The sequence below is a fragment of the Arthrobacter sp. D2-10 genome, from assembly GCF_054161285.1.
The window spans coordinates 2,804,532-3,259,468 of record NZ_CP096431.1 but is presented as its reverse complement, the minus strand read 5'-3'; the positions used below and the strand labels follow the sequence as shown (position 1 = coordinate 3,259,468).

Annotated in this window: 412 protein-coding genes, 2 tRNA genes, 2 pseudogenes and 3 riboswitches (2 of these 419 cut by a window edge); of the genes and pseudogenes, 216 read left to right on the top strand and 200 right to left on the bottom strand. The window is 64.0% G+C overall.

Going from position 1 to position 454,937, the window contains the following annotated elements:
• The 4 genes from M1D74_RS15230 to M1D74_RS15215 all read left to right on the top strand — a co-directional run.
• A protein-coding gene (locus M1D74_RS15230) for a family 43 glycosylhydrolase (protein WP_458115852.1) crosses the window boundary here: on the top strand, positions 1-180 show its 3' end. The gene continues 738 nt to the left of window position 1, outside the view; 180 of the gene's 918 nt are visible here — the last part of the coding sequence; its start codon lies off the left edge, out of view; it ends in the stop codon at positions 178-180.
• 307 nt (positions 181-487) lie between these two features.
• Positions 488-1,630 carry a ThuA domain-containing protein gene (locus M1D74_RS15225; protein ID WP_458115851.1) on the top strand — a complete coding sequence of 381 codons (1,143 nt, stop codon included), beginning with the start codon at positions 488-490 and terminating at the stop codon, positions 1,628-1,630.
• A 154-nt stretch (positions 1,631-1,784) separates the two neighbouring features.
• The gene (locus tag M1D74_RS15220; RefSeq protein WP_458115850.1) at positions 1,785-2,492 is read left to right on the top strand and encodes a hypothetical protein; all 708 of its coding nucleotides are present in this window, start codon (positions 1,785-1,787) and stop codon (positions 2,490-2,492) included.
• Between the two features lie 239 nt (positions 2,493-2,731).
• Positions 2,732-5,296 carry a rhamnogalacturonan lyase gene (locus M1D74_RS15215; protein WP_458115849.1) on the top strand — a complete coding sequence of 855 codons (2,565 nt, stop codon included), beginning with the start codon at positions 2,732-2,734 and terminating at the stop codon, positions 5,294-5,296.
• Between the two features lie 107 nt (positions 5,297-5,403).
• Here the strand turns inward: M1D74_RS15215 and M1D74_RS15210 are convergent, their stop codons facing one another.
• Positions 5,404-6,474, bottom strand: coding sequence for a hypothetical protein (locus tag M1D74_RS15210; protein WP_458115848.1), 1,071 nt, complete (start codon positions 6,472-6,474; stop codon positions 5,404-5,406).
• A gap of 78 nt (positions 6,475-6,552) precedes the next feature.
• Positions 6,553-7,533 carry an acetylxylan esterase gene (locus M1D74_RS15205; protein ID WP_458115847.1) on the bottom strand — a complete coding sequence of 327 codons (981 nt, stop codon included), beginning with the start codon at positions 7,531-7,533 and terminating at the stop codon, positions 6,553-6,555.
• A gap of 188 nt (positions 7,534-7,721) precedes the next feature.
• On the opposite strand from M1D74_RS15205, the gene M1D74_RS15200 reads away from it, so the two are divergent.
• Genes M1D74_RS15200 through M1D74_RS15180 form a run of 5 tightly spaced genes read left to right on the top strand, consistent with a single transcriptional unit; the run spans position 7,722 to position 13,628 of the window.
• Positions 7,722-9,020 (top strand): ABC transporter substrate-binding protein, encoded by a 1,299-nt coding sequence (locus M1D74_RS15200; RefSeq protein ID WP_309070216.1) that lies wholly within the window; start codon positions 7,722-7,724, stop codon positions 9,018-9,020.
• A 38-nt stretch (positions 9,021-9,058) separates the two neighbouring features.
• Positions 9,059-10,045: a carbohydrate ABC transporter permease gene (locus tag M1D74_RS15195; protein ID WP_309070215.1), complete on the top strand. Its 987-nt coding sequence runs from the start codon at positions 9,059-9,061 to the stop codon at positions 10,043-10,045.
• Entirely contained in the window at positions 10,042-10,956 is a 915-nt protein-coding gene (locus M1D74_RS15190; RefSeq protein WP_309070214.1) for a carbohydrate ABC transporter permease, read from the top strand. The genes M1D74_RS15195 and M1D74_RS15190 overlap by 4 nt, the downstream gene beginning before the upstream one ends.
• Positions 10,953-11,594 carry a hypothetical protein gene (locus tag M1D74_RS15185; RefSeq protein WP_309070213.1) on the top strand — a complete coding sequence of 214 codons (642 nt, stop codon included), beginning with the start codon at positions 10,953-10,955 and terminating at the stop codon, positions 11,592-11,594. Before M1D74_RS15190 ends, M1D74_RS15185 begins: the two co-directional genes overlap by 4 nt.
• A gap of 30 nt (positions 11,595-11,624) precedes the next feature.
• A complete protein-coding gene (locus M1D74_RS15180) occupies positions 11,625-13,628 on the top strand; it encodes a beta-galactosidase (RefSeq protein ID WP_458115846.1) in 2,004 nt (667 codons plus the stop codon).
• 6 nt (positions 13,629-13,634) lie between these two features.
• Here the strand turns inward: M1D74_RS15180 and M1D74_RS15175 are convergent, their stop codons facing one another.
• Positions 13,635-14,474: an alpha/beta fold hydrolase gene (locus M1D74_RS15175; protein ID WP_309070211.1), complete on the bottom strand. Its 840-nt coding sequence runs from the start codon at positions 14,472-14,474 to the stop codon at positions 13,635-13,637.
• A gap of 127 nt (positions 14,475-14,601) precedes the next feature.
• Here M1D74_RS15175 and M1D74_RS15170 point away from each other — a divergent pair, with 127 nt between their 5' ends.
• The gene (locus tag M1D74_RS15170; RefSeq protein ID WP_458115845.1) at positions 14,602-16,293 is read left to right on the top strand and encodes a thiamine pyrophosphate-binding protein; all 1,692 of its coding nucleotides are present in this window, start codon (positions 14,602-14,604) and stop codon (positions 16,291-16,293) included.
• Positions 16,294-16,308: 15 nt separating this feature from the next.
• On the opposite strand, the gene yicI is transcribed toward M1D74_RS15170, so the two are convergent.
• Positions 16,309-18,486, bottom strand: a complete 2,178-nt coding sequence (gene yicI / locus M1D74_RS15165; protein WP_458115844.1) for an alpha-xylosidase — start codon at positions 18,484-18,486, stop codon at positions 16,309-16,311.
• 108 nt (positions 18,487-18,594) lie between these two features.
• On the opposite strand from yicI, the gene M1D74_RS15160 reads away from it, so the two are divergent.
• Complete coding sequence (locus M1D74_RS15160; RefSeq protein WP_458115843.1) at positions 18,595-19,608, top strand: LacI family DNA-binding transcriptional regulator; 1,014 nt, start codon at positions 18,595-18,597, stop codon at positions 19,606-19,608.
• Between the two features lie 20 nt (positions 19,609-19,628).
• Here M1D74_RS15160 and M1D74_RS15155 read toward each other — a convergent pair whose 3' ends face one another.
• From M1D74_RS15155 to M1D74_RS15145, 3 genes are read right to left on the bottom strand one after another with little or no spacing between them, the layout of a single operon-like run.
• Positions 19,629-20,552, bottom strand: coding sequence for a carbohydrate ABC transporter permease (locus M1D74_RS15155; RefSeq protein WP_309070208.1), 924 nt, complete (start codon positions 20,550-20,552; stop codon positions 19,629-19,631).
• Positions 20,549-21,556 carry an ABC transporter permease gene (locus M1D74_RS15150; RefSeq protein WP_309070207.1) on the bottom strand — a complete coding sequence of 336 codons (1,008 nt, stop codon included), beginning with the start codon at positions 21,554-21,556 and terminating at the stop codon, positions 20,549-20,551. The genes M1D74_RS15155 and M1D74_RS15150 overlap by 4 nt, the downstream gene beginning before the upstream one ends.
• A gap of 10 nt (positions 21,557-21,566) precedes the next feature.
• On the bottom strand, positions 21,567-23,249 hold the full coding sequence (locus tag M1D74_RS15145; protein WP_458115842.1) for an extracellular solute-binding protein: 1,683 nt from the start codon (positions 23,247-23,249) through the stop codon (positions 21,567-21,569).
• A gap of 237 nt (positions 23,250-23,486) precedes the next feature.
• On the opposite strand from M1D74_RS15145, the gene M1D74_RS15140 reads away from it, so the two are divergent.
• The gene (locus tag M1D74_RS15140) at positions 23,487-26,285 is read left to right on the top strand and encodes a glycoside hydrolase family 3 C-terminal domain-containing protein (RefSeq protein ID WP_458115841.1); all 2,799 of its coding nucleotides are present in this window, start codon (positions 23,487-23,489) and stop codon (positions 26,283-26,285) included.
• Between the two features lie 4 nt (positions 26,286-26,289).
• Here M1D74_RS15140 and M1D74_RS15135 read toward each other — a convergent pair whose 3' ends face one another.
• Positions 26,290-26,616 (bottom strand): hypothetical protein, encoded by a 327-nt coding sequence (locus M1D74_RS15135; protein WP_458115840.1) that lies wholly within the window; start codon positions 26,614-26,616, stop codon positions 26,290-26,292.
• A 188-nt stretch (positions 26,617-26,804) separates the two neighbouring features.
• Here M1D74_RS15135 and M1D74_RS15130 point away from each other — a divergent pair, with 188 nt between their 5' ends.
• The 6 genes from M1D74_RS15130 to allB all read left to right on the top strand — a co-directional run bounded on the left by M1D74_RS15130 (position 26,805) and on the right by allB (position 34,031).
• Positions 26,805-27,746, top strand: a complete 942-nt coding sequence (locus tag M1D74_RS15130; protein ID WP_458115839.1) for a type IV toxin-antitoxin system AbiEi family antitoxin domain-containing protein — start codon at positions 26,805-26,807, stop codon at positions 27,744-27,746.
• A gap of 210 nt (positions 27,747-27,956) precedes the next feature.
• The gene (locus tag M1D74_RS15125; protein WP_458115838.1) at positions 27,957-28,760 is read left to right on the top strand and encodes a hydroxypyruvate isomerase family protein; all 804 of its coding nucleotides are present in this window, start codon (positions 27,957-27,959) and stop codon (positions 28,758-28,760) included.
• Between the two features lie 28 nt (positions 28,761-28,788).
• The gene (locus M1D74_RS15120; protein ID WP_309072443.1) at positions 28,789-29,664 is read left to right on the top strand and encodes a 2-hydroxy-3-oxopropionate reductase; all 876 of its coding nucleotides are present in this window, start codon (positions 28,789-28,791) and stop codon (positions 29,662-29,664) included.
• A gap of 86 nt (positions 29,665-29,750) precedes the next feature.
• A complete protein-coding gene (gene gcl, locus M1D74_RS15115; protein ID WP_458115837.1) occupies positions 29,751-31,529 on the top strand; it encodes a glyoxylate carboligase in 1,779 nt (592 codons plus the stop codon).
• A gap of 7 nt (positions 31,530-31,536) precedes the next feature.
• Positions 31,537-32,688, top strand: coding sequence for a glycerate kinase (locus M1D74_RS15110; RefSeq protein ID WP_458115836.1), 1,152 nt, complete (start codon positions 31,537-31,539; stop codon positions 32,686-32,688).
• The gene (gene allB, locus M1D74_RS15105) at positions 32,688-34,031 is read left to right on the top strand and encodes an allantoinase AllB (RefSeq protein WP_309124414.1); all 1,344 of its coding nucleotides are present in this window, start codon (positions 32,688-32,690) and stop codon (positions 34,029-34,031) included. Before M1D74_RS15110 ends, allB begins: the two co-directional genes overlap by 1 nt.
• Positions 34,032-34,131: 100 nt before the next feature.
• Here the strand turns inward: allB and bcp are convergent, their stop codons facing one another.
• Positions 34,132-34,602, bottom strand: coding sequence for a thioredoxin-dependent thiol peroxidase (gene bcp / locus M1D74_RS15100; protein ID WP_458115835.1), 471 nt, complete (start codon positions 34,600-34,602; stop codon positions 34,132-34,134).
• 157 nt (positions 34,603-34,759) lie between these two features.
• Here bcp and M1D74_RS15095 point away from each other — a divergent pair, with 157 nt between their 5' ends.
• Positions 34,760-35,605, top strand: a complete 846-nt coding sequence (locus M1D74_RS15095; protein WP_458115834.1) for an HpcH/HpaI aldolase/citrate lyase family protein — start codon at positions 34,760-34,762, stop codon at positions 35,603-35,605.
• Positions 35,606-35,714: 109 nt separating this feature from the next.
• Here the strand turns inward: M1D74_RS15095 and M1D74_RS15090 are convergent, their stop codons facing one another.
• Positions 35,715-36,797 carry a fatty acid desaturase family protein gene (locus M1D74_RS15090; RefSeq protein ID WP_458115833.1) on the bottom strand — a complete coding sequence of 361 codons (1,083 nt, stop codon included), beginning with the start codon at positions 36,795-36,797 and terminating at the stop codon, positions 35,715-35,717.
• Positions 36,798-37,086: 289 nt separating this feature from the next.
• On the opposite strand from M1D74_RS15090, the gene M1D74_RS15085 reads away from it, so the two are divergent.
• The 3 genes from M1D74_RS15085 to M1D74_RS15075 are packed head-to-tail and all read left to right on the top strand — an operon-like array spanning position 37,087 to position 39,913.
• Positions 37,087-38,220 (top strand): Re/Si-specific NAD(P)(+) transhydrogenase subunit alpha, encoded by a 1,134-nt coding sequence (locus M1D74_RS15085; protein ID WP_458115832.1) that lies wholly within the window; start codon positions 37,087-37,089, stop codon positions 38,218-38,220.
• Positions 38,220-38,543 (top strand): NAD(P) transhydrogenase subunit alpha part 2, encoded by a 324-nt coding sequence (locus tag M1D74_RS15080; protein WP_309072716.1) that lies wholly within the window; start codon positions 38,220-38,222, stop codon positions 38,541-38,543. The genes M1D74_RS15085 and M1D74_RS15080 overlap by 1 nt, the downstream gene beginning before the upstream one ends.
• Entirely contained in the window at positions 38,540-39,913 is a 1,374-nt protein-coding gene (locus M1D74_RS15075) for an NAD(P)(+) transhydrogenase (Re/Si-specific) subunit beta (RefSeq protein WP_458115831.1), read from the top strand. The genes M1D74_RS15080 and M1D74_RS15075 overlap by 4 nt, the downstream gene beginning before the upstream one ends.
• A gap of 158 nt (positions 39,914-40,071) precedes the next feature.
• Here the strand turns inward: M1D74_RS15075 and M1D74_RS15070 are convergent, their stop codons facing one another.
• Positions 40,072-41,595 carry a SulP family inorganic anion transporter gene (locus M1D74_RS15070; protein ID WP_458115830.1) on the bottom strand — a complete coding sequence of 508 codons (1,524 nt, stop codon included), beginning with the start codon at positions 41,593-41,595 and terminating at the stop codon, positions 40,072-40,074.
• Positions 41,596-41,814: 219 nt separating this feature from the next.
• On the opposite strand from M1D74_RS15070, the gene M1D74_RS15065 reads away from it, so the two are divergent.
• Positions 41,815-42,177, top strand: a complete 363-nt coding sequence (locus tag M1D74_RS15065) for a MerR family transcriptional regulator (RefSeq protein ID WP_309072726.1) — start codon at positions 41,815-41,817, stop codon at positions 42,175-42,177.
• 191 nt (positions 42,178-42,368) lie between these two features.
• On the opposite strand, the gene M1D74_RS15060 is transcribed toward M1D74_RS15065, so the two are convergent.
• The 4 genes from M1D74_RS15060 to M1D74_RS15045 all read right to left on the bottom strand — a co-directional run bounded on the left by M1D74_RS15060 (position 42,369) and on the right by M1D74_RS15045 (position 47,097).
• Positions 42,369-42,632 (bottom strand): GlsB/YeaQ/YmgE family stress response membrane protein, encoded by a 264-nt coding sequence (locus M1D74_RS15060; protein WP_309072724.1) that lies wholly within the window; start codon positions 42,630-42,632, stop codon positions 42,369-42,371.
• A gap of 90 nt (positions 42,633-42,722) precedes the next feature.
• Positions 42,723-44,588, bottom strand: coding sequence for a pectinesterase family protein (locus M1D74_RS15055; protein ID WP_458115829.1), 1,866 nt, complete (start codon positions 44,586-44,588; stop codon positions 42,723-42,725).
• 212 nt (positions 44,589-44,800) lie between these two features.
• Complete coding sequence (locus M1D74_RS15050; RefSeq protein WP_458115828.1) at positions 44,801-45,949, bottom strand: pectate lyase family protein; 1,149 nt, start codon at positions 45,947-45,949, stop codon at positions 44,801-44,803.
• 134 nt (positions 45,950-46,083) lie between these two features.
• Entirely contained in the window at positions 46,084-47,097 is a 1,014-nt protein-coding gene (locus M1D74_RS15045; protein ID WP_458115827.1) for a LacI family DNA-binding transcriptional regulator, read from the bottom strand.
• A 153-nt stretch (positions 47,098-47,250) separates the two neighbouring features.
• Between M1D74_RS15045 and M1D74_RS15040 the strand changes: the two genes are divergently transcribed.
• The 4 genes from M1D74_RS15040 to M1D74_RS15025 are packed head-to-tail and all read left to right on the top strand — an operon-like array spanning position 47,251 to position 51,579.
• Entirely contained in the window at positions 47,251-48,669 is a 1,419-nt protein-coding gene (locus tag M1D74_RS15040) for a Gfo/Idh/MocA family protein (RefSeq protein ID WP_309124393.1), read from the top strand.
• Positions 48,662-49,609 carry an NAD-dependent epimerase/dehydratase family protein gene (locus tag M1D74_RS15035; RefSeq protein ID WP_458115826.1) on the top strand — a complete coding sequence of 316 codons (948 nt, stop codon included), beginning with the start codon at positions 48,662-48,664 and terminating at the stop codon, positions 49,607-49,609. Before M1D74_RS15040 ends, M1D74_RS15035 begins: the two co-directional genes overlap by 8 nt.
• A gap of 3 nt (positions 49,610-49,612) precedes the next feature.
• Positions 49,613-50,518 carry a 5-dehydro-4-deoxyglucarate dehydratase gene (locus M1D74_RS15030; protein ID WP_458115825.1) on the top strand — a complete coding sequence of 302 codons (906 nt, stop codon included), beginning with the start codon at positions 49,613-49,615 and terminating at the stop codon, positions 50,516-50,518.
• Positions 50,515-51,579, top strand: coding sequence for a mandelate racemase/muconate lactonizing enzyme family protein (locus M1D74_RS15025; protein ID WP_458115824.1), 1,065 nt, complete (start codon positions 50,515-50,517; stop codon positions 51,577-51,579). The genes M1D74_RS15030 and M1D74_RS15025 overlap by 4 nt, the downstream gene beginning before the upstream one ends.
• Here the strand turns inward: M1D74_RS15025 and M1D74_RS15020 are convergent.
• Positions 51,576-52,667 (bottom strand): phosphotransferase family protein, encoded by a 1,092-nt coding sequence (locus M1D74_RS15020; RefSeq protein WP_458115823.1) that lies wholly within the window; start codon positions 52,665-52,667, stop codon positions 51,576-51,578. The two genes, M1D74_RS15025 and M1D74_RS15020, sit on opposite strands and share 4 nt — an antisense overlap.
• Positions 52,668-52,771: 104 nt before the next feature.
• On the opposite strand from M1D74_RS15020, the gene M1D74_RS15015 reads away from it, so the two are divergent.
• Positions 52,772-53,812, top strand: coding sequence for a ring-cleaving dioxygenase (locus M1D74_RS15015; protein WP_458115822.1), 1,041 nt, complete (start codon positions 52,772-52,774; stop codon positions 53,810-53,812).
• On the top strand, positions 53,809-54,438 hold the full coding sequence (locus M1D74_RS15010; protein WP_309072132.1) for an alpha/beta hydrolase: 630 nt from the start codon (positions 53,809-53,811) through the stop codon (positions 54,436-54,438). Before M1D74_RS15015 ends, M1D74_RS15010 begins: the two co-directional genes overlap by 4 nt.
• Positions 54,439-54,440: 2 nt before the next feature.
• On the opposite strand, the gene M1D74_RS15005 is transcribed toward M1D74_RS15010, so the two are convergent.
• The 11 genes from M1D74_RS15005 to M1D74_RS14955 all read right to left on the bottom strand — a co-directional run bounded on the left by M1D74_RS15005 (position 54,441) and on the right by M1D74_RS14955 (position 65,971).
• Positions 54,441-55,547: a M24 family metallopeptidase gene (locus M1D74_RS15005; protein ID WP_375164844.1), complete on the bottom strand. Its 1,107-nt coding sequence runs from the start codon at positions 55,545-55,547 to the stop codon at positions 54,441-54,443.
• Positions 55,544-57,568, bottom strand: coding sequence for a DUF6807 family protein (locus M1D74_RS15000; protein ID WP_458115821.1), 2,025 nt, complete (start codon positions 57,566-57,568; stop codon positions 55,544-55,546). Before M1D74_RS15000 ends, M1D74_RS15005 begins: the two co-directional genes overlap by 4 nt.
• A 24-nt stretch (positions 57,569-57,592) precedes the next feature.
• Positions 57,593-58,903: an ABC transporter substrate-binding protein gene (locus M1D74_RS14995; protein ID WP_458115820.1), complete on the bottom strand. Its 1,311-nt coding sequence runs from the start codon at positions 58,901-58,903 to the stop codon at positions 57,593-57,595.
• 45 nt (positions 58,904-58,948) lie between these two features.
• Positions 58,949-60,253 carry an ABC transporter substrate-binding protein gene (locus tag M1D74_RS14990; RefSeq protein ID WP_458115819.1) on the bottom strand — a complete coding sequence of 435 codons (1,305 nt, stop codon included), beginning with the start codon at positions 60,251-60,253 and terminating at the stop codon, positions 58,949-58,951.
• Between the two features lie 77 nt (positions 60,254-60,330).
• Positions 60,331-61,269 (bottom strand): carbohydrate ABC transporter permease, encoded by a 939-nt coding sequence (locus M1D74_RS14985; protein ID WP_458115818.1) that lies wholly within the window; start codon positions 61,267-61,269, stop codon positions 60,331-60,333.
• Positions 61,259-62,203, bottom strand: coding sequence for a carbohydrate ABC transporter permease (locus tag M1D74_RS14980; RefSeq protein ID WP_458115817.1), 945 nt, complete (start codon positions 62,201-62,203; stop codon positions 61,259-61,261). The genes M1D74_RS14985 and M1D74_RS14980 overlap by 11 nt, the downstream gene beginning before the upstream one ends.
• Positions 62,204-62,394: 191 nt before the next feature.
• Positions 62,395-63,531 carry an acetylesterase gene (locus tag M1D74_RS14975; RefSeq protein WP_458115816.1) on the bottom strand — a complete coding sequence of 379 codons (1,137 nt, stop codon included), beginning with the start codon at positions 63,529-63,531 and terminating at the stop codon, positions 62,395-62,397.
• Positions 63,528-64,151, bottom strand: coding sequence for a flavin reductase family protein (locus M1D74_RS14970; protein WP_309071794.1), 624 nt, complete (start codon positions 64,149-64,151; stop codon positions 63,528-63,530). Before M1D74_RS14970 ends, M1D74_RS14975 begins: the two co-directional genes overlap by 4 nt.
• 73 nt (positions 64,152-64,224) lie before the next feature.
• Entirely contained in the window at positions 64,225-64,704 is a 480-nt protein-coding gene (locus M1D74_RS14965) for an SRPBCC family protein (RefSeq protein ID WP_458117196.1), read from the bottom strand.
• A 2-nt stretch (positions 64,705-64,706) separates the two neighbouring features.
• A complete protein-coding gene (locus M1D74_RS14960) occupies positions 64,707-65,057 on the bottom strand; it encodes an ArsR/SmtB family transcription factor (protein WP_458115815.1) in 351 nt (116 codons plus the stop codon).
• 74 nt (positions 65,058-65,131) lie between these two features.
• Entirely contained in the window at positions 65,132-65,971 is an 840-nt protein-coding gene (locus M1D74_RS14955; RefSeq protein WP_458115814.1) for an SDR family oxidoreductase, read from the bottom strand.
• A gap of 120 nt (positions 65,972-66,091) precedes the next feature.
• Between M1D74_RS14955 and M1D74_RS14950 the strand changes: the two genes are divergently transcribed.
• The gene (locus tag M1D74_RS14950) at positions 66,092-66,913 is read left to right on the top strand and encodes an SGNH/GDSL hydrolase family protein (protein WP_458115813.1); all 822 of its coding nucleotides are present in this window, start codon (positions 66,092-66,094) and stop codon (positions 66,911-66,913) included.
• Here the strand turns inward: M1D74_RS14950 and nhaA are convergent.
• The 5 genes from nhaA to M1D74_RS14925 all read right to left on the bottom strand — a co-directional run bounded on the left by nhaA (position 66,908) and on the right by M1D74_RS14925 (position 71,628).
• Positions 66,908-68,197, bottom strand: coding sequence for a Na+/H+ antiporter NhaA (gene nhaA, locus M1D74_RS14945; protein WP_309071789.1), 1,290 nt, complete (start codon positions 68,195-68,197; stop codon positions 66,908-66,910). The two genes, M1D74_RS14950 and nhaA, sit on opposite strands and share 6 nt — an antisense overlap.
• Positions 68,198-68,272: 75 nt before the next feature.
• Positions 68,273-68,440 carry a hypothetical protein gene (locus tag M1D74_RS14940; RefSeq protein ID WP_309071788.1) on the bottom strand — a complete coding sequence of 56 codons (168 nt, stop codon included), beginning with the start codon at positions 68,438-68,440 and terminating at the stop codon, positions 68,273-68,275.
• Between the two features lie 62 nt (positions 68,441-68,502).
• Entirely contained in the window at positions 68,503-68,841 is a 339-nt protein-coding gene (locus tag M1D74_RS14935; RefSeq protein WP_458115812.1) for a DUF3140 domain-containing protein, read from the bottom strand.
• 157 nt (positions 68,842-68,998) lie between these two features.
• A complete protein-coding gene (locus M1D74_RS14930; protein ID WP_458115811.1) occupies positions 68,999-70,672 on the bottom strand; it encodes an alpha-amylase family protein in 1,674 nt (557 codons plus the stop codon).
• Positions 70,672-71,628, bottom strand: coding sequence for a TIGR03885 family FMN-dependent LLM class oxidoreductase (locus M1D74_RS14925; RefSeq protein ID WP_458115810.1), 957 nt, complete (start codon positions 71,626-71,628; stop codon positions 70,672-70,674). The genes M1D74_RS14930 and M1D74_RS14925 overlap by 1 nt, the downstream gene beginning before the upstream one ends.
• A gap of 149 nt (positions 71,629-71,777) precedes the next feature.
• Between M1D74_RS14925 and M1D74_RS14920 the strand changes: the two genes are divergently transcribed.
• The 4 genes from M1D74_RS14920 (at position 71,778) to M1D74_RS14905 (ending at position 76,036) form a co-directional block, all read left to right on the top strand.
• Complete coding sequence (locus tag M1D74_RS14920) at positions 71,778-72,671, top strand: SDR family oxidoreductase (protein ID WP_309071784.1); 894 nt, start codon at positions 71,778-71,780, stop codon at positions 72,669-72,671.
• Between the two features lie 342 nt (positions 72,672-73,013).
• Positions 73,014-73,895, top strand: coding sequence for a manganese catalase (locus M1D74_RS14915; protein WP_309071783.1), 882 nt, complete (start codon positions 73,014-73,016; stop codon positions 73,893-73,895).
• A gap of 141 nt (positions 73,896-74,036) precedes the next feature.
• Complete coding sequence (locus M1D74_RS14910; protein WP_458115809.1) at positions 74,037-75,065, top strand: iron-containing redox enzyme family protein; 1,029 nt, start codon at positions 74,037-74,039, stop codon at positions 75,063-75,065.
• Complete coding sequence (locus tag M1D74_RS14905; RefSeq protein ID WP_458115808.1) at positions 75,062-76,036, top strand: glycosyltransferase; 975 nt, start codon at positions 75,062-75,064, stop codon at positions 76,034-76,036. Before M1D74_RS14910 ends, M1D74_RS14905 begins: the two co-directional genes overlap by 4 nt.
• An 89-nt stretch (positions 76,037-76,125) precedes the next feature.
• Here the strand turns inward: M1D74_RS14905 and M1D74_RS14900 are convergent, their stop codons facing one another.
• Positions 76,126-77,031: a YrzE family protein gene (locus M1D74_RS14900; protein WP_458115807.1), complete on the bottom strand. Its 906-nt coding sequence runs from the start codon at positions 77,029-77,031 to the stop codon at positions 76,126-76,128.
• Positions 77,032-77,136: 105 nt separating this feature from the next.
• Here M1D74_RS14900 and M1D74_RS14895 point away from each other — a divergent pair, with 105 nt between their 5' ends.
• Positions 77,137-77,637, top strand: coding sequence for a DUF456 domain-containing protein (locus tag M1D74_RS14895; RefSeq protein ID WP_309071779.1), 501 nt, complete (start codon positions 77,137-77,139; stop codon positions 77,635-77,637).
• Positions 77,638-77,654: 17 nt separating this feature from the next.
• On the opposite strand, the gene M1D74_RS14890 is transcribed toward M1D74_RS14895, so the two are convergent.
• The 3 genes from M1D74_RS14890 to M1D74_RS14880 are packed head-to-tail and all read right to left on the bottom strand — an operon-like array spanning position 77,655 to position 80,800.
• Positions 77,655-77,777 (bottom strand): hypothetical protein, encoded by a 123-nt coding sequence (locus M1D74_RS14890; protein WP_309071778.1) that lies wholly within the window; start codon positions 77,775-77,777, stop codon positions 77,655-77,657.
• A gap of 45 nt (positions 77,778-77,822) precedes the next feature.
• Positions 77,823-79,301: a S10 family peptidase gene (locus tag M1D74_RS14885; protein ID WP_458115806.1), complete on the bottom strand. Its 1,479-nt coding sequence runs from the start codon at positions 79,299-79,301 to the stop codon at positions 77,823-77,825.
• A gap of 32 nt (positions 79,302-79,333) precedes the next feature.
• Positions 79,334-80,800 (bottom strand): DHA2 family efflux MFS transporter permease subunit, encoded by a 1,467-nt coding sequence (locus M1D74_RS14880; RefSeq protein ID WP_458115805.1) that lies wholly within the window; start codon positions 80,798-80,800, stop codon positions 79,334-79,336.
• A gap of 69 nt (positions 80,801-80,869) precedes the next feature.
• On the opposite strand from M1D74_RS14880, the gene M1D74_RS14875 reads away from it, so the two are divergent.
• Positions 80,870-80,942: transfer RNA gene (locus M1D74_RS14875), tRNA-Ala, on the top strand.
• A 215-nt stretch (positions 80,943-81,157) separates the two neighbouring features.
• Positions 81,158-81,610: a MarR family winged helix-turn-helix transcriptional regulator gene (locus M1D74_RS14870; protein WP_458115804.1), complete on the top strand. Its 453-nt coding sequence runs from the start codon at positions 81,158-81,160 to the stop codon at positions 81,608-81,610.
• Positions 81,611-81,676: 66 nt separating this feature from the next.
• Here M1D74_RS14870 and M1D74_RS14865 read toward each other — a convergent pair whose 3' ends face one another.
• The 3 genes from M1D74_RS14865 to M1D74_RS14855 are packed head-to-tail and all read right to left on the bottom strand — an operon-like array spanning position 81,677 to position 83,561.
• Positions 81,677-82,330 carry a DUF3618 domain-containing protein gene (locus tag M1D74_RS14865; RefSeq protein WP_458115803.1) on the bottom strand — a complete coding sequence of 218 codons (654 nt, stop codon included), beginning with the start codon at positions 82,328-82,330 and terminating at the stop codon, positions 81,677-81,679.
• The gene (locus M1D74_RS14860; protein WP_309071234.1) at positions 82,327-82,797 is read right to left on the bottom strand and encodes a phage holin family protein; all 471 of its coding nucleotides are present in this window, start codon (positions 82,795-82,797) and stop codon (positions 82,327-82,329) included. The genes M1D74_RS14865 and M1D74_RS14860 overlap by 4 nt, the downstream gene beginning before the upstream one ends.
• Positions 82,797-83,561, bottom strand: a complete 765-nt coding sequence (locus tag M1D74_RS14855; RefSeq protein WP_309124039.1) for a hypothetical protein — start codon at positions 83,559-83,561, stop codon at positions 82,797-82,799. Before M1D74_RS14855 ends, M1D74_RS14860 begins: the two co-directional genes overlap by 1 nt.
• A gap of 204 nt (positions 83,562-83,765) precedes the next feature.
• Here M1D74_RS14855 and M1D74_RS14850 point away from each other — a divergent pair, with 204 nt between their 5' ends.
• Positions 83,766-84,029 (top strand): CDGSH iron-sulfur domain-containing protein, encoded by a 264-nt coding sequence (locus M1D74_RS14850; protein ID WP_458115802.1) that lies wholly within the window; start codon positions 83,766-83,768, stop codon positions 84,027-84,029.
• A 47-nt stretch (positions 84,030-84,076) separates the two neighbouring features.
• Here M1D74_RS14850 and M1D74_RS14845 read toward each other — a convergent pair whose 3' ends face one another.
• The 3 genes from M1D74_RS14845 to M1D74_RS14835 form a co-directional block, all read right to left on the bottom strand.
• Entirely contained in the window at positions 84,077-86,212 is a 2,136-nt protein-coding gene (locus M1D74_RS14845; protein WP_458115801.1) for an FG-GAP-like repeat-containing protein, read from the bottom strand.
• A gap of 264 nt (positions 86,213-86,476) precedes the next feature.
• Entirely contained in the window at positions 86,477-86,800 is a 324-nt protein-coding gene (locus M1D74_RS14840; protein WP_458115800.1) for a hypothetical protein, read from the bottom strand.
• 133 nt (positions 86,801-86,933) lie between these two features.
• Positions 86,934-88,160, bottom strand: coding sequence for an alpha-hydroxy acid oxidase (locus M1D74_RS14835; protein ID WP_458115799.1), 1,227 nt, complete (start codon positions 88,158-88,160; stop codon positions 86,934-86,936).
• Between the two features lie 76 nt (positions 88,161-88,236).
• Here M1D74_RS14835 and M1D74_RS14830 point away from each other — a divergent pair, with 76 nt between their 5' ends.
• The gene (locus M1D74_RS14830; RefSeq protein WP_458115798.1) at positions 88,237-88,911 is read left to right on the top strand and encodes a FadR/GntR family transcriptional regulator; all 675 of its coding nucleotides are present in this window, start codon (positions 88,237-88,239) and stop codon (positions 88,909-88,911) included.
• Positions 88,912-88,920: 9 nt separating this feature from the next.
• On the opposite strand, the gene M1D74_RS14825 is transcribed toward M1D74_RS14830, so the two are convergent.
• From M1D74_RS14825 to M1D74_RS14815, 3 genes are all read right to left on the bottom strand, one after another.
• Positions 88,921-89,382 carry a MarR family winged helix-turn-helix transcriptional regulator gene (locus M1D74_RS14825; protein ID WP_309071241.1) on the bottom strand — a complete coding sequence of 154 codons (462 nt, stop codon included), beginning with the start codon at positions 89,380-89,382 and terminating at the stop codon, positions 88,921-88,923.
• A gap of 77 nt (positions 89,383-89,459) precedes the next feature.
• A complete protein-coding gene (locus M1D74_RS14820) occupies positions 89,460-90,608 on the bottom strand; it encodes a glycerate kinase (protein ID WP_458115797.1) in 1,149 nt (382 codons plus the stop codon).
• Positions 90,605-91,618, bottom strand: coding sequence for a LacI family DNA-binding transcriptional regulator (locus M1D74_RS14815; protein WP_458115796.1), 1,014 nt, complete (start codon positions 91,616-91,618; stop codon positions 90,605-90,607). The genes M1D74_RS14820 and M1D74_RS14815 overlap by 4 nt, the downstream gene beginning before the upstream one ends.
• A gap of 203 nt (positions 91,619-91,821) precedes the next feature.
• Here M1D74_RS14815 and M1D74_RS14810 point away from each other — a divergent pair, with 203 nt between their 5' ends.
• The 4 genes from M1D74_RS14810 (at position 91,822) to M1D74_RS14795 (ending at position 95,671) form a co-directional block, all read left to right on the top strand.
• The gene (locus M1D74_RS14810; protein WP_458117195.1) at positions 91,822-92,958 is read left to right on the top strand and encodes a Gfo/Idh/MocA family protein; all 1,137 of its coding nucleotides are present in this window, start codon (positions 91,822-91,824) and stop codon (positions 92,956-92,958) included.
• A complete protein-coding gene (locus M1D74_RS14805) occupies positions 92,955-94,169 on the top strand; it encodes a dihydrodipicolinate synthase family protein (protein ID WP_458115795.1) in 1,215 nt (404 codons plus the stop codon). The genes M1D74_RS14810 and M1D74_RS14805 overlap by 4 nt, the downstream gene beginning before the upstream one ends.
• Positions 94,166-95,041 carry a sugar phosphate isomerase/epimerase family protein gene (locus M1D74_RS14800; protein ID WP_458115794.1) on the top strand — a complete coding sequence of 292 codons (876 nt, stop codon included), beginning with the start codon at positions 94,166-94,168 and terminating at the stop codon, positions 95,039-95,041. Before M1D74_RS14805 ends, M1D74_RS14800 begins: the two co-directional genes overlap by 4 nt.
• Before the next feature lie 108 nt (positions 95,042-95,149).
• Positions 95,150-95,671 (top strand): mycothiol transferase, encoded by a 522-nt coding sequence (locus M1D74_RS14795; RefSeq protein ID WP_458115793.1) that lies wholly within the window; start codon positions 95,150-95,152, stop codon positions 95,669-95,671.
• Positions 95,672-95,761: 90 nt separating this feature from the next.
• Here M1D74_RS14795 and M1D74_RS14790 read toward each other — a convergent pair whose 3' ends face one another.
• The gene (locus tag M1D74_RS14790) at positions 95,762-96,406 is read right to left on the bottom strand and encodes an alpha-ketoglutarate-dependent dioxygenase AlkB family protein (protein ID WP_458115792.1); all 645 of its coding nucleotides are present in this window, start codon (positions 96,404-96,406) and stop codon (positions 95,762-95,764) included.
• Between the two features lie 77 nt (positions 96,407-96,483).
• Between M1D74_RS14790 and M1D74_RS14785 the strand changes: the two genes are divergently transcribed.
• Positions 96,484-97,251, top strand: a complete 768-nt coding sequence (locus tag M1D74_RS14785) for a VOC family protein (protein ID WP_458115791.1) — start codon at positions 96,484-96,486, stop codon at positions 97,249-97,251.
• Here M1D74_RS14785 and M1D74_RS14780 read toward each other — a convergent pair.
• The 4 genes from M1D74_RS14780 to M1D74_RS14765 are packed head-to-tail and all read right to left on the bottom strand — an operon-like array spanning position 97,243 to position 101,228.
• Positions 97,243-98,094 (bottom strand): sugar phosphate isomerase/epimerase family protein, encoded by an 852-nt coding sequence (locus tag M1D74_RS14780; RefSeq protein WP_458115790.1) that lies wholly within the window; start codon positions 98,092-98,094, stop codon positions 97,243-97,245. The genes M1D74_RS14785 and M1D74_RS14780 overlap by 9 nt on opposite strands.
• Positions 98,095-98,112: 18 nt before the next feature.
• On the bottom strand, positions 98,113-98,949 hold the full coding sequence (locus M1D74_RS14775; RefSeq protein WP_458115789.1) for a carbohydrate ABC transporter permease: 837 nt from the start codon (positions 98,947-98,949) through the stop codon (positions 98,113-98,115).
• On the bottom strand, positions 98,943-99,905 hold the full coding sequence (locus M1D74_RS14770; protein ID WP_458115788.1) for a carbohydrate ABC transporter permease: 963 nt from the start codon (positions 99,903-99,905) through the stop codon (positions 98,943-98,945). The genes M1D74_RS14775 and M1D74_RS14770 overlap by 7 nt, the downstream gene beginning before the upstream one ends.
• Before the next feature lie 3 nt (positions 99,906-99,908).
• Positions 99,909-101,228, bottom strand: coding sequence for an ABC transporter substrate-binding protein (locus M1D74_RS14765; protein ID WP_458115787.1), 1,320 nt, complete (start codon positions 101,226-101,228; stop codon positions 99,909-99,911).
• Positions 101,229-101,590: 362 nt separating this feature from the next.
• On the opposite strand from M1D74_RS14765, the gene M1D74_RS14760 reads away from it, so the two are divergent.
• From M1D74_RS14760 to M1D74_RS14750, 3 genes are all read left to right on the top strand, one after another.
• Complete coding sequence (locus tag M1D74_RS14760; protein ID WP_458115786.1) at positions 101,591-102,595, top strand: SIS domain-containing protein; 1,005 nt, start codon at positions 101,591-101,593, stop codon at positions 102,593-102,595.
• A 93-nt stretch (positions 102,596-102,688) separates the two neighbouring features.
• The gene (locus M1D74_RS14755; protein WP_458115785.1) at positions 102,689-103,573 is read left to right on the top strand and encodes a PfkB family carbohydrate kinase; all 885 of its coding nucleotides are present in this window, start codon (positions 102,689-102,691) and stop codon (positions 103,571-103,573) included.
• Positions 103,574-103,619: 46 nt separating this feature from the next.
• A complete protein-coding gene (locus M1D74_RS14750; RefSeq protein ID WP_458115784.1) occupies positions 103,620-104,714 on the top strand; it encodes a LacI family DNA-binding transcriptional regulator in 1,095 nt (364 codons plus the stop codon).
• Between the two features lie 7 nt (positions 104,715-104,721).
• Here the strand turns inward: M1D74_RS14750 and M1D74_RS14745 are convergent, their stop codons facing one another.
• Positions 104,722-105,516: an MBL fold metallo-hydrolase gene (locus M1D74_RS14745; protein ID WP_458115783.1), complete on the bottom strand. Its 795-nt coding sequence runs from the start codon at positions 105,514-105,516 to the stop codon at positions 104,722-104,724.
• Positions 105,517-105,519: 3 nt separating this feature from the next.
• Positions 105,520-106,416 (bottom strand): phosphoribosyltransferase, encoded by an 897-nt coding sequence (locus tag M1D74_RS14740; protein ID WP_458115782.1) that lies wholly within the window; start codon positions 106,414-106,416, stop codon positions 105,520-105,522.
• Between the two features lie 114 nt (positions 106,417-106,530).
• On the opposite strand from M1D74_RS14740, the gene M1D74_RS14735 reads away from it, so the two are divergent.
• From M1D74_RS14735 to M1D74_RS14725, 3 genes are read left to right on the top strand one after another with little or no spacing between them, the layout of a single operon-like run.
• Positions 106,531-106,797, top strand: a complete 267-nt coding sequence (locus tag M1D74_RS14735; RefSeq protein ID WP_458115781.1) for a hypothetical protein — start codon at positions 106,531-106,533, stop codon at positions 106,795-106,797.
• Entirely contained in the window at positions 106,794-107,933 is a 1,140-nt protein-coding gene (locus M1D74_RS14730) for a baeRF2 domain-containing protein (RefSeq protein ID WP_458115780.1), read from the top strand. The genes M1D74_RS14735 and M1D74_RS14730 overlap by 4 nt, the downstream gene beginning before the upstream one ends.
• Positions 107,933-109,708: a thiamine pyrophosphate-requiring protein gene (locus M1D74_RS14725; protein WP_458115779.1), complete on the top strand. Its 1,776-nt coding sequence runs from the start codon at positions 107,933-107,935 to the stop codon at positions 109,706-109,708. Before M1D74_RS14730 ends, M1D74_RS14725 begins: the two co-directional genes overlap by 1 nt.
• A 108-nt stretch (positions 109,709-109,816) precedes the next feature.
• Here M1D74_RS14725 and M1D74_RS14720 read toward each other — a convergent pair whose 3' ends face one another.
• The gene (locus M1D74_RS14720; protein ID WP_458115778.1) at positions 109,817-110,611 is read right to left on the bottom strand and encodes a phosphatase PAP2 family protein; all 795 of its coding nucleotides are present in this window, start codon (positions 110,609-110,611) and stop codon (positions 109,817-109,819) included.
• A gap of 63 nt (positions 110,612-110,674) precedes the next feature.
• Here M1D74_RS14720 and M1D74_RS14715 point away from each other — a divergent pair, with 63 nt between their 5' ends.
• Positions 110,675-111,322, top strand: a complete 648-nt coding sequence (locus M1D74_RS14715) for a pyridoxine/pyridoxamine 5'-phosphate oxidase (RefSeq protein WP_458115777.1) — start codon at positions 110,675-110,677, stop codon at positions 111,320-111,322.
• Positions 111,323-111,324: 2 nt separating this feature from the next.
• Here the strand turns inward: M1D74_RS14715 and M1D74_RS14710 are convergent, their stop codons facing one another.
• Positions 111,325-112,158, bottom strand: a complete 834-nt coding sequence (locus M1D74_RS14710; protein WP_309070517.1) for an aldo/keto reductase — start codon at positions 112,156-112,158, stop codon at positions 111,325-111,327.
• Between the two features lie 105 nt (positions 112,159-112,263).
• On the opposite strand from M1D74_RS14710, the gene M1D74_RS14705 reads away from it, so the two are divergent.
• Entirely contained in the window at positions 112,264-113,382 is a 1,119-nt protein-coding gene (locus M1D74_RS14705; RefSeq protein WP_458117194.1) for a DNA polymerase IV, read from the top strand.
• Between the two features lie 98 nt (positions 113,383-113,480).
• On the opposite strand, the gene putP is transcribed toward M1D74_RS14705, so the two are convergent.
• Positions 113,481-114,980: a sodium/proline symporter PutP gene (putP, locus tag M1D74_RS14700; RefSeq protein WP_458115776.1), complete on the bottom strand. Its 1,500-nt coding sequence runs from the start codon at positions 114,978-114,980 to the stop codon at positions 113,481-113,483.
• A 149-nt stretch (positions 114,981-115,129) separates the two neighbouring features.
• On the opposite strand from putP, the gene M1D74_RS14695 reads away from it, so the two are divergent.
• Entirely contained in the window at positions 115,130-115,678 is a 549-nt protein-coding gene (locus M1D74_RS14695; RefSeq protein ID WP_458115775.1) for an acyl-CoA thioesterase, read from the top strand.
• Between the two features lie 22 nt (positions 115,679-115,700).
• Here M1D74_RS14695 and M1D74_RS14690 read toward each other — a convergent pair whose 3' ends face one another.
• Both M1D74_RS14690 and M1D74_RS14685 read right to left on the bottom strand, forming a co-directional pair.
• Positions 115,701-115,859, bottom strand: coding sequence for a hypothetical protein (locus M1D74_RS14690; protein ID WP_309070520.1), 159 nt, complete (start codon positions 115,857-115,859; stop codon positions 115,701-115,703).
• Positions 115,860-115,937: 78 nt separating this feature from the next.
• The gene (locus tag M1D74_RS14685; RefSeq protein ID WP_458115774.1) at positions 115,938-117,872 is read right to left on the bottom strand and encodes an acyl-CoA dehydrogenase family protein; all 1,935 of its coding nucleotides are present in this window, start codon (positions 117,870-117,872) and stop codon (positions 115,938-115,940) included.
• Positions 117,873-118,085: 213 nt separating this feature from the next.
• On the opposite strand from M1D74_RS14685, the gene M1D74_RS14680 reads away from it, so the two are divergent.
• The 5 genes from M1D74_RS14680 to M1D74_RS14660 all read left to right on the top strand — a co-directional run bounded on the left by M1D74_RS14680 (position 118,086) and on the right by M1D74_RS14660 (position 126,423).
• On the top strand, positions 118,086-120,236 hold the full coding sequence (locus M1D74_RS14680; RefSeq protein WP_458115773.1) for an FG-GAP-like repeat-containing protein: 2,151 nt from the start codon (positions 118,086-118,088) through the stop codon (positions 120,234-120,236).
• 245 nt (positions 120,237-120,481) lie between these two features.
• Complete coding sequence (locus tag M1D74_RS14675) at positions 120,482-122,602, top strand: FG-GAP-like repeat-containing protein (RefSeq protein WP_458115772.1); 2,121 nt, start codon at positions 120,482-120,484, stop codon at positions 122,600-122,602.
• Positions 122,603-122,706: 104 nt separating this feature from the next.
• Positions 122,707-124,779, top strand: coding sequence for a 4-alpha-glucanotransferase (gene malQ, locus M1D74_RS14670; protein ID WP_458115771.1), 2,073 nt, complete (start codon positions 122,707-122,709; stop codon positions 124,777-124,779).
• Between the two features lie 149 nt (positions 124,780-124,928).
• Complete coding sequence (locus tag M1D74_RS14665; protein WP_309070525.1) at positions 124,929-126,311, top strand: OFA family MFS transporter; 1,383 nt, start codon at positions 124,929-124,931, stop codon at positions 126,309-126,311.
• Positions 126,312-126,318: 7 nt separating this feature from the next.
• Complete coding sequence (locus M1D74_RS14660; RefSeq protein WP_458115770.1) at positions 126,319-126,423, top strand: MFS transporter small subunit; 105 nt, start codon at positions 126,319-126,321, stop codon at positions 126,421-126,423.
• A gap of 13 nt (positions 126,424-126,436) precedes the next feature.
• Here the strand turns inward: M1D74_RS14660 and M1D74_RS14655 are convergent, their stop codons facing one another.
• Positions 126,437-127,228 carry a ZIP family metal transporter gene (locus M1D74_RS14655; RefSeq protein WP_458115769.1) on the bottom strand — a complete coding sequence of 264 codons (792 nt, stop codon included), beginning with the start codon at positions 127,226-127,228 and terminating at the stop codon, positions 126,437-126,439.
• A gap of 48 nt (positions 127,229-127,276) precedes the next feature.
• Entirely contained in the window at positions 127,277-128,731 is a 1,455-nt protein-coding gene (locus M1D74_RS14650; protein WP_458117193.1) for a glyceraldehyde-3-phosphate dehydrogenase, read from the bottom strand.
• Between the two features lie 292 nt (positions 128,732-129,023).
• On the opposite strand from M1D74_RS14650, the gene M1D74_RS14645 reads away from it, so the two are divergent.
• The 6 genes from M1D74_RS14645 to M1D74_RS14620 all read left to right on the top strand — a co-directional run bounded on the left by M1D74_RS14645 (position 129,024) and on the right by M1D74_RS14620 (position 134,468).
• Entirely contained in the window at positions 129,024-130,442 is a 1,419-nt protein-coding gene (locus tag M1D74_RS14645; RefSeq protein ID WP_458115768.1) for a sensor histidine kinase, read from the top strand.
• 56 nt (positions 130,443-130,498) lie between these two features.
• Complete coding sequence (locus M1D74_RS14640; protein ID WP_309070529.1) at positions 130,499-131,197, top strand: response regulator transcription factor; 699 nt, start codon at positions 130,499-130,501, stop codon at positions 131,195-131,197.
• An 80-nt stretch (positions 131,198-131,277) separates the two neighbouring features.
• Positions 131,278-132,159 (top strand): ABC transporter ATP-binding protein, encoded by an 882-nt coding sequence (locus M1D74_RS14635; protein ID WP_309070530.1) that lies wholly within the window; start codon positions 131,278-131,280, stop codon positions 132,157-132,159.
• A complete protein-coding gene (locus tag M1D74_RS14630; protein WP_458115767.1) occupies positions 132,156-133,394 on the top strand; it encodes an ABC transporter permease in 1,239 nt (412 codons plus the stop codon). The genes M1D74_RS14635 and M1D74_RS14630 overlap by 4 nt, the downstream gene beginning before the upstream one ends.
• 169 nt (positions 133,395-133,563) lie before the next feature.
• Positions 133,564-133,824 (top strand): Rv0909 family putative TA system antitoxin, encoded by a 261-nt coding sequence (locus M1D74_RS14625; protein ID WP_458115766.1) that lies wholly within the window; start codon positions 133,564-133,566, stop codon positions 133,822-133,824.
• Between the two features lie 2 nt (positions 133,825-133,826).
• A complete protein-coding gene (locus M1D74_RS14620) occupies positions 133,827-134,468 on the top strand; it encodes a DNA alkylation repair protein (RefSeq protein WP_458115765.1) in 642 nt (213 codons plus the stop codon).
• Positions 134,469-134,498: 30 nt separating this feature from the next.
• On the opposite strand, the gene M1D74_RS14615 is transcribed toward M1D74_RS14620, so the two are convergent.
• Positions 134,499-135,389, bottom strand: a complete 891-nt coding sequence (locus M1D74_RS14615) for a ribonuclease Z (RefSeq protein ID WP_458115764.1) — start codon at positions 135,387-135,389, stop codon at positions 134,499-134,501.
• Positions 135,390-135,565: 176 nt separating this feature from the next.
• Between M1D74_RS14615 and M1D74_RS14610 the strand changes: the two genes are divergently transcribed.
• Positions 135,566-135,784: a hypothetical protein gene (locus M1D74_RS14610; RefSeq protein WP_458115763.1), complete on the top strand. Its 219-nt coding sequence runs from the start codon at positions 135,566-135,568 to the stop codon at positions 135,782-135,784.
• Here M1D74_RS14610 and M1D74_RS14605 read toward each other — a convergent pair.
• Together M1D74_RS14605 and M1D74_RS14600 are read right to left on the bottom strand one after the other, a co-directional pair.
• Positions 135,781-136,176 (bottom strand): VOC family protein, encoded by a 396-nt coding sequence (locus M1D74_RS14605; RefSeq protein ID WP_309070536.1) that lies wholly within the window; start codon positions 136,174-136,176, stop codon positions 135,781-135,783. The genes M1D74_RS14610 and M1D74_RS14605 overlap by 4 nt on opposite strands.
• 22 nt (positions 136,177-136,198) lie before the next feature.
• Entirely contained in the window at positions 136,199-137,464 is a 1,266-nt protein-coding gene (locus tag M1D74_RS14600; protein ID WP_458115762.1) for a multidrug effflux MFS transporter, read from the bottom strand.
• An 89-nt stretch (positions 137,465-137,553) separates the two neighbouring features.
• Here M1D74_RS14600 and M1D74_RS14595 point away from each other — a divergent pair, with 89 nt between their 5' ends.
• Both M1D74_RS14595 and M1D74_RS14590 read left to right on the top strand, forming a co-directional pair.
• The gene (locus M1D74_RS14595) at positions 137,554-138,243 is read left to right on the top strand and encodes an ABC transporter ATP-binding protein (protein ID WP_458115761.1); all 690 of its coding nucleotides are present in this window, start codon (positions 137,554-137,556) and stop codon (positions 138,241-138,243) included.
• On the top strand, positions 138,240-139,775 hold the full coding sequence (locus tag M1D74_RS14590) for a DUF6297 family protein (protein WP_458115760.1): 1,536 nt from the start codon (positions 138,240-138,242) through the stop codon (positions 139,773-139,775). The genes M1D74_RS14595 and M1D74_RS14590 overlap by 4 nt, the downstream gene beginning before the upstream one ends.
• Here the strand turns inward: M1D74_RS14590 and M1D74_RS14585 are convergent.
• The 4 genes from M1D74_RS14585 to M1D74_RS14570 all read right to left on the bottom strand — a co-directional run bounded on the left by M1D74_RS14585 (position 139,765) and on the right by M1D74_RS14570 (position 145,407).
• Positions 139,765-139,983, bottom strand: coding sequence for a hypothetical protein (locus tag M1D74_RS14585; protein WP_309070540.1), 219 nt, complete (start codon positions 139,981-139,983; stop codon positions 139,765-139,767). The genes M1D74_RS14590 and M1D74_RS14585 overlap by 11 nt on opposite strands.
• A gap of 63 nt (positions 139,984-140,046) precedes the next feature.
• Positions 140,047-141,945, bottom strand: coding sequence for an ABC transporter ATP-binding protein (locus tag M1D74_RS14580; RefSeq protein WP_458117192.1), 1,899 nt, complete (start codon positions 141,943-141,945; stop codon positions 140,047-140,049).
• Between the two features lie 134 nt (positions 141,946-142,079).
• On the bottom strand, positions 142,080-143,813 hold the full coding sequence (locus tag M1D74_RS14575; RefSeq protein ID WP_458115759.1) for an ABC transporter ATP-binding protein: 1,734 nt from the start codon (positions 143,811-143,813) through the stop codon (positions 142,080-142,082).
• A gap of 154 nt (positions 143,814-143,967) precedes the next feature.
• The gene (locus M1D74_RS14570) at positions 143,968-145,407 is read right to left on the bottom strand and encodes a lipase maturation factor family protein (RefSeq protein ID WP_458115758.1); all 1,440 of its coding nucleotides are present in this window, start codon (positions 145,405-145,407) and stop codon (positions 143,968-143,970) included.
• Positions 145,408-145,509: 102 nt separating this feature from the next.
• Between M1D74_RS14570 and M1D74_RS14565 the strand changes: the two genes are divergently transcribed.
• A complete protein-coding gene (locus M1D74_RS14565; RefSeq protein ID WP_458115757.1) occupies positions 145,510-146,328 on the top strand; it encodes a hypothetical protein in 819 nt (272 codons plus the stop codon).
• Positions 146,329-146,334: 6 nt separating this feature from the next.
• On the opposite strand, the gene M1D74_RS14560 is transcribed toward M1D74_RS14565, so the two are convergent.
• Together M1D74_RS14560 and M1D74_RS14555 are read right to left on the bottom strand one after the other, a co-directional pair.
• Complete coding sequence (locus M1D74_RS14560) at positions 146,335-147,999, bottom strand: alkaline phosphatase D family protein (RefSeq protein WP_458115756.1); 1,665 nt, start codon at positions 147,997-147,999, stop codon at positions 146,335-146,337.
• A 49-nt stretch (positions 148,000-148,048) separates the two neighbouring features.
• Positions 148,049-148,750 carry a GntR family transcriptional regulator gene (locus M1D74_RS14555; protein ID WP_309072656.1) on the bottom strand — a complete coding sequence of 234 codons (702 nt, stop codon included), beginning with the start codon at positions 148,748-148,750 and terminating at the stop codon, positions 148,049-148,051.
• A gap of 62 nt (positions 148,751-148,812) precedes the next feature.
• Between M1D74_RS14555 and M1D74_RS14550 the strand changes: the two genes are divergently transcribed.
• Entirely contained in the window at positions 148,813-151,680 is a 2,868-nt protein-coding gene (locus M1D74_RS14550; RefSeq protein ID WP_458115755.1) for an FAD-binding and (Fe-S)-binding domain-containing protein, read from the top strand.
• A gap of 65 nt (positions 151,681-151,745) precedes the next feature.
• Positions 151,746-152,987 (top strand): cation:proton antiporter, encoded by a 1,242-nt coding sequence (locus M1D74_RS14545; RefSeq protein WP_458115754.1) that lies wholly within the window; start codon positions 151,746-151,748, stop codon positions 152,985-152,987.
• Positions 152,988-153,138: 151 nt separating this feature from the next.
• On the opposite strand, the gene M1D74_RS14540 is transcribed toward M1D74_RS14545, so the two are convergent.
• Entirely contained in the window at positions 153,139-153,885 is a 747-nt protein-coding gene (locus M1D74_RS14540) for a mycothiol-dependent nitroreductase Rv2466c family protein (RefSeq protein WP_458115753.1), read from the bottom strand.
• A gap of 21 nt (positions 153,886-153,906) precedes the next feature.
• Positions 153,907-154,335, bottom strand: coding sequence for a VOC family protein (locus tag M1D74_RS14535; RefSeq protein WP_458115752.1), 429 nt, complete (start codon positions 154,333-154,335; stop codon positions 153,907-153,909).
• Positions 154,336-154,403: 68 nt separating this feature from the next.
• On the opposite strand from M1D74_RS14535, the gene M1D74_RS14530 reads away from it, so the two are divergent.
• Positions 154,404-154,715 carry a putative quinol monooxygenase gene (locus tag M1D74_RS14530; RefSeq protein WP_458115751.1) on the top strand — a complete coding sequence of 104 codons (312 nt, stop codon included), beginning with the start codon at positions 154,404-154,406 and terminating at the stop codon, positions 154,713-154,715.
• Here the strand turns inward: M1D74_RS14530 and M1D74_RS14525 are convergent.
• From M1D74_RS14525 to xylA, 3 genes are all read right to left on the bottom strand, one after another.
• Positions 154,712-155,746: an LLM class flavin-dependent oxidoreductase gene (locus M1D74_RS14525; RefSeq protein ID WP_458115750.1), complete on the bottom strand. Its 1,035-nt coding sequence runs from the start codon at positions 155,744-155,746 to the stop codon at positions 154,712-154,714. The genes M1D74_RS14530 and M1D74_RS14525 overlap by 4 nt on opposite strands.
• A gap of 68 nt (positions 155,747-155,814) precedes the next feature.
• Complete coding sequence (gene xylB / locus M1D74_RS14520) at positions 155,815-157,203, bottom strand: xylulokinase (protein ID WP_458115749.1); 1,389 nt, start codon at positions 157,201-157,203, stop codon at positions 155,815-155,817.
• Between the two features lie 58 nt (positions 157,204-157,261).
• Positions 157,262-158,452: a xylose isomerase gene (gene xylA, locus M1D74_RS14515; RefSeq protein WP_309072449.1), complete on the bottom strand. Its 1,191-nt coding sequence runs from the start codon at positions 158,450-158,452 to the stop codon at positions 157,262-157,264.
• Between the two features lie 144 nt (positions 158,453-158,596).
• Between xylA and M1D74_RS14510 the strand changes: the two genes are divergently transcribed.
• Positions 158,597-159,766, top strand: a complete 1,170-nt coding sequence (locus M1D74_RS14510; protein ID WP_458115748.1) for an ROK family transcriptional regulator — start codon at positions 158,597-158,599, stop codon at positions 159,764-159,766.
• Here M1D74_RS14510 and M1D74_RS14505 read toward each other — a convergent pair.
• From M1D74_RS14505 to M1D74_RS14470, 8 genes are all read right to left on the bottom strand, one after another.
• Positions 159,763-160,980, bottom strand: coding sequence for an amidohydrolase (locus M1D74_RS14505; RefSeq protein ID WP_309072451.1), 1,218 nt, complete (start codon positions 160,978-160,980; stop codon positions 159,763-159,765). The genes M1D74_RS14510 and M1D74_RS14505 overlap by 4 nt on opposite strands.
• Positions 160,981-161,048: 68 nt before the next feature.
• Positions 161,049-161,933, bottom strand: coding sequence for an EamA family transporter (locus M1D74_RS14500; RefSeq protein WP_458115747.1), 885 nt, complete (start codon positions 161,931-161,933; stop codon positions 161,049-161,051).
• A 32-nt stretch (positions 161,934-161,965) separates the two neighbouring features.
• Positions 161,966-162,337 (bottom strand): Hpt domain-containing protein, encoded by a 372-nt coding sequence (locus M1D74_RS14495; RefSeq protein WP_309124499.1) that lies wholly within the window; start codon positions 162,335-162,337, stop codon positions 161,966-161,968.
• Positions 162,338-162,413: 76 nt separating this feature from the next.
• Complete coding sequence (locus M1D74_RS14490; RefSeq protein ID WP_458115746.1) at positions 162,414-163,811, bottom strand: APC family permease; 1,398 nt, start codon at positions 163,809-163,811, stop codon at positions 162,414-162,416.
• Positions 163,812-163,976: 165 nt separating this feature from the next.
• Entirely contained in the window at positions 163,977-165,635 is a 1,659-nt protein-coding gene (locus tag M1D74_RS14485) for an amidohydrolase (RefSeq protein ID WP_458115745.1), read from the bottom strand.
• A gap of 18 nt (positions 165,636-165,653) precedes the next feature.
• Positions 165,654-166,895, bottom strand: a complete 1,242-nt coding sequence (locus tag M1D74_RS14480; RefSeq protein ID WP_458115744.1) for an MFS transporter — start codon at positions 166,893-166,895, stop codon at positions 165,654-165,656.
• A gap of 104 nt (positions 166,896-166,999) precedes the next feature.
• Entirely contained in the window at positions 167,000-167,617 is a 618-nt protein-coding gene (locus M1D74_RS14475) for a TetR/AcrR family transcriptional regulator (RefSeq protein WP_309071675.1), read from the bottom strand.
• Between the two features lie 20 nt (positions 167,618-167,637).
• On the bottom strand, positions 167,638-168,333 hold the full coding sequence (locus tag M1D74_RS14470) for a TetR/AcrR family transcriptional regulator C-terminal domain-containing protein (protein ID WP_309071676.1): 696 nt from the start codon (positions 168,331-168,333) through the stop codon (positions 167,638-167,640).
• 129 nt (positions 168,334-168,462) lie between these two features.
• Here M1D74_RS14470 and M1D74_RS14465 point away from each other — a divergent pair, with 129 nt between their 5' ends.
• Genes M1D74_RS14465 through M1D74_RS14450 form a run of 4 tightly spaced genes read left to right on the top strand, consistent with a single transcriptional unit; the run spans position 168,463 to position 173,655 of the window.
• Positions 168,463-169,854: a flavin monoamine oxidase family protein gene (locus tag M1D74_RS14465; RefSeq protein ID WP_458115743.1), complete on the top strand. Its 1,392-nt coding sequence runs from the start codon at positions 168,463-168,465 to the stop codon at positions 169,852-169,854.
• A gap of 28 nt (positions 169,855-169,882) precedes the next feature.
• Entirely contained in the window at positions 169,883-170,950 is a 1,068-nt protein-coding gene (locus M1D74_RS14460; RefSeq protein WP_458117191.1) for an agmatine deiminase family protein, read from the top strand.
• A complete protein-coding gene (locus M1D74_RS14455; RefSeq protein ID WP_458115742.1) occupies positions 170,950-172,650 on the top strand; it encodes an amidase in 1,701 nt (566 codons plus the stop codon). Before M1D74_RS14460 ends, M1D74_RS14455 begins: the two co-directional genes overlap by 1 nt.
• Before the next feature lie 21 nt (positions 172,651-172,671).
• Positions 172,672-173,655 carry an aldo/keto reductase gene (locus tag M1D74_RS14450; protein WP_458115741.1) on the top strand — a complete coding sequence of 328 codons (984 nt, stop codon included), beginning with the start codon at positions 172,672-172,674 and terminating at the stop codon, positions 173,653-173,655.
• Positions 173,656-173,700: 45 nt separating this feature from the next.
• On the opposite strand, the gene M1D74_RS14445 is transcribed toward M1D74_RS14450, so the two are convergent.
• Positions 173,701-174,051 (bottom strand): ArsR/SmtB family transcription factor, encoded by a 351-nt coding sequence (locus M1D74_RS14445; RefSeq protein WP_309071681.1) that lies wholly within the window; start codon positions 174,049-174,051, stop codon positions 173,701-173,703.
• Between the two features lie 87 nt (positions 174,052-174,138).
• On the opposite strand from M1D74_RS14445, the gene arsB reads away from it, so the two are divergent.
• Both arsB and M1D74_RS14435 read left to right on the top strand, forming a co-directional pair.
• Entirely contained in the window at positions 174,139-175,257 is a 1,119-nt protein-coding gene (gene arsB, locus M1D74_RS14440; RefSeq protein ID WP_458115740.1) for an ACR3 family arsenite efflux transporter, read from the top strand.
• Positions 175,254-175,676: an arsenate reductase ArsC gene (locus M1D74_RS14435; protein ID WP_309124600.1), complete on the top strand. Its 423-nt coding sequence runs from the start codon at positions 175,254-175,256 to the stop codon at positions 175,674-175,676. The genes arsB and M1D74_RS14435 overlap by 4 nt, the downstream gene beginning before the upstream one ends.
• Positions 175,677-175,679: 3 nt before the next feature.
• Here the strand turns inward: M1D74_RS14435 and M1D74_RS14430 are convergent, their stop codons facing one another.
• On the bottom strand, positions 175,680-176,219 hold the full coding sequence (locus M1D74_RS14430) for a heme-degrading domain-containing protein (protein WP_458115739.1): 540 nt from the start codon (positions 176,217-176,219) through the stop codon (positions 175,680-175,682).
• Positions 176,220-176,406: 187 nt separating this feature from the next.
• Here M1D74_RS14430 and M1D74_RS14425 point away from each other — a divergent pair, with 187 nt between their 5' ends.
• Positions 176,407-177,771: a hemolysin family protein gene (locus M1D74_RS14425; RefSeq protein ID WP_458115738.1), complete on the top strand. Its 1,365-nt coding sequence runs from the start codon at positions 176,407-176,409 to the stop codon at positions 177,769-177,771.
• Positions 177,764-178,927 carry a hemolysin family protein gene (locus M1D74_RS14420; protein ID WP_458115737.1) on the top strand — a complete coding sequence of 388 codons (1,164 nt, stop codon included), beginning with the start codon at positions 177,764-177,766 and terminating at the stop codon, positions 178,925-178,927. The genes M1D74_RS14425 and M1D74_RS14420 overlap by 8 nt, the downstream gene beginning before the upstream one ends.
• Here M1D74_RS14420 and M1D74_RS14415 read toward each other — a convergent pair.
• A pseudogene (locus M1D74_RS14415) lies at positions 178,828-179,700 on the bottom strand (helix-turn-helix transcriptional regulator); the annotation flags it as partial. The gene M1D74_RS14420 and the pseudogene M1D74_RS14415 overlap by 100 nt on opposite strands.
• 225 nt (positions 179,701-179,925) lie before the next feature.
• On the opposite strand from M1D74_RS14415, the gene M1D74_RS14410 reads away from it, so the two are divergent.
• Positions 179,926-180,972: an NAD(P)-dependent alcohol dehydrogenase gene (locus M1D74_RS14410; protein ID WP_458115736.1), complete on the top strand. Its 1,047-nt coding sequence runs from the start codon at positions 179,926-179,928 to the stop codon at positions 180,970-180,972.
• Positions 180,973-181,049: 77 nt separating this feature from the next.
• On the opposite strand, the gene M1D74_RS14405 is transcribed toward M1D74_RS14410, so the two are convergent.
• Together M1D74_RS14405 and M1D74_RS14400 are read right to left on the bottom strand one after the other, a co-directional pair.
• Entirely contained in the window at positions 181,050-183,383 is a 2,334-nt protein-coding gene (locus M1D74_RS14405) for an FdhF/YdeP family oxidoreductase (protein WP_458115735.1), read from the bottom strand.
• Between the two features lie 13 nt (positions 183,384-183,396).
• Positions 183,397-184,125: a methylenetetrahydrofolate reductase gene (locus M1D74_RS14400; protein ID WP_458115734.1), complete on the bottom strand. Its 729-nt coding sequence runs from the start codon at positions 184,123-184,125 to the stop codon at positions 183,397-183,399.
• Positions 184,126-184,669: 544 nt separating this feature from the next.
• Here M1D74_RS14400 and M1D74_RS14395 point away from each other — a divergent pair.
• The 3 genes from M1D74_RS14395 to M1D74_RS14385 are packed head-to-tail and all read left to right on the top strand — an operon-like array spanning position 184,670 to position 187,787.
• Positions 184,670-186,004 (top strand): MFS transporter, encoded by a 1,335-nt coding sequence (locus M1D74_RS14395; protein WP_458115733.1) that lies wholly within the window; start codon positions 184,670-184,672, stop codon positions 186,002-186,004.
• Between the two features lie 56 nt (positions 186,005-186,060).
• On the top strand, positions 186,061-187,167 hold the full coding sequence (locus tag M1D74_RS14390) for an S-(hydroxymethyl)mycothiol dehydrogenase (RefSeq protein ID WP_458115732.1): 1,107 nt from the start codon (positions 186,061-186,063) through the stop codon (positions 187,165-187,167).
• Positions 187,164-187,787 (top strand): MBL fold metallo-hydrolase, encoded by a 624-nt coding sequence (locus M1D74_RS14385; RefSeq protein WP_458115731.1) that lies wholly within the window; start codon positions 187,164-187,166, stop codon positions 187,785-187,787. The genes M1D74_RS14390 and M1D74_RS14385 overlap by 4 nt, the downstream gene beginning before the upstream one ends.
• A 75-nt stretch (positions 187,788-187,862) precedes the next feature.
• On the opposite strand, the gene M1D74_RS14380 is transcribed toward M1D74_RS14385, so the two are convergent.
• Positions 187,863-189,212 carry a permease prefix domain 1-containing protein gene (locus M1D74_RS14380; RefSeq protein WP_458115730.1) on the bottom strand — a complete coding sequence of 450 codons (1,350 nt, stop codon included), beginning with the start codon at positions 189,210-189,212 and terminating at the stop codon, positions 187,863-187,865.
• Positions 189,212-189,574, bottom strand: a complete 363-nt coding sequence (locus tag M1D74_RS14375) for a PadR family transcriptional regulator (protein ID WP_309072759.1) — start codon at positions 189,572-189,574, stop codon at positions 189,212-189,214. Before M1D74_RS14375 ends, M1D74_RS14380 begins: the two co-directional genes overlap by 1 nt.
• A 114-nt stretch (positions 189,575-189,688) precedes the next feature.
• On the opposite strand from M1D74_RS14375, the gene M1D74_RS14370 reads away from it, so the two are divergent.
• Entirely contained in the window at positions 189,689-189,892 is a 204-nt protein-coding gene (locus M1D74_RS14370; RefSeq protein WP_309072760.1) for a hypothetical protein, read from the top strand.
• A gap of 155 nt (positions 189,893-190,047) precedes the next feature.
• Positions 190,048-191,463 (top strand): hypothetical protein, encoded by a 1,416-nt coding sequence (locus M1D74_RS14365; protein ID WP_458115729.1) that lies wholly within the window; start codon positions 190,048-190,050, stop codon positions 191,461-191,463.
• Between the two features lie 28 nt (positions 191,464-191,491).
• Here M1D74_RS14365 and rbsD read toward each other — a convergent pair whose 3' ends face one another.
• From rbsD to M1D74_RS14335, 6 genes are read right to left on the bottom strand one after another with little or no spacing between them, the layout of a single operon-like run.
• Complete coding sequence (rbsD, locus tag M1D74_RS14360; RefSeq protein WP_458115728.1) at positions 191,492-191,875, bottom strand: D-ribose pyranase; 384 nt, start codon at positions 191,873-191,875, stop codon at positions 191,492-191,494.
• Positions 191,872-192,819: a ribokinase gene (locus M1D74_RS14355; RefSeq protein WP_458115727.1), complete on the bottom strand. Its 948-nt coding sequence runs from the start codon at positions 192,817-192,819 to the stop codon at positions 191,872-191,874. The genes rbsD and M1D74_RS14355 overlap by 4 nt, the downstream gene beginning before the upstream one ends.
• A complete protein-coding gene (locus M1D74_RS14350) occupies positions 192,816-193,760 on the bottom strand; it encodes a substrate-binding domain-containing protein (protein ID WP_458115726.1) in 945 nt (314 codons plus the stop codon). The genes M1D74_RS14355 and M1D74_RS14350 overlap by 4 nt, the downstream gene beginning before the upstream one ends.
• 56 nt (positions 193,761-193,816) lie before the next feature.
• Complete coding sequence (locus M1D74_RS14345; RefSeq protein ID WP_458115725.1) at positions 193,817-194,800, bottom strand: ABC transporter permease; 984 nt, start codon at positions 194,798-194,800, stop codon at positions 193,817-193,819.
• Positions 194,793-196,358 (bottom strand): sugar ABC transporter ATP-binding protein, encoded by a 1,566-nt coding sequence (locus M1D74_RS14340; protein ID WP_458115724.1) that lies wholly within the window; start codon positions 196,356-196,358, stop codon positions 194,793-194,795. The genes M1D74_RS14345 and M1D74_RS14340 overlap by 8 nt, the downstream gene beginning before the upstream one ends.
• A 4-nt stretch (positions 196,359-196,362) precedes the next feature.
• Entirely contained in the window at positions 196,363-197,367 is a 1,005-nt protein-coding gene (locus M1D74_RS14335; protein ID WP_458115723.1) for a LacI family DNA-binding transcriptional regulator, read from the bottom strand.
• Between the two features lie 167 nt (positions 197,368-197,534).
• Between M1D74_RS14335 and gdhA the strand changes: the two genes are divergently transcribed.
• Positions 197,535-198,875 carry an NADP-specific glutamate dehydrogenase gene (gene gdhA, locus M1D74_RS14330; protein WP_309124712.1) on the top strand — a complete coding sequence of 447 codons (1,341 nt, stop codon included), beginning with the start codon at positions 197,535-197,537 and terminating at the stop codon, positions 198,873-198,875.
• Between the two features lie 13 nt (positions 198,876-198,888).
• Here the strand turns inward: gdhA and M1D74_RS14325 are convergent, their stop codons facing one another.
• On the bottom strand, positions 198,889-199,833 hold the full coding sequence (locus M1D74_RS14325) for an AraC family transcriptional regulator (RefSeq protein ID WP_458115722.1): 945 nt from the start codon (positions 199,831-199,833) through the stop codon (positions 198,889-198,891).
• 81 nt (positions 199,834-199,914) lie between these two features.
• Here M1D74_RS14325 and M1D74_RS14320 point away from each other — a divergent pair, with 81 nt between their 5' ends.
• Positions 199,915-200,757 carry a Rossmann-fold NAD(P)-binding domain-containing protein gene (locus M1D74_RS14320; protein ID WP_309124714.1) on the top strand — a complete coding sequence of 281 codons (843 nt, stop codon included), beginning with the start codon at positions 199,915-199,917 and terminating at the stop codon, positions 200,755-200,757.
• The gene (locus M1D74_RS14315) at positions 200,754-201,239 is read left to right on the top strand and encodes an anthrone oxygenase family protein (RefSeq protein WP_458115721.1); all 486 of its coding nucleotides are present in this window, start codon (positions 200,754-200,756) and stop codon (positions 201,237-201,239) included. Before M1D74_RS14320 ends, M1D74_RS14315 begins: the two co-directional genes overlap by 4 nt.
• Positions 201,240-201,255: 16 nt before the next feature.
• On the opposite strand, the gene M1D74_RS14310 is transcribed toward M1D74_RS14315, so the two are convergent.
• Positions 201,256-202,098 carry a PhzF family phenazine biosynthesis protein gene (locus M1D74_RS14310; RefSeq protein ID WP_458115720.1) on the bottom strand — a complete coding sequence of 281 codons (843 nt, stop codon included), beginning with the start codon at positions 202,096-202,098 and terminating at the stop codon, positions 201,256-201,258.
• 5 nt (positions 202,099-202,103) lie between these two features.
• A complete protein-coding gene (locus tag M1D74_RS14305; RefSeq protein WP_309124566.1) occupies positions 202,104-203,063 on the bottom strand; it encodes a DMT family transporter in 960 nt (319 codons plus the stop codon).
• Between M1D74_RS14305 and M1D74_RS14300 the strand changes: the two genes are divergently transcribed.
• The gene (locus tag M1D74_RS14300; RefSeq protein ID WP_458115719.1) at positions 203,062-204,486 is read left to right on the top strand and encodes an aminotransferase-like domain-containing protein; all 1,425 of its coding nucleotides are present in this window, start codon (positions 203,062-203,064) and stop codon (positions 204,484-204,486) included. The two genes, M1D74_RS14305 and M1D74_RS14300, sit on opposite strands and share 2 nt — an antisense overlap.
• Here the strand turns inward: M1D74_RS14300 and M1D74_RS14295 are convergent.
• Positions 204,483-205,916, bottom strand: a complete 1,434-nt coding sequence (locus M1D74_RS14295) for an MFS transporter (RefSeq protein WP_458115718.1) — start codon at positions 205,914-205,916, stop codon at positions 204,483-204,485. The two genes, M1D74_RS14300 and M1D74_RS14295, sit on opposite strands and share 4 nt — an antisense overlap.
• A gap of 55 nt (positions 205,917-205,971) precedes the next feature.
• Positions 205,972-206,301 carry a hypothetical protein gene (locus M1D74_RS14290; protein WP_458115717.1) on the bottom strand — a complete coding sequence of 110 codons (330 nt, stop codon included), beginning with the start codon at positions 206,299-206,301 and terminating at the stop codon, positions 205,972-205,974.
• 182 nt (positions 206,302-206,483) lie between these two features.
• Here M1D74_RS14290 and M1D74_RS14285 point away from each other — a divergent pair, with 182 nt between their 5' ends.
• Both M1D74_RS14285 and M1D74_RS14280 read left to right on the top strand, forming a co-directional pair.
• Positions 206,484-207,089, top strand: coding sequence for a YitT family protein (locus M1D74_RS14285; RefSeq protein ID WP_458115716.1), 606 nt, complete (start codon positions 206,484-206,486; stop codon positions 207,087-207,089).
• Positions 207,090-207,184: 95 nt separating this feature from the next.
• Positions 207,185-207,826: a maleylpyruvate isomerase family mycothiol-dependent enzyme gene (locus M1D74_RS14280; protein ID WP_458115715.1), complete on the top strand. Its 642-nt coding sequence runs from the start codon at positions 207,185-207,187 to the stop codon at positions 207,824-207,826.
• A 1-nt stretch (position 207,827) separates the two neighbouring features.
• Here M1D74_RS14280 and M1D74_RS14275 read toward each other — a convergent pair whose 3' ends face one another.
• From M1D74_RS14275 to M1D74_RS14255, 5 genes are all read right to left on the bottom strand, one after another.
• Positions 207,828-208,895, bottom strand: coding sequence for an Ldh family oxidoreductase (locus M1D74_RS14275; protein ID WP_458115714.1), 1,068 nt, complete (start codon positions 208,893-208,895; stop codon positions 207,828-207,830).
• A gap of 168 nt (positions 208,896-209,063) precedes the next feature.
• Positions 209,064-210,005, bottom strand: coding sequence for a sugar kinase (locus M1D74_RS14270; protein WP_458115713.1), 942 nt, complete (start codon positions 210,003-210,005; stop codon positions 209,064-209,066).
• Positions 210,002-210,643, bottom strand: a complete 642-nt coding sequence (locus M1D74_RS14265; protein WP_458115712.1) for a bifunctional 4-hydroxy-2-oxoglutarate aldolase/2-dehydro-3-deoxy-phosphogluconate aldolase — start codon at positions 210,641-210,643, stop codon at positions 210,002-210,004. The genes M1D74_RS14270 and M1D74_RS14265 overlap by 4 nt, the downstream gene beginning before the upstream one ends.
• Entirely contained in the window at positions 210,640-211,395 is a 756-nt protein-coding gene (locus tag M1D74_RS14260) for an SDR family oxidoreductase (protein WP_458115711.1), read from the bottom strand. The genes M1D74_RS14265 and M1D74_RS14260 overlap by 4 nt, the downstream gene beginning before the upstream one ends.
• Positions 211,392-212,417, bottom strand: coding sequence for a zinc-dependent alcohol dehydrogenase (locus M1D74_RS14255; protein WP_458115710.1), 1,026 nt, complete (start codon positions 212,415-212,417; stop codon positions 211,392-211,394). Before M1D74_RS14255 ends, M1D74_RS14260 begins: the two co-directional genes overlap by 4 nt.
• A gap of 166 nt (positions 212,418-212,583) precedes the next feature.
• Between M1D74_RS14255 and M1D74_RS14250 the strand changes: the two genes are divergently transcribed.
• The 5 genes from M1D74_RS14250 to M1D74_RS14230 are packed head-to-tail and all read left to right on the top strand — an operon-like array spanning position 212,584 to position 217,089.
• Positions 212,584-213,594 (top strand): TRAP transporter substrate-binding protein, encoded by a 1,011-nt coding sequence (locus M1D74_RS14250; protein WP_458115709.1) that lies wholly within the window; start codon positions 212,584-212,586, stop codon positions 213,592-213,594.
• 17 nt (positions 213,595-213,611) lie between these two features.
• Entirely contained in the window at positions 213,612-214,127 is a 516-nt protein-coding gene (locus M1D74_RS14245) for a TRAP transporter small permease (protein WP_458115708.1), read from the top strand.
• Entirely contained in the window at positions 214,124-215,431 is a 1,308-nt protein-coding gene (locus tag M1D74_RS14240; RefSeq protein ID WP_458115707.1) for a TRAP transporter large permease, read from the top strand. Before M1D74_RS14245 ends, M1D74_RS14240 begins: the two co-directional genes overlap by 4 nt.
• A gap of 18 nt (positions 215,432-215,449) precedes the next feature.
• A complete protein-coding gene (kduI, locus tag M1D74_RS14235; RefSeq protein ID WP_458115706.1) occupies positions 215,450-216,283 on the top strand; it encodes a 5-dehydro-4-deoxy-D-glucuronate isomerase in 834 nt (277 codons plus the stop codon).
• Positions 216,284-216,291: 8 nt separating this feature from the next.
• A complete protein-coding gene (locus tag M1D74_RS14230; RefSeq protein ID WP_458115705.1) occupies positions 216,292-217,089 on the top strand; it encodes an IclR family transcriptional regulator in 798 nt (265 codons plus the stop codon).
• 91 nt (positions 217,090-217,180) lie between these two features.
• Here the strand turns inward: M1D74_RS14230 and M1D74_RS14225 are convergent, their stop codons facing one another.
• Positions 217,181-217,915 carry a DUF72 domain-containing protein gene (locus tag M1D74_RS14225; RefSeq protein WP_458115704.1) on the bottom strand — a complete coding sequence of 245 codons (735 nt, stop codon included), beginning with the start codon at positions 217,913-217,915 and terminating at the stop codon, positions 217,181-217,183.
• Positions 217,916-218,037: 122 nt separating this feature from the next.
• On the opposite strand from M1D74_RS14225, the gene M1D74_RS14220 reads away from it, so the two are divergent.
• Both M1D74_RS14220 and M1D74_RS14215 read left to right on the top strand, forming a co-directional pair.
• Complete coding sequence (locus M1D74_RS14220; RefSeq protein WP_458115703.1) at positions 218,038-218,223, top strand: PspC domain-containing protein; 186 nt, start codon at positions 218,038-218,040, stop codon at positions 218,221-218,223.
• Between the two features lie 61 nt (positions 218,224-218,284).
• Complete coding sequence (locus M1D74_RS14215) at positions 218,285-219,223, top strand: DUF368 domain-containing protein (RefSeq protein WP_458115702.1); 939 nt, start codon at positions 218,285-218,287, stop codon at positions 219,221-219,223.
• 22 nt (positions 219,224-219,245) lie between these two features.
• On the opposite strand, the gene M1D74_RS14210 is transcribed toward M1D74_RS14215, so the two are convergent.
• Positions 219,246-220,226 (bottom strand): glycoside hydrolase family 43 protein, encoded by a 981-nt coding sequence (locus tag M1D74_RS14210; protein ID WP_458115701.1) that lies wholly within the window; start codon positions 220,224-220,226, stop codon positions 219,246-219,248.
• Between the two features lie 34 nt (positions 220,227-220,260).
• Positions 220,261-221,166, bottom strand: a complete 906-nt coding sequence (locus M1D74_RS14205) for a LysR substrate-binding domain-containing protein (protein WP_309070849.1) — start codon at positions 221,164-221,166, stop codon at positions 220,261-220,263.
• A gap of 112 nt (positions 221,167-221,278) precedes the next feature.
• Between M1D74_RS14205 and M1D74_RS14200 the strand changes: the two genes are divergently transcribed.
• From M1D74_RS14200 to M1D74_RS14170, 7 genes are all read left to right on the top strand, one after another.
• Entirely contained in the window at positions 221,279-222,595 is a 1,317-nt protein-coding gene (locus M1D74_RS14200; RefSeq protein ID WP_458115700.1) for a cytochrome P450, read from the top strand.
• 50 nt (positions 222,596-222,645) lie between these two features.
• Positions 222,646-222,969 carry a 2Fe-2S iron-sulfur cluster-binding protein gene (locus M1D74_RS14195; protein WP_309070847.1) on the top strand — a complete coding sequence of 108 codons (324 nt, stop codon included), beginning with the start codon at positions 222,646-222,648 and terminating at the stop codon, positions 222,967-222,969.
• 3 nt (positions 222,970-222,972) lie between these two features.
• Positions 222,973-224,211 (top strand): NAD(P)/FAD-dependent oxidoreductase, encoded by a 1,239-nt coding sequence (locus tag M1D74_RS14190; RefSeq protein WP_458115699.1) that lies wholly within the window; start codon positions 222,973-222,975, stop codon positions 224,209-224,211.
• A 57-nt stretch (positions 224,212-224,268) separates the two neighbouring features.
• Complete coding sequence (locus M1D74_RS14185; protein WP_309070845.1) at positions 224,269-225,651, top strand: MFS transporter; 1,383 nt, start codon at positions 224,269-224,271, stop codon at positions 225,649-225,651.
• 227 nt (positions 225,652-225,878) lie between these two features.
• Positions 225,879-227,210, top strand: a complete 1,332-nt coding sequence (locus M1D74_RS14180) for an ABC transporter substrate-binding protein (protein WP_458115698.1) — start codon at positions 225,879-225,881, stop codon at positions 227,208-227,210.
• A 113-nt stretch (positions 227,211-227,323) separates the two neighbouring features.
• Entirely contained in the window at positions 227,324-228,187 is an 864-nt protein-coding gene (locus M1D74_RS14175) for a carbohydrate ABC transporter permease (protein ID WP_309070843.1), read from the top strand.
• On the top strand, positions 228,181-229,047 hold the full coding sequence (locus M1D74_RS14170) for a carbohydrate ABC transporter permease (RefSeq protein WP_458115697.1): 867 nt from the start codon (positions 228,181-228,183) through the stop codon (positions 229,045-229,047). Before M1D74_RS14175 ends, M1D74_RS14170 begins: the two co-directional genes overlap by 7 nt.
• A gap of 49 nt (positions 229,048-229,096) precedes the next feature.
• Here M1D74_RS14170 and M1D74_RS14165 read toward each other — a convergent pair whose 3' ends face one another.
• The gene (locus tag M1D74_RS14165; protein WP_458117190.1) at positions 229,097-229,789 is read right to left on the bottom strand and encodes a helix-turn-helix domain-containing protein; all 693 of its coding nucleotides are present in this window, start codon (positions 229,787-229,789) and stop codon (positions 229,097-229,099) included.
• Between the two features lie 39 nt (positions 229,790-229,828).
• On the opposite strand from M1D74_RS14165, the gene M1D74_RS14160 reads away from it, so the two are divergent.
• The 3 genes from M1D74_RS14160 to M1D74_RS14150 are packed head-to-tail and all read left to right on the top strand — an operon-like array spanning position 229,829 to position 234,667.
• The gene (locus M1D74_RS14160) at positions 229,829-230,041 is read left to right on the top strand and encodes a hypothetical protein (RefSeq protein WP_458117215.1); all 213 of its coding nucleotides are present in this window, start codon (positions 229,829-229,831) and stop codon (positions 230,039-230,041) included.
• A 10-nt stretch (positions 230,042-230,051) separates the two neighbouring features.
• Complete coding sequence (locus M1D74_RS14155) at positions 230,052-233,345, top strand: DUF5107 domain-containing protein (RefSeq protein ID WP_458115696.1); 3,294 nt, start codon at positions 230,052-230,054, stop codon at positions 233,343-233,345.
• Positions 233,342-234,667, top strand: a complete 1,326-nt coding sequence (locus M1D74_RS14150) for a cellulase-like family protein (RefSeq protein WP_458115695.1) — start codon at positions 233,342-233,344, stop codon at positions 234,665-234,667. The genes M1D74_RS14155 and M1D74_RS14150 overlap by 4 nt, the downstream gene beginning before the upstream one ends.
• A 69-nt stretch (positions 234,668-234,736) precedes the next feature.
• Here the strand turns inward: M1D74_RS14150 and M1D74_RS14145 are convergent, their stop codons facing one another.
• Positions 234,737-235,486 carry an SDR family NAD(P)-dependent oxidoreductase gene (locus M1D74_RS14145; protein WP_458115694.1) on the bottom strand — a complete coding sequence of 250 codons (750 nt, stop codon included), beginning with the start codon at positions 235,484-235,486 and terminating at the stop codon, positions 234,737-234,739.
• Between the two features lie 180 nt (positions 235,487-235,666).
• Positions 235,667-235,783, top strand: a riboswitch (SAM riboswitch).
• A gap of 43 nt (positions 235,784-235,826) precedes the next feature.
• Here M1D74_RS14145 and M1D74_RS14140 point away from each other — a divergent pair.
• From M1D74_RS14140 to M1D74_RS14115, 6 genes are all read left to right on the top strand, one after another.
• Positions 235,827-237,152 carry a bifunctional o-acetylhomoserine/o-acetylserine sulfhydrylase gene (locus M1D74_RS14140; protein WP_309124740.1) on the top strand — a complete coding sequence of 442 codons (1,326 nt, stop codon included), beginning with the start codon at positions 235,827-235,829 and terminating at the stop codon, positions 237,150-237,152.
• A gap of 213 nt (positions 237,153-237,365) precedes the next feature.
• Complete coding sequence (locus M1D74_RS14135) at positions 237,366-238,424, top strand: hypothetical protein (protein ID WP_458115693.1); 1,059 nt, start codon at positions 237,366-237,368, stop codon at positions 238,422-238,424.
• 90 nt (positions 238,425-238,514) lie between these two features.
• Positions 238,515-241,427, top strand: coding sequence for a hypothetical protein (locus M1D74_RS14130; protein WP_458115692.1), 2,913 nt, complete (start codon positions 238,515-238,517; stop codon positions 241,425-241,427).
• A gap of 293 nt (positions 241,428-241,720) precedes the next feature.
• The gene (locus M1D74_RS14125; RefSeq protein ID WP_458115691.1) at positions 241,721-242,077 is read left to right on the top strand and encodes a hypothetical protein; all 357 of its coding nucleotides are present in this window, start codon (positions 241,721-241,723) and stop codon (positions 242,075-242,077) included.
• A 42-nt stretch (positions 242,078-242,119) separates the two neighbouring features.
• The gene (locus tag M1D74_RS14120) at positions 242,120-242,275 is read left to right on the top strand and encodes a hypothetical protein (protein WP_458115690.1); all 156 of its coding nucleotides are present in this window, start codon (positions 242,120-242,122) and stop codon (positions 242,273-242,275) included.
• A 157-nt stretch (positions 242,276-242,432) separates the two neighbouring features.
• Positions 242,433-243,617 (top strand): hypothetical protein, encoded by a 1,185-nt coding sequence (locus tag M1D74_RS14115; RefSeq protein WP_458115689.1) that lies wholly within the window; start codon positions 242,433-242,435, stop codon positions 243,615-243,617.
• Between the two features lie 109 nt (positions 243,618-243,726).
• Here M1D74_RS14115 and M1D74_RS14110 read toward each other — a convergent pair whose 3' ends face one another.
• From M1D74_RS14110 to M1D74_RS14085, 6 genes are all read right to left on the bottom strand, one after another.
• Positions 243,727-244,995: a flavin-containing monooxygenase gene (locus tag M1D74_RS14110; RefSeq protein WP_458115688.1), complete on the bottom strand. Its 1,269-nt coding sequence runs from the start codon at positions 244,993-244,995 to the stop codon at positions 243,727-243,729.
• A 189-nt stretch (positions 244,996-245,184) separates the two neighbouring features.
• Complete coding sequence (locus M1D74_RS14105; RefSeq protein WP_458115687.1) at positions 245,185-246,864, bottom strand: amidohydrolase; 1,680 nt, start codon at positions 246,862-246,864, stop codon at positions 245,185-245,187.
• Complete coding sequence (locus tag M1D74_RS14100) at positions 246,861-248,273, bottom strand: purine-cytosine permease family protein (protein WP_309072576.1); 1,413 nt, start codon at positions 248,271-248,273, stop codon at positions 246,861-246,863. The genes M1D74_RS14105 and M1D74_RS14100 overlap by 4 nt, the downstream gene beginning before the upstream one ends.
• Positions 248,274-248,354: 81 nt before the next feature.
• Entirely contained in the window at positions 248,355-249,872 is a 1,518-nt protein-coding gene (locus M1D74_RS14095) for an APC family permease (RefSeq protein WP_309124640.1), read from the bottom strand.
• A gap of 173 nt (positions 249,873-250,045) precedes the next feature.
• The gene (locus M1D74_RS14090; RefSeq protein ID WP_458115686.1) at positions 250,046-251,539 is read right to left on the bottom strand and encodes an aldehyde dehydrogenase family protein; all 1,494 of its coding nucleotides are present in this window, start codon (positions 251,537-251,539) and stop codon (positions 250,046-250,048) included.
• A gap of 33 nt (positions 251,540-251,572) precedes the next feature.
• The gene (locus M1D74_RS14085; protein WP_458115685.1) at positions 251,573-252,043 is read right to left on the bottom strand and encodes a hypothetical protein; all 471 of its coding nucleotides are present in this window, start codon (positions 252,041-252,043) and stop codon (positions 251,573-251,575) included.
• Positions 252,044-252,161: 118 nt separating this feature from the next.
• On the opposite strand from M1D74_RS14085, the gene M1D74_RS14080 reads away from it, so the two are divergent.
• Together M1D74_RS14080 and M1D74_RS14075 are read left to right on the top strand one after the other, a co-directional pair.
• Positions 252,162-254,141 (top strand): primary-amine oxidase, encoded by a 1,980-nt coding sequence (locus M1D74_RS14080; RefSeq protein ID WP_458115684.1) that lies wholly within the window; start codon positions 252,162-252,164, stop codon positions 254,139-254,141.
• An 89-nt stretch (positions 254,142-254,230) separates the two neighbouring features.
• Positions 254,231-254,845, top strand: coding sequence for a TetR/AcrR family transcriptional regulator (locus M1D74_RS14075; RefSeq protein WP_458115683.1), 615 nt, complete (start codon positions 254,231-254,233; stop codon positions 254,843-254,845).
• Between the two features lie 2 nt (positions 254,846-254,847).
• On the opposite strand, the gene M1D74_RS14070 is transcribed toward M1D74_RS14075, so the two are convergent.
• Complete coding sequence (locus M1D74_RS14070) at positions 254,848-255,615, bottom strand: DUF6994 family protein (RefSeq protein ID WP_458115682.1); 768 nt, start codon at positions 255,613-255,615, stop codon at positions 254,848-254,850.
• Between the two features lie 55 nt (positions 255,616-255,670).
• A complete protein-coding gene (locus M1D74_RS14065) occupies positions 255,671-256,606 on the bottom strand; it encodes a LysR substrate-binding domain-containing protein (RefSeq protein ID WP_458115681.1) in 936 nt (311 codons plus the stop codon).
• Positions 256,607-256,760: 154 nt separating this feature from the next.
• Here M1D74_RS14065 and M1D74_RS14060 point away from each other — a divergent pair, with 154 nt between their 5' ends.
• The 7 genes and pseudogenes from M1D74_RS14060 to M1D74_RS14030 all read left to right on the top strand — a co-directional run bounded on the left by M1D74_RS14060 (position 256,761) and on the right by M1D74_RS14030 (position 265,162).
• Positions 256,761-257,186: a RidA family protein gene (locus M1D74_RS14060; protein ID WP_458115680.1), complete on the top strand. Its 426-nt coding sequence runs from the start codon at positions 256,761-256,763 to the stop codon at positions 257,184-257,186.
• Positions 257,183-257,854, top strand: a complete 672-nt coding sequence (locus M1D74_RS14055) for a DUF1028 domain-containing protein (protein ID WP_458115679.1) — start codon at positions 257,183-257,185, stop codon at positions 257,852-257,854. The genes M1D74_RS14060 and M1D74_RS14055 overlap by 4 nt, the downstream gene beginning before the upstream one ends.
• Positions 257,844-258,989: a M20 family metallopeptidase gene (locus M1D74_RS14050; protein WP_458115678.1), complete on the top strand. Its 1,146-nt coding sequence runs from the start codon at positions 257,844-257,846 to the stop codon at positions 258,987-258,989. The genes M1D74_RS14055 and M1D74_RS14050 overlap by 11 nt, the downstream gene beginning before the upstream one ends.
• A 31-nt stretch (positions 258,990-259,020) precedes the next feature.
• Positions 259,021-260,438, top strand: a pseudogene (locus tag M1D74_RS14045) (aspartate ammonia-lyase).
• 809 nt (positions 260,439-261,247) lie between these two features.
• Positions 261,248-262,054, top strand: a complete 807-nt coding sequence (locus tag M1D74_RS14040; protein WP_458115677.1) for a TIGR02391 family protein — start codon at positions 261,248-261,250, stop codon at positions 262,052-262,054.
• A gap of 84 nt (positions 262,055-262,138) precedes the next feature.
• Positions 262,139-264,112, top strand: coding sequence for a hypothetical protein (locus tag M1D74_RS14035; RefSeq protein ID WP_458115676.1), 1,974 nt, complete (start codon positions 262,139-262,141; stop codon positions 264,110-264,112).
• An 87-nt stretch (positions 264,113-264,199) separates the two neighbouring features.
• A complete protein-coding gene (locus tag M1D74_RS14030) occupies positions 264,200-265,162 on the top strand; it encodes a hypothetical protein (RefSeq protein WP_458115675.1) in 963 nt (320 codons plus the stop codon).
• A gap of 43 nt (positions 265,163-265,205) precedes the next feature.
• Here M1D74_RS14030 and M1D74_RS14025 read toward each other — a convergent pair whose 3' ends face one another.
• On the bottom strand, positions 265,206-266,198 hold the full coding sequence (locus M1D74_RS14025) for a hypothetical protein (protein WP_458115674.1): 993 nt from the start codon (positions 266,196-266,198) through the stop codon (positions 265,206-265,208).
• A 373-nt stretch (positions 266,199-266,571) separates the two neighbouring features.
• Between M1D74_RS14025 and M1D74_RS14020 the strand changes: the two genes are divergently transcribed.
• A complete protein-coding gene (locus M1D74_RS14020) occupies positions 266,572-267,192 on the top strand; it encodes a recombinase family protein (protein WP_458115673.1) in 621 nt (206 codons plus the stop codon).
• A complete protein-coding gene (locus M1D74_RS14015; protein ID WP_458115672.1) occupies positions 267,185-267,934 on the top strand; it encodes a hypothetical protein in 750 nt (249 codons plus the stop codon). Before M1D74_RS14020 ends, M1D74_RS14015 begins: the two co-directional genes overlap by 8 nt.
• 157 nt (positions 267,935-268,091) lie before the next feature.
• On the opposite strand, the gene M1D74_RS14010 is transcribed toward M1D74_RS14015, so the two are convergent.
• Positions 268,092-269,291 carry a hypothetical protein gene (locus M1D74_RS14010; RefSeq protein ID WP_458115671.1) on the bottom strand — a complete coding sequence of 400 codons (1,200 nt, stop codon included), beginning with the start codon at positions 269,289-269,291 and terminating at the stop codon, positions 268,092-268,094.
• A gap of 117 nt (positions 269,292-269,408) precedes the next feature.
• Between M1D74_RS14010 and M1D74_RS14005 the strand changes: the two genes are divergently transcribed.
• Both M1D74_RS14005 and M1D74_RS14000 read left to right on the top strand, forming a co-directional pair.
• Positions 269,409-270,110, top strand: a complete 702-nt coding sequence (locus M1D74_RS14005) for a class I SAM-dependent methyltransferase (RefSeq protein WP_458115670.1) — start codon at positions 269,409-269,411, stop codon at positions 270,108-270,110.
• A gap of 344 nt (positions 270,111-270,454) precedes the next feature.
• Positions 270,455-271,270 carry a hypothetical protein gene (locus M1D74_RS14000; RefSeq protein ID WP_458115669.1) on the top strand — a complete coding sequence of 272 codons (816 nt, stop codon included), beginning with the start codon at positions 270,455-270,457 and terminating at the stop codon, positions 271,268-271,270.
• Positions 271,271-271,875: 605 nt separating this feature from the next.
• Here the strand turns inward: M1D74_RS14000 and M1D74_RS13995 are convergent.
• Positions 271,876-273,849 (bottom strand): SIR2 family protein, encoded by a 1,974-nt coding sequence (locus tag M1D74_RS13995; protein WP_458115668.1) that lies wholly within the window; start codon positions 273,847-273,849, stop codon positions 271,876-271,878.
• 82 nt (positions 273,850-273,931) lie between these two features.
• Here M1D74_RS13995 and M1D74_RS13990 point away from each other — a divergent pair, with 82 nt between their 5' ends.
• From M1D74_RS13990 to M1D74_RS13980, 3 genes are all read left to right on the top strand, one after another.
• Positions 273,932-275,059 carry a hypothetical protein gene (locus M1D74_RS13990; protein ID WP_458115667.1) on the top strand — a complete coding sequence of 376 codons (1,128 nt, stop codon included), beginning with the start codon at positions 273,932-273,934 and terminating at the stop codon, positions 275,057-275,059.
• Positions 275,060-275,115: 56 nt separating this feature from the next.
• Positions 275,116-277,188: an Eco57I restriction-modification methylase domain-containing protein gene (locus M1D74_RS13985; RefSeq protein WP_458115666.1), complete on the top strand. Its 2,073-nt coding sequence runs from the start codon at positions 275,116-275,118 to the stop codon at positions 277,186-277,188.
• A gap of 198 nt (positions 277,189-277,386) precedes the next feature.
• Positions 277,387-278,163: a formate/nitrite transporter family protein gene (locus tag M1D74_RS13980; RefSeq protein ID WP_458115665.1), complete on the top strand. Its 777-nt coding sequence runs from the start codon at positions 277,387-277,389 to the stop codon at positions 278,161-278,163.
• Positions 278,164-278,471: 308 nt separating this feature from the next.
• Here M1D74_RS13980 and M1D74_RS13975 read toward each other — a convergent pair whose 3' ends face one another.
• Positions 278,472-279,035 (bottom strand): DUF1440 domain-containing protein, encoded by a 564-nt coding sequence (locus M1D74_RS13975; RefSeq protein WP_458115664.1) that lies wholly within the window; start codon positions 279,033-279,035, stop codon positions 278,472-278,474.
• 121 nt (positions 279,036-279,156) lie between these two features.
• Here M1D74_RS13975 and M1D74_RS13970 point away from each other — a divergent pair, with 121 nt between their 5' ends.
• From M1D74_RS13970 to M1D74_RS13955, 4 genes are all read left to right on the top strand, one after another.
• Positions 279,157-280,332, top strand: a complete 1,176-nt coding sequence (locus M1D74_RS13970; protein ID WP_458115663.1) for a zinc-dependent alcohol dehydrogenase — start codon at positions 279,157-279,159, stop codon at positions 280,330-280,332.
• A gap of 75 nt (positions 280,333-280,407) precedes the next feature.
• Positions 280,408-281,100: a hypothetical protein gene (locus M1D74_RS13965; protein ID WP_458115662.1), complete on the top strand. Its 693-nt coding sequence runs from the start codon at positions 280,408-280,410 to the stop codon at positions 281,098-281,100.
• Positions 281,101-281,408: 308 nt separating this feature from the next.
• The gene (locus M1D74_RS13960) at positions 281,409-283,223 is read left to right on the top strand and encodes a glycoside hydrolase family 15 protein (RefSeq protein ID WP_458115661.1); all 1,815 of its coding nucleotides are present in this window, start codon (positions 281,409-281,411) and stop codon (positions 283,221-283,223) included.
• Between the two features lie 28 nt (positions 283,224-283,251).
• Positions 283,252-284,028, top strand: coding sequence for an SDR family NAD(P)-dependent oxidoreductase (locus M1D74_RS13955; RefSeq protein WP_458115660.1), 777 nt, complete (start codon positions 283,252-283,254; stop codon positions 284,026-284,028).
• Positions 284,029-284,870: 842 nt separating this feature from the next.
• On the opposite strand, the gene M1D74_RS13950 is transcribed toward M1D74_RS13955, so the two are convergent.
• The 14 genes from M1D74_RS13950 to M1D74_RS13885 all read right to left on the bottom strand — a co-directional run bounded on the left by M1D74_RS13950 (position 284,871) and on the right by M1D74_RS13885 (position 300,029).
• Positions 284,871-286,610, bottom strand: a complete 1,740-nt coding sequence (locus tag M1D74_RS13950; protein ID WP_458115659.1) for an IlvD/Edd family dehydratase — start codon at positions 286,608-286,610, stop codon at positions 284,871-284,873.
• Positions 286,607-287,761, bottom strand: a complete 1,155-nt coding sequence (locus M1D74_RS13945; RefSeq protein WP_458115658.1) for an acyl-CoA dehydrogenase family protein — start codon at positions 287,759-287,761, stop codon at positions 286,607-286,609. Before M1D74_RS13945 ends, M1D74_RS13950 begins: the two co-directional genes overlap by 4 nt.
• A gap of 5 nt (positions 287,762-287,766) precedes the next feature.
• Positions 287,767-288,975: a CaiB/BaiF CoA transferase family protein gene (locus M1D74_RS13940; RefSeq protein ID WP_458115657.1), complete on the bottom strand. Its 1,209-nt coding sequence runs from the start codon at positions 288,973-288,975 to the stop codon at positions 287,767-287,769.
• 118 nt (positions 288,976-289,093) lie between these two features.
• Positions 289,094-289,954 carry a fumarylacetoacetate hydrolase family protein gene (locus M1D74_RS13935; RefSeq protein ID WP_458115656.1) on the bottom strand — a complete coding sequence of 287 codons (861 nt, stop codon included), beginning with the start codon at positions 289,952-289,954 and terminating at the stop codon, positions 289,094-289,096.
• A gap of 39 nt (positions 289,955-289,993) precedes the next feature.
• Complete coding sequence (locus M1D74_RS13930; protein WP_458115655.1) at positions 289,994-290,767, bottom strand: SDR family oxidoreductase; 774 nt, start codon at positions 290,765-290,767, stop codon at positions 289,994-289,996.
• Positions 290,767-291,657, bottom strand: coding sequence for a dihydrodipicolinate synthase family protein (locus tag M1D74_RS13925; RefSeq protein WP_458115654.1), 891 nt, complete (start codon positions 291,655-291,657; stop codon positions 290,767-290,769). Before M1D74_RS13925 ends, M1D74_RS13930 begins: the two co-directional genes overlap by 1 nt.
• Positions 291,654-292,886 carry an L-2-hydroxyglutarate oxidase gene (lhgO, locus tag M1D74_RS13920; RefSeq protein WP_458115653.1) on the bottom strand — a complete coding sequence of 411 codons (1,233 nt, stop codon included), beginning with the start codon at positions 292,884-292,886 and terminating at the stop codon, positions 291,654-291,656. Before lhgO ends, M1D74_RS13925 begins: the two co-directional genes overlap by 4 nt.
• Complete coding sequence (locus M1D74_RS13915) at positions 292,883-294,112, bottom strand: MFS transporter (protein WP_458115652.1); 1,230 nt, start codon at positions 294,110-294,112, stop codon at positions 292,883-292,885. The genes lhgO and M1D74_RS13915 overlap by 4 nt, the downstream gene beginning before the upstream one ends.
• A complete protein-coding gene (locus tag M1D74_RS13910; protein ID WP_458115651.1) occupies positions 294,112-296,262 on the bottom strand; it encodes a TRAP transporter permease in 2,151 nt (716 codons plus the stop codon). The genes M1D74_RS13915 and M1D74_RS13910 overlap by 1 nt, the downstream gene beginning before the upstream one ends.
• The gene (locus tag M1D74_RS13905; RefSeq protein ID WP_458115650.1) at positions 296,259-296,762 is read right to left on the bottom strand and encodes a hypothetical protein; all 504 of its coding nucleotides are present in this window, start codon (positions 296,760-296,762) and stop codon (positions 296,259-296,261) included. Before M1D74_RS13905 ends, M1D74_RS13910 begins: the two co-directional genes overlap by 4 nt.
• 15 nt (positions 296,763-296,777) lie before the next feature.
• On the bottom strand, positions 296,778-297,791 hold the full coding sequence (locus tag M1D74_RS13900; protein WP_309072808.1) for a TAXI family TRAP transporter solute-binding subunit: 1,014 nt from the start codon (positions 297,789-297,791) through the stop codon (positions 296,778-296,780).
• Positions 297,792-297,849: 58 nt separating this feature from the next.
• Entirely contained in the window at positions 297,850-298,449 is a 600-nt protein-coding gene (locus M1D74_RS13895; RefSeq protein WP_458115649.1) for a carboxymuconolactone decarboxylase family protein, read from the bottom strand.
• Positions 298,442-299,170: an SDR family NAD(P)-dependent oxidoreductase gene (locus M1D74_RS13890; RefSeq protein ID WP_458115648.1), complete on the bottom strand. Its 729-nt coding sequence runs from the start codon at positions 299,168-299,170 to the stop codon at positions 298,442-298,444. The genes M1D74_RS13895 and M1D74_RS13890 overlap by 8 nt, the downstream gene beginning before the upstream one ends.
• Before the next feature lie 196 nt (positions 299,171-299,366).
• The gene (locus M1D74_RS13885) at positions 299,367-300,029 is read right to left on the bottom strand and encodes a GntR family transcriptional regulator (RefSeq protein WP_309124344.1); all 663 of its coding nucleotides are present in this window, start codon (positions 300,027-300,029) and stop codon (positions 299,367-299,369) included.
• Positions 300,030-300,178: 149 nt separating this feature from the next.
• Here M1D74_RS13885 and M1D74_RS13880 point away from each other — a divergent pair, with 149 nt between their 5' ends.
• Positions 300,179-300,688 carry a hypothetical protein gene (locus M1D74_RS13880; protein ID WP_458115647.1) on the top strand — a complete coding sequence of 170 codons (510 nt, stop codon included), beginning with the start codon at positions 300,179-300,181 and terminating at the stop codon, positions 300,686-300,688.
• Between the two features lie 14 nt (positions 300,689-300,702).
• On the opposite strand, the gene M1D74_RS13875 is transcribed toward M1D74_RS13880, so the two are convergent.
• Together M1D74_RS13875 and M1D74_RS13870 are read right to left on the bottom strand one after the other, a co-directional pair.
• Entirely contained in the window at positions 300,703-301,455 is a 753-nt protein-coding gene (locus tag M1D74_RS13875; RefSeq protein WP_309072604.1) for a response regulator transcription factor, read from the bottom strand.
• 261 nt (positions 301,456-301,716) lie between these two features.
• Positions 301,717-303,369: an ATP-binding protein gene (locus tag M1D74_RS13870; RefSeq protein ID WP_458115646.1), complete on the bottom strand. Its 1,653-nt coding sequence runs from the start codon at positions 303,367-303,369 to the stop codon at positions 301,717-301,719.
• A gap of 163 nt (positions 303,370-303,532) precedes the next feature.
• Between M1D74_RS13870 and M1D74_RS13865 the strand changes: the two genes are divergently transcribed.
• From M1D74_RS13865 to M1D74_RS13825, 9 genes are all read left to right on the top strand, one after another.
• A complete protein-coding gene (locus M1D74_RS13865) occupies positions 303,533-304,729 on the top strand; it encodes an ROK family transcriptional regulator (protein WP_458115645.1) in 1,197 nt (398 codons plus the stop codon).
• A gap of 205 nt (positions 304,730-304,934) precedes the next feature.
• Positions 304,935-305,144, top strand: a complete 210-nt coding sequence (locus tag M1D74_RS13860) for a hypothetical protein (RefSeq protein ID WP_309072478.1) — start codon at positions 304,935-304,937, stop codon at positions 305,142-305,144.
• A 46-nt stretch (positions 305,145-305,190) separates the two neighbouring features.
• Positions 305,191-307,290 carry a heavy metal translocating P-type ATPase gene (locus M1D74_RS13855; RefSeq protein ID WP_458115644.1) on the top strand — a complete coding sequence of 700 codons (2,100 nt, stop codon included), beginning with the start codon at positions 305,191-305,193 and terminating at the stop codon, positions 307,288-307,290.
• Positions 307,291-307,307: 17 nt separating this feature from the next.
• Entirely contained in the window at positions 307,308-307,799 is a 492-nt protein-coding gene (locus M1D74_RS13850) for a hypothetical protein (RefSeq protein ID WP_458115643.1), read from the top strand.
• 58 nt (positions 307,800-307,857) lie between these two features.
• Complete coding sequence (locus M1D74_RS13845; protein WP_458115642.1) at positions 307,858-308,475, top strand: DUF305 domain-containing protein; 618 nt, start codon at positions 307,858-307,860, stop codon at positions 308,473-308,475.
• 221 nt (positions 308,476-308,696) lie between these two features.
• Complete coding sequence (locus M1D74_RS13840; RefSeq protein WP_458115641.1) at positions 308,697-310,061, top strand: extracellular solute-binding protein; 1,365 nt, start codon at positions 308,697-308,699, stop codon at positions 310,059-310,061.
• 149 nt (positions 310,062-310,210) lie between these two features.
• Positions 310,211-311,038: a carbohydrate ABC transporter permease gene (locus M1D74_RS13835; RefSeq protein ID WP_309124619.1), complete on the top strand. Its 828-nt coding sequence runs from the start codon at positions 310,211-310,213 to the stop codon at positions 311,036-311,038.
• On the top strand, positions 311,035-311,946 hold the full coding sequence (locus M1D74_RS13830; RefSeq protein WP_309124618.1) for a carbohydrate ABC transporter permease: 912 nt from the start codon (positions 311,035-311,037) through the stop codon (positions 311,944-311,946). The genes M1D74_RS13835 and M1D74_RS13830 overlap by 4 nt, the downstream gene beginning before the upstream one ends.
• Before the next feature lie 4 nt (positions 311,947-311,950).
• A complete protein-coding gene (locus M1D74_RS13825) occupies positions 311,951-314,968 on the top strand; it encodes an alpha-mannosidase (protein WP_458115640.1) in 3,018 nt (1,005 codons plus the stop codon).
• A gap of 134 nt (positions 314,969-315,102) precedes the next feature.
• Here M1D74_RS13825 and M1D74_RS13820 read toward each other — a convergent pair whose 3' ends face one another.
• From M1D74_RS13820 to M1D74_RS13790, 7 genes are all read right to left on the bottom strand, one after another.
• Positions 315,103-315,963, bottom strand: a complete 861-nt coding sequence (locus M1D74_RS13820) for a cytochrome c oxidase assembly protein (protein ID WP_458115639.1) — start codon at positions 315,961-315,963, stop codon at positions 315,103-315,105.
• A 4-nt stretch (positions 315,964-315,967) separates the two neighbouring features.
• Positions 315,968-316,444, bottom strand: coding sequence for a DUF2243 domain-containing protein (locus M1D74_RS13815; RefSeq protein WP_458115638.1), 477 nt, complete (start codon positions 316,442-316,444; stop codon positions 315,968-315,970).
• Between the two features lie 69 nt (positions 316,445-316,513).
• Positions 316,514-317,137 carry a hypothetical protein gene (locus M1D74_RS13810; protein WP_458115637.1) on the bottom strand — a complete coding sequence of 208 codons (624 nt, stop codon included), beginning with the start codon at positions 317,135-317,137 and terminating at the stop codon, positions 316,514-316,516.
• A 226-nt stretch (positions 317,138-317,363) separates the two neighbouring features.
• On the bottom strand, positions 317,364-319,235 hold the full coding sequence (locus M1D74_RS13805; protein WP_458115636.1) for an alpha-amylase family glycosyl hydrolase: 1,872 nt from the start codon (positions 319,233-319,235) through the stop codon (positions 317,364-317,366).
• Positions 319,236-319,242: 7 nt separating this feature from the next.
• Positions 319,243-320,124: a sugar ABC transporter permease gene (locus tag M1D74_RS13800; protein ID WP_458117189.1), complete on the bottom strand. Its 882-nt coding sequence runs from the start codon at positions 320,122-320,124 to the stop codon at positions 319,243-319,245.
• Positions 320,125-320,177: 53 nt separating this feature from the next.
• Complete coding sequence (locus tag M1D74_RS13795; protein ID WP_458115635.1) at positions 320,178-321,773, bottom strand: ABC transporter permease subunit; 1,596 nt, start codon at positions 321,771-321,773, stop codon at positions 320,178-320,180.
• A gap of 153 nt (positions 321,774-321,926) precedes the next feature.
• Complete coding sequence (locus tag M1D74_RS13790) at positions 321,927-323,222, bottom strand: sugar ABC transporter substrate-binding protein (protein ID WP_309071663.1); 1,296 nt, start codon at positions 323,220-323,222, stop codon at positions 321,927-321,929.
• A gap of 269 nt (positions 323,223-323,491) precedes the next feature.
• Between M1D74_RS13790 and M1D74_RS13785 the strand changes: the two genes are divergently transcribed.
• Together M1D74_RS13785 and M1D74_RS13780 are read left to right on the top strand one after the other, a co-directional pair.
• Complete coding sequence (locus M1D74_RS13785) at positions 323,492-325,171, top strand: glycoside hydrolase family 13 protein (RefSeq protein WP_458115634.1); 1,680 nt, start codon at positions 323,492-323,494, stop codon at positions 325,169-325,171.
• Positions 325,172-325,209: 38 nt separating this feature from the next.
• The gene (locus tag M1D74_RS13780; protein WP_309071665.1) at positions 325,210-326,226 is read left to right on the top strand and encodes a LacI family DNA-binding transcriptional regulator; all 1,017 of its coding nucleotides are present in this window, start codon (positions 325,210-325,212) and stop codon (positions 326,224-326,226) included.
• 88 nt (positions 326,227-326,314) lie between these two features.
• Here the strand turns inward: M1D74_RS13780 and M1D74_RS13775 are convergent, their stop codons facing one another.
• The 6 genes from M1D74_RS13775 to M1D74_RS13750 all read right to left on the bottom strand — a co-directional run bounded on the left by M1D74_RS13775 (position 326,315) and on the right by M1D74_RS13750 (position 333,262).
• Positions 326,315-327,349, bottom strand: coding sequence for a M14 family zinc carboxypeptidase (locus M1D74_RS13775; protein ID WP_309071666.1), 1,035 nt, complete (start codon positions 327,347-327,349; stop codon positions 326,315-326,317).
• 32 nt (positions 327,350-327,381) lie between these two features.
• Positions 327,382-328,548, bottom strand: coding sequence for a M14 family zinc carboxypeptidase (locus M1D74_RS13770; RefSeq protein WP_458115633.1), 1,167 nt, complete (start codon positions 328,546-328,548; stop codon positions 327,382-327,384).
• 223 nt (positions 328,549-328,771) lie between these two features.
• Positions 328,772-330,391, bottom strand: a complete 1,620-nt coding sequence (locus tag M1D74_RS13765) for a peptidoglycan DD-metalloendopeptidase family protein (protein ID WP_458115632.1) — start codon at positions 330,389-330,391, stop codon at positions 328,772-328,774.
• A gap of 231 nt (positions 330,392-330,622) precedes the next feature.
• Positions 330,623-331,537 carry a diacylglycerol/lipid kinase family protein gene (locus M1D74_RS13760; RefSeq protein ID WP_458115631.1) on the bottom strand — a complete coding sequence of 305 codons (915 nt, stop codon included), beginning with the start codon at positions 331,535-331,537 and terminating at the stop codon, positions 330,623-330,625.
• A 71-nt stretch (positions 331,538-331,608) separates the two neighbouring features.
• Positions 331,609-332,100: a Cys-tRNA(Pro) deacylase gene (gene ybaK, locus M1D74_RS13755; RefSeq protein WP_458115630.1), complete on the bottom strand. Its 492-nt coding sequence runs from the start codon at positions 332,098-332,100 to the stop codon at positions 331,609-331,611.
• A 1-nt stretch (position 332,101) separates the two neighbouring features.
• Entirely contained in the window at positions 332,102-333,262 is a 1,161-nt protein-coding gene (locus M1D74_RS13750; protein ID WP_458115629.1) for a GGDEF domain-containing protein, read from the bottom strand.
• Positions 333,263-333,380: 118 nt separating this feature from the next.
• On the opposite strand from M1D74_RS13750, the gene M1D74_RS13745 reads away from it, so the two are divergent.
• Together M1D74_RS13745 and M1D74_RS13740 are read left to right on the top strand one after the other, a co-directional pair.
• Positions 333,381-334,688: a cation:proton antiporter gene (locus M1D74_RS13745; RefSeq protein WP_458115628.1), complete on the top strand. Its 1,308-nt coding sequence runs from the start codon at positions 333,381-333,383 to the stop codon at positions 334,686-334,688.
• Positions 334,681-335,406, top strand: a complete 726-nt coding sequence (locus M1D74_RS13740; protein WP_458115627.1) for a DUF2071 domain-containing protein — start codon at positions 334,681-334,683, stop codon at positions 335,404-335,406. Before M1D74_RS13745 ends, M1D74_RS13740 begins: the two co-directional genes overlap by 8 nt.
• 4 nt (positions 335,407-335,410) lie before the next feature.
• Here the strand turns inward: M1D74_RS13740 and M1D74_RS13735 are convergent, their stop codons facing one another.
• Positions 335,411-335,689 (bottom strand): acylphosphatase, encoded by a 279-nt coding sequence (locus M1D74_RS13735; RefSeq protein ID WP_309072794.1) that lies wholly within the window; start codon positions 335,687-335,689, stop codon positions 335,411-335,413.
• Positions 335,686-336,381, bottom strand: coding sequence for an SDR family oxidoreductase (locus M1D74_RS13730; protein ID WP_309072795.1), 696 nt, complete (start codon positions 336,379-336,381; stop codon positions 335,686-335,688). Before M1D74_RS13730 ends, M1D74_RS13735 begins: the two co-directional genes overlap by 4 nt.
• Positions 336,382-336,470: 89 nt before the next feature.
• Between M1D74_RS13730 and M1D74_RS13725 the strand changes: the two genes are divergently transcribed.
• The 3 genes from M1D74_RS13725 to M1D74_RS13715 all read left to right on the top strand — a co-directional run bounded on the left by M1D74_RS13725 (position 336,471) and on the right by M1D74_RS13715 (position 339,721).
• Positions 336,471-337,442 (top strand): aldo/keto reductase, encoded by a 972-nt coding sequence (locus tag M1D74_RS13725; protein ID WP_309072796.1) that lies wholly within the window; start codon positions 336,471-336,473, stop codon positions 337,440-337,442.
• The gene (locus M1D74_RS13720) at positions 337,393-338,460 is read left to right on the top strand and encodes an SDR family oxidoreductase (RefSeq protein ID WP_458115626.1); all 1,068 of its coding nucleotides are present in this window, start codon (positions 337,393-337,395) and stop codon (positions 338,458-338,460) included. Before M1D74_RS13725 ends, M1D74_RS13720 begins: the two co-directional genes overlap by 50 nt.
• A 67-nt stretch (positions 338,461-338,527) precedes the next feature.
• Positions 338,528-339,721, top strand: coding sequence for a TerC family protein (locus M1D74_RS13715; protein ID WP_458115625.1), 1,194 nt, complete (start codon positions 338,528-338,530; stop codon positions 339,719-339,721).
• A gap of 95 nt (positions 339,722-339,816) precedes the next feature.
• Here the strand turns inward: M1D74_RS13715 and M1D74_RS13710 are convergent, their stop codons facing one another.
• Positions 339,817-340,065 (bottom strand): hypothetical protein, encoded by a 249-nt coding sequence (locus M1D74_RS13710; protein ID WP_458115624.1) that lies wholly within the window; start codon positions 340,063-340,065, stop codon positions 339,817-339,819.
• Between the two features lie 193 nt (positions 340,066-340,258).
• Here M1D74_RS13710 and M1D74_RS13705 point away from each other — a divergent pair, with 193 nt between their 5' ends.
• The 6 genes from M1D74_RS13705 to M1D74_RS13680 all read left to right on the top strand — a co-directional run bounded on the left by M1D74_RS13705 (position 340,259) and on the right by M1D74_RS13680 (position 346,317).
• On the top strand, positions 340,259-341,578 hold the full coding sequence (locus tag M1D74_RS13705; protein WP_458115623.1) for a M20 family metallopeptidase: 1,320 nt from the start codon (positions 340,259-340,261) through the stop codon (positions 341,576-341,578).
• A 41-nt stretch (positions 341,579-341,619) separates the two neighbouring features.
• Positions 341,620-343,206, top strand: coding sequence for an AbgT family transporter (locus tag M1D74_RS13700; RefSeq protein WP_458115622.1), 1,587 nt, complete (start codon positions 341,620-341,622; stop codon positions 343,204-343,206).
• Between the two features lie 59 nt (positions 343,207-343,265).
• Complete coding sequence (locus M1D74_RS13695) at positions 343,266-344,252, top strand: ATP-grasp domain-containing protein (protein ID WP_458115621.1); 987 nt, start codon at positions 343,266-343,268, stop codon at positions 344,250-344,252.
• 67 nt (positions 344,253-344,319) lie between these two features.
• The gene (locus M1D74_RS13690) at positions 344,320-344,748 is read left to right on the top strand and encodes a ChaB family protein (RefSeq protein ID WP_458115620.1); all 429 of its coding nucleotides are present in this window, start codon (positions 344,320-344,322) and stop codon (positions 344,746-344,748) included.
• A gap of 111 nt (positions 344,749-344,859) precedes the next feature.
• Positions 344,860-345,918 carry an iron-siderophore ABC transporter substrate-binding protein gene (locus M1D74_RS13685; protein ID WP_458115619.1) on the top strand — a complete coding sequence of 353 codons (1,059 nt, stop codon included), beginning with the start codon at positions 344,860-344,862 and terminating at the stop codon, positions 345,916-345,918.
• A 93-nt stretch (positions 345,919-346,011) separates the two neighbouring features.
• Complete coding sequence (locus M1D74_RS13680; RefSeq protein WP_309071986.1) at positions 346,012-346,317, top strand: PRC-barrel domain-containing protein; 306 nt, start codon at positions 346,012-346,014, stop codon at positions 346,315-346,317.
• An 89-nt stretch (positions 346,318-346,406) separates the two neighbouring features.
• Here the strand turns inward: M1D74_RS13680 and M1D74_RS13675 are convergent, their stop codons facing one another.
• From M1D74_RS13675 to M1D74_RS13640, 8 genes are all read right to left on the bottom strand, one after another.
• A complete protein-coding gene (locus M1D74_RS13675; protein ID WP_309071985.1) occupies positions 346,407-346,640 on the bottom strand; it encodes a DUF6480 family protein in 234 nt (77 codons plus the stop codon).
• 2 nt (positions 346,641-346,642) lie between these two features.
• A complete protein-coding gene (locus M1D74_RS13670) occupies positions 346,643-346,900 on the bottom strand; it encodes a hypothetical protein (protein ID WP_309071984.1) in 258 nt (85 codons plus the stop codon).
• A gap of 102 nt (positions 346,901-347,002) precedes the next feature.
• Positions 347,003-348,397 carry a dihydrolipoyl dehydrogenase family protein gene (locus M1D74_RS13665; RefSeq protein WP_309071983.1) on the bottom strand — a complete coding sequence of 465 codons (1,395 nt, stop codon included), beginning with the start codon at positions 348,395-348,397 and terminating at the stop codon, positions 347,003-347,005.
• Positions 348,398-348,463: 66 nt separating this feature from the next.
• On the bottom strand, positions 348,464-349,222 hold the full coding sequence (locus tag M1D74_RS13660; RefSeq protein ID WP_309071982.1) for an iron ABC transporter ATP-binding protein: 759 nt from the start codon (positions 349,220-349,222) through the stop codon (positions 348,464-348,466).
• Positions 349,219-350,226 (bottom strand): iron chelate uptake ABC transporter family permease subunit, encoded by a 1,008-nt coding sequence (locus M1D74_RS13655; RefSeq protein ID WP_458115618.1) that lies wholly within the window; start codon positions 350,224-350,226, stop codon positions 349,219-349,221. The genes M1D74_RS13660 and M1D74_RS13655 overlap by 4 nt, the downstream gene beginning before the upstream one ends.
• Complete coding sequence (locus M1D74_RS13650) at positions 350,216-351,235, bottom strand: ABC transporter permease (RefSeq protein ID WP_458115617.1); 1,020 nt, start codon at positions 351,233-351,235, stop codon at positions 350,216-350,218. The genes M1D74_RS13655 and M1D74_RS13650 overlap by 11 nt, the downstream gene beginning before the upstream one ends.
• A 49-nt stretch (positions 351,236-351,284) precedes the next feature.
• On the bottom strand, positions 351,285-352,241 hold the full coding sequence (locus M1D74_RS13645) for a siderophore ABC transporter substrate-binding protein (protein ID WP_458115616.1): 957 nt from the start codon (positions 352,239-352,241) through the stop codon (positions 351,285-351,287).
• 184 nt (positions 352,242-352,425) lie between these two features.
• Positions 352,426-353,739, bottom strand: coding sequence for a DUF2252 domain-containing protein (locus M1D74_RS13640; RefSeq protein WP_309071978.1), 1,314 nt, complete (start codon positions 353,737-353,739; stop codon positions 352,426-352,428).
• 52 nt (positions 353,740-353,791) lie between these two features.
• On the opposite strand from M1D74_RS13640, the gene M1D74_RS13635 reads away from it, so the two are divergent.
• From M1D74_RS13635 to M1D74_RS13625, 3 genes are all read left to right on the top strand, one after another.
• Positions 353,792-354,607, top strand: a complete 816-nt coding sequence (locus M1D74_RS13635) for a CPBP family glutamic-type intramembrane protease (protein WP_458115615.1) — start codon at positions 353,792-353,794, stop codon at positions 354,605-354,607.
• Between the two features lie 89 nt (positions 354,608-354,696).
• Positions 354,697-355,071, top strand: a complete 375-nt coding sequence (locus tag M1D74_RS13630; protein ID WP_309071976.1) for a DUF7793 family protein — start codon at positions 354,697-354,699, stop codon at positions 355,069-355,071.
• A gap of 21 nt (positions 355,072-355,092) precedes the next feature.
• Positions 355,093-355,491: a DUF7793 family protein gene (locus tag M1D74_RS13625; RefSeq protein ID WP_309071975.1), complete on the top strand. Its 399-nt coding sequence runs from the start codon at positions 355,093-355,095 to the stop codon at positions 355,489-355,491.
• On the opposite strand, the gene M1D74_RS13620 is transcribed toward M1D74_RS13625, so the two are convergent.
• On the bottom strand, positions 355,488-357,356 hold the full coding sequence (locus tag M1D74_RS13620; protein WP_458115614.1) for a glycogen debranching N-terminal domain-containing protein: 1,869 nt from the start codon (positions 357,354-357,356) through the stop codon (positions 355,488-355,490). The two genes, M1D74_RS13625 and M1D74_RS13620, sit on opposite strands and share 4 nt — an antisense overlap.
• Before the next feature lie 132 nt (positions 357,357-357,488).
• Here M1D74_RS13620 and M1D74_RS13615 point away from each other — a divergent pair, with 132 nt between their 5' ends.
• From M1D74_RS13615 to M1D74_RS13600, 4 genes are all read left to right on the top strand, one after another.
• The gene (locus M1D74_RS13615; RefSeq protein WP_309071705.1) at positions 357,489-358,529 is read left to right on the top strand and encodes a LacI family DNA-binding transcriptional regulator; all 1,041 of its coding nucleotides are present in this window, start codon (positions 357,489-357,491) and stop codon (positions 358,527-358,529) included.
• A 47-nt stretch (positions 358,530-358,576) separates the two neighbouring features.
• The gene (locus M1D74_RS13610; protein ID WP_458115613.1) at positions 358,577-359,824 is read left to right on the top strand and encodes a sugar ABC transporter substrate-binding protein; all 1,248 of its coding nucleotides are present in this window, start codon (positions 358,577-358,579) and stop codon (positions 359,822-359,824) included.
• 75 nt (positions 359,825-359,899) lie between these two features.
• On the top strand, positions 359,900-361,069 hold the full coding sequence (locus M1D74_RS13605) for a carbohydrate ABC transporter permease (protein WP_309071703.1): 1,170 nt from the start codon (positions 359,900-359,902) through the stop codon (positions 361,067-361,069).
• Complete coding sequence (locus M1D74_RS13600) at positions 361,066-361,962, top strand: carbohydrate ABC transporter permease (RefSeq protein ID WP_458115612.1); 897 nt, start codon at positions 361,066-361,068, stop codon at positions 361,960-361,962. Before M1D74_RS13605 ends, M1D74_RS13600 begins: the two co-directional genes overlap by 4 nt.
• A gap of 6 nt (positions 361,963-361,968) precedes the next feature.
• Here the strand turns inward: M1D74_RS13600 and M1D74_RS13595 are convergent, their stop codons facing one another.
• Positions 361,969-363,003, bottom strand: a complete 1,035-nt coding sequence (locus M1D74_RS13595; RefSeq protein WP_309124159.1) for an NAD-dependent epimerase/dehydratase family protein — start codon at positions 363,001-363,003, stop codon at positions 361,969-361,971.
• 118 nt (positions 363,004-363,121) lie between these two features.
• Between M1D74_RS13595 and M1D74_RS13590 the strand changes: the two genes are divergently transcribed.
• From M1D74_RS13590 to M1D74_RS13560, 7 genes are all read left to right on the top strand, one after another.
• Positions 363,122-364,228, top strand: a complete 1,107-nt coding sequence (locus tag M1D74_RS13590; RefSeq protein WP_309124158.1) for a YihY/virulence factor BrkB family protein — start codon at positions 363,122-363,124, stop codon at positions 364,226-364,228.
• Positions 364,225-364,635 (top strand): four-helix bundle copper-binding protein, encoded by a 411-nt coding sequence (locus M1D74_RS13585; protein ID WP_309071699.1) that lies wholly within the window; start codon positions 364,225-364,227, stop codon positions 364,633-364,635. Before M1D74_RS13590 ends, M1D74_RS13585 begins: the two co-directional genes overlap by 4 nt.
• Before the next feature lie 59 nt (positions 364,636-364,694).
• Entirely contained in the window at positions 364,695-365,690 is a 996-nt protein-coding gene (locus M1D74_RS13580) for a glutathione S-transferase family protein (RefSeq protein ID WP_458115611.1), read from the top strand.
• 127 nt (positions 365,691-365,817) lie between these two features.
• Complete coding sequence (locus tag M1D74_RS13575) at positions 365,818-366,867, top strand: FecCD family ABC transporter permease (protein WP_458115610.1); 1,050 nt, start codon at positions 365,818-365,820, stop codon at positions 366,865-366,867.
• The gene (locus M1D74_RS13570; protein WP_309071696.1) at positions 366,864-367,931 is read left to right on the top strand and encodes a FecCD family ABC transporter permease; all 1,068 of its coding nucleotides are present in this window, start codon (positions 366,864-366,866) and stop codon (positions 367,929-367,931) included. Before M1D74_RS13575 ends, M1D74_RS13570 begins: the two co-directional genes overlap by 4 nt.
• Before the next feature lies 1 nt (position 367,932).
• Positions 367,933-368,820: an ABC transporter ATP-binding protein gene (locus M1D74_RS13565; protein WP_309071695.1), complete on the top strand. Its 888-nt coding sequence runs from the start codon at positions 367,933-367,935 to the stop codon at positions 368,818-368,820.
• Complete coding sequence (locus tag M1D74_RS13560; RefSeq protein ID WP_458115609.1) at positions 368,817-369,959, top strand: siderophore-interacting protein; 1,143 nt, start codon at positions 368,817-368,819, stop codon at positions 369,957-369,959. The genes M1D74_RS13565 and M1D74_RS13560 overlap by 4 nt, the downstream gene beginning before the upstream one ends.
• 12 nt (positions 369,960-369,971) lie before the next feature.
• Here M1D74_RS13560 and M1D74_RS13555 read toward each other — a convergent pair whose 3' ends face one another.
• A complete protein-coding gene (locus M1D74_RS13555; protein ID WP_458115608.1) occupies positions 369,972-370,970 on the bottom strand; it encodes a diacylglycerol/lipid kinase family protein in 999 nt (332 codons plus the stop codon).
• A 113-nt stretch (positions 370,971-371,083) separates the two neighbouring features.
• On the opposite strand from M1D74_RS13555, the gene M1D74_RS13550 reads away from it, so the two are divergent.
• The 10 genes from M1D74_RS13550 to M1D74_RS13505 all read left to right on the top strand — a co-directional run bounded on the left by M1D74_RS13550 (position 371,084) and on the right by M1D74_RS13505 (position 379,639).
• On the top strand, positions 371,084-371,353 hold the full coding sequence (locus tag M1D74_RS13550) for a hypothetical protein (protein ID WP_458115607.1): 270 nt from the start codon (positions 371,084-371,086) through the stop codon (positions 371,351-371,353).
• Positions 371,350-372,159, top strand: a complete 810-nt coding sequence (locus M1D74_RS13545; protein ID WP_458115606.1) for an SGNH/GDSL hydrolase family protein — start codon at positions 371,350-371,352, stop codon at positions 372,157-372,159. Before M1D74_RS13550 ends, M1D74_RS13545 begins: the two co-directional genes overlap by 4 nt.
• 42 nt (positions 372,160-372,201) lie before the next feature.
• Positions 372,202-372,699, top strand: coding sequence for a MarR family winged helix-turn-helix transcriptional regulator (locus M1D74_RS13540; RefSeq protein ID WP_458115605.1), 498 nt, complete (start codon positions 372,202-372,204; stop codon positions 372,697-372,699).
• Positions 372,696-373,835 (top strand): glucose-1-phosphate adenylyltransferase family protein, encoded by a 1,140-nt coding sequence (locus M1D74_RS13535; RefSeq protein ID WP_458115604.1) that lies wholly within the window; start codon positions 372,696-372,698, stop codon positions 373,833-373,835. The genes M1D74_RS13540 and M1D74_RS13535 overlap by 4 nt, the downstream gene beginning before the upstream one ends.
• 250 nt (positions 373,836-374,085) lie before the next feature.
• Positions 374,086-374,322: a 50S ribosomal protein L28 gene (gene rpmB, locus M1D74_RS13530; RefSeq protein ID WP_026545364.1), complete on the top strand. Its 237-nt coding sequence runs from the start codon at positions 374,086-374,088 to the stop codon at positions 374,320-374,322.
• Entirely contained in the window at positions 374,322-374,489 is a 168-nt protein-coding gene (rpmG, locus tag M1D74_RS13525) for a 50S ribosomal protein L33 (protein WP_019481734.1), read from the top strand. Before rpmB ends, rpmG begins: the two co-directional genes overlap by 1 nt.
• 4 nt (positions 374,490-374,493) lie before the next feature.
• On the top strand, positions 374,494-374,799 hold the full coding sequence (gene rpsN / locus M1D74_RS13520) for a 30S ribosomal protein S14 (RefSeq protein WP_309072093.1): 306 nt from the start codon (positions 374,494-374,496) through the stop codon (positions 374,797-374,799).
• Between the two features lie 254 nt (positions 374,800-375,053).
• On the top strand, positions 375,054-375,344 hold the full coding sequence (locus tag M1D74_RS13515; protein ID WP_056544463.1) for an HU family DNA-binding protein: 291 nt from the start codon (positions 375,054-375,056) through the stop codon (positions 375,342-375,344).
• Positions 375,345-375,488: 144 nt separating this feature from the next.
• A complete protein-coding gene (locus M1D74_RS13510) occupies positions 375,489-377,633 on the top strand; it encodes a cytochrome c oxidase assembly protein (RefSeq protein WP_309072094.1) in 2,145 nt (714 codons plus the stop codon).
• Positions 377,630-379,639: an NHL domain-containing thioredoxin family protein gene (locus M1D74_RS13505; protein WP_458115603.1), complete on the top strand. Its 2,010-nt coding sequence runs from the start codon at positions 377,630-377,632 to the stop codon at positions 379,637-379,639. The genes M1D74_RS13510 and M1D74_RS13505 overlap by 4 nt, the downstream gene beginning before the upstream one ends.
• 6 nt (positions 379,640-379,645) lie before the next feature.
• On the opposite strand, the gene M1D74_RS13500 is transcribed toward M1D74_RS13505, so the two are convergent.
• From M1D74_RS13500 to panD, 7 genes are all read right to left on the bottom strand, one after another.
• Positions 379,646-380,632, bottom strand: coding sequence for a hypothetical protein (locus M1D74_RS13500; RefSeq protein WP_309072096.1), 987 nt, complete (start codon positions 380,630-380,632; stop codon positions 379,646-379,648).
• A gap of 31 nt (positions 380,633-380,663) precedes the next feature.
• Positions 380,664-382,382, bottom strand: a complete 1,719-nt coding sequence (locus M1D74_RS13495) for a helicase HerA-like domain-containing protein (protein WP_309124280.1) — start codon at positions 382,380-382,382, stop codon at positions 380,664-380,666.
• A gap of 125 nt (positions 382,383-382,507) precedes the next feature.
• On the bottom strand, positions 382,508-383,815 hold the full coding sequence (locus M1D74_RS13490; RefSeq protein WP_309072098.1) for an ABC transporter ATP-binding protein: 1,308 nt from the start codon (positions 383,813-383,815) through the stop codon (positions 382,508-382,510).
• 25 nt (positions 383,816-383,840) lie between these two features.
• A complete protein-coding gene (locus M1D74_RS13485; protein WP_309072099.1) occupies positions 383,841-384,686 on the bottom strand; it encodes a carbohydrate ABC transporter permease in 846 nt (281 codons plus the stop codon).
• On the bottom strand, positions 384,683-385,618 hold the full coding sequence (locus tag M1D74_RS13480) for a carbohydrate ABC transporter permease (RefSeq protein WP_309072101.1): 936 nt from the start codon (positions 385,616-385,618) through the stop codon (positions 384,683-384,685). The genes M1D74_RS13485 and M1D74_RS13480 overlap by 4 nt, the downstream gene beginning before the upstream one ends.
• A gap of 29 nt (positions 385,619-385,647) precedes the next feature.
• Complete coding sequence (locus M1D74_RS13475) at positions 385,648-386,973, bottom strand: sugar ABC transporter substrate-binding protein (RefSeq protein WP_458115602.1); 1,326 nt, start codon at positions 386,971-386,973, stop codon at positions 385,648-385,650.
• Between the two features lie 233 nt (positions 386,974-387,206).
• Positions 387,207-387,635, bottom strand: a complete 429-nt coding sequence (panD, locus tag M1D74_RS13470; protein ID WP_458115601.1) for an aspartate 1-decarboxylase — start codon at positions 387,633-387,635, stop codon at positions 387,207-387,209.
• A 98-nt stretch (positions 387,636-387,733) separates the two neighbouring features.
• On the opposite strand from panD, the gene M1D74_RS13465 reads away from it, so the two are divergent.
• On the top strand, positions 387,734-388,072 hold the full coding sequence (locus tag M1D74_RS13465) for a YnfA family protein (RefSeq protein WP_309072524.1): 339 nt from the start codon (positions 387,734-387,736) through the stop codon (positions 388,070-388,072).
• 12 nt (positions 388,073-388,084) lie between these two features.
• On the opposite strand, the gene M1D74_RS13460 is transcribed toward M1D74_RS13465, so the two are convergent.
• The 3 genes from M1D74_RS13460 to M1D74_RS13450 all read right to left on the bottom strand — a co-directional run bounded on the left by M1D74_RS13460 (position 388,085) and on the right by M1D74_RS13450 (position 389,549).
• Positions 388,085-388,158, bottom strand: a tRNA-Gly gene (locus M1D74_RS13460).
• Between the two features lie 36 nt (positions 388,159-388,194).
• Positions 388,195-388,488 (bottom strand): protealysin inhibitor emfourin, encoded by a 294-nt coding sequence (locus M1D74_RS13455; protein ID WP_309072525.1) that lies wholly within the window; start codon positions 388,486-388,488, stop codon positions 388,195-388,197.
• Positions 388,485-389,549, bottom strand: coding sequence for a M4 family metallopeptidase (locus tag M1D74_RS13450; protein WP_458115600.1), 1,065 nt, complete (start codon positions 389,547-389,549; stop codon positions 388,485-388,487). Before M1D74_RS13450 ends, M1D74_RS13455 begins: the two co-directional genes overlap by 4 nt.
• Before the next feature lie 103 nt (positions 389,550-389,652).
• On the opposite strand from M1D74_RS13450, the gene kynA reads away from it, so the two are divergent.
• Entirely contained in the window at positions 389,653-390,507 is an 855-nt protein-coding gene (kynA, locus tag M1D74_RS13445; protein ID WP_309072527.1) for a tryptophan 2,3-dioxygenase, read from the top strand.
• Between the two features lie 46 nt (positions 390,508-390,553).
• Positions 390,554-391,162 carry a dCTP deaminase gene (gene dcd / locus M1D74_RS13440; protein WP_309072528.1) on the top strand — a complete coding sequence of 203 codons (609 nt, stop codon included), beginning with the start codon at positions 390,554-390,556 and terminating at the stop codon, positions 391,160-391,162.
• Here the strand turns inward: dcd and M1D74_RS13435 are convergent.
• Positions 391,159-392,508 (bottom strand): MFS transporter, encoded by a 1,350-nt coding sequence (locus tag M1D74_RS13435; protein WP_309072529.1) that lies wholly within the window; start codon positions 392,506-392,508, stop codon positions 391,159-391,161. The genes dcd and M1D74_RS13435 overlap by 4 nt on opposite strands.
• Positions 392,509-392,684: 176 nt before the next feature.
• Here M1D74_RS13435 and M1D74_RS13430 point away from each other — a divergent pair, with 176 nt between their 5' ends.
• The 6 genes from M1D74_RS13430 to mnhG are packed head-to-tail and all read left to right on the top strand — an operon-like array spanning position 392,685 to position 399,011.
• Positions 392,685-395,678, top strand: coding sequence for a Na+/H+ antiporter subunit A (locus M1D74_RS13430; protein WP_458115599.1), 2,994 nt, complete (start codon positions 392,685-392,687; stop codon positions 395,676-395,678).
• A complete protein-coding gene (locus M1D74_RS13425) occupies positions 395,675-396,172 on the top strand; it encodes a Na(+)/H(+) antiporter subunit C (protein ID WP_458115598.1) in 498 nt (165 codons plus the stop codon). The genes M1D74_RS13430 and M1D74_RS13425 overlap by 4 nt, the downstream gene beginning before the upstream one ends.
• Positions 396,169-397,797, top strand: a complete 1,629-nt coding sequence (locus M1D74_RS13420; protein WP_458115597.1) for a Na+/H+ antiporter subunit D — start codon at positions 396,169-396,171, stop codon at positions 397,795-397,797. The genes M1D74_RS13425 and M1D74_RS13420 overlap by 4 nt, the downstream gene beginning before the upstream one ends.
• Complete coding sequence (locus tag M1D74_RS13415; protein WP_309072668.1) at positions 397,797-398,366, top strand: Na+/H+ antiporter subunit E; 570 nt, start codon at positions 397,797-397,799, stop codon at positions 398,364-398,366. The genes M1D74_RS13420 and M1D74_RS13415 overlap by 1 nt, the downstream gene beginning before the upstream one ends.
• A complete protein-coding gene (locus M1D74_RS13410; RefSeq protein WP_309072665.1) occupies positions 398,363-398,620 on the top strand; it encodes a monovalent cation/H+ antiporter complex subunit F in 258 nt (85 codons plus the stop codon). Before M1D74_RS13415 ends, M1D74_RS13410 begins: the two co-directional genes overlap by 4 nt.
• A gap of 7 nt (positions 398,621-398,627) precedes the next feature.
• A complete protein-coding gene (gene mnhG / locus M1D74_RS13405) occupies positions 398,628-399,011 on the top strand; it encodes a monovalent cation/H(+) antiporter subunit G (RefSeq protein ID WP_309072666.1) in 384 nt (127 codons plus the stop codon).
• 26 nt (positions 399,012-399,037) lie between these two features.
• Here the strand turns inward: mnhG and M1D74_RS13400 are convergent, their stop codons facing one another.
• Positions 399,038-399,298 (bottom strand): DUF4235 domain-containing protein, encoded by a 261-nt coding sequence (locus M1D74_RS13400; RefSeq protein WP_309072667.1) that lies wholly within the window; start codon positions 399,296-399,298, stop codon positions 399,038-399,040.
• 126 nt (positions 399,299-399,424) lie between these two features.
• A riboswitch (TPP riboswitch) is annotated at positions 399,425-399,540 on the top strand.
• 53 nt (positions 399,541-399,593) lie between these two features.
• Here M1D74_RS13400 and M1D74_RS13395 point away from each other — a divergent pair.
• The 4 genes from M1D74_RS13395 to M1D74_RS13380 all read left to right on the top strand — a co-directional run bounded on the left by M1D74_RS13395 (position 399,594) and on the right by M1D74_RS13380 (position 403,146).
• Positions 399,594-400,205, top strand: coding sequence for an ECF transporter S component (locus tag M1D74_RS13395; protein ID WP_458115596.1), 612 nt, complete (start codon positions 399,594-399,596; stop codon positions 400,203-400,205).
• 1 nt (position 400,206) lies between these two features.
• The gene (locus tag M1D74_RS13390) at positions 400,207-401,697 is read left to right on the top strand and encodes an ABC transporter ATP-binding protein (protein WP_458115595.1); all 1,491 of its coding nucleotides are present in this window, start codon (positions 400,207-400,209) and stop codon (positions 401,695-401,697) included.
• Positions 401,694-402,491 (top strand): energy-coupling factor transporter transmembrane component T family protein, encoded by a 798-nt coding sequence (locus M1D74_RS13385; RefSeq protein ID WP_458115594.1) that lies wholly within the window; start codon positions 401,694-401,696, stop codon positions 402,489-402,491. The genes M1D74_RS13390 and M1D74_RS13385 overlap by 4 nt, the downstream gene beginning before the upstream one ends.
• A 142-nt stretch (positions 402,492-402,633) precedes the next feature.
• Positions 402,634-403,146, top strand: a complete 513-nt coding sequence (locus M1D74_RS13380; RefSeq protein ID WP_309072592.1) for a sigma-70 family RNA polymerase sigma factor — start codon at positions 402,634-402,636, stop codon at positions 403,144-403,146.
• Position 403,147: 1 nt separating this feature from the next.
• Here the strand turns inward: M1D74_RS13380 and M1D74_RS13375 are convergent, their stop codons facing one another.
• The 8 genes from M1D74_RS13375 to M1D74_RS13340 form a co-directional block, all read right to left on the bottom strand.
• Entirely contained in the window at positions 403,148-403,738 is a 591-nt protein-coding gene (locus M1D74_RS13375; RefSeq protein WP_309072593.1) for a COG4315 family predicted lipoprotein, read from the bottom strand.
• A gap of 150 nt (positions 403,739-403,888) precedes the next feature.
• On the bottom strand, positions 403,889-405,094 hold the full coding sequence (locus M1D74_RS13370; protein ID WP_458117188.1) for an O-succinylhomoserine sulfhydrylase: 1,206 nt from the start codon (positions 405,092-405,094) through the stop codon (positions 403,889-403,891).
• 70 nt (positions 405,095-405,164) lie between these two features.
• Positions 405,165-405,617 carry a rhodanese-like domain-containing protein gene (locus tag M1D74_RS13365; RefSeq protein WP_458115593.1) on the bottom strand — a complete coding sequence of 151 codons (453 nt, stop codon included), beginning with the start codon at positions 405,615-405,617 and terminating at the stop codon, positions 405,165-405,167.
• A gap of 6 nt (positions 405,618-405,623) precedes the next feature.
• A riboswitch (SAM riboswitch) is annotated at positions 405,624-405,749 on the bottom strand.
• Between the two features lie 87 nt (positions 405,750-405,836).
• The gene (locus tag M1D74_RS13360; protein ID WP_458115592.1) at positions 405,837-406,691 is read right to left on the bottom strand and encodes an aminodeoxychorismate lyase; all 855 of its coding nucleotides are present in this window, start codon (positions 406,689-406,691) and stop codon (positions 405,837-405,839) included.
• An 18-nt stretch (positions 406,692-406,709) separates the two neighbouring features.
• Positions 406,710-406,994: a hypothetical protein gene (locus M1D74_RS13355; protein ID WP_309071763.1), complete on the bottom strand. Its 285-nt coding sequence runs from the start codon at positions 406,992-406,994 to the stop codon at positions 406,710-406,712.
• Between the two features lie 99 nt (positions 406,995-407,093).
• Positions 407,094-409,157: an aminodeoxychorismate synthase component I gene (gene pabB / locus M1D74_RS13350; RefSeq protein WP_458115591.1), complete on the bottom strand. Its 2,064-nt coding sequence runs from the start codon at positions 409,155-409,157 to the stop codon at positions 407,094-407,096.
• 3 nt (positions 409,158-409,160) lie between these two features.
• Positions 409,161-409,778 carry a LysE family transporter gene (locus M1D74_RS13345; protein WP_309071765.1) on the bottom strand — a complete coding sequence of 206 codons (618 nt, stop codon included), beginning with the start codon at positions 409,776-409,778 and terminating at the stop codon, positions 409,161-409,163.
• On the bottom strand, positions 409,775-410,734 hold the full coding sequence (locus M1D74_RS13340) for an NAD-dependent epimerase/dehydratase family protein (protein WP_458115590.1): 960 nt from the start codon (positions 410,732-410,734) through the stop codon (positions 409,775-409,777). Before M1D74_RS13340 ends, M1D74_RS13345 begins: the two co-directional genes overlap by 4 nt.
• Before the next feature lie 149 nt (positions 410,735-410,883).
• Here M1D74_RS13340 and M1D74_RS13335 point away from each other — a divergent pair, with 149 nt between their 5' ends.
• Entirely contained in the window at positions 410,884-411,591 is a 708-nt protein-coding gene (locus M1D74_RS13335; protein ID WP_458115589.1) for a TetR/AcrR family transcriptional regulator, read from the top strand.
• A gap of 50 nt (positions 411,592-411,641) precedes the next feature.
• Here the strand turns inward: M1D74_RS13335 and M1D74_RS13330 are convergent, their stop codons facing one another.
• Genes M1D74_RS13330 through M1D74_RS13320 form a run of 3 tightly spaced genes read right to left on the bottom strand, consistent with a single transcriptional unit; the run spans position 411,642 to position 413,486 of the window.
• Positions 411,642-412,151 (bottom strand): low molecular weight protein-tyrosine-phosphatase, encoded by a 510-nt coding sequence (locus M1D74_RS13330; RefSeq protein WP_458115588.1) that lies wholly within the window; start codon positions 412,149-412,151, stop codon positions 411,642-411,644.
• Positions 412,152-412,204: 53 nt separating this feature from the next.
• Positions 412,205-413,002, bottom strand: a complete 798-nt coding sequence (locus M1D74_RS13325; RefSeq protein ID WP_309071769.1) for a methyltransferase domain-containing protein — start codon at positions 413,000-413,002, stop codon at positions 412,205-412,207.
• A gap of 10 nt (positions 413,003-413,012) precedes the next feature.
• On the bottom strand, positions 413,013-413,486 hold the full coding sequence (locus M1D74_RS13320; protein ID WP_458115587.1) for a MarR family transcriptional regulator: 474 nt from the start codon (positions 413,484-413,486) through the stop codon (positions 413,013-413,015).
• Between the two features lie 87 nt (positions 413,487-413,573).
• Here M1D74_RS13320 and M1D74_RS13315 point away from each other — a divergent pair, with 87 nt between their 5' ends.
• The 9 genes from M1D74_RS13315 to M1D74_RS13275 all read left to right on the top strand — a co-directional run bounded on the left by M1D74_RS13315 (position 413,574) and on the right by M1D74_RS13275 (position 422,750).
• Positions 413,574-415,757 (top strand): MMPL family transporter, encoded by a 2,184-nt coding sequence (locus tag M1D74_RS13315; protein WP_458115586.1) that lies wholly within the window; start codon positions 413,574-413,576, stop codon positions 415,755-415,757.
• A gap of 108 nt (positions 415,758-415,865) precedes the next feature.
• The gene (dnaK, locus tag M1D74_RS13310) at positions 415,866-417,740 is read left to right on the top strand and encodes a molecular chaperone DnaK (protein ID WP_458115585.1); all 1,875 of its coding nucleotides are present in this window, start codon (positions 415,866-415,868) and stop codon (positions 417,738-417,740) included.
• Positions 417,741-417,742: 2 nt separating this feature from the next.
• Positions 417,743-418,450, top strand: coding sequence for a nucleotide exchange factor GrpE (locus M1D74_RS13305; RefSeq protein ID WP_458115584.1), 708 nt, complete (start codon positions 417,743-417,745; stop codon positions 418,448-418,450).
• A gap of 146 nt (positions 418,451-418,596) precedes the next feature.
• Complete coding sequence (locus M1D74_RS13300; RefSeq protein WP_458115583.1) at positions 418,597-419,583, top strand: DnaJ C-terminal domain-containing protein; 987 nt, start codon at positions 418,597-418,599, stop codon at positions 419,581-419,583.
• A 38-nt stretch (positions 419,584-419,621) separates the two neighbouring features.
• Positions 419,622-420,044 carry a heat shock protein transcriptional repressor HspR gene (locus M1D74_RS13295; RefSeq protein ID WP_309071775.1) on the top strand — a complete coding sequence of 141 codons (423 nt, stop codon included), beginning with the start codon at positions 419,622-419,624 and terminating at the stop codon, positions 420,042-420,044.
• Positions 420,045-420,092: 48 nt separating this feature from the next.
• Positions 420,093-420,698: a hypothetical protein gene (locus M1D74_RS13290; RefSeq protein ID WP_309071776.1), complete on the top strand. Its 606-nt coding sequence runs from the start codon at positions 420,093-420,095 to the stop codon at positions 420,696-420,698.
• A 5-nt stretch (positions 420,699-420,703) separates the two neighbouring features.
• On the top strand, positions 420,704-421,387 hold the full coding sequence (locus tag M1D74_RS13285) for a PspA/IM30 family protein (RefSeq protein WP_458115582.1): 684 nt from the start codon (positions 420,704-420,706) through the stop codon (positions 421,385-421,387).
• 59 nt (positions 421,388-421,446) lie between these two features.
• Positions 421,447-422,139, top strand: coding sequence for an SDR family NAD(P)-dependent oxidoreductase (locus M1D74_RS13280; protein ID WP_458115581.1), 693 nt, complete (start codon positions 421,447-421,449; stop codon positions 422,137-422,139).
• Positions 422,140-422,237: 98 nt separating this feature from the next.
• Complete coding sequence (locus tag M1D74_RS13275; RefSeq protein ID WP_458115580.1) at positions 422,238-422,750, top strand: DinB family protein; 513 nt, start codon at positions 422,238-422,240, stop codon at positions 422,748-422,750.
• A 9-nt stretch (positions 422,751-422,759) separates the two neighbouring features.
• Here M1D74_RS13275 and trmB read toward each other — a convergent pair whose 3' ends face one another.
• Positions 422,760-423,629, bottom strand: a complete 870-nt coding sequence (trmB, locus tag M1D74_RS13270; RefSeq protein ID WP_458115579.1) for a tRNA (guanosine(46)-N7)-methyltransferase TrmB — start codon at positions 423,627-423,629, stop codon at positions 422,760-422,762.
• Between the two features lie 43 nt (positions 423,630-423,672).
• Positions 423,673-424,908 (bottom strand): M20 metallopeptidase family protein, encoded by a 1,236-nt coding sequence (locus tag M1D74_RS13265; RefSeq protein ID WP_458115578.1) that lies wholly within the window; start codon positions 424,906-424,908, stop codon positions 423,673-423,675.
• Positions 424,909-425,216: 308 nt separating this feature from the next.
• Between M1D74_RS13265 and M1D74_RS13260 the strand changes: the two genes are divergently transcribed.
• A complete protein-coding gene (locus M1D74_RS13260; protein ID WP_458115577.1) occupies positions 425,217-426,866 on the top strand; it encodes a DEAD/DEAH box helicase in 1,650 nt (549 codons plus the stop codon).
• A 70-nt stretch (positions 426,867-426,936) separates the two neighbouring features.
• Here M1D74_RS13260 and M1D74_RS13255 read toward each other — a convergent pair whose 3' ends face one another.
• Positions 426,937-428,391, bottom strand: coding sequence for an amino acid permease (locus tag M1D74_RS13255; protein ID WP_309072111.1), 1,455 nt, complete (start codon positions 428,389-428,391; stop codon positions 426,937-426,939).
• A gap of 95 nt (positions 428,392-428,486) precedes the next feature.
• Here M1D74_RS13255 and M1D74_RS13250 point away from each other — a divergent pair, with 95 nt between their 5' ends.
• Positions 428,487-428,894, top strand: coding sequence for a YccF domain-containing protein (locus M1D74_RS13250; protein ID WP_458115576.1), 408 nt, complete (start codon positions 428,487-428,489; stop codon positions 428,892-428,894).
• Between the two features lie 15 nt (positions 428,895-428,909).
• Here M1D74_RS13250 and M1D74_RS13245 read toward each other — a convergent pair whose 3' ends face one another.
• A complete protein-coding gene (locus M1D74_RS13245; RefSeq protein WP_458115575.1) occupies positions 428,910-430,880 on the bottom strand; it encodes a penicillin-binding transpeptidase domain-containing protein in 1,971 nt (656 codons plus the stop codon).
• A gap of 101 nt (positions 430,881-430,981) precedes the next feature.
• Here M1D74_RS13245 and M1D74_RS13240 point away from each other — a divergent pair, with 101 nt between their 5' ends.
• On the top strand, positions 430,982-431,980 hold the full coding sequence (locus tag M1D74_RS13240) for an aldo/keto reductase (protein ID WP_458115574.1): 999 nt from the start codon (positions 430,982-430,984) through the stop codon (positions 431,978-431,980).
• Positions 431,981-432,116: 136 nt separating this feature from the next.
• Entirely contained in the window at positions 432,117-434,714 is a 2,598-nt protein-coding gene (gene clpB / locus M1D74_RS13235) for an ATP-dependent chaperone ClpB (RefSeq protein ID WP_458115573.1), read from the top strand.
• A 35-nt stretch (positions 434,715-434,749) separates the two neighbouring features.
• On the opposite strand, the gene M1D74_RS13230 is transcribed toward clpB, so the two are convergent.
• A complete protein-coding gene (locus M1D74_RS13230) occupies positions 434,750-436,231 on the bottom strand; it encodes a septum formation family protein (RefSeq protein ID WP_458115572.1) in 1,482 nt (493 codons plus the stop codon).
• A gap of 277 nt (positions 436,232-436,508) precedes the next feature.
• On the opposite strand from M1D74_RS13230, the gene M1D74_RS13225 reads away from it, so the two are divergent.
• Complete coding sequence (locus M1D74_RS13225) at positions 436,509-436,736, top strand: DUF3073 domain-containing protein (protein WP_309070573.1); 228 nt, start codon at positions 436,509-436,511, stop codon at positions 436,734-436,736.
• A gap of 304 nt (positions 436,737-437,040) precedes the next feature.
• Here M1D74_RS13225 and M1D74_RS13220 read toward each other — a convergent pair whose 3' ends face one another.
• Positions 437,041-438,099, bottom strand: coding sequence for a LacI family DNA-binding transcriptional regulator (locus M1D74_RS13220; protein ID WP_458115571.1), 1,059 nt, complete (start codon positions 438,097-438,099; stop codon positions 437,041-437,043).
• A gap of 159 nt (positions 438,100-438,258) precedes the next feature.
• On the opposite strand from M1D74_RS13220, the gene M1D74_RS13215 reads away from it, so the two are divergent.
• From M1D74_RS13215 to M1D74_RS13190, 6 genes are all read left to right on the top strand, one after another.
• Entirely contained in the window at positions 438,259-439,563 is a 1,305-nt protein-coding gene (locus M1D74_RS13215) for an extracellular solute-binding protein (RefSeq protein WP_458115570.1), read from the top strand.
• Between the two features lie 8 nt (positions 439,564-439,571).
• Positions 439,572-440,519, top strand: a complete 948-nt coding sequence (locus M1D74_RS13210) for a carbohydrate ABC transporter permease (protein WP_458115569.1) — start codon at positions 439,572-439,574, stop codon at positions 440,517-440,519.
• A complete protein-coding gene (locus M1D74_RS13205) occupies positions 440,519-441,337 on the top strand; it encodes a carbohydrate ABC transporter permease (RefSeq protein ID WP_458115568.1) in 819 nt (272 codons plus the stop codon). Before M1D74_RS13210 ends, M1D74_RS13205 begins: the two co-directional genes overlap by 1 nt.
• A 2-nt stretch (positions 441,338-441,339) precedes the next feature.
• Entirely contained in the window at positions 441,340-443,685 is a 2,346-nt protein-coding gene (locus tag M1D74_RS13200; RefSeq protein ID WP_458115567.1) for a beta-xylosidase/alpha-l-arabinosidase, read from the top strand.
• A gap of 61 nt (positions 443,686-443,746) precedes the next feature.
• Complete coding sequence (locus M1D74_RS13195) at positions 443,747-444,889, top strand: endo-1,4-beta-xylanase (protein WP_458115566.1); 1,143 nt, start codon at positions 443,747-443,749, stop codon at positions 444,887-444,889.
• A complete protein-coding gene (locus tag M1D74_RS13190) occupies positions 444,886-447,927 on the top strand; it encodes an endo-1,4-beta-xylanase (protein ID WP_458115565.1) in 3,042 nt (1,013 codons plus the stop codon). The genes M1D74_RS13195 and M1D74_RS13190 overlap by 4 nt, the downstream gene beginning before the upstream one ends.
• Positions 447,928-448,011: 84 nt before the next feature.
• Here the strand turns inward: M1D74_RS13190 and purM are convergent, their stop codons facing one another.
• The 7 genes from purM to M1D74_RS13155 form a co-directional block, all read right to left on the bottom strand.
• Complete coding sequence (purM, locus tag M1D74_RS13185) at positions 448,012-449,139, bottom strand: phosphoribosylformylglycinamidine cyclo-ligase (protein WP_458115564.1); 1,128 nt, start codon at positions 449,137-449,139, stop codon at positions 448,012-448,014.
• Positions 449,136-450,695, bottom strand: a complete 1,560-nt coding sequence (gene purF, locus M1D74_RS13180) for an amidophosphoribosyltransferase (RefSeq protein WP_309124267.1) — start codon at positions 450,693-450,695, stop codon at positions 449,136-449,138. The genes purM and purF overlap by 4 nt, the downstream gene beginning before the upstream one ends.
• A gap of 52 nt (positions 450,696-450,747) precedes the next feature.
• A complete protein-coding gene (locus M1D74_RS13175; RefSeq protein ID WP_309070570.1) occupies positions 450,748-451,038 on the bottom strand; it encodes a hypothetical protein in 291 nt (96 codons plus the stop codon).
• An 18-nt stretch (positions 451,039-451,056) separates the two neighbouring features.
• Positions 451,057-452,505, bottom strand: a complete 1,449-nt coding sequence (locus tag M1D74_RS13170; RefSeq protein WP_458115563.1) for a DUF2079 domain-containing protein — start codon at positions 452,503-452,505, stop codon at positions 451,057-451,059.
• Positions 452,502-452,888, bottom strand: coding sequence for a sterol carrier family protein (locus M1D74_RS13165; protein WP_458117187.1), 387 nt, complete (start codon positions 452,886-452,888; stop codon positions 452,502-452,504). Before M1D74_RS13165 ends, M1D74_RS13170 begins: the two co-directional genes overlap by 4 nt.
• Entirely contained in the window at positions 452,885-453,889 is a 1,005-nt protein-coding gene (locus M1D74_RS13160; protein ID WP_309070568.1) for an asparaginase, read from the bottom strand. Before M1D74_RS13160 ends, M1D74_RS13165 begins: the two co-directional genes overlap by 4 nt.
• A gap of 98 nt (positions 453,890-453,987) precedes the next feature.
• Positions 453,988-454,937: the 3' portion of a molybdopterin-dependent oxidoreductase gene (locus M1D74_RS13155; protein WP_458115562.1), read on the bottom strand. The gene runs 652 nt beyond the window's last position; 950 of the gene's 1,602 nt are visible here — the last part of the coding sequence; its start codon lies beyond the right edge, outside the window; it ends in the stop codon at positions 453,988-453,990.

The following is a 454,937-nucleotide window of genomic DNA, read 5'->3' as shown; positions in this document are numbered from 1 at the left end:
GTCGTCCGTGGCGAGGAAGCCGTCGCGTTCTACTTCACGCATCCGGAGTGGGACGGAAGTAACGACGTCGAGCTTCAGTCCGGCGCACTGCGGCGCTCGGAGGTGCACCGCGCCCGCCTATGGGTTGCGGGCGGGACGTTGATCTGCGACCGCGACGCGCCGGTGGATGCCCTGCGCTGACCGAAGCAGGGCTCTGCGCAACCCGTCTTTTCTTCTGTCGATACGGCGGCGTAATGACACGGTCAGCTCTCCAATCAGGCTGTCCCCGGCGTAGGGCTGCCGGTCCCTTCTCATCAGCAGGGCATTTTCCTCAGCCCGAACTGTAGATTCCTGACGCAATTGGCGCTTTACTTGGAATATGTTGTTCGATCCAACATATTCCGCCGATGAGAGTAGCGGCGCTGAAGGGGACCGGCAGCGTACTTCCCCCGAACCTCCGGCTCAGCCGTCCGCGGCTCGGGAATTCAGCCGTAACAGAAGGAGCGCAATGAAGCGATACATCAGTCAGGCAGCCCTCGGCGTTTTAGGAGCGACGCTCGTCGTTCCCGCGTTGGCGACGGCCCCCGCCCAGGCCGAGCCAGTCTCCACCACAGCCGCTGTGGTCGAGGACTATGACGTTCTTGTGGTGGGAAAGACGACAGGCTTCCGCCATAGCAGCATCGACGAGGCCACAACGGCGATCATCGCCCTCGGTGAAGCGAACGGTTTCAGCGTCGATGTCTGGGATCCGCCGACCTCGTCGAGGAATCTGGGGCAACCGGACCGCACGCTGCCAACCACCCCTTTCACCAGTGCGTCGGATCTGGCCAAGTACGAAACGATCGTTTTCGTATCCACGGTCGACGGCACCAATAACCTCGATCCGGCAAAACCCACGCTGCTCGACGCCAGTGAATTGACAGCATTCCAGGGGTATATCCGAGCCGGCGGCGGATTTGCCGGTGTCCATGCCGCGACAGATTCGATGCACACCGTTCCCTGGTACAGCGAACTAACAGGCGGCGGTGCCCGGTTCGTCAGCCATCCCGCGCAGCAAATCGCCGTTCAGACGGTTGAGGACGGCACCCACCCTTCTACGAAGCATCTGTCAGGATCCTGGACCCGATTTGACGAGTGGTACAACTTCAACCAGAGCCCGCGTGATGCCGTGCGTGTGCTCACAAATCTCGATGAGACAACCTACAACCCCGGCCGTAATGCCATGGGTTCCGATCACCCGCTGTCCTGGTGCCACAACTTTGAGTCAGCACGCTCGTGGTACACGGCCGGAGGGCACACAGAAGCGTCGTACGTGGATCCGGTGTTCCTTGAGCACCTTCTGGGTGGGATCGCATGGTCGGCCGGTGCTGTCGACGGCGGCGGCGACTGCACCACTTGGTACGAGGTGGAATCATTGACCGAAAACCTGCTGGCTGACGGAACGATTTCGCCGAAGGCCGCCGAACAGCTGTCGAAGCAACTGGAGAAGGCCCAGGAGCTGGCGGATGCGGGCCTGCATGCTGACTCTGCAGACAAGCTCAATGCAGCTGTCGCACAGGTACGGGCGCACGTTGACGCTGGTTCCGGAGCGCAGGGCCTGCTGATCGGAAAGGTTCGCGACCTGCAAACCTGGCAGAGCGAGCTGGAGTAAACGTATGGTCGCCGCACTGGCCGCTGCGTCAGGGCCAGTGCGGCGATCTTCCTTAGGCGACCTCAGGTCTCAGGCCGCCTACCCCGATACCTGCTGACGTGCTTGCTTCGCGACGCTTCACACTGCCGTCAAAAGTCGGCAGCGAATGGAGCGTGTGGTAGATCCATCAAAGGTTGTGTTGATCATCGTGAACCGTTTGTCCCGCCGCTGGCGCATAACACTGGTCCTCGCCATGGCTGCAGTTGCCGTGGTGCTCGTCGCTGTCGCCGCTACTGCGCTTGCCGCTGGTCGGGATCCGCGCGGAGAGGAGGCGCCTGAGGTCGCTTCAATTGAAGCGGTCGCTGAGAAACTGGCTGCTGAGCAGGCGCGGGAACGGGCAGAGCTCAACGTCAGCCTTGCTTCCGCCGCCGAAGTGGCGCATGGGCATATGGGGGAGGTCCTGCAGAAGCTCTCCTTCGCTGTGTCGGCGCAGCAAGACGCTACTCCGAACGTCGCAGGCGCCGGTGAGGCGGGTGAGTGGGAGCTGGCGCTGGAGCGCGCGATGTCGTCGTTGGACGCTGTCGGGGAAGGCACAAGCGAGCAGACGGTTGCCAGGGAGGCCTTCATCGGTGCCGCCCACTTGCTCGAGTCGGCTGTGGCGGATTATGGCCACCTTCTCAATGCGCCCCATGAGGAGCGCGAATCGTATGCCGAGGCTGTGATCGAGCGGCGCGATGCGGCGGTTCGCCTCTGGCAGTCCGGAGCAGCGCAGCTCGACACCCTGACCGTTGAGTCAGGGGGAGGACACGTACACCTTTTCCTTGCCCCGGATGGTGATCCGGATGCTGTTCCATTGGAGTTCCAGGAGCCGGACGATCACTGAACGAGTCGCCAGTTAGCAAACCCCATCAACCCCGCTTGTTGCTGATCGAGTCGTGGGGGCCGACTTTACTGGCTGAGACAACATAGCCCCGCGGCGCGGTAAGCGGCCGCGGACGCCACCGAACCTCCTCCGCATCCGGCGGCATCCAAGCCACTCATCTCGACCTTGGAAAAACCTTGACCTGCCTCCGGCACTTCCCCTAGCCTAGAGAAAGCGTTTTCCGTTGAAAGGATTCAAAGATGAACCCGCGCTTTCGCTTGACACCCATACCGGCGACGCTTGCCGTCAGTGCAGCCCTGATTGCGGGAGGCGGCGGCGTTCCCGCCGCAGCTGCTCCCGCCCCCGACGCCCAGATCGGCGTACAGCTCGAACACCTCGACCGCGGCCTGGTCGCGGCCGCCACGACCGAGGGAACCTTCCTCAGCTGGCGTCTCCTGGCTACTGAAGTAACTGGAGCCAACGAAACCGGTCAGACCGGCGCCGACTTCGCCGTCTACCGCAACGGCGAGAAGATCGCCACAGTCACCGACAGCACCAACTACCTCGACACCGGCGCGCCGGCTGATGCAACCTACTCCGTTGCCGCCGTCGTCGGTGGGGTTGAACTGCAGCGCAGCGCAGACGTCAGCCCGTGGGCGCAGGGGTACACCGAGATCCCGCTCCAGAAGCCGGCCGACGGTGTCACCCCCAAGGGTGACAGCTACGCCTACTCGGCGAGTGACATGAGCCTCGGCGATGCGGACGGTGACGGCGACTATGAGTACGTCGTGAAGTGGGAGCCGAACAACTCCAAGGACGTCTCACAGGTCGGCTACACCGGCAACACCTACATCGACACGTACGCGATGGACGGCACACTGCTTCACCGCATCGACCTCGGCGTGAACATCCGTTCCGGCGCGCACTACACGCAGTTCATGGTCTATGACTTCGACGGCGACGGCCGCACCGAGATGATGATGAAGACCGCGCCAGGCACCACGGTCACCAGGTACACGGACGGCGTGGCCGGCGAGCCTGAATACATCACCATGCCGGCGGACGACGTCGCGGCGGGCTACAGCAACACCGATGACTACCGGAAGAGCGCGGCCGATTACTACGAGCACGTCGTCGACATGTTCGCCGGCTGGCACGAGCACCCTGAGGTGGTTGCCGGAAACTGGCCGGCAACCCTCGAGGAAGCGTTCGGAATCGAGCAGCGGTACGAGTACCCGCTCTCCGACGCCGATGCCCGCGCGATGGCGGACTACTTCATCGACGTCTACGCACCCTCACGGAGCACCCGCAACAACCTCCGCGCTTTCGAGGGCTTCATCCTGAGCGGCCCCGAATACCTCACGGTGTTCGACGGTGCCACCGGAGATGAGCTCCAGACCGTGGACTACGAGCCGGGACGTCACGACGACGGCCTCATGTGGGGCGACTACGCCATGAGCCGCATCGAGCCGGGCAACCGTGTGGACCGCTTCCTGGCGGGTGTCGCCTACCTCGACGGCCAGCGTCCGTCGGCCGTCTTCGCCCGCGGCTACTACACCCGCTCCACCCTGGTTGCCTACAACTGGGACGGCAAGAACCTCTCCAAGGTCTGGAACGTGGACAGCGGTTGGACTCCGATGACCAATCCGTTCAACGACGGACCCCATGGACGCCTGGGCACTGATCCCGAGTTCGGTTCCATCACCACTCAGGGCTTCCACTCCCTCAGCGCCGCCGATGTGGACGGCGACGGCAAGCACGAGATCGTTTACGGCGCAGCCACCATCGACGACGACGGCTCGCTCCTCTACAGCTCCTTCGACACCCTGCCGTCGGGCAGCGGCAATCCGGGTGCGGAAGCAGGCCTCGGCCACGGCGACGCAATGCACGTCACCGACATTGATCCGAACCGCCCCGGACTGGAGATCTGGACCGTTCACGAGGGCGGAGCCTGGGCTCCCTATGGCTCGGCCATGCGTGACGCGGCAACCGGCGAAGTGCTTTTCGGCGCGTACTCCGGCCGCGACACCGGCCGCGGCATGATCGGTGATGTGCGCTCCGACGTCGAGGGTATCGAAGTGTGGGCCAGCATGCCTGGCGGCAGCGACGGGTCCGGTCTGCTCAACGCAACCGGCGAGCGGGTTGAGTCCCGCACCCCGGGCACCAACCAGAGCATCAAGTGGGCGGCGGACATGACCACGCAGCTCGTCAACGGTTCCGGCAACGGGACGCCGACCATCGACGACTGGACCCGCGGCCGCCTCGTGACAGCTGAGGGCACCCGGACCAACAACGGCACCAAGGGCAACCCGGCACTGGTGGCGGACGCCTTCGGTGACTGGCGGGAAGAGCTGTTCCTTCGTACCGCAGACAGCTCGGCGATCCGCGTGTACCTCAGCACCGAGGTCACGGACCACAAGCTGACCACGCTGATGCACGACCCGCAGTACCGCGCTGAGGTGGCCCGCCAGAACACCTCCTACAACCAGCCGTCCTACACGAGCTACTACTTTGCCTCGGACATGGACTTCGCAGATGTTCCGGTGCCAGATGCCTGGACTCCGGGGCTCATCGGATACCTGCAGGCCACGCTCGAATCCCTGATCGCCAGCGGCGATGTTGCGGGACCGGTAGCCAAGCAGCTCGAAACCTCGCTGGCCCAGGCGCAGGAGGGTGTTGAGCAGGGCAACATCACCAACGTCGGCAAGGCGATGGACCGGTTCGTGAAGGCGCTCAACCAGGGCAAGAAGCCGGACGTCGTATCCGATGCCGCCCGGGGAATTCTGGACAATGGAGCGCAGACGGTCCTCACTATGGTCCGGTAGCGTTTGGCCCCTACGGATAAAAGAGCAATCCGGACAGGAAGGTGCGAGTCAGCGCCATCCTGTCCGGATTGCTCTTGTTCGCTTCCCGGCAGGACGGCGGCGAGGAGCTAGACGTCGTTTCGGGTGAAGGCCGCGGCACGGACGACGTCGTCGTTCTCCAGCCCCGCGCCGAGCGCACCGCCCACGGTCGCCAACGCGGCGGTCAGCAGGCTGAGCTGCGCATACTCCGCGAGGCCAACGGATTCACCGACGACGGCGGCAAACACCCCCGCGTCGACTAGCAGCACCGCTGCCAGGAAGGACAGGACGAAGAGCGCCGCAAAGAAGGTGACGACACCGATCACCACGGTTGCCGTCGTCGCGAGGTTGAACAGAGCAACCTGTTCCCGCTCGACCCGCCGCCGTGGGCGCTCCCACAGATCCGCACCGATCATGAGCGTCAGCGTGACGGCTCCCACCGCAAGCAGGGTCAGGAGGACCAACCGCCACGGCCCGTAGGCGGTTGCGAGCAGCCAGAGGTCGCTGGTCGCGAGGGTGACGACGCCGGCGGCCGCCGCCGCGGTCAGCGCACGGGAGAGCGTGACGGCGAGCCGCCACGGCCGGTTCGCGAGGATGAGGCCCAGCAGTACGCGGGCGTTTCCCGCGACCACCCGGCCGGTGAACTGAAGAGGGTTCTCGTCGGCGAGGTCGGGCAGGTCGTCGGCCATCTCGTGGGCGCGGCGCGCGCGGTCTACAGGTTCGTCGTCGTCGTCCCATCCCGCCAGAGGGCCGACCAGGCGGCTGACTGCCGTCGTAATGCTTTCCTTGCGTCCCACCGCCCGCAGCGCGGGCAGAGCCACCAGGCCCACCCTGTGAACGGGGCTGATCTGCGTGAGCACGGGCTTCCGCCCGCTGCGCAGCGCCAGATCGCTGACAACGACGGCGAGGTCCCAGTCCTCATCCAGCAGCCGATCCCGCGCGGTTTCCAACAGCTCCGACGGCGCGTGGCCGTCGAGGGTCTCGACTGCAAGGTCCACGCGCCATCCGACTCCCGGATACGACTTGGTGAGCAGCACGGGCAGGGATGCACGCAGGTCCTGCATGGTTGCCGGATCGAGCGACGGAGGGACGACGACGCCGAACCTCAGTTCGGGCACTGCGGTCACGGTGGCGGTCTGCGGCGGAGAAGTATCGGGCACCGCTCAATGATCGCCGGACCGGTGCCGCCGACGGAAATCACCGGGCCGCGGCGCGCAACCGACCGTCCGGGCTCAGACCTAGGCGAAGATCTCCCGTTGGAACCGGATGTGCTCGGCGAGCTGGACCGCTCCGCCGTTTTCGTGTCCGTTGTAGGGGTAGACGTTCATCGATTTCTCGCCTGCGTAGTGGTTGTAGGCGGCGTAGACGCAGGAAGGCGGGCAAACGTCATCGAGCAGACCCACGGAGAAGAGCGCCGGCATGGTGGCGCGGGCTGCGAAGTTCACGCCGTCGAAGTAGCCGAGAGTGTTGAAGATTTCCTCTTCCCGACCCCGCTGTACACCGAGGTAGCGCACCAACTCGCCGTAGGGTGCCGTGTCCACAATCTCGGTCGCGCGCCGGATATGCGAGAGGAACGGAACGTCCACAATTGCGGCCAGCGGGGCCTGTTGCAGGACGGTTGGGGTGAGGGCTGCGGATGCCAGCGCAATCGCCCCGCCCTGGCTTCCCCCGGAGATGATTACACGCGCGGGATCCACGAACGGATGAGCCTGCGCAGCCTCTACAGCGCGCACGGCGTCGGTGAACAGGCGTCTGTAGTAGTAGGTCTCGGGTGAATCGATTCCGAGCGTGAGGTGCCCTCCGAAGTGCGGTCCGCTCACTCCCTGGTCCGGGGTGTCTCCGCTTTTGTGTCCGGACCCCTGGCCACGCAGATCCATGACAAAGTGTGCGACGCCGGTGCTCGGGATGGCTGTCCACTCACCGACCAGACTCCTGCCGCCGCCATAACCGATGTACGTGACGACGGTGGGCAGCGGGCCGGACGCAGACCGGGGCCGCAGCATCCACCCCTTGATCGGGTGCCCTCCGTATCCCGCGAAAGTGACGTCTTCAGTAACGAGCTCGGTATAGCCTGCCTCCACCTCCTCGAAGCGGGCGTCAAGCGAGAACGACGCCGCCTCGGCAAGCGTCTTTTCCCAGAAGGCATCGAAATCAGTGGGCTCAGCCCGCTCCGGCGCGTATTGTTCGAGCTCGCGGAGGGGGAGGTCAAACTGCGGCATCTTCAGGAAATCCTTCGCTTCTTTGGTCTCGGAAGTATCACGGATCACATTATTCTAGAGATAGGCCTTGCGTGTTGAGACGATTCAATTTACTCTCATTGGAGAGCGCTTTCCGTGATGCACACCACTGTAGCAGCGGAACCAAAGAGCTTCACCTCATATCTGAGCCGTTCCCCAGGAGGACAAAGATGTTCAACAAATTCTCACGACGCGCCGGTTCCGGCGTAGCGGTCACGGTCGCGGCAGCTCTCATGCTGACCGCCTGTGGCGGCAATGGCGGCGGCGAAGCCGGCGGCACCCCAGACCCGAACGAGGAAGTCACCCTCAACTTCACCTGGTGGGGCAACGAAGACCGCGCTGAGCGCTACAACGAGGCGATCGCCCTGTTCGAGGAAGAGAACCCGAACATCGACGTCAACGGAACCTTCATGGACTTCCCCGCCTACTGGGAGAAGCGCCAGACCGAAGCCGCGGGCGGCGGACTGCCGGACGTCATGCAGTTCGACTACAGCTACCTGCGCCAGTACGGCCAGAACGGCCTGCTGCTGGATCTCAACGACTATGTCGGCAACGGCCTGACCACCGACACCATCGACGACACCCTGCTGGCTACGGGCAAGCTCGAGGACCAGACCCTCGGTGTGCCCACCGGCTACAACGCCTGGTCGCTGTTCGAGAACCCTGCGCTCATCGAGCAGGCAGGTGTTGAAGGCTACGAAGGCGGAACCTCGTGGGAGGAATACGAGGAGTACATGGCCAGCGTGAGTGACGCCAGCGATGAAGTCTTCGGCGGAACCGACTACACCGGCCGTATCCAGAACTTCGAGCTGCAGCTCCGCCAGGAGGGCCGCGAGCTCTTCACCGAGGACGGCCAGCTGAACTTCACACAGGAAGAGCTTGCTGAATTCTGGAGCAGCACCGCGGATCTTCGCGAAAACGAGACCGTCATCCCAGCGCGCACCCTTGAGGAACTGCTGCCCAAGTCCGGGTTCGGCTCCAACCTCACCGCAAGCGAGATGACCTGGTCCAACTTCATGGGCGGCTACCTCGGTGACACCGGTGCTGAGGACCTGAACATCGTTGCTCCTCCCACGAACGACCCCTCGGTGAAGGACCTCTACCAGAAGCCCTCCATGCTGCACGCTGTATCAGCCGGCACCGAGCACCCTGAAGCTGCTGTGGCGTTCGTCGAGTTCCTGATCAACAGCCCCGAGGTCGGCAAGATCTTCGGAGCATCGCTGGGCGTTCCCGCCTCCGAAACCGCACTCGAAGGCGCGGCACTCGAAGGTCCTGAGCTTGAAGTCAAGGAGTACCTGGATTCGGTCGCTGACCGCATCGGTGAGCCTCCGGCAGCGCCCGTCGTAGGCTACGGCGCACTGGAAAACACCTTCCTCACCCTCGGCACCTCAATCGGCCTGGGTTCAATCTCGCCTGAAGATGCTGCCCAGCAGTTCTTCGACGAGGCCGCGGTAACCCTCGCCGGCTGAACACCGACCTTAGCTATCGCCGCTATTAGGAGCAGTTCATGACAACGGGATCGGCGCACGCGCCAGTAAACACCCGCACTACCGCCGAACCCGGCACCCGTCCGGCGGGCAACCGCCGGACGGGTGGTCAGCCCAAACGCAAGGGCGGCAAGGACAATCTCGCCGGCTACCTTTTCCTCACCCCATGGCTGATCGGGCTCTTCGCCCTCACCCTGGGCCCCATGCTCTTCTCGCTCTACCTCGCCTTCACGGACTACAACCTCTTCACCGCTCCGAAATGGACCGGGCTGGGCAACTTCGAACGGATGGCAGGCGACACCGTTTTCTGGGGTTCTGTCCAGATCACCCTGATCTACGTGCTGGTCGGCACGCCGATCAAGCTGGCCGCGGCGCTTGGCGTCGCGATGCTGCTGAACTTCAAGTCGAAGGGCACCGGCTTCTTCCGGTCGGCGTTCTACGCACCAAGCCTGATCGGAGCATCGGTCAGCATTGCGATCGTCTGGCGGGCAATGTTTTCCACGAATGGTCCGATCGACAACGGCCTGAACCTGTTCGGCATCAACCTCGGCGGCTGGGTCGGAGTACCGGCCCTGGTCATGCCGATGATGATCCTCCTGGCCGTGTGGCAGTTCGGTGCCCCCATGGTCATCTTCCTGGCCGGCCTGAAGCAGATTCCGGGAGAGCTTTACGAAGCAGCATCCGTGGACGGTGCAAAGGCCTGGCGCAAGTTCCTGAGCGTCACCCTGCCGATGCTCTCTCCAGTCATCTTCTTCAACCTGCTGCTTGAGATGATCAACGCCTTCCAGATCTTTGCCTCCGCCTACATCATCGGCTCGGGCAGCGGCGGACCGGCGGGTGCGACGAACTTCTACACCGTCTACCTCTACACCCGCGCCTTCACGAACAACCAGATGGGCTACGCCGCCGCGATGGCCTGGGTTCTCTTGATTGCCGTCGGCATTCTCGCGTTCATTCTTTTCCGCACCTCCAAGAGCTGGGTGCACTACGGAGGTGACACAAAGTGACCACTGCAAATATCGAATCAGCGACTAACTCCGTTGGTTCCCCGGTCCGCCCGGTCCGGAAGCGCCCTCAGACCCCCCGCAAGACTGCAGCGACAGTAGCGTGGATCGTCGGGATCGTCCTGCTTACCGCCGTCGTGCTCTATCCGCTCCTGTGGATGATTTCGGCATCCTTCAAGCCGAACGCCGAGTTCGGCTCGAACCAGAGCCTTCTGCCCGAGAACCCCACCTTCGACAACTTCGTGAAGGTCATGGAGGGCGTGGCAGGCATTCCCACCTGGAAGTTCTTCTGGAACTCGACCATCCTCGGTATCGGCGCGGTGATCGGTACGGTCATCTCCTCGTCGATGGCGGCCTACGCCTTCGCCCGTCTTGATTTCAAGGGCCGCCCGCTGTTCTTCGCGATGATGATCGGAACACTGCTGCTGCCGTTCCACGTGCTGATCATCCCGCAGTACATGATCTTCCGGAACCTGGGCATGGTTGACACGTTCTTCCCCCTGCTGGTCGGCAAGTTCCTGGCAACCGAGGCGTTCTTCGTCTTCCTGATGGTCCAGTTCATCCGTAACCTGCCGAAGGAACTCGACGAAGCTGCCCGCATCGATGGCTGTGGTCACTGGCGGATCTTCTGGTCGATCACCCTCCCGCTCATCAAGCCGGCGCTCATCACCTCCTCGATCTTCGCGTTCATCTGGAGTTGGAACGACTTCCTCGGGCCTCTGCTCTACCTGAACTCGCCCGAGAACTACCCGCTGCCGTTGGCCCTGCGAGTCTTCAATGACCAGTCCAGCGCCTCCGACTACGGGGCCACCGTGGCAATCTCGGTCCTCGCCCTGTTGCCTGTGATGCTGTTCTTCGTGATCTTCCAGCGGTTCCTCGTCGACGGAGTCGCCACCCAGGGTCTGAAGGGATGACACCCCGCGGACAGCGCGAAAGGCGCCAAAGGCGCCCCCTTCCCGACGGCACCCAGCTCAAGTGGCCGGGTGCCGAGGGGAAGTTCGCGCTGTTCGCGGAAGTGCTGTGGATGGGTGTACTGACCGTGGTCGGCGGACTCCTGCTGATCACACTCCCGGCCGCGGTTGCGGCCTCCACCCGGCACCTGCACCGCTACCTGCTGGCGGAACGGTCCACCGTCGGACAGTGGTGGCAGGACTACCTGTCCGCCCTGCGAACCGGCTGGATCGTCGGCGTGGGAGCGGTGGCGCTCGCCGCAGTCCTACTTTTCAACCTGCTCCTCGCCGGCACCCAGGTGCTGCCCGGCTGGCAGGCGGTGTTCGCCGTCGGATTGTTTGGTCTGGCAGCACTTGCGGTCACGTTGCTGCAGTCGGCTGTCCGCTGGAGTCTCGAGAAGGGCTGGCGGCAGGCTGTGCGTGACGGTGTCCAGGCCTTCGTTTCCGACGCCGGAGCGATCCTGCCTCTGCTTGTCGCGCTGGCGCTGACCGTCGTCGTGACCTGGCAGTTGCCGCCGCTGATTGTGCCCGGAATGGGCTGTCTGGTTTTTGCCGTGCTCGTTGTGAAGGAACGCGAGCGCAAGAACGTCACCCGGCGCTAGAACCTTCCCACATCGAAAGGAATATCAACCGTGCACTACGGCGGCGACTACAACCCTGAGCAGTGGCCCGAATCGGTCTGGCCGGAAGACGTCGAGCGGATGCGCGATGCCGGGGTCACGATGGTGAGTCTCGGCATCTTCGCGTGGTCGCGGATCCAGCCCTCGGAGGACGTCTACGACTTCGAGTGGCTTGACCGCATCATCGGCATGCTGCACGAGGCCGGAATCGCCGTCGACCTCGCAACCGCGACGGCGTCACCACCGCCGTGGATGACCGTCGCCTATCCCGACATCCAGGCCGCAGATGAGAACGGCGCACCGTACTGGCATGGCAGCCGCCAGCACTACGCGCCGTCGTCGCCGTCGTACCGGAGGCTTGCCTCCGCACTCGTGCAGCGACTGGCCGAGCGGTACAAGGACCACCCCGCAGTGGTCCTGTGGCATGTGAACAACGAGTACGGGTGTCACCTGAACCTGGACTACTCCGACTCGGCCCGTGATGCATTTCGCGGCTGGCTGAAGCGCAAGTACCGCACCCTCGAAGAGTTGAACGTTGCCTGGGGCACCTGGTTCTGGGCCCAGCACTACGAGTCCTTCGACCACATCTTCCCCCCGCGCAAGGCGCCCTACAGCCACAATCCCGGGCAATTGCTCGACTTCCGCCGATTCACCTCCGACATGCTGCTCGAGTGCTATCGGATGGAGCGGGACATCATCCGCGCCGCCGGAGCCACCCAGCCGGTCACCACCAACTTCATGGGTGCGTTCAAGCCCGCGAATTACTGGGAGTGGGCCGCGGAGATGGATGTCATTTCCGATGACTGCTACCCCGATCCGAACGAGGCCGAGAGCTTCCGCGCCGGGGCGTTCCAGCGCGACCTCATCCGCTCGCTGAAGCCGGAGAAGCCGTGGCTGCTGATGGAACAGTCCACGAACGCGCTGAACTGGCGGCCCACCAACGCACCGAAGGCGCCGGGCCAGATGCAGGCCCTCAGCATGCAGTGCGTCGGGCGCGGCGCCGACGGGATCCTGTTTTTCCAGTGGCGACAGTCCCGCGCAGGCTCCGAGAAGTTCCACTCCGCGATGCTCCCGCATGCCGGCACATCGACCCGTACGTGGCGCGAGGTTGTCCAGTTGGGACAGGAACTCGCCTCCCTGCCGACGCTTCCTGCCGGCTCGCGGGACGCCCGCGTCGCCATCGTCTTCGACTGGGAGAACTGGTGGGCCATCGAGAACCCCGATCACCCGGTTGTCCTGGACTACGTCGAATGCGTCCAGCGCTGGTACAACGCCATCCACCGTCAGCACGTGCAGGTCGACTTCGTGCAGCCGACGTCGGATCTGGCCCAGTACTCCGTGGTCGTCGCGCCGCAGCTCTACCTGCTGACGTCCGACGGCGCCGCGAACCTCACCCGGTTCGTTACGGACGGCGGGCACCTGCTGGTGACCGCGTTCAGCGACGTTGTGGACGAGTATGACCGGTTCCGCGAGGGCGGCTACCTGACCCAGCTCGGGCCGCTGCTCGGCGTGACGCTCGAGGACTTCGGCGCGCTTGTGCCGCCTTCTTCCAGCTCGCCCGGCCAGCAGACCGCGCCGGTTTCCCTTGGCTCCGATTCCTTCGACGGACTGTATCTCGCCGAGGAGATCGCCGCCGTCGACGCGGAGGTGCTTGGCAGCTTCAGCGGCGGCCGGACCGAGGGACTGCCCGCCTTCACCGGCCGCACGGCCGGCGCCGGGCGCGCCTATTACCTCGCAACGGTGCCCGACGACGACGGCGCACGCCAGGTGAGCGCTCACGTGTTCGCAGGTGCCGGCGTCGTGCCCGTACTTGAGGGACTGCCCGAGCTGGTGGAGGTTGCTCAGCGCGGTGACGTGGTAACGCTCATCAACCACGGTGCCGACGCCGTCGCCATCGAGGTGTCAGGAACTGACCTGCTGGGCGGTGACTCCGTGGGCGGTGACTCCGTGGACGGTGACTCCGTGGACAAAGTCCACCTTGAGCCGTTCGGGTATGCGCTCGTGCGCCGGAGCTAGCCGTCCTCAGGACATCAACGGCGTCGACGGTTCCGTTCCGGGCATCGGCGCATCGAGGAACGGGACTACCAGCTCAAGCACCAGCGACGGACGGCTGAGGCCAAAGAAGTGCGTGGTGCCGGGAAGCACGGCGAGCTGGGAGGCAGGTACGCCCTCGAAGTCGCCGTTCACATCACCGCCGCGCAGTTGAAGGAACCGGACAGCGTGCTCGAGGCGCACCATGTCGCAGTCACCGACCGTGATGAGGGTTGGTGCTTCGATGGCCTTGATCTGGTCCTCGCTCCAACCGGAGGCGCCGTCGTCAAAGCGCACCAGCTTGTTCAACAGGTCCTGCAACCTGTCAGGAGTCGGTGACTTCGCGAGGTAGTCCGCTTCCATCGGCGTGCCCGCGATCATGTCCACGGTCATCTCCTCCATAGCGCCCTGGTTCTCCGACCTGTCACCGCTCGGGTCGAACGACACCGAGGAGGTCACGATCCTGCGAACAACCTCGGGGTACTCGACGGCGAGCTGAATGGTCACTGCCCCGCCCACGCTGTAACCGAAAACATCCGCCTGCGGAATGCCCAGATGGCGGAGGAGCCCGACGACGTCGGACGCCAGGCCCGCGCTGGTCAGCGGACGGTCGATGTCGCCTGTCCGTCCGTGTGCCTGGAAGTCCACGGCAATGACTTTGCGTGTCTTCGCCAGATCAGGGATGAGCTGACCGAACTGCAGGTCGATGTTGAACAGTCCGCCGTGGAGGAGGAGAAGCGGAACATCGCCTCCTCCACCGTGGATCTCGTAGTACATGTCCAGCCCGTTGACGGGGGCGTAGCCGGTAACGGGTGCTGAGGTGCCGTTCATCGCAATCTTCCTTTCCTTCGTCCAACCGTTGTGGTTTGCCTTATAGACGCGGGCAAGCCGGCGAAGTCATCGGTGCACCGTGAATCACATACCCTATTCACGACGACACGAAGGAGTGCAGAGGACTATGACGAGCGCGAGTACGCACGTTCCACCCACGGCCGGGGCGCAAAAGCTTCCGGACGAAGGCCATGTATCGGCGGCCGTTGCTGACGCCGTCGCAGAGCGGGCAGGCCATCTCTTCGGGCTGATGGGCAACGGCAACGCCCACTTCATCAGCAGGCTCACACGGAGCGGCTTCCCATTTACCTCAGCCCGTCATGAATCCGCGACCGTCGCCATGGCGGACGCCTATCACCGGGCGACCGGCGGGGTAGCCGCAGCTACCACCACTTACGGTGCGGGTTTCACCAACGCCTATACCACCCTCGCTGAGGCGCGCATCGCCCGGATTCCACTGGTGCTGGTTGTCGGGGATGCGCCTGCCGGTGGCTTCCGGAACTTCGACATTGACCAGCCCAAAGCTGCTAAGGCGGTCGGAGTGACTACGCTCGTAGCTCATCCGGGCAATGCCGCAGCGATCACGCACCGGGCCTTCGACCTGGCGCTGCAGACGGTGCAGCCCGTGATCGTCGCCATCCCATACGACCTTGCCACCGAACCGCTCACCGATGCCGAGCCGCTGGAGCCGTTACCCGCCAAGGCAGCATGGCCCCCGCAGGAAGCCGACCTGGAGCGGGTGGCCGCACTCCTCGCCTCAGCGAAGCGGCCCGTCGTGATTGCCGGCCGCGGCGTGGTCCTCGCCGGTGCCGCTGCCCCGCTGCGGGACATCGGCGACCGGTTGGGTGCGCTGTTCATGACCTCCGTGATGGCGATCAACGCGTTCGAAAGCGAATGGGATCTGGGCGTCGCGGGCGGCTTCACCCGCCGCCACCGCCTCGAGGTGGCGCGGCAGGCCGACGTCGTGCTGGTGGTCGGTGCCAGCATGAACATCTTCCAGACGCGCTACGGAACGCTCTTCCCACCGGAGACGCGGATCATCCGCGTGGACAACGAACCGGACGAGCGCCATCCGATCGTCGTGGACTACATCCGGTCCGACATCCGCCCGTTCGCCGAAGCCCTGCTGCAGCTCGTGCAGCCTGCGGAGAGCACCTGGCGTGAAAGCATCCCGGAAGTCGCGGGGGAGGAGTTCCGCTCATCCGCACCAATCGAAGACCCGGTCGAGTTCGCACCGGACGGCAGGCTCAACCCCCGCGCGGTGGTCGCGGCGCTCGAGCACATACTTCCCCGTGAGCGGTCCGTAGTCATGGACGGCGGACACTTCATCGGCTGGGCCCCGATGTACCTCTCGGTGCCCGATCCGCACGCCATGATCCTGGTGGGCACGGCCTTCCAGTCCATCGGCATGGGCTTCGGGTCCGCCGCCGGCGTCTCGGTCGCCCGACCGGAGCGCACCACCGTCCTGGTCAGCGGCGACGGCGGCGGCCTGATGGGGCTGGCTGACTTCGAGACCTTCCTCCGCGCCACCCGGAGGGGCGTCCTGATCGTGCTGAACGACTCCGCCTACGGCGCTGAACTCCATCAATACGCGGCCAAGGGGCTCCACAACCAGGCGATGCTCATCGATGAAGTGGACTTCGCCGCCGTCGGGCGGGCACTCGGTGCTGAAGGCATCAAGGCGCACTCGCTCGCGGACCTTTCCACACTCGCCGACTGGCTGGCGACCCACGACGACGGCGTGTTCGTCCTCGACGTCGCGATCTCCCAGCAGGTGGTTGCCGAGTTCATGGCGGAGTCGGTGGCGATCAGGAAATAGCGCCGATCAGGGAGATCAACGGACGACGACGGCGCTCACCTTCCCGTCCGCGACTGTCACGTCATAGGAGATCAACGAGCCGTCGGGCGAGGGGATAGCCAGGACCGACCGGTGTCCCTCCGCGGCGAACGCCCTGAACTCGACGTCGGTGGCCCAGTTGTAGTCGGGCCGATTCGAGACGGTGCCCACCGGCAGCACCGTTCCCGGCCGAACAAAGACCGGCGCCTCCATCACCGAGAAGGGACGGCTGTGCCACCGCGGCCCCTCGAAGGTTTCACCTGATTCAAGGTGCGTCCACTCTCCCTCGGGGACGTAGAAGGAGTGCTTTCCACCGGCCTCCAGCACCGGCGCAACCAGGAGGCTGCTTCCGAGCATGTACTGCCGGTCGAGGTGGGCGCACCCCGGGTCGTCCGGGAATTCGAGGAACATCGGCCGCATGAGCGGGGTGCCTGAGGAGTAAGCCTCCTCGGCCGCGCCGGCAAGGTAGGGCATGAGGCGCATTTTCAGTTCGGTGAAGTGGCGCAGTACGTCCACGGACTCTTCATCGACCAGCCACGGGACCCGGTAGGAGTTTGAGCCGTGCAGCCGCGAGTGGGATGACAGCAGCCCGAAGGCGATCCACCGCTTGAACATCTCCGGTTCCGGTGTGCCTTCGAACCCTCCGATGTCGTGGCTCCAGAAGGCGAAGCCCGACGAGGCGAGCGACAGACCGCCGCGGAGGGACTCCGACATGGCAGCGAAGGTGGACTCGCAATCTCCGCCCCAGTGCACGGGGAGCTTCTGGCCGCCGGTAGTCGCGGACCGCGCGAACAGGACCGCTTCACCGACGCCGAGCTCCTTCTCGAGGAGCTGGAACACGGCCTCGTTGTAGAGCTGGGTGTAGTAGTTGTGCATGCGCTGCGGGTCCGAGCCGTCATGCCAGACGACGTCCGTGGGGATGCGCTCGCCGAAGTCGGTCTTGAAGGAGTCAACTCCCTGCCCGAGCAATGCGCGCAGCTTGTCCTGATACCAGAGGACAGCGTCGGGATTGGTGAAGTCGACCAGAGCCATTCCGGCCTGCCAGAGATCCCATTGCCACACTGACCCGTCTGCCTTGCGCACGAGGTAACCGAGTTCCTGCCCCTCCCGGAACAGGTGGGAGCGCTGGGCAATGTACGGGTTGATCCACACGCAGACCTTGAGGCCGCGTTCGTGCAGGCGCTGGAGCATACCCTCCGGGTCCGGGAAAGTCTCCGGGTCCCAGATGAAGTCGCTCCAGTGGAATGCCCGCATCCAGTGGCAGTCGAAGTGGAAGACAGAGAGGGGTAGGTTCCGCTCGGCCATGCCGTCGATGAAGGACATGACCGTCTTCTCGTCATAGTCCGTGGTGAATGAGGTGGAAAGCCACAGGCCATAGGACCAGGCAGGAATTCGAGCGGGGCGGCCCGTCAGTTCCGTGTACCGCCGGAGGATCTCCTTCGGCGAGGGGCCGTAGATCACGAAGTACTGAAGCTTCTGCCCCTCGACGCTGAACTGTGCACGGGAGACCACCTCGGAGCCGATTTCGAACGATACCCGCTCGGGGTGATTCACGAACACGCCATAGCCGGAGTTGGTGAGGAAGAACGGGACGTTCTTGTAGGCCAGATCGCTGGACGTTCCGCCATCCTCGTTCCAGACGTCAATCGACTGGCCGTTCTTCACGAAGGCACCGAACCGCTCGCCCAGGCCGTACACGTTGGTGCCCACACCGAGGGTGAGCTGTTCGTGCACAAAGAAGCGTCCGGCGTCGTCGGTAATGAACCCGACGCTGCGAGGGACAGAACTGGTGAGCGGCTTTCCGTCGCCGGTGAAGTCGACTCCCCAGTCACCGCTGAGGCTGACCGACGCGGTGAGCGCACCCGACGTCAGGGTCGCGTGGGTCTCACCGATGGACACGTCGACGGCGGGATGCGCCTCCTGCAGTTCGAACCGGGGACCGGGATCCAGCGCGCCCTGGAAATGCTCGATGGTCACTCCGATGACACCCTCGAGGGGAGAGCTGAAGGAGACCGTCAGCTGGGGGCAGTTCAACGCGTCTCCACGGGCGTTGATCGGCCGGGTGGGGGCGTAGACCTCCAGGCCGGAATCGGTGGAAACGACGTCGGCAATGTCGCGCGGGTGGAGGGCAGTCAGCCCTTTACGGTACATCCAGTACCCGTCAGTGAATTTCATGCTGTTCCTTTACGTTTCGTGCGGGCAAGAGTGCAGGGCAGTCGAAGCGCTTCGGGTCTTCGAGCCGATCCTCCGCGCTGCTATGGATCGAAGGTCGTCGAAGCTAGGATGGGAAACGTGGCCACCATGAATGATGTCGCTCGGGAAGCGGGCGTCTCGCTGAGCACCGTTTCCTATGTGCTGAGCGGTAAGCGAACCATCTCCGAGGAGACCCGGCTGGCCGTCCAGGATGCCATCCGGAAGCTCAACTACAGCCCGCACTCGGGGGCCCGAGCGCTCGCCTCCAATCGCTCGAACGTGCTCGGCCTGATGGCGCCGCTTCGCGCGGACGTGAACGTCAGCGTCGTCATGCAGTTCGTGGCAGCGGTGGTCACCACTGCGCGCACCTACAACCAGGACGTCCTTCTCCTGACGCAGGACGACGCCGGTGGTCTTGAGCGGGTTACGTCCCAGTCGATGGTGGACGGGCTCCTCATGATGGACATCGAGGCACGCGATCCCCGCATTCCGCTCCTCGCCAAACTGCGGAAGCCCGCAGTTTTGATCGGGTTGCCCGATGACCCGCAGGGGCTCAGCTGTGTTGACTTCGACTTCGCGGGAGCATCCCGTACCGCGGTGCGCCACCTCGTCGAGCTGAACCACCGCAGTATCGGCTTCATCGGTTCCCCGCAGGCTTCCCTTGAGCGTCACGCGACCTACGCCGACCGAGCCCGGAAAGGATTCTCTGAGGCGTGCGAGGCCGCCGGAGTAGCCTCCGTGCTGCGCGCCTGCGAGGCCACCGTCCCGGCTCTCGCCGAAGCGCTCGACGCGCTGATCAACAACGACGGCCGCACTCCGGTCACCTCGCTCGTAGTGCACAACGAGGGGCTGTTGCCGCTCCTGCACGAGGCCCTGGCCTCCCGGGGCCTGCGGATTCCCGAGGACATCTCGGTGGTGGCGATCGCCCCGGAGGACGTGGCGCTCGCCGCAGCGAAGCCGTGGACCGCTGTCTCCATTCCCGCGCACGACATCGGCAGGGCCGCCGTCGAAATGGTGATGGACCGGCTCAACTCGGACAAGCCGGTGGAGGTTCGGCTGATCGTTCCCAAGCTGGTGCAGCGGGAAACCACGAGCGCCCGTTGACCGCGGGCCGGTGTCCCGCGTCATCCCTTCACCGCACCGATCATGACGCCCTTGGTGAAGTGCTTCTGCACGAACGGGTAGACGATGAGGATGGGAACCATCGCGATCACGATGACAGCCATCTGCAGGGCAAGCGAGGGGGCCACGCCCTGGCCAACATCAATCTGCCCGGGTACCGACACGCCCTGCAGCACGTAGGAGCGCAGGACCACCTGTAGCGGGTTCTTGGCGCTGTCATTGATGTAGAGCACCGCGTTGAAGAAAGCGTTCCAGTAGCCGACGCCGTAGAACAGTGCGATGACGGCCGTCACCGCCTTCGACATCGGAAGCACAATCTGGGCAAGGATGCGCCACTCGCTGGCACCGTCAATCCGTGCGCTGTCGAGGATGCCCCGGTCGATGCCCATGAAGAATCCGCGCAGGATGATGATGTTGAAGACCGACACCGCGCTCGGAAGGATCAGTGACCAGTAGGAGTTGATGAGACCCAGTCCTGATACCAGGAGGTAGGACGGAATCATTCCGGCACTGAAGAACATGGTGATGAGCAGGGTGAACAGCAGGGGTGTATGGGCGAAGGAGCCGGGCCTCGAGAGGCCGTAGGCGCACAGGATCGACACCACCATGCTGAGCAGCGTCCCGACGGCGGTGACGCCGACGCTCACCAGCACAGCGCGCGTCACCACTCCGCCGTTGAGGATCTGGCGGTACGCGTCGAAGGAGATCTCTCCCGGGATAAGAACGAGTCCGCCGGCCTGGGTGATGGTGCCCTGCGAGGAGATGCTGGTGAGGACGATGGTGTACAGCGGCCCGAGAACCGCCAGAACCACCAGGAACAGCAGCAACCCCTTGCCTGCCTTCGCCGCGATTCCCGGTTCTTCTTCCCAGGCGGGTCTTGAGGTGCCGGTCCGGCGGGACCGGGCTGGCTTGATGATGGTTGTCATGACTTGGAATACACCCCGTTTTCACCGAAGAGATGCGCCACTTTATTCGCAGCGAGTATGAGACCGAGCGAAATGACGCCCTTGATGAGTCCGGCGGCAGCCGCGTAACTCCAGTCGCCGTTCTGGATGCCCGTGTAGTAGACGAAGGTGTCCAGCACCTCGGCGGCTTCGGCGCCCACGGCGTCGCGCTGCAGGATCATCTGCTCGAACCCGACAGTCAGCGCATCGCCGAGGCGAAGGATCAGTAGCAGGACAATGACCGACCGCAGCCCGGGGAGGGTGACGTGCCACATCCTGCGCCAGCGGTTGGCGCCGTCAACCGCGGCAGCCTCGTACTGCTCCGGGTCGATGGCTGCCAGGGCGGCCAGGAAGACGATGATGCCCCACCCGGCGTCCTTCCAGACCGCCTGCGACGTGATGAGGAAGAGGAAGGTGTCGGGGTTGGTCATGATGTCCATGCCGTTCCACCCGTTGGCCCGCAGCATCTGGCTTAGCAGCCCTGCGCCGCCCAGCAGTTGCTGGAAGACCGAGACCACCAGCACCCACGAGAAGAAGTGCGGGAGGTAGACGATGGCCTGGATCGTTGCCCTCATCGCCGGACGAAGCAGCGAGTTCAGCAGGAGCGCCAGGGCAATCGGCACGGGGAAGAAGAACACCAGCTGGAACCCGGTGATCACGAGCGTGTTCCTGACGGCATTCCAGAAGTTCGGATCCCCGAATACGCGTGCGAAATTCTCCAAACCCACCCAGGGACTGGCTGGGATACCGATGAAGGGCGAGTAGCTCTGGAAGGCGACCACATTGCCGAGGAGCGGCACGTAGGCGAAAACCACCAGAAGGACGACGGCGGGAAGCGCCATCAGAACAAGCGACCGGTCACGCCGGAAGCGGGCCCGCAGTCCTTGCTTTCGGCGGACCGGCAGCGGGGCAGGCGAGCCGGCGCCGTCGTCGTTCGTGTTCGCCGGCGCTTGCTGCCCGCGGCGGGTGAAGTCAGTCGTGGTCATGGCGGTGGAGCTACGCGGTCAGGAACCCGGCATAGAACTCACGAAGTTTCTCGCCGCCGTTCCGCTTCCAGGTTTCGATCTCGGAGTCCAGGTCCTTGAGACCCTTGCGGCCGCGGGCAATGTCCTTGGCAAGATCGTCAAAGGGTGCGCTCAACGATCCGTACTGCGGCGGTTCCTGGATCTGCATTCCGAAGAAGACGTCTTCCTGCACGAACGGCGCCTGCCGCGCTTCCCACTCGGTCTTCGCCTGGACGAACCCGGGGTACTGGACGTGGGAATTGACCGTCGGCGGGCTGACGAGGAATTGGTAGGTGCTGGTGACTTCCTGGCGGCCGAGATCGGTCATCTGCGGGATGCCCTGGGCATCGCGCTCGAAGTGCTTGCCTTCGACGCCGCTGTTGATGAGAAGGTTTTCCTCGGTGCCGAAGGGGGCAGCTATGAAGTTCGCCAGAGCCAGCAACTCTTCGATCTTCGCGGTGTCCTCGGTCTTCTTGATGAAGCTGAAAATGCCGGCGGGCTGGCCGCTGTAGAGTACTGGGTCACCGCCGTCGGGAGCGAAGAAGTCCATGGGCTGCATATCGAAGTCCGGGTTCGTGGGCAGGACGCGGCCGAGGGCCTCATGCCAGCCGCCCACGCCGTCGGTCGTCATCAGAGTGGCCCCGGACTCGAAGCGGGGCTTGGCCTGCTGTGCGTTGCCGGCAACCGCGTCGGGGTGCACTGCACCGGACTTGAAGAGCTTGATGATCCACTCGAGGGCGGCGCGGTATTCCTCGGTCTCGAACTTGTTCACGAGTGTGCCGTCGACGAGCTTCCACTTCGGGACCACCCCGTGCATGAGCTGGGCACCGTTCCAAACGTCCTCGGATCCCCAACGGTTTTTGGAAGGATCGGTGACTTCCTTGGCTATGGCGATGTACTCGTCCGCCGTCTTCGGCTGCTCCAGGCCCATCTCGTCGAACAGGTCGTTGCGGTAGAAGAATGCGTCATTGACCAGCGGGGTGGGCATGGGCAGCCCGTACAGACCGCCCTCGAAGCAGCTGTACTTCCAGGCCGCCGTCGGGATATTCGCGAGGTTGGGATACTTCTTCACCTTGTCCCCGGCGAGGTAAGGCGCCAGGTCAGTGAACAATCCCTTGGCTGCCTGGCCGAAACGGGGCGGAATGTTCCAGGAGGGGATGACCACCCAATCAGGAACGTCACGCGGTGAGGCGAGTACAGTCTGAATCTTGTCGCCGTAGGTGTTGCCGTCGGTTGCCTGGAAATTGATGGTGGCACCGAGCCGCTCGTTGACCGCCTGGTAGTACGCGTTGTCGGGCAAGCCTCGGGGGATGGCCCACCACGCCGGCGACATTGCCGTGTAGGTGCCGCCGCTGCCCGGCACCTTGCTGACAGACTTGACCAGTTCAGTGGGAATGGTGGTGAACCCGGGGGTAGAGCCCTTGACGCCCTGAATGTCCGGCTGCACCAGGTTCATGGGGATGTAGTCGGGCACAAGCTTCGCAACCGATTCAGCCAGACCGCCCGCCGTCGTTGCCTGTGGAGCGGATGTGCCGGTGCTGCAGGCGGTCAGCAGCGTAGGGGAGGCTGCGAAGAAGGCGGCTCCCCCCAGCAGGCCGAGAAAGGACCGGCGGCCCAGCGGCTTGCGGCCCAGCGCAACGCCTTGAAGGTCGGTGCCGTGTGAACTGTTTGGCATGGTGCACTCCTTTGTGTCCAGGCGCGCCTTGGACGGCGCTTGCATGGTTGGTTATCGAACTATGACGTCGGACTACCCGATTCGTCGAAGCGCTTCGATTGATCCAACCGTAGGGCATGTTTCTGTTTCGGACAAGACCGAATTGTGTTGCTTATCACAGCGGTTGATGCCAGCATGGGGGTCGAAGAGCGCTGTGCAAGCGCTTAAACAATCCTCCCCAGTGATCGGAACTTCTTCGTGAGCGAAACCCGTCTTGCCGCCCGCACCGCAGAGAGCATCCTCGCCCTCCTGTCCCAGAGCGAAAAGGTGTCGCTGCTCCATCAGCATTCACCCGCCATTCCAGAGGTTGGCCTGGCGTATTTCCACACGGGTGCGGAGGCGGCGCACGGCGTTGCCTGGCTCGGTGATGCGACGGTTTTCCCGCAGACGGTGGGGCTGGCGGCCACCTGGGACGAGGACCTTCTGCGCAGGGTGGGGCGCGCGGTCGGCCTGGAGATGCGGGCGAAAAAGGCCGGCGACCCGACCGTGAGCCTCAACGTCTGGGCGCCGGTCGTCAACCCGCTTCGGCACCCGCTGTGGGGCAGGAACGAGGAGGGCTTTTCCGAGGACTCCGGGCTCACAGCCCTGCTGGCAACCGCCTACTGTGAAGGCCTGAAGGGCGACCACGCCGAGCAGTGGCTCACCCTTCCCACGCTGAAGCACTTCCTCGGTTACAACAACGAGCGCGACCGCAACGTCACCTCAAGCCAACTGCCGCCGCGTGTACTGAATGAGTACGAGCTCCCCGCCTACCGCCTGCCCGTCGAGTCCGGTGCAGCAGGCGCCGTCATGCTGTCCTACAACCTGGTCAACGGCCGGCCCGCCCACGTTTCGGACCTTGTGGCGGACCAGTTGCGGCGCTGGGGCAACGGCGATTCGGTCGCGATCGTGACCGACGCCGGAGCGCCTTCGTCCCTCTTCACGGCGGAGAAATACTTCGACGACGGACCGTCCGCCTATGCTGCCGCATTGCGGGCAGGCGTAGACAGCTTCACTGACGACGGTGACGATCCTGCGCCCTCGATCGCCTATCTTGAAGAGGCGCTGGCTCGCGGACTGATGTCCATGGACGATGTCGACGCGGCAGTCCTCCGCCTGCTCACCCTGCGTGAACGCACGGGCGAGTTCCTGCCCGACGGCGGTGTGTACGGCGGCATCTCCTCCGAGGCATTACTCACGGACGATCACGCGGAATTGGCCCGGGAGGCCGCGGGCAAGTCCGTGGTTGTGCTTCGCAACGCCCGCGTTCTGTCGAAGGCCTCAGGCGACGGCGGTTCCATTCTCCCGTTGGGGGATTCCCCGGGTACGGTGGCAGTGCTCGGCTCCCTCGGGTCCGACGTGCTCGCCGACTGGTACAGCGGAACCCTGGTGAACCCCGTCAGCGTGGCCGAAGGGCTCGCCGAGCGTTACGGCACAGTCGTGCCGGAGGAAGCGCTTGATCTGGTGGCGCTCCGTAGCATACGGACCAACGCCTACCTGAGCGTTCCCGAAGGAACAGCTGCGGTGACGGCTTGCTCCATGAGGCCGGAGTCTGCCGACACCTTCGTTCTCAAGGACTGGGGCAACGGCGAGTGCACCCTCCGGTCCGCCCTGAATGGCCGCTTCGTCTCCGGGGACAGTGGGTATCTCCGCGCATCCGCTGACCGGGTCGGCGGATGGGTGGTACAGGAAACGTTCGCGCTGCACCACTCGGTCGATGGTTCGGTTGCGCTGCGCCATGTCGCGTCCGGGAAGTGGGTCCGGGTCGAAGAAGGCACAGGCAGCGCCGCGTTGGTCACCGGCACCGAGCAGGACGCCGACCGTTTCATGCCGCGGACCCTTCGTTCAGGAACCGAAGCGGCACGTCAGGCAGCAGCATCGGCGGATGTCGCCGTCGTCGTCGTTGGAAATGATCCGCACCTGGGCGGGCGCGAAACCCTGGACCGCACCACACTGGACCTGCCGCAGAGTGAGCAGGAGCTGATTCGCGTGGTGCGCGAGGCGAACCCCCGAACCGTGCTGCTGATCGTTTCGTCCTATCCCTACGCGCTCGGTGAGCTTGCGGACACACCGGCAGTTGTCTGGTCCTCGCATGGCGGGCAGGAGCTCGGGCGTGGCGTTGCGGACGTGTTGAGCGGAGACCGTGAGCCCTCCGGACGGCTGCCGCAGACGTGGTGGGCGCGGGACGCGGACCTCGCGGACATCCTCGACTACGACATCATCAGCTCACGATCGACCTACCACTACAGCACGGCCGAACCGCTCTATCCGGTAGGGCACGGGCTGGGTTACGCACCTGTGGAGTATGAGTCGGCGGAGCTGATGGACGGCTCCCTGGAGGTCACCGTGCGGAACGCCGGGGACAGGCAGGTTCACGAGCTGGTGCAGGTGTACGCCACTTCAGAGCGGTCGGGTTACCCGCGACGGCGGCTCGTCGCCCATTCCCGGGTGTCCTTGCAGGCGGGAGAGCGGTCGGTCGTCGTGCTTCCCGTGGACGAACAAAAGCTCGCGACCTATAGCCTTACCGCGGAGCGAATGGTGGTGGAACCCGGGTCCTATGACCTGTTGATCGGGCGTTCCGCTGAGGACCTGCCGTTGGCCGTCTCCCTGGAGGTGGACGGTGTGGGCAGCCCACTCCGCAAGCGCGGGACATGGACCCGGGCCGAACTGTTCGACGAATCGGCCAACGCCCTGCTGGTTCCCGAGACTCCGCTACGGGGAACCGCAGTGACCGTCGCCGACCCGGCCCTCCTGCGCGGCACGCTGACCTACCGCGGCTGGGACGGGTCAGCGCCGTCGTCGGTCTCGGTTCGCGTGGTGCGCAGCGGAGGTGGCGTGCTGCGGATTCAGGTGCCCGGGCCCGCGGGTACCTGGCGGGAAGTGGGAGCCGCCGATGTTGCGGCGGGGTACTCCGGTGATGTGGAAGTTCCGCTCACGTGCCGTTCCGGCGCAACGCTTTCGGTGGTTCGGCTAGTGCTTGAGGGGCCAGTCACGGTCGCGGAGCTGCTCGTTCCCTGAGGCCTTACCTGTCCTCAGAGGGCCCGTCGCGGCGTTCCCCGTTGGGTCCGTCGGTGTTTGATTCGTCAGTGCTGGATCCGCCAGTGCTGGATCGGTCAGCACGTTGCCGGAAGAACCGGCGGGCGGGCCCTGCCCAGGAGAGGATCAGGAGGATGGTGAAGAGGTGATTGGCGAGCCCGCCAAGCATCTGGAACGGCACGATCTGCACGAGTGCGGTGACCACCAGGACGCCCAGAAGCACTGTCTTGATGGTTTTCAGCGCCTGCGCGCTCAACGGTCGAGGCCACTCGATGATCGCCGTGACTTCGTCATGCTGGTGCGCGTTTTTCATTGGATCCCCTCTCCTCCTTAAGGCTATCGCGCAGAAGTGGCCGTTGGGCACGGGTTTGCTCGTTCGAATCGGTCGCTTCTGACGCGGAGGGCCACTTCTGGGACGCGCACCGAGCCGGTAAGGGGCGGATTGTGCACATAGCGCGACGTGCGCCTGATCGATGCCGGTGTTGAGCGCACCCTTGAGTCATGGCAGAACCTCCCTGGTTATCAGGCAACGCCCTATGGCTCACGCGCGTGCTCAAGGAACGAGGCTTGTCCACGGCCCAAGTAAGAGAACTGGTTGCCGTCGGGTCACTCGTGCGGCTCCGGAGGGGTTGCTATATCCATCATTCCCGCTGGCACGGCTTGTCGGCCGGAGAGCGCGGGATCCAGATGATCTACGCACACCGACTTGTGACGGCCGCCGCGGCCGTCGCAGAGAGAACCTATAGCCACACGTCAGCGGCGCGACTGCACGGTCTGCACCTGTGGAACGCCGGTTCCCTCATCCATGTGACCCAGCAGGCAGCGCTGTCATCCGCGAGTCGCGCGCCTGACGTTCGGGTGCATCAGGCGCGGCTCTCCGAGGGGGAGGTCGTCGAGATCCGTGGCGTACGGACGACTTCGCTTGAGCGCACAGTTGTCGACTGCTCACGGATCCTTCCGCATAAGTCGGCGCTGGTTCTGGTGGAGCATGGGCTGCAGCTCGGTGCGGATCGGGCCGTGATGGAGAAGGCCGTCCGCGAACGTCCCGGTCACAAAGGGATACACCGCGCCAGGAAGGTGCTGGCGGTTGCCAGTTCACTATCCGAATCCCCTGGGGAGACGCTCGCGCTCCATGCCATGACGGTCATGCGGGTGCCGATGCCGGAGCAGCAACTGGCTGTTCACACCCGCCACGGGGAGTACCGGCTCGACTTCGGGTGGCGCGAGCGGAAAGTCGCTCTCGAATTCGACGGCAAGGTGAAGTACTTCGACTACCGCCCGACCGAGCAGGCAATCTTCGAGGAACGACGCCGGGAGAAGGCGCTGATGGAGGATGGGTGGACGGTCCTTCGGATCGAGTGGAAGGACCTTTTTGACGAGGTGAAGCTCAAGGAACGGATCCTTCGTGCCTTCGCCCGGGCCGCTCGAACCGCCGCCGCCTGATCGGGTGCCGAGCCGCACGTCCCAAATGTGGCCCTGAGGGTCAGCCTTGGCGTTCCGAAGGGGTGGAGGTGACGCTAAGGGCCAATTCTGTCCGCCGGGGTGCTCTGGGACGGTTGACGCGTCTCGCGGTTTAGCCCTACTCTTTCATTAGACAGAAAGTTACTTCCGCATTACGGAATGACCGTTTGGCCAAGCACCCGAGGATCAACGATGACCTACACAGTGAACTGCTCCATCCTTCTCACCGAGCTGCCTCTGCTCGAGCGCCCGGCTGCCGCGAAGAAAGCAGGCTTTGACGCTGTCGAGTTCTGGTGGCCCTTCAGCACCTCCACCCCGTCTGCTTCGGAGGTTGCAGCCTTCGAGAACGCGATCACTGACGCCGACGTCCAGCTCACCGGCCTCAACTTCAACGCCGGCGATATGCCGGGCGGTGACCGTGGCCTGGTGTCCTGGCCCGAACGGCAGGCGGACTTCCAAGCGAACGTCCCCGTCGTCGTCGGAATCGGCGAACGGCTCGGCTGCAAGGCCTTCAACGCGCTGTACGGTAACCGCGTCGCGGGCGTCAGCCCCGAGGAGCAGGACGCCGTGGCCATCGAGAACCTCGCGTTCGCGGCGGATGCTGTTTCACGGATCGGCGGCACCGTCCTCCTGGAACCCGTCAGCGGTGCAGACAGGTATCCGCTGCTGACCGCGCAGGATGCACTCGATGTCATCGAAAAGGTCACAGCGAAAACGGGCAAGAGCAACATCAAGCTCCTTGCCGACTTCTACCATCTCTCGGTCAACGGCGACGATGTCGGCCAGGTCATCGAGAACCACGCCAAAGACTTCGGCCACATCCAGATCGCCGATGCACCCGGCCGTGGAGCTCCCGGAAGCGGCGCCCTGCCGCTGGGGGAGTGGATCGCCCGCAGCCGCGAACTCGGCTACGACGGCCACATCGGACTCGAGTACAAGGAACCGGCGGACGCCGCCTTCAACTGGGCCATCCGCGACCACGCCGCCCGCTCATAACGCTGCCCGCTCATAACAAGGAATGACCATGAAAAACGTAACAGTCATCGGACTCGGCATCATGGGCCTGCCCATGGCCATCAACCTCGTCAAGGCCGGCTACACCGTCACCGGGTTCAACCGCAGCTCGGACAAGATGGACAAGCTCGTCGCCGAAGGCGGGTCAGCAGCAGCCAGCATTGCCGAGGCAGTCAAGCACGCCGACGTCGTCATCACCATGGTGCCCGACTCACCGGACGTCGAGGGCGTCGTAACAGGCGACGACGGCGTCTTCGCCAACGCGAAGCAGGGCGCCCTCTGGGTCGACGCCAGCAGTATCCGACCCGACGTTGCCGTGGAATTGGCCAAGCAGGCGCGTGTTGCCGGGCTCCGCCCGCTGGACGCACCGGTTTCGGGTGGTGAGCAGGGTGCCATCGACGCCGTCCTGTCCATCATGGTGGGCGGCGAGAAGGAAGACTTCGAAGCCGCACAGGACGTGCTTGCCGCAGTCGGCAAGACGATCGTCCATGTCGGCCCGTCCGGCTCAGGCCAGACCGTGAAGGCTGCAAACCAGCTCATCGTCGCCGTCAACATCGGCGTTCTGTCCGAAGCGATCGTTTTCCTCGAGGCCTACGGCGTGGACACCGACGCCGCCCTCAAGGTCCTTGGCGGCGGCCTCGCCGGCTCCAAGGTACTCGACCAGAAGGGCCAGAAGATGCTCGACCGCAACTTCGATCCCGGCTTCCGCCTGGCCCTCCACCACAAGGACCTCGGCATTGTCACCTCAGCCGCCCGTGAAGCCGGCGTCGCCACCCCACTGGGTGCCGTCGTCGCACAGCTGGTTGCCTCGCTCGTCAACACGGGCGACGGCGGCCTGGACCACTCCGGCCTCTTCAAGCTGATCAACCAGCTCTCCGGCAAATAAAACCCAAACTTCCGTGCAGCTTAGGCGAGCCGACGACGTCGCAAGTCGCCTGAGCTGCGCAAAACTTCCCTCAGTAGGAGCACACCATGCCCAAAATGCGCGCTGTCGACGCAGCCGTTGCGATCCTGGAGAAGGAGGGCGCCACCACGGCGTTCGGCCTGCCCGGCGCGGCGATCAACCCCTTCTATTCCGCGATGCGAGCCCACGGCGGCATCCACCATGTCCTCGCCCGCCACGTTGAGGGCGCCTCCCACATGGCCGAGGGATTCACTCGTGCCAAGGTCGGCAACATCGGGATCTGCATCGGCACCTCCGGCCCCGCCGGAACCGACATGATCACAGGCCTCTACTCGGCGTGGGCGGACTCCATCCCGATTCTCTGCATCACCGGCCAGGCTCCCGTGGCGAAGCTGCACAAGGAAGATTTCCAGGCCGTCGATATCTCCTCGATCGCCAAGCCGGTCACCAAAATGGCCATGACTGTCCTGGAAGCTGCGCAGGTTCCGGGCGCGTTCCAGAAGGCGTTCTACGAGATGCGTTCCGGCCGTCCCGGGCCTGTGCTGATCGACCTGCCGATCGACGTCCAGCAGACCGAGATCGAGTTCGATCCTGATACCTACGAACCCCTCCAGGTCCACAAGCCCGCCGCCACGCGTAAGCAGCTTGAGAAGGCGCTGGACATGCTGACCGCCGCTGAACGCCCGCTGATCGTGGCAGGCGGCGGCATCATCAACGCCAACGCCTCCGCGCAGCTTGTGGAACTCGCCGAGCTGCTCAACATCCCGGTGATCCCTACGCTGATGGGCTGGGGTTCCATCCCCGACGACCATGAGCTGATGGCCGGCATGGTCGGCCTGCAGACCTCGCACCGGTATGGCAACGCCACCATGCTCGAGTCTGACTTCGTGATCGGCATCGGCAACCGTTGGGCCAACCGCCACACCGGTGCCCTCGACGTGTACACCAAGGGCCGGAAGTTCGTGCACATCGACATCGAGCCCACGCAGATCGGGCGCGTCTTCGCGCCGGATTTCGGGATCGTGTCCGACGCCGGTGCCGCCCTCAGCGGGCTGGTTGAGATCGCGCGTGAACGCAAGGAGCAGCAGGGGCTGCCGGACTGGAACGCCTGGGTCAAGAACTGCGCACAGCGGAAGTCCACGATGCAGCGCAAGACCAACTTCACCAACGTGCCGGTCAAGCCGCAGCGGGTGTACCAGGAGATGAATCAGGCGTTCGGCCGGGACACCCGGTACGTGTCGACCATCGGGCTGTCCCAGATTGCCGGTGCACAGTTCCTGCACGTCTACGAGGCCCGCAACTGGATCAACTGTGGCCAGGCCGGACCGCTGGGCTGGACCGCGCCGGCCGCCCTCGGTGTGGCGCAGGCAAGCCCGGGGGAAACCGTCGTCGCGCTGTCCGGTGACTACGACTTCCAGTTCATGATCGAAGAACTGGCCGTGGGCGCGCAGTTCCAGCTGCCGTACATCCACGTGGTTGTGAACAACTCGTACCTCGGCCTCATCCGCCAGGCGCAGCGCGGGTTCGAGATGGATTACCACGTGTCGCTCGCATTCGAGAACGTGAATGCGCCCGAGCTCGACGGCTACGGCGTTGACCACGTCAAGGTGGCCGAGGGCCTGGGCTGCAAGGCGATCCGTGTCCGGGAAGCCGATGACCTGCAGGCCGCCTTCGAAAAGGCCCGTGCGCTCATGCAGGAGTACCGCGTGCCGGTGATCGTGGAGGTCATCCTGGAACGGGTCACCAACATCGCCATGGGCGCCGCGGGCATCGACGCGATCAACGAGTTCGAGGACCTCGCCGAATCCGCCGACGACGCCCCCACGGCCATCTCCCTGTTGGTGTAATAGCCACATGCGGATCGTCATCGCGCCGGACAAGTTCAAGGGGTCGCTGACCGCCCCCGAGGTCGCCGCTCACCTGCGGGCAGGGCTGCTTTCGGCAGACCCGGAGCTCGCCGTCGAGGTGGTTCCGATGGCCGACGGCGGCGAGGGCACACTTGATGCTGCCCTCGCCGCCGGGTACAGCCGGCACACCACGACGGTCGCCGGCCCGACCGGGGAGCCGGTGGAGGCGCCGATCGCGGTCCGGGCCGGCACCGCGGTGATAGAGATGGCGCTTGCCTCGGGTCTCGCGGTGCTTCCCGGGGGAGTGCTGAAGGCACGGGAAGCCTCGAGCCGGGGGACCGGGGAACTGATCCGCTTCGCACTCGACCTCGGCTGCACGCACATTGTGCTGGGCGTCGGTGGCAGCGCGAACACAGACGGCGGCGCCGGGATGCTTACCGGCCTCGGCGCCGCTTTCCAGGACGACGGCGGCAACCCGCTTCCTGACGGAGGCGCAGCCCTCGCCGGCCTCGCCCGGATCGACCTGCGCGGCCTTGACCCGCGGCTTGCCACGACTGCGTTCACCCTGGCGTCCGACGTCGACAACCCCCTTCTTGGGCCCAACGGCGCCGCCGCGGTTTTCGGACCCCAGAAGGGAGCAGCGCCCGACGACGTCGCTGACCTTGACGGTGCCCTCGCCCGCTTCGTCGAGGTACTCGGGAAGGAATTGGGCCCCCAAGCTCAACAGCAGGCCGAGGCGCCGGGCGCTGGAGCTGCGGGCGGCGTTGGCTACGCGGCGCTAGCGGTACTGAAGGCTGAGCGGGAGCCGGGCATCGCCGTCGTACTGGAACTGGCGGACCTGCACAAGAAGCTGGACGGGGCCGAACTGGTGATCACCGGTGAAGGCAGCCTCGACGAGCAGAGCCTCGGAGGGAAGACGCCGTTGGGCGTGCTCGAAGCCGCGACGGCGGCAGGGGTACCGGTGATCGCAGTCTGCGGCCGCACCAGCCTCAGCCGCAGACAGGTTCGCGACGCGGGGTTCGCGGGCGTGTACGCCCTGACGGACCTGGAGCCTGATGTAGATGAGTGCATTGCCAACGCGGGCCGGTTGCTGGAAGAGGTGGGGCGCGCCATCGCCGCCTCGATCGGCGTCGGTGTTGGACTGAATGGAGGACTTTGATGAGCAGGGAAACATATGACCTCGTCATCCGCGGCGAACGGATTATGACGACGGCGGGAATCGCGCCGCGCGAAGTCGGCGTCCGCGACGGCGTCATTGTGGCGATCGAGCCGCTTGGCAATGGGCTGGACGGCGCAACAGTAGTGGACCTTGCACCGGACGAGACTTTGATCCCGGGCCTCGTGGACTCCCACGTACACGTCAACGAACCCGGCCGCACGGAGTGGGAGGGCTTCGCGTCCGCCACGAAGGCTGCAGCTGCCGGAGGGGTCACCACCATCATCGATATGCCGCTCAACAGCATCCCGCCGACCGTGACCGTCGACGCACTTGAGCAGAAGCGGGCGGCGGCCGAGACCCAGTCCTTTGTCGACGTCGGCTTCTGGGGCGGCGCCATTCCGGGCAACAAGGCTGATCTTCGCCCGCTTCACGACGAGGGCGTGTTCGGATTCAAGTGCTTCCTGCTTCACTCCGGCGTGGACGAGTTCCCGCATCTGGAAGCCGACGAAATGGAAGCGGACATGGCGGAGCTGAAATCCTTCGACTCCCTGATGATCGTCCACGCCGAAGACTCGCGGGCCATTGACCGCGCCCCTTCCCCCGAAGGCGACCAGTACGCGAAGTTCCTGGCATCAAGGCCCCGTGGTGCCGAGAACGTGGCCATCGCCGAAGTGATCGAGCGTGCCCGCTGGACGGGTGCCAGGGCGCACATCCTGCACCTGTCGTCGTCGGACGCCCTGCCCATGATCGCGACAGCCAGGCGCGACGGGGTGAACCTCACCGTCGAAACCTGCCCGCACTACCTCACCCTGCTCTCGGAGGAAATCCCGGATGGGGCGACCGCGTTCAAGTGCTGCCCTCCCATCCGCGAAGCATCCAACCGGGAGCTGCTGTGGCAGGGCCTGATGGATGGGACGATCGACTGCATCGTGTCGGACCATTCCCCGTCGACCCTCGACTTGAAGGACCTTGAGAACGGCGACTTCGGCGTGGCCTGGGGAGGGGTGTCCTCGCTGCAGCTGGGTCTCTCGCTGATCTGGTCGGAGGCGAGGACGCGGGACATTCCTCTGGAGCAGGTTGTGGAATGGATGTCTGCCCGCCCTGCCGCGATCGCGCGGCTACAGCGGAAGGGCAAGCTCGCTCTCGGGTACGATGCCGACTTCTCGGTCTTCGCCGCGGACGAGACCTTCGTGGTCGACGTGCACAAGCTTCACCACAAGAATCCCATCTCGCCTTACGCCGGCAAGGCGCTCGCCGGCGTCGTCCGCTCCACCTACCTGCGAGGCGAGGTGCTGGACCTCGAAAAGCCCACCGGGCGCCTGCTCCGTCGAGGCGCAGCCTGACCCGCAACCCAAAGACTCCGGAAGGGTGCTAGCACGTCCGTCCGGGAAAGCAGAAGACCCTCCCGCACCCAGTGCAGGAGGGTCTTCTGTCATGCAAGGGTCAGGCGACGTTCAGGGTCTTCCGCAAGCGTGCAACGTGGCCCTGTGCATCGACGCCGTACTCGGCGTGCTGCACAGTTCCGTCCGGTCCCACAACGACCGTGGATCGGATGATGCCGGTGACGATCTTGCCGTTCCGTTCCTTCTCACCGTAGGCGCCCCACGCGATGGCGACGGCATTGTCGGCGTCGGAAAGCAGGGGGAACGCGAGCCCGTGATTGCTCGTGAACGAAGCGAGCTCCTCCGGCGTGTCCGGCGAGATGCCGACAACGCTGAAACCGGCGCTCTGAAGTGAGGCGAGGTTGTCCCGGAAATCGCAGGCCTCGGTGGTGCAGCCCGGGGTCTCGGCCTTGGGGTAGAAGTAGACCACCACGCTGCGGTCCTTGAATTCCGAGAGGCTCACGGGCAGTCCGTCAGCATCGGTGAGGGTGAACGTAGGAGCCGGATCTCCGACCGCGAGTTGCTTGCTCATAGCTGACCACTTTCATATAACGATATTTCGATACTGTATCGTGAAAATCCTATCGACCGCCTTCGTCGGGGTCAAAGGATCTTTTGGTCGTAGTGTTTACCGTCCGGGGGCGTCACCCGGTGGATTACGACGAGGCCGGTTGCGTAAGGTTCTAGGTATGGCCCCCCTTCGTAATAGTCGCGCTGCTGCGCTTCCTGCCAAGCTGTCCCGTTCCTGGCTGCTCGCTTCGGCAGCAACCGAGGCGAACTTCGCGCCGGCGCTGGCTTCCGAGGCCGATTCCGTCGTATTCGACATCGAGGACGCCGTGCCCGCCGACTTCAAGGCTGAAGCACGTGAAAGGGTTGTCGAAGCACTCTCCACCGGCATGACCGCATGGGTGCGGGTCAACGGCATCGAGACTGACTTCTGGGCCGATGACCTCGCCGCCCTCTCCAAGGCGCCCGGTCTCCGCGGCGTCATGCTCGCCATGACCGAGAAGCCCGAGCAGGTCACGCATACGGCCATGCGGCTCCAGGCCGGCACTCCCGTGCTCGCCCTCGTTGAATCCGCGCTCGGCATCGAAAATGCAACGGCGATCGCGAGCGCCCCCGGAACCTTCCGGCTGGCATTCGGGGTCGGCGATTTCCGCCGCGACACGGGTGCCTCCGATGACCCTATGGCCCTTGCCTACGCGCGCGCCAAGCTTGTGGTCGCCTCCCGTGTCGGTCAGCTGCCCGGCCCCATCGACGGGCCTACGGTAGGTGCCCTCGGCGACGATTTGCTCGACGCCTGCAAGGTCACGGCATCCATGGGTATGACCGGAAAGCTGTGCCTGCGCCCGGAAGCGGCAGATACCATCAACAAGGGCCTCTCTCCGAGCGAGTCCGAGATCCAGTGGGCCCACGAGCTCCTCGACGCACACGCGTCCGGCGCCGTCGTCGGCGATGGCTCGTACCTCCCGCGTCTTGCCCGTGCGCAGAAGATTTCCTCACTGGCGGACTCCTACGGGCTCTGGAACGCCTGACGTACGGGCAGTCAATCGCAACAGCGAAGACAGGAAACGACGGCGACCGCTCACCGCTCGGTGAGGGTCGCCGTCGTCGTTTGAAGGGTTTCAGCCGCTGGCTCCGGAACTACCGCCGGCGGTAGCGGTTGACCATGGGGCAGTCGAAGGGGTCGCGGGCTGCGAGTCCCACCCGGTTGAGGTAGGAGACAACTGCGCCGTACGACGCCGCGACACCGACTTCGGTGTAGGGAACCTTGAGTCGCTCACAGTGCTCCCGAACGATGACTGCTGCCTTGCGCAGGTGCGGGCGTGGCATATCCGGGAAGAGGTGGTGCTCAATCTGGAAGTTGAGGCCGCCGAAGGCGTTGTTGATGAAGTTGCCGCCGCGGATGTTGCGTGAGGTGAGGACCTGCTTCTGGAAGAAGTCCAGCTTGCTGTCACGCGGGATGACCGGCATGCCCTTGTGGTTGGGAGCGAAGGAAGCACCCATGTAGATGCCGAAGACCGCCATCTGCACGCCGATGAAAGCGAAAGCCATGCCCACAGGCAGGAACCAGAACAGCACTCCGAGGTACAAGCCGAAGCGGACCGCGAGGAGCGCAAGCTCGACCCAGCGTCCCTGCACTGCGCCGGGGCGGAAGAGAGTGGCAATGGAGCGGGCATGCAGGTTCAGGCCCTCGAGCGTCAGGAGCGGAAAGAACAAGTAACCCTGGCGGCGGGTAATCCACGCCTGGATGCCCTTAGCCTTGGCGGCGTCCTCTTCCAGGAAGGAGATGGTGTCCACCTCGATGTCCGGATCCTTGCCCACAACATTCGGATCGTTGTGGTGACGGGAGTGCTTGTTCATCCACCACTGGTAGCTGATACCGACGACGCCGGCGGCGAGAATCCGTCCCGACCAGTCGTTGGCGCCGCGGGAGGCGAAGATCTGGCGGTGGGACGCCTCATGTGCCAGGAAAGCGATCTGCGTCAGCACGACTCCGAGAACGCCTGCAATCAGCAGCTGGAACCAGGTATCGCCGAGAAGGGCGAAACCCGTCCATGCTGCGCCGAGAGCCAGGCCGAGGAGCGCCATGACTGAAAGGTAGAAGCCGCGCCTGCGTGCGAGCAGGCCTTCCTTGCGCACCTGCTTGAGAAGCGTGGCGTAGGAAGCGACGACGTCGTTCGGCTTGGCAACGCGGACCGTGCGTGCCGGTGAAGTGATGGTCATAAGAATCCCTGAAGTCGAAACCGACTTCCCAGCCGCGGAGGGTCCCCAAGTTCCCGAAGATTCTTAAAGGCTACAGCCGCCACCTGATGGTCGGCTGAAAATATGCAGTTCGCTGACTACTTCCGACACCGAAGCCGTTCGAGGCGTCGTGGAGGTTTGGGGCCTGGCAGGGCACGGCTGCATAACCTTCCCGCAACAGCCCGGGCTGTTGCGTTCCGCGAACACTCCTGCTGTGTGATGCTGTGTTCCAGCGATTGGGCGACGGCGCCCCGTTGGGAAGGGACAGATCGTGCTGGTGGGAGTGAAACGGGAGACCCGTTCGGGTGAGCGACGCGTGGCGGCGACGCCCGCATCCGTCCGCCAACTGACCAAGCTCGGCCTTGACGTCGTCGTGCAATCCGGGGCCGGTGTACAGGCGGGCCATGATGATGCTGCGTACCGCACAGCGGGCGCCGACGTCGTTCCCCAACTCGGCCAGGTCGATCTCCTGTGCCACGTTGCGCCCCTGACTGCGGAAGAAGCGGGGATGTTGCAGCCCGGCACCTTCACGGTCGGCTTCGCAGCTCCCGCCACGGAGCTGAACACGGTCGCCGCCCTCGCACAGGCCGGAGTCACGTCGTTTGCGCTGGAACTCATCCCGCGGATCTCCCGCGCGCAGTCGATGGACGCACTGTCCTCCCAGTCCCTTGTCGCCGGATACCGCGCGGTCCTCGAGGCTGCGATCCGGTTCCCCCGGTTCTTTCCCCTGTACATGACTGCTGCAGGCACGGTGCCACCCGCACGCGTCCTTGTGCTCGGTGCGGGAGTCGCGGGACTGCAGGCCATCGGAACAGCCAAGCGGTTGGGCGCCCGTGTGTCTGCGTACGACGTCCGCCCCTCCTCCGCGGACGAGGTCGCCTCCCTCGGCGGCACATTCATCAACCTCGACCTCGACGCCATCGAAGGCGCCGGCGGCTACGCCCGGGAGATGGGTGAGGACCGGGCCCGGCGGCAGCGCGAGCTCCTCGTCCCGCATGTGGCGGCCTCCGACGTCCTGATCACAACTGCCGCCGTCCCCGGCAGGCCGGCACCGTTGCTCGTGACCACTGACATGGTTCAGGGGATGCAGGGCGGTGCCGTCGTCGTCGACCTTGCCGCCGAAACCGGTGGCAACGTGCAAGGCTCCGTGGCAGGGCAGGACATCCTGGTGTCGGGAGCCGGCGGAACCGTCACCCTGGTGGGGATGAAGGACGCTGCATCCGCGATGGCCGCCGACGCGTCCCGGCTGTTCGCAGCCAATGTCGCGAACCTTGTGGAGCTCATGACCGTGGACGGGCGCGTCGAGCCGGACTTCGACGACGACGTCGTGGCCGGCGCCTGCCTCACCCACGAGGGCAGGGTGGCGCACCAACCCACCGCGGCCGCGCTGAAAGGAACGCGCTAATGGATCTGCCGTCCCTGCTCACCGTTGTAGTGCTCGCCGTGTTCGTCGGTTTCGAAGTGGTGTCCAAAGTGACAAGCACGCTGCACACACCCTTGATGTCCGGTGCCAACGCGATCCACGGAATTATCCTCGTCGGTGCGATCCTGGTGGCGGGTCAGGCCACGGAGCTTCTGCCTCTGGGCCTCGCGCTGGTAGCGGTGCTGCTCGCGACGGTGAATCTGGTCGGAGGGTTCGTGGTGACTGACAGGATGCTCCACATGTTCCGAGGCCGGAATCAACCGGGCCAATCGACCGGACAATCCGCAGGAAAGCTCGACCCATGAACCTTCTAGCGCCGGAAGCCACAGCCCTGCTGTACCTCGTTGTCGCCGTGTGCTTCATCCTCGCACTGAAGGGATTGAGCTCCCCGCGCACTGCCCGCCGCGGCAACCTGATCGGTGCCGGGGGTGCTGCGCTCGCCGTCGTCACTGTCTTCCTCTCCGCCCGGCTGCAAAACCTGCCCGCCATTCTCATCGCCATCGCTGTGGGAGCCGTGATCGCGGCCCCTATCGCACGCCGCGTGCAGATGACCCAGATGCCGCAGCTCGTGGCGCTGTTCAACGGTGTGGGCGGTGGCGCCGCCGCGCTGGTGGCCATTCTCGAACTGGCAGCGCACGACGGCGTGTGGGTACGTGGCGCCGTCGTCTTCACCCTCATGGTGGGGGCAGTGTCTTTCGCAGGCTCGGGGGTCACCGTGGCGAAGCTGCAGGAGCTGATGACTACGCGTCCGGTCATCTTCCGGGGCATGCGCTGGGTGATGTCCGCCGTCGTCATCCTGCTTCTGGTTGCCGCTGTCCTGGTGACGTTGACGGGGAACCAGGTGTGGGCGACGGTCCTGCTGGTGCTCGGTCTCGCCGCGGGCGTCCTGCTGGTGCTACCCGTCGGCGGGGCGGACGTGCCGATTGTCATCTCCCTGCTCAACGCGTTCACCGGTCTCGCGGTTGCGGCGTCCGGCGTGGTGCTCGACAACGTGCTGCTGCTGGTGGCCGGAACACTGGTCGGTGCGAGCGGCACCATCCTGACCCGTGCGATGGCCGCAGCCATGGGTCGCGGCGTGGCAGGAATCCTGTTCGGCGCGTTCCGTGGCGGCTCGACCGCCGGGGCAGGGACGGTCAGTGAGCGGCCGGTTCGGGCATCCGGGCCCGAAGACGTGGCCGTCATGCTTGGATACGCGCAGCAGGTGGTGATTGTCCCGGGCTATGGGCTTGCAGTGTCGCAGGGGCAGCACACCATCGCGGAGCTGGCGGATGTGCTGGAAGCCAGAGGAGTGGAGGTGTCCTTCGCGATCCATCCGGTGGCCGGTCGGATGCCCGGACACATGAACGTGCTGCTTGCGGAGGCGAACGTGCCGTACGAGTCGCTGAGGGAAATGGCCGAAGTGAATCCGGAGTTCCGGAATATGGACGTTGCCCTGGTGGTGGGCGCAAACGACGTCGTGAATCCGGCCGCCAAGACGTCGCCGGGCTCCCCGATCTACGGGATGCCCATCCTCGAGGTGGCCGATGCCGGTCAGGTGGTCTTCCTGAAGCGGTCCATGCGTCCGGGTTTCGCGGGCATCGAGAATGAGTTGCTCTACTCGCCGAAGACAACCCTGCTCTTCGGTGATGCCAAGGATTCGCTGACCCGGGTGCTCGGCGCAGTCAAAGCGCTGTGACCGCGGCGGTGCGTTGCACAATCACGTCGCACAGCCACGTCGCACAGTCACGTCGCACAAAAATGGCCTCCGGGTGCAGAATCGGCCGATTGAGACCGGCAATTCTGCACTCAAGGACCATTTCTGGACGAGGCCGGATGTTCGCTCCCTACGTAGGCCTAGTGGCCACCGCCCAGTTTGCCGGCCATCCGCTCGCGCATGACCACACTGGCATCGTTGAGGCCGATGATCTCGACCTCCTTGCCGTGCGAGTGGTACTTCTCCGTGATGGCGTCAAGGGCGGCGATCGTCGATGCGTCCCAGAGATGGGAGGCGTGCATGTCGATGATGATTTTTCGTGGGTCGTGGGCATATTCGAACTGCGTGTAAAGGTCGTTGGAAGAGGCGAAGAACAGCTCTCCGTCAACAATGTAGGTGGCAACTTCTTCGCCGTTCAGCTCGAGCACCGTTCGTTCCACCGTGACGAAATGGGCCACCCGCCGGGCGAACAGCACCATCGCCGTCAGCACACCGGCGCCCACGCCGATCGCCAGGTTATGGGTGACGACGGTAGCCGCGACGGTGACCACCATGACCAGCGTTTCGCTCTTGGGCATCATCTTCAGCGTCGAGGGCTGGATGCTGTGCCAGTCGAAGGTGGCAATGGAAACGAAGATCATCACCGCAACGAGCGCCGCCATCGGAATGATCGCAACAACATCACCGAGCGCTACCACCAGGATCAGCAGGAACACACCGGCGAGGAAGGTCGAGATACGCGTTCGGGCCCCTGACGCCTTCACGTTGATCATGGTCTGGCCGATCATGGCACAGCCGCCCATCCCGCCGAAGAACCCGGTGATGATGTTCGCGGCGCCCTGTCCCCAGCTTTCGCGTGTCTTGCTCGAGTGCGTATCGGTGATGTCGTCGACCAGCTTGGCGGTCATCAGTGATTCAAGGAGACCAACAAGTGCCACAGCCAACGCGTAAGGGAAGATGACCCGCAGCGTCTCAAGGGTGAGGGGCACGTTCGGGAAAAAGAGGGTCGGCAGGCTGTCCGGCAGTTCGCCCTTGTCGCCCACGGTTGGCACTGCAACTGCCGCGAGGACGGTGATCAGCGTGAGCACAACGATCGCCACCAGCGGTGCAGGGACGGCGTTCGTGAAGCGCGGCAGTCCGAAGACAATCAGTAGTCCGAGCGCCGTCAGCGGGTAGACCAGCCAGGGTACGCCCAGGAGTTCCGGGACCTGGGACATGAAGATCAGGATCGCGAGGGCATTGACGAAGCCCACCATGACCTGGCGCGGGATGAAGCGCATGAGTTTCGCGACTCCGAGCAGCGCAAGCACCACCTGGAAAATGCCACCGAGGATGACGGCGGCGATGAAGTGATCGACCCCGTGACTGGCCACCAGCGGGGCGATGACTAAGGCAATAGCGCCGGTTGCTGCCGAGATCATGGCTGGGCGGCCACCGAGGAAGGCGATCGAGACGGCCATCGTGAAGGAGGCGAACAACCCCAACCGGGGGTCCACGCCAGCGATGATCGAGAAGGCGATGGCTTCCGGAATAAGCGCCATCGCGACCACAAGCCCTGCGAGGACCTCGGTCTTCAGCAGGCGCGGCGACTTCAGGGTCAGCAGGACGGACTGCCGCTGCTCGGGCGTCAGGGTAGGCTTCGAGCCGAGAGTCGATGTGGCCACGAAGGCTCCGTTTCACGTTCGGAAGGCATGCTCGCCTTCATTCATGGGAATGTTGAGGGGCGCTGCAATGCGCTGGGAGAGGCCGGCCGAGAGGTAGTGGGTCCGGGCTATCAACAACTCTAACCTAACGTGAGGGTTGAGCAGTAATGCAACCAGGAAGAATGAGCGACGGTGAGCGGACGAGTAACTGAACAACCGGGCGGACGGGACGTGCGGACAATGCACATCGGGGAGCTCGCGGAGATCACCGGGCTGTCGCTACGGACCATCCGGCACTACGACGAGATGGGGCTGCTTCCGGATACCAAGCGCACCGATGGTGGCTTCCGGCTCTTCACCGAGACGGATCTTGAACGGCTGCTGGTGGTTCGTTCGATGAAGCCGCTTGGTTTCACGCTGGAGCAGATGGCCGAGCTTCTCGAGATTGTCGATCAGCTGTCAGACAAGTCGGGAGACCCGGAGTTGCTGACCAGGCTTGACCGCTACATTGAGGAAGCCGGGGCCAGGCGGGACAAGCTTGAGATGAAGCTGAAGCAGGCTGACGAGTTCATCGCAGGTCTCCGCCGTCGCACGAAGAGCTGACCGCCCCGCTGCCGTGCATACGGCTGTGCATCCGGCTGACAATTTCTGCCGATCGAGGTGAGCCCCTGTCGTTGCGGCACGGCAGTTTGCCGGGGGCGTTAATTTGCCGGGGGCGTTAAACAGCTCAGTCCGGACGATCAGGAGGAAGATTCCCTCCCGAACGTCCGGACTGGGCGGTTCGCCGGGAGAGGCTACCGGCGCACGCTGCGACGACGGCCCGACATGCTTTCGGCGACGCCAATGAGCAGTACCGAAGCAATGACAGCGACGATGAAGCCGAGAATATTCAGCTCGAAGATTCCTCCGGTGTGGAAGAAGCTGGCAACCAGTCCGCCGATTACCGATCCGACAAGTCCGAGCAGCAGGGTCGCGAGCAGCCCGAGGTTCTGCTTGCCCGGCTTGATGAGCCGCGCGAGCGCCCCGATGATCAATCCGGCGATGATAAAGCCAATCATGATGCCTCCTTCAATAGGTGAGTGTTCCTGGCTAGAACACTAAGCCTGCTTCCTAACGTGATGCAACTTGGCCGATGATGCGGCCGGGCGCTAAGCACGGACGGTGGCAGTATCGCTTGCTGTTCCAGCGAGCTGCGGCTGCCACCAGTCTCGACCCCTGAGATAGTGGCTGGCCGTGAAACCCGCAGCCTGGTCATTACCCATTTGAGGGCGATCAGCGGAGTGTGCGGAACCGGGTCCGCTGTTGCGGAATTCGTGGAACCGGGCCTCACGCCATGAGAATCCGCTCATATCGGTCCAGGGGGATTCCTTGATATGCGCTCCGAGGTGACTGTTCCGAACAAGCACCTGGGCGACGGCGGTTGGATCACCGCTCGGATGCCACGGTCGCCCCAGATGAACAGTGCGGCGAGCGGCGCGGGATTCGAAACGGCATTCATCAAAAAGGTAGCCGTAGTGGAACCCCTGATTGATGCTTCCTGCCGTGACGTATCCGTTGTTGGACGAGGAGCCCCTGTCCAAGGACTCAATGGAGCAATGCTGGAACACGGCGGTTGCCCGTCCGAAGATGAAGTCGACGTCTCCTTCGACATGCGTATTGATGAAGAACTGGCGCGACACTGTTTGGGCATTCGGGGTGTTGACGAGAAGCGAGTCCTGATTGCCCAGGATGCGCACGTTCTCGAAAACACAGCGGTCGCCTGTCACATGCAGAGCTACGGCCTGGCGGTTACGGATATGCTCGTTCGCCGCCTCATCGAAATCGTTGCTGAAGGTGAGATTCCTGGCATGAAAGTCAGCGCCGTCAAGTCGTGTCGAGGCGCTTCCACTCGTCCCGTACGGCCCGGACCCGTCCGGCTTCATGGTGCCGGAAGCGTTGTCGTAGACAAGAACGACGTCGGCAGCGGACGCTCCCGTCCCGACGAAACTCACGCGGGTCTTGGCGCGCGGGACGAGGATCAGCTCCCGGTAGTGGCCGGGCGCGATATGGATCTCGTGACGCGTCTGCGCGGAGTCCGGCACAGCGTTTACTGCGGCCTGCACGCTCTGGAACTTCCGCCCGGGGCCCACTTCAAGAACCACCGGCTTGTCCACGGGACGTTCACCCGGCCAGAACATACCTGTCAGGAGGCTCTCGGCAGGTAATTCCATAGTCCGGGGGTTCTGGGGAGCAAGGTCGAGCTCCTGAAGCCCGCGGGCAACCAGGTGCGCGACGGCAAGCGCGCCTTCAGCCCGGAAGTGCGTGTTGTCCTGCACCCCGGACGGATACTGCGGGAACTCGCCCGGTGACGTATACAGGAACATGCGGGTGGTGGCTTCGGGGCCCAGCTGTTGCCAGAGTTCAAGTGAAGAGAGCGTCAGGTCGATCAGCGGTGTCTTGGTCGCCGCTGCCAGTTCCCGCATCGCCGCCGGATATTCGCCGTGCGACTCGCGTGCATTGCCTTGACTGTCGAAGCGCCGCCGCTCGACGGGAGTGACAAGAACTGGTTGTGCTCCCGCCGCCCGGGCGCCGCGGATGAAGCCGGCGAGGTATTCCTTATAGGTGGTTTGCGGGTGTGTTCCGCGAGCGGGGTCCGATGTCTTCTCGTCATTATGGCCGAAGGAAATCAGAAGACAGTCTCCTAGGCGCAGCATGGTCAGGGTTTCCGCGGTGAGCCCGGAGTCTGTGAAGCTCTTCGACGATGCACCGGACAGGGCACGATTGACCACCCGTGTGCCTGAATTCAGGGCGAGCGGGAGCGCTTGTCCCCAGCCTGCCCTCGGCAATTCCCGGTGGGCGTAGGTGGACGCAGTCGAATCTCCCACTACGTAGAGGGTGGGTTGACCTGTGCCGCCGGTACTATCCGGCGTCGAGACCACGCCGGCGGATGAAGCCGCACCCAATGCCATAAATCCGGCAGTACCGGCGATTCCGGTCAGTACTGTTCTGCGGTTGATGTGTCGTTCGAGGATCACCGGCGATCTCCCGCCGTAAATACGGGTCCAACGTTGCCCTTGAGAATCGAGGGAACCGCCTGAGCCGGATGAACCTGTGTGCGAAGTACCGGCCGCCATGAGGTGTCCTCTGCCAGTTGTTTGTCCGCGGGTGCGCTGGCGTTATAGGCGGCGCGGAGATCGACGACGTGCCGATTGACTGTGTTGTCGATCGTGGTGATTGCCGTTCCCTTCTAGTGCGCAATGATCTCCGAAGGGTCGACTTCCGGGGTGAGCGTGAAGGCGTTGGCCTCCGCCCAGATGTGGGACTCCACGCCGGCACCCAGGCTGTATTGGTAAGGAACCCTGGACTGCTCGTTGGTGACGAAGTGGTTGTTGTAGACGTCAACCTGCCCGTAGCGCACGCGCGGCGCGCGCTGCCCGACGTTCACGAACTCGTTGTGGTGCAGAGTTATCCGCAGCTTGCCGGGGTCTCCACGGCCGGGTGAGTCTGTGGATCCGATCAGCATCAGCTTGTCCCGGTCAGCAAAACGGTTATAGGAGATGGTGATCAGGTCGGAACCGTTGGTGACGTCGATAGCGCCGTCGTGTTGCTGGTAGGGCCGCCCGAAGTACTCGGGTGCCTCGTCGTCGAAGTAGGGATCATCGGTGTAGTGGTTGTGGTCCATCCAGACATTCGTGGACCCGTTGATGATTTGCACCATGTCGTATTCGCTGTTCCAGTTCCCGGAACTGCCGTCGGTGGGATCCCACTGCGGGAAACAGTCAATGACTCCCTTGTGGTGAAGGTTCCGCACTATGACGTTGTTCGCACGATTGATGCGCAGCGACAGTCCGTTGAGGGTTGCATCCGGAGAGGCGCCCACTATGGTGGTGTTGCTCGGCACATCGAGGAGAATCGTTGCCCTCTGCTTTTGGGCAGCACGGTTTCGGGCTTCCTCCTGCTCACCCTCGGGCTCCCGGTCCCACCCCCAGGTGGCCGGATCGTATGCCTCAAGGTATGCATCGAGCGAGTAGCCGGTGCCCGAAGCGTACTGGTCGCAGGAGAGCGGATTTCCGGCATCGTCGGCGTTGCCGAGCAGTTCACCGTGGACGCGGATGATCTTGGAATCGTTACCGGCTGCGGCGAAGGCCGCTTTGAGTTCTGCCCGGGATGAGACATCGAAGATACGGTCACCGTCAGCCCCCGCGCCGCCGGTGGTACCCGCACCGTACGAACCCCAGCCCTCATTGGTGGGTAGCGTCTGGTGTTCCAGTGGCGTTGAAGCGGTCTGCGCGGGCGGCGCCGCATGAGATGGAGGTTGGGCGGTAGCGGGGGCGCCGGTTGTTGACACGAGGGTCGCGGCGCAAAGCAGGGTCAGGGCAGGACGAAACAGACTCACTGAGCTTCTCCTCATTGAGATTGAGTGGTGTGTTCGAAAGCTTTCTTGACGGCACCTCGACGAGGGCCGATCCCGGTGCCGCAACCATAGAAAACGTTTTCTCGCATGTCAACCACGCGTGAACGTTTCGCTGTCTAGCGAGTCGCGGGTCCGGTACTCCCGCGCGGCCGAACTTCGGGCTGGAAGGTGGTGTGGGAAGGTTCCGAAGCGGCGTCCCCGAGAAGCCGCCGCATCTCCTGCCACGCCTGCTCGCCGATGTCGTTGATCGGCACGGCAGCCGTGGTGAGGGGTGGGGTGGTGTAGTTCGCAAACGGGATGTCGTCGAACCCGGTTACGGAGATATCCCCCGGCACGTCGACGCCCCGCTCGTGCAGGCCGCTCAGTAGTCCCATGGCAACGAGGTCGTTGAACGCCAGTACGCCGGTTGCTCCCGTTTCGAGAACGGCCTCCGCTGACCCGTGACCAGCCTCGAAGCTGGATCCGCCGGAGAGTACTGTCAGGGTGACCGCGGGATGATCCGTGCGGAACTTCTCGAGTCCCAGAAGGCGTGCCTGGTTGCCGGCACTCCGCTCGGGGCCCGAGAGGAAGGCGAGGTGGGTGTGACCCAGCTTCACCAGGTGCATCGCGAGATCCTGTATACCCTGTCCGTAGTCGACCACGAGGCTGGGTGTCTGGATGTCCGCCGTCGAGCGGTTGACCAGTACCAGCGGACGCAGGGACGGAGCCAGCGCTTCAAGTTCGGCATCATTCATGCGCGGTGCGCAGAGCACGACGCCGTCGCACCGGCGCCGTGCTTCCCCCGCCAGAATGGACTCCTCACTGGAAACCTCGGAGGAGTCGGCTATCAGGACGCGGTAGCCGTCCTGCGCAGCGGCACGGCTCACCCCGCGGAGCATGCCCTGGAAAGTTGGATTGGCAAGGTCAGGAACGACGACGCCGATCGTGTCTGTCTTGCCCAGCGCCAGGCTGCGTCCCACCGCGTTGGGCTGGTAATTCAATTCCGCAGCCGCTGTGCGGACACGGGCGGCGATGTCCGGATCTACGGAGAAGTTGCCGTTCATGACGCGCGAGACCGAGGCGAGCGAGACTCCTGCCCGCTGTGCGACGTCGGTGATGCCTACCCTGCGGTTGGCGGTTTTCCTTGCCATGGGTTCCTCATGAGCTCGGGATCGGCGTGATCACGGTGAATGGTTGACGGGTGAGCCGGTGTATTGATAGAAAGCATATAACGTTTCCAGAAAACGTTTTCTCGCCATCTACGGCGTCGCATCGTTCCTGATGCCGACCAACCAAGGAGCCCCATGAGCACCGCCTCCCACACCCTGTCTGCCGAACCGCAGTCGCAGGATCAGAAGCGCACCCGCGTCGTCCTGATCGGCACCGGGTCCAGGGCCGACATGTACGTCCGTGCAGCACTCGGCGACCACGCTTCCTCAACCGAACTCGTTGCCATCAGTGACACCAATCCCGGCCGTGTCGAGTACTACCTCGCGCTGGCTGCGGAGCTGGCCGGCGGAACAGCGATTGGAAAGTTCGATCCCAAAGACCTGACACAGTTCATCCAGGACAACGGCATAGACCGCGTCATCGTCACCACCCCGGATTACACGCACGCCGACTACATTGTCGAGGCGCTGGAAGCAGGCGCGGACGTCGTCGTCGAGAAACCGTTGACCATCGATGTGGAAGGCTGCCGCCGTATCTGCGACGCCATCGAGCGAACGGGCAGGGACGTCGTCGTCACCTTCAACTACCGGTATTCGCCGCGTAACAGCGCGCTGAAGGAGCTCATTCAGAGCGGCGCGATCGGCACTGTCACATCGATTGACTTCAGCTGGATGCTCGACACCGTGCACGGCGCCGACTACTTCCGCCGCTGGCACAGGCGCAAAGAGAACTCCGGCGGCCTGCTGATCCATAAGGCCTCACATCACTTCGACCTGGTCAACTGGTGGATCGACGACGTCCCCGAGCGCGTGTTCGCCAGTGGGGGGCTTCGCTTCTACGGTGACCGTAACGCCGCAGGCCGTGGGCTAACCGACCGCCCGGAGCGCGGCACCACCGACTCCGCCGCCGGGGATCCGTTCGCTCTTGATCTGCGCGAGGACGAGCGATTGAACGCCCTCTACTACGCCAACGAACACCACGACGGCTATCAGCGTGACCAGGACGTCTTCGCACCCGGCATCACGATCGAGGACAACCTCGCCCTGGTGGTGGACTACCGGACCGGGCCCACCCTGAGCTACTCCCTCAATGCACACAGCCCCTGGGAGGGGTACCGGGTCGCGGTGAACGGGACGCTCGGCCGGGTTGAGCTTGAGGTAGTGGAACGCGCCGCTGTCTCGAGCAGCACGGACCAGAAGAACGTCGTCGATCCCAGCGCCACCCCGGTGGAGGAAGAGGACGCCCTCAGGGTGAACGGTGAACGGCTCATTCTCCAGAAGCACTGGGAACGCGCCGTGGAAGTGCCGATCGTGAACGGAGAAGGCGGTCATGGCGGCGGTGATGCGTTGCTGCTCACCGACCTTTTCGAAGGGCCGGGCGAGGACCCGTTGGGCAGGCCGTCCGGTTACCTGGACGGATTGCGCGCCGTGGCGGTCGGCATTGCAGGCAACGCCTCGCTCGATTCCTCACTCCCTGTCCGGATCAGCGAACTCGGCCTGGGCGCAGATCTCGCGGCTGACCGTGATGCGAGCGGTCAGGTGCGCCATGACTGAGCGCTCCCGGACCACAGTCCTGGTCACGGGCGGCTCGGGCAGGCTGGGGCGCAGCGTGGTGACCGGCCTCGCTGACGCAGGGTACGACGTCGTCTCCGTGGACCGCGCGCCGGTTCCCAGCGGCGTGTTCCCCGCTCAGATCCGGCAGGAGGCAGTCGACCTGCTGGCCCCCGGCGTTGCCGGGAGCGTGATCGAAAAGCACCGGCCCGACGCCGTCATCCACCTCGCTGCGATCGCTGTACCCTTCAGTGCACCGGAGAGCGTCATCCTCCAGACCAACAGCCAGCTCGCCTTCCAGGTGATGGGTGCGGCGACCGACCTTGGAGTCGGCCGGATCATCACCGCTTCCAGTCCCACAGTGCTCGGGTACGGTTCTCCAGCAGGGTGGATGCCCGAAGCGTTTCCGCTGGATGAGCAGACGACCCCGAAACCCTGGAACGCATACGCGCTCTCCAAGCTGCTCGCCGAGCAGACGATGCGGATGTTCGCGGCAGCTCAGGGTGAAAAGATCCGCTACGCCGCATTCCGGCCCTGTTACGTCATCTCGCCCGAGGAATGGGCAGGAGCGCCCACGCAACAGGGGCATACCGTCGTCGAGCGGCTGGACGATCCCGCGTTGTCCGCGCCGGCGATCTTCAATTACGTCGACGCCCGTGATGTCGCAGATTTCCTCGACGTGCTGCTGCAGTCAATGGACCGGATTCCGAACGCCGAAACGTTCTTCGTCGGGGCGGCTGACGCGCTGGCCCGTGAGCCGCTGTCCGAGCTCATTCCCCGCTATCTGCCCGCAGTGGGTGCGCTCGCCGCCGACCTGCATGGAACCAGCCCGGCATTTTCGATTGAAAAGGCCGGCCGCCTGCTCGGGTGGAAGCCGAAACGCAGCTGGCGCACCGAGCTGGCAACCTCGCAGCTCGCGTCAGCTACCCAGGAAGCAAGGTAAGACATGCAGTTCAATGGAGTTCTGTTTTTCCCCGTCACACCGTTCGCGCCATCGGGGACGGTGGACACCTCAAAGCTTCGGGAGCACATTGAGTCCCGCCTCAGCCACAATCCGGGAGGAGTCTTTCCCGCATGCGGCACGGGCGAGTTCCATGCCCTCGATATCGACGAGATCCGTGCGGTGGTCACCACGGCGGTGAGTGCCGTCAATGGGAAGGTCCCGGTGATTGCCGGTGCCGGCGGGCCGCTCGGCCATGCCCGTGCTGCGGCGAAGGTTGCGGAGGAGGCGGGCGCTGATGCCCTCCTCGTCCTGCCGCCTTACCTCGTCAAGGGGCCCACCGACGGACTGGTGGCGTACGTCGAGGATGTGGCAGCGGCATCAAGTCTGCCCGTCATCATCTATCACCGCGCTAATGGATCATTCACCGCGGACGCCGTTGCCCGACTGGCGGCCAATCCCAAGGTCATCGGGTTCAAGGACGGTGTGGGGGACGTCGGCCTTGCACAGGAGATTGTGTCCGCCGTCGCAACTACTGGCCGAACTGATTTCCAGTTCTTCAACGGTCTGCTGACCGCCGAGCTCAGCCAGGGCGCCTACCGGGGACTCGGTATCCCGCTCTACTCTTCCGCTGCTTTCGCCATGGCGCCGGATATCGCCACCGCCTACTACCGCGCGTACATTGACAACGATGAGCAGGCCCGGCATCGGTTGCTCGACGGCTTCTATGCGCCGCTGGTGAGGTTGCGCGACCAGACTCCCGGATTCGGTGTCTCGCTGATCAAAGCGGGGCTTCGACTGGACGGGCTCGACGTCGGTTCTGTCCGCCCACCGCTGGTCGATCCGACTGAAAGCCAATTGGTGGAACTCAAGGCCATTCTCGCCGCCGGCCGGGAGCTCGTGAGTTCATGACCCCGAAGATCACCAGCCTGTCAGCCCGCCTCATCACAGCGCCCCTGCGGCGCGCCTGGGGGGCGGATGTCCCGGAGAACCACTTCATTGCCACCACCGTGACGACGGACGACGGCGGCACGGGGCACGGCTTCTCCTGGACGCCGACCATCGGGCCCAGAGCAGTTCTGGCGTTGCTGGAGCATGACATCGCGCCGTTTGTGGCGGGGCTGCCGGCCCGCGCCGAGGAGGTATGGGACGCGCTCTGGGTCCGCCTTCATGAGGCCGGCGGAGGAGGTCTCACCACCATCGCAATGGCCGGCGTCGACCTTGCGTTGTGGGACCTGGCGGGGAGGCAGGCGGGTTGTTCCGTGCCGGACCTGTTGGGACGCCGTCGCGAGACGGTGCCGGTCTATGGGTCCGGAGTGAATTTGCACTACTCCCTGGACGAATTGGTCGATCAGACACAACGCTGGGTGGCGGAGGGCAGGCAGGCCGTCAAGGTGAAGGTCGGCAAACCCGACCTGCGCGAGGATGTCGAGCGGATCGCCGCCGTGCGGAACATCATCGGCCCGGACCGCGCGCTCATGATCGATGCCAACCAGCGGTGGGATCTGCCCACCACCCTGCGCGCCCTCGACCGGCTCGGTGAGTACGGCCTGCACTGGCTCGAGGAGCCGATCCGTGCCGATGACCTGTCCGCGTACCGCCGGCTGCGCCGTTCCACGTCCGTGCCGATCGCCCTGGGCGAGAACGTGCATACCATCTACAGGTTCCGCGACTTCATCGAGGCAGATGCCGTCGATATCATCCAGCCGAACATCGTCCGCGTCGGTGGAATCACGCCGTTCCGTCGAATCGTTGAGCTCGCGCGGGCGAACAGCATCGCTGTGGCGCCGCACCTGTTGCCGGAACTGTCCGGTCAGTTGGCGTCCACGCTTGCTGAAACGGCCTGGGTGGAAGCGGTCGACGGCGCCACCCTGGCTGAGCTGGGCATCCTCGACGGGCCGTCGCCCGTCAGGATCACGGAATCCGGGCTGACGGTTACCGGTCAGCCCGGCCTGGGATTGGCGCTCACTTAACTCAATGCTCTTTTGCGTGCCCGTTCTGCTGAATTGAGGAGCAGGTCCAGCAGGGCAATCAGGTCCTCCAGTGCCGCTGCTGGTTCCTCCCCGGGGAGGCTTCCTCGCCGGGGAGGGTGCCCCGCATCCATCCCGGCCACGATGTCCGCGGCGAGCTTCCAGCGAAGTGCAATGGCGGCGTCGAACCCCAGACGGATTTCCTCAGGCGTGATGTGACCCGCCTCCGCACGAAGGGCTTCGGAGTAACGGTTTACGGCTTCATCGACAATCGGAACCACTACACCGGCCCGGGCATCCCCTCTACGAACTGAGGAAAACAGGAGCGATGCCAGGTCAGCCCCTACGGGACCGGCGCCAATTGATTCCCAGTCAATCAGCACAGTCCGGGAATCCGACCGGAAGAGGTTTGCACCCACCGCGTCGTGATGGCAGAGGGTGTGGGGGAGGGATTCCAGGAAGCTCCGGTAACGCGCCTGCTCAAGGACGAGGCGTTCGGCTGCGACCAGCCGGTCACCGAGACGCGCTGACGTGGCCGGGCGAGCCTCACGGAGGCTGCGCAGGCCTCGTTCCACGGCTTCAGGCTGGCTATGCCGATCGATCCACTCGGTGAAGTACCACGGCTCAGCGAGTTCCCGTCCTACCCACCGACCGCCCATCTGGCCCAGATCATGGGCGGCGGCGAGGATCGTTTCAGCGTCCAGAGGACGGGTTCCGTCGTGGCCGATTTCCTCCAGCCAGAGCGTCCTGCCGCCCTCGGAGTCGAGCTCGCTTCCGTACAGCCGCGGCGCTGCCACCCCTGGAGCGATGTCATCGAGCACTCCGGATGCGTAGGCATCGAACTCGCGCGCGCCGTTATCCAGCAGGTACGAGGTGGCCAGACCTGGTCCTTCGGTGCGTTTCTCGATCATGGACCACTCAACGTCTGTTCCACCGACCGCCGCTATGCCACGGACCCGGCTTACGCTCCGATGGGCGAGGAACGCGTCGTACTCCAGGGGTGTTCGCTTGATTTCTCCAAGCGCGGTAACGCGGCCGCCGACAGCTTCCGCAACGGCCGACTTCAACAACTCGTTCGGGCCTTCATCCACGTCCCACAGGCTATCTGCTGCCCGTGGGAATAACGAAGAAGGTGCATGCATTTGCATCTATACGCGTCGACCGCAGGGGCCGACGGGAGCTCCGGAGGATCACCATGACAGCGCACACCACGGGTCTGCACCACGTCACCGCCATCGCGGGCGACCCACAGGCGAACATCGACTTCTACATCCGCGGTCTGGGGCTGCGTCTCGTGAAGAAAACCGTGAACTTCGACGACCCGTCCACCTATCACCTGTACTACGGCGACGACGCCGGCCGTCCGGGTTCGCTCATGACGTTCTTCCCATGGGGTCAGGTAGCGCCGGGACGCATCGGTGCAGGCCAGTCGACGACGACGGCGTTCTCCGTTCCGGAGGGAAGTCTCGGTTGGTGGCAGAACCACTTTCGTTCCCTCGGCGTGGACTCCTCCATCTCCCGTGCATCGGCGCAGGAGGAGAGACTTTCCCTCCGCGACCCGGACGGCCTCCAACTCGATCTCGTCGCCTCCTCCACCAGGGACCCGCGCAACCCCTGGGACTCCTCGTTCGTCCCTGCGGACCACGCCGTGCGCGGTCAGCACTCCTCGGTGCTGACCGTCGCCAACCCGGAGCACACGTTGCGTGTCCTCACCGAGGACCTGGGATTGCGCATCACAGAGGAGACCCCCGGCCGTACCCGCCTGGAAGCCGGCGACGGCGGTGCAGGCAACATCGTTGACGTCGTCGCGGATTCTTCCGGCCAGTATGGGCTGGTCGCCGGCGGCACCGTGCACCACATCGCTTTCCGGGTGCCCGACAAGGCCACTCAGGAACTCTGGCGCCAGGACCTTGTGGAGCGCGGCTTCAGGGTCACGGCCATCCTGGACCGGCAGTACTTCACGTCCATCTACTTCCGCGAACCGGGCGGCGTGCTGTTCGAGATTGCGACCGACACCCCGGGATTCAACGTCGATGAACCTCTGCTCGAACTGGGCCGGTCGTTGAAGCTCCCGCCGTGGCTTGAGCCGTCACGGGAAGACATCGAGGCGTCCGTGGCCCGGATCAAGGTGCCGGAGGACAACAACATTCTCGGTAGCGACGCCGGCTCTGACCTCGAAAGTGCGGTTGGAACGGTCGACGGGACCGTCAATGAGTCAACGGGACAGAACGCATGACGGGCGCGCCGAACGCCGCGGGCTGGCCGCACATCTATCGGGAAGGTTCCGCCAACAGCTCTATCCTCCTGATGCTGCACGGGACAGGGTCGAACGAGCAGGACATTGCCCAGCTCGCCGCGGAACTCGACCCGTCCGCCGGCGTTCTCGCTCCGCGTGGCCGAACGCAGGAGAAGGGCATGTTGCGGTGGTTTGCCCGGCGCGGGGAGGGATTGTTCGATGTCGACGACGTCATTCTGCGTGCCGGCGAGCTGGCACAGTTCGTTGGTGAGGCACGGGAGCAGTACGGCCTGGGTGACCGGCAGTTCATCGCCGTCGGATTCTCCAACGGTGCAAACATCGCGCTGGCAACGGCCATGCTCCATGCCGACGTGATCGACCGCGTGATTACGTTCTCCGGGATGTATCCGTTCGGAGACCGCACTACGGAGGGCGATCTGTCCGGCAGCCGGTTCCTCGTGCTCAACGGACGGACGGACCCGATGGCGCCGTTGGAGAGCGTCACCACCGTGGTGCAGGAACTGCGGCGGCAGGGGGCCGACGTCGAGCAGGTTCTGAGGGATGGCGGCCACGGGGTCGCCCGTTCGGATCTGAGCGCCGCCGTCGGTTGGCTCAAGCGCCTCTGATTCTAGATCTGGAGCGTCGCCGGACGCATCAGGCCGTTCACCTCGACGGTAGGCCAGCGTTCATCGACGCTGAGTACCCGGACCCCTTCTGCCGTGAGTAGTACGGTGTCCTCAATCTTCACGCCAGGTCCGGACGGGTTCCATGTGAACGCCTGGTTCAGCACCACCTCGTCGTCGGTTGCCGCTGTCACCTTCGGATCCCTGCCCGCATAACCGGCCGGCCCGCCCTGGTGATGTAAACGCCACTGCTCGGGACCAAAACCATGCACGGCATAGGAGCGGCGGATGCCGTCAAAAATCGTATCGAGCCGGGCACCGGGCACAGTGGCCGCGAAGATATCAGCCTCAACCGCGGCGATCCGGACCTCTGCATCGCGTTCTGCAGCCGTTGACCCATCGAACCGCACCCAGCGCGTGACGTTGGCAACCATGCCCCGACGCCTCGCGCAGACAACGGCCATGGCCCGGCGGCCCAGAGGCGCCGCCGTCGGCAGGGGGTGACGGAAAGCCGAGCGCTCGCGGCCATTGCACAACAGGACCAGCGGTTCTGCACCCATGGCGACGATCCGGGCGGACAGCTCCGCAGCGACGTCACGCTCCCTTGTATGCGGCCGCACCGCTGAGAGCACGTCCGTCATGGCCCGCGCCACTTCCCGATTGAGAGCGGCATAGTGCTCCGCCTCGACCGGAAGGAGCTCCTGCCGCGCCATCCGCAGTTCCCGCTGCACGTCTGCCTCAGCCAATGGCTCCGGTACCGCCAGACGGCGCGCCACCTCCAGTACGGACTCATACCAGGGCACGGGATGAACAACGACGCCGGCAGGCAGTTCTTCACGGATCAACCGGTCCGCTTCGTTGTTGGAAGTCACGAGGTGGTCGCGTTCGCGGTCTACGAGCAGAACGGCGACCGGATCACCGGCGAGGCTGATGTGCAGGCGGCTGCCGCCCAGGTACCAGGTCATGACCGTGTTGCTCGTCATCAGCAGCGAGTCGTGGCCGGTTCGGTCGAGGATTTCCATGATCCGCGCGCGCTTGACGGCATGCTCGCCGGTCAGGTCATCAACAGGCTCGGAGAGCGCGTCCCGGCTGGCGACTGGTGTGGTGGTCATGCGTGCCTTTCTTCGGCCGCGAGGGTGCGGACAGTCTCTGGTGGAACGGCGCCGTCGGCGACGAGGATGGTGACGGAGCGAAGAAGCGGGTCCTGTCGGGTGACGCTTACGGGCCGGTCCCAGGCGAGGGAAAGTCCGACTCCCGGATAGCCTGCGGCCCGCACGAACCACGGGTCGCCGGCTGCGTCATTCGGCAGGAAGACGAGCGTGGCCTCCTGACCCTGGAATCGTCCCTGCCAGCACAGCCACTCCGATACTGTGCCGTGGACCCCCTCCTCACCGGAGGCGTCCGCCGTCGTTATGGAGGGGCTTTCGCAGGCGGGCAGGCGCCAGAAGAAGCCGCCGTAACCGCCGCCGATCCGGCCGTTAGAGCCGGGACTGCCGAGAGATACTGCGCCATCAGCCACAGGCGTCAGCGTGAAATCGAGCGTGAGCGCCCAGACCGCTTCGTTCACTGCGCGCCAGCTGATGCGTCGGGCCTCGTGCAGCAGCGCGGTACCGTCGGGCCCGCTCCAGCGCAGGGTCTCCTCCAGGGAGTTTCCACGCCGTGAAAGGGCCGTCCTGGAGATCCGGCCGTGGTCCGGGCGCCAGACATAGCCCGACTCCTTGCGCCGGTAGGTGCGCCCGCCCCACAGATTGACTCCGTCGACGTCCTGGATAGCCACACCGACCCCGAGATGCCAGACGTGATCCGCAGGGAAATGGTCGCTCACCACAACGCCGCCCCGTGTTGTGATGGGATGCAGATAGGGGCGCGGGGCAAGCATCGGTGAAACGGTCGTGCCCTCGCGGTACGTACCCACGTCCTGGCCGTCCACCGAAAGGGATACAGACGACGACGCCCGCTCCCAGCCCGGGGCCAGCTCCGTAAAGGTCGCCTGGGCGAGGCAGGCCCGCTGCAGCAGGTCCTCAACGCCGCGCACCACCGGATGCGCATCGTCTCCCAAACCCACCCAGGTGATGAAAGAAGCATCGATCGGCTGCGGCGGCGGGGACAACCGGACAGCATCGAGAACCCGCATGAAGGCTCCGGAGGAGGACAGCGGGCTGAGCAGGGGAGTGCCGTGTAGACGGTGATCCAGCAGATTGTCCAGGAGGTTCGTCCGGTTGAAGTGCTCCGTCGTCGTGCCGTCAGCAGTAGTAACGGCGAGCTCATCTTCGGTGTAGTAGAGCACCGCCGTGCCCTGTGTGCCGTGAAGCGTGACGCTGGGACGCGTCTGCTCCGCGGCACACAGGGTGAGTGCGAGCGTGACAACGGTGCCGGAAGTGCTCCGGACCCGGAGGGTGGACGTGTCATCGCACTCGATGTCGTGGGCCCGGTACAGGTCCGTCTCGACGGTAGCCACGTCGGAGGCTTCCCTTGCACCGGCCACACGAAGGGCGGTTGCAACCGCATGGGCGAGCGGATTGGTGGCCACGCCGTCGACCACGTCCACTCCGTCCAGCGTTCGCTTTCCCGCCCAGCGTGAGCGCGCGAAGTAACCTCGGGTTCGAACCCAGGCTCCCAGTGCGCTGACGCCCCGAACCGAGCCCAACGATCCCGATGCCACGAGTTCGTCGAGCCGGTCCAGCGCTGCGGAGCCCAGGCTCTGGAACCCGGTCTGCACGGCTACGCCGGCTTCCTCCGCAGCAGTCAGGAGGGCTTCGTACTGCTCCATTGACGCCACCGGCGGCTTCTCGAGGTAGACGTCCGCGCCGGCCGCTATCGCGGTATGCGCGAGCGGCGCGTGCGCCTGGATGGGGGTGGCTATCACGACGACGTCGGGTGCCACCCCCGACGCGAGCAGGTTCTCCAGCGATGTGAACACCCCTACCTCCGCACCCAGCACCCCGTCAGCCGGCGGGTGCGGGTCAGCCACTGCCACAAGCCGTGCAGCGCCGTCGTTCTCCAGCCGCCGGAGATTGTCCAGGTGCCGGGCACCGTAGCCGTGGACACCCACGAGGGCGACACGGGCGACGGCGGTGGTGTCACCGGCAGCGTGCTCCAACGGGTGCAGTTGGCCGGGTGCGGGGTCGAGCATGTTCACGTTCCGTTCTGCGGATGATCAGCCTGCGCTGATCATCCCTTCGATTTCTGCGGTCATCTTTTCAGTGGCCTGCTCAGGGGTCAGCTTGTCGAACAGCACCTCGGACACGTAGCGCTTGACCATGTCCTGGACACCGCCGGCCCCTACGGGGGAGGGCAGGGGAGGCTCTGCCATGTCGGGACGGATCTCGTCGAGGAAGTCCACAACAGCCTGGTCGTTCTCGTCGAGCTCAGGGGCGATGGCTTCAGCCATGTCAGGGTTGGCAGGAACGCCGCGGTCGACCAACATCTTCTTTGCCGCTTCGGGATTGTTCGCAAGGTAATTGACGAACTCTGCCGCTGCTTCCTGGTCATCCGACTGACTGGAGATCGACCAGTACATGGATGCCTTGTAATACATGCCGTTGTCTGCCGCTGATCCGCTCTCGGACGGCACCCGCAGCATGGTCACATCGCTGCCGCTCGCCGTGCGAAGCGCTGCCAGCTGGTTCGACCAGTACCAACCCATCGCCGCGCGGTTGGTCGCGAAACCACCCGCCTCGAAGGAACCCGACATCTCCTCGGTGTAGCGGGCAGCGCTGGGGCCGCCGCCGTCGCGTACTTCGAGGAGGTGCTCAAACCAGGCCGTGGCGTTCTCAGGGGAGTATCCGACCGTGCCCGGTTCGTCGTCGTTATAGAGGTTTTCACCGTGCTGGCGGAGCCAGATCCTCAGGTCGACATCCTGGGCTCCATAGTCGGTGCCCACAATATCTCCGCCGAGCTTCTCCGCCAGCTCATCCGAGATCCGGTAGTAGTCATCCCAGGTCCAGGTGGAGTCATCCGGGAGCTCCATGCCGGCCTGCTTGAAGAGGTCCTCATTGGCCATGACCACGTAGGCATTCTGGCCGGTGGTCAGCCCGTACAGACCCTCTTCGTAGCGGCCCAGATTCAGGGCACCGTCGTCGAACTTGGAGGTGTCGATGCCCTCGAGGGTGCTCAGATCGGCCAGGGCACCCCGCCCGGCGTACTCCTGGAGGTACTTCTCGTCCATGGTGATGACGTCGGGGGCATCCCGGCCTGCCGTCGTCGTCGCGAGTTTGTCCCAGTAGCCGCTGAAATCGGAGTACTCACCCTCAATGGTGATGTCCTCATTCTCCGCCTCGAACAGGTCGATGATTTCCTGGTTCGCCACGTGGCGCGGATCCGAACCCCACCAGGAGAAGCGCAAATTGCCGTCGCCGGCATTGGTGCCGCCGCTGCCGCCATTGCCGCAGGCGCCAAGTGAAACGGTGAGAACGACGGCTGCAGCTGCGGCCGTGAGTGTGCGGGTTGAACGGGAGATCTTCTTCATTGAACCTCGTCCTGTCTGTTGAGTGAATGGATGGTGGTGACCGGATCAGCCCGCGCTGATCATGCCTTCGATTTCGGTGGTCAGCTGTTCGGCTGCCTTCTCCGGGGTGAGGTTGTCGAAGAGGACCTCACCGACGTAGCGCACGATTGTCTCCTGCACGGTTCCCGCTCCGATGGGCGATGGCTTCGGCGAATCCGACACCTCCGGCTCGATCTCCTCAAGGAAGGAGACAACGGTCTTCTGGGCCTCATCCAGCTTCGGCTCGATTGCTGCGGCCATGTCCGGGTTCGCAGGAACACCCCGGTCGACGAGCATCTTTTCGGCGGCAGCCGGGTCATTCGCCAGGAAGTTCACGAAGTCGGCAGCTGCTTCCTGGTCGTCGGACTGGCTGGAGATGGACCAGTACATGGACGCCTTGTAGTACATGCCGTTGTCCTCAGCATTGCCCGACGGTGAAGGGACCCGGAGGATTTGGACATCATCACCGGTGGCCGAGCGCAGCGCGCCGAGCTGATTGGACCAGTACCAGCCCATGGCGGCCTTCTTGGTCGGAAAGTTCTCAGCTTCGAAGGTGCCTGCAGCAGCTTCAGTGAACTGGGCTGCGCTGACGCCGCCGCCGGTGTCACGCACGTTGAGCAGGTGTTCGAACCATGAGATTAGGTTCTCCTGTGAGTATCCGACCGTGCCCGGCTCGTCCTCGTTGTACAGCTCCTCCCCGTTCTGCCGGAGCCAGATGCGCAGGTCGCCGTCCAGCGCGCCGTAATCGGTTCCCTTCACATCGCCCAGCTTCTCGCTGATCTCCGCGGAGATTTTGTAGTAGTCATCCCACGTCCACGTGCTGTCATCCGGGATCTCCACGCCTGCCTCGGCGAAGAGGTCTGCGTTGACCATCACGGAGTAGGCGTTCTGTCCGGTGCTGAGACCGTAGACACCGTCCTCGTAGCGCCCCAGATCCAGCGCGGCTTCGGGGAACTTGGACAGGTCCAGATTCTCGAGTTCCGTGAGGTCGGTCAGCGCTCCGCGGCCCGCATACTCCATGATGTATTTTTCGTCCATGGTGATGACATCGGGCGCATCCCGTCCCGCCGTCGTCGTCGCCAGTTTGTCCCAGTAGCCGGAGAAGTCGGAGAACTCGCCGGCGACGGTGACGCCCTCGTTGTTCGCCTCGTAGATGTCGATGATTTCCTGCGTTGCCTCGTGGCGCGGGTCCGAACCCCACCAGGAGAAGCGCAGGTTGCCGTCACCGGCGGCCTCGCTGCCGCCGCTTCCACAAGCGGCGAGGGAGGCACCGAAGACCAGGGCCATTGAGGCCGCAGTGATCGTGCGGGCAGGGCGGGAGAACTTCATCATTGAATTTCTTTCCTATCTGTCAGGTGTCTGTCGCGCTCAGGTGTAGAGAGATGCGCTGGTTTGTCAGGACGGTGCGATTATTTGATGCCCGTGGTGGCGATGCCCTTGACCAGGTACTTCTGGCCGAAGAGGAAGACCAGGAAGACCGGAAGGAGGGAAACGATGGACATGGCGAACATCGAGCCCCAGGAGGAGGTGGCGGTGCTGTCCACGAAGGATCGGAGTGCAACCGGCACCGTGTACATCTCGGGGTCGGTCAGGTAGATCAGCTGGCTGAAGAAGTCGTTCCACGTCCAGATGAAGGTGAAGATGGTGGTGGTTGCCAGCGCCGGCACCATCAGCGGAAGGATGATGCGGGTGAAGATCCGCACATGGCCGCAGCCGTCGATACGGGCAGCTTCATCCAGCTCGCGGGGTAGACCGCGAATGAACTGCACCATGAGGAACACGAAGAACGCGTCGGTAGCGAGCAGTTTCGGCAGGACCAGCGGGATGAAGGTGTTCACCCAGCCCAGCTCCGAGAAGATGATGTACTGCGGCACGATGATCACGTGGATCGGCAACATGATGGTCATGAGCATGATGGCAAAGAGCAAGTTGCGACGCCGGAACTTCAGCCGGGCGAAGGCGTAGGCCGCCATGGAGCAGGAGACCAGGTTGCCGATGATCGAGCCGATCACCACGATCATCGAGTTGATCATGTAATGCCCGAACGGCGACTGCAGGGCGTTCCAACCTTCGGTGTAGTTGCTGATCTCGAACGTGGTCAGCCAGAGACCGGCTTCCCGGAAAATCTCGTCATTTGGCCTCAGTGAACTGACGAGCATCCACAGCAGGGGGTAGAGCATGATGATGCCGAAGATGGTGAGCAGAACGTGTTTCAGCAGTCGGCGTCCAGCGCTTCCGTGCAGTTCCTCGTCGCTGCCCTTCTTCCGGCGGACCGGCGGGGTAGCGGGACCCTGCTTCCGCGTGGTTTCGCGGGGCGTATTGGTCTGGGGCGCGATATTAGTCGTCATAGAACACCCACCATTTAGAAGCGATGAAGTTGATGAAGGTGAAGGCCGCGATGATGAGTAACAGCAGCCAGGCCATGGCCGAGGCGTAACCCATGTTGAAGTTGCCGAAGCCCTGTTGGTAGAGGTACAGCGTGAAGAACATCGTCGAGTCGGCGGGGCCGCCCGTGCCGCCCGAGACCACGAAGGCCTGGGTGAAGGACTGGAATGCTCCGATGATCTGCAGCACCAGGTTGAAGAAGATGATCGGTGTCAGCAGCGGCACCGTGATGGTCATGAACTGACGTACCTTGGACGCACCGTCCATGGCCGCAGCCTCGTAGTACATGGTCGGAATCTGGCGCAGTCCGGCGAGGAAAATAACCATCGGTGCGCCGAACGTCCACACGTTGAGCACCATCAGGGTTCCCAGTGCCGTGGACGGGTCGGCGATCCACCCCATGCCCTCGATGCCAACGAGGGCGAGGAGCTGGTTGATCAGGCCGGAGGTGCCGAAGATCTGCCGCCACAGCACTGCGATGGCAACAGAGCCGCCGAGCAGGGACGGTAGATAGTAGACCGAGCGGTAGAAGCTGAGTCCCCGCATGCCGCGGTCCAGGATCAGTGCGAGCGCCAGTGCTGCGATGAGCTGGAGGGGGACGGAGACGAAGACGTAGAGGAAGGTCACCCCGAGCGAGTTCTGAAGGCGGGTGTCCTCGAACATTCGAAGATAGTTGTCCAGTCCGGTCCATTCCGGCGGCTGGAGGAGGTTGTAGTCAGTGAAGGAGAGGTAAAGCGACGCCGCCATCGGCCCGATGGTGATGACCACCAGGCCTACCAACCATGGAGCGAGGAACAGATAGGAGACCCGCTCCTCTTTCCTTTCGGCAGCGGTCAGCTTTCGCTTACTTCCGCGCGGCTCTTTCTTCAGCCGCGACATCTCAGACAGGGCTGACATCGCCGGTCCTTTCCGCACTCGGGCAGGCGGTTTCCAGCGCCGCCGCTCGCGCAAGGTTCGGAAGCTTCATGGGTACCTTCTGTCGGGGTCGTAGGGTGGCGTTCGAGGTTCGAGAAAGCGCTTTCTCGTGACTGCACTCGACCCTAGTGTGTGATGTGCCACACGTCAAGGAAAACGTTTTCTTGACCGAATCAGCCCGTCATACCGCTTCCGGGCCTAGGGAGCGAAGCCTGCAGGAATGCCGCAGTTTCCCGCAGCATCTCGCCGGTCACCACGTGTCCGCCGTCGTACCAGATGCCGCTGTAACGATCAGGCGGGACTGAACCGCGAAGCATTGCATCGGCGTCACGCATTCCCCTCTCCGAAAAGAGGGCATCCTGACGCGCGAACTGCATCAGATACCGGCACGAGCCGTTGATGCCCGTGAGCCCCGGCCAGTCGAACGACGAAGAAAGCCCAGGTGTTGCCAGCAGCCAGGAGTGGGCGTCCATGTGGGAGGGGAAAAGACCCCTGAAGGTGGTCATCATGCAGCACACGACGGCGGCACGAACTTCCTGTGCCAGAGCGGACAGGACCAGCGCCCTCCCGCCACCCCCGGAAAAACCGCCGACGCTGATGCTTCTGCGCTCGACGCCGGACAGTTTCCGCAAAACATCCAATGCGGCCAGATCCTCGAATGCGATCATTCCCGCGTAACTCGTGCCCAGAAGTCCAGCGGTCTTGGCCAGGGTGTGTTCATGCAGAGCCGCTGCCGCGTTGTACTCCAATGCAGGCGTCCATTGCGCACCTTGCTCGCGCCACAGGGCCCGCTGGGCGGCCATCTGGTCAGCTATTCGGGCGGGCGGAGGATCGAGCTGGAACCTCCGGCTTCCCCAACTGAAGGCATCATGCACGAGAACTGCGAAGCCGGAGCGCGCCAGCTTGTTGGCCACGGCATGTCCCGAGTACAGATTCTGCTGAATTGCTGCGACTTCCGGGGTCCTGCCACTCGCCGAGTCGATCAGCCGCTCCGCCCCGAGCCACTTGTTGCCGCCGTGGCAATGCAGCCACAGGACGCCCGGCAGCGGGGCCGTCGCGTTCGCTGGTTTGAGGAAATAGCCGCGGGTAGGAGGACCGTACGGCAGCTGCCAGGCCAGCTCCTCCAGCAGCACTCCGTCAACAACCTGGGAGCTCAGTACCGAGACGGGTGGCGCAGGAATTGCTGCGGGTACGCCCAATGCGGCGGCCAGTTGTGCGCTTTCGGGGTTGTATCCGCTGCGTTTGGCCAGCCGCTGTACGGCATCGGGCCAATCTTCAAACCCGGCGATGGGGCTCGGCGCGGAGGTCATGGCGTATCAACCGGGAAATCACCCGGCCAGTCCTCCAGCCTGATCCGGTTGATCTGCCGGACTTCCCCGAGGGTGCCCCATTCGTTGCGTCCCAACCGGGACAGCGGCTTGAGCAGATCCACTCGGGGATGATCGCCGTCGAGAACCTGCTCGGAGATCGCGGCGTGTACCACTTCGCCCAGGACGAGCGTGCAGTTCCCCACGGGAATCAGGCTGTGGAGGCGGCATTCCAGCGCCACCGGTGACTCGTGAACCCTGGGTGCGCGCACGAAGGTGCTCGGTTCCCGCCGGAGACCGGCGGCCTCGAACTCGCTGGTCTTCGGGCTGAACGCTGTGCCGGTGGCATTGACTCGCTCGAAGAGGTCCTCAGGGGTGAGATTGACCGTGAACTCACCGGTCGCCCGGATGTTGCGCAGGCTGTCTTTTTCGCCGACGGAGGTGAACTGGATGACCGGTGGGTCGGTGGACGCCACGGTGAAGAATGAGTGCGGAGCGAGATTGTCCACTCCGCTCTCGGACCGGGAAGCGACCCACGCGATGGGGCGAGGTACCACCGTAGCGGTCAGCAGCTTATAGAACGCTGCGGCTGATAGTTGGTCCCGGTAGAAGTCCCTGCGCATCTACCGAGCCTAAGGGGCGGCAGCGACCAGACGCGAAGCACCAAGCCGAATTCGGGCCTCTCAGCAGGAAAGTTCACCCACGACTGGCCAGGAGCTCATCGAGGCGCTCGTAGCCTTCGGTCATTCCGGCTTCCATTCCGGACTGCGCCATGCCGTCACGGGCCTCCTGCGAGGGGTACACGGAGTGTCCCACCAGCTTGCAGCGGCCACCGCCGAGGTCCTCGAACCGGAGGAATTCAAGACTCACGACTTCGGGATAGCCATCAAACTCAAAGGTCTGGATGGCGAATTCGTTCTCGCGGACGGTGTGGAAAATGCCGCTGAAGCCGTACGCAACGCCGTCGGGTCCGGTATGGGTGTAGCGGTAACTGCCGCCGGTGCGGAATTCGTAGTGGTCGACCGTGGCGGTGAGGCCCCTCGGGCCGAGCCACTGGAAGATGAGGTCCGGGTCCTTGTGTGCTTCGAAGACGGCCTCTACCGGAAAGTCGAATTCCCGCTCGACGTCGATGAAGGGAAGTTCGGCTGGGACGGAAAGCTTGAGTGGGTTGGTCATCATTAATCCTTGGGTGCGTGGCCGGTCCTGGCCTTGGATTCGAGTAGATCATCGAGTGCGCGGAACTGGCTCTCACGGACAAGCCTGTACTGGTCAATCCACGCGGTGAGCGTCTCCAGCCGTGCCGCATTGAGGTGCACTGGACGACGCTGGGCGTCTCGCGAGCGGGTCACCAGCTCAGCCTGTTCAAGGACCTGTATGTGCCTGGAGACCGCTTGCTTCGTGATGTTGAAGGGTGCGGCCAGTTCGTTGACCGTTGCCGGACCGCGGCTGAGATGCGCAATGATGCTGCGGCGCGCGGGGTCGGCCAGGGCCATGAAGGCCCGGTCCAGCCGGTCTGCGTCCGTCACCATTGTCAACACGATCCTTTATCAACGAATTAGTTGATTACAACCTTAGGCTTGTGCCAATTGGAGGTCAAGGGTTTTTAGGAGCGCCGAAGGAGTTCTTCGAGGCCGATCGGTTCGGAGCCGGTAAGATCCCGGACTGCCGTCGTCGTGCGTTCGAGCTTTCCCGAAGCGATGGCGGTGTACGTACTCACCCAGGCATCCACCTGCCATCCCGGCGCACCATAGTGGGCGCGCGACGCGTAGGCCTCTTCGACGGTCTCCTCTTCATACCGGGTCTCGCGCCCGGTGACGCGGGTGATAGTTGCCGCCACTTCGCCCAGCGAGAGAGCCTCAGGGCCGGTGAGGTCATAGGTGCGGCGGGAGTGAGCTTCCGGATCCTTCAGGACAACGACGGCGGTGCGTGCCACGTCGGTCCGTGCCACGGCTGACACTCGCCCGTTTCCGGCCGGTCCGCGCAGCACCCCTTCATCCCCGGCGAAGAGTGGCAGGACGTCGAGGTAGAAGTTGTCGCGGAGGAACGTGTAGTTCAGGCCTGAGTTGCGGATGTATTCCTCAGTAGCCCAGTGATCGCGTCCGAGCGTGAAGGTAGCGTCCGGCGATGCGGCAAGGAACGAGGTGTAGATGATGTGCTGAACACCGGCTTCGACCGCCGCGTCGATGAACGTGCGGTGCTGGTCAACGCGGTCTTCTGCCTCAGCGCCTGAAACCATGAAGAGGATCTCACTGCCGCGGAGGGCCTCCACGGCTGCCTTCCGATCGGCGTACTCGGCGCGGGCAACGCTGGCGCCCGTGAGTTCGGGCGCTCGCGCGGGGCCCCGCACAATCAGCTTCTGTTCGTAGCCTTCGTTCGAGAGGAGGCGGGCAGCTTCTCCGCCGACGTGTCCGGTGGAGCCGGTGACCGCAATTCGTGGGTTCATGCTCGGTGGAGCGCAGATCCCGCCGTGAATATTCCAAATTCATCGCAGTTTCCATCGCAATTTCCTTCGCCGACACGTGGAGGATGAGCCGGCGTCGTCCCTGGTCCCTAGCGTGGAGCAGTGTCCAGACTGTTCGTCGCTATCGGTGACTCCTTCACGGAGGGAGTGGGGGATTGGGATCCCCGTTACCCCAACGGCGTCCGTGGATGGGCGGACCGGGTGGCCAAGCAGTTGAGCAAACAGGATCCCACTTGGCGCTACGCCAATTTTGCTATCCGAAGCAAGCGTCTTCGCCAGATCATTGACGAACAGCTGCAGCCCGCGCTCGATCTGCACCCAACGGTGGTCAGTGTCTATGCCGGGGGAAACGACATTCTTGAACTGCGCACGAGCATCACACCGCTCATGGAGACCTATGAGGAAATGGTTTCACTCATAGCAGCGGCCGGCGCCCGTCCACTGCTCTTCACCGGCTTTGACGTGCGGCTGCACCCGGTTCTCGAACCGATGAGGCGGCGGAACTGGACCTACAACGACCACGTCCGGAGGATCGCCGAAGACTACGGCGCGCTGCTCGTCGATTACTGGTGCTTCGACGAATACCACGACCCGCGGTTATGGGACGTTGACCGCCTCCACATGTCCCCGGCCGGCCATAAGAACATGGCGGCGCATGTGCTGCGCGTTCTCGGCGTCGACCACACCCTCACCTCCAAACCGCTCCGGCCTCACCAGCGCCTGACGATGGCTGAGTTGCTTCGCAAGGAGACGGCGTGGTGGGGCGAGTGGGTGATTCCCATGTTCGGTCGACGTCTCCGCAACGTAACGCTGGGCGATCACCTAGAGCCACGATGGCCTACGCCCATCCGCCCAGCGGACGGGCTGAAGAGGCTTGCTGCCGAACGACTCACTGCTTCAGCGGGTCGTGCCCCCATTTCATGAACGAGGAACGTCGACGGACTTCATGTCCCTGTAGTGGCGATTTCGAGCGGAAAGAATGAAGGCACCGATAACGGCGGAAACGAGGGAACCGACGATAACACCGACTTTCACATCGTCCGCCGTGCTGCTGGACGGGTCGTAGGAAAGCTCTCCGACGAGGAGGGAAACGGTGAAGCCGATACCGGCCACGAAGGCAACGCCAATGATGTCCGCCCACCGCAGGGACGCGTCGATGGCGATGCCCCGCAGCCGGGTCAGCAGGAAAGTGAATCCCGCAATGCCGACGAACTTGCCCACGACCAACCCGCCGATGATGCCCAGCGCCACAGAGCTTTGCAGGGATTCGACGAGGCCATTGAAACCCCCCACGGTTACTCCGGCAGAGAAGAAGGCGAAGACCGGAACCGCGAACGCAGTGGACACTACTGCCCACTGGTCAGCGAAATGAGCGGCGAGTCCTTCAACAACCGGCTTGCCGTTTGCGTCTGTGCCGGTTTGCACCTGCGCCCGGCCCTTGGCAATGACTGGAACCATGAAGCCCAGAAGCACCCCGGCGACAGTCGCATGAACGCCCGATTCGTGGATGAGGACCCAGACGGAAACCCCGAGTGGGATGAGTATCCACCAGGTGCGAACCCCGCGCTGGACAAGGACGGCAAACACAGCGAGGGGGATCAGGGCCAGGAGCAACGGGAGGATCTGGATGGTGGCTGTATAGAAAATGGCAATGATCGTGATTGCCAGGAGGTCGTCCACAACTGCGAGGGTCAACAGGAACGTCCGCAGTGCAGGAGGCAGGTGCCGTCCGACGACGGCGATCACTGCGACGGCAAAAGCGATATCGGTGGCCGCCGGGATAGCCCAACCGCTCAGCGCTTCGGCCCCGCCCTGCAGGTTAATCAGGGTGAAGACGATCGCTGGGACGAGGACGCCGCCTGCAGCCGCAACAATCGGCACAATCGCGCTCCGAGGGTTTCGCAGCTTTCCAGCGACGAACTCCTCCTTGAGTTCAAGTCCGACAACGAAGAAGAAGATGGCGAGCAACCCATCCGCGGCCCAGGCTCCGACGCTCAGGTTCAGGTGAAGGAATTCTGGTCCCAGCCTGAATTCGCGGACTGAATTGTAGAAGTCCACTGCCGGGGAGTTGGCGAGGATAAGAGCGAGTATCGTCGCGCCGAGCAGGAGCGCGCCGCCGGTGGTGTCCTTGCTCAGGGTCTGGTGCGCCCCGCGCCAGATGGAGTGCGGCTGCTGGTTCGGGGGGAGAGCGGAGTCGTGCTGCGTCATGGGGGGTGCTTTCGTCGAGGAGTGTCCGCGGGCATGGGGCATCTGCGGTCCTGATCGATGAGGGGCAGATGCAGGTCAGCGACGTGGCGGCGGGCAGCCGGCGATCTCGCCGTGTGCGTTGGTCCCCCAGGAACTCATCCATCCGTTGGTTCCACTTGCCCGCTTGGTCAGCAGCAGGCGGTTCGGGAACACGGCCAGCGCCCGTACAAGCGCACGGGGCATCTGTAAGCTGGCCGGAATCATGTCCCAATTCTAGCAAGGGACGAAAAACGGCCCGACGGCGCCCTGTGCCCGCTACGCCGGTCTCATGCCTTCAGCGGGTCGTGCCCCCAGTTCATGAGTGAGTAACGCCACTTCGAATGCTCGACGTCGGAGGACGGCTTCTGTGCCAGATGGCGGTGCACGTACCCCACCACCTTGCGCATGTGCTCGACATCCGAGTCGGTGAGATCTGACTTCTTCGTGGAGAGGAGTTTGACGATGCGTCGGCCGGACGCATGGCCGACCGATTCGCCGCCGTCGTCCTTCTGCCCGACTGCCTTTGACTCGTCACTGTCCAGCCACTTCTCCAACTCGGAGGCGGTCATGTTGACGGCCTCTTTCCAGTCGTCCCAGACCTCATCAACGCCTGTGCTGTTGCTCATGCCTTCTCCTGCCCTCGTACACTGGTTTCATCATGGGTTTCATCAACAAGTACCGCGCCCCTATTGTCTGGCTCATCGTCATCGCGATGGTGGCGTCCATCGGAGCAGGCTTTTTCGCCACCATCTTCTAGCTCCGGCAGCTACTTCCAGCCCGGCACTACCAGAGCCTCCCCGCGTCGGGCAGTTGAATGCGCATCCAGCGGTATCCGTAGCCGGGCAGCTTGACCTTCAATTTGTCGCCCACGGCGATGTCCGTCATCGAGTTCTCCAGCAGGTCTGTCAGGATCCCGCCGCCCTCGGGAACATCGCTCTCCTTCAGCGTGACCGAAACTTCTGCCGGTTGGTCTGAGAAGTTGTGAAACAGGAAGAGCGAATGGTCCTCCCAGTCGCAGCGGTGAGCAAAGACAGAGGGACTCGGGGTGTCTATGAGGGAGAAGGTCCCCCATCCCAGCTCGGGGCACTCGCGGTAGCGGCGGATGAGAGTTCCAATGAAAGCCAGCAATGACTCGGGGTCGCGGCGTGCGTCCACGACGTTGATCTTGGTCTGTCCGTACTCGCCCTGCACCAGCGGGGCGACCAGCCGATCCGGAGGGGCGGCAGAAAAACCTGCGCTCTCCTCATGCGTCCACTGCATCGGGGTGCGCACGGCCATCCGTCCTTCGGCTTCGAGGTTCTCGCCCATGCCGATCTCCTCCCCATAGAACAGGACAGGGGTGCCGGGCAGCGAGAACAACAACGAATACACCATGCGGAGGCGTTGCTGGTCTCCCCCGAGCATCGGGGGGAGCCGTCGCTTCAATCCGCGCCCGTAGATCTGCATGCTCTCCTCGGGCCCGAAGGCCTCGAACACTTCCTGGCGTTCCGAGTCCAGCAGTTTGTCGAGGGTCAGCTCGTCATGGTTGCGGACGAAAGTCGCCCACTGGGAATCCCCATCGATGGACGGGCGGTCCGTGATAGTGCGTGCGAGCGGTCTCGCATCTCCGCGCGCCAGTGACAGGTACATCTGCTGCATGGTGACGAAGTCGAACTGCATATTGAGCTCATCAGCCGCAGATCCGAAGAACGCAACCTGCTGCTCATACGGCAGGTTCACTTCGCCGAGGAGGACCGCATCACCGGACCGGCGTGAGAGGAACCGGCGGAGGTCCCGCAGGTAATCATGCGGGTCACCGGTCTGGTTGTCCTGCCCCTGCGTTTCCAGGAAGAACGGCACGGCATCGACGCGGAATCCGGAAAGTCCGAGCTGCATCCAGAAGCCGATGGCCTTTGCTATCTCGTCGCGTACCTGGGGGTTGGCCACGTTCAGGTCCGGTTGATGGGAGTAGAACCGGTGCAGGTACCACTCGCCGCTTTCCTCGTCCTTGCTCCAGATCGAGTTTTCCTTGTCGGGAAAGACAACCTCCGCCGACGTGTCCGGCGGTGCATCAGAACGCCAGACATAGAAATCCCGGAAGGGATTGTCCTTCGAGGACCGCGCCTGCTTGAACCACGGATGCTGATCCGACGTGTGATTCACCACCAGGTCGGCGATCACCCGCATTCCACGGTCTTTCGCCGTACGGGCAAACTCGACGAAATCACCCAGCGACCCCAGCCGTTCGTCCACTCCGTAGAAGTCGACGATGTCGTAACCGTCGTCTCGCTGGGGCGAGGGGTAGAACGGCATGAGCCACACGCACGTCACCCCGAGTTCCGCCAGATAGTCCAGCCGTTGGGCTGCGCCGGCAAAGTCACCGACCCCGTCACCGTTGGAATCGCAGAAAGTCTCAATGTTGAGACAGTAGATAACGGCGTTCTTCCACCACAGGTCCGAGGTGTCGGTGATGCGCATCAGCGCACCTCGGGCAACACGTGTTCAGCGAAGGCCTCGATGATCGGTTTCTGCTCCGTACCCACAAAGTGGAGGTAGAGCTCGTCGAACCCGAGGTCCGCGAACTCCCGTAGGCGCTGTGCATGGACAGCCAGGTCAGGCGAAATTTGTACAGTTTCCCTGAGCTTGTCCTCGGTAAGGTCCCTGGTGGCTTCCTCGAAGTCAGACGGGCGAGCCAGGTCCCAGGTGGTCGGAGGAGTCACACAGTTCGACGCCCACTGGGACCGGGCGATCTTCACGGCTTCCTCCTCCGTGGGTGCCCATGACAGGTGGACCTGCAGGATCAGCTTGCCCTGTCCACCGTTCTCCCGGTAGGCATTGATCATCTCGGTGAGTTTCTCGTGCGGCTGGTTCACTGTGACCAGGCCGTCGGCCCAACGGGCGCTCCGGGCAGCCGTTTCCACGCTCACCGCCGGAGCGATCAGGGGAGGCTTGACCTCCGGCGCGTCCCACACGCGGGCCTGCTCAACGGTGACCAGACCGCGATGGGTGACCTCCTCGCCGTCGTGCAGCCGCCGGATGATGTCGATGCACTCCTCGATGCGCCGCTGGCGCTCGGCCTTTGCCGGCCACGGGTCACCGGTGATGTGCTCGTTCAAGTTCTCGCCGCTGCCGAGGGCAGCCCAGAACCGGCCGGGGAACATACTTGCCAGGGTTGCGCTGGCCTGCGCGATGATCGCGGGGTGGTAACGCTGGCCGGGGGCGGTGACGACGCCGAAGCGCAACCCCGTGGTGGCAAGAGCAGCTCCCAGCCAGGACCAGGCGAAACCGGAGTGCCCCTGAACCGCGGACCATGGCTCGAAATGGTCCGAGCACATCGCGGCATCGAACCCTGCCTGTTCCGCCATCTGTACATCTGCAAGGAGCTGTCCCGGCGCGATCTGTTCGTGGGAAGCGTGGAAACCGATGAGGGGCATGCGCTGGCCTTTCCGTGGAGGGCTCTTGAACGGGCGAGCCGGTCCGTCCTAGTGTGATCAGTAGGCTTAGCAATTGTTGTTCGAGCCTATCCGTACTGCCAATGGCCCTCAAGGGTGCTACCCAAACTTCCACGTACCAGGAGGAACGCATGAGCGACCAGTACACCTTCCAGAACCCTGTCACCCGCTTTCCGGAGATCTCGCCGCCCAAGCAGGACCAGCCGGAACCCGGCCTGGACCGTGACCTGAACCCGCAGGCTGACCGCGGTGAAGAATCGTACCGGGGCACCGGTCGCCTCGAGGGGCGGAAGGCCCTGGTGACGGGTGCTGATTCCGGGATCGGAGCGGCAGTGGCGATCGCCTACGCCAGGGAAGGCGCCGACGTCGCACTTTCCTATCTGCCCGAGGAGGAGGCCGACGCTGATGAAATTGTCCGCCTGATCGAAGAATGCGGGCGCAAGGCCGTGAAGCTGCCGGGCGACATCAAGGACGGCGAGTTCTGCAAGCAGTTGGTGGCGCAGGCGGTCGAGGGCCTGGGCGGCCTCGACATCCTCGTCAACAACGCCGGCAAGCAGATCGCGGTGGAGCGGCTTGAGGACCTGGACGATGAGCAGCTCGACCACACGTTCAAGACCAACATCTACTCGTTCTTCCGCATCACGCGCGAAGCGTTGCAGCACCTGCCTGCTGGATCGAGCATCATCAACACCACATCCATCCAGGCGTACAACCCGTCCCCGACGCTGCTGGATTACGCGAGCACCAAGGCGGCAATCAACAACTTTACGAAAGGCCTGGCCCAGCAGTTGGCGCCTCGCGGAATCCGTGTGAACGCGGTAGCGCCCGGCCCTTTCTGGACGCCGCTCCAGGTTTCCGACGGCCAGCCGAAGGATGCACTGCCGGAGTTCGGGAAGGACACGCCCCTGGGCCGCGCGGGGCAGCCCACGGAACTGGCGCCGGCATATGTTTTCCTCGCCTCGCCTGAATCCAGTTACGTGCTCGGCGAGACGCTGAACGTTAACGGCGGAAGCCCGACGCCGTAACTCGCCTGCGGTGACGAAGTAGCGTTCGGGTAACGGTTTGCTGAGTGTTCCCGGGCGGGGCCGCCTCAGTCGGGGAAACGAGGCGGTCCCGCTCGGGGGGGCTCTGGTAACCAGTGCCAGCAGGAGGAGCCGGTGGTCTCGCCCGCCTCTGTCCTGCCCCTTAACTATCGGGGCCGCACCTTGGAATTTTCTTGGAGCTGATTCACAGGAAAATAAGTAAGCTTATTACTTCCCTTGGGTCGGGACCGCGGGTTAGCGTCGAAGAACCCGGTCTCCTGTCCTCCAGCCGTACAGATGAGTTGGCCGTTCAGTGCAGGAGCCATCGATTGCGGAGGTAACCCCGTGTTTTTCCACAAACAGGAACTGCAATTCAAAGCGACTCCCGATAAGCCGGATGCCGTTTACGCGCGCAAGCTGCAGGAAGTACTGGGCGGGCAATACGGTGAAATCACCGTTGCCATGCAGTACAGCTTCCAGGCCTGGAACACCCACATACCCGGAAAGTACCGTGACCTGCTCTTCGGTATCGGTGCCGAAGAATTCGGCCACGTCGAAATGCTCGCGACCATGATCGCGCAGCTGCTTGAAAAGGCGCCTCTCGGCATCACCGAAGACGCGGTCCAGTCAGACCCGGCGATTGCCGCCGTCGTTGGTGGGACGGACATGCAGCAGGCCATCGTTGCCGGCGCGGGTGCACGTCCCGTCGACAGCATGGGCAACCCCTGGCAGGGCAGCTACATCACTGCCAGCGGCAACCTGCTGGCGGACTTCACAGCCAACGCGAACGCGGAGATGCAGGGGCGGCTGCAGGTGGCCCGGCTCTATCACATGACCGACGACCACGGCGTACGGGACATGCTTTCCTTCCTCCTCGCGAGGGACACGATGCATCAGAACCAGTGGATGGCCGCAGCACGTGAGCTGCAGGAAGAAGGGGCGGAGAACTTCCCGGTGCCGAGCAACTTCCCTCTCAAGAAGGAAGAGCGCAGCGTGTCCTACCAGTACCTCAACTTCTCGGACGGAAAAGCCGCATCCGAAGGTTCATGGGCTTCCGGGCCCACCCCGGACGGGCACGGCGAGTTCTCGTATCACGAGGGTCCGACCACCTCGGCTCCCATGCCGCCGCCTACGCATCCGGACTCGCGTTTCTACGGGACAACCGAGCTGCCGAACGCCATGGAGAAGATGGCCGGTGCCGTGCAGGACAAGCTCCATAAGGAGTAGTTTGACCCTCTCTCGAACAGCCCGCTGCTTGCTGAAGCAGCGGGCTGTTTCCGGGTTACGCCCGCACCTGATAGACAGAGGGCTTAGTACTATGTGATGGATGGGGACGACGACGTCGGCCCACCGGTAGGAAGGTTTGTCATGAGGATTCCTGAAGCACGCGGGGCCGCGAGCACGGCTCTGCTGGAACTGCTGCCACAGGCACCGAACAGCGAGAGCATTGATGCGTTGGCACTCGCGGTGCAGGACGCGCTCGGCCAGACCACCGGAATCCTTGCAGATGATGATCTGCAGCTGACGCTTTTCTGTCTGTATGAGCTGCACTACAGCGGTATCGACCTGGCGCATGCCGAATGGGAGTGGGAGCCGGGACTGATCTCGATCCGCCGTAAGATCGAGCGGACCTTTGAAGCTGCCCTGCGTGACGTCGTCGAACTTCCCTCATTGCAACCGCGGGACAGCGACGGCGTGGCGGCAGTGCTGTTCGAGCTGGCCGCTGCCGACACTGGACCGAGCGTCTCTCGGTTCGTCGCGAAGAAGGCCTCGCTGGAACAGGCCCGGGAATTCCTGATTCACAAGTCCATCTATCAGCTGAAGGAAGCTGACCCGCATACCTGGGCCATTCCCCGCCTGAGCGGCAGGGCCAAAGCGGCCATGGTTGAGATCCAGGCTGACGAATACGGGGGAGGACGCCAGGATCGTATGCACTCGGCCCTTTTTGCGCGCACTATGCGAGGCCTGGACCTCGAGGACAGTTACGGGTGCTACGTCGACGCAGTCCCTGCCCTGACGCTTGCTTCGACCAACATGATGTCGATGTTCGGGCTGAACCGCCGCCTTCGCGGCGCCATCGTGGGCCACCTCGCGGCGTACGAGATGACCTCATCCCAGCCGAACCGTCTCTACGGGAACGGTTTCCGTCGTCTTGGCTTCGAGGAGGACGTCACCTGGTATTTCGACGAGCATGTCGAGGCCGACGCTGTTCATGAGCAGATTGCCGGACGGGACCTGGCCGGCGGGCTGGTCGAAGCAGAGCCGGAGCTGCTGGAAGACGTGTACTTCGGTGCCGCTGCAGCGTTGACGCTGGACGGCATGCTCGGTGAACACATCATGGCCGCCTGGGAGAAAGGTGAGTCGTCCCTGCGGACCACCGCGCCAGCACGAGCATGACTCCACCTGCGGCCACATACATCCTGCCGCTGCGCTGGACCGAGGACTGTGGCATTGAAGCGCTCGCAGCGTACCTCGGCGAGGTGGTGCAGTGGGCCGAGGTGATTGTTGTCGATGGGTCGCCGGATGAGGTGTTCGCCCGTCACGCCGCTGCTCTCCCTGCATCCGTCCGCCATCTCCGGCCGCGCCACTCCTGCCGCAACGGCAAGGTGGCAGGTGTCCTCACCGGTCTGGCGGAGGCCTCCTGTGAGCGGGTGGTCATTGCCGACGACGACGTCCGTTATGCCGAGCGCGCGTTCCGCCGCCTGGTGGATCTACTCGACGAGGGTCACGTGGTCCGCCCCCAGAACCATTTCCTATCCTGGCCCTGGCATGCCCGCTGGGACACCGGCAGAACGCTGTTGAACCGCGCTTTTGGTTCCGACTTTCCGGGTACCCTGGGTGTCCGCCGCTCAGTCATGGACGCGAGCGGCGGCTATGACGGTGACGTCCTCTTTGAGAACCTGGAGCTGCTCCGCACGGTTCGTGCCTTAGGTGGGACGGAAATACGGGCGGATGATCTCTTCGTCGGCCGGATCCCGCCGAAAACGGGTCACTTCGGCCGCCAACGGGTCCGGCAGGCGTACGACGACTTCGCCCAGCCGCTCCGGCTGCTTCTGGAGCTGTCGCTGCTTCCCGCATTGATCCTGCTGGTGCGCCGCTTCGGCGCGGGGGCCTGCTTGCCTGCCGCCGCCGTCGTCGTCGGTGTGGCGGAACGAGGACGACGACGGCGGGGCGGCAGGGCGGTGTTCCCGCCAACGGCTGCGCTGTGGGCGCCGGCATGGGTGGCCGAGCGAATGCTTACCGTCTGGGCCGCGCTCGGCATGCGGTTGGCCGGTGGCGTCCCCTACGCGGGCTCACGGCTGCCGAATGCCGGAAATTCCTCGCGGGCGCTGCGTCGGAAGTATGCGCACGTCCGCGTTGTGCCGTAGCCCGAACAAAGAACTGGCACAGGATTGACTGGTTCCCGGGCTTCCGGGATAGCCAAACCTGCGCCAGTTCTCGAAGCAGCCGGACCGACCTAGGCGTTGTTGTCGATCTCGTTGTAGTCGGTACGGTCGATCTTCCGGTGGTACCGCATGCCGGCCAGTCCGCCGAGTACAGCACCCGCCAACGCGGCAAGCAGGGCTACTACGACAGCGATGATGCCGGCAGTGGTCAGTGTGCCTTCGTTCAGCGGAAGGCGGGGGAAGCTGTTCAGGTTGGCGAGGACGTCAAACTGAGAGCCGAAAATGAGCCCCAGAACTGCGACCAGCACAGCGATGATGATTGCCCAGAGCCAGACGGCGACGCCCTGCTTGGCTCCGTTGAACCGTGCCATGCGTCCGGCGACATACCCTCCGCAGTAGTAGGCCACCAACAGGATGACCAGCAGGATGATCGCGCTTGTTATCCCCACGGTCTGCGGGTTCTGGGATGCCTGGTTGGTTGCTTCGTTCAGGTTCGTGTTGGTCGACAGGCCGAAGGCAGCGCCGGCGGCCGCGACCAGAGCGGTGAGGATGACCGCCATGCCTGTAGCGGTGAGCCAACCGAAGAACGCGGCACCGAACTTCATGCCGCCGAACGTCTCTTTCTCGCGCTGATGGAGCGCATCCCTTTCCGCCCCGACAGGAACCGGCGCAACGCCGTTGTTGCCGTCACGGCTGCCGTCATAGTCGCGGTCGTAGTCCCGATCATCCGGATCCAGCTTCCGCGGGCGACGGTCCTGATTATAGGAATCCCTACTGGAGGACACCGGTACTGCGGCGGTCCGCTCGTCGCGGTCGTCAACGCCGTCATTGTCGCGGTCTACGTTCATCGCGCGGGTCTCCGGTTGGGATCGGCGTGCATCGGCGCGGCTGGATCCGCCCACATCCGGTGTCAGGGAATCATCCGCGTGCTTGGGGCGGTAGTCCCGATCGTTGTTCCCTGTTCCTGGTGTACTCATGATGTCTCCTGATTTCAGGGCCCTAAGGCAACTTAATAAGCAACCTTAGTATTTCGGTGTGGCGTGTACAAGGGCGCCACACCTGCCGATGGCATGCTTAGGAGCATGGACTGGGAGATTCTGATAACTGTTATTTGCGGCTTGGCCATAGCGGTTGGCGTGACCGGAGTGGTGATTCCGATCCTGCCCGGCAGCATCCTCATCGTTGTGTCGCTGCTGGTGTGGGCGCTTACTGTGACGAGCGCTTCCGGTTGGACCGCCCTTGCGATCGGCGGAACCTGCGCGGTGGCGGGTCTTCTCGCGGGGACCATACTGACGGGGCGCAAACTGCGTCAGCGGAAGATACCGGGACGATCCATCACAATCGGGCTCGTGCTTGGCGTGGTGGCCATGTTCATCATCCCTGTGGTGGGCTTGATCGTCGGCTTTGTTGTGGGCCTACTGTTGAGCGAGACTGCCCGTCTTCATGACTTTCGGGCTGCCGTGTCGTCGAGCGGAGCGGCACTCAAAGCCATGGGCGTGGGCATCCTGGTCGAGCTTCTGCTGGCCTGCGCGGCGGGCAGCGCATGGGTTCTCGCCGTCTGGGCGCATTTCTCCACGCGCTGACCCGCCCACTTGCCCTGCTACCGCCTGTAGCCGCGGGTCTTTCCACGCGAGTACCTGGTGTTGGTCCGGCCCTGCTGGCGCTTACCGAGCAGTTTCGAGGCAATAACCGGAGCGAGCATCCATAGGATCTTCTTCAGCATCTTGTGCGCCTTTCGTGGAGTGAGCCTCCATAGTAAGCACACTGACTATTCGGATGTCGACCGGTCCGCGACGAATAGCCTGAGGGCTTCGAGCTGGGCGAGCCTGCACTCCGGCTTGAGATACATCATGTGCCCGGCCTCGTGGTAGTGATGCGAAATCCGCGCCCGTGCCTCTTCCCGGAGATTCATATGCGCGAACACATACTCCGCCGCGAAGTGCGGTGTGGCACCGTCCTGGTAGCCATAATCAACGTGAACCCGTAGGGCCGGGTTATGCACCATGAGCCGCTCAAGCACATCGCTCACGTCAACTGGTGCACCTTCGAATGTCCGGTAACTCCACGGCTGCACACGCGCGGTAAGAATCTCATAGGGGAGATCGTTCTCGTATCCGAGTTCGGCGCGTACATAGTGGTTGATCGCTGCTGCGAATGGCCCGGTGATGGCCCGCATGCTTGGGTCGTCCGTCGAACTTGAGGACTGAAGGTTGGCCGGCGGAGCGGTGAAGCGCCCATCGATCCGGCCCACCACCAGTCCTTCAGCCCGCAGCAACTCAGCAGCGAACTCGTGATAGGCCCACCGCAAATTGGTTCGGCGGATGAAGTCCTCGCCCAGGGTGGTGAGGGCACTGAGGCGGGTCACGACGTCGTCGTACTCGCTTTGCGTGAGTCGATTGCCCTGGGTCAGTGCATAGCCGTAGTCACGGGAGGCGAATTCTTCCGCTTCACGGACGACGTCGGAGAGCTCCCGGCCGGGATGGCGACCGTGATAGTGCGCAATCGCCGCATAGGTTGGCAGGTGCAGGGCGTACGGGGTGTCGCTGCCGGGGAAGAACCGGAGGGTCGACATGTTGAGTACGGTCGAGATGAGCCCCAGACCGTTGACGGTCATCCCGTAAGCGTCGAACAGTCGGCCCGCTACAGCGACCGCGCGGAGCGTTCCATAAGACTCGCCGACCAGGTATTTGGGCGAGAGCCACCGGTTGTTGCGCGTGGTCCACAGGCGGATGACCTCGGCGACCAGGTCCCGGTCCTCGACAAAGGCGTGGAATTCGTCGGTTTTCTCGCCCTCAATGACCCTTGAGAATCCGGTGCTGACCGGGTCGATCAGAACGAGGTCGCTGTGTTCGAGGAGGGTCTCCGGATTGTCGACCAGGCCGAACGGCGGGGGAGTCATGGCGCCGACGTCTCCCGAGTTCACCCGGCGCGGTCCAAGGAGGCCGAGGTGCAGCCACACCGAGGACGAACCCGGGCCGCCGTTGAACGCGAAGGTGACGGGCCTGCTCGAGGCGCCGTTGTCCTGGGTGTAGGCGACCACGAAGATCTCCGCCTTGGGTTTGAACCCCTCGGATTTGCCGTCTTTGGTTTCTTCCCGTCGCAGCACGAGCCTGCCGGTGGTTGTGGTGTAGGCAAGCCCTGACGGTGCGGTGTGCTGCCGCGTCACGAAGTCGTCGCTGACCTCTTTTACTGCGGCCGGTTCAGTTTTCTCGGCAGTGGTGTCTTCAGTTGCGAATTCTTCAGCCATACCCTGAGCCTAGCGGTGGTTGTAATAGGCAACTACCCCTGTCTCGAGGTGCGGACCGCGGGCTGAACGTCGGCGTTCCATGGCTGACGCTGTTCGGGCCGGGCGAAGAACAGGGCAGCGATCAATCCGACCACGACAACGCATGCGGGCAGCAACAGCGACTGCCCCATGGCCGCCGCGTACTCACCGGCGCGCTCCGGAGCGTCCACCGCACCGTTGGCTACCAGGCGTGCCTGCATGATCGCAGCAATCCCTGCGCTGCCAATGACGGCTCCCACCTGCCGCGTGGTGTTGTAGACACCGGAACCCGCACCGGCGAGCGACGGCGCAAGGTTTCGGGTGGCTGTCAGCGAGACCGGAGCCCAAACTCCTGCGCTCGCGAGACCGATCAGTGCGAGGGGCAGGAGCAGTTGCCAGATAGGAGTGTCCGGTGTGAGCAGCGACGCCAACCAGAAGAGTGCTGTGGCCATACCGGAGAATCCGAAAATGGCCATGTACTTCGGGTTGCCCCGCTGTACGAGTTTGCCGACGAACGGCGCCAGGACACCGGAGATGACGGCCATGGGAGTCAGGAGCATTGCCGCCTCGGTGGGCGACAGATTGCGGACGTTCTGCGCATAGAGCATGAGCGGGAGACTCATGGTGGTGACCGTGAAGCCCATCGCGGAGATCGCCGTATTCGCGAGCGAGAAGTTGCGGTCCCGGAAAAGCTTGAGCGGGACGAGCGGTTCCTTGCGGTTGAAACGCTGCCAGACAAGGAAGGCCGTGAACAGTACGGCGCCTGTGATGATCAGGGACCATACCGAGATGGGACCGACGATAGGTCCCCAGTTATGACTCTGACTCTCCTGTAGCCCGAACACGAGGCAGAACATCCCGGCTGCGCTGAGCACCACGCCGAGGAGATCGAACGAGTGACTTGTGGTGGTCAGTTCCGGTACCAGCCGGTAGGCAAGCACCAGTCCGACGACGCCGACCGGCACGTTGACGAAAAAGATCCACTCCCAGCCGAGCGAATCCACGAGAATTCCGCCCAGGATTGGTCCGACGAGGGTGGCAATGCCCGCTACGGAACCCCACAGCCCCATTGCCGACCCACGCCGGTCCGGCGGAAAGATGCGGGTGATGACCGACATGGTCTGTGGGGTCATCAGCGCCGCACCGAGTCCCTGAAGGACGCGGGCGATGATCAGAAGCTCAATGGTGCCGGCAAAACCACACAGGGCGCTGGATGCCGTGAAAACGGCAAGACCGGCCAGATAGACGCGACGTGGCCCGAATCGGTCACCCAAGCGGCCCGTGATCAGCAGCGGAACGGCATAGGCGAGAAGATAGGCGCTGGTCACCCAGATGGCACTGTCAATGTCAGCCTGCAGCCCCTGCATGATGGCCGGGGTAGCGACGGACACGATGGTCGAGTCAACCAGGATCATGAAGAACCCGATGACGAGCGACCAGAGCGCCGGCCACTCCCGAATGTCGGGGGCGGAGGATTGCATGGTTTGAGGGTACAGCCGGGCGCTGACATTTGGTTCTCCGCCCAGGTGCTGGGGTATCTTGGTTGCTGCGGGGCCTTAGCTCAGTTGGTAGAGCGTTTCGTTCGCAATGAAAAGGTCAGGGGTTCGATTCCCCTAGGCTCCACTTTTCGCCTTTCACGCGTGGGCACGACGGGTGAACCCATCTACTGCAAGTAACAAGCAACCTCAAGAGTCTCTCTCTCGCGTTTCTTTGCACCCATTTTTCGGGCATACCCGGGGTTCGATACACGTTCACTTTCAAAGAGTGGTACAAGAGAATTATCCGTGGAGCAGCCGGCTACAAATCCCCGATCCGGACCACGTTGGGAAGAGGCGGAGATGTCGGACATCGATTCATGGACCACAGAAAGGCTTCTGACCACCGCTGCTCGACTGACTGAGAATGCCTGGAATGAGCGTCTTCTCTCTCTTGGCATTACGCACGCTGCCTTCATCACGCTCCGTGCGATCGAAGCGCATGGTCCCCTTTCACAGGTGGAGTTGGCCGAACAGCTGCACGTCACCGCGCAGACTGTTGGTCGTACGCTGGCACGTCTTCAGCAGCAGGGGCTGGTGGCTCGGCAGAGCAGTGAGAGTGACCGTCGAACATCAGTAGTGAGTCTGACTGATCTCGGCGCATCACGGCTCTCAGAGGCTGAACGGCATGAGCGCGAATTCATGCTGGCGCTTCACCGCGCATCACCTCAGTTGCGGCCCTTGCTGCAAAACCTTATCAATGATCTAACGGCTCCCCGCCGTGGTCGCGCCCGTGGGCCTGATCAACAGAATTAGGGGCAAAACAGAACCGCCGGTGCTGCACCATGAAATGCGCAGCACCGGCGGTTCTGATGTATGCCGTTATGGGGTGTTCGAACTGCTCTGAACGTTGGACTTGGCGTCCTGCGCGCGGTCCTTGACGTCAGATGCCGCGCTGGTGCCCTCTTCCTTCACGGTGTTCACCGACTCCGTAGCACTCTGCTTGACGGAATCCACCGCCTCCTGGGCCGGCTCTTTCAAGCCCTGGGCTACGTCCTTGGCCGCGTCGGTGACCTCGGACACGAGGGGTTGTGCCTTTTCCTTCACGGCCTGAGCCGCTTCCTTTTCCTTCTGGCTCGCCGGAAGGAGCGACGCCGCGAGGAGCCCGGCACCGAATGCGATCAACCCGGCCGCGAGGGGATTTCCCTGCGTCTTCGAGGTGACCCGCTGGGGTGCGTCGTGGAGTGCATCGCCTGCGCTGTGGGCTTTGTCCTTCACGGTCTGCGACGCGCCTTGCGCGCTGCCCTTGGCAGAGTGGGTGGCGTCGTGTGCCGACCCCATCACGCTGTCTTTGGCCGACTGCGCCGAGCCCATCACGCTCTCTTTGACGTTGCCAAGGGCGTTCTTGACCTTGTCGGTCTGGCGATGGGCGATGTTCGACGGGCTGACCTTGTCGGCCACGGCGTCGACGTCGTTCCCTAGCTCGCGACGGGTGCGTTCGATGTCCGCGCGGATTTCATCAGGTGTCTGGTTCATGGCGTGTGCTCTCCTGGTTTCAACGTAGGCGGAATTTCCTTGGCTGTCTCAGCGGTCTGCGGCATGCCCTTGATCGACTTCATCTCTTTCTTGCCCTTGAGTGCGAGAACTGCGGCAATGATGCCCCAGATCAGTGCAACGATCACGGACGCCCAGCCGAGATTGAGGAAATCAATCGCTGCAAGGCCCCACATCAGCGCGAGGGAAAGGAAAAGAAGTACGAAGTGCCCGGCGACGGCTGCGCCACCGAACATACCTGCGCCCTTACCGGCGCGGGTTCCGGACTCGCGCAGCTCAGCTTTTGCAAGTTCAAGCTCCTGACGCATCAGGGTTGAGAGGTCACGGGTGACCTCTCCGAGCAGTTGCCCGAGGGATGCATCCGACCCTCTATCGCCGTCCGAAGGCGGTGGCGGTTGTGCTGCATGCGATCCAGCCGCGTGCGAGCCGTGGAGGTGTTGTTCAGTCATTAGCGGAAGTCCCTCCCTGATTCAGGGCCGGTTACGCCCGGCTCGGTGAACGGAGTGGTGGGGGTGACGGTCGGCGTCGTGGTCGGGGGAGCTACCGGCGGGGTATCGATGCCGGCGCCGTACGCTGGCAAGTCCGTACCGTACTCGTCCGGAACCGGCGGATAGGTGGCGACATGCTGTCCGCCGCCAACCGTGCCGGAGGGCCCACCGGTTGAGGGCGAACCGCTCGAGTCCGATCCTCCGGCCAGACCGCGCGTGAGACGGCCGGCGAGGAGCCCGGCTCCGGCCGCAATCAGCAGGAACGCACCAGGGCGACGGCGGGCGAAGCCGGTAACCTCATCGAGCAGCGATCCGGGATCGCGGCCTTCGAGCCAGGATGCTGCGCTGTCGGTACGCTGGGCGACCTGCTGGACGAGCTGCTGCGCGGTGCCACCTTCAGACTTGTCAGCCATGGACTTGAGCTCGTCGGTGAGGGACCGGAGCCCGTCCGTAACGCGCTGCTGCTGCGTGCCGGCCTGGCTCTTGAGGTCCGACCCAAGCTGACCAACGAGGTTCTTGGCCTGGGAGCCGGCCTCGTGGGCAACATTCTTTGCTTCTGACCCTGCGGTCTGTGCGACGCCCTTGGCTGCGTCCACGCCCTGCCGCCCTACATCCTTGGCCTCATCCTTCGCAGCAGACGTAGTGGACTGTCCCGAGGACGAGTAGCCCTGTGTGCCCGGCGTTGAGGTGACCAGCGGGTCTTCTGACCAGTTCGTTGTGCTCATAATGACTCCTTTATTGATGTGGAGGACTCCTGGGAAGTAAGTCATCGCATCTACACAATAAGCATGCTTAGCATATGATCACAAGACCGCAACGAAAACTCTCCGCATAACCGACAAGCTCGTCGAGTCCTGTATGGACAGCCAGCTTAGTATCCTTATCGGTGAAGCGACTAGGGCCGCGGCAAGGAAAACCAGGGAGACACCATGACTTCGCCAGCATCATCACCGAGGAACGACGACGTCAGTATTGTGGCGTGCCCTGATGGGCCTTTGCTGGTGAGGGGAGAAGTTGCCATCGTGACGCCTGCGGGGGAACCCGTGCCGCGCCGCCGCAAGACCGTGGCGCTGTGCCGGTGTGGCGCGTCGACCATCAAGCCTTACTGCGATGGCTCCCATAAGCTCATCAACTTCCGCACCGATCCCGACCTTCCTGCCGATTCAGGAGTAGCAAAACGAAGAGGTCGCTGACCCCGCCCTCAGACGATGTCAGCGACCTCTCGGATCACCTTTGCGGATCACTCCACGATGTACATTCCGTTCCAGCCTTGGCCAATCTTCTGCGAGCCGGTGAAGCGTCCGGTTCCGCTGCCGGTGTAGAGGAGTAGGTCGCCGCTGCTGTTGCGGGCGATCAAGTCGGCATTGGAATCGGCACCCCATGGTCCCGGGCCGGCGAAGGCTGTCATTCCGTTCCAACCTGCTCCGGGCTGTGACTTCGCCAGGAAGCCGCCCCTGCCGTTTCCTGGATACAGATGCAGACCGCCACTGGAATCGCGGGCCAGGAGATCAGACTTGCCGTCGCCGTTGAAGTCGCCGGTGCTCAGCATTGCAGTCATATCGTTCCAGCCCCAGCCGATCTGCGCGGGGACACCCCATCCACCTTTCCCGTTGCCCGGGTAGATGTGGAGGTTTCCGTCACCGGCGCGTGCGACTAGGTCGGCGAAGCCGTCACCGTTGAAGTCCCCAGGAGTCACGATCGCAGTCATCGATCCCCACCCGCTTCCGACTTGCACGCCGGATTTCACACCGCCTGTTCCTGTGCCGGCGTAGAGCCAAAGTTTCCCAGCACTATCCCGCGCCATGATGTCGGGGATTCTGTCCCCAGTGAAGTCTCCGGGCAGCAGGATCATATTCATGCCGCTCCATCCCCACCCTATTTGCACCCTGCCGCTGAACCGTCCGGTAGAAGTGCTCGGGTACAGCCAGAGGTTGCCAGCTGAATCGCGAGCGACGATGTCCGGATTGCCGTCCCCGTTCATGTCCGTGCGGCCACCTGATGCAACTACAGGGACCGGGGCAGGGGCGGGATTGGTGGCCACAGGAACGCTGGCGCTGATGGTCACTGAGGCCGCCGTATCCGAGACTGAGTTGATTCGGACCGTAGTCCCGGCATGGGTCGTGAAGACACTGCCCGTCTGCCAGGCCGTGTTGGTTGCGTAGTAACCCGTGTACGGCTTGCTGGATGGCATCAGGAGGACCGAGGACGCCGGCGTAAGGCCGCCGCTCTGAACAACTTTCACGCCACGGTTACCGGCGGTGGCCGTATTCGCGTCAAAACCGACCGGGACCCTGAGCTCAAGGTAGTAGATTTCGCCGCTCTTCGGGTCGGTGAACTTCAACGCCCGATTTGCGCTGGTGCCAGCCCAGGGGCGAAGGGTATACGTCTTGCTGCCGGAGGCCACACCCACGTTGAGGATCTCGTCCCCGCGGCCGAAGGCACCGTAGTCCCAGAAGCTCGAGCTGATGGCGGGGGTGTCGAACCATCGGGAGATACCCATCAGGTCGGAGGTATCACCGTAGTGGCGGATTGAGCAGTCCGTCCCGAAGCTGGCCGTGTCCGGCCTGCCGCTGGTGCACTGCAGCGAATCAGCGTGCATAAGGCCCAGCACATGGCCGAACTCGTGAGTCACCACGTTGGTGGTGAAGTTGCTCAGCGACGATGTGTAGGGCATCAGGATGCGGCCGCTGGTGCCACTGCTGCTCCAGCCGTACCCCAGGTAACCCTCCTTAAGGGGGGTGGGGATGAAGACGACGAGGGCCGTGTAAGGGCTGTAGGACCACTTCTGCTCGGCGGTGACCTTGTTCATAATCTGGTCATACGAATCCGTCGATTTTGCCGCTGATTTGAAGTTCAGCGATTCAGTAGCCACCGTCATGGTCAGGCGCCCGTTGGACATGCTCTTCCAGTACTCGCTGGATTTCGCGATGGCGGTCCTTGCCGCTGCCGCGGGAACCAGTGCTGTACTGTCCGCGAGATCGACGGTCACCAGTCGAACCTTGATGTCACCCCTCCGGGCCAGTGTTCCCCCGGCGCCGAGTGGGGACATCGCTGCCCCTTCCAGTGCGTGGGTGTTCAGGTCATGTCCGTGGCCGTCGAGCGATGTTCCGCCCTCATAGGTGTGATCGGGGTAGGACGGAATGCCACCGGGGAAGAGGTCACTTAGATCGGCCGGCGCAGCCTCCGTATGTGCGACCTCATTGGAAGCAGTTTCGGCCGGCGCAGTTGTAGTCGGGTGGGTCTGTCCGGCCTCCTGGGTTGCAGCAGGTGCGGGCTGAACGGACTGTGCCGCCGCCGGGTGCACGCCGACCGAGAGGCTTGCCGCCAGGAGCAGGATGCCGGTGAGCGCAGCAGTGGAACGCTGAAGTGAAAGCATGAAGGTCCTTGGTGGTACGAGTGGATTGGAGCGAGCACCGCCGTGTCCCCCGACGGCAGCGCCCGACCGCTCGAATAGGCGGCGCTCAAAAGCTCCGCACCAAGTATAGGTTTAGCAATCTCCGGAAAATCGCCGGGAATTCACAAAGGATTGTCCAAGGACCCGCAGTTTTTCCTCAAGATCCCCGCAGGAAGAATGTATGGCGTAATTATCGTGAATTTCTAATTGCATAGAGCAATTAGGACAACAATTACGAATGGGAAATCAGGAAGCGTTGCGGGCGATGCCCATCGACTCAACAACCGTCGCCGGCCGCGACCCCAGCTGTACGACGACGGCCTGCTCCGACATCATGACCGGCCGGTTCAAAGCCATTTGTGCGATGGCCAGCAGGAAGACGGGAATGGAGAGCAGGATGAAGGTCACCAGCGCGTACATGGCGATGATCGCATGTACGGGGGAGTGAAAGAGACTGGCGATGAACGCTGCGCTTCCAAGCCAGGTCCACAACCAGAACAGTGCGACAGCATAGATAACTGTCCGGGCACGCCGGTACTTCAACGGATAATGCACCCGCCGCCGTTTCATTTTATTGTGACCCCCAGGTCTCACGGATCCCGCGCCCCGCGAGTTCCTCTCATGATAATAAGCCCCGGGAAAGCTTTTGTCGCCCGGCAGCCACGCCAAAAGAATCGACACGGCTGCCGAGCGATGAAAAAGGTTAGAGGAAGCGCACGTGGTCGGGCGTGAGATCCTCTACCCGAGTTACTCCCAGCAGTTGCATGGTGCGGGTAATTTCTTTCTCCAGGATTCCGATCGTGCGATCCACTCCAGCCCTGCCGCCGGCCATGAGGCCGTACAGGTAGGCCCGTCCGATCAGCGTGAAGTCCGCTCCCAGGGCGAGGGCTGCCACGATGTCGCCGCCGCTCATGATCCCGGTGTCCAGCATGATGGACGTCTTGCCCTTCAGCTCGGCAGTGACCTCGGGAAGGAGTCGGAGCGGGATGGGTGCGCGGTCGAGCTGGCGGCCGCCGTGGTTGGAGAGGACGATGCCGTCGGCGCCATGGTCAACTACTTTCCTGGCGTCGTCGAGGGTCTGGATGCCCTTGACGACAAGGTTGCCCTTCCAGACCTGACGGAGCCAGTCCAGGTCGTCGAAGGTCAGGGTCGGATCGAACATGGAGTTGATGAGATCCGCGACGGTGCCGGAGTAGCGGTTCAGGGAGGCGAACGCCAGAGGTTCATGAGTCAGGAAGTTGAACCACCATGCGGGGCGGTAGGAGGCGTCGATGACCGTCTTTACCGTCAGGGCCGGCGGGATGGTCATGCCGTTGCGGACATCACGGAGACGGGCACCGGCTACGGCGGTGTCCACGGTCACCATGAGGGTGTCGTTGCCCGCGGCGGCCGCGCGCTCGATGAGTTCCATGGAACGTTCCCGGTCCGTCCAGAGGTACAGCTGGAACCAGTTGCGCCCGGTCGGTGCCGCCTTGGCCACGTCTTCGATCGACGCCGTGCCCATGGTGGAAAGCGTGTAGGGGATGCCTGCGGCTTCAGCAGCCTGTGAACCGGCATACTCACCCTCCGACTGCATCATGCGGGTGAAGCCCGTGGGTGCGATGCCGAACGGCAATGCAGACTCCTTGCCGAGAACAGTCACCGAGGTGTCGACCTTCTCAACGTTCCGCAGGATGCCGGGGCGGAACTCGATGTCCAGGAACGCTTCGCGTGCCCGTCGAAGCGTGATCTCTGCTTCAGCTGCTCCATCCGTGTAGTCAAAGGGCGCGGTGGGTGTGCGGCGCTTTGCGATGGCCCGCAGGTCTCCGATGGTGTTTGCGCGGCTTAACCTGGCGCTCTGGCTGAACTCGGGCTTCTTGAACTGCATCAGCGGGGCAAGATCAGCAACTTTGGGGATCCGGCGCTTGAGCGCCTCAGGCCTATTGGACATGAGAAACCTTCAGGTCGAGATGTGGGCCGACCACAGTAGCGCGGTGTGGTCTGACCATGCAAGCTAAACTTGCCGCATGCGCACCCATCAGCTTGTTCAGTCCTGGCTCGAGAATCAGCTCGCCGCCGGCAGGCTGGCGGTCGGTGATCGACTCCCGGGTGAACGAACGGTGGCGGAGCAGCTGGGCATCTCACGGGCGTCCGCGCGAGAGGGAATCCGTGTCCTTGAGGCGATGGGCATAGTGCGGGCCGGTGTCGGTTCCGGCCCAGGTTCGGGCACGGTGATCACAGCCAACCCCGGAGCTGCCCTTGGGTCCGCGCTTCGTTTGCACATGGCGACGTCGCATCTTCCGGTCAATGACATCGTCGAGACACGGTTGCTTCTCGAGACCTGGGCTGCCGCCCACGCCGATCCGTCAGCAATGAGTGAGGCTGCAGCCCTCCTGGATGCAATGGACTCCTCCGCGAAGGATGAAAAGGAATTCCTGCGGCTGGACGCCCTCTTCCATGTCGCCGTCGCTGAAGCGGCAGGCAACGTACTGATCGGCGCGATGATGTCATCGCTGAGAGAGTCCATAGAGGGGTACACGTTAAAGCTCACGCGCACCCTCCCCGACTGGGAGGCAACCTCTGCACGCCTGCGGGCCGAGCATCGCGACATCCACGCCGCTATCCAGAACGACGACGGCGCCCGCGCCGCCGAGATCGTTGCCCGCCACATCGAGGGGTTCTATGCGGAGGCCGGCTTCTAGCCCCGGCTACTAATCGTCAACGGCGTGCAGGCCGGTGCGGCCGCGGACCTGGCGCTGGGGCTCTGCAAGTTCCTCAATGGCTGCCCGCAGGTGCGAGCGCAGTTCCGGAGACAATAACGCTTCATCCGACACCAGCGTGCGCTCGATGTCGCGGCCCTTCTCGAGCGTCGCCCGGCCCTTCTCTGTGATTCGGACCGTCTGACTGCGCCGGTCGTCGTCTCCCCTGGTGCGCTCGATGTGCCCCCTGGCCTCTAGCCGGTTAAGGGTTTTCCCAATGGTCTGCGCCTGTACGTGCACCAGCTCAGCAAGCTGTGCCTGTCTTAACGGACCGTAGGACGCCAGAACGGCCAGGGCTGTAAACCCGGCGTGCGTGACGTCCAGCTCCGCGAGGCGCTGATTCCATGATTGCTCAACCAGCCGCGCCGCTGTTGTGAGGAGCCGGCCTGTCGACCAGGCTGAAAGATCGGGCATGCGCTTTCACCTTCCCTGTCGAACCGTTTATCCATCTAATCATCAGCTTACTTATGATTGGTATGGAATCAACCGTGCTACCCGGGCAAGGTGCCTGTCAACCCGGACTGGTTCGAGAGGAGGGCCCTGAGAACCCATTCCGACGCGTCGGCAGTGAAGCGTCCGGCGTCGTTCATTGCGGCTGTCAACGAGGGTGCAGTATCGGCAAGGCTGCGCGCATGTACGACGCCGTTTGCCGCTAGTTCCGGGGCCGACAGCGTGATCCGGCCTGCGACCGCAACGACCGGAAGACCACGGGAATGCGCGCGGTTGGCCAGGCCAAGAGGTGCTTTGCCGAACTGGGATTGCGCGTCAAGCGAACCCTCTCCCGTGAGTACAAGATCTGTCGCCGCCAACTTGGAATTCAGTCCGGTCAGGTCGGCGACGAGGTCGAAGCCGGGCTCAAGCGATGCGTTAGCGCAGGCAAGGAAGGCCGAGGGAAAACCGCCTGCGGCCCCTGCGCCGGGCTGCTGAACGTCTACGCCCGTGGTGTCCAGGAGGAGCCTGGCCCAATGAGCGAGCGAGGCGTCAAGAGCCTCGCGAAGGTCCGCGTCGGCGCCCTTTTGCGCGCCGAAGATGTTGGCGGCGCCATCGGGTCCGCACAGCGGGTTTTGCACGTCGACCGCGATGCGCAGTTGAACGTCCTGAAGCCGCGGGTCCAGGCCGGACAGGTCAAGCACGGCCGCCCGCGACAGGGCGAGTCCACCCAGCGGAAGCTCCACGCCCTCGGCATCGAGGATTCTCGCGCCGAGCGCGCGCAGGGCCCCGGACCCACCGTCGGACATGGCGGAGCCTCCCACCCCGAGCACCACCTCGGTGGCGCCGGCGTCAAGTGCAGCGCTCAAGAGTTCGCCACTGCCGTAGCAGTGGGCTGAGCCCGCTGTCCCGGGGGTCGGCATGACGAACTCCAGTCCGCTGGCTCGCGCCGTCTCAATGACCGCAACAGAACCGGTGAGCGCCCAGGGTGCAGTCACCGAGTCCTCAAGAGGTCCGCGGACGGTCGTTTCGTGCCGGACTCCACCCGCCGCCAGTACGGCCTCCAGCGTCCCTTCCCCGCCGTCCGCGATGGGCTGCAAGGTGATGTCAGCCTCCGGCAGGACGCGGCGGACGCCGGCGGCCATCGCCTCAGCTGCTTCGGCCCCCGTCAGCGTTCCCTTGAACTTGTCGGGTGCAACCAAAATCCTCATGATGCCGATCCAGCTCCTGCCGATTCACGGATAACAACTTCGCCCAGGACGGGAGCAGGAAGCTCCTGATCCGGGTTCAGGGCAAGGTTCGCGGCCTCTTCACCCAACTGCTCGAGCGGCAGATGGACCGTGGTGAGGGCGGGGGAGTAGTCGCGAAGCGTGGGAATGTCGTCGAAGCCCGTGACGAGTGCATCCGCCGGTACGGAGACACCGAGTGCACGTAATCCCGCGATGGCACCGATCGCCATGACGTCGTTGACCGCGAGCAGGCACACCCCCCGCTCACCCCGGAGCTCCTCCCAGCAGCGCTGGGCGGCTTCGAAGCCGCCCTCACGGTCGAAGCCGCTCCGGACGACGGCGACCGGTTCCAGCCCCGCAGCAGTCAGCGCCCCAGTAAAACCCGCAACGCGATCCCGGGCGGTGTTCAGCTCACCGGGACCGGCCAGAATGGCGAACCGGGTGTTGCCGAGGGCGACCAGCCGGGACACCAGAGCGGCGGCGCCGTCGGTATTCCCCACCGGTACTGTGAGTCCGGATCCGGGCTGACCGCCGATGGTGACCACCCGCCCGCCGTTCTGCTGGTAGCGGGCAAGCTCCTGTTCGAGGTCCGGATCACTGTGTGCGCGTCGCGAACCGGCCAGGATGATTGCGTCGGTGCGGTGGGAAGCAAAGGCGCTGACGGCGTCGTGCTCGGCGCTTTCCGAGGGGTCGGTGCTGGCGAGCAGCACCTGACGCCGGTAGTTCCGGGCAGCGTGCTGGACCCCGCGGGCGATCGAGGAGAAGTACGGGTCGGAAATGTCGTGGACCACCAGGCCGACCAGGCCTGTGGAGGAGCGGGCCAGGGCCTGCGCCTGCGCGTTGGGAACGTAGCCGAGCTCAATCGCGGCTGCGCGAACCCGTTCGGCAATGTCCTCCGCCGGGCGGCGTGACGAGCCGTTCAGGACCCGTGACGCCGTGGCCAGGGAAACTCCGGCGTGGCGGGCTACGCCGGACAGGGTTACAGCTGCCACCTGGCTCCTTGATGTGAGGGGTTCCGCCTATTGAGTGCAGTCGACGTGCCGCTGAACGCCTCGCGGCGTCATGAGGTGCACTCAGTGGAAGAAGGGGGTTGACGTGGTCTCGATCACCACTCTATATTGGAAAGCGCTTTCCACCAACATTCTTAGCCCTCTGGGAGTACAACGTGACTGAGACCAAGACCATCCGCATTGCGATGAATGGCATCACCGGTCGGATGGGGTACCGGCAGCACCTGGTGCGCTCCATCCTTCCCATCCGTGAGCAGGGTGGAGTCACCCTCGCTGACGGATCGAAGGTTCAGGTAGAGCCCATCCTCGTAGGACGCAACGAAGCGAAGATCCGCGACCTGGCCCAGCAGCACAAAGTCGAGCACTGGACCACCGACCTGGACGGGATCATCGCCGATCCCACCGTTGACGTCGTCTTCGATGCCTCCATGACTTCGCTGCGCCCTGCAACCCTCAAGAAGGCCATTGCAGCCGGCAAGCACATCTACACCGAGAAGCCCACGGCCGAGACCCTCGACGAGGCGGTTGAGTTGGCGCGCATCGCCCAGGAAGCCGGCATCACCGCCGGAGTTGTCCACGACAAGCTCTACCTGCCGGGCCTGGTGAAGCTGCGCCGCCTGGTCGATGAAGGCTTCTTCGGCCGCATCCTTTCCCTGCGCGGCGAGTTCGGTTACTGGGTCTTCGAGGGAGACCACCAGCCCGCACAGCGCCCCTCCTGGAACTACCGCAAGGAAGACGGCGGCGGCATGACCACCGACATGTTCTGCCACTGGAACTACGTCCTTGAGGGCATCATCGGCAAGGTCAAGACCGTCAACGCCAACACTGTCACCCACATCCCCACCCGCTGGGATGAGCAGGGCAAGGAATACAAGGCAACGGCCGACGACGCCGCCTACGGCATCTTCGAACTGGAGACCCCCGCCGGCGATCAGGTGCTCGCGCAGATCAACTCCTCCTGGGCTGTGCGCGTCTACCGTGACGAGCTCGTTGAGTTCCAGATCGACGGTACCCACGGCTCCGCCGTCGCGGGCCTCAACAAGTGCGTTGCCCAGCAGCGAGCCCACACCCCCAAGCCGGTCTGGAACCCTGACCTGCCCGTCACCGAGTCCTTCCGCGACCAGTGGCAGGAAGTACCCGCGAACGGCGAACTCGACAACGGCTTCAAGCTGCAGTGGGAAGAGTTCCTCCGCGACGTTTCGGCCGGCCGCGAGCACCGCTTCGGTCTCCTCTCCGCAGCCCGCGGCGTCCAGCTTGCCGAACTCGGACTGCAGTCCTCCGCCGAGCGCCGCACTCTCGACATCCCGGAGATCACGCTATGACCTCGCTCTACCTTCCATCCTCAACCGGTTCGCTGGAGCGCTACGAACTCGCTCCGGCGACCACGTGGGCGAAGCCGACCGCGCCGCTGACCGCGCGTCATGCCTACGCAGCCGCCCACGTCATCCCCGAGGTCACCGCTGACAACACCCCCGGCGCGCCTGCGGTCCTCGACTGGGACACCACTCTGGCCTACCGCCGGGAGCTGTGGTCCTACGGGCTCGGTGTCGCGGATGCCATGGACACCGCGCAGCGCGGCATGGGCCTGGACTGGGCTGCCACGCAGGAACTGATCCGTCGCTCCGGCGCGGAGGCTGCCGCCGTCGTCGCCTCGGGTGCTGACGCGACCCGCGGCAAGACCGTCCGCGACCTGCTCGCCTGCGGTGCCGGCACGGATCAGCTGGACCTCGCGAGCCTGCCGTCCGGCAGGGCTGGGCTGAACGCCGTCGTCGAGGCCTACCGGGAACAGATCAAGGTGGTATCCGACGCCGGTGCGAAGGTCATCCTCATGGCTTCCCGCGCACTCGCAGCGGTTGCGCAGAGCCCGGCCGACTACCAGTACGTCTACGGAATCCTGCTCGCCGAGGCTGATGAGCCCGTGATCCTGCACTGGCTCGGCACCATGTTCGACCCGGCGCTGAGCGGTTATTGGGGCAACAGCGACGTGGATGCCGCAACCAGCATCTTCCTGGACCTCATCCGCGCGCAGCCTGAGAAGGTGGACGGCGTCAAGGTGTCACTGCTCGACGCCGCACACGAGACCGCGCTGCGGGCAGCACTTCCAGAGGGCGTGCGTCTCTACACCGGCGATGACTTCAACTACCCCGAACTCATCCACGGCGACGGCACGCACTACTCGGATGCCCTGCTTGGCATCTTCGCGGCGATCTACCCTGCCGCTTCGGCAGCCCTTCAGGCGTACGACGACGGCGACGCGGACCGCGGGCGCGCAATCCTCGACTCCACCCGGGAACTCGGCAAGCACATCTTCAGCTCGCCGACGTTCTACTACAAGACCGGTGTGGCGTTCCTGTCCTGGGTCAACGGCCACCAGCCGGGCTTCCAAATGGTCGGCGGCCTGCATTCCGGACGCTCGGCGCTGCACCTCGCCGAGACTTTCCGCCTTGCGGACCAGGCCGGGCTGCTGCGCGACCCGGAGACCGCCGCACACCGCTTCGAATGGCTTCTGGCGAGCTACGGAGTGGGTGCATGAGCCGTCTCTCGCTGAACACAGCGACCACCAAGAACATCACGCTTGCCGAAGCGGTTGCCCTCTCTTCGGATGCCGGGCTCTCGCACATCGGTGTCTGGCGCGACCGGGTGGCCGAGGTCGGTCTGGACAAGGCCGTGCGGCTCGTGTCCGAAGCCGGACTGCAGGTCTCGAGCCTGTGCCGCGGAGGGTTCCTCACCGCTGCGGACGAGGCCGGGCAGGCAGCTGCGCTGGCCGACAACACCCAGGCAATCGTCGAAGCGGCGACGCTGGGCACCCGGGAGCTGATCATGGTGGTCGGCGGACTGCCGGCCGCCGGCGCGCTCATCGGTGGTGCCGCCGTCGACCCTTCAACTCCGGGTGCGAAGGACGTCGCCGCTGCCCGTCAGCGGGTCGCTGACCGCATCGCCGAACTGGTGCCGGTGGCTCAGGAGCACAACGTGCGCCTGGTGTTGGAGCCCCTGCACCCGATGTACGCGGCGGATCGCGCGGTGCTCTCGACACTGGGTCAGGCGCTCGACCTTGCGGCGTCGTTCCCGGCGGAGACCGTGGGCGTCGTCGTCGATACCTTCCACGTGTGGTGGGATCCTGCGCTCGAGTCCTCGATTCAGCGTGCGGGTGCCGAGGGGCGCATTGCGTCCTATCAGGTATGCGACTGGAACCTGCCCATTGCGGCGGACGCACTGCTCTCCCGCGGCTACATGGGTGACGGGTACATCGATTTCGAGACCATCACCCGCTGGGTTGCCGCGACCGGCTACGCGGGACCTGTCGAGGTCGAGATCTTCAACCAGGAGATTTGGAATTCGCCGGCTGCCGACGTACTGGCCACGGTGAAGGCCCGCTACGAGTCCCTCGTGGAGCCCTACCTTTAGGCCTGCAGACACAAACGCGCCGGAAAGGTGCAGGATCGTCGGATCAATCCGGCGATTCTGCACCTTTCCGGCGTTTCTGCGTGGACGCGGAGTCGTTAGGCTGGGCGCATGAGTGGAAGCGACGTGTTGGTTGAGGCCTTTTCACGAATTCCAGACGCGGTGTCGCAGGCGACGGACGGGCTCGACGCCGGCCAGCTCGCCTACCGGCCGCGTCTTTCTGATGGTTCCGGCTCTTCCGGGAACAGCATCGCCTGGCTGATCTGGCACCTCACCCGGGTACAGGACAACCATCTTGCAGATGCCGCCGATCGTAACGAGCTGTGGCTTGCCGACGGTTGGGCCGAGAAGTTCAACCTCGACCTGCCGCGGGAGGACACCGGGTACGGTCACGGATCCGCGGACGTGGACAGGGTGCGTGTCCAGGAGGCCGAGCTGCTCATCGAGTATCACCGCGCAGTGCACGCCCGAACGCTGGAGTTCGTCGAAAACCTGAGCGAGACGGACCTGAACCGGATCATCGACACATCGTGGGATCCGCCGGTCACGCTACGGGTACGTCTGGTCAGCGTCATCGAGGACTGCATGCAGCATGCCGGGCAGGCCGCCTACCTGCGGGGACTCCTGACCTGACTCGACCTTGCAAGATCGCCGGTTTGGTGCAGGATAGTTGTGCACATCCGACGATTCTGCACCGAACCGGCGATTCTGGCCGGATCTGGCTCAGAGCCCGGTCACCCGTAGCGTGATGTTGAGCCGCCCCTCCAGGCCCAGCGCAGGGTCCGATGTCCCCGGGTACGTCTTCATGACCCCGTGGTACGCCAGACGGGACTCGCCGCCGAACACAAACAGGTCGCCGGACTCGAGCCGAACGTCGGTCCATGGCTTGTTCCGGTTCTCCGTGTTCCCGAACCGGAAGAGGCAGCTGTCGCCGATGCTCAGCGACACAACCGGTGCAAGGGACTTCTCCTCCTTGTCCTGGTGCATGCCCATCTTCGCTGAGGCGTCGTAGAAGTTGATGAGCGCCGCGTCCGGGTTGAAGCTCTCGTCGCGCGCACCATACGCAGCCCCGACGGCGTCCCGCCCCAACTCAGCCAACCAGGAAGGGAAGTCCGCGACCGGGCCGCCGTCGACGTCGTCGGCTGTCCTGCTATAGCGGTAGGGCATCCAGTGCCAGCCGAGGCACACCGTTTGCACCGACATCTGGGAGCCGTTGGGCATGCGTGTGTGCCGCATCGGCACCGGACCGGATGCCCAGTCCCGGCACGCCGTCACGAGCTCGCGTTGGCGATCCAGGTTCAACCAGCCCGGAATATGCACAGCGCCGGGAGCGACGACGGCCGGATCGCGAGGCAGGAGAGTAGCCATGGGCTAATTGTCTTCCATTGTGTGCGCCGTAGCCGGGCGATACGCTCGCTTCGACCGACTTGCCAGGAGGAGGAGCCATGCCCAGCCGAGAAACCTTCCGTGACGGAATGCCTTGCTGGATCGACCTCGCCAGTTCCGATCCGGCGCAGTCTGCGCGCTTCTATAGCGGGTTGTTCGGCTGGGATGTCGAGGACCTGGGACCCGACTATGGGCACTACACCAAGTTCCTCAGGAAGGGTAAGGCGGTTGCAGGCCTCATCGCCAACTCGATCGAGTCAGGTTCCCCGGACGGATGGATCACCTACTTCGCCGCCGGGAACGTGCGGGACTTGACCGAGAAGGCAGCACTGGCGGGAGCAGAGATCCTGATTAAGCCGTTCGAGGTTTCAGACCAGGGGAGCGTCGCCCATCTTGCCGATCCGTCCGGAGCGACCTTCGGGCTTTGGCAGGGAAAGAAACTGCCCGGCTTTGAACTGCACGGTGAGCCGGGTGCCGCTGTCTGGCACGAGTTGATGACCCGGCAGTACCGCCTGTGCGTCGACTTCTACCCGCGCGTACTTGGCTGGGAACCGCAGGTGGAAAGCGACACGGAGGACTTCCGCTACACGACAGGCCTGGTTGAGGGCGATCAACAGGCGGGCATCATGGATGCCGCCAACCTGCTGCGCGAAGGCGCACCTTCCGCCTGGGGAGTGTATTTCGGCGTGGAGAACACAGACGCCGTCGCGGCTCGCATTCCTGAAGCCGGTGGAACGGTGACGTCCGAACCGCAGGATTCGCCCTACGGACGGGTCTGCAGTGCCACAGACCCGTCCGGCGTAGCTTTCTGGATCAACTCACGCTAGTGCGTTTCTGCCCGCGATCGCCTCGCTGAACGCGTCGAGGGATTGTTCGAGCGCCGCACGGGGATTGAATGCGTAGGTGCCGTCACCGAAGTGCTCAAAGGTGAAGTGGCCCGTGTACCCGTAATCGTCAAGGGCCGCGACGTAGCTTCCCAGCGGCAGCTCACCGTCCCCCCATGCGAGGTGCCCTGTCGGGCGTCCATCAACGAGGTGCACATGCCGGATGAGGGCTCCCAGATGCTCGTGATAGTCCGCGACTGTTTCGCCGGCTGCCGCCATGGCAACCGTGTCCAGCACGGCACCGAGATGTGAGGCGCCGACGTCGTCAATCATCCGGCGAAGTGCCGGGGAATCGTTGACCAGGTTCGACTCCACCCGCTGCAAGGGCTCCAGAACACAATCAACGCCAAGACTGCCGGCATAGGCGGTGATCTCTCCCACCGCGTCGACGGATCGCTGCCACGCAGCACCCACGCTTTCGTTCTCGAAGCCCCGGCCGGGGGTCAGAAACAGCAGCGGAGCCTGTAGTTCGGCGCACACCTGCGCCGCGCGACGGAACAGGGCAATACTCTGCTCTCGCAACCAGGCGATGGAAGACGCGATGTTGACCGGGTACATAACCTGTTCCGCGGTGATGCAGTGGATCTGCAGCTGCCGTTCTTGGAGCTGTCGGCGGACGGCCAACAGATCAGCAGCGGTGAGTTGCGGGATGTGGAACTGAGGGGCGATGCCCCATAACTCGAGCCGTTCCCTGTCGAGGGCCACCATGTCATCGAGAAAGGTCTCGAACGGCAGGTGTTGATAGGAAAAGTTCGACCCGGTGATCTGATTCGTCGAAAGGCTCACGAGAGACCTCCCGGGAACTTACTTTCCGATGCCATCGGCCAGCCCCTTCACGAAGTAGCGCTGCCCCAGGAAGAACAGGAGCACCACGGGCACCGCGGCGATCACCATCCCCGCGAAGACCACCGGGTAGTCGGTTCCGTGCTTGCTCATCAGGCTGGTCAGGCCCACAGGGAGGGTTTGGACGCCCGTCCCGCTTGTGAAGACCATCGCGAAGAGGTACTCGTTCCATGCGAATAAGACGTGAAGGATGACCGTCGAGACGATGATCGGCTTGCACATGGGCAGAATGACCCGCCAGAAAGTTGTCCACTGTGTGGCACCGTCCACCTTCGCGGCCTCGTCAATCTCCCTCGGCAGATCAATCATGTACGCCCGGATCAGGAAGGTCGTGAAAGGGATGCGAAAAGCTGTGTAGAGAATGAGAAGCGCCCAGAAAGTGTTGTAAAGCCCCAGGCCCTGAAACATCTTCACCAGCGGAACGAGGGCGACGGCGGGGGCGAGCATGAGCCCACCGAGGATTGCCGTCACGATAGCCCTGTTGAAAGGGATGTTGACGCGCGTCAGTCCGTAGGCGGCCCATGCGCTGATGAACACCGTGGCGATGGTGGAGGTTACGGTCACAAGAACGCTGGTCATCAGGTAATTGCTGACGCCCCTGTTCCAGGCATTCGCGTAGTTCTCCCAGTCCCAGGTCACGGGGAGCGCAAAGGGGTTGCCGAAGAGCTCGGCGTTCTCTTTGAAACCATTGAGCACCATCCACAGCAGCGGATAAATTACCACCACCGCCAGGCCGAGGAGGAAGGTCCACATGAAGACCTTCGCGATGATGCCGAGGAACGAGAATCGAGTCACCATTCCACTCTTCTCCTGTGTGTAATCCAGAGCTGCGCGAGAGCGATGATGAGGGTGACAAGGAAGATCACCATGGCGATCGCGGCCGCGTAACCGAAATCGTTGCGGACGAAACCGCTGCGGTACAGCCAGGTGGCGAGCACCTGGGTGGAGTTGTTGGGCCCGCCACTGGTCATCACCATCACCTCGTTGAAGACCTGAAAGGCCCCGGAGATCGTGACGATGGTCATCAGGCCGGTCATCTCACGGACCAGGGGCACGGTCACCGTGAAGAATCTGCGGATCACCCCAATTCCGTCGATGGAGGCGGCCTCGTAGAGCTCCGAAGGAATGCGTTGGATTGCGACCGCGAAGAGGAGGGTCGAGTACCCGAATCCCTGCCACTGGCTCATCGCAATCACCGCCATCATGGCGGTGCTCTCTTGGCCGAGCCAGGGCTGGGTCAGCGCATCCAGGCCTACCCCGCTCAGTACGTAGTTCAGCAAGCCGAGGTTGGGCTCGTAGATGAAGTAGAAAAGGAGGCCTGCAACCGTGAGGGAGATAGCGGACGGGATGAAGTAGACCGCTCGCAGTGCCCGCCTCCAGCGCTCCCTGCGCACACTTTCGATCAGTGCAGCCAACGCGAGTGCCCCGCATACCTGGAAGACGATGGAGACACCCGCATACAAAGCGTTGTTGCCGAGCGCTGACCAGAAGATCGGGTCACTGGAAAGCTTGATGTAGTTCTCCGCGCCGACGAAGGTCTGGCTACCGCTGTAGATATCCCATTCGAGGAAGCTGAACCCAAGGTTCTGTACCAGCGGCAGGTAGACGAACACGGCCAGGAGCACCAGGGCCGGAAGCACCCAAGCGAAACCCAGAATGCGCTTGATCCCGGACGGGCGCGTCGATGAGCTTTCGCGGATCGGGGAGTGGGGCCGGGGCACCTGCTTTGCGCGGGTGCCCTCCACGGTCAGCATGGCTTACTTCGCCGAGTTGGAAGCGTTGCGCACGCTCTCGAGCACCTCTTCGGGTGTCGAGCTACCGCTGATAATCGCCTCTCCGCCGGCAAGCCAGGCATCGGCGACTTCCGGAACGGTCACCGTATCGAGCCAGACGACGATCTGGCTCGCGTCGTTGACCTGGGTGATGCCCTCATTGACGGCGACACTCGAAGTCTCCGGCGTGACGGCCCCGAGAACGGTGCTTGGCTGTCCGTAGGGCGGTGACGAGAGAGTTTTGGCGCTCTCCGCTGTCGTCACGAACTTCATGAAATCCACCGCCAGTGCTGCGCGGGGGGACTTGGCGTTGATGAGGTATCCCTCGGGTGCGCCTTCAATGGCATCCGGGTCACCCTCGGCTCCTGCGGGGACCGGAAGCTTGAAGATTCCGAAGTTCTCGCCAGTGAGCTCGTTGCCCTCCGCTGTGACAGTGTCGAACTCCAGGATCTCCTGGTAGTACATCGCGGCCGATCCGCTTGCGAGCGCCTCCTGGGCCGTGGTGTACAGAACCCCGTTGGTGCCGTCACCACTGTCGGTGCACTCATCAACCAGGGTCTTGAACTGTTCGAGCGAAGCGACGTATCCCTCGTGGTCCAGCTTTGCGCTCTCCGGATTGAAGTCCGCCTGCAGCACCTCAGCCGGCACGTTGTAGGCGAAGAGCTGCTGGAGATAATGCAGCCCAGGCCAACCGTCCTTGTTTCCGAACGCTATGGGTTCAAAACCCGCCTCCCGAAGAGGGCCGCAGCTCTCGATGAGTTCCTCGAAGGATGTTGGGACCTCGATGCCGGCTTTCTCGAACGCAGCCTTGTTGTACCCCATGAATTTGCCGTTGTTGTAGAGCGGTACCCCGAAGTACTTGTCGTTGTACTTGAACGCGTCGAGCGAAGCCTCTCCGAAGGTCTTTCCCCATTCGGTGTCCGGACCTATGACGCCGGTGAGGTCAGCTGCAAGCCCGCCGGTGACGAAGTTCTCCGCCCAGTCGCCTGTCCAGCTGAAGTAGATGTCCGGCAGTGCTCCGGATGCTGTCAGTGTCTTCGTCTTGTCCTTGATGCTCTGATCGGTTTCCTGAATGAGTTCAACTTCGACCTCCGGATGGAGTTCCGTGTACTCAGCGGCAAGGTCTTCGAAGTAGGGCTGCAGCGGGTCGCCGGCGAACTTCGTGAGAATGCTCAGTGTGCCGGAGAACTCCGGTTCGGCTCCTACATTGGCGACAGCGGTGCTCGACTGGTTTGCGCATCCGCTGAGTCCGAGCGCCGACGCCATAACCAGCGCGATGGCCGCCAGGGAATCTCGTTTCTGCATGGTGGTCCTTCATGTTGGACGAGCGGGACCGTCATAGCCACGTATGTGAGCCATCAAACCCGCCGTTGGATGTGAGAACAGGTACTGCGTGATTTCGACGACTATACAGAGCATCTGGTACCGGTACCAGACCTTTCCGAAAAATGTTTGAATGCCTGGTCCTCTAGCCATTCGGAAGCGGTGGTTTCGGGACGATGCCGCCGTTGTAGCGCAGTGGAAACAACCGGTATCGGCAGTCTTCTCACGAAAGTCCTTGACGGCCTCCAGCTGGATGTGCCAGCATCGGTCATGGCTGATACCGGTATCAGGTTCTTTCGATACGAACGGTTCTCCTATCGCCTACACCTCCCTCCGAAAGGAAAATGATGCTCGGTTTTGACGAGTCAGCATTCCGCAAACAGATCGCCAGTGCAGTGTCCCTCCGCCCGAACATCGAGGAGTTGGTCAGTACCATCACCGCGAAGGGGGTCAGCAACGTCTTCCTGATCGGGGCAGGGGGAACCTACGCTGCCATGTGGCCCTACGAGCACCTCGCCCGCCGGCATTCAACCCTGCCGGTAAAGGCCGCCATAGCGGCCGAGCTGATCGTTTCCGGAGATGCGACCCTGGGGGAGAACTCCGTGGCCGTGTTCACTTCCGTGTCCGGAACGACCGACGACAGCCTGCGCGCTATCGAGTACTGCAAGCAGCGCGGCGTCTTCACCGTCGCGTTCACCGGTTACGCGGATTCTCCTATTGCCCAGGCAGTGGATGCTGCACTTATCTCTGAGCCGAAGACCTGGCCGTTCGACATGCAAATGCTGTTCTTCATGACGCGGCTGCTGTCTGAACGCGGAGAGTTCGCGGGTTACGAGAAATTCGCTGATGAAATGGCAGGGCTGGACGGTGTGCTTGTCGACGTGGCTCGCCAGGCGGAACCCATCGCAGCCGCCTTCGCCGATGCTCATGCCGACACCGACTATCACTTCCTCGTGGGGGGTGGGAACCTGTGGGGCTTCACGTACCTCTACTCCATGTGCATCCTTGAGGAAATGCAGTGGCTGCGCACCACCCGTGTGCATAGCGCCGAGTTCTTCCACGGGTCGCTCGAACTGCTGGAGAAGGACACCAGCGTCATCATTTTCCAGGGTGAGGATGAGACGCGCGCCCTGACCGAGCGCGTCGAAAAGTTCGCCAAGCGGGTTTCGGATGATGTCACCGTCCTTGATACCAAGGACTATCCGTTGGAAGGCATCAGCGAGGAATTCCGCGGACTTCTCGCACCAGCCGTCCTCGACACCGTCACCGGTCGTATCAGCAAACACCTCGAGCGGGTACGCAATCACTCTTTGGACCTCAGGCGTTACTACCGCGTTGTCGAATACTGATCCATTTCCAAGTTGGGCGTCTGTTCTGGGGAGCAGGCGCCCAGCTACCTAAGGGCGGCTATGAAGCATCTACAACACCGGACGGGAGGCTCCGTGAGGGTTCTGGGGTTCGGGGACAACATCGTTGATCGGTACCTTGACCGAGGGATGATCTACCCCGGTGGCAACTGCGTCAACTTCGCCGTATTCGCCCGCCAATTGGGAGCACAGTCGTCCTATTTGGGAGTGTTCGGATCCGATGGACACGGACGCTTCCTTCGGGACGCAATCGAGGCTGAAGGGGTGGACACCCGTCGTTCCGTGACCAGAGACGGCCCTAGCGGAGTCTCGTCCATCAGCATCGTGCAGGGAGAGCGGGTGTTCGGAGGGTGGAACGGAGGCGGTGTGACCGTGTCAGACCCTCTTGAACTCGACGAGGACCTGCTGGGCTATGTCGCAGGGTTCGACCTGGTGCATTCGAGTGTCTATTCCCGTTCCGAGACCGAGCTCGGAAAGATCCGCCCTTCCGGACCCCTGGTCAGCTATGACTTCTCGAGTGAAGATGAGTTTCGCAGCACCGACTACCTGAGGCGGGTCTGCCCCTCCGTTGATCTCGCCCTCATCTCGTGTTCGGGTCTCTCGGACACTGATACCGAGCAGCTTCTTTCCGCATTGATGGAACGAGGCGCCGGGATGGCTCTTGGCACCCGCGGATCCTCCGGAGCCGTTGCATATAACGGGCAGGACTACATCAGTGCCCCGGCGGTGCCCATCCCGGCGACCGAACAACCGATTGACACCATGGGTTGTGGGGACGCATTCCTTACGGCATTTGCCGTAACTCTTGTAGCGGGTGGATGGAGCCGCTCGGCACCGCCCGGTGAGTCGGAGATTCGAAAAGCGCTGAACGCGGGCGCCGCATTTGCCGCACGGCAGTGCCTGGTGGAGGGAGCATTCGGTCGAGGTGTTGCCGATTCCGGCATCGCGGTTACGATGTGACATGCTGACCGGGATGCGCCGAATTCAAAACAGAATGACGATCTGAATGGCGGCTGAACGTGATCGCAGCGTCGCCCCGCCAACCATCTCCGAAGTCGCCGCGGAGGCAGGAGTGGGCCGAGCTTCGGCCGCCCGTACGCTCGGCGGATATGGCTATGTCAGCCCGGAGTTGAGGGAACGCGTCCTGAGCGCCGCCGAGAAGCTGGGTTATCGGGCCAACGCGCTCGCCCGCAGCATGTCGACTGGAGTGAGCCACACCCTGGGGCTCATTGTCGCGGATATCGGTAATCCGTTTTTCGCCGGCGTCACCAGGGGGATCAGCGATTTTTCACGACAACGGGGCTTCGACACCATTGTGTTGAGCACGCACGAGGATCTCGAGGAAGAGAAGGCCGCTGTAGGGGTGCTCATCGACAAGCGCGTCGATGGCATGATCATCGCGTCTGCGGCGGTCGAACGGGACGATGTCGCCCATATTCAGGACGCGATGACCCGGGGGATACCGGTGGTCCTGGTCGACCGCGCCGTGGAGCACCTTGCGCTCGACTCGGTGGTGATCGACAACCGGGAGGCGAGCCGGCGGGCAGTGAACCACCTGATCGAGCATGGCCACCGACGTATCGGATTCATCTGGGGACCACCGATGAAGAAGCCGGCCACCACCCGGCGTGCTCTCACCGCTGCGGCAGCGCGTAGCCTATGGACGGATGGGGAGCGGCTCCGCGGATACCTGGACGCACTCGACGACGCCGGTCTGCCTTTCGACGCCGACCTCGTCATGACGGGGCCCAAGACTGAACAGAACGCAACAGTTGCCGTTTCCCGAATGTTGGCACTTGATGATCGCGTGACTGCTCTCTTCTGCACGGAGAATGACGCGCTTACCGGTTCTCTCCGTGCCGTCAGGGAGAGCGGGTTCAGCTACCCCGCGGACGTATCTCTCATTGGTTTCGATGACAGCTCCTGGGCGGCAGTGATGGAGCCTCCGCTCACGATGATCGCGCAACCGATGCTGGATCTGGGTGCGCGGGCGGCAGAGACCCTGCTGAGCGAGATAGAAGGAGCGACTCCCTCGCGGACCATGCACACACTTGAGGCACGGTTCGTCGAGCGGGCGTCGGTAGCGAAACGCAACCTGTGAATGCCTGCTAGCGCTCGGTCCGCAGGTAATGAAGCTGCGCTGCCACCGACTGCTGCGCTGCGCGGCGCACTGAAGGATCGACCTCGGCGTATACCCGGTCGGTGACGGAGCCGACGTCGGCATCATCAGCTGCCAGACCCAGCGCCACAAGCGCTGCCCGCACCTGATCAAGCCGCTCCAGCCTGTGCGTTCTATAGGCACGGGCAACCTCGCCGAGATGCGGGAGCAGAGGGCCGTGGCCCGGCAGCACGCTGGCACTGCCCAGAGATTCAAGTGTGTCGAGAGACTGGAAATATTGGTCCAGGGTTCCATCCGGGTAACTGAGCACCGTGGTGCCGTGTCCAAGAATCGTGTCGCCGGTCAGTACGGAACCCTCGGGGCCGTCGTCGGGCAAGTAGAAGCACACGGAATCTGCGGTGTGGCCCGGCGTGGCCATAACCTTGATCTCGACGCCCCCGGCGGTAACAATCTCGCCGTCATCGAGCGGATGGCCCCCGTGGCAATATCCTGGGTCGAGGGCGCGAACCGGCGCGCCGGTGATCTCGTGGAAGAGGGCGCTGGCCTCGGTGTGATCCCAATGATGGTGAGTGATGAGCACCAGTTCCACTTGTCCGGCCGATTGCAGGGCGGCTACATGCGTGTCATCGGGCGGCCCCGGGTCAACCACAACCACGGCAGGTGAACCTGGCGCGGCGATGACATAGGAGTTGGTGCCGTCCAGGCTCATCGGTCCGGGGTTGGGCGCAAGCCGGTAGCGCGTCAGCGGGCTGCTCGCGGTCAGGCCGCCCTCTGCAGGGGACACCGGTTAGCGGACTGTCTCTCGGATCTCGCCGAACGGAACCTCGGGGGAGACTTCCGCCTGGGTGTCTGGCCCGAGGTTCGTCGTGACCAGGACGCCATGCTCGCCGCCGGCAATCGACTGCTTGAAAACGGGGATCAGGGCGGCGGCCGTGCTGTCGTCCAGCCCTGCAAGGTAGGCGCGGTAGGAATCGGGAAGCTCTGAGTAATCCGTCATGGTCCCCAAACTACGCCCGCGCGCCTCCCGCAACAACCGTCGGACCTCGTCGTCCGACACCTGCTCAAAGGCGCGGTAGGCGCTACCGACGGCGGGCAGGTTCGGAGCGGCCCACGGACTCACCAGCTCGTCGACGGCACTGCCCACTGTCGCTGACGCGCTGGACAGGAACACCGGTGCGGCGGCGAGGATGCGCTTCACCCCGGCCTTTCGAAGAGCCGCAACAGCGGCGAGCATTGTGGCTCCGGTGGCAACGCCGTCGTCGACTATCACCACCGTCTCACCGGCCACGACCAACGGCTTCATGCCCTCGCGGTACAGAGCTTCACGGCGCTGCAGTTCGGCCAGTTCACGTTTCGCAACGGCTGCGAAGACGGCTTCGGCATCCCGTACCTGCTCGAGCACGTGCGGGTTCCGGACCGTTTCGACGGCGCCGCCGATGGAGGCAAGCGCGCCCATCGCGAGCTCCGGGAACGAGGGGACGCCGACCTTGCGCACCATGACGACGTCGAGCGGTGCGCCGAGCGCTTCCGCCACCACTGCGGCGACCGGAACGCCTCCTCGCGGAAGGGCGAGAACGAGCAGTTCATCGGCCTCGACCACCGGCGTAAGCGCCGTGGCGAGCAGTCGACCGGCATCCGCTCGGTCGACGTATCGCTCTGGTTCTTCCTGAGTTCTCACCATCATGGGCACCGGTCGGGAAAGGAGGGTCTTTCATTCGAGCTTAGAGGATGATAAACCGGCAGTAGCCTTAGTAATTTCGAGTCAGACGAAACCGAAACAACAGGAGAGAGGTACGTCATGGCAGAGCGGGGAAATACAACCCACGGTCCACACGTGGACGACCAGCTGAAACACGAGACACAGGGGTTGGTGCATAGCAACCATCCCACCCGGGCCGAGGACTGGCGCGAGGCCGAATCCGTGGACGACAGCGACGACACCGCCGGGGGCGATCAGCCGGTGTACGTGTCTGAAGCCACGCAGGGCGAGGGAGCCGTCACTGCGGACGACCTCACCCAAACGGTTGGAGACAACGCGGACGATGACGATGAGGAGGCGCAGTGACCAGCACCCTGCACATGCTCGCAGACCTCTACAGGAAGCCGGGTCCATGGGTGACCATTTACACGGATGCGAGTACCGGGACCGTTGATTCCCTCCACGCCGACGACGTCCGGCCGGACAATATTGCGACGGCGCTTGAGGAGGCGGGAGCGTCCAAGGAGGACCGCAAAGCGGTGGCCGAGGCCCTCCGCCAGTCCGCGAAAGGCATTCCGGATCCGGTGGCCCGGTTGCTCGTCGTCGCAAACGGCACGGTGGAGCTGGACGAGTTCCTGCCCGGCACCCTTGCACTGCCCGAGTTCACTTCGGTGAACGAGGTGCCGAACCTGTGTCCCCTGCTCTGGCACCGCCCCGACGACTTCTCCTACGTGGTGGCAGAAGTGGGCCGCGACGGCGGTGAAATCCACCTTCGCCACGCAGGCGGACGGCAGGACGACGACATGACGCACGTCGAGGGTGAAACCGAGAACCTCAAAAAGGTGCCCAGCGGTGGCTGGTCGCAGGGCCGTTACCAGCACCGGACGGAGAACATCTGGAAGGCGAACGCCGCAGACATTGCGGGCGAGATCGACCGCATTGTCCGCACCTGTCGGGCGAGGCTCGTAGTCGTCGCGGGTGACATCCGTGCCCGGAATCTGGTCGCGGAACAGCTGAGCGAGCAGTCAAAGGAGATCCTCACCGTCGTCGAAAGCCACAGCCGGACTGAAGGCGCCGACAAGGACGCCTATGCGCAGGAAATCGACAAGCGGGTCGCCGAATGCATCGCGCGACGGCAGGCGCAGCTACTGGAGAAGCTCAATAGTCAGAAGTCGAGGGCCAACCCCGAGTCGACGGAGGGCATCGGCTCGGTCGTTCATGCGCTGCAACAGGCGCAGGTCGACACGCTGCTGCTTGAGACTGCCGGACTCAACGGCCATCGGCTTCTTGCCCTGGGAGCGGAACCCTGGACCGCCGAGGTCGATGGAGAAACCGCGGGGTCACCCGTGCTCGGGGAGGTGCCGGCGCCGTCGTCGTTGTTGCGTGCGGCGGTACTCACCGACGCTGAGGTGGCACTGTTTCCTTCCGGCGCGCTCGACGGCGGACCCGTGGCTGCGCTGTTGCGCTGGCCGATAGGGCCCACCGTTCCTTCCGCTCGCTGATGGGTGATCGGCTGGTAGCTGACGCTGTTGTCGAGCGGTTGACCGCCTGGGGAGTCGAGCGCGTGTTCGGCTACAGCGGGGACGGAATCAACCCGGTCCTGGGCGCGCTTCGGCGTGCCGGTGGGCCGGCCTTCGTTCAGGCTCGTCATGAGGAGAACGCAGCCTTCATGGCGGTGGGACACGCCAAGTACACCGGTGGAGTTGGCGTGATGCTCTCCACGCAGGGACCGGGTGCTGTTCACCTGCTCAACGGCCTGTACGACGCACGGATGGACAGCGTGCCCGTTGTCGCCCTGGTGGGGCAGCAGAGCAAGACTGTCCTCGGCTCGGCGTATCAGCAGGAGATCGACCTGCAGAGCCTGTTCAAGGACGTCGCCTCCGGTTTCCGGCAGCAGGTGAACAGCCCGGACCAGGCACTCATGGTGATAGACCGGGCGTTCAAGGCGGCGCTCGCCACCCGGTCGCCCGCCGTCGTCATCCTGCCCCACGATGTGCAGCAGGAGCCCGCCCCGGAGCTCGAGCACGAGCACGGCGTCATCCCGTCCGCCCCACTGTGGAGCCCAGGGAAGATGGTCCCGCAGGATCAGGACCTGCACGACGCCGCCGCCGTGTTGAATGCCGGATCGAAGCTTGCGCTGTTGGTTGGGCAGGGCGCACGGCTTGCGCAGGGTGAGGTGGTGGCGCTGGCCGAGAAGCTGGGTGCCGCCGTCGTGACGAGCCTGCTCGGTAAACCGTACGTGGACGAGGCGCTGCCGTACGCCGCAGGCACCATGGGACATCTGGGTACCAGCGCCAGTGGCTGGGTGATGGCCAACTGCGACACCCTGCTGATTGTCGGCTCGAATGATCCGTGGACCGAGTTCTACCCGCCGCCGGGTAAGGCCCGAGCGGTGCAGATCGACAATGACGCAAAGGCGATCGGGAACAGATACCCGGTGGAAGTGGCCGTGACCGGAGACGCCGCCGAGGCTCTCCGCGCTCTGCTGCCTCTGGTGAAGCATCGCACTGGTTGGCTGGCGGACGTCGAGCGCCATGTGGACGCCTGGCGGAACCTGTCAGAGGCCCGGGCCTTCACCGCTGCCGATCCCGTGAACCCGGAGCGCGCTGTCCGGGAGCTGAACGGGCGCCTGCCGGATAACGCGCAGGTGGCTATCGACGTCGGCAGCTGCGTGTACTGGTACGCGCGCCAGTTGCATCTGCCTGCGGGCGTCCCCGCACACCTGTCGAGCACCCTCGCAAGCATGGGGTGCGGTATCCCCTACGGTCTGGCAGCGAAACTAGCGTCTCCTGACCGTCCGCTGGTGGTGCTGAGCGGCGACGGCGGCATGCAGATGACCGGAATGGCCGAGTTGATCACGGTCAGCAGGCTCTGGAAGAACTGGAAGAACCCGGTCTTCGCCATCTGCGTCCTCAACAACCGTGACCTCGCCGAAGTCAGCTGGGAGCAACGTGAAACGGAAACCGAGCCGCGCTTCGATGACAGCCAGGACATTCCGGACGTGGACTACTCCGGCTACGCGCGGCTCCTCGGTCTGGATGGGGTGAGGGTGGAGAACCCTGACGACGTCGGTCCGGCCTGGGACCGTGCACTCTCCGCCGACCGGCCGTTTGTGCTCGACATCCGCACCGACGCTGACGTTCCGCTGCTTCCGCCGTTCCCCGGCGGGCAGGAGTTGGCCCAATCGATGGAAAAGGCGCTGGAGACCGAGGGGAACAACCACGCCCTGGAGTTGCTGCGGGAGTACGTGCGGCTGGAAACCGAGGCTCAGCTCTAGGTCATCCGGCACGGGGTCACCAGAACGGGCGGACTATCCCACCGAACGGGCGGATTCGGTGGGATAGTCCGGACTATCCCACGGAACCCACGAGTTCAGTGGGACCCGTCAAACCCGCTTACGTTTGTAGCTGCCGAACGTCAGCAGCAGGCGGTGCGCCGTGATTACCAGCGCCAGCCAGGCGAGGCCAAGGGTCCACGCGACGGCAACGTCGGTCACCCAGTGGTGCCCGAGGTACACGCGGGTGGCTCCCATGATGAACGCGAAGGCGACGGCGCCGAGAACGGTCAGCGCCCGTGCGCGCTTCGAGTGCTGGCGCAGCACCAGCAAGTACGCCGTCACTCCCGCAATCACCACCGCATTCAACGTGTGGCCGCTGGGGAATGAGGGGGACACCTCGTAAGGCGGCACCGCGAACTGGAGGTCGGGCCGGAGCCGTCCGATCGCCTCCTTCCCCAGGACCGTCATCAACAGCGATCCGCCGGCAGCGGAGATCATGAGGAGGAACGGCGTGAAGGAGCGCCGCACCACGGTGAAGGCAAGTACCGCGCATGTTGCAAGGATGGGCATTCCCACCGGGCCCCCGAGGTGGGTGAACGCGGTTGCTGCGCCGTCGAGACCGGGGGACCGTAAGTCCACTGCCGCGTCGAGCGTCGGCTGGTCGAGCGCTGCGATTCCGTCGTCCTGGGCCACCGCCTCATACACCTCGGCAGAGGCAACCGTGAGCGACACCGCCGCGCCGATGCCGATGACCAGCATGATCACCAGTGTCCAGCGCGGTCCGATCCACTGGGCGACCGCCCTCACGCATGTGACCAGTAACCGGCCTACCGGTGTCGTCCACCGGGCGAGGTCGCGGGCGCCGACGTGACGGTCTTCGTTCTCCGGGTCCTGAAACGACATCTTCCGAGGTTAGCAACGCTGCCTGTTCTCTGCGTGGCCGTTCCACGAGCGTAGGCTGGCCGCATGAATACACAAGCCCGGGACCTGCTGCGCGGGCTGCCCGTCTTCCCCGAGCAGATGCGTCCGTTCGATCCCGGCACCGCGCCGGCTTCACCGGTGGATCTGTTCACGGAGTGGTTGAGCGCCGCGATCGACGACGGTGTACCCGCCCCGCACGCAGTCACCCTGTCAACAATCGACGACGACGGACGCCCGGACGCCCGGGTGGTCATTCTCCGCGACCTCGACGAGAACGGGTTCTCCTTTGCTACGAGCAGCGAGAGCCCGAAGGGGCGCCAGCTTCGGGAAACCCCCTATGCCGCTCTGACCTTTTTCTGGCACGCGGCGGGCCGGCAGGTGCGGGTCAGTGGTCCGGTGACGCCGGGCACGGCGGAGGAGAACGACGCCGACTTCCGCCGTCGTCATCCCACTGCACGCGCGCTCGTGCTCGCCGGCGGGCAGAGCGAGGTCATTCCCGAGGGGGAATCGGTGAGCGCCGCCGTCGAGCGGGAACTGGCGGGGATTGAGGGCAAGGGATCGGCGACGTGGACCGTCTACACCGTCGCCCCGGAGCGGCTGGAGTTCTGGCAGGCGGATGCGGAGCGTCGCCATACCCGCCTTCGCTACGTCCGCGACGGAGAGGGCTGGCGGCGCGACGTTCTCTGGCCCTAGTCCTAGTGGCCGAAGGAGTCGGAATCGGTGATGTCATCGTCGCCGGTGTCCAACGCCGACAGTGACTCCACCTCTTCCTGCTCCAGCTCGAAGCCGAACAAATTGATGTTCTGCTTGATGCGGAGCGGGTTGGCGGACTTTGGAATTGCGATCAGACCCAGCTGGAGGTGCCAGCGCAGCACGATCTGAGCGGGCGTCATGCCGTACTTGTCCGCGAGACGGTCCACGGCTGGATCCTGCAGGAGGGCGCCGCCCTTGCCCAGCGGGCTCCATGACTCCGTGATGATGCCGTGCTCGGCATGGAAGGCCCGCGACTCGGAACGGGTATGCCGGGGGTCGAGCTGGATCTGGTTGACGTCCGGTACCAAGCCCTCGTCGAGGACGCGCTGCAGGTGGGCGGGCTTGAAGTTTGAGACGCCGATGGCCCTGATCAAACCGTCCTCGCGGAGCGCGGCAAGGCCTTTGACAGCCTCGACGTACAGGTCCTGGTCCGGGTTGGGCCAGTGCACCAGCAGTAGGTCAATGTAGTCCACGCCCAGGCGGGCTGCGCTCTCCTCGTATGCTTTGCGGACGCCGTCGACGCTGTGCCATTGCTTGTTGAACTTGGTGGTGATGAAGACCTGCTCGCGGTCAATTCCAGACCTGCGGATACCCTCGCCGACCCCGGCTTCATTCCCGTAGTTCTCCGCAGTGTCGAACAAGCGGTAACCGGCGGATACGGCCTGCTCGACGGCGTCTGCTGCCTCCTCATCGTTGAGCGGCCAGGTGCCGAGCCCGAGCGCCGGAATGGACACTCCGCTCAGGAGTCCGATGGTTGGGGCCGCTGCGTCAGTCATAGTTCTCCTCGTATGGGTATGGGTCTTGGTCTTGGTCTGCCTTCTGCCCAGCCTTCTAGTTGGGCAGGGTGTGCGTCAATCCGTGACCAAGTGATCGGATCCGGAATGGTGGTGCGAAACGGACCGGGCGGGCAGACTGGGACGGTGAGTCAAGGCCGGACCTCGTGGGTGCTGCACGTCGACCTGGATCAGTTCATCGCCGCGGTCGAGGTACTGCGGCGCCCCGAGCTGGCGGGAAAACCGGTCATCGTCGGCGGCCGGGGTGATCCCACGGAGCGAGCGGTCGTCTCGACGGCGTCGTATGAAGCACGTGCATTCGGCGTCGGTTCCGGAATGCCGCTGCGCATCGCGGCCCGGAAGGTACCGGATGCCGTGATCCTGCCCGTGGATCACGAGGCGTACCTCGAAGCGTCAGAAGCGGTGATGGCCACGCTCCGCGCGCAGCCGGGCGCAACCGTACAGGTGCTGGGCTGGGACGAAGCCTTCGTTGGAGTGGAGGCGGGGGACCCGGAGGCATACGCCCGACGCCTGCGTGAAGCGGTGCTCGAGAACACCCGCCTTTCCAGCAGTGTGGGGATCGGCGACACCCTTGTGCGCGCGAAGGTTGCGACGGGCTTCGCGAAGCCTGCGGGGGTCTTTCGCCTGACCGAAGGCAACTGGCTCGAGGTGATGGGCGAGCGGCCGACGATCGACCTCTGGGGTGTGGGGCCGAAGGTGTCCCGCCGGCTTGCTGCGCATGGGATCGTCACCGTTGCCCAACTCGCAGCGTGTAATCCCGCCGATCTGGTCCCGGAGTTCGGTCCGAAGATGGGTCCGTGGTACGCACAGCTGGGACGCGGTGACGGCGAAACCGTGGTCGATGACACTCCCTGGGTTGCCCGCGGACACAGCCGGGAAACGACGTATCAGCAGGATCTCACCGCCCCCGCGCAGGTGGATGACGCCGTCAGGGAACTCGTGGCGCGGGTTCTCGAGGACGTTATCGCCGAAGGGCGCCCGGTGGTCGGTCTGACGCTGAAGGTCCGGTACGCGCCGTTCTTCACCAAGACCTATGCGAAGCGGATACCTGAGACGTTCGACCGCGAGGTGGTGCTGGACCGCGCTCTGGAGCTCGTCGGCAAGATTGAGCAGGGGCGGCCTGTGCGGCTCCTTGGTTTCCGGGCGGAAATGTCGATGCCGGAGGAAGCGCGGAAGGGGCACACTCCGACGCGCAGCGGGTGGTGAGAGCGCCGTCGTACTTCTGGGTTCCGCCCCGAAGCGCAAGCTCCCCGGATGCGGGCGCAACCGGGGAGCCTAGGGGCGAGCTGTTCAGCGCCTGACAGCTAGGAAACCGTCACCGGTTCCTTGCGGCCCGATACGCCGCGGACGGCCTCGTCGAACTCGGCCTCGATCTCCGCGTTCGGCTTCCAGGTCATCCGGCTGACCACGACGGCGACAAGCAGGTTGGCGAAGAACGCCGGGACGATCTCGTACATGGTGTCGGCGAGCGGTGAATTGCCCCAGACAAAGACAATCACAGCGCCAACGATCATTCCTGCCAGTGCGCCCGGCATGGTCAGCTTCTTCCAGAACAGCGAAAGCAGCACGGCTGGGCCGAAGGAGGCACCGAAGCCTGCCCAGGCGAAGGCCACCAGAGCGAGGATCGACTCGTTACGGCCAGAGGCCAGCACCATCGCGACGACGGCAACAACCAGCACGCCGAGGCGGCCAAGCATGACGCCCTGCTTCGCGTTCAGAGTCTTCTTGGACACCATGTTGTACAGGTCCTCGACCAGCGCCGAGGAGCACACGACCAGCTGTGACGAGATGGTGCTCATGATCGCTGCAAGCACTGCCGCCAGGACGACGCCGGCAACGAACGGGTGGAAGAACGCCTGTGACAGCGACAGGAAGACAGCCTCCGGATCCTGAAGGGTCAGGTCCGGGTTCTGCTGGAAGTATGCGATGCCGACCAGGGCGGTGGCAACGGCGCCGAGGACCGTGAGGACCATCCAACTGATACCGATCCGGCGTCCTGCCCTGGCGTCACGGGGGCTCCGCATCGCCATGAAACGGACGATGATGTGCGGCTGGCCGAAGTAGCCCAGACCCCAGGCCGCGGCGGAAAAAACGGCGAGGATTGAACCGCCCGCGAAGAAGCTCAACAGGGACGGATCGACCGCGCTGATGGACTCGGTCATGCCCGTGAAACCGCCCACACTAACCAGTCCCATGATCGGAACGAGGAGCAGCGCGACAAGCATGAGGAGACCCTGCGCCACATCGGTGTAGGTAGCACCCATGAAGCCGCCGAACAGGGTGTAGAGGATGGTGACCGCCGCTACGAGGATCATGCCGAGGGTATAGCTGGAGTTGAAGGATGACTCGAAGAAGACGCCTCCGGCCACCATGCCGGAGGAGACGTAGAACGTGAAAAAGACCAGGATGATTACGCCCGAAACCACACGAAGAACGCGGGAGCGGTCCTTGAGCCGGTTCTCGAGGAAGCTCGGCACCGTGATCGAGTTATCCGACACCTCGGTGTAGCTTCGCAACCGTGGCGCGACGAACTTCCAGTTGAGCCAGGCGCCTACGGTCAGACCGATGGCGATCCAGATCTCGACCAGGCCGGATAGGTAGATCGCCCCGGGAAGCCCGAGCAGCAGCCAGCCGGACATATCGGAGGCTCCCGCACTGAGCGCGGCGACGCCCGGAGTGAGCCCGCGGCCGGCGAGCATGTAGTCGTCGAGATCGGATGTTCGCCGGTAGGCGTACCAGCCGATCCCCAGCATGGCAAGCATGTAAAGCGCCATGGCCAGGTACTGCCAGATCTGGTCAGTCATTGGTCAGATTCACATCTTCCTTGGAGTTGGCTGTGTGCAGCGGCCCACTATTCCAAGGCGTTGTCCAGTTTGGCCAATAAGGTGAACTGGCTCACAGTTCTCCGGGCGGCAACCGCTCGAGCGATGTTACTCGCGGGTAATATGGAGCGATGCACCTGATCTTCCGGACCCTCTGGCTCCTCATCGCCTCCCGCCGACGCAAGGCAGTAAGCATCTGGGACCCGGCATCACTGCCGTTGCGGGTTCAGCTCACGGACATTGATATAGCGATGCACGTCAACAACGGCATGTACCTCTCGCTGATGGATCTGGGGCGCTTCGACCTGATGATCCGGAGCGGCTTTTGGAAGGTGATGCGTCAGAAGGGCTGGAGCCCGGTGGTGAATGCGGAGACCATCACATTCCGGAAGTCCCTGCAGCTTGGCCACCGCTACACCATCGAAACCCGGATCGTCGGTTTCGATGAGCGCGCAATTTACTTCGATCAGCGCATGGTTCGCGACGACGAGGTCTACGCACGCGCCTATGTTGCCACGCGCCTACTCGGCTCAAAGGGACCCGTTCCAAATGCCGACATCTTCGAAGTGTTCGGATACCCGCCTGAGGATATGGTCCTTCCGGAATGGCTCCACGAATGGCGCTCGAACACCGCGCTTCCCAGCACTCGCAGGCCTGCGCCGCACGAATGGGTGCGCTAGGTATCGGCGCGGGTCGGGGGCGTCAGCCTCCGTTGAGGACTGCGCTCGCGACGACGAAGATCACGAAGCCGAGAATCACTACGGCGATGCCGGCCATCATTACGTAGCTGACTTTCTTTTGGCCCTTCGGGGTGAGCTCGCCGTCGTCGATGGAGGGCTGCTTGTCCGGAGTCTCATTCATCAGGTGTCCTCAAGGTCGGCTTCGGCTGTCGTTCCATCGTAAGAAGTCCAGGATGAAAAGGAAAGGAAGCTTACTACCTCACCGGTAGCGGCGATGCAGGTCTTCCGCACTCAACGATGCTCCGGACCGTTCCGCACCGTTCGCCTCCGCAATCCACGGCCCTGTTCCGTCCGACTGGTCGAGGACGCCTTCCTCCAGCCATTTGTACCGGCCGTCCAGAACCCTTCCTGCGAGCCGGGAATCGGCGTTGTCTGTGTTACTCCACAGGTTGGTGAAAAGCTGCTCGATCCTCAACCGGGATTGCCCGCAGAACACGTCGGCGAGTTCGCCTGCCTCCTGACGCCCCTGTCCCTCCAGGTGTTTGGCGTGTGAGCAGGTTGCGGCCATTGCGAAGAGCTCCGCTCCGATGTCCACGATCCTGCCGAGGAATACCTGCCGGTGCTCGAGCTTCGCCTGCCATCGGGCCATACCGAGGAAGGTGTGACGGGCCAGGCGTCGGGATGCCCGCTCGACGAAGCGCACGTGGCCGGCGAGCCGGCCGAAGTCGGAATATGAGCGTGGGGACATGCCCGGCCCTGCCAACAGGTGCGGCAGCCAGCCGGCATAGAAACTGCTGGCGCCGGCTGCCGCCTTTGCTTTCGCCCTCAAATCAGCGTCCGACGACGCAAGGTCGCCTGCCGCCGCGAGGTGGGCATCGACGGCCTCCCGTGCGATGAGAAGGTGCATGATTTCAGAGGACCCTTCAAAGATCCGGTTGATCCGCAGATCCCGGAGCTGCTGTTCAGCCGGCACGGCCCGCTCCCCGCGGGCTTTGAGGGACGCAGCAGTCTCATACCCGCGACCTCCCCTAATCTGCACCAGTTCATCGGCGATGCGGTAGGCCATCTCACTGGACCAGAGTTTCGCCAGCGCCGCTTCGATGCGAACGTCTTTCTGGCCCGAGTCAGCCAGCGCGGCCGAGAGCTCGAAAACGGATTCGAGGGCGAACGCCGTGGCCGCAATGAAGGAGATCTTTTGGGCGACCGCCTCATGTTTTCCGATCGGGCGGCCCCACTGCACGCGGGCATTCGACCACTGCCTGGCGATCTTGAGCGACCATTTCCCTGTTGCCGCACAGTTCGCGGGGATGGAGAGCCGGCCGGTATTGAGGGTTGTCAGGGCGATTTTCAGACCCTGGCCCTCTCTGCCCAGGCGGCTAGCCGCCGGAATCCCGACATTTTCGAAGCGGGTGACGCCGTTCTCGATTCCACGCAGCCCCATGAATGCGTTGCGGTGCGTCACCGTGATGCCAGGTGTGTCCGCTTCGACCACGAACGCAGAAATACCACCCGGTCCACCGCTGTGAGGTGGCACCTTCGCCATCACCACTACCAATTCGGCGATCACTCCGTTCGTGGTCCAGAGCTTGCTGCCGTTCAGGATGTAGGTGTCGTCGTCGGTATAGGTGGCGGTAGCGTTCATGCGGGCGGGGTCCGAGCCGACGTCGGGTTCGGTGAGGAGGAAGGCGGAGACCGCGCCGGACGCGCAGCGGGGAAGGTATTCGCGTTTCTGTTCCGGCGTGCCGAACATGCGGACCGGCTCCGGGACCCCGATCGACTGGTGTGCCGACACCAGTGCGCCGATGCTGGGGTGAACGGATGAGAGGAGCATCAGGGCTCGCCCGTAGTAGGTCAGCGAGAGGCCCAGGCCACCGAATTCCTTGGGAATTTTGATGCCGAAAACTCCGACGGAGGCCAGGTCGCGAAGGTATTCGTCCGGGATCAGCGACTCCTTCTCAATCCGTTGTCCCTCCATGGTGGCCAAAACCGAGGTAAGGCGGGAGAGGAACTGTTCGCCGTCGTCGTTCTCGGTGTAGGTGGAGGATGGCAAGGGGTGGATGAGGGAGATGTCGCAACGGCCCAGATAGAGGCCTTTCGCGAAGCTTGGCCGGTTCCATTCCGTCTCGCGGGCGGACTCGGCCACCTCCCGGGAAGTGCGCTCGTTGACGTTCTCCTGAAGTGCCTCGGCGCTCATGGCAGCCCCCTTCATTGGCAGGCTCCGCCAGCCGGAACCCGGCCATGGACTAATGCTACTCCCGAGTAGGAAAACGGAATCCTAGCGTCACAAAAAGAGTTATTAGAACGAGCCTTATGATTTCCCAAGGAATGCCCAAGGAGCGCGACGCACCCTTTCTGCAACCGAAGCTGATAGTAAGCAAGGTTTCGGTCTCACAAAGGGAGCTCTGAAATGTCCAATTCTCATTACGCGGTTGATCCACCGAAGGGACGCCGCACCCAACCCAAGAAGGTCACCGCCTCTGTCCTCACAAGCGTCATGTTGGTCGCAGCGCTTGCACCCCTGGCAGCCTCGCCCGCCCAGGCGGCCACCGCTGCTACCGGTCCCGTCAGTACGCTGCACGGTTATCCCGAATGGTTCGATGACGGGACCATCAAGCTTGCGCTCTGCTATGAAGCCGGCCGCGGTTGCCTGTCCGAGCCGCCTAATCCGGAACTGCCCGCCGCCTACCCGGACAATTTCCCGGACGAGTCCTTCTGGTTCCAAGCCTCTGCGCAAGTGGGCACGCTGGGATCATACGAAGCTGCCCTCGAGGCGGCGCACGCCAACGAAGCAGTCATTCCCGGTGATCAAATCGGGTTCGGCCGGCTGAGGTTCCGCTTCGAAGGGCTTACCGCAGGACAGGTCTACACGATCACGCACCCCTACGGAACCCACCAGTTCACGGCTACGGCCGCCCCGGGTGGCGGTGGTGAGATCAATGCCACGATCGATAATGGTTGCCTTGAGACTCCCTGTGACTGGAACAGGGTCGGTGCAGCGTTCCTGGGCGACTTCGCCGTAGGGAGCACCGCGACATTCCTGCGACAGACCACGGCACCGGCGGGAACCATCGGTGATATCAACACGGCTCGCACAGTCACGGGTGCGCCGTCGGGAAACAACAGCGTTTCGATCGTCGGCCCCGGTGTTAACCAGTCGACGAACCTGTTCACGGTTCAGGGTCTGATCGCCGACGTTGTCGACGGAGCGCCATCGACGCCGAATCTTGATGACCTGAGCGACACCGGCCGCTCCAACGCCGACAACATCACCAACGACACCACACCGACCTTCTCGGGCACGGCCACGGCAGGAGCCACTGTCGAGCTCGTCGTCAACGGTGTAGGCACAGGTGTTACCGCCGTAGCCTCGGCAACCGGCGCCTACACCCTGACTCCCACGACGGCGCTTACCAGCGGTGCCTACAGGGTTCAGGCCCGCGTCGTGACCGACGCGACCACGGGCGCAGTAGCTACTTCGGGAACCCTGCAGATCACGGTGGACACTGCCGCTCCTCTGGCCCCGACGTTCCAGAGCACGCCGTCGAACCCGACTGCAAGTAATACGCCGTCCTTCACGTTCAGTGGTGAGGCGTCGGCCACATTGGAGTGCCAGTTGCTGCCGACGAACTCGGTCTGGCGTGCATGCACTTCGCCTCATTCCTACGACGCCCAGGTGAACGGTACCTACACGTTCAACGTGCGGGCCACCGACACCGCCGGCAACGTGAGCGCGAACGGTTCGTACACGTGGCAGATCGGCACCGCAACGACCCCTCCGCCTCCGGCCACCACCGCACGGCAGAAGGACATGAACGGCGACGGCCGGCCCGACCTCGTGGCACGCGACGGCGCAGGCACCCTGTGGATGTACCCATCCACGTCAGCCGGCGGCTTCGGCACCCGGATCCAGATGGGTACCGGCTGGGGCATCATGAACACCATCCTGCAACCCGGTGACCTGAACAATGACGGACGCTCCGACGTCCTGGCCCGCGATACCTCGGGACGGCTCTGGCTCTACACCGGAACCGGCACCGGCAGGATCAACGCCGGCGTCCAGATCGCCACGGGGACCAACTGGGGCGCTTTCAACTCCTTCGTCACCCCGGGTGACTTCAACGGCGACCGCCGGGCTGACCTTCTGGTCCGCGACGCCGCCGGCGCACTCTTCCTCTACCCAGGAAACGGTGCGAGCGGCTTCGGCACACGCACCCAACCGGGCAGCGGCTGGGGAGGGTTCACCTCCTTGGTCAGCACGGGTGACTTCAGTGGTGATGGCCGCTCAGACGTCATCGCTCGGAACTCCGCCGGAACACTGTTCCTCTACCGGGGATCGGGGACCGGCGCCTTCAGCGGATCGGCCCAGATCGGAACCGGTTGGAACGGCTTCCACCTGATTGGCCCGGGTGCCTGGGGCACCGCTGACACCCGCGCCGACGTTGTCGCCAGGGACAGTGCCGGAGCCCTCTGGCTCTACCGCGGCAGCGGCACCGGAACTTTCTCCGGAACCCGCACGCAAATCGGTACCGGCTGGGGCGCATTCACCATCGCCCAGTAAGGCACGCCGGCCATCTAGATAGCCGATGGCCCCTTTCCACTCCGGTGGGAGGGGGCCATCGACGTGCGGGGCGGGCCTCCGCGCGAACCTACCGGCGAGTAGGGATGCGGAATCCTACCCTGTCGCCTTACCGAACGGGACCGAATTTCCCAAACCCCAAGAATTGTCCAAGGAGGACGGAGCACCCTGAAAAACACCGAAGCCGACAGTAAGCGGTTTTTGGTTTCGAACGAGGGAGCTCTGAAATGTCCAACCATCCATACGCGGTGGACCCACCGACGGGCCGCCGCACACTTCGCCTCACATCATCTGTTCTCACCGGCGCGCTGCTCATCACAGCACTCGCGCCCTTTGCCGCCGCACCCGCCCAGGCTGCCACCGCCGCAACCGGCCCCATCAGCACTCTGCACGGCTACCCTGAGTGGTACGACGACGGCACCATCAAACTGGCACTGTGCTACGAAGCAGGCCGTGGTTGCCTGTCCGAGCCGCCTAATCCCGAGCTGCCGGTGTCCTACCCCGACAATTTCCCGGACGAGTCCTTCTGGTTCGCCGCATCTGCCGACGTCGGCACGCTTGGTTCGTACGAAGCTGCCCTTGAGGCTGCCCACGCCAACGATGCTGTGGTCCCCGGCGACCAGATAGGTTTCGGCCGGCTGCGCTTCCGTTTCGAAGGGCTTCAGGCCAACGGTTCCTATACCTTCACGCACCCCTACGGCGTTCACACCTTCACAGCTGACGGGGAAGGTGTCATCAACGAGACGATCGACGACGGCTGCGCCGATACACCCTGTAACTGGGAGGCAGTCGGCCAGGCATTCCTGGGAGACTACGCCGTCGGTACAACCGCAAGATTCCTGCGGCAGACCACCGCCCCAGCGGGAACCATCGGTGATATCAACACCGCCCGTACAGTCACGGGTGCGCCGTCGGGAAACAACAGCGTTTCGATCGTCGGCCCCGGTGTTAATCAGTCGACGAACCTGTTCACGGTTCAGGGTCTCATCGCCGACGTCGTGGACGGGGCACCGTCTACCCCCGACCTGGATACACTGAGCGACTCCGGCCGCTCCAACGCCGACAACATCACCAACGACACCACGCCGACTTTCTCTGGCACGGCCACGGCAGGAGCCACTGTCGAGCTCGTCGTCAACGGTGTAGGCACAGGTGTTACCGCTGTAGCTTCGGCAACCGGCGCGTACACCCTGACTCCTACGACGGCGCTTACCAGCGGTGCCTACAGGGTTCAGGCCCGCGTCGTGACCGACGCGACCACGGGGGCAGTAGCCACCTCGGGAACCCTGCAGATGACGGTGGATACTGCCGCTCCGGCGGCGCCGACGTTCCAGAGCACGCCGTCGAATCCCAGCGCGGACACTACTCCGTCGTTTACGTTCAGCGGTGAGGCATCCGCGAACTTTGAGTGCCAGTTGCTGCCCAGTAACGCTACGTGGCGTGCTTGCACCTCCCCGCACACGTACGACCAACAGCTTGCAGGTGACTACACCTTCAACGTCCGGGCCACCGACGTTGCCGGAAATGTAAGCGCCAACGGTTCGTACACCTGGCGGATCGGAACAACCACCACGCCACCTGCCGGCACAGCTGAGCAGAAGGATATGAACGGGGACGGTAATCCTGACCTCGTCGCACGCGATTCCAGCGGCAATCTGTACCTTTACCCCTCAACTGCCGCAGGCGGTTTTGGAACCCGGATTCTGATCGGCACGGGTTGGGGTGCGATGAACGCCATTCTGCAGCCGGGGGACTTCAGCGGTGACGGACGCTCAGACGTCATTGCCCGGGATACCTCCGGACGGCTCTGGCTTTACACCGGAACCGGCACCGGCAGGATCAACGCCGGCACCCAAATCGGCACCGGTTGGGGCGGCATGACCGCGCTGGTCACGCCGGGTGATTTCAACGGGGACCGTAGGGCAGACCTGCTGGCCCGCAGTAGCACAGGCGCACTCTTCCTCTACCCAGGAAACGGTGCGAGCGGCTTCGGCACCCGCACCCAGCCCGGTTCGGGATGGGGCGGCTTCACGGCCATCCTCAGCACTGGTGATTTCAGCGGCGACGGGCGGTCCGACGTCATCGCCCGTAACTCCAACGGCGCACTGTTCCTCTACCGGGGATCGGGGACCGGCACCTTCAGCGGTTCGGCCCAGATCGGAACCGGTTGGAACGGCTTCACCATTGTGGGTCCCGGAGCGTGGGGAACCGCCAACACGACCAGTGACCTGGTAGCCCGCGACAGCACCGGCAGGCTTTACGTCTACAACGGCAGCGGCACCGGCGGCTTCGCCGGAGCCCGTGCCCAGATCGGCACAGGCTGGGGAGGCTTCACCATCGCCCCATAACCGCCGAAAAACACAGTTGAATACCGTGTCGATCCCCTCCCGTTCAGGCGGGAGGGGATCGACATGTGCAAGCACGAAGGCCGCCAAGCCAATAGATTAGGAAGATGGCTGAGCTCACACCCCTGGCGCAACTGGCAGAGAAGCACCACATCGGAACCACATTCAAGGGATGGGACGGAACTCCGCAAACGGTGAGCGACGCCACCCTCATCGCGGTCCTCACCGCTTTGGGCGTTCCCTGCGCGGATGACGACGACGTCGCCTCCTCCCTCCGTGCCGCCGAAGCGGCGCCGTGGCTCAGTACGCTGCCCGCCGCCGTCGTGATTCGCCAGGGCGACCCCACCACGGTGGCCGTTAATGTCGAGCCGGGTGCCGCACCCTCCCTCCGATTGGAGCTTGAGGACGGCAACCACTTGCCGTTGACCCCGGAAGCGGCGCAGGAGAAGGAGGTGGCCGACAAGACCATCAGCCGCTTCGAGGTGAAGATCCCGCTCGACCTGCCACTGGGGTGGCATACGCTCCTTGCGAACGATGGATCGACCGACAGCAGCTGCACCGTCGTCGTGACGCCACGCAAGCTCAGCACCGCCGATCGCCTCAGCCGAACGTGGGGGCTCATGGCGCAGCTGTACTCCGTGCGGTCCCGGTCGTCGTGGGGGATCGGTGACCTCGACGATCTTGCTCGGCTGGCCGAGATCTCCGCTGACAAGGGTGCCGGATTCGTGCTGATCAACCCGCTGCACGCGGCGCAGCCCAAACCGCCGGTGGAGGCGTCCCCTTACCTGCCGAGCACGCGCCGTTTCTTCAACCCCATCTACCTGCGTGTGGAGAACATTCCCGAATTCAAGAAGCTTACTGACACCGACTCGGACACGGTCCGCGGGCTGGCATCCCGTTTCAAGGATGCAAACCAGAACGCGGAAGTTATAGAGCGGGATCCCAGTTACGCCGCCAAGCTGGAGGCGCTGGAACGCCTTTTCGCCGTACGGCGCACGCCTGAGCGGGAGGACGCATTTCGGCAGTTCCGGAAGGAGGCCGGGCCGGGGCTCGACAATTTCGCCCTGTGGTCGGCCCTCGCCGAAATCCTGCCCGAAGGGGCGCCTCAATGGGATGACCCGGAGTTCCTCGAGGCCCAGCGTTCCAACCTTGCCGACCGCATCGAGTTTCACGCCTGGCTGCAGTGGCTCTGCGACCAGCAGCTGGAGGAAGCCCAGCGGGCGGCAATCAACGCCGGAATGAACCTTGGAATCATGCACGATCTGGCGGTGGGCGTTCACCCCGCCGGCGCCGATGCCTGGACGCTGCGCGACGTGCTGGCCTCCGGTATCAGCGTCGGTGCCCCGCCTGACATGTTCAACCAGCAGGGCCAGGACTGGGCACAACCCCCGTGGCACCCGGAACGGCTTGCTGAATCCGGGTACGCGCCCTACCGGGACATGCTGCGCACCATCCTCCGACACGCGGGCGGGATCCGGATCGACCATATCCTCGGTCTCTTCCGGTTGTGGTGGATTCCGCAAGGGTCCATGCCCGGGGACGGCGCCTACGTTTACTACGACCATAAGGCGCTCATCGGGATCCTTGCGCTGGAGGCAGAACGGGCCGGCGCCGTCGTCGTCGGTGAGGACCTTGGCGTGTTCGAGCCGGGCGTCCAGGAGTACCTGGCTGAGCGTGGCGTGCTCGGCACGTCGATCCTGTGGTTTGAGTACGACGACGATGAGCCCCGCCCTGCGGAGCAGTACCGGACGGCGTGCCTCACCACGGTCACCACGCACGACCTGCCGCCGACTGCCGGGTACCTGGCCCACCGCCACGTTGAGCTGCGCGAACAGCTCGGACTGTTGAGCCGGCCCGTGCAGGAGGAGAAAGCTGCAGACCGGGAAACGCAAGAACAGGTACTCTCCCTTGTGCGATCCACTACGGGGACTGCGCCTGCCACGGTTCAGGAGACGGTGGAAGCGATGCACTCCTTCATCGCCCGGACGCCTTCCGTACTGCTCGGCGTGGCGCTGACGGACGCCGTCGGCGAGGAGCGCACCCAGAACCAGCCGGGAACCACCGCAGAGCAGTATCCCAACTGGCAGGTCCCGCTGGCGGGACCGGACGGCGTCGTGCTGGTTGAAGACCTGCCGAAGCTGGCCCGGTTCGACGCCCTGGTCCGGGCAATCGGGGACTAATAACGCATACCGTTCATCGCATCACGATGACCGTTCACCGCTCGACGGCGATACTTGCCCCGGGCAATGTGTGACCTACTGCACAATGTTCTGTGGTGGGGGCCGAGCGGACGATGACGTCCAACATATAGAGAAGGGGCATTTCGTCCATGAGCTGGCTTGACAGGGAACACACCATCGCCCCACCCGGATACAACCGCTGGCTGATTCCGCCGGCGGCACTTGCCGTGCACCTGTGCATCGGCCAGGCATACGCCACCAGCGTCTACAAGACGGCGCTCGTGGAACACTTCGACGCAAGCCTGACCCAGATCGGTCTGATCTTCTCCATCGCCATAGTGATGCTCGGCCTGTCCGCCGCCGTCATGGGCACCTGGGTGGACACGAACGGACCGCGCAAGGCCATGTTCACCTCGGCAATGTTCTGGGTGAGCGGTTTCCTGGTGGGTGCGCTTGGCATTTTCACCAACCAACTGTGGCTGGTGTATCTCGGCTACGGCGTCATCGGCGGAATCGGTCTCGGTATCGGCTACATCTCGCCCGTGTCCACGCTGATCAAGTGGTTCCCGGACCGTCCGGGACTGGCCACCGGAATGGCGATCATGGGGTTCGGCGGTGGCGCGCTGATTGCCAGCCCGCTGTCCACCCAGCTGCTCAAAATGTATGACCCGAACTCGGGCAGCGAAGGATGGGTTGCCAGCGGCGACGCGGTGGGGATGCTCTTCGTGACCCTCGCAGTGATCTATCTGATCTACATGGTGTTCGGTGCTTTCACTATCAAGGTCCCCGCCGCCGACTGGCGTCCCGACGGCTTCGACCCGAGCACGCTGAAATCGAAGCCACTTGTCACCACTGACAACGTCTCGGCCAAGAACTCCATCCGCACCAAGCAGTTCTGGCTCGTTTGGGTTGTGCTCTTCTGCAACGTGACGGCGGGTATCGGCATTCTTGAGCAGGCTGCACCCATGATCCAGGACTTCTTCCGCCAGCCCGACGGACTCAGCGCTGTTTCGGTGGCGGTGGCCGGGGGCTTCGTTGGCCTGCTGTCCATCGGAAACATGGTTGGACGCTTCGTCTGGTCAAGCACCTCGGACCACATCGGACGCAAGCGCATCTACATGGTCTACCTCGGCGTCGGTGCCGTCCTCTACACGGTGCTGGCCCTCGCAGGCGCTTCAACCACGATCCTCTACGTGCTGCTCGCGTTCGTGATCATCTCCTTCTACGGCGGCGGTTTTGCCACCGTCCCCGCGTACCTTCGCGACCTGTTCGGCACATTCCAGGTGGGCGCCATTCACGGACGACTGCTGACGGCCTGGTCCGCAGCCGGCATCGCCGGACCCCTGATCGTCAACGGGTTCCTCGACGCACGCGGAACGCCCGGACAGTTGGTTGCTGCGGATTACCAGCCCGCCCTGTTGACCATGGTTGGCCTGCTGATTGTCGGTTTCACCGCAAACCTGCTGATTAGGCCTGTGGATTCCCGCTTCCACGAACCAAAGAAGACCACCGAACCTGCGATGGAGGCATGAGATGGAAATGACCAAGGCTCGTCTGACTGTTGTCTGGGCGCTGGTGGCAGTGCCGCTCGCCTATGGAATCTTCCAGACCCTCACGCGGGTGGCCGCGCTTTTCACGGGATAGTCGCCAGCCCGTTCTACATCAGCGAGAGCACGAACGCGAGGACAAACCCTGCGGCAGTGGCAAGTGCCACTGCGGGTCCGCCGTGTTCATAGGCCTCCGGCATGAGGGTGTCAGCAAGCGACGCGATGACGGCTCCGGCGGCGAAAGCGAGTGGAAGCGAGATCGTCTCCGGGTCGGCGCCGGAGAGCGGTCCGGCACCGATAATGACGGCGATCACAAGCAGGACCGCACACGCCGTCCAGAGTCCGAGAATGCGGCCCTTCGGCATCCCCTGGCTCCGCATGGAGGCCGAGCCCACCAGCGACTCGGGTAGGTTCGAGACGAAAATAGCTGCGAGGAGCGCGAGTCCCCCGCTGCCTTCACCGAGAGCGACACCGAGCGCCACGTTCTCCGGCACGCCGTCGAGCGTGACAGCTGCAAGGAGGGCCAGACCGGCAGCGCCGCGGGCAGAGGTGCTGGAAGGCTTCTTCTCCTGGGCAGCGGCGTCCGTGTCGAGCTTGGGGCTGCCCTCGTACTCGTGCGCCGGAATATCCTGGTCGCCCGGCTGAGCCCACTTGTCGAGCAGTGCGCTCAGGACGGTGAAGACAACCGCGCCCGCAAAGAGGCCCACAGCAGCGAGAACGAGCCCGCCATGCTCATAGGCATCCAGGAAGAGTTCGAAGGCGAGCGCGGTAATGAGAGACCCTGCGGCGAAAGCCAGCAGGATCGCCAGGATCCGCTTCGGCAGCTCGAACCGGATACCGATCAGCGAACCGATGATCAGCGGCGTCGAAGCCACCAGACCGAAAAGCAGGGAGGTACCCATGCCGGAAGTATAAGCCTTGCGACGATTATGCCGAGTGGAGCAGTCGGATCAGACGCTTGCGGTGAGCTCCGCCGTCGGGATGGCTTCCTTCGCCGGGAACGACGGCGCGTGCACGCCCGCCATTTCCTCCATGACGCGCACAACCTGGCAGCTGTAACCGAACTCGTTGTCATACCAGACGTAGAGGACCAGGTTCTTGTCGTTGCAGATGGTGGCGAGGCCGTCAACGGTGCCGGAGCGGCGTGAACCAACGAAGTCGGTTGATACGACGTCGGGGGAGTCGATGTAGTCCAACTGCTTGCGGAGGTCAGAGTGTAGCGACATCTCGCGGAGGTAGTCGTTGACATCGTCCTTCGTGGACGCGTCCTCCAGCGAGAGATTCAGGATAGCGATCGACACGTCCGGGGTAGGTACGCGGATTGAGCTGCCGGTGAGCTTGCCCTGCAGTTCCGGCAGCGCCTTCGCAACAGCCTTTGCGGCACCCGTCTCGGTGATGACCATGTTGAGGGCTGCGGAGCGCCCGCGGCGGTCGCCCTTGTGAAAGTTGTCGATCAGGTTCTGGTCATTGGTGAAGGAGTGGACGGTTTCGACGTGCCCGTGCACGACACCGAACTCATCGTTGATCGCTTTGAGCACCGGCGTGATGGCGTTGGTGGTGCAGGACGCCGCGGTTACGATCCGGTCGTCAGCGGTGATGTCCGTGTGGTTGATGCCGTGGACGATGTTCTTGAGCCCGCCCTTGCCCGGCGCAGTCAGCAGAACCTTCGCAACGCCCTTGCTCTGGAGGTGCTGGCTGAGCCCCTCCTCGTCACGCCAGCGCCCGGTGTTGTCCACGACCAGCGCGTCCTTGATGCCGTACTGCGTGTAGTCGATGGTGGACGGATCATTGGAGTAGATGACCTGGATGCGCACGCCGTTGGCGGTAATCGTGTTGGTGGCCTCATCCACCTGGATGCTGCCCTCGAAGGAGCCATGCACCGAATCACGGCGCAGCAGGCTGCCGCGCTTCATGAGATCGTTCTCGGCACCCTTGCGCACCACGATCGCACGCAGGCACAGCCCGTGCCCGCCGCCGGCCTTCTCAATCAACAGCCGTGCAACCAGACGGCCGATGCGCCCGAAACCATAGAGAACGACGTCGGTGCTCGTCCGCTCGTCGGCGCCGCGCTTGCCCACGACGTCGGCCAGTTCCTCACGGAGGAACTCTTCCAGGGTAGGACTGCCGGCCTCCTCCTGAATCAACCTGTACTTCTGGCTGAGGCGGGCGACGTCGATGGATGCGGCACCAAGGTCCAGGTCCGCGAGGGTGCGCAGCAGAGGCGCGGTCTCTTCGAGGAGCAGCTCTTCCTTGCTCATGCGGCGGGCGAAACGGTGTGCCTTGAGGATGCCCATGGTGGACTTGTTGATGAGGCTGCGCCCGTGGATGCTGGTGACCACGTTGTTCTCACGGTAGAGGCGGCCGATGACGGGAATCATCCCCTCGGCGAGTGCCTCCCGGCTCATCCAGGTGTCGCGGGTGACTGAAGGGTTGTGATCCACGATGATCAGGTCCTCTCTCTCACCGGATTGTCCGGCGTTGCCGCTCCTCCGAGAAAGAAAGGGCGGCTGATTTTGTTGGTCTGTTGCCGTGCAGATCCGGTCGACATCGACGTCGGGCGGTGCGGCACGGTGATGCTGCAAGGATATCCGCCGCTACCTGCCGCAGATAACTCCTCAGGCCCATCTGTGACCAACGGCATAAGCCCCGAAAAGGCCGGAACGCCTCTACGGACATCTCATCCGAAGGAACTAGGTCATGCGGGGGAGCAGAACAGGACCGGCCGCTGACTACACTGGCGCAGGAACACTTCGGAGGGTGCTGGACGTCGACATGCTGAATATATTGAGGCGGCTCGTGCCCCCAACGGGCTCCGAGGAAAGCCGCTGGGAGCGGCCCAGCCCCACCCAGGAGCAGCTGCGCAGGGACCTGATCGGCGTCGTCGTTTTCTTCCTGATCAGCGCCGTCGCGCTGGAGTTGAGCAGGGGCGTCGGGGCCATGGCCGAGGAACGCAGCCCCATCTGGCTGCAGCATTGCGTTCTCGCCCTGATGATCTTCCCGCTCGTGCTCCGGCGCCGCTTCCCCGTCGCGGTCATGCTGGTGATGTCCGCGCTCTTCATCATCCTCAGCCTCTGGATTCCAGCCCTCTCCATCCAGCTCTCGTATCAGGTTGCCTATTTTGCCTCGCTGTACTCGGCGGTGGCGTGGGCCAAGGACAGGCGCGTGCTGTGGCTCGGCACCACCGTTGTGGTGGTCGCCATGACGCTGTGGCTGATCCTGTCCCTCACGGTTTCGAACACATTCGACGGCATGCTGGAGCGGGTCTCCGAGGGGGACGAAACCTGGCGGGGAATCCTTGACCCGCTGACCTCCGCGGCGGTCTACAACTTCATGGTGAACTTCGCGTACTTCGGGGGCGCCATCCTGGCCGGATTGTCCTCCTGGCGCAACGCCCTGCAGCGCACTCAGCTGGCTCAGCAGGCCGAGCAGATCGCGCAACAGTCCGCCGAGCTTGCCCGGCGGGCCGTCATCGAGGAACGGCTCCGGATTGCGCGTGAGCTTCACGACGTCGTGGCCCACCACGTGTCCGTGATCGGAGTCCAGGCCGGCGCCGCCCGCCGTGTGATGGACCGGAAACCGGACGTCGCGGCTGAATCGCTGCGCACCATCGAACAGGCCAGCCGTCAGGCCGTGACCGATATGCGGAACCTGCTGGGCGTGCTGCGGTCGGACACCTCGGTTGAAGGAGCCGACGACGGCGGCCGCCATCCGGAGCCCGGGCTCCCCGACATCAGTGCCCTGGCTGAGTTGCAGCGTGAGTTCGGCCTGGATGTCACCTTTTCCCGGATTGAAGACGTTTCGGGAGCCCTCGACGACGTGTCGGCGCCGCTAGCGCTTTCCCTGTACCGGACGGCGCAGGAATCCCTCACCAACGTCCGCCGCCATTCCACCGCCTCGGCAGCCGTCATGACCCTGCGGACCGGGCAGACCGCGGAACAGCGCTGGGTGGAACTCGAGACGGTGGACAACGGAAGGCCGCGCCCGCGAGCAGAACCCGGGTCAGGGTTCGGGCTGCAGGGCATCCGGGAACGGGTAGCGCTGCATCGCGGTGCCGCTGAAATCGGTCCCCGGGCGGACGGAGGCTGGCGGGTCCGCGCCCGCTTCCTGATGTCCTAAGCACAGGTCATCCCGAACGTCCTCACCATTCCCAAAACTTCACACCGAAAGACGTCATGGACAAGATTCGAGTACTGCTAGCTGACGACCAGGGGCTGGTCCGTGCCGGTTTCGCCACCATGTTGTCCGTTGAGGACGACATCGAGGTGGTGGGACAGGTCACCAACGGGCAGGAGGCGGTCGACTTCGCCACCTCGCACGATGTCGACGTCATCCTCATGGACGTGCAAATGCCGGTGCTGGACGGCATCAGGGCCACGGAGCAAATCACCGCGGCCGGCCGCGGCAAGGTCATCATCCTGACCACCTTCGAGCGCGACGACTACCTGTTCGACGCGATCCGCGGCGGTGCGAGCGGCTTCCTCCTGAAGAACGCCGAACCGGAAGATCTGATTGCAGCGGTCCACGCGGTGGCCGGCGGCTACGCGCTGCTGGCACCGGAGGTTACTGTCCGGGTGATCGAACGGTTCACCAGCCAGTTCGATGGTGCCGGCACCGCCCCGGCGCACAAGCACCCCACACCGGAGCAGCAGCACAAACAGCGGCTGCTCGCCTCGCTGACGCAGCGTGAAAAGGAAGTCCTGGTGTGCATGGCGTCAGGGCTCAGCAACGCCGAGCTTGCCGGGAAGCTGTTCCTCGCCGAGGCTACGGTCAAGTCCCACGTGTCCTCCCTGCTGGGCAAAATCCAGGTGCGCGACCGGGTACAGGCAGTCGTGTTTGCCTACGAAAGCGGGCTCATCCGTCCGGGTGAATGAAAGTTCCGTCTTTCGGCGCATCCCCGAACTGGCCCGCCTCCCTAGTGTTGATCCCAGGAAGACCAAACGGGAGGAAACCCATGTTGCAGGTGCAGAACCTGACCCGCCGTTTCGGCGAGAACACCGCCGTCGACGATGTGAGCTTCACTGTCCCTTCGGGCAAGATGACCGGGTTCGTCGGCGCAAACGGTGCCGGCAAGACGACCACCATGCGCATGATCATGGGCGTACTCACCGCGCAGGCCGGGGAGGTGCTGGTTGATGGACGTCCGGTCACCGCGAATGACCGCGCCACCTTCGGGTACATGCCCGAGGAGCGGGGCCTCTACCCGAAGCAGCCCATTCTCGATCAGCTCGTCTACCTCGGGCAGCTGCACCGGATGAGCCAGTCGGATGCGCGGTCGCGGGCGCAGGAGCTGCTTGAACGGTTCCAGCTCGGCGACCGGGGCAAGGACAAGCTGGAGTCGCTCTCGCTCGGTAACCAGCAGCGGGTGCAGATTGCGGCGTCGCTCCTTCACCGCCCGTCCGTACTCATTCTCGATGAGCCCTTCTCAGGCCTGGACCCGGTGGCCGTCGATTCGATGGTGGAACTGCTACGCGAACACACCGCGCAGGGGGTTCCTGTCCTCTTCTCAAGCCACCAGCTCGACCTCGTGGACCGGCTGTGCGACAACCTGGTGGTCCTGCAGAAGGGCCGGCTCGTCGCCTCGGGGACAGGCGACGAACTCCGCGCGACAGCGCCCCGGCGTCACCGGCTGACGGTCTCACCCGACGCCGGCTGGGTACGTGAGGAAACCGGTGTGCGCGTCATAGACGTGGCAGGACGGGACGCCGTCGTGGAATTGGACAACGACGACGACGCCCAACGCCTCCTCGCCGCTGCCATGACGCGGGGCAGTGTGCACGAGTTCAGCAGAATCCGACCCAGTCTCAGCGAAATCTACCGGGGGGTATCCCAATGAGCACCGAAACCGCATACAGGCAACAGCAGCGACGGCCGGCGTCGTCGTCCCCTTCGGGGCACAACCCGCAGCCGGCCTGGCTGATCGTAACGCTGCGCGAGGTCATGGTGAAGGCAAAGGATCGCGGCTTCGCGATCTCGACACTCGTGACCCTGGTGCTGATTGTCGCGGGCGTCGTTTTCAACGCCTACATGTCCACCCGGGGCGAGGAGTACACCGTCGCGGTGAGCTCGAACGCCGGGGAGTCTGTGGTCGCCCTCGCACATGAAGCAGGCCAGGACGACGACGGTAACACGGCCTTCGAGACGATAGCCACAGTGTCCGATGATGCAGCGCTTGAGCAGGTCCGGACCGAGGGAGCCGACGCAGCCCTCATCCGCGGGGGCGACGGTACGTGGACCCTGACCGGCAAGAACGAGGTACCCCGAGGTCTGAGCAGCGGCCTGGGTGCCGCCCTGGAGGCCTACGCCCTCGAGTCGAATGCAGCAGCTGCGGGAACCACTTCCGAGCAGCTGCTCAGGGGGTCGACGCTGGAGGAGTCGCTCCTGGAGGGCAACGCGGAAAACCAGGCCGTTGCGGACGTGGCCGGCTTCGCGTTCAGTTTCCTGTTCTACATGGCGTCCATCATCTTCGGAATGGCTATTGCCAATTCGGTGGTGGAAGAGAAGCAGAACCGCGTGGTGGAGATCCTGGCCACTGCGATCCCTGTGCGGCAGCTGTTGTACGGCAAGGTGCTGGGCAACACGATCCTGGCGATGATCCAGCTGGCGCTGTACGGCGGAGCGGCGCTGCTCGCGTTGAACCTCACGGACACCGCGGACATCATCGGCAGCATCATCCCCGCGTCCGGGTGGTTCATGGTGTTCTTCCTGTTCGGTTTCCTGATCCTGGCCGCCATGTGGGCGGTGCTCGGGTCGCTGGCCAGCCGTGCGGAGGATCTGACGAGCAGTTCGACACCGGTCATGGCCCTGATCTTCGCTGCACTGGGTGCCGGGTTGTTCGCCTCGGGCCAGCTGCTCGTCATTGCGTCCTATGTGCCGGTGGTGTCGTCCGTTGCGATGCCGATCCGCATGCTGAACTCCGAGGTCGCGCTCTGGGAACCGATCCTGTCACTGGTGCTCGCACTCGCTGCTGCGGTTGCGTTGCTCCATCTCGGTGAGAAGATCTACCGCCGTGCCGTGATGCAGGGCGGTGGAGCGCTGACCCTGCGCAAGGCGATGAAGCTGGAGCAGTAGGGCAATCCCGCAGAATTGGCCCTTGGGTTCAGAAAACGCCGGTTCGATCCGACGGACGTGCATCCAAGGGCCATTTCTGTGCGCGCCGTGGCGGTAGAGGTGGGGACGATTCCCACGAGCACTACGTTGGTACTGGCAAGACACCATCTCCCACGGAAGGTACTCAGTCATGGCCGGATTCGGCTCGCTCGGCAAGATCGCGAAGGAACTCGCCCGCAACCCCAAGGTCCGCGAAGCGCTCAACAGCCCCCAGGCCAAACAGATGGGCAGCAAAGTAGTGGACCGCGTGGCTGACGTTGCGGACAAGGCAACCAAGGGCAAGCACCAGGAGAAGATCCAGAACGCCCGCGGCCAGGCGCAGAAGCATCTGCGTGGACCGGGTGAAGGCCCCGACGCAAACCCGAACAATCCCGGGTCCCCCCGCCGCTGAGCTTGAGCGAGGCAGCGGACTTCATCGACGCCGCGCTACAGCGCGAGGCGTCGTGGGAACGGGCGGATGCACTGAACGCGCTCGACGACGGCCTTCGCTACTACGGGTCTTCCGTCGGCGCCGTGCGCGGCACAGTACGGGATGCCAGCCGCAAGTTCCGCGGCATGGACCGGCAGGACGTGCTTTTCCTCAGCGCCGAGCTGTGGTTCGAGCCGGTGTTCGAGCGGCGTCTCGCCGCCGTGGTTCTGCTGCAGTCCTCCGTTTCCCTGCTCCGGCACTCGGACCTCGCCCGCCTGGAGCGTTACGTGCGGGATAGCCGGAGGGAGTCGCTGGTGGATCCAGTGGCGGTCGACGTCGTCGGGCCGTTGGCTGCGCGCCTGACCGGGCCGGAGCGCTCCCACGCCGAGGAGGTGCTGGACCGCTGGGCCGCAAGCGCCGACCCCTGGCTCCGGCGTGCAGCCCTGCTTGCTCCGCTGCGCGAACTGCGCTCAGGCGAGGGAGACGGTGATGCCTTCCTTCGACGTGCGCATCTGGTGCTGGAGAAGAACGACGACGGCGGGCCGGTCCGCGGCGCGTTCGAAGTGCTTCACGCAGAACTGGGGAAGAGGCGGCCCGAGCTCCTGGTTGAGCTGCCCCAGAGCTAGCGCCCGAAGAGTCGCCCGACAAGAGCCGTGCTACTCCAGCCGTCGGCGTTTCGGGAAGGCGATCCGGTCCAGGTCATTCGCGGCGACAACCTGCGTGGCGACGGCGGCCGCAGCCGCCTGCTCCTGCAGGACGCTCACATCTGGGTAGCGGGACGAGAAGTGGGTCAGCACCAGAATGCCGGCGTGCCCGTTCCCGGCGAGCGCGCCCGCTTGACCGGCGGTGAGGTGGAGGTACTGGGAGGCGAGGCCGGCATCGTCGTTACTGAAAGTGGATTCCGCAACCAGGAGGTCCGCGCCGTCCGCCAGTGCGTCTGCGCCCTCGCACTCGGCCGTGTCCATGACGAAGGCGAAGCTCTGTCCAGGGCGGGGAACGCTCACGTCCTCGACCGCGGTGCCACGGAGATGTCCTTCCCGCTGCAGGCGGCCGACGTCGGGCCCCGTGATTCCAGCCGCAGCGAGACGTTCCGGGATCAGACTGCGGGACGCCGGCTCGTTGAGTCGGTAGCCGTACGCCTCGATCCGGTGCCGCAGCGGTTGCACCTCGAGTCCATCGGTGATGGCACCCGGTGACCCATGCGGGCTGAGCCGAAGGTCAAGGCCCGGAGTGGCGAGCGACACCAGCGCACGGACGGCCTCTTCGCCGGACGCTGGGTAATGGAGGTGTACGGGATGGTCGACGCCGTCGAGCACCATGCGGGACAACACGCCGGGAAGGCCGAAACTGTGGTCGCCGTGGAGGTGCGTGAGGCAGATTCGCGTGATGCTTGACGTCCCGACTCCGGCATACGTCATCTGCCGCTGGGTCCCTTCACCCGGGTCGAAAAGCAGGCCTTCACCGTCCCAGCGGAGCAGGTAGCCGTTGTGGTTGCGCGTTCGGGTGGGAACCTGTGAGGCGGTGCCGAGGATCACGAGTTCGCGCATGGATTCGAGTGTGCCATTGTTGCGTCGGCTTCGGGCGACCTCGCTTGTTATCACGCCTTCCAGCGAGCGGCAGGCAGGTGTGTTGACGGAGCCCCAAGCTGTCCGTTCCCTCCCCAAAGTCCTCCCGTGGGGAGTAACGTGTTCGGCATCAGGAACGCCGAGCTGGGGAGAACCGTGTGAGCAGCGATACCAATGACTTTGAGGACGAGGTTGCCGACGGTCTGAAGAATCCGCAAAATCCGATTCCGCGCGACGTGGTCCAGGCGGATCAGGACGAGGATGAAGCGAGCGGCACAAAGCTCGGAGTGAACGAAGCTGCCGGACCCGCCGAAGAGAAGGATAAAGAGACCGACGACGAGCGCGAGCTCACCACCGACATCAGCCCCAGCGACTAGGACTCGTAACCGATGAGCCAGTGAAGGCCGTGACGGTCGATCACCTGGCCGTCCGAAGCGCCCCACGGCTTGGGCCCCAGGGGGTCAACGACCGAACCGCCTTCTGCCAGCCTGTCGAACCATTCATGGAGGACGTGTGATTCTGCGGTGCCGAGCAGGGAGAGCATCAGCCCCTCGAACCGGACACTCTTTCCATCGGCTCCTGCATCCGATCCTGCCAGCGCAACCATGCCGCTGAGCGTTCCGTGAGCGATTGCGTCAGGCGTGCCCTCGTCGCGGCCGAAATCCTGGTGGGTGTGCAGGGATAGCTCCCCGCCGAAAACGTCCGCATAGAAGGTGAGTGCTTCGCGAGCAGTACCGGGGAAGCTGACGTAAACCTGGGGTGCTGTCATGGGCACAGCCTACAGAGTCGGGCTAACGCCGGGCGGCCGGCTCCTCCGAGGCTTCGAGGGCTTGCCAGCCTCCCTTGCGGAACACAGGCGTGCCCAGCAGAAGCACGACGACGGTAAGTAAGACAGCGCCGAGCATGACCACCGACATGGACGTGGCGTTGCCGCCGAGCAGGCCTACCACCGGGCTCACGATTCCGGCCACCCCGGACTGAAGGGCGCCGATGACGGCGGCCGCCGTGCCGGCCATGTGGCCGTACGAGTTGAGCGCGAGAACGGAGGCATTAGCCGGGATCATCCCCTGGGTCCCAAGAACCAGCCACAGGCACGCGATCAAACCCACGACGCCACCGAATCCCGTGGTTGCAACCACAACCAGGATGACCGCGAAAACCAATTGGGCGACGGCGGCAGTGCGTAGAAGCCGGGCAGGGGCGACCTTCCGGACGAGCGCTGCGTTCACCTGTGCTGACAGCACCAGCGCCAGGCCGTTCAAAGCGAAAATCAGGGCGAACTCCGCCTGGCTCAGCCCGTACTGGTCCTGGAACACGAACGGGGATCCCACGACGTAGCTCATGATCACGCCGAGGCCGAGCCCGGGAATGACGGCAAGGGACATGAAGCGGACGTTCCTGAGCAGGTGCCAGTACCCGCCCGCGACGTGCCGGAGGTGGGCCGGTCGTCGTCGTTCCTCGGGAAGCGTCTCGGGCATGAACCGCCACACGATCACGACGAGTACGGCGCCGATCAGGGCCAGGGCGTAGAAAACTGCACGCCACTCCCAGAGGCCCGCGACCGCCTGACCGATGGTGGGCGCAAACAGCGGGGCCACACCGATCACGAGCATGAGGCGGGAAAGTAGGCGGGCGGCATCGGAGCCAACGAACCTGTCGCGGATGACCGCTATGGCGACGACGGCAGCTGCCGCGTTGAAGAACCCCTGCAGAACGCGCAGGACGATGAGCGTGCCGATGTCGGGCGCAACCGAGCAGAGCAGTGAGATCACCACGTGCAGCATGATGCCGACAATGAGCGGGAGCCTTCGTCCGAACCGGTCGGAGAGCGGCCCGATCACCAGCTGGCCTACGCCCCCACCCAGGAGCATCCCGGAGAGGGTGAACTGCACGGCTGCCTGGCTGGCCCTGAGGTCCTCGGCCACAGCAGGAAGCGAGGGCAGGTACATGTCAGTGGTGACGGCCGGAAGCGCAGCCAGTGCCCCGAGCATCAGGATGTACTTGATGCCGGGAACATAACGGGGAGTTCGGGCCTGGGACGCAGGCGGTTGAGTCACCCGGTTAACTGTAGGCCGATTTGTGGCCCCGTGGTGGATTGTTGAAACGTTACGGCAGCCTCAAGACCGGGTGCGGATAGGGTGGAGGAGTGACTGTACGGGCGACTGTCCTGGAGGCTGAGCGCCTTCTTGTCGGGTACGCGGGAGCGCCTGTCTGCGGCGAAATTACCGTGTCTGTCGCTGCCGGGGAGGTGCTCGGCGTCGTTGGTTTCAACGGTGCGGGCAAGTCGACGGCGGCCCGCACACTGGCGGGGCGTCAAGTGCCCATCTCGGGTGACGTGAAGGTGCATGGACTACTGGCCAACCCGGACGCCGTTCCCTTCCGCCGGGAGGTGTCCGCCGTGTTCGATGAGGATCTCTTCTTTCCGTCCCTGACTGTGCGCGAACACCTGTTGCTGGTGGCCCGTGGCCATTCGCTGCCCGAGCCGGAAGCCTCTGTGGAGGAGGAGCTGGCCTTCTTTGGTCTCCACACCCGCGCCGACGTCGTACCCGAGTCACTCTCCTCAGGACAGCGCCGGCGCACCCTCCTCGCCGCCGGACTGATGCGTCCCGCGTCGCTGCTCATCCTCGACGAACCGGAACAGCGGCTGGACCCAGTGATGCGTGAAGCGCTCGGCCGTCGAATCCGCACCATGGCCGACCACGGCACAGCTGTGGTGCTCGTGACGCACGACCCGCAGCTGCTCAGGGACACAGCCTCGTCCTGCCTGGTCATCGACGACGAGGTGACACTCGGAGCACCCGATGCGGGAGCGGCCATCATCGCGGGCTCGCGATGACAGCTCTTGCCGAACCGCACCCGGCGGTCGACCGGGCTGAAGAAATTGTCCGCTTCACCCGGTGGTCCGCCCGCCGTTACAACCGCGCCCGCACCTCGCTGCCCGACCTGTTCGTCGACGTCTACGTCAGCGTGCTTGCGTTGGGCTGCGCGGCCGCCCTTGCGGTTTCCTTCGTTCTGGCCCTGCGGGGTGAGTTCGCGAAACGTGCCACGTCCGACGGCGGCCTCATCACCGACCCGGTGTTTGTCCTGCCCAGCCAGGCGCTTGAGATGATGTTGACGTTCACTGCGCTCGCCGCCGCCGTCGTGCTGTCCCGACGGCTGGGACCGCTTGCCCTCGGGGGACCGGAGAGCGCGTGGTGGCTCTCCCTGCCGCTGGACCGCCGGCCCATGGTGTGGGGGCCGTACCTGCGCAGGACCGCTCTGTCGGGCGCCGGCGCAGCCGCGGTGTACGCGCCGTTCAGCATCCTCACCGCGCTTGAACGCAGCCCGCTGACGCACGCGTATGCCGCTGCCACGTTCGGGGCGGCTGTCGCAGCGGTGATCGGCATCGCCGGGCTGCTTCAGGAACGTCCCGGTGCGGTCGGACTGAAGGTGGCGGCCGGCGTCGTTGTGGCAGGCGGTGCGGCGGGTGCTGCTCTCGTGCCATCGATATGGACTGCGGGCGCCGCCGTGGTGCTGGCTGTTCTTCTGGTGGCCCTGGTTTCGCCGCGGGCCGGTCTTGTGCCCGGCTCGGAGCTGGCACGTGCGGGCGCGGTGTCCGGGCACGTGGGAGCCTCGTTCTACTTCATGGATACCAACGAGTTGCTGCGTGCTGTACGCGCGGAGAACCGGGCAGCTCATCGCCGCGGCTCCCGGTTTTTCGCCCGACCCTCCCGACGGCCGTTCGCGGCGCTGCTGCGCGCCGACATCGTCACGTTCGTGCGCTTGCACCCGCTACCGACGACGGCGGTGCTTTGGCTGGTCGCCTGTGCTGCGGTGATGATGGTGGACGGCGGGCTGCCGCTGTTCGCGCAGCTGGCGGTTCTGGGAATCGCGGGATGCGCTGCATCCTCCGGCTTCGGGGCAGTGGCGCGGAGGGCGGCGCTGGTGCCGGAACTTGATGGGCTGGTTCCCGTGAGCGCCGCTTTGGTTCGAACCAGCCGGGCGTTCATGCCCGCCGTCGTCATGACGTTGTGGATGATCCTGCTCGGTGCCGTGCTGGTGGTCCTTGGCGCGGCGGGACCGATGCTCATCCTGCTGACAGGACTCGCCGGGATCGGGATGGGCGCGGGAACGGTGCGAGGCGCCACGAGGCCTTCGACCGACTGGTCTGCGCCACCGGTTGAGACTCCGTTCGGTCCGGTTCCCCGAGCGCAACTGGCGTCGCTCATGCGCGGAGTTGACGTGACGGTATTGAGCCTGATGCCGGTCCTGCTCACCCTCTACCTCGGAGCCGTGGCGCTGCCGGTGCTACTGGTGCAGGGCGTGATCAGCGTCGTCGTATTTCTTGTGGTGGCGATGACGAACCCGCATGACAAAGCTAGCGCTTGAGGTCCCGGCTCAGGTCGCGCCTGCGCATCCGCTCCCCGAGGAAGAACATGGTGAGTCCCTCCGCCAGGAGGAACGCTCCGACGGCGACGAGGAACCAGTCGAGTCCGGTGCCCGTGCCGTTGATGAGGTCGCGCACCGGCAGCACGAACAGGAAGAAGCCGGCGAGCAGCGATGTGCCACCCGTGAGCAGAAGCTTGGTGTAGGTCATGACGTTCCCCTTGGAGCTGGTTACTCCATTCAAACAGCCGTACCGGAAGCTTGGAAGCGAAACCTAGACCGGGTCCGCAGCGGCCGCGAACTGGCTCATGTACAAGCGGTAATACGCACCCTGCGCTTCCAGGAGCTGCGCGTGGTTGCCCTGCTCTACGATCCGGCCCTCCTCCATCACCAGGATGATGTCCGCATCACGGATGGTGGACAGGCGGTGGGCAATGACGAAGCTGGTCCGGTCGGTCCGCAGCGCCGCCATGGCATGCTGCACCAGCAACTCCGTCCGGGTGTCGACCGAGCTGGTGGCCTCATCCAGGATCAGCAGTGACGGGTTGGCGAGGAAGGCACGGGCGATCGTGATCAGCTGCTTCTCGCCTGCACTGACGTTGTTCCCTTCTTCATCGATGACGGTTTCATAGCCGTCAGGCAGCGCGCGCACGAACCGGTCCACGTAAGTTGCCTTCGCCGCTTCCATCACCTGTTCCTTGGTGGCGTCCAGGTTGCCGTAGCGGATGTTCTCGTAGATCGAGCCCCCGAACAGCCAGGCGTCCTGCAGCACCATGCCGACCTTGGAGCGCAGCTCGGCGCGGCTGATGTGCGTGATGTCCACGCCGTCCACGGTGATGCGCCCTGAATTAAGCTCGTAGAAGCGCATGACGAGGTTAACCAGCGTTGTCTTGCCCGCACCGGTCGGGCCTACGATCGCCACCGTCTCACCCGGACTTGCCTCGAAGGACAGGTCCTCGATGAGCGGCTTGTCGGGGGAGTAGCTGAAGCTGACCCGCTCGAACTCGACATGGCCTGTGGTCCGCTCGGGCAGGGATTCGGTCGCCGTGTCCGGATCCTGTTCATCGGCGTCGAGCAGTTCGAAGACGCGTTCCGCGGACGCCACGCCGGACTGCAGCATGTTGGCCATGCCCGCCATCTGGCTCAGCGGTTGATTGAACTCACGGGAATACTGGATGAAGGCGGTGGCCTCGCCGAGGGTCATTGAACCGGACGCCACGCGCAACCCGCCCACCACCGCGATGCCGACGTAGGACAGGTAGGAGATGAACTGCATGACCGGCATGATCATGCCGGAGACAAACTGTGCGCCGAAGGACGCCTTGTAGAGGTCGTCGTTCTTCTGGTCGAAGATCTCCAGCGATTCCTTCTCCCGGCCGAACACCCGCACCAGGTCGTGGCCGCTGAAGGACTCTTCGATATGCCCGTTGAGCTGCCCGGTGTGCTTCCACTGTTCCGCGAAAAGCTTCTGGCTGCGCACACCGATCATCCCGGCGCCGAGGGCCGACAGGGGCAGCGCAACCAGGGCGATGAGCGCAAGCTGCCAGGAGACCACGAACATCATGACCGTGATGCCGATCAGGCTCAGCGCCGACATGATGAGCTGCGCGAACGCCTGCTGCAGGGCCTGCTGGACGTTGTCGACGTCGTTGGTCACTCGGGAGAGCAGGTCGCCTCGCTGCCGGGTGTCGAAGTAGTTCAGGGGGAGGCGGTTCAGCTTCGCCTCCACGTCGCGGCGGAGGTTGTAGACCACCCGCATGACCACTTTGTTCAGCAGGTAGCCCTGGAGCCACATGAACAGGGAGGCGACAAGGTACATGCCGAGCACGATGTAGATCAGGCGCCCCAGCAAGCCGAAGTCGATACCCACACCCGGGGTCACTTCCATGCCGGTCAGCATGTCCGCGAACTGGTCCTGCCCCTCAGCACGCAGCCCCTCGATGACCTGCTCCTGGCTCACGCCGCTGGGCAGGTTGCTGCTGATGACACCGCTGAAGATGACATCCATGGCGCTTCCCAGCACCCGAGGCGCAATGACATTGAGTACGACGGCGATGACCACCATCGCGAGTACCACCACGATGGCTGCCTTCTCCGGGGCCAGCAGGCCAAAGAGTCGCTTGGCGGAGGGCCAGAAGTACTTGGCCTTCTTGGCCGGGACGCCGCCGAACATGTCGCCGTCAGCTTCAGAGGGACGGAATTCCTCGTCGAGCACCTGCGATTCAGCATCCGCCGCCGCACCCGGAGTAGGGGCGACCACCGGGTCGATGGTCCGGTCTGCGTCGGAACGGAGGTCTTTGTCGGTGCTCATGCCACCTCCTCCGCGGTAGTCTGCGATTCCACGATCTCCTGATAGGTCGGAGAAGTCTCGAGCAACTCCTCGTGCGTACCGCGGGCGACGATTTCACCGTGTTCCATGACCAGGATCTGGTCGGCCTCGGTGATGGTGGTGACGCGCTGGGCAACGATGATGACTGTGGCGTCGTTGGTTTTCGGCTTCAACGCCGCACGCAGCCGCGAATCAGTGGTGACGTCGAGTGCCGAGAACGAGTCATCGAAGAGGTACACCTTGGGCTTTGCCACGAGGGCCCTCGCGATGCAGAGCCGTTGGCGTTGACCGCCGGACACGTTCGTTCCTCCCTGTGACACCCGCGCCTCGAGCCCGTGTTCTTTTGCCTGTACGAAATCTGCCGCCTGGGCGACCGTAAGGGCGTCCCAGAGGTCGTCGTCGTGCGCGTTCGGGTTGCCGAACCGCAGGTTGTGCGCGATGGTGCCCGAGAACAGGTAGGGGCGCTGGGGTACCAGCGCCACGCGCTCGGTAATGTCCCTGCGGGCCATATCGGTGACGGGGATTCCGTCCAGCAGGACCTGGCCGCCGCCGACGTCAAAGAGCCTCGGCAGCATACTGATCAGCGTGCTCTTTCCTGCGCCGGTGCTCCCGACGATTGCCGTGGTCTGGCCAGGGCGGGCCGTGAAGCTGATGTTGTTCAGGACGGGCGCCTCGGCCCCCGGGTAGGCGAAGGTGACGTTACGGAACTCGACCACGCCGGCCTTGCTGGCCGGCTGCAGCGGCTGGTCCGACTCGTGAATCGCCGGTTTGGTGTCCAGCACCTCGCCGATGCGCTCGGCACAAACGGATGCGCGGGGGATCATCATCGCCATGAACGTCCCCATCATGACTGCCACCAGGATCTGCAGGAGGTACTGCAGGAAGGCGGTCAGGGCGCCTACCTCCATTTCACCTGCGTCTACCCGCAGGCCGCCGAACCACAGCACGGCCGCTGTGGCGAGGTGCAGGATCATGCCGATGGCCGGGAACATGAGGACGAACAGTGACCCCACCGCGAGCGAAACATCCGTGAGTTCCCGGTTGGCCTTGCCGAAGCGCTTGGCTTCGTAGGGCTCGCGCACGAAGGCGCGGACCACGCGGATGCCGGTGATTTGCTCACGCAGCACCCCGTTGATGTTGTCGATCTTGACCTGCATGGTTCGGAACAGCGGCATAAGCCGCCAGACTAGGAACCCGACGACGACGAACAACGCCGGCACTGACACCCACACCAGCCAGGACAGCTCGAGGTCCTCACGCAGGGCCATGAAGATGCCGCCGATGCACATGATGGGGGCAGCGACCATGAAGTTCAGACCCATCAGCACGAGCATCTGCACCTGTTGGACATCATTGGTACCGCGGGTAATCAGGCTCGGGGCGCCGAAGGAACTGACTTCCTGGGCAGAGAAACCGGACACCCGGTGGAAGACGCTCTTGCGCACGTCCCGGCCCAACGCCATAGCGGCCTTCGACCCAAAGTAGACGGCGGCAATGGCAGCAGCAACCTGAATGAGGCTCACCCCGAGCATCACCATGCCCGTGTCCCAGATGTATCCGGTGTCGCCGCGGGCCACGCCCTCGTCGATGATCTGCGCGTTCAGGCTGGGCAGGTAGAGGGCAGCGATGGTCGACACCAGTTGCAGTGCAACCACTGCCAGGACTAGTGGCGCATAGGGCCGCAGGTAATGGCGGACCAATTTGATCAGCATGGAGCCGGTTCCTCGAATAGTGGGCTGACTGGCGGACGGCCTCTTGTGCTGAGGGGGGTGGCAGCCATGCTAAAGGCGCTAAACCACAAGAACCGCACTTCAGGTTAGTCCTGCGCCCCCGTCGGGACATCACCCGAAAGGAGGATCTGCGCGCTCAGCGTCGCTGGTTGGCTCCGAGGGAGACAGGGTTCACGAGCACACCGACTTCCTCCCGCATCCACCAGAGACCGGTCGCCCTTTTTTCCTCGCGCGTGGAGAAGCGGTACCGGAACATGCGAGCCCGGATATAGCGGGGGCGCTCGCCGTTGAACGGGTCGTGGCGGAGAAGCTTCAGGATCCTCGGGTCCGCTTCGAGGAGCTTCACGAGCAGCGGAGTGAACCAACCACCGTCGGACCCCAAGGCCAGGAACCACATGAGCCAGTCCAGACGGAGGTGGTACGGGGCATACTGGCGGGGCATCCGGCCAGGGTCACCGGGCTTGCCCTTGAACTCGTACTCTTCCCAGCGGGAGCCGGGTGCGCCGTCGTCGCGCGTTCCTTCAATGATCACCTCGTTCCGGACCTTCGTGACGCTGCCAAAGGCTCCGTAGGCGTTCACCAGATGGAAGCGGTTGAAGCTGGCGTTCATCAGCTGCCGCTTGGCGAACAGGTTGCGCAGCGGCGGCCAGCTCAGCCAGGCGATGAAAACGGTCATCAGCACGACGACGGCTGCAAACCAGACCGGCGTCGTGCTGTATGCGGGCGCGATAGCGAGGCCGAAGGCTTCGTAGAACGAATCCGGCACCGCGCCGAAGGCGAGGACGATCGTGATCCAGTTGAGCCACGCGAAGTTCCCCGAGACCACGAGCCACGCCTGGGTCACGATGATGATCACGGCCGCCCACCCGGCGACCGGCTGCGGCGCGAAGAGGAAGAACGGCACCACCAGCTGGGTGAAGTGGTTACCGGCGACCTCCATGCGGTGCAGCGGCTTCGGCAGGAGGTGGAAGAAGCGGCTGGCGGCGTTGGGCATGGGCTGGGTTTCATGGTGGTAGTAGAGGGCGGTGAGATCACGCCAGGATCGGTCGCCGCGTATCTTGATCATGCCGGCGCCGAACTCCAGCCGGAACACCAGCCACCGGATGACCAGCAGCACCAGGAACGGCGGGGCCACCTCGTTGGATCCGAGGAACGCCACGAGGAACCCGGCCTCGAGCAACAGGCTCTCCCAACCGAACCCGTAGAAGACCTGGCCGATGTTGACGACCGAAAGGTAGAGCCCCCACAGGATGAGGAACGCGAGCATCGGCAGCCATGGGGGTCCGGCCTGCGGGATTCCGAGCACAAGCAAAGCTGCGATCGCGACGCCGACCCAGCACACCGTCAACAGGAGCCGGTCGGAGTAACGCCAGCGGAAGAGCGTGGGCCCGGCACGCTTCCCTGCCCGCTCGATGAACCGTGGCGCGGGCAGCAGCCCGTTCTCGCCGAGCAGCGCCGGGAACTGGTTGATGGCCGAGATGAAGGCGATGAGGTAGATGGCGGCGACCCCGCGCTGAAGTATCTGCCGCCCCACTTCGTATCCTTCGGCGTCGAGCACGCCGCTCAACCACTCCATGCTCCAACGAAACTCCCGTACAGGAGGGGGCGTCAAGGGGCACCGGCGGCTACTATTTCGGTACTCAAGCGGAAAGCCGCTGCCAACCTGGGGGCCCACATCATGCGATCAACTCTTGTTTCATCCTGCGTGCTCGGAGCAGCGTTGCTCCTTACCGGCTGCAGCGGTGGTGGCGAAGAACCCGAGGTGGGGCCGGCCAGCGCCACCGCCCCGGCGGATGCAAGCGTGAGCGCCGAGCCGTCGGCGGGAAGCACCGCCTCGGCCACTGCGCCGGCAACTTCCGCTCCGGCTTCTTCCGCTCCGGCTTCTGCTCCAGCAGTGGCGCAGGTCAGTAAAGCGGAACTTGAGGCACGCATAACGGCCCTGACCGATTCACTCGGTAATCCGCTGCAGCTTGTGTCAGCGGAAGAGGCAGCTGCCGGACTTGAGATCGTGCAGTCAGCGATGGAAGGCGCAGACGTGCAGCCTGCGGAATGCAAGGCCCACGCCACCGGAAACATGGCCGGAGCGGGGGATCTTGCAGCGGAAGCCGTGAGCGGGGTGGGCGCGGCCGATGAGTCGGGTGGCTATCTGGCTGTCGTACTCTTCGACGGGTCGACGGAACAAGCTGTCCAGGACGCGTTCGAGGTCAGCCGCGAAGCGCTGCAGGATTGTGCCGTGGTGACTGCGACCATTCAGGGCAACACCATCACGTCGACCACAGAGGAGCTCCCACTGGATCCCATCGGCGAGGAGTCTTTTGCGGTCCGGATGACGCAAGAGGTCGGGTCGGAGCAGGTCTTCCACACCCTATCAGTCACCGCCCGCGGCAATGGAGTAGTGGCGAACGTGCAGGCGATGAGCCCCAGCGAGCTGGATGCCGCCGCACAGGATAAGTTGGCTGACCTCGCGGCGCAGCTGCTCGAGCCGGCCGTCCTCTAGGCGTCCCTAGCGCGGCGCCCTCGCCGAATGCGGTGCAATGGTGATCGAGGTGACCTCCCTCAGCGTCGGAGCACCGTGGTTTCCTTCGCTGACGACGCCGGTGTCCCACCGCAGCTTCAGCCCCTCCTCGGCTACCTCCAGGCTTGCGAGGTTGTTGTCGAACCACGGGCTCTTCAGGGTGGACCAGTGAAACGGAGGGCGCGGCACGAAGCGAGCCAGTACACCTCCGAGCGGGCCGGCCACCCGGGTCGACAGCAGTGCCGCCACCCAGCGCAATGCGGGCCGCAATGGGTTGCGGATCGGAGAGCAGACCGCCTGCAGCACCCGCGACTGCATCGGGTGGTCCACTTCCTCGATGTAGGAGAAGTGAACGTCACCGGACAGGAATGTCACCGTCTCGGGGGCCGCGCCACGTCTGCCTTCGGCGACCTCCGTTGTCATCTCCGCGACAGCCCGGAAACTCTCGGGGAATGCCGCCCAGTGCTCAAGGTCGATTGATTGCCGGATCCATTCGCCGAGGGTGGCGAGACGTTCGCCCCACCGTCCGTCGGCCAGCACAGCGTTCCAGTCCTCGATGTGGTGAAGACCCCGCGGAAGCAAGAACGGCAGCGAGGTGGCCACGAGCAGGTGCCGCCGGTCGCCCTGCATCCGCTCATCAAGCCACTGCAATTCCTTGGGGTCGAGCATGGACCGTTTGCCCGGTTCAAGGACGCGTGCCGCGCGCGAGTCGAGGACGATCAGCCGCGTATCACCGAAGTCGCGGCAGAAACTCCAGCGATAGCGTTCCGGATCCCGATCCGCTTCCTCCACGACGGCCTCGACCATCGGCCCCAGCTCAAGTTCGCCCGGACCCTGATGCTGCTGGATGGTTTGCCATACCTCGTCGGCAGCACGTTCATCCGGCGAGAGGTTGCCCAGGTGCTGGTAGACCCAGTAGGACGCCAGCCCGGAGACGATCCGGTCGCGCCACCACGGGAGGGTTGCGACCTTCTTCTTCCAAAGCAGCGACGAGTTCCAGTCGTCGCGGATGTCATGGTCATCGAAGATCATGGCGCTCGGAAGAGTTGAAAGCAGCCACCGAATCGCCGGGTTCGACCAGGCGAGCCGGTAGATCTGGGTGTACTCCTCATAGTTGCGAAGCTCGGCGTCGAGCTTGGTGTTGATGCCGCGGTCCTCACGGATGAGTTCGCGCATTTCATAGCTCGGGATGTCCGCATACACCTGGTCGCCCAGGAACGCGATGAGATCAGGCCGCACTTCTTCTTCCCGCACAGCAAGGTCCAGGGCGAAGGCGAGCAGGGAGTCCACCCCGTGGGTCTTGTGGGCAGCGAGGTCGTTCGCTTCGCTTGTCCGGCAGGAGCCATACGACAGGCGGAACGGACGCTCCGGGTCCAGGGTGCGGATCGTCGGCGGCGGAAAGGGCGATCCCTCCTCAGGCCAGACTCGATGCCCGTCGATCTCCACCGTATAGGGTGAGCTCGATCCCGGGTCCAGCTGGTCAACTTCGACCAGGGCGTAATGGTGCCCGTTCACGGCGAAGGTTCCCGCCTCCCACGAGTTCCCGGCAGCGTAGACCCGTACGCGCGCAGTAGAGCGTGTTTCGACCCATACGCTCGCGGTTGTTTCGTCGACGTAACGGAGCATCGGGCCGAGTATCAACGGAGAGTCCATTCCTCCTTTGTACCCGTGTGCACGCGCCTCCGCTATCGGCACCGTCGGCTCAGCCGACGTAGTCCTCCCACAGGCGGTCGACGTCGTCGTGCTCGGTTGCCGCTCCGCGCAGCAGGAGTCTTCCCGTCGATTCCAGGTGATGGCGCATGGCGTCGGCCGCGGCGGCGGGGTCGCCATGCTCGACGGCGGTGAGAATCGGCAGGTGCTCAGCGTAGACATCATCGAGGGAGCGCGCTGTGCGGATGGTGGACATGCCCACCAGGCGGGTAGCGTCACGCAGGTTGTCGATGATGCGGATGGCGTGGGTGTTGCCGGCGAGATTGAGCAGGACGGAGTGGAGCCGTTGGTCGTGGAGGAGGAAGTCGCCTTCGTTGCCGGTACGTACAGCCTGCTGCATGGACTCGCGTTCCGCTTCGAGGGCTGCGCGGTCGGCAGGGCCGGCACGCCGGGCGGCCCGCGCAGCGGCCGGTACTTCGAGTGCGAGCCGCACGGCCATGATCTCGGCGAGCTCACGTGCGCCGGGCAGCACCACCCGGAAGCCGCGGTTCTTCTCGATGCTCACCATTCCGGTCTCGGCGAGGCGTAGCAATGCCTCGCGCACCGGGCTGCGGGAGACCCCAAGCCGGTCCGCCAACTGGTACACCGAGTACAGCTCACCGGGCACGAATGAACCATTCCGGATGCCGTCCCGGACCGCTTCAATGGTGCGCTCGGTGAGCGACGGCGGTCTCGGCGTCTGAACAGATGGCATGCGTCCAGAGTAGTCGCGTGAGAAAAGTACCCAGAGCAGCACGGCGTAGTAACATGTTACCCATGGCGACGACGCTCTCAGCTCCCCGGTCCCTGGTTTCGGAACTCCAATCGCGTGGAGTGGGCGATGCCCGGGCGGACGCGACGTCGCGCGCGGTCTACTCCAGCGATGCTTCGTTGTACCGGATCCAGCCGGCCGCAGTCGTTTTTCCGCGCCATCTCGACGAAGTGTTCGCCACACTCGAGGTGTGCCGCGAGCGGGGGATCCCGTTTACCTCACGTGGAGCCGGGACATCTCTCGCGGGAAACGCGATCGGCCGTGGCGTGGTCATCGACTTCAGCCGTCACCTCAATCGGGTCCTGAAGTTCGACGCCGAGAGCGGTACCGCGGTCGTGGAACCGGGTGCCATTCACGCCACGCTGCAGAAAGTCGCGCTCGCCAACGGGCTGCGCTTCGGACCTGACCCGTCGACGCACACGCGCTGCACCGTAGGCGGGATGATCGGTAACAACGCGTGCGGATCACGCGCCCTCGCTTACGGCCGGACGGCCGACAACGTGACCCACCTCGACGTGCTGACGGGTTCCGGAACGCGGCTGAAGCTGGGAGCAGGGGAGACGCCGTCGTCGTCGGAGACCGATGCCCTCCGCTCACTGGTGAGCGCGAACCTGGGGACCATCCGCACCGAACTGGGGCGGTTCGGGCGGCAGGTGTCCGGGTATTCGCTCGAGCACCTCCTGCCGGAGCGGGGGTTTGACCTGCGGAGGATGCTCGTGGGCAGCGAGGGGACCCTCGCCGTCGTGCTCGAAGCCGGCGTGCGGCTGGTGAAGGACGCGCCCCATAAAACCATGGTGGTGCTGGGATTCCGGAACATCGGGGACGCCGGTGACGCCGTGACTGCGGTCCTTCCGTTCAAACCCACGGCGTGTGAGGGGCTCGATTCGCGCATCGTCGAGGTGGTGCGCACACGCAAGGGTCCGCGGGCGGTGCCTGAACTGCCCGGTGGGGCGGCCTGGCTGTTCGTCGAGATCTCGGGTGACGATGCCCTGGAGGTGGCGGACAGGGCGGCTGCGGTCAGCCGCATCGAAGCAGCCCGACACGCCCGCATCATCACCGACCCGCTTCAGGCCGCGGCGTTGTGGCGCATCCGCGAGGACGGCGGAGGACTTGCGGGCCGGTCACCTGCCGGAGCACCTGCGCACGCCGGGTGGGAGGACGCGGCTGTCCCGCCGGAACGGTTAGGCGACTACCTCCGTGAATTCGACGAACTCCTGCTCACGCATAACCTCACAGGCTTCCCCTTCGGTCACTTCGGCGACGGCTGCGTGCACGTGCGCCTGGACTTCCCCTTCCAGCGCGACGACGGCGCCGCCGCCTTCCGCGCGTTCCTCACCGATGCGGCCCGGCTGGTCGCATCCTATGGTGGGTCCCTCTCGGGCGAACACGGCGACGGACGGGCGCGCAGCGAACTCCTGCGGTACATGTATACGCCGGACGCGTTGTCGCTGTTCGGCAAGGTGAAAGGCATCTTCGACCCGGACAACATCCTCAACCCGGGGGTCCTGATTGATCCCGAGCCGCTGGACGCCAACCTCCGGGTCGCGGAAGCCGGCCCCCTGCGTACGGGACTGGCTTTCGGCTACGAGCACGACGACGGCGACTTCAGCCAGGCAGTTCACCGCTGTACCGGCGTAGGACAGTGCCGCGCGGCGCACCGGGACAACCAGACGGTGATGTGCCCGTCCTACGTGGCGACCCTTGAGGAGAAGGACTCCACCCGCGGCCGTGCCCGTGCGCTGCAGGAGATGATCAACGGAAGCGTCACGGGCGGAACCGCCGCCGGTCATAAGCATGGGAAGCCCAACTGGCGTGCACCGGAGGTCCATGATGCACTGGACCTCTGCCTGTCCTGCAAGGGGTGTGCGTCCGATTGCCCCACGGGGATCGACATGGCGTCCTACAAGGCCGAGGTGCTGCACCAGAGCTACAAGGGGCGCATCCGGCCGGCGTCCCATTATTCACTGGGCTGGTTGCCGCGCTGGGCTTCCTTCGCTGCCGTGGCTCCGCGGCTGGTCAACGCGCTGACCGGTCTGCCGGGCCTCGGGAAGCTCGGGCTGCGGCTGGCCGGCGTTGACCAGCGTCGCAAAATCCCCGCGTTTGCCCCGCAGACCTTTCACAAGTGGTTCCAGTCGCGGTCCGCACCCGCGTCCGATGGGCGGCCACAGGTCCTGCTCTGGGCAGACTCCTTCACCAACAACTTCTCACCCGACGTCGGCAAGGCCGCAGTGAGGGTCCTCGAGGATGCGGGGTATGAGGTCCGGATTCCGGAGAAACCGGTGTGCTGCGGCCTCACCTGGATCTCGACCGGGCAACTGGACAGCGCGCGCAAGATCCTGCGGTCCTCAGTAGGGGCCCTGACCGAGTACGCCGAGCAGGGGATCCCCATCGTGGGCCTCGAGCCGTCCTGCACGGGGGTGCTGCGATCAGACTCGATGGAGCTGTTGGGCCGTGCAGAGGCGGGCCGGGTTGCCGGAGCGACCCACACCCTCGCCGAGCTGCTCGCCAAAACGCCGGGCTACAAGCCGCCGTCGCTGGAGGGAACCACCATCGTGGCCCAGCCGCACTGCCACCATCACGCCGTCATGGGGTGGAGTCCCGATGCCGCGCTGCTCGAAGGAGCGGGTGCCGAGCTTCAGAAGCTTGGAGGCTGTTGTGGGCTCGCGGGCAACTTCGGGGTGGAACGCGGCCACTACGAGGTGTCCGTTGCGGTGGCCGAGCAGCAACTGTTGCCGGCGGTTCGTGCGGCGGCTGATGACGCCGTCGTGCTCGCCGACGGCTACTCCTGCCGTACTCAACTGGAGGACCTCAGCGAGCGGAAGGGAATTCATCTGGCGCAACTGCTGGCAGAGCGCCTGGATACGACGATGTGACCGATATGCCAGCGCCATAGCATCACAACTGGTTTAGTGCCGGGAAAAGGGGGTACGAGATATCCATGACGATCAATCTCGTGCTGACGCTGTTTGCCGGTGCGGTACTCGTGCTTTCTGCTTTCTCCACGCTGATGCAACGGGTGAGCTTGCCGGGGCCAGTGCTTGCCCTGTTGTTCGGGGCGCTGATCGGCCCCTATTGTCTCGGTGTCATGACAATCGAGGATTTCGATGTTCCCACAGGGACGCTGCTCGAAGAAGCAGCCCGGATCACCCTAGCGGTCGGATTGACCGGGGTCGCCCTTCGTCTGCCGCACGGATACTGGCGGAAGAACCTGCGCTGGATCGTTGTCATCATCCTGCTGGGAATGATCGGGATGTTGATCGTGGCGACCGGTGTGCTGTGGGCGCTACTGGGAGTCCCATTTGTGCTGGCACTCCTGCTGGGCGCGATCATCACTCCGACAGATCCGGTAGTCACCACGCCGATTGTGACAGGGTCGCTCGCCGAAGACCGTGTACCCGAACGTGTGCGCCACAACCTATCCGCAGAAAGCGGGATCAACGATGGACTCGGGTACCTGTTCGTCATGCTTCCTGTGCTGCTGTTGACCAAGCCCGGCGTGGCCTGGCAAGAACTGCTCACGAAGGTCCTTCTGTGGGAGGTGGTCGGCGCGACGCTATTCGGCGCCGTAGCCGGTTTCCTCTTGGCGAAGTTGTTCATGTGGACCAAAAATGCCGGGCTGATGGAGGAAAGCTCCTACCTCGGTTTCCTGGTTCCTTTCGGACTCCTCATTCTGGGCGCCGGCAAGCTCCTGGGTACCGACGCTATTCTCGCCGTCTTCGTCGCGGCCGCCGTCTTCGGGCAGGTCATCCCGGAGCGTGACGAGGAGCAGGAAGACAAGATTGACGATGCCGTAGCCAGGTTCTTCCTTCTACCGATCTTCATCCTGCTTGGCCTTGCTCTGCCCATCGCTGAATGGGCGGCGCTAGGGTGGATTGCTCCCCTGGCGCTCGCCGGCGCGGTGCTGCTACGGCGAATTGTCACGCTGTGGGCGCTGCGCCCGTTATTCAAGTCCCTGCACGACGTGCCGGAGACCGCGTTCTTGAGCTGGTTTGGTCCGATTGGTGTCTCGGCCCTCTTCTACGCAACCCTCGCCGAACGGCATACCGGCAACCATGAGGTCTTTGTCTACACCACCCTCGCCATCACGCTGTCCGTGCTCATTCACGGGCTCACAACAGCACCGCTCAGCGCGTGGCTAAAGCGGAAGGAACCGGCGCGGAAGGAACGTCACGAGGCATGAGGAATTTCTATGGGCGGAAGAGTCGCTCATGCTGAACGAGCCCCTCGAGATGAGCCACCAGCCACTGCTGAGAGGGATGCCACGTATGCTGTCCCCCACGGGAAGAGGAGCATCCCCTGGAGTATTCCAGTTGGCACTCTCGAGCGTGCTGCTACTTCTTCTGCCGCCTGCTGCCGCCGTGCCAGTCCTCCTCGATGCCGGCCTCCGTATCCGTTACGCCGAAACTGGCCAGCTGTGGACGTTCGCGCAAGCTCCGCTTCAACTCGGCGAACCCGGGAAAGCGGGCCAGTGCCACCACATGGTCCCAAAGCTCAGCGGCCTCACCCCGTGACGGTAGTCTGCTGATCACCGGTCCGAAGAAGGCTACGCCCTGAGGCGGCTCGAAATGGATGATCGGTGTGCCGACGTCCTTTCCGGTATGGGCAAGCGCTTCGTCGGTTTCGGCCTGGATGATCTGGTCGAGTGAGTCGTCATCGAGGGCGTTCGCCAACGTCGACGGGAGGTTGGCTTCCGCCAGGATCGGCTCCAGGAAAGCCCGGGTCCCGTGGTGCTCGGTGGCTCCGGATTGGGACGGGTCGTCACGTTCCGTGTCGAAGATATGGGCACCGAGTCGGGAGTACAGGGTTGCAACGGCGTCGGCCCCGTGCTCCTTCCGTGTCTGGGCAGCGACGCGAAGCAGGCGCAATCCGGCAGTGTGCCCGGCTTCGTAGCCTTCAGGGAAGTGCGAGTCGTAGTCGACAGCGGCATTGAGAAGGCGCAGCGAGATGAAGCGCCACTCGACGGAGTAGTCTCGTTCTGCCATGACCAACCGAACCCATTTACTGGTCATCCACGCGAAGGGGCAGACTGGGTCGAAGTAGAAATGGACGTCGGCGTTCTTGACCTGGTCAGCGTTCATTCGGCCACTATAGGGTCCCGACTAACTCAGTTCCACGCCGCCGTCGTCGTTGATGCGCCAACCCGGATTGTGTGCTATCTCCCAAACGACACCATTCGGGTCCTCCACATGCGCGTGGAAGATACCGCCGAACTTGCCCTGCGCCGGTTCTTTGAGCACGGTGCCGCCAGCAGAGGCCATGGACTCGACGGTTCGCCGAACGGCTTCGGGACTGCCGACATTGTGGGCGAGAGTCACACCGGATACGTCCGGCGCAGCAGATCGGCCGAGGTCCTCAGCGAACTTGTCGGCATCGAACAGGCCCAGTAAAAGTCCGGGCGCCACCTGGTAGAAGAGTATCTCGCCCGGAACGTCGAGCTTTGCTTCCCACCCGAGCCCGTCCTGGTAGAAGGCGCGGGCGGCGTCGAGGTTCCGGGTGGCAAGCGTGATGAAATGCAGCCGTTGGTCCATGTGGCAGACCCTAGTATGGCTGACGGAACCATTGCCAGCTTCCTCCCGGAATCGAAAGTGAGTTACTCATGTCCATTGTTGTCACCGCAGTCTTCACCCCTGTGGAAGGAGCCCTCGAGCAGGTAGTTGAAGCGTTGCGTCCGGCTATCGCAGAGGTTCACCAGGAACCGGGTTGCCTGCTCTACGCCATCCACGAGGCGCCGAACGGTGACATTGTGATGATCGAGAAGTGGGAATCCGTGGAGCTCCTGAATGCACATGGTGCCGGTGACGCAGTCAAGGGTCTCAATAGCTCGCTCGAGGGATTGCTGAAGAAGCCGGTCGAGGTCACCCGGTTGACCGCGATTCCCGCCGGAACCGCGGACCAGGGCGCTCTCTAGGAGCCTGAAGCGGCTTTCGGCTCCCAGCCGATCGCCGGCGCGACGTGCTCGGCGATGGTGCGCAGCAGCTTGGCGTTGTAATCGACGCCGAGCTGATTCGGCACGGTAAGCATCAGCGTATCGGCGGCGCGAACGGCGTCGTCCTCAGCTAGTTCGGCTGCAATCTGGTCGGGTTCGCCGATGTAACTCTTGCCGAACCGGGACATGGCGCCGTCGAGCACGCCCACCTGGTCGCGGGTCTCCCGGAGGGCGCTGAGCGCGAAGTAGCGACGGTCTTCGTCGTCGACGATCGGGATGACGCTCCGGCTTACTGAAACCCGAGGGGTGAAGCTGTGTCCCGCTGTCGTCCACGCGTCGCGGAACAGCTGGATCTGCTCGGACTGCAACTGGTCGAATGGAACTCCGGTGTCTTCGGTGAGCAGCGTGGAGCTCATCAGGTTCATTCCCTGTTCGGCGGCCCACACAGCAGTTTTCCGCGTGCCGGCGCCCCACCAGATGCGCTCGCTCAGCCCGGGGGAGTGCGGCTGGACGGGCAGGAGACCGGCGCCTTGGCGTGGATCAGCCTGAGCGATGCCCGCGCCGCTGATGGCGTAGCGGAACACCTCGGTGTGACGGCGGGCCATGTCTCCGGGGTCTTCACCATCGGCCGGGACATAGCCGAAGTTCGCCGCGCCGTTGAGGGCGGGCTCCGGGGACCCCCGGCTGATGCCGAGTTGCAGCCGGCCGCCGCTGATCAGGTCGGTCTCTGCTGCTTCCTCCGCCATGTACAACGGGTTTTCGTACCGCATGTCAACGACGCCAGTGCCGATCTCAATGCGCGAGGTGCGGGCAGCGATTGCCGAGAGCAGTGGGAACGGTGCCGCCTGCTGGCGGGCGAAGTGGTGTACGCGGAAGAATGCGCCGTCGATGCCGATCTCCTCGGCCGCTTCTGCGAGCTCAATCCCCTGGATGAGGGAGTCGCGGGCCGACCGGGTGCGCGAGCCCTCGAGCGGTGACCAGTGACCGAATGACAGGAATCCGATGCGCTTCATATCCCGGACAACCACGCCCGACGCCGGGACATTCCTTGGTCTCTCGGCTCAGCGCTAAGGGCGCCCGATCAGGCCCGTCCGGCCACCTCCCGGTAGCGGGCCAACACCTGCGGGGTCGGTTCCACATCGACGAGTTCGACGGCGTTGGTCCGCCAGTCCGGCATGGCACCCAGAAGGGCACCCGCCGCCTGGCGTGCGGCGCCGTCGGCCACGTATTCTCCGGGGCTGGGGACCGAGACAGGCAACCCGAAGACAGCACCGACCGACTGCCGCAGCGCCGCTGATCGGGCGCCGCCGCCCACAAGGATTACCCGTCGCGCCGCAACCCCAGCGTCCGTGAGAGCCTTGAGCCCGTCCGCCAGGGAACACGCAATGCCTTCGACGGCGGCGCGTGCGAGGTTCGCGGGCGTGTAGTTCTGCAGCGTCAGGCCGTGGAGTGAGCCGGTTGCGTGGGGAAGGTTGGGAGTCCGCTCCCCGGCGAAATAAGGCACCAGCGTCAGCCCGTCCGCGCCGGCCGGCGCCTGCAACGCCAGCCGGGCAAACGCCGTGTGGTCCACCCCGAGCAGTCGCGCGGTGGCATCCAGCACCAGCGTGGCATTGAGTGTGCACACCAGTGGGAGGTAGTTCCCGGTCGCGTCAGCGAAGCCGGCCACCAGCCCGGACGGGTCCGACGTCGGCTGGTCCGATACCGCGAAGACGGTCCCCGAGGTGCCCACGGAGACGACGACGTCGCCCTCTGCCGCGCCGACCCCCAGTCCGGCGCCGGCGTTGTCACCACAGCCTGCGGCGATGATGCGGCCGGCAGAGTCCTTGCGGAATTCCAGTGGACCGAGGACCTGGGGAAGGATCGGCACATGCCCCAGTGTGCCCTCCAGAACCTCCGATAGATACCCACCGGCGGGTGACCAATAGCCGGTGCCGGAGGCGTCGGACCGGTCGGTCGCGAGCTCCTGCAGTCCGGCCGGCCCTGAGCCGGGACCGTACCCGGCCAGACGCCAGCTCAGCCAGTCGTGTGGAAGGCAAACCGCCGCCGTCCGCGTCGCGTTCTCCGGCTCATTGTCGGCAAGCCACCGCAGTTTGGTGGCGGTCAGGGAGGCCACAGGCACGGTCCCGGTCGCCCCCGCCCACCATTGCGCGCCCTTTTCCTCAACGAGTGCGGCGGCAGCCGCTGCCGAACGGGTGTCGTTCCACAGCAGCGCCGGACGCACCACACTGCCATCCTCATCCAGGCACACCATGCCGTGCTGCTGCCCGGCGACCGAGACGGCCGCGACGTCGTCGAACCCGCCCGCGGCCGCGACGGCTTCCTGCAGCGCAGTCCACCAGGCGTCGGGATGCACTTCCGCACCGGGCGGGTGCTGCGCCGCCCCGGAACGGACCAGATCTCCGGTCTCGGCATCCCGAATGACCACCTTGCACGACTGCGTGGAGCTGTCGACTCCGGCTACCAGCACCATTGGTGTTCCCTTGCTCCCTGCTCTGATCTTTGTTCCGGGTCTTCCTCGTCCGGCGTCCTCAGGCGCGCGCGCCGAGGAGGTGCTCCATGGCGAGCTGGTTCAGGCGGATGAAGGCGAATGAGCGTTCCGACGCCTTGTCCGCGTCGAAGTCCTCAAACGCTGTGCGGTCAGCGAGCAGGTCCGCAGTCGTCTCGCCTGCAGCGAGCGTGCTTTCACCCAGTTCGACGACGCCGGACGTCTGCAGCGCTTCCTGCACCTCGGGGTCGGCACGGAATGCGAGTGCACGTTCCTTGAGCAGGAGGTACATGGCCATGTTGGACCGCGCGGATTCCCAGACGCCGTCGTAACCGTCAGTCCTGGACGGCTTGTAGTCGAAGTGCCGCGGTCCTTCGTAACGCGGTCCGCCGTTGGGGAAGCCGTTTTCGAGGAGGTCCACCGTGAAGAACGCACTGGAGAGGTCGCCGTGGCCGAACACCAGGTCCTGGTCGTACTTGATGCCCTTCTGGCCGTTGAGGTCGATGTGGAACAGTTTCCCTGCCCAGAGCGCCTGCGCGATACCGTGCGTGAAGTTCAGCCCGGCCATCTGCTCGTGACCGGTTTCGGGGTTCAGACCCACAATGTCGCCGTGTTCCAGTTCGGCGATGAAAGCCAGGGCATGGCCGACGGTGGGCAGGAAGATGTCGCCGCGCGGTTCATTCGGCTTGGGTTCGAGCGCGAGGCGGAGTCCGTAGCCCTTTTCCTTGATGTAGGCGGCGGCGGTGTCAACGCCTTCCTTCATGCGATCGAAGGCGGCGGCGAAGTCCTTGGAACCGTCGTACTCTGCGCCTTCCCGACCTCCCCACATGACGAAGGTTTCAGCGCCGAGTTCGGCAGCGAGGTCGATGTTCGTCAGGACCTTGCGCAGTGCGAAGCGACGGATCGAGCGGTCATTGCTGGTGAAGCCGCCGTCCTTGAAGACCGGGTGGCTGAACAGATTGGTGGTGACCATGGGGACCTTCAGCCCGGTTTCTTCCAGGGCGGAACGGAAACTCGCGTGGATGCTCTGGCGCTGCTGATCCGTCGAGCCGAAAGGCACGAGGTCGTTGTCATGGAAGGTGATGCCGTACGCACCAAGCTCTGCCAGACGGTGGACAGCCTCGACGGGGTCGAGCGGTGCCCGGGTGTCGGTTCCGAACGGGTCGGTGCCGGTCCATCCGACGGTCCAGAGGCCGAAGGTGAAGCGGTCTGCCGGGGTGGGCTGAGGTGTCATGGAAATACTCCGCACTGAGTTCGAAGGGATAAGTTCGTGACTAAAACATATAGGGATGCAGAGCCCGCGGTCAAGAGGTTGAGAGCCTGGAAGGCCCGGCAGTGATGCTATGTTTACGTCCAGCACAAACAACGGGGAGTGGCAATGGCTGAGCGCGGCGGCACCGAAGACGTGCGGCGTCGCAACCTCTCGGCTGTGCTCACTGCCGTACACCGCTCGGGCCCGTTGACCCGGGCCGCGCTCGTTCAGCGGTGCAACCTGACACGTTCCACGATGGGCGCCCTTGTCGGCGAACTCGCGGACCTCGGGCTGGTTTACGAGACCGACGCCGGAGCAGCACGTGTCGGTCGCCCGAGCCCGCTTGTGCACGCGAATGAGCGGGTGGTAGCGCTTGCGGTGAACCCTGACGTCGACGCTGTGACTGTCGGCGTCGTGGGGCTGGGCGGCAAAGTGCACCGCCGCATCCGTTACGCCACCTCTTCGGTCCCATCGCTCGATGAGGCCGTGAACATCACCAGGGCCGTCGTCGAAGGCCTGGCGGTCGAGTTGGAGGGTACCCGGCACATACTCGGAGTGGGGCTCGCCGTTCCCGGGTTGGTCAACGCAGACAAGGGTGTCGTTCGTCTGGCGCCGCACCTCAGCTGGAAGGACGTCGACGTCGTCGAGCCGTTTAGGGAAGCGCTCGCTACGCCGGCCATGGCGGCGAACGATGCAACGCTCGGCACCCTCGCCGAAAGCATCTTCGGTGCGGCCGCCGGATACCAGGATGCTCTGTACCTCAATGGCAGCGCCTCAGGGATCGGTGGTGGAGCAATGGTGGGCGGCCGACCGCTCAGTGGTTCCTCGGGATATGCCGGTGAATTCGGGCACATGGTGGTCCAACCGGGTGGGGAAGCGTGCCACTGCGGGCGGCGCGGATGCCTCGAGACCGAGGTCAACCTGGAGCGGCTGCTGCACGTTGCAGGTCTCGACCATGCGGATGCCGAACAGCTTGAGGACGCCCTTCTCTCCGGCCCGTCCTTTCCCGTACTGCGCGAGATCCGTCGGCAAGCCGACGTTCTCGCGGTCGCACTCAGCAACCTGGTGAACATCTTCAATCCGGAGGTGATCGTGCTCGGCGGGTTCCTCGGAGCGCTGTTCGCCGCTGACGGGGATCGGCTGAGTGCCGCCGTCGCTACCGCGCCGATCAGCGGGCTGGGCGCCGAAGTTCGGCTGGCGCGCGCTGCCCTCGGCGCCGAGCTCCTGCTCGTGGGCGCGGCCGAGGCAGTGTTTGCCGGTGTGCTGGCTGAACCACGGCAGGTCGCTGCCGGCTAGGGGAGTGGTACCAACTCCAACTGGTCAGCAACGATCCTTCCACGGTGGATCACCGTGCGGTCCGCCGGTCTGTCCATGATTGCGGAGGTGACGGTCTCGCCCCCGAGGAGCAGAAGTTCCGCCGGATCGCCGATATCCAGGCCCGGGCGGTCGCTGATGCCGGTCAACCGAACAGCAGAGGGATCCAGGACGCAAGCGCCGCCGATACTGGCGACCGCGAAGCAATGCTCGATGAGCTCATCTGCCCGGTAGCCGTTGGTGAACGCGAGCTGCCAGGTGCGGTCAAGCATGTCGCCGTTGCCGTACGGCGACCAGTAGTCGCGCTGGCCATCTTCACCCAGCCCCACGCGCACTCCGGCTTCGGTGAGCTGCCGGAGCGGCAGAGGCTCGCGTATAGAGGGAGCAACGGTTGCCATGGCGATGTCGGCAGCGGCGAACTCCTCAATCAAACGGCGCGTTGTGCTTTCGGAGACACTGCCCAGCGAATAGCCGTGGGAGATGGTGACCTTGCCCTGCATGCCGGTGGCGCGGGTGCGTTCAAGGATGAGATCCGCGCTGTACACACCGAGTTCCCCCGGCTCATGCAGGTGGATATCGATCGGCACCTGGTACTTCTCAGCAAGACCGAAGACGATGTCCAGGTGCCGTACCGGATCCCGGTCAAGCTGGCATGGATCGATGCCGCCCATCACGTCGGCACCCTGTTTCAGCGCTTCCTCCATGAGAGGCACGACGCCGTCCTCCAGCAGGAGCCCTGCCTGCGGAAAGGCAATGATCTCGACGTCGGCCCGCGCGCTGTGTGTTTCCCGGGCGGCGACTACGGCGTCGAAGCGATCAAGCCGGCAGTCAGCATCGATCTGTGCGTAACTGCGGACGCGGGTGGTTCCGTATTCGATCATCGTGCCGAGCGTGAAGGCGGTCCGGTCGGCGATCGGCGCCTCTGCATCACGCCAGTTCTCGCGGTCATTCATCATCATGCCCCACACTCCGGGGCGCCCTGTGTGCGGACGGAAGGGCAGCCCGAGGCGGGTCGAATCGAGGTGTACGTGGACATCGGCAAAGGACGGAAGAAGCAGGCGCCCCCTGCCGTCGACGACGTCGGCAGCTGGGCCATCCGGAACTGCGGCAGCAGGTCTTACGGCGGCGATGCGCCCCTCCTGCAGTTCGACGTCGGACAAGTTTCCGCCCCATGGACGTACCTGCTGAAGAATCATCGTTGCCTCCTCGCCGGTGCCTGCGCTGCCGCCGGCACCGGGCCAGTCTACTGGCGACGGCCGGAGCGTCAGGGGGCGGCTGGAGGCGGGGCGCCTGCGCCCGGTGAGGGCCGGCGTCGTACGCCGACGGTTACTCCCACTGAGGCAGCCGTAACCAGGAGAAGGGCAAGGATCTCCCGGAGACCCAGTGCCTGACCGAGCACCAGCAGCCCCGCGAGGGCAGCGACGGCCGGGCCCAAAGCGGAGAGGACGCCGAACACTCGCGTGGACAGCCGGCGCAGGGCGAGCATCTCCAACCCGTAGGGGAGGGCGCTGGACAGCACTGCCACGACCACGAACACCGGCAGCACCAGCGGCGAGGCCAAGGCCCCGCCCGCCGCAGCCGACGCTCCGAGGGGTAGTGCGATGACCGCCCCGATCGCCATGGAGACGGCCAGTCCTTCCACTCCCGGGACCAGGCGTCCCACTCGCGCGCTGAAGACGATGTAGACCACCCAGAACGCACCCGCTCCGAGCGCGAAAAGGATGCCGGCGAGCGAGAGGTCGGAGCCGTCGTCGAGCCCCAACAGCGCGACACCGGCGAACGCCAGCAGCGCCCAGGCAGCGTCGGCGAGGCGTCGGGTCTGCACGAGGGCGAGCAGGAGCGGTCCGGTGAATTCAAGCGTTACTGCGACGCCGATCGGGATCACGCCGATGGCCAGGTAGATGAGGGTGTTCATCCCTGCCAGCGCAATTCCGAGCACCGCGGCGGCTGCCCATTGCTCGCGCTTCCATCCGCGGACCTTCGGGCGCACGGCAACCAGCAGGATCAAGGCTCCGAAGATCAGCCGGAGGAGCGCGGCCCCGGTGGGGCCCACGGCGTCGAACTGGGTCTGGGCAAATGCCGCACCGAACTGGACGGACAGCACTGCGGCAATCATGAGCGCGGGCGCTGGGACAGGGGAGGTGCGCATACCTACATTCTGTCCGGCTTACAGCCGCAGTCTCACCAGTCCGCGTTGATGTACGTCGTCGTCAGCTTTTTGACCGTTGCCGTGCCGCAATCCCTGAGCTGCGGGAGCGCCTCGGCAACCGCTTCCGGGTTTCCCTTCTTGAGGGTCGACTCCAGTTCCGCTGCAAGGTCTGCCAACCGTGAGGCGCCGATCATCGAGGAGGCGATCCTGACACTGAGCACGGCGTCCAAGGATGCGTCTGCATCGCGTAGCCTCACTGCTTCAGAGAGACGCGCGTACCTTTCGTCCCAGAAGGATACGAAGTCCCGCACGAAGGAGTGGGCGGGGCCGGGATCCTCGAACTCCTCCTCCAACCTGTGCAGAATCCTCGGATCCACCAGGGGGAGGCGCTTGCTCTTCGACATAGGGCACAGCGTAGGAAGCAAAGCATGGGAAAACATGGGTGCGCAGTACCCGGCATCGCCGGAGTTGCCTCCGGGACTAAGCGGTTGGTGCGCCGTCCACGGTGGTCTCGTCCAGATCTACCTGCGGCGGCGGACGGCGGAATCCTCTGGTCAGCACCACGAGATACACCACTCCAATCAAAAGCCAGACGAGTCCAACGCTGAATGCGGCGGGGGAGAGGCTGAACCATAGCCAGACGGTCAGCAGGAATCCGATGGACGGCACGACGCCGTACTTCAGCAGGTCCCGTCCCTGGGTCCTGCGCTCATCGAGGATGAAGTGCTTCACCGCGCCGAGGTTCACCAGCGAAAAGGCGAACAGGGCGCCGAAACTGATGACCGAGGCGACGGTTGCCAGGTCCAGGACCAGCGCAAGCAAGGACACCACCGATACGACGACGATTGCGCCCACCGGTGTGCCGAACCTGCGGTGCAGCACGCCGAAGATGGAGCGCGGGATCACCGCATCGCGGCCCATGGCGTACAGGATGCGTGACACGCTCGCCTGCGATGCAAGGGCAGAACCGACGCTGCCGGCTATGTAGGCGGCGAGGAAGAAGGCGGCCATCAGGTTCCCGCCGAGACTGTTCATGATTTGTACGGCGGCCGCGTCGGGGTCTGTGAAGTCCTGCCAGTTGGGGAACGCCAGATGCGCCACCCAGGCGACGAGGATGAACATCGAACCGCCAATGAGCGTGGTGAGGAGCACGGCGCGCGGAACGGTGCGCCGCGGGTCCTTGGCCTCCTCGGACATGGTGGACACCGCGTCGAATCCGAGGAAAGAGAGGCAAAGGATGGCTGCCCCGCTGAGAACCAGTCCCAGCTGCATGTCCGCCGAGAAGAACGGAGCCAAGAGTGACTGTCCCGTTGAGATATTGCTGAGCGTCAGGATGACGAAGACAACCACAAAAACGGCCTGCATGCCCACGAGGACCAGATTGGCGCTCTTCACCACTGATATTCCCACCAGGTTCAGCACGGTCACCAGGGCAATCGCGCTGAGGGTGAAAACCCACATCGGGACGGCGGGGAACTGGGCATTCAGGTACAGCCCGATCAGCAGGTAATTGATCAGCGGCAGAAGCAGGTAGTCGAGCATCAGCGTCCACCCCGTCACGAAACCGACGTGGGAGCCAAAGATGCGCTGGGTGAAACTGTAGGCAGAACCGGCGGAGGGGATCACCCGCACCAAAAAGGCATAACTCAGTGCCGTGAAAATCATGGCCGCAAGGGTGACAACGTAGGCCGCCGGCAGATGACCCTCCGTCATGGTGGTCACCAGCCCGTACGTCGTAAAGATTGTCAGGGGAACCATGTAGGCGAGTCCGAAGACGACCAGTCCGGGAACTCCCAGGACCCTGCGAAGGCTTCGTTCTGCGGGCGGCTTCGGTACGGACGACGCGGTGCGGCCGTTCAACTGTGAGGGCTGCGTCATTGCAAGCCACACTCCTTTTGATGATGCGGGCGGTACCGCCCTTGGGAAAGTCCTCAATAATGAACGCCGTTCATTATTACCTGCATCACAGTAGAGGTTGCGCGCGCACATGACAAGACCCGGGCCCCTTTGTTTCATCAAGGGCGCCCGGGTCTTCCGTTGGCGTTATGAGGAACGTGCTGCCAGGGTTCCCTCCGAATGGGACGCTGCCTGGTACTGCACCTCTCCATTCACGACGACGGTCGTGGGGCCGTTTTCGAGAAGTCCTTCGAGCTCCTGCTTGAAGGGGTTGGCTCGCAGGATGACGAAGTCAGCCCGGAAGCCCGGGGCGATGCTGCCCTCCTCGAACTCCGCGCGGCAGGAGAAGGCGGCGTCACGGGTTGCGTGCTGCAGGGCGTCCTCCAATCCGAGTGCGTACTTCGGGAAGTTGGCGGGGAGGGAAGTGTCCAGAGCGGACTTCCGGGTGGTGGCGATGTACATGTTCGGAAGCGGCTCGTACGGTGCAGTCGGCGCATCAGTGCTGAGGGCCAGGGTTGCGCCCGCTGCCGTGAACTCCGTCCAGGGGAATCCGCGTTCGATGCGGTGATCGTTCAGCACCGCACGCCAGTTCTCCTGCACTGCAGGGTCGGCGTGGACGGGCTGCATCGACGCGACGAGCCCCAACCGGGCAAGACGCTCCACGTTTTCTTTTGTGACTGTTTCCAGATGCTCAATGCGGTGCCGTCGGTCACGCGGACCGTTGACGCGGTACGCCTCTTCGAGCGCGTCGAGGGCTATGTTGGATGCCTCGTCACCGATCGCATGGATGGCAATCTGCAGGCCGGCGGCATCGGCCGCAGTCACGACCGGGATCAGCGCTTCCCGGTCCCATACCGGCTCTGCGTTGGTTCCGTCGGCGTAGGGTTCCTTCATTGATGCGGTGCAACTGTCGATCACACCGTCGATCATCAGCTTGATCCCAGTGATTCTCAGGGTCGGCGAAGTGATCTCCCGTGCCAGGTCGGAGGCATGGGATACCTGCGCGAGATTCTCCGCAACGGTCTCCCGCCGGTGGATGAACCAATGGCCCTTGATCCGGAGGGGGAGGGTTCCATAACGGGACTGCGCACGCAGGAATGCCTGAAGATCGTCTTCGCCTACGGCCATGTCGACGGCACTCGTTACGCCGCTGGCCAAGTAGTGGCTGATGGCGCTGTCCAGCCAGGAGTCGCGGTCGGCATCCGTAGCTTGCCTTGCCAGGGCCGGCCAGACGATCTGTTGGGCGGCTGTCTCAAGAAGCATGCCCGTCGCTTCTCCGGAGTCCGGATCGCGCGTGATGCTGCCGCCGAGCGGATCAGCGGTGTCGGAGGTGACTCCCAGTTCCGCCAGCGCGGCCGAGTTGACCCACACGGAGTGCAGGTCGTTCGCATCCAGGTAGACGGGAATGTCCGGAACGGCAGCATCCAGCAGTTGGCGGGTGGGTTCCTGCCCGTCGAGTGCACTGTAGAGCCAGCTCGTCCCAAGGATCCGTGGAGCGTCGGGATTCTCCGCTCGGGCAGTGCGCAGCATTGATTGGATCTCCTCCACCGTCTTTGCCGAGCGCAGCTGAACCTTCTGCAGCGACTGACCCAGCATCAGGAGATGCGTGTGTGCGTCGACGAAGCCGGGGAGGACGAAGCGGCCCGCCAAGTCGACCACAGTGGCGTCCTCCCGATTCGGTGAAACGGCTGCCGATGGTTGAACGTCCTCGATGAGGTTGCCCGTCACTGAAAACGAGCAGCCGTCAACCACTCCGCGGGGGGTGAGGATCGACGCGTTGGTGTAGATGGTTCGGTTGGTAGGCACAACTATCCGTTCTGAAGATCAGGCAATGGCGGCTTGGGGAAATTCGGTCTCAGGGGTGGAGTGGGCAGCGGCAGCCCGCTCGACTTTGAGAGAGGTACGGGAGATCAGCGCCATCGGCACAAGCAGGAGAAGGGAGATGGCGCCGAGGACGATGCCGAGCGACTGATAGCCAAAGGTTTCGGAAACGGCGGTCCCGAAAAGCGGCGCGAAGGAGGATCCGACGAGGTAAACCCCGAGGATTGGCGCGGACCATCGGCCGGTTACGTCAAGTGCCGCCGCGATCGCGACCACGTAGAGGAACGCAACGATGTAGATGGTGTTCCACGCGATGATGACGGCCAGGTAGAGCTGGGGATCAGTGACGAACCCGGCGGAGATTTTGAGGGCAGCGCCGATCAGCAGCGCAGCCACCAGAGGAATCGTCCGTCCGATCCGGTTGCCGCCTGCACTGACAACAGCAGCCGCGGCGAGTCCTCCCAGCGTTGACAGGCTGAGAACCAGACCCATTCCTGTCTCATCAAGACCTGCCTGCTGTTCGCCCATCACGGCCGCGACAGCCCACAGGGAATCTTCACCCAGCGCCCAGATTGCGAAGCAGGTCAGGAGGCCGAAGCCAGCGATTGTGACGGAGCGGGACGGCTTCACTGACACATCGGTGGCCTGTGCGGCAGGGTCTTCAATGGGGTGGGCAGGGCGGTCGGGAAGCCAGCCCGTTGTGAAGAGTGCGGCGAGAGCCAGCCCCGCCAGGATTCCAAACGCACTGCCCATGGCGATGCCGACTGCGGGAATGATGAACAGTACGACGGCGACGATCGCCCGGTTGGTGAAGCCGCTGATTCCCGACGCGCGGTCCGGATTGCGCAGTGCGGCCAGCGCGGCTCCGCCGGCTGCGACGGCACCTCCACTGCCCAGGCCGGCGAGCATGATCCCGATGCCTGCGATGAGCGCGTCGGGCACCAGTGCCGCGGTGCCGAATCCCAGGGCGGTAAGCCCCAGACCTACGCGGGCGACGACGTAGCGACCGGTCTTTGCCGTCCATCGCGACGTTGCGAGGCACGAGAGCGCGGAGAGGAGGAGGCAGGCGGTCATCAGTGTGCCTGCGCCGGTGGCGCTGTAGCCCAGATCGCCGAGTGCAAGGATCATGACCGGAATGAGATTCGCCGTCATGAAGCCGACGACGGTGATTCCGAAGGTGGAGATGGCCCGGGTTGCAGTCAGTGGAACCCGGTTTCCTGCTGGGGGACTGGCAAGGTCAGTCATAGTTGCCTCGATCTATCAGAGTGTGAGAGCCGTCACGGAAACGAACGGCGTTCGTTTCAGTATGGGACCCGGGTGAACCTGCCGCAAGAGTTTCTGAAAGGCTTTCAGTAAATTTCTTGTTTCGCCCGCATTTCAATGCCGGCCACCAAAACATCCAGCCCGAAGTTGAACGCACGTGCTACCCGCTCCGCTGATGTTCCTGAACAAGCTGTTGCTCGTCTCAGGGCAGGGAACTGTTCCGGGGACGGATCCCAGACCTCGTCCGGGGCGGTGGCATCCAACGCCGCGCCCAGGGCGAAGTAGTCGATGGATGCGATAGCAGGGCCAATGTCTTCCGTCGGCAGTCCGGACCGCTCCAAGGTGAGTGCGAGATCTTCGTACATTCCCATGACCACCGGCGCGTGCACCGTCTGCGTCACGAGGAGCGGTACGAGTTTGGGATGTTGGGCGAAGCGATCGCGGTATGACCGTATGAGCATTCTCGCGGCATCTTGCCACGATTGATCCGCCACTGGCTGTGGAGGTATTTCTTCGAACAGTTGTGCACGCAGCAGTTCGATAATGTGTTCGCGGCTCTCGATGCGGTTGTAGAGCGAGGACTGGCTCACTCCAAGCTCCCGCGCGATTCGGGGAAAGCTGAAGTCGCCCGTTTCGTCGACCAGCTTCAGGGCGGCATTGACGATCAGTTCGACAGACAGCAATGCGGACCGGGGGCGGGGCATGAATCCTTCTCTCTCGTCGGTCAGGCTGAGGGGGAGCGCAGGCTCTCAAGCCGTGTCCGGAGGCCGACGATCAACGCCTCCAGTCCGACGTCGAACGCGTCATCGGCGCTGCTGCGCTCGGCGGTAGCGGAGGAGTTGCTTGTGACAGCCGAGGTGAAGAGCGGGAAGTCATCCGCGAGTGCACCGGGGTCGAAGATGTTGGTCGGTGCGGAGACATCCATGGCCGAGCCGTAGATGAAGGACTCGACGGCAACGATGGTCGAGATGACCCGTTCCCGGGGCCAGCCCGCTCTGAGAAGTCCCCGCGTCACCTCCTCGTACATCCGCAGGGTCTCGTAGGCGCCGCCCACCGGCATGACGGCGATGACAGGCACCAGGGGAGCGTGTGCAGCGAACGCTTCACGGTAGGACCACGCCCATTCGCGGACGGCTTCATCCCAGGGTCGGTCCTCAAAGGCCTTCGTGTTGACGCGTCCCATGAGGTGGTCCTGGACCCAGATCAGTACGTCCTTCTTGGATTCGACGTGGTTGTACAGGGCCGACGGCGCCACCTTCAGATGGCGCGCGAGTGCGGCAATGGTGAAGCCCTCGTACCCGACAGTGTCCAGCAATGTGAGGGTCGCCGATGTGATGCTTTCGCGGGTCAGCACCCTGCTGGCCGGACGGCCGGCGCGACGGGGTTCGGGCGTCACGGGTGACAAATCTTCAAGCGTCATTTTCCCGTCCTTCGGTGGGCCTGTTAGCGCGCGGGGCTTTTCAAACTCTGCCCTGTCCTCTACAGTAATCGGAAATAAATGAATATGATTCATTTTATGCAGCGGCACTCGCCGCGTAGAGAGGACATCATGAGGATCATCGAAAGCGACGTCGTCGTCGTTGGAGCCGGACCGTCAGGACTGACAGCAGCGAGGGAGCTGCGGAAGGCCGGCCATTCCGTAACTGTTCTTGAGGCTCGCGGGCGCGTGGGCGGCCGCACGCACACTGACGTGATCGACGGAGCAGTCCTTGAGGTCGGAGGACAGTGGGTGTCCCCGGACCAGACTGCGCTGATCGGCCTCCTCGACGAGCTGGGGCTTCAGACCTACTCCCGCTACCGGGAGGGTGAGTCGGTCTACATCGGAGCCGACGGAGAAGCCGTCCGTTACACCGGAGACATGTTCCCCGTCGGGCGCCGCACCGGCGCTGAGATGGCTCGCCTCATTGAGGAACTTGACCGTCTGACAGCGCTGATGGACCCGAAAGCGCCGTGGGAGCACCCGCAGGCGCGCGAGCTCGACACCATCTCCTTCCACCACTGGCTCCGCCAGCAGTCCGACGACGAGGAAGCCTGCAACAACATCGGCCTCTTCATCGCCGGCGGCATGCTCACCAAGCCTGCTCACGCATTCTCCGCCCTGCAGGCCGTCCTGATGGCCGCCTCGGCCGGTTCCTTCTCACACCTGGTCGATGAAGATTTCATTCTCGACAAGCGCGTGGTCGGCGGAATGCAGTCGGTATCCGAGCGCATGGCAGCAGAGCTGGGGGACGACGTCGTACTGAACAGTCCCGTACGCACGCTGCGCTGGTCGGAGGGCACAGACGGAACCACTTCCGTGACCGCTCTCGCGGAGGATGTCACCGTTCATGCCCGGTACGCCATCATGGCTGTCCCGCCGAACCTCTACTCGCGCGTTTCCTATGAGCCGCCACTGCCGCGCCGCCAGCACCAGATGCACCAGCACCAGTCACTTGGCCTGGTCATCAAGGTCCATGCGGTCTACCCGACGCCGTTCTGGCGCGAGGACGGCCTGTCCGGAACCGGGTTCAGCGCCGGGTCCATCGTGCAGGAGGTGTATGACAACACCAACCATCAGGACAGCCGCGGGACACTCGTAGCCTTCATTTCCGATGAGAAGGCCGATGCGATGTTTGAGCTCTCCGAGGAAGACCGCCGTCGGCAAATTCTCACGTCAATCGCCGCGTTCCTGGGGCCGAAGGCGCTGGAGCCGGAGATTTTCTACCTTTCCGACTGGGGCTCGGAGGAATGGACGCGCGGCGCCTACGCCGCCAGCTACGACCTCGGCGGCCTGACCCGCTACGGCAAGCACCAGCTGACGCCGGTTGGTCCCATTCACTGGTCGAGCTCCGACCTCGCGGCGGAGGGCTACCAGCACGTCGACGGTGCAGTCCGGATGGGCCAGTTCACCGCACGGAACATCGCGACGGCGCTTACCAAGCAGCGCGCCCTCATCGGCTGAAGGCGAAACCGTGAATACAGCTACTGAAATGACGACCGCGGTGCTGACGACAATGCCCGGTGAGTGGGAGCGGCATGACCGCACCTGGATGGCGTTCCCCCCGGCCAACGACACTTTCGGGGCAGCCGGCAGCGAGAGCCTGGGCTGGGCGCGCGCGGCATGGACCAACGTTGCCCGTACGATCGCCCGCTATGAGCCGGTGACTGTGCTTGCCGATCCTGCCGACGCTGAGTCCGCCCGCGGCATGCTCGGCGATGGCATCACCGTCCAGGAGGCTGAGCTCGACGACGCCTGGGTGCGTGACTCAGGGCCGACGTTCGTGCACCGGACTGACGGCTCCGTTGCCGCCGTGAACTGGATCTTCAACGGCTGGGGTGCCCAGCACTGGGCCGCGTGGGAGAAGGACCAGCACGTCGGCCGGGCAGTCGCCGCGTATGCCGGAACGCCGGTAGCGGACAGTCCGCTCGTCAACGAGGGCGGTGGCTTCCACATCGACGGGCGTGGAACCGTGCTGCTCACAGAGACAGTGCAGCTTGATCCCGGGCGCAACCCGGGGGCAACCAGGGAGTCCGTCGAATCCGAAATTCACTCGCGGCTGGGTACGCGCCACGCTGTATGGCTCCCGCGTGGACTCAGCCGCGACTATGAGGAGTTCGGCACCCGCGGTCACGTCGACATCGTCGCCGCGTTCACGCCGTCGGGCGCTGTTCTCCTCCACCGGCAGGACAACCCAGAGCACCCGGATTACGAGGTGTCCCGGTTCCTGCGCTCGGAGCTGGAGAAGGCCGTCGACGCCGAGGGCCGTCCGCTGGAAATCATCGACGTCCCGGCCCCCACGGTCATCAAGGACGACGAAGGGTACGTGGATTACTCCTACATCAACCACTACGTGGCCAATGACGCCGTGATCCTGTGCGCGTTCGACGACGCGAACGACGCCGTTGCAGCCGGCATCCTTGGCCGCGCCTACCCTGGGCGCACCATCGAACTGGTCGATGCCCGCGACATCTTCTCCTTCGGCGGCGGCATCCACTGCATCACCCAGCAGCAGCCGGCGCCACGACGTGCTGATGTCCCGGGCGGGGGAGTGCTCTGATGGGTTTCGACGTCGTCGAAGCGGGCATCGCCGAGATCCGGGAGGCACTCCAGACAGGTCAGGTCACCAGCGAGGAACTGGTGGCTGCTTACCTGAACCGGATCGCAGCGTACGACCACTCCGGGATCCGGCTCAACGCCGTCATCGTGATGAACCCGGACGCGCTGGAGGAGGCGCGGGCCTCGGATGTTCGCAGGTCTCGGGGGGTTACCCGCGGCCCGTTGGACGGCATCCCGTACACGGCCAAGGACAGCTATATGGCAAAGGGCCTCACCGTTGCTGCCGGTTCCCCTGCGTTCCAGGGCCTTATCGCCCAGAAAGACGCCTTCACCATTGAACGGCTGCGCGACGCGGGAGCCATCCTGCTCGGCCTGACCAATATGCCGCCGATGGCAAACGGCGGCATGCAGCGCGGGGTCTACGGAAGGGCCGAGAGTCCCTACAACGCCGATTACCTCACTGCAGCTTTTGCGTCCGGGTCCTCCAACGGATCCGGCACGGCAACCGCTGCCAGCTTCGCAGCCTTCGGGCTTGCGGAAGAGACGTGGTCCTCGGGCCGTGCACCGGCATCGAACAACGGCCTGTGCGCGTACACGCCCTCGCGCGGAATGATCTCCGTCAGGGGCAACTGGCCGCTGGTTCCCACCATGGACGTGGTGGTGCCGCATACCCGCACCATGGCGGACATGCTCGAGGTCCTCGACATCATCGTCGCCGACGATACGGAAACCCGCGGCGATTTCTGGCGCGTCCAGCCGTGGGTTTCCGTGCCGCGCGCGTCGGAGGTGCGGCCGTCGTCGTACAGGTCCTTCGAAGCGGGTCCCGCCGCCCTGAAGGGCAAGCGGTTCGGTGTGCCCCGCATGTACATCAACAAGGACGACGACGCCGGCACCGCCGTAAAGCCCGGCATCGGCGGCCCTACGGGGCAGCGGATCGAGACGCGGCAGTCGGTCATCGAGCTCTGGGAAGCCGCTCGGCGTGACCTGGAGAACGCGGGCGCCGAGGTGGTGGAGGTGGACTTCCCCGTGGTCTCCAACTATGAGGGTGACCGGCCGGGAGCGCCGACTATCAGTTCCCGCGGGCTCGTGAGTCCGGAGTACCTGCAGCGGGAAATCGTCGATCTGTCAGCCTGGGCCTGGGAAGACTTCCTTCAGGCCAACGGTGACCCCCACCTGTCGAGCCTCGCCGACGTGGACGGCGCCACCATCTTCCCTGCTCCGAACGGCGCCCTCCCGGACCGGTACACCGGGTTCGACGACGACATCGCCGAATACCCCGACTTCGTCCGCCGGCACGGAGTGGGTTCCATGACCGACATCCCGCTCCTTGCGGACGGCGTCCGTGGGCTGGAGGAAACCCGACGGGTTGACCTCCACCAGTGGATGGATGCGCACGGATTGGACGCTGTCATCTTCCCGGCAGCGGCCGACGTCGGCCCCGCGGATACCGATTCCAACGCTGCCTCCGCGGACCTGGCCTGGCGGAACGGGGTGTGGGTATCCAACGGCAACCTGGTGCCGCGCCACCTGGGCATCCCGACGGTGACGGTACCGATGGGGTTGATGTCCGATATCGGCATGCCGGTTGGACTGACCTTCGCCGGCCGCGCCTATACCGACAACGAACTGCTGCGTCTCGCGGCCGCGTTCGAAGCGACCGGTTCCCGCAGGGTGGCGCCGCCGCGGACGCCTGCACTGTAGCGGGGGCAATATAGTCGACCCATGGAACAACGCATTCTCGGAAAGACCGGCCGCCCGGTATCGACCATCGGCCTCGGAACGTGGCAGCTCGGAGCCGACTGGGGTGAGGTCGACCAGTCGGACGCCATCGCGGTCCTGGAAGGTGCCGTCGAAGCGGGCGTCAATTTCTTCGACACCGCTGATGTCTACGGTGATGGTCGTAGTGAACAGACCATCGGGTCATTCCTCAAGGCCAATCCGGAGCTCGATATCACGGTCGCAACCAAGATGGGGCGCCGGATGGATCAGGTTCCGGAGAATTACAACCTGGCCAACTTCCGGTCGTGGCTGGACCGTTCGCGGCGGAACCTGCAGCAGGACACGCTCGACCTGGTTCAGCTGCACTGCCCACCGACCCCCGTCTACAGCAACGCCGAGGTGTATGACGCCCTGGATACCCTCGTGGACGAGGGCGTCATTCGCCATTACGGCGTGAGCGTCGAGCGTACCGACGAGGCGCTCGAGGCGATTCAGCGTGGGAATACGGCGACCGTGCAGATCATCCTGAACGCCTTCCGCCTGAAGCCGCTGGATGAGGTGCTCCCGGCAGCTGGAGCAGCAGGGGTGGGAATCATTGCCCGGGTTCCCCTTGCCTCAGGACTCCTGTCCGGGAAGTACACGAAGGACACCGAGTTCCCCGAGGACGACCACCGGAACTACAACCGAACCGGTTCAGCCTTTGATGTTGGCGAAACGTTCTCCGGTGTGGACTTCGAGACCGGGCTGGCAGCGGTTCAGGAGTTCAACGCCCTTGTTCCCGACGGCGTGAGCACAGCCCAGGCGGCGCTCGCCTGGATCGTCGCCCAGGAGGGGGTGACCACCGTGATTCCGGGCGCCCGTACGCCTGCCCAGGCGCGGGTGAATGCTGAGGCCGCTGGGGAGACGCCGTTGGGTCTGTCGATCAGCGATGGTGTCGCTGACATCTATAACCGGTACTTCAGGGAGGCCGTGCACCCCCGCTGGTGAACACTCCCAGCTCACCTCGCTGGTGGAACCCTCGCTGCGGGAACCTCAGAGCGAGGTGAGCAGGCCTGCCGCCCTGTCGAGCGCACCAGGAACCATGGAGTAGTAGGCCCAGGTGCCACGCTTCTCACGACGCAGCAAACCCGCTTCGACGAGAATCTTGAGGTGGTGGGAGACGGTCGGCTGACCAAGGTTCAGGGGTTCAGTCAGATCGCAGACGCAGGCTTCCCCTGATTCTCCGGCCTTGACGATGGAGAGCAGCCGCAGCCGGTTCGGGTCGGCCAGCGCCTTCAACAGGGCGGCGCGCTGCTGTGCATCCTCTGCACTGAGCGCGGGCTGTCCCGAGGGGAGGCAGCAGGAGTCGTCCACCGAAGTCTGAAGGGTTTGGGCAGCGGTCATCAACCCATTATGCACCTTGGATTGACAACGATCGATATAGCTGGTGGTATTCATATCGATTCTCATCAATCTATGTGCAGGAGCTTCGTGAGCACCCCCACCGTCGCCGCGCCGCCGCTCGGCCCCCGAGCCGCCGTCGTCGGCAGGTTGTCCGCCCTGGACCGGTTCCTCCCGTTGTGGATCATCCTGGCCATGGCCCTCGGTCTCGCGCTGGGTGCGCTTGTTCCCGGGCTTAACACCTCCCTCGACGCCGTCAAGATCGGCGAGGTGTCCCTGCCGATCGCGGTGGGACTGCTGGTGATGATGTATCCGGTGCTGGCGAAGGTCCGCTACGACCAGACCCGGCGGGTGATCGCCGACCGGAAGCTGATGGCCGCGTCCCTCGCACTCAACTGGCTGCTGGCCCCCGCTTTCATGTTCGCCCTGGCCTGGATCTTCCTGCCGGACCTGCCGGAGTACCGCACCGGCCTGATCATCGTGGGTCTCGCCCGCTGCATTGCCATGGTCATGATCTGGAACGACCTGGCCTGCGGCGACCGCGAAGCTGCGGCGGTGCTCGTCTTCATCAACTCCGTCTTCCAGGTCATCGCGTTCGGTGCGCTTGGATGGTTCTATCTTCAGGTCCTGCCGTCCTGGCTCGGCCTCGCCACTACCAGCGCCGACTTTTCCTTCCAGGCCATCACGGTTTCCGTGCTGATCTTCCTGGGGATACCGCTGGTCGCCGGATTCCTCACCCGGACGATCGGTGAGAAGGCCAAGGGCCGGCACTGGTATGAGAACACCCTGCTGCCCCGGCTCGGGCCATGGGCACTGTATGGCCTGTTGTTCACGATCGTGCTGCTCTTTGCACTGCAGGGCGGAAATATCACCGCCCGGCCGCTCGATGTCGCCCGGATCGCCCTCCCGCTTCTTGTCTACTTCCTGGTGGTTTTCGCCGCGGGTATGCTGACCGGCAAGTGGCTCGGCCTTGGGTATGCACGAACGACGACGCTCGCCTTCACCGCCGCGGGAAACAACTTCGAGCTGGCCATCGCGGTGGCAATCGGCACTTTCGGTGTCACCTCCGGGCAGGTGCTCGCCGGCGTCGTCGGGCCTCTGATTGAAGTGCCGGCGCTCGTCACGCTCGTTTATGCCGCCCTGTGGGCGCAGAAGCGTTTTTTCGCCCCCGTTACCCCAACTGCCTCTTTCACTCAGGAGAAGTCATGACCACCGACAGCAGCAAGAAGCCGTCCGTCCTGTTCGTCTGCGTGCACAACGCAGGGCGCTCGCAGATGGCCGCCGCGTTCCTCACCACCCTTTCGCAGGGCTCCATCGAGGTCCGCTCCGCCGGTTCCCAACCCGCCGAGAAGATCAACCCGTCCGCGGTCGAGGCCATGGCGGAGGTCGGGATCGACATGAGCAGCGAGATCCCGAAAGTGCTGACCACCGAGGCAGTCAAAGAGTCCGACGTCGTCATCACCATGGGCTGCGGCGACGAGTGCCCGTACTTCCCCGGCAAGCGTTACGAGGACTGGGTGCTTGAGGACCCGGCAGGCAAGGGAGTGGAGTCCGTGCGTCCCATCCGCGACGAGATTCGGACCAGGATTGAAGGGCTCATCGAGTCCCTGACGTCGGCCGCTAAGTGATGACTATTTCTTCTTGCGCCGGCTGAACTTCGTCAGCGCCTCAACCACGAGGTCGTGGTCCTCCGTCTGGGGGAGGCCGGACACCGTGACGACGGCAACCGGTCCTGTCCCGCGCACGAAGACAGGAAATGCGCCGCCATGGGCTGCATAGCTTCCCTCGTCGAACCACGCGTTGTCCTCGATGCGACCGCCTCCACGTCGGCCGCGCAGGCCCACCAGAAGGGACGGGATGCTGTAGCGCTCGGCTGTGCGTGCCTTCTTGTCCACCCAGATGTCGTTGTCCGGGGTGGCGCCCGGCAGCGATACGTGAAACAGCACGTGCTCTCCGCGCCTGATGTCGACGGCGACCGGCATGTCCCGTTCGGTCGCCAGCTCCACGATGAGGAGTCCGAGCGCGAGGGCGTCTTCCTGGCTGAACTTCGCCAGTTGCAGCTTCCGTACTTCTTCCTCAACCCGCCCGATCAAGGCTTCGAGGGCTGGCGGGGACTGTTCTCCGGAGGCGTCCGGGTCGAACTCGGCCGCGGAATTCTGGTTCTCAGTCACGTAGCGTCTCTCTCCTTGCCGTCAGACGTAAGCTACGAGCCTATCGGAACCCGCTGGTGCAGATTTCCCTGCACCCCAGCATTCGATAGAATCGAATGCATTATGGATGACCCTCCTTCACATAGACCCATGCCCCTCACCCGCTTGAATGCCGTGTTTCGGCTGATCGAGGATGGGGGGCGGCACCATGTATGAGTTGGTCATGATCGGTATCGGCCTGATCCTCACGGTCGGAACTGGTATGTTCGTTGCTTCCGAATTTGCGCTGGTCAACCTGGACCGCGGGGATCTGGAAGCACGCCAGGCCCGCGGCGAAAAAGGCCTCAAGCCGACGATCAAAGCGCTGAAGATCACTTCGACGCATCTATCCAGCGCCCAGCTCGGCATCACACTGACTACGCTGTTGACCGGTTACACCTTTGAACCGGCAATCAGCTCGCTGCTCCGCGGACCGCTCTTGGGAGCGGGCGTGCCGGAAGCGATAGTGCCGGGGATCGGCACGGTCATCGCAATCCTCATAGCGACCGTGTTTTCGATGGTGATCGGTGAGCTGGTGCCGAAGAACTTCGCACTTGCACTGCCGCGCCAGACCGCTAAGTTCGTTGTGCCGTTCCAGACCCTGTTCACCACGGTCCTCAAGCCAATTATCGTGCTGTTCAACAACACGGCCAACAAGATCATCCGATCCTTCGGTATCGAGCCCAAGGAGGAGCTTTCCGGAGCCCGTAGTGCCGAAGAGCTGAGTTCTTTGGTTCGCCGATCTGCGCTCGAAGGTTCGCTTGACCAAGACCACGCGGAGCTGCTGCACCGGACGTTGTTGTTCTCGGACCACACTGCGGCCGATGTGATGACGCCCCGAGTGCGTATGACATCGGTCAAAACCACAGACACGGCCTCGGAGATCATCGCTACGGCCGTCGCTACCGGGTACTCCCGTTTCCCCGTGATCGGCGAGGACAGCGACGACATCCGCGGCGTCATCCACCTCAAGCAAGCATTCGCCGTCCCTATGGAAGACCGGGCGGTCACTACCGCTGAGAAGCTGATGATCGAACCTCTCCGGGTACCTGAGTCCATGAGCGTGGATACCCTCCTGGGCCTGCTGCGCCAGCAAGGACTGCAGGTTGCCATCGTCACCGACGAACACGGCGGCACGGCGGGAATCGCCACCCTCGAGGACCTCATTGAAGAGATTGTCGGCGAACTGGAGGACGAGCACGACCGCGCCTATGTCGGTGTCGTCCGCACGGGCAAGTCCATCACCTTCGACGCGGCGCTCCGCCCCGACGAGCTGAAGGAACGCACCGGCATCGACGTGCCCGAGGGCGAGGAGTATGACACCGTAGCCGGGTACATGACCGACGAGCTGGACCGCATCCCCGAACTGGGAGATGAAGTCTCCGTCGATGGAGGCGTGCTCCGGGTGGAGCGGGTGGTCAGCTCCCACGTGGAGCGAATCCGCTTCACCCCCACCGAGACACCCGAGGGTGAACCCGCCAGCGCTCACGACCAGCTCGTAGACCGCCTGATCAAGGATGCCGTCCATGAGTGAATATCTGCCCGGAATCATCTGGCTGTTCGTGCTCCTGGCTGCGAACGCCTTCTTCGTCGGCGCCGAATTCGCCGTCATCTCTGCCCGCCGCTCGCAGATCGAGCCCAAGGCCGATGCGGGCAGCAAGGCGGCGAAAACTACCCTCTGGGCGATGGAACACGCCACCCTGATGCTGGCAACCAGCCAGTTGGGGATCACCGTATGCTCGCTGGTCATCCTCAACGTGTCCGAACCGGCAATTCATCACCTGCTTGAGTACCCGCTGGCGCTTACGCCGATACCGCCGGAAGCCGTCGGTGTGATTGCATTCATCGTGGCTCTGCTGCTGGTGACGTTCCTGCACGTGGTCCTTGGTGAGATGGTTCCAAAGAACATCTCGTTCTCGGTTCCGACCCGAGCAGCGCTGCTACTCGCGCCACCCCTGGTGTTCGTTTCAAAGGTCGTCAAGCCGGTGATCTGGACGCTGAACGGGATTGCGAACGGAATACTTCGCCTCTTCAGGGTCGAGCCAAAGGACGAGGCGACCAGTGCCTACACCCTGGACGAGGTGGCAACCATCGTGGAGCAATCCACTAAAGAAGGCATGCTTGCGGACGGCAGCGGGACCCTGACCAAAGCTTTCGAGTTCACGTCAAAGACCGTTGCGGACGTCGAGGTGCCAATCGAAACAATCATTCACCTTGAAGAGAGCGCCAGCCCGGCCGATATCCAGCGGGCCGTCGGCGAGCACGGGTTCTCCCGTTACATCCTGACCCGCGACGGCGAGCCCTCCGGCTATCTGCACCTCAAGGACGTCATGGACCTCACCACACCTGAGGCCTTCGTGACACGCGTTCCTCAGAAGCGTATTCGCCGGCTTGCCTCTGCCTACCGCAGTAGCGACCTTGAAGATGCTCTGGCTACCATGCGGCGCACCGGCGCCCACGTGGCGCGGGTCTTTGACGCAGAAGGAAACACCACCGGCATGCTTTTCCTCGAGGACATCCTCGAGGAACTCGTCGGTGAGGTGCAGGACGCTACCAGCGCTACGCCGCTTCAGGATCTTCCACCGGCGTCGGAAGGAGCACCCTCAGGAACGGCCTCCTCATGGGAGGCAGCCCAGGAAGCGAGCAGCCGCAGGGCGTCCGCTGTCGGCGAGTCCGCCGAAGCGGTGTAAACGTTCATGACCAGGCCGCCGTCGCCGGGCAGCTCCATTGACTGGTAGTTCAGATCAAGGTCGCCCACCACCGGGTGGTGCAGGCGTTTGACGCCGCTGCGGTGGAACATCACATCACGCGACGCCCATCGGGCACTGAAAAGCTCGCTCTGCGTACACAATTCGCCCACGAGCTTGATGAGCTCCGGATCATGCGGGTTCCGCCCAGCCTCCAGACGCAGCATCGCTGCGGCATCATTGGCGACCTGGTCGAAGTCGCGCCAGAACTCATGGGCAGCAGGATTCAAGTAGATGAAACGGGTGGTGTTGACCGGCCTGCGAGGGTCCTCGAACACCGGTGCGTAGAGAGCGCGGCCGAGTCTGTTCGCCGCGAGGACGTCATGCCGACCATTCCGCACCCACGCCGGTGCATCCGTCATGGCATCGAGGACCTGCTGGATCTCCGGGCGAACGGAGACGGACGGCTTTGCGCGAGATTTCCGTGCCGGGCCGGCTGCCTTGGCAAGGTCAAAAAGGTGCTGCCGTTCCGCCTCGTCCAACTGAAGGGTCCGGGCAAGAGCATCAAGAACGCTCTCGGATGCTCCGGCGAGGTTCCCTCGCTCAAGGCGGACGTAATAGTCCACCGACATGCCGGCTAGCATTGCCACCTCTTCCCGACGCAAACCGGCAACACGACGGGTGCCGCCATAAACGGGCAATCCCACCTGCTCAGGGGTAATACGCGCTCGCCGTGAACTAAGGAATTCACGAATATCCGCCCGCATATCAGCCATACACCAACGGTAGGTCCACCGGCCGAACTATGGGAGGCACTGTCGATACCCTGACAGGATGGCATGCAGGTTCCACAGGGGGTCTGGCAGTACCGGGACGGAACGTCACTCCCACGCGTGCAGGTGAGGGTCTTTGATGGATAGTAGAAATGAGCAGACATCCGGCCTTCCCCCGGTTACGAACCTCACAGCCCGTACGTGAACATACGCTTACAGGAGATCTCCATGCCTACAACTGTTTCCGCTTACGCCGCGCCCTCAGCCACTGAGGACCTGGTACCCACCACCATCGAACGCCGGGACGTCGGACCGAACGATGTCTTGATCGAGATCAAGTACGCAGGAATCTGCCACTCGGACATTCACACCGTTCGCGGCGACTGGGGTCCGCAGCAGTTCCCGCTGGCACCCGGACATGAGATCGCCGGTGTCGTTACCGAAATCGGATCCAAGGTTACGAAGCATTCCGTCGGCGACCGCGTGGGCGTCGGCTGCATGGTCAACTCCTGCCGGGAGTGCAAGAACTGCAAGGCCGGGGAGGAGCAGTACTGCCTCAACGGCAACGTGGGCACTTACGGAGCCGTCGACCGCGACGGATCGATCACCCAGGGCGGCTACTCCAGCCACGTCGTCGTAACCGAGGACTTCGTGGTCCGTATCCCTGAGGGTATCGAGCTCGACGTCGCCGCGCCCCTCTTGTGCGCGGGTATCACGACCTACTCGCCGCTGCGGCACTGGGGCGCCGGTCAGGGTAAGAAGGTGGCCGTCGTCGGCCTCGGCGGTCTCGGTCACATGGCCGTGAAGCTTGCGCACGCCATGGGCGCAGAGGTGACCGTCCTGTCCCAGTCGCTGAAGAAGCAGGAAGATGGTCTTCGCCTGGGAGCAGACGCCTATTACGCAACCAGCGATGAGAACACCTTCGCTGAGCTGGCCGGCTCGTTCGACCTGATCATCAACACGGTCAGTGCTTCCATCAACATCAGTGATTACCTGGGACTCCTGACACTCGACGGCGCACTCGTCAACGTTGGTGCCCCGGCCGAGCCGCTTCCGGTGAACGCTTTCGCGTTGATCGGTGGCCGGAGGTCCTTCGCCGGCTCGATGATCGGTGGTATCCGGGAGACCCAGGAGATGCTCGACTTCTGCGCCGAGCACGGACTCGGCGCGGAGATCGAGGTGATCCCGGCCGAGAAGATCAACGAGGCATACGAGCGCGTGCTTGCATCCGACGTACGGTACCGCTTCGTGATTGACGCCTCCACGTTCAACTAGCCCGCACCACCAAAAGCGGCAGGTTCGAGCGATAGCTGCTCGAACCTGCCCGATGCTCAACCTGCCGCGGATCGATCTCAGAGCGAGATTTGGGTTCTCTCCATCCGCACGACGACGGACTTGGAAGTCGGTGTACCGCTGGTGTCTGCGACGGAATCGAGCGGCACCAGGACGTTGGTTTCCGGGTAGTACGCTGCTGCGCAGCCCTTGGGGGTCGAATACGGGACGATGCGGAAGTTCTCGGCCCGCCGCTCGGTCCCATGGAACTCGGATACCAGATGCACCAGGTCGCCTTCCCTGAATCCCATCTCCACGATGTCCGCCTCGTTAACCAGGACCACGCGGCGCCCGCCATGAATACCGCGGTAGCGATCGTCCTTGCCGTAGATGGTGGTGTTGTACTGGTCATGTGAGCGTAGCGTCTGGAGAATTAGGCGGCCCGGGGGGACCTTGATGAATTCGAGCTTGTTGCCGGTGAAGTGAGCCTTACCCGATTGTGTGTAGAATCTTCTGGCGTCCCGCGGAGGGTTCGGAAGCACGAACCCCCCGGGATGCTGGATCCGCTCCTCAAAGTTGTCGAATCCGTCGACCACCGCCTCAATGTGTTCCCGGATGAGCGAGTAGTCATCCTTCATCGCTATCCAATCTGCTCTGGGAGTGTTTGGCCGTGGGTGGCCATCGCTGTCCACGAACAACTTGTGGGCAAGGTTGCACACGATGGCCACCTCTGACTGGAGGTACTCGCTGGCGGGCTTGATGCGTCCGCGTGAAGCGTGGACGGCGCTCATGGAGTCTTCCACTGTCACCCTTTGGTCACCGGTTCGCTGTTTATCTTGCTCAGTGCGTCCGAGGGTGGGGAGAATCAGCGCGCGGCGGCCTGTGGAGACGTGGGAATGGTTTAGTTTCGTGGAGATCTGCACACTGAGGCGAGTGTTTGCCAGCGCCTTTTCCGTGACTTCTGAATCCGGTGCGGCCCGAACGAAGTTGCCGCCCATCCCGATGAAGACACGGACCTCGCCGTCCCGCATCGCGCGGATCGCAGCCACGGTGTCGTGGCCGTGTTTGCGCGGCGAAACGAATTCGAACCGATCGTCCAGGCTGTCATGGAACTTCGCGGGCATTTTCTCGAAGATGCCCATGGTCCGGTCGCCCTGGACATTCGAGTGGCCACGGACTGGGCAGACTCCCGCGCCCGGCTTTCCGATGTTTCCTTGGAGCAGCAGCACGTTGACCACGTCCCGAAGAGTGGGCACAGAGTGCTTGTGCTGGGTCAGCCCCATGGCCCAGCAGACGATCGTCGCGCTGGACGCTAACAGGCGTTCTCCCGCTGATTCGATTTGCTCGAGGGTCAGGCCGGTCGCTTCCAGGATGTCATCCCACTGCGTCTCCTCAAGGGACCGCAGATATCCATCAATGCCGACGGTGTGATCCCGGATGAAGTCATGGTCCAGGACCGTGGACAGCCCGGGGGTCTTTCTCCCTTGGGACTCCGCTTCGAGAAGGTACTTGCCGAGGCCTTGGAAGAGGGCCTGGTCGCCGCCGGCCCGGATCTGCAGAAAATCGTCGGTCAGTTGTGTTCCCTTGACCATGCCGGAGACGGTCTGCGGATTCTCGAACCGGAGGAGCCCGGCTTCGGGAAGAGGATTGACGGAGATGATGAAGGCGCCGTTTTTCTTGGCCTTCTCCAGTGCGCTGAGCATTCGCGGATGATTCGTTCCAGGATTTTGGCCGGCCACGAAAATCAGGGACGCTGTCTCAAGATCATGAAGGCTAACCGAGCCTTTGCCGATGCCAATAGTCTCGACGAGTGCTGATCCCGAGGACTCGTGGCACATGTTTGAGCAATCCGGGAGGTTATTGGTCCCGATACCCCGCACGAGGAGCTGGTAGAGGAAAGCTGCCTCGTTCGAGGTCCGGCCCGAGGTGTAGAAGACGGCCTGATCCGGATGATCCATGGCGTTGATCTCCTGGGCAATCAGTTCGTACGCCTGGTCCCACTCGATCGGCCTGTAATGCGTTGCATCGTCGTCAAGCAACATCGGGTGAGTCAGCCGGCCCTGCTGGCCCAACCAGTAGTCGTCCCGAGTCCGCAGATCGGCGATGGAATGCCTAGCGAAGAACTCGGGTGTGACACGGCGCCGGGTGGCTTCCTCTGCTACCGCCTTGGCGCCGTTCTCGCAGAATTCGGCCGTATTGCGCTTCTCATGTTCAGGCCAGGCACAGCCCATGCAGTCGAAACCATCGATCTGATTGACGGCCAGGAGCGTCTGAATGCTCCGCAACGGGCCCATCTGTTCCATGGAGATCTTCAGCGAGTTCACGACCGCCGGTACGCCGACGGCCTTGGATTTGGGTTTGGTGAGAGTCAGCTTCGACTCGTCAATATTCTCTTTGGGAGCTTTTGAAGCCACAGGATCTTTCCTTTCAGATCTTGGCTGGAAACGAAGGACCGGCGGTGTTGCCCGGCAGCAACATTGCTTGCTGCGGCAGGCCGCTCAGGAGGTTCGGCAATCGCTGGAAGTCATTGAATGTGTAGACGTGAAAACCGGCAAAGAGGGGGTGACCTGCCACCTTTCGGTGAATGTCGCGGATTAGTCTGCCGCTGTCGTAGTTCAGAAAGTCGCCGCGTCGCCACAGGGCGCCGGTCATGCCGGTCCTACGGGCGAGTTTTAATGAACGCCCTACTCCGAGGCGCGCTCCCATGGTCAGCAGCTTCTTGGTTGAAACAGGGCCGGGAACCCCCACCCATACGGGCAGGTTCACGCCGTTCTCGCGCAGTGAACGCAGATAACGGTTGATCGCCTCCGCGGAGAAACACATCTGGGTGACAAGGGAGGATGCCATCGGTGCCTTGCTCACAAGATTGTGCACCAATTGTTCCCGGCTTAGTTCAGGATGCCCTTCGGGATAGCCGGCAACACCTGCGGAAAAATCGGATGAGAATTCCTTCACCGCCTCTAAGAGATGCCCGCTCCAGGAGTATGGGCCTGCAGGCGTGCGTCGGTCACCGGCGACAAGGAACAGCTCCGAGAGGCCGGCATCCTGCAATTGTCTCAGCAGGGAGTGCAGCTCGGCCTGGCCGGAAATACTGCGGGCAGCCAAATGGGGGATCGTGCGGTAACCCAGCCGGGCCAAACCGACCGCTGTTTCCACGGTGCGTCGGGGACCGTGGTGGGGAAGGCACGTCACACTGACGGAGCCCGAGCTGGCGAAGATCGCTGGAAGTTGCGTGAGCAGATCTGGCGAAGGGACGACTTCCAGCCGCACCCTTGCGGCCCCTTGTTTGTTCATCCCGCTCCATCCTGAGGCAGCTGTCGCCCATTTCGAGTGATTTCGGTCGTGCGCTGAAGAGCGTGCGGTGACATTAGCCAACGCGCGTAGTGATATATCAGTTATAGGAACTGTATGGAGCAGGAGCGCGGGCGTCAAGGTTCCCCGGGTTTACTTGGGCTTCACCACCTCGCCGAACGCGGACGGTAGGTCGCATTCGGGGCAAAGTGCGTAATCCTTTGACACCACGTGAGCCACGACACTAGCGTCTCATATATCAGTCTTACGGCCTCAAAATATCTATCTCATAGCAGGTCTGGCATAGGCGCCAGGCTCCCGCAACCCGATTAGGAAAGAAATGAGCCTCAGCACCACTCTTGATAGAGCACGTTTTTCCCCCTTCCACCGAAAGCTGGTGATTGGTTGCATGGGCGGTCCGCTCCTGGACGGCTACATGCTGAGTATCATCGGCATCGCAATGCTCGGTGTGACTGCCCAGTTCAACGCATCTGAACTCGAAGTCAGTCTCATTGGCGCCGCTGCGTTGGTTGGAATCTTCTTCGGGGCGATCCTTCTTGGTCCATTGACCGACAAAATCGGTCGACGGCTGATGTACACGATCGACCTGTGGGCACTGGTCATTGCATCCGCCCTGCAGTTTTTTGTCCAGGACGCCACCCAACTCATCATCCTGCGATTCATCGTCGGCCTCGCCATTGGTGCGGACTATCCGATCGCCAGCGCATTGCTGGCTGAATGGCTGCCGCAAAAGCGACGCGGCAAGATGCTGGGCATGCTGATCACGGGTTGGTTCGCGGGTGCTGCCCTTGCGTCGCTGGCAGGCTTCATCCTCTTCGAACTGTTCGGGCCTGAAAGCTGGCGCTGGATGCTCGGCAGTTCCGCTGTCCTTGGCATCGCAGTTCTTGCCATGCGGCACGGCATTCCGGAATCTCCCCGGTGGTTGATGAACCACGGGCGGCAGGAAGAAGCCGAGCGTGCCCTGCACACCGGCCTGGGGGACCAGGTTGACGCCGCCTCCGTGCTCGCTGCCGAGGCTCAGGCACCTGAGCCGGGCGCGCCCAAGTCGAAGGTCGATTTCTCACTGCTGCTGCGCCGTCCCTATCCCCGGCGGTTGTTCTTCTGCAGCGCGTTCTACATCCTTCAGGTAACTCCTCTCTTCGCGATCTTCACTTTCGGCCCTGTTATCCTCAGTTCCTTCGGCTTGGGGGAGGGTAACCTCGCAAACCTCGGCTCAGTGATCATCAACGTCGTCTTCCTCCTCGGCTGCCTGCCGGCTCTTCGCCTGGTTGAAACTGTCGGACGCCGGCCTCTGATCATCTGGAGCTTCGCCCTGATGGCCCTCCCGCTTTTCGTCCTTGGATTCGCTCCGGGCGCGCCTGTAGCGGTCATCATCGCCTGCTTCTGCATGTACGCATTCTTCTCGGGTGGACCCAATATCCTCGAGTGGGCTTATCCAAGTGAGCTCTTCCCCACAGAGGTGCGGGCAAGTGCAATCGGCATCACCACAGGCGCCAGCCGAATTGGAGCGGCGGTTGGGACATTTGTCATCCCCTTCGCGCTGCGCGACTGGGGCGTCGGACCCACCATGATGGCTGCCGCTATTCTGACCGCGATCGGATGGCTGGTCTGTGTCCTCATGGCGGAGGAAACAAAAGGCATGTCCCTCGCTGCCGCCGCAGGCAGCAAGCAGGAGTCAAGCCCCGCTACTTCGGAGCCGCAGGCAGACAGGGCCGGCGTCTAGGCGTCGAACCGGCCATTCACCCTTTGAATCCCCACGACCCCGGAAAGGACCCCCTGATGGTTCACAAGGTGCAAGCAGTCATCGCCAAGGAGAAAAACGCCCCAGTCACACTGGAGACGATCCTGGTGCCGGACCCAGGACCGGGGGAGGCGCTGGTCGACATCCTCACCTGTGGGGTGTGCCACACCGACCTTCATTACCAGCAGGGAGGTATCTCCGATGACTTTCCTTTTCTGCTGGGACACGAGGCGACTGGAGTGGTCAGCGCTGTCGGTCCGGACGTCACCGAGGTGGCTGCAGGTGACCGGGTGATCCTGAACTGGCGCGCGGTCTGCGGGGCATGCCGCGCGTGTTCGAAGGGCCAGCCGCAGTACTGCTTCAACACTCATAACGCCACCCAGAAGATGACGCTGGAGGACGGAACGGAGTTGTCGCCGGCACTCGGGATCGGCGCCTTCGCGGAGAAAACCCTCGTCGCTGCGGGGCAGTGCACCAAGGTGGACGAGGACGTGGACCCAGCCGCCGTCGGTCTCTTGGGCTGCGGCGTCATGGCGGGCATCGGCGCAGCCATCAACACCGGTGAGATCAAGCGCGGTGAGTCCGTGGCCGTGATCGGATGCGGTGGTGTCGGCATTGCGGCGATCACCGGTGCGAAGTTGGCCGGCGCAACCACGATCATCGCCGTGGATATCGACGCGAACAAGGTAGAGATGGCGAAGGACCTCGGTGCCACCCACGGGGTGGACTCGAGTACCGAAGACGCGATTGAGGCAATCCGTGCCCTCACCGGTGGCAACGGAGCGGACGTGGTGATCGACGCCGTCGGCCGTCCTGAAACCTATAAGCAGGCGTTCTACGCCCGCGACCTCGCCGGTCGTGTAGTCCTCGTAGGTGTCCCGACGCCGGACATGATGCTGGAGTTGCCGCTGCTCGACTTCTTTGGCAGGGGTGGATCGCTCAAGTCGTCCTGGTATGGGGACTGCTTGCCCTCGCGTGACTTCCCCATGCTCGTCAGTCACTACAAGCAGGGCAACCTGGACCTGGATGCATTCGTCACCGAACGAATCGCCATCGATCAGGTGGAGGAAGCCTTCGCCAAGATGCATGACGGCAAGGTCCTACGGTCGGTCGTCGAAATGGAGCCGGCGGTGGTTTCCTCATGAGCGTCCGCATCGAAAAGCTGGTCACCTCGGGCACGTTCTCGCTCGACGGCGGCACGTGGGACGTCGACAACAACGTCTGGATCATTGGCAACGACGATGAGTGCATCATCATCGATTCTCCACACGACGCAGCCGCGATCATCGACCAGGTTCGAGGCCGCAAAGTGTTGGGAATCCTGCTGACCCATGCGCACAACGACCACATCGGCGCCGCACGCCAGGTAGCCGAAACGGTCAACGCGCCCGTCTACCTGCATCCCGATGATGTGGTTCTGTGGGAACAGGTCTACCTGGACGTGCAACCGGATAAACAGCTCAAGGACGGCGACGTCTTTCAGATCGCGGGTGCGGAATTGCGGGCGTTGCACACGCCGGGCCATTCGCCTGGTTCCAGTTGCTTCCTGCTTGCGGAGCAGAACGTCGTCTTCACCGGCGACACGCTCTTCAACGGCGGCCCAGGAGCAACAGGGCGGTCCTACAGTGATTACCCGACCATTCTGGCCTCCATCCAGGACAAACTCCTCCCACTTCCCGATGAAACGGTGGTTCACACCGGCCACGGTGAAGACACGACGATCGGAGCTGAGCGCTTGACGCTTGCCAGCCTGGCGACCGACTGACACTTCCAGTAGAAGGCGGCATGCCCGAGCGGCTTCTGCTCGGGCATGCCGCTTTTCGCACCTGCCTGCGTGCGGTCAGGCGAAGCTGAACACCGGGGGAAATACCATGACGACGACGGCGGCCCACGCACCATAGACGGGCAGGTATCGGGTTTGCCAGGTCTCCAGTTGCAGGAACGCGCGCCGTCCCCGCAGGAAGCCGATGGTCAACCACGCGGCCCGCACCAGGTGCACAAGCAGGAGCAGGTTGAGGCCGAGCGCGGCGATCTTGTTCGGGCTGAATCCGAACTCCGCGATACGGGTGAGCATTGCGGTCAGCATTACGGCATCGACCGCTATGGCGGCCACGACCAGCAACAGCTGCAGACCGTCGACAAGGCCGGGCCTGGCCAGCGAGTCCCGTGCGGAGATGGAATAAAGCAGTAGCGCCAGCACCAGGATCAAGATGGCGTCCATGAGGATCAGCAGCTCACGGTCGACGTCGGCCAGGCCACCCGCTGCAGCGATGACTCCAAGCAACGCGAGCAGCATCACGATGGTGAGCGGCGTGAAGATGCGTGTGAGGACCGGTGCAATGTTCTCGACAACATTCTGCTTGGCCTCGACGAGCCAGGCCGCGACGACCAGGGCTCCGGGCACTGCGAACGGCAGAATCCATTGCCCGAGCACCGGCTCAAAGTCCGTCCCGATAAGCGAGAACGCGCCGAGTGTCAGTCCAACGAGCACCGCGCCGCCAAGGGCGATCAGGACGTAGTAGATGGCGAACTCGCCGGTGAAGCGGACGAAATCCATCCGGCGGCCGTCTGACCGCCACCGCCCGCCCATGTACGCAAGCCCAACCACCATCCACAGCACCACTGGAGCATGCAGAACGGCGAGTATCTCCGTGGAACCGCCTGGAACGAAGGGATACAGGTTGAGGACGATGGCGAGAGCCAGAAAGGGAACCACTAGTACCGCGCCCACGCGGAGGGTCAGCCGCCGCTTCCAGGCGAAGTAGCCAGCGAGGAACGGGAACACGAGCAGTCCGATGTTGCGTGCGAAGGCATTCTCGTTGTTGAACAGGGTGAAGCTGAGCTTGACTGCTATGCCTGCGCCGACGGCCAGCGCGAGAACTACTGCCAGTTCGCGCCAGGGCGGGGTGCCGGCGTCGTCATGTGCTGATTCCGGAAGGAGCACCAGCTGCTTCCACAGCCGGTCTGAGTGTTCGCGGGCGAACTCGCGCGAGACCGCGTCGAGGTTGCCAAGGCGTTTGATTGCAACGAGGAAGGCCTCGTCCTCATCCAGTCCGGTGGCACGCCGTTCGGCGATTTGTTCGCGGAGGTGGTCCTCCAGCTCATCGACATCCGCGGGGGAGATTGCCTGGCGGCGCTGGACGTAGCTTCGCCACCGGTCGATCTGGGCTTCGAGTTCCGGCTGTGCCATTATGCCCAGCCTTCCGTCACTGCCGGAGGTCTTGGTGCGGTGTGCCAGACCTGCCGCAGCGCGTCCGCGACGACGGTCCACTGCTGGTGGCGCTCCTGAAGAGCTTCCCTGCCGGTCGGGGTAATAGCGTAGTGCTTACGACGACGGCCGGCTTCCGAGGTGCCCCAGGACGAGTCGACGTACCCCAGTCTTTCAAGCCTGTGGAGGAGGGGATAGAGCATGCCGTCCGTCCACTGCATGCTGCCCCCGGAGAGCTCTCCCACGCGCTTGAGGATGGCGTACCCGTACAGATCGCCCTCAGCCAGGATGCCGAGGACCAGGGGAGTGGCAGAAGCTGCCACGAGGTCTTTATCAATGCGCACTGCCGCTCCGGATACCTAGGGCTGTTAGGTAACAAAGCATAGCAGCGCTAGGTATGTTGCAGCCGCTTCCACGAGCCTACGGTTGGTAGCCACACCGATTATGAGGAGTGCATCGTGGCGGAGCTTCGCATTGAGCAGTGGTGGATCCTGCTGGATACCACCCACAAGGAATGGTTCCGCGAGAATTCGCGGGCGGCGCAGGTGGATCCGGATGCTGCCAATGCCGTCAGGGAAGCCGGTGGGCCTGATCTAAGTGGTTCAACCCTCTCTTCACAGGACTGGGATTTCATCGAGATCCAATCAGAGTTCGTCGACTAGACCGACGCTTTGCCCGGACCGTCGCGCGTCATCGACGCGCCCTGGTCAGGTACTTTGGATTCAACTAACGGTCTCAACTGCTCGCCCCTCTGGGAGCGCCCGCCGGGTGCTCCCCGCCCTCTTGCGCGAGCTGTTTCTTAGCAGGAAGCGGCGCGATGATTACTTCCATCCGGAACTGGAAACGGGGCGCGACGGCCGGGATGATGGCCCTGATGCTGTTATCGGCGGGGCTTGCGGTGGCTGCTCCTGCTGCCCATGCCGGTGAAACTCACAGCGTCGGGGAGCAGACACCCGCAAGTCCGGCGGTGACGACTCAGGAAGGGCTGTTCTTCGGTGCGGAACTCGACTGGTCAACTGTCGACGCGGCTGCCTACACAGAGCAGAGCGGAATCACTCCGTCCTTCTTCAGCAGGCCGTTCGCCTACCCGATGACGCCCTCGCTCGAGGAAGACCTCCGGAACACAGCGCTGCAGGCGGCGCAGCTAGGCTCCCTCATTGTCATCACGCTGGAGCCCTCGAAGCCGCTCGCCGAACTCACCGAGGACGACGCCGTGCGCCTGAGCGAAGTCCTGCAGGGCGCCAGCGAGGAATATGGCACCGCATTTTTCGTACGCTTCGCGCCGGAAATGAACGGCACGTGGTATGAGTGGGGGCAGAAACCGACTGATCACGTGTCCGCCTTCAGGACCGTGGCGGCCGCCCTTGACGCTGGTGCCCCGACCGCGCAGATGCTGTGGGCGCCGTCGTACGCGGCGGGCTATCCCTTCACCGAGGCATACGGCGCGTTGGACGGGCCCGACGACAGAACTCTCCGCGCACTCGACACCAACGGAGACGGCCTGGTCGAGCCCGGTGACGATCCCTATCTGCCCTACTACCCCGGGGACGACGTCGTCGATTGGGTCGGCCTCACGATGTATCACTACGGGAGCTACCAACCCGGTGCTGTCGCCGACATCGACGACGAGCGCGAGTACTCGGGCGCCATCATCACCTCGGTTCTGCCCGAGCAGGACAAGTTCGAGACCCAGCTTGAAGGGACTTACGGCATGGCGCCAGGGGCTCCGCAGATCAACTTCGCGAAGGAGTATGCGGCGGACAGGGGCAAACGACTCTTCATCCAAACGGCGGCGCTCTACGACCCTGAAGATCCTGACAGCGCAGAAGAGGTGGAAATCAAGAGCGCCTGGCTGAACCAGTTACTGGACCCGGCGATAGCCGAGGAATACCCGGAGATCGGGATGATCAGCTGGCTGGACGCCGTCCGGACGGAACCCGAAGCCGAGGGCCGGACCGTGGACTGGCGGGTTGGGGGCGAGGAAGACACTTCAGCCATTCTTCGTGAATCGCTCGACGGTGCAGCCGGAGTTGTCCTGGCTCCCGTCGTCGAACCCTATGTTCAGCCGCAAGCAAGTGAAGGTGAGGGTGTTGAGGCCGGCGAGAACAGCGGGGTAGCGAGGGCCGGTTTGGGCACCACCATCGTCGTCTGGGTATCTGCGCTTGCGGTGGGGCTCGTGATCCTATGGCTTCTTGCCCTGGCGATCCGCAAGCCGAAGCCTCGCCGGCCCTGACTCAAGACGCCGCCGGTAGGAGCGAGAACTAGAACGTCACTCCGCAGCGCAGAGCGACATTCGCGTACGACGTCGCTTCACCCGTGCGGATGATCAGCCGCGCCTCGGGCAACAGTGCCTTCAGTTCTTCGTGGCTCATGATTTCGGGAGAGAGGCCCTGGGCACGAACGGTGTGTTCGACAGCTGTCCCCGCCGCCTCCGACGCGATGACGGACCCCTCGACCTCGAGGTCATCGAGCACCGCCCGCAGAACTTCCGCGAATTCCGGTCGCCCCTTCACCAACGCCAGGTCAACAACGGAGTCGGCATCGGGCAACGGCATGCCGCAGTCCGTGATGACGACCAGGTGCCCGTGCCCCAACGCGCTGAGGCGTGCATTGATCGGTCCGTTGAGTATTCCTTGTTTCTTCACGCCTTGAGTCCTTGGGGGGTGGGTGCGGGGGGAAGTTCATCGGTGAGCGACGGATAGGAAGGCTGGGCACCCTCCCCGCCGACGGCGAAGGCGCCTACCCGTACCGCGACCTGAACGGCCTCGGGCAAACTATCTCCGGCGACGAGCCGGGCAGCGAGAGCACCGACAAACGCATCGCCGGCGCCGGTCGTATCCACCACCGGAACGGATGGCGCGGGCACTTCGAGCATTCCGGAGGCGGTGACCAGAAGGGCACCGGCACCACCCAACGTCATGACGACCGACTGGAAACCGCATTCGAGAAGCGCCCGCGCAGTCCCCGCATGATCGGAAGACGCAGCAACGCCGAACTGCGCCAGCACCAGAGCGCCCTCGTGCTCATTGACCACGAGCGGATCGGCGCGCAGCAGCGTCTCGCGGTCCAGCTCGATGACCGGAGCGAGATTAATCAGCACCCGCGTATCCGAAGCAGGAAGCGTGGAAGCAACCGCCGCGGTGATTGCCTCTGCGGGAATCTCGCCCTGGAGCACCAGCACGCCAGCGTCCGCGATCAGCTGCGCTGAGGAAGACACCAGGTCAGGCGTAATCTCGCCGTTCGCGCCGGGGATGACGACGATCGTGTTCTCGCCGGCGTCGTCGACCGCCACGATCGCTACGCCGGTGGTCGTCCTGACGCGCTTAACCGCATCAGTGTTGACGCCGGCACCGTTCAGGCCGGAAAGCGCGACGTCGGTGTAGGAATCCTGCCCGACGGCTCCAATCATTGTGGTTGGGGCTCCCAGTTTGGCCGCAGCTACGGCCTGGTTCGCGCCCTTGCCGCCGGGCATCACCGTCATGGTCCGTCCCAGCAGCGTTTCGCCCGGCTGGGGGTGGCGTTCCAGTGTGACTACGAGGTCGGCGTTGATGGACCCTACAACGACGACGCCCGGCGGCTGTGTGCTCATTCTGTGAATTCGCCGACGTTCTCGGAGTTCACGGTGGTAACCGGAACCGGGACAGTGGCCTCGACGGTCTCGCCGGCGAGGATCTGCTGGAGAATCTCGACGGAGCGCTTGCCAAGCTCAGCGGGCTGCTGTGCGATGGTCGCGGTCATCGAGCCTTCTTCAATGGCGGCCAGGCCGTCTGCGGTGCCGTCGAAGCCCACAACCTTGACCTCGGCACCTGCACGGTCGCCGAGAGCCTGAATTGCGCCCAGCGCCATCTCGTCGTTCTCGGCGAAGATGCCGGTGACATCAGAGTTGGCCTGCAGCAGGTTGGTGGCTACGTTGAGGGCCTCGGCGCGGTCGAAATTCGCGGTCTGCATGGCGACCACCTCGATGTCCGGGTAGGCAGCAATGCCCTCCTCGAAGCCGGCGCCGCGATCACGGCTGGCTGACGTTCCTGCGACGCCCTGCAGCACAATGACCTTGCCCTTTTCGCCCATGGCCTTGGCGAGTTCATCTGCAGCTTGCTTTCCGCCTGCCACGTTGTCGCTGGAGACGAGGGACTGAACCTCGGCGCCGTTGACGGTGCGGTCCGCAGCAACTACCGGGATGTCACCGTCGATCAGCGGAGCTACGGCAGCGGCAGCGGCGTCGGAATCAACCGGGTTGATGATGACGCCGTCGGTGCCGCTGGTGGCAGCGGTTGCGAGCTGGTTGGTCTGGGTCGCGGAATCATTCTGCGCGTCAACGACCTCAAGCTCGATGCCTGCCTCTTCGGCTGCGGCTTCGGCACCGTCGCGAAGCTCCACGAAGAAGGGGTTGTTCAGCGTGGAGAGGGCGAGCGTTGCCGAGGACGATGTCTCAGCGCCTTCCTCGCCGCCACGGTTGCATGCGGTTGCGGACAGGGCGAGGGCCAGCGAAACGGTCAGAACGGCTGCCTTGCGCGGAGCGGAGAACTTCATTGTTGTTTTCCTTTACTGATTGGTTGAACGGAGCGAAGTGAAAGTTGAGGTGTGGGCTAGTGCGGCTGGTTCTTGCGCCGGAGTGAGTCGATACCGACCGCAACCGCGATCACCAGGCCGATGACCACCTGCTGCCAGAACGAGGAGACGTTGAGGAGATTCAGCCCGTTACGGATCACGACCAGCACCAGCGCACCCACCAGGGTGCCGCTGATCCGGCCGATGCCGCCCGCCAGCGAGGCTCCACCGATGACGACCGCGGCAATCGCGTCAAGCTCGTAACCGGCCGCGGCCTGTGGCTGGGCGGAATCAAGGCGGCCTGAAAGGAGAAGGCCTGCGAGACCCGCGAAGAGGCCGGAGAGCGCGAAGACAGTAACCAGCACCTTCCGCACGGGAACTCCGGACAGGCGGGCCGCTTCCCTGTTGCCGCCGACGGCGTACATGTAGCGCCCCATAACGGTGAAGTTGAGAATGAAGGCTGCGACGACGCCGGCAATGACGAGCACGATGATCGGCATGGGAACCGGGCCGATATTGCCGCCGAGGAAAGAGACCTCCGGGGCGGTGCCGATGGGCCGGCCGTCGGAAATGACGAGGGTCAGGCCGCGCGCGACGCTCAGCATTGCCAGGGTGGCGATGAACGAAGGCAGTTTCCCGTAGGCGACGGCGAAGCCGCTCACCGCACCGCTCACGGCGCCGATGAGTAGACCGCCGATGAGCGCCACCCATCCCGGCATCGAACCCTGCGAGAACATCCATGCTGACCCCATAGCGGAGAGCGCTGCCACGGAACCGACCGACAGATCGATTCCCGCGGCCACGATCACGAACGTCAGCCCGAATGCGAGCACTGCAATTACGGAGGCCTGGATGCCGATGTTGAGCAGATTCGGGCCGGTGAGGAAGTCCGGCGTCGCAATGAACAGCGCGAGGCCGAGGACGAACAGGCCGACGAGCGCGCCGTTGTCCGCCAGGAACCTTCCCACTTGTGAGCCGCTGCGCGCTTTCTTCGACGCGGTAGCCGTTGCAACCTTATTCATGACCGTCCTCCATCAGCTTGTCTTCAAGATCGCGCTGTACATCGCGCACCGCCAGCGACATCACGGCGTCCTGCGTCGCGTCATCAGCGCTCAATTCACCGGAAATGTGCCCACCGCTCATCACGAGCACCCGGTCGCTCATGCCCAGTACTTCGGGCAGCTCGCTGGACACCATGACGACGGCGCCGCCCGCGGCAGTGATCGCGTTCATCAGTTCGTAGATTTCCACCTTGGCGCCGACATCGACGCCCCGGGTTGGTTCATCGAGCAGGAGGACCGTCGACCCGGCAACGATCCAGCGGGCGAAGACCGCCTTCTGCTGGTTTCCACCGGACAGCGAGCCGACCACCTGGTCGATGTTGTGCATCCGGATCCGGAGCCTGTCAGCCACGGCCTGCGCCCGCTTGCGTTGTCCGGAGCGGTCCACGAGCCCCGTCTTCGCCGTCGTCGACAGCGTCGCGTAGCCGATGTTCTCGTTGACCGCTGCGCCGAGGACCAGTCCGTGGGCCTTGCGGTCTTCCGGGACATGCCCAACTCCGGCCCTGATTGCTGCGCCGATGCTGGACTTGGGCAGTTCCTTGCCGCGGACCCGCACGGACCCGCTCGTGTACGGGTCGACGCCGGCAATTGCCCTGATGACCTCAGTGCGGCCTGCCCCCACAAGGCCCGCAAGCCCCACCACCTCGCCCGCCTTCACAGAGAACGAGACGTTGTTGACCAGACCCTTGGTCGAGAGGCCGTCAACCTCCAGGAGCGTGTCCGCCGGGCCGTTGTACTCGCGGCGCCGCGGGAACTGCTGTTCGATGGAGCGCCCGACCATGAGCCTGACGAGCTCATCCTCGTGCGTGTCGGCGGGGACCTCGGCGATGAACTCACCGTCGCGAAGAACTGAGACGGAGTCGCCGATGGCTGCGATCTCGTCGAGGTGATGCGAGATGAACACCATGCCGACGCCCCGCTTGCGGAGGTCCTCGACTACTGCGAACAGCGCTGAGATCTCACGCTTGGTCAGGGCTGCGGTCGGTTCATCCAGGATCAGCATGCGGGCGTTGAGGCTGAGGGCCTTGGCAATCTCGACGAGCTGCTGGCGCGCGATTCCCAGTTCGCCCACCTTGTGGTCGACGTCAATGTCGAGGCCGATCATCGCAAGAGCGTTGCGTGCAATCTCGCGCATTTCCCGCCGGTCCACCAGCCCGAAGCGGCGCGGGTACCGGCCCATGCAGATGTTTTCTGCGACCGTCATCGACCCCACGAGGTTCAGTTCCTGGTGGATGGTCGCGATCCCGAGTGCCTCGGATGCGTTGGTGTCGGGGAGCCGGACTTCCGTTCCGTCGACGAGGATACGGCCGCCGTCGGGTTGATAGACGCCCGCCATCATCTTAATCAGCGTGGATTTGCCCGCTCCGTTCTCACCGAGGAGGACCTGCACCTTGCCCGGGCGCACGCTGACAGTCACGCCCTTGATGACTGTCACCGGGCCGAAGGACTTGGTGACGTTCTCCAGCGTCAGGATCGGGCCGTCGGTCATGGTGTTTCGGGTCCCTGGGTTATCGCTCATGAAGTTATGCCTCCTGGAGGGGAAGGGTGGAACCGCGGACAATGAGGCGGCTGGGCAGGATGACCGATTCCGGTTTTTCGCCGGCGATCACCTGGGTCAGAAGGTCGACTGCGGTGCGGCCCATGGCATTGACGTCATGTGCAATCACTGTCAGGGCCGGATTGACGAGGGTGAACGCTTCGATGTCGTCGTAAGCGACGAAGGCTAGGTCCGTGCCGATGCCGAGTCCCCGCTCGTTACAGACGCCCACTGCGCCGATGCTCATGAGGCTGTCCGCGGCAAGCAGCGCCGTGGGGGGTTTGGGAAGTCCCAGGAGCTGGCGGGCGCCTGCCGCACCACTGGCGGACTGGAAGTCGCCGAAGAAAATGAGCTCGGCGTCGTCGTGCGCGTTGGTCTCGGCGAGAGCAGCCTGGAAGGCGGCGAGGCGCTCACGCCCGGTGGAGGTTGACTGCGGCCCGGCGATGTAGCCGATGCGGCGGTGGCCCAGCTGAACCAGGTGCCGTACGGCTTCCTGGACGCCGGTGACGTTGTCCGGAGTGACGCTGGGAACCGTGGTGTCCGGAACAACGCGGTCGACGAAGACGGTGGGTACACCGCTGTCGAGAATCGGCTTCAGTCCTGCGAGATCACCCTGAGGTGCAGCGATGAGGCCGTCGACCCGCTGGGTCAGCATGATGTCGAAGTAGCGGTCCTGCTGCTCCGCGTCTTCGTTCGCGTTCCCGAAGAGGGTGAGGTATTTGAATTCGCGGGCCCGCTGTTCCACAGCGTGCGCAAGGTCCGCGAAGAAGGGGTTCCGGACATCGGGGAGGACCAGGCCGATGGTTTGGGTGCTGGTCTTGCGGAGCGACCGCGCCTGGGCATTCGGCCTGAAGCCGAGCTGGTGTGCGGCCTCGCTGACAGCGGTCCGGGCCTCCTCGGAGGTGGAGGGGTGGCCGGAGAGCACACGGGATGCTGTGGCTACTGAGACGCCGGCCTTGACGGCTACATCCCTGATCGTCACTGATCGCACTTGTGCTCCTGCGTTTACTCGTGGAATCGATTCCATGGAATCGATTACAAACTATGGCACACGTCACCCCATCGGTCAAAAGGAAGTAATGAAGCCCGCACGCTGTGCACGTGGACGCCCGCCGACTATAGGCTTGGTCGGTACCTCTGCAGGGATAGGAGAGTCAGATGGACTCGTCAATGGAAGCGATCCGCAACGAAGTCATCCGCCGGAATCCGGGGGAGACCGAGTTCCACCAGGCCGCGGACGAGGTCTTCGATTCATTGGGGCCGGTCCTCGCGAAGCACCCCGAATTCGTTGAGGCGTCGATTCTCGAACGCATCTGCGAGCCCGAGCGGCAAATCATCTTCCGGGTGCCGTGGGTGGATGACGAGGGCAAGGTCCGCATCAACCGCGGCTTCCGCGTCGAGTTCAACTCTGCGCTTGGACCCTATAAGGGCGGGCTTCGCTTCCACCCGTCGGTCTACCTGGGGATCGTGAAGTTCCTCGGTTTCGAGCAGATCTTCAAGAATGCGCTGACCGGCATGCCGATCGGCGGAGGCAAGGGCGGCTCGGACTTCGATCCACGCGGGCGCAGCGACGGCGAGGTCATGCGCTTCTGCCAGTCCTTCATGACTGAGCTCTACCGCCACATCGGGGAGTACACGGATGTGCCGGCCGGTGACATCGGTGTCGGCACCCGTGAGATCGGCTACATGTTCGGCCAGTACAAGCGGATCACCAACCGCTACGAGTCCGGCGTCCTCACCGGCAAGGGAATCGGGTGGGGCGGTTCGCTGGTTCGCCCGGAGGCAACGGGTTTCGGTGCAGTGCTCTTCGCGAAGGAAATGCTCGCTACCCGGAACCTCTCGTTCGAAGGCCAACGGGTAGTTGTCTCTGGCTCCGGCAACGTAGCCCTTCACGCCATCTCCAAGGCGCAGTCGTTCGGTGCGAACGTAATCACCTGCTCCGACTCCTCCGGGTATGTCGTCGAGGAGCAGGGCATCGACGTCGAACTCCTCCGCGACATCAAGGAGAACCAGCGCCTGCGCGTCAGCGACTACGCGCAGCAGCGTGGATCCGGCGCGGTGTTCGTAGAGGGAGGTTCCGTGTGGGATGTGGACGGCACGGTCGCGCTGCCCTGTGCCACCCAGAACGAACTGGACGACGCCGCCGCGAAGCGCCTTCTGGAGAACGGCCTGATCGCGGTCGCTGAGGGCGCCAACATGCCAAGCACACCCGCTGCAATCGAACTGTTCCAGGAAGCGAAGATCCTTTTCGGCCCGGGGAAAGCAGCCAATGCAGGCGGCGTTGCGACCTCGGCCCTAGAGATGCAGCAGAACGCCAGCCGCGACGCGTGGTCTTTCGAGCACACGGAACAGCGGCTCGAGCACATCATGGCGAATATCCACGAACGCTGCGCCGCGACGGCCGACGAGTACGGTCTTCCCGGCAACTACGTCGCCGGAGCCAACATCGCGGGGTTTGTGCAGGTCGCCAACGCGATGCTGGCGCTGGGTGTGGTCTAGGGCGACCCGCCCTTCACGCCGACGCCGAATACTTACGGTGGCGGTACTCCGTGGGACTCACTCCGAACCTTCGTTTGAACGCCGTACTGAGTGCGAACGGGCTGCCGTATCCCACCTCGGCGGCGATGCGCGCGGTGGTGCGGCGCGCATCGGCGAGGAGCTCGCTGGCCAACAACATTCGCCAGTTCGCCAGGTAGGTCATCGGCGGTTCACCGACTGACGATCGAAAGCGCGCTGCCAGGGTGGCCCGTGAGACATTGACTCGCCCGGCCAGGGAGCTCAGAGTCCAGGGATCGGCGGGATGGGTGTGCAGCAGTTCAAGCGCTTCGCCGACCACGGGGTCGGCGCCCGCGGACAGCCACCCGGTGGTCCGGTCAGGATGGGCGGCGGTCCAGGCGCGGAGGGCATGTACGAGAAGTACATCCAGCATCCTGTCGATGATGCTGCCCTGCCCCGGTGCGTCGGTGGAGATCTCGTCGGCAAGTAACTGCAGCAGTACGGCATTGATCTCCCCGCTGGGAACGACGGCGGTGCGCGGCAAGGCCGCTGTCACCGCGGAGCCGATCTCGGCGTCGGACTCGTACGTGCCGATCAGCATGGTGGTCTCTCCCTCGGCAGTGTTGCCCCAGGTCCGTACGCCGTGGCTCATGCTCAGACGGACCGGTTCCCCGCTGAGAGTGGTGCATTCCTGCCCGGGGTGGATGACGATGCTTGCCCCGCGCAGCGGTTCATCGGCGACGAGATAGGGATCTCCGGCGCGCACCATAGCGATATCCCCGGCGCTCAACCGGACCGTATCCCCATCTGCGGTGAGCCATGCGTACCCCGACAGTACCGCCATGATCGTGAGGGGTGCCCCGTCACGCACGTCCAGTGCCCACGGCGGGCTCATCGCCACCCGCAAGGCGAACGCCCGCCGGGCATGAGGGCCGTCGAGGAAGTGCACCAGTGGGTCCATAGCAACCAATCTAGACGATCGCGTATGGAAAGATGCGGATGAGCTATGTGCAGTCTGGATGTACTGCGGTGTGATGGAGCTATGACTACTTCTCAGTTCCTCATCATCGGTGGCTCCGGCAGGACCGGGCGTCGTATCACCAGCCGGCTGGAGTCCCGTGGGCTGCCCTTTCGTGCCACTTCCCGCCATACCGGTCACCTCTTCGACTGGCACAACACCTCCACGTGGGACGCAGCGCTAGACGGCGTCACCTCCGCCTACGTCTGCTACTCCCCGGACCTCGCCTTCCCGGGCGTCCCGGAGCTGATCGCGGACTTCTCCGCGCGTGCAAGGACTCGCGGCGTTCGACGCCTTGTCCTGCTGTCGGGACGTGGGGAGGAGGGCGCGATCGCGAGCGAGCAGGCACTGCAACAATCCGGCATCGAGTGGACCGTTCTCCGCTCCTCCTGGTTCGCGCAGAACTTCAGCGAGCACTTCCTGCTGGGCCCGGTACTGCGGGGAAGACTCGTGCTTCCGGCGGGCGACGTCGTCGAGCCCTTTGTCGATCTGGACGATCTCGCTGAAGTGGCTACCAGTGCACTCCTCGGTGAGATCGACGCCGGACGCGTTTATGAGCTCACCGGACCGCGCCTGCTGTCCATGCACGACGTCGCCGCTGAACTATCAGCCGCCGCTGGCCGTTCCATCGAATACGTTCCCGGCACCCCGGAGGAGTTCGTGACGGATGTCGAGGCCGACGGCATTCTCCGCCAAGAAGCGGAACCCCTTGCCGAGCTGTTCGACACGATCCTCGACGGACGGAACGCCTCCCTAACCGGTGACCTCGGCGAAGTACTCGACCGCGAGCCGACGGATTTTTCGGTCTATGCCCGCCGCGCTGCCGCCACCGGTGTGTGGAGCGTGCCCGCCAGGATGACGGCATGAGCCTGGTTGAGACTGTCGCCACCACGGCGGCAGCGGTATGTGCCGGAGCGACCGGCGGCGTTTACGTCGCGTTCTCCACCATGGTGATGCCCGCGCTCAACACTCGCGCTGCGAGTGAGGCGGTCGCCGTGATGCAACGTATCAACGTGCGGGCGGTCCGCCCGCCGTTCATGACCCTCTTCTTCGGCGGGGCGCTCGCATCGGTGGTTGCCGGGGTCGCCTCCCTGACCTCAGAGACGCCGAGCATGATGCGGTTGACCGGAGCGGCGCTGTCTTTGGCCAGCCTCGGCCTGACAGTGGCCGTCAACGTTCCGCTCAACAACGCGCTCGCTCGGCTCCCCGCGGGAACCGGCAGTGGAGCCGGTCCAGACAAGCTGGGGGGTTGGCGCGCGTTCGAACGCCCGTGGACCCGCGCGAACAGCATGAGAGCCGCGCTAGCGATCGCCGGTGCCGTGGCGCTGGCCGGCTCCCTGGCGGGGTAACACGTCGGATGGAGTGTCAGATCTTGGCTGTTCCCCGGAAGCACGTAGTTGTGGCGCCGCCCACCCAGACGGTGCCGTCGTCGTCGGCCGTGATGGTGATGTCTCCGGCCCGCCCGAGTCGGCTGCCCTGCGAGACCCGGTAGGTCGACGGCACCGCGCCGGTGCCGATCAGCCACTGGCCGACCGAGGCATTCATGCTCCCGCAGACCGGGTCTTCGACGATCCCTACGGCGGGAGCGAAGGTCCGCATCTCGTAGGCGTGCTCCGAGCCTTCAGGGTACGCGCCGATGGCGCCGATCATCGCCGTCGGGATCTGCGAAAGGTCGGGTTCGAGGTCCAGCACCTCCTGCGCGGTGCGCAACCGGATGACGGCCCAGCCCGGCCCGTTGTCCACCCACTGGTGGGAGAGAACCTGGTCTTCCCGGATGCCGAACGCGGTCACAATCTGCGCGAGGTAGTCAATTTCCAGGTCTCCGGTGCGCTGAGTGGCGGGGGCGGCGAAGGACAGGATGCCGCTACCGCGCCGGACGTTGATCAGCCCGGCTGTGCATTCCTGCACCACGCAATCAGCCGAGAGCGGGGTGCCGCCGGCTTCGAGCCAGGCATGGGCGGAACCGAGGGTGGGATGACCGGCGAACGGCAGCTCACCGCCGGGGGTGAAGATCCGTACGCGGTAGTCCGCTTGGGGGTTCGTGGGTGGCAGCAGGAAAGTGGTCTCGGAGAGATTCGTCCAGCGTGCGACGCGCTGCATGTCGTCGGTGTTGAGCCCGCTGCCGTCGATAATAACGGCGACCGGGTTGCCCAGATAGGGCGTGGAGGAGAAGACATCGACCTGTGCGAAAGGGCGGGGAGTTGTCATGGGAGTCAGTCTTTCAGAGTGTGGAGGAGCGGTGGGAGAGTGACGTCTTTGGCTGCCTGTCGAGTCCGCACCGCAAGGCCCGCGCAGAGAATGACTGCCAGGCCCCCGACGATCGTTGCCCATCCGAGGCTCTCGCCCAACAGGACTGCTGCCCAGGCAATGCTCAGGACCGGTTGTGCGAGCTGTATCTGGCTGACTCGCGTCATGGGCCCGATCGCAAGACCCCGGTACCAGGCGAAAAAGCCGAGGAACATGCTGACCACTCCGAGATAGGCGAAGGCGGCCCACTCAATCGACGTGGCTGCCGGAGGTTCCTGGAGGAGCGCGACAGCGGTCAGGGCAATCATCAGCGGTGAGGCAACGACGAGCGCCCAGGAGATCACCTGCCAGGAGCCCAACTCGCGCGACAGTAACCCGCCTTCGGCATACCCGACGGCGGCGGCCAGGACTGCAGCGAGCAGTAGGAGGTCTGCCCAGCCGAGAGGGCCGAAACCACCCGATTGAAAGAGTGCGAAGGCAATCGCCGCAAGGGCGCCGACGCCCGTCAGTATCCAGAAGCCCAGCGGTGGCCGCTCATGGCCGCGCAGGACCGCCGCCGTTGCGGTCGCGGCAGGCAGGAGCGCGAGGACGACGGCGGCGTGGCTGGCGGGTACAGCTGTGAGCGCGTAGGAACTCAGGAGCGGGAAGCCGACCACAATCCCACCGGCAATCACCGCGAGACGCGCCCACTGCCGGCCGCGGGGCAGGCGTTGCCGCGTGAGCACCAGCGCGAAAGCTGCGAGCACGGCTGCCACCACTGCCCGACCGGAGCCAATGAAGAGCGGAGACATGCCTTCGACCGCGACACGGGTGAAGGGGACGGTGAAGGAGAATGCCGCAACTCCAAGCAGACCCCACCAGAGGCCGGCGGGGCGAGCCGGTAGCAGTATCGGCGAAAGGATAGTAGCGCTACTATTGCTGTACATGAACAACGATAGCAGTTCCCGGATCGTGGCGTCACTGAATGAGTGGATTGCCGGCGCTGCGCCAGGGTCGCGGCTACCTTCCACCCGGACGCTCGTGGCGGAACATCGCGTCAGCCCGGTAACAGTACAGAAAGCGCTGCAGACTCTCGTCGCGCGGGGTCAGGTCGAGAGCCGCCCGGGTGCCGGAACATTCGTGCGCACTGTCCGGACCGCCCGTCCGGCCGACTATGGCTGGCAGACTGCCGCGCTGCGTTCACCGAAGGCTCCAGCCCGCGGCCTTCCGACGGCGTTGCGCGGTATCCAGCACGACGTCATCGCCTTCCACTCGGGTTACCCTGACCAGGAGCTTTTGCCGGTACGCGCGGTCCGTGCGGCGCTCACCCGGGCGTCCCGCAGCGATGCGGCGCTGTCCCGGCCGCCGGCGGCAGGGCTGCCCGAACTGCAGTCCTGGTTTGCGCAGGAACTGCGGGCTTCAACCCCGGCCGGTGTCTCCCCGCCCGCGCCCAGCGACGTGATCATCCTTCCTGGCAGTCAAAGTGGCCTCAGCACGATCTTCCGTGCACTCGCCGGCAGCGGGCAGCCGATCCTCATGGAGTCGCCCACCTACTGGGGAGCTATCGTGGCCGCCGCTCAGGCCGGTGTGGAAGTGATACCGATTCCGAGCGGAGCCGACGGACCTGACCCCGAGGTGCTCGCCCGGGCCTTCGAGGAGACAGGTTCCCGCCTCCTCTATGCGCAGCCCAATTACACGAATCCCACCGGTGCCCAGTGGTCTGCCGAGCGCAGCGCGCACGTACTCGATGCAGTCCGCGCTCACGGCGCCTTCCTCGTGGAGGATGACTGGGCGCATGACTTCGGCATCAACACGAGCTCAACCCCCGTCGCTGCGCGCGACGACTCGGGTCATGTGGTCTACCTTCGTTCACTGACGAAGAGCGTCTCTCCCTCGGTCCGGGTTGGAGCCGTGGTTGCTCGCGGACCGGCGCGGGAACGGATTCTTGCAGATCACGGAGCCGGAGCGATGTATGTCAGCGGACTCCTGCAGTCCGCCGCACTGGAGGTGGTGACGCAGCCGGCCTGGCAGACACATCTGCGCGGGCTGCGCCAGCAGCTCCAGTCCCGCCGTGACCTGCTGCTGGCCAGCCTGCGGGAGCACGCGCCGCAAGCGCACATTGACCTCATACCGAAGGGCGGGCTGAATCTGTGGGCGCGGCTGCCCGACGGAACCGACGTCGAACTGTTGGCCCGTGATTGCGAGGCTGCCGGCGTCGTTATCGCGGCAGGGAACGAGTGGTTCCCGGCCGAGCCTGCGGGCCCCTTCATCCGGCTCAACTATGCGGGCGGGCACCCCGGACAGTTCCCGCAGGGCATTCGGGTTCTCGGTGAGATGCTCGAGCGTCAGCTCGCTGGCGGGGCGAGCTAAGGCGTCGTCGGAGTCTCTGTAGCCGTCTCCGCCGCCGTCTGCGCATAGGACGCTGAGACCCGGCGGTAGACCGGGGTAAAGAAGGCCAGCAGCGCGGCGGCGATGATGACGATGCCGGCGATCAGGAACACCAGCGCGATGCCGCGGGAGGTTCCCTCGCCGAGGAGCGGGGCCAGCTGGGCGGCGCCCTCTGTTGAGCGGGCGTACGGGATGATCCAGATCTGGGCGATGGGAGCGATGAGGAATGCGGTGATCGGGGCAGCCGCAGACTCCAATGCCATGGCCAATCCGAACACGCGTCCCTGCCGGTTCAGCGGCACCACCCGCTGGATGACCGTCTGCTCGGCGGCTTCGATGAACGGGATCAGGACGAGGTACAGCCAGATACCGGCGATGTAGAGCCAGGCCCACTCGCGGATCGTGAAGACTGCCCCGATCACGCCCATCACGACGACGGCAATGAGCATGGTGCGCAGCGGATTGGACCCCAGGCCGAACTTGGCGATCAGCGCACCGCCCACAATGAATCCGGTGGCGCCGAGCGCGAAGAAGGTTCCCCACAGTTCCACGGGAAAGAGCTCCAGCCCGTAGGGATCCATCAGCGCCATGTAGACGCCGCCCACGAAGTTGTTGAACGTGGAGAACAGGATAAGCGCGAACAGGCCCGAGATTGCCATGACGGCGGCCCACGAACCCCGCAGGTCGAAGCCGCCGTGTGCGTCGGTGGCGGCAGCACGCACCTCCTCGGGCATGCGCAGCGTCAGCAGGTGAGCGAACGCAAGGGCGGTCAGCACAAGGGCAACGACGATCGTCCAGCCCATGCCGAGCAGCCCGACCGACAACCCGGAAAGCACGGAGGTGATGATGAACATGATGCCCTGCACCATTCCCACCAGTCCGTTGGCGTTCGCTCGACGGTCGGGCTCGATGAGGATGGTGACCGTTGTGGCCAGGGCGATGTTCCGCATGTTCTCCACCACCGCACCGATCAGGATGATCATGGTGAAGACCCAGAACCACGGCTGTCTCAGGTCGAGAAGGCTGGATTCGGGCGTCATGAGGAACATGGCCCCGGAGAGCAGGAACATCACCAGGGTGAATGCGCCGGCGAAGCGCATCACCGCCAGCTTCCGGTAGCGGTCCACGAACGTGCCGAAGCTGATGCTCGAGAGGGCAATCAACAGCATGTACGCGCCGCCGATCACCCCGGTGGCAATGACGTTGCGGGTTTCCAGATACGCCCAGAACGTTAGGGCGAACCACAGATAACTGGTGGTGATGTTTGCGACGCCGGTGTTCACGAGGATGCCCATGAAGGTGCGGTTTCTCTCCGCCGGAGAGCGCAGGGAAGTGTCAATGAAGTCGTCGAGGCTTGTGCCTCCGGAGGGAGTTGCCGCAGCCCCCTCCGGGGCAGGGTCCTGCCCGGTCATGCGCCTCAGTGTACTAGCCCGACGACGACGGCACCCGGCCGGTCCCGCTCACCGGTCAGCGCTCGGTGAGGGCAGCTTCGAGGATGTCGATGACCTGGGCCCGCTGGATGGCGCAGTTGGATGCAGGCCAACCCGTAACCGCGAAGATGCTTGCCACCTCGGCGCTGGCGTCCCATTCCGGCTTGTCCTCCTCATTGAGCCGGTACACGGTGAATATGATGGGCCGTCCCTGCGCGAGACGGCGTTCGGCGATCGCGGCGATGCGCTCTGCGGCTTTGCGCGGCGTCGAAAGGAACTGGCCGGCGGCCGTGCCGACCTTCACTTCCCACAACTTGCCTGAGGATGCCGGGGTGACCTGCGACTGTTCGATGATTTGTGCCGTCATACCCGTTATGTTTGCGGCGGCTCGTGGGTAGTTACACGGCAATGGGCACGATTTGATTACGAGCCGAGTGTAGGAAACATCTCACCCCTTCGATGGGGGAGCAGGGAGCCGCCGCACCTAAAATTGAGGGCAGGACAACGCCGCTTCAGAGGGAGCTCCCCATTCAGACGATCAGTGCCCCATTGGCCCCGTCACCGGTCAAGCACAGCAAGCTCGAAGATGTTTTGGGGCTGCTGATCGGCACTTTCGTCGTTTCGCTCGGCCTCTTCCTCCTCAAGAGCTGCTCTGCGGTAACCGGCGGAACAGCGGGCATCGCGCTCCTCCTCAACTACGGCATCCCGGTCAATTTCGGCGTGCTGTTCCTCGGTATCAACCTGCCGTTCTTCATTCTCGCGGCCCGCAGGAAGGGCCTGGGCTTCACCGTTCGAAGCGGTGCAGCCATCCTTCTGGTGTCGGCTCTGTCCTACCTGCATCCTCTCGCCGTCGAATTCCCCGCGATGAATACCTGGTACGCGGTGGTAGCCGGCAGCGTCCTGTGCGGGATCGGCCTGCTCATCCTGTTTCGACACAACTCAAGCCTGGGCGGGTTCAACATTGCGGCGCTGATTCTGCAGGAGCGGTTTGGTCTGCGCGCGGGCTATGTTCTGATGGGTCTCGATGCCGCCGTCGTGCTGGCGTCGATGCTTGTGGTCCCGCCCATGACCGCCCTTGTCTCCGGCGTCGGAGTGGTCATGTTGAATCTCATCCTCGCGCTGAACCATCGGCCCGGACGGTATCTGGCCTCCTAGTCTGAGGAGAAGCCGCGCGAGAGGTAGATGATTTTCCGGCAGATGATCCGTCTACCCGGCGAGCACGGCAATCACCAACGAAGGAGCCAGATACCATGACTGAAACGTCGACCGACTCACTGTGGGAGCTGATGCGCGCAGAGCGGGCTGCATTGGCTGAGGACCTGGCCGATTTGGTGCCCGAGCAGTGGCGCCATGCCACGTTGTGCGGGAAATGGGATGTGGAACAGGTGGTCGCCCACCTCACTGCTGCTGCAAGCCTCAATAGATGGCAGTGGATGCGCAGCATGCTCGGAGCGGGCTTTCGCCCCACCGTGCACAACCAGCGCCGGCTGGAGGAACAGCGCGGCGATTCCCCGAGTGCAACGCTGGCCCGATTCCGCGCCGTCATCGACAGCCGTATTGCGCCGACTCCTGACATCGCAGCGTTCCTCGGCGAGGTCGTTGTGCACGCACAGGACATCCGCCAACCGCTTGGCCTTGTGCGGGAGCCACGCGTTGGGGCGCTGATTCCAGTCGCCGAGTTCTTCGCGAGTCGGAACTTCGCCGTCAATAGCCGAACGCTCGTCAAGGGCCTGCAGCTAAGGGCAAACGACAGCCCCTTCACCGCCGGCACAGGAAATCTGGTTAACGGGTCAACGCTGGCTCTTGTCATGGCGATGGCTGGCCGAACGGCGCACCTCGACGCGTTGGATGGCCCGGGCGTGCCGATCCTGCGTTCGCGTATCGCGGGCTGACCTAGAGAAGGAACGCGGCCTCGGTCTTCGAGCAGATGTCCTTGACCTGCCCGATCAGGGCATCGCTCAGCGGGATGCCGCTCTCAAGCCGCTCAGCCCGGACGGATCGTTCATTGTCCCCGGGCACCAAGACCGGCCGCTCCGGTGACACTGCTGGTTCAGTGCGGAGCGTGTCGAGGATATCGGAGACGGACGCGGTGAACTGTTTAGGATCGCCGAAGAAACCGGGGTCGATCGCGAGGCAGAAGTGGCCGATGTTGTCGGGGCCGGCAGGGTCTTTCAGGGGGGCAAATGTTGCTCCGGCGAGGGCGCCCGCGAGGATCTGCACCATCAGGGCCAGCCCGTAACCCTTGTAGCTCGAGAGTGATTCGGTTCCGCCCAGCGGGCTGAGCCCACCGTGTTCTTCGGCCCGGAGCTGAGCGAAGGCCGCATGGGAATCGGTGACAGGTTCGCCTGATCCATCGAGTACCCAGCCCTTGGGCAGATCCTGCCCGCGGTAGTCGTACACCTTGACCTTGTTCATGGCCACGGTGCTGGTCGACATGTCCAGCAGGAAGGGTGCGTCAGCGTCACCGCTCGGTGCCGCGAAGGCCAGCGGATTCGTCCCTAGCAGCGGACGGGCACTTCTCGTGGGCACCACCGACTTGCCCGGCGTGGTTGAGGTAACCAAACCCACCAGCCCTGCATCAGCGGCAATCTTGGCGTAGTAACCGGCTGCACCAAAATGATGGGAGTGGTGCACCGTCACAACCCCAACGCCAGATTTTTTGGCCTTTGCGACGGCGAGCTCCATTGCCGCGACCATGGTCGCGTGACCGAGATTGTTTCCACCGTCGACGACGGCGGTCGCTGCAGTCTCCCGGCTCACCACCGGTTCGGCGCGGAAGTTCACCTTCCCCGTACCGATGAACCGCTGGTAGGTCGGAAGCATCGAAATGCCGTGGGAGTCGATCCCTGCAAGATCCGTTTCGACCATGACTTCCGCCGTGGTGCGCGCTCTTTCCGGCGTCATACCCCACGCCTCGAGTACCGCCAGGATCTGAGCGCGGACCGTTTCTGCCGGGTACATGTTCACAAGGCTGCCTTTCGTCGTCGAACGCGGTTACTTCGATTCAAGCGGGAATCAGCGCGGGATGTAACCCAACGCCGAGCGGCGGGGCCGATCGAATTGCGGATCGGACCCCGCCGTCGTCACCGGTGCCTAGGCCTTGCCGTTTCTGTCCCTCAGCGCGGAATTTCAGCGTTGTACGGGGTCTCCGTCTCCTAGCAACCGCGCGATCGCGACGCGGTCGGGAGCTGCTTCCCAGTCACCCGGCGCGGTGCAGGCGATCGCGCCGCAGGCGGCAGCCGTGCGGAGACGGTCAGTCAAGGGGGCACCGGAAATGAGTTCCGCGAGATAGCCGGCAACGAAAGCATCACCGGCGCCGACGGTGTCGACGGCATGCACCGCGAACGCCGGCTGCTGGACGGCATCGCCATCGCACAGAGCGTAGGCGCCCTCGGCGCCCAGCTTCACGATTGCCTGCTTCGGGCCCATCCCGGTGATCGCCAGCGCTTGCGCAGCGGTTTCCTTCTCGCCGGTGAGTAGCTCCGATTCGTCATCCCCGGCGAAGACGACGTCGGCGCGCGCCGCAATCTCGCGGTACGCCCGGGCAGCCGTCGAATGGTCCCACAGGCGCGAGCGGTGGTTCACGTCGAAGGAGATAATAGTGCCGCTGTCACGCGCGGCATCGATCGCGGCATCCAGCGCCGCACGCGGCCCGGCACCCAGCGCGGCGGTAATTCCGGTGATGTGCAGGATCCGCGCGTCGCGGATGAGGTCCAGGTCCAGGTGTTCGGGCGCGAGGCGTGAGCCTGCGCTCCCGGCGCGGTAGTACGAGACAGCGCTGGAGCCCGCCGCCGGACGCTCCTTCAGCATGAGGGCGGTGGGGGCCTCCGGGTCACAGGTCGCCGCGACACTGACGCCCTCCGCGCGCAGCTGCCGACCGATGAGGCGGCCCAGCGCGTCGTCACCAAGGCGGCCCATCCACGTCGCCGGCACGCCGAGGCGCGCGACTCCGATCGCGACATTGCTCTCCGCACCGCCGAATCCCAAATCCATCGTCGGTACCAGCTCAAGACGGCCGATCCGGGATGCAACCAGCAGCCCCAAAGACTCACCGAGCGCGACGACGCTCATCGCGAGGACTCCGAGCCTGCCCCAGTGTCTGCCCCGGTGCTGACCGCGAGTGCCTGCCGGGCTGCCTCAGCGACAGCATCAGCACCCGCTGCGACACGTGTAGGAGCAGCGATCCACGAGCCGCTCACGGCAAACACGGCCGGATGTGCGAGGTAGTCGCCAAGGTTGGTGGTGTTGACGCCACCGCTGGGCATGAAGCTCACGCCCGGGAAGACCGGTGCAAGCGCATCGATCATGGAAAGTCCACCAATGGCGCCGGCGGGGAATAGTTTGAGGCGTTTGAGGCCGAGGCGGATGCCCCGCTGGATATCGCTCGGGGTCATCACGCCGGGCAGTACAGGGACTCCGGCGTCGAGCGCTGCTTCGACAACCTCCTCGTCGAGCCCCGGGGCAACCACAAACGCCGCACCGACGTCGAGTGCGCGCCGCAGCTGCTGGGGGTCAAGTACCGTGCCTGCACCGACGAGCACGTCTCCGCGTGCTGCGATGCGTTCGATCGCGGCCATCCCGTACTCGTTGCGCAAAGCGACCTCAAGGACCGGCAGGCCACCTGCGATGAGGCCGTCGGCCAGGATGTCTGCTGCAGCGCCATCCTCGACAGTCGCGAGCGGGACAACACCGCTGAGCTCGAGGCTCATCGCGCCATCCATCCGCCGTCGACCGGCAGGGTCACTCCGGTGACATAGGCGGCCGACTGGCTCGCAAGAAACACTGTGGCGCCCTGGAGGTCCTCAGCATTGCCCCAGCGGCCGGCTGGAATCCGGTCCAGGATGGCCTGCGAGCGGTCCTCGTCAGCGCGCAACGCAGCGGTATTGTCGGTGGCAATGTACCCGGGTGCGATGGCGTTCACTGTGACGCCCCGTGCCGACCACTCGTTGCTGAGAGCCTTCACCAAGCCGGCAATACCGGATTTCGCTGCGGTGTACCCGGGCACGGTGATGCCGCCCTGGAAGCTCAACAGGCTCGCGGTGAAAATGATGCGTCCATAGCCGCGCTCCAGCATTCCGCCGGCGACGGCCTGGGTGAGAACGAACTGGTTGCGCAGGTTCACGTCGAGCACCTCGTCCCACCACTCGAGAGGATGCTCGGCGGCCGGTGACCGGCGAATGGTTCCGGCATTGTTCACCAGAATGTCCGCGCGGTCCCGCACCGCCGTACCGAAGGCGGCAACGGTATCGCGGTCGCGGAAATCCACAGCGTGACCTTCGAAGGAGCGCCCCAGTTCACGTACACGCTCGCCGATAGCACCGCCGTCGGCTTCCTGGCTGGCGGACGCGGCGATGATGTTGGCACCGGCCATGGCCAGCCCTTCGGCCATCGCGAACCCGATGCCTCGACGCGCGCCGGTGACGACCGCGGTTGTTCCTGTCAGATCAAATGAGACACTCATGCCCGAACTCCTTGCACATCGACGAGAATTTTCATTGCGGACGCTGCAAGCAGCGCATCGAACGCTTCCGAGGTGTCATCGAGCGGCACCACCCGCGTGATGAGCGAGTCGGCCGGGACCACGCCGGAGGCGAGCAGTTCGATGGCGCGCTCAAAGTCCTCACGCTCGTAAACTCGGGCTCCAAGTACCTCCAGCTCACGCCAGAAGATGCGGTGAAGATCCACCGGCACGGGTTCGGGATGGATCGCAACGAAGACCACGCGGCCGCGGGTCCGCGCGTGCCGGGTCGCGTCGAGCGCGGTGCCACGGGTGCCCGCAACCTCGAAGACGACGTCGGCCCCGGCACCGTCGGTGTGTTCCTCAACGACTGCTGCAAGGTCGCCCTCGATCGGATCCACGACGATGGCGCCCTGGGCCGCAGCAAACGCACGCCGTGCGGCGTCGGGCTCAGCCAGGATGACGCCCGCTCCGGCTGCACGTGCGACGACGGCGATGAGTTGGCCGATAGGGCCGCCACCGATAACGACGGCGGTCTCGCCCGGTGCGAGCCGCGCACGCCGCACGTCATGTACCGCTACTGCGAGCGGTTCGACCAAGGCTGCGTGCTCAAGCGAAAGGCCTTCCGGCAGGGGAACGACGACGGACGCCGGCACAGTCCACTGTTCCTGTAGAGCGCCCGGGGAGTCGATACCGACGAAGTTGAGGCGCTGGCAGATGTGTTGATGTCCGGCGAGGCATGAGGCACACTCACCGCACCAACGCAGGGGCATGACCGTTACCGGTTGTCCGACGGTCAGAGAGTCCACGTCCGGGCCGACCGCGCTGATGACGCCGCTCATCTCGTGACCGATCACAGCCGGCGTTGCTACCCGTGCGTCCATGTGACCCTGAACGATGTGCAGGTCCGTTCCGCAGATTCCGTTGTATGCCACGCGGATCGTGACTTCGTCGGACGCAGGCGGGGTCGCTTCTGTGTGACCCACCTCGATCCTTCGGTCTCCCATGTATTTCGCTGCTCGCACTGCCATCTCCTTCGTCGGTCCTGCGTCCACGGAACCATGTTCCACTACGAGTTCCGTGTGGCGCAACTGAGTTCTATCTGGTTATAGTTATCTTCGATCGCGCCGGTGGTGCACATCACACCGTTCAGATGCACTCAACCCTTATGGACTCAACGAGGAGAAACTCATGCAGGCAAAGAAGATCCTGGGCGCTCTAAGTGCCGCTGTTATCACCACGATGGCTGTTACCTCATGCTCTTCTTCGGGAGGAGAAGAGGGCGGCGGCGAGACGGTCCTTCGCGTTGCATTCAACCAGGACATCAACCATCCGCAGGCTCAGGCACTGCTGCAGCTTTCCGAGGATCTGGAAGCCCAGACCGACGGCAGGTATGCGCTGGAGCTGTACACGGATGAAACCCTGGGTGACCAGGCTGCCACCATTGAACAGGTGCAGTCAGGCACTATCGACTTCGCCGTCGTTGCCGGCAGCCTCCTAGAGAATTTCGAATCGGACTTCTCCGTCGTCAACCTGCCGTACCTGTACGAATCGCCCGAGCATCAGATGAGCGTGCTCAACGACCGCGAGGTTGCAGGCGGCCTGTACGACACGCTACTGGACGACAACATCCAGGTGCTCACCGCGTACCACGGCGGTGTCCGTAATGTGTACTCCACTGTCGGACCGGTGGAAACGCCCGCTGATCTCTCCGGCCAGAAGATCCGCGTAATCGGCTCGGATACGAACGTGCGGATGATGGAGCTGATGGGCGGCGTGGGCACGCCGATGGCACAGGGCGAGGTGTTTACAGCGATCCAGTCCGGAGTGCTTGATGGGGCAGAGAACAACGAGCTGATCTACTCGTCGCTCTCTCACGATGAGATCGCACCTTTCTACTCGCGCACCGAGCACCTGATGATGCCCGACTACGTGGTCACAAGCCCCGCCGTCTGGGACCGCATTACCGAAGAGGACCGTGCGATTTTCGAGGAATTGTTCGCAGCCTCCGTGGATACCGAGCTTGAGCTGTTCAACACGGCTGTCGAGGAAGCATCCGCAGCAGCGGAGGAAGCCGGTGCTGAGATCAACGACGCCGACGTCGAAGCGTTCCGCGAGGCCACGCGCCCGTTGCATGAGGAGCTTGTCACGTCCGAGGTCGCAAAGTCGGTCTACGATGCCATCGAGGCGGCGCGCAGCTAATGGCAGCCAGGAACTTCATGAAGAAGGCACGAGCGGGGCTCGATGGCACGCTTCGGACAGCCTGTGTCACCCTCTTTGCGCTGCTGGTGCTGCTCGTAGCTTGGCAGGTCTTCACCCGCCTCGTCCTCGGCCAGCCGAGCGCGTGGACCGAGGAAGCGGCGCGTCACACGTTCGTGTGGGTGAGCCTCATCGGCATCGCCATCGCGGTCGGTGAAAAGGCTGACGTCATCATGGATTTCCTGGTGGCACGGCTGCCCGTGAAGTTCCAGAGGTTCGCTGACCTCATCGCATACCTCACGACTCTTGCATTCGTGCTGTACGTGATGGTATTCGGCGGCTTCCAGCAGTCCGTCCTCGCGTGGGGGCAGCAGAATCCGCTGCTGCCCCTGAGCCAGGGCCAGCTTTACCTCGCCCTGCCCATTTCGGGCGTGCTGTTGACCATTTACATGATCATCCACATCGTCGGAACCTTCTCGCGCAACTATGCCGGCCACGTGGATCACGACGAGGACCTCGAGGCGGCAGCGCTGTGATTGAGCCCGGTACTATCAGCGTCATCCTTATCGGCGGCCTCGCGCTGCTGCTCGCGATTGGTGCTCCTGTTTCCATTGCCATCGCCCTGCCGTCAGCGCTGTGCATGCTCCTGATCGTGGACTTCGAGCGAGGCGCCGTCACGTCGGCTCAACAAATGCTCGGCGGCGCCGACTCGTTCGCGCTGCTCGCCATCCCGTTTTTCATCCTGGCCGGCGTGATCATGAACAACGGCGGTATCGCCGAGCGGCTCATCAATCTAGCGCGGGTGCTCGTGGGCCGTACGCCGGCCCCGCTCGTACAGACGAACGTCATCGCCAACGCGATCTTCGGCTCCGTGTCCGGTTCCGCCGTCGCCAGCGCCGCCGCCATAGGTTCCACCATGTCCCCGATGCAGCGGAAGGCGGGCTACGACCGCGCCTTCAGCGCAGCGGCGAATATCGCTTCGGCGCCGGCAGGGATGCTGATCCCGCCGAGCAACACGCTCATCGTCTACTCCCTGGCCGCCGGCGGCACGTCGCTGGGCGCCCTGTTTGTCGCGGGGTACATTCCCGGCATTCTCTGGGCAGTCGCGTGCGCCGTCGTCGGGCTGGTCTACGCTCGTCGCCATCCCGAGCTACGGGGCGAGCCCTGGCCCAAGTTCTCGGTTTTCCTCGTGACCTTCGGCCGCGCCGTTCCATCCCTCGGCCTGATCGTCGTGGCGATCGGCGGCATTGTTGCCGGCTTCTTCACCCCGACCGAGGGCTCGGCAGTTGCAGTGATCTACTCCCTGCTTCTCTCGTTCCTCTACCGCACCATCTCGGTCAAGGACCTGCCGCGCGTGTTGTTCGACGCCTGCCGCACCAGTGCGATCGTCATCTTCCTGATCGCGGTCTCGTCGATCATGTCCTACGTGATGACCTATGCCCGGTTGCCGCAGCTGATCGCTGATTCGCTCTTCGGGTGGACTGACTCGAAGGTTATAGTGCTGCTGATCATGATGCTTGTGCTGCTGCTGATCGGTATCCCGCTTGATCCGACGCCGGCAATCCTGATATTCACGCCAATCTTCCTGCCGATCGCTGTTTCCTACGGCATCGACCCCGTGCACTTCGGAATCATCATGGTATTCAACCTCTCGATTGCGGTGATCTCGCCCCCGTCAGCGCCCGTGCTGTTTGTCGGTACCCAGGTGGCGAAGGTCAAGCTCGAACCGGTTATCGTCAAACTGGTGCCGTTCCTGATCGTGCTCGTTGTGCTGTTGTTCATTATCGTCTTCGTCCCCCAGCTTTCCCTGTGGCTACCGGGCCTCATGGGACTGCTCTAACCGACCGGAAGGAATTCCATGACCGCCGTCTACGGGCCGACATCCCCCGAGCAGATTCCCGGAGCCACCCAGCAGCAGCTGCGTGACCGCTACCTGATTGAAGACCTCTTTGTGCCGGGCAGCGTGCGCATCGTCGTCACGCACTACGACCGCGTGGTGGCTGTTGGCGCCGTGCCAACCGACGCACCTATTGCGCTCGAAGCTGTCCCGGAGATCCGCAGCGAACAGTTTCTGGACCATCGCGAGATCGGCATCGTCAACATCGGCGGGCCGGGCACCGTCCAGGCCGATGGCGAGCGTCACGTGATGACCACAGGGGCGTGCTTGTACCTGGGCCGCGGAGTGAAGGATGTTTTTTTCGAGTCCGACGATGCCGGCACCCCCGCGCGCTTCTACGGCTTCTCTGCACCCGCGCACGCTTCCTACCCGACGGCGTTGGTCGAGCCCGGTCAGGGCACGGTCCGTGAGCTCGGTGATCCGTTGACCTCGAACCGACGGACAATCAACCAGTACATCCACGAGAACGGTGTGCGCAGTTGCCAGGTCGTCATGGGTGTGACGCAACTGCACCCCGGCAGCATGTGGAACACGATGCCGGCACATACCCACGACCGTCGCACTGAGTTCTACGTCTACTTCGATATCCCCGAGGAGGCTCGCGTCGTTCATCTCATGGGCGAGCCGACAGAAACCAGGCACATGCTTGTCGGCGACGGGGGACTGGTGCTCTCGCCGTCCTGGTCGATCCATTCGGGTGTCGGAACATCCAACTACTCGTTCGTGTGGGCGATGGCCGGGGAGAATCAGGCGTTCGACGATATGGATGGCGTCGCGATTGTTGACGTGAGATGATGCGGGCCATGACCGGGGAAGCCAGGGAGCTTGATACAAGCCCGGCGCCGTCCATGGGCGCTAGTGAGAAGACCCTGCGGGTGCTCGAGGCCGCGATCCTCTACGACCGGTTTACGGACATCGTCGAGGAAACCGGGCTGCCCAAGGCGACCGTGCACCGTATCCTCGCAACGCTTGCTGAGCTGCAGTTCGTTAGCGGCGACAGCGATCGTGGGTACCACCCCGGCTCCAGGCTCCTCGGCATTGCCGGTAGGGCTATCTCAAGGCTCGACATCTCCTTCATCGCGGAGCCGATCGTCGACAGGCTCGTTCGCGAAGTCGACTGTACGGTTCACGTCGGCGTCGCGAATGGCTTCGAAATGGTTTACGTCATCCGCAAGGACTCGTCGAAGCCTTATCGGATGGCCTCGCGCGTAGGCCTGTCGATGCCCATGCATTGCTCGGGCATGGGCAAGGCGGTGCTCTCCAGCTGGACGGCTGAGCAGGTGGACCGGTTGGTGGCTGAGGTCGGTCTGCCGGCCCGAACCGGTGACACCATCACCGACCCTGAGAAGTTACACGCGGAACTTGCTAACGTGCGCCAGCGCGGGTATGCACTTGATCTGGGCGAGAACGAGCGCGGTACGGTGTGCGTTTCAGCCCCCATCCGTGACCACCTCGGCCGCGTGACGTATGGTCTGTCGATCTCATCCCTCGAGTTGGAGTATCCGGGCTCCAGCATCGAGCAGTTTGCTCCGGAGGCTGTCGCAGCGGCGAACGAGATCTCCCGGGCACTTGGATCGTCCGTGGAGCGTGCCAGCGCCTAGAGGTTCCTCATCGGGGCGGTGCCTCAGTTGCAGAGGCTCTCCGCGCTGCACGTTTTCCGTGTTCTTCCCCGGCTTCACGAGCCGAGCATAGTCAGCGTTTGCCCACCAACGCGCGCAGAGTCTCCGCATTCCGCACGGCGTGGCCGGCGCCGTCGTTATTGAAGTACACGTAGACGTCCCGACCGGAACTGTGCCACTCCGAAATACGGTCCGCCCACCAGCGAAGGTCGGCGTCCGAGTACGAGCCCGCGTAAAGATGCCCGTGATCCGGTCCGTGCAGCCGAACGTACACAAAGGGAGCTGTCGCTTTCAGGACGCAGGGCAGCCCTGCTCCACTCATCACGCAGTACGCGGCCTGGTGGCGTTCGAGCATCGCGTACACGGCGTCGTCATCCCAGCTCGCATGACGGAACTCGACCGCTACCCGGATCCACCACGGCAGGTGGGTAAGGAAGTAGTCGAGGCGGGCGTCGTCGCGCTCCATGGATGGCGGGAGTTGAAGGAGGAGGACGGCGCGGCGGTCACCAAGCTCGTGCCAGCAGCGGGCGATCCGCTCGATCCAGACCTCCGGCTGGTACAACTTCTTACCGTGCGTCAGTCCGCGTGGTGCTTTGACGGACATCGCAAACCCTGGCGGAAGGCGACGCCGCCACCCGGCGAACGTCGCGTCGCGCGGCCAGCGGTAGAAGCTGGCGTTGAGCTCCACCGTGTCGAACCGGCTCACGTAGTGGTCCAGCCGTCTCGCCGGCGGTGTCCCGTGCGGGTAGCAGACGCCGTTCCAGTGGTCGTAACTCCAGCCGGAGGTTCCGATACGGACTTCGTTCATTGCCCGGTTGACCTAGGGCCCGCTTCACTCACCTTGGTCACACTAGCAACCGGCCGATCGAACGCTCCCGACGTTTGGAGAGCGGGGTTCCGCCTGGTCCCCGACCGGCGTAGAGTCGCCGCATGGCTGGCACACTGGTACGTCCCCGTAACGGCAAACTGATAGCCGGAGTCTGCGCGGCTATCGCAACCGGATTCGGCCTGCCCACGTGGCTTGTCCGGATCGGTTTCATCATCTTCGGACTGGTGGGCATTGGCGAGTTGGTCTACATCATCCTGTGGATCATGCTGCCCAAGTCCAGCGGCTGACCGCCACCGCACGCCGGCTCCGATTCAGGCCGATCGGCTCCTTGCACTTACCGTTGAAGGGATGACTTCCCTTCCGGTACCCAGCGCTCCTGTTCCTACCAGAGGGTGGTTGCGACTCATCCCTGCTCTCCTCCAGGGGGCCGTGATCGGTCTCGTGGAACTCGTTCCCGGAGTCTCCGGCGGCACGATGGCGTTGGTCCTTGGAATCTATGAGCGGCTGATCCGCTCAGCGAACCATGCCGTCCATGGTGTCGCGTCGCTGGTACGTCGCCGCAGCGTCGGGTCAGCCTTGCAGCACCTCAAGCAGGTCGAGTGGGTGCTCGTCCTTCCGCTGGTGTCCGGCATGGTGGTCGCTCTTCTCACCCTTGCCGGGCCGCTTCACCACTTCGTTGACACACAACCCGTCCTGGCGCGGGCGCTCTTCTTCGGCATGGTTCTCGCGAGTCTGCTGGTACCGGCGTCGATGGTTCGTCAAGCGACATCGGCAAAGCCGGGTCGCCACGTCCGCAACGTGGCCGTGGTGCTGGCAGTCGCATCGCTTACGTTTCTCTTCCTTGGCATTCCGGCCCTACAGGTCGACGAGCCGCGGTGGTGGATCCTCGTCATCAGTGGAGCGGCAGCGGTTGGGGCGCTCGTACTTCCCGGGCTCTCCGGATCGTTTGTCCTGCTCACAGTGGGCATGTACGAACCGACTCTGGAAGCCGTCAGCTCCAGGGATCTTGCTTACATCGCGCTCTTTGGCGCCGGCGCATTCCTGGGGCTTGTGACCGTGGTCCGGCTCCTCGCGTACCTCCTGCGCGAACACGAAGTCCCCACGCTCCTGATCGCTGCCGGTCTGATCCTTGGCTCAGTCCGCGCTCTTTGGCCCTGGCAAGATGACACAGCGCTGCTCGCCCCAGAGCCCGGCGCCTGGGCAGGACCTCTGACCGCGGCTGTGGCAGGAGCATCGATGGTCATCCTGATGTGGCTGCTTGGCCGACGGGCGCACAAGCCCGCCTAGTCTGCCAGGACGTTGGCAGGGGTCATCGGCGTCGCAGAAGCCGTGCGTGTTCCTCAGGGGTGATCGCCAGCAACGAGCCGTGGCGTGCACGGGGCGGCAGGACGGCGTCGTGCACGTGCTTCCATTCCCGCAGCTCCGGGTCAGCGGCTTCGAACAGGTGATAGCCGCTCAGCCCGAATTCGTCGATCAGCAGCAACGGTGCGGAACCGTCGGAGGGCAGGACGACGGCGGGACCTTCGCCCTGCCTGATGTCCCCCTTTCCGGCGGCTACTACCCAGGGCTCAAAGTCAGGGTCGAGCAGGCTGCGGCCGCGTTCAACGAACACGAAAGCGTCATCCTCGGGGCTCCCCGCGGGGCGGGAGGTTGCGGAGAAGCGGTAGCACCACTGGCCCACCTGCAGGAAGGTCACGTCGATGACGGACTTGCCGAGGTCCAGGTACAACACGGGCGCACTGAAGCTGGCGAAGTCGGCCGTTTCGGTGACGAACATGCGCTGGTAATCACTTCCTGCCTCACCGGTGCCCGGAAGCGATGACGCGAAGAACACCAGCCAGGCGTCCCGCTCCGTGGACCAGAAGGCTTTCGGGGCCCAGGCGTTGCCGGCGTCCTCACGGGCGATGGGGACGAGCCGCGGGCCGGACCACGTCATCAGGTCCTCGGATTCCCACACGAGGATTGACCGGCTGCCGCGGTGCTCGGCTCGGTCCCAGTCGCCGTCCGTCGCAACGCGCAGGTCGGTGGCGAGCACAACGAACTTGTCACGCGTATGGTCGCGGAAGATGAAGGGGTCCCGCGCGCCGCGCTCGCCGACGTCGCTGATCAGGATGGGGTTGCCATCGTTGAGGGGTATCCACGTCCTTGCATCCGGGCCGGAATTTACGGCGAAGCGGACCTGCTCGCCTTCCTTCTCCGTCTCGGGAGTGAAGTAGGCGAAGAGCCAGCGCTGGGAGGCGTCGTCGTCGTTATGGGTTGTGTCCGCGGAAGCAGCATGGGATGGAGTCACGGGAGTCAGTCTTTCAGACGCTGCCGGCTGCGAATCAGCCGGCATCGGCGTAGAGCTCGGAGGCAAGCGCCACCATGGCGGCAGCGCTCTGGGAGGGCGTCACGGAGCCCGGCCACACGATCGAGACCGGGACGGTTCGAATGACCGGTGTCATGGGGTGGACTACAAGCGGGCGGCCTTCGTAGGTCTGATTCGCTGCCGGTTGTTGAATCAGGATTGCGTAGCCCATCCCGCGTCCGACCAGCGACCGTGTGACCTCGTAGTCCGTTGTGCGGAACCGGATATTGGGCTGCAGCCCGGCGCTGGAGAACATCATCATGGTGTTCTCGCGGCTCGGATTCACGTCCAGCAGGATCATCGGTTCATCGGCCACATCGTTCAACCCAAGGGAAGGCCGGGACGCCAACGGGTGATCCGCCGCCAGCACGATGGAGGGCGCAGCCTCGTACAGGCGCTTGCGCTGCAGCCCGGCGGGCAGCCCCAGGTCGTAAGCGACTGCGAGATCCAGCCGGCCTGCGAGGACCCGTTCCTGAATCTCCGACTGTGGTCCGTCGAAGAAATCGAGCTCCACCAGTGGGTAGAGCCGGCTGTACTGGTCGATGAGGCCAGCGAGCACGGTGGGCGCGAGCGTGCGATAGCAGCCGAGTGTAAGGGCGCCCCGCAGTTCGGTCCCAGCGTCGGAGGCGTGTAATTCGAGGTCCGACGCCGCGTTCAGGAGGCCTTTCGACCGGTCGAGAACGTACTTTCCGGCGGAGGTAAGGGTCACTCCATGAGCCTTACGGCGAATGGTCAGCTGTGCGCCGAAGACGCGTTCAAGGTTGTTGATGGCACCGGAAATGGCTGACTGGGACACATGGAGCTTCTCCGCAGCGGAGGTGAGGCTGCCTTGTTCAGCTACGGCGACAAACGCCTCCAGTTGCCGGAGCGTATACCGTGCCATGAACACCTCACCCAAACCGTGGATATAGCCCTGATTCTTGTACTTTACCTGCTGATATGAGTCAGGCCACACTGAATCCATCAGCAATGTCGCTTAGTGCAGGAGATCAGCCATGAATGTCCAGGGGCCATCCGAGACCGCCGCATGTCCCTTCAGCGGGAACCTGCCCACGGACCCTACCGAACGCGCTGCGGTGTTGGCATCCCTTCCCGCCGACCACGTAGGGTCCGGCAGCGTTGCGGAGAACACCGAGGCGCCCATTGACCCGCCTGTCGCCGACTGGGTCACGATCCCCGAACTCCACCGGAACCCATTCCCGATCTACCGGAGGATGCGGGAAGAGGCGCCAGTGCACTGGGTCCCGGCCGTCAACCGTTACATGGTGACGAGTTACGCCGCCTGCCACGCCATCGAACAGGACGCGGACGTTTTCTCTGCCAATGAGACGGGCTCCCTGATGAAGCGCGCCATGGGGCATTCCATGCTCCGCAAGGACGATCCGGAGCACAAGGTGGACCGCGACTCCTACGGCAGCACGCTCCGGCCGGGCACGATCAAGAAGCATTGGGCCGCCATCTTCGAGGAGAACAACCGGAAGTACCTCGACGAGCTCGTCACCAAGGGGCCGGGAGCGGACTTCGTCTGGGATTACGCAGCACCCTATGCGGCCGAGAACCTCCGACTGATCTGCGGGTTCCACAATTCTTCCCAGGAAGATTTGCAGCGCTGGAGCCAGTCAATGATCGACGGAACCGGCAACTACGCCGATGACGCGGACGTGTGGGCGAAGAGCGAGGCCGCGTCAGCCGAGGTGGACGCGGCAATCGATGACATGATCCCGTACCTGCTGAAGAACCCCGATCACTCCCTCCTCTCGGGGCTGGCCTCCTTGCCGATTCCGCTTGAGTCCGTCAGGGCAAACCTGAAGATGACCATCGGCGGTGGGCTCAACGAACCCCGCGATGTCCTCGCGACCACCGTCTGGGCATTGCTCTCCCACCCCGACCAACTCGCGGATGTCCTGGCTGACTCGAAGCTGCACGCTACGGCTTTCGAGGAATCCGTGCGTTGGGTCGCGCCCATCGGCATGTACCCGCGCCAGACAACCTGCGAGACAGTCCTCGAAGGCGTGCGTATCCCCGAAGGCGCTCGGCTCGGTGTGGTGCTCGGCGCCGCCAACCGGGATCCGGCAGTATTCGTGGATCCGGAGTCGTACAACATCCACCGGGCCAAGAAGCCGCACCTCGGTTTCGGCGGCGGTCAGCACTTCTGCGCCGGCACGTGGATTGCACGGGCACAGGTAGCGCAGGTTGCTATGCCCGTCCTCTTCGACAGACTCCCCGGTCTGCGCCTGGACCCCGACAACGCGGCGGTCGACGCCGGTTGGGTGTTCCGTGGCCTGATCAAGATGCCGGTCCTCTGGGACTAGCCCGGCTCACACGGCGTCCCCTTCCTACTCACCATTCCTTCAGGAGAACCATGCCTACCATCACCTATGTCCAGCCCAGCGGCCAGTCCGACACCGTCACCGTGGAGGACAACACGTCCCTCATGCGCGCCGCAGTCGCCAACAACGTAAACGGCATCGTGGGGGAGTGCGGGGGACAGGCGATGTGCGCCACCTGCCACGTCTACGTCCGTCCCGAGTTTGCAGATGCACTGCCCGACATCAGCGAGGACGAAGAGGAGATGCTCGATTGCACCACTGCCGAACGAACCGACGCCTCCCGTTTGGGCTGCCAGGTTCGCGTCAGCACGGAATTGGACGGCATCGTCGTCGACATCCCTGAGGGACAGGTGTAGGCGGTGAGTGTTGTCATCATTGGGGGAGGCCATGCCGGCCTCCAGGTCGCCGATTCGCTCCGTTCCGGTGGGTACACCGAACCAGTCATCATCATTGAGGACGAGCCGGAGCTTCCCTATCAGCGCCCGCCCCTCTCCAAGGATTACCTGACCGCTTCAGGGAGTCCCGAGCCGCTGCCCCTGCGCACGCCGTCGTTCTATCAGGAGAAGGACATTGACCTGAGAGCGGGCGTGAGAGCGACGGACATAGACAGGGACGCCTGCACGGTCACGCTCTCGGACGGATCAGTCCTTAATTACGAGCACCTGGTTCTCGCCACCGGCGCACGCAACCGCGAGCTGGCGTGTGCTGGCGCAACACTGGAGGGTGTACGGGGCCTGAAGACTCTGGAGGATGCCCGGGCTCTGCACAGTGCGCTGGCCACGGCACGGAACGTGGTGGTTGTCGGTGCCGGCTTCATCGGGCTCGAATTCGCAGCAGCAGCACACGCCCAAGGGTGTTCCGTCACAGTCCTGGAATTCGCCCCGCGGCCGATGGGACGGGCGCTGACGCCGACGACGGCGGCATGGTTTGCACGGAAGCACCAGGAGAGTGGCATCCAACTGCGGCTCAATGAAGGTATCGACCATTTCGACGTCGGTCCTGACGGCCGCGTCGGTGCTGCAGTGTCAACTGCCGGTACTACGTACCCGGCTGACCTTGTGGTGGTGGGTATCGGCGTCGTACCGAATGATGACATCGCCGCCCGCGCCGGACTCCAGACGCAGAATGGAATCCTCGTCGACTCCACACTGAGGACCTCGGACCCCTCGATCCTCGCTATCGGGGACTGCGCCAGCTACCCGAGCGTCCATACCGGGGCTGTCACCCGACTGGAGTCCGTTCAGAACGCAGCGGCCCACGGTCGCCATGCAGCCCAGACCATCCTCGGAACGCTGACGAACTACACGGATGTTCCCTGGTTTTGGTCGACGCAGGGCAAGCTGCGCCTGCAGATGGCCGGTATCGCCCAGGCGGACGACGGCGTCGTAGTCATCGGGAATCCGGGTGCCGCCGCCTTTTCAGTGCTCTGCTACCGCGACGGTCAGCTTGTAGCGGTTGAATCCGTCAACGCGCCGGCCGACCACATGGCAGCGCGCAAGCTGCTTGCCGCCGGTCGCGGACCGGATCCCGCTGAAGCGGCAGTGGCCGGCTTCAGCCTGAAGGAATACACACGGGCCGCGCTTCTCGCCGCAGCCTGAAACCAATCCTGAAACCCATCGCATCCACCTCATTCACCGTTCATCCCAGGAGAAAACATGTCCGCAGTATCGGCAGCTGCCGCGTCGAAGGCGACGCAACGGCGCGTCGCGTTCGCCACAATAGTCGGCACCACCATCGAGTGGTACGACTTCTTCATCTACGCCACGGCCGCCGGGTTGGTCTTCGCACAGGTCTTCTTCGCGCCCGCCGGTGAATCCATCGGTCTTCTGCTGGCGTTCGCTTCCGTAGGTATCAGTTTCCTCTTCCGGCCGCTGGGAGCATTCCTTGCCGGACACTTCGGGGACAAGATCGGCCGACGTCCGATGTTGGTGCTGACGCTCATTCTGATGGGTGCGGCAACCACGCTGATCGGCGTTCTGCCCACCTACGAAAGTATTGGCGTCCTCGCGCCGATCCTGTTGCTGCTGCTGAGGATCCTGCAGGGGATCTCCGCCGGAGGTGAGTGGGGCGGCGCAGTCCTCATGGCCGTCGAACATGCACCGCGCGACCGCCGGGGCCGTGCAGGGTCCTTCCCCCAGCTCGGCGTCCCGCTCGGCATGTTGCTTGCCTCAGGGGTCACCGCCGTCATGACCGGCTGGGTTTCCCCGGGCGAGGCGTTCATCGAATGGGGTTGGAGGGTTCCCTTCCTCCTGAGTATCGTCCTGATCGCCGTGGGCTACATGGTCCGCCGTGCGGTCGATGAGTCACCCGTCTTCGAGGAAATTGCGGCCCGTAAGCAGCAGACCAAGGTTCCGGCGGCTGAACTGTTCCGCAAGCACTGGCTGCTGGTGCTCCTGGCCGCTCTGGTCTTCGCCGGAAACAACGCTGCGGGTTACATGGCGACCGGAGGGTTCATTCCCAGCTACGCGACGGCAGAGGTTGGACTGGACCGCACCGACGTACTCCTGGCCATCACGTTCGCCGCTGCGATGTGGTTCATCTTCACCTTCATCTCCGGGTTCCTGGCCGACAAGATCGGGCGCAGGAAGACCTACCTGATTGGTTTTGGCTCGCAGGCGTTGATGGTCTTCCCGCTGTTCTGGCTCATCGACACGGGATCGTTGCCGCTGCTGTACGTGGCGCTGGGCCTCTTCACCATCGGACTCGGGCTGAGTTACGGTCCGCAGGCCGCCTGGTACAGCGAGATCTTCCCGGCATCCGTGCGCTTTTCGGGAGTATCCATCTCCTACGCTCTTGGTGCCATCCTCGGCGGAGCGTTTGCCCCAACCATCGCGCAGGCGCTGATCCAGAACACCGGAACCAGCGCGTCCGTGTCGCTGTACCTGTTGGGCATGACCGTGCTTTCCACGATTGCGGTCCTCATTCTTCGGGACCGCAAGGGGATTGATCTGTCCATTGATAATCAGGCGGAGCAGGAAGTCGGGGCCACGGTCTTCGACAAGCGCCGGGAGCCGGCCTTCGAAAGGGCGGGCGCCTAGGCTCTTCCCGCCAGGGGCTGGCTGTCCCGGACTCCTCCGGGGTGGCCGGCCCTTTCTGCGTCCCAGAACGGGTGGTCATCCATGCTCAGGCCTCGTCTGTGCCTCGAAGGTTTAGCGGATCGTCCATAGGGAAGGCTCATATCGCTATGTTGCTCCACCGCTGTGCAGACCTAGATTTAGCGCATCGGTACAAATGATTCCCTGTTTTGCAGTGCAAAGGAGCATGTATGTTCGGCAACCATTCCTCGGGCCGACGGTCGGCGCTGGCCGCATCGGTAATCATCGTTCTAGCCGGCGGCCTAGCAGCCTGCAGTAGCCCTGGAGGTGAAAGCGCTCCTGCTGCTCAGGAAGGCCCTGTGGATATCACCTTCCAGTCCTGGGTACCGAACATCGATCAGGCTGTGGACGCCTATAACGATTCTCAGGACGAGGTGAACGTTACGCTGGAAACCATTACAGCGGGTCCCGACGGTGGGTACGCGAAGATGCTTTCGGCGGTTCAGGCCGGTAATCCCGCGGACGTCGTTCAGCTTGGGTACGACGCCATCCCGGACTTCCTGGTCAATGATGCACTTGAAGACATCACTGAGTATGTCGGAGACCAGGAGGAGAAGTTCGTTCCCTGGCAGTGGCAGACCGGCGTCTTCAATGACAGCGTTTATGCTGTTCCGCAAGCCAGCGGACCCCTCGGTCAGTTCTACCGCAAAGACATCTTTGATTCCCTGGGCATTGAGTACCCAACGACCTGGGACGAGTACTACGAAGCCGCGAAGAAGATTCGGGCTTCGGACCCTGACCGTTACATCACCGCGTTCGCCTTCAACCAGGCTCCTTGGCTGATTGGTCTGTCCCAGCAAGGCGGCGGAAACTGGTTCACGCCAGAGAACGATGCGTGGACGGTCACCATCAACGATGACGAAACTCTCAAGGTCGCAGAGTTCTGGCAGAAGATGATTGACGAGGATCTCGTCAAGATCGAAGCGGACTTCTCGAGCGAATGGAATGCGGACATCCAGAGCGGCAACGTCGTCACCTGGATCTCCGGATCCTGGGCTGACGCTATCCTCCGCGGTACTGCTCCCGACACCGCCGGGCAGTGGGCTGTGGGCGCGGTGCCTCAGTGGAAAGCCGGGGAGAATGTCTCCGCAACGTGGGCTGGTGGTTCCGCGAGCGCGGTGCTCAAGGGGTCGGATAATCCGAAGGAGGCCGCTGAATTCGCTGCCTGGCTCAACTCAGATCCCGAAAGCGTCAGCATCCTGACGAGCGTCGGGGCAGGCTGGCCGGCTATTGCCGACACGGCGTCTATCGCTTCCCTCCAGGATGATCCTGAAGTCTTTGCCTTCTACGGGGGACAGGACATCTGGGATGTGTTTGCGGAGTCCGACAAGAATGTCGACAACTCCTGGAAGTGGCCACCTCTGTCCTCGACACTCTTTGCATCCCTCAGCGACAACGTGAAGAGTGCGGTCGAGAGTGGAACCCCGCTGACAGACGCCTACGACAAAACTCAGGACGAAATGAGCAGTGCGCTCAAGGACAAGGGAATTTCGGTCAATTGAGCCAGACCCGAACGGCGGGGCGGGTTACTCGCCCCGCCGCTGCCTCAACATCTCGAAATCACAAAGTAACCACACCTCGAGGCAAGGCTAGGCGGCATCCCAACCTGGCTTTGGTGGTTTTGGTAACGCCCTTCGCTGCCATGTTTGCTGCATTCTTCATCGCTCCCATCGTCTATGCGATCGGCGACAGCCTGTTTTCTACGAAGGCATCAGGACTTGGATTCGGGGCTCCTGAAAAGGTTTTTGTTTTCCTCGACAACTACGCGGCGGCGCTGAGCAATCCCTCATTCGTCGCGAGCCTCGGACGGCTGCTCGCATTCGCCGCCATCGAGGTGCCGCTCATGGTGGTGACAGCCGTCGGGCTCGCTCTGCTCATCGATTCGGCTAGTGCACGGTTCCCCCGGCTTTTTCGTGTCGTGTTCTTCATTCCTTACGGCGTGCCTGGAGTGATTGCCGCGTTGCTCTGGGGCTTCCTGTACATCCCGGCGACGAGTCCGATCCTGCAGGTCCTGTCGGCCGCAGGCATCAGCGTGAACCCATTAGACACGAACAGCATTCTGTTCGCCATCGCGAATATCGCGTTGTGGGGTTTCGCCGGTTACAACATGTTCATCCTCATCGCGGCGCTGAACGCCATCCCGTCCGAATTGTTCGAAGCAGCGAAGATTGACGGGGCTTCGGAATGGGCCATCACGTGGCGGATCAAGCTGCCCCTCGTGCGCCCCTCCGTCATCCTCGTCACCGTTTTCACCATCATCGGGACCCTGCAGCTTTTCGTCGAACCCCTGGTCCTGCGTCCCCTGACTACAGCGATCAGCTCCGACTACACGCCGAACCTCGCCGCGTACAACCAGTCCTTCTCCCAGGGCAATCCGAACCTTGCCGCAGCTATGGCAGTGATCGTCGCCGTGCTGGGCTTCGCCTTCTCCTTCGGATTCCTCCGGCTCGTGAACCGCAAAGGAAACCGCGCGTGGTAAGCCAGAATCAACGCATCCGTCCGCCCCTGACGAGCTCGATCGCAGTCAACAGCGTGCTCGTGATCGCCGCCTTGTACTTCCTGCTGCCGATCCTCTGGGTCCTTGTTGCAGCGACCAAGAGCCCGGGGGAGCTCTTCAGCAGTTTCGGGCTGTGGTTCACGAACTCACCGCAGGCTTGGGAAAATCTCCGGAACGTCTTCACCCAGGACGGCGGCATCTTCACCGCCTGGGTGCTGAACAGCGTCCTCTACTCAGCGGTCGGTGCGCTGGTCGCAACAGTGTTATCGGCCGCCTGCGGCTATGCGATCGCCAAGTATGCCTTCGCCGGGCGGGAGCTGTTGTTCTCGATCATTCTCGGTGGAGTGCTCGTTCCTGCTACAGTCATCGCTCTCCCTCTGTACTTCCTCCTCAATGCAGTGGACCTCACCGGCACCTACTGGTCAGTCCTGCTACCCAGCATGGTGAGTCCCTTCGGCGTGTACCTTGCACGAATCCATGCAAACGCCGCAGTGCCGGATGAGATCATCGAAGCCGCACGCATCGATGGGGCGGGAGACCTGAAAATCTTTGCGGCGATAGCGACCCGCATGATGTCGCCGGCACTTGTGACGATCTTCCTGTTCCAGTTCGTCACCATCTGGAACAACTACCTGCTCCCCTTGGTCATGCTCAATGAGACGAAAACCTTCCCTCTGACGCTCGGACTGACCCTGTGGAACTCCCAGACTCAGCGGGACCCGATGTTCTACCAGCTCGTCGTCACCGGTTCGGCGCTGTCGGTGGTCCTCCTCGTGGCGCTCATGATCGGACTTCAACGCTTCTGGAGAGCTGATCTTACGGCTGGGGCAAGCAAGGGATAGGTCGCGCCGCCCGCGTCGAAGGCTGATATGGAGTACGACGTCGTCAGTGTCAGCCTTTGCGCTCGGCCCGATAGGCGCTGGGGCTCAGCCCGTGCACGCGCCGGAACTGCCGGGAGAAATAGAACTGATCGTCCATGCCGATCGCGCGTCCCACCTGCGCGACCGACAGGACGGTGGTGTCCAGCAGCAGCCTTGCGCGCGCCATCTTGAGGGCAAGGTGGTGTGCCAGCACCCCTCCGCCTGTCGCTTCCCGGAAAAGCTTGCTCAGTTGTGACGACGACACCCCGACCAGGGCTGCAAGGTCAGGAACACGAATGCTTCCGTCGATACGCTCTTCCAGGAACCGCATCGCCTGTTCGAGCGGTGCGCCGCGCTCCGGGGATCGGCGGTCGACGGCCAGCAGGGTCAACAGGCGCCAGGCCAATCCGGATGTTGCGATGAGGCGGGCGGGCGACTGATCCCGCTCGAGATCGGTGACAATCTCGTCGAGTATCGCGGTAAGCCGGTCGACGGCGACGAGCCCAATAAGGGGCCGCTCCTCGCTGATGCCGGCTTCCCCAATGATTTCGGGCACATCTGTTCCCCTCACATGGCACCACCAAATGGTCCAGGGATTCTGAGCCAATGCTCCATACGCGTGCGGTGTGCCCGTGTTTCCGGGGAGGACTACTGCCGTCCCTTTCTCAACCTGACTCCGGACGCCACCGACCTCAACCCAGCCACTACCGGCAACACAGAGCATGACGATTGTCTCGGGCGCTCCTGACGGGCGCCGCCGTCCATGACTTTCAGCACGGGGAAAGAAGCCGGCATCGGTGACGACCATCCGCCGAGTAACCGGGCGGCTGAGCGCATCCCGAATCAGGGGCCGGGGCACCACCACCAGACGCTGATGATCAAAGCCGGTTGCCCGCTCGACCATGGGCTCTTCGGAATCGGATCGTCCATGCATGCCTCATTATGTGCCATGGTGAACCATCAACTGAATTCCTAGAGTTGCTTGTGTGACCCTAGCCAATGACGCCAAGAGCTCGATTACCCTTCCTTCAGCCCCTGCCGATCAGCGGGCATTGCTTGACGACGGCGGTGTGGCCTGCTGGAGCGAAGCTGTTTCCATCGACACCTACGAGCCCGAGGCACCGGACGAGTATCCGCTGTTCCTGGACCGCCGGGTGTATCAGGGCTCGAGCGGCCGCGTTTACCCCATCCCGTTTACCGACCGGATCTCCACCACAAAGAAGCCGCGGTTATGGCAGGCCATCCATCTTGAGAACAAGTGGATCCGGCTGATGATCCTGCCTGAGCTCGGCGGACGCATCCACATCGGTTATGACAAGACCAACGACTACGACTTCTTCTATCGCAACAACGTCATCAAACCTGCTCTGGTGGGGCTGGCCGGCCCCTGGATCTCAGGCGGAGTGGAGTTCAACTGGCCGCAGCACCACCGTCCGGGTACCTATCTGCCGGTGGAGACCGCCGTCGAGCGTTCTGATGACGGAATCGTGACCGTGTGGCAAAGCGATCTGGACCCACTGCAGCGCATGAGGGGAAGCCACGGAATACGGATCCGCCCAGACAGCTCCGTGATCGAGGTGGCAGTTCGGCTCTACAACCGTACCGACATGCCGCAGACGTTCCTGTGGTGGGCGAACGTTGCAGCACGGGTCCACGAGGAATACCAGTCCTTTTTCCCGACGGACGTCAACTACGTTGCAGATCACGCACGCCGGGCCATCACCGCCTTTCCCCGTGCAGACAGGCCGTACTACGGCGTCGACTACCCGGCCCTGGTGAGCGACACCAACCCGGACGCTGACCGCATCGACTTCTACGGCAACATTCCCGTCCCCACCTCGTACATGATCACCGACACCCAGGACGATTTCTTCGGCGGGTATGACCACCGCGCGCAAGCAGGCTTCATCCACTGGGCTGACCGCTCGATCGCCCCGGGAAAGAAGCAGTGGACCTGGGGCACCGGTGCCGTCGGTCAGGCCTGGGACAGGCTCCTGACAGACACCGACGGTCCGTATGTTGAGCTCATGGCCGGCGTCTTCACTGACAATCAGCCGGACTTCAGCTACCTCGCCCCGGGCGAGACGCGCACCTTCAGCCAGTTCTGGTATCCCATCCACGCCATCGGCCCAGCGCACCAAGCCACCCGCAACCTTGCCGTCTCGCTGCAGGCCCGGGCCGGCTCTCCGGAGTTGACGGTTGGCGTTTCCAGCGCGAAGAATCTCGACGACGCGCGGTTTGTCCTGCAGCGGGACGGGCGAGTGCTGTGGGAGACGCGCGCTACCCTGGCGCCCGGCGTCCCCTTCACCTCCACTGTCATGCTCGACGACGACGGCGGCCCCGGGCTCGCAATGCAGGTTTTCCACGACGGTGGCGAACTGATCAGCTGGACGGTTCCCGCCGCATCCACCGATACCCCCGAACCGTGGGTTGCTACCGAGCCGCCGTTGCCGGCGGATGTGTCCTCAAGCGACGAGCTCTACATCACGGGCACGCACCTGCAGCAATACCGGCATCCCACCCGATCCCCTGCCCCGTACTTCCAGGAAATTCTCGACCGCGATCCACACGATCACCGCGCCTGCCTTGCCCTGGGTGACTGGCACCACCGCCGTGGTCAGTACGGGGAGGCCCGCGAGCTCTATGAGCGGGCCCTTGCGAGGCTGACCCGTCGGAACCTTAATCCGCCAACGGGCGAGGCGCACTACCGGCTTGCGCTTCTGGCCGAGCGGGCGGGGCAGCTGAGCGATGCGGGCGTCTTGTTCGGCAAGGCCGCCTGGGATAAGGCCTGGGTGCATTCGGCGCGACTGGGCGCATCGCGCATCGCACTCCGGGCCGGAAAGCCCTTGGAAGCCCTGGAATCCGCCCGTATCGCCGAAGCTCACGACCTGCTGAGCCCTGGCCCGCGGCACGTCAGGATCCTTGCGTTGCGTCAGATCGGCAGGGACACCGAAGCGGCGGAGCTCCTGGAACGATGCCTTGCTGACGACCCGCTGGACCCGGTGTCGCAGGCACTGGCCCATGGCCTGACGCCGCTCGACCCGCGAACGGTCCTCACCGTGGCATGCGAACTGTGGCGCCTCGGTGATCGTGACACAGCTTTTGCCCTCACCGCCCAACCGCTGACATCGACGCTGAGCACCTTCGGTAATCAGGAGCCCCTGCGGCACTATCTCCGGGCACTGTGGTTTGATGCCGTTGGAGAAAGCGGCAAGGCATCGGACGAGAGGGCGGAGGCCCGCGCGTCGGACACCACCTTTGCCTTCCCATCAGGCCTCGACGAATACGATGCGCTGACGGCAGCCGTCACTGCACAACCGGAAGACCCGGTGGCGCATGCCCTCCTGGGCGCCTGGCTCATCGACGCCGGACGCATCGACGAGGCCGGCCGTTCACTTGGGCAGGCGCGGCGCCTGGGTTCAGCCGACGCCGTGGCGTGGAGAAACGCTGCCATCGCAGAGGTCAACGGGAACGGATCGATGGCGGACGCATCGCGCTTCTTCGACCACGCTCTGACCCTTCGTCCGGGAGATCCTCGGTTGGTCTTCGAGCGGGCACTGCTCGCCGAACTCGCTGACGAACCGCGTGCAGCGCGCTTGGCGGCAATCGAACAGTATTGTCCGGGAGTACTCGTCCGTGATGATCTCAGCCTGCACTACGTGAATTTGCTGGTCGACGTGGGCCGTTCGGAGGAGGCTCTGGTGATCATGCAGGAGCGCACTTTCCAGCCCTTCGAGGGTGGAGAAGGGCAGGCGCTTGCCGCCTACGACCGCGCGTCCCTCGCCGTTGCGCGCTCCCTGATCGCAACCGATCCATCCGCAGCGGTGGAGCTTCTAGCCGCAGGCATCGAGGCACCGCTCAACCTTTCCGAGGGGCGCCATCCAGCAGACATCCTCGCTCAGCGATACGTGCTGCTTGGTGAAGCACTTGAAGCGACGGGGGATAACGAGAGGGCCCGGGAGGCACTGATACGAGCATGCGCGCGGAACCGTGCGTTCGCCGTCGGGCGCGCGATCGATGAGCAGGACTACTGGCGGGGTGTCGCGCACGCCCGCCTGGGCGATGCGGAGGGAGCATCGGATGTGTGGGCTGCGCTTGAAGCGCGGGCCGCCGAACTGGAAGCCGTGGGCCCGCACGTGGACTACTTCGCCACGTCGCTGCCCGAGCTGCTGCTCTTCGCACGAAAGCCGGAGGCAGAACAGGACTTGCTGGCTGGCAGGCTGAGGGCGCTCGGCGAGCAGGGACGAAACCTACGCATAAGGGAAGGCATCACACGATGAACGAGCGGTATCTGGGGTCAGGGACGATCGACTCCACTGACTCCACGCTGACCGGACCGGTTCCCGGGCACCTTCCGGACCGGCTGACGATCTGTCTGTGGGACTTCTCCTGGTACACGCGAGCGGAACCGGGCGGACCATACGCGGATCTCGACGCAGCGTGTGCTGAGACCGCGGCGCTTGGCTATAACGCTATCCGCATTTGTGCGGCACCGCTGCTGCTCTTTGGGGAGCTTGGCCTGGATCAGATGGCGCGGTCGCTGGAGATCGAGGGTCTCGGCGCTGCGCCGGGCGGAGGGTTCTATGGGGAACGTACCCGCTGGTATGACGCGCCCGGCGGTTACGCCATCAACTTGCATGACCGTTTCCAGGAGTTATTCGACTCAGCTGCTCGGCACGGACTCGTCGTCCTGCTGGCCAGTTGGGAGTTCCAGCAGAGCCCCGCGTTCGCCCGGTCGGAGGAGTGGTTTCGGGCTATCGACCGGGTGGCGCTCCAGGATCGATACACCGTCTTGGCTGAGGCATGGCATCGGCTCATTACCGCGGTGACGGACGCAGGCTACCGGGAGCAGATCGCACTGGTGGAATTGCACAACGAAGTGGACTTCTCGATCCTGCCGGCACTGCACGACGGCGGCAGTGCGGCGGTCCTTCGCCTCCGCGAACAGCATCCGGACCTGCTGATTACCGCAAGCTTCGGGAAGCCTCCACACCTCACGATGCATCAGCTGCCGGATGGGCTCGGTGCCGCCCAGTTCCACATCTACAGCTACGGCGTGCTCGATGCGTTGCAGAAGCGGATAGACATCAGGTCCGAAAGGAGTGCCGGTTTTCCGAATGTTGAGTTGCAGGCGCTGCTGAACCCGGATGCGCCGACACCGGCCGAGTATGGGCGACCGGCGGAGTGGAAATACCAGGCCACGGTTGTAACGGACCAGATGGTGTACGGATACGACTGGGTGGATGCCGATGCCTGGGACACCTGGCTGTACAACGAGTACGGCACCTACCGGGAGGTCATGCGCCGCGAGATCGAGTCGCGGGTGACTGCGGTTGCCGGGTGGGCGCGGTGGCAGCAGATTCCGGCACTCATCGGGGAGGGCTGGATCGGTTACACGCCGCTGAACGGGAACTTTGAGGAGGGTCCGATAGGGCGGGAACTCGCTGAACACGGTATCCGGGTAGCGCTGGAGCAGGGCGTCTGGGGGATGGTGCTGGGATCCAACGCGGCGCCGCATCACCCGATGTGGTTCAACACGGACTGGATCCGGCGAACCAATGCTTTCATCCGGGACTGCGGAAGCGCGACCACGAAGGGGTAGATGTACGACGCTCCAACGACCAGTATTCGCTGAGGCTTCGATCCGTAGTCATCCGGCGGACGAGCCTGACTACTCCGGGAGTCCCAGACCGGTGTGCCGTTCCAGCTGCTTCAGAAGCTCCGTCTGGAAGGTAGAGCTCAACACCGCTCGGTGCGGCATTCGCCGCTGCTGGTGATACCAGTAGCCTCCGGTCCGGGCGATGCCGCGGTCGATGTTGCCGGCGTCTCCAAGTGCGAGCTCCGCCTGGGTGAGGTGCCCCAGCTCCAGATCGTCCGGGGCGCTGGGACCGCCCATTTGAGTGGGCACCCATCCCGGATCTACCGCGTGGGCTTCCACGTCCAGCCACCGAGCCGCGACCGCTGCCCACAGTGCGGTGACATACAGCTTGCTGTCTGAGTAGGAACCCGGCCGCTTGTCAGCATGTGACCAGTCAACCGACGCCAGATTCGTGGAGCCGGACTGATGCATCCCGCTGCTCAGGTAGATAATTCTCCGTGGCTTCTGCATGCTCGCGGTCAGCACGTACGGTGCGACCGTGTTCACGGCAAATACGTCACGGCCGCTGTAGACGCCGGCGTTATGGATGATGGCGTCGAACGGCCCAAGGTGATCTGCCTGCTCCGCTACCTGAATGGTTTCCTGCAGGTCCGCCAGATTCCCGAAGACTGCGCCCACCGCCATCCCACGGACCTCCACCAGATCCGCGAACCGGGATTCCTCCCTCGCATGCAGCACCACTTCATGATCGCGGTGTATCAGTTCCCGGGCGGCGTTGAGCCCCAGTCCTCCGGCCGAACCGGTGATCAAAATCCTTACCATGGTCCTCCGCGCTTAGTTGAGATGACGGGTTCTGCCGGCGGCACGAGTGTCCTGCCCTCGCCCAATCAGTTATGACAGCAACCGAAGATCGGGAATCTCATCTCGGGCGACGCTTCGCTCGATCCGTAGATCTTCGTCATGTTGGCACTCAGGGCAGCCGGCTTGCCTACACTGGGCTCAGGTCATGAGTGCCAGCATCGAGCCCCGGCTTGCTGGCCGGCAACCCTCCTTCCGCGGCGGGGTGCCCCGGGTGAGGACCTGGCTGTTCGGCGAAGGGCCGGACGGCAAGCGCGGCCCGTGGTGCTTTGAGCATGCCGGGCCCAGATCACAGGAGCCTTGAATGTCCAACGGATGGTCCTTCGAAACACGCCAGATTCACATCGGGCAGGAGCCCGACGCCGCCACCGGTGCCCGTGCACTGCCTATCTACCAGACCACGTCCTTCGTGTTCCCGAGCGCCGAGAGCGCGGCGAACCGCTTCGCCCTGGCCGAACTGGCGCCCATTTACACGCGCATCGGCAACCCGACCCAGGACGCGGTGGAGCAACGGATAGCAAGTCTCGAGGGTGGCCTGGCTGCCCTCCTGCTCAGCTCCGGCCAGGCGGCCGAGACCTTCGCAATCCTGAACATCGCCGAATCCGGTGACCACATCGTCGCCAGCCCTAGCCTTTACGGCGGCACCTACAACCTGTTCGCGCACACCCTGAAGAAGTTCGGTATCTCGGTCACGTTCGTCGACGATCCTGACAACCTCGACCAGTGGCGTGATGCCGTGCAGCCGAACACTAAGCTCTTCTTCGCCGAAGTTGTGTCCAACCCGCGTCAGGACGTCCTCGACATTGAAGGCGTCTCCCGCACTGCTCATGAGGCAGGGGTACCGCTGATCGTCGACAACACCCTCGCGACGCCGTACCTGATCCGCCCGCTGGAGTGGGGCGCGGACATCGTGGTTCATTCCGCCACCAAGTACCTCGGCGGCCACGGCGCGGCAATCGCGGGTGTGATTGTGGACTCCGGCAAGTTCGACTTCAGCAAGGACCCTGAGCGCTTCCCAGGCTTCAATACCCCGGACCCCACCTATAATGGGCTGGTTTACGGTCGGGATCTCGGGGAGGGCGGCGCCCTCGGCGCCAACCTGTCCTACATCCTGAAGGCACGCGTCCAGCTCCTGCGTGACCTGGGCTCAGCGGTCTCGCCCTTCAACGCCTTCCTCATTGCGCAGGGTCTGGAGACACTGAGCCTGCGCGTGGAACGCCACGTCTCCAACGCCGAGAAGGTTGCCCGCTGGTTGGAGGAAAGGGACGACGTCGAATCCGTCGCCTACGCGGGCCTCCCGTCAAGCCCCTGGTATGAGCGCGGCCGTAAGTACGGTCCTAAGGGGACCGGCGCCATCGTTTCCTTCAACCTGGCGGGCGGTGCTGAGGCTGGAAAGCGTTTCGTGGATGCGCTCGAGCTGCATTCACACGTCGCGAACATCGGGGACGTCCGGTCCCTGGTGATCCACCCCGCATCCACCACGCACAGCCAGCTTTCGCCGGAGCAGCAGGCCGTTGCCGGGGTGACTCCCGGACTGGTCCGGCTCTCGGTGGGACTGGAGCACATCGACGACATCCTGGCGGATCTCGAGACAGGCTTCCGCGCTGCGAAGGCATCGACAGGAGCTTAGTGCTTCGGTTGCTGGGGTGACCCGCAACAGGTGACGAGGCTGCACCATTCGTCTCGCTGGTCCGATTCCAAAGCTGAGGACCAGCGAGACTTGGCGATGAGCACGCCGCGTTCAGCTGTGGGAACCAAGAAAGTATGCAAAAAGGTTTGCGCCCACCTGAGAAGCGTGTTTTGCTAAGAGTTGAGCAGTGGGGACTCTAGGGGGTGGTAACGGATGAACAGGCGATTCGGTCGATCTGTTGCTGTTGCTGCGCGGGCCTCGCTGATCGGCGGCCTCAGCGCACTAGGTCTTCTGGCCCTCTCCGCTACTGTTGCTAACGCTGACGACGGCGGGCAGCAGGGCCTCCTGGGGTCCGTCACCTCCGTTGTTGAGGAAGTTGTCGCTCCATCGGAGGCGCCTTCTGGTGTCGTCGGTAAAGTTTCTGATCTCGATGGCGGCGTGAGTGCTGTTCGTTTAGTCGCACCGGTTACCGGTGTGGTCGATTCGACGCTGTCTCAGGTGCCGGTGGTCAACAACGTTTTACCTGCTGATACCGTCACCTCCGTCACGCAACCCTTATTGGAAACTGCCGACACAGCGCTGTCTCCGGTGCTCACTCCGGTGGGCGAGGTTATTGAACCCGTGCTGGACGTCGTCAACCCCGTCATCGACGCGGTTGACCCGGTGCTCGAAGTAGTTGATCCCATCATCGAAGTGATTGATCCGGTGGTGGAGGTTGTCGATCCTGTAGTTGATCCGATCGCGCCCACGGCTCCCGAGCCTGCACCCGTCGTTGACATCGATGCACCGGCTGGGGCTGCTCCTTCCGATCCAGGCGCGGATCACCACAACAACACCTTCACTGATCCCGATGGGGTCGCTGGTTCAGAATCGGATGCCAGCTCCTCGGGCAGCGCAAATGGTGCGGTGTCCGGTGGAACAAGAGAAAAGCCTGCAGTTGCTAAATCTCCTGCGCATGGTCCGGTGAAGGTAGCTTTCGACAGCCGCCACGCTCCGATAGCAGCGGCCGGTATTGAGCACCACGTTGTGGAAGCGCCTGCGTTCACGATCACAAACGGGCAAACCTCTACTGTTTTGTTCGGTTCCCTGACTGGTGACACAGGTACTGGCGGGGGCTCGTCCGGCTCGACGATGTCGGGTGGCTCCGGTGCCGCTGATGCCCTTACTTCTTTCTTCAATTTCGGTCTCTCCCTGATGGCGTTCACACAGTATGGACAGTCATCCGAGCTGCCGCTGAATCCTACGTTCGATCCCGGTTCTACTCCTGATTGATGAGCTGCCGGCTGCCCTGAAGAGGCGGTAAGTCAGCTTTCCTGTGGCGCAGAAGACGCTGCAAACAAACATCAAAAATCAGGAGTAATCATGCATACGTGCATACAACGAGGGATCAAAGTATTCCTCCTTGCCGGGGGCATTCTTGTCCTCGGCGCCGGGGCGGCCTCAGCCGCTGAACCCGGCACAGATAGCAGTTTGCTCGGAGGTGCGGTCGCCGGTGTGGACGTGGTGGCTCCCGTGAATGTTGGCGGGAATGCGATTTCGGTGATCGGTGATTCTTCGTCGACTGGTTCGGATTCGTCTTCGACTGGTTCGACTTCCGGTGGCGTTGTGAACGGCGGCGGGGACGCTGACCACTACGGCTCTGCTGGCCTGCTCGGCGGTGTGGTTGCCGACGTGGAGGCTGTCGTTCCTGTGAATGTTGGCGGGAATGCGATTTCGGTGATCGGTGATTCTTCGTCGACTGGTTCGGATTCGTCTTCGACTGGTTCGACTTCCGGTGGCGTTGTGAACGGCGGCGGGGACGCTGACCACTACGGCTCTGCTGGCCTGCTCGGCGGTGTGGTTGCCGACGTTGACGCTGGCGTTCCGGTGAATGTCGGCGGGAATGCGATTTCGGTGATCGGTGATTCTTCGTCGACTGGTTCGGATTCGTCTTCGACCGGTTCGACTTCCGGTGGCGTTGTGAACGGTGGCCATGGTGATGGCTACACCGGCGGCACCAACGGCGGGCTGCTCGGCGGTGTGGTTGCCGACGTTGACGCTGGCGTTCCGGTGAATGTCGGCGGGAATGCGATTTCGGTGATCGGTGATTCTTCGTCGACTGGTTCGGATTCGTCTTCGACCGGTTCGACTTCCGGTGGCGTTGTGAACGGTGGCCATGGTGATGGCTACACCGGCGGCACCAACGGCGGGCTGCTCGGCGGTGTGGTTGCCGACGTGGAGGCTGTCGTTCCGGTGAGTGTTGGCGGGAATGCGATTTCGGTGCTCGGGGATTCCTCCAGCAAGGATTCGGGTTCCTCGGCTGGTGGTTCCACTTCCGGTGATGCCTCGAACGGTGGCCATGGTGATGGCTACGAGGGCGGCACCAACGGCGGGCTGCTCGGCGGTGTGGTTGCCGACGTGGAGGCTGTCGTTCCGGTGAGTGTTGGCGGGAATGCGATTTCGGTGCTCGGGGATTCCTCCAGCAAGGATTCGGGTTCCTCGGCTGGTGGTTCCACTTCCGGTGATGCCTCGAACGGTGGCCATGGTGATGGCTACGAGGGCGGCACCAACGGCGGGCTGCTCGGCGGTGTAGTCGCTGACCTGGAGGCTGTTGCTCCGATCAACGTTGGCGGGAATGCGATCTCGGTGATCGGTGATTCCTCCACGGATGGTTCCAATTCGTCCTCGAACGGTTCCACTTCCGGTGATGCCTCGAACGGTGGCCATGGTGATGGCTACACGGGCGGCACCAATGGTGGGCTGCTCGGCGGTGTAGTTGCTGACCTGGACGCTGTTGCTCCGATCAACGTCGGCGGGAATGCGATCTCGGTGATCGGTGATTCCTCCAGCAAGGATTCGGATTCCTCGGCTGGTGGCTCCGCTTCCGGTGATGCCTCGAACGGTGGCCATGGTGATGGCTACACGGGCGGCACCAACGGCGGGCTGCTCGGCGGTGTAGTCGCTGACCTGGACGCTGCTGCTCCGATCAATGTCGGCGGGAATGCGATCTCGGTGATCGGTGATTCCTCCACGGATGGTTCCAATTCGTCCTCGAACGGTTCCACTTCCGGTGATGCCTCGAACGGTGGCCATGGTGATGGCCACGAGGGCGGCACCAATGGTGGGTTGCTCGGCGGTGTAGTTGCTGACCTGGACGCTGTTGCTCCGATCAACGTCGGCGGGAATGCGATCTCGGTGATCGGTGACTCCTCCAGCAAGGATTCGGATTCCTCGGCTGGTGGCTCCACTTCGGGTGATGCCTCGAACGGTGGCCATGGTGATGGCTACAACGGCGGTGTGGTCGCCGACGTAGATGCTGTCGTTCCGATCAATGTCGGTGGTAACGCGATCTCGGTGATCGGTGACTCCTCCAGCAAGGGTTCGGATTCCTCGGCTGGTGGCTCCACTTCGGGTGATGCCTCGAACGGTGGCCATGGTGGCGATGGTGATGACTACACGGGCGGTACCGATGGTGGGTTGCTCGGCGGTGTAGTTGCTGACCTGGACGCTGTTGCTCCGATCAACGTTGGCGGGAATGCAATCTCGGTGATCGGTGATTCCTCCACGGATGGTTCCAATTCGTCCTCGAACGGTTCCACTTCCGGTGATGCCTCGAACGGTGGCCATGGTGATGGCTACACGGGCGGCACCAATGGTGGGTTGCTCGGCGGTGTAGTCGCTGACCTCGAAGTACTCGTACCCATAAACGTCGGGTGCAACGCCGTTTCAGTAATCGGAGACAGCAAAACAACTGATTGCGGTTCCGCCGCGGGCGACCCAGAAACACCTGTGGATCCGGTTGATCCTGTCGACCCTGTCGATCCTGTGGATCCTGTGGATCCTGTCGACCCTGTCGACCCTGTCGACCCTGTCGACCCTGTCGATCCGGTTGACCCGGGCGCACCCGCTGAGCCGGGCACGCCTGTCACCCCAGTTGACCCGACTGATCCGACTGACCCGGGTGCACCTGCTCAGCCTGGAACCCCTGTCACCCCGGTTACCCCTGTCGACCCGACCAACCCGAACGCTCCTGCAGCGCCAGGTGACTCGTCGAATGCAGGTAGCAACGGGACCCCGCGCGCGGAAGGTCCCGCCGGTTCTGAATCGACGGTTGTCTTCGCCCATACCGGCATCTCCGCTAGCGGAGATACGAAGGCTTCCGCCGCTGGCATGGCAAACCGCAGCGCCCTCGCTGAGACCGGCACCGGTTCGCTGGTGCTGCTCCTGATGGGCGGCCTACTGTTGATCGCCGGCACCCTACTGGTCGCACGTCGTCCGCGTACGGCGGGCGCCTGACCGAGGAGAGTAGCGGCCGGAGCCCCGGAAGGGGCTCCGGCCAACGCGCATACCCTTCTGCACGTCCCTTCACGGAATATGCAGTGCGGTCTGCGTCGTCTGTTCTAGCCCCAATAGTCGGAGATGCTGGCTTTCGTCGCTCGCTTCCTCCTAAACCTTCCCTTGCTTTGGTTCCTGCTAGGTCACGGACTGCCACGGTTGCCCTCCAGTTAAGGTTTCCCAAGCAACAGTTCACTTAGGTTCGGAAGCGTTGGTGCGTCCCTGTTCGGGACGTGCGCGACGAGGAGCCAATCGTGAGAAAACCCTTGGGTGCCATAGCACTTGCCGTTACTGCTGCAGTCTTCCTGACCTCCTGTGGACAGGGAGACGGCCCTGCCGAAAGTGTTGGTTCCAGCGATGCTGGCACGCTCGTTGTCTACACGAACTCAAACTCGGAAGGTCGCGGCGAGTGGCTGCAGGCGAAAGCAGCCGAGCCAGGATTTGAGATTGTTGGAGCCGGCGGAGCTGATGCCACGAACAAGCTCATCGCAGAGAAGAACAACCCCGTTGCCGACGTCGTATATGGATTGAACAACGTCTACTACGAGCAGTTGAAGAAGGAGGACGTTCTCGAGCTCTACACGCCGGAGTGGTCCGGGGGATTCGACTAAGCTCTCGCCGACCCCGCAGAGGAGAAGGCCTACTGGCCGCTGGTGCAGCAGGCCATCGTGCTCGCATACAACGCGGACACTGTCAGCCCGAACGAAGCCCCAAAAGGCTGGCCCGAGCTGTGGAGCAAGGACGAGTACAAGGACCGCCACGAGCGAGTCAACGGGATGGGAGCCGCCACAACGGCGCCGGTCCGGTGAGCCGGCGAGGGCGACGCACGGTGACGGGCTTCGCCAAGGTTGATTGGAACTTCAGGTGCTGTTCACGTTCTCCCCGGCCGACGTTTCCACGTACCGGCCAAGGTGGATGGGCATGCCAACAGCGGCTTCCCGCCGACACCGACTCCCGGAAAGATCCATGAAGAAGAACATCACACCACTCGTCACCACGATCGCTGTAGTTGCTGGCCTTGGCGTTGCTGTCCCTGCTGCCGCAGCACCGGCTGACCTGCAGGCACCGGCAGCGCACGCCGAGGCGCAGCGCGCCATCGAGAACTATCCGTTAACCATCGACTCAGGCTCCTGGGACGCCGGCCATATTCAGGGCATCGCAATAGATGAGAAGAACGGGTATGTCTATCACTCGTTCACGAACATGCTGGTCAAGACCGACCTCGAAGGTACCGTCATTGGGACGGTCGAAGGGTTCACCGGCCACCTCGGTGACCTGGACTTCAACACGAAGGACGGCCGGGTCTACGGCTCGCTGGAGTACAAGGCTGAGGAATCCTTCTACATCGCGATCTTCGACGTCGACGCGATTACTGAGGTCGGAATGGACGCCGAGGACTCGGGCATCGTCACCGCCGTCTATCTGGAGGAAGTGGTCGAGGACTACACCGCGGATATGAACGGCGACGGCCGGTTCGACGGCAACACCGGCAACACTGCCGATCACCGCTACGGCTCCAGCGGTATCGATGGCGTCAGCTTCGGTCCCGAGTTCGGGAAGAAGAACGGCAAGCAGCAGCTGATGGTCGCGTATGGCGTCTACCGTAACAACGCCCGCAGCGACAACGACCACCAGGTGCTCCTGCAGTATGACGTCTCCGGCTGGAAGCAGTACGAACGCCCGCTCACCCAGGCCGATCCGCACACCTCCGGTCCCGCCGACGAGGACGCCAAGTACTTTGTCCACACCGGCAACACTCACTATGGGGTGCAGAACCTGAGCTACGACGACGACAGCCACCTCTGGTACATGGGTGTGTATCGCGGCAGCAAGCCCGAGTACCCCAACCGGACGCTGTACGTAGTGGACGGAACCGTTGCACCGGAAGAACAGGCCATCGAGGGCCAGCCCACCGAGGAAACCGGGTTAGTGTTGCCGCTCCTGCAGCAGGGCCTGCAGCACGAACCCACCGGGATCTACGGATGGGAATTCAAGTCCGACGTCGGCATCGAGCCGATCGGTGACGGCTACTTCTACGTCGCCCGCGACTTCGACGATCACTCCAGCGGCCGCAAGCAGGAAGCAGCCACTCTTGAGCTCTATCGGTGGACCGGCGAGGGCGCTTCCGGGTTCGAGAAGGTTGTTCGCTAGAAAGCACGCGTTCTCGCTCTGGCAATGAGCAGATTTTCACCGCTCCGGTTCCTGCGGGCAACTCCACCGCAGGAACCGGACATGGTCACCCTGTCAGAGGTCAGACCGATCAGCTCCCAACCAGCGCCGACTGTTCGTTGTGGGCGAGGTAGCCCCGCTGGATACTGATCTGATCGGCAACGTACTTCGCGTCATGCCATACGCCCCAGATAAAGCTCGACCCCCGGCGTGACTGCCACGGCAGCCCGAGAAAGTAGATGCCTGGCTCGGTTGAGACGCCCCGCTGCTGGCGCGGGCGGCCCTTCTCGTCGAATGCATCGACCTGCAGCCAGCTGTAGTCCACCGCAAACCCGGTGGCCCAGATGATGGTGGTGATGCCGGCATCCTCCAGGTTGAGTTCCAGAATCGGGTTCGTCACGCTCTCCGGGTCCGGGCGCAGCTCTCTGGCCTCGGGTTCCTCTGGCAGGTCCAACCCGTTGCGCTCCACGTAGGCGTCAGCCTCGTCGAGCACCGCAAGATAGTTGGCATCGCCCTGCGCCAAATTCTTCCCGAGGTCCTGACCGAACGTCATGTTACCGCCGTCGAACGCCAGGGTCCGGCCGACGAGGGTGATCCCACTGGCGGCGAGATTGCGGAAATCAACCGTGTGGCCGCCGTCGGCCCCGCTGACCGCGATCGTCACGTGCTCCGCGCCCTGCGGGGGAGCGGAGGCTTCCCACTTGTTGAGGACTCCGAGCCACCAGCAGAAATCGCGTCCACGGTAGCTGCGTGGCGGGCGGTCGTGCGGGCCGACCGAAAGGTACACCTGGCGCCCGGAACGCTGAATTTCAGCGGCGATCTGCACGCCTGAGGAGCCGGCGCCGACCACAAGCACGCCGCCCTCCGGAAGTTGGCCAGGATTGCGGTACTTGCTGGAGTGCAGCTGGGTGAGGTTGGAAGTGTCGGGAACGACGGCGGGAATCACCGGACGCTGAAAGGGTCCGGTCGCGGCAACGACGTAACGTGCCGAGAAGTCTCCCGCCGACGTCGTCACCTGAAAGCCGGGTGCACCGGTGTTTCGGCGTACAGAGGTCACCTCGACGCCACAGCGGATGGGTGCGCCAATCTTCTCGGCGTAGGCCACGAAGTAGTCCGCCACCTGTTCCTTGGAGGCGAATTCTCCGGGCTCCAGATCCGAGAACTCCAGACCGGGGAAGCGGTCGTGCCACGCCGGCCCATTAGCGACGAGGGAGTCCCACCGTTCGGAGCGCCACCGTTCAGCGATGCGGTGGCGTTCCAGAACGAGGTGCGGGATGCCCTGCTCAGTCAGGTGTTCGCTCATTGCGACGCCGGCCTGGCCAGCGCCTACAACGAGGACCTCGATCTCTGGACTGGACATGTGGATCTCCTCTGCATGCGACGATTGGTGGCTGGAAGGGGACGACGGCGGAGTGTCGCCTTGCTCCGTTCCCAGCGGGAGTGCGGCTCGAATGTCTCGATCGGTTGCCACTTGTTCTCCCCGTTCCTTCAATTCTTGCGGCGGCGCCTGCATCTGCATAGCTAATAAATCCGCTCAGCTTTATCTGATTTACAGCTGCGAATCTGCCTTCAATGGGCTGCGGCTTTCAGCCGGAGCGCGCACGTACACAGACTCGCCGCCGAGCACTGTCCGCGAAACGCGCAGGTCGTCGAAGCTATCCGTGGCGTTGATTGGTCCAGTCAGAATGACGAGGTCTGCTCGCTTTCCTGGCTCGAGGGTTCCCAGGTCGTCCGCGTTGCCGGACACCTCGGCCGATCCAAGCGTGTATGCGCGCACAGCCTCATCGACGCCGAGCCGTTCCTGCGGCTGGGCAGGTTCGCGAGATTCGGCATTCAGGGCGTGGACGTCTTCCTTCGGAGCAGTGCGCGTGCAGGCCGTGTGAAGGCCCCATAACGGATCGGGGCTGGTAACAGGCCAGTCGCTGCCCATCGCGAGGTGCGCCCCTGCGTCGCGCAGTGAAGCAAAGGGGAAGTGGTATCGGGCGCGGTCTTCCCCGATGAGGGGGAATTTCCGCTCGAGAATTTCCTGGTCGTTCCGTGCCCACAGCGGCTGCAGGTTCGCCGTCACCCCGAGCTCGGCGAACCGGCCGAAGTCGGCGGGGTCAACGACGTCGAGGTGGGCTATCTGATGTCGCTGCCCTGGACCGTTCCGGCGTCGGGCGTGGGCCACTGCGTCCAGGCATTCGCGTACCGCGCGGTCACCGACGCCGTGGAAGTGGATGTTCAGACCGGCCGCATCGAGCTCAGCCGTTATCTGCCCGAGGTGCTCGGGGCTGATCACCGAGTCACCCCGGGACTCTGGGTGCACGCCCCGGTATGGCTCGATGAGTGCAGCCGTGCAGTTCTCGCAGATGCCGTCCTGCATAATCTTCACGCTGCGCACGATGAAGCCGGCGTTACCGGCGGCCCTGATGCGTTCAAGCATCTCCGGAACGTACTCAGGCCCGGCGGTCGGCGGCCACCACATGGACCCGGTTACCCGTGCCCGCAGGGAGCCGTCGTTGATCGTTTCGATGTATGCCGGAAGGGAGTCGGGAAGGGTCAGGTAGGCGCCAAGGATTGCGTCATGCCACGCGGTGATTCCGAGCGAGAACAAGTGGCGCTGGGCGGCCAGCAGACCCTCGCGGAGGTCCTGGGGCCTATGCGGAGGGATGAGCCGGGAGACAAGTTCCCCGGCGGCATCCAGGAGTACGCCGGTCGGGACGCCGTGTTTGTCCCGGATGATGCGGCCAGCCGCGGGATCCGGCGTATCGCTCCTGATTCCGGCCCGGCGGAGCGCCTCGGTGTTGACCCAGACCCCGTGCGCGTCATGGCTCGTGAACACCGCAGGCTTGTCCGGCACCAGCTCGTCGAGCATCTGCCGGGTGGGCAGCCCACCGGGGAAGACGTCGCCGAACCAGCCTGACCCCACGACCCATTCGCCGTCGTGGTTTGAAGCGTAATTGCTGATCAAGCCGGCATACCCGTCCAGGGAATGTGCCTGGTCAAGGTTGCAGCCGAGCAGCGCTAGTCCGCCGGCCTGGGCGTGGATGTGGGCGTCGTGGAAGCCGGGAAGCACGGCCGCGCCGGCGGCGTCGAGGTGTTCCGTCCCGGACCCCGCTAGCGGGAGGATCTCCTCGTCGCTGCCGACGGCGGTGATCCTCCCGCTCGTGACGGCCACCGCCGTCGAACTGCTGCGCTCGGGCAGCCAGAGCTGGGCACCGGTGATGATGAGATTCGGAGCGCTCATTTCACCCCGGCAGTGGTGATGGCGGAACGCTTCCAGAGGCCGTAGGCGACGGCCGGTACGGCGAACCCGACGATCCATGCGACGTCCACGAACCCAAGCGGTTCCGCGAGAGGGCCGGTGTACATGGTGGTCACCATGAACGGGAACTGCACGAGGATGCCCAGCAGGTAGCTCACCAGGCCGATGGTGTCCCAGCGGCCGTAGATGCCGCCATCGCGGCGGAACATGTCGTCCACGGCGTAGTGGCCCTTGCGCAGGATGAAGTAGTCCACCAGGTTGATCGCCGACCAGGGGATGAGGACATACAGCAGGACCGTGACGAAGTTGCCGAAGATGACCAGGAAGTCGTCCTTGCCGAGCAGGGCTCCGAGCATCGCGAGGAGAGCGTAGGCCACCGTCATCGAGACCCGCTTGACCGTGTCGATCCGGACCTTGGATGAGAGCGTCTCGAACACGGTGAGGGAACACATGACGCCGGAGTAGATGTTGGAGGAGTTCATCACCGCCGAGGCGATGCCGAAGGCGAAAAGGACGATCGGCCCGAACCCTCCTAGCAGTCCGCCGAGCGCTGACATGGCGTCGCCGTCGGTCGTGGTGAGGCCAACGAATGCGCCGAGGATCATGACCAGCACGGTGCCGATCACAAGTCCAAGGTAGGTTGCCCAGAACGCCTGGCGTGAGCCGCCCTCTTTCGGCATGTAACGCGAGTAGTCGGACACGTAGGGCGCGTAGGCGAGCTGCCAGGTGACGCCGATAGCGAGCATGCCGAAGAATCCCGCGACGGTGAAGCCGAGGTCGCTCTGCACGGCGAACGTCGCGGGATTGGAAGCTGCGATCACGATCGAGATCACCACCAGGACGCCGACGACGACGGAGAACACGCCCATCAGCTTGCGCACCAGGTCGTAACCGAAGATCGCGACGGCGAGAGCGATGACCGCGCAGACGATGATTCCGGCATTGATCGAGTCACTTTGGAAGACCGCGGCGAAGCTCTGGGCGGCGACCACGAGGTTGGAAGCGAAGAAGCCGAGGAACATGATGAGCGCGATGAGCGCGAGGATGCTTCCACCGAAGTAGCCGAACTGGCCGCGGGCCTGCAGCATCTGGGGGATCCCCAGCTGCGGTCCCTGCGAAGCGTGCAGAGCAGCCCCCAGTCCGCCGATGACGTTGCCGATCACCACTGCCGTGATGGTCCAGCCCAGTGACAGTCCGAACAGGGTCGGTCCCAGTGCGCCGGTTACGACCGTCAGGGGCAGCATGTTGATGCCGAGCCAGACGAAGAACAGCCCGCGAGTGGTACCGTGCCGCTCGTCCAGGGGGATGGGGCGGATGTGGCGGCGTTCGAATGTGATCAGTTTCGCGGTTCTGTCGGAACCGGTCGGATTCTTGAGGGTGTCCTCGATCATGACTGCACTCCTTCGTGCGGTGAGTTGCGGACGGTTGGGCGGTTGAAAGAGTGCATCGGGAGCGAGTTTCTTGTCCCGGCTTCAGACGCCGGACGTGAAGGCCGCACTCTCAAGCACCTCATCTGTGATCCCAGCGTCACGGACTTTCTTGGCCCGGATGTAGCCGACGACGCCGAGGGCCAGGATGCAGCCGAGCGTGCCGAGGGCGAATGCCTCAAAGGTGAACTGGGAGACTCCCCAGATTTCTTCGAAGTTGTAGTCCAGTCCGAAGAGAACATCGAGCGTGCCGGGGAAGATGGCTACCCAGGAGCCGATGAGGATCCAGCCGAAGCAGATGGCGCCGAGAACCTTGAAGCCGGTGTCGGAGACCGGGACCTTGAACGGCCGGTCGGTATGCGGGTACTTGGTGCGGAGCCGCACGGCGGCGGGAATGGCGAACAGGTAGCTGAGCAGGAAGGTGGAGATGGAGATGCTCAGGACGACGCCGAACAGCGCGCTGCTGGTCCCGGTCAGCTGCATCGCCGCGAGCATGAACAGCGTGGCCACCACGCCGGAGAGGGTGTTCACGCGAATGGGGGTGCCCAGCTTGGGATGGAACTTGCCGAAGAAGCCTCCGAAGAAGGATCCGTCAGCGGCGGCCATGGCTTGCATGCGGTCGCTGATGATCATCCAGGCAGCGCCCTGGGAGACCAGGACGAAGCAGAAGACCATCGCGGAGATTGCCAGCATGACCTCGGCTGCTCCACCGAAGACGGTGTAGACCGTGGCAATTGCACCGAACAGTCCGCCGATACCGGTGATTTCGTCGACCGGGACCACCAGGAGGATGGCCAGGATCGGCAGCAGGTAGCTGGCGGCGGCGATGACCGAGGAGCGGGCTACGGAGATGGGAACGTCCTTGGCGGGGTTCTTCATCTCGCCGGCGGCGCTGTTCCCGGACTCAAACCCGAGGAAGGAGAACAGAAGCAGCGGGGTTACGCCGAGGAAGCCCGCGAGGGTGGGCGAGAAGAAGCCGAGGTCCAGGCCGTTGAAGCCATGCTGCAGCCCGTAAACCAGGGTGACGATGATGAAGAAGGTCAGGAAGAGGACCTTGAGGATCGCCCCGAGCGAGGGCAGCCACTTGCCGTGCTTCAGGCTGATGATCGCCGAGGTGACGGTAATCCAGATGAAGGCCAGCTTGAAGAGGTAGTCGCCGAAGCTGCCTGCTTCAATGTGCCCGACGTATTCCGACCAGGTCTCGACCGCCACGAACGCCATGGCGCCGCCAACCCACACCGGCTGCGTCACCCAGGTGAACAGCGAGGTGATGGCGGCGACCACGCGTCCGAAGGCCATCTTGGTCCAGACGTAGACGCCGCCCTCCTCGGTGAACGCTCCGCCGGTCTCCGCGAAGATGAGGCCGTACGGGATCATGAAGGTCACGGCGAGGATGAGCGTCCAGGTGAACGTCTCTCCACCGAACCCGGAAACCTGGCCCAGGATTTCCACGGAGATGACCGCAGCGACAACCAGGAGCAGGATGTCGAAGCGGCCGAGGGATTTCTGCAGATGCTGGCTTTGTTCCTCCGCGAGGCGGGTTTTGCCTACTGGCTGGTCCATGATCGGTCCTTTGTTTGCTTAAGTCTGCAACGTCGCAGACGTGCGTGAACGGTTCGAAGCCTCAGATGCGGGACGGGGAGGCGTCAGGTGCTGCCAGAAGCGTAGGCCTGTGAACTGCATCACGTACACCATTGAATACCGATGATCCTTATCACTTCATCTGATGAATCAACTCAGCCGAACTGGATCCACGTGGTCTTCGGCGAGGTGTAGTTGTCAAAGGCATGGAGGGACAGATCCCGTCCGAATCCTGACTGCTTGAAGCCGCCGAATGGGGTGGTGTTCCCGAGGGCGTCGACGGTATTCACAGACACCGTGCCGGCCAGCAGGTCACCGGCTACCCGGTGCGCCCGCGAGAGGTTCGACGTCCAGACCGACGCCGCCAGTCCGTAGTCAGTGGCGTTCGCAAGGGATACCGCTTCCGCCTCGGTCTCGAAGGCATGCAGTACCGCCACCGGTCCGAAAATCTCCTCCCGGTGCACGTCGTGATCGCCAGGCAGGCCGCCCAGCAGCGTCGGCTCCAGGTAGGCATCGGAGCCACGGACCTCCCGGCGCTCGCCACCGAAAAGCACCTCACCGTCGGTGCGTCCGCGCACAATCCAGCCTTCGACGTCGTCCGCGTGGGCGCGGCTGATCAGCGAGCCATTCCCCTCAAGGCCGGCGAGCGGATCTGCCGTGCGGTAGTCCTCCGCCGCCTGGGCGAGGAGGGACGCGAACTCGTCGTGGATCTCCCGCTGAACCAGGATGCGCGAGTTCGCCGAGCACACCTGCCCCTGATTGTAGAAGGCGCCGAACGCGGCTTTGGCGGCAGCCGTCGCGAGATCCGCGGTATCGGCGAAGATGATGTTGGAGCTCTTGCCGCCCGCCTCCAGGCTCAGTCGCTTCAGGTTGCTCTTGCCGGAGGCTTCGAGCAGGGTGCGTGAGACGGCGGTGGAACCGGTGAACGCCATGGCGTCGACGTCCATGTGGTGTGCCAGCGCGGCACCCACTTCGCGCCCGGTGCCGGTGATGATGTTGAGGACGCCGTCGGGAAGGCCCGCCTCCGCAGCCAGCTCTGCCAGGCGCAGGACGCTGAGCGAGGTCTGCTCAGCGGGCTTCAGCACCATGGTGTTGCCCGCAGCGAGAGCGGGCGCGATCTTCCAGACCGCAATTTCGAGCGGGAAATTCCAGGGCACGACGGCGGCCACCACACCCAGCGGCTCCCGCGTCACCAGGGCCGTGGCTCCGGGGGGAACCGCCGGCAGTTCGCCGCTTTGCTTGTCGGCGGCCTCTGCATACCAGCGCAGGGTGGAGATGGCGCCGGGGACGTCGACCGTCGTCGTCTGCAGGATGGGTTTGCCGCTGTCGAGGGTTTCCAAAAGCGCCAGTTCGTCGGCGTGCTGTTCCAGAAGGGCCGCGACTGCCAGGAGCACGTGCTTGCGCTGCTCAGCTCCGGCGCGTGACCAGGATGGGAAGGCGCGGCGGGCGGCAGCGATCGCGACATCGACGTCCGCGCCACGACAGGCTGCAAGTTCGGCAAGGGTGCGGCCGTCGACTGGACTGATGGTTGGCCGGGTGAGCCGGTCGCCGGCTGACGTGCGGCGACCGTTTATGAAGGCGCGGCCGTCGATGGATAGGGCGTCGGCTTGGCTCTGCCAGTTGGTGGCAAGGATGGTGCTGCTATTCACGGGTTCTCCTCGGTGGGGGATGTGCGGGTCTGGCTAGTGGGTAGGGCTTGGAATCAGGTGTGCCGGCAACTGCTTCCGCATGCGTGGACTGCGCTGCCCGAGCCGCAGCGCGGCAGAGGCAAGCATCAGGCACACGAGTTCGACACCCAGGAGGGCGAGCATTGCTGCGCCGTGGGATGTGCCAGCGCCGTGCTCCGTTCCGTGGTGGGTGCCGGCCCCCGGCATCGCGAAAAGTGCTAGGTGGATCAGGATCATCGCGATCCCCATGCCCAGCAGATGCTCCGCCGCGCGGGAGGTGCAGCGCGGTCGTCCCACCATTGGTGCCGCGCAGGCGAGGCACGCGACGGCCATTGCCGCCATCCACCAGGCCATCGCACCAGCTGGTCCCAAGGCTGCAGCAGCGGCGTGGGTTATGACGCTGACAGCCACCGCCGTGATGACCAGGGCCGCCTGCAGGTGACTCGTGGGCGGGCTGAATGGGCGCAACTGAGTAAGCGGGTGCATTTCCCTCCTGACTTTCCGGCCGCCCGACGGTGGGCTTTACGACCGGCGCGTGATGTGCGTAACATCAAAATGTTGGTTGAACAGTTGTACCACCAAAACTCGACTTTCAGGAAGATCCATGACCCTTGAGACGCCCACCCTCGCTGCACTGGCGCAGCACCCCCTCGAACAGCTCACTGCCGAGGAGATCCGAGAAGCCCGCCGCATCCTCACTGACGCAGGACTGGTCGAAGAGACCACCCGGTTTGCTTACCTCGGGCTTATCGAGCCTCCGAAGACCGCTGTCCACGACGAAGACGTCGATCGCAGGGTTCGCGTCATGCTGTGGGACGCCGCCCTCTCGCGCTCGCTCGATATCCGCCTCTCCCTGGCCAGCGGGTCAGTCCTCAACAAGCGAGAACTGGATCCCGCCGTCGACGGCCAGCTGCCGGTGCTGATTGAGGAGTTCGAGATCATCGAAGAGATCCTGGCCGCGGACCCGCAGTGGAACGCCGCGCTCGCCTCCCGCGGGCTCACGCCGGCACAGGTACGGGTTGCTCCGCTGTCCGCGGGGGTCTTCGAGTACGAGAACGAAACCGGTAAGCGGCTCCTGCGGGGACTCGGCTTCCGCCAGGATCACGCTAATGACCACGCCTGGGCGCACCCCATCGACGGCCTCGTGGCGTTTGTCGACGTCGAAAAGCGAAGGGTGGACCACCTGATCGATGACGGTCCCGTGGACGTCCCCGAGGTCAACGGCAACTACACCGAGCCCGCGATTCACGGCGAACACCGCACCGACCTCAAGCCGATCGAGATCACGCAGCCCGAGGGCCCGAGCTTCACCCTTGAGGGCAACCACCTGTCCTGGGCGGGCTGGGACCTGCGCGTCGGCTTCGATGCCCGCGAAGGGTTGGTGCTCCAGCAAATCCATCACACGCACAACGGACGACGGCGCCCGCTGATCCACCGCGCTGCGATCTCCGAAATGGTGGTTCCGTACGGCGACCCCTCGCCGTACCGGAGCTGGCAGAACTACTTCGACTCCGGCGAATACCTCGTCGGCCGGGACGCCAACTCGCTCAAGCTCGGGTGCGATTGCCTGGGTGAGATCACCTACCTGTCGCCGATCGTGGCCGACGACTTCGGCAACCCGCGCACCATCGACAACGGCATCTGCATCCACGAGGAAGACGCCGGCATCCTCTGGAAGCACACCGACGAGTGGGCCAAGTCCAACGAGGTCCGCCGCAACCGCCGCCTGGTGGTTTCCTTCTTCACCACCGTGGGCAACTACGACTACGGTTTCTACTGGTACCTCTACCTCGACGGCACCATCGAGTTCGAGGCTAAGGCAACCGGCATCGTCTTCACCGCTGCCCTCCCGGACAACACGTATCCGTACGCTTCGGAGATCGCGCCCGGTCTCGGTGCTCCTTATCACCAGCACCTCTTCAACGCCCGGCTGGACATGATGATCGACGGCGCCACTAACCGCGTCGAGGAGCTCGACCTCGTTCGGCTGCCGAAGGGTGAGGGAAATCCGCACGGTAATGCTTTCACGCAGAAGCGCACGGTCCTGGCCCGCGAATCGGAAGCAATCCGCGACGCTGACGGTGCCAAGGGCCGCGTCTGGCACATCAGCAATCCCGAGTCGCTGAACCAGCTCGGGCACGCGGTCGGCTACACCCTCTACCCGGAGGGCGGCCCAACGCTCGCCATGGCCGATGATTCGTCAATCGCCTCGCGCGCGGCTTTCGCGAGGCATCACCTGTGGGTGACTCGCCATGCTGAGGGTGAGCTCTACGCCGCCGGTGATTTCGTGAACCAGCACCCGGGCGACGCGGGCCTCCCCACCTATGCCGCCCAGGACCGCGACATCGACGGTCAGGACCTCGTGGTGTGGCACTCCTTCGGCCTGACCCACTTCCCGCGGCCGGAGGACTGGCCGATCATGCCCGTCGACACCACCGGCTTCACCCTGAAGCCGCACGGGTTCTTCGACGCCAACCCCACACTGAACGTGCCGCCGTCGTCGTCCGGGCATTGCGCGAGCGGAGTTGGCGGCACTGAGGATCCCACCGGCGTCGGGCGCTCCGAGGCGGGTGGCTGCCACTAGCCGCCGGGCCACCGCGGGGGAGCGTCCCCGCGGTGGTAGTGTGCACACGTTCGGGCGATGGGACCCGCAGAACCGAAGGAGTGAGCGTCATGCCTCGCTTGGTGGACCACCAGGAGCGACGCCGTTCGATCATCGAGACCACGTGGCGGCTGATCGCCGAGCAGGGGATCGAGAACGCGAGTATGCGGGACATCGCGCGGGAGTGCGGCTATGCGGCGCCGGGCGTCCTGGCGCACTACTTTCCAAACAAGGATGCGTTGCTGCTGGCGTCGTATCAGCTGATCTGCGAGCGGACCAATGAGCGGATCGACGCCGGCACTGCCGGCCGTCGTGGCCTAGCCGCGCTGCGCGGGCTGTGCCTGGAGATCATTCCGGCGGATCCGTTGACCGTCGTCGAAGCGCGGGTAGCGATCTCCTTCTGGCAGCGTGCGCAGACGGAGGAGTCGCTGCGCGCCGTGGGCCGCGATGCACTGCTGCACTGGCGGAGGCTAATGATGGGTTTCCTTGCGGAAGCAGAGCACGACGGCGAATGCCCGCCTCTGCCTGACCCGGACTTCGTTGCGGATGAGCTTCTGAACATCATGATGGGGCTGCACGTGACGTCGATGCTGGACCCTTATGTGGTCACGGGCTCACGGCAGCGTCACATGATGGAGCGGGCGCTGGCCCGGCTTTCGACCGGGCAAACGGCGGGTGCGGTTTAGCGCTACTCGCGAACCTCAATCTCGGGGTGGTGCTCTCTGACCCACTCGGCCATGCGACGGCTCCGCTTCTCGATGAACTTGAGAGTGGCCTCCCGGTACATCACGTAGTCCTCGGTTGTGGCCGGCACCCCAGAGCGCTTGAAGTTGTCGAACGGCAGGAGGAAATCAACCGCGTCGTAGTCCGGCGTGACGAGGTCCTGGAAGTGGAAGAACTCAACGAATTCCGCGAAACCGTCGAAGAGAGCGAAGAAGTCGGAGTAGGCGGTGATGACATCGGCGAGTGGGCTCTCGGGCTCTCCTGCATAGTGACGCCGGATGCACTCAAGGGTGAGGTCCATGCGGTCAGCAATCCGTGAACGGAGCCCTCGTGCCGTGTTCATTGTGGGGCGGTCCTTGGATCGGACGGGCCAGATCATCGCACTGCCGATGGTGTACGGCGGGTCTAGATAGAGGGACCGCTGTTCCTCACTTAGCTCGGCGATGGCGGCGACCAGAGCCTTCGGCCGTAACCACCTGCCGTAGGAGTTGGTGATGGCATCGCTGCCGTACACATGCCTTGCGCCGGAATCGTCCGTGTAGATGAGGTAGTTCCCTCGGCGTTCCCGCGGGTCGGTTGGCACTCTCGGCGCGAAAAGCACGCCGGATCGCAGTTCCTTGGTCCACAGCAGCTCATGGTGTGACCGCAGCTTCGGACTGTCTCTGTCGGCGTCGGGCCTGGTCTTCCGAGGCTTGTCCGTTTTGTAGTCAAAGGAAGTGTCAAAGTCGCCCATGTTCGAAGTCTATGCAGGGGGACCGACATTTCGGTTCATCGTCAGGCGGACCCTTCTATTCCTTCCCTTCTGCGTGCTGCCGCTTCGGCTGCCCTGCCGCGGCGCGCTGCTGGCGCACGCTTTGAGCGACCGCTCGCATCCGCGCCGTCGGGCGCTGGGTTCGCAGCCGGGCCAGCACGATCCTCAGTTCCGGAACCTTGTCCTTGATGGCGACGGCGGCGACGTGGCCGCCGTCGTACGTTAGTCCATGCTGCGGACGCTGGTGCAGGATCGAGTAGCCGTGGCCATTCGCCACAAAGGTGCGCACCGTCTCGTAGCTGGCGGAGCGGAACTGCACGTCGGGTTCGAAACCGGCGCTGCGCAGGATGGAGAGCATGAGCTCGCGGCTGTGTGGGAGGTCGAGCAGGACGAACGGCTCCTCGGCGACCTCGGAGAGCGAGACTTCCGTGCGTGAGGCGAGCCTGTGTTCCGGCGGGAGGGCCAAGTAGGGGCGGACGCTGTCGACGGCGGTGACCGCGATCGCTTCGGGCAGGCCGAGGTCGTAACAGAGGGCGAGGTCGGCCTGACCGGTGAGGAGGGCGGCAGAGCAGCCGGTGGCGTCGGCTTCGGTGACCTCGAGTTCGAGCTTCGGGTGGTCGGCGCGGAGCCGGCCTAGGAGCCCGGGGAGCATGAAGGGTGCCAGGGTGCTGAAGCAAACCAGGCGGATGCGTCCCTCGACGCTACGTTGCTCGCCCTTGGCATGGTCGAGCGCTTCTTCGAGGTGGGCAAGGACGGCCTGTGCGTCGCGGAGGAACAGCTCGCCCGCGGGGGTAAGCAGCAGGCCCTTGGAGCGCTGGCGGATGAAGAACTGCGAGCCGACGCTCTTCTCCAGCTGGGAGACTGCGGCTGACACGGCGGACTGCGCCACGTTGAGTCGCAGGGCTGCCCCGGTCATGGATTGTTGGGCGGCGGCCTCAACGAAGTAGCGCAGTTGGGTGAGGGTGACATCCATGCGGACAGCCTACTCCTTCAACACTTCTTCTGATGCAACATGTCAGAAATGACTGTTCGACAGATTCAACGAGTGGGAGGAAGCTGGAACCAGAACCCACCTGCTCAGCGGTGGTGACCAGGAAACAGCAACACAGCGGAGAGGCAGCAGCCACGTGAAGCATCAGCGCATTCGGACCTTCAACACGAAAGACACCTATCCCGAGCAGAACCTCGACAACGACCTGTGCCAGGCGGTCGTTGCGAATGGGGTCGTCTACCTTCGCGGACAGATCGGCCAGGACCTGGACACCCGGGAGTCGGTCGGAATCGGCGATGTCGAGGCGCAGACCGAAAAGGCCATGGCCAACATCGACATGCTGCTGAAGGAAGCGGGCAGCAGCCTCGAGGACATCGTCAAGGTGACCGTCTACCTGATCGATCCGCGCTACCGCGAGACCGTGTACCGCACGATGGGCCGCTGGCTCAAGGGCGTGTATCCCGTGTCGACCGGGATTGTGGTGCAGGCACTCGCCCGTCCCGAGTGGCTCGTCGAGATCGACGCGACCGCCGTGCTTTCGACTCCCGAGGGGCAGAAGTGACCTTCAGCATCGCCGCGACCGACGGCGAAGGCCGCTTCGGTATTGCCGTCTCCTCTTCTTCTCCCGCGGTTGCTGCCCGGTGTGCGCACCTGCGCGACGGCGTAGGCGTCGTCAGTTCGCAAAACATCACCGACCCGAGGCTTGGCGGTGCGATTCTGGACCGCATGCAGGACGGGGCTTCCGCGCAGGAGGCGCTCGACGCCGTCGTTCGCGATGCTCCTGCCGTGGATTTCCGGCAGCTTGTTGTGCTGGACGCTTCGGGCGGGTCTGCTGTTTTCAGCGGTGCGCATACCCTTGGCACGTACGGCGAGGGTCGCGGGCCGAACTGTGTGGCCGCCGGCAACATGCTGGCGAGCGCCGACGTCGCACAGGCGCTGTGCGACGGGTTCGACGCCGCGACGGGGGAGCTGGAGATACGCCTCCTAGCCGCCATGCGAGCTGCCGAAGCTGCCGGGGGAGAGGCCGGGCCGGTGATGTCGGCTGGCCTATCGGTCGTCTCCGGTCACGGCTGGCGGGACACCGACCTGCGCGTGGACTGGCATGAGGATCCGATCACGGAGCTCGAGCGGCTGCTCGAGGTGTGGTTGCCGCAGCGCGAGGACTACGTGATTCGCGGGCTCGATCCGGCTGCGTCCGTCGGTTACGGAGTGCCCGGCGATGACCGCTGAGCAGACTGTGGAGCTTGGCCAGCGCGAGCGCGTCCTCGAGACTGTTTCGTCCGAGCACCCGCGGCTGATCGGGCTGTCGGAGCGGCTTCATGCGAACCCGGAGCTGGGGTGGCAGGAACACCAGGCGGCCGCGTGGACCGCCGAGTACCTGACCAGCCTCGGCTTCGAGGTTGAGAAGGAGTACCTCGGCTTCCCGACGGCGATCCGCGGGGTCTTCGGTACGGGCAGCTGGCGCGTCGGGCTCATGGCGGAGTACGACGCCCTTCGCGGCCTCGGCCATGCCTGCGGGCACAACGTCATCACCGCGCTCTCCTGTGGAGCCGCTGCTGCGCTCGCTGAGTTCGCGGAGGAGCGGGACCTCACCGTCGAGGTGTACGGAACACCCGCGGAGGAAGGCGGCGGCGGCAAGATCGAGCTGCTGAAGCGCGGGGCGTTCCAGGGGCTGGACCTGGCCATGATGGCGCATCCGAGTCCGGTGGATTCCGCTGACGCCCGTCCCTACGCCGTCGCACATAGCCACATCGAGTTCCAGGGCAAGTCGGCGCACGCCGCTGCGTATCCGGAGATGGGCGTCAACGCGAACGATGCGTTCGTCGTCGCGCAGGTTGCGCTGGGCCTGCTGCGGCAGCAACTGCCGTCCGGCACACGGGTGCATGGCATCCAGACCCGCGGGGGAGAGGCACCGAATGCCATCCCGGAGAAGACGGAAGGCCGCTGGTACGTCCGGGCCGAAACGCTGACGGATCTCGAGGGGCTGGAGGAGCGCGTCTACCGGTGCTTCGAGGCCGGCGCCCTGGCATCCGGGTGCGAGCTGTCGATCACTCCGGAGTCCGAACCGTACTCCGAGTTCCGGACGGACCAGCGAGCCCTCGAGCTGTACGTTCAGCATGCAGAGTCGTTGGGCCGGGACTTCAACGCACCGCCGGAGCAGGCGACCATGAACCGCGCCTCCACCGACATGGGCAACGTGTCGCAGGTGGTTCCGGCCATCCACCCCTATATAGGTCTGGGCTGCTTCCCGGCAGCCAACCACCAGCCCAGCTTCGCGGCCCACTGTCGGGGCGACGCAGCGAATCAAGCAATTTACGACGGCGCTGCCGCCCTGGCGCTTACGGCGCTGGACTACCTGGCGTAGCCCGCTCTACAACATCACTCAGAAAGAGATCATGGACAGCCAAGAGTCAGCGTCGACTGGCAGCGTTCGGTTGGAGAGAGACAGCCTCGGAGAGCGGGAAGTTCCCGCCGACGCGTACTGGGGGATCAGCACCCTGCGTGCGGTGGAAAATTTCCCCGTCAGTGGTCGCACCATCGGCAGCATGCGATCGCTGTTGTGGGGGTTCGGTGCTATTAAGGCTGCGGCTGCCCGGACCAACGAGAAGCTGGGGCTGTTAGAGCCGGCGCGGTCGGCTGCGATCCAAGCGGCGTCATTAGAGGTGATGGACGGGCTGCTGGACGAGCACTTCGTTGTCGACCGAATCCAGGGCGGTGCCGGAACCAGCACCAACATGAACGTGAACGAGGTAGTTGCGAATCGTGGACTGGAGCTACTCGGTCACACGAAGGGCGACTATGCGGAATTGCATCCCATCGACGACGTGAACCGCAGCCAGTCGACCAATGACACCTATCCAACGGCCATTAAGATCGCCCTGCAGCGTGAGCTGGTCATTCTCTGCGACGAGCACCAGCGGCTCAGTGACGCCTTCGCAGCCAAAGCCGAAGAGTTCGCCGACATCGTCAAGGTGGGGCGGACCCAACTGCAGGACGCAGTGCCGATGACCTTGGGCCAGGAGTTCGGGGCCTTCGCGGAGACGTTGCGGGAGGACCGGAAGAGGCTCCTAGAGTTACTGCCCCACCTCCGGGAGTCCAACCTCGGCGCAACCGCCATCGGCACCGGGATTACGGCCCCGCCCGGCTACCGCGAGGCGGTCATTGAGGAACTAAATGCGCTGACCGGTCTGCAACTCGTTTCAGCGACGGATCTAGTGGAGGCTACGAGCGACACCGGTGTCTTCATGCTCGTATCTGGCGTTCTCAAAAGGGCCGCCGTGAAGCTGTCGAAGATCTGCAACGACCTCCGTCTGCTTTCTTCCGGGCCGCAGACGGGCTTCGGCGAGATATTCCTGCCGGCGGTCCAGGCAGGCTCCTCGATTATGCCGGGCAAGGTGAATCCGGTGATCCCGGAGATGGTGAATCAGGTGGCCTTTCGGATTGTCGGGGCTGATGCAACGGTCACGATGGCCGTCGAGGCTGGACAGCTCCAACTCAACGCTTTCGAACCTGTCGTCGCGGACGCACTGCTCGAGTCGCTGGCCTGGCTTACTGCGGCATGCCGCCTGCTGCGCACCCACTGTGTCGAAGGCATTGCCCGAACACAGCGATGCTCCAGCAGCGCATGGTCGAGTCGATCAGCGTTGTGACCGGCCTTGCTCCACTTATCGGTTACGCAGCCGCTGCGGATTTGGCCAAGGCAGCACTCGCCAGCAACCGGTCTATTGCAGCAGTTGCTGCAGAGCGCGGCCTGCTGGATGAGCAGCGTCTGCTGCTTGCGCTCTCGCCCAACACTTTGGTCGGGCCGGGTTAAGCGGCATCAGAGGCGGTCTCGTCGGCAACGGTTACTGGCTCCCACGCACGGCGCCGGCGCCCCAAAGGAATATCCCGCTGACCGACGACGACCTGCGGCGCGATAACGAGGTCGTTACGGACATGAGTAAGAGCCGCAACGCTGGATCAACCGGGTGCCGGTGCATTCGTCGCCCTATTCGATCGCTACGTCGCCGCCAAGCTCGTTCAGTGTTCGCTGCAGGTTGTGACGCTGTCGACCTGCTGGCGGATATGGCCGCGGCGCTCCATAGGAATTTGTAGTTTACTGTGGCCCGCAGGCAGAGGTGTGACCTACGCATGAAAGTACGATCAACTTCACCTTGTGTTGGCCGTTGGGAAGCGAGTTATGTCTCCTAAGACATGGGATGCAAGACAAAAGTACGAGACAGTTCCGCTAGACACCCTTTTGTAGTTTTGAGAAGAGAATCGGTCGTCATCCTATCCACGCCTCCTGGGGAAGCGCACTGGCGACCGATACTTCATTGAGCACTTCGGAGCGGTGGTCCCAACGGTGTCAAGCGCAGCTTTACTCTTGATTTGGGCTGGCGTGGAAAACGCGACACCGACAGGTCCGTCGAGATTGAGGGTTTATGGGCGAATGGGGCACACCATTGTCAGCAACGTATGTCTGCCGACGTCCGAGGTGAATTCAGGCGATATGTATGACGGCGCCTCGGCTCGGGAAGCTACACGACTCGTTGTCGACACATTCAACACGCGTGGAGTTCTGACCTTACAGATCCACGAACGGCTGACGCGCTATCCCGATGCTGTGAAGGGTGAGTGACTGTGAGCGCAGTGAAGCACCCGCCGTTCCCAGCCGGGACTCTCGAGCACGTTTGTAAGCTCATCGCTGAGCTGTACAGCGGCTCCGAGCTCACACGGATTATGGCTGAGATTCCGCTCCGCTCTGACCCAGGCGAAGGCAATACCAAGTGGCGCCGCTTAGCACACAGCGTCAGCAGCAATCAGACACGAACACAGAACGGTAACGCTCTCATCGCACTCATCACGACCTCAATGCGCCCGGAACGAATCCTGGATAGGGCGGATGCGGCGCAACAGACCCGCGACCAGCTTAATCAAGCGCTCTCGCTCGTCGCTCTGAAGGTTCGTGACGATGGACGTGTCGCTCACACCGCTCGTGCTAAAACCGTCGACGAGGCCGAAGCACGGACAGAACACCTCCGCGTGATGCTGCAACGGCGAGGCGCGCATCCCGAGGTTCTGGCATATTGCCGCCCAGAGCTTATGCGATCGGACTACTACGAAGCTGTATTTGAGGCGATCAAGGGCCTGGGCAGCAGATTGCGGCAAATGACGGGTGTCGATGGTGATGGTTACGGTCTAGTCGAAGCAGCCATGGCCGGTAGTACTCCACGTCTCCGGCTCAATTCCTTGCGGACGCGAACGCAACGCGACGAACAGCTTGGCGTCGCCAATCTCGCCAAAGGTCTATTTAGCGCTTTTCGCAACCCTGCAGCACATGAGCCAAGGATCGAGTGGTCGTTGTCCGAACAGGACGCCCTCGATGTGCTCGGGACCCTTTCCGTAATCCACCGGCGCCTCGATGCGGCGACGATCACCACACACTGAGAGGCGGACATTATGACGGAGTGGCTCCCGCTTCCACTTGGGTCGGCACTCAATGCCGCACCTTCAGCGCCCGCGCATGCACCGGTGATCGAGAAGCTCGAGCTTCTTCCATTCAATGCCCTGTCGTGGGAGGACTTTGAACGTCTTCAATGGCGAGTCATGCATGACGTAGAAGGCCTCCGCCACGCCCAGCTGTATGGCGATCGCGGTCAGGCCCAGTACGGTCTAGACATCGTCGCTCTAGCGCCGGACGGGATCGGAGTGGCACTCCAAAGCAAGAAGTACAGAAAGTTTGGGGCGGCGGAAATCAAGTCAGCCGTCAATAAGTTCCGCACAACAGAACGCCCGTTCTCGATCGATCGTCTCATCATCGGCGTGGCTCGCTCAGTCCGAAGCACCGGAGCAATCGAGGAGCTCGCCGAGCAAAAGAAGACGCTTCACCCAATCAGCCTGGAGCTGTGGGACGAGCAGCGACTGTCTTACTTATTAAGAGGACGACCCGACATCGTCATCGAGTTCTTCGGGCTGCCGACCGCTGAGGCATTCTGCCTCCCGTTCAAGCTGGATGTGACAAGCGTGCCGGCTGCGGAGGTCGTTGCAATTCAAGAGGCAATGGCTCGCACACCCGAAGTCACCACCGGCGCACAGCAAGACTTCGATGACGCGGCAGCAACGAGCGACCCAGCGGAAGGGCTTCGGCTCATTGAGGCCGGGCAAGCTAAACTACGCGATGCTGGATTCGCACCACACGCGGCTCAGCACGATAAAGACAGGATTCGTCTGCTCGCTAGCGTCGGTCGTGCTGGGGAAGCTGCGCGCCACATACTCGACGACTTCTGGGCCGCGCTCGATCAGGGGCTGTCCGGCACTGCTCAGATTACGCAATCTCGACTGGACGAACTGTCAAAGTGTGCGACTAAAGACGGCACTGTCGAGCTCTACCGGCGGATTAGTCAGGTGGCGATTGATCTTTACTTGAACCCCGTCGCGCACGTTCCAGAAATCGACCGCCTGCGCATCGGGGACCCGGTTGACCAGGTCCGACTTGCGTTGCTCGCTGGTGAGACAGCCTTGTCCAACGACGACATGCCGTGGCTATCGAAAGCCGTCCCGCTGTTCACTGAGCTTTCCGCTGTCTCTTCGATTGACCGTGTTCTCCGTACCCGGTCTAGGTTGCTCCTCTCGGAAGCAACCGGCGACTGGTCCGAACTCCTTAGCGACGCGCGCCGGTTGAAGCTCGGACACGACCTGCTCGGGTTGGTGACGGCCCGCTACGCACGTCGTTGCGCGCTAGATCAAAAATTTCAGGAGGCCGATTTCGCGTGGGAGGAAGCTTCGGGGTACGCAACGCTGGCACGCCAGTGGGGCGAGGCCTCGACATGGATATTCAGCCGCCGAGCTTTTCGTGCCCGCTGGAAGCCGTTCACTAGCAACGAACTCCTGCCGCTACAAACAGCAATCCGCGAGATGGGGACTTCCTCGCCAATCGTGCCCGCCGCCGAGGGCGCCTATGAAGACTCACTCGCAGCGCTTAACGACAACAAGCTCCGATCTGCGGCCATATCGGCTCAACGAGCACTGCGCGACGCCGTCACCGCCAGCGACTGGGTCCGGGAGGAACGAGCGCGGCGCGCCCTCGCCAGCATTCTCATTGAATCGGATGAGCCCGCGCTGGCCGCCCGCCATCTTGCGCGAGCGGGTGCAACCAAAGCTATGGAGGTCCTTGGCAAGGATCACCCGCGAGAGTTCATAGACGTCATAGACGACTTGGCCGCGCCAAACTACTGGACTGTCAGCACAATTTATCGGCTGCTCGCCACGCAAGCGGATGTCATCCCGGACGTCCTTGTCGACACGGTGTCCGAGCATCTCTTCGACGAGCTGACCGCGGCGGAGACGGGAAGCAAACCAGATCTCCGAGCATTCGCTACATCTAGGTACAACAATGCAGTCAAGGTACTCGCTGGGATCGCCGACCGCCTTGACGCAGATCGGGCAAACAAGGCACTTAGCCACTTCGAGCAACAGCCACCCGTGGAAGAGAACCACTATCGATAACACGACGAAGACGAAGCTATCGTCATAGCCAAGATTGCGCTCACCCACACATCACTCGCAGCCCGCGCAGTTCCCCACCTCGCTAGCTTGCTCGGTCGATCGCAAGTTGCCCGCAAGAGCATCACCCTTGAGGCAATCGATGAGAACCGGCCACTCGCCCACGAGACCCTCACCTCCCTCGCAGATGCAGGAAATAACTGGGCAAGCGAAACACTCTCGCTTGACGAACCCGAAGAACTCGACCCCGACGTTACCGCTGAAGCACTAGCTAGACTCACCACGCCACTCGTCCACACGAAGGGCGTCTATTCAGTAGGAACAAACGCTATCGGCGACTCACTGCTAGTTCGTCATCTGCCGACTGACGCGGTCGACCAAGCCATGGGAGAACTTCTTGATCGAGCCGACGACCCTCATCTGGGCTCCAGTGATCGAGGCGAGTATCTGGTTGCGGCCGCAAATCTAAGTGCTCACACTGACGCGTCCAAGCGGCCGAAGTTCTTTGAAACTGCGGTCCGGTTGGCCACTTCACCTACCCCCTCAGATCACGACAAGCTCAATGAGCAGTTCACTCACAAGCTCGGCGCCGTCCGCATGAACGGGAAATCACACGACAGCCGCGGTCAGGCGGCCTTCCTCGCCGCGACGCTCGCCGACGATGACATTCAACGGGCCAACGTGCGACGCCTCGCCTATTCGCTGCTCGGCGAGGAATCAGACTACTGGCCGACCCGAGCCCTGCAGCACCTGGGTGATGCGGTTAGGGACGATCTCGCCTTCCTCGCAGGCCAGGGGTGGGCCATTAGGAGTCTCGCGGCAACCTTGTGGGTCAAGTTTCCTCACCCAGAGCACTTGGGTAATCGTCTCAGCATCGACCCCGATGTACGCGTTCGTCGAGCACTCGCCCGCGCGCTCACTCAACAGCCTGAGACGGCACACTCCACGGTCCGTTCACAACTGGCGACCGACCCCGCGTACAGCGTAAGAATGTCGCTGAAGCCTGCCGTGGACCCGCCCGCAAAGTGCATGCCTCAATCCTCATCCGGATGAGGCCGCACCCAACACGAGGGGTATAAACCACCGAGTCACGGTGTCAAGCTACGAGCCTTGCAAGTGAGCGAACCGCGTTTGTGAACTGCTCGAAGCTCAACCGAATGTGACCATTTTGAAGACCTCCAGTGCTCCGGAGGAGCTCGTTTGCTTTGAGTGCAAGCAACTCATCTGGAACGAAGCGTGGTTTCGTCCTGCTCACCCATGGCCAGCGATCCGCCTCATGACCTCGCTCTTGGACGTAATCCTCAGGCAAGTTCTCTGGCTCTGAAATCACTTCTACGACGGCGTAGCAATCCCTGGTTTGGGCACAGATCAACACCAGGTCCCCCGGCTTGATCCTTGGCCGCCCCTTGCCTTTTCCTTTCTGCGGGCTGCCGAAGAACCACTCGCTGCGCCACTGGTCCAGCGCGGGGGCACCGTACTCGGATTTCAACCAAAGGGCGCGCTCCCTATCACGAGCATCCAGCAGAAGTTGCTCCAGAAGTGCCAGGGCAGAAACACTGTCCATGCCACCTGCCAAAGGTCTTGCTGCCTGAGTCAGCTGCTGCGCCTGTACGTGAAGCTCTTTGAGGTCCTCCGCAGTTATCTCGCGACTCGGCCAACTCTCCATGGCCAACTTGACGGAAACGACTTGTGCACCCACCAACTCAACACCCAGCTCGACGTTTGGCGCCGCTGCATTACCCAGTCCGGCGCCCGTGAGGTTTGCCGATCCAAGGAAGCCCTGCCCGCCGACAACAAACGTTTTGGCATGCAGTCTGTCTACGTGGCGAAGGCTGACACCGCCGTGAGCGAGTTCCTCCAGGCCATCTGTCCGAAGAAATCCGTTCGCCACTGCGCTGGGGTCAAGGCACGTAAAGAGCTGCCACTTGTAGTCTGACCGGCACGCTACCTGCGCCAATCGTCGACAGACTTCGTAGGACAGGTAAGGGCTAGCCAGTAGTACGTCTCCATCGACGTTCTCGACGGCTTCAAACAACCAATCAGCGGCTCTGCTGTGGACCGCACCTTCGTTCATCACGATGATGACCATACTTTGACCCTGCTACAGGGCAGGCCATCGCCACGCATGCGCCGGACTACCTGCCGCCCTTTTTCGCGTGGTGCTGTTCAAGAGAAACCGCTGCTCCGACCTCCAAGTAGACAGTCGAAGCTCGCGGAATCATTAGCCCCGCCGGTCCCCGTATCACCGGGCGAGAAAATGCCTGGTGGAGGTCCGGCGTCTGCAACATTCATTTGTGTTGCAACTCTAGGGTTGCAACACACTGGACTGAGACACCAGCACTCCCCCGTCACTACTACTCCCTACATGTCTTGCTACCCTGTCTCCTAAGTAGGGGTATACATTCGTGACCGAGAAGTAGGTTGCGAGACGATTATGGGACCAATCGGTACGGAGGAGCCGCATGGGCAAGCTCATCGGGTACGCGCGGGTATCAACTCGCGTCCAGGACACCGATCGGCAAGTCGCCGACCTGCTCGCCGCCGGCGTCCGCCGCGATGACCTGTACATCGACCACGGCGTTAGCGGTGCTCATGCGCGGCGGCCCCAGTTCGACAAGGCCCTCGACGCACTGCACGAAGGCGACACCCTGATCGTCACCACCCTCGACCGCCTGGGCCGTTCCACCGCCAATATGCTCGCCCTGGCCGATGAACTTCGAGCTCAAAAGGTGAACCTGCGCGTCTTGAACCTAGGCGGCGGGAACGTCGACACCGGCACCCCCATGGGATCCATGGTCTTCACCGTCATGGCTGCCCTCGCTCAGATGGAGCTCGAAATAAAACGGGAACCCGTCAACGACTCCAACACCAAACGCCGCACCGCCGGCCTCGACCTCGGCGGACGACGACCGATCTTCAGCGACAGCCAAATCGCCAACGCCCGCCGACTCATTGAACAAGGCCAACCCGCATCCCACGTCGCGCGCGACCTCGGGATGTCTAGAGCCACCCTGTACCGCCGAATCGCCAACCTCGACGCACAGCAATGGATCGCCTCGCTTCCCAGGCCCACGAATGATTGATGACGTGGGCGGAACCCTCGGCAAGGATGAAGGTGCCCCGACTGATGACGCAATCACCGACACACCTACATCGGAGCCAAAACTGGTGGTTTTGCCTGATACAGCCGACACTCGGTTATTGGTGGACCTGACAAGTCATGCCAACGACTTGTCTGAGGCAGCGCATTCACTAGGAATCGCTCTAGACAGCGGCGAGGGTTCTGAGCTGTGGGAGCCGCTGACTTCCCACGCGGTCACGGCGTACATACGTCCTTTCATCCTCTCCAACGTCCGTCGCCGTCTCGACGAAATGCCCGGGTTCCCTGGGCTACCACCGGAGCTGATGTCCACCCACGAGATGATTCGGAAGTACCGTAATGCGAAGGTAGCGCACTCCCAATCTGATTTGGTTATGCCCCTGCCCGTCGCCTTCTTAGGCGATAAGGGCGAAGTACGACGAGTTTGGGGGATGACCCTCACTCACCAAATGCCTCTGGTTATCGCCGATCGCTTCGCCCATCTCCTTGAAAGAATGGGAGGGATAGTCGACGAACTCATGCAACCGGTGAACGACCGGCTCCTTTCATGGGCAAGATCTCAATCCCCGGAATCGGTCTGCGATTGGAAAGGACCCGAAATCCGCGCATCAATCGACGCTGACTTCAACGCCGCCCGGGAGAGAAAGCGAACCCCTCGCTTCACCGCCTACTGGAGCATCAGCCCGGTTGATGACCCGGATCATGATGTGATCCCTGATCTCTAAACTTGTGCACACATCTGCGGTGAAGAAGCGGAAACCGACCCTATCGCAACGCTAATCGCGCGGTTCCTCAACGATGCGTATGGGTGTACCTAACTGCACCATGGCTCTTACCTTCGGGCTTCCCCCCTCGTCCCGAGTGGGCTCCGGATCGTTCGTCTCAGTTAAGTGCGAGGGCGGCATCGGCTATGTAACGGGTTAGTGCTGTTCTTTGCCCAAAGAGCGTGTGAAGGGCGGGCGTCGGCGGATCGCTCAGGAGCTCGAAGGGAAAAGCTGTGAAACCGGCGCGTGCGAGCAGGCTCCCGTGATGCCCCCATAGCAATTCATCTGCTGACACCTCCAAGCCCTCATCGGCAAGACCCTGGGAGAAAGCCGAGATGATTTGCGGATCGATAACGGATGCTGAAGCTGCGGGTAGTTCACCGGCGTGCATGAGGCCAATGAGCAATTGACCGAGATCAAAACCGACCGCATGAAGGTTCTGGAAGGCAATGTCGATAAGAGCGAAGGTGCCTGGTCCCCCCCTCACCGGTAAAAGGTTCTGGGGAGAAGCATCCCCGTGAGGTAGTGACTGAGGACACTGATCCAAGCGGTCGAGAATGGATGGCAGCCGGCGGGCGAGCTCCGCTAGATCGCTCCGTAAATGCGGATCAGCTGAAGAAGCAATCAGGGGGTGAGACCAAAAGTCATCACTGTCGAGGGTCGGCAGCAATGGCATGACCCTACCTTCTACGTAACGCCGCAATCCGAAACCTGGTGGAATGCCAGGCCTGACCGAATGTTTAGTGTTGCAGCGACGTGCTGCCAAGCGCCCTAGGAGATAACCTGCCCTGGCGAAACGCTCAGTGTCCCAGGGACCCGGTTCAAGGTGTACGTCTTCCATCCAGAGCATCAACCGGTCCTCACCAAGATCAACTACTTGGTGCAGTACAGGCACACGCAATCCAGGAGGGAGGGTTGCTGTGAACGTCGGTTCCCACGCCTGAAGTTCCATGCGCCATGGGAAGTTCGCGGCGAAGTCGTCCCGCAACCACTCGGGAAGTTGTGAGAGTCCCGCCCAATGCCTGGGGTGCTGCAGTTGCTTACCGAACAGAGACCAGCGCTGGCCGTCCTCGGTGCTACCGTGCACCCGGAACAGTCCAGCGGTGGCCGGGGACGAAAACGGGTAACTCACTACTTCTACTTCCCACTGTGCAATACCGATCTTTCGGCCCAGCGACTGGCTGACCATCATGGTCAGCAGCGAATCGTCGGGAGTAGCTACTCCCAGTAGGTCCTGTCCCTGGCCACTCATGGCCGCCCTTTCGCCGGATAATGCCCCCGTTCCCATCACAGTGATCTCCAGACGATTCCCTGTCAACGCCGGCGAGTATGCCCGTTGCCCGGCTAACGAGACTCCGGCGCTTGAACTTACCTGAGGTGAGCGCTTCATAGGGAACCGACCCGTTCAGTAAGGACCCGTGAGATGCTGACATCCATGTCGTCTCCCAGTTGGTACCCGAACGAAGTACCTCTCGCCGGCCGAGAGAATCTGGACCTAGAGCATGTCGCCCGATACGACGGAAAGATGGATTCGGACGCTGCAGCTGAAGTGTCCTTGCTGAAGACCTGGGGGCTCACGGAACGATCGACGCTCATCGAGTTCGGCGCCGGCACAGGGCAATTCACCGTTGAGGCTGCACGGAATTGCGCCCAAGTGACCGCAGTGGACGTTTCACCCCCAATGCTTGAGTACCTGCAGAAGAAACTGACGAAGCAAGGCCTGACCAATGTGAATCTGGTCAACGCAGGATTCCTGAGCTACGCCCACACTGCCGGTGCGGTGGACTTCGTCTACTCGCGCTACGCACTGCATCATCTTCCGGATTTCTGGAAAGCTATCGCGCTGCAACGTATGCGGACAGCGATGTCTCCCGGCGGAATCTGCCGGTTGTGGGATGTCGTCTATGACTTCGACCCGTCGGAGGCCACCGAGCGCATCGAGGCGTGGTGCTCTCAAGGTGGAGACAGTGTGGACGGAGAATGGAGCCGTGATGAGTTCGAAGAACACATCCGGGAGGAGCACTCCACTTTCCGTTGGCTCCTCGAACCCATGTTCAATCGTGCTGGTTTCGACATCGTCGAAACCCAATACGTGCCAGAGACCTTCGACGCAAAGTCCATATTGTGCGCAATCTGATACTTGTCCCAGAGTGGCACTAACCGCCCGGGCTGCCCTCAACTCCGTTCCAATTTCGGACTTGGGTTGTGACTAGCGCGCCCCTGCTCATTACCGACCCTCCCATGAAAGTACCAAAAGCCGTCGATTTTGACCTATCCGTCGGAGTGAGTCGCCCGACGCGTGTACTGCTCGATTTTTGCCGCCCAACAGTCGAGAGGGGCCTGCACCCTTTCGACTGTCCGAAAAGGTGTGGACGATAGAAGTCCTGAACCTATCGTCCACATGCATAAGCAAGCATCGGTGATCAGCGAGGAGGCGCCTTCGCGCAACTGTGCCTGATTACTTCGACTAATGTGCTCAAAGTGGACGACTTCGAGGAAGTGCTGCAGCAGATCAGGGCCGGCGCCCAACAGCGGGACTTGCGAATCATCGACGCCGTTTTCCGCGATGAACCCACCGTTATTCTGAGACTCGAAACCACAACAATCGACGAAGCGCTCGATCTCGCCCAATACGTCTTTGCTCCCTTCCTTTCAATAGACACTTCTCGTCTCACCGCTTCAGATCTCACGGACAGCTGGGACCAGGATGACGAAGATCCCTCCGCGCCTCCCCCGGAACTGATGAGGCAATGGGAAGAACGTGAAGGGCAAATCGACGGCGTCTTCGTGCGTTGGATCGCTGGCGGGTCTGATTACCTCTATATGGCAATCCCCTCCTGGAAGATTGAGCTCGACGAACTACGTGAGAAATGGTCGGAAGATCAAGAAGCACAACGCTCCGATGGGCTAAGAGCCCACTACATCCGCATAACTCACCTCGCGGAACAACTTGAACGAGAGCCCGCCTATAGAGCCGCCACTTCACAAACACGTCGTTCCATCGGCAAGGCACTGCTGGAACCTCTGCTTCGATCGCAGGAGGGCGCCGTGACCGAGCTCCTCGTGTTGAAAGAAGCCAGCAAGCTAGTTCGAGATAATGCGGCTGAAGCATATGGGCCACTGCTCGGTCAGATCGATCAGCTTGCCGCCGAGCTGCGGGCAACCGAAGAGTGGATAACTGCTCGCCGAGCCGCCGATCGCACTGCAGCCATACGTAAATTTCTCATCGACCGCACAGGTGGGTACGCGCCAGCAGGAATGCTTATAGAGGATCTGAGGCGAGCAGCAAGCCGATAACGTTGGTGATTCATGTGGGGTTGGAGTCAGTCCACCCCTCCCAGGAGTTCGCCTCGCCAGCTCGGGCCGGATGTTCATTCCATCACCGCTGAGGCGGGCTTCCCAAGTATTGTCCGCTTATGCACACTTACACACGCAAAGCTCGCCGGCTGGGAGTCACTCCACCGGTGGAGCAAGACGAAATTGCTCGCTTCTTAGAGCTAACCTCATCACAACAGTTTGAGGTACTACGGAAGCTTAGAACCGACGCAGCGCATCTGAGCGGAGGAAGCTTGAGCGCGTTCACCGCGGTCTATATAAGCGTCATTTTGGCCGCTGCGCCTCTGATCGGTTCCTCCGTCTCTACTACTTGGCCCGTCCTAGGCACTATTTTGCTCGGATTGGCACTACTAATCGTCGGGCTCAGCTTGGCAGTCACCTTCATCTTGCATCAACGAGACCTTGCCCGCAGCGCAACTCGGCTCGCCTTCTTTGAAGAGGCTCAGTCCCGTGGCCAGTTGGCGCGTGACTTTGTTGCATGAAGAGAGAGGAGGCGATTTCAGGGGCTCATCCTTCTGTCCACCTGAGCACGGCACAGGCTCGCTGCCAATACGCTGCAAGAGTGCTCAGGATGTAGGTGCGGCTGCTGCCCTCAGCTCTTCGGGCGTTTTCCCAGTATCCAACCATATTTGAGAAGGGATGAATCCATTCCCTCTTCCCCAAGAAAGATCACTTCCGATCGTTCCCAGTCTTGCGCTGACGGCGGCAACTGCTACGGCGAAGCCATCAGGATCTGTATTGAAGCCACTCGCGATGAGGGGGTGGGCGGTACCTTCGGCCTTTATGTCACTGATTAGACGGTTGGCTGTGACGCTTCGGTATCTCTCGTTGCCTCGTAAATCCGTAGTCAGCACGTGAGGTCTTCCGACTGGTGCGAGTCGGCCTAGTACCTCTAGTGCCCGATCGCGACCCTGCTGAACGCTCGCACGGGCCCTCTGCGCTTCGCCGTTGCCGCTGCCAGCGCGTTCGAGGGCGGAGTTTGCCTCTTGATAAGCCGCATCCATCTCAACGTAGCTCGGTAGCAGCTGAGCAAACTGTGGATTGCGGTGTGTCACCCATGCCAAACGCAGGACTTCGAAGAGCTGCCAAGAATCATCGAGAGCCTCAGAACCGAATGAGAGCGCTTCTTTGAGGAGAGGGACGACAGTGTCAAATACTCTTGTCGGAGAATTTCGGGCGTTTTCGTATCCACTTCCAGCATCGAGACTGAACGCTAGTGGCTCATATTCACCGCTATATCGATTAGGTCGCTGGAGGGCGAAGAGCCGGGCGAGCAGATCGAAGCGTTGCCCGGCGACCGCGGAGACACCGGCGGCGTAGAAGAGGATGCTGCCTGTAATCACACGCAGGGAAAGTAGTCGGACGAGTCCGCTGCCGTCGACCGGAGTAGCGAAGCGCGGCAGCTCATCGATCCACCAGTTATCTGTGCGTTCATCGCCCCAGTACGCAAGTGTCGCCACGAGCGCTCCGGCCATTCTGCTGGTCTCTTCCACCCGACCCAACATCGTCTCGTAGTCGCCACCAACCTGATAAGTTGCGAGGTTGAACTCGGGCACTCGATGCAGCGCCGCAAACTCACGCCTAAGCGTGTCATGCAGCCCAATTGCTACCTTCCGGCCCGACAGTTCACGCTTTGCTGTTTCTACCGCGACTGGGACGGTCAGAGGATGGCGCGCTCGACGACTGGCAAGCGCTTCCACGCCGTCAGCTATCCGACCGAAGCCCGTATCCGCATCCTCGGCTACCAGAACGCCCTTCTTCAAGGTGCGCAGGTTCGCCGCCTCGTCGGAGACCGGGCCGGGCTCGAACCAGGTCAAGGTAAAGCGGTTCGGGTAGTGGGCAGCGATTGCATCACGAAGCGCAGGATCATACTTCGATGACCAGCCAGCCAGAATCAAGCCATAGTTCTCCAAAATCATTTGCAACAGCTTGGAGGTACTCGGGTGATACGCCGCCAGCTCCGTCACGGTATTCAGCATGGAAGTCGGATTCAAATAGTCACCATGCAGATGGATGATGCAGCAGTTCAAAGTGTGCAGAGGTGCCATCCCCTCCACTTCAGATGGACTGGCCACAACTGTCGGTGAAATACCCTCATCCAGCAGTGCACGCTCAATGAGGTGATCAAAGTTCAACGTCACAATGACCTTCACCGCTTCCGACCGCACCAGACGAGCGATCGATCGGTGAGCCGCGGTGGGGGCCTTACGTCCCGTCTCCATATCCTCCGGTCTCTGCTCGAAGTAGTTTCGCAAGAGGCGCTGTCGTTCTATCTGTGTCGGTGCGACGCGCTCCAAAACTCCTTCGTAGGTTGGATACTCGCCGAATTGCTGCTCGTACCAGGCAATAACGTCATCGGGTGTCGCACCGCGCACCTCGGCCACTCGCGTAACGAGATCCTCTAGTACCCCCCATGCCGTGGGGATGCCGCTGGGCGCAGAGACTCCGGCGCCTAGCAACAGCGCGTAGGCGCCGGGATTGGCATGAAGCGAGAAGGCGACGGCCAGCAGGTCGTCAGCGTCTACGGAGCTATTCGTCATGCAAACACGCTATCGGTGAACCAGCATCTGCAGCGACGCGACGAATAGCTCGCAAGTGAGCTTCAGGCAATAAAGTAACCCCATGGGGGTACTGCATCCAGGCGTAAACGAGATTGAGTGGTTGGCCGATCTCAAGACCACAGCGGAACGCATAGGTTCCGAAATATTAGGCCACCGGATCCGGTGGTCCGTTGAGACGAAGGTGTCTCAAGCATCTCGCGACCGCACTGACGTACGGGTCGAAACAGAGGATGGAGCTGTCCTTTTCACCGGAGAAGCTAAGCGGCCCGATACCCCCGAGGGCGTTCACCCGCTGGTTGTCGCTGAGGTCAATGACGCAGTACAGAAAGCCCAATCGCAAGGGGCTGCCTACTGCTTTACTACAGACTTCTCTCAAATCGCCTACCTAGAGGCTGGTCCCGGACTCCACGCGCAACCGCTCAGGCGTCTTCAGGGCGACATCATTCCGATGGTTGCCGATTCCTACATGAATCAAGTTGGGTGGTGGAAAGCCCTCACGACACCCGAACGCACCACGGCATTAGAGCCAGGCCTTCGGGCGCTATTTCAACGGTATGCCGCCGCCAGAATCGGAAAGGCCCCGTCTCTTTCCATCGACTCTATGGCTCTTGACTACTTCAAGACCATCACCGATGCACTACATGCGCCACTTAACCGAGTGTTCGCAGCGACTTACGAGACTGCCTCGCCAAGCATCCACCAACAGTCACTTGCTGCAGGGCTGAACCTGGAAGTCCCCCAGGATCGCCAATATCTAGTTGCTCAAGGTATCGCCGAGGTGCTGACGGCCACGTTGTTCCACCGACTCCTACGTGACTACTTTGAGTCTCTAGACCCGCTACTAGGTGGAACGACGCCTAAAACAGCCGACCGCCTTCAGCAAACCGTTTCTGCCGGGTTGTTTGAAGCGGTTCGAATAACGGGCGATTACAAGCCCATTCTGGTTATCAGCGATATGGCTCAGTGGACCTTGAGCTCGTCTCCGGCTGACGCGCTTCCCCATTGGCTGGCCCTCTTTGACTTCACTGAGAAGCTTGACCTTCATCTCGTGTCCAGTGACATTTTGGGCACCATCTTCGAACGTCTTATCAGCCCAGAACGCCGGCATGAGCTTGGTCAACACTACACACAACCAAGACTTGCTCGCGCCATGGCTAGCTGGGGCGTCCGTACCCCGATGATGTGGTGATTGATCCAGCATGCGGAGCAGGGACCTTCCTCGTGATGAGCTAACCCCATCAAGAGATGGGGTTAGCTCATCACGAGGCATTGCAACACAATCTTGGGAACGATATAGATCCCTTTGCCGTACACCTTGCGAGCATCAACCTTGCTACTCGACGCATTCGTCGCGGTATAAATCATCCCTTGGTTCGGCAGGGAGACGCCTTTGACCTGTCTCCTGGTAACACCAATATGCTGCACATATTCGCTTCAGATCAGACCGACGCCGAGGATTACTCGCTATCCAAAGTCGACGTAGTGATCGCTAATCCCCCGTATGGACGTCAAGCAGAGAACGAACTGGCATGGCTTGCTCATCTGCAAGGGCATGGCCTACCTCAGGTTCCCAAAACAAGCGGAATCAACCTAGCTGCATGGTTCGTTCTTCTGGGTGCCGTTCTGACCAAACCGGCGGGCCGGATGGCCTTCGTTCTACCGTCGAGCGTCCTTCAGAATGACAACCTCGCCTCTTGGCGCGGATGGCTACGTGCACGATACGACTTGACCGTCTGGCATACCGAAGCCGATGTCTGGTTCAGCGATGCCCGCGTGGCAGCGTGCGTGATGCTTCTCGAACCCAGAACCAGCGACGAAGGGTCCTTCGGTTATCTCAAGTTCGTTGACGTGCTCGCTCCCGTTGATGGCGAACTCCATTGGATTGACGGTGTTGCTTGTCCGAGCGACAAGGTCATTGTGCGCGATCTCTCCGCGCTCGACGGTGGCGCCGATTTCCTGATTCCTGGCACCGTTCCGGAGGTACTGCAGAAGTTTGCGCGGTTGAACAACGTGGCGGTCCTTCAAAACATTGATGGCGTCGAAGTAGCGGCGGGAACCAAGCTCGGGCACAAGGTCTTCAAGCTGGAGGATGTGGATCCTTCAAGCTCACGCGTGCTGCGCGACGTCAAGGGCTTAGGCACCACAGTCCAATTGAACCGGAAGTTTCTCACCCCTCTCCTCGCTGGTGCGAAGGACATTGACACTGGGGAACCTAGGCTCGGAAGATTTTGGCTACTTACGGCTCCCAAAACTCGACCTGGAGCTACGACCGCGCTGGGGAGCTACATCCGGTTGGCAGAATCTCAACGGATTCACCAGGAAGCATCCGTCAAAGCACGCCGGCCTTGGTGGCACCTATCTGTTAGCCCTGTCCATGTCGCCGCTTCCATGAATGAACAGTTCCGGCACCAGATTGCATGGTTCGACAATCCGACGGTGGTAACTAACAACTTCAACACCGTCATTGCACCCAAGAAGCGGGCGGAGCTGATAGCAGCTTCCCTGGCAAGCGCTTTTGGAGGGGTGGCGTCTCAGTACATTTCGGGCGAGGTAGGGTGCGAAGGAGTTCGGCGAGTCCTACTTGGGCACTTCGCTCAATGGTTGAGCCTCATTCCACACACCGAAATACCGCCCAAATTGCAGACGGAGGTAAGGCATGCTTATGCGTCTTACCGGCAGCTGAAATTCTTCGAATTCGATACGATGCCGCAAGACGAAGCGCGTGCGCTTCTGCGGCTGACTTACGCAGTTTCCGCCGCTGCGCATGGAGCTGACACACCAGCATCGCGCCTTCTCGCTGAAGAGGCGATGGAATGTGTGAAAGGTACTGTGACTCGACGGCGGACTCGCGAAACAGCTGCGTTGAGCGGCAGAACCCGCCCAACGAAGGCATCGGGGACAAATCTGCCCCGGCGAGTGAAGAACTGGTGCCAGGGCTCTGAGCTGGTGAGCGAACTGCTGCCACTCCTGGTTTCGGGTCAGAAGATCGTCCGATTGCGGGAGGCAGAAGAAATCGATGCACCTCAGCTATTCCAAGTTAGTGATTTCGATGCATTCCCGGAAGAAGAGAAGGAGCTGTCCAGCCTGCTTGGCGCAGGGTTTGAGACAGCCTTCCCCGTTGGAGACAATCAGTTCCAAGACTTGCAACGCCTGATCGAACTGACCCAGCGCATCTTCGACGGCGCAGCCCAAGATCTTTTACCTAGCGCACCATCGTCTGACAATCCGGGCTATGAAACTTGGTGTGGGCTTCGAGACTCCATGTGGTCAGTCCTCCGTAAGACGCTACAGACAGAAGTCCGGCACACACTGAATTGAGGCCCGGAAGGTGAATACGGAGTGCCGATAACGGCGTGTTACGTCAGGGCTCTCCAGAACCGCCGCGCACGATAAGTGCGTTTGCACCGTATTATCAGCCAGCTTACCTTTGTGATCAGCACTTGAGTTGCTCTGGTGTCGTTCGAGATGGAAGGCAAAAGTGCTTTTCATACGGGAAGTGAGGAGTAGTGGTCCGTCATGACAGAACCGGCGCCGAAAGAAATCTACAATCGCGCCAAGAGCGAGGGTGAGCGCCGGCTGTCCATGCCGCCCCTGGAACAGATATCCACCGGTTTCATCGCCGGTGTCACGATCGTCTTCGGGATCATCGCCCTGGCCATGGCACAGCATCTCATCGAGCCCGCTTTCGGTGCAGGGCCAGCCAAACTTGCAGGGGCACTGGCCTTCGGGATGGGATTGGTCTTCCTCGTCATAGGCCGCTCTGAGCTATTCTCTGAGAACTTTTTTGATCCAGTTGCGGTGGCGATCGACCGTCGCCAGAGATTTACATGGTTCCGGCTGGTCCGGCTGTGGGCCATAATCCTGGCTCTCAACCTCCTCGGTGGGGCTGTCATGTCTGCTGTCTTCATTGTGGAAGGGGCACTGCCATCCGCCGCCCATCAGGTCCTGGTGTCCGTCGCTGAGGAGATCACAGCGAAAAGCGAACTCGCCACCTTCATGCGTGCCATCGCCGCCGGTACCCTGCTCACTTTGCTCTCCTACCTACTCCATGCCGTGGGCTCCGCCGGCAGCCGGATAGCTCTGGCTTACCTTGTCGGAGTGTTCCTCGCACTGGGCCCGTTCGACCACGTCGTTGTCTCCGCGCTCCATCTCCTGTCCGGCCTCTGGCTGGGCGCGGACATCACCTACGCTGACGTGGCCATGAACGTTCTCCTGGCAACATCCGGAAACCTTCTAGGCGGACTCTTGCTCATGACACTTACCCATACCGCCCAAGCCAAAGAGTCCCGCTAATGAGCGCAGGAGTCGACCACCATTCGGGGCCCCTTCCCACCTGGGCGATTCGGCGGTTTTTCGCCGGAGTAATCGAACTGCTTAAACAACTTGGCAGGGGCTCGATTGGCTTCCAAATAGGCCGGAATCAGGACGAGCACAGCCAATCCTGCGGTGAGGAACACAGGTCCGGGGAAACCGTTGCTCTAATCATGGCTGGCGTACCGACAGGGAGCAGGAGCAGTAACGACATCGGTGCGAGTTATGTCCGTCACTGGGGAAATTCAAAAGGAGCTCGATCCGCTGTTGACTGCGACGTTCACCGGTGTTTATCGGAAGTGATCCCTGGTGCGCAGGAGCATTTCGGTCGTTACGCCTAGCACGATGTGAGCGACCAGGCCGCGCAGATGCGCCTGCCAGGGATACCGTCCCGGTGGGGAAGCAATTCCAGTCAACGGGGCGGCGGTTTCGTCCATGACGACAAACAACACCACACCGTACAGGACGCCGGACCCGGTCCGCACCGATGGCCGCGTCCGGCGTATAACGCCGTAGAAGGCACCAGGCAGCATTCCCAAGGCAAAGTGAAATACCGCCGCCCCCGGTCCCGGCTGCTGGCCCGTCGGACTCACGCCGCTTACCTGTGTGGCTTTTCCTAATGGGCCGGCCGGGGCAGTGCGGCCTAGTGCGCCAGCCCGAACGGCGGCGACCTGCGCCGAAATCCCTGCGTTTCCGGTCGCATCGCTGTCGCGGGCCTTCAGATCCCGGGTGAGTGTGCGGGTGTCTTCGCTTCCCAGCATGAGCCACCCAACCTGGTCCATGGCCAAAACCCCGGCAGCACCGGCGGCGGCACCCCAAACCGCATCAAGGCCCGCGGAATGCCGCCCTGCCACCGGGACTCCTCCTCGAGTGCTGCGGGGTCTGCTCATCGGAGGTGGTCCCTTCCTTCTCTGAGGCAAACGTGAGCATACTGTAACTGATAAGCATACTTACCACTGATGAGGAGCTTGGGCCATGAGGGCACTTACCTGGCAGGGAAAGCGGTCGGTCAGCGTCGAGGAGGTACCAGATCCGGTCCTTCAGGAACCCACCGACGCGATCATCAAGATCACCTCCACGGCGATCTGCGGATCAGATCTGCACCTGTACGAAGTATTGGGACCCTACATGAGCAAGGGCGACGTCCTGGGCCATGAACCGATGGGAATCGTCCAGGAAGTCGGCGCCGCGGTCTCAAACCTGAAGATCGGCGACCGGGTGGTGATCCCGTTCAACATCGCCTGTGGAAGATGCCTGATGTGTTCAATGAACCTGCAGTCGCAGTGCGAAACCACTCAGATGCGGGAAAAAGGCCTCGGTGCGCGTATCTTCGGCTATTCCGAACTGTATGGCTCGGTTCCCGGCGGGCAGGCTGAGTATCTGCGGGTACCCTTCGCCGACTACGGCCCCATCAAGGTGGGTCAGGACCTGCCTGACGTCCGGTACCTCTACCTGTCCGACATTGTGCCCACCGCGTGGCAAGGCGTGCAGTATGCGGACGTGCCCGACGGCGGAACGCTGGCGGTCTTCGGACTCGGCCCGGTAGGACAGTTCGCCACCCGCGCCGGAGTGCATCTGGGTTACCGGGTCATCGGTATTGACCCTGTCTCCGAACGGCGTGCCATGGCCGAACGGCACGGCGTGGAAACCCTCGACTACAGCGACACCGTCGGAGATGAACTGCGGGCGATGACCGGCGGGAGAGGCCCGGACTCCGTCCTGGACGCTGTGGGCATGGAAGCACATGGTTCCCCGGTAGGCGGCTTCGCCCAACAAGCCGCTGGCCTGCTGCCTGACCCGCTGGCCAAAAAGGCGATCGAAACCGCCGGAGTGGACCGGTTGAGCGTTCTGCACGCCAGCATTGATGCGGTACGCCGTGGCGGCACAGTGTCCGTCAGCGGTGTGTACGGCGGCATGGCAGATCCGATGCCGATGCTGGTCCTGTTCGATAAGCAGATCCAGATGCGCATGGGCCAATGCAACGTCAAACGGTGGGTCGATGACCTCCTGCCGCTGGTCGAGGACCCTTCCGACCCGCTCGGCGTCACCGACCTGATGACCCACGAGATTCCCCTGGATGAAGCACCGGCAGCGTACGAGGTCTTCCAGAAAAAGCAGGACAACTGCATCAAGGTCCTCCTCAAACCCTGATCAAGCGCTCTTCGGTCCGGCATCCGCTCCCCTTGCCTGCTGGCATTCACTGAACCGACTGAAAGGACATTTCGAATGACACATTCAATGACGACCCCTCATTCCGCTGACGACATCAATCACGAACCTTCCGGGCCCGAGCCGATGGAATCTTCGCCGGTCCCTGGCGCCGTAACACCGGTACACCATATAGAAACGGAACCGGAGCGAAGCGTTGCTGTCGACATGCTGCTGGGTGCGGTAGCCGGCGCTGTGGGCGTGTGGGCGATGGACCGCGCTGGATGGTTCCTTTACAACCACGAGGACAAGAACGCAATCGCCCGTGAACTACAGGCCCGCAAAGGCGACAGCGATACCCAGTACACCGATCCCGAAAAAGACGCCCTCGAACAACACCCCCAAGCGCGGCCAGCAGGCAAAGACGTCGCGCATGTCGGAGTCGAGAAAGCCGCCCGCATCACCGGCATCAACGTCCATACCGGCCAACCGAACCCTGCCGGCGTCGCCCTTCATTACGCCTTGGGCATGGCACCCGGAGCGATGCACGCCGTCATTCGCAGGCAGGTACCTGCCGTGAAGGCGGGCAACGGAGCGCTATACGGCTTTGGCCTATTCGTACTCAACGACGAACTCGTTGCACCTTCCCTGGGATTGGCATCCGGGCCTGAAGAATACCCATGGCAGGCACACGCAAGAGGCGCGATCACACACACCATCCTTGGAGTGGTCACCGAAAGCGTGCTGCGGCTGTTCGATCGTCTTCGTTAGTACCGCTGGCCAGGATAGAGGCCGATGTGTCGCAGATTTCAGGGATCCAGCAGTTGAAACGCGACCATATCGGCTGGCCGCAGGTTTCGTCAGCACTTCAATCGTGGCGGGCCACAAGAGGCGTGCTCATGCGGAGCCGGTGATAGCGGGGTACTGAACGCTTCGGCAACCAGGTAGAGGTATTCGGATTCGGCTCCCCTTGGCCTGCTGCACTGTCGAAGCCGATACTGAAACCGTGCGCAAACATCGCCCTTGACCCTGCCATACGGGAAGGGTTTAGGTTGGAGCGGACAACAAGGGGGTTCACCGTGCAAATACCGGGTGGCAAAACCTCCGCGATTTCCGACTACGGATTGCTCGGGGACTGCCAAGGTTCCGCTCTTACGTCCCGGGACGGATCCATCGACTGGTGGTGTCCGCCGCGGTTCGACGCCCCCAGCGTCTTCGGCCGCCTACTCGACCCGGAAGCCGGTCATTGGATAATCCGCCCAATCGACGAATACACGGTCACTCGCCGTTATCTCGTAGGCACCATGGTGCTCGAAACGGAGTTCCAGTGCGACGGCGGAGAGCTCCGCCTGACCGATGCTCTGGGGCTTGGCCGGGGCGAACGCGGACACGAAGTGGGGCACGGCTCCCCGCACATGCTGCTGCGCCGGGTCGAGGTCACCCATGGAACCGTCGAGTTCGAGGTTGAGGTTTCGCCGAGACCGGAATACGGGCTCATCACACCGCATTTCGTGGAGACTCCCACCGGCTGGGAGATCAGCGGCGGGGCGAACCGCCTGACATTGACCGCTGGACTGAGACTTACCGCCGGGGACGGGTCCGTCGGCGGAACCTTCACACTGGAGGCAGGGCAGGCTGCCGTTTTTGCTCTACGCCACCGGGACGCCGCCGTCGGTTCCCCTCCGCCGGCCGCAGAGGGAACCGCTGAGCTGGAGGACACCATTGCCGCGTGGCGATCCTGGAGTGAGATGCACCAGGGTTACCGTGGCGCCTACCGGGACCAGGTGCACCGCAGCGCACTGGTGCTTCAGGCGCTCACTTATAGTCCCACGGGAGCAGTCGCGGCGGCGCCGACCACCTCGTTGCCTGAGGAGCCCGGTGGCAGCGCTAATTGGGATTACCGGTACGGCTGGCTTCGTGATGGCAGCCTGACCCTCAAGGCGCTGTGGGTAGCGGCGTGTCCTGACGAGGCGCAGCAGTTCTTTGACTGGATCACTACCTCTGCCGGTGTGCTTGGTGAGGGCCACCTGCAGATCATGTTCGGCGTCGGCGGAGAGCATGACCTCACTGAACATGAGCTGGGCCATCTGGCGGGTTATGCCGGGTCCCGGCCTGTCCGGGCGGGTAATGACGCGTGGGACCAAAAGCAGCTGGACGTCCTTGGGGAAGTATTCGAGTGCGCGTGGGTGCTGCGCGATCAACTCGGCAACCTTCCAGCCGAGACGCGGAACTTCCTGGTTGCCGTCGCTGACAGGGCTGCCGAAACGTGGCAGGAAAGCGACTCCGGTATTTGGGAAGGGCGGGAAGGAACACGGGACTATGTGACGTCCAAGCTGATGTGCTGGGTGGCCCTGGATCGCGCACTGAAGCTCGCCGACCGCCTGGGCGCCGCACAGAAGGCACCGGCGTGGCAGCGCGAACGGGAGAGGGTTCGCGCTGCAATCCTGGACAAGGGCTGGGACAGCAGCACTAAGGCCTTCACCGGAGCCTTCGGGTCGGACCATCTCGACGCAGGTGTGCTCCTGATGCCGATAATGGGATTCCTGCCGGCCGACGATGACCGCATACTGGCCACGCTGGAAACTGTAGAGCGCGAACTCACCACGGCGAACCTGATCCAGCGGTGGACGGGGTCGGGGGACGAAGGCGCATTCATCATCTGCTCCTACTGGCTGGCCGAAGCCCGGGCCATGGCGGGCCAGCCGGAACAGGCGCGCGAAATCTTCGACGCAGTCACCCGATACGCCAACGATCTGGGACTCCTGTCAGAAGAAATCGACATCCGGGACGGCAGCCTGATCGGCAACTTCCCACAGGGTCTCTCACACATCGGTTTGATCAACGCGGCCTGGGCGATCACCCAAGCCGAACACTCTCAGACCGGACAGGCCTGAGACTACCGAAAGTACGAGAGGAAGAATCATGGGAAAGCTGCAGGACAAGGTCGCCTTCATTACGGGGTCGGATTCAGGAATCGGGCAGGCCACGGCCGTCGAATTCGCGCGGGAAGGGGCCAACGTCGTCGTCCACTACCTCCACGACCGCGACGGTGCAGAGTCCACGCGGGAGCAAGTTGAATCGCACGGCCGCAGGGCAATCATCGTTGAAGGCGACCACGGTGACGAGGAACAGGTGAAAGAGATGTTTGCGGCGGCGTTCGAGGCATTCGGGCGGGTGGACATCCTGATGAACAACGCCAGCGCCGACGCTTCCGGAACCTACGTCGCCGACCTCGATATCGCGGACTTTGAGCGCACGCTGCGCAGCAACCTCATCGGCCAGCTGATCTGCTGCAAGCACTTCATCAACCATCGAAAGCAGCAGGGCGGGGGTGGGAAGATCATCAACACCACCTCCGTGCACGAGGAACAACCCCGCGCCGGCGCCGCAGACTACGACTGTTCCAAGGGTGCCCTGCGGAACCTCACCCGCACGCTCGTCCTGGAAATCTCCGAGCTGGGCATGACGGCAAACAACATCGCGCCCGGAATGGTGCTCACGCCGTTCAACCAGAAGGCCATCGATGACCCCGAGTACCTGAAGGAGCAGGTCAAAACCATTCCCCTCAAGCGCGCCGCGCAACCCGAAGAGATAGGCCGGCTCGCCGTCTTCCTGGCCTCCCCCGACGGCGACTACGTAACAGGAGCCACCTACGTGATGGACGGCGGGCTCATGCAGATGGCCGGTCAAGGCGCGTGAAAAGCACCGATGCATAACGGATAACCGAATGTTGGGAGGTGATCATGAGTGAAACCAAGGCAAGCACAACCGGCGGGCACGCCGCAGGGTTCGACCCGCAGCGCACAGCGCTGCTGATGCTACAACCCGTGAGACTAGACACGAACTAAGAGCCGCCCGAGCCGGTTTTCAAGACGGAATGCCCGCAAAACCCGCGCGATGAAGTACACGACGAGGCCTGCCAACGGTGATCTCGGTTCTGAAGGGCTCGGCCAGATGTTGTCAGTTTAGGCGCCTACAACTTTCCAACACACTCAGCTGGCACGCCTCGCGGCACACCAGTTCGCTCCTGCCAGTCCCGGATGATGACCGGCGTCCGGTCGTGGATGTGCCCGAGCGCGTCGTGCGCGGCCCCGTTGAGGATCCCCTGCGGCAAGACAACACGTTTACGCTTTTCCAGCGTTCTTCTGCCTCCTGCCCACCCGTGCACGGCACAAGCTCCCCCACGCTCCGCTGCTTGTCCCGCACAGACCTGGACAGCAGGAACCAAGCCTGACCGCCTGCACACACCCACCACGTCACCAACATTGGGAATCTCACCTCAAGCGAGCGGTGGCCGTGCACAGCCTAGTTCGAGGGCAATAATGGGTCGATGGAGAGCGTGCCGCTCGAGCCCGGAGTACTGCCGGCGCTGGCGTCGGCCCGGGAGGTGCCGAAGGTCCGCACCGAATGCTTTGCCTGGCGGCTGTGTGTATGAGCCGAAGTGGGATGGCTATCTTCACTGCACTTTGTCTAACTCCTGAAAAGACGGGGTATTACGTCAACTCAAAAAGTGCCCAGGGTAGGGCAAGATCGATTCGACGTCAACAACTCCTGCGCGATTTCGCCGAAGTTTGAAGGAAGCGGAAGTCACAGCCCTTGTCCGCTTGGGTTACCTCTTGCACGTAGAGGCGGCGGTAGCCACGATCGGGAACCGTCGGCGAAGCAGGCCCAAGTTCCGCCTCACGCCGCGCTAGTTCCTCGTCCGACACCTCAAGCTGCACCAGCCGCCGGCTTACACTCAGCGTGACCGTGTCGCCGGTGCGCACGAGGCGCAGCGGCCCGCCCACCGCGGACTCCGGCGTCACGTGCAGCACTACAGCACCGGCCGCGGTGCCGGACATCCGGCCGTCCGAGATCCGCACCATGTCCTTCACACCCTGGGATGCGAGCTTCTTCGGGATCGGTAGGTAGCCGGCCTCAGGCATGCCCGGGTTGCCTACGGGCCCGATGTTCCGCAGCACCAGAACGGAATCAGCTGTGACATCGAGCGAGGGATCATCGATCCGCGCAGCCAGGTCCGCGGCGTTCTCGAATACCACCGCGGGCCCAGAATGCTCGAGCAACGCAGGAGACACCGCCGCCTGTTTGATGATCGCCCCACCGGGCGCGAGGTTCCCACGTAACACTGCCAGGCTGCCCTGCGGATAGATTGGGTCTGATAGCGGTCGGATGATGTCCTGTGGGAAGCCCGGACCGGCGTCGTCGATCTCTTCTCCCAGCGTCCGGCCGGTCACGGTGAGCACATCGCGGTTGATTAGCGAACCGAGCTCGCGCAGCACGGCAGGCACACCGCCGGCACGGTGGAAGTCCTCCATGTAGTACTTGCCTGACGGCTTCAGGTCCACCAGCACCGGCGTCTCCGCACTCATTCGGTCCAGATCATCAAGCGACAACTTGATCCCGAGCCGTCCAGCCACAGCGGTCAGATGAATGATCGCGTTCGTCGACCCACCGATCGCCAGCAGCATCCGCAGCCCGTTCTCAAAAGCAGCGGGCGTCAGGATCGACGACGGTGCAACGCCAGCAGTAGCCAACGCAACAGCCTGAGTCCCGGTCCGTTCAGCAATCCGCACCCGATCCGCCGTTACCGCAGGGGCAGAAGCAGACCCCGGCAGCGCAATCCCCATCGCCTCGGCGATGCACGCCATGGTGCTCGCCGTCCCCATCACTGAGCAGGTGCCGACGCTGCCCACCAGGCGCGAGTTCACGTCGTCGATCTCTGGTTTTGAAATCTCCTGCGCACGGAACTTGCCCCAGAACGCCCGGCAGTCCGTGCACGCACCGACCCGCTCGCCCCGGTACCCGCCGGTGAGCATCGACCCGGTGACCAGCGAAATCGCCGGCACACCGGCCGACGCCGCACCCATCAGTTGCGCCGGCACCGTCTTGTCACACCCGCCGATGAGCACGACGGCGTCCATCGGCTGCGCGCGGATCATCTCCTCGGTATCCATCGACATCAGGTTCCGCAGGAACATGCTGGTGGGGGAGGAGAAGCTCTCGTGCACCGAGATGGTCGGGAACTCCACCGGAAGCCCACCGGCGAGCATGACGCCGCGCTTCACGGCCTCGACCAGCGCCGGCATGTTGCCGTGGCACGGGTTGTAGCCGCTGCCGGTGTTCACGATCCCGACGACGGTCCGGTCCAGCGCATCGTCCGAATACCCGGCGCCCTTGATGAACGCCTTTCGGAGGAACAACGAGAACTCGGCGTCGCCGTAGCTGGTGAGGCCGCGGCGGAGGCCGGTGGGTTCAGGTGAGGGGGAGGAGGAGTCACTCACCGGAACGCAGACGTCCCTGTGATGTGGTTGCCCAGGATCAGGGTGTGGACCTCGTCGGTGCCCTCGTACGTGCGCACGCTCTCCAGGTTGTTCGCGTGACGCAGCGGCGAGTAGTCCAGCGTGATCCCATTGCCGCCGAGCATCGCCCGGGCCTCCCGGCAGATCTCGATCGCCTCTCGACAGTTGTTCAGTTTGCCCACCGAAATCTGGTACGGCTCAAGCGTCCCGGCGTCTTTCAACCGGCCGACCTGCAGCGCCAGCAGCATGCCCTTGTTGATCTCCAGCGCCATGTTCACGAGCTTCTGCTGCGTCAGCTGGTACCCGGACAGCGGCTTGCCGAACTGCAGGCGCTCCTTCGAGTAATTCAGCGCCGCCTCATAGCTATCCCGCGCAGCACCCATCGCACCCCAGATGATGCCGTACCGCGCCTCGTTCAGGCACTCGAACGGCCCACGCAACCCCTTAGCCTTCGGCAGCATTGCAGAGTCCGGCAGCCGCACGTCTTCGAGCGTGATGTCGCACTGAATCGACGCCCGCATCGACAGCTTCTGCGTAATCGCGGTCGCCGTGAACCCCGCTGTATCGGTCGGCACCACAAAGCCGCGGACGCCGTCGTCGGTCATGGCCCAGATGATCGCAACCTGCGCGACTGTTGCCAGCCCGATCCAGCGCTTGGCGCCGTTGAGCACCCAGTCGGACCCATCGCGCTTAGCGTTCGTGATCATCGACCCGGGATCAGAACCCGAACCAGGCTCCGTCAGCCCGAAGCAGCCAATCACCTCGCCCTTCGCCATCCGCGGCAGCCACTCGTTCTTCTGCTCCTCGGAGCCGTGCTTGGCCAAGGCGCTCATCGCCAGCGACCCCTGCACACTCACGAAGGTCCGCAGCCCCGAGTCTCCCGCCTCGAGTTCCATTGCCGCGAGCCCATACTCCACCGAGCTGCGGCCGGGGCAGCCGTACCCCTTAATGTGCATGCCGAGGACGCCCAGCTCGGCCATCTTGGGCACGATCTCCAGCGGGAACACCGCGTTGTCGTACCACCCGGCGATGTTCGGCTTGATCTCGGTGTCCACAAACGAGCGGACGGACTCACGCAGCGCGAGCTCCTCCTGGGAGAGGAGCGAGTCGATGGACAGAAGGTCAACAGTCATGGTTCTTACTTTCCCGTCGGAGTGAAGGTTGAATCAGAGGCCGAAACAGTGGAGGTAGCGGCGGAAAGCGACGCGAACGTCGCATCGTTATGCTCACCGAGCAGCGGCGGCAGGCGCCGGTAGCTGGCGGGCGTTTCGGACAGGTGAATCGGATTGGCGACCTGGTGGCTAGTGCGCGGGCCGTCGTCGTCGGCCATTTCGACGGCGGGATCAAGTCCCAGCTGCTCGGCCAGTTCCAGCGCCTCCACAATGGAGTTCACCTTCCCGGCCGGGACGCCCTCCTTGGACAGGACGGCGGACCACTCAGCCGCGGGCCGCTTGGCAAGCTGCTCCTCGAGCAGCGCCTTTAACTCGTCGCGGTGGGCGACCCGCTGGGTGTTGGTCTCGAAGCGCGGATCGGAAGACATCTCAGGCACCCCAAGGATCCGCACCAGCGACGCGAACTGCCGGTCCGTCCCGACGGCAACGGCGAGCGGCCCGTCGGCGGTGGCAAGTGTCTCGTACGGCGCGATCGACGGATGCGCGTTTCCCATCCGCTGCGGCGCCTCGCCGGTGGCTAGCGTGCTCGACGCCTGATTCACCAGCCCCGCCAGCAGCGACGACAGCAGGTTCACGTCAATCCGCTGCCCCACCCCGGACGCATCCCGGTGCCGAAGAGCAGCCAAAATCCCGACGACGGCGTTCTGCCCGGTCAGCACGTCCACCAGGGCGACGCCCACCTTACTCGGCTCGGAATCAAGCGACCCGGTCACGCTCATCAATCCGCCGACGGCCTGCACCAGCAGGTCATACCCCGGAAGGTGGGCCCCCGCCGTCGCACCGAATCCGGTGATGGAGCAGTAGATGAGCTCCGGCTTTGAATCGTGGAGGCTCTTATAATCCAGCCCGAACTTCTTCATCACGCCCGGCCGGAAATTCTCGATGACGACGTCGGAACTCAGCGCCAGCTCCCGCGCCCGCGCGAGCCCCTCGTCAGTCCGCAGGTCACACACTACCGAGCGCTTGTTCCGGTTCACGCTCGAGAAGTACGTGCCGACGCCGTGCTCATCGACCGGCGGCGTCCAGGACCGGGTGTCATCCCCGGCCGGGCTCTCCACCTTGATGACGTCCGCCCCGAAATCGGCAAGCATCATCGACGCATACGGCCCCGCGAGCACACGGGAAAAGTCGGCGACCCGGATTCCCTCGAGCGGTCCTGCTCCTGATGTGCCCATCGTCATCTCCTTACTTTTGGTGCATCGAGTGGGCGCTGGCTGCGAGATTCCGGGCGGGAACCCGTTCTCAGCGCCCACTCGATGGTGGTGCTGGGTGGTGCGTGGTGCTCGTTGAAACTCAGGTCCCCGCAACCACTGGGTTGGTCAGGATGCCCACTCGGGCCACCCGGGCCTCCGCGACATCGCCGGGCTTGATGTGGATCGCGCCCGGTGTGCCGGTGGAGATGATGTCGCCGGGGTACAGCGGCATCACCTTGGAGTGGAAACTGATCAGGTACTCCGGGCTGTACCGCATGTGCGCCACCGTATTGGTCCGCAGCACCTCGCCGTTCACCACTGTGGACACCTCCATATCCACGAGCATCCCGTCACCCACGGCCTCGGCCAGCGGCACAATCCGCGGCCCGAACGAGAAGAACCCGGGGAAGTTCTTGGACCGCGTCAGGAATCGGGGATTCCGCTGCAGGATGTCCTCCGCCGTCTGATCCAGCACGGGCACGACGCCGGCCACATAGTCCAGCGCCTCCTCCACCTCCACGTTGCGGCAGTACCGCCCGATGACGACGGCGACTTCCCCCTCCGCGGTGGTCCGCTCGCTCTGCGACGGGACGGGAATGTCCTCCCCGGGCCCGATGATGGTGTGGTCGCCCTTGATGAACGACGCCGGTTCCTCCGGCACACCCTCGGACAGGTCCGATGCGTGCTCCACATAGTTCAGCCCAATGCCCCACAGCATCCGCGGGTGCCGGTACGGGGCGCCGTAGGTGACCTCGGAGGGGTCCCGGAAGGTGCCGCCGTCGGCCGCGTTTGCTGCCGCCTCCAGCTGGTCAATTAGCTCCTCAACCAGGACGTCCCGGATGTCACCGTGAAAGCCGGGTATCAGGTCCTGGACCAGCGCGACTCCGCGTTGCGGGTGTACAACAGCAGCCAGCTCGTCCGCGCCCATTCGGATCGAGCAAAGGTGCAAGGTGTGATTCATGGTGTCTCCCAGACTGGTGTTCAGGTAGTAGGAACGGGGCTAATAGGAACGGACCAGGCCGCCGTCGCAGCGGATCTGCTCACCGGTGACGTACGCTGCCGGCTCGCTCGCAAGGAAAGCGACGACGGCGCCGAACTCCTCCGGCTTGCCGTACCGGCCTGCGGGGATGGTCGCCTCGGAGGAGGCACGGGCTTCCTCCGTGGTCTTGCCGGTGCGCTTGGCTGCTGCCGCGTCCAGCGACGCCACCCGGTCCGTATCGATCCGGCCGGGCAGCACCATGTTCACGGTGATCCCGTCGGCAGCCACCTCGTTGGCGAGCGTCTTCAGGTACCCCGCGAGCCCGGCACGGCCGATATTCGACAGCGCCAGGTTCGGCAGCGGACTCTGCACCCCGGAGGACCCGACGGCGACAATCCGCCCCCAACCGCGCTCGCGCATCCCGGGCAGCACCAGGTTGGTAAGCCGGATGTGCTGCAGCAGCAACTGGTGCACGGCGGCCAGCGCCTGCTCGTCGGAAACATCAGCCGCACCACCCGGGGGCGGGCCGCCGCTGTTGAGGATCAGCACGTCGATCGGGCCGAACGCCTTCTCCGCCTCCTGCACCAGCTTCTCCGGCGCGCCCTCCTCGGTAAGGTCCATACCGAGCCCGACGGCGGACGGCAGCTTGGCAGCCTCAGCCTGCACCACGTCCTCGCGGCGGGCGGCGAGCACCACGTTGGCGCCCTCGTCGGCCAGCGCCTGGGCGATGGCCAGTCCGATCCCGGAGCTCGATCCCGGCACCAGTACGTTCTTTCCCTTGAGACCCATGTCCATCAGGCAAGCTCCTTTACAGCGTCGAGGTGTGCGTCGATCATGTCGGCCAGTTCCGGCGGCAGCGTGGGCGACGGCGGGCGGACCAGAGCTTCGGAAATAATTCCGCGCCTCAGAAGGATCTCCTTGCGCAGCGCGAGGCCGATCGCCGGCTGGCCCTCGAAGTTCGCCAGCGGCAACCACGGCGCGAAGGCGTCGCGGGCGGCGCGGAAGCCGCCGTCGTCGTTCGCGGTGATGGCAAGCTGCAGCGCCTCCGGGTGGGAGAAGCCGGTCATGGCGCCCGCGGCGCCGGCGGCGAGTTCGTCGATCAGGCCGACGCCGCCGAGCCCACCGAACACCGGCACGTCCGTCTTCGCCGTGAGCTGGGCGATCGCCACAGCGGTGGGCGGCGCCTCCGACTTCACGGCCGCGATGAACGGGCAACGCTCGACGACGGCGAGGATCTGCGCGGTGCTGATCTTCACTCCCGAGGCCACGGGGTAGTCCTGCAGCACGATGTCCGCGCCGGTCGCCTCGTGGATCGCGGTCAAATGCGCCACCAGAAGGTCGGGCTGAGGGGTGTTCACCTGAACCATCAGCGCGGCAAGGTTGGAGCCGGCTGCCTCGCCCGCGGTGCGGGCCTGCTCGATCGCCACCTGGGTACTCCGCGCCGACAGCCCCACCACCAGGGGCGTCTCCCCGGCGGCCTCCGCGACGGTCGAAACGGTCAGGATCTGCTCACCGGTGTCCAGCGAAACGCCCTCGCCGAACACCCCGAGCACCACCATGCCCGTGGCCGGGATGTTCGTGTACAGCTCGACCTCGCGTTTCAGCGACTCGGTGTCGACGGCGAATGATGGACCGGCGAAGGGCGTCGCCAGTACGCCCCACAGTCCTTTCTTCAAATGCGTCATGCGGCTTCCTCACTGTCAGGGTTCTGTTCAAGTACGAGCGAAACGATGTGTTCGGCAATCGCGAGCGACGAGGTCGCGGCCGGCGACGGTGCATTCCGCACCGCCAACACCGCACCGTGGCGGGTGATGCGGAAGTCATCCACCAGCGAGCCGTCGCGGTCCAGCGCCTGGGCGCGGATCCCGCTCGGCCCGGGAACGACGTCGTCAATGGTCAGCTCCGGCACGTACTTGCGGGCCTCGTTCACGAAGCGGCGCTTGCTCAGCGAGCCCACCATTTCGACGGCGCCGGTACGCCAGTGCTGCTTCGCGAAAGCCCGGAATCCGGCGTACCCGACGGCGTCGCCCAGGTCCCGCGGCGACACAGTGCCCCAGCCGTACGCCTCGCGGGCCAGCGCCAGCACAGCGTTCGGGCCGACCATCACCTCGCCGTCGGTCCGGGGGGTCAGATGCACGCCGAGGAACGGGTAGCGCGGGTCCGGCACCGGGTACACCAGGCCCTTCACGAGCGACCGCTTCTCCGGCTTCAGCAGGTAATACTCCCCACGGAACGGCACGATCTTCGGGTCCTCCTGGTCACCGGCCAACGCAGCCACCCGGTCCGCATGCAGCCCGGCGCAAATGATCACCGAGTCAAAGATCTCCCAGGTGTCAGCGCCGTTGTGCGTCCCGGTCACCAGCGTCTCGTTCCCGCGTTGCGTGATCCCCGTGACCTCGTATCCGGTGTGTACGGTGCCGCCGGCGGCCACGATGTCCTCCGCGAACGCACGGGTCACCGCACCGTAGTCCACGATCGCGGTGTGCGGGGAGTGCAGCCCGCCGATACCTTCCACGTGCGGTTCCAGTTCCCGAAGCTCAGCCCTGTCGATGATCCGCACACCCGGGACTCCATTGGCCCGGGCGCGGGTCATGATGTCTCCCAGCCGCGATTCCTCCACCGCGTTCCGGGCGACCAAAACCTTGCCGCACTCGTCGTAGATGAGCCCGCGTTCGCCGCAGTACTCCTTCAGCAGCTCCACACCCCGCCGGCACAGCTTCGCCTTCAGCGATCCCGGCGTGTAATACAGTCCCGCATGCACGACGCCGGAGTTCCGGCCCGTCTGATGCGCGGCAAGCTCATTTTCCTTCTCGAGGACGGTGACCTTGGCATCCGGCTGCTGCTGAAGCAACCGGCGCGCGACGGCGGTACCCACAATGCCGCCGCCAATCACCGCATAGCGTGTGGCTGTCATGAAGTCTCCTTTACAGGTAGTACGAACCGTGAACGAAGGGTAGGAACCGGATTTCCCCGCGACCTGCGGATCAGCCGGCGCCCGATGCGGAAGGTCAGGGCTGCCGCCAGCGCTACGACGCCGGCCACCACCCAGCCGGTCGAGTACGAAGTGGCGCTGACCAGCAGCCCGAAGAGCAGCGGTCCGCCGGCCGCCCCGAGCGAGAGCCCGGTCTGCACCACGCCCGTCGCCGAGGCGGCCGCCAGCCGGTTATCCCGCACGACGGCGAAGTGCAGCAGCCCCGGCCAGGTCCACCCCGCGCTGTAGGCGAGGAGTGTGCCGATCACCATCAGCGCGGTCGAGCCGACACTGAGCATGTAATAGCCGACGACGCCGGCCACCAGCAGGTTGGCGATCAGTACGTAGGGGCTGCGGGTCGGCATCCGGTCCATCAGCGCGCCGAGGAGAATGCGGATAGCAAGGCCGACTACCGCCGCACCGGCGAAGAGGAATCCCGCGGTGCTGGGTGCGATTCCTGACTGCACCATCGAGTCGACCAGGAATACGCCAAGGGAGGTGGCGGCAGCAGCGGCCAAGCCGGCACCGATGGTGAGAACAATGAGCCCGGCACGCGGGGTGCCGCGGTCTTCCGGGTGGTCTGCCGCCGTCGTCGTTGTTAAGGGTGCCTGCCCGCGGAAGAGGGCCCAGACCGCGAGGGAGAGCGCAAGGAGAGCGCCGAGGAAGAACGCGTATCGCCAACCGAACACCAGCGCGATCCCGGGAACCGCGAGCCCGCCCAACAGCGACGCCGCGGGGATGGAGGACTGCTTCACGCCGAAGGCAAGGCCCAACCGGTTGCTGCCGATGCTGCGGGAAATACCGAGGTTCGCCGAGGGTTGCGCCATGGCGTTGGCAAGGCCGCCGATGAACAGCGCCGCCACCAGAACGGGAAATGATGGTGCTACTCCGGCCCCTGCCAACGCCACGGTCGCCAGACAAGCAGAGAAAACCATACCCCGGCCGGCACCGACACGCTGAACCACGCCGCCCAGCGGGCGCGCCAGGGTTCCGGACACGGCGAACAGCGTTGCCGTTGCGATGCCCATCTGCGCCGGCCCCAGATCGAGGTCGTCGCGGATCTGTACCGCCAGCGCGCCCAGGAGGAACGCGGGCAGTACCCCGGTGGTGGTGACCGAGACGGCCTGCAACAGCGTGGTCACAGGCCGCCCGGAGGACGGTATGGTCATCAGCTTCTTGAGATTGCCGGAGCGGGTTCTTCGTGTGCGTGCCGCTTCCTGCGGATGAGGTGCAGTACCAGCCCGACGACGATCAGCGCCGCGCCCACCGCCAGGTACAGCGGCTCCATGACCAGCATCGGCAGCGAGCCGAGGCCGATCAGGACACGCTCAACCACGTTGGCCGGGCCGAGGATCCAGCCGCCTGTAGCGACGGCGAGTGCTGCGACGGCGACGGTCGAAACGGCCAGCGCCATCAGGATGGTGCCGATCCCGCCCTGCATCAGCAGGCCGATGCCCGGACCTGTGAGCACGAAGATGAACGGCACGAGGAACGCCGAGAGCGTGTAGCGCCAGGTCAGCCACATCGTCTTGATGGGCTTGCCGCCCGTGATCGCCGACGCCGCGAACGGGGAGAGCGCGGTCGGAGGCGACACTTCGCTGAGCACCGAGTAGTAGAAGATGAACATCGCGGCGGCGAACGCGGGAACACCGACGTCCTGCAGCGCCGGACCGATGATCACCCAGGAAATGATGAAGCTCGCCGTCACCGGCACCGCGAGTCCCAGCAGGATCACCGAGATAGCGGAGAACAGCGCCGTGAGGAACAGTGAGCCGCCGGCGAAGTCGACGATGATGTTCGCCAGCTTCAGGCCGAGTCCCGTCAGGGTCATGATGCCGACGATCAGGCCCGCGGCGGCCATGACAGGGATGACTGACAGGGCGCCGGTGGCACCGACGGCCAGCGCGTCCCAGATGCGCTTCGGCGTCATCCACGACTGCTTGTCCAGGAAGCTGAGCACGAACGCCAGGATTGTTGCGTAGACAACGGCGCGGAACGGGGTCATGCCGAGCGCCATGAAGACGACGATCGCCACCAGGGAGCTGAAGTGGTATCCGAAGCGGAGCAGCAGCTTGCCGGCAGGCTGGGTATCGAACTCGACCGGCTTGGTCTTGAACTTCCGGGCGTCCATCTCGATGGCGAGAATAATGCCGAGGTAGTAGAGCAGGGTCGGGATGGTGGCCCAGATCAGGACCTGGAGGTAGGAGACGTTCAGCAGGGCGGCGATGATGAACGCCGCGGCGCCGAGCGTCGGGGGAGACATGATCGCACCGATACCGGCAGCCGCGAGGACACCGCCACCGTGTTCCTTAGGGTAGCCGGCCTTCTTCAGCAGCGGCCACGAAATACCACCGAGGGTCACCGTGGTGGCGACACCCGAGCCGGACACCGTACCGAGCAGGAAGCCCGCCAGTGTCACGGTTCGTCCGGGGCCGGACTTTGACTGGCCGAACGCGGAGAAGGAAAGGTCGATGAAGAATTTGGTGGCACCCGACGCCGTCAGCACGGCGCCGTAGATCGTGAACAGGATGATGTACGTCGCCGCCACATCCGTCGGCACACCGAAGATGCCCTGCGTTCCCATCACGTTGTGGCCCACCAGACGGACCCACCCGAACGACGACGTCTGGAACGGATCCGGAATGAACGGACCGAAGTAGGCGTAGGCGAAGAAACCCAGCACCACGATCGGCACCAGTATCCCGACGGTGCGGCGGCACGCCTCGAGCACCACGAGGATGGCGATGGTGCCCATGATCAGGTCGAGGTAGGTGGGGATGATCGCGCGGCGGAAGAAGCCGTCCCAGTCGGTGATGATGTAGGCGAAGGGGACGACGGCGATGATCGCCAGCGCCCAGTCGAGAATGTGCGGGTTGTCCGCTCGTCCGGCTTCCTTGTCCTTGTCGGACCGACCCCAGCCTCGGTAGACCAGGAACGTCATCGACAGGCCGATCATCAGGAACGCCGGCAGGTAGAACTGGGTGGCCATGGGATTGAACACCCAGTAGAGGCCGAAGACGGAGAGGGCCACGCCGATCACCTTGATGATCATGGCGGGTTTGCCGCTGAGGTGGCGGGCCGGCTTCTCGGCCTCGAACTCCGCGATCAACGCCTCTTCATCAATGGCGTCTACGCTGCCATCCTTGTCCAGATGGGGTGAGGGCTGAAACTCCTCGGTCTCCTTGCCGTCCTTGCCACCTTTGCCGTGGGACGTTTCAGCCCGGTGGGAGCCTTTACCGTGCTGCGCCTCGGAGTGTGGATCCGTGGGCGGTGACGTGTGCGTTGTCGCGGCGCCTTTGCCGTCGTGTCGCTCGGTCATTGGGTCTCCTTGATATCTAGCACAACGAAGGGTTCGCCGTTCTCCACGAGTTGCCACAGTTCAAGCGGCTGCTCTCCGGGAACATGCAGGGTGCGCTGCCCGAGGTCGGTGGCAGCGATTGAAAGGGTGTCAAAGACCGCCGGACGGTCGGGGTTCGGCGGAACAACGTAGTTGCGCCGGTCGTCGGGGCCGGCCGGTGCGGGGGCGTCCGGGACGCCGTAGTACTCCTCGAGGACTGCGAGCTGATCGGCGGCGATCTCGACCAGGCGGTAAGACCCGTCCGGCTGCACCTCGTAGCGTTCCTCGGCGAGCGTCTGGTAGATCGAGTTTCGGTAGCTCACCGCGAAGGTGTCTCCGTCCAAGGGCACGCGGGCCAGCTCGCCGTCGTCGTTCATCACTGTCAGGGCGCGCTCCGGTGACCCGGCGCTCCCCGCGGCGATCCCCGCCAGTGTGCCGAGGCACACCAGCGAAACAACGACGACGGCGGCTGACCTACGCATGCCGGTTTTCCGGTCTTAGCCGGCCTGGTCGAAGTAAGCCTGCGCGCCGGGACAGGTCTCGACGAACGGAACCTCACCGGCGGTGGCGGGGTCCATCTCCTCCGCGGCGGGGTGCACCTGGATGAGCTGGTCCTTGTTCTCGAACAGGGCGGTGGTGATGTCCTGCTGGAGCTGCTCGTCCATGCTCGTCGCGGCCACGAGGATGTTCGGCGAGGCGATCACCGAGATGGGCTCGGTCTGGCCCTCGTACGTGTCGGCCGGGATTTCCTCCTCCACGTAGTATTCGCCGTATTCCTCGGCCATCGGCGCTGCATATTCGCCGATGGGGATGAGGACCATGTCGCCGTCGGCCGCGAGGTCGATCAGGGCACCGGTGGGCAGGCCGCCCGACCAGAAACCGGCGTCGATCGTGCCGTCACGCAGCGCTGCCACTGTTTCGGCGACACCGAGCTGGCGGCGGTCGATGTCCGCTTCGGGATCGAGACCGGCGGCTTCGAGTGTGCGCAGGGCGGCCACCTCGGTAGCCGAACCCGGGGCGCCCACCGAGACGACCTTGCCCTTCATCTCCTCAACGGTGGTGATGCCTGTTCCCTCAACCGAGATGGGCTGCAGGTAGTTGTTGTAGATGTTGCCGAGCGAGCAGATGTCGAGCGCGCCGCTCTCGAAGTCGTTCACGCCTTCGACGGCGTCTGCAACCACGTCGCCCACCGAGAAGGCGAGCTGCGCGGCGCCGCTCTGGATGAGCAGCATGTTGTCGACGGACGCGTTGGTCTCCTGAACCGTGGCGTCGTAGTTCTCGACGTTCTCACGGATGACGGTCGCGAAGCCGCCGCCCAGCGGGTAGTAGACGCCGCCGGTGCCGCCCGTGGCGATGGACAGGGTGCCGCCTTCGCCGGAGTCGGCGCCGCCTCCGCCTCCGCCGCCGCCGTCAGTAACGGGACTTCCGCAGGCGCTCAGGAACAGTGCCGGTGCAAGGATGGCGGCGGCAACGATGCGCGGTCCGCGAACCTTGTTCGTGGTGCTGGTCATGGGTTTCTCCCTTGATATGTGATGGGTTGTGGTGCGGTGAAGAGGTTTGTGCTGGTTGTCATTGCTGGTCACTGCTGTGCCCCCGATCTGGAGCGGTTTCGGCCGGGGCCCGGACGTCAGCCACGGCCAGCAGTCCCGCGAGGGTACGGTAGTACCCCACGAGGACCGTCAGCTCTGTCAGCCCGCTTGGGCCGAAGTGTTCATGAGCCTTTGAGCGGATGTGCTCGCTCACGCCGGCTTCCGCGATCAGTTCCCGTGCCAGCTCGAGCGCGGCGGCTTCGCCTTCGGACGCGCTGGTAGGTATGGTGCCAGCCTGCAGCTGGACCAGCTCCTCCTCGGAGACGCCGACGACGACGGCCGCCCTGCTGTGCGCGTACCACTCGTACTCCGAGTTCAACGCGGCGGCGACGGCGCAGATGACGAGTTCGCGGGTGCGGTCGGGCAGCGCTCCGTGGAACCGCAGCGCTGCGCCAAGTTCCTGCACCGCGTTGCCGATGCCGGGGGCAAAAAGGAGAGCGTTGAAGGGGCCGGCGAGGGAGCCGTCGTCGTGCACGATGATGAACGGGCCGTTGGCGCGTGGGCCAGCGGTGATCTTTTCGTACAGCGACTGCTGCTCGAGGGAAAGGCCGCCGGGCACCAGGAGCGGGTACTCAAACAAGGGTCCGGCCTCCGTCCACGTAGAGGACGTGTCCGGTGATGAAGGACGCCCGGTCGGAGGCGAGGAAGAGGACGGAGCCGGTGAGGTCGTTGACGCGGCCCAGCCTTCCGGCCGGAACGAGGGACGTGTAGTGCTCACGCACTCCGGGCTTGTCCAGGTGCGCCTTTGTCAGGTCGGTTTCGGTGTACCCGGGGGCGATCGCGTTGACGGTGACGCCGTGGGGTGCCCACTCGCGGGCCATCACGCGCATCATCTGGTTGATGCCGCCCTTGCTTGCGGCGTACGGGCCGTGGTCGGGGTGCGCGAGGAGGCCCGAGACCGAGGAGCAGTAGACCTGGCGGCCCCAACCCGCGTGGACCATGTGCTTGCCGGCGGCTTTGCCGAGGCGGAAGGCGCTTGAGAGGTTGACGTCCAGGGTGCGTTGCCAGTCGTCGTCGTCAGTGTCCAGGACCGGAACCCGGTGATTGACGCCGACCGCGTGGAGAAGGATGTCGATGCCGCCGAGCGCGTCGACCGTCTGCCGGACGGCGTCTTCGCAGCCTGCGGCCGTCGAGAAGTCCGCCGAGATGGCGTTCTCATGTTCCGCCAGCCGCGACTCGTCGATGTCAGCCACGACCACGCGGGCGCCCACCGAGGCGAATGCCTCGGCGCAGGCTTCACCGATGCCGCCGGCCCCGGCGACCAGCACACGCCGGTCAGCTAGTCCTAGCCAGTTCTCCACGAAATGTGATCCCTTTGCTTCGTCATCGAATGAGGCGTTATTGGAGATTGTATACAAATTCGAGCCACGGTGTAAGCCGTGTCACATTAAAAGTTACCAGAGGTAACTTCGTTTGTGGGGAGTGTTATTAGAGTGTGACATGTTACTGACGCCAGGAAAAGACCCTCTTCGAAGCTCGAATCTCCCGCTCGCCCCGCTACTTCGCGTCGAGGAACCTGCGCAGCGCGTCGACGGCATGGTTGCGGTGTTCGTCCATGTGTTTGACGAGCCGCTCGGCATCCCGATCCGCGAACGCGTCGATGATCAGGTTGTGCTCTTCCTCGACCCGGTGGCGGTTGGTGGGCACACCGTAGTACACGAACCGGTAGGTGTCGGTAGCGTCCCAGAGAACCTGGATGAGCCGGTCCAGCCTGGGCATCCCGGATGCAGAGAGCAGTGCGAAGTGGAACCGGCGGTTGGCTTCGGTCATCGGCAGGATATCGGCGGCGGCACTGGCTGCCTCAACCTCACGCGCGGCATCCTTCATGGCCTGCAGCACCGAAGGGTCCGCCCGCTTGATCGCAGCGTGGGCGGCCTCGGTCTCAAGGAGCTGGCGGATGCGGTAGGTCTCCAGCAGATCGGCGAGCGACAGCCGGGCAACCTTGAAACCCCGGTGCGGCTGGTACACGATCTGCCCCTCGCCCTCGAGGATCTTGAACGCCTCACGCAGCGGCACGCGGCTGACGCCCAACCGCTCAGCAAGTGCATCCTGCCGCAGCGGTTCTCCTGGCTGGACTTCGCCGGCGATGATCATGCGGCGCAGTTCGGCCAATGCGAAAGCCTGTGCGGTGGGCGGCCGCTTGGGCGATGTGCCGGCCATGTACGAGTCCTTCCGTTGCCGCTCGCCGAACTCCCTGACGACTCTAGTTCAACACAGCACCCGATCCGGATGACCTGGAGTCCCATTCTTGAGGAAAGCTTCGCTCAAAAGCGATTGGTGGCTTGAGGTCCGTGGTCCAGAGTGGACTGATGCTCCTCCGGATCGGACCGTTCGCCGGTCCGGAGGTTAAATTCTTCGACGGGGTTGGAGCGAGTGAGGTGACCTGGCTGAAGAGCAAGCTGAACTGGTCGATCTCCGCAGCAGCGGCGCCGCTCCGTGGACCGGCCGTCCGGGTGCCCGAAAATCTCCCCGTGCACCGTCCCGAAGTCATTGCGCAGTTGGCCAGCGAGTTGTCCGCAGTGAGCGATGCACTGCGATATCGCGACAACTTCGCCCGGCTTCTGCCGCAGCGGATCGCAACCCTTACCACTGAGGTGGAATCCAGGAACCACGAAGCAGCCGTAGCCACACTGCTCAGCCTCAACGTCGGATCAACCATGGTCGGCGCACCCCGCCTGCAGTATGTCGTGGCCCAGTGCCTCGCCGACGTGAGGGGCGGCCGCAGCACCGCCTGCCTGCCGACGCTCAACCGCGAGTCGGAGCGGTTTCTGAGCTACCTGGCCGAGTCCAGCGAGACGGGCCATCCCACCCGGCGTTAGCCGGGCAGCTGACTCTAGTCGACCGGCATCATCCGGTAGCCGACGCCGCGCACGGTCTTGATGAAGCGTGGCTCCCGGGTATCCTCGCCGAGCTTTTTCCGCAGGTTCCGGATGTGCACTTCCACCAGGTGGTGGTCATCGGTCCAGCCTTCACCCCACACGCGCTCGAGCAGGGTTTCACGGGTCCATACCCGACGCGATCCGGTGATCAGCGTGGCCAGCAGGTCGAATTCGATTTTCGTCAGCGGCAGTTCTTCATCGTTGAGCCGGGCTACCCGCCCCTCGACATCCACTGACAGGGCGCCATGCACGACGACGTCACCGTCGGCTTCCGCTGCCTTGGTCGTTGCGGCCCCCTCACCCGGGGCCGACTCACCGTCGACGAACGACCGCGGACGCCGGAACATGGCCGCCACCCGCGCCCTGACTTCTCGGGGGCTGAAGGGCTTGACGATGAAATCGTCCGCGCCGATCTCCAGGCCCAGCACGCGTTCAATCTCCTCGACGCGCGCCGTGATCATGACGATGTAGGCGTCTGTCTCCGGACGCAACTGACGGCAGACCTCCATGCCGTCGAGGTCCGGCAGGTTCAGATCGAGGGTGACAAGGTCCGGCCGATGCTCGCGCACCAGAGCAAGCGCGTCACGCCCGCTGGCCGTCTCAATGATGTTGAAGCCGACCATGGACAGGGTCAGGACCAGGAGTTCGCGGATATCTGAATCGTCTTCAACCACAACTGCCGTGCGCTCGAAAGATTCAGTACCCATAGTTAGTACCTTGCCAGACGACGGCGCCTACGGGGAGCCGGGGCATACAAATGTCTTGCCTAAATCTTGATGGCCAGCCGCACGGTTCCTTGAGTTTGGTGGGCCACACTGAAGAGGTAGGTCTTGTTCGTCCGGGGACAAGCCACTGAGAGGTGGAATCTTCTGCCGTCCGGACGGTGGCCGGAGGAATGTTCAGCAGCGTAGCGTTCCTTCGGTCACCGTCGCAGTCTCCCGATCCGCGAACCGCGTGGGTGCGCCCGTTCATGCGCGCGGCAATTCGACGGTGACCTTGGTTCCCACACCGAGCTCGGACTCGATGGAGAGCTTCCCGCCGTGCCGTTCGACGGCCTGTGCGGCGATGGAAAGCCCCAGGCCCGTGCCCGGTATCTCCGCCGAGACGGAGTTGGACGCCCGATAGAAGCGGTCCAGCAGGCGGGGGAGTTCGTCAGCGGGGATACCCATCCCAGAGTCTTCGATACATGCGCGCACCATGCTGTCGTCGGACAGAAAGCGCACGGTCACTACTCCGTCGTCGGGTGAGAATTTCACCGCGTTGGACAGCACGTTCACGAAAACCCGCTCCAGCAATTCCCACATTCCGCTGACAACGTGCGGCGTCTCCGTTGGAACAAGCTCGAAGGATACGCGCTTCGTGGCACTGAGCGGCAACAAATCCGCGACCACCGAATCGATGAGGTGCACCACGTCGATGGGGGATGTCGCGAGTGTGCTGCCGGCGTCGAGTACTGACAGCGCCAGGACGTTTTCCACCAGAGTGCTCAGGCGCTGGCCGTTGCGTTCAATGATCCGCAGCATCTTCCGGGCCTGCGCGGGCAGTTCACCGCCGTCGCCGTCCTCGAGCAGTTCGATATACCCGAGGATCGAGGACAGGGGAGTGCGGAGTTCGTGATGGACCGTCGCCACAAAGCCGTCCTTGGCGGCGTCGAGCTCGCGGAGCCGGTCCACCACCTGTTGCTGACCGATGATCAGCTGGCCCTGGACCATGCCGTGGGCAAGATTGCCCAGCAGGTGTTGCAGGAGGGCGATTTCTGCGCTGGACCATTTGCGGCGTCCCCGGTCGGCGGCGATCCAGAGCACCCCGAAGACGGAGGAGCCTTCCCCGATGGGCAGCAGCAGGCCGCTCCGCGAGAACCCTTCCATGCGGGCGTGGATCCGGTGAAGTTCGGCCGGCACCTCATCGAGCTGCCCTGCTGCCACGGCGAGCGAGCCCGACGTCCGCCACAGCTCGGTGCCGAGAACCCGCAGTTCCTCCTGAAGTTCGGCGAGGTTGGTTGGCTCAGTGCTCTCGCCACCTCGTTGCCAGCGCGCTGAGCCGCTCGAGATGCGCGCATCCTCGAAAAGGTGCAGGGTCACCTCTTCCGCCCCGAGGGCTTCTCCCACCCCACTCAGCACTGTCTCGACCATCTCTGACGGCTCATTGGTCTGGCGGATCTCATCCGAAATGCGCCGCACCCGGTCACGCAGGAGCGAAGATTCAAGCCGGCGCTCCTCGCGGAGCCGGTTGCGGTGGATGGCAGTGTTGACCCGGTGCAGCAGCTCATCCGGGTCGACCGGAAGCAGCAGGTAGTCGCTGGAACGCATGGCCAGCTCGGGATGGGATGTCACCTGTTCGGCTGACTTCGCCGTCAGCACCACCGGGATGGTCCGCGGCAGCAGATGGTCCGCTTCCTTTGCGATGGTCGCCAGGTACTCCAGCGCAATTTCCGCGCCGACGACGGCGACATCAGCCGTTCGCTCGCGGGCCGCCTCTATTGCCGCGTTGACCGTGCTGTGTGCGGCAACCCGAAAACCGGCCGAGCGCAGACCACATGCGATCTCGCTGAGCAGGTCGACATCCGAGTCCACCACGAGGGCAGCGCCCGCAGCAGTATCGAGCTCACCAGTTGCGCTCAAGACTCGTCCCCTTGTTTCGAATACCAGACCGTTTGTGTTTCTAGCAGGTTCTGCCGAGTCTAGCCACGTGCCGGGTCCTGTGCCGAGAAGTGGCGGTAGGATCAGGCATCAGTCGCCCTGATGGAAAGGCTTGCACGTGCGCCGTGGCACCAATCTCCCCCGCATGGGGGATTTCAACCAGAGTGTCATTCTCGATGCCATTCGTCGTTCCGCCGAGGGCTTGAGCAGGGTCGAACTGGTTGACCTGATCGGCCTTTCGCCTCAGGCGGTCTCGAACATCACCCGGCGGCTGCTGGCCGAGGACCTCATCGTGGAGGCCGGAAAATCCGGTACCGGACCCGGCAAGCCGCGGACTATTCTGCGCATCAACCCGTCAGGCCGGTATGCCGTTGGAGTGCATCTCGACCCGGCGCTGATGACCGTGGTGCTGATGGACCTGATGGGCGTGGTGGTGCGGCGACGGGTGCGTGAAACGCCGCTGAACACGCAGCCGGGCGAGATCATCGGCGCCATCGCCGGCGAGGTTCATGCACTGCTGGCCGAGTCGGAGGTGGACCCGGCGCGTATCGAGGGGATCGGAGTGGCACCTCCTGGGCCGATCGATCAGCCGGCGGGCACCGTCGTCGACCCTCCGCTTCTGCTCGGCTGGCACCGTGTTCCGCTGCGTGACGCGCTCGCAGAGGCAACCGACATGCCCGTCTTCGTCGAGAAGGATGTGACTGCGGCGGCCGTCGCGGAGATCTGGGGAGGCGGGCACAAAAGCACCCAGAGTTTTGTCTTCATCTACATCGGCACCGGTATCGGCAGCGGCATCGTGGTCGACGGCGAGGTGCTGCGCGGAACCTCAGGGAATGCCGGAGAGATCGGCCATATCGTCACGGACCCCAACGGGCCCGAGTGCGCATGCGGCATGCGGGGCTGCATCGCCGTGACGTGTGATCCGCAGTCGCTGGTGCGGGAAGCAGAGCAGCTCGGAGTGCTCAGCGAGGAACGGCACCGCAACGGTGATGTTGCCGACGGGCTCCGACAGTTGTGCGCCGCTGCCGATGCGGGAAACACGCTGGCGTGCGACATCATCACGCGGGCTGCGGTCCGCACCGCACGGGCCGTCTCCGTGCTCGCCAACCTGCTCGATGTTGACCGTGTGGTGTTCGGCGGCCCGTTCTGGGCGCCGTTGGCGAGCCGCTACCTCGAGGTTGTGCCGTCGTCGTTGTTGGACTTCCGCGCGGCACGAAGCATCCATCCGGTGGAAGTGGTGTCCACCGGTATCGGCGACGATGTTGCCGCAGTCGGCGCGGCATGTCTCCTGCTGGAGCGGACGCTTGGGCCCCGGGCTGACCGGTTGATGCTCGCCCGCTGACCTGGTTTCTTCCCTGTCGGAGACTTCCGACCTTGACAGATACCCCTGGGGGGTATAGTTTGGTGGTACCGAAGCGGGAAGTCCCGGCCCATTGGGCGGCTTACTCCTTGAAGGTCTCTTTCGATACGGCTGCAGCCGGCGCGGACGACCATCTGGTGCAGCAGTCATCGATCCTCGAATAGTTCCTTCTTGTTTGGAGATCATCATGCGCGGCACCACCTCTTCCAACCTCACCCTTACCGACACGTCTGCTGCCGGGTGCGCCTGTTGCTGTGCACCGGAGGACGCTGCCGCATCCGATCCAGCGATCGACCTTGTCTCGGGCGTGACCTCGACGGTCACACCCTTCACCCAGCCGGTTCATGCTGTTCATTCACCAGCTGAGCCGGCCGGCAACCACTTCAGCAACGACTGACCTTGAGGGCCGGGGACGCGTTCCCCGTGACCGAGGGAGAATCATCATGAAACACTCCACTTTCAGCCCGGCCGATCCGGCCACGGCACAGCACGACCTTGCGCACCATTCCAGGGATGCCGCGCCGGACGGCCACGAAGTACATGCCCACGGCCAGCACGCCGGGCATTCCACGGCGATGTTCCGCGACAGGTTCCGGATCAGCCTGATTCTCACTATTCCTGTTGTCCTGTTCAGCCCAATGTTCGCGATGATCGTGGGCTATGAAGTGCCGGACTTTCCAGGCTCGACGTGGATTTCTCCGGCCCTCGGCACCGTCATCTTTCTTTACGGCGGAGCTCCGTTCCTCAGGGGCGGCATTGCAGAATTGAAGTCCCGGGAGCCCGGCATGATGCTTCTGATCGCCATGGCTATCAGCGTCGCGTTCACCGCTTCGTGGGTCACCACCCTCGGCATCGGGAACTTTGATCTCGATTTCTGGTGGGAACTCGCCCTGTTGATAGTCATCATGCTGCTGGGGCACTGGATGGAGATGCGCGCACTCGGCTCGGCTGCGGGCGCCCTCGACGCGCTTGCGGCGCTGTTGCCGGATGAGGCGGACCGCCTCACGCCGGACGGAGTAGAGACCGTCCCGGTGGGCGCCCTCGTCCCCGGCGACGTTGTCCTTGTCCGGTCAGGTGCGCGGGTGCCCGCCGACGGCAGGATCGTCGACGGTGAGGCGGAGTTCGATGAGTCGATGATCACCGGTGAGTCCCGCACCGTTTCCCGCACTGCCGGTGAACCGGTGGTTGCAGGCACGGTGGCGACGGACAACGCGGTGCGGGTGTCGGTCACAGCGGTGGGCTCGGACACCACGCTGGCGGGCATTCAGCGTCTCGTCGCGGAGGCGCAGGCGTCCTCGTCCAGGGCGCAGGCCCTTGCCGATCGGGCAGCGGCACTGCTGTTCTACTTCGCCCTCGTGGCGGGTGTACTGACGTTCGCGGCGTGGCTGCTGCTGGGAAGTCCGAATGATGCTGTGATCCGGACCGTAACGGTGTTGGTGATTGCCTGCCCCCATGCCTTGGGGCTGGCGATCCCGCTGGTGATCGCCATCTCGACGGAACGGGCCGCCAAGGGCGGGGTCCTCATCAAGGACCGGATGGCGCTCGAGCGGATGCGGACCGTCGATGTGGTGCTCTTCGACAAGACCGGCACCCTTACCGAAGGACGTCCTGCCGTCACTGCTGTTGCTGCTGCCGGTGACTTCGGCGAGGCAGAAGTCCTCGCAATCGCTGCAGCCGCTGAATCTGACAGCGAGCACCCGGTCGCGCGGGCAATCGTCCAGGCGGCAACCCAACGCCCGGAAGCTGCGGCTTTCGGTTACCGGGGGACAGGTTTCTCCTCGATGACCGGGCGTGGTGTGCGCGCAATCGTTGAGGGTTCCGAGGTGGCTGTTGGCGGTCCGAACCTGCTCAGGGACCTCGGGGTGGCCTCGCCGGCCGAGATCAGCTCTGCGGTGCAGGAGTGGATTGCCCGCGGCGCGTCTGTGCTGCACGTGCTTCGGGACGGTCGGGTTATCGGTGCGCTGCGACTTGAAGACCGCGTCCGCGACGAGTCCCTTGCTGCCGTCACAGCGCTGCAGGATCGCGGCGTCAAGGTCGCCATGATCACCGGTGATGCGCATCAGGTGGCGGACGCTGTCGGAACCGAGCTGGGCATCGACGAGGTTTTCGCCGACGTGCTGCCGCAGGACAAGGACTCGAAGGTTGCCGAACTGCAATCGCGCGGGTTGAAGGTGGCAATGGTGGGTGACGGCGTGAATGACGCCCCTGCGCTCGCCCGCGCGGAAGTGGGCATTGCGATCGGTGCCGGCACCGACGTCGCGATGGAGTCTGCCGGTGTTGTGCTTGCGGGGAATGATCCGCGGTCGGTGCTGGCAATGATTGACCTGTCGAGGGCCAGCTACCGGAAGATGATCCAGAACCTGGTCTGGGCCACCGGATACAACGTTCTCGCGGTGCCGCTCGCGGCAGGCGTGCTGGCGTTCGCGGGAATCGTTCTCTCGCCCGCGGCGGGTGCCGTGCTGATGAGTGTCTCGACGGTGGTGGTCGCCCTCAACGCCCAGTTGCTGCGCCGGATCGACCTCAGCCCGGAACGGATTCAATGACGGTGTACGGGCCTGCGGTGACGCGCCCGCGTAGCGGAACGGCCAGACGTGTGCTGGCCGTTCCGCGTGCCGTCCTGGGATTCATCGGCCTGACGGCCGTGCTCATTGGGCTGCTGGCGATGCACGTCTGGGCCGGTGGGCATGGCCCGACGGCGGTGCACGGTCTGCACGCACCACCCGTCTACGTGTCAGCACCGGAGCAACCGCCCAAGGCGCTGGAGCAACCGCCCATGGCGCTGGAGCAACCGCCAACGGCGGCGGAGGTGCCCAGCGATCATGCCGGTCATGACGGTACCGGCCCGACGCACAGCAAGACTCCCCACGACAGCACCGCCGAGATGGGCCTGTGCGTTCTCGCGTTCATGGTCGTCGCCCTGCTGTTGTTCCTGCTTCCCGCCGGGAGCGTAATACCTGGGAGCTTCCTGCTTCGGGGGCTGCCGCTGGTCCCTCTCGTGCCTCAGCTGAACCCTGTTCCTTCGCTGATCCGGCTTTGTATCAGCCGAACCTGAGTCTGCATGGCAGCCACAGCGGCACACCAGCAGATCACAGTTTTCCGAACCAGAAGGAATGACAACCATGCAGCGTTACCTTTCCCTGCCCGCCGTTGCCCTTGCCGCCGTCGTCGTCTTGTCGGGGTGCGGCAGCACGGGCTCACGTCCGTCCGCGGACTCACAGTCCGCGTCCTCCGCCCGTGAGGTGTCCGCAAGCCACAATGAAGCGGACGTCATGTTCGCTCAGATGATGATTCCCCATCACCAGCAGGCGGTCGAGATGAGCGACATGCTGCTCGCCAAGAAGGGCATCAGCCCCGAGGTCAGTGATCTGGCCACCAGTATCAGGGAGGCGCAGGCTCCCGAGATGGACACCATGGCCGGGTGGCTCAAGGAGTGGGACGAGCCCGCTGACTTGGATGACGGCATGGAGGGCCATCACATGGGCGCCATCGACGGCACCGGCGGGATGCTGAGCGAAGAGGAAATGGCAGACCTTGAGGCCGCCCAGGGCGATGAAGCAGCACGGACGTTCCTCAAGTACATGACCGCCCACCATATTGGCGCCGTCGACATGGCGCGCGAGGAGATCAAAAAGGGCGAGAACGCGGAAGCTGTAGCGCTCGCCGAGGCGATTGCGGAGACACAGAAGGCGGAGGTCCAGGAAATGAAGGACCTGCTCGCAGGGCTCTGACGGAGTTCCGAAAGGCCGCGCATTCGGTGAGGATCTGCTTTGGTCGGTGCTGAGCGATAGGGTGATCGCAGACCCACGGTGGGCTGGCAGGACACGCCCGAATGGGCAGCCACTAAGGGTGTGTCCTGCCAACTCAGGAGGGGCCATTGTGGGTTAAATCCACTCGATGTACTATTTCGATAACGGCAGTCTCCCGATGCCTCAGTTTCAAAGGAGAAACCATGCGCGGCGCCACTCGAACCCTCCCGGCAGCGGCGGTCGCCGCCCTCCTCGTCCTCAGCGGTTGTGCCGGTGGCGGCGGGGGCGAGGATGAAGCAACGGACAACACCCTTCGCATCATCTATCAGAAGGCGGGGGATGCTTCGCCGCTGGATGACCTGATGCAGGCCGCAAAGGAGCAGTTCGAAACGGCCAATGAGGGCGTCACCGTTGAACTTGAGCCGGTCGAGGGCACCGATGAGGACTACAACACCCGCCTCGCCTTGTCGCAGCGCTCGCCGGACACCGCGCCGGACGTCTTCTACGAGGACACCTTCCGCCTCCGCTCCGACGTGGACGCAGGTTACCTGCTCAATCTCGACGAGCACCTGGCCGGTTGGGATGAGTGGGATTCCTTCAACGAGGCAGCCAAGGAAGCTGGAAAGGCCGACGACGGCAGCACCTACGCGGTGCCCCTCGGCACCGACACCCGGGTCATCTGGTACAACAAGCAGGTTCTTCAGGATGCCGGCATCGAAGTTCCCTGGCAGCCCGAAACGTGGGACGACCTGCTGGAGATGGCGCGCACCGTCAAGGAAGCGCAGCCCGAGTCCAGGCCGTTCAGCATGTACGCGGGAACCGGTACCGGTGAGGGCACCGTGATGCAGAGCTTCTACGAACTCCTCTACGGAACCGAAAGCGGGGGCCTTTACGACGAGGAGTCCGCCAAATGGATCGCAGGGTCGCAAGGCTTCGTGGATTCACTGGCCTTCCTGAAGACCCTCTACGACGAGGAACTGGCGGTCACTCCCGCCGAGGCGCTCGATGCGAATGTCTGGCAGGTAGTGCTGGGAACCATGCTGCCGGAGAACCAGATGGCGGCCACAGTGGAAGGTTCCTACGCGCCGTCGTTCTGGCAGGAAGGCGGAATGCTTGAGTGGCCGGAATATGCTGAAGTTATGGGCGTTGCGCCGTTCCCTACACAGGAGGGGCAGGATCCCGGCGCCGTGAGCATGTCGGGCGGCTGGACGCTGGCGGTCGGTGCGGGTACCGACGACCCTGAGCTCGCCTTCGAGTTCCTCACCACCGCCATGAACCAGGAAAACCTGCAGAAGTACACGATCGACAATTCGCAGATCGCCGTGCGCACCGACATCGCGGAGGCGCCCGAATACCTTGAGGCGAACCCATTCGTCGAGGAGGTTTCCGCGGTGCTCGACGTCACGAACTACCGTCCGGCGACGTCGAACTACGCCGAAATTTCCACAGCGATCCAGGAAGCAACCGAAGCCGTCATCACCGGCGGCGCAACCCCCGAAGAAGCGGCAGCAACCTACGACGAGACGCTGAAGTCGATCGTCGGCGAAGAGAACGTCGTCGAGGAGTAGCCATCTCGTCCACGGTCACTTCCCGCGGCTCGTCCTCCGGCGCTGCGCGCCGCAATAGCCGCGGTGATTACAGGCAGGAGCGGGAGCGCAACGGACGGGCCTCCCGCTCCATCTCCTCGGCGCTGAAGCTCCTGCCGCTCGCTCCGGCAATGATCCTCATCGGCATCTTCCTTGCGGGTCCAATCGTGTGGTCCTTCTATGGGTCCTTCACCAATGCGGCGCTGACCGGTGTGAACGCGAAGAACCCGGAGTGGATCGGCCTCGAGAACTACACCACACTGTTCGCCGACCCGCTGTTTCCGCGGTCGGTGCTGCTGACCGTTGTCTTCGTCCTCGTCTCCGCCGTGATCGGGCAGAACTTCCTCGGTCTTGGTCTGGCGCTCCTGATGCGGCGTGCCCACCGTGCTGTTGCCGCCGTCGTTGGCGTGTGCGTGGTGGCGGCCTGGGTGCTGCCGGAGATCGTGGCGGCGTTCGTTGCGTACGCCTTTTTCTTCCGTGACGGAACGCTGAACCAGCTCACTGGCCTCGCCGGCGTGCCTGGCGTGGACTGGCTGTTCGAGCACCCCATGCTCGCCATCATCCTTGCCAATATCTGGCGGGGCACCGCGTTCTCGATGATGGTGTACCAGGCTGCGCTGAACGACGTCCCACGGGAGGTCACCGAGGCAGCGGAGATCGACGGCGCTGGTGGCGCGAAGACGCTGGTCTATGTAACGGTGCCCATGATCCGCCGCAGCATCGCGACCAACCTGATGCTCATCACCCTGCAGACGCTCGCCGTGTTCACGCTCATCTACGTGATGACTGCGGGCGGTCCAACCAACCGCAGTACCACCCTGCCGATCATGGCGTACGAGGAAGCCTTCAGCTACAGCGACATCGGCTACGGTACGGCCATCGCCGTCGTCATGCTCATCATCGGCGCCGCTTTCTCGCTGGCGTACATCCGCCTGTTGCGCGAGAGGAACGCCTCATGACTGCGCCCGTTTCCAGTACGACGACGGCGGGACCAGTGGTCGCGCCTGAGCGCACTGCTCGTGGGAACCGTGGATCACACCGTGGTTCTCGACGGGGCGCCCCGAGTTGGGGTGCGAGCCTGGTGCTGGCGGTTATCGGGCTGTGTTTCGTGGTGCCGCTGAGTTGGCTGGTGCTGGCGTCCTTCGACGAGGAAGCGACCTACGAGACCGCCCTGCCGTCGTCGTTCTCGCTTGCGAACTTCACGGCGATTCTCACGCCTGAGCAGACGTATCTGCCCCTGCTCAACAGCCTCATTCTCTCCGGCGGCTCAGCCGCGGTGACGGTGGTTGCCGCGGTGCTGGCAGCCTACCCGCTGTCCCGGTTCAACACGCGGTTCAACCGACCGTTCCTCTACACCGTGTTGTTTGGGACGTGTCTGCCGATCACGGCGATCATGGTTCCGGTCTACAGCCTGTTCGTGCAGTTAAACCTGTTGGATTCGCTGGCGGCGACCACCTTCTTTATGGCTGCGACCTCACTCCCAATGGCCATCTGGATGACCAAGAACTTCATGGACTCGGTGCCCGTCTCGCTTGAGGAGGCGGCTTGGGTGGACGGCGCGTCCGCCATGAAAGCGCTGTGGCACATTGTGGTGCCGCTGATGCGGCCGGGTCTCGGCGTCGTCTTCATCTTTGTGTTCATTCAGGCGTGGGGGAACTTCTTCGTGCCGTTCATCCTGCTGTTCTCGCTGGAAAACCAGCCGGCAGCAGTGAGTATTTTCCGCTTCTTCGGGCAGTTCGGGACAGTCGCGTATGGGCAGCTAGCCGCGTTCTCCATCCTCTATGCACTGCCCGTGATAGTTCTGTACGTCCTCGTCTCGCGTGTGTTCGGTGGCTCGTTTGCCATGTCGGGCGCCCTGAAAGGTTAGAACCATGCACGACAATCGACTCCTCGTGGAGGCACGAATCGCGCGTTTCCTGGCGGAGCGGCTCACCCCTGCGGTGTGGCCGGTCTCGGTGCCGCTTGAGGTGTCCATGTGGCAGGCTCCGGGTGAGCCGGTGCCGTTCGCTTCGGTGCTTTCCGAACGCTTCGAACCCTTCGTGGTCGGGTCCGCGTGGGGCAGGCCGTGGGGAACCACCTGGTTCCGCTTCACGGGCGCGGTGCCGGAGGAGTGGAATCTTTCATACGGGCATGAGCTTGAGGCGGTCATTGACCTCGGCTTCTCGACGATCATGCCCGGCTTCCAGGCCGAAGGCTTGGTCTATGCGCCGGACGGTCGGGTGATCAAGGCGCTGGAGCCGCTGAACATGTGGGTGCCGCTTGACGCCGCCGCGGGGGCCGCCGTCGAGTTCTACGTCGAGGCTGCCTCCAACCCCAACGTGATCGATGGTTTCGACTATCAGCCGACGCCGCTCGGATCGCTTTCCACCGCGGGATCAGATCCGCTCTATACCTTCCGCCGGGCGGACGCCGCCCTGTTCGACCGCGAGGCCTGGGAACTGGGCCAGGATGTGTGGACGCTGAACGGGCTTATGCACGAGCTTCCCGTCGACCTGCCCCGACGGCACGAAATCCTCCGTGCGCTGGAGAGTGCGGCTAACGCCGTCGACCCGGCCGACGTCGGTGGGACGGCTGCCGCCGGGCGCGCGTGCCTTGCCGGGGTCCTGGCCTCGCCGGCGTATGCGAGTGCGCACCGGGTGCATGCGGTCGGGCATGCCCATATCGACAGCGCGTGGTTATGGCCGGTTCGCGAGACCGTCCGGAAGGTAGCGCGGACGTTTTCCAACGTGCTTGACCTGATGGAACGCCACCCGGACTTTGTGTTCACCGCTTCTTCGGCGCAACAGTACGCGTGGCTCAAGTCGTCTTATCCGGACGTGTTCGAGCGGGTTGCGGAGAAGGTCCGTTCCGGCCAGTTTGTGCCGGCGGGCGGGATGTGGGTGGAATCGGACACCAACATGCCGGGCGGCGAGGCGTTGGCGCGTCAGTTCGTGGCAGGCAAGCGGTTCTTCCTGGAGAACTTCGGGGTGGAGCCGCAGGAGGTGTGGTTGCCGGATTCTTTCGGGTACTCGGCGGCGTTGCCCCAGATTGTGCGTGCCGCTGGGTCGCAGTACTTCCTGACCCAGAAGATTTCGTGGAACGAAACCAACCTCTTCCCGCACCACTCCTTCAACTGGGAGGGGATCGACGGCACGCGGGTTTTCACGCACTTCCCGCCGGTGGACACCTACAACTCCGATCTGTGCGGCCGTGACCTCGCGCGGGCGCAGCGCAACTACCGGGAGAAGGGCGCCGCCAATACCTCGTTGGTTCCGTTCGGCTGGGGCGACGGCGGGGGTGGGCCAACCCGTGAGATGCTGGCCGCCGCTGCGCGGACTTCGTCGCTGGAGGGGTCGCCGGCGGTTACCCTTTCGTCGCCGTCACGGTTCTTCTCGGAAGCTTCCGCCGAGTACCCGGACGCGCCGGTGTGGTCGGGTGAGCTGTACCTGGAGTTCCACCGCGGAACGTACACATCTCAGGCGCGGACGAAGCACGGCAATCGTCGCTGTGAGCACCTCCTGCGAGAGGCAGAGCTGTGGTGCACCCTTGCCGCATTGCGGTCCGGGTTCGCCTACCCGTATGACGAGCTCGAGACTGCGTGGCACACCGTGCTCCTGCAGCAGTTCCACGACATCCTGCCCGGCTCCTCCATTGCCTGGGTGCACGAGGAAGCTGAGCGGAATTACGCGGCTGTCGAGGCGTCGCTTGAGTCCCTGATTTCGGCGGCTCTCGGCTCGCTGCTGGGCACCGGGTCGGCAACCGTCGCCTTGAACGCCGGCCCTTACGGCGTGGATGGTGTCCCGGCGCTGGGAGGCGCGGCGTCGTCGTCGTCGGCTGGTTCCTACGAGCCTGTACGGGACGGAAGCTCGTGGCTGTTGGAGAGCGGGTCCCTGCGGTTGACGGTCGACGAGAACGGCCTGTTCAGCTCGCTGGTCACCGGTGGTCGGGAAGTCATTCCGGCCGGCATGCGCGCGAATGTGCTGCAGCTGTTCCGTGATACGCCGAACCAGTGGGACGCCTGGGACATCGATGAGCATTACAAGTTCACCGTGACCGAGTTGACGGAGGCTGCCTCTGTGGACGCGGTGGGCTCAGTGTTGCGGGTGGAGCGCGTGTTCGGGAAATCGCGTCTGGTCCAGCGGATCTCGCTGAGCGCGGACGGCACTGCCGTGGACATGACGGTTGAGGTTGATTGGCATGAGCAGCAGAAGCTGTTGAAGCTCGCGTTCCCGGTTGATGTCCTGGCGGAGCGGGCGGCGTCGGAGATTCAGTTCGGGCATATACAACGGCCTACGGCAACAAATACGTCGTGGGACGCAGCCCGTTTCGAGACGGTGGCGCATCGTTGGGTGCAGGTGGGGGAGCCCGGGTTCGGAGTGTCGCTGGCCAACGATTCGACGTACGGGTATGACATTTCCCGCGCCGAATCCCCCTCAGGGGTGCCGTATACCCTGGTGCGGGCATCGCTCTTGCGGGGGCCGCTGTTCCCCGACCCGCAGGCCGACCAGGGTTCGCACTGTTTCCAGTTTTCCCTGCGGCCTGCATCCGGGATCGCCGATGCCGTTGCCGAGGGGTACCGGGTGAACCTGCCGGTTCGATCCGTTGAAGGGGTGGCGTCGTCGTCGGTTGCGCCGGTGGTGACGGTGTCGAATCCTGCTGTGGTGGTGGAAGCGGTGAAGCTGGCGGAGGACCGCAGCGGCGATGTTGTGGTGCGGCTGTACGAGGCGTTCGGCGGCAGGGCGTCAGCGGTGATTTCGGCTGGGTTTGCCTACTCGTCAGTGGAGGCCACTGATCTGCTGGAACGTCCAGTTGCGGCTGATTTCCTGAGCGCCAACGACGACGGCGCTGTAGCCCTCTCGCTGCGGCCGTTCCAGCTGGTGACGTTGCGTTTTCGGACGGGATCGGTCTAGTCCGTTCCCATCCGCGCAGTCCGGTGGGAGCATGGTGGGCATGAGCGAGACTTCCCACGGAGACGAGCACCATCACGACGCACAGCTGCCTCCCAAAACACCCGACGAACACAGCGGCAATCAGGATCTGCAGGCTATGTTGCACCGTCGTCGGGATGCCGAGGAGAAGCTGCAGGAGCGGCAGGAGGAAGCTGGGAATGAGGCTCCCGGGAAGGGTGACGAGGCCGGGTAGCCGAATACCAGCCCGCGAACAGCAGAACAATCAGCATCACGTCCACCGCATCGCCACCGTAGTACATCAGCTGGGCACCCGAGCGGGCATCGGCGGCTCCAACGCCTGCGGGCGGGTGGGCATAGAGCCACTTCGCCAGGATCGAATGGGCCGCAATGAAAGCAACGAGCACTGCGGACCGCACCCGCATCGATGCTCTGTGCGGGTTGGGGTCCGCACGGATGATCGACGCGGTGAACAGGTACCCCGCCAGAAAGATGTGGGCGTGGACCGCGGCATACACCGGCGCCGAAAGGTGCATGAGGTGATGCAGGTCGGTGGTGTAGAGCAGCCAGATCCCGCCGGCGTTCAGCACAGCCGTGGTCACCGGATGCGTTCCAGCGCGCACCGCACCCGACCGTAATACACGGGTCAGGGTTCTCGCTGCCGGAACCGGCAGTGCCCGCAGTGCCGCGGTGACCGGAGCCGCCAGCACCAGCAGCAAGGGGGCTACCATGCCGAGCAGCACATGCCCCACCATGTGCGCTGTGAAGCTGGCCCGGGCCAGGTCGGCAACAGGACCGAGCAGCGCCGCTGCGGCGCTCCCCAGTCCCAGATACCAGAAAACCGTGCGGCGAACCGGCCAGCGACTGCGCTCGCGCGCCGTCCTCAGCGCAACTGCATAGGCGACGGCGGCAACAGCAAGAATTACAACAATGACGACGTCGAACGCTGCCCAGCCCCAGGAGTCCCGCACCGCGGCACCGTGCTCTGTATGGTCCATCGGATTACACAGGTAGGTCGCGGCGGGTCCGCCAGAGCACCACGACGCCGCCCAGCAGGACCACGACCGCCGAACCGATCCACACGACGTCGTACATCAACAGGTCTACGTTGTAGCGGATCTGATGGATGCCAAGGATCTTGTGGTTCAGCACGCCGTCCAGCAACTGGAAGAACCCGACGCCGGCCAGTACCGCACCGGTCCAGCGCATCCAGTTCACATCCATTCGACGGCGGATGTCGGCAAGCAGGAAGAGACCCCAGATCGTGATGAACCAGCCGAATGCGTGGAAGAAACCGTCGATGGTCAGGGCGACTTCGGTGGTGGAGAGGTCATAGAAATGATGCCAATGCAGGGCCAGGTGGAAGATGAATAGGTCGATCATCGAGGCCGCGATCCCGCATCCGAACAGGAACCCTGATAACACCAGGCGCCTGCCAACCGGGGCTTCCGAATGAGCGCTCGTTTGTGCAGTGGCCATGGCTCCCCTTTAGCCGTCGAAGTCAGTTTCCCTATTCTGTCGGCATCCGGCAAGGCTCACAACGATCCGTCACCCGAGTTGGCTCGCTGGAGCGCGGCTCGGGGCCCTGGACCGATTGAGCATGAAGTATCCCGTCGTCGCGATGGCGAGCTGGAATGGAATCGCCAACAGCACGGCGGACGTCTGCTCGTTGGCCGCCAGCAACAGAACACTGCTCGCGACGAGGAGAACCCCGAGCCAGCGGGGGAGAACCCCGGACCGCAGGATGAAGATTCCGATGAGTACGAATCCGATGATCAAGGTCACCATCCCGACGACCACCAGATAGGGCATTCCCGAGAAGTTGCCTCCGAAGAACGCCGCCTGGATGAGCACTGCGGCCAGCAGTACCAGGAAGCCGACGGCGGCGCACGCCAGCCCGATATTCATCAGCTTCGGCGACCGGCCGGAGTGACGCGCCATCAGCGTGAGCCCGACCAGACCCAGCAGCACCAACAGAGCGACTGCGGCACCGATGCCGGTGACCAGGCCCGACGCCGACCGCATCGGTTGGGCGGCGCATTCCGTTCCGACACATCCAGTCGGTTCCAGCGAGTGAAGGATCACCGCGACGATACCAAGCAGGCCGCCAATCAGTGCGGCAGGACCGGCCACCCGTGTGATCGAAGAGGTGCGAGAGGTATCCCAAGTCATGAACAACCGCCATTGATAAGGAGACCCAGGAGTGATGATGTCCCATGCTTACCCGGGCCGCCGTCGTCGTCAATAAGGGGCCGCACGCAGAAGTGGCCCTTAGGCGCAGAACCGGTGCTCAAAGACAGCGGGATTTGTGCCTAAGGGCCACTTTTGCGCCGGGCGGCTGGGGAGAGGCGGGTTGCGACGGGGCGGGGCGGAGTCCAGGCCGGAGTCCAGGCCGGAGTCAAGCAGGCGGCACGGCGACCCCGGGCAACAGCCACAGCCCTACACCGGGGCCCTCGCCGCGGAACACCACCGCGTCCTCAGACCAGTCGGCGGAAACTGAGCCGGTGCTCCACAGGTCGGACGCAGCCTCGAAGGCAGGCACACCCACAAGATCGAGCGGCAGGCTGACGTTGTCAAACCCGGCACGGGACGCAACAACCAGCACCGACCCCGAGGCATGTTCACGGACATACGCCAGAACGTCCCCCTCGGCGTACAACCACCGCAGCCCGCCGAAAGCCAACGCCGGCACATCGCGACGCAACCGGCCAAGGTGCGCAACGGCGTCGTGCAGTTCTCGATGCGATGGCGTCAGCGAACCCCACGGCATCGGCGTCCGCGAGTCCTCACCGTTGATGCCCTCCAGACCGAACTCGTCACCGGCAAACAGCGTTGGAATCCCGGGCATTGATAACATGATGCCCAGCCCGACCAGTTGCCCTCCGGGAATCATTACGGTGGAGGCACGCGCGGTGTCATGGGTGTTCAGCGCCATCATGTTCTGCGTCCGTACCTGCCACGGGAACGCTGCCGCAAACACCGAGTGCAGCTCCACGAACTGCTCTGCCGGAATACGGTTCGGGCCGGGCAGGGGAGTGCCGAAGAAGTTGACGTCCGATGAACCAGCCAGCCACTGCCACAAGGGCCGCGTGAAGTTCGAGTACGTCATGGCTCCGTGCCAGGTATCGCCGTCGAAATCCATCGCCGCATCGTTGGTCGATTCGGCGAGCAGCAGGGTGTCCGGATTGATCTTGCGCATCGTGGACCGGACAGCCAACGCGACGGAACGGTTCAGATCAACGTCGCCGTGGCGGCCGGTCATGTTCGCCACGTCGATGCGCCACCCATCCAGATTGAACGGCGGCTGCAGAAACCGCCCGACGACGGAGGCCGGACCCCCGATGAACCGCTCACGCAGCGCAGGGGAGACCCAGTTCAGTTTCGGCAGGCTCGGCACCCCGAACCAGGCCGCGTAGTCGGAGCGGTCCTCAGAGAAGTAATAAAAGCCCGCCTCATCGGAACCAGGATCGACGACGGCGGTGCGGAACCACTCGTGCGCGTCACCGGTGTGGTTGGTGGTGAGGTCACCGATCACCTTGAGCCCCCGCTCGTGGGCAGCCTCCACGAGCCGGATCAGCGCCTCATCACCGCCGAGCAGCGGATCCACCGAGGTGAACGTCGATGCGTCATAGCGGTGGTTCGACCGTGCCGGGAAGAAGGGGGTCAGGTACACCACCGTCGCACCGAGTGACTGGATATGGTCAAGCCGCTCCGCGATGCCGTCGAGGTCGCCGCCGTAGAACTGGTACGGGGTCTCGGCGCCGGCCGGCTGCACCGGCGTGCTCCACTCGCAGGGAACCGCCCAGTCCGGAGCTTCACGTTCAGCAGCCGAAGCTGACCGCTCGAACCTGTCGGGAAAGATTTGGTAGATCACACCCTGCCGGGCCCATTCGGGCGCCGGTTGATGGGCCACCATTCGAAAGTCGTGCACGTCAGGTGTGTCCCGCGCGAACAGGCCTTCCGCGTTCAGCCAGTGCCACGTGGAACTGTCGGCGGATCCGGATGGAGAATCAGCCTCGAGCAGGAACCGGTAGCGCGTCACCGGATTCACCAGCCGGACCGAAGCCTCCCACCAGTCCCACGAGCCGACGTTCCCGAGCCGGCGGGCCTCGTCATAGTGCGGTTCAGCGTCCCGGAGAGATCGCACATACACCCGCCGGACGGACCCGTAAGACCGGGGGACCCGCAGGCGGACCGGCACCGAAGCACCCAGCGAAACGTCGGAGGGCACATACAGTGCCGATCCGTCATGATGCGGCAGGACGAACATCTGCGACTTAGCCCTTGACCGATCCGGCGGACAGACCGTTCACGATGTACTTCTGCAGATACAGGAACAGCGCCATCACCGGCAGGGCAGCGAGCACGGCGCCGGCAGCGAAGACGCCCCAGTTCTCGGAGCGCTGCTGACCCACGTAGGAGTAAAGCCCGACGGCGAGTGTCTGGCTGTCCGGGTCCGTCAACACCACGCTGGCAATCACAAACTCGCTGCTCAGGCCGATGAAGGCCAAGAGCCCGACGACGGCAAGGATCGGCGTCACCAGCGGCAGGATGATGGTGAAGAACACCTGGACGTGGCTCGCACCGTCAATGCGCGCAGCCTCGTCGAGCGACGGCGGAATGGTGTTGAAGAATCCGTACATCAGATACGTGTTCACGCCCAGCGCTCCACCGAGATACACCATGATCAGCCCCAACTGGCTGCCCAGTCCCAGCCACGGCACCACGTCGGTGATGAAGTTGAGCAGCAGGAAGATTGCGACGACGGCAAGCAGCTGTGGAAACATCTGCAGTATGAGGAGGGTGAGCAGGCTGACCCTGCGGCCCTTGAAGCGCATGCGGCTGAACGCGTACGCAGCCAGCGCACCAAGGAAGACAGTTGCTGCAGAGGTTATGACGCCGATCACCAGTGTGTTGACGAACCACTTGCCGAAGGGACGGTTGGGGTCGCTGAACAGCTGCTCGAAGTTGCCGAAGTCGATGCGGCTGAAGAGCACATTGGACCCGGCCATGGTGCCCGTCGAGTTCAACGCCGCGGACAGCACATACAGGAGCGGGAACACCGCGAACAGGGTGGTGATGACGCCCACCAGATGCCGCCAGCCCTTCTCACGGAACCAGGCGCCGAAGGACTGCTTGCGCTGGGGAGGAAGCGACATCGTCGTACCCGATCCTGAGCCGGCAAGGAGCGTGGTTGGTGTTTGGGTGGCCATTAGTGGATCTCCTCGAGGGCCTTGGTCTGCCGGAAGCTGAGAATCGAAATTGCGGCGACGATGAAGAAGATGACGATGGACAGCGCACTGGCGAGACCGTAGTCACGGCCCACCCCGCTGCCGAACGCGACTTCGTACACCATGGTGATAAGGATGTCCGTCGCGCCCACGTTGACCGTGGTGTCTGAGAGGCGCGGACCGCCGTCAGTCAGCATGTAGATGATGTTGAAGTTGTTGAAGTTGAACGCGAAGCTCGCGATCAACAGAGGAGCGACCGAGACCAGCAGAAGCGGCAGCTTGATGGAGGTGAACAGCTTCCAGGGGGTGGCGCCGTCGAGCTTTGCCGCTTCATTGACGTCCTCCGGGAGGGACTGCAGGGCACCGGTGCACACCAGGAACATGTAGGGGAAACCGAGCCACAGGTTGACCAGCAGGACGCTGATCTTCGCCAGCAGCGGATCGGTCAGCCACGGTATGTTCGCGCCGCCGAAGAAGGTGTTGTTGACGTATCCGAACTCGGGGTTGAGCAGGCCGGACCATACGAGGCCTGCGAGGAACGCCGGGAACGCGTAGGGGAGGATCATCAGGACCCGGTAGGTGCGCTTCCCGCGCAGGTTCGGCAGGTTGAAGGCGTTGGCGAGGAACAACCCCAGCGCGAACGTGGAAAGTACCGAAACCAGCGCGAAGGTGAAGGTCCAGAGAGTCACCTGAAGCAACGGTCCACGGATGTTCTCGTCGGAGAAGGCCTTGGTGAAGTTTGCGAAGCCGACGTCGATCTTCCAGCCGGTGCTGAGTTCGTTCCCGTCCTCGGAGACGAACGTGCCCTTTCCCGAGTCGGCGTACACGGTGCCGGTTTCGGTGTCGGTAAAGGTGTCGGCGGCTTCGTCGTATTCCAGCGTTGGGCTGTAGACATAGGCGGTGGAGCCGTCACTGGTCTTCAGGGTGCCGTCGTCCGGATCGTCCGAGAATGGGATGGTCAGGGCGAGAATGTCGGCCTGGTTCGCCAGCACCTCGTTGAACTGGAGCGTGCGGTACCCCTCGAGTTCGGTTGCCTTCCCGGTGCCGTCGGTAACAGCATCCGATGCTTCCTCGAGCGGCTCCTCGGCGCTGCCGATGCTGATGCCGCCGTCGGGATCGGTGGTGAGGAAGTGGAATTCGCCGTCCTGCTCGACGATGGTGACCCGGTAGGCGGGGGAGTCCGGCACCCGCTGCTGCGCTGCGAGCTGGATGGCGGAGATGGCATCTTCCTTGGTGCTGTTGTGTCCGTCGCCGTAGTTGGTGAACGCCACGTAGCCGCTGAAGATCATGACGAAGACCTGGAAGATCAGCAGGAAAAAGACGCCGGGGGCAAGGTATTTGGCGGGAAGCCCTCCACGCCGGAGGTAGATCCAGTTGATGAGTAGCGTGACGCCCGCTCCCAGCACCAGCACGGTCCACTTTTCCTGCAGGAACAGGACGGTGAGGACATAGACCGCGAAGGCGTCGACGAGCCCCAGCAGGATGATTTTTGCGAGAAGTCCGGCCATCGAGTCCGACGGGCGGAGGGACCTGGGCTGTTTCTGCGGAGAAGTTCGGGTCAGTTCGGTGGTTGGCATGGGCCGGAGCTTTCGTTCGAAGCAGTGCGTTAAGGGCAGGCACTAGACAAGGCAGTGGCGAGTCAGGCAGTGCAGGGCACGGCCCGGGTAAAGGGAAGCCGTTGTGGGCCGGGGTGCATCCGGCCGGCCCACAACGGCTGCTTGGTGGGTGAGTTATCCGGCAGAGATCTTCTGCTCGATGTTCTTCACCATGGCCGGCCAGGCTTCCTCCGGCTTTGCAGTGCCCTTGATCAGTGCAAGCTCAGTTGCACCCCAGTCAGCCCAGACTGCCTGCATTTCGGGGACCGCGGGCATCGGAACGCCGTTGGCGCCGATCTCACCGAACGCGGCAACGATTGGGTCAGACGCGGCCTTCTCGAAGGAGGCGGTGAGTGCCGGCGGGCGGCCACCCACTCCGAACATGGCATCCTGTGCTTCTTCGGTGGTCAGGTAGTTCACTGCGAACTCGTTTGCAGCCAGGGCGTTCTTGCTCTGCGCGGAGATGAAGTACCCGTTCACGCCGATGAAGGGCTGAGCAGGCTCATCGCCCACAGTAGGCAGGGGATCGACGGCGACGTTGATCCCGGCTTCCTGGGCGGCGCCGACGTTCCACGGGCCGGTCAGGTAGTAGGGGGACTCACCGGCAAGGAACTTCTCCTTGGCGATGTCACCGGTGATGTTCGAGTTGAGGATGCCGGATCCGGCGTCGCCCCACTCAACGAGCTTCTTCGCGAATTCGACGCCGTTCTCCTCACCGAGCAGGAGCTTCGAGGCGTCGTAGCTGCCGTCCTCATTCTGGGCGAAAACCGGAACGCCCATCGAGGTCTGGAAGGGGTACATGTGGTACGGGTCTGCCTGCTTGGGGTCGAGACCCACGAGGAACGGGAACTCCGCGTCGCCGGCCTCGACAGCTGCCTCGCCGTTGGCGATCACCTCGTCGAAGGTCTCTGCGGCCTCAGGCACCATGTCGGCGTTGCGCAGCAGTCCGATGTTTTCGATCGCGTAGGGAACGCCGTACAGGCTGCCCTCGTAGGACATGGCCTGAATTGCCGATTCCTGGAACTCGCCTGCCTTGTCGCCCAGCTCAACGGGAGCAACGACGCCGTTCTCCACAAAGGTGCCGATCCAGTCGTGCGGGCCGACGATCAGGTCCGGTCCGTTGCCGGTGGGTACCTGGGTGATGAAGTCGTCACGGACGGCAGCGAAGTCCTTGACCGCGAGGTCGATCGAGATTCCGGTGTCTTCCTCGAAGGATGCAGCGATCGACTCGAGCGCTGGAGCACGCTCCGCGTCCACCCACATGGTCAGGGTGGTTGAGCCACCTTCGGCGAGGTTGGTGGGCGCAGCCGATTCTCCGGTAGTGGACTCGGTGGACCCGCCGCCGCAGGCAGTCACTGCCATCACGGCGACGGACAGAGCGGCTGTGGCCAGCGTCCGTCGATGGAGGAGTCTGGTTGTTTGCACCTTCATTGGTGAACCTTTCTGTGGCGCCGGACGGCAGCCCATCAGTGGGCATTGCGCTTCACGGCGCTGGTGAGAATGAGAGACCGGTGGGTAGTGCCGAACCCTTCACATTCCGTCGGAAGGGGTGAGGCACAACACATCGTAAGCGTTTACGGTCAATCCGCACAAGATGAATTTTGTGGCCCGCAAGAATCCGCGGGAGGGTTGGTACAACGGGATGAAGAGCAACTGTAAACGCTTTCAATTAACGTGCTGCCGTGGTTAGCATGTACCCCATGCCCAACGCCGTATCGCTTGCGCCAGCTGTCTCCGCCCTGTCGCCCGCGCCCACATTCCATGCACCTCTCCACACCGCACACGACGACGACGCATGGTGGCGCTCATCGGTCATCTACCAGGTCTACCCCCGGTCCTTCAGGGACCTGAACGGTGACGGCCAGGGGGATCTCGCAGGGATCACGGCTGAGCTCCACCAGCTCGCCGACCTCAGCGTCGACGCCATCTGGATGTCTCCGTTCTACACTTCGCCACAGCGGGATGGCGGCTACGATGTCGCCGACTACTGCGACGTCGACCCCATGTTCGGCACCCTCGAAGACTTCGACCGGCTTACGGCACGAGCAACAGAGCTGGAAATCAAGGTGATCATCGACCTCGTCCCCAACCACTGCTCCAGCGAACACTCACTCTTCAAGGCCGCCCTTGCCGCTGAACCCGGCTCACCCGAACGCGCAATGTTCATCTTCCGCGACGGCACCGGCCCCGACGGGTCCAATCCGCCGAACAACTGGCAGTCGCACTTCGGCGGCTCGGCCTGGACCCGCACGCTGAACGACGACGGCACACCCGGCCAGTGGTACCTCCACCTCTTCGACTCCTCCCAGCCGGACTTCAACTGGGACAACCCGGCCGTGCACGCCGAGTTCGAGCGGATCCTCCGCTTCTGGCTGGACCGGAACGTCACCGGCTTCCGCGTCGACGTCGCGCACGCCCTCGTCAAGGCCGAAGGCCTTCCGGACTGGCACGGACGCCCCGACGGGTGCTCGACTGAGGAACACCCCGGCCACGCCGCGCCGATGTTCGGACAGAAGGCGATCCACGACATCTACCGCCGGTGGCGCTCGATCCTGGGCGAGTACGACGGCGACCGCATCCTGTGTGCGGAAGCGACCATTGATCCGTTGTCGCGGCTGGTGAACTGGGTTCGCAACGACCAGATGCACCAGGCCTTCAACTTTGCCTATCTGCACCACCCGTGGGATGCCGCCCGGCTCCGGGAGATCATTACCGACTCACTTCAGGCGTTCGACAGCGTCGGCGCTCCAACCACCTGGGTCCTGAGCAACCACGACGTTCCTCGTCACGCCACACGATTCGGGGAAGAAAGGCCGGAGGTCGGGCTTGACCGCGCACGCGCTGCATCCCTGGCGATGCTGGCACTGCCCGGCGGCGTGTACCTGTACCAGGGCGAAGAGCTTGGGCTGCCCGACCACCTCACCATCCCGGACGAACTTCGTCAGGACCCCACCTTTGTTCGCACCGGCGGAGAACGAGTGGGCCGGGACGGATGCCGCGTCCCGCTGCCCTGGCGCGCGGATGAGCCGCACTACGGCTTCGGCTCGAACGACGGCGGCTGGCTGCCTCAGCCCGAGGACTGGGCGACCCTTGCCCGCGACTCCCAGCAGGCAGACCCTGCATCGACCCTCAATCTCTACCGCTCTGCGCTCTCGCTCCGAAAAGAGCTGGGGCTTGGGGCAGGGTCGCTGAGCTGGGCGGTGGACGCCGACGGCACCGACACCATCGCATTCCTCAACAATGACGTGATGGTGATCTTCAACATGGGACAATCTGACATCAACGTACCTGCGGGCTCGGTTCTTGCGGCCAGCCATGCGGATGCCGGTGCCGACGGCGTATTGGCGCCGAACCGGTGCGTATGGCTAAGACTCAACTAAGAGGACCCCGCCCGTCCTTTGCTCTGAGGGAGGGCGCCGTGGTTGGCATCAAGGATGTAGCAGCGCTTGCCGGCGTTTCCACTGCCACGGTTTCCCGTGCCCTCAGCGGCAACGGTCAGGTCTCACAACGTGCCCGGCTGAAAGTGCTCGAGGCCGCGAAGGAACTGGAATTCGTTCCGTCCTTCTCGGCCTCGTCGCTCGCGTCGGGCCGGAACCGAAATGTCGGGGTGGTTGTGCCCTCCGTCAACCGCTGGTACTTCTCCCAAATTGTGGACAGTGTCGCCGCGTCCCTGCTCGACGCCGGTTACGACCTCACGCTCTACAACGTCAGCGACGGCGCCGCTCACCGTGACAGGGTGTTCTCCGAGTTCCTGCTCCGGCAGCGGTGCGACGGCGTTATCTCGGTATCGCTGCAGCTCTCCGACACTGAACTAGGGCAGCTCCTCGCGGTGGGCAAGCCGATCGTCGGCATCGGGGGACCGCTGCCGGGCGCGGACACCATCAGCGTGAATGAGTTCTCCATCGCGCAGCTCGCAACCGAACATCTGATCAGCCTGGGGCACCGGCGGATCGGTTACGTCGGCGGACCAGAGGATGCGGCGCGGGACTTCAACATTTCCGAGGGCCGGCGTCGTGGCTACGAGGTGGCGATGGAAGCGGCGGGACTGGAGGTGTCGTCGTCGTGGTTGGCGTACGCGGACTTCACGATTCCGGGTGGTTACGCCGTCGCGAAGCGCATGCTCGGTTATCCCCGCAACCGGCCGACCGCCGTTTTTTGTGCCTCGGATGAAATGGCAATCGGCGCTATCGTCGCGGCCCGGGAACTCGGGATTCGGGTGCCGGATGCGCTTTCCGTGATTGGAATCGACGGTCACGACCTGGGCGAGGTCTTCGGGCTGACCACTGTCGCACAGTATCCGGCGCGGCAGGGCGCCAGGGCTGTCGAACGGATGCTGCAGCTCTTCGCCGGTCCTGCCGAATCCGGCGACCCCACCGACCACACGGCGCATACCGAGATGATCGTGCGATCCAGTACCGCTGCACCAGGGGAATAGACACCGGGGGAGTAGTCCACACACGCAGAAGGGGCGGGCCGCTGTAAGCGGCCCGCCCCTTCTGCGTGCTGTGGACTACCGGACCTGGTTACTCGGAGCGGTTGTTCTGCTCTGCAAGGGTGTCCCAGAAGGAAGTGTCTGCGGTGCTGATCGAACCGTCAGCGATCGCGCGGACCGTCGCGTCGAGTGTGGTGACGGTCTGCTTGATCAGGTAGCCGTTGCTCTTCTGGCCGAGGACGGCGCCCTCGTTGAAGTGGTCGGACATACCGCGCATCTCGAACAGCAGGGTGGAGATTCCGTACTCGACGGCGATGCCGTTGCGGCTGATGGTTTCGGCGGAACCACCGACGTACTTGCCGAGGTGGCCCCAGCCTGTGGAGTCGACGGCGTCGAACACTACTGCGCCGAGGCGCTTGGAGCCCTCGAGCACGTCCGGATCAACGTTGGGCGTGGTGGGGTGCAGGATCGAACCGGAAACCAGCTTTCCGTCGCGCTCGCTGTTGGTGCCCTGGTGATGGAGGTCGATCATGTAGTCGATGTCGTACTTGGCCATGACGTTGGTGTGCAGCGCCTGGGTCTCGGGCTGCACCTTCGCGACGTGGTCGCGGTTCAGGTCCACGCCGACAGCGTTGTATCTGGTCAGGTGCCGGTCACCGCTGGCGATGTAGTCATCGAGCGAGAAGTTGACATCACCCATTGCGCCGTCCGGGTTGAGCATGGGCACTACCAGGATGTTGACGCCGTCGAGGACTCCGCCGGTCTTGCCGGTGCCGAGGTGCTTGATGAACTCGAGCGCACCCTCTGTGGTGAGCTGCTCGTTGCCGTGCTGCTGGGTCAGGAAGAGGATGGTCGGGTTCTCCGGGTTGGAGATGTACTTCGCGAGATAGAGGTCGCGGCCCTTCACGGACTGCCCGATGACCTCAAGCTCCATTGCGTCCTGCTTGGCGTCCTGAGTCTTCAGGTAGTCGACCATCTCATCGTAGGTGCGCAGGATCGAAGTGTTGATGGTTTCGTTGCCGTTGTATCCCGGTCCCTCGCCTACGGCGAAGCCCGGCGCGGAAACGGCCACGGAGGAGATGGTGAGGGCGCCGGCGAGGGCTGCTGCTGCAAGTGATTTCTTCACAGGGAAGGGTTTCCTTTCAGTAGTGCTGGAGATCAGAAGGAGACCGGAATGGTGCCGGCGTAGTCGGTGCTGTAGCCGGTGACCGGAGTGTGCGGAATTTCTTCCCACACGTTGGGGTCCACTTGCTGGACTTCGTCGGTTGCCAGGCCGGACAGGAGTGTCTTCATGGCGAGCACATTCTGCTGAATGCTCTTGCCCCGCGCCTTCTGGCCGAGGCTGCCGTCGCTGGTGTTGCCCGAGGTCTCGAAGAAGACCACAGGGTTCGAGTGTCCGGACGGGTTCAGGCCCTGATAGTTGAGTCCGAGCATCATTGCCGACACAACGCCGCCCTTGATGTCGATTTCCAGCGAACCGCCAACCTGGTAGCGGTCCATGGTGATGTAGCCGTACTTGGACAGTTCCTGGAAGACGTGGCCGTGCATCTGACGGGTGAGCACGTCGTAGGCCCCACCTTGCAGGGTCGGCAGCGTGGGGCCGCCGGGTGCAAGAGAGATGCCGAGGGAGAGGGTGACGTCGTCGCCCGTGCCGTACTGCTTCTTCAGGCCCTGATGATGGATGTCGATCCCGTAGTCGGGTTTGACCATGGTCCAGTACTCGTAGAACGCAAGGGACTCCTCGGCCTGGAACTTGTCAGCGACCCAGTCGCGGTTGAGATCGACGCGCTGCTCCTGACCGGCGCCGTTCAGGAGGGGCTTCCCGGTTTCATCGTCGTACAGGACGGTCTGGCGGATGTTCATCTCGCTGCCGTCCGGGTTGTACATCGGGATGAAGTGGATGGTGAACGCGTCACGGATTTCCTGGTACTCGGCGGATCCGTTGGTGCCAAGGTCCTTCAGAAGGGTCAGGATCGATTCGGCACCGTAGGGTTCGTTGCCGTGGATGCGTCCCTGTACCCAGACGTCTTCCGGTCCGTTTCCGACCGTTGCCACGTAGAGGTCGCGGCCCTGTTCACTCTTGTTGACTTCTGTGCCGGCTTCTTCCAGCGTGAAGACATCGACCGGATACCGGCTGTTCTTCTCAAGCTTGGTCAGTTCGGCGATGGTGTCGTCATAGGTGAGGATGCTCGCGGTGTTGGTGTTTCCCTCCGTCGACGGGAACTGTGCGTTGGCGACGGCGGGCGGACCAATTAAGAGGGGCGCAGCCAGGGCGGCGGTGCTCAGGAGCGCGATCTTGGCAGAGAGCGGGAAAGGCTTTCCCATATGTGTGAACCTCCGGATATGTCTCAAAGAGAGGGGGTGACACGAGGTTACTTGGGGTAAGCAACTAAGGGAAGAGGCTAAGGGAAACTCGTACCAATATGACTATGGTGTCTTGACGCATTGCCCGGACGACCCGTACAAGGAAATCCGGACGCGCTGCTGAAGCGAAAATGCCCGGATCCTTCGGGAGGATCCGGGCACATTCAAACTTCGTCGTCAGTATCTACGGCGCCGCGGCGACAACTTCGCTCGCCGGGTCACACAGTTCCTCAACAGGCCGCAGCAGCCCGGTGACGGGATCGATCGCCAAACCAGTTTCCGGATCAATCGTGATCGGGTCCGCCGCCGAATCGCCGAGCGGGTCGCAGGTCTCCGGCGCAGCGGCCGACGGCGTAGTCGGAGCCGGTGAGTCCGCGGTCGGAACCGCTGTATCACTCGGGGCCGGATCCGCGGGGGTTTCAACCACCGGATCGGTGACCGTTGGCGTCGGCTCCGGATCAGTGACAGGGGGTGTCGGCTCCGGATCAGTGACAGGGGGTGTCGGCACCGGAACAGTGACAGGGGGTGTCGGTTGAGCGGGGGTCTCGGTCGCTGGCGGTGGAGTGGAAGGGGTCTCGGACGCTGGCGGCGGAGTCGAGGGGGTTTCGGTCTCGCCGGACGGAGGCGTCACTGGAGTCGTCGGGGGCGTGCTCGTGACCGGGGGCTTCGTCGCAGGAGGCGTGGACGTGGATGTGCCCGGTTTATCAGTGGGCGTTCCTGAAGACGACGGCGTCCCTGTGCTGGACGGCGTTCCCGAGGTCGACGGCGTTCCCGACGGCGACGCCGTGACGATCTTGCCCGGCGAGGACTTCTCCGCGGCGGACGGGATCTTGCCGGTGGCAGGGCGCTTCCCGAGCGCAGACACCTCAGCATCAACGCGCGACGGCGACTTGTAGGCGATCGGCTCGATGGGCTCGGATGAAGCGAGGTAGGCGACCCAGGCGGTGTCGCCGTCGCGCCCGTTGCCGGTGCCGGGCGTGAAGTTCACAAGGCTCGGCATCTCGCTTGGTCCGCTGCCATCCAGCGGGATCAGCTTCCAAGCACTGGGGTCGGTGTGTGCGCCGTCAAGGATGGTCTCGAAGTGCAGGTGACATCCGGTGGACCAGCCGGTGGTGCCGACTGTGGCGATGACCTGCCCTGCACCTACGCGGTCGCCGGTTTCCACAGCGACACCCTCGAGGTGGTTGTAGGTAGTGACAAGCCCGTTGCCGTGATCGAGCTCAACTCGGTTGCCGCCACCCCACGGATGCCAGCCAACCGCACGCACAACCCCGGCATCCGCCGAGAAGACCCGGGTGCCGCACGGCGCTGCGAAGTCCTGGCCTGAGTGGAACTCACCGTGCTCACCCGTGATGGGGCTGGTGCGCAAACCGAATGGGGAACTGGGGGTGAGGAACTGCAGCGGCGAGATGAGCATTCCCTTGCCGGGACGCCCCATGCTGCTGATTTCTCCGACTGAGGCTTCCTCAGCGTTCGCCCGTGCGCGGGCTGATTCCTTGGCGCCCGGAATCTCACGACCCGGAACGAGGGAATCGGAGCTGCCGTGGGGTGCGGTGACCTCCGGTGCTACCAGCAGCTGTTCACCCACGAATCCGGTGGGTGGCTCTGCGACATCAGTGGAGTTGCCGGCACCCTGCGCGAGGATGGTGCCTGCTGCTCCTGATCCGGATGAGAGGGGCGTAGCCCCTGGGTAACCGAAGGAGTAGATGACAGCCACCGCAAGACAGACGCTCATGCCCGACCGCACCGCACGACGACGGCTCCTCAACACTTGGTGGCCGGACGCTGGCCTGACTTCACTCACTGGTACTCCCCGTACATTTTCCCCTATTGAAGGTCCGTTCCGACCGACCCTCCGGGAAGGAATCTGAACATCTAGCCTTCGCTAGGTGCCCTCGAAAGGGCCCATTGTTGCTGGCGGCTGACAATCAGCCTACTGGGCTGTTTGCCATGTAAGAAGAGTGCTCCCTCTCTCTTGTGGAAACCTTGAGTGAATTCGAAGGTCCCCGTGGCGATCCCTTGCGAACCGTGTTATTTACTGCGGTGCAATGACCTGCCAGGCATCGCACTGCACTTCCCAGCGGCGCTCCGTGAAGGGGCCCCACAGCTCGCCGTCATTGCTCACGCGGAATCCGTTCCCGTCCACGGCGGTGATCTCCACAGTCTGTCCCCGCCCGACCCGCACATCGCTCCGCCGCGCGTGGTCCCCGTTCTTCAGTCCCAGCGCGTACCCCACCCGGGCGGCTCTTCCCACCGACTCCCACAGCACGACGTCGACGAACCCGTCGTGCGGATTGGCGTCGGGAATGAGCCGCGCACCCCCGCCGACTGTGCCTCCAAGCCCAAGCGCGGCCATCAGCAGAGGGCGGGAGCCGTCGTGCAACAGCTCTCCGTCGACCCGCACGCTGAGGTTCAGACCCGGCGAGCTGATTCCCGCTGCGATCGCGCCGAGCGGGTAGCCCAACTTCCCTGCTTTGATCTTCGAAAGTTTCTTCTTCACTTCGGCACCCTTGTATGAGGCATTGGCGCCGATACCCATGTGCACCGCGTTGACGGCAACCTTGTCCCCGCTGAGCAGCAGCTCCATCGTTCGGACAGGGCCGGACATCACGCATTCGGCAGCCTGCAGCGGATCCAGGGGAATCTTCAGCGACCGTGCAAGGTCGTTCCCGGTGCCGACCGGAATGATTCCGATGGGTCCCGCTGCGTCGAGCGTGGCGGACTGATGCAGGCACTCGATCGCCGCGTGAACCGACCCGTCGCCTCCAAGCAGGACCAACTGTCTGCCGTTGAGGCTCCCCAGTGCGGAGCTTAGCTCGTCGAGGTTCTCCGTACGCGCAAGCTCAAAAGCGCTGCCCTGCCGGGAGGATGCCGATGACAGGAAGGACGCAACAGCGTCGACACTGCGCCGGTACGCTGTTCCGGCGGAAGAATTGACAACCGCCAGCATGCCCTGACTATGCACAGGTGCTCTTTTTCGCTGGAAGGGGTGGGACAACTGGCACCACAATAGCCGGTCGGTCAATCGGAGGCGAGCTCCGCCGTCGTACCGTCCGTTGCGCGGAGGAGATCAGCCGGCGCAAGCTCTATCTCGAGGCCCCTGCGGCCGCCCGACACCAGGATTGCGTCGAAGGCCAACGCGGATTCGTCCAGCACCAGCGGGCTGCGGTGCCTCTGGCCGAGCGGTGAGATGCCGCCGATGACGTACCCGGTGCGCCGTTCCGCCGCGGCCCGGTCTGCCATGGCCGCGCGCTTGCTGCCGCAGGCTGCACCCATCGCTTTCAGGTTCAGCGTGCGGTTCACGGGCACGACGGCGACTGCCAACTGGGTGCCGACGTCCACCATGAGTGTTTTGAACACCTGTGCCGGATCTACCGCAAGCTTTTCGGCGGCTTCCGTTCCGTAGTGTTCCGCGGAAGGGTCGTGGACGTAGGAGAGCGTGCGGTAGGGGACCCCGAGTTTACTCAGGAGCACGGTCGCGGGAGTTCCGGCGGAGGCAACGCGCCGTCCCATTTCAGTCCCCACCGCCGGAGGAACCCTGGACCGCCCGGTTGCGGCCCAGTGATTTTGCCTCATACAGGGCAGCATCGGCGGTGGCGAGGATCGTTCCCAGATCCTTTGAGCTGCCGTCGATAGCGGCGATCCCGTAGCTGACCGTCGGGGGCTTGAATCCCTCGGAGAAGCTCGCCAGTGCGAACCGAGCACTCACCTGACCGACGATCCCCTCCGCCCGGTTGGAGTCCGCTCCGGAGAGCAGGATGACGAACTCCTCGCCTCCGTGCCTGCCCACCAAGTCGGTGGACCGGACCGTGCCGACGCAGGCATCGGCGAAGGCCTGGAGGACCACATCTCCGGCGGCGTGCCCATAGGTGTCGTTCACGGCCTTGAAGTGGTCAAGGTCTGCCAGCACCAGTGCGCCAGGGGTCCGGCTGTCCCGGATGCGCTTCAGTTCATTCATCGCCAGGTCATGGAACCCGGGACGGTTCAGGAGGCCGGTGAGGTCATCCCGGGTGGCACGCAGGTGCAGGTCCTGGGTGACCTGTTCATTACTGAGCGCCGCCATGCTGAACGACACAACCACCAGAAGTACCAGCGTGATCAGTGTGGTGATGGCCGAGTCGAAGTAGGCAACGAAAGTGGGTCCGTCCGGTCCCTCAACGATGAAGACTATCCAGCGGCATAGATAGAAGGCTGCAAGGAGGCCGGAGGCGAGCGCAAGGGATTGCCTCACCCGGCTGTAGGACCGCTTCACTGCCCATAGTTCCGCGGAAGCGAGCGCGAGAAACAGGCACATGAACGCCAGGAAGACCGGTCCCCCTGACCAGTCATTGGTTGCCGGATTGTCCAGCACGGAAACGACCAGCGTTACAGCGGGTCCGGCGAGGATCTGCCAGGGTTCCGGTCCGTCGGTTCGCAGTGTCCTGGCTCCGGCCCACACACTGGCCGCTCCGAGCACCAGCAGGGCATTGCCGGAGGGGTTGGCCCACTGCTGGTGAACCGTGCCGTCGAGCAGGTATGCGGCGGCACCCGCGAGAAACAGCAGGAGAGCAATGCACCACCACGCGCTGTACACCGAACGGGTGCGCTGGAAGGTGACGAAGTAGAAAAGCCCCAGCAGGGTGACGGCCACCACGCCGAAGGCAACACGAAGCGTGGTCGTGTCCAGAAAGTCCATTCATGCCCCCGCTGCGTCGAGATCGGGACCAGTATCCCATCCCGGGGTGACAGCCGCTACGAAGTTCCCCTTGCACGAGTATCTTTAGGCAAGACCACACGGCGAGAGGGAACCTCCCATGCTCAAACTCTTCGAGGGACCCAGCATCATCTACACCGTTCTGGGCGCCGTCGTCTTCGCCGCCGCGCTCCTGCCCCGGCTGCTGAGGCGGGCCCCGATCTCCATGCCTCTTGTCTTTCTCGCAGCCGGAGTCGTAGCGTTCTCACTGATCGAATACCTGCCCACACCCGACCCGGTCAAGTACGAGGTTGTCACAACCCACCTCACCGAAGTCTGCGTCATCATCTCGCTCATGGGTGCAGGCCTTGCGCTGGACCGTCCCGTCGGCTGGCGCTCGTGGTCCACCACGTGGCGCCTGCTCGGGATCGTGATGCCGCTCTGCATCCTGGTCTTCACGCTGATGGGATTCGCCTTCCTTGGCCTGGGACTGGCCAGCGCGATCCTGGTGGCCGCGGCATTGGCCCCTACAGACCCCGTGCTTGCCTCGGAAGTGCAGGTCGGTGAGCCGGCCGACGGTGAGGAGGGCTTCGATCGCGAGGATGAGGTCCGCTTCGGGCTGACCAGCGAGGCGGGGCTCAACGACGGACTGGCCTTCCCGTTCGTCTATCTGGCGATCACCATGAGCCTTCTGGGCACGGCACCGGAAGCGTGGCTGCCCCAGTGGCTCGCGGTGGACGTGCTGTGGCGGATCGGGTTCGGGGTGCTCCTCGGATTCGGAACGGGCAAGCTTCTGGGACGCCTCTTCTTCTCCTCGCGGGCAGAGTCTTTCCGCCTGTCGAACCACTCCGAGGGCTTCGTTGCGCTTGCAGCTACGTTCCTTGCCTATGGCGTTACCGAGACTTTCGAAGGCTACGGGTTCATTGCGGTGTTCGTCTGCGCCGTCACCATCCGTGCGGCAGAACGCGACCACGGCTACCACCGCGTGCTGCACAGCTACGTGGAGCAACTCGAGCGCCTGCTCTCCGTGGTCATCCTCGTACTGCTGGGCGGGGCGATCGCGCGCGGGCTCCTGGACACCATCGGCTGGACCGATGTGCTCCTTGCGCTGGCTTTCCTGATCATCGTGCGTCCGCTGGCCGGTTTCCTCGGTCTGCTCGGCGGCGAGACCGGCATCCGGGAGAAGGTGGCGCTCGCCTTCTTCGGCGTCCGGGGAATCGGCTCGCTCTACTATCTCGGCTACGGGCTCTCGAACGGCGAGTTCGACGCCGAAGCCAACGAGGTCTGGGGCTTCGTCGGCCTGGTGGTCGCATTGTCGGTGGTGCTCCACGGAGTGACGGCAACTCCGGTGATGATGGCCCTCGACCGGGTCCGGAAACGCAAGGTCGAGACCGAGGGCGAGGGCGACGTGCCCAAAACCCATGTCTGACCCGAGTCCGGCCCCCGACCGGTGGCCGGCGCCTCCTCCGCTGCGCAGTCCCGCCATCATGGACCAGTTCTGGGGCGACGCGGTCTTCCTGCACTGGCGTATAGCGAAGGCCGACGCGGCCCGCTTTATGCCGGAAGGGACTGTCCCGGACGAGTACGACGGCGACTCCTGGGTAGGCCTCATCGGTTTCCGCATGCGCGGAGCGGGTGTGGGGCGTGGACTGCCGGTGCCTTACTTCGGCTCATTCACTGAGGTGAACGTCCGGCTGTACTCCCGCGACCGGACCGGTGTCCGCGGCGTCGTCTTCCTTACCCTGGACGCGTCACGGCTCGCCGTCGTGCTGGCCGCCCGCGCCGCGGGGATCCCCTACGTCTGGTCCCGTTGCGTCCCGTGGCACGGGACGGAAGGGACGGGGTATTCGGTGAAGAGATTCGGCGGGGCAACGTCCTCCTTCTCAGTGTTTCCTACCGGCAACATCGCCGCCGATCCGCTGTCCGTCCATGTCACTGCTCGCTTCGGGCTGCACTCACGCTTCGCCGGACGGACTATCTATATTCCGAACACCCACGCTCCCTGGCCTCTGCAGACCGCGGTTCTCGACTCCTGTCAGGACGGGCTGGTTCACGCAGCGGGCCTCGACGTGGCGGGCCCGCCGGAATCGGTGCTGTATTCGCCCGGCGTGCAGACCCAATTCGGGGTGCCGCACACAGTGGCGTGAGTCGCTAGTCGGTGACGAAGCCGGTCAAATCAGTGGCGCCGTCGTCGTGCAGGTCCGCATCCACGTTCTCAACCCGGCCGGGAGTGTCTCCGGAATGCAGCCAGTTCAGGAGTTGGTCGACGGACGACGACGGCCCAGCTGCGACCACGAGGACAGAACCATCGGACCGATTGGTGGCGGAACCGACGAGCCCGAGCTGCTCCGCCTGCTGGCGAGTCCGATAACGGAATCCCACGCCCTGAACCTCACCCGTCACGGTGGCCACGAGGCGGACGGTGCTCATGACATCCCCGAGGGGCGGATGTTGAGCGCTTCGACGGTTGAATCGCGGGACGCATCCACTGCCAGCCGGACGGCCTTCGCCACCTGCGAGGGCTGGATCCAGGAACCGGGGGAATACTCCTTGCCCTCGTAGTCGTGCAGCTCCGCCTGCATGTCCGTTGCCACTCGCCCTGGGTGAATCGAGCTCACGCGCACGCCGTTGGCGCGTTCCTCCTCCCGGAGTGCGTCCGTGAGCGCCCGCAGCGCGAACTTGGTTCCGCTGTAGACCGCCGAACCCGCGCCCGAGTTGTACCCGGAACCCGAGTTGATCGCGATCACCTGGCCGCCTGCTGCCCGGAGTGCGGGCAGCAATAGCCTGGTCAGCTTCGCGACAGCGAACACGTTGATCTCGAAGCTCTCCCGCCAGGCGTCGTCGTCAAGCTCCGCGATGGTGCCCATCCGCAGCACCCCCGCCGAGTGGACCAGCACGTCCAGCGTGTCTATTCCCTCGACCGACGACGCTGTTGCCTCCCGCACATCCAGTGCGAACGGCTCCGCGGACGGGTATGACGACGCCAGTTCCTTCAGCGCCGCACCGTCCCGTCCGCCGAGCAACAGATGGTGGGTCGGCGCGAGTTCGTCGGCGATGGCACGGCCGATGCCACGGGAGGCGCCCGTGATCAGCGCCACCGGCAGGGAAGTGGGAGAAGTCATGTCCAGAATCCTAGGGCCACTAGCGCCCGGGAGCAGGACTTGGCAGGATGGAAAACGTATTCCCTGCCCATCTGAGGAGAACTTCGCTGATGCAGTACACCCACCTCGGCCGCTCCGGTCTTTCCGTTTCCCGACTGTGCCTCGGCACGATGAACTTCGGACCCAAGACCGAGGAAGCCGACGCACACTCCATCATGGACGCGGCGCATGCTTCCGGAATCAACTTCTTTGATACCGCGAATGTGTACGGGTGGGGGACAAACAAGGGCCGCACCGAAGCGATCGTCGGCCGCTGGTTCGCGAAGGGCGGCGGGCGCCGGGAGAAGACGGTGCTGGCCACCAAGCTGTACGGCGACATGGACGAGTGGCCCAACAACGGCAAGCTGTCCGCACTGAATATCCGCCGCGCCCTCGACGCCAGCCTGAAGCGTCTTCAAACCGACTACATCGACCTGTACCAGTTCCACCATGTTGACCGGAACACGCCGTGGGACGAGATCTGGCAGGCCATCGAGGTGGCGGTGCAACAGGGCAAAATCCTGTACTCGGGCAGCAGCAATTTCGCCGGCTGGCACATTGCGCAGGCCCAGGCGGCCGCGGCCCGCCGCAATTACACCGGGCTCATCAGCGAGCAATCCATCTACAACCTGCTGACGCGCACTGTGGAACTTGAAGTTCTCCCGGCTGCCCAGGAGTACGGGCTCGGCATCATCCCGTGGTCACCGCTTCACGGAGGCCTGCTGAGCGGCGTCCTCAAGAAGGAGAACGAGGGCGTCCGCCGCCTTGAGGGCAGGGCCGCGGACACCCTCGACAAGCACCGCGACCAGATCCAGCGCTACGAGGACCTGGCTGACTCCCTCGGCCACCCGCCGGCAGACCTCGGCCTGGCCTGGCTCCTCGCGCAGCCGGCCGTGACCGCACCGATCATCGGACCGCGCACCCAGGAACAGCTCGACGGCGGCCTCCGTGCCCTGGAGATAAAGCTCGACGACGACACCCTGTCCGCGCTTGATGAAATTTTCCCCGGTCACAAGACTGCACCCGAGGATTACGCGTGGTGAGCGTCCTGTGAAGGTCCTGTGCATCGGCGGGACAGGAGTAATCAGCACCGCCGTGGTAGATCTGGCGCTCGCCCACGGCTACTCGGTCACCATCCTCAACCGGGGGAGCACCACCGAACGTCCGCCGGCGGCGCGGGCGGAAGTTGTGCAGGCGGATATCCGGAAGCCGGACGAAGTCCGCGCCGCGCTGGGCAACCGCATGTTCGACGTCGTCGTCGACTTTGTGGCTTTCACTCCTGATCACGTGGCAGCGGATATCGAACTGTTCGCCGGACGAACGGGACAGTACGTCTTCATCAGCTCCGCCTCGGCCTACCAGAAACCGCCGGCGTCACTGCCGATCCGAGAGTCCACTCCGCTGCGGAACCCTTACTGGCAGTACTCGCGTGACAAGATCGCATGCGAGGACCTGCTGGTGGCCGCGTATCGGGAGCAGGGCTTCCCGATCACCATCGTCCGTCCCTCCCACACATACGATCACACCAAGATCGCCATTACCGGAGGGTGGACGGACATCGCGCGCATGCGGGCCGGCCGGCCGGTGCTGGTCCACGGGGACGGGACGTCCCTGTGGACCCTCACGCACAGCACCGACTTCGCGAAGGCTTTCGTCGGCCTGCTCGGATTGCCCCAGGCGATCGGAGACAGTTTCACGATCACCTCCGACGAGTTCCTGCCATGGAACCGCATCTACCAGATCTTCGCCGAGGCCGCAGGGGCCCCTGAACCTGAGCTTGTCCATGTGGCTTCCGAGACAATCGCGGCTTACCTGCCTGACCTCGGGCCGCAACTGGTGGGGGACAAGTCGCACTCCGTGATCTTTGACAACTCCAAGGTGAAGGCGTTGGTGCCCGGCTTTGTCTGCACCACACCGTTCGCCCTTGGGGCACGGGAGATTCTCGCCTGGTATGACGCCGATCCCAACCGGCAGCAGGTCGACTCCGAACTGGATGCAGGGTTCGACAGGATCATCGACGCGGCACGGTCGCAGATTGCCGGGGTTACTACCGGTAGCTGAACCGGTTGCAGGTGCGCTGAACGTCAAACTACGGTGAATAGGCAGCCCACTTACAAGGAGATCCCGCATGGAAGTGCCCACAGTTGTCTGGATAGCCACGATCGTCGGCATTGTGGGGCTGCTTCTTTTCGACTTCTTTTTCCACGTCCGGAAGGCACACACACCGTCCCTGAAGGAGGCCGCGGTGTGGTCCGCGATTTATGTGGGCATCGCCCTGCTCTTCGGTGTGGGCGTGCTTATCTTCGCCGGTCCTGACCTTGGTACGGAGTACTTCGCCGGTTACATCACCGAGAAGGCGCTGTCCGTCGACAACCTCTTCGTCTTCCTCATCATCATGACCACCTTCAAGGTTCCGCGGGCGGATCAGCAGAAGGTGCTCCTGTTCGGCATTGTGTTCTCGCTGATAGCACGTACGGGGTTCATCTTCCTCGGTGCGGCGCTGATCAACTCGTTCGCTTGGGTGTTCTATATCTTCGGTTTGATCCTGCTGATCACTGCAGGCAACATCCTCAAGCCCAAGAATGTCGAGGAGGAAGAAACCTTCATTGTCCGGATGGCGCGCAAGTTCCTCCCGGCCACAGAGCATTACGACGGCGACAAACTGTTCACCATGGAGAACGGCAAGAAGGTACTCACGCCGATGCTGCTGGTCATGGTAGCTATCGGCGGCACCGACATCCTCTTTGCCCTCGACTCCATCCCCGCCATCTTCGGCCTGACGCAGAGCGTCTTTATTGTCTTCACAGCGACAGCGTTCTCGCTGATGGGGCTGCGCCAGCTCTACTTCCTCATTGACGGTCTGCTCGACCGCCTCATCTACCTTTCCTACGGGCTGGCGGCCATCCTCGGCTTTATCGGAGTCAAGCTGATCCTGCACGCCCTGCACGAGAACAATGTGCCGTTCATCAACAACGGCGAACACGTCGAGGTCGTGGAGATTTCGACCGGCCTGTCGCTGAGCGTGATCCTCGGGGTCCTGATTGTCACGGTGCTCGCATCGCTGCTGAGCCCCAAGGGCAAGGCGAAGAACCTTATCTCCGGTGCTCGCCGTCACGCTATCTACTATCTGGACCTCAACTACGAGACCGACATCAACGAGCGTGAGCGCATCTTCGACAGGATGTGCGCCGAGGAGCAGATGCTCCGAAAGCAGCCCGAGAAATACAAGCGGTTCATCCGGAATGAAACCGAGTTTATGGCTCTCCTCAGGCAGGCTCACGAGGAACACGAGGCCGCGCTGGAACGCGAGCCCACCCGCTAGGCTGCGGCTGCACACGCCCCACAACGACGGCGGTGGGTTCCCTTCACCAGGAAGGGAACCCACCGCCGTCGTTCATTCGCGGCCTGGGGTGCCGATTACGCGGCGAGGCTGCCCTCCTGAACAGCCACTTGGATCTGCCAGATGGCGTACTCCTCTGCGTGGATGATGGCGCGGCGGCCATCGACGTCGTCGCGTATCCACACGACGCCGATTCCGGGAGCGGTCTCTTCGACACGTCCGCGGTAGTGGAGCTCGTTCCGGAGATGGGCTTCGACGGTGTCTCCCCGGCGCAGCGTGCCGAGGTCGCGGATTCGAATGATTTCGGTGGAGGTGAGCAGAGACATTGCGGCTCCTTGATGAGGATGGAACCGGCTTTCCCGCCGGTGATACAAGCGTCCCGCCATCGTGTTGCGGTGCCGTTTCGGCCGCGTTATTTCTGTGGATACACGATGTTGCCCCTGTCAAGGAATCAGAAGATTATTACCCCGGGTTGCTCGACATCTGCCGATCCCAGTTTTGGTTGCCTAGGCTACCTGAATGACCGTACCGACTGTGCCGGACCCGGCCTACCTCAATGCCATCGCTGCCGAGACCCGGAAACGGATGAGAACTGCCGCTACCGAAGATTCCCCCTACCGCGGAGCGCCGCGGGAGCTGGGGGCCGCCGTCGAACAACGGGTGGCCGAGCTTCAGGAAGACCTCGCACACATCGTCCATGCCCTGCACGCCAATCCGGAGACTGCCTACCAGGAGCACTCCAGCGCCCGTGTGCTGGCGGACGTGCTCGGCAAGCACGGAATCGACGCGACCGTCGATGTGCACGGCGTCAATACCGCCGTCCGTGCGGAAATCAGCGGGACGTCCGCCGGACGGACCATCGCGGTCCTCAGTGAATACGACGCCCTGCCCGGCATCGGCCACGCCTGCGGACACAATGTCATCGCGGCAACCGGCGTAGGCGCGTTCCTCGCCCTGGCCGCTGTGAGGGACGAGCTGCCGGGCCGGGTTGTCTTCCTGGGCACGCCGGCCGAGGAGGGTCACTCCGGTAAGGAGGTCCTGGCACGGAACGGTGCGTTCGACGAGGTGGATGCGGCGATCATGGTGCATCCCTACGGCTATGACCTCGCCGATCAGGCGTGGCTTGGACGCCGCCTGCTCAGGATCACCTTCACGGGCGTCGCAGCCCACGCGTCCGCTCAACCGTTCATGGGCCGCAACGCGCTTGACGCCGCCAACCTCACCTATCAGGGCATCGGTTTGCTGCGACAGCAGCTTCCGCCGTCCGACCGGGTGCACACCAACATCGTTGAGGGTGGGCAGAGCCCGAACATCATCCCCAACCGCGCGGTGCTGAAGTTGTATGCGCGTTCGCGGCTGCCCGAAACTCTCAAGGACCTGAGCAGGCGCCTGAACGACATCGCCCGCGGAGCCGCCCTCATGACGGGCACCACGGTCGAACTGGACTGGGACGAGCATCCGCCGTCACTGCCGATCCGCACCAACAAGGCACTGACGGGTCGTTGGGTCAAGGCACAGCGGGGGAGGGGCCGCGCTCCGCTGCCCGCCGGTGTCGTATCCGAAACGCTTGCCGCCTCAACCGACTTCGGAAACGTGAGTTACCGCATCCCCGGCATCCATCCGCTGATCAGTATCGCTTCCGCCGAAACAGCCCTCCACACCCGGGAGTTCGCGGACGCCGCGAACACCGAGGCGGCGGAGCGTGGAGCGTACGACGGCGCGGCCGGGCTGGCGCTCACCGCCCTCGATTATCTGTGCGACCCGGAGCTGCAGAGGGCTGTAGCGGAAGAGTTCGATACACAGGGCGGACCGATCGACGTCCCGACCTATTTCGACTGATTCCAGAGCACGTCCGGACTGACTAGTTCCAAGGAGTTTTCGTGTCATCAGCATCCACCGCTTCGCAGCGCCGCTTCACCGACCGTTTCCTCAACAGCGTCGAGCGCATAGGTAACAAGCTTCCCGAACCGTTCACGTTATTCCTGATCCTGTTCGGCATCACCGCGGTGGTCTCGACGGCCATGGCCTGGGCCAATGTCACGGTGCAGGTTCCCGGCAGCGCGGAAGCCACCCGGATCCGCGGCCTCTTTACCGCGGAAGGGCTTACCTGGCTGACCGAGAATCTCGGTCCAAACTACCTTGGGTTCCCGCCCCTGGTTACCGTGCTTCCGATCCTGCTCGCTGTCGGTGTGGCCGAAAAGTCCGGATTACTGGCCGCCATGATCCGCAAGGCGTTCGGGTCAGCCCCGCGCTGGGCCCTGCCCTACGCGGTCGGTGTGGTCGGCGTCCTCGGATCGATCATGTCCGACGCTGCGTTCGTGGTGATCCCACCGTTGGCCGCTCTTGTCTTCAAGGCCGCCGGCAGGCACCCGGTAGCGGGCCTGCTCGGCGGGTTCGCCGCCGCCGGCGCGGGCTACTCAACGAATCTGCTGGTGACTAGCCTGGATGCACTCTTCGCCGGAATCACGACGGCGGTCACCGAGACCCTGCCGAATCCAGGTTCACCGGTGACCCCGGTATCAAACTACTTCTTCAACGTCGCTTCCTCACTGGTCCTCATGGCTATCGCCGGATTCGTCATAGACAGGATCCTCGAGCCGCGCCTGAACCGTCAGGGAGTGCCCCGCGACGAAGCCGCCGGTGACGATGACGACGCCACACCCGCAGGCTCCGCAACCGATCTGCAGGCCGAGCTCGACCCGAAAGAGACCAAAGCCCTGCGGTGGGCGATGTTCACTGGCTTTGCCCTCGCAGTCGTCATCGCCGTTGCGGTGACTCTTCCCGGTTCGCCGTGGCGCAACGAGGAGGGCGGCTATCTGCCCGATTCACCGCTGCTGGGTTCGATCGTCTTCATAGTGTTCGCGATGTTCGTTGTGCCCGGACTGGTTTACGGGAAGATCGTCGGGACCATCGAAAGCGGCAAGGACATCCCCCGCGTGATGGGGCAGGCCATCCGCGACATGGCGGGATTCCTGGTTCTGGCCTTCATCCTGGGCCAGTTCATTGCGCTGTTCAACTGGTCGGGAATCGGCCAGTGGATCGCGGTCGCGGGCGCCTCCGGTCTGGAAGCAATCGGGCTCACCGGTTATCCGGCGATCCTCGGTTTCATAGTGCTCGCGTCACTGCTCAACCTTTTCATCATTTCAGGATCAGCGATGTGGACGCTGATGGCGGCGGTCTTTGTGCCGCTGTTCGTGCTGCTCGGCTATGAACCCGCGTTCATCCAGGGCGCCTTCCGGGTGGGCGATTCCGCGACACAGGTCATCACGCCGTTGAACCCCTACATGATCGTGCTGCTTGCCATGCTGCGGAAGTACGAGCCTGAGGCTGGACTGGGAACGCTCATCGCCCGCCTGCTGCCGTTCGTTATTCCCTTCTGGCTCGCGTGGGCCTCCATCCTCAGCGTCTTCTACTTCTTCGAGATTCCCATGGGCCCCGGTAACGGGATCTACCTGCCGGCGGAATAGTCGGGACAGCGCCCAACGACAGCCGGAATAGCCCGCACACACGGGAGGTTGCACCCAACATGACTACTTCGGAAACCACAAAGATCTATGCCCTGCACGAGAATCCGGAATGGTTTCCGCCCTTTGCCCGGGCATTTGAGCAGGAGGGCCTGGAATTTGAGGAGTGGCTCCTGATCGATGGAGTCCTCGACCTGGATTCGACCCCGCCGGAAGGTATCTTCTGGTCCAGGATCAGCGCGTCGGCACACACCCGGGAGCACGGACTGTCCAAGGAATACGCCCGTGCGGTCCTGTCGTGGCTGGAGGCTCATGGCCGACGGACAATCAACGGGCGGCGAGTCCTTGAGCTTGAGATGAGCAAGGTGGACCAACTGACCGCGTTGAAGGCGGCCGGCATCGACACACCCCGTACGGTTGCCGCCGTCGGGCGGGAGCACATTCTCGAAGCAGCAAGGAATTTCCCCACCCCCTTCATCACCAAGCACAATCAGGGCGGTAAGGGTCTCGGCGTCCGCAAGTTCGAAAGTCACAACGAACTGGCCGACTACGTGAGCTCGGACGAGTTCGAGGAACCGCAGGACGGCATCACGCTCATCCAGGAGTTCATTCAGGCAGCCGAGCCGATCATCACGCGCGTGGAAATCGTCGGCGGTGAATTCGTTTACGCGATCCAGGCGGACACCGCGCGCGGCGGCTTCCAACTCTGCCCGGCGGATTCCTGCGCCATCGATCCGAACACCGGCAAGCCGATCATGCCTCCCGGTGCCACGATCGAACCCGAGGAAGGTCAGCAGCTGTTCAGCCTGCGCCGCGGTTTCGACCACCCGATCATCGCGAAGTATTCGGAGTTCGCCCGGCGGAACAGCATCGAGGTATGCGGGATCGAGTTCATGGAGTCAATTGATGGGCGCGTACTCACGTATGACGTCAACACGAACACGAACTACAACGCCCTAGTGGAAGCCGAAGCGCCACGTTCCGCGCCGGGCGCGCTCGCGAAATATCTCGGAGCTGTCGCAGCCAACCCGGCGCCGTCGTACGTGTAGCGGCGCTTCAGCTGCAGCGGTAGCCTCGGAAGTGTAAGCCCTACCCGACACGGAAGGAGCAGAGGCGATGCCGAAGGTAACGAAGTCCGGGAAGGTCAGGACCGACGACCTGCCAAGCACCCTGCAGCGCTCGGACAAAAAGGCGCAGGAAACGTTCGCGAAGACCCTCGATTCTGCTGAGGAACAGTACGGGGACGGTGAGCGCGCACACCGGACCGCCTACAGCGCTCTGAAACACACGCATGAGAAGGTGGGCGACCACTGGGAGCAGAAGGACCATAAAGGTCCGTCCGACGACCAGGCGAAAGGCGGACGGGGAAGCGGCAAGCCGACTGCGGGCGGCGTGGATGCGAACGCCAGCAAGGAGCACCTGTACGACGTCGCCAAGAAGCTGGATGTTCCCGGCCGATCCACCATGAATAAGCAGGAACTGGTGGACGCAATCCAGAAAGCGAACGACAGGGAGAGCCGTAAAGCCCGTGAATCCGGGAGCTGAACGTATTACGCAACACAAACATTTCGAAATGGTTCAGAGCATAGGTTAGCCTTACTTTCGTATCCATCCCGACGGTCCGTTCAACGCCGTCACGAAAGTCAAGGAGCCCCCATGGCCCCCACACGCCTGCGCGGACTTGTCGCCGCGGCAGCGGTTGCGGTTCTGTCCCTCTCAGCTTGTTCTACGGGTCCGGCCGGAGGCGGTTCGGAAGCAGCCGGTGCGAACGAAGCCGGCTCCACGGAGGCGTTCCCCGTCACCATCGAGCACGCTTTCGGTGAGACTGTTCTCGAGGAGAAGCCCGAGCGCGTCGCGACCGTCTCCTGGGTCAACGCCGATGTTGCGCTCGCGCTCGGCGTAGTGCCCGTAGGTATGCCGCTGGATGAGTACGGTGGAAACGAGCAGGGCTCCACGCCGTGGAAGGACGCGAAGCTTGAGGAGCTGGGGGCCGCCATCGGTTCAGACAACGCGCCGGCCCAGTACTCCGAGGCTGACGGGATAGCCTTCGACGAGATTGCTGCAACCAACCCGGACGTTATCCTCGCTGCTTATTCCGGCCTCACCGAGGAGGAGTACAACACCCTCAGCGAGATCGCGCCGGTGGTGGCCTACCCCGAGGTGGCCTACGGTACTGCCTGGCAGGAATCCACCGCGCTGGTCGGTGAGGCGCTCGGCCTGACCGCAGAGGCGGAGCAGCTTGTCGCTGATACCGAGGACAAGATCACCGAAGCTGCCGCTGAGTACCCGGCGATCGAAGGAAAGTCCTTCATCTTCGGCAACCTCGAGCCCGCCAACGCCGAGGGCGTGAACGTCTACACGGCAAGCGACAACCGGCCGCGCTTCCTCACCCAGATCGGCATGGAGCTTGCTGACGTTGTCACCGAGAACACCAAGGGCGAGGAATTCTTCTTCCCCTGGTCCGCTGAGCGCGCCGATGAACTCGAGTCTGATGTATTCGTCACCTGGGTGCCGGACGACGCCACCAAAGAAGCCATCGGTGAAGATCCGCTCCTGAGCCAGATTCCCGCCGTCAAGTCCGGAGCCCTCGTTGCCGACGCCGACAACACCCTGACGCTCTCAATCTCCGCAGCCAGCCCGCTCTCCCTGGTCTGGGCGCTGGACAAGTGGCTCCCCATGCTGAACGAGGCGGCCGAAAAGGTCGACGCAGCGTAACCAGCCGGGGAGATCGACGGGCGTCGCCGTTGCCTTTGGTGGCGTGATGCACTGGAATGGTAAGGGCACTTGTTATCGACGCTCGGAGGCATCATGGAGAACCTGGAACTGGAACAACTGCAGGCCGCCACGGCATGGGACGTCAACGGGGAGAAGCTCGGAAACGTCACGCAGGTGCACCTTGACGGTGCAACTCGCCAACCCGCCTGGATCACGGTGGGGCTCGGGCTGCTGAATACGAGGGAAAACTTCGTTCCGCTCGCAGGGTCCCGGTTGGACGGTGACAACCTCTACGTTGCGGTATCGAAAGACACCATCAAGGACGCGCCGGATTTCACTGTGGAGGAAGGCCTCTCAGCCGACCAGGAAGCAACTCTCCGCGACTACTACCGCAACTAAGCGCACGCCCGATTGGGCAGACTGTGAGCGCACACAGTAAAGCGGCCGTCCCCCACGGGTCACGGCCGCTTTACTGTGTCCCTGGTGGCCTAGGTGAAAAGCCCGACGATGTACCCGACGAAGTACAGCAGGCCCAGCAGCACGAAGATGCCGATCAGTACCAGCCAGATTCGCGACGCGGCCTTGCCCGGCGCCCCTTCCTCGTGGCCCTGAGGTCCGGCCGTACTGGCCTCGCCGGGAGGTGTCTCACCCGGGGGGACGCCGCCGCCGGGTTCCAGCCCCGTAACCTTGTCCTGATCCGGATCGGGATTTGGCGCGCTCATATCTACTCCTGCTCAGCCGGTTCGGCGGACTTCGACGCCCGAGGCGTCCATGACATCGTGATATTTGCGCCGTGCTCCGTCTCGGCGACGAAGAGGTGGAGGTCCTCACCATAGAGGTTCTCGTTTTCGACGACGTCCCCCGCTTCGTGTGCCAGATCGACGAGGCGGCTGATCGCTACGGCCATTGCCCGACCCCAGTCATGCGGGTGCTTGCTGTCTGATTCCTCGGTAACTGAAAACTTCTTCTCTGCGCTGCCCATGGCTACTCCTCACTGCTCTCCTACGGGGACCGGGCTTCGTGCCGCGGGCGCCCGGTAATAAGCAAGCTTTGTAGTGATCCTCGTCCCACAGTAGCAGTCCGATCACCAGGAGTCTTTCCCTGCTCCCCGCACCGCTGCGCGTGCAGCGTGGCCGATGATCGCGCTGTAGGTGGGGTAGGCAAACTTCACACGGGCGAGCGTGGCAACGTCGGTGCCGGCTCCCATCGCGGTGGCAACGGCCTGGATGACCTCGACCGCATTCTCACCGACCGCGTGCGCGCCGAGGATCAATTCCCGGTGCCGGTCGGTGACCAGCTTCAGGAAACCCTGCTCCCGGTCATCAATGATGGGACGCTCCGCCGCGCCGTATGGGACCACGACGACGGCGCACTCCGGGTCGCGTTCCTTCGCCTGGGCTTCGGTAAGACCTACCCCGGCATAGTCCGGGTCGGTAAAACCGCCTTCAGGCAACAGATGGTGCGGCGTGGTGCGGTGTGCGCCAAGGACAGCGTTCTCCGCGGCCGTTTCCCCCTCGAACACTGCGGCCTGAACCAGCATGGATGTTCCGTTGGCATCACCGGCAACAAAGATGTGCGGGACATTGGAGCGCAGATAGTCATCCACGGGAATGGCGTTCCGCTCGGTGGCGACGCCGGCGGCATCCAGCCCGAGACCCTCGACATTCGCCGGCCACCCGGCAGCCATGACAACGGCTCCAACGCGGGCAGTTTGAGCACCGTCGGTTCCCCGCCAGCGAAGCTCAAGGCCGTCGTCGTGCTGGTCAATCCCGTCCACGCCGCTGATGCCGACCTCCACGCTTACCCCTCGCGAACGGAAGCCGTCGGTGACGGCGGTGGAGACGTCGTCGTCCTCCGTCGTGAGGATGCGTGGGGCTACATCGAGGAGGGTCACCCGTGACCCCAACGCGTCGAAGATTGTCGCAAGCTGGGCGCCGGTGTGGCCTCCACCGATGATGGCGACGGCGCTGGGAAGCTGCGGAAGGTCCAGCACTTCGTGGGGAAGCACGGCATGTTCTGCGCCCGGGATGGGAAGCCGCCGTGCACTTCCGCCGACGCACAGGATGATCGAGGCCGCGGTCACCGTACGGCCGTCAATCAGGAGCTCCCGCGGGCCTGTGAAGGATGCCTCGCCCTCCAGCAGCGTGATCTTCAGGCGCCGCATGGTTTCGTCGTACCCTTTGGCCTCCAGGACGCGGTCAACCGTGGAACGCACCCGCCGGACAAGTTGAGGCCAGTCAACCGCGGGTTCGTGCACCACGATCCCGTACTCGCGGGCCGTGCGCACTTCCCGATACAGCCGCGCAGTCTTTGCGAGCACCCGCGTGGGGACACACCCCGAATTCACGCAGGTGCCGCCCAGCCGGGCACGTTCGACGACGCCGGTGCGCGCTCCCAGCTCCGCTGAGCGGGTTGCGGCGGCCATACCCGCCGGCCCGGCGCCGATCACCAGTACATCGAAGTCCATGGGGGCTCGCATGGTTCCCATCCTGCCCCATCGGACGGACGTTGTGTCAGGGTAGGGCTGTGCCAGGGCGCCAAGCGCTCAGGCGAAATAGACGCCGATCCGGTTGCCGTCGATTTCCTCCACGCGGATATCGATGTCGTACACCTCGCGGAGCAGGTGCGTATGCATGAGTTCGGCGGGAGTGCCGTGGTGCACCACCGCCCCATCCCGCATCGCGATGATGGCGTCCGAGTAGCAGGAGGCGAAGTTGATGTCATGGATGACCAGCACCACCGTCTTGCCGAGATCCTCAGCGGTGCGGCGCAGCAGACGCATCAGGTCGACGGAGTGCTTCATGTCGAGGTTGTTCAACGGCTCGTCAAGGAAAATGTAATCTGTGTCCTGGGCCAGCACCATGGCGATGAATGCCCGTTGCCGCTGCCCGCCGGAGAGCTCGTCCACGAAACGGTGGGCCATCGTGCCGAGGTCCAGGTAGTCCAGGGCGCGATCGATGTGAATGCGGTCCTGAGCGGTTGGCCTGCCCTGGTTGTGGGGGAACCGTCCGAATCCCACCAGGTCGCGCACCGTCAGACGGACAGTGAGCTGGTTGTCCTGTCGCAGGATCGCCATCTTTCGTGCGAGAGTGTTGCTCGCCGTCGTGCTGACGTCCATGCCTTCAATCACCACCGAGCCGCTGTCCAGGGGAAGCAGCCTGCTCATCATCGACAGGAGGGTGGACTTCCCGGCTCCGTTGGGGCCGATGATCGAGGTGATGCCGCCCTGGCGGATCGTGGCCGTGACGGAGTCGACGACGGTCTCGGCGCCGTACGCCTTGGTTACGCCGGACAGTTGGATCATTTGATCGAACCTTTCAGGAGCAGGGCAATGAAGACGATTCCGCCGACGAACTCAATGACGATGCTCAGGGCCGTGTCGAACCCGAAGACCCGCTCGAGGACCAGCTGCCCACCGATCAGCGCGATGGCGCCGAGCAGCACGGCAAGCGCCAGGACGTACTTGTGCCGGAAGACCGGGGAAAACTGGTACGCCAGTGAGGCCACGAGCAGGCCGAAGAAGGTTATGGGGCCAACCAGTGCGGTGGACACAGCCACGAGCACCGAGCAGATAAGCAGCACCCGGGTGACCGTGCGCTTGTGGTCCACGCCGAGGCTGAGGGCGGTTTCCCGGCCGAGGGCAAGCACGTCGAACTGGTTTCGTATCCGCCACCCCACGGCGCTGGCGGCAAGGATGGCCAGTGTGGAAACGCCCAGCAGGGACGGGTCCACGTTGGTGAAGCTGGCGAAGAACAGGTCCTGGAGCACCACGAATTCGCTGGGATCGATCAGCCGCTGCAGCAGGGAGGACATTCCCCGGAACAGGGTGCCGAAGATGATGCCGACCAGCAGGACGAGGTGCAGGGACTTCCCGCCGCCGATGAAAAGCCACCGGTAGAGCAGCCAGGAGAATCCGACCATCAGCAGGACTTCCAGGACGAAGCGCGTGCCTGCCCCCATGGTGAGGAGAGCCTGCGTGCCAATGGTAAAGGCCAGAAAGGTCTGCAGGAGGATGTACAGCGCGTCGAAGCCCATGATCGACGGCGTGAGGATCCTGTTGCCGGTGACCGTCTGGAAGAGCACGGTCGAAATTCCGACGGCGTAGGCCACCAGCAGCATGGCGGCTACCTTGTTGGCTCGCAACGGCAGCACGTAGGACAGATTGCCGGACAGACCGATTGTCATGAAGACGACCACCAGTCCCGCCGTCAGGAGTCCCAGCACCAGTATCCAGGTGCGGGGACCCACGGTCCTGGCGGGCAGCCGTCGTCGTACGGTCAGCGCGGAAGGAAGCGGGTCAGGCGACACGGCGGCGGCTCCTCAGCAGGAGGTAGAGGAAGCCGGCGGCTCCGACGACGGACAGGACGGTACCTACGGGGATCTCGTAGGGAAAGCGGATCAGCCGGCCGACGATGTCGCAGAGCAGCACCAGCCCGGCTCCGGTCAGGGCCACCCAGGGCACTGATCGGCGCACGTTGTCGCCGATCAGCAGCGAGACGAGATTCGGCACCAGGAGGCCGAGGAACGGCAACGCGCCCACCGTAACAACGACGACGGCGCTGATCAGGGAGACGATTACGAGTCCCAGGGTCATCACGGCCCGGTAGTTCAGGCCCAGGTTGGTGGTGAACTCGCTTCCCATCCCGGCGACGGTGAACCGGTCGGCTGCGAGGTAGCCCACCACGGTGAGGGCTGCGACCAGCCAGAGGAACTCATACCGGCCGGCTATGACACCGGAGAAGTCACCGACCATCCAACTGTTGAGGCTCTGGAGGAGATCGAACCGGTAGGCGAAGAAGGTGGTGACGGCGCCGATGATGCCGCCGAGCATGATGCCAACCAGCGGAACGATCAGGGTATTGCGCAGGGGCACGCGCCGCAGTACAAGCAGGAAGAGGGCGGTCCCGGCGACGGCGAAGACCGCGGCCACCCCCATCTTCGCCAACAGCGGGGCGGCGGGGAGCAACACTGTCACTACGAGGATGCCGAGCATCGCCGACTCCACGGTACCTACCGTCGAGGGCTCCACGAACTTGTTGCGCGCCATCAGCTGCATGATGAGCCCGGCCACTCCGAGGGCCGTCCCGGTCAGGAGGATGGCGAGGGTCCGGGGAATACGGCTGATCAGCAGGATTCGCCCGGCGGCACCGTCATCCGAGTCGGAGAGCAGCGTTGCCGGCGAAACGTCGCTGACACCGATGAACAGGCTGACAACAGAAAGAACGACGACGGCGAGGGCTGCACCCAGCGCACCCAACGCTGGGAAGCGGCGGCGTGCCGTCGTCGTGGCCTGTATAGGTGAGGGTGCTGTGATCACGGAGGGAGCCTTGCTGCCGGCCGTCCGGATGGGACGGCCGGCGGAGGAATCAGCTGGTCAGCGCGTCGCTGATCGAGCTGACCATGGCATCGACGTTGTTGAGCCCGTACCCGACGAGGTACCAGCTGGCGGCGTCGAGGTAGGTGATCTGGTCTTCGGTGCCGGCGGTAGTGCCGTTGACCAGTTCGTTGTCCAGCACGGCGGAGGCTGCGTCTCCGGACTCGCCGACCGCAGAGTCACGGTCGATCACGAACAGATGATCCGGGTTGGTTTCGGCAATGAACTCGAAGGAGATCGACTCGCCGTGGGAACCGTCCGCCTTCACCTCTGTGGCGGGCTCAACCCCCAGGACGTCATGGATCAGACCGAACCGGGAACCGGCGCCGTAGGCAGTGAGTTCCCCGCCGCTGGTCAGGACAATCAAGCCGGTTCCTGCTCCTTCTGCGGCGGCATGTACGTCTGAGATGGAGGAATCGATGGCGGACAGGCGCTCAGCTACCTGGTCCTCCTTCTGGAAGATGGCGCCGAGCGTGGTGCTCACTTCCTTGAAGCTGTCGATCGGCGCGGCCTGGTCGATGCTCAGGTCGATGGTGGGTGCAATCCGGCTCAGTTCCTCGTAGGAGCCGGCGGTGCGTCCCGAGATGATGATGAGGTCCGGGCCCCCTGCCGCGATGGCCTCGAAGTCAGGTTCCTTCATGGATCCGATCTTCGTGTAGTCATCCGAAGCGTATTCAGCGAGCGCTTCCGGGAAGGTCGCCTGCGGGACGCCGCCCGGCGTGATGCCCAGGCTGTCCATGCTGTCCAGCACGCCAAGGTCGAAGGTGTAGACGTTTTCCGGGTTGACGGGTACCTCCGTATCGCCCTGCGCATGCTCCACTGTGACCGTGGCGGATGCTGCGTCAGCAGCCTGCTCGCTGCCGGCGTCGGCAGATCCGCCACAGGCGCTAAGAGCTAGGACTGACGCTGCCAGGGCGGCGATGGCGCCGGGCTTTCCGGGATTTTTCACGTGCGGGACTCCAAGGGTGAGACGGGATGGGAAACCGGCCGGCCCGGCATTAAGTAAGGTATGTCTTACCTAATTAGCCGACCAAATTCTGCCGACGTGAACTACATCACCTTGTGCTGTTGTGCGGTTTGTGCAACGCCTCGATTTCATGCCTAGGCCTAGGTCTCGATCTCACGCCTCGATCTCAAGTGGAGGGGACGCCGGCGATCCTGTTCTCGCGGAAGGCATCTACAAAAAGCGAATGGTCGCTACGGACTTTGCCTGCGTAGTCCAGCGAGAATTCGATGAGGTCCTCAATGAACTCCTCCCGGCGCCCCTTGATGACCTGCGTGATGGCGCGCTCGGTCTGGAAGGCCACCAGGTCCTGGTCGCTGTCCTCGTCAGACGCGCAGTGCACTTTGGCAGTTGCCCGACCGAGATCCACGAGGACCGGTTCGATCTCGTTCGGTTCCGTCAGCATGTCCCACCGTAGGTCAGCCTTGTACGGGGAGAGTTCGTCCACCACGAAGCCGACCCCGTCCACCGTCGTGTAGCCGAGGAACTCATCGGTGTGCACCTGAAGCGCACGCTGGCTGATGACGGTGCGGTGCCCGTCATGTTCGAAGTACGAACGGACCCGCTCATCGGTGACGATCCGGCTCGGCGCGGCAACGTTGCCCTGCTTCATCGAGATGATGATGTCATTCTCGAGGGCCTCGTTGTACCCCTCGATGAGTACGTTGTAGGCGGGAAGGCCCGCACTGCCGATGCCGAAGCCGGTACTTCCGACGATGTCCTTGACGTTGTAGAAGACCTCACGTCCTGACTTCTTGCCTTCGGGAATGGTGCCAAGGTACTGCTCGAATGCCGCTGCCACCATGTCATGTTCGGCTTTATCCAACTGCCGTGTCTTGGGATTGTTCTGGAAATGGCGTTCATGGTCTTCGACGTACGTCATCGAGTCCAGCAGATCGGTGCGGCGCGAGGCCCGGGCTGCCAGCAGTACGCCGTGAATGGTGCCGGACGTATTGCCCAGGTGAAGCGCGAAGTCGTCCTGGCCGACGTCGTCGTAATGATCGACCTGGTCGAGGTACGAGGACAGATAGGTGCGTGCCAGCGAGCGTACTGCCTCCTCGGGGAGTGCCTTCTGCCAGCACATCAGGGCGAGTGACGTCGTGAACCGGCGGAGGTCCCAGGAGAAGTGGCCGAGGTAGGCCTCATCGAAATCGTTGATATCGAACGTGAGATGGCCGGTGGCGCTCATGTAGGTGCCAAAGTTCTCCGCGTGGAGGTCGCCGTGAATCCACACCCTGCTGGTGTTGTCGTCCGCCCACCTGTCCTCTGTCTCCCGCATATCGGCATAGAACAGACACGCGCTGCCGCGGTAGAAGGCGAAGGGATCGGCGGCCATCTTGCGGAACTTCGTCCGGAAGCCGTGCGGATCCGCCTCCATCAGCGGTTTGAATGCCTCGACGAGTGTGTCGGCAATGAGCGACTCGCGAGCCTTGTTGTCTACCATTGCGTCAGTCTAGGGGCGGGCCCTGACAACGGGCAGGGCGTAAGCTCGACACATGACCACTACGGCGAGTCTTGACGCGCGCCCCCGGGTTCTACCGGTCCTGTCCGCAGCCCTGATTTCGGCGTCCGGCTTCCTCGTTTTTGCGATGGAGCAGCGACTGATCGGCTACCTCGTCGTGGCCGTTGCACTCACAACCGCCTACTTCTCAGGCAAGACGCTTTTTCGGGACCTGTTGCTGCTGGCCATAGGGCTGGTCATCATCAGCGCGGTGCCCATCACGACGGACATCAGCTTCAGCCATATGGCAATCATGGGTACCGCCATGATTCTTGCTGTGGCCGTGCCGTACCTGCTGTCCCGGTTCGTCTTCAAGGATCATGCCATCCGCTTCCCGGTACTCACCGGCCAGAAGTGGAACCTGACGGAGCGCTGGTATCTGGTTGCCGTCGTCGTCATCGGGTACCTGCTCCTGCCGGTGTACATGATCCCCACCGGGGTCTACGAGAACTGGCCGGCGGCCTCGGATCCCGGAACCATCGCGCGGCTGTTCCTGGGCACGAACGTCCTTGGCATCTGGGACGAACTCTTCTTCATCTGCACCGCGTTCACCCTGCTGCGCCGCCACTTACCGGACTGGCAGGCGAATCTCCTCCAGGCGGTCCTGTTCACCTCGTTCCTGTGGGAGCTGGGTTTCCACGCCTGGGGGCCGGTTCTGATCTATCCATTCGCGCTGGTCCAGGCCTGGATCTTTTCCAAGACCAAGTCGCTGAGCTACATCGTGAGCGTGCACCTCCTGTTCGATTTCGTGCTCTTCCTGGTGCTGCTGCACGCCCATAACCGGGAATGGTTCGCGATCTTCCTCTATTAGCAGCGCCCCGGCCACCCTGACGCAGCGGACGTGAGGTGGGATACATTTGGCTTCGGCAGCCGACTGCGGGAGGAGTGATGAACGGAAGCATGTCTGGGTACCGTTTTGTCCTCACTCCGCAGGACGGCTATGTACGTGTGGAGTGGAACGAGGGCGTGACTGTCACAGAGCAGGATGCGCTGGACCTCATCCGGGCACTGGAAGAAGTGAACCCGAGGCTGTGCGAACCGATGCTGGTGATCCTCAATGCGATGGTCTCGCTCGACGCTTCAGCCCTGTCGGCATTCGCCGGACGGCTCAACGTCAGCGCACTGGCGCTGGTCGGACCTTCGGCTGTGGACCGGGTGATCGCTACCTTTTTCAACGATGTTCATCGTCCGAGTTATCCCACACGCTACTTCCCGGAGCCGCACGCGGCACTTGATTGGCTGTTGACGCCGGGACGCAGTACTTCTGAACCGTAAAGCTGGGGGAAGCACCGAACAATGGAATATTCATCCGAGAATGCGCCACGTTTCGAACTGACGGACGAGGGCGATTTCCTCCGTTTGTGTTGGAACGCGGGGATCGTCATGGAGCTGGGCGACGTGCAGTCGAGTATTGCTGCAGTGGAGGCGATGTCGCCGTCGGGACAGCGCCCGCTGCTGGTGCACATTGATCGCGTCAACGGAATCAGCGCTGAAGCCCGGCAGCTCCTGCTGGAGGAGACCTGCTCCAGCCGGACAGCGGCCCTCGGCAAGGATGAAGTTGCCCGGGTTATGACCGCCTTCAACTACCGCGCCGCGACCCTGAGCGAGTTCTTCACCGATGAAGCGGCGGCGATTGCCTGGCTCACGCAGGATCAGGCGGACGCGCAGGACCGGACCGACGAGCAGGCCGGCTAGAGCGCGCCGAGCGCCTGCGCGATGGGCACTGAGGTCGCGGCAGCCCACGCCTGCGGCCGGCACGACGCGGGGTAGGGAATAGGCGGCCACACTTCGTGTGCCGGATGGCCGGAGAACAGCTCCGGTAAGCGCCAGTCGAAGCCTTCAGCGGCCCGGAGGAGCCCCCCTGCCAGGGCTGACGCCTCGCTGGTGAATCCATCCTTGAGCAACCCGCTGATGATCATCCCTGTGTCATGGGTCCACACCGAACCCGCGTGATACCGGGTTGGCCAAAAGCCCCCGTTGGTGGTGGACACTGTGCGGATGCCGTAGCCCGAAAACATGGTGGCGTCCATCAAACGGCCCGCAATTGTTCGTGCCTCGTTATCGCTGAGAATGCCTGTGCCCAGAAGATGCCCCATGTTGCTGGTGACGCCGTCCACTGCGCGCTTGGACGAATCCAATGCAATGGCAGGATAGGGACCCAGTTCGTCGCTGCACCAGAAGGCACGTCGGAACCGATCCTTCAGCTCGGCTGCGTAGCGCCGCCACGAATTTCCCCCCGGACGGCCGAACGCATCGAGCAGGGCGGCGCCTCCGAGCGCTGCCTCGTACGCATAGCCCTGGACTTCTGCGAGCGCAATCGGCCCGTCAGCGAGCGAACCATCATGCCACCGGATGGAATCACCGGAGTCTTTCCAGCCCTGATTCGCGAGCCCGTGACCGCTCTCGTCCTGGTACTCGAGGAACCCGTCGCCGTCGGAATCACCGTGGTCGCGAAGCCACGACAGCGCCGCTTCCAACTGGTCCAGCAAGGCCTCGACCTGACTCTCAGGCAGACCCGCCCGCCAGGCGTCGTGGAGCAGGCAGATCCACAGGGGAGTGGCGTCGATCGTGCCGAAGTAGACGGGCGGAAGTGAAACGCCGGCGTCGCCCTCGGTGAAGGACAGGGTGCCCCGGCGCACCTCGTGCAGGATCTTCCCCGGTTGCTCAGCAGTTTCGGGGTCGATTGAGCCGCCCTGCCGCGCGGCCAGAGCGCGGAGCGTGCTTCCCGCCAGGGAGGTGTCAATGGGCAGGAGCAGGCGTGCGGAGATGAGTGAATCCCGTCCGAACATCGTGAAGAACCAGGGTGCTCCCGCTGCGAGGAAGGTCTCCTCCGGCCGGTCGGCAGCTGCCATCCGCAAACCGTTGAGGTCAGAGACCGACCGGTCGAGGAGCCTGCGCAGCAGCTCGTCCCCAATCGGGGGGACAGTCAGGGCAGGGCCCGACGGCGCAACCATGGGTGCCACTGCATCGGTTGCCGCAAGCCTCCAGTTGAGGTCTACGGTGCCGCCCGGCTCGATAACCACCGGCCAGGTAAGAGTGATGCGGCCGCCGTCGTAGTCGATATGCGCCTCGGGCGCGTCGAGGAAGGCTGTGGTGTCCTCATCCCGCCAGTTCCACTGCGGTCCGGTGACTGTGAGGTCGGAACGCCGGGCTGCGCCGGACTTCACCTGCTCCATTGGGGTGTTGTCCACGTCCAGCACCAGCCGGACCTCCTGACGAACCACGAACTCATACGCCGACTCCAGCCGGATGTGCTCGGCAACCCCCTGCGCGTCCGCCGTGCGGGCGCGGGTCAGGTGCATCAGCGGATCCGCGACCTGTGACGCCACGCGGACGAAGTGCACGTACTCGACGCGCTGCGCGGAACGGACCTGAGTGGACACCCACTCGGGCTCGGATCCGTCCACGGTCAGCACTGCTGAACGGATAATCCTGTCATCTCCACAATGGATGCCCTGCGCACCCGAGTCCCTGATCTGGCCGTGCGGATCCGCCCACGCCTGGAGGGGAGCACTGAACACGCCGGTCAGGTTGTGGAGGAAAGGCTGTAGGTACGCCAAGGGGTTCTCCTTGCGGCTCGGCAATGTCTCATTAGATCGTTCAAATTTCTCATTGACAACCCTATTTGAACGTTCATATTCTGTAAACGTCCGCCGAACACGGTGAACGCTCGATCTCATGGAGGCACCGGAATGCCGAAGACCACGCTTGTCAGCCTGGCGGCCTCCCTCGGCGTCTCCAGGCAGACGGTGTCGAACGTCATCAACGCCCCCCACCGGGTGAAGCCGGAGACCCGGATGCGTGTGCAGCATGCCATCGCCGAAAGCGGTTATCGGCCGAGCGCGGCAGCCCGCCAGCTGCGGACCCGCCGGTCGATGAATTTAGGTATCCGCCTGATGCCGGTGGTGGACGGAATCAACGGTTCGATCCTTGACCGGTTCCTGCACGCGCTGACCGAATCGGCGCAGGATGAGGGGTATCGGCTCACCCTGTTCTGCGCAGAATCGGACTCGGGCGAAATACGGCAGTATGAAGAGCTCCTGAAAGTTGCCGATCTGGACGGCTTCGTTCTCACTGGCACGCATTACGGCGACGCCCGCACCGAATGGCTGCTGGAACACGAGGTGCCGTTCGCTGCGTTCGGGCGTCCCTGGAGCAGTGTCGAGGACCCTTTCGGTTCCGGCCACCCCTGGGTGGATGTCGACGGCGGTGCCGGCACCGAGCAAGCCGCGCGCACCCTGATCGAACAGGGTCACACCGCCGTCGGGTTCATCGGCTGGCCAGCAGGTTCCGGAGCGGGCGATGACCGTCGCGCGGGCTGGAAACGTGCCATGGTCGCCGCCGGTTTGGCCACCGACACCCTGGACATTCAGGCCGACGACGGCGTTCCCGCCGGCGCGCAGGGTGCTGAACGGCTGGCGTCGAGGGGAGCGACAGCGCTCGTGTGCGCCAGCGACTCCCTGGCACTGGGCGCTGCCGCGAAGATGCGGCAACTGTTTCCAGAGCAGGCCTCAGGCACGGTCATCGGATTCGATGACACACCGGTGGCTGCCGCCGTCGGACTTTCGAGCGTTTCCCAGCCCATCGAGGACGCTGCCCGGCACATCATCGCCGTCCTTGCGCACGAGCTGGCTGGAACCAACTTCCCCGGGGGGGAAGAGGTACCCGAGCGACACCTTTTGCTCCCGCCGACTCTGATCCAACGTACTCCCTACTCCTTCAGCAGCAGCTGAGACCAGAACCACCACCAAAAGAAGCAAACACAATGAGGAATCAGACAATGAAGACTGGACATCCCCGACGGCGCCTTGCCGTCGCCATCACCGCGGCATCGATGCTGGCCTTGACGGCCTGCGGAGGGTCCGGTTTTTCGGAATCAGCAGAGGACGGCGGTGAAGCGACAGCAACCGACGCACCCGTCAGCGTTCTCATCGGATCATCCGGCGACGCCGAAACCGAGGCTGTCACTGCTGCCGTCGATTCCTGGGCGAGCGAGTCGGGCGTAGAGGCATCCGTCATCGTCGCGTCGGATCTGACCCAGCAGCTCAGTCAGGGCTTCGCCTCCGGTGAGCCTGCAGACGTGTTCTACCTGTCCACCGACGCATTCGCCGGCTACGCGGCCAACGGCTCCCTTGAGCCGTATGGCGAGGACCTCGCAAACAAGGACGACTACTACCCGGCCCTGCGTGAAGCCTTCACCTACGAGGATCAGCTCTACTGTGCTCCCAAGGACTTCTCCACGCTCGGCCTCGTCATCAACAGCGACAAGTGGGAGGAAGCCGGGCTCACCGAAGAGGATCTTCCCACCACCTGGGAGGAACTGGCAGACGTCGCTGAGCAGCTCACTACTGAGGAAACCGTCGGTCTTGGCTTCAGCCCCGAATTCCAGCGGCTCGGTGTCTTCGCTGCCCAGGCCGGAGGCGGACTCATCACGGACGGCGAAGCGACTGCGGCCAGCGAAGAGAACGTGGAAGCGCTCAGCTATGTCAAGCAGATGATGACCGACGGCGTGGCCGACTACTCCTCAAACCTCGGAGCGGGTTGGGGCGGTGAAGCCTTTGGTAAGGGGCTGGCCGCGATGGTCATCGAAGGCAACTGGATCGCGGGCGCCATGACCAATGACTTCCCCGACGTCGAATACCAGGTTGCCGAGCTGCCCGAAGGTCCGGGCGGGAAGGGCACACTGCAGTTCACCAATTGCTGGGGAATTGCTGCCGACAGCGACAACATCGAGGGCGCCAAGGCATTGGTGGAGCACCTGACAACTCCTGAAAGCCAACTGGCTTTCGCTGAGGCGTTCGGTGTTATGCCGTCCCTGCAGTCCGTCGCCGCCGACTGGTCCGAGCAGTACCCGGAACTTGAGCCGTTCATCGCCGGAGGCGAGTACGCGCAGAATCTGCCCGCCCAGCAGGGCGCAGCCGACGTGCTTGGGGAACTGAACTCGCAGCTCGAGTCACTCGAGTCCTCGGACCCACAGCAGATCCTCGAGTCGGTGCAGCCGCTCGTGGAAACCATAGCGACCCAGTAACGCCTCACCACTACCGGGCGGCGCTCCATATGAGGGGCGCCGCCCAGACCCACAGCGTTCAGATCCGAGGTAGCCATGCCATCCACTCCAACCACTGCAGCGGAAGCACCCCCGAGCAGGGTCAAACGCGGTGACATTCGTGGTCGCCAAGGTCTTGCGGGCTGGCTGTTCATCACCCCGGTCGTGCTGATCCTGGGCCTGTTCCTTGTTGTCCCGGTCATCATGGCGGCCTGGGTCAGCCTGTCCGACTGGACGGGACGGGGAAGCCCCTTTTCGGCCAGCGTAAGTTTCGTCGGGTTCGAGAACTACTCGGGAATCCTCGGAGGCGAAGGGCTGATCGGCCGGGATTTCGGAACAGCAATCCGGAACAATCTTTACTACGTGCTCCTGGTTGTCCCGCTGCAGACAGCTCTCGCGCTGTTCCTCGCGGTGATGGTGAACCGCCAGATCCTCAAGGGCAGGGGATTCTTCCGCACAGCCTTCTACTTCCCGTCAGTAACCAGTTCGGTAGCCATTACCGTGCTGTGGCTCTTCCTGTTCAGCGCTACCGGCGTCATCAACAAGGTGCTGTCGTTCTTCGCGATCGAAGGTCCCAACTGGTTCCAGGATCCGCGGGGCGTGCTGCACATCCTGTTCGGTCTTGTTGGAGTGGATCAGGCACCGGCAGGACTTCGGGCTCCGGGCTTCCTGGGTATCAGCGGGTGGGATTGGCTTGCAGGACCATCGGTGGCAATGAGTGCCTTCGTCCTGATGGCCATCTTCACAACATCAGGAACCTTCATGCTGCTGTTCATCGCTGCGCTGCAAAACATCAGCGGCGAGGTGCAGGAGGCCGCCATGGTCGACGGTGCCACCGGCTGGCAGCGCTTCTGGGCCGTGACCCTGCCCATGCTTCGCCCCACCCTGTTCACGGTGTTGACGCTGGGGTTGATCGGTACCTGGCAGGTTTTCGACCAGATCTACACCGGCACCCAGGGCGGACCGGCCAAAACAACGCTCACACCGGCCTACCTGTCCTTCAACGCAGCCTTCGTGGACCAGCAGTGGGGAGTCGGCGCAGCTATCGCCTTTGTCCTTTTCGCGATCATCGTGGTCCTGACCCTGCTCCAGCGCTGGGCTCTTCGGGAGCGTGACGTCCCACGACGACGGCGGATGGTACCCGCCGGCGTGAGCGCCGGCTCCAGCGCGGCGGCCATCCCCGGTACGGCGGCACCCGCCGATGAAGAAGGAGAGCAGCGGCGATGAGTACTGCCACAGCACCAGCACCGCCGGCCGCTGCCAGCCGTCGTCGTGCTCCAACGGACGGGCGGCGCAGGGCGGCCCGCGGAGCCTGGATTGCCTACCTGGTCCTGATCGCGCTGGCACTCATCTACATTTTTCCGTTCCTGGTGCAGGTAGCCACGTCCTTCAAGTCAGAGCCGGAAGCCGCGCAGAACCCGTTGGGACTCGTTCCGCAGAACTGGACGGTGGCGGCCTACGACACGCTGTTCGCCAACTCGGATTTCCCGCTGTGGGGCATGAACTCGTTCATCGTGACTGTGTTTGTGACCCTCGGCCGTGTCTTCTTCAACTCGTTGGCCGGTTACGCGCTGGCGCGAATCCCGTTCCGCGGGCGAGCGCTGGTGTTCGCGCTGCTCGTGGCAGTAATGGCGGTGCCCGGCGTCGTTCTTCTTATTCCGAAGTTCCTCGTGATCAACCAGCTGGGGATCTACGACTCGTACACCGGAATGATCCTCCCGCTACTGGCCGACGCCGCGGGAGTGTTCATCATGAAGAACTTCTTCGAGTCGATCCCGGCCAGCGTTGAGGAACAGGCGAGGATCGACGGCGCAGGAACGTTCCGAACCTTCTGGTCCGTGGTGCTGCCGATGGCCCGTCCGGCCGTGATGACCATCGTGATCCTGTCCTTCCAGGGTTCCTGGAACGAACTGAACCACTTCATCATCTCGACCCAGAGCCCGGAGCTGACCACGCTGACCAAGGGCGTCGCGCAACTTGCATCCGGTGCCCTGAGCCAGGGAACCCAGTACCCGCTCAAGCTTGCGGCGGCCGCGTTGATGACCGTGCCGGTGGCGATCGTGTTCTTTGTCTTCCAGAAGCGCATCATGAACGCTTCTGCCGGTGCGGTGAAGGAGTAAGCCCACTCAGCGGCCGGGGCGCAGGCTGGGGGAGCCGTGCACGCCGGAACCGCCGGCCAATCCGTCGATGACCTCGCGGATGGCCGCCACCGAGGAACGCGTCGGCTCCCAACCGAGGAGCGTGCGTGCCCGGTCGGTATTCATGACGGGCGCTTGTGCAGCCATGTCGATCCAGCCCGGGTCGGTCGCCTGAATGTGCAGGGCCCAGGATGCCGCCACTGCCGCCCGGAGCACCGGAACGGGCAGGTCGAACACGCGCTTCGCGCCGAGAAGGCCGCCCAGAAGCCGGGGTGTCAAAACTGGCTCGGCTGCGATGTTGAAGGCTCCCGACGCCCGCTGGTCGACGATGCGCCAGTAGGCGTCTGCCATGTCCGCCGCGTGCACGGCCTGGAACACCATCTGGGATGGAATGGGCAGGACGGGCAGGCTCAGCTTGTTAAGGATGGACCGGGGGATCAGCGGTCCGAGGAAATAGCGCCCGATCTCCTCACCGGCGTCAGCCTGGAAGATGAGCCCCGGGCGGACACGCGCAACAGGGATCTCCGGGAAATCGCGCTCGAAAGCATCCAGCAGGTCCTCCTGCGCGGCCTTGTGGCGGCTGTAGTGCGACGTCTGAATGCCTCCGGTGGGCCAGTCCTCTGTAACCGACTGGTCCTTGCGAGCCGGGCTGTAGGCGCCGACAGAGGATGCGCATACGAAGTGGCGTACACCGGCGTCGGCGGCGGCATGCAGGGCGTTCTCGGTTCCGGTCACGTTGGTGCGGAACATCGCATCCTCGTCCCGGTTGGGCTGGATAGCCCACGCGAGATGCACGACGGCGTCCACCCCCTGGAGCGCGGACGTGAGCCGCTCGCGCCCCGCATCGGTTCCCACATCCGCGGTGTGCCACTGCACTCCCTCATAGGGTGCGTGGTCCTGCGATGGTTGTCGGCGGGAAATGCCCACCAGCTCGATGGCTGGGTTCTCCGTGCGGGCCTGCTGAAGCCGGCGAAGAAGCGCCGTCCCCACATTGCCGGTTGCTCCGATAACAGCGATGCGCATGTGGAACCCTTCAATCGTTGTGGCCTGAAAACCACACTAAACGGTCGACTACTTATTGCAATAGTAAGTATCCTTATGGTTCGGTTGGGGAAGGCAAATCTGAACCGGAGGTAGAAACGTGACCACTAAAGATCCAGCGAAGGCGGATTCGACAGAGGAAGCCACGCAGGCAAAGGCGGCTTCGAGCCCCCACCCGGATGACTCCCGGAAGCCGGACGATCCCACCGACATTGCGAAACCGGCCTGGGGTTACGTCTTCAAACGAACAGTCAGTGAATTCAGCAAGGACCAGTGCACCGACCTTGCAGCGGCCCTGACCTACTACGCAGTGCTCGCAATCTTCCCCGCCCTGCTCGCGCTGGTGTCGATTCTCGGGTTCTTCGGACAGGCCGAGGCAACCACGGACGCAGTGATCGGAATTCTGTCGAGCGTCTCCTCCGACGCGGAGGAGACCGTCGGGCCCACCATTCAGCAACTGGCCTCGTCCAATACGGCCGGGCTGACATTCGTCATCGGTCTCGTTGGTGCCATCTGGTCGGCATCCGGATTCGTGGGCGCATTCGCCCGCGCCATGAACCGGATGTACGAGGTCGAGGAAGGACGTCCCTTCTGGAAGCTGCGCCCGGTGATGCTGGCCATCACCCTCGTCGTATTGCTGCTGGTGGTGCTGATGGCGCTGCTGCTGATTCTGTCGGGTCCCGTTGCAGAGGCCGTCGGCAGCGCGATCGGTCTGGGCTCAACAGCCGTAACGATCTGGAATATCGCCAAGTGGCCGGTCATGGTGTTCTTCGCGGTGCTGATGATCGCTGTGCTCTACTACGCGGCTCCCAACCTCAAGCAGCCCAAGTTCAAGTGGGTGAGCATCGGTTCCATCATCGCGCTGCTGGTGCTGGCCATCACGACGGCGGCGTTCTCGTTCTATGTTTCGAACTTCGGCAACTATGAGCGCACGTACGGCGCGATCGCCGGCGTCATCATCTTCCTGCTGTGGCTCTGGCTCGCCAACCTCTCCCTCCTGTTCGGTGCCGAATTCGACGCTGAGCTTGAGCGTGGCCGGGAACTGCAGGCCGGTATCGAGGCCGAGGAAACCGTGCAGCTTCCCCCGCGGGATGACAAGCAGGCGAAGAAGAAGCGCGACAAGCAGATCGAGTTGGTCGACAAGGGCCGTGAGTTGCGCCAGAAGTACGGCCGCGACCACAGCGACCGCGAGAAGAGCCGGTCATGACCAACATCGCGGACATGATCATCGCCCACCCCCGCCCGTCCGGCCATGTGCAGGCCGGGGATCTGGCAGCAACCATTGAGGCATGCCTCGACTGTGTTGCCACCTGCGGAAGCTGCGCGGACGCCTGCCTTGGCGAAGACGGAATCGAAGAGCTCCGGCACTGTATCAGGACGGACCAGGACTGTGCGGATATCTGTCTTGCCACCGCACGGATGCTGCAACGGCAGGGCGGACACCATCCCGCGGTGCTCGCGCCGCTGCTCGAGGCCTGTCTGCAAGCCTGCCGAAACTGCGCAGAGGAATGTGAACGGCACGCGTCGATGCACGATCACTGCAGGATTTGCGCAGAGACCTGCCGTCGCTGTGAAGCGGCCTGCGCCGCGCTGCTCGAATACCTCGCCCGGTAGATCGGGAAGGGAATCGACGCAGCCCGTTCCTGAACGCAGCCAAACAACGAGAGTGAACCATGAGCAATTCCGAACACAGCACCAAGGGCACTTACGTCGACTCCGGCAAGGAGTTCAAGCGCGACAGCAACTACATCGAGACGCGGATCACCCGTGACGCCGCTGACGGTTTCCCGGTGGAGCCGGGCCGGTACCGCCTGATCGCCGCCCGGGCCTGCCCGTGGGCTAACCGGGCGATCATCGTTCGCCGCCTGCTCGGGCTGGAGGAGGCGATCTCGCTGGGCACGCCGGGACCCACCCATGACAAGCGCTCCTGGACGTTCGACCTCGACCCGGGCGGTAAGGATCCGGTGCTCGGGATCGAGCGGTTGCAGGAGGCCTACTTCAAGCGGGATCCCGAGTACCCGCGCGGCATCACTGTGCCCGCGATCGTGGACGTCAATTCCGGAGCAGTAGTTACGAACAACTTCCCGCAGATCACCCTCGACCTGTCCACCGAATGGAAGGATTTCCATCGGGACGGCGCCCCGGACCTGTACCCGGAGGACCTCCGCGAGGAGATCGACACGGTCAACAAGCGTGTGTTCACCGAGGTGAACAACGGCGTCTACCGCTGCGGCTTCGCAGGATCACAGGACGCCTACAACGACGCCTATGACCGCCTCTTCGCAGCACTGGACTGGCTGGAGGAACGGCTAGCCAGCCAGCGCTACCTGGTAGGGGACTCGATCACGGAGGCCGACGTGCGGCTCTTCACCACCCTCGTGCGGTTCGACCCGGTGTACCACGGGCACTTCAAGTGCAACCGGAACAAGCTCACGGAGATGCCGGCACTGTGGGGCTATGCGCGGGACCTCTTCCAGACTCCCGGCTTCGGTGACACCATCGACTTCGATCAGATCAAGAAGCACTATTACGTCGTTCACCAGGACATCAACCCCACACAGATCGTGCCGAAAGGTCCGTCCCTGGAGAACTGGCACACCGAGCACCAGCGCGAAAGGCTCGGCGGAAGTCCGTTCGGGCGCGGCACGGCACCCACCGCAGCCCCGTGAAGCTCGAGGGGTTCTTCGGGAAATAGCGAACATTACCGTTTCCTAATCCGGGCATGCATAGGCTAGCCTTACTTGGGTCCGATCCGGTTAATCCGGCGATCTCAGGAGTTGGCCCAGGGAGGCATGCATGGCAGTGGCTGCGCCCGCCTCGCCGCTCCTCCGCCAGCAGCGGTCCCGGAAACGTCCAACAGCCCGTGCACTGCAACTGATTCTGGCCGTTCTCGTCCTCGCGATCGTCTGCGTCGCATCGCTGGCAATCGGGGCACGCCCGATCAGCGCGGAAACTCTGGTGCAGGTACTGACCGCCTATGACCCCGCCAACGGTGATCACGCCGTAGTACTGTCGCGCGTCCCGCGGACCATCGTCGGGCTCCTGGCCGGTGCTGCCCTCGGCCTCGCGGGAGCGGCCATGCAGGGCGTCGCCCGCAACCCCCTCGCCGATCCCGGCATCCTGGGCGTCAATTCCGGTGCTGCGCTTGCCGTCGTCATCGGAATCTTCGTCTTCGGAGTCACCAGCTTCACGGGATACGTCTGGTTCGCCTTCCTCGGAGCGGCCGGAGCAGCGGTGCTGGTCTACGCGGTCGCCAGCCTGGGTCGGGATGGCGCGACACCGGTCAAATTGGCGCTCGCGGGCGCGGCGCTCTCCGCGGGCATGGTTTCGCTGCTGAACGCTGTGCTTGTTTCGAGCCAGCAAACCTTCGATTCTTTCCGCTTCTGGCAGGTCGGCTCAGTGGCCGGTCGGGGGTGGGACGTGATTCTTCCGGTCCTGCCATTCCTGGCCTTCGGCTTCATCCTGACCCTTCTGACGGGCAAGGTGCTGAACAGCCTCTCCCTCGGAGATGACATCGCCCGGGGTCTGGGGCAGAACGTGACCCTCGCCCGCGCGCTGACAGCTCTCGGCGTCGTCGTGCTGTGCGGTGCCGCGACAGCGGCCGCCGGGCCCATCGGGTTTGTCGGCCTCGTTATTCCGCACGTGGTCCGCGCGTTCGCTGGACCGGACTACCGCTGGATCCTCCCGTTCTCGATGGTGCTCGCCCCCGTGCTGCTGCTCTGCGCTGACATCCTGGGCCGCGTCATTCTCCCGCCCAGCGAGGTGCAGGTCGGCATCCTGACCGCCGTCATCGGAGCACCGGTATTCGTCTGGCTGGTACGACGCCGGAAAATGGCCGAGCTATGAGCGTCACCACCCGCCCGAACGCCTCCGCGGTGCGCGCAGCCGAGGAGCCTTTGGTCCTCCGGGAGCGCCGTCATCTGCGGACCCAGCGGGCGGTGAAGCTCGCGATCCTGGCGTTCCTGATTGTCGCGCTCGCGGCCGTCACGCTGCTGCTGGGCCGCTACACGGTCACCATCCCCGATTTCTTCCGGATCGTCGGCGGGGTGGACATCCCGGGTGCCAGCTTCATCGTGATGGAGAACCGGATTCCCCGCGTTCTCATCGGGATTATGGTCGGCGCGGCCTTCGGCGTGGCCGGGGCGGTGTTCCAAACCATGCTGCGGAACCCGCTCGCCAGCCCCGACATCATCGGAATCAGCTACGGAGCGAGCGCCTCGGCTGTTTTCGCCATTGCGTTCCTCGGAGCTTCCGGGCTCGTGCTGTCCGGATTCGCGATGGTCGGCGCACTTGCGGTGGCCCTGGCCATCTACGCCATCTCACGGCGCGGCTCAGTTGCGGGCTACCGGCTCATCCTGGTCGGCATCGGGTTTTCGGCGGTCCTGCAGTCGGTTGTCAGCTTTCTCCTGACCCGAACGGATATCCGCGTTGCTGCTGACGCGCTGGCCTGGCTGAACGGCTCGCTCAACTCGAGCAACTGGGACCGGGTGACCATCCTGTCGGTTGCCTTGCTGGTCCTGGCACCCGCCGTCGTCGTACTGTCCCGCTCGTTGCGCGGCCTGGAACTGGGAGACGACGCAGCGGCCGGACTCGGCGTGAGCGTCGAGCGCTCGAGGCTCGCGCTCATCGTTACCGGCGTGCTCCTGGCCGCGGTAGCGACGGCGGCAGCCGGGCCCGTTGCGTTCATCGCCTTCCTCTCCGGACCGATTGCCCGGCGCATCCTTGGTGGGTACCGCCCACTGGTCACGGCAGCGCTCGTCGGAGCTGTCATCGTCCTCGGAGCGGACTTCGTGGGCGCGAATCTGATTCCAGGGGTTTCCCTGCCGGTGGGAGTGATCACGGGCGTCCTCGGGGCTCCGTTCCTCCTCTGGCTTCTTGCCACATCCAATCGATCAGGCCAAGGAGGCTGACATGAGGTTGAGCGCCAAGGACCTTTTTCTCGCGTATGACAACCGCACGGTGGTCGAGAACCTGACAGTGGAAGTACCGGAGGGCAAGGTTACGGTCATCGTCGGAGCGAACGCCTGCGGCAAGTCGACGCTGCTCCGGGGCCTCGCCAGGCTCCTGAAGCCGGCGGGCGGAACGGTGCTGCTCGACGGCAAGGACATCCACTCGTTGTCCACCCGATCAGTCGCGAAGACCCTGGGCCTGCTCCCGCAGACACCGGTGGCACCGGACGGCATCGCAGTGGTGGACCTCGTCGGCCGCGGCCGTTACCCACACCAGGGATGGTTCCGCCAGTGGAACGCCGACGACGACGCCGCAGTCGCCTCCGCACTCCGCGTCACCGATACTCTGGAGCTGGCGGACCGCAACGTCGACGAGCTCTCCGGCGGGCAACGGCAGCGCGTCTGGATTGCCATGGCGCTGGCCCAGCAGACGGACATCCTCCTTCTGGACGAGCCGACGACTTTCCTTGATCTGGCACACCAGGTGGAGGTCCTGGACCTCATCACCGACTTGAACCGCAGCGCGGGCACCACGGTTGCGATCGTCCTGCACGACCTCAACCTGGCGGCGCGCTACGCGGACCACCTCATCGCCCTGAAGGGCGGCCGGATCGTCGCTGAGGGAGCGCCCTCGGCCGTGGTCACGGAGGAGACGGTCGCGGAGGTCTTCGGCCTTGAGAGCCGCGTCATGCCGGATCCGATCTCGGGTACGCCCATGGTGGTACCCGTCGGACGCCACCATGCAACCCGCAGAACCACCCCCGCACGAGCCAGCGTGGAACGTGAGCAGGGTTTTTTAGCGAACCCGCAGGACGGGCTACCCGCACTGACAATGGAGGCAGCATCGTGACAGAAGTCAGCACCACCCGCCCCGCCCGGAGGAGCGCACGGGCTGCGGCCGACGCCGGCCAGTCCGCGGTGCCCGCCATCCGTGCCTTCGACGTCGTAGTCAGCCGCGTGGAGCACCTCAGCGCCAATTTCCGGCGCATCACCTTCGGTGGCGCCTGCCTGTCCGACTTCGGAGTCCAGGGGCACACGCTCGACCTCCGCATCAAGGTGATGATCCCGCCGGTCGGCGGCGGGTCCGCCGACCTCGGAGCACTGATGGAGGATTCCGGCAGCGGCTGGTACCAGCAGTGGCTCTCGCTCGACCAGGCCGAGCGCGGTGACATGCGAACCTACACGGTGCGCGCCTCCCGCTGCCACCAGGCGATCCCGGAACTGGACGTCGACTTCGTGATGCACCTCGACGACGACGGCAGGGGCGGGCCTGCCTCGCAGTGGGCGGCGGCAGCTGAGCCCGGCGACCGGGTCTGGATCATCGGGCCGAATCTTCATGCCGCGACCTGCTCCACTGCCGGCGCGTACGGCGGCATCGAATGGCGTCCCGGCCTGGCCCAGAATGTCCTGCTCGCCGGTGATGAGACAGCGGTTCCGGCAATCAGCGCGATCCTTGAATCGCTGCCCGAGGACATCAGCGGACACGCTTTCCTCGAGGTGCCCGCCGGTTCGGACTGCCAGGAGATTCAGACGCGGTCGGGCGTCGGTGTCAGCTGGCTCGTCCGCGGCGGGCGTCCGCACGGTGAACTGCTGGATGCCGCCGTTCGCCAGACGGTCAAGGTCCCCGGCTGGGTCTCCCTGGCTGCGCCGTTCCGGGTCAGCCTCGGTTCAGACACTTCCTCCGGGCAGGCACTCGCTGCGGCCGCGGGCCGCGTCGGCGGGCCCGAGCGGGCAGCCGGTCCTGAGCCGGAGGATATCGACGTCGACAGGACCATCCTCTGGGAGACGCCTCAGCTGCTGGATGCCGCGGCGCTCGACGGTTCCCTGAACCCGGACAAGCCCGCCGGCGCGCTGCCCTTCTACGCCTGGATCGCAGGTGAAGCAGCAGTAGTGCGGGAGCTGCGCCGATACCTGGTGCGCGATGTCGGTATCGACCGCAAGCAGGTAGCGTTCATGGGCTACTGGCGCCGGGGTAAGGCAGAGGGGTAAGCGGCCCGGCCCCTATGGGATCGGGTTGGTAAGGATCGCCGGATCCTTCTTGCCGTACGGCATGCGCAGCTTCAGTGAGCTTGGCTCCACTCGCAGGGCCATGTGCCGGCCCTTGCCGAGGTGGTCGCCGTCGAGTTCGATCTCCAGCGGAGAGTCCACCTCGATCTCGGCGGTCTTGCACTGGTAGTACTCCAGCGACGGGTCCTTGCCCTTGCCGCGCGCAAGCAGCTTGCCGAGTACGGCGAACCAGCCGAATGCACCGCTCGGCGCGATGGTCATGACGTCCAGGAGGCCGTCGTCGAGCTTGGCGCCGGGGAAGATCTCCAGACCGCCCATGATCTTTCCGCAGTTGCCGCCCATGACGCTCCGCAGCCGACCGTTGATGCGCCTGCGTCCGTCGAGTGTGATGCGAACCCGGGACGGCTTCCCGGGCAGGTTCCTGATACCGGCGTCGACATAGGCCAGCCAGCCGACCTTGTCCTTCAGATCGTCGCGGGTGTCAGCCATGATCGCGGCGTCGAAACCGAGCCCCGCCATGACAAGGAAGACGTGAGCATCCTGTGCGCGGTCCACATTTACGTAGACGACGTCAATGAGACGCTCGGTTCCGCCCAGTGCTGCCTCCACCGCCCCTCTGGGATCATCGACGTCGATATCGAGATTCCGGGCGAGCAGGTTGCCGGTGCCCAGCGGAAGGAGTCCAAGCGCCGTCTCGGTGCCCGCAAGCTCCTCAGCCACGCACCGAACGGTGCCGTCTCCGCCTGCCGCGATAACGACGTCGACATCTGCCTTGAGCGCCTCCCGCGCCTGGCCGTGGCCCGGATCATCCGCGGTGGTCTCGAGGAAAAGCGGCTCCTGCCAGCCCTTCTCGAGGCTCAACTCCGTGACAATGGAGCGAATGTCCTCAGTCGTCGGCTTGACCGGGTTGAGGATCAGGGCAGCGCGCTTTGTGCGCGACTCGGATTGGGTATCAACCTGCGGCTCAGACTCTGTGTCCGGTAAAGAAGCCATGCGTGTTCTCCTGACGGCGGTGGTTCTGAATCGAGCTTAGCGTCTGACCCTGCCCGGTGTGCGGGTGGTTTCGGCGGACTATGCTGGGTGGGCAAAACCGAGAAGGAGGAGCAATGACACAGGACCAGTCCAATGCAGGCACGTCCCATGCAGGCGAGGGCAGCGCACAGGAGGAGGGCGCTCCCGAAGGCAACCCCTCCGGCGGGTCGCCCACGTTCCCCAACCCGTCAACCGCTCGCCCCACCGGCGACACCACTGGCTTCAACGGTTCGTACACCGAAACCGAGCACCACACCCAGCACGAGTACGACGCCGAGCACCAGCAGAACCCGTCAGACGGCGACGCCGCCGAAGGATCCGATCAGGAAGACCACCGCTCTTGACCACTGAATTCCCGGGGGAGACCTTCGCACACCGCTATGTGGCCCTGGGAGATTCCTTCACCGAAGGGGTCGGGGACTGGGACCCGCAGAGTCCCAACGGTGTGCGTGGCTGGGCTGACCGCGTTGCCGAGCAACTGATCCTCGCCGATCCTTCCTGGGGTTACGCGAACCTGGCGATCCGTGGCAAAAAGATGCGGCAGATCCTCGCCGAGCAGGTCGACGCCGCCCTGGCACTCAAGCCGACGCTCGTCACCGTCTACGCCGGCGCCAATGACATCCTGCGCCCTTCCATCGACCTGGACGCTCTGCTTGCCGAGTACGACGCCGGCATCGCCCGCCTGCGCAGCAGCGGAGCCGCCGTCGTGCTCTTCACGGGCTTCGACTCGTCGAAGTCGGCGGTTTTCGCGAAGACGCGCGGGCGTACTGCCATCTATAACGAACTCGTCCGGGAGATCGCGGACCGGCATGATGCCGAGCTGGTCGATTACTGGCGGATGCGGGAGTTCCAGAACTGGGGCTACTGGGACGTCGACCGGATGCACATGGCCGCTGCCGGACACACTTTGATGGCGGTCCGGGTGCTGCAGGTGCTGAAGTCAGCGCACAGCATTCAAGTGCCGGAGCTGGAGGCGCGTCCGGCAGCATCGCGGCTCGTGCAGCTCCGCAAGGACGCGGTGTGGGCACGGGACTACCTCGGGCCCTGGGTCGGCAGACGGTTACGCGGTCAGTCCTCCGGAGATGCCCTTCCCCTGAAGTACCCGAACCTGACGCACCCGGTGTGGACTCGGCAGACCACGTCACCGTAGGAGCGTCACCGTAGGGGCGGCGCTTCTGCAAGAATGAGTCCTATGACTGGCGCGCGGTGGTTGAATCCTGCGGAAAGACAAGCGTGGCTGGCCCTCTATGCGGTGGCGACCATGCTGCCCGGCACGCTGGACGCGGACCTGAACCGCCGCGCCAAGATTACGCTTTTTGACTATCACGTCCTGGCGATGCTGTCCGAGGCGGAGGACCGCACCCTCCCTATGAGCGACCTCGCGGGCCGCTCGAATGCCTCGCTGTCCCGGCTGAGCCACGTGGTCACCAAGCTCGAAGCGCGCGGCTGGGTGCAGCGGAGCCAGAGCACCCGGGATCTCCGGGTCACCACCGCCACCCTTACCTTCGACGGTCTTGAGAACCTGCAGGAGTTGGCGCTCGAACATGTCGAGTACGTACGCCACCTGGTATTCGACGGGCTTGATGAGCAGGATGTTGCGGATCTGGAGCGGGTGGGCAAGAAGATCCTCGCCCGGCTCGATTCGGCGCATTGGATTCTCAGGCAGTCCCAGCCGGTGGGATCGGCATGAGCGAGCCGTCCATCCTGGCGGTCATCCTGGCCGGCGGCACGGGCGGGCGGCTCGGTCCGCTGACGGACCGCAAGGCAAAGCCGGTGGTGCCGGTGGGCGGAACCTATCGGCTGATCGACATCCCGCTGTCCAACCTGCACCACAGTCACATTTCCGACGTGTGGGTGGTGGAGCAGTACCAGCCCAAGTCCATCAATGACCATCTGGCGAACGGCCGCCCCTGGGACCTCGACCGCACCAACGGCGGCCTGAGGGTACTGCCTCCCTTCCAGGGAGAGCACGGCGAGGGCTTCGCGGCTGGAAACGCGGACGGCCTGTACCGGCAGTCGGAGTACATCCGTGAGTTCAATCCCGATCTGGTGCTGGTGCTCAGTGCCGACCACCTGTACCAGCTCGATTACCGCGATGTGGTGAAGACCCACCAGGACACCGGCGCTGTCCTCACCATGGTGACAACCAGGTTCGACGGCGATGCTTCCCAACACGGCGTGGTGGAGGTGGAGGAGGGCCTGGTGACGGGATTCGAGTACAAGCCGAAGAGCCCGCGCTCGGACCTGGTCGCTGCGGAAGTCTTCCTGTACTCCGCGGATGTCTTGCTGGACACGCTGGCGGAACTGTATGAGCGGGAGGGGGAACTGGAGGACTATGGGGACCAGCTCATCCCGCACCTCGTCGAGACCGGCACGGTCGCCGAGCACCGGCTCGAGTCCTACTGGCTGGACCTGGGCACGCCGAAGAATTACCACCGCGCACATATGGACCTGCTGACCGGGAACGGCCTTGAGTTCGACGATCCTGCCTGGCCCATCCTCAGTGCGAGTCCGCGCCGTCTGCCCGCGTTCATTGCTGACTCGGCGCACATCGGATCCAGCCTCATCTCCCCGGGAGCCCGCATCGCCGGCTCTGTGACGAACAGCGTGATCGGGACGGACGCGGTGGTCGAGGAGGGCGCCGTCGTCGAACATTCAGTGGTATTGAACCGTGCGCACATTCCCGCCGGCGCGGTGCTGCGCTCCGTTATTGTCGATGCCGATGCCCGGGTTCGTCCCGGCACGGAAGTGGGGGAGTCGGGCGGGATCACCGTGATCGGGGCCGATGGGGAGGCATTCAGGCCGGACGAGTCGAACGGCAGTTGAGCGCACCGCGATTGGTCTTAAAGCCGCCTGCCTCCTAGAATGGAAAGGCATCAGGTGGCGGAGCGTGCGCAATTGCTCCGGTTCTCGTGGGTTTTTCCCGTTCGAGGGCCGGTAGTTAGGGGCTCAGGTTGCGCGAAATCGCGAACATCTCACGGTCGTTCGGACCGCGTTGAAGGTGACGCCTCTGCATGCACCTCATGGCAGGTAGAACACTCTGCTACTTGCTTTATTCAATCTTTGGAGGATCATCATGGCAGCTCACTGCCAAGTGACTGGGGCCGAGCCGGGCTTCGGGCACAGCATCTCGCACTCGCACCGGCGCACCAAGCGCAGGTTCGACCCGAACATTCAGAAGAAGCGCTACTGGGTTCCGTCCCTGCGCCGCAATGTAACGCTGCAGGTTTCCGCCCGCGGCATCAAGACCATCGACGTCCGCGGTATCGACGCCGTCGTCGCTGAGATCCAGGCTCGGGGAGTGAAGCTCTAATGGCAAAGGACAAAGACGTACGTCCGATCATCAAGCTGAAGTCCACGGCCGGCACCGGTTACACCTACGTAACCCGCAAGAACCGCCGTAATGACCCGGACCGCATGGTTCTGATGAAGTACGACCCCAAGATCCGCAAGCACGTCGAATTCCGAGAGGAGCGCTAAACACATGGCTAAGAAGTCAAAGATTGCTCGCAACGAGCAGCGCAAGGTCATTGTTGAGCGCTACGCGGCCAAGCGCCTCGAGCTCAAGAAGACGCTTGTTGACGAAAACGCAACCGACGAGGCTCGTGAGGCTGCACGCCTCGGCCTGCAGAAGCTGCCCCGCAACGCTTCACCGGTGCGCCTGCGCAACCGCGACCAGATCGACGGGCGCCCCCGCGGCACCCTCCAGAAGTTCGGTATCTCGCGCGTTCGTTTCCGCGAGATGGCACACCGCGGCGAGCTGCCCGGCGTGACCAAGTCCAGCTGGTAAATATTCCGGCTTGACGCAGTGAAAATCAGGACGGCGACCACATGGTCGCCGTCCTGATTTGTCTTAAGCGGTGGAGACGACGTGGTCGGTCTTCGGACGCCATATCCTCTCCAACAGGCCCATATTCCGCCACATCACGGGCAAAAACGCCCATTTCTGCGGGAGATCGCGGTTGAAGCTGGTAGGTTTTCCTCCAGAAGCTTCGCCAGACGGTGAGGTTCTGAATAATCCGCACAAGTCCAGGAGGACATACATTGGCTAAGAAAGAGACCAAGAACCGCAGCGAACTGGTGGCCGAGGTAGCAGCAAAGGCTGACACCAGCCAGACTGCCGTGAACAGCGTGCTCGACGCCCTGTTCGACGTTCTCGCTTCCTCTGCCAAGAACGACGTCAAGGTCACCATCCCGGGCTGGCTGGCAGTCGAGCGCACCGAGCGTGCAGCTCGCACCGGTCGCAACCCCCAGACGGGCGAGACCATCGAGATCGCAGCAGGCAGCAGCGTCAAGCTGACCGCAGGCTCCAAGCTCAAGGCCGCCGTCAAGTAGCTCAGCAGAATGCAGGGACTGCCACCACGCGGTGGCAGTCCCTGTTTCGTTTAACTGTTCTGCGAAACCGAGCCTGTGAGCGGGCTCCGTGCGGCGGAGCACGTTAGTTGGCCGTTGTTCTACTGCGGGTAGACAATGGAAGGCGTGGCCACAACAACCAACCAGTCGAAACCCGGTAACACCGCCACCGGGCAGTCCGGGGTCCAGCCGGGCTGGCTGATCGCTGCCGGCATCGCCCTCTTGACCGCGGTGGTGCTGGCACTCGCCTTCTCCGGCGCCGCAGCACCCCGGCAGCTGAGCGACCCGGGATCACTCACGCGGTGGGGGCTACCCCTGTCGAAAGCCGTGCACAATATCTCGGTGGCCGCCGTGATCGGATCTCTTGCCTTCGCGGTGGTGATCCTGCCGAGGCAGGTACGCTCGCGCGGCGGATCCAACGGCGCCGGTTCCTCCGAATCCACCGCGGTACCGGACGAGTCTCCGGCCTTCTCCAGGGTCATGTCGCTTGCGTCGTGGGCCGCGGTTGCCTGGACCCTTTCAGCCCTTGCCGTGCTGGTGCTGACGTACTCCGACGCATCCGGCCTTCCCTTGAGCGGCGAACCGGCCTACACCCAGGGGCTCGCGTCCTACCTCACAGACTTCGACACCGGTCGTGCCTGGCTTTCCACCACGATGATTGCCGCCGTCGTTGCCACCATGACGTTCGGCGCCCGTTCCAGCCTGTGGCTTGCCCTCACGCTGGTCCTGTCGCTCGGTGGGCTGCTCCCGATGGCACTGATCGGCCACTCTGCCAGCGGGGACGACCACAACGCCGCCGTGAACTCCATCCTGCTTCACCTGGTCGGGGTCTGCCTCTGGGTGGGCGGCATCGTGGTCCTCGCCATCATCGGCGGAAAGCTGGGAACCCAGACGACGGCCGTGCTGAAGCGATTCTCTGCGCTCGCCGGGTTCGCATTCGCGCTGGTCTTCCTCTCGGGCATCATCAACGCAAGCCTCCGGATCGGAAGCCTTTCACAACTGGGTTCCGAGTGGGGCCTGCTGGTGACCTTCAAGGCCATCGCAACCATCCTCCTCGGTGGTATCGGCCTGATGCACCGGCAGTGGATCATTCCGCAGCTCGATACCAACATGTCCGCGCGCCGGGTTCTCTGGCAGCTCATCGCCGTCGAACTGGCCATCATGGGCGCTGTATCGGGAGTCGCCGTTGCGCTGGCGCGGACCGCGCCTCCGCGTTCCGAGGATCTGCAGCCCGATGCCACGCCGGCGCGCATCCTCACCGGCTATGAGTTGCCTCCGGAGCCGACGGCGATGCGCTGGCTCACCGAATGGCGCCCCGACTGGCTCTGGATCGCCTTCACCCTCACGGTCGCGGCAGCGTACATCCTGGGCGTTGTGAAGCTGCGCCGCCGGGGTGACTCCTGGCCGGTACTCAGGCTCATCTCCTGGTTCATCGGACTGATCGCACTCACCTACTTCACCTCCGGGGCTCCGGCGATCTACGGCATGGTGTTGTTCAGCGCGCACATGATCGACCACATGGCGCTGACCATGGTTGTGCCGCTGTTCCTGGTGATCGGCGCACCGGTCACCCTGGCCCTGAAGGCATTGACGCCCCGCAGGGACGGCAGCCGGGGCATCCGCGAGTGGATACTCGTGATCGTTCACTCGAAGTTCTCGGCGCTGGTGACGCACCCGCTGTTCGCCGCTGCCAACTTCGCCGGGTCGATCGTGATCTTCTACTACTCGCCGCTGTTCGGCTTCGCGCTGCGTGAGCACGTGGGGCACGAGCTGATGATCCTCCACTTCCTCCTCACCGGGTACATCTTCGTACTGACGATGATCGGCACCGACCCCGTGCCGCGGCGTGCGCCTTTCCCGTTGCGGCTGCTGCTGCTCTTCGCCACCATGGCCTTCCACGCGTTCTTCGGCGTGGCCCTGACCGGCAGCACCTCCCTGCTGCAGGCCTCCTACTTCGGCAACATGGGCCGGGAGTGGGGGCCGTCAGCCCTTGAGGACCAGCAGATCGGTGGTGCAGTGACCTGGGGCATCGGAGAGGTTCCAACGCTCCTGCTCGCCATCGGCGTCGCGGTGATGTGGTCCCGCAGCGATGCGCGGGAGTCGCGGCGCAAGGACCGTGCCGCGGACCGGAATAACGACGCCGAGCTCTCTGCTTATAACAACATGTTCGCCTCGCTGGCCGAACGGGAGGGGACCCGGCCTGCGACGCGTCGCCCTTCATCCGAAACTCCCGCAGGACAGCGCTCAACCCCACCAGGAGATCCTGAATGACCGAAACCTCGCTCCGCGTCGGCTACCGCGTCCGCGCGTCAGAACTCGTCGGGCGGAACTGGCTCAACACCGGGGGCAAGCAGCTGACGCTTGAGGACCTGCGGGGGAAGATCGTCCTCCTCGACTTCTGGACGTTCTGCTGCATTAATTGCCTGCACGTCCTCGACGAGCTGCGACCGCTCGAAGCGAAGTACTCCGACGTCTTCGTCACGGTAGGCGTACACTCGCCCAAGTTCGAGCATGAGGCTGATCCGGTTGCCCTCGCCGCAGCGGTGGAGCGGTACGAGATTCACCACCCGGTCCTCGACGATCCCGAGCTCGATACCTGGCAGGCCTACACGGCGCGGGCCTGGCCGACCCTGGTTGTCATCGACCCCGAGGGTTACATCGTGGCGCATCTCTCCGGTGAGGGCCACGCGGCCGGCCTCGAATCACTCGTCGAGGAACTGGTCGCCGAGCATGAGGCGAAGGGCACGCTGCACCGCGGTGACGGCCCCTACGTGCCTGCCGAGCCCACTGCCGGCAACCTGCGTTTCCCGGGCAAGGTGCTTGCGCTGCCTACAACCAATACGTTCCTCGTGGGGGACAGCGGCCACCACCGCCTCGTCGAGCTTGAGGCTGACCTTGAGACCGTGCGGCGCACCATCGGCTCGGGCTCGAGGGGCTTCGCCGATGGCGGCCCGGCCGAGGCGCAGTTCAATGAACCGCAGGGTCTGGCCCTGCTCCCAGTGCCGATAGCGCGCCGGGTAGGGTACGACGTCGTCATCGCTGACACTGTGAACCACCGCTTGCGGGGGGTGGCACTGGAAACCGGTGCGGTGCGCACTGTCGCGGGCAACGGCGTCCAGCGGCTGCTCGATGCCGGTAACCAGGTCAAAGCGCGGCCGGTGGAGTTGCAGGAGGTCTCCCATGACCTGGGCGGAGACGCCGAGGACATCCCCGAGGATGCAGCGCCGCGACTGGAGGACACGTTCCTCGGTACGGACGCCCTCAACATCTCCCTCTCCTCGCCGTGGGACATCATCTGGTCGACCGCCCTGGAGCGGATTGTCGTAGCCATGGCCGGGACGCACCAGATCTTCACCTTCGACCCGCTGACCGGCGCCGTGGACATCCTCGCCGGCACCGGACTGGAGGGCCTGCTCGACGGCGATTCCACCGCTGCCTGGTTCGCGCAGTCCTCCGGCCTGGCCGAGGACGCACACGGGAATATCTGGGTTGCCGATTCCGAAACGTCGGCCTTACGCGTGCTGAGCTTCCTCACTGTCAACGGCAGGAGCCGCACGCAGGTGCAGTCGGCGATCGGTACGGGGCTTTTCGACTTCGGGTTCCGGGACGGTGAGGCCGAACAGGCGCGTCTTCAGCATCCGCTGGGTGTGACCGCGTTGCCGGACGGATCCATTGCCATCGCCGACACCTACAACGGCGCAATCCGTCGGTATGACCCCTCAACGAGGCAGGTCTCGACCCTCCTGCGGGGACTGGCGGAGCCCTCCGATGTGCTGGTGGACCAGGCACCGGTGGAGTCGGGCGGCGAGCCGTTGCTCATCGTCGTCGAGGGGAACAAGCATCAGCTGGTCCGGGCGCCGATCCCCAAGGAAGCTCTCGCAGTGGATGAGGGTGCCTCGCAGACGCAGCGGCCCAAGACAGCGGTGGCCACGGGAGAGTTCGGCGTGACCGTGCGGTTCAGCGCGCCGAAGGGCCAGAAGCTGGATGACCGCTGGGGTGACCCGACGCAGCTCAAGATCTCATCGTCGCCGGAATCACTCCTGGTCTCGGGTGGTGGAACCGGCGTCGGGCTGCAGCGGCAGCTCGTCCTCTCAGACGAGGTATCCGAGGGCGTTCTGCACATCACCGCGCGGGCGGCGGCCTGTGACGGTGAGCCCGGCGGCGAAATACCGGACCACGCAGCTTGCCACCTGTACCAGCAGGATTGGGGCATTCCGGTCACTCTCGGCGCCGGCGGTGAAACGGAACTGACGCTGGACCTGCGAGGCCTCGACTAGACGGCGCTAGTACTCTACGACCGGGGTTACCGTGATGCCCTCGTCGGTGACGGCGAGGCGCGCGGTGAACCCGTATTCCTGGGGGACGGTGACCGGTTCGATGACCCCGGTGAACAGGTCCTGCAGGCTGGTCTCGAGCTGAACGGTTCCTGTGAGCGGGGCGATAACCCAGTCGCCGTTGAACGGTTCGATGCGGACTTCCGGGTACTCGGTGATGGACCACTTGATGGGCCCGGCCACCCGGCGTTCGGTCTCGAAACCGAAGGGGCAGTTGGCCGGCTGGAACACGGTCTGCTTGGCACAGTCGTCGAGGAACGTCTTCAATTGCGCCGTGACGGCATCGGTCAGCGCCGGGGTTGCCGCCGTTGCGAGGTTGAGACCGGCCGGTGCTTGCTGGCGGTCGGTGACGGCGACGGTCTGGGCGGGCGCGGCAAAATACTCGCTCGTGTAGTGGGCCTCCACCTCGGCCGGATAGAAGGCAGCAAACCGGTTGCGGCCCTCAGGCATCAGCACGCGGGTGCCGTTGAGCGTGGCATCGTTCTGGTTGATCACCGACACCTCGAGCATGGGTAGCGTCGAGGGCACAAACTCCCAGCGATCGAAGAAAAGCCACTCCGTGCCGGTCTTCTCCAGCTGGAAAGCGGTGGCGTGTGCGGCGTCATCAATCGTGTAGTTGACGTCCACCTCCACGCGATTCTCTCCCGCCGCCTGTGGCTCGCCGACCTGCACATTTTCGACGCCCTGCGCTGCCCGTTGCAGGGCCGGACCGTCCAGAAGCGCTGCATTCGTTGAGTCCGGAACGGAGGCGTTGAGCAGTCCCAGCGCCCGCTCTCCCTCGCCCTGACGCAGCGCCTCCAAATAGCTTTCGACCTGCTGGTGAGGACCGTATACCCGGGTATTGACGAGCATCACGGTTGCAATTGCCGCCACGATTGCCAGCATGAGCCCAAGCAGCCAGGCGGCCAGGACTCGGATCAGGCGGGACGAATGCACCCTCTTACGTTACCCAATGGCAGTGCCAGACCTACCAACGACGACGTCGGCGCTTCCGCTGCGTCCCGAAAAGCCCACGGACCAGCTCTACGCCGATGGTGCCGGCGGCCTTGAGGGCGAAGTCCATCACCTCGTTCGTCTCATGCTGTTTTCTGCCTGCAGGCGGGGCATGCCAACCGCCGTCGGGAGCCTGCTGCCCGGCACGCGGCGCCGGGCGTTCAGCACGGGCAGTTGGCGGCCGGCTGCTGGGCCGGCCCAGGATCTCCTCCTCAATACGGCGCGCCTCGGCGTCGATCTCCGCCTGACTGGGCATGCGCCCGCCCGCGGGTGATGACGGCGTCGGCGTCGTCGTCGTGGGTCGCGCTTCCGGACTGTCTTGTGGAGCGGAGAGCTTCTCGAACGCGGAATGGCTGTCGATAGGCGTGCCGTAATCGCCGAGGAGTGGCGAGTTCTTCACGATGTCCTCCACGACGCCTGCGGGCGAGGGCCCCATGACGGACTGTGGAGTGAATATCCGCGTCCAGGCCACCGGGGTGGGCGCGCCCGATTCGTTCATGACGGTGACCACGGCCTCCCCGATGCCGGCGGTTGTCAGTACCTCTTCGAGATCGTAGGGGCTCATCGGGAAGGTGGAGACGGTGGACTTGAGGGCTTTCGCGTCATCCGGTGTGAACGCCCGCAGGGCATGCTGAACCCGGTTCGCGAGCTGGCCCAATACCTCCGCGGGCACGTCCCGTGGGGTTTGGGTGACGAAGAAGATCCCGACGCCCTTGGAGCGAATGAGGCGCACGGTGGTGTGGATGGACTGCAGGAACGCTTTCGAGGCACCGTTGAACAGCAGGTGAGCTTCATCGAGGAAGAACACCAATTTGGGCTTCTCGACGTCCCCGACCTCCGGAAGATCAGCGAAGAGGTCTGCGACAAGCCACATCAGGAACGTGGAGAAGAGTTGCGGCTTCTGCTGGAGCGTGGGCAGTTCCAGGCAACTGATGATGCCGCGACCTTCCGCGTCCGTGCGCAGGAGATCAGCAGTGTCGAATTCCGGTTCACCGAAGAAGCGGTCCATGCCCTGCGCCTCCAGAGTGACAAGCCCGCGGAGGATAACGCCCGCAGTTGCCTTCGAGAGCCCCCCAAGCTGGTCCAGAGCGCTCTCACCCTCATCGGATACAAGGAATGCGATGACGGCGCGAAGGTCCGCGAGGTTGAAAAGCTCAAGGCCGGCCTTGTCGGCGTAATGGAACACCAGTTGCAGGCTGGACTCCTGCGTTTCATTCAGGTCGAGGACGCGCGCAAGCAGCAGGGGACCGAAGTCGGAGATGGTTGCCCGGATAGGAACGCCGGTGCCGTCACCACCAAGGGAGAAGTATTCCACCGGGAAATTTCCGGGAGTCCACATTTGGCCGACCGACTGGGTCCGCCGAAGGAGCTTGTCGCTCCCCGTGCCCGGCGTCGACAACCCGGTGAGATCCCCCTTGATGTCGGCAAGGAAGACGGGCACTCCGTTGGTGCTGAGCTGTTCAGCAAGGACCTGGAGAGTGATCGTTTTTCCGGTCCCTGTGGCACCGGAGACGAGCCCGTGACGGTTCATCATGGCCAGCGGCAGACGCACCGCCGCCTCCGGGTGGACAGTACCGTCGACGATGGCCGCGCCGAGCTGCACTGCCGGGCCCTCGAAGGTATAGCCGGCCGCGATCTTCTCTGCGTGCTCCGCGGTCGATGCCTGCGTGTTTGCTGCCTCTTTGCTCGCCATAGCCTCAGGCTACAACCACTCTCAGGCACCGGCGCCGGCACAGGCAGGAATCTCCGCGACACGAAGCGACGCCGGCACCCTGGTGAGTGCCGGCGTCGTCAGTCAAGCGGTGAATATGGCGTGCGTCAGCTCACCGCCCGGTGGCTTCCGCCTCCGCCACCGTTGCCTGTACTCGTAGTGCTGTGTTCGTGGTCCGCATCGCGGGCGCTGGCGATCTCCTCGGCGCGTTCCTCATTGGCCTCTGCAGTCAGTGCCGCGCCCGCCTCTGCATCGCGGGTGAGGTTCTCGCCTGTCTCGGGATCGAACAGGTGCAGCTTGCGGGTATCAAGCCAGATCTCTGACTCACGGCCGCCTCGGATCCGGCTCGCCGCGTCCAGCGTGACCACGACCTGTGGCCGCAGTTCGTCGGCGTCCATGTCCCGGGCAAGGTTGTTCAGCAGTTCACGGACCTCGGGGGAGGGGTCGAAGTTGATGTAGCCGTACTGCTCGTTGCCGAGCCACTCAGTGTGAGTGAGCGTGGCTTTGAACGTCGAGCCGTGCGGCTTCTTCGCCTCGTCGACGAGTTTGGCGTCCTCGAAGAACTCCGGACGGACCCCAACCAGCACGACCTTGCGGCCGGCTGCCTTGGCTGCACGGTCGGCAGGGATGTCCAGTGCACCCAGTGATGTCTGGAGCTTGCCGTTCTCTATGGTCGCGGGAAGGAAGTTCATCGACGGGGAACCGATGAAGCCGGCCACGAAGAGGTTGACCGGCTGTTCATACAGCTCACGAGGCGATGCAATCTGCTGCAGCTCGCCCTTCTTCAGCACCGCAACGCGGTCGCCGAGGGTCATCGCCTCGGTCTGGTCGTGGGTGACGTACACGGACGTTGTGCCGAGCCGACGCTGCATCTGTGAAATTTCTGACCGCATCTGTCCGCGCAGCTTCGCGTCGAGGTTCGATAGCGGCTCGTCGAAGAGGAACGCGTCTGCCTGCCGCACGATTGCCCGGCCCATGGCAACACGCTGCCGCTGGCCGCCGGAGAGGTTCGCCGGCTTGCGCTGCAGGTGGTCGGTCAGTTCAAGCGTTGCCGCGGCTTCCGTGACGAGCCGCTGCACTTCCTCCTCACTGTGCCGGCCCTTGGCCAGACGGAGGGGGAACGCAATGTTCTCAAAGACCGTCAGGTGCGGGTAGAGCGCATAGTTCTGGAACACCATCGCGAGGTTCCGATCACGCGGCGCCTTCGAATTGACCCGTTCGCCATTGATGTAGAGGTCACCCGAGGTGATGTCCTCGAGCCCCACGATCATGCGCAGGAGGGTGGACTTGCCGCAGCCCGACGGGCCCACCAGGATGATGAACTCGCCGTCCTCGATATCGATGCTGATGTCGTTGACAGCGGGGAACCCGTCCCCGTACTGCTTGACGAGGTTCTTGAGCGTTATAGAAGCCATGTTCTGGATCCTCTTCCTTCGGTTCTCAACCCTTGACTGCGCCCTGGGTCAGGCCTGAAACGATCTGCCGCTGGAACAGGAGTACCAGCAGTACAACCGGAATGGTGACGATGATTGCCGCCGCTGAAATTGCGCCGGTGGGGGACTCGAACTGCGAAGCCCCTGTGAAGAACGCCAGCGCCGCAGGCACGGGCCGCGCCGCTTCCGTTGACGTCAGCGAGATGCCGTAGACAAAGTCGTTCCAGGCGATGAAGAAGGCGATGATCGCCGTCGTGAACACACCCGGTGCAGCGAGCGGAACGATCGCCTTGCGGAACGCCTGCCACGTCGTTGCCCCGTCCACCTGGGCAGCCTGCTCCAGCTCCCACGGAATCTGCCGGAAGAACGCAGCGAGGGTCCAGATGGAAATTGGGAGGGTGAGTGACAGGTACGGAATGATCAGGCCGAGCCAGGTGTCGTACAGGCCGATATTGCGCCACAGGTTGAACAGCGGTGTCACGATGGAGATAACCGGGAAAATCGAAACGGCCAGCGCCGTCGTAAGAATCAGTTTCTTCCCGGGGAAATCAAGACGGGCAATCGCGTAGGCACACAGCGTCGCCAGCACGACGGCGATGAAAGTTGCGATCAGCGAGATCCCGATCGAGTTCCACAGCGCGGTGAGGAAGAGGCCCTGCGCATCGCCCACCAGGATCTGCTCGTAGTTGGCCAGCGTTGCCAGTCCCGGGGTGGGAAGGAAGCGCCCGTTGGTCAGATCTCCCGGAGACTTGAACGAGGTGGCCAGAATCGATGCCACAGGGAACAGCGCGTAAACCAGAACCGCGATCGAGATGATGGTCCATACAAGCTTTTGACGGCCGGTCGACTTCATCGCTTTCCTCCTGTTGATCCGGCGAGGTCCACCTTGAAGACCTTGATGGCAATGAAGCTGATCAAGAGAACGCAGGCGAAGAGAAGGACGGACACAGCCGAGCCCAGCCCGATCTCCAGCCGGCTGATGGACGTTCGATAGGCAAGGAGCGAGAGCACCTCAGTGCCGTATTGGCCGTTGGTCATGATGAACACGTTGTCGAATATTCGGAAGGCATCGAGGGCCCGGAAGAGGACCGCGACCATGATCGCTGCCTTCATATTCGGGATGATGACCTTGCGCATCTGCTCCCACCAGGTGGCGCCGTCGACCTTCGCGGCCTCGGTCAGCTCATCCGGAACCTGCGCGAGGCCGGCCAGGAGGAGGAGCGAGATGAACGGGGTCGTCTTCCAGATTTCCGAGGCCATGATGACCGGAAGGGCGGTGCTCGCCTGTGCGAACCAGTTCAGGTCCGCATCGATGCCCGGTACCCAGTCGAACCAGGCGTTGACGTAGCCCGAGCTGATGTCGAACGCGTAGAACCAGGCATACGCGGAGACAACAGTGATGATGCCGTAGGGAACCAGGATGGCCGTGCGGAGCCAGCCCCGTACTGCCTTCAGCGCCCGGTGCATCACCAGGGCCAGGGCGAAACCGAGGACGAGTTCAACGGCGACAGTCACCACCGTGATCAGAAGCGTCACGACGAGGTCCCGCCACCAGACCGGATCGCTCAGGATGGTCACGTAATTCTGGAAGAAGATGAACTCGCGCTCATCCGGCGCGGTCAGGCGGAACGCGTAGAGGGAGTCGAAGAACGCCTGAAGAATCGGATACAGCGTGACCGCGAGCATGATGATGAACGCCGGGCCTGCGAGGATCCAGCCCAGACGGCGCTCAGCCTTGGCCCTGTCGCTGTAATCGTTGTTGCGGTTGCGGCCATTCGTTTTCATGGCCTCGGGGTTCTTGGTGATCGCGCTGGTCACAACAGCCTCTCCCCTTTCAGGACGGCGGTGATGAAGTCTGCCGATTGCTCCGGCGTTGTTTCCGGATCAATTTGCTCCGGAGGGGTCCAGGTCTGCTGCAGGCCGCTGGAGATCTCGTTGTAGAACGGGGTCTGCGGGCGGGGCGCCGCAAGCTCCAGTGATTCGCGGATAGTTTCTGCCATCGGGAACAGTTCCTCGATCTGAGGATCCTCGTAGGCCTCGGAATTTGAGGGCGGGTTGCCGTTCGTGAGGAAGTACTCGGTCTGGTTTTCCGGCTGCACGATGCACTCGATCGCCTGGTAGGCAAGATCGGGAGCGTCGCTGCCGGCGCCGACGCCGAGGTTGATGCCACCGAGCGGAGGCGCAGCTTCCTGGTCTTCGGTGACCCGTGGGTAGAGTGCCCACCCGATGTCGTCTAAAAGGGCCTGATCGAGGCTTCCTTCCTCGACAGCGCCTTGCGTGGCCGGCCAGACGAACGGGTAGTTCACCATGAATGATCCGGTGTCGCCCTGGAATTCCGTCAGCGAGGTGCCCTCCGTGGACGTCGCTAGGCCTGGTCCGCCGAGCCCCTCGTCGCCGATTCGCCCGATGATGCGCGCGGCCTCCTGTCCGGCTTCGCTGGCCAAACCGAGCTCGATTTCGTCAGCCGGAGCCTCCGGGTTTTCGAGGATGGTCCCGCCGGCCGATTCGATGAGTGAGTTGATCCACACAGTCATGGACTCCGCCTGAGATCCCTGTACGCCCAGTTCAACATCCTGCTCCGCAGCTACCTCCATGAGCTGGTCCCAGGTGACGGGCTGCGACATGTCGAGCCCCGCTTCCTCAGCCACCGACTCGCGGTACCAAAGGATCTGGGTGTTGGCCCAGAAAGGCACGGTGACCAGTTCGTCCTCGTACGTCGCACCCTGCAGAGCGCCTTCAAGGGTGTTCTCGGTGGTGCTCTCTGCGATGTCTTCCGGTACGGGAGCAAGGAAAGTGGCCAGTTCCGGAACGAACGGAGGGTCGATGCTCATGATGTCGAGGGAATCGTCCCCTGCTGCAAGCCGCCGTGCCAGTTGCTCTCGCTGGGCTGCCGCATCGTTGGGGAGCAGCGAGGTTTCGATTCGGTATTCGCCCCCGGCTTCCTCCGTACACCGTTCCGCGATTGCGGCCTGTCCGCCGGCATCCGGGTTGATGTACCAGGTCAGCGTCGGCGCTCCGGAATCTGCCGGCCCACAGCCGGTAAGGAGGAGCGAAGCCAACCCGAGCGTAGTGATCACCTTGGCGCCGGTCCTCTGCCGGAGCCGCTTTTGTTGCTGATCGATCCTGCGATTTCCCGGCATACGTACCTCGCCTCCACATCGAGCATGAGCAGCCCTGGCCCAGACACTGCAAGCAATCAGACACTGCAGCGAAAAGGGCCGGAGCAACGTTTGTCCTCTCGACCCTAAGCCTTCTGACTAATTTCCGCTAGGCAGTCTGTCGCTAGCCTTCGCGTGTCCCTAAAGACAACACCCAATACAGAAATGGCCCCGCAGAATCTGCGGAGCCATCTGAACATTCTGTTCGGCGCAAGCTAGAGGAGCGCGGCATTATTGAGCGCGAACGGGGGCCGCTGCAGCCCTTCCGTCAGGCCCTCGGCCGGATCGTTGCCGAGTTCGATGATTCTGTTGTCAGCATTGACGTGCACGATGGTGGGCACATAGGAGTGCGCCTCTTCCGTGGTCATCGCGGCGTACGTAATGAGTATGACTGTGTCGCCCTCATGCACCAGATGGGCTGCCGGACCGTTGATCCCGAGGACACCTGATCCGCGCTCACCGGCGATGGTGTAGGTTTCGAGCCGGGCGCCGTTGGTGACATCCACAATCGAAACCATCTCACCCGGCAGGATGTCTGCGGCTTCGAGCAGGTCCAGGTCAACGGTCACCGAACCGACGTAGTGCAGGTCTGCGTGGGTGACTGTGGCCCGGTGGATCTTGGACTTGAACATTGTGCGATTCATCGCGTCAAGTCTACGCTCGCCCAACTTCGCCTGCCATGTGGCATTGCGCACCAACTTGCGCACCCGACGGTTCCCTGCTGCAGGGAAATAATGGGGCCATGAACCTACTCCTTGTTGCAGTCCTCTTCGCCCTTGCCGCGCTCGCCGAGATCGGCGGAGCCTGGCTTGTCTGGCAGAGCGTACGCGAGGGCCGGCCATGGTGGTGGGCGGGGCTGGGCGTAATGGCCCTCGGCGCGTACGGATTCGTGGCAACGCTGCAGCCCGACGCTCATTTCGGCCGGATCCTTGCCGCTTACGGCGGTGTCTTCGTGGTCGGGTCACTTGTGTGGGGGATGGTCCTCGACGGCTTCCGCCCTGACCGCTGGGACGTCATCGGAAGCGCAGTCTGCCTGACCGGAGTTGCGGTGATCATGTTCGGACCCCGCTCGTCGAGCTAGGGCTACACATCGTGGAGCGGGCGACGGGAATCGAACCCGCGTATCGAGCTTGGGAAGCTAGCGCTCTACCATTGAGCTACGCCCGCATGCGGCCTGAACCGCTCCATAAACACTACAACATGTCAGCGGGGCCCTTCACCCGCCTGGTTCCCGTGCTGGCTGGAATTTTTCACCCACTCCACCAGTTCCTTCCAAGGACCCTGCACCGCACTTTCGCCGACCGTTACCTCGCGGTAGCCGACCACCACGATGTGATAGACGAAGCGGTCGCGTTGCGCGTCCTCCGACTCGCCGGGATCAGCCTGCTCGAGGAGTGGAAGCCAGTGCTCTTCCGCTTCGGTTGGGCTCACCTCCACACTCCAGGTGCGGGTCATCCCGGCGAAGCCTCCCGACCGTGAGACCTCGATGCGGGTCACAGCACACCCACCTCCCGCCACCCGTACTCCACTGCCTGCGGGACGGGGGAGCCTTCCCCGTAACGCGCGTTCGCAGCATTGACCGTGATTTCCGCGAACTGGGCAAAGTCACAATCGGCGGGAACATTGCCGCCCGCGGCGGCGTCATACCAGACCTGCCCCGCATGTTCCCAGGCATAACCGCCGATTCGCGTTGCGGCAATGTAGAACGCTTGATTGGGAATGCCCGAGTTGATGTGGACTCCGCCGTTGTCGGACGTGGTGTCCACGAAGTCCGCCATGGTGGCGGGCTGCGGATCCTTGCCGAGGATGTCGTCGTTATAGGCAGTGCCCGGAGCCTTCAGTGACCGCAGCGCATTGCCCTCCACCTGGTCGGTGAACAGACCCTCGCCGACCAGCCAGCTCGCGGCATCTGCGGACTGGCCACGCTCGCGCTGTTCGACCAGGACTCCGAAAACGTCGGAGATGGACTCGTTGAGCGCACCCGACTGGCCCTGGTACCTCAGGTTCGAGGTGTACTGGGTGAACCCATGGGCCAGCTCGTGACCGATCACCGTCAGCGACGCGGTGAACCGCCCGAAGATCTCGCCATCCCCGTCACCGAACACCATGCGGGAACCGTCCCAGAACGCGTTGTCATACTGACGCCCGTAATGGACGGTCGCGTTTAGCGGCAGGCCGGCGTCGTCGATCGAGGCTCGGCCGTACACCTCACTGAAGAGTTCATGCGTTGCGCCGAGGCCCGCATACGCCTCATCGACCGCCGGGTCACCCGTGGCCGGATCACCCTCCCGGCGGACCGGCTCGCCGGGCAGCGACTCGGATCCGCGGGCATCCGAGATGGTTCGGCGGAGAGCCAGCACGACGGCGGTGCCCGCTCCGCGCGAGGGATCCCTCGGAGCAGCGGCACGGGCGCTATGGATCGGGTCCAACTGCACGAGCGCCCGCCGGGCGGCAGCAGCTGCCTCGTGGTGCTCGGGCGCCTGCAGGCCGGCCAGCCGTGCGAGCAGGTAGGGCGGGACGATGCTGCAGTGTGAGTGGGCATCTGCGCGTGTGTTCATGCTGCCTCCTTGGTTGGTCCAAACGTAGTGCCCGCCTCTGACAGTCATCAATGGCTGGACCCGGGACGGCTGCATCGCGCGCTCAACGAACTACGCTGAGTGCATGACCGTGGAGCGGAACACCCGCAACCTTGAAGAGGGCATCGAGAAGGACTTCTCCGGGAAGATGACCTACGGCTCCTACCTCGCTCTCGATGCCCTTCTGTCCGCCCAGCATCCGGTCAGCCGGCCGGAGCATCATGACGAAATGCTGTTCATCATCCAGCATCAGACCTCGGAGTTATGGCTGAAGCTCGTGCTGCATGAGCTGGGCGCGGTGAGGACCCATCTGCGTGCGGACGACCTGCGTGCGGCGATGAAGGGCATCGCGCGGATCAAGCACATCCAGCGGTCGCTCACCGAGCAGTGGTCGGTGTTGGCGACCCTCACACCGTCGGAGTATGCCGAGTTCCGCGGTTCACTCAAGGCGGCCAGCGGCTTCCAGTCGTACCAGTACCGTGCAGTGGAGTTCCTCCTCGGCAACAAGAACGCCGCCATGCTGCAGGTGTTTGAGAGCGACGCGCAGGCTTTGGAGCTTCTGTCCACCCTGCTGCAGGAGTCGAGTATCTATGACGAGTTCATCCACTATCTTTCCCGGCGCGGCTACAACATTCCCGAGGAGCTGCTCGAACGGGACGTCACGCGCGCTCACGAGTTCAACCCCGGGCTAGTCCAGGTGTACAAGACCGTCTACGAGGACTCCGCTACGCACTGGGACGTCTACGAGGCCTGCGAAGAACTCGTGGACCTTGAGGACAATTTCCAGCTGTGGCGATTCAGGCACCTGAAGACAGTGGAGCGCACCATCGGCCACAAGACGGGAACCGGGGGGTCGAGCGGCGTGGGCTTCCTCCAAAAAGCGCTCGAACTGACCTTCTTCCCGGAGCTGTTCGCGGTCAGAACCGAGATCGGACGCTGACGTCTCCAATGGGAGCAGCGGGAACTGCGTACGGTATTTTTGAACGGTGCTGATCTCAGACCGCGACATCCGAACCGAAATTGCTGCCGAGCGTATTGTGCTCGATCCCTATGATCCCGCAATGGTTCAGCCGTCGAGCGTCGACGTCCGCATTGACCGGTTCTTCCGGCTCTTCGATAACCACAAGTACGCGCACATCGATCCGGCCGAGAACCAGCCGGACCTGACCCGTCTGGTGGAGGTGGCTCCCGATGAGCCTTTCATCCTGCACCCCGGGGAGTTCGTCCTCGGATCGACCTATGAAATGGTGACCCTTCCCGACGACGTCGCCGCCCGGCTGGAGGGAAAGTCATCGCTGGGTCGGCTCGGACTCCTGACACATTCCACGGCCGGCTTCATCGATCCGGGCTTCTCCGGCCACGTCACGCTCGAGCTCTCCAACATGGCGACCCTGCCGATTAAGCTGTGGCCCGGCTCCAAGATCGGCCAGCTCTGCTTTTTCAAGCTCACCTCGCCCGCGGAGCACTCCTACGGTTCCGGCCAGTATGGCAACCGGTACCAGGGGCAGCGCGGGCCGACGGCGTCGCGAAGCCACCTCAACTTCCACCGCACCGAAATCACCGAGGGTTCAGTCCCCGCCGCAGAGCAGGTCTAGGCAGCCGGTACGACGGCGGGCGTCACCTTCGCCGGCGGCTTGACCGGAAGCAATACCAGCAAGCCTGCCAGCAGCACCACCAGGATGCCGAGGATCCCGAACCGCTGTTCCCCGAACAATCCGATGAAGAGGGAGAACAGCGCCGGGGCGAGGAAGCTCACGGCACGGCCCGTGGTGGCGTACAGTCCAAACATCTCTCCCTCGTCGCCCTGCGGGGAGAGGCGCGCCAGATAGGCGCGCGATGAAGCCTGGGCCGGCCCGACGAACAGCGTGAGCAGGAGCCCGAAGATCCAGAACGTTGTATCGCCGCTCCATTGCAGGCCCAGCATCGAATGATCCGCCGCACCGAGCACCATCACCGCCGTTCCCGAGACCAGCAGCCCTATCAGGGCGACGATGATCACCAGTTTGGGACCCACCCGGTCATCGAAGAAGCCGCCAATCACGGCGCCGATTGCGGCAATGACGTTACCCACGATGGCGAACAGGATGACTTCGCTCAGTTCGAAGCCGAATGTCCCGGCCGCGATGATGCCCCCGAAGGTAAACACAGCCGCGAGTCCGTCCCGAAAGATTGCACTCGCGAGGAGGAAGAAGATGGTGTGCGGGCTGGTGCGGTAGATCGCCTTGATACGCCGGAAGAGCAGACCGTAGGACGCCAGGAATCCCAGCCGGTTGACGTTCCGCTGCCGGGGGATTTCCGGTACCGCGAACATCACCGGCAGGGCGAAGGCAAGGAACCACAGCGCCGAGAAGACCGCGACGAGCCGGATGTTGAGAGAGTCCTCCGTGCTGGACCCGAACCAGTCGACGACGGGTTGGACGAATGCCACCAGCACGATTACCAGGGCAACGATCCCGCCCACGTAACCCATGGCCCAGCCGAACCCGCTCACCCGGCCAACGCTTGAAGGAGTGGAAATCTGGGCCAGCATGGCGTTGTAGTTGACCCCGGCAAACTCAAAGAAGATGTTCGCGGCCGCGATCAGCGCGACTCCGAGAATCAGCAGCTCCGGGCGGGGGAAGACAAAGAAGCACAGTGCGGTCAGCACAGCCACAAGCAGGCTGTTCACACCGAGCCACAGTTTCCGGCGGCCGCCGACGTCGGACCGCTGACCGGTCACCGGAGCAAGGAGCGCAATAAGGAGACCGGCAACCGCGAGTCCCCAGCCGAGCACCTCGGATGCGTAGGTTTCGCCGCCGAAGGCATCGGAGGTGAGGTAGACAGTGAACACAAAGGTGGTCATTACGGCGTTGAATGCCGCGGATCCCCAATCCCAGGACGCCCATGCGAGCACGGGTTTCGAAAGGATGCGTCCAGGGGCCTGTGGGGAGTCCGTGCTCATGGCTGCATGCTATCTGGTGCCGAATAACAACTGGTTGACGCTTCTTATTATTCCGGGCGCCCTTTTCTTGCGCGGAGGGCAGAACCGGGGATGGCGCGGTGTATGCCACCGGTAGAATGTTCCTAGGCCCTTGACCGTCAGCTGACCGTCTCAACGCGAGAGATCAGGAGATCATCGTGCTACTCGTGCTCATCGCCCTCTTTGCGGTGGCCACAGTGGCGCCCCTGATCTTCCGTATGATGGGCCGTTCGGCCTTCTACGTTCTCGCCGCGGTTCCGGCGGCCGGCTTCCTCTGGCTGCTGGCAACGTTCTCAAATTACACCGACTCTGCGCAGGTCGCTGCCAACGGGCAGCCCAACGCGCCGCCGTCCGTCGTGCTTCCATGGATCCCGCAACTGCAGCTCGAACTCGCTTTCCGCATGGACGCGCTGTCAGCCGTGCTCAGTATCCTGGTGCTCGGCGTCGGTTCCCTGGTGCTGTTTTACTGCGCCCGCTACTTCAAGCAGGATGACGCGAACATCGGGCCCTTCGGCGCCCAGTTGCTTGCATTCGCAGGCGCGATGTTCGGTCTGGTGATCGCCGATGACCTCATCCTGTTGTTCATCTTCTGGGAACTGACCACAGTCCTGTCCTATCTGCTCATCGGCTACTCCCGGCACCGGTTGTCCGCCAGGCGTGCGGCGCTGCAGGCATTGGTAGTGACCACGCTCGGTGGTCTGGCAATGCTGGTCGGCCTCATCATTCTGGGACAGCGTGCCGGGACGTATCGCCTGTCGGACATTCTTGCGAGCACGGACTCACTGACCGGGCCAGCCATCGAAACGGCGATTGTCCTGATCCTTGTCGGCGCCCTCTCAAAGTCTGCGCTGGTGCCTTTCCACTTCTGGCTGCCAAGCGCCATGGCGGCTCCCACTCCGGTGAGCGCCTACCTGCATGCGGCGGCCATGGTGAAGGCCGGCATCTACCTGATCGCGCGTTTCGCTCCGGGCTTCTCCGACAGCCTGATGTGGCCGCCGATCGTGCTCAGCCTCGGACTCGCAACAATGCTGTTCGGCGGCTGGCGGGCACTGCGGCAGCATGACCTCAAACTGCTCCTGGCCTACGGCACCGTCAGCCAGCTCGGGTTCCTGACCATTGTGGTCGGCCTGGGCGGACGGGAAGCGGCGCTGGCCGGGCTTGGGCTCCTGCTCGCACACGGGTTCTTTAAGGCCACCCTCTTCCTGGTGGTTGGAATCATTGATCACCAGTCGGGCACCCGCGACATCCGCAAGTTGTGCGGTGTAGGGCGCTCCGCGCCGATGCTGGCTGCCGTCGCAATTGTCGCCGCCGCCTCGATGGCCGGCGTTCCGCCCCTCCTTGGCTTTGTGGCGAAGGAATCCGTCCTCGAGGCGTTTGTCCACCACACGGAAGAAGGACCGTTCGGCGTGGTCGTCCTGGTTGGAATCGTGCTCGGGTCAATGTTGACCTTCGCTTATAGCGCCCGCTTCATCTGGGGAGGCTTTGCCCGGAAGTCGTCCGCGCCCACCGCGTTTAAACCGGTGGAGCCGTCCTTCCTGCTGGCGCCGGCACTGCTTGCGGTCGCGTCCGTCGTTTTCGGCTTCATTCCGGCGCCGCTTGATGCGGCAATCCAGCCCTATGTGGGCACCTTCCCGGAAGAAGGGGAGACGCCGCACCTGTTGCTGTGGCACGGAATCACCCCGGCGCTGTTCCTGTCCCTGCTTTCCATCGCCGGTGGTGCTGCGTTGTTCCTGCTGCGGGAGCGCTTCGAGCAGCTGCAGACGCGCATCGCACCGGACGTTGATGCCGAGCGGAACTACAAGGCTGCCATCGGCGTCCTTGATGACGTAGCGGTCTGGCTGACCGGCCGCACGCAGCGTGGTTCGCTGGCGTTCTATCTCTTCGTCATCCTGTCGATGGCGATCATCACGCCCCTCACCGCCTTGATCATCTTCGACGCGCCGACTCCCGAGAGCTGGTATCTAGCGGACTCGCCCGCACAGCTGATGGCCGGCGTCGTCATCATTCTCAGTGCCATTGCGGCTCTGCGGGCGGCGAAGCGTTTCATGGCCGTCATCATGGTCGGAGTAACCGGTTACGGCATTGCGTTGATCTTCGCCCTGCAGGGTGCCCCGGATCTTGCAATGACACAGCTTCTGGTGGAAACGATTGTGCTTGTCGCGTTCGTCCTCGCGCTGCGGTCGCTCCCGGCGCGTCTCTGGCAGCGTGCGCCCGGACGCAAGTACCGGGTACTCCGCGCGGTTCTCGGGCTCTCCTTCGGCGGAGTCATGATGGCGATCGCAATGTCCGCAATGGCTTCCCGCGTCGCAGACCCTATTTCGCTGAGCTTTCCCTCGCTGGCGTACGACGACGGCGGCGGCGCCAACATTGTGAACGTCACCCTCGTGGACATCCGGGCCTGGGACACTTTCGGTGAGATCAGCGTGCTCGCTATCGCGGCGACCGGCGTCGCAAGCCTCATCTTCATCCGCGGTCGAGGCGACGGCAGGGTACGCGCGGACGGGGTCAAGAGCGGGACGGTCGGCCGGAACCAGGAACCGATCGACGCCTACGGTCGCGAAGCTGCGGCCCTGGAGCTGGCCAAGAAATTCGCGAGCTCGGTCAACGATGCGTGGCTCGTGGCAGGGCGGACCCTTGCACCGGAACGGCGCTCCATCATCTTCGAGGTCATCACCAGACTGCTGTTCCACTCGATCATCGTGTTCTCCATCTACCTCCTGCTGGCCGGGCACAACCTGCCGGGCGGCGGATTTGCCGGCGGTCTGATGGCAGGGCTTGCGCTGACCATTCGATATCTCGCGGGCGGCCGGTTCGAACTCGCCGAAGCTACCCCCGTCAGCGCGGGATTGCTCCTTGGCGGCGGTCTTGCCACCGCCGCGCTCACCGCTATTGTTCCCGTGTTCCTCGGGGGCGAGGTGTTCCAAAGCGCAATCATCGAAACCACCTGGCCGGTCTTCGGCCACATCAAGTTCGTCACGTCCACGATCTTCGACATCGGCGTGTACATGGTGGTCGTGGGGTTGGTGCTCGACGTGCTCCGCAGCCTCGGCTCCGAGATTGACGAGCGCAGTGAAAGCGCACCCGCCACCATGGACGCCGGTGCTCCACGACCGGAAGAAGCCCCGGAGCCGGAAGAGAAGGTGGCCCAGTGAGCGTCAATATCACTTTGCTCGTCATCATGGGCGCGCTCTTCGCGGCGGGGATCTACCTCCTCCTGGAACGTAGCCTGACAAGGGTCCTGCTCGGTCTGATCATGCTCGCCAATGGCGCCAACATGCTGCTGCTTGCGGGGGGCGGCGCCGCGGGCCGGGCCCCCTTGTACTCGTCCGGAATCGCCCCGAAGGACTACAGCGACCCGCTCCCACAGGCGTTGATTCTCACCTCGATTGTCATCTCGTTCGCAGTGACGGCCTTCATGCTGGGAATCATCTACCGTTCGTGGATCCTCGGCCGCCAGGATGAGGTCCAGGATGACATCGAAGACCGGCGGGTGGCGTCTCAGAGCAGCTTCGATGCCGAGGACGACGCCGAAATTCCCATTGAAACCACAGAATTCACCCCTATCGAAGAGGCCGAAGAAGCGCCGGGCAACCAGCGGGCGGGAATCGGCAGCAGAGCGAGCAACCCACGAACGGAGGAGCGATGAACATAGCGAACCTCGCGCCTCTGGCAGTCGTGCTGCCGTTCCTGGGCGCAGCTCTTGCCTTCCTTTTGATCCGGCATTCCAGGTCCCAGCGTGCCGTGAGCATTACGACGCTCTGCGTAACCCTGATGATCGAGATCTTCCTCCTGCTCGACGCCAGCGGAAAGGGCACAACGGCCGTCTTCATCGGCAACTGGGCGGCTCCCTTCGGCATCACGATGGTGGTGGACCAGTTCTCCGCGCTGATGCTGGTGGTCTCCTCGGCTGTGAGCCTCGCGGTCCTGATCTACGCCACAGGACAGGGGATGACCGACGGTGACGAGGACGGGCCCATCTCGATCTTCCACCCGACGTACCTGATTCTGGTCGCCGGAGTGTCCAACGCATTCCTTGCCGGAGACCTCTTCAACCTGTACGTGGGGTTCGAGATTCTCCTCACCGCAAGTTATGTGCTCATGACACTGGGCGGCACCACACCGCGCATCCGTGCAGGGGTGACCTACGTCGTCGTCAGTGTGGTTTCCTCGGTTCTGTTCCTCATCAGCATCGGTATGATCTATGCCGCAACCGGCACCATCAACATGGCGGATCTGGCCCTCAAACTCGCGGATCTCGACCCCGCGACGCAGATGATCCTTCACCTGATGCTGCTGGTGGCATTCGGCATCAAGGCTGCGGTTTTCCCGCTGTCCTTCTGGCTGCCCGACTCCTACCCGACCGCCCCTGCTCCGGTGACCGCCGTGTTCGCCGGCCTGCTGACCAAGGTCGGCGTTTATGCAATGGTGCGGACTGAGACTTTGCTGTTCCCCGGCGACCGCATCAACACGCTGCTGATGATCGTCGCCATGCTCACCATGATCGTGGGCATACTCGGCGCGCTCGCGCAGTCGGACATCAAACGTATGCTCTCCTTCACGCTCGTCAGCCATATCGGGTACATGGTGTTCGGGCTCGCAATCTCCACTGTGATCGGCCTGGGCGCCGCCGTCTACTACGTTGCCCACCACATCATCGTGCAGACCAGCCTTTTCCTTGTCACGGGTCTCATCGAGCGCCGGGGCGGAACGGCCAATATGGACCGGCTCGGCGGGCTTGCGAAAATCTCGCCCTTCCTGGCGCTGCTGTTTTTCATTCCGGGTATGAATCTCGCAGGTATCCCGCCGTTCTCGGGCTTCCTCGGGAAGCTGGGACTGCTGCAGGCCGGCGTCGAACTCGGGACACCGCTTGCCTATGTGCTGGTCGGAGCCGGTGTACTGACGAGCCTCATAACGCTGCTTGCGATCGCCCGCGTCTGGAACCGCGCCTTCTGGCGCCGGCCGGAGGACGCAACACACCCGGATCCGATCCTGATGGCAACCTCGACAGACGGCTCGGCGGTGACGACTTCCCGCAGGGTCGCTGGGCGCAGCACCGGTAAGTTCGCGGGCAGGAGTGCCGTCAGTTTGCTGCCCAAGACCATGGTCGGTGCCACCACGGGGCTCGTACTGCTGGGCGTCAGCCTCACGGTACTGGGCGGCCCGCTCTTCGAGCTGAGCGACCAGGCAGCGCAGCAGATGTTGGACCGTTCCCCGTATATCGACGCAGTCCTCGGGGAAGGCGCAACCGAAGCGGCAGGAGTCTCACCATGATGACAAGGCAACGTATCCCGTTGCGGGTTGAATTGCCGCTCCTGATCTGGCTGGTGATCGTGTGGGGAGCGCTCTGGCAGGACTTCAGCCTGGGTAACCTGGCGTTCGGCGCCATCATTGCGTTCGCGGTCGCGAACTTCCTTTATCTCCCGCCGGTGGAGCTCAGCGGGCGGTTCAATCTCTTCTACGCCGTTGGGTTCGCCGGCAGGTTCCTCTACCAGCTGCTGCAGGCCAGCGTGCAGGTCTTCTGGTTGGCGCTCGTCCGTGGACCGAAGCTGAAGAACGCCGTGGTGCGGGTGCGACTGCGCAGTCCGTCCGATCTTCTGGTGACGGCGACCGGACATGCTTTGTCGCTGATCCCCGGTTCTCTGGTGGTGGAGGTGGACCGCTCGACCTCCACCCTGTACCTGCACTGCCTCAATGTCGCGACGGATGATGACGCCGAGAAGGTTCGGGAGAATGCCCGGCGCACCGAAGAATGGTTGATCAGGGTTATGGGGTCCCGTGAGGATCTTGCCCTGCTGCGCTCGGAAGCGCCGCATCACCTCGACGGAAGGGCGCACCAGTGAGCATCGTTCTTGGCATCATCGCCGTCATTCTGGGAGTGTCTGCGCTCTTCGCGATCTACCGGGTGGCTCGCGGCCCGTCGATTCTTGACCGCGTGCTCGCCGTGGACGTACTCCTGGCGATCGTGGGAGGAGCACTGGCCGTAGACATGGTCGTCAATGGGCACACGAACACGCTGGTGATCCTCGTGGCGACATCCTTGATCGGTTTCATCGCGTCGGTGACCGTCGCCCGATTCGTCACCGAGAAGAAGTGAGCCGCTGATGGATGCTGCCCTGGATACCCTGACCGCTGTCCTGCTCCTCGGAGGGGCGCTCATGTCGCTGGCTGCCGCCGTCGGCCTCCTGCGGTTCCCGGACCTGCTGAGCCGCATGCACGCCGCAACCAAGCCGCAGGTTCTCGGGCTGCTGCTGTTCCTGTTGGCGATTGCCGTTCAGCAACGTTCGTGGGCGGTTGTGCCCGTACTGATCGTGTGCTGGATTTTCCAGCTCCTCACCGCTCCTGTCTCAGCCCATATGGTGGGCAGGGCGGGCTACCGCACGAAGCACCTCCGCAAGGACCTGCTGAGCATGGACGAGTTGGACGACGTCGTGGAACACGCGGCCACCAAGCGCCGTGAGGCGGGCGACCGCGCGTCCAGGGACTGACCGGAATGACTGTCACCTGGTGATTGTCAGGTGAGGTCGCGGGTGTTCTCGTAGCGGCGGATTGCCTGCTGGGTGGTGCGGTTGGTGAGCACGCGGATGGTGGTGCTGACGGAACCGGAAATGATCGCGAAGGCCAGCGCCGAACGCAGGCTGTTCTCGAGGCCTTCCTTGTCCTTCGGGGGCTCGTTTCCGGTGACCCGCTTCCAGATGAAGTCCACCAGCTGCGTTCCCACGAGGCCCGCCCCGATGCCCAGTCCAACACCCATCAGTTTGAAGATCGCGTTCATGGTACCTCCTTCAGTCGGCTTAGTTTCGCTCCCAGCCTAGCGTTATCGGGACCCTCCGGTGAGAGGGCACTGAAGATCACGACGACGGCGGTGCCTCCGCTTCCGGGTGTAGAGTTAACCTCGCTCAAACAACGACAGGGGAGCGCAGCCACGTACGTGGTGGGCGCTGAGAGTGCGGACCACCGCAGACCCTCGAACCTGATCCGGCTAGTACCGGCGAAGGGAGTCGAGTTCTCAGGGCGACCGGCGTCCTGCCGGAAGGCCTTCCCCTCCTGTACCCAGGAGGATTTCACTCATGACTGCTACACACAGTCCCACACCGTCAACATCCCGCCGCCGCTACGAATGGCGCGTCGTGGATATCGTGGTCGCCTCGGTCATCGCGGTGGCCGTAGGCGTCATCTTCTTCGCCTGGTCCGCCGGCTACAGCGGCGTTGCAGCCGTGACTGCGGCGTACCCGCCGTTGGCCGGCCTGTATTCGGGCGGCTGGCTCATCGCCGGTGTGCTGGGCGGATTCATTATCCGCAAGCCGGGCGCTGCCATCTACTGCGAGGTCGTCGCGGCTGCCGTGTCTGCGCTCATCGGCACCCAGTTTGGAGTTGCCGTGCTCTTGTCCGGCCTGATTCAGGGCATCGGCGCCGAGCTGATCTTCGCTCTGTTCCTTTACCGCCGCTGGAACCTTGGGGTGGCGCTTCTTGCCGGGCTGGGCGCCGGACTCGCCCTCGCCGTCAGCGAGAACATCATGTACAACGCAGCCTGGACCATGGACCACAAGCTGATGTACGGCGTCTTTGCGGCCGTCTCCGGTGTAGTGCTCGCAGGGTTGCTGTCCTGGCTTGCCACACGTGGACTGGCGAAGACCGGCGCTCTGTCGTCCTTTGCTTCGGGCCGCACGGCTGACGTTTAGGGTGAGCCCGACGACGGCCGGCCCGGCCGCAATCACCGCCCAGGGCTGGGGATGGCGCCACCCCGGTCGGGCGCGGTGGGCGGTGCGCGACATCGACCTGACCATCGACGCCGGGCAGCGCGTATTGCTCCTCGGCGCCTCCGGTGCAGGAAAATCGACTCTGCTCCACGGACTCGCCGGAGTGCTGGGCGAGCATGACGAGGGAGAGCAGACCGGCTCGCTCGCGGTCGACGGCGTCAGCCCCGCCGCTGCTCGCGGACGTTCCGGACTGGTCCTGCAGGACCCGGATACCCAACTGGTCCTTGCACGCGTCGGTGACGAGGTAGCGTTCGGCGCCGAGAACCTGGCCGTGCCGCGCGCCGAGATCTGGCCGCGCGTGAGGCGGGCACTTGACGACGTCGGTCTCGATGTCCCGCTCGACCACCCCACCACTGCACTTTCCGGGGGTCAGAAGCAACGACTTGCGCTGGCTGCCGTCCTCGCCATGCAGCCCGGATTGCTGCTTCTTGACGAGCCGACCGCCAATCTTGACCCCGCAGGGGTGATCGAGGTGAGGGACGCCGTCGTACGGGTGCTGGACCGGACAGCTGCCACGCTCGTCGTGGTGGAGCACCGGGTCGAGGTATGGGCCGACGTGGTGGACCGCGTGATCGTGTTGGATTCCGACGGCGGTATTCTCGCGGACGGTGAACCGGACGCCGTGCTTCAGCGAAACGCCGTGCGCACGCGGCTCATCGAAGCCGGGGTATGGGTACCCGGTCACCGGCCCGCTACTCCCGCCGTTCGGCAGGGTGCCGGCGAGGACCTCCTGCAGGCTGCCGGGTTATCTGTCACACGCACCAAACGGGGACCTGCGGTGCTCTGCGGTGTTGACCTCATCCTTGGTCAGGGCGAGGCGGTCAGCGTGCTCGGACCCAACGGAGCCGGCAAGTCCACGCTCGCCCTCACGCTCGCAGGGCTGCTGAAGCCGCGCGCCGGCAAGCTGACAGCACTGGACCCGCTCGCCCGCGGAGTCGGGTCCACGCCGCAGAACTGGAAGTCCGCGGAATTGGTCAGCCGGATCGGCACGGTGTTCCAGGAGCCCGAGCACCAGTTCCTGACCAACACTGTGCTTGAGGAACTCGAGTTCGGACCCCGCCGGGTTGCCTGGCAGAGCGAAGCGGACATACGACGCCGGATCGACCCCATCGCGGAACGGCTCAGGCTCACGGGACTGCTGAAGGCCAATCCCTTCACGCTGTCCGGAGGTGAGAAGCGGCGGCTGTCGGTGGCGACCATGCTCGCCACAGACCCGGACATCCTGATTCTGGATGAGCCCACCTTCGGTCAGGACGCGAACACCTGGGCTGAGCTGATCGGCCTCCTCGCCGAGCTTATCCATGCGGGTACCTGCGTGGTATCGGTGACCCATGACCGCGAGTACACCACGGCGCTCGGGAGCCGCATCGTGAGCGTCGACGGACATTCCGCAACGCTGGAGGTAGCGGCGTGAGTGTGGACGTCCTGACTCCGGAGATCACTGGCCGGTTCCTTCCTCGGGCCAATCCGCTCTCCAAGCTGTTCGCCGCCGTGGTGATCACCGTCGTCGTCATGCTCAGCGTGGACTGGGTCAGCGCCGGCGTGGTTCTCGCCTCTGAACTGCTCCTTCTGCCGCTGCTTGGCATCAGTATCCGGCGGCTGCTGCTGCGGACCTGGCCGTTCGTCCTCGCGGCCGTCGTCGGTGCCTACGGGACCGCGCTTCTCGCGGAGAAGACCGGGCGTGTCCTGTTCGAGCTGGGGCCCGTGCTGTTCACTGAGGACTCGGTCAACGCTGGTTTGGCCATCGGGCTGCGCGGGCTCGCAATCGCGCTTCCGGGCCTGTTCCTGCTGGCCAGTACCGACCCGACCGACCTCGCCGATGCGCTCGCGCAACGACTGAGGGCTCCGCACCGGTTCGTGCTGGGAGCGCTGGCGGGGATGCGGCTCGTTGGGCTGCTCTTCGACGAATGGCGGACCCTCGGGCTGGCCCGGCACGCCCGGGGAGTGGGCCACGAGGGCAATCCGGCGGCACGCCTCGGAAACTTCCTCGGTCAGGCCTTTGGGCTCATGGTGCAGGCAATCCGACGGGCAACCCGGCTCGCCGTGGCCATGGAGGCACGTGGTTTCGGTGCGGGACCACGCACCTGGGCCCGGGAGAGCACCTTCAGCGGCGTCGACATCGTGGTGGTCCTGGTTGGTGTGGCGATCGCCGGGCTGGCTGTCAGCGCGTCTGTGCTGGCGGGGACATGGAACTTCATACTGGGCTGACGGACTGCGGTCCAGCACCCTGTCGGAATAGGCCATCGAGGGGCATGATGAAGGAGGCCGCAGGTTTTTCCCAACCTTGCACCGCATGAATGGGTAAGAACTGCGGTGGAATGGCTTGGGATGTCGAGTGTGGGGAACGAACATGGCCGAAGGGCAGCCGGACTGGCTCAGCGTCATCAGGGACAACCATCTGCGCCCTCTCCGGCGGTTCGTTCACCGTCTCACACCGGACGCCTTCCTGGCCGATGAAGTCGTCCAGTTGACTCTGTTGCGTGCCTGGGAGCATCCGGTGATGCGGGGGCACACTGAACTGGAGATCCGCGCGTGGCTTTTCGTGGTGGCCCGCAACATTCTCGTTGACTCATTCCGCAGCGGGTTCAGCCGCCACGAACTTGACGTGGACGAGGTCCCGGATACTCCTTCCCGCGACGAGGTCGAACAGCTCCTGACCTCCTGGCTGCTGACGGACGCGCTCAACGAGCTCTCCCCGGAACACCGGGATGTGGTGCTGCACTTCTACTTCCGCGGTGAAACCGTGGCCGAGATTTCACGGTCCCTCTCCATACCGGAGGGGACCGTGAAATCCCGGCTGCACTATGCCTTGCGCTCCCTGAAGAGTGCGCTCCTTGCCCGCGATGTAGTCCCTGGCGGGTAGGTCACTGAATCATGGTGCCGTCAGGTGCGACGACGTACCACACCTCGTTCACGCCCTGACCGTTGGTGTCGCCCGGTGCTTCATCTTCGGCGAAGTAGTAGATCGGCATTCCGTTAATGGTCACCTGCAGCTCGCCGTCGGGCGTTTCAATGGTGCCGACTTCGCCCGTGACGCCTTCGACCTCCGGAGTCTCGCTGTCGCTGAGCACCGGCGGCCAGGCTTCAAGGCAGCCACCTTCGCAGGCGCTGACGCCGGAGTCCGGCTCGTCATTGGTGAAGTAGTAGACCACCATGCCTTCGGCGTCGACCACAATTTCACCGAGGTCCGTCTCGGCGACGCCGAGGGGAGTTCCGACGGTTCCGCCACCGGCTGCCTCACCGGACGGTTCCTCGGATGCCTCCTCTGTAGCTTCCTCCGTGGTCTCCGCCTCTGTGGTCTCGGTCTCCGTGGGTTCCTCGGTGGGTGGTGCTTCTGCAGCAGTCTCTTCACCTGCGGGGATGTCCTCGGTCTGCGTGTCGGAGCCGCCACAACCGGTCAGCGCCAACAGGCAAACCGCGATGACGGCGAAAAGGACGCGTAATGCTTTACTCATGTTGATTCCTCCCGTGATCACCCCCTGGACACCCGGGGGATGGGAGTGGCCACTCGACCCCTCTGCTGGGAAGACGCAGGAAGCACCCCCGAGGTTCAATGCGGAGGAGAACTCACAGGTGAATCCCAGCTTCGGGCGATTACGGGCAGGTCAGGAGGCGAGCGCCTTGCCCAGATCCGTCTGCAGGTCGCTGACATCCTCGAGGCCCACCGAGAGCCGGATGACGCCGTCGGACAGGCCGATGGCGGCGCGGCCCTCCGGCCCCATTGCCCGGTGAGTGGTGGTGGCAGGGTGGGTGATCAGGGTCTTCGAATCGCCGAGATTGTTCGAGATATCGATGATGTTCAACGCATCGAGCAGCGCGAACGCCCGCTCCTTCGCCCTACCCTCGGGCGCGTCGAGTTCGAAGGTCACGACGGTGCCGCCCGCAGTCATCTGCCCTGCCGCCAGGTCGAACTGCGGGTGCGATTCGAGCAGCGGGTACCGAACCCAGTTGACTGCCGGCTGGGCTTCCAGCCAGCGGGCGAGGGTAAGCGCCGAGGATGATGCGTGGTTGACCCGGAGCGACAGTGTTTCCAGACCCTTCAGGAGAGTCCAGGCGTTGAAGGAGGACAGCGCCGGCCCGGTGTGCCGCATGAGTGTTTTCACCGGCCCCTCGATGAACTCCTTCCGCCCCAGGATGGCACCGCCGAGCACCCTGCCCTGGCCGTCCATGTGCTTGGTTCCGGAGTAGACGACGACGTCGGCGCCCAGCTCCGTGCAGCGCTGGAGCAGCGGGGTGGCGAAGACATTGTCGACAACGACCTGCGCGCCCGCGGCATGCGCCAGTTTCACCACCGACCGGATGTCGACGATCTCCTGCATCGGATTGGACGGTGACTCGAAGAAGACCGCAGTGGTTGGAACGCTCAGCGCGTCCGCCCACTGGTTGAGATCCCACCCGTCGACGAAGACGGTCTCCACGCCCCACCGCGGAAGGATCTCATTCAGGATGACGAAGCAGGACCCGAACAGGCTGCGGGATGCGACCACCCGGTCCCCGGCAGCCAAAAGCGCGCCGAGTGCAGTGAAGACAGCGGACATGCCGCTGGCCGTGGCGAAGCACGCTTCCGCTCCCTCGAGCAGGCGCAGGCGTTCCTGGAACATGGCGACCGTCGGGTTGCCGTACCGCGAGTAGACGAAGCGGTCCACGTCACCGGTGAACGCAGCTTCGGCCGCCGCAGCGGATGAGTAGACGAACCCCGAGTTGAGAAAGAGCGCCTCGGACGTTTCCTCGAAGTTGGACCGGGCCAGCCCGCCGCGAACGGCGAGAGTATCCGGCGACCAGGCAGCGACGTCGTCGTCTGTCTGTTGAATGCGGGGATAGCCGCCGTTTCCGGCGACCGGCTCGCGGTTGACCGCCGGAGAGAACGACGACGGCGTGGGCTCACTCACCGGGGTTGCCCTGCCCAGCTGCCGGGACGGCAGCACCGGAACCGGAGTGGGCAGTGGTCGCCAGGCCGCATGCCTGCCAGCCGCCGTCGGCTTCGAACCCGTGGATCACGTTGTACGCGGTGTGGCCCGCGGCGGCGGCGCTCTGCGCAGCCGCAACCGAGCGGACGCCGGAGCGGCACAGGAAGAGCAGTTCCCGCCCCTTCAGGCCGTTGAGCTGGTTGAGGAACGAGACGTTGCGGCTGCCGTCGGACCGGTTCCATTCCAGGAACAGCGGCACGGTTCCGGCGTCGGTGAGGTCCGGGACCCCGACGCTCTGCCACTCCTCGACCGTGCGGACGTCCACAAGGACGGCGCCCTTGCTGACGCGTTCCACCGCTTCTCGGGGGGTGATGTCGCCGGCGTAACCGTTGCCGGAGCGGACCTGGGGGGTTGGATGCTGTGACACTGTGTCTCCTCACGCTGTGCACGTTGGTGATCGTGGATCCTGATCGGTGTGCCGAGTAGTCACCTGAGGCACCCCGCCGTGAAAGAGGGTTGCCGGCCAGCAAGTCAGGGCTTTGCGCTGGCGCTCGTTACTCCGGTTTGAACGTAGCATCGGCGGCGGCAAACCTGCCATGCGCGGCCGTAACGTGCGGTAACGCCATGCCCTCCTGATCCAGCCCGGTCAGGAGACAGCGTCCACCAGCGCGCCCAGCTCCTTCGTCAGTTCCGGCGATGTGGCGACCGGTTTTCCGTCGATGCTCTCGACCTCCGCGAGCAGCCGGACGCTGGAAATCAGCCAGACCCCGTCCGCGGTCAGCAGGTCTTCAGGAACGAGAGGACCGTAACCCAGTTCCCAGCCGGCCTCGCGGGCGGTGGCGAACAGCGCCCCCTGCGAGGTGCCGGGGAGGATCCCGCTTTCCAGTTGCGGCGTAATGAGTCGCTTGACGCCGTCAGCAACCCGGGCAATGAGGACCGTCGATGTGGGTCCCTCGAGGACCTTGCCGTCGGAGGACGTGAAGATGACATCATCGGCGCCGTGCGCCCGCGCGTATCGCAGGGCAGCCATGTTCACGGCGTAGGAGAGCGTTTTCGCTCCCATCAGCAGCCAGGGCGCGCGTTGGGCCACCGTGCTGTCGTAGCCGCGGTCGAGCAACAGCACCTTCAGGCGCTGTCCGCGCAGTTCCTTCGGCAGCGGAGAAACCTGCACCCAGGCGGTGGCTCCCGCTCCTTCCTCGCCGCGGGTGGCAACGAGCTTGACGACCAGTTCGCCGTCGTCGTCGGCTTCCGCAAGTGCAGTGGTGATGGCTCGTTCCCAAACGCTCGACGCCGGGACGTCGAGTTCCAGCGCTTCGGCGGACGTGGCGAGGCGCGCCAGATGCGCCTGCAGCTTCCGGGGGGCGCCCTGCACCGCCAGCATGGTCTCGAAAATGCCGTCCCCGCGGGTGATGCCCGTGTCGGTGACCTTGAGCTGCGGTTGCCCTGCGTCGGCGATGCGGCCGTCGGGATAGGCGGAGTCGAGGAACACCAGAACAGTCATGCGCCCAAGCCTAGTCACTCAGGAGTCCGAGCCGCTTCCCTCGTTCAATCCGCGCTGGGCCCAATCTGCCTCGTCGGAGGCTTCCTCCGGGAGTGGATCGGTGGCATCCGGTACCTGGTCGGGGGCGTAGTCGATGAGGCCCGCGTCGACCCGCTCCTGCTCGGTGGCTGCCGCCAGGGCATCATCGTCAAGGCGTTCAGGTTCTCCGGCATGGCCCTGGTAGATGCGGTTGGGAAGGAACTCGTTGTCCGGTTCCTGAACGTCATCCAGGTTCGGGGTGTTCTCATCGTTGGAGCTAGTCATGACCGTTCTCCTTCGTCGCTTCTTCCGTGATCCGTTATATGGTTCCACACCGGGTAGGGGGACGGAAGGGCCCGTACAGCAACCAATGGCGGCGGGCGGTCACTCGGGAAAAACCGATCCGAGCGCGGAGAGCACCCCGAACGCCTTGGTCCGTACTTCTTCCCACTCGTCCGCGGGGTCCGAATCGGCTGTGATCGCGCCGCCCACGCCGAGCGTGAGGCTGGTGCCGGCGTCGTCGTCCTGCACGACAAGGGTACGGATGACGACGGCGAGGTCCGCCGCGCCATCGAGCGAGAAGTACCCGGCGACACCGGAATAGACGCCGCGGGGAGCACCTTCAAGCCGGTCAAGGATGGCCATGCTGCTGATCTTCGGGGCGCCGGTCATGGAGCCGGGAGGAAAGGCAGCAGCGACAGCTTCAGCGCGGGACGAACCGGGCCTCAGCCTCGCGTCGATGGTGCTGACCATCTGGTGGACGGTCGCGTACGTCTCGATGTCGCAAAGGCGGCTCACTGTGACGGTTCCGGGGGTCGCGAGGTGGGACAGATCGTTGCGCAGCAGGTCAACGATCATGATGTTCTCGGCCCGGTCCTTGGCGCTGGTGCGCAGGTCCGTCTGCAGGGCAGCGTCTTCCTCGGGGTCGGGGGAGCGGCGCCGCGTGCCCTTGATCGGTTCGGCGCGCATGCCGCCCGACGCGTCCAGCCGAAGGAACCGCTCGGGCGACGTGCTTGCGACGGCCATCCCGGGGAAGACCAGGTAATGCGCAAACGGTGCCGGGTTGGCCCGGCGCAGCGCAAGGTACACCTCCAACGCATCGACCGGTGCATCGTCGTGCCCGTTCAGGGCGGTGGTCAGGCACACCTCGTAGGAGTTGCCGTCGGCAATCTCGGCCTTCGCCGCGCGGATCTTGTCCAGATACTCCTCCCGCGTATCGCGCACGGTGAAGCGGTGCGCGCTGGTGTTCGACACAGTGGAGTTCGGCACAGCGGAGTTCGGTGTGGTGGATTCCCGTTCGGAGAGCACGACGGCGCGCGCCCGTTTCAGCCACGCTTCCGCGTCTGCGTCTCGGGAATCGTCATGCAGGGTGAGCAGGTGGGAGCGCTTTTCCTGATGGTCCAGGACCACGGCCCGGCCGGCGAAAAGCAGGGATGCATCCGGAACCGGACTTGCCTCCGGCGTGCGGCCGCCGGTTTCGCGCTTCAGCTCATATCCGAGGTAGCCCAGCCAGCCGAGAGCGAACGGGCCCGGGTACTCCGCGGGCAGTCGAACCGCTCGGCGACCCCACACGCCGTCCAGCCAGCGGAAGAAGGGACCGACGATCCGGGCTGTGACCGGGCCGCTCGTGACCAGGGTGGTCCCGCCGGTGTGTTGCGCAGTCTGGCCGAAGCGCCCGCCGTCGTCGGCCAGGATCGAGAAGCGGTTCCGGCCGTGCGGGTCCTCCGTGGCGGAACTGTCAAGCCATGCGGCGGAGGTGGACCCGGCGTATAGCTCGCGGAAGACGCGGGCAGCATCGGGCAGCAGGTCAAGGGTTTCCACTTGCAGGGTCAGGCCCCGGCGGGCAGCCCGTTCCATTGACATCAGGGACTCGCATTGCGGCAGCCCGGTGAGCGCGCGGCGCAACTGGTCGGGAACCGAGTTGCCCCGGTGTCCCTGCACCAAAAGGTCCGCATGCGGCGCCGGGTGATCAGCTGCGAGCCACTGCTCTTCCTGCTCTGACCACCGCTTCCAGAACGGGGCATAGGTGTCGCCGTCGCGGTTCAGGGCGCTGGTTCGGCGGAGGTCGTCGTCGGCGTCGATCCAGATCACCACATCGAGGTGTTCCCGGGCAGCTGCGCACGCCGCCCCGACACCCTCGACCAGCACGATGTCCGCGGGCTGCGTGCTGCGGGCGCCGCCGTCGTCGTCTGCGGTCCAGTCCCACGCCGTCCACCGGGCGGGGCGCCCTGCCGCCAGGGGTGAAAGCACTGTGCGAACATAACGGTCCATGCCGTCCGCGAGGCCGTCCCAGCCGGGGTAGATGTCCTCGAGGTGGAAGAGGCTGACGGTGTGATGTTCCCGCAGCAGGGCGGTGAGCTCTACCGCGAGGGTGGTTTTGCCCGCGCCGGACCGGCCGTCCACGGCGATAATGAGCGGAACGACGGCGTTCGCGGACTTGTGTGCCATACGTCAGGCGAACGCCAACAGTGCACCGACGGCGATAAACAGGCTCCCGAAGATGCGGTTGAGCAGGCGCTGGCCGCTCGGACCGCTGGTGAACCGGCTGAAGGAGCGGGCAGCTGCCGCGAAGAAGAGCCACATCACCAGGACATCGATAACGACGACGGTGCCCGCCAGCACCCCGTATTGGCCGAGCAGCTCCTGGTCAGGCCGGATGAACTGTGGAACGAAGGCAAGGAAGAACACGATGGCCTTCGGATTGAGGAGGTTCACCCAGAGGCCGCGCCGGAACATTGAACCCGCGCCTTCGGCATGGAGCATTGCCGCCTGCTCGGCCGGGACGGGACGCTCAAGGAACTTCCGGATGCCGAGATACACCAGGTAGGCGGCTCCCGCGTAACGGATGACGTTGAAAGCCAGCGGCGACCCGGCCACCAGCAAACCGACTCCGGCCGCAACGACGGCGATGTGAACAAGGAGAGCAAGCTGCTGGCCGAGGATGCCCCACATGGAGCGCCGGAATCCCACCGTGAGCGAATTGCTCATGGTGTTCACGGCGCCGGCACCCGGCGTAAAGCTGATGAGCGCCTGGGCACCAACGAGTGCCAGCCACAGCGAAAGAGTCACTGAATAATCTTAGGGCTGTCCACCGCGGCCTCCTTCCCCTGCCACCAGCTCACCGTCGCGGCTGCGCCCTGCTGAAGGGGCGTGGGTTTGAGGCCCAGGAGCGCCTCGCTCCGTGAGGAGTCCATGACGAAAGGGTTCTCGAACTGATAGAGCAGCTCCTTGAGTTCCCGCAGGTCGCCCGACACCACTCCCAGCGCACGGACCATCCGGCCCGAAATGGGCTTCGTCCGAGGCTCAGCCACCCCCGCGGCGCGGGCAAATCCGCGGGCCATCTCACGCAGGGTGGGAGCAGCGGCCGTCGGCGCGTGCAGGAGTGAGTTCCAGAGCTCGTCCCGCGCGGCGGCGGCGATCATCGCCGCTGCAAGGTCCGGAACGTACGTGAAGGAGTGCGGAAGGTCCGGGTTCCCCAGCGGCCGGATGGTCTTTCCGGCGAGCACACGGGGGACAATGCGCTCGCCGGCATGGGCGGTGCGGACGCGTGGTCCATAGAAATCCGACGCCACCACGCTGACCGTCGCCGTGGATGATGCCTCGCGCTGCTGCAACAGCGTGGTCCGCACGCCTCGCTTGCCGCCGGCGGCGCCGCGGGAAGACGTTTCGGTCATGACTTCACCGGGCCGGTCATAGGAATACAGACTCTCCGGAAAGACGACGACGGCGCCTGCTCGCCCGGCCGCCTCCAGGACCACCTGCTCGGCCCGTGGGAGCTCGGACTCCCAGGCAGCGGCGGTGTAGGCGGAGCCATGGATGCAGTGGAAGACGGCCGACGCGCCGTCGAACGCCTGCTGCATCTGCCGGTAGTCCGACGCGTCAGCGCGGACGCGTTCAATGCCTGGCATGTCAGGACCGCTTCCGGATCTGGTGAAGACGCGCACGGTGTCGCCTCGGCTTGCCAGGTGTTCGGCGATGGTCCAGCCGACCGGCCCCGCACCGGTGACGGCAAATAGCTGTGTCATTGGTTGCTCCTGGTGGTTGTGATGGAAACGTGGTTGTGATGAAAAAGAGAGCAGTGCTCTCGCAATCAGTTTGAGCGGCTGGAGGGCTACTGTCAAGAGCGGTGCTCTCTTTTGTTGACACCGCTCTCACGGTCGGAAAGCATGGGCGTATGACTCCAACTCCGAGGGAACGTGCGCGCGCTCAGACGATGGAGGACATCACGCGCATTGGTCGGGAGCATCTTGTCGTGCACGGGGCTGCGGCATTGTCGTTGCGTGCCATCGCGCGGGATCTGGGACTGGTGTCTTCCGCGGTGTACCGCTACGTGAAGAGCCGGGACGAGCTCCTCACTCTCCTGGTGGTCGATGCCTACACCGAGCTCGGCGATGAGGTGGACGCAGCAGTGGCGGAGCTGGCGCCATCGGATCATGCCGGGAAGTTCCTGGTGCTCGCGCGCGCGGTTCGCCGCTGGGCTGTGCGGGAGCCGGCCCGCTATGCCCTGCTGTTCGGCAGTCCTGTGCCCGGTTATCACGCTCCGGCAGAGCAGACCACCGGCCCGGGTACGCGGGTCATTCGGGCACTGGTCCGCATTTACGACGACGCCTACCGGGCTAACGGCAGGGGTGGGACGCTCCCCGGCAACTTGCCGGGTGTCCCCGCCGAAGGCATGCTGCCGGCGGATCTGGCACGCATCCGCGAGGAGATGGGCCTGGCAGCGGATGACGACCTCATCGTGCGGGGAACCCTCGTGTGGGCCTCGCTCTTCGGCATCGTCAGCTTCGAGGTCTTCGGCCAGTATGGCGAGGGCACCTTCTCGGACCCGGAACAACTCTTCGAGCAGCACCTTGCGGTGCTGAGGAGCGTCGTAGGTCTTTAACTTCAGTTATCGGTCCCTCATCACAGTTGTCGCTCTCTGATGACAGAGGATCACCGGGCAGCGTGGCCGCGGGCGAGCTCTTCCAGCACGAACTGCACGATCCCGGGAACGGCGTCGTGAATCATCTGCCACGTGGCCTCGAAATCGGCGCTGTCCCCATACCAGGGGTCGTAGATGCCAAGCTCGGAGATCGGCGTGCCGGCCGTCGACGGGTCGAATTCGCGCAGCATCCGCACCCTGCCTCGGCTCTCCGCATCGGGAGCCTCAAGCTTCAGATCCTCGTAGTGGTCCACATCGAGGGCAAGGATGAGATCCCGCTCTGCGTACCAGGTGGGATCGAACTTCCGTGCGCGGTGGGTTTCGCTTGTGAGGCCGAGCTCGGTCAGCTTTGCGGCTGCGCGCTCGTCGATCGGGTTACCCGCCTCCCAGCCGGTGGTGCCTGCGGAGTCAACCATGACGTCGTCGTCCAGTCCCGCTTCCTCGAAGGCACGGTTCAACATGATCTCGGCCATGGGAGAGCGGCAGATGTTACCGGTGCAGACAGTGACGATCCTGTACATGGGTCAATCCTAGGTATGAAGGCAGGAGGGGCGCATCGGGCATGCCGACAGCGCTACACCCGGATGATCAGTTCACCGCAGGGGATGAGGAACCAGCCATCCGGTGACTCGCCCCAGCGGCGCCATCCCGAAGCCAGCCGCTCCAGCGTGGCCTGGTCTGCCAGACCCCGCTCGAGGGTCTGCTCCGCGAAGCCGGAACTTAGGACCCGCTCCGCCCAGGTCTCGGCGTGCCAGCGCCGGCGTTCCTCGGTGGCGTACAACCAGTTCGACGACGAAGCTTCCACGTCCGTGAGTCCCGCCTCGTGTGCCCACGCCAGGAGGTGGCGTCCGGCGTCGGGCTCGGCCTGGTTGCTGCGGGCCAGCTGCTGGTAGGTGTCCATCCACTCGTCGAGTTCCGGCGTAGGTGGGTACCACGCCATCGCGTGGAAGTCTGCGTCGCGGACCGCGATGATCCCTCCCGGCCGCGCAACCCGGTGCATCTCACGCAGCGCGGCGACCGGGTCGGTGAGGTGCTGCAGCACCTGATGCGCGTGGACAACATCGACGGACTCGTCCTCGAGGTCAAGGTCGTACACGTTGCCGGTGCGGAAGGAGAGGTTCTCCACCCCTGCGTACGTCCGCTCGGCCAATGCCACAACGTCCTCTGAGCGGTCCATGCCGATGACCTGTCCGGGATCGAGCAGTGCGGCGAAGTCGGCGGTAATGCTCCCGGGTCCGCAGCCGACGTCGAGCATGTTCATACCGGACGAAAGGTGCTCCAGCAGGTACCCGGCGGAATCTGTTGCCCGGCGCGCTGCATGGGCGCTGGTGACGCTCGAATGGTGGCCGTGGGAGTAGACCTCGTCGCTCATGATCGACAGATTACCCCGGTGCTTCGTCCATCGCGTGTTCGCGTGCGTGCACCGTGGCGTCGGTGACTTTCCGCATCATCCTGCTGAGGAGTGCGAGCTCCTCAGGCGTGAATTCGGCGAGCGACTGCTCCACTTCCCTGGCCAGCGGAGTGAACAGCCTGGAGCCGGTGGCGAGGGCCTTCTCCGTCATCTCCAGATGCACCTGCCGCCGGTCCACGGAACTGCGTGAACGGCGGACATGACCCGCTTCGTCCAGCCGGTCGATCAGGGCGGTGGTCGCCGGGGAACTCAGGTTGAGAGCCTGGCGGAGCATGCCCGGGGTCACGGTGGCACCGGCACGAGCGGCGCCCATCATGATGCCGAGCGCGTTCAGGTCAGTCCGGTGCAGTGCATCCCGAACGCTGATGGTGTCGACATATCGATCGGTCTCGACAGTGAACTGTTGCAGCAGGGCCATCAGTTCACGTGGTGCGGCGTCGGCCATGTTCCTCCTCTATCTACAGATTAGGATACTGCCATTTATCTCCACCATGGATATAGTAGGTAATAGAGATACCTAGAAGGGATTGGCATGTTCAAGAAGAAGTGGGTCCGGGTGTTCTTTCCGGCATTCATCGTGGTGCTGTGGTTCATCGGTGCCGGGTTCGGCGGACCCACCTTCGGGAAGCTGGAGGAGGTTTCCAGCAACGACCAGGCGTCCTTCCTGCCCGCGAACGCGGAATCGACGGAGGCCGGCGAGTTGCAGGAAGCATTCACCGACTCCACTGCCATACCCGCCGTCATCGTCGTCGAGTCGGAATCGGAGATTCCGCCGCCGGAGCTGGCGCAGTACCAGGAGCTGGCTACCCGGCTCGCGGATGTGCCCGGGCTTGAGCCGGCTGCGGAGGGCCAACCCGCCGTCGTTGGCCCGATCCCCTCAGGGGACGGTTTTGCCATCCAATACATCGCTTCGGTGGCCGACGACGCCGAACTGGGCGAGGTGATCATCGAACTCCGCGAGGTGCTGGAGGCCGAGCTGCCGGCAGATGCCGAAGGGTATGTCACCGGCCCCGCCGGCTTCACAGCGGACCTGGTCGGTGCCTTCGGGGGTATCGATGGAATCCTCCTTGCCGTGGCGCTTGCCGCCGTGTTCGTCATCCTGCTGGCCGTCTACCGTGCACTCATCCTGCCGTTCTTGGTCCTGTTCACGTCCGTCTTCGCGCTGGCCACCTCCATCCTGCTCGTCTATGCCTTTGCGCTCTGGGGGTGGATTGAACTGAGCGGCCAGAGCCAGGGCATCCTGTCGATCCTCGTGATCGGTGCCGCGACGGACTATGCGCTGCTGCTCGTGGCCCGATACCGGGAAGCCCTGACGGAATTCAGCTCGAAGTGGGACGCGATGAGGGTCGCCTACCGTGCGTCGGTGGAGCCGATCGTCGCATCGGGTGCCACCGTCATTCTCGCGCTGCTGTGCCTGCTCTTCTCGGATCTCAATTCGAACCGCAGCCTCGGTCCGATCGCCGCGATCGGGATTGTCTTTTCGCTGCTTGCAGCGCTGAGCCTGCTTCCTGCGCTCCTCCTGATCTTCGGCCGTAGCGCGTTCTGGCCGCTGCGGCCCAAAGCCGGTACCCATCCTGCCGGGGTCCACGGCAGCAACGTCACGGGACTCGAAGGCCTGCGCGGCACCTGGAAGCGCATCGGCCACCTGGTGTCGAGGTTCTCGCGGCCGGTCTGGGTTGTGTCCCTGCTGGTGCTCGCCGCCGGCTCGCTGGGACTGCTTCAGCTGCAGGCATCCGGTGTGCCGCAGTCTTCAGTGATCCTTTCGCCGTCAAACGCGGTCGACGGGCAGGATGCGCTGGCGCGCCACTTCGACGCCGGCGCAGGCAGCCCGGTCATCGTGATTGCGCCTGCCGGGCGGGAAGATGGAGTCCTCGAGGTCCTTGAAAGCTCCGAGGGTGTAGCGGAGGCGACGCTTGTCGCCGACCAGGCGGGCGCCGTCGTCGTACGCGATGGCAACGTCCTGATGCGGGCGACCCTCGATTACCAGGCGGACTCCGCCGAAGCGGAGGAACTCGTCAGGCAGCTGCGCACTGACCTGGATGCCGTGAGCCCGGATGCGCTGGTCGGCGGGGTAACCGCCGTCGCGCTGGATACCAACGTCACAGCGCAGGCTGACCTGACGAAGATCATCCCGATAGTCCTCGTTGTCATTCTGGTCATTCTCATGCTCCTGCTGCGCTCGGTGGTGGCGCCGCTGCTGCTGATCGGCTCGGTGGTGCTGTCCTATGCGACCGCGCTCGGGGTGTCGGCGCTGGTGTTCAACAACATCCTCGGGTTCGATGGCGCGGATGCCTCGGTGCCGCTCTTCGGTTTCGTCTTCCTCGTCGCGCTGGGGGTGGACTACAACATCTTCCTGATGACACGCGTGCGGGAGGAGTCGCTGCGCATCGGAACCCGGCCGGGCGTCCTCCGCGGCCTCGGCGTGACCGGTGGGGTGATCACCTCGGCGGGAATCGTCCTTGCCGCGACGTTCGCCGCTCTCGGGATCATCCCCATCCTGTTCCTGGCGCAGATCGCGTTCATCGTGGCGTTCGGTGTGCTGCTGGATACGGTGATCGTCCGGTCGCTGCTGGTTCCGGCGCTCGCATATGACCTCGGCCCGAAGATCTGGTGGCCCTCGAAGCTGGCAAAGCACGACGGCGCGGCCTCCTCTTCGTCCGACCCAAAGCACCGTGCGGATCCCGAGTTGAGCGAAGTAGACTCAACTTCAGCTTGACACTCCATCAGGTCGTAGTAAGGTTGAGTGCAGAAGGCTCAATCTGAGCGGAACCGACAATCCCGGCCGGTGGAAACCAAAGCCAGCGGCTCGTCGAAAGGAACACGCATGTCACGTGCAGTAGGTATCGACCTCGGAACAACCAACTCAGTCGTTTCTGTGCTTGAGGGTGGCGAACCCACCGTCATCGCGAACGCTGAGGGTGCACGCACCACTCCCTCCATCGTCGCTTTCTCCAAGGGCGGCGAAGTCCTGGTCGGCGAGATCGCAAAGCGCCAGGCCGTCAACAACATCGACCGCACCATCGCTTCCGTCAAGCGCCACATGGGCACCGACTGGAAGAAGCAGGTGGATGACAAGACCTACACGGCGCAGGAAATCTCTGCCCGCATCCTGCAGAAGCTGAAGACTGACGCCGAGAGCTACCTTGGCGAAAAGGTGACCGACGCCGTCGTCACCGTGCCGGCCTACTTCAACGACGCCGAGCGCCAGGCAACCAAGGAAGCCGGTGAGATCGCCGGCCTCAACGTGCTGCGCATCGTCAACGAGCCCACGGCTGCAGCTCTCGCCTACGGCCTGGACAAGGGCAAGGAAGACGAGCTCATCCTCGTGTTCGACCTTGGTGGCGGAACCTTCGACGTCTCGCTCCTCGAGGTCGGCAAGGATGAGGACGACTTCTCGACCATCCAGGTCCGTGCAACCTCCGGTGACAACCGCCTCGGCGGCGACGACTGGGATCAGCGCGTTGTGGACTTCCTGCTCGCGCAGGCAAAGGCCAAGGGCGCAGACCTCTCCAAGGACAAGATTGCACTGCAGCGACTGAAGGAAGCTGCCGAGCAGGCAAAGAAGGAACTGTCCTCCGCCTCGTCCACCAACATCTCCCTGCAGTATCTTTCGGTCACCCCGGACGGCCCTGTGCACCTGGACGAGCACCTGAGCCGTGCCAAGTTCCAGGACCTCACCAAGGACCTGCTGGACCGCACCAAGAAGCCGTTCCACGACGTCATCGCGGAAGCCGGCATCAAGGTCTCGGACATCGATCACATCGTGCTCGTCGGCGGATCCACCCGTATGCCGGCTGTCTCGGACCTGGTGAAGGAACTGGCCGGCGGCAAGGAGCCCAATAAGGGCGTGAACCCGGATGAGGTCGTAGCCGTTGGTGCTGCGCTGCAGGCCGGTGTGCTGAAGGGTGAGCGCAAGGACGTCCTCCTGATCGACGTGACCCCGCTGTCGCTGGGCATCGAGACCAAGGGCGGCGTGATGACCAAGCTCATCGAGCGCAACACGGCCATCCCCACCAAGCGCAGTGAAACCTTCACCACCGCCGATGACAACCAGCCCTCGGTTGCCATCCAGGTGTTCCAGGGCGAGCGTGAGTTCACCCGTGACAACAAGCCGCTGGGCACGTTCGAGCTCACCGGTATTGCACCGGCACCCCGCGGCGTTCCTCAGGTCGAGGTCACCTTCGACATCGACGCCAACGGCATCGTGCACGTGTCCGCCAAGGACAAGGGCACCGGAACCGAACAGTCCATGACCATCACGGGCGGAACCGCGCTGTCGAAGGAAGACATCGACCGCATGGTCCGCGAAGCCGAGGAGCACGCAGCCGAGGACAAGAAGCGCCGCGAGGCAGCCGATGTCCGCAACTCTGCCGAGCAGCTGGCCTACTCGGTGGGCAAGCTCATCGACGACAACTCGGACAAGCTGCCGGAGGAAGTCAAGACCGAGGTTCAGGCCGACGTCGACGCCCTGAAGAAGGCCCTCGAGTCCCAGGACAACGATGATGAGGTGAAGGCCGCCTTCGAGAAGCTGCAGACCTCGCAGACCAAGCTCGGTGAAGCCATCTACGCCCAGGCCCAGCAGGAGGGCGCCTCCGGTCCCGGTGCTGCCGGTGCAGGTGAGCCCAGCGAGAACGGGACCAAGGCAGAAGACGACGACATCGTCGACGCCGAGGTTGTTGACGAAGACGAGAAGAAGTAGCCATGCCGCACCACGGAAACGAAGAAGAGCACTCAGAGCCAGTCAGCTTCCGCGATAACCGGAAGATCGACCCGGAAACTGGGAAGGTCCGTGGGCAGCAGGACAATTCCGGTTCGGGCTCTCCTGACCAGGCACCCTCTGCGGGTGCCGGGCAGGAGCCCGGCTCAGGAAGCGCTGATGCAGGCGCCCCTGGGATGGCTGCGGATGGTCCCGAAGCCGGTGCTGATGCACTGGCCCAGGCAGAGGCTATCCTCAACGAGGCCGGCGGCGGGGAAGAGATCTCCACGCCTTCCACCGACGTCGAGGCAGAACTTCGGAACGACCTCCTCCGCCTTCAGGCCGAGTACGTCAACTACCGCAAGCGCGTGGAGCGGGATCGCGACGTCGCCCGGGATATGGCAGTGATCGGGGTACTGAACTCGCTCATGCCGGTTCTGGACGACATCGACGCCGCGCGCCAGCACGGTGACCTCGCAGACGGGCCCTTCGCCGCGATCTCCACCAAACTAGAGAACGCCCTGAAGACCTACGGCCTGTCCCGCATCGATGAGACCGGAGTGGAGTTCGACCCGAACATCCATGAGGCACTCATTCAGCAGCCGAGCGCGGACGTGCAGTTCGACAGCGTCAGCCAGATCCTGCGCGCAGGCTACAAGAAGGACGACCGAGTCCTGCGGGCCGCCCAGGTGATCGTCGCAGTACCGGAGTAGTCAGACCGGACGGAGGGAGTCCCCGAGGAAGGCGGCTTTAATATTCCGAAGCGAGCTCTGCGAGTCTCGGAATTTCGTTGCCGCCGTTCGGGGGCTCCCTTCGTCCCCACCCGACAACACGAAGAGTTATAGAGAGGAGGGGTCAGATGGCTAGTCAGGATTGGGTCGACAAGGACTTCTACAAGATCCTTGGTGTGCCCAAGGACGCCTCCGACGCCGACATCAAGAAGGCCTACCGGAAGCTCGCGCGAAAGCACCACCCCGATCAGAACCAGAGCACGGGCGGCTCGGACAAGATGTTCAAGGACATCTCGGAGGCCTATTCGGTGCTGTCCGACCCGGAGGAACGTCAGCAGTACGACGCCATCCGGGCGATGGGCAGTGGAGCCCGCTTCACTGCGGGTGGACCGGGCGGACCGGGCGGCGGCGCCGGGTTTGACGACATGTTCGGCAACCTCTTCGGGCAAACAGCCGGCCGTCAACGCGGCGGTTTCGGCGGCGGCAGCAACCTGCCTCCGGAATTCGCCGATCTGTTCGGCGGCGGCTATTCGTCGGGCGGCGGGTTCCCCGGGTACCAGGCACCGCCCCGCAAGGGCGCGGACCGTACCGCCAGCACCACCATCTCCTTCGCGGGATCCATCCGGGGGACCACCATCGGCCTGCGGGAACCGTCCGGCGAGGTGATCGATGTTCGCGTGCCTGCCGGCATTCGGGACGGCCAGAAGGTCCGGGTCCGCGGGAAGGGACAGACCGGGCCGGCGGGCAACGGCGACCTGATGGTCACGGTGAACGTGAAGCCGCACCCGTTCTTCCAGCGCGACGGCGACAACATCCGGGTGCACGTGCCGGTCACCTTCCCCGAGGCAACCCTCGGAGCGCAGGTGGAGGTGCCCACGCTGGACGGGGAAATGGTGAAGGTCAAAATACCTGCGGGCACACCTTCCGGTCGGACCCTGCGCGTCAAGGGCAGAGGTGTGAAGACGTCCAAGGCAACCGGTGATCTGCTGGTAACCATCGACGTCGTCGTTCCCCAGAACCTCAACAAGGAGGCAGAGGCCGCTGTGGAAGCCTTCGCGAACGCCACGAAGGACGCCGATCCGCGGAACAACCTTGCCGAGAAGGCACGGCTCTAGGGTGTGGAAAATCTAGGCAGCAGAGGGGAGCGACACCAATGTCTGTTGATATGAATATGCCGATCTACGTCATCTCTGTTGCCGCAGAGTTGGCAGACATGCATCCCCAGACTCTGCGCCAGTACGACCGGCTGGGCCTCGTCACTCCCAGCAGGGCACCAGGACGGGCCCGCCGGTACTCCCAGCGTGACGTCAACGTCCTGCGCGAGGTCCAGCGTCTTTCCCAGGAGGGTGTCTCCCTGGAAGGAATCCGGCGCATCCTCGAACTCGAGAATCAGGTGATGGCCCTACAACACCGGGTCAGTGAACTCACTGAGGAGCTGTCACAGCGCCGTAAAGCGGAAACCAGCCGCGTCTTCGCTGCAGGGCTGGCCGGCGACGTCGTCACCCTCGCCCGGGGGCAGCGCCCCCGCCCGCGCAGCCAGGCGCTGATGATCTGGCGCGGAGACCCCTCCCGCTGAGGGCTCCTCACATGGCGCAACGTCCAAATCCACGGCACACTTGTATACATGCCTGAATCAGAGTTCGCTGACGCCGCGGAAGTCCTGCTGGAGGGTGTACTCCAGCTCCTCCTGTTCGGCGGAGCAGTCCTGGGCGTACTGGCGATCGGCGCGGCAACCGGTACCTGGTTGATTGTTCGCCGCATCCGACGCTCAGGAATCCTCCGCCGCCGGATCCAGAGGGGGAGCAGCCGCATTCGGTCCTTCTCCACGGACGCGTCTTCCCGGGAACTCGCGAGGTACCGCCTTCAGCTTGAGCGCTCAACCGACGCCACCCGCCGGTCCCTCTCAGCCGCTATCGCCCAGGGGTCCCCCGCCGGTGCCCTCGCCGCAACCGCCGAAGACCTCACGCGCGCTGAAGCGGTACTCGGTGAACGGATCGCCCTTGCCGAGCGCGAACCCAACAGGGTCCTGCGGGAGGAACTCGCCCGCAGCATCGGATCCGAGGTGGATTCCCTCTGCGATTTGTCAGCACAGCTGCGCCGCACGCTCCTGGAGGTTCACCAGGTCTCGGGCAGCAGGCAGCTTGACCGCGCCACGTCGCGGCTCACCATGGAGATCGGCGCGCTGAAAACCTGGAACGCCGCGTACGGCACCGGCACCCGGCGGGCATAGCCGACGTGTCCGTCCGACGCCGCATCTCACGCATCATTTCCTCACGCCGTAATGCGCAGGAACCCGTCGACCCAATCGCCACGCTCGGGCAATCGCAGCGGCAGCAGGAGGAAAACCTCGACCGGGCACGTCGCAGCGTAGCGGACCTCGCCGCCGTCCGGCACCGGGTGGAGACCCTGACCCGGCAGGCGGCCGCAGACCTCGACGCCTGCAACCGTGAGGCAGAGCGCGCGGTTGCGAACTCGAACGACGACGCTGCGCGTGCAGCCCTGCGCCGGGCGCTGGAGGTGCAGAAGAGGCTCGATACGCTGACCCAACAGCGAGACGACCTCGACCGGCAGTTCCGCTCGCTCGAGGCCGATCTGTACCGTCTGGAAACCTCGCTGCACGAGAATGCGGTCCGATTCGAATCACTGAGGGCGCAGCAAGGGGCTACCCAGGCAGCCCTGGAAGTCCAGGGTGCAGTTTCAGCCTCTGCGGGCAGCAGTGCAGAAACTGCTCGCGCCGCCCGCGAAGCGGAACAGGAAGCCCGGCGTCTGCGGCATCTTCAGGCAGCACAGGAAGAGCTTGCGTGGTCGGATCCCTCGTCACCGAACCTCGAGCGGGCATTCGAAGAACTCGAGGCACGCGACGCTACCGAGCAGCAACTCCGGCAGCTGAAGGGCCGGACCGACCGCGGTAGGCCCTGAAGGGCGTACTGCCGGCGCCCTCCGCGGGACTTGTCGGAGCCGGTTGTTAGGCTCTGGGCATGGATCAGAGCAGCGGTTGCGTTCTTGTCGGCAAACACTTCCTGGTGGTCGGTGCCACCGGCCAGCTCGGTTCGCGCATAGCCCGCGAGCTGAACTCGCGGGGTGCGCGTCTGACGCTCAGCGGACGCGATCGAGGCAAGCTCGATTCGTTGGCAGCGGAGTTGGAAGCAGGTGCCGTTCCAGCGGACCTCACCGCGCCGGCGGGGCCAGGCAGCATCATCGACGCGCTGGGCGACAGCATGCTGGACGGGCTCGTCTACTCGGCGGGTGTGGTGGCGTTCGGCCCCCCTTCAGAGCTTGACGATGACACCCTGGACGAACTGCTCCTGACCAACTTCGTGGGTTACGCCAGGCTGCTCCGCGCTGCGAGTGGACACTTGAACCGAGGAGCGCTGCTGGTTCAGGTCAGCGGCGTCGTCGCCGAGGCTCCTACGGCGGGGATGGCAGCCTACTCCGCGAGCAAGGCGGCGTTGAGTGCCTACGGGAAGGCGGTTGCGCTCGAGCTTCGCCGGAACGGAGTGCGGCTTCTGGACGTCCGTCCTCCGCACACGGAGACCGGCCTGGCGAGTCGGCCGATCGACGGTCAGGCTCCGCGTTTGCCCCAGGGTAAGGATCCGGATGCGGTCGCCCGCCGCATCGTCGACGCAATCACCGCCGGGGAACGGGACCTGCCGGCATCTTCGTTCGTGTGAGAACGGTGCCCCGCTCCAGCACTACTTTGTGGCAATAGTCAGTGGGCTCGCAGGTCATCGGGTGTCAAACCTGCACCTGCACGGATACGCTTCCACCCATGGCGATTCAACCTGACACCAAAGACTGGACGTGGGTCCTTGAGCGGGCTTGCGACGAATGCGGCTTTGACCCCGCTGCTCACCCGCCGGAGAGTATCGCGCAACAGCACCGGGAGGACTTTCCACGCTGGCGGAGTGTGCTCAACCGGGCCGACGTCCGCGAACGTCCGGATGAGAGCACCTGGTCAGCGCTTGAATATGCCGCGCATGTTCGCGATGTGTACGTGCTCTTCACTGAGAGGACGGGACTGATGCTGACCCAGGAGGATCCGCTCTTCGCGGACTGGGATCAGGACCGAACCGCCGACGAGAAGAACTACCCCGGAGAGGATCCTGCCGGAGTGTCACGCGAACTCGTAGCCGCGGGCGAGGACTACGCCGTGCTGCTCGATTCAGTGTCCGACTGGAACCGGCCCGGGCGGCGAAGCAACGGCTCACGCTTCACCATCGGCACCCTCGCACAATATGGACTGCACGACGTCGTCCATCACCTGCACGACGTCCGCGGCTGAGGGCGGGACCTAGGAAACGCGCCGGTAGGTCAGGTCGAAGATCATGCGCCCGGCATCGTGCGCCTTGTTTTCGAAGCTCGTGAGAACGCGACCCTCGAAGCGCGGCGCCCAGCCTCCGAGTGCGTCCTCGCCGTCGTTCACGGAAGCGGTGCCGGCCCGCTCGCGGCCCTCCCGCCGAGGGGTCCCGCCGACCTCGTGCTCAACCCCGCTGGCCCAAACCTGGGTGAGCGGACTGTCCGCACCGGCGCGCTCGCCGTCGTGCAGGTTCTCAAAGAACGGCGAGGCATCAGCCGCTTCACGCATCTGCGCCGCGTAGTCCGACCAGTCCGTGGCGAGGCGCAGGAGGCCGCCGGGCACCAGGACCCGGCCGGCGAGCTCAATGAAGGAATCCTTCACCAGGCGCCGTTTGTGGTGACGCGTCTTGTGCCACGGGTCAGGGAAGAAGACCCACAGCTCAGCGACCGAGGCGGGGCGGATCATCGTGGCCAGTGCTTCTGCGGCGTTCACCTGCGCAACCCGGACGTTCGTGAGCCCGCGCTGATCGATGCGGAGCAGGGTCTGAGCCAGCCCCGGCTTGTAGACCTCGAGGGCAAGGAAGTTGTGTTCCGGCCGCTCGGCGGCGGCATGCGCCACGGCCTCACCCAGGCCAGAGCCCACCTCGACGACAAGCGGCGCATCCCGCCCAAAGGAGGCGGCGGCGTCGTATTCCCAGCTGGGGTCCACTGACGTGTCGGCCGCGGAGTTGCGCGGGACCTCCACCACCAGGCCCTCGGACAATTCCGCCCACGCATCACGACGGCGGCCCTGCAGGCGTGAGCCGCGGCGAACGAACGATACGGGCTGGGCAGGGAAGGGCTGGGATTCAGGCTGCGTACTCATCTCTACAAGCGTAGCGAGGCCCGCCAAGCCGGTTCCTGACCGGTCAGGCTGAGGCGGCGGCCAGCTCCGCGATCCGGGCAACCGCCAGCTGCGTGTAGAGGGCCGTGCCGTCAGCGAGGATGCTGTCGTCGAAGGCGGCATAGGGGGAGTGGTTGAACGCCGTCCCCGCCGGATCAACACCGGGTTTCACCGCCGAGAGGAACACGAAGCTTCCGGGCACGGCCGCCAGGACCCTCGAGAAGTCTTCTGAGCCGCTGAGCGGGTTCATCATCCGGGTGTACCGCTCATCGCCGAACAGCTCATGCACGTTCTTCTCAAGGTTGGACGTTTCACCCTCGTCGGTGACGGTCAGCGGATACTCCGTCTCATAGTCGACCGTCGCGTACAGGCCGTGCGCTTCCGCGATGCCATTGACCAGGCGGGGAATCGCTGTGCGCATGAGGTCCCGGTTCTGTTCCGAGAATGTGCGGATCGTAGCTTCGATGCGCGCCGATTCGGGAATGATGTTGCGCTTGGTGCCCGCCTGCAGGAGCCCTACTGTCAGCACCACAGGGTCGAACATATCGAACTGCCGCGTGATCATCGTCTGCAGGCTCGTCACGATCTCCGCGGCCACGGTCACGGGGTCCTTCGCGCGGTGGGGAGCGGAACCGTGGCCGCCCGCGCCGTGAACTGTGATGTACAGGGCGTCGGAGGCGGACATCAGTGTGCCCGACCGGCTGGCGAAAAGCCCGTTCGGCAGCATCGAGGACACAACGTGGATTCCGTATGCCGCATCCGGCCGCCGCCCGGCGGCCTCCAGGACACCTTCACGGATCATCACCCCCGCACCGTCAAACCCTTCCTCGCCGGGCTGGAACATCAGTACGACGTCGCCTGCCAGCTGGTCCCGCCGGTCAGCCAGGAGCCGGGCGGCCCCGGCGAGCATCGCCGTGTGCAGGTCATGGCCGCAGGCATGCATGGCACCGTCAATTCGAGACGAGTAGTCGACGCCGGTCTGCTCCTGAACCGGCAGCGCGTCCATGTCGCCGCGCAGGAGAACTACGGGCTTGCGGGCTGCGGAGGACGGCGCCGTTCCGCGCAGTACTGCGGTCACCGACGTCGTGTCCTTGCCGACGCTCACTTCGTAGGGAAGCCCGTCGAGGGCCTCCAGCACCTTTTCCTGGGTACGGGGGAGGTGCAGGCCGATCTCCGGCTCCCGGTGGAGCTTGTGGCGTAACTCCGTGACCTCCTCGGAAATGTCTGCGGCGTGCGAGCGGATGGCGGCGGCGGTGGACATGGCTTCTCCTGGGGTGCGGGGTTTTGGTGCAGCTCGCATGGTGGGCTTGCTCACACTCACCCCATCCTCACCAACGTGCGTCAGGAGCGCAACCGGACCACTGCTAGACTTGAGGCACTTGCTTGCGGCACATGGTGCCTCTTCCTCCGGAAGGCTTCCGCCGCAGCCTGCGTCGATGAACGCATTCTTTTGTCCCGCGCTATCTCCCATGATCGTGAGAGCGGTTGACACTGTCTGACTTTCCTTCGGCGGACTCTGGGCATCAACCGATGCGCAGGGAAGATGAGAAGAAAGTTCGTGTACTTTACATGACTACCTTTGCTGCGCTTGGCGTGCCCACAGCGCTGGTCCGTTCCCTCACCGATCAGGGAATCACCGAACCGTTCCCCATCCAGGTCAAGACCCTTCCTGACACCCTCGCGGGTCGGGACGTGCTTGGCCGCGGCCGTACCGGCTCCGGCAAGACGCTTGCGTTCACCCTGCCGATGGTGGCCCGCCTCGCCGAGCGTGAAGCCGCCTACCGCCGCAAGCCCGGCCGCCCGCTGGCTCTCGTCCTTGCTCCGACGCGTGAACTCGCAACGCAGATCAATGCCACCGTAGAGCCGCTGGCCGCTGAACTCGGCCTCAACACCACCGTCATCTACGGCGGTGTATCCCAGGCACGCCAGGAGAAGGCGCTGCGCGCCGGCGTCGATATTGTCATCGCCTGCCCGGGCCGTCTTGAAGACCTGATGCGCCAGAAGCTGGTGACCCTCGAATCGGTCGAGATCACTGTGCTCGACGAGGCCGACCACATGGCGGATCTCGGCTTCCTGCCCGTGGTGAAGCGCATTCTCGACACCACACCCACCGAGGGGCAGCGCATGCTGTTCTCCGCCACCCTGGACAACGGCGTGGACAAGATCGTGCAGCGGTACCTGTCCAACCCGCTGACCCACTCCGTGGACACCCCTCAGGCATCGGTCACCACGATGGAGCACCACGTGCTGCTCATCGGCGATCAGACCCAGAAGAAGCAGCTCATCGTCCAGCTCGCCTCCGGTAAGGGCAAGCGCGTCCTCTTCATGCGCACCAAGCACCATGCCCGCAAGCTCGCGAAGACCCTGACCGACGCCGGAATTCCCGCCGTCGACCTTCACGGCAACCTCTCGCAGAACGCCCGGGACCGCAACCTGGCGGAGTTCTCGACCGGTGACGTGCGCGTCCTCGTCGCCACCGACGTCGCCGCGCGCGGTGTCCACGTCGACGACGTCGAGCTCGTGGTTCACGTGGACCCTCCCACGGAGCACAAGGCCTATTTGCACCGCTCCGGCCGTACGGCCCGCGCGGGTTCCGACGGCACCGTCGTGACCATCACGTTGCCCGAGCAGAAGAGCGAAGTTCAGAAGCTCATGAAGGCCGCCGGCGTGAACGTCGGGTTCGAGAACGTCACCGCGACGTCCCCGTTGATCGGCAAGCTCATCGGTGACGTAGCGGAGAAGGTTGATCCCCGCACCCGGGCGGCTCTCCTCGCACAGCGCGAGAACGCCGGGGGCGGCACCTCCACCGGAGCGAACGCCGAGCGCAAGCGCGCCCGTCGCGCTGCCCCCGCTGCCGGAGGCCGCGGCGGCCGTGGCGGTCGCGGGCGTGTTGCCGCGGAGCCTCAGGGCAACCGGGCAGAGCGCCGCAAGGACCAGCCGCAGGCACCCCGCTTCGGTGGTGACAGCGACCGTCGTCGTTCCGGTGAAGGTGCAGCACCAGGCACCAGCCGCCCTCGCAGGGCACGCTCCGGGGATGTCGCCGCGCACAGCGCCGCCGGCACCCGCGGCTCCCAGGGCAAGGCTCCGGCCGGTTCCGGGCAGCGCAGCTCCGGCCAGCGGGCATCGGCGCCGTCGTCCTCGGGCCGCCCCTCCGGCAACCGCGGAGCGGGTTCCCGCAGGGCCAGCGCCCCGGCGTCGAACGAACGGCGCGGCCGCTAACTGAAGCCAGACTCAGCACTGCCCACCGACCGAATACGGTCGGTGGGCAGTGCTGTTTCTGGAGCTTCGTCTAGCCCTCCTCGGTATGGATCACTTCCTGGTAGCGGGGGCTGCGAGGATCCATCACCGAGTTCTTTCTGCTGTAGGCGAAGTAGATCACGAGGCCGATCAGGAGCCAGACGCCGAACCGCATCCAGGTCTCCGGCTCCAGCTGGAGGATCAGGAACAGCGAGGAGAGCACTCCGAAGGCCGGGATCCACGGCATCAGCGGCAGTCGGAAGGTCCGGGGCTGTTCCGGCCGCTTGTAGCGCAGGACGATCACCGCGACGCACACCACCACGAACGCGGCGAGGATCCCAATGTTCGTCAGATCCGCGATGAGGCGGATGGGAAAGACGCCGGCGAGGAAGGCCGAGGCAATACCGGCGATCCAGGTCACCCGCTGCGGAGTGCCATGGCGATCGGTGCCTGAGAACCAGCGGGGGAGGAGTCCGTCCCGGCTCATGGAGAACCAGACACGGGTGACGCCGAGCAGGAAGGTGAGCATCACTGTCAGGATCGAGAGAACCGCGAAGGCCGAGATGATGGTGGCGATGACCGGCAGGCCCACCGACTGGAAGGCGACCGCGAACGCCGCGTTGGTGTCCAGCTCTTCCCAGTTCTGCATCCCGGTCAGCACGAGCGTAGCCAGGACGTACAGGGTCATGGCGATGGCCAGGGACAGCAGGATCGCTTTCGGCATGTGTTTCTTGCCGTCCTCGGCTTCCTCAGCGGCGGTACTCATGGCGTCGTACCCGAACACCGCGAAGAAAACTACTGCCGCGCCGGTGAACACCGCACCGAACCCATTGGGCATGAACGGCGAGTAGTTGTCAGCGCTGACGTAGAAGAACCCGAGGCCGATGATGAACAGGATCAGCAGGATCTTGATCGCCACCGCGACAAGCTCGAATCTGCCGAAGGTCTTCGTTCCACGGCTCAGGATGAAGGTGATGAACAGGCAGACGATGATGGCCGGCAGGTTCACCAGGCCGCCCTCGACGACGTCTGCCGTCCCCTGGATAGCCACCGGAATTTCGATTCCAATGCCGGCCATGAACTCGGTGAAGTAACCGGAGATGCCGATGGCTACCACCGCGACGATCGCAATGTACTCGAGGAGCAGATCCCACCCGATGAACCATCCGATGATCTCACCGAGCGCAACGTACCCGTAGGTATACGCCGAGCCCGCCCGTGGAATCATCCCCGCGAATTCGGCGTAGGACAGGGCAGCGGCGGCGCTGGCAAGACCTGCCACGAGGAAGGAGATCAGGACGGCGGGACCGGCACCCTCACCACCCTCCTGCCCGCTGGCAACCAGGCCCGCAAGCGTGAAGATGCCGATGCCGATGATGCCGCCGACACCGATGGCCGTCAGCTGCCACAGCCCGAGGCTCTTGAACAGTCCGCTCTTCTCGGCCTCGTCGTCCATCTGGGCGATGGACTTGCGTCGCATGATCGAGTGTTCGTTCTGCGGGGCCATGGCGTCCCCTTTCCTGCCGGTCTTCGCGCCGGTACGGGATGCAGTCAGGGTCATCCCTCATGCCGATCGACGCCGATGTTGGGAAGAATAGACCCATGACTGCACTCTTGAACATCATTTGGCTTATATTCGGCGGGGTGTGGCTGGCGATCGGGTATTTCCTCGCCGGCATAGTGTGCTGCCTGCTGATTGTGACGATCCCCTTTGGGATAGCGTCGTTCCGCATCGGTGCCTACGCGCTCTGGCCCTTCGGCCGGTCAGTGGCGGACCGGGGAGGACGCACCTACTTCTTCTCCACGGTAGGCAACGTCATCTGGCTGGTGGTCGCTGGAATCTGGATCGCAATCGGCCATCTGCTCACGTCCATCCCGATGTTCCTCAGCATCATCGGCATACCGCTGGGAATTGCGAACATCAAGCTCATCCCGGTTTCCCTGATGCCGCTGGGCAAGGAGATCGTTCCGACGTCGGGCACCCGCTACCCGCAGCAGTTGCGCTACTGACCGGTTCCCGGCCGGTTACTCACCGGCTGCCCCGCGCAGGAACTCCTCCATGAGCGGCCCGCCGGAAATGGATCCGCGCTCGCCTTCCTCGACGAACACGGCAACAGCCAGGTCACCCTGAAGAGCCACCACCCAGGCATGGGTCCGCGGCGGGTCTTCCGTCCCGAACTCCGCCGTGCCGGTCTTGGCGAGGACCGGCTCCCCGGGGATGTCGGCGAGCAGCTTCGCGCCTCCTACGGTGACGACGGCGGCCATCATCTCCCGCAGCGCGGCCGCCTCCTCCGCGGTCAGGTTGCTCGGCGCCGGCGCTTCCTGGGTTTCGTTCCCTGCACCTTCAGTTCCTTCCGCGGTGGGCTCGGCAGAAGCCGACGACGACGGCGCCGCATTCTCTCCGCCGCCGCCCAGGAGCGTAGGAGCAACCCGTTCCCCGGCTCCCACGGATGCAGCCATGATGGCCAGCGACAAGGGGGACACCAGGAGCTCACCCTGCCCGATCATCGACGCTGCGTGAGTAGTTCCGTCGGCTTCTGCAGGGACCGACCCGAAGAACGCCGGCGTGCCGATGGGGACGTCGACCCCAATACCGAGATCCGCCGCAGCCGATGCGAGCGCCTCCTGCGAAACGACGTCGCGCTGCGAGATGAAGCCGGTATTACAGGATTGAGCCAGCGCCTGCAGGAGCGGAATCTCGCCGGTGAACTGCACCGGGTATCCGGGGACGTTGTTGAATGCGCGGCCGTCCACTACCAGCTCTTCGGGACAGCTCGTGGTCGAATCGGGGGTGAAGCCGTTCTTGAGCAGGGCGAGGGAGGTCGCTACCTTGAAGGTCGATCCGGGCGGATACTGCCCGAGCAGCGCCGTCTGCAGGCCCTCACTTCCCGGGCCGTTTGCGGCCGCCAGGATTGCGCCGCTTGAAGGCCGGATGGCAACGATGGAGGAAGCGGATTCTTCTTCCGCCAGAACCTCTTCCGCAAGGGTCTGCAATGCCGGATCGAGAGTGAGTTCCAGGGGTTCTCCGGGAACAGGATCTTTCTCGAAGAGAACCTCGCGCGTGCGTGTTTCGCCCTCTCCCGTCACGGCCTCGATGACCATGCCCGGTGTTCCTGCCAATTGCTCGTCATACTGCAGTTGTATTCCGGACAGCCCGGCTGTGTCACCAGCCTCCAACCGTCCGTCCGACTGCTCCACCAGCTCCGCGGTCACCTGGCCCACTGAGCCCAGCAGCTCGCGCGCGAAGGTGCGTGTGGGAGCCAGGGACATAGTGTCCGGGATTCCGGTTGCCCCAGGAATGGCATTGATCTGGTCGTCGGAGACAGGGCGGTCCTCGTTGTCCCGAAGAACGATCGCCTCGACGAACGCCTCCCCGCCGGCGCCTGCCACCTGCTCGACGTAAGCTGCGGGATCGATGCCCACAAGGTCCGCCAGGGCTGTGGCAGAAGCCTCGAGCTCAGCCGCTTCAACGCGGGTCTTGTCGATGCCCACGCGGATGACGGGACGCTCCGTCACCAGCACTTCCCCGCCTGCCCCCAGGATTTCTGCCCGCTCGGAGGCAGTGCGGGATACGGCGAGCGTGGCATCCTCGGTCAGCCCGTTGACCGCCACACCGGGCGTCCAACCAACTTGCCATGCATCGTCGACCTTGGTCAGCTCCGCTGTGGTGGTGTATGTCCAGTCGGTGTCGCCGGCATCGACGTCCCACGCGTGGTTGAGCTGTGCCGTCGCTGTGTCCTCACCTGTGGATTCCACTGAGGCAACCGTGACGGTGGGTGAAACCGGGTCAAGGGGAGCAGCGAGCTCCTCGAGCTGCGCAGTGGCTTCCTCCGGGGACACGGACGTGAAAGCAACGCCGCTCAGGTCGCCGCTGGTGAGTCCCTCAGCAAGGCTGGCGGCCGCGTCTTCGGCAGTAGGCCCGTCTGAAGTGCAGGCCGTAAGCGTCAGCGCCAGGCCGGCGATTGTCAGGACAGCGGTGATGTCGGTTCTCCCCATGGGCTCCATTATCGCGCATGGCGTTCCCCTGCGTTGCCCGCTTTTCACCACTTGAATCAGGTACTCGTCCGGCGGAAGCCCACAGGAATACCATCAAGACCATGACCCTCAACCGAATCGAACTGGCCAATGGCTTTACCGTGAGTGCCCAGGGCTTCGGCGGAATGGCGCTGACCGAGGTGTATGGCGGCCTGGACCGCAAAGCTGCCCTGGAAACCCTCCACCACGCCGTGGATGCGGGGGTGACTTTCATTGATACGGCGGATATCTACGGCGGAGGCAGCAACGAGGAACTGGTGGGTGAATTGTTGTCGACCCGGCGGGAGGAGGTCGAGCTAGCTACCAAGTTCGGCATCCAAGGGAGCCCCGCGGCCGGTTATTCCGGGGTTCGCGGTGATGCCGGGTACGTACGAAGTGCGGCGGAGGCGAGCCTGCGGCGCCTGGGAACGGACGTCATCGATCTCTACTACATGCACCGGCGGGACACCTCGGTGCCCATTGAGGAAACGGTCGGCGCCATGGCAGAGCTCGTGGCCGCCGGCAAGGTGCGTTTCCTCGGCCTGTCCGAGGTCACCGCGGACGAACTTGCCGCTGCCCATGCTGTCCATCCCATTGCCGCCGTGCAGAGCGAGTGGTCGATCTGGAGCCGGGATGTTGAAGGACGCGTGGTGCCCGCAGCCGCCGAACTAGGTGTCGGATTCGTGCCCTACTCGCCGCTTGGCCGGGGTTTCCTGACCGGGACCGTGCAGGCGCAGTCGTTGTCCGAGGGTGACTTCCGCCATCGGGTGCCCAGGTTCAGCGCAGACGCCCTGCAGGCCAATGCCGCGGTGGTGGAAGCTGTGCAGTCGGTGGCCGCCGCAGCGGGTGCCACCGCCGCCCAGGTGGCGCTCGCCTGGCTGGCAGTGCAGGGCACGAAGTTCGGTTTGCCCGTGGTGCCGATTCCCGGCACCCGCAGGCCGGAGCGCATCGACGAGAACGTAGGCGCCGCCTCGATCACGCTTTCTGAATCTGACTGTGACGTGCTGGACGCGGCCGCCGACCTCGTGGTGGGGGAGCGAAGCGCTGATCCGAACTGGGTGTCGAAAGGCAGGGAAGCCTGAGCCCCACCGCGGCATGATCAGGTTCGCCTGAAGTGAAAAACAGCCCGGTTGCCTACAGGACTAAAGTTGAGCGTAGTACACTCAACTTAGTCATAAATTCTGCTGTTAGTCGTCATTCCACTGCAGGGAGGCCAGCATGGACACCAAATTCACCACCAAAAGCCAGGAAGCCCTGTCCGCTTCCGCCATGAATGCCTCCACCGCGGGCAACCCCCAGGTGGAGCCGGCCCATACGCTGAAAGCGCTGATGGACCAGCGTGACGGCGTTGCCGTGGCTCTGCTGTCGGCAACAGGTGTCAGCGCGGACAGCGTGAGCGTTAAGGCAAGCGCGGCGATCAAGGCGCTTCCGTCGTCGTCGGGTTCTTCCGTGGCTCAGGCCCAGTTCTCGCGGCCAATGCTGCAGGTGATTACCGCCGCGCAGCAAGAGGCCGAGTCGCTGGGCGATTCCTACGTCTCCACCGAACACCTCCTGCTCGGCATCGCCGCTGATTCAGGTGCCGCAGGCAGGATCCTGCGTGAGGAAGGTGCCTCCCGCGAGGCGCTCCTCGCCGCGCTTCCCGGAGTGCGGGGGGACCGGCGGGTCACCAGCCCCGATCCGGAGAACACCTTCCAGGCCCTGGAGAAGTTTGGCGTGGACCTGACGGAGATCGCCCGCTCCGGCAAGCTGGATCCGGTGATCGGCCGTGACACGGAAATTCGGCGCGTGGTGCAGGTGCTCTCGCGCCGTACCAAGAACAACCCTGTGCTGATCGGTGAACCCGGTGTCGGTAAGACCGCCGTCGTGGAGGGCCTCGCCCAGCGCATGGTCGCCGGGGATGTGCCGGAGTCCCTGCGCGGGAAGACCCTCATCAGCCTGGATCTCGGCTCGATGATTGCGGGAGCCAAGTACCGCGGCGAATTCGAGGAACGGCTCAAGGCAGTGCTTGAGGAGATCAAGGCGTCCAACGGTCAGATTGTCACCTTCATCGATGAGCTGCACACCGTCGTGGGGGCCGGCGCCTCGGAGGGCTCCATGGACGCCGGTAACATGCTCAAGCCCATGCTCGCCCGCGGCGAGCTGCGCCTGATCGGCGCTACGACCCTCGACGAGTACCGCGAGAACATCGAAAAGGACGCGGCGCTGGAACGCCGGTTCCAGCAGGTTTATGTCGGGGAGCCCAGCGTTCAGGACACCATTGGCATTCTCCGTGGGCTCAAGGAGCGCTACGAGGCCCACCACAAGGTATCCATCGCCGACTCGGCACTCGTGGCCGCAGCCACGCTGTCCAACCGCTACATCACCGGGCGGCAGCTCCCGGACAAGGCAATCGACCTGGTGGACGAGGCCGCGTCCCGGCTGCGGATGGAGATTGACTCCGCGCCGGAGGAGATCGACCAGCTACGCCGCGCCGTCGACCGGTTGACCATGGAAGAGTTGGCCCTCGAAGGGGAAACCGATGAAGCGTCCGTGGAGCGCCTTGAGGCGCTGCGCGCCGACATGGCTGACCGCAAGGAACAGCTTGCCGCGCTGAACGCGCGCTGGGAGGCGGAGAAGGCTGGTCTGAACCGGGTGGGCGACCTGAAGGCGTCGCTGGATGAGCTGCGATCGCAGGCTGACCGGGCACAGCGTGATGGTGACCTGGAGACAGCTTCCCGCATTCTCTACGGCGAGATCCCGCACGTGCAGCGCGAGCTCGAGGCCGCCCAGGCTGAGGAGCAAGGATCTGCTGATTCACCCGAGCTGATGGTCGCGGAAGAGGTCACCGCGTCGGACATCGCGGAGGTCATCTCGGCGTGGACGGGCATTCCTGCCGGCCGGATGCTGCAGGGCGAGAGCCAGAAGCTGCTGCACATGGAGGAGAACCTCGGAAACCGCCTGATCGGCCAGAAGAAGGCAGTAGCGTCCGTCTCCGACGCCGTCCGGCGTGCCCGCGCAGGTATCTCGGATCCGGACCGACCCACCGGTTCCTTCCTGTTCCTTGGCCCCACCGGCGTCGGCAAGACCGAGCTTGCCAAGGCGCTCGCGGACTTCCTGTTCGATGATGAGCGCGCCATGATCCGCATCGATATGTCGGAGTACTCGGAGAAGCATGCAGTGGCGCGGCTGGTGGGTGCACCTCCCGGCTACGTCGGGTACGAGGAAGGCGGTCAGCTCACAGAGGTGGTGAGGCGCCGTCCGTACAGCGTGGTGCTGCTTGATGAGGTTGAGAAGGCGCATCCGGAGGCTTTTGACATCCTCCTGCAGGTGCTCGACGACGGTCGGCTCACCGATGGCCAGGGCCGGACCGTGGACTTCCGCAACGTCATCCTCGTGATGACGTCCAACCTCGGATCCCAGTTCCTGGTCGACCCGACGCTGGACGAGTCTGCCCGCAGGGATGCGGTCATGTCGGTGGTGAACGTCAGCTTCAAGCCCGAGTTCCTCAACCGGCTCGACGACGTCATCATGTTCGATGCGCTGAGCATTGAGGAGCTCTCACGGATCGTGGACCTGCAGGTACAGTCCCTTGCCGCCCGACTCCAGGAGCGCCGGCTCACGCTCGACGTCACGGACGCCGCGCGGGAGTGGCTTGCGCTCACCGGTTTCGATCCGGCGTACGGCGCCCGGCCGCTTCGCCGACTGGTCCAGCGTGAGATCGGAGACCGCCTTGCCCGAGGTTTGCTGTCCGGCGCAATCAACGACGGCGACAAGGTGCGCGTTGATCGGGCCGCTGACAGCACCGAGGGCCTCGCTGTCGCAAGCGTCACCGCGTAGCCGCGGGCACTCCTCGCGGAGCGGCCCGCAACGGGCTACTCCGCGAGGAGGCTGTCCGTGATGACGTTCCCCTCGTCAGAAACCACGAAGCAGTCGATACGCCGGTCACCGTCCGCCCAGGTGCCCGTGGTGGGAGTGACCTGGGTGAGCGTGAGGTTCGGGAAATCTGCCGCCGCGTTCTGGTCGATCGGCACCGAGTTGCACAGTTCATCGCCGCTCGCATTCAGTGCGGCTTCCCCGGGGAAGTCCGCATCATCAGGCAGGCTGGTGGTCGCGAGCAGCTGGGCGTTGTGGGGTGTGGTGCAGGTGACGGTCGTGACGTCCGCACTGACATCTGCCGCGTCGAAACCCAGAACGCAGGCGCCCGACTCAAGGTCAAGCGGTGAGATGTTTTCCGCAATGATTCCGTCAGCGCCCGGGGTGGTGCTGGAGGATGCCTCGGCGCCCGGGTCATCGGACCGCAGCGCATTGACGATGTTCATGATGGCGAAGATCAGCAGGGCTAACACCGCAAGGCCGACTACACCGAGAGTAATCAACAACTTCCGGTTGGATCGGCGGGGGGCGCTTCTCGCGGCTCGCGCACGGATGCGGGTGGGCACGGCCTCGTCCGGGCCGGCGGGCGGAAGACCGTAGGGTCCGCCAACCGGCGATGCCGCCATTCCCGGGGCGTGCTCGGAGGGAGGCGGGGTAGGAGCTGCCCAGGGTGCGTCCGGAGCGGCTGACGTCCAGGGTGCGTCGGGAGCAGCGGCCGATGGGGGCCCCTCCGGCTCAAGCTTCTGGGCTTCGGGGGGCGTCTCTGGTTCGGACGTATCGTCGGGATCCGAGGGAGCATCCGGATGGGCCGGTTCTCCCGCGGCTGGGGACTGACCGACCTCGAACAGCTCATCCCAGCGGGACTGATCGGCGTTCTGCCCGATCCAGGTGGGTGCGTCGCCCGCGGCATAGCTCGTCAGCCCCTGGCCGGCGGTGTGATCGGCGGGGGTCTCGGCGGCGTCGGAAGCGTCGCTCGAACCGTGTGCCACGTCTGAGCCCTCCCCGTCTGTGGCTGCCTCTGGTGCGGAATCGTGCGGCACGGGAACGTTTGGTGCGACGAGGGGTGTCGGCTCGGCCGACTCCTGCGGCTCGCGCGCCGCATCCCCGGCAGCATCGCCCGCAGCGCCGCCGGCGGGTGCAGTGCCCGCTGGTGCCGCAGCCTCAGCCGGGTCATTGGCGGGTCGAGGGCCACTGATCAGGGTGCCGACGTTTTCGGCTTCCCTGGCAACAGACTCGGCCTCAGCTGCGGCTTCGTCCAGGGAGGCGGCTTCGGCGGCGTCGTCGCTGATTTCGGCCGCCCCAAGGGAAGGTTCGGTCAGACGGACCTCATCGGCGGAGGTGCTGAGGGTCGGCTCGACGGCGTCGTCGGACACATCGGGGTCGGAGAGGCGGACCTCCTCGGCCTTGAGCAATTCCGGCTCCGGTACCGGCGGCTCCGGTGCGGAATCGCCGTCCTCCGGCTTGTCCGGCTGATCGCTCATAGAGAACTGCCCCCTCGCGTGCCCACCACTGCGGTGGGCTGACATCTGGTCCAAATCACCCCACGACTCTAGCCAACAATGGTACTTTCCCGCATGGCGTGCGCCGATCCTGTGACATGTTGCGGGAACCGCGCGGGCGGTCCGGGCGTTGGCGCCTGAGAAACCATGTAATCTATACGTACGACACATTGACCGGATACTCCGGGGCCTCGCTCCACCTTTATTTCCAAGGCCAAAGCGACCACCTCCGGATCGACGCACAAAAGGGGGTCACGCCATGGGGCGCGGCCGTCAGAAGGCGAAAGCCACCAAGCAGGCACGGGACATGAAGTACTTCAGCCCGGCCACAGACTACTCGGCGCTGCAGCGTGAGCTCACAGGCCCCGGTAGTCGCGCCTCACGCCATGATGATCCGGTTGAGCCGGATTATTCGGCGTACGAGGATAAATACGCAGACCAGTTTGATGATGAAGAGGACGACGGCGGCACTCGCCGCATCGGATAACCCGCCTTTTCACTGGGGCTGTAGTCCCGCACGATACGTTGAGAACCAGCGGCCACGGCAGGCAATGTCAGGCCGCTGGTTCTTGTTGTACCTAAAACGCCTTTCCCGTGCGGCCCTGAAGGTAAAACCGCGGATGAACTCCTGGTCGAAGCGACCAGAAGCCGGAGCCCACGACATGGGCTCTTACTTTTCACCCGGCGATGGCAGGGTGATGGCAGGCGCATTGCCGTACCATCGTGCCCGTCCTGCGGGTCCAAGCCGGGCACGATGGTACCGAAGCCTTTGCGGAAATGTCCGCTCCAGTTCAGCGCCGGAGACGGCTTCCGGACAGCTCTCGCGAGTTCCGCTCCAGCGGAGCAGCCGTACTCTGGCGCACCACCAGACTGGTGGCAAGATCCAGCCTCAGGTTGTTGGGGCGTTCCCCCTCGCGGAGGCGTAAGACCATCCGGGTGGCTTCCTCCGCCATTTGAATAAGCGGCTGGTGAATCGTGGTGAGGGCTGGACTGGACCATCTGGCGAGTTGAAGGTCGTCGTAGCCCACTATGGAGAGTTCCTCGGGAACGCGCAGGCCGATCTGGCGCGCGGCGTCCAGGACGCCTAGGGCCTGAAGGTCGCTGCCGGCGAAAATGGCCGTAGGCGGCGCAGCGCTGCTGAGCAGCTCGAGCGCGTGATCGCGTCCGCCGTCGACATGGAAATTGCCGTAACGGACGAAACCGGCCTCGATCGGCAGCGAGGCCATGTTCATTGCCGAGCGGTAGCCGTCCACACGGGCGAGCGAGCACATCATGTCTTCAGGACCGCTGATTACAGCCACACGGGAGTGCCCCAGTTCGATCAGGTGGCGGGTAGCCATCATGCCCCCTGCCCAGTTTGCTGAGCCAACGGACGGAACATCGGGTGAAGGATCCCCCGCGGGATCGATGATGACAAAGGGAATTCCCCGGGCATCCAGCTTCTGGCGGAAGTCGCGGGGGAGATCTGAGAAGACAAGCACTACTCCGGCGGGACGCCGCGCCATGACGCCCTCAATCCAGTCCGTACCGGGTGAGTGCCGTGTTCCTGTCTCTGTAAGGACGACGCTCATGCCGTGCTCTCGCGCAACGTTCTCGACGCCACGAATCAGCTCAAGGGCCCAGGCGCTCTCTAGCTCGTGGAAGACCAACTCCACAAGTCCGGCTCTGACGTTGGAGGACTGGCGCCGCCGGTAACCGTGGCACTCCAGGAGCTCCTCCACTTTCGCGCGAGTTTTCGCGGAGACATCTGAGCGCCCATTGAGCACCTTGGAGATTGTGGCAAGTGATACTCCCGCCTCCGAGGCTAATTGAGCCAGTGTTACCCGTGGGTCCTCCGCGCCGTTCGACATGGTGACAGCATACAGGGAGCGAAAGTTTTCGAAAGGCGTCGCCCGGCGTCAATGTGACGCGTCACACTTTTCCTGCTTGCGCATCCCGTAAAGCGATCTATACACTCAACTCATCATGCAAATTTCGATGAAAACATCGAAACTTTCGAGAGGCGTTCGATGAAGAACAACCGAACCTGGATGGCACGGGGTCTAGCAGGGACCGCTACCGTGATGCTGGGACTGACACTGGCGGGATGCGGCGGAGGGGGCGGCGACGCTTCCAACCGGCCCGAAGGCGAGCTGCACCTTGCCGTCTATGGAGACGCCGGTAATACGGTGGAACAGGCAATGGTCGACAAGTTCAACGAGACGTCCGACGTCAAAATCGTACTCGACACCATTCCCGGAGCCGATTACCAGACCAAGCTTCAAACAATTATCGATACCGAGTCTGCTCCGGACATCTTTTTCAACTGGGGCGGAGGAAGTATCGCCAACTTCGTGGATGCCGGCCTTGTTCTGCCGCTCGACGAATACATCGAGCAAGATCCGCAGCTCAAGGAAGCCTTCCTGCCCTCGGTCTTCGAAACGGCAACGGTGGACGGCAAGGCCTACGGCGTGCCGATGCGCGGCACGCAGCCGGTGATGCTGTTCAACAACTCCGAAGTACTTAAGGAAGCAGGCATCGATGCCCCCCCGGCCACCTGGGATGAGTTGCTGGACGCCGTCGAGAAGCTGAAAGCCATTGGAGTCACGCCGATCGCGCTTGGCGGCGCGGACCAGTGGCCAACCCAGATGTGGTTCCAGTACGTCTTTGACCGCGTGGCAGGGGAGGACCTGTTTCAAAAGGCAATCGACGGCGACACCAGCGTGTGGGAATCCGAGGAGAGCCGCAAGGCGCTGGGCATGCTCCGCGAACTGGTGGATGCAGGTGCTTTCGGCACCAACTTCGACTCCGTCAAATTCACCGACGGTGGATCTCCCACCCTGCTCTCCAGCGGCCGTGCAGGTTTCGAATTGATGGGATCTTGGGCCTACGCCACGCATCAGGACTCCGACCCTGCGTTCGCCGAAGAGGTACTCGGATACAGCGAGTTCCCCGCCATTGAGAGTGGCGAGGGAGACCCCCATAACCTGGCCGGCAACACCAACAACTTCTACTCGATCCACAAGAACACCCGTTACCCGGATGAAGCTGCCGAATTCCTCAAGTTGATGTACTCGGACGAGTTTGTGCAGCAGCAGGTTGGAATCGGAAACCTTCCCACCACAACCAACACGGAGCAGTTCCTCGACCAGGCGGCGGATCCCGAGTTCGCCAAGTACCAGTTCGACCTGGTGCAGAACGCGCCGCACTTCCAGCTCTCCTGGGACCAGGCGTACCCGCCCGAGGCAACCGTAACCATCCACACTGCCGTTTCGCAGTTCTTCAGCGGCCAGATCGATGAAGACGGCTTCATCCAGGCCATGCAGAGTTTGTAGGACACACCATGACAACGCTTGCCACCCGCAGGCAGCCCGCGCCGGGCGGCTCCCAGGAGAGCCGCCCGGCCCGCAAGGGCGCCTCACTGGTGGGACGCCCGGGATTCGCCTGGGCGCTCCCCGCCACCATCTTCTTCGCACTGTTTGCCCTTGTACCCCTTGCGGCGGTAGCGGTCCTGTCCTTTACCTCGTGGAGCGGTCTGGGGGATCCGAAGTTCGTGGGTCTCGAGAACTGGGAAACCCTGGTGTCCGATCCCGTGATGCTCAAGAGCCTCTGGCTGAGCCTGCTGTTCATTGTGCTTGGCGTTGTCACTCAGACGCCGCTGAGCATCTTGCTGGGCGTCTGGGCCGCCGGCAACCAGCGGAACCGTGCAATCCTCAGCGCCATCTACTTCGTTCCACTGCTGCTTTCGTCAGCTGCAATTTCCGTCCTCTGGCGGGCCCTGCTCGATCCCAACTTCGGCATCCCGGGCCAACTGTCCTGGCTGTTCGGTGACGGGAACCTGCTCGGTAACCAGGCCGGCGCCATCGGAGTCCTCATCTTCGTGGGAATGTGGCAGTTCACGCCCTTCCACACACTTATCTACCAGGGTGCTGCGCGGGGGATACCGCCGGTGCTGTACCAGGCGGCGCAGATCGACGGCGCCGGGACCGTTCGCCAGTTCTTTGCGATCACGGTGCCGCAGCTTCGGAACACGGCCATCACCTCCATCATTTTGATGGTGGTCGGCGGCCTCACGACCTTCGAAACTGTACTCATCCTGACCAACGGCGGACCGGGTACCGATACCACAATCACCGCCTTCTACATGTACCAGGAAGCCTTCCAGAGCTTCGATTTCGGCGTCGGTAGCGCCATTGCCCTTGTCCTGGTGGTCGTTGCCACCGCGATCTCGCTCGTAGTGGTCAAGGTATCCGGCTACGACAAGATGACCAGTTCACTGGAAGGACTGTGATGAAGACCCGCCCCAACTACCTGGCCGGCGTCGGCTCCTTCCTTTGGCTGCTGATCGTCGCCGTGCCGCTCTACGTCATGCTGGCCGGCACTTTCCAGACCCGTGCGGAGTTCGGTGACAACGGACCGCTCGCTTTCCCGACCAGCTTCACGCTGCAGAACTACGTCGACGCGTTCACCAGCGGCTTCGGTCTCTATTTTTTCAATACCGTGCTCGTCACGGTGGGCGTCGTAGGCATCGTCCTGCTGCTGGTCCCACCGCTGAGCTACGCGATCGTGCGCAGCAAGAGCAGGGCGGCGTCATTCGTGTTCCGCTTCTTCCTCCTCGGGCTGGCCATCCCCGCGCAGGCAGTCATCGTGCCCGTCTTCTACCTCATCAACACGGTTGGGCTTTACGACAACCTGATCGGCGTCATCCTTCCCACAGCCGCTTTCGCCCTGCCGATCTGCACTCTGATCCTCAGCGGAACCATGCGTGACATCACGGGTGAGCTGTACGAGGCAATGGCCATGGACGGAGCGAGCCCCACACGCGCCTTCTTCCGACTCGTTCTTCCGCTGTCGAAGGGCGGAATTTCCACCATCGCTGTGTTCTCGGCGCTGCAGGCATGGAACGGCTTCCTCTTCCCTCTCATCCTCACCCAGTCCGAGGACACCCGCGTCGTGACCCTGGGCCTTTTCAACTTCCAGACCCAGTACGGCATCAATATCCCGGGCCTGCTTGCCGCAGTGACCCTCTCGATGGTGCCCGTCCTGCTCGTCTATCTCTTTGCGCGCCGCGCGCTTGTCCAGGGCCTCATGGGCGCTGGAGGAAAGTAACCATGACTGAAACAACTCTCAACGACGCCGTCTGGCGTAACCCGGCAGCTGCGCCTGAGCACCGTGTGGAATCCCTGATCCAGGCGATGAGCCTCCGCGAGAAGCTCGCGCAACTGGTCGGCGTCTGGGTGGGTGCCAGTACCGAGGGCGGCGAGGTGGCTCCCCACCAGAACGAGATGAACGAGGCCGTAGACCTCGACGAACTCCTGCCTCAGGGTCTGGGACAGCTGACCCGGCCCTTCGGCACGGCTCCGGTGGAGCCCGGCATCGGTGCTCTCTCCCTGCAGCGCACGCAGGAACGGATCGTTTCCGCCAACAGGTTCGGCATACCGGCGCTGGTCCACGAGGAGTGCCTTGCCGGTTTCGCTGCCTGGAAGGCCACGGCGTACCCCGTGCCGCTCGCATGGGGCGCCACCTTCAACCCCGATCTGGTACGGAAGATGTCCTCGGCCATTGGTGGGGATCTTCGGTCCGTAGGCGTTCATCAAGGCCTTGCACCGGTGCTGGACGTGGTCCGGGATGCGAGGTGGGGCCGCGTCGAGGAAACGATCGGAGAAGACCCGTACCTGATCGGAACCATCGCTACCGCCTATGTCCAGGGACTGGAGCGGTCCGGCGTCGTTGCCACCCTCAAGCACTTCGTGGGCTACTCAGCGTCCAAGGCCGGGCGCAATCTCGCGCCGGTCTCGGTGGGTGAGCGCGAACGGGCCGATGTGCTGCTGCCGCCATTCGAGATGGCCATCCGCGAATCCGGCGTTCGTTCCGTCATGCATGCCTACACCGACATGGACGGCGTGCCCACGGCGGCTGACTCGTCTCTCCTCACCACGCTGCTCCGGGATACCTGGGGTTTCGAGGGCACCGTCGTCGCAGACTACTTCGGCATCGCTTTCCTTAAGGAGCTCCACCGGATCGCCGGAACCCTGGGTGAAGCCGCTGCCGCAGCGCTCGAGGCCGGCGTCGACGTCGAACTCCCCACCATCCACACTTTCGGCGAGCATCTGGTGGCCGAAATCGAGTGCGGGCGACTGGACGAGGGGCTCGTTGATCGTGCCCTGCACCGCGTCCTGCGGCAGAAGCTCGACCTCGGCCTGCTGGACCCGAACTGGTCCGCCGTTCCTCCTGCCCTGGCCGACGCCGCTCCATCCGACTCCCCCTTCATCGACCTGGACACTGCCCGGAACCGGGCGATCGCCAGGGAACTGGCGGAACAATCGATCGTGCTGGTGCGGAACGACGGCGTTCTTCCGCTTCCCGAGACTCCGCGCATCGCGCTGGTGGGACCGAACGCCGACACGCACCGCGCGTTCCTCGGGTGCTACTCTTTCCCGGCACACGTAGGGGAGCAGCACCCCGGCGTAGAGATGGGCCTGTCCATCCCCACGGTTGCCGTGGCGCTCAAAGACGAATTCCGGGACAGCGACATCACGCTCGCACCCGGCTGCACGATCGATGGCACTGACACAAGCGGCTTCCAGGAGGCGCTGGCAGCAGCCGCTGATGCCGACGTCGTCGTCGCTGTACTGGGCGACCGCGCCGGTCTCTTCGGGCGCGGCACCAGCGGCGAAGGGTGCGACGTCGAGTCGCTGACCCTTCCGGGCGTGCAGCAGCAACTGCTCGACGAACTCCTCGCCACCGGTAAGCCGGTGGTTGTGGTCCTGCTGACCGGCCGCCCCTATGCCCTTGGCGCGGCAACGACTGAAGCAGCCGCCGTCGTGCAGGGCTTTTTTCCGGGCGAGGAGGGCGCAGCGGCCGTTGCAGGCGTGCTCAGCGGCCGGATCAACCCGGGCGGGCGGCTGCCCGTCAGCATCCCGGCAACACCGGGGGCTCAGCCCTCCACTTACCTCGCAGCACCGCTGGCGCAGGCCAACGGTGTGTCAAATATCGACCCGACGGCGGCATTCCGCTTCGGCCACGGGCTCAGCTACACCGACTTCACCTGGCTCAACCTGGAGCAGAGCTCGGACACGGCGGCCACCGGCGGCGAGGTCACCGTCCAGCTGACCGTAAGCAACACCGGAACGCGCGACGGCGTGGAGGTTGTCCAGCTGTATCTGCACGACCCCGTCGCGAGCGTAGTGAGGCCGGTGCAGCGCCTGGTCGGGTTTGCCCGGGTACCGCTTGCAGCGGGGGCGTCGGCGCGGGTCAGCTTCACCGTGCCGGCCGATGTTACCGCCTTCACCGGACGCCACGGAGCGCGCATCGTCGAACCGGGAGAGATCGAACTCCGCCTCGGGGCTTCAAGCAGCGACATCCGCTTCACCGCGCCCCTCACCCTGACCGGAGACACCCGCGTGGTGGACCACACCCGGCGGCTCCACTGCACCATTGGGGTCGTTCCTCTGTAAATCGCACTGTCAATCGCACTGTCAATCGCACCGAATCACCAAGCAATTCAAAGGAGAATTCATGAGGGTCCCTCAATCCCTTGCTGCCGCGGTCCTCGCATCGGCACTGCTAATCCCCGCCGGGGGAACCGCGATCGCTGGGCAGCACCAGCCTTCCACCCAGCCCCCGGGCCTGGCGAAGCAGGACACGCTGCGCTGGGATGCACCCCAGGATCTCAAGGTTGGAACGGCGGTGGCTGGCGGCGGCCACCACGAAACCCAGTCCTACCCCGATCCCTTCACCCATGACGTGGAGTACCGCGAACGGCTGGCAGCGGAATTCAACTCCGTCTCCCCGGAGAACCAGCTGAAGTGGGAGTACGTACACCCCGCCCGGGATACCTACCGCTTCGCCGAGATGGACGCGATCGTGGAATTCGCGCAGGCGAACAACCAGGTAGTGCGCGGCCACACCCTGTTCTGGCACAGTCAGAACCCCGCCTGGCTGGAGGAGGGGAACTTCTCGAAGGATGAGCTCCGCGCCATCCTCAAGGAGCACATCCAGACCGTTGTCGGCCGGTACGCCGGGAAGATCCAGCAGTGGGACGTTGCCAACGAGATCTTCAACGGTGACGGCACGCTGCGAACCACCGACAACATCTGGATCCGCGAACTGGGACCGGAGATCATCGCCGACGCCTTCCGCTGGGCCCACGAGGCCGATCCCAAGGCCAAGCTGTTCTTCAACGACTACGGCGTGGAAGGCATCAACGCCAAGAGCAACGCCTACCTCGACCTGATTCCCCGCCTGCAGGCGCAGGGTGTTCCGGTGGATGGTTTCGCCATCCAGGGCCACCTCAGCACGCGCTACGGCTTCCCGGGAGACCTGCAGCAGAACCTGCAGCGTTTCGATGACCTTGGGCTCGAGACCGCCATCACGGAACTCGATGTCCGCATGGATGTTGCAAGGGGTACCGCCCCCACCGCTGCACAGCTTGAGAAGCAGGCCAGCTACTACCAGCGGGCGCTCGAAGCCTGCGTCGCGGTGGACGAGTGCAACTCCTTCACCATCTGGGGCTTCACCGACAAGTACTCGTGGGTGCCTGTGTTCTTTGCCGGAGAGGGCGAAGCAACGGTCATGTGGGACGACTACACCCGCAAGCCCAGCTACTACGCACTGCAGGAAACGCTGGAGCAGGCCTCGCCGGGTCGGGGCAACCGATGAGGCAGCGGCCCCTGGTCGCAGGGGTCACGGCATTCGGGCTGCTCGCGGGAGCCGGCGCGCTGGCGCTGCCCGCAGCCCAGGCCGCTGAGCAGCCGGTGCTGCTCAGCGAAGACTTCGAGGACGGCAGCTTCAGCCCGCTGATCCAGAACGGCGGGCCGACACTCTCAGTGGTCGACGCCGACGGTGACAAAGCGCTGCTGGTCCAGGGCAGGTCAAACGACTACGACGGCGTGAAGACGCCGGCGAACCTGCTGCAGGCCGGCGGAACCTACACCTTCTCGGCGCAGGTGAAGCTCGCGGCAGCAGCCGGAACGACGACGTCGGCACGCTTCGTCGTCGAGCCCGCCTACAACTGGGTGGGGAACACCACGGTGACGGCTGATGCCTGGACCACCATCACCGGAACGTTCATCGCGCCGGCCGGTGCCGATCCCGCCACCCTGCGGGCCTACCTCGGAACGGGAGACCTTGGCGCACCGTATGACTATCTTGTGGACGACGTCGTGATCACCGGTACGGCCGGATCCGCTGACGGCGGCTCCTGGCAGCCGACGCCGGACCCGGCTTTCGTCCCGGGCGGAGCGGACAATCCGACGACGACGCCCCTCGCGTCGGCGCGCGGCACCGGTAACACCGCTGCACTGACGCTCGACGACGGGCCGAACCCCGGCGAAACCGCTGCGGTCCTTGAATTCCTGAGGGCGAAGGGTGTCACCGCGACCTTCTGCGTCATCGGCCAGAACATCCAGGCGGCCGGCGGCGCCGAGCTCCTGCGTCAGATCGTGGCTGACGGACACACGCTCTGCAACCACGGCACGTCCTACGCGGACATGGGTTCCTGGACCCACGCGCAGATCGAGGCCGACCTCAAGGAGAACCTGCGCATCATCCGTGAGGCTGCCGGCGACCCGAACCTTCCCGTGCCCTACTTCAGGGCGGCGAACGGCAGTTGGGGTTCCACCGGTGAGGTGGCGGCAGCATTGGGGATGCAGCCGCTTGGACTCGGCAACGTGATCTTCGACTGGGACGGCAACGACCTGAGCGAGGAAACCCTCACTGCCAACCTCCGGTCCGCCTTCACGCCGGGCGCGGTGGTGCTGGTTCACGACGGCGGCGGCGACCGCTCCGGCACGGTCAGCGCACTCACCACGGTGGTTTCCGAGAAGCTCGCCGAGGGCTGGACGTTCACTCTTCCGCGCGGCGGCACCGCTGCCGGGGGAGAGGCCGGGATCACCTCGGACTTCGAGGCGGGTGCCGGAGGCTGGATTTCGCGGGGCGACGGCGTGCAGGTAGCGGCCAGCACGGATGCCCGAGGCGGCACCGGAAGCCTGCTGGTCACGGGTCGCACGCAGCCCTGGCACGGCGCGGCGCTGGACGTGACCGACGCCCTGCCCGTCGGCACAGCCGTGGAGGTTTCCGTGTGGGCGAAGCTGGCGCCCGGCCAGGCACCGGCGTCGCTCAAGGTATCGGTACAGCGGGACAACGGCGGCGGAAGCGCGTACGACGGCGTGGCCGGAGCGGGCGCGTCGGTCACCGCGGACGGCTGGACCCAGCTGCGGGGCACCTACACGCTCGGCGCAGCCGCCGACAAGGCGCAGGTGTACGTGGAAGGCGATCCCGGTGTGGATTTCCTCCTCGATGACTTCAGCCTGGCGCCGATCGTGGAAAAGCCCATCCAGGAGGATGTGCCGTCGCTTCGGGATGTGCTGGGTACCCGGGGAATCAAGCACGTCGGCGTGGCCGTCGACGCGCGGGAGACCGTGGGAACTGCGTCTGATCTCGTACGGAAGCACTTCAATGCGATCACGCCGGAGAATGCCGGAAAACCGGAGAGCCTGCAGCCGGTCGAGGGACAGTTCGCGTTCACGCAGCTCGACCAGCTGCTGGACTTCGCGGACGCCAACAACGTGCAGGTCTACGGACACGTACTTGCCTGGCACTCGCAGACCCCGGCCTGGTTCTTCAAGGACGGCGAACGGGACCTGACCAACAGTGCGTCAGACCAGGCACTGCTGAAGGCGCGAATGGAAGCGCACATCAAGGCAATTGCCGACCATATCAACGCCCGGTACCCCGACGGCAACAGCCCCATCTGGGCCTGGGACGTGGTGAACGAGGTTATCGCCGACGGCGATAACGCCAACCCCCACGACATGCGGGACAGCCGCTGGTTCCAGATACTCGGCGAAGAATTCGTCGATGAGGCCTTCCGCCTCGCCGACCGGTACTTCCCGGATGCAGCCCTCTTCATCAACGACTACAACACCGAAATGCCGGAGAAGCGGGCCGACTACCTGGACCTGATCAAGTCACTCCAGGATCGCGCTGTGCCGATCGACGGTGTGGGACACCAGGCACATGTTGACGTTGCACGTCCGGTGCAATGGCTGGAGGACTCGATCAAGGCCGTTGAGGCTCTGGATCCCAACCTGCTGCAGGCCATTACCGAACTCGACGTCAACGCCTCAACCGAGAACAGGGGAGCGGACGTCAGCGGTGGTCAGGTGGATCCCTACAGCCCCGCGTTCACGAGTGACGAGGACGCCGCGGCGGAAGTCGGCTACTACTACCGAGACCTGTTCGCCATGCTCACCGAGCATGGGGACTCAATTGACTCGGTGACCTTCTGGGGCATCAGCAACGCGCGCACGTGGCTGCGCACGTGGCCCATGGCCCGGCCGTGGGAGCAGCCGCTTCCGTTCGACGACGACCTGCAGGTCACGCCGGCCTTCTGGGGAATCGTCGACCCGGCACAGCTGCCCGACCGCCCGGCCGACGTGCTTCCACCACGCATTGCGGACCAGTCGAACGTCCACGTGGAATCGAGGGGAGCCAGCGGCGCTAAGGTGGACTACCCGCTGCCCTCCGCCATCGACACCCTCGACGGAGAGGTTCCGCTGGACTGCCAGCCGGTGCAGGGCAACCGCTTCCCGGTAGGCACGACGACGGTCACCTGCGAGGCGACGGATGAGGCGGGCAACACCCGCACCAGTTCGTTCGACGTCGTGGTGACGCGTAACCAGCCGGGCAAGCGCTAGTCAACGCAAAAGTGCCGGTACGGTGCAGGATCGTGGGTTGATCCCCACGATTTTGCACCGTACCGGCGCTTTTGCGCTTGGGGGCTAGGAGGCGTACGCGCCGACCAGGCGCACGGCCCCGCCGTCAACGCCCTTGGCGCCCTGCACATAGTCCGGGCCATCGGTGCTCTCGCCGGACGCGCTTCCAACCTGGCCCATGACCCAGGACGGGACGCCACGCTCATTGAGCCGAGCGACGGCGTCGTCAGCGCCGGCAGCGGAGACCACCGCAACCATCCCGACGCCGAGGTTCAGCGTCCGCTCCAGGTCCGGCAGCGGAACGCTGCCGAGTTCGGAGACCAGACTGAAGACGGGCGGGAGGGACCAGGTGGAGCGATCCACGGTCGCCTCAAGCCCCCGGGGAAGCACCCGGGCGAGGTTAGCAGCGAGACCACCGCCGGTGACGTGGCTGAAACCGTGCACGGCGCCGTCGGAATCGAGGGGGAAGGCACGGGCCAGATCCAGGCAGTCGGAGGCATACACGCGCGTCGGCTCAAGGAGTTCCTCGCCGAGCGTGCGGCCGAGCTCGGACACCTGCCGGTCAAGCGCCCAGCCGGCCTGGTTGATGACGCGTCGGACCAGTGAGTAGCCGTTTGAGTGCAGGCCGGAGGAAGCCATGCCGATGATGACGTCCCCCTCCCGGACGCGGTCCGGGCCGAGCAGGGCGTCCGCTTCCACCACGCCGGTGGCGGCACCGGCGACGTCGTACTCGTGTTCGCCCAGGAGGCCCGGATGCTCTGCGGTCTCCCCACCGACCAGGGCGGTGCCGGCGACCGAACAGGCCGAAGCGATACCGCGCACAATCGCGGCGATGCGTTCGGGAACGACCTTGCCGCAGGCGATGTAGTCGGTCATGTAGAGGGGCTCTGCACCGACCACCACGATGTCGTCTACCACCATGCCCACGAGGTCGAAGCCGATGGTGTCGTGGATGTCCATGGCCTGCGCGATGGCAACCTTGGTTCCCACGCCGTCCGTGGAGGTGGCAAGCAGTGGCTTGCGGTAGGTCAGCAGCTTGGAGACGTCATAGAGCCCTGCGAAACCTCCGACGCCGCCCACCACATTGGCGGAGTGGGTCGCCTTGACGGCGTCCTTCATGAGCTCCACCGCCCGGTCGCCGGCTTCGACGTCTACTCCGGCGCTTGCATAGGTGATGGGGTCAGAAGATGTCATACCCGCTCTTTCTTGTCAGCTTCGGTCAGAAGGGTTTCGAGTTCACTGCCGGGACCGGGATCGCACCCGGTCGCTCCGGGCTTCTCCGCGGGATCAACCCGCTCGAGAAGGTTCTTGCCGCGCCGGTCTTCCTCGGGCAGTTCGATCGGGTAGTTGCCCGTGAAGCACGCGGTGCAGAGCCGTTCCCGAGGCTGCCTGGTGGCTTCGATCATGCCGTCTTCGGAGATGTAGGCGAGGCTGTCAGCGCCGATGGACTTGCTGATCTCGTCGACGGCAGCGCCGTTGGCGATCAGCTCCGCGCGGGACGCGAAGTCGATGCCGTAGAAGCAGGGCCAGCGTACCGGCGGCGAAGAAATCTTGACGTGTACCTCGGCCGCACCGGCCTCACGCAGCATACGGACCACGGCGCGCTGGGTATTGCCGCGAACAATGGAATCGTCGACCACGACAATCCGCTTGCCGCGGATCACCGATTCCAGCGCATTGAGCTTCAACCGGATGCCCAACTGGCGCAGCGTCTGGCTGGGCTGGATGAAGGTGCGCCCCACGTAGGCGTTCTTCACGAATCCGTGCGCGAACGGGATGCCGGACTCTTCCGCGAAACCGACGGCGGCCGGGGTACCGGATTCAGGGACGGGGATGACGACGTCGGCCTCTGCCTGGTTCTCCCGGGCGAGCTGGCGGCCCATCTCCACGCGGGAGTCATACACCGAGCGGCCCGCGATCGCGGCGTCGGGGCGGGCGAGGTAGACGTACTCGAAAACGCAGCCGGCCGATTTTGTCTGGGCGAAACGGCGGGAGCGTACGCCGCTTTCATCGATGGCGATGAACTCGCCGGGCTCGATCTCACGGATGAAGCTGGCGCCTACCGTGGCGAGTGCCGCCTGCTCGGAGGCAACAACCCAGCCGCGCTCCAGGCGGCCGAGCACCAGCGGGCGAACTCCGTAGGCATCGCGTGCGGCATAGAGCGTGCCCTCATCCATGAACACGAAGCAGAACGCGCCCTCGATGGTAGGCAGCAGGTCCATGGCGGTGTCTTCCAGTGACCGGCCGTCATCGCCGGCCAGCAGGGTGGTTACCAGGGCGGTGTCCGAAGTATTGCCCTGTGCCATCTCGCCGCTGCGAGGCTTGCCCTGGCGGTCGAGGATCATCTGGTAGAGGTCAGCGGAGTTGGTGAGGTTTCCGTTGTGGGCAAGGGCTACAGTGCCGACGGCGGTGGCGCCCAGCGTGGGCTGTGCGTTCGCCCAATTGGAGGAGCCGGTGGTGGAGTAGCGGCAATGACCGACCGAGATGTGACCGGTGAGGGTGTTCAGGGTGGCTTCGTCGAAGACCTGCGAGACCAGCCCCATGTCCTTGTAGACGTTGATGCGGGTGCCGTCGCTCGTGGCGATGCCCGCGGACTCCTGGCCGCGGTGCTGCAGGGCGTACAACCCGTAATACGTTAGTTTGGCGACTTCCTCGCCGGGGGCCCACACGCCGAAGACGCCGCAGGCATCCTGGGGTCCTTTTTCGCCGGGGAGAAGATCGTGGGAAAGCTTTCCGTCACCGCGCACCATTGCTCCATTCTCTCACGGCGTGATAGTGCCCGTTTTCCCGCCGCACACGATGTCACTCGTCGTCGTCGGTGCGCTCCGCCGTCGCCTGTTTCATGCGCCGCACACTGATCCGGTCGAGCAGCAGCGCGATGAGGCCACCGATCAGCAGGCCCGGGATGGCGAAGACCACGGTGAAGAACCCGAGGACCGATTCGCGGGTGAGGGTCGGATCAGCCGGCCCGGTGTATGCCACGATCAGCGCGGCGATGAACCCGATCAGCGCTCCCAATCCCATGAACGGGGCGAACTTCGGGGCCCGTCGGATGGTGACCTGACGGCGCTCTGGATGCTGCTGCGAACTCATGGTTCAAGGCTACCGGGATCAGGTCTCGCGCTTGACCAACTGGTATCCGGCCTCGTTCACGATCAGGGTGTAGTTCTCACCCGCATAGGTCTCCTCCGCGTGCTGCTCGGCGCTTGTGGGGCGGGTGGGGCCCCAGCTCCAGTCCTGGTCGTCGACGATGAGGTAGTCCGGCGGGGGAATCTCGTTTCCGATCCAGTACACCTCGGTCTCCGGTACCAGGTACGGCATGAGGACCACGCCGGACTCCACGGTTGAGGCCGGAGGGATCAGGTCCATCATCCGGTGTGCAGCATCCCAGCGTGGTGACTGCTGGTAGGTCTCGGGTTTCGCCAGCGCTCCCAGCGGCTGGCCGGGAAGCAGCATGAACGCCACCACCGTGACAACAGGTACGACGGCGGCACTATAGGAACGCAGCCAGCCTCGCCTGCTCCGGCGGGCAATGAGGATCGCATGCACGAGCGCGCCGAAAAGGACCGGCATCAGCACCGCGTTGTAGTGCCAGTCCGGGCCCCAGTAGGACGGGTTTTCCGCAGCGAAGCGCCACATCAGGGTGGGCAGCATCACCAGCGTGAGCGGGGAGCGGAGGAACAGGAAGCCGCCGGCAAGCAGGAGGAGCCACAGCGTCTCGTACTTCTCCACGGCGGTCAGCATGATGAAGAGGGTGTCCACCGGGTTCGCCAGGAGTGCGGCCACGTCGATGCGGTCGGAGTAGTCGTACGTGCCACCCGTGTTCAGCGCCGGAAGGATGAGCCCCACCGACAGGACCAGCCAGCCCAGGCCCCAGAGCGCCAGCGCCAGGCCGGCCCGGTAGCGGTCCCGGAAACGCCAGGCGAGAACCAGCCCGAACGCGAACACGGTCAGTCCCATGTCCTCCTTGACGAACACCAGCAGGCCGCACGCGACGACGGCGGTGCGCAGCCGTCCCTCGATGTAGGCCTCCAACGCCAGGGCCAGCAACGGCAAAGCCAGCGCCACTTCGTGGAACTGGACAGCGACGGCGGACTGGACGCCCCAGGACAGACCGTAAGCCGCCCCGAGGAACAGTCCGGGCAGTCGGCCGATGTGCCGAACGGCCAGGCGCGTGATGACAAGCACCGACCAGCCCACGAGCACGTTCTGCAGGATGAGCAGGGTCAGGCCGGAGGGAAAGAGCGCGTAGACCGGGCCCAGAATGATCAGCAGCGGATGGAAGTGGTCGCCGAGCAGGTTGAACCCGTGGCCCTTGATCGGCACGATGGGCGCATCCAGGCTGGCATAGGCCTTGGCGAGCTGGGTGAAGATGCCGAGGTCCCAGGAGGGCGTGTCAAACCTGTTCCATTGCGCAATGGAGAAAACCGTGTACAGGGCAGTGATGATCCCGGCGACAGCCCAGGCCTCGACCGGTTGGCGCCTGACGGCGGAGACCGCACCCCGTGCCCCCCGGACCAGGAAGTTGGGGAGGGAAGGCCGCGGACGCTCCAGAATCATGACGGGTCCGGCGCCGGAATCTGCGGGAAGAGCGGCAGGAGCGCTGAGAGGTCGGCCCTCTGCCCGGAGGCCAGTACCGCCCCGGATGAGACTGCCTCGGCCCAATCCAGCGTCCCGGTGATCAGGGCGAGCCAGGTCTCCGCGTCGGTTTCGATGACGTTCGGCGGCGTTCCCCGGGTATGGCGGGGCCCCTCGACGCACTGCGTCACGCCGAGTGGCGGCACCCGCACCTCGACGCTGTTGCCTGGTGCGCGGGCGGAGAGCTCTTCGAGGGAGTAACGCACCGCCGTCGTTCGTTCGGTCCGCTCGGCACTGCCGGCGGCCACTGCGCGGACCGCAGCGTCTCCGGCTGCGGCAGGGATACGCCGTCGTGCCATGGTCAGTCCAGCAGCGCCATGACGGGAGCGGCCAGGCGAAGCTTGCCCACGGGAACGCCGCCGCCGAGCACAGGCTGCACAACCTTCTCCAGCACGGGCGCCACCGCTTCCGCCTCAAGCGCACCTGACGCGGCGAGGAGGGTCAGGCCAACAAGGGTGGTCGCGCGGATGTTTCCGTCCAGGATTTTCAGGGCCATGGAGACGCCGGTCGGAGCAGCCATGACAAGCACACCTTCGGCGCCGTTTTTGGCAAGAATGCCGAGGTCCTCCATGACGATCGAGTTCTCCCGGCCGTGACCGTGGACCGCCCAGGGGTAATCAAGCATGGCCGTCGCGATGGTGGCTGCGCGCGCATCGGCGTTCTTGTCCCCTGGAGCCTTCGCGATCTTGCCGATGCCGCGGGCGAGGCCCTTCAGGGACACCGCACCGAGCGGGGCACCGCAGCCGTCTACGGCCCAGTGCTCTACGGTTTCCTCGGTGTACTCCTCGATGACCTCGGCGATGCGCCGCTGCAGGGGATGTTCACGGTCAAGGTAGGTCTTGTGGTCCCACGAGTTCTCGGTGCAGGCCCAGAGGAACGCGGCGTGCTTGCCGGAGCAGTTGAAGGCCACGCGCTGCCGGCCCTTGTCGGCGCGGATGAGCCAGTTGCGGGCTTCCTCGTCCTGCGGCCAGTCCGGCGGGCACTGGAGGTCGTCCTCGGTGACTCCTGCTGCGCTCAACATGGACCGCACCACGTCCATATGTTCGTGACTGCCCACATGGCTGGCGGCAGCCAGGGCCACCTGCGCACCCCGCAACGGTACACCCGCCTGCATTGCCGCGAGCGCTTGGAAGGGCTTCAGGGTGGATCGGGGAAAGATCGGCGCATCCACATCTCCGAGCTCAGTGACGATTGAGCCGTCCGCCGCTAGTACTACGGCAGAGCCGATGTGGCGGGATTCGATGAAGCCGTTACGCTCCAGGACCGCGAGGTCAACCGCGCTGGAGGAGGTGAAGGTGGAGGGCATGGTTCCAGTATTGCGCATATGTACCTCATGCCCACCGGAGAGAACGGTCATCCGGTGGGCACAAGCCTGGTGTTGTTGTAAGGGGGCGGCCCGGGACGCTACTCCGCGGTGAACTGGACAGTGTGCCAGCCCGAGGCGCCGTCCGGAACAGTGTCTGCGCGCTCCTCCGTCTGCACGCCCTCGACGTCATAGGCACGGCAGCGGATCTGGTGCGAGCCCGGTTCAAGCTGGACTTCATGCGACCACTGGCGCCAGGTGTCCACGGTGTACTCGGCGGCGAGGGCGGCCTCTTCCCACGGGCCGTCGTCAATCTGCACCTCCACCCTTTCGATGCCGCGGTGCTGCGCCCAGGCAGTGCCGCCCACCCGGGCAGTTCCTGCGGGGACCTTCGCGAAAGCCCGCGGAACCTCGACGCGGGACTGCGTCTTGATGGGACCGCGCTCGGACCAGCCGCGGTCGGTCCAGTAGGCGGTGGCGTCCGCGAACCGGGTCACTTCGAGGTCCACGACCCACTTGGTCGCGGATACGTATCCGTAGAGTCCCGGGACAACCATGCGCACGGGGTAGCCGTGTTCGAGGGGGAGCGGCTCGTCATTCATGGCAACAGCAAGGATGGCATCACGGTCATCCTGCAGGATCGGCAGGGGAGTTGAGGCACTGAAGCCGTCCGTGCTCGTGGAGAGGACCATGTCCGCGCCGTCGGTGGGACGGGCGCGCTCGAGAAGTTTGCGGATGGGATAGCCGAGCCATTTGGCATTGCCCGCCAATTCCCCTCCCACCGGGTTGGAGACGCAGGTGAGCGTGATATGCCGTTCGATCAGCTCTGAGTCGAGCAGTTCCTGGAACGTCACCCGGACTTCCTCCTCGACCATGCCGTGAATGCGTAGTTCCCAGGTGTCGACGTCGATGGTGGGCACCTGCAGGGCCGTGTCGATGCGGTAGAACTCGGAGTTGGGAGTGAGCCAACGGTCAACTCCATCCAGGTCGACGTCTACCCCTGCCGGCACCGGCAGCGCGGGACTGGCCGGTGCCGGGAAGCTCAGGCGCT

Excerpts from the sequence above, each read along its gene's own strand:
- M1D74_RS15225 (WP_458115851.1), top strand. The coding sequence starts at position 488 with ATGAAGCGATACATCAGTCAGGCAGCCCTCGGCGTTTTAGGAGCGACG.
- M1D74_RS15215 (WP_458115849.1), top strand. The coding sequence starts at position 2,732 with ATGAACCCGCGCTTTCGCTTGACACCCATACCGGCGACGCTTGCCGTC.
- M1D74_RS15205 (WP_458115847.1), bottom strand. The coding sequence starts at position 7,533 with ATGCCGCAGTTTGACCTCCCCCTCCGCGAGCTCGAACAATACGCGCCG.
- M1D74_RS15200 (WP_309070216.1), top strand. The coding sequence starts at position 7,722 with ATGTTCAACAAATTCTCACGACGCGCCGGTTCCGGCGTAGCGGTCACG.
- M1D74_RS15195 (WP_309070215.1), top strand. The coding sequence starts at position 9,059 with ATGACAACGGGATCGGCGCACGCGCCAGTAAACACCCGCACTACCGCC.
- M1D74_RS15185 (WP_309070213.1), top strand. The coding sequence starts at position 10,953 with ATGACACCCCGCGGACAGCGCGAAAGGCGCCAAAGGCGCCCCCTTCCC.
- M1D74_RS15175 (WP_309070211.1), bottom strand. The coding sequence starts at position 14,474 with ATGAACGGCACCTCAGCACCCGTTACCGGCTACGCCCCCGTCAACGGG.
- M1D74_RS15170 (WP_458115845.1), top strand. The coding sequence starts at position 14,602 with ATGACGAGCGCGAGTACGCACGTTCCACCCACGGCCGGGGCGCAAAAG.
- yicI (WP_458115844.1), bottom strand. The coding sequence starts at position 18,486 with ATGAAATTCACTGACGGGTACTGGATGTACCGTAAAGGGCTGACTGCC.
- M1D74_RS15160 (WP_458115843.1), top strand. The coding sequence starts at position 18,595 with ATGGGAAACGTGGCCACCATGAATGATGTCGCTCGGGAAGCGGGCGTC.
- M1D74_RS15155 (WP_309070208.1), bottom strand. The coding sequence starts at position 20,552 with ATGACAACCATCATCAAGCCAGCCCGGTCCCGCCGGACCGGCACCTCA.
- M1D74_RS15150 (WP_309070207.1), bottom strand. The coding sequence starts at position 21,556 with ATGACCACGACTGACTTCACCCGCCGCGGGCAGCAAGCGCCGGCGAAC.
- M1D74_RS15145 (WP_458115842.1), bottom strand. The coding sequence starts at position 23,249 with ATGCCAAACAGTTCACACGGCACCGACCTTCAAGGCGTTGCGCTGGGC.
- M1D74_RS15135 (WP_458115840.1), bottom strand. The coding sequence starts at position 26,616 with ATGAAAAACGCGCACCAGCATGACGAAGTCACGGCGATCATCGAGTGG.
- M1D74_RS15130 (WP_458115839.1), top strand. The coding sequence starts at position 26,805 with ATGGCAGAACCTCCCTGGTTATCAGGCAACGCCCTATGGCTCACGCGC.
- M1D74_RS15125 (WP_458115838.1), top strand. The coding sequence starts at position 27,957 with ATGACCTACACAGTGAACTGCTCCATCCTTCTCACCGAGCTGCCTCTG.
- M1D74_RS15120 (WP_309072443.1), top strand. The coding sequence starts at position 28,789 with ATGAAAAACGTAACAGTCATCGGACTCGGCATCATGGGCCTGCCCATG.
- gcl (WP_458115837.1), top strand. The coding sequence starts at position 29,751 with ATGCCCAAAATGCGCGCTGTCGACGCAGCCGTTGCGATCCTGGAGAAG.
- M1D74_RS15110 (WP_458115836.1), top strand. The coding sequence starts at position 31,537 with ATGCGGATCGTCATCGCGCCGGACAAGTTCAAGGGGTCGCTGACCGCC.
- allB (WP_309124414.1), top strand. The coding sequence starts at position 32,688 with ATGAGCAGGGAAACATATGACCTCGTCATCCGCGGCGAACGGATTATG.
- bcp (WP_458115835.1), bottom strand. The coding sequence starts at position 34,602 with ATGAGCAAGCAACTCGCGGTCGGAGATCCGGCTCCTACGTTCACCCTC.
- M1D74_RS15095 (WP_458115834.1), top strand. The coding sequence starts at position 34,760 with ATGGCCCCCCTTCGTAATAGTCGCGCTGCTGCGCTTCCTGCCAAGCTG.
- M1D74_RS15090 (WP_458115833.1), bottom strand. The coding sequence starts at position 36,797 with ATGACCATCACTTCACCGGCACGCACGGTCCGCGTTGCCAAGCCGAAC.
- M1D74_RS15080 (WP_309072716.1), top strand. The coding sequence starts at position 38,220 with ATGGATCTGCCGTCCCTGCTCACCGTTGTAGTGCTCGCCGTGTTCGTC.
- M1D74_RS15075 (WP_458115831.1), top strand. The coding sequence starts at position 38,540 with ATGAACCTTCTAGCGCCGGAAGCCACAGCCCTGCTGTACCTCGTTGTC.
- M1D74_RS15065 (WP_309072726.1), top strand. The coding sequence starts at position 41,815 with ATGCACATCGGGGAGCTCGCGGAGATCACCGGGCTGTCGCTACGGACC.
- M1D74_RS15060 (WP_309072724.1), bottom strand. The coding sequence starts at position 42,632 with ATGATTGGCTTTATCATCGCCGGATTGATCATCGGGGCGCTCGCGCGG.
- M1D74_RS15045 (WP_458115827.1), bottom strand. The coding sequence starts at position 47,097 with ATGGCAAGGAAAACCGCCAACCGCAGGGTAGGCATCACCGACGTCGCA.
- M1D74_RS15040 (WP_309124393.1), top strand. The coding sequence starts at position 47,251 with ATGAGCACCGCCTCCCACACCCTGTCTGCCGAACCGCAGTCGCAGGAT.
- M1D74_RS15035 (WP_458115826.1), top strand. The coding sequence starts at position 48,662 with ATGACTGAGCGCTCCCGGACCACAGTCCTGGTCACGGGCGGCTCGGGC.
- M1D74_RS15030 (WP_458115825.1), top strand. The coding sequence starts at position 49,613 with ATGCAGTTCAATGGAGTTCTGTTTTTCCCCGTCACACCGTTCGCGCCA.
- M1D74_RS15025 (WP_458115824.1), top strand. The coding sequence starts at position 50,515 with ATGACCCCGAAGATCACCAGCCTGTCAGCCCGCCTCATCACAGCGCCC.
- M1D74_RS15015 (WP_458115822.1), top strand. The coding sequence starts at position 52,772 with ATGACAGCGCACACCACGGGTCTGCACCACGTCACCGCCATCGCGGGC.
- M1D74_RS15010 (WP_309072132.1), top strand. The coding sequence starts at position 53,809 with ATGACGGGCGCGCCGAACGCCGCGGGCTGGCCGCACATCTATCGGGAA.
- M1D74_RS15005 (WP_375164844.1), bottom strand. The coding sequence starts at position 55,547 with ATGACCACCACACCAGTCGCCAGCCGGGACGCGCTCTCCGAGCCTGTT.
- M1D74_RS15000 (WP_458115821.1), bottom strand. The coding sequence starts at position 57,568 with ATGCTCGACCCCGCACCCGGCCAACTGCACCCGTTGGAGCACGCTGCC.
- M1D74_RS14995 (WP_458115820.1), bottom strand. The coding sequence starts at position 58,903 with ATGAAGAAGATCTCCCGTTCAACCCGCACACTCACGGCCGCAGCTGCA.
- M1D74_RS14990 (WP_458115819.1), bottom strand. The coding sequence starts at position 60,253 with ATGATGAAGTTCTCCCGCCCTGCCCGCACGATCACTGCGGCCTCAATG.
- M1D74_RS14985 (WP_458115818.1), bottom strand. The coding sequence starts at position 61,269 with ATGACGACTAATATCGCGCCCCAGACCAATACGCCCCGCGAAACCACG.
- M1D74_RS14980 (WP_458115817.1), bottom strand. The coding sequence starts at position 62,203 with ATGTCAGCCCTGTCTGAGATGTCGCGGCTGAAGAAAGAGCCGCGCGGA.
- M1D74_RS14975 (WP_458115816.1), bottom strand. The coding sequence starts at position 63,531 with ATGACCTCCGCGCCGAGCCCCATCGCCGGGTTTGAAGATTGGCCCGAT.
- M1D74_RS14970 (WP_309071794.1), bottom strand. The coding sequence starts at position 64,151 with ATGCGCAGGGACTTCTACCGGGACCAACTATCAGCCGCAGCGTTCTAT.
- M1D74_RS14965 (WP_458117196.1), bottom strand. The coding sequence starts at position 64,704 with ATGACCAACCCACTCAAGCTTTCCGTCCCAGCCGAACTTCCCTTCATC.
- M1D74_RS14960 (WP_458115815.1), bottom strand. The coding sequence starts at position 65,057 with ATGGTGACGGACGCAGACCGGCTGGACCGGGCCTTCATGGCCCTGGCC.
- M1D74_RS14955 (WP_458115814.1), bottom strand. The coding sequence starts at position 65,971 with ATGAACCCACGAATTGCGGTCACCGGCTCCACCGGACACGTCGGCGGA.
- nhaA (WP_309071789.1), bottom strand. The coding sequence starts at position 68,197 with ATGACGCAGCACGACTCCGCTCTCCCCCCGAACCAGCAGCCGCACTCC.
- M1D74_RS14940 (WP_309071788.1), bottom strand. The coding sequence starts at position 68,440 with ATGATTCCGGCCAGCTTACAGATGCCCCGTGCGCTTGTACGGGCGCTG.
- M1D74_RS14935 (WP_458115812.1), bottom strand. The coding sequence starts at position 68,841 with ATGAGCAACAGCACAGGCGTTGATGAGGTCTGGGACGACTGGAAAGAG.
- M1D74_RS14930 (WP_458115811.1), bottom strand. The coding sequence starts at position 70,672 with ATGCGCATCACCGACACCTCGGACCTGTGGTGGAAGAACGCCGTTATC.
- M1D74_RS14925 (WP_458115810.1), bottom strand. The coding sequence starts at position 71,628 with ATGCCCCTCATCGGTTTCCACGCTTCCCACGAACAGATCGCGCCGGGA.
- M1D74_RS14920 (WP_309071784.1), top strand. The coding sequence starts at position 71,778 with ATGAGCGACCAGTACACCTTCCAGAACCCTGTCACCCGCTTTCCGGAG.
- M1D74_RS14910 (WP_458115809.1), top strand. The coding sequence starts at position 74,037 with ATGAGGATTCCTGAAGCACGCGGGGCCGCGAGCACGGCTCTGCTGGAA.
- M1D74_RS14905 (WP_458115808.1), top strand. The coding sequence starts at position 75,062 with ATGACTCCACCTGCGGCCACATACATCCTGCCGCTGCGCTGGACCGAG.
- M1D74_RS14900 (WP_458115807.1), bottom strand. The coding sequence starts at position 77,031 with ATGAGTACACCAGGAACAGGGAACAACGATCGGGACTACCGCCCCAAG.
- M1D74_RS14895 (WP_309071779.1), top strand. The coding sequence starts at position 77,137 with ATGGACTGGGAGATTCTGATAACTGTTATTTGCGGCTTGGCCATAGCG.
- M1D74_RS14890 (WP_309071778.1), bottom strand. The coding sequence starts at position 77,777 with ATGCTGAAGAAGATCCTATGGATGCTCGCTCCGGTTATTGCCTCGAAA.
- M1D74_RS14885 (WP_458115806.1), bottom strand. The coding sequence starts at position 79,301 with ATGGCTGAAGAATTCGCAACTGAAGACACCACTGCCGAGAAAACTGAA.
- M1D74_RS14880 (WP_458115805.1), bottom strand. The coding sequence starts at position 80,800 with ATGCAATCCTCCGCCCCCGACATTCGGGAGTGGCCGGCGCTCTGGTCG.
- M1D74_RS14870 (WP_458115804.1), top strand. The coding sequence starts at position 81,158 with ATGTCGGACATCGATTCATGGACCACAGAAAGGCTTCTGACCACCGCT.
- M1D74_RS14865 (WP_458115803.1), bottom strand. The coding sequence starts at position 82,330 with ATGAACCAGACACCTGATGAAATCCGCGCGGACATCGAACGCACCCGT.
- M1D74_RS14860 (WP_309071234.1), bottom strand. The coding sequence starts at position 82,797 with ATGACTGAACAACACCTCCACGGCTCGCACGCGGCTGGATCGCATGCA.
- M1D74_RS14855 (WP_309124039.1), bottom strand. The coding sequence starts at position 83,561 with ATGAGCACAACGAACTGGTCAGAAGACCCGCTGGTCACCTCAACGCCG.
- M1D74_RS14850 (WP_458115802.1), top strand. The coding sequence starts at position 83,766 with ATGACTTCGCCAGCATCATCACCGAGGAACGACGACGTCAGTATTGTG.
- M1D74_RS14845 (WP_458115801.1), bottom strand. The coding sequence starts at position 86,212 with ATGCTTTCACTTCAGCGTTCCACTGCTGCGCTCACCGGCATCCTGCTC.
- M1D74_RS14840 (WP_458115800.1), bottom strand. The coding sequence starts at position 86,800 with ATGAAACGGCGGCGGGTGCATTATCCGTTGAAGTACCGGCGTGCCCGG.
- M1D74_RS14835 (WP_458115799.1), bottom strand. The coding sequence starts at position 88,160 with ATGTCCAATAGGCCTGAGGCGCTCAAGCGCCGGATCCCCAAAGTTGCT.
- M1D74_RS14830 (WP_458115798.1), top strand. The coding sequence starts at position 88,237 with ATGCGCACCCATCAGCTTGTTCAGTCCTGGCTCGAGAATCAGCTCGCC.
- M1D74_RS14825 (WP_309071241.1), bottom strand. The coding sequence starts at position 89,382 with ATGCCCGATCTTTCAGCCTGGTCGACAGGCCGGCTCCTCACAACAGCG.
- M1D74_RS14820 (WP_458115797.1), bottom strand. The coding sequence starts at position 90,608 with ATGAGGATTTTGGTTGCACCCGACAAGTTCAAGGGAACGCTGACGGGG.
- M1D74_RS14810 (WP_458117195.1), top strand. The coding sequence starts at position 91,822 with ATGAATGGCATCACCGGTCGGATGGGGTACCGGCAGCACCTGGTGCGC.
- M1D74_RS14805 (WP_458115795.1), top strand. The coding sequence starts at position 92,955 with ATGACCTCGCTCTACCTTCCATCCTCAACCGGTTCGCTGGAGCGCTAC.
- M1D74_RS14800 (WP_458115794.1), top strand. The coding sequence starts at position 94,166 with ATGAGCCGTCTCTCGCTGAACACAGCGACCACCAAGAACATCACGCTT.
- M1D74_RS14795 (WP_458115793.1), top strand. The coding sequence starts at position 95,150 with ATGAGTGGAAGCGACGTGTTGGTTGAGGCCTTTTCACGAATTCCAGAC.
- M1D74_RS14790 (WP_458115792.1), bottom strand. The coding sequence starts at position 96,406 with ATGGCTACTCTCCTGCCTCGCGATCCGGCCGTCGTCGCTCCCGGCGCT.
- M1D74_RS14785 (WP_458115791.1), top strand. The coding sequence starts at position 96,484 with ATGCCCAGCCGAGAAACCTTCCGTGACGGAATGCCTTGCTGGATCGAC.
- M1D74_RS14775 (WP_458115789.1), bottom strand. The coding sequence starts at position 98,949 with ATGGTGACTCGATTCTCGTTCCTCGGCATCATCGCGAAGGTCTTCATG.
- M1D74_RS14770 (WP_458115788.1), bottom strand. The coding sequence starts at position 99,905 with ATGCTGACCGTGGAGGGCACCCGCGCAAAGCAGGTGCCCCGGCCCCAC.
- M1D74_RS14765 (WP_458115787.1), bottom strand. The coding sequence starts at position 101,228 with ATGCAGAAACGAGATTCCCTGGCGGCCATCGCGCTGGTTATGGCGTCG.
- M1D74_RS14760 (WP_458115786.1), top strand. The coding sequence starts at position 101,591 with ATGATGCTCGGTTTTGACGAGTCAGCATTCCGCAAACAGATCGCCAGT.
- M1D74_RS14750 (WP_458115784.1), top strand. The coding sequence starts at position 103,620 with ATGGCGGCTGAACGTGATCGCAGCGTCGCCCCGCCAACCATCTCCGAA.
- M1D74_RS14740 (WP_458115782.1), bottom strand. The coding sequence starts at position 106,416 with ATGATGGTGAGAACTCAGGAAGAACCAGAGCGATACGTCGACCGAGCG.
- M1D74_RS14735 (WP_458115781.1), top strand. The coding sequence starts at position 106,531 with ATGGCAGAGCGGGGAAATACAACCCACGGTCCACACGTGGACGACCAG.
- M1D74_RS14725 (WP_458115779.1), top strand. The coding sequence starts at position 107,933 with ATGGGTGATCGGCTGGTAGCTGACGCTGTTGTCGAGCGGTTGACCGCC.
- M1D74_RS14720 (WP_458115778.1), bottom strand. The coding sequence starts at position 110,611 with ATGTCGTTTCAGGACCCGGAGAACGAAGACCGTCACGTCGGCGCCCGC.
- M1D74_RS14715 (WP_458115777.1), top strand. The coding sequence starts at position 110,675 with ATGAATACACAAGCCCGGGACCTGCTGCGCGGGCTGCCCGTCTTCCCC.
- M1D74_RS14710 (WP_309070517.1), bottom strand. The coding sequence starts at position 112,158 with ATGACTGACGCAGCGGCCCCAACCATCGGACTCCTGAGCGGAGTGTCC.
- M1D74_RS14705 (WP_458117194.1), top strand. The coding sequence starts at position 112,264 with ATGGTGGTGCGAAACGGACCGGGCGGGCAGACTGGGACGGTGAGTCAA.
- putP (WP_458115776.1), bottom strand. The coding sequence starts at position 114,980 with ATGACTGACCAGATCTGGCAGTACCTGGCCATGGCGCTTTACATGCTT.
- M1D74_RS14695 (WP_458115775.1), top strand. The coding sequence starts at position 115,130 with ATGCACCTGATCTTCCGGACCCTCTGGCTCCTCATCGCCTCCCGCCGA.
- M1D74_RS14690 (WP_309070520.1), bottom strand. The coding sequence starts at position 115,859 with ATGAATGAGACTCCGGACAAGCAGCCCTCCATCGACGACGGCGAGCTC.
- M1D74_RS14685 (WP_458115774.1), bottom strand. The coding sequence starts at position 117,872 with ATGAGCGCCGAGGCACTTCAGGAGAACGTCAACGAGCGCACTTCCCGG.
- M1D74_RS14680 (WP_458115773.1), top strand. The coding sequence starts at position 118,086 with ATGTCCAATTCTCATTACGCGGTTGATCCACCGAAGGGACGCCGCACC.
- M1D74_RS14675 (WP_458115772.1), top strand. The coding sequence starts at position 120,482 with ATGTCCAACCATCCATACGCGGTGGACCCACCGACGGGCCGCCGCACA.
- malQ (WP_458115771.1), top strand. The coding sequence starts at position 122,707 with ATGGCTGAGCTCACACCCCTGGCGCAACTGGCAGAGAAGCACCACATC.
- M1D74_RS14665 (WP_309070525.1), top strand. The coding sequence starts at position 124,929 with ATGAGCTGGCTTGACAGGGAACACACCATCGCCCCACCCGGATACAAC.
- M1D74_RS14660 (WP_458115770.1), top strand. The coding sequence starts at position 126,319 with ATGACCAAGGCTCGTCTGACTGTTGTCTGGGCGCTGGTGGCAGTGCCG.
- M1D74_RS14655 (WP_458115769.1), bottom strand. The coding sequence starts at position 127,228 with ATGGGTACCTCCCTGCTTTTCGGTCTGGTGGCTTCGACGCCGCTGATC.
- M1D74_RS14650 (WP_458117193.1), bottom strand. The coding sequence starts at position 128,731 with ATGAGCCGGGAGGCACTCGCCGAGGGGATGATTCCCGTCATCGGCCGC.
- M1D74_RS14645 (WP_458115768.1), top strand. The coding sequence starts at position 129,024 with ATGCGGGGGAGCAGAACAGGACCGGCCGCTGACTACACTGGCGCAGGA.
- M1D74_RS14640 (WP_309070529.1), top strand. The coding sequence starts at position 130,499 with ATGGACAAGATTCGAGTACTGCTAGCTGACGACCAGGGGCTGGTCCGT.
- M1D74_RS14635 (WP_309070530.1), top strand. The coding sequence starts at position 131,278 with ATGTTGCAGGTGCAGAACCTGACCCGCCGTTTCGGCGAGAACACCGCC.
- M1D74_RS14630 (WP_458115767.1), top strand. The coding sequence starts at position 132,156 with ATGAGCACCGAAACCGCATACAGGCAACAGCAGCGACGGCCGGCGTCG.
- M1D74_RS14625 (WP_458115766.1), top strand. The coding sequence starts at position 133,564 with ATGGCCGGATTCGGCTCGCTCGGCAAGATCGCGAAGGAACTCGCCCGC.
- M1D74_RS14615 (WP_458115764.1), bottom strand. The coding sequence starts at position 135,389 with ATGCGCGAACTCGTGATCCTCGGCACCGCCTCACAGGTTCCCACCCGA.
- M1D74_RS14605 (WP_309070536.1), bottom strand. The coding sequence starts at position 136,176 with ATGACAGCACCCCAGGTTTACGTCAGCTTCCCCGGTACTGCTCGCGAA.
- M1D74_RS14590 (WP_458115760.1), top strand. The coding sequence starts at position 138,240 with ATGACAGCTCTTGCCGAACCGCACCCGGCGGTCGACCGGGCTGAAGAA.
- M1D74_RS14585 (WP_309070540.1), bottom strand. The coding sequence starts at position 139,983 with ATGACCTACACCAAGCTTCTGCTCACGGGTGGCACATCGCTGCTCGCC.
- M1D74_RS14580 (WP_458117192.1), bottom strand. The coding sequence starts at position 141,945 with ATGTTCGGCGGCGTCCCGGCCAAGAAGGCCAAGTACTTCTGGCCCTCC.
- M1D74_RS14575 (WP_458115759.1), bottom strand. The coding sequence starts at position 143,813 with ATGCTGATCAAATTGGTCCGCCATTACCTGCGGCCCTATGCGCCACTA.
- M1D74_RS14570 (WP_458115758.1), bottom strand. The coding sequence starts at position 145,407 with ATGGAGTGGTTGAGCGGCGTGCTCGACGCCGAAGGATACGAAGTGGGG.
- M1D74_RS14565 (WP_458115757.1), top strand. The coding sequence starts at position 145,510 with ATGCGATCAACTCTTGTTTCATCCTGCGTGCTCGGAGCAGCGTTGCTC.
- M1D74_RS14560 (WP_458115756.1), bottom strand. The coding sequence starts at position 147,999 with ATGGACTCTCCGTTGATACTCGGCCCGATGCTCCGTTACGTCGACGAA.
- M1D74_RS14555 (WP_309072656.1), bottom strand. The coding sequence starts at position 148,750 with ATGCCATCTGTTCAGACGCCGAGACCGCCGTCGCTCACCGAGCGCACC.
- M1D74_RS14550 (WP_458115755.1), top strand. The coding sequence starts at position 148,813 with ATGGCGACGACGCTCTCAGCTCCCCGGTCCCTGGTTTCGGAACTCCAA.
- M1D74_RS14545 (WP_458115754.1), top strand. The coding sequence starts at position 151,746 with ATGACGATCAATCTCGTGCTGACGCTGTTTGCCGGTGCGGTACTCGTG.
- M1D74_RS14540 (WP_458115753.1), bottom strand. The coding sequence starts at position 153,885 with ATGAACGCTGACCAGGTCAAGAACGCCGACGTCCATTTCTACTTCGAC.
- M1D74_RS14535 (WP_458115752.1), bottom strand. The coding sequence starts at position 154,335 with ATGGACCAACGGCTGCATTTCATCACGCTTGCCACCCGGAACCTCGAC.
- M1D74_RS14530 (WP_458115751.1), top strand. The coding sequence starts at position 154,404 with ATGTCCATTGTTGTCACCGCAGTCTTCACCCCTGTGGAAGGAGCCCTC.
- M1D74_RS14525 (WP_458115750.1), bottom strand. The coding sequence starts at position 155,746 with ATGAAGCGCATCGGATTCCTGTCATTCGGTCACTGGTCACCGCTCGAG.
- xylB (WP_458115749.1), bottom strand. The coding sequence starts at position 157,203 with ATGGTGCTGGTAGCCGGAGTCGACAGCTCCACGCAGTCGTGCAAGGTG.
- xylA (WP_309072449.1), bottom strand. The coding sequence starts at position 158,452 with ATGACACCTCAGCCCACCCCGGCAGACCGCTTCACCTTCGGCCTCTGG.
- M1D74_RS14510 (WP_458115748.1), top strand. The coding sequence starts at position 158,597 with ATGGCTGAGCGCGGCGGCACCGAAGACGTGCGGCGTCGCAACCTCTCG.
- M1D74_RS14505 (WP_309072451.1), bottom strand. The coding sequence starts at position 160,980 with ATGATTCTTCAGCAGGTACGTCCATGGGGCGGAAACTTGTCCGACGTC.
- M1D74_RS14500 (WP_458115747.1), bottom strand. The coding sequence starts at position 161,933 with ATGCGCACCTCCCCTGTCCCAGCGCCCGCGCTCATGATTGCCGCAGTG.
- M1D74_RS14495 (WP_309124499.1), bottom strand. The coding sequence starts at position 162,337 with ATGTCGAAGAGCAAGCGCCTCCCCCTGGTGGATCCGAGGATTCTGCAC.
- M1D74_RS14490 (WP_458115746.1), bottom strand. The coding sequence starts at position 163,811 with ATGACGCAGCCCTCACAGTTGAACGGCCGCACCGCGTCGTCCGTACCG.
- M1D74_RS14480 (WP_458115744.1), bottom strand. The coding sequence starts at position 166,895 with ATGACTGACCTTGCCAGTCCCCCAGCAGGAAACCGGGTTCCACTGACT.
- M1D74_RS14475 (WP_309071675.1), bottom strand. The coding sequence starts at position 167,617 with ATGCCCCGCCCCCGGTCCGCATTGCTGTCTGTCGAACTGATCGTCAAT.
- M1D74_RS14470 (WP_309071676.1), bottom strand. The coding sequence starts at position 168,333 with ATGACGCTTGAAGATTTGTCACCCGTGACGCCCGAACCCCGTCGCGCC.
- M1D74_RS14465 (WP_458115743.1), top strand. The coding sequence starts at position 168,463 with ATGAGGATCATCGAAAGCGACGTCGTCGTCGTTGGAGCCGGACCGTCA.
- M1D74_RS14460 (WP_458117191.1), top strand. The coding sequence starts at position 169,883 with ATGACGACCGCGGTGCTGACGACAATGCCCGGTGAGTGGGAGCGGCAT.
- M1D74_RS14455 (WP_458115742.1), top strand. The coding sequence starts at position 170,950 with ATGGGTTTCGACGTCGTCGAAGCGGGCATCGCCGAGATCCGGGAGGCA.
- M1D74_RS14450 (WP_458115741.1), top strand. The coding sequence starts at position 172,672 with ATGGAACAACGCATTCTCGGAAAGACCGGCCGCCCGGTATCGACCATC.
- M1D74_RS14445 (WP_309071681.1), bottom strand. The coding sequence starts at position 174,051 with ATGACCGCTGCCCAAACCCTTCAGACTTCGGTGGACGACTCCTGCTGC.
- M1D74_RS14435 (WP_309124600.1), top strand. The coding sequence starts at position 175,254 with ATGACCACCGACAGCAGCAAGAAGCCGTCCGTCCTGTTCGTCTGCGTG.
- M1D74_RS14425 (WP_458115738.1), top strand. The coding sequence starts at position 176,407 with ATGTATGAGTTGGTCATGATCGGTATCGGCCTGATCCTCACGGTCGGA.
- M1D74_RS14420 (WP_458115737.1), top strand. The coding sequence starts at position 177,764 with ATGAGTGAATATCTGCCCGGAATCATCTGGCTGTTCGTGCTCCTGGCT.
- M1D74_RS14410 (WP_458115736.1), top strand. The coding sequence starts at position 179,926 with ATGCCTACAACTGTTTCCGCTTACGCCGCGCCCTCAGCCACTGAGGAC.
- M1D74_RS14395 (WP_458115733.1), top strand. The coding sequence starts at position 184,670 with ATGGGCGGTCCGCTCCTGGACGGCTACATGCTGAGTATCATCGGCATC.
- M1D74_RS14390 (WP_458115732.1), top strand. The coding sequence starts at position 186,061 with ATGGTTCACAAGGTGCAAGCAGTCATCGCCAAGGAGAAAAACGCCCCA.
- M1D74_RS14385 (WP_458115731.1), top strand. The coding sequence starts at position 187,164 with ATGAGCGTCCGCATCGAAAAGCTGGTCACCTCGGGCACGTTCTCGCTC.
- M1D74_RS14380 (WP_458115730.1), bottom strand. The coding sequence starts at position 189,212 with ATGGCACAGCCGGAACTCGAAGCCCAGATCGACCGGTGGCGAAGCTAC.
- M1D74_RS14365 (WP_458115729.1), top strand. The coding sequence starts at position 190,048 with ATGATTACTTCCATCCGGAACTGGAAACGGGGCGCGACGGCCGGGATG.
- M1D74_RS14355 (WP_458115727.1), bottom strand. The coding sequence starts at position 192,819 with ATGAGCACACAGCCGCCGGGCGTCGTCGTTGTAGGGTCCATCAACGCC.
- M1D74_RS14350 (WP_458115726.1), bottom strand. The coding sequence starts at position 193,760 with ATGAAGTTCTCCGCTCCGCGCAAGGCAGCCGTTCTGACCGTTTCGCTG.
- M1D74_RS14345 (WP_458115725.1), bottom strand. The coding sequence starts at position 194,800 with ATGAATAAGGTTGCAACGGCTACCGCGTCGAAGAAAGCGCGCAGCGGC.
- M1D74_RS14340 (WP_458115724.1), bottom strand. The coding sequence starts at position 196,358 with ATGAGCGATAACCCAGGGACCCGAAACACCATGACCGACGGCCCGATC.
- gdhA (WP_309124712.1), top strand. The coding sequence starts at position 197,535 with ATGGACTCGTCAATGGAAGCGATCCGCAACGAAGTCATCCGCCGGAAT.
- M1D74_RS14325 (WP_458115722.1), bottom strand. The coding sequence starts at position 199,833 with ATGGACCCACTGGTGCACTTCCTCGACGGCCCTCATGCCCGGCGGGCG.
- M1D74_RS14320 (WP_309124714.1), top strand. The coding sequence starts at position 199,915 with ATGACTACTTCTCAGTTCCTCATCATCGGTGGCTCCGGCAGGACCGGG.
- M1D74_RS14315 (WP_458115721.1), top strand. The coding sequence starts at position 200,754 with ATGAGCCTGGTTGAGACTGTCGCCACCACGGCGGCAGCGGTATGTGCC.
- M1D74_RS14310 (WP_458115720.1), bottom strand. The coding sequence starts at position 202,098 with ATGACAACTCCCCGCCCTTTCGCACAGGTCGATGTCTTCTCCTCCACG.
- M1D74_RS14300 (WP_458115719.1), top strand. The coding sequence starts at position 203,062 with ATGAACAACGATAGCAGTTCCCGGATCGTGGCGTCACTGAATGAGTGG.
- M1D74_RS14305 (WP_309124566.1), bottom strand. The coding sequence starts at position 203,063 with ATGTACAGCAATAGTAGCGCTACTATCCTTTCGCCGATACTGCTACCG.
- M1D74_RS14295 (WP_458115718.1), bottom strand. The coding sequence starts at position 205,916 with ATGACCGGGCAGGACCCTGCCCCGGAGGGGGCTGCGGCAACTCCCTCC.
- M1D74_RS14290 (WP_458115717.1), bottom strand. The coding sequence starts at position 206,301 with ATGACGGCACAAATCATCGAACAGTCGCAGGTCACCCCGGCATCCTCA.
- M1D74_RS14280 (WP_458115715.1), top strand. The coding sequence starts at position 207,185 with ATGACTGAAACGTCGACCGACTCACTGTGGGAGCTGATGCGCGCAGAG.
- M1D74_RS14275 (WP_458115714.1), bottom strand. The coding sequence starts at position 208,895 with ATGTACCCGGCAGAAACGGTCCGCGCTCAGATCCTGGCGGTACTCGAG.
- M1D74_RS14270 (WP_458115713.1), bottom strand. The coding sequence starts at position 210,005 with ATGAGCGTCGTCGCGCTCGGTGAGTCTTTGGGGCTGCTGGTTGCATCC.
- M1D74_RS14265 (WP_458115712.1), bottom strand. The coding sequence starts at position 210,643 with ATGAGCCTCGAGCTCAGCGGTGTTGTCCCGCTCGCGACTGTCGAGGAT.
- M1D74_RS14260 (WP_458115711.1), bottom strand. The coding sequence starts at position 211,395 with ATGAGTGTCTCATTTGATCTGACAGGAACAACCGCGGTCGTCACCGGC.
- M1D74_RS14250 (WP_458115709.1), top strand. The coding sequence starts at position 212,584 with ATGCAGGCAAAGAAGATCCTGGGCGCTCTAAGTGCCGCTGTTATCACC.
- M1D74_RS14245 (WP_458115708.1), top strand. The coding sequence starts at position 213,612 with ATGAAGAAGGCACGAGCGGGGCTCGATGGCACGCTTCGGACAGCCTGT.
- kduI (WP_458115706.1), top strand. The coding sequence starts at position 215,450 with ATGACCGCCGTCTACGGGCCGACATCCCCCGAGCAGATTCCCGGAGCC.
- M1D74_RS14230 (WP_458115705.1), top strand. The coding sequence starts at position 216,292 with ATGACCGGGGAAGCCAGGGAGCTTGATACAAGCCCGGCGCCGTCCATG.
- M1D74_RS14225 (WP_458115704.1), bottom strand. The coding sequence starts at position 217,915 with ATGAACGAAGTCCGTATCGGAACCTCCGGCTGGAGTTACGACCACTGG.
- M1D74_RS14220 (WP_458115703.1), top strand. The coding sequence starts at position 218,038 with ATGGCTGGCACACTGGTACGTCCCCGTAACGGCAAACTGATAGCCGGA.
- M1D74_RS14215 (WP_458115702.1), top strand. The coding sequence starts at position 218,285 with ATGACTTCCCTTCCGGTACCCAGCGCTCCTGTTCCTACCAGAGGGTGG.
- M1D74_RS14205 (WP_309070849.1), bottom strand. The coding sequence starts at position 221,166 with ATGGCACGGTATACGCTCCGGCAACTGGAGGCGTTTGTCGCCGTAGCT.
- M1D74_RS14200 (WP_458115700.1), top strand. The coding sequence starts at position 221,279 with ATGAATGTCCAGGGGCCATCCGAGACCGCCGCATGTCCCTTCAGCGGG.
- M1D74_RS14195 (WP_309070847.1), top strand. The coding sequence starts at position 222,646 with ATGCCTACCATCACCTATGTCCAGCCCAGCGGCCAGTCCGACACCGTC.
- M1D74_RS14185 (WP_309070845.1), top strand. The coding sequence starts at position 224,269 with ATGTCCGCAGTATCGGCAGCTGCCGCGTCGAAGGCGACGCAACGGCGC.
- M1D74_RS14180 (WP_458115698.1), top strand. The coding sequence starts at position 225,879 with ATGTTCGGCAACCATTCCTCGGGCCGACGGTCGGCGCTGGCCGCATCG.
- M1D74_RS14165 (WP_458117190.1), bottom strand. The coding sequence starts at position 229,789 with ATGCTCTGTGTTGCCGGTAGTGGCTGGGTTGAGGTCGGTGGCGTCCGG.
- M1D74_RS14160 (WP_458117215.1), top strand. The coding sequence starts at position 229,829 with ATGACTTTCAGCACGGGGAAAGAAGCCGGCATCGGTGACGACCATCCG.
- M1D74_RS14150 (WP_458115695.1), top strand. The coding sequence starts at position 233,342 with ATGAACGAGCGGTATCTGGGGTCAGGGACGATCGACTCCACTGACTCC.
- M1D74_RS14145 (WP_458115694.1), bottom strand. The coding sequence starts at position 235,486 with ATGGTAAGGATTTTGATCACCGGTTCGGCCGGAGGACTGGGGCTCAAC.
- M1D74_RS14140 (WP_309124740.1), top strand. The coding sequence starts at position 235,827 with ATGTCCAACGGATGGTCCTTCGAAACACGCCAGATTCACATCGGGCAG.
- M1D74_RS14135 (WP_458115693.1), top strand. The coding sequence starts at position 237,366 with ATGAACAGGCGATTCGGTCGATCTGTTGCTGTTGCTGCGCGGGCCTCG.
- M1D74_RS14130 (WP_458115692.1), top strand. The coding sequence starts at position 238,515 with ATGCATACGTGCATACAACGAGGGATCAAAGTATTCCTCCTTGCCGGG.
- M1D74_RS14115 (WP_458115689.1), top strand. The coding sequence starts at position 242,433 with ATGAAGAAGAACATCACACCACTCGTCACCACGATCGCTGTAGTTGCT.
- M1D74_RS14110 (WP_458115688.1), bottom strand. The coding sequence starts at position 244,995 with ATGTCCAGTCCAGAGATCGAGGTCCTCGTTGTAGGCGCTGGCCAGGCC.
- M1D74_RS14105 (WP_458115687.1), bottom strand. The coding sequence starts at position 246,864 with ATGAGCGCTCCGAATCTCATCATCACCGGTGCCCAGCTCTGGCTGCCC.
- M1D74_RS14100 (WP_309072576.1), bottom strand. The coding sequence starts at position 248,273 with ATGATCGAGGACACCCTCAAGAATCCGACCGGTTCCGACAGAACCGCG.
- M1D74_RS14095 (WP_309124640.1), bottom strand. The coding sequence starts at position 249,872 with ATGGACCAGCCAGTAGGCAAAACCCGCCTCGCGGAGGAACAAAGCCAG.
- M1D74_RS14085 (WP_458115685.1), bottom strand. The coding sequence starts at position 252,043 with ATGCACCCGCTTACTCAGTTGCGCCCATTCAGCCCGCCCACGAGTCAC.
- M1D74_RS14080 (WP_458115684.1), top strand. The coding sequence starts at position 252,162 with ATGACCCTTGAGACGCCCACCCTCGCTGCACTGGCGCAGCACCCCCTC.
- M1D74_RS14075 (WP_458115683.1), top strand. The coding sequence starts at position 254,231 with ATGCCTCGCTTGGTGGACCACCAGGAGCGACGCCGTTCGATCATCGAG.
- M1D74_RS14070 (WP_458115682.1), bottom strand. The coding sequence starts at position 255,615 with ATGGGCGACTTTGACACTTCCTTTGACTACAAAACGGACAAGCCTCGG.
- M1D74_RS14065 (WP_458115681.1), bottom strand. The coding sequence starts at position 256,606 with ATGGATGTCACCCTCACCCAACTGCGCTACTTCGTTGAGGCCGCCGCC.
- M1D74_RS14050 (WP_458115678.1), top strand. The coding sequence starts at position 257,844 with ATGACCGCTGAGCAGACTGTGGAGCTTGGCCAGCGCGAGCGCGTCCTC.
- M1D74_RS14025 (WP_458115674.1), bottom strand. The coding sequence starts at position 266,198 with ATGGTCATCATCGTGATGAACGAAGGTGCGGTCCACAGCAGAGCCGCT.
- M1D74_RS14020 (WP_458115673.1), top strand. The coding sequence starts at position 266,572 with ATGGGCAAGCTCATCGGGTACGCGCGGGTATCAACTCGCGTCCAGGAC.
- M1D74_RS14015 (WP_458115672.1), top strand. The coding sequence starts at position 267,185 with ATGATTGATGACGTGGGCGGAACCCTCGGCAAGGATGAAGGTGCCCCG.
- M1D74_RS14005 (WP_458115670.1), top strand. The coding sequence starts at position 269,409 with ATGTCGTCTCCCAGTTGGTACCCGAACGAAGTACCTCTCGCCGGCCGA.
- M1D74_RS13995 (WP_458115668.1), bottom strand. The coding sequence starts at position 273,849 with ATGACGAATAGCTCCGTAGACGCTGACGACCTGCTGGCCGTCGCCTTC.
- M1D74_RS13990 (WP_458115667.1), top strand. The coding sequence starts at position 273,932 with ATGGGGGTACTGCATCCAGGCGTAAACGAGATTGAGTGGTTGGCCGAT.
- M1D74_RS13985 (WP_458115666.1), top strand. The coding sequence starts at position 275,116 with ATGGGGTTAGCTCATCACGAGGCATTGCAACACAATCTTGGGAACGAT.
- M1D74_RS13980 (WP_458115665.1), top strand. The coding sequence starts at position 277,387 with ATGACAGAACCGGCGCCGAAAGAAATCTACAATCGCGCCAAGAGCGAG.
- M1D74_RS13970 (WP_458115663.1), top strand. The coding sequence starts at position 279,157 with ATGAGGGCACTTACCTGGCAGGGAAAGCGGTCGGTCAGCGTCGAGGAG.
- M1D74_RS13965 (WP_458115662.1), top strand. The coding sequence starts at position 280,408 with ATGACACATTCAATGACGACCCCTCATTCCGCTGACGACATCAATCAC.
- M1D74_RS13955 (WP_458115660.1), top strand. The coding sequence starts at position 283,252 with ATGGGAAAGCTGCAGGACAAGGTCGCCTTCATTACGGGGTCGGATTCA.
- M1D74_RS13945 (WP_458115658.1), bottom strand. The coding sequence starts at position 287,761 with ATGACTGTTGACCTTCTGTCCATCGACTCGCTCCTCTCCCAGGAGGAG.
- M1D74_RS13940 (WP_458115657.1), bottom strand. The coding sequence starts at position 288,975 with ATGGGCACATCAGGAGCAGGACCGCTCGAGGGAATCCGGGTCGCCGAC.
- M1D74_RS13935 (WP_458115656.1), bottom strand. The coding sequence starts at position 289,954 with ATGAATCACACCTTGCACCTTTGCTCGATCCGAATGGGCGCGGACGAG.
- M1D74_RS13930 (WP_458115655.1), bottom strand. The coding sequence starts at position 290,767 with ATGGACATGGGTCTCAAGGGAAAGAACGTACTGGTGCCGGGATCGAGC.
- M1D74_RS13925 (WP_458115654.1), bottom strand. The coding sequence starts at position 291,657 with ATGACGCATTTGAAGAAAGGACTGTGGGGCGTACTGGCGACGCCCTTC.
- lhgO (WP_458115653.1), bottom strand. The coding sequence starts at position 292,886 with ATGACAGCCACACGCTATGCGGTGATTGGCGGCGGCATTGTGGGTACC.
- M1D74_RS13915 (WP_458115652.1), bottom strand. The coding sequence starts at position 294,112 with ATGACCATACCGTCCTCCGGGCGGCCTGTGACCACGCTGTTGCAGGCC.
- M1D74_RS13910 (WP_458115651.1), bottom strand. The coding sequence starts at position 296,262 with ATGACCGAGCGACACGACGGCAAAGGCGCCGCGACAACGCACACGTCA.
- M1D74_RS13905 (WP_458115650.1), bottom strand. The coding sequence starts at position 296,762 with ATGCGTAGGTCAGCCGCCGTCGTCGTTGTTTCGCTGGTGTGCCTCGGC.
- M1D74_RS13900 (WP_309072808.1), bottom strand. The coding sequence starts at position 297,791 with ATGACCAGCACCACGAACAAGGTTCGCGGACCGCGCATCGTTGCCGCC.
- M1D74_RS13885 (WP_309124344.1), bottom strand. The coding sequence starts at position 300,029 with ATGGCCGGCACATCGCCCAAGCGGCCGCCCACCGCACAGGCTTTCGCA.
- M1D74_RS13880 (WP_458115647.1), top strand. The coding sequence starts at position 300,179 with ATGCTCCTCCGGATCGGACCGTTCGCCGGTCCGGAGGTTAAATTCTTC.
- M1D74_RS13875 (WP_309072604.1), bottom strand. The coding sequence starts at position 301,455 with ATGGGTACTGAATCTTTCGAGCGCACGGCAGTTGTGGTTGAAGACGAT.
- M1D74_RS13865 (WP_458115645.1), top strand. The coding sequence starts at position 303,533 with ATGGGGGATTTCAACCAGAGTGTCATTCTCGATGCCATTCGTCGTTCC.
- M1D74_RS13860 (WP_309072478.1), top strand. The coding sequence starts at position 304,935 with ATGCGCGGCACCACCTCTTCCAACCTCACCCTTACCGACACGTCTGCT.
- M1D74_RS13855 (WP_458115644.1), top strand. The coding sequence starts at position 305,191 with ATGAAACACTCCACTTTCAGCCCGGCCGATCCGGCCACGGCACAGCAC.
- M1D74_RS13845 (WP_458115642.1), top strand. The coding sequence starts at position 307,858 with ATGACAACCATGCAGCGTTACCTTTCCCTGCCCGCCGTTGCCCTTGCC.
- M1D74_RS13840 (WP_458115641.1), top strand. The coding sequence starts at position 308,697 with ATGCGCGGCGCCACTCGAACCCTCCCGGCAGCGGCGGTCGCCGCCCTC.
- M1D74_RS13835 (WP_309124619.1), top strand. The coding sequence starts at position 310,211 with ATGATCCTCATCGGCATCTTCCTTGCGGGTCCAATCGTGTGGTCCTTC.
- M1D74_RS13830 (WP_309124618.1), top strand. The coding sequence starts at position 311,035 with ATGACTGCGCCCGTTTCCAGTACGACGACGGCGGGACCAGTGGTCGCG.
- M1D74_RS13825 (WP_458115640.1), top strand. The coding sequence starts at position 311,951 with ATGCACGACAATCGACTCCTCGTGGAGGCACGAATCGCGCGTTTCCTG.
- M1D74_RS13820 (WP_458115639.1), bottom strand. The coding sequence starts at position 315,963 with ATGGACCATACAGAGCACGGTGCCGCGGTGCGGGACTCCTGGGGCTGG.
- M1D74_RS13815 (WP_458115638.1), bottom strand. The coding sequence starts at position 316,444 with ATGGCCACTGCACAAACGAGCGCTCATTCGGAAGCCCCGGTTGGCAGG.
- M1D74_RS13810 (WP_458115637.1), bottom strand. The coding sequence starts at position 317,137 with ATGACTTGGGATACCTCTCGCACCTCTTCGATCACACGGGTGGCCGGT.
- M1D74_RS13805 (WP_458115636.1), bottom strand. The coding sequence starts at position 319,235 with ATGTTCGTCCTGCCGCATCATGACGGATCGGCACTGTATGTGCCCTCC.
- M1D74_RS13800 (WP_458117189.1), bottom strand. The coding sequence starts at position 320,124 with ATGTCGCTTCCTCCCCAGCGCAAGCAGTCCTTCGGCGCCTGGTTCCGT.
- M1D74_RS13795 (WP_458115635.1), bottom strand. The coding sequence starts at position 321,773 with ATGCCAACCACCGAACTGACCCGAACTTCTCCGCAGAAACAGCCCAGG.
- M1D74_RS13790 (WP_309071663.1), bottom strand. The coding sequence starts at position 323,222 with ATGAAGGTGCAAACAACCAGACTCCTCCATCGACGGACGCTGGCCACA.
- M1D74_RS13785 (WP_458115634.1), top strand. The coding sequence starts at position 323,492 with ATGCCCAACGCCGTATCGCTTGCGCCAGCTGTCTCCGCCCTGTCGCCC.
- M1D74_RS13770 (WP_458115633.1), bottom strand. The coding sequence starts at position 328,548 with ATGGGAAAGCCTTTCCCGCTCTCTGCCAAGATCGCGCTCCTGAGCACC.
- M1D74_RS13760 (WP_458115631.1), bottom strand. The coding sequence starts at position 331,537 with ATGCTGGCGGTTGTCAATTCTTCCGCCGGAACAGCGTACCGGCGCAGT.
- ybaK (WP_458115630.1), bottom strand. The coding sequence starts at position 332,100 with ATGGGACGGCGCGTTGCCTCCGCCGGAACTCCCGCGACCGTGCTCCTG.
- M1D74_RS13750 (WP_458115629.1), bottom strand. The coding sequence starts at position 333,262 with ATGGACTTTCTGGACACGACCACGCTTCGTGTTGCCTTCGGCGTGGTG.
- M1D74_RS13745 (WP_458115628.1), top strand. The coding sequence starts at position 333,381 with ATGCTCAAACTCTTCGAGGGACCCAGCATCATCTACACCGTTCTGGGC.
- M1D74_RS13740 (WP_458115627.1), top strand. The coding sequence starts at position 334,681 with ATGTCTGACCCGAGTCCGGCCCCCGACCGGTGGCCGGCGCCTCCTCCG.
- M1D74_RS13735 (WP_309072794.1), bottom strand. The coding sequence starts at position 335,689 with ATGAGCACCGTCCGCCTCGTGGCCACCGTGACGGGTGAGGTTCAGGGC.
- M1D74_RS13730 (WP_309072795.1), bottom strand. The coding sequence starts at position 336,381 with ATGACTTCTCCCACTTCCCTGCCGGTGGCGCTGATCACGGGCGCCTCC.
- M1D74_RS13725 (WP_309072796.1), top strand. The coding sequence starts at position 336,471 with ATGCAGTACACCCACCTCGGCCGCTCCGGTCTTTCCGTTTCCCGACTG.
- M1D74_RS13720 (WP_458115626.1), top strand. The coding sequence starts at position 337,393 with ATGAAATTTTCCCCGGTCACAAGACTGCACCCGAGGATTACGCGTGGT.
- M1D74_RS13715 (WP_458115625.1), top strand. The coding sequence starts at position 338,528 with ATGGAAGTGCCCACAGTTGTCTGGATAGCCACGATCGTCGGCATTGTG.
- M1D74_RS13710 (WP_458115624.1), bottom strand. The coding sequence starts at position 340,065 with ATGTCTCTGCTCACCTCCACCGAAATCATTCGAATCCGCGACCTCGGC.
- M1D74_RS13705 (WP_458115623.1), top strand. The coding sequence starts at position 340,259 with ATGACCGTACCGACTGTGCCGGACCCGGCCTACCTCAATGCCATCGCT.
- M1D74_RS13695 (WP_458115621.1), top strand. The coding sequence starts at position 343,266 with ATGACTACTTCGGAAACCACAAAGATCTATGCCCTGCACGAGAATCCG.
- M1D74_RS13690 (WP_458115620.1), top strand. The coding sequence starts at position 344,320 with ATGCCGAAGGTAACGAAGTCCGGGAAGGTCAGGACCGACGACCTGCCA.
- M1D74_RS13685 (WP_458115619.1), top strand. The coding sequence starts at position 344,860 with ATGGCCCCCACACGCCTGCGCGGACTTGTCGCCGCGGCAGCGGTTGCG.
- M1D74_RS13680 (WP_309071986.1), top strand. The coding sequence starts at position 346,012 with ATGGAGAACCTGGAACTGGAACAACTGCAGGCCGCCACGGCATGGGAC.
- M1D74_RS13675 (WP_309071985.1), bottom strand. The coding sequence starts at position 346,640 with ATGAGCGCGCCAAATCCCGATCCGGATCAGGACAAGGTTACGGGGCTG.
- M1D74_RS13670 (WP_309071984.1), bottom strand. The coding sequence starts at position 346,900 with ATGGGCAGCGCAGAGAAGAAGTTTTCAGTTACCGAGGAATCAGACAGC.
- M1D74_RS13665 (WP_309071983.1), bottom strand. The coding sequence starts at position 348,397 with ATGCGAGCCCCCATGGACTTCGATGTACTGGTGATCGGCGCCGGGCCG.
- M1D74_RS13660 (WP_309071982.1), bottom strand. The coding sequence starts at position 349,222 with ATGATCCAACTGTCCGGCGTAACCAAGGCGTACGGCGCCGAGACCGTC.
- M1D74_RS13640 (WP_309071978.1), bottom strand. The coding sequence starts at position 353,739 with ATGGTAGACAACAAGGCTCGCGAGTCGCTCATTGCCGACACACTCGTC.
- M1D74_RS13635 (WP_458115615.1), top strand. The coding sequence starts at position 353,792 with ATGACCACTACGGCGAGTCTTGACGCGCGCCCCCGGGTTCTACCGGTC.
- M1D74_RS13630 (WP_309071976.1), top strand. The coding sequence starts at position 354,697 with ATGTCTGGGTACCGTTTTGTCCTCACTCCGCAGGACGGCTATGTACGT.
- M1D74_RS13625 (WP_309071975.1), top strand. The coding sequence starts at position 355,093 with ATGGAATATTCATCCGAGAATGCGCCACGTTTCGAACTGACGGACGAG.
- M1D74_RS13615 (WP_309071705.1), top strand. The coding sequence starts at position 357,489 with ATGCCGAAGACCACGCTTGTCAGCCTGGCGGCCTCCCTCGGCGTCTCC.
- M1D74_RS13610 (WP_458115613.1), top strand. The coding sequence starts at position 358,577 with ATGAAGACTGGACATCCCCGACGGCGCCTTGCCGTCGCCATCACCGCG.
- M1D74_RS13605 (WP_309071703.1), top strand. The coding sequence starts at position 359,900 with ATGCCATCCACTCCAACCACTGCAGCGGAAGCACCCCCGAGCAGGGTC.
- M1D74_RS13600 (WP_458115612.1), top strand. The coding sequence starts at position 361,066 with ATGAGTACTGCCACAGCACCAGCACCGCCGGCCGCTGCCAGCCGTCGT.
- M1D74_RS13595 (WP_309124159.1), bottom strand. The coding sequence starts at position 363,003 with ATGCGCATCGCTGTTATCGGAGCAACCGGCAATGTGGGGACGGCGCTT.
- M1D74_RS13585 (WP_309071699.1), top strand. The coding sequence starts at position 364,225 with ATGACCAACATCGCGGACATGATCATCGCCCACCCCCGCCCGTCCGGC.
- M1D74_RS13580 (WP_458115611.1), top strand. The coding sequence starts at position 364,695 with ATGAGCAATTCCGAACACAGCACCAAGGGCACTTACGTCGACTCCGGC.
- M1D74_RS13575 (WP_458115610.1), top strand. The coding sequence starts at position 365,818 with ATGGCAGTGGCTGCGCCCGCCTCGCCGCTCCTCCGCCAGCAGCGGTCC.
- M1D74_RS13570 (WP_309071696.1), top strand. The coding sequence starts at position 366,864 with ATGAGCGTCACCACCCGCCCGAACGCCTCCGCGGTGCGCGCAGCCGAG.
- M1D74_RS13565 (WP_309071695.1), top strand. The coding sequence starts at position 367,933 with ATGAGGTTGAGCGCCAAGGACCTTTTTCTCGCGTATGACAACCGCACG.
- M1D74_RS13555 (WP_458115608.1), bottom strand. The coding sequence starts at position 370,970 with ATGGCTTCTTTACCGGACACAGAGTCTGAGCCGCAGGTTGATACCCAA.
- M1D74_RS13550 (WP_458115607.1), top strand. The coding sequence starts at position 371,084 with ATGACACAGGACCAGTCCAATGCAGGCACGTCCCATGCAGGCGAGGGC.
- M1D74_RS13540 (WP_458115605.1), top strand. The coding sequence starts at position 372,202 with ATGACTGGCGCGCGGTGGTTGAATCCTGCGGAAAGACAAGCGTGGCTG.
- M1D74_RS13535 (WP_458115604.1), top strand. The coding sequence starts at position 372,696 with ATGAGCGAGCCGTCCATCCTGGCGGTCATCCTGGCCGGCGGCACGGGC.
- rpmB (WP_026545364.1), top strand. The coding sequence starts at position 374,086 with ATGGCAGCTCACTGCCAAGTGACTGGGGCCGAGCCGGGCTTCGGGCAC.
- rpmG (WP_019481734.1), top strand. The coding sequence starts at position 374,322 with ATGGCAAAGGACAAAGACGTACGTCCGATCATCAAGCTGAAGTCCACG.
- rpsN (WP_309072093.1), top strand. The coding sequence starts at position 374,494 with ATGGCTAAGAAGTCAAAGATTGCTCGCAACGAGCAGCGCAAGGTCATT.
- M1D74_RS13505 (WP_458115603.1), top strand. The coding sequence starts at position 377,630 with ATGACCGAAACCTCGCTCCGCGTCGGCTACCGCGTCCGCGCGTCAGAA.
- M1D74_RS13495 (WP_309124280.1), bottom strand. The coding sequence starts at position 382,382 with ATGGCGAGCAAAGAGGCAGCAAACACGCAGGCATCGACCGCGGAGCAC.
- M1D74_RS13490 (WP_309072098.1), bottom strand. The coding sequence starts at position 383,815 with ATGGCTTCTATAACGCTCAAGAACCTCGTCAAGCAGTACGGGGACGGG.
- M1D74_RS13485 (WP_309072099.1), bottom strand. The coding sequence starts at position 384,686 with ATGAAGTCGACCGGCCGTCAAAAGCTTGTATGGACCATCATCTCGATC.
- M1D74_RS13480 (WP_309072101.1), bottom strand. The coding sequence starts at position 385,618 with ATGAAAACGAATGGCCGCAACCGCAACAACGATTACAGCGACAGGGCC.
- M1D74_RS13475 (WP_458115602.1), bottom strand. The coding sequence starts at position 386,973 with ATGCCGGGAAATCGCAGGATCGATCAGCAACAAAAGCGGCTCCGGCAG.
- panD (WP_458115601.1), bottom strand. The coding sequence starts at position 387,635 with ATGAATCGCACAATGTTCAAGTCCAAGATCCACCGGGCCACAGTCACC.
- M1D74_RS13465 (WP_309072524.1), top strand. The coding sequence starts at position 387,734 with ATGAACCTACTCCTTGTTGCAGTCCTCTTCGCCCTTGCCGCGCTCGCC.
- M1D74_RS13450 (WP_458115600.1), bottom strand. The coding sequence starts at position 389,549 with ATGAACACACGCGCAGATGCCCACTCACACTGCAGCATCGTCCCGCCC.
- kynA (WP_309072527.1), top strand. The coding sequence starts at position 389,653 with ATGACCGTGGAGCGGAACACCCGCAACCTTGAAGAGGGCATCGAGAAG.
- M1D74_RS13435 (WP_309072529.1), bottom strand. The coding sequence starts at position 392,508 with ATGAGCACGGACTCCCCACAGGCCCCTGGACGCATCCTTTCGAAACCC.
- M1D74_RS13420 (WP_458115597.1), top strand. The coding sequence starts at position 396,169 with ATGAACATAGCGAACCTCGCGCCTCTGGCAGTCGTGCTGCCGTTCCTG.
- M1D74_RS13415 (WP_309072668.1), top strand. The coding sequence starts at position 397,797 with ATGACAAGGCAACGTATCCCGTTGCGGGTTGAATTGCCGCTCCTGATC.
- mnhG (WP_309072666.1), top strand. The coding sequence starts at position 398,628 with ATGGATGCTGCCCTGGATACCCTGACCGCTGTCCTGCTCCTCGGAGGG.
- M1D74_RS13400 (WP_309072667.1), bottom strand. The coding sequence starts at position 399,298 with ATGAACGCGATCTTCAAACTGATGGGTGTTGGACTGGGCATCGGGGCG.
- M1D74_RS13395 (WP_458115596.1), top strand. The coding sequence starts at position 399,594 with ATGACTGCTACACACAGTCCCACACCGTCAACATCCCGCCGCCGCTAC.
- M1D74_RS13380 (WP_309072592.1), top strand. The coding sequence starts at position 402,634 with ATGGCCGAAGGGCAGCCGGACTGGCTCAGCGTCATCAGGGACAACCAT.
- M1D74_RS13375 (WP_309072593.1), bottom strand. The coding sequence starts at position 403,738 with ATGAGTAAAGCATTACGCGTCCTTTTCGCCGTCATCGCGGTTTGCCTG.
- M1D74_RS13360 (WP_458115592.1), bottom strand. The coding sequence starts at position 406,691 with ATGACTGTTCTGGTGTTCCTCGACTCCGCCTATCCCGACGGCCGCATC.
- M1D74_RS13355 (WP_309071763.1), bottom strand. The coding sequence starts at position 406,994 with ATGACTAGCTCCAACGATGAGAACACCCCGAACCTGGATGACGTTCAG.
- pabB (WP_458115591.1), bottom strand. The coding sequence starts at position 409,157 with ATGGCACACAAGTCCGCGAACGCCGTCGTTCCGCTCATTATCGCCGTG.
- M1D74_RS13340 (WP_458115590.1), bottom strand. The coding sequence starts at position 410,734 with ATGACACAGCTATTTGCCGTCACCGGTGCGGGGCCGGTCGGCTGGACC.
- M1D74_RS13335 (WP_458115589.1), top strand. The coding sequence starts at position 410,884 with ATGACTCCAACTCCGAGGGAACGTGCGCGCGCTCAGACGATGGAGGAC.
- M1D74_RS13330 (WP_458115588.1), bottom strand. The coding sequence starts at position 412,151 with ATGTACAGGATCGTCACTGTCTGCACCGGTAACATCTGCCGCTCTCCC.
- M1D74_RS13325 (WP_309071769.1), bottom strand. The coding sequence starts at position 413,002 with ATGAGCGACGAGGTCTACTCCCACGGCCACCATTCGAGCGTCACCAGC.
- M1D74_RS13320 (WP_458115587.1), bottom strand. The coding sequence starts at position 413,486 with ATGGCCGACGCCGCACCACGTGAACTGATGGCCCTGCTGCAACAGTTC.
- M1D74_RS13315 (WP_458115586.1), top strand. The coding sequence starts at position 413,574 with ATGTTCAAGAAGAAGTGGGTCCGGGTGTTCTTTCCGGCATTCATCGTG.
- dnaK (WP_458115585.1), top strand. The coding sequence starts at position 415,866 with ATGTCACGTGCAGTAGGTATCGACCTCGGAACAACCAACTCAGTCGTT.
- M1D74_RS13305 (WP_458115584.1), top strand. The coding sequence starts at position 417,743 with ATGCCGCACCACGGAAACGAAGAAGAGCACTCAGAGCCAGTCAGCTTC.
- M1D74_RS13300 (WP_458115583.1), top strand. The coding sequence starts at position 418,597 with ATGGCTAGTCAGGATTGGGTCGACAAGGACTTCTACAAGATCCTTGGT.
- M1D74_RS13295 (WP_309071775.1), top strand. The coding sequence starts at position 419,622 with ATGTCTGTTGATATGAATATGCCGATCTACGTCATCTCTGTTGCCGCA.
- M1D74_RS13290 (WP_309071776.1), top strand. The coding sequence starts at position 420,093 with ATGCCTGAATCAGAGTTCGCTGACGCCGCGGAAGTCCTGCTGGAGGGT.
- M1D74_RS13280 (WP_458115581.1), top strand. The coding sequence starts at position 421,447 with ATGGATCAGAGCAGCGGTTGCGTTCTTGTCGGCAAACACTTCCTGGTG.
- M1D74_RS13275 (WP_458115580.1), top strand. The coding sequence starts at position 422,238 with ATGGCGATTCAACCTGACACCAAAGACTGGACGTGGGTCCTTGAGCGG.
- trmB (WP_458115579.1), bottom strand. The coding sequence starts at position 423,629 with ATGAGTACGCAGCCTGAATCCCAGCCCTTCCCTGCCCAGCCCGTATCG.
- M1D74_RS13265 (WP_458115578.1), bottom strand. The coding sequence starts at position 424,908 with ATGTCCACCGCCGCCGCCATCCGCTCGCACGCCGCAGACATTTCCGAG.
- M1D74_RS13260 (WP_458115577.1), top strand. The coding sequence starts at position 425,217 with ATGACTACCTTTGCTGCGCTTGGCGTGCCCACAGCGCTGGTCCGTTCC.
- M1D74_RS13255 (WP_309072111.1), bottom strand. The coding sequence starts at position 428,391 with ATGGCCCCGCAGAACGAACACTCGATCATGCGACGCAAGTCCATCGCC.
- M1D74_RS13250 (WP_458115576.1), top strand. The coding sequence starts at position 428,487 with ATGACTGCACTCTTGAACATCATTTGGCTTATATTCGGCGGGGTGTGG.
- M1D74_RS13245 (WP_458115575.1), bottom strand. The coding sequence starts at position 430,880 with ATGGGGAGAACCGACATCACCGCTGTCCTGACAATCGCCGGCCTGGCG.
- M1D74_RS13240 (WP_458115574.1), top strand. The coding sequence starts at position 430,982 with ATGACCCTCAACCGAATCGAACTGGCCAATGGCTTTACCGTGAGTGCC.
- clpB (WP_458115573.1), top strand. The coding sequence starts at position 432,117 with ATGGACACCAAATTCACCACCAAAAGCCAGGAAGCCCTGTCCGCTTCC.
- M1D74_RS13230 (WP_458115572.1), bottom strand. The coding sequence starts at position 436,231 with ATGAGCGATCAGCCGGACAAGCCGGAGGACGGCGATTCCGCACCGGAG.
- M1D74_RS13225 (WP_309070573.1), top strand. The coding sequence starts at position 436,509 with ATGGGGCGCGGCCGTCAGAAGGCGAAAGCCACCAAGCAGGCACGGGAC.
- M1D74_RS13220 (WP_458115571.1), bottom strand. The coding sequence starts at position 438,099 with ATGTCGAACGGCGCGGAGGACCCACGGGTAACACTGGCTCAATTAGCC.
- M1D74_RS13215 (WP_458115570.1), top strand. The coding sequence starts at position 438,259 with ATGAAGAACAACCGAACCTGGATGGCACGGGGTCTAGCAGGGACCGCT.
- M1D74_RS13210 (WP_458115569.1), top strand. The coding sequence starts at position 439,572 with ATGACAACGCTTGCCACCCGCAGGCAGCCCGCGCCGGGCGGCTCCCAG.
- M1D74_RS13205 (WP_458115568.1), top strand. The coding sequence starts at position 440,519 with ATGAAGACCCGCCCCAACTACCTGGCCGGCGTCGGCTCCTTCCTTTGG.
- M1D74_RS13200 (WP_458115567.1), top strand. The coding sequence starts at position 441,340 with ATGACTGAAACAACTCTCAACGACGCCGTCTGGCGTAACCCGGCAGCT.
- M1D74_RS13195 (WP_458115566.1), top strand. The coding sequence starts at position 443,747 with ATGAGGGTCCCTCAATCCCTTGCTGCCGCGGTCCTCGCATCGGCACTG.
- M1D74_RS13190 (WP_458115565.1), top strand. The coding sequence starts at position 444,886 with ATGAGGCAGCGGCCCCTGGTCGCAGGGGTCACGGCATTCGGGCTGCTC.
- purM (WP_458115564.1), bottom strand. The coding sequence starts at position 449,139 with ATGACATCTTCTGACCCCATCACCTATGCAAGCGCCGGAGTAGACGTC.
- purF (WP_309124267.1), bottom strand. The coding sequence starts at position 450,695 with ATGGTGCGCGGTGACGGAAAGCTTTCCCACGATCTTCTCCCCGGCGAA.
- M1D74_RS13175 (WP_309070570.1), bottom strand. The coding sequence starts at position 451,038 with ATGAGTTCGCAGCAGCATCCAGAGCGCCGTCAGGTCACCATCCGACGG.
- M1D74_RS13170 (WP_458115563.1), bottom strand. The coding sequence starts at position 452,505 with ATGATTCTGGAGCGTCCGCGGCCTTCCCTCCCCAACTTCCTGGTCCGG.
- M1D74_RS13160 (WP_309070568.1), bottom strand. The coding sequence starts at position 453,889 with ATGCCCTCCACCTTCACCTCCTCCAGCGCGGTTGACCTCGCGGTCCTG.